This is a genomic window from Ancylobacter gelatini, assembly GCF_022601675.1.
In the GTDB taxonomy this organism is placed as follows: domain Bacteria; phylum Pseudomonadota; class Alphaproteobacteria; order Rhizobiales; family Xanthobacteraceae; genus Ancylobacter; species Ancylobacter gelatini.
The window spans coordinates 1-450,823 of the sequence record NZ_JAKVIL010000003.1 but is presented as its reverse complement, the minus strand read 5'-3'; the positions used below and the strand labels follow the sequence as shown (position 1 = coordinate 450,823).

The 450,823-nt window shown below is 67.0% G+C and carries 399 protein-coding genes, 3 tRNA genes, 1 other RNA gene, 3 pseudogenes and 2 riboswitches; of the genes and pseudogenes, 188 read left to right on the top strand and 218 right to left on the bottom strand.

The window, feature by feature from the left end; translation table 11 throughout:
* From MKI84_RS08220 to MKI84_RS08195, 6 genes and pseudogenes are all read left to right on the top strand, one after another.
* A pseudogene (locus tag MKI84_RS08220) lies at positions 1-104 on the top strand (2-hydroxy-3-oxopropionate reductase); the annotation flags it as partial.
* 80 nt (positions 105-184) lie between these two features.
* Complete coding sequence (locus MKI84_RS08215; protein ID WP_241618353.1) at positions 185-1,027, top strand: MurR/RpiR family transcriptional regulator; 843 nt, start codon at positions 185-187, stop codon at positions 1,025-1,027.
* Between the two features lie 262 nt (positions 1,028-1,289).
* A complete protein-coding gene (locus tag MKI84_RS08210; protein ID WP_241618351.1) occupies positions 1,290-2,333 on the top strand; it encodes a TRAP transporter substrate-binding protein in 1,044 nt (347 codons plus the stop codon).
* Between the two features lie 27 nt (positions 2,334-2,360).
* Entirely contained in the window at positions 2,361-2,945 is a 585-nt protein-coding gene (locus MKI84_RS08205; protein ID WP_241618348.1) for a TRAP transporter small permease subunit, read from the top strand.
* Positions 2,942-4,246 (top strand): TRAP transporter large permease, encoded by a 1,305-nt coding sequence (locus tag MKI84_RS08200; protein ID WP_241618346.1) that lies wholly within the window; start codon positions 2,942-2,944, stop codon positions 4,244-4,246. Before MKI84_RS08205 ends, MKI84_RS08200 begins: the two co-directional genes overlap by 4 nt.
* Before the next feature lie 2 nt (positions 4,247-4,248).
* Positions 4,249-4,989, top strand: coding sequence for an aspartate/glutamate racemase family protein (locus tag MKI84_RS08195; protein ID WP_241618344.1), 741 nt, complete (start codon positions 4,249-4,251; stop codon positions 4,987-4,989).
* Positions 4,990-4,992: 3 nt separating this feature from the next.
* On the opposite strand, the gene MKI84_RS08190 is transcribed toward MKI84_RS08195, so the two are convergent.
* Complete coding sequence (locus MKI84_RS08190) at positions 4,993-6,483, bottom strand: carboxypeptidase M32 (protein WP_241618341.1); 1,491 nt, start codon at positions 6,481-6,483, stop codon at positions 4,993-4,995.
* A gap of 154 nt (positions 6,484-6,637) precedes the next feature.
* Here MKI84_RS08190 and MKI84_RS08185 point away from each other — a divergent pair, with 154 nt between their 5' ends.
* From MKI84_RS08185 to fabG, 8 genes are all read left to right on the top strand, one after another.
* The gene (locus MKI84_RS08185) at positions 6,638-8,995 is read left to right on the top strand and encodes a Tex family protein (RefSeq protein ID WP_241618340.1); all 2,358 of its coding nucleotides are present in this window, start codon (positions 6,638-6,640) and stop codon (positions 8,993-8,995) included.
* A 197-nt stretch (positions 8,996-9,192) separates the two neighbouring features.
* The gene (locus MKI84_RS08180; protein WP_241618337.1) at positions 9,193-9,861 is read left to right on the top strand and encodes an FCD domain-containing protein; all 669 of its coding nucleotides are present in this window, start codon (positions 9,193-9,195) and stop codon (positions 9,859-9,861) included.
* 21 nt (positions 9,862-9,882) lie between these two features.
* Entirely contained in the window at positions 9,883-11,319 is a 1,437-nt protein-coding gene (locus MKI84_RS08175; RefSeq protein ID WP_241618336.1) for an MmgE/PrpD family protein, read from the top strand.
* Between the two features lie 59 nt (positions 11,320-11,378).
* On the top strand, positions 11,379-12,347 hold the full coding sequence (locus MKI84_RS08170; protein WP_241618334.1) for a tripartite tricarboxylate transporter substrate binding protein: 969 nt from the start codon (positions 11,379-11,381) through the stop codon (positions 12,345-12,347).
* 79 nt (positions 12,348-12,426) lie between these two features.
* A complete protein-coding gene (locus tag MKI84_RS08165) occupies positions 12,427-12,927 on the top strand; it encodes a tripartite tricarboxylate transporter TctB family protein (RefSeq protein ID WP_241618332.1) in 501 nt (166 codons plus the stop codon).
* A complete protein-coding gene (locus tag MKI84_RS08160) occupies positions 12,924-14,420 on the top strand; it encodes a tripartite tricarboxylate transporter permease (protein ID WP_241618330.1) in 1,497 nt (498 codons plus the stop codon). The genes MKI84_RS08165 and MKI84_RS08160 overlap by 4 nt, the downstream gene beginning before the upstream one ends.
* Positions 14,417-15,793 carry an MmgE/PrpD family protein gene (locus MKI84_RS08155; RefSeq protein WP_241618327.1) on the top strand — a complete coding sequence of 459 codons (1,377 nt, stop codon included), beginning with the start codon at positions 14,417-14,419 and terminating at the stop codon, positions 15,791-15,793. The genes MKI84_RS08160 and MKI84_RS08155 overlap by 4 nt, the downstream gene beginning before the upstream one ends.
* Positions 15,793-16,569: a 3-oxoacyl-ACP reductase FabG gene (fabG, locus tag MKI84_RS08150; RefSeq protein WP_241618325.1), complete on the top strand. Its 777-nt coding sequence runs from the start codon at positions 15,793-15,795 to the stop codon at positions 16,567-16,569. The genes MKI84_RS08155 and fabG overlap by 1 nt, the downstream gene beginning before the upstream one ends.
* Before the next feature lie 24 nt (positions 16,570-16,593).
* Here the strand turns inward: fabG and serA are convergent, their stop codons facing one another.
* On the bottom strand, positions 16,594-17,862 hold the full coding sequence (gene serA, locus MKI84_RS08145; RefSeq protein WP_425353813.1) for a phosphoglycerate dehydrogenase: 1,269 nt from the start codon (positions 17,860-17,862) through the stop codon (positions 16,594-16,596).
* A 278-nt stretch (positions 17,863-18,140) separates the two neighbouring features.
* Between serA and MKI84_RS08140 the strand changes: the two genes are divergently transcribed.
* On the top strand, positions 18,141-18,533 hold the full coding sequence (locus MKI84_RS08140; RefSeq protein WP_241618323.1) for a GFA family protein: 393 nt from the start codon (positions 18,141-18,143) through the stop codon (positions 18,531-18,533).
* A gap of 100 nt (positions 18,534-18,633) precedes the next feature.
* On the opposite strand, the gene MKI84_RS08135 is transcribed toward MKI84_RS08140, so the two are convergent.
* The 3 genes from MKI84_RS08135 to MKI84_RS08125 are packed head-to-tail and all read right to left on the bottom strand — an operon-like array spanning position 18,634 to position 21,827.
* Positions 18,634-19,644, bottom strand: coding sequence for an acyltransferase family protein (locus MKI84_RS08135; RefSeq protein WP_241618321.1), 1,011 nt, complete (start codon positions 19,642-19,644; stop codon positions 18,634-18,636).
* Positions 19,641-20,723, bottom strand: coding sequence for a hypothetical protein (locus tag MKI84_RS08130; RefSeq protein WP_241618319.1), 1,083 nt, complete (start codon positions 20,721-20,723; stop codon positions 19,641-19,643). Before MKI84_RS08130 ends, MKI84_RS08135 begins: the two co-directional genes overlap by 4 nt.
* A gap of 51 nt (positions 20,724-20,774) precedes the next feature.
* On the bottom strand, positions 20,775-21,827 hold the full coding sequence (locus tag MKI84_RS08125) for a hypothetical protein (protein ID WP_241618318.1): 1,053 nt from the start codon (positions 21,825-21,827) through the stop codon (positions 20,775-20,777).
* 496 nt (positions 21,828-22,323) lie between these two features.
* Between MKI84_RS08125 and MKI84_RS08120 the strand changes: the two are divergent.
* Positions 22,324-23,203: pseudogene (locus MKI84_RS08120) on the top strand (IS3 family transposase); the annotation flags it as partial.
* On the opposite strand, the pseudogene traA reads toward MKI84_RS08120, so the two are convergent.
* From traA to MKI84_RS08100, 4 genes and pseudogenes are all read right to left on the bottom strand, one after another.
* Positions 23,188-26,097 (bottom strand): annotated as a pseudogene (traA, locus tag MKI84_RS08115) (Ti-type conjugative transfer relaxase TraA); the annotation flags it as partial. The pseudogenes MKI84_RS08120 and traA sit on opposite strands and share 16 nt — an antisense overlap.
* A 13-nt stretch (positions 26,098-26,110) precedes the next feature.
* Entirely contained in the window at positions 26,111-26,569 is a 459-nt protein-coding gene (locus MKI84_RS08110; protein ID WP_241618317.1) for a tyrosine-type recombinase/integrase, read from the bottom strand.
* Between the two features lie 717 nt (positions 26,570-27,286).
* Positions 27,287-29,413: a DUF3363 domain-containing protein gene (locus tag MKI84_RS08105; protein WP_241618315.1), complete on the bottom strand. Its 2,127-nt coding sequence runs from the start codon at positions 29,411-29,413 to the stop codon at positions 27,287-27,289.
* Between the two features lie 586 nt (positions 29,414-29,999).
* On the bottom strand, positions 30,000-30,215 hold the full coding sequence (locus MKI84_RS08100) for a transcriptional regulator (protein ID WP_214007562.1): 216 nt from the start codon (positions 30,213-30,215) through the stop codon (positions 30,000-30,002).
* A gap of 156 nt (positions 30,216-30,371) precedes the next feature.
* On the opposite strand from MKI84_RS08100, the gene MKI84_RS08095 reads away from it, so the two are divergent.
* Positions 30,372-31,037 (top strand): hypothetical protein, encoded by a 666-nt coding sequence (locus MKI84_RS08095; protein ID WP_241618310.1) that lies wholly within the window; start codon positions 30,372-30,374, stop codon positions 31,035-31,037.
* Between the two features lie 135 nt (positions 31,038-31,172).
* On the opposite strand, the gene MKI84_RS08090 is transcribed toward MKI84_RS08095, so the two are convergent.
* The 3 genes from MKI84_RS08090 to MKI84_RS08080 all read right to left on the bottom strand — a co-directional run bounded on the left by MKI84_RS08090 (position 31,173) and on the right by MKI84_RS08080 (position 36,183).
* On the bottom strand, positions 31,173-33,341 hold the full coding sequence (locus MKI84_RS08090; RefSeq protein ID WP_241618307.1) for an ATP-binding protein: 2,169 nt from the start codon (positions 33,339-33,341) through the stop codon (positions 31,173-31,175).
* A gap of 68 nt (positions 33,342-33,409) precedes the next feature.
* A complete protein-coding gene (locus MKI84_RS08085) occupies positions 33,410-34,465 on the bottom strand; it encodes a BsuBI/PstI family type II restriction endonuclease (RefSeq protein WP_241618305.1) in 1,056 nt (351 codons plus the stop codon).
* Positions 34,462-36,183: an HsdM family class I SAM-dependent methyltransferase gene (locus MKI84_RS08080; protein WP_241618303.1), complete on the bottom strand. Its 1,722-nt coding sequence runs from the start codon at positions 36,181-36,183 to the stop codon at positions 34,462-34,464. Before MKI84_RS08080 ends, MKI84_RS08085 begins: the two co-directional genes overlap by 4 nt.
* Before the next feature lie 684 nt (positions 36,184-36,867).
* On the opposite strand from MKI84_RS08080, the gene MKI84_RS08075 reads away from it, so the two are divergent.
* The gene (locus MKI84_RS08075) at positions 36,868-38,631 is read left to right on the top strand and encodes a DUF6119 family protein (protein ID WP_241618301.1); all 1,764 of its coding nucleotides are present in this window, start codon (positions 36,868-36,870) and stop codon (positions 38,629-38,631) included.
* 623 nt (positions 38,632-39,254) lie between these two features.
* Here the strand turns inward: MKI84_RS08075 and MKI84_RS08070 are convergent.
* The 7 genes from MKI84_RS08070 to hisD all read right to left on the bottom strand — a co-directional run bounded on the left by MKI84_RS08070 (position 39,255) and on the right by hisD (position 44,266).
* Positions 39,255-40,451 carry a tyrosine-type recombinase/integrase gene (locus tag MKI84_RS08070; RefSeq protein ID WP_241618299.1) on the bottom strand — a complete coding sequence of 399 codons (1,197 nt, stop codon included), beginning with the start codon at positions 40,449-40,451 and terminating at the stop codon, positions 39,255-39,257.
* A 156-nt stretch (positions 40,452-40,607) separates the two neighbouring features.
* A tRNA-Phe gene (locus tag MKI84_RS08065) sits at positions 40,608-40,683 on the bottom strand.
* Between the two features lie 297 nt (positions 40,684-40,980).
* The gene (gene yacG, locus MKI84_RS08060; protein WP_241618297.1) at positions 40,981-41,205 is read right to left on the bottom strand and encodes a DNA gyrase inhibitor YacG; all 225 of its coding nucleotides are present in this window, start codon (positions 41,203-41,205) and stop codon (positions 40,981-40,983) included.
* Positions 41,202-41,825: a Maf-like protein gene (locus MKI84_RS08055; protein WP_241618294.1), complete on the bottom strand. Its 624-nt coding sequence runs from the start codon at positions 41,823-41,825 to the stop codon at positions 41,202-41,204. Before MKI84_RS08055 ends, yacG begins: the two co-directional genes overlap by 4 nt.
* A 130-nt stretch (positions 41,826-41,955) precedes the next feature.
* Positions 41,956-42,363, bottom strand: coding sequence for an arsenate-mycothiol transferase ArsC (locus tag MKI84_RS08050; protein ID WP_241618411.1), 408 nt, complete (start codon positions 42,361-42,363; stop codon positions 41,956-41,958).
* An 87-nt stretch (positions 42,364-42,450) separates the two neighbouring features.
* A complete protein-coding gene (locus MKI84_RS08045) occupies positions 42,451-42,963 on the bottom strand; it encodes a UPF0262 family protein (protein WP_241618292.1) in 513 nt (170 codons plus the stop codon).
* Between the two features lie 10 nt (positions 42,964-42,973).
* The gene (gene hisD / locus MKI84_RS08040; protein WP_241618289.1) at positions 42,974-44,266 is read right to left on the bottom strand and encodes a histidinol dehydrogenase; all 1,293 of its coding nucleotides are present in this window, start codon (positions 44,264-44,266) and stop codon (positions 42,974-42,976) included.
* Positions 44,267-44,470: 204 nt separating this feature from the next.
* Here hisD and MKI84_RS08035 point away from each other — a divergent pair, with 204 nt between their 5' ends.
* Complete coding sequence (locus MKI84_RS08035; RefSeq protein ID WP_241618288.1) at positions 44,471-45,589, top strand: alpha/beta hydrolase; 1,119 nt, start codon at positions 44,471-44,473, stop codon at positions 45,587-45,589.
* A gap of 24 nt (positions 45,590-45,613) precedes the next feature.
* On the opposite strand, the gene MKI84_RS08030 is transcribed toward MKI84_RS08035, so the two are convergent.
* The 3 genes from MKI84_RS08030 to MKI84_RS08020 all read right to left on the bottom strand — a co-directional run bounded on the left by MKI84_RS08030 (position 45,614) and on the right by MKI84_RS08020 (position 47,883).
* Entirely contained in the window at positions 45,614-46,102 is a 489-nt protein-coding gene (locus tag MKI84_RS08030) for a DUF2948 family protein (RefSeq protein WP_241618287.1), read from the bottom strand.
* 113 nt (positions 46,103-46,215) lie between these two features.
* Positions 46,216-47,505 (bottom strand): UDP-N-acetylglucosamine 1-carboxyvinyltransferase, encoded by a 1,290-nt coding sequence (gene murA, locus MKI84_RS08025; protein WP_241618283.1) that lies wholly within the window; start codon positions 47,503-47,505, stop codon positions 46,216-46,218.
* 165 nt (positions 47,506-47,670) lie between these two features.
* Positions 47,671-47,883, bottom strand: coding sequence for a hypothetical protein (locus MKI84_RS08020; RefSeq protein WP_241618281.1), 213 nt, complete (start codon positions 47,881-47,883; stop codon positions 47,671-47,673).
* A gap of 199 nt (positions 47,884-48,082) precedes the next feature.
* Between MKI84_RS08020 and MKI84_RS08015 the strand changes: the two genes are divergently transcribed.
* Positions 48,083-48,157: transfer RNA gene (locus MKI84_RS08015), tRNA-Thr, on the top strand.
* Here MKI84_RS08015 and MKI84_RS08010 read toward each other — a convergent pair.
* Positions 48,136-49,425 carry an MFS transporter gene (locus MKI84_RS08010; RefSeq protein ID WP_241618279.1) on the bottom strand — a complete coding sequence of 430 codons (1,290 nt, stop codon included), beginning with the start codon at positions 49,423-49,425 and terminating at the stop codon, positions 48,136-48,138. The two genes, MKI84_RS08015 and MKI84_RS08010, sit on opposite strands and share 22 nt — an antisense overlap.
* Before the next feature lie 403 nt (positions 49,426-49,828).
* Between MKI84_RS08010 and MKI84_RS08005 the strand changes: the two genes are divergently transcribed.
* Positions 49,829-50,830 carry an IS110 family RNA-guided transposase gene (locus MKI84_RS08005; protein ID WP_241618409.1) on the top strand — a complete coding sequence of 334 codons (1,002 nt, stop codon included), beginning with the start codon at positions 49,829-49,831 and terminating at the stop codon, positions 50,828-50,830.
* 377 nt (positions 50,831-51,207) lie between these two features.
* Complete coding sequence (locus MKI84_RS08000) at positions 51,208-51,471, top strand: hypothetical protein (RefSeq protein WP_241618277.1); 264 nt, start codon at positions 51,208-51,210, stop codon at positions 51,469-51,471.
* 131 nt (positions 51,472-51,602) lie between these two features.
* Here the strand turns inward: MKI84_RS08000 and MKI84_RS07995 are convergent, their stop codons facing one another.
* From MKI84_RS07995 to MKI84_RS07980, 4 genes are all read right to left on the bottom strand, one after another.
* Positions 51,603-53,306 (bottom strand): choline dehydrogenase, encoded by a 1,704-nt coding sequence (locus tag MKI84_RS07995; protein WP_241618274.1) that lies wholly within the window; start codon positions 53,304-53,306, stop codon positions 51,603-51,605.
* Positions 53,307-53,328: 22 nt separating this feature from the next.
* Positions 53,329-53,988 carry an amino acid ABC transporter permease gene (locus MKI84_RS07990; RefSeq protein WP_241618272.1) on the bottom strand — a complete coding sequence of 220 codons (660 nt, stop codon included), beginning with the start codon at positions 53,986-53,988 and terminating at the stop codon, positions 53,329-53,331.
* A 5-nt stretch (positions 53,989-53,993) separates the two neighbouring features.
* Positions 53,994-54,812, bottom strand: a complete 819-nt coding sequence (locus MKI84_RS07985; protein ID WP_241618270.1) for an amino acid ABC transporter permease — start codon at positions 54,810-54,812, stop codon at positions 53,994-53,996.
* Positions 54,813-54,890: 78 nt separating this feature from the next.
* Positions 54,891-55,694, bottom strand: coding sequence for a substrate-binding periplasmic protein (locus MKI84_RS07980; protein ID WP_241618268.1), 804 nt, complete (start codon positions 55,692-55,694; stop codon positions 54,891-54,893).
* A gap of 290 nt (positions 55,695-55,984) precedes the next feature.
* On the opposite strand from MKI84_RS07980, the gene MKI84_RS07975 reads away from it, so the two are divergent.
* Both MKI84_RS07975 and MKI84_RS07970 read left to right on the top strand, forming a co-directional pair.
* Positions 55,985-56,647: a GntR family transcriptional regulator gene (locus MKI84_RS07975; protein WP_241618265.1), complete on the top strand. Its 663-nt coding sequence runs from the start codon at positions 55,985-55,987 to the stop codon at positions 56,645-56,647.
* Positions 56,648-56,876: 229 nt separating this feature from the next.
* Complete coding sequence (locus tag MKI84_RS07970) at positions 56,877-58,049, top strand: M24 family metallopeptidase (protein ID WP_241618263.1); 1,173 nt, start codon at positions 56,877-56,879, stop codon at positions 58,047-58,049.
* A 42-nt stretch (positions 58,050-58,091) separates the two neighbouring features.
* Here MKI84_RS07970 and MKI84_RS07965 read toward each other — a convergent pair whose 3' ends face one another.
* From MKI84_RS07965 to rpsU, 3 genes are all read right to left on the bottom strand, one after another.
* Positions 58,092-58,361: a hypothetical protein gene (locus MKI84_RS07965; protein ID WP_241618261.1), complete on the bottom strand. Its 270-nt coding sequence runs from the start codon at positions 58,359-58,361 to the stop codon at positions 58,092-58,094.
* A 106-nt stretch (positions 58,362-58,467) separates the two neighbouring features.
* Complete coding sequence (locus tag MKI84_RS07960; protein ID WP_241618408.1) at positions 58,468-58,677, bottom strand: cold-shock protein; 210 nt, start codon at positions 58,675-58,677, stop codon at positions 58,468-58,470.
* Between the two features lie 168 nt (positions 58,678-58,845).
* A complete protein-coding gene (gene rpsU / locus MKI84_RS07955) occupies positions 58,846-59,130 on the bottom strand; it encodes a 30S ribosomal protein S21 (protein WP_241618406.1) in 285 nt (94 codons plus the stop codon).
* Positions 59,131-59,441: 311 nt separating this feature from the next.
* Between rpsU and MKI84_RS07950 the strand changes: the two genes are divergently transcribed.
* The 12 genes from MKI84_RS07950 (at position 59,442) to MKI84_RS07895 (ending at position 71,037) form a co-directional block, all read left to right on the top strand.
* The gene (locus tag MKI84_RS07950; RefSeq protein WP_241618259.1) at positions 59,442-60,902 is read left to right on the top strand and encodes a sensor histidine kinase; all 1,461 of its coding nucleotides are present in this window, start codon (positions 59,442-59,444) and stop codon (positions 60,900-60,902) included.
* Positions 60,903-60,904: 2 nt separating this feature from the next.
* Positions 60,905-61,558: a response regulator transcription factor gene (locus tag MKI84_RS07945; protein WP_241618404.1), complete on the top strand. Its 654-nt coding sequence runs from the start codon at positions 60,905-60,907 to the stop codon at positions 61,556-61,558.
* A gap of 124 nt (positions 61,559-61,682) precedes the next feature.
* Positions 61,683-62,042 carry a response regulator transcription factor gene (locus tag MKI84_RS07940; RefSeq protein WP_241618403.1) on the top strand — a complete coding sequence of 120 codons (360 nt, stop codon included), beginning with the start codon at positions 61,683-61,685 and terminating at the stop codon, positions 62,040-62,042.
* 255 nt (positions 62,043-62,297) lie between these two features.
* Entirely contained in the window at positions 62,298-62,810 is a 513-nt protein-coding gene (locus tag MKI84_RS07935; protein ID WP_241618256.1) for a Dps family protein, read from the top strand.
* A gap of 38 nt (positions 62,811-62,848) precedes the next feature.
* Positions 62,849-63,364, top strand: coding sequence for a redoxin domain-containing protein (locus MKI84_RS07930; protein ID WP_241618254.1), 516 nt, complete (start codon positions 62,849-62,851; stop codon positions 63,362-63,364).
* Positions 63,361-63,891, top strand: a complete 531-nt coding sequence (locus tag MKI84_RS07925; RefSeq protein ID WP_241618253.1) for a DsbA family protein — start codon at positions 63,361-63,363, stop codon at positions 63,889-63,891. Before MKI84_RS07930 ends, MKI84_RS07925 begins: the two co-directional genes overlap by 4 nt.
* A gap of 108 nt (positions 63,892-63,999) precedes the next feature.
* Positions 64,000-65,904: a PAS domain-containing sensor histidine kinase gene (locus MKI84_RS07920; RefSeq protein ID WP_241618252.1), complete on the top strand. Its 1,905-nt coding sequence runs from the start codon at positions 64,000-64,002 to the stop codon at positions 65,902-65,904.
* Positions 65,905-66,042: 138 nt separating this feature from the next.
* Positions 66,043-67,179, top strand: coding sequence for an HlyD family secretion protein (locus MKI84_RS07915; RefSeq protein ID WP_241618251.1), 1,137 nt, complete (start codon positions 66,043-66,045; stop codon positions 67,177-67,179).
* Positions 67,180-67,182: 3 nt separating this feature from the next.
* Complete coding sequence (locus tag MKI84_RS07910) at positions 67,183-68,772, top strand: MFS transporter (RefSeq protein WP_241618249.1); 1,590 nt, start codon at positions 67,183-67,185, stop codon at positions 68,770-68,772.
* A gap of 256 nt (positions 68,773-69,028) precedes the next feature.
* Complete coding sequence (locus tag MKI84_RS07905; RefSeq protein ID WP_241618246.1) at positions 69,029-69,817, top strand: helix-turn-helix domain-containing protein; 789 nt, start codon at positions 69,029-69,031, stop codon at positions 69,815-69,817.
* A 33-nt stretch (positions 69,818-69,850) separates the two neighbouring features.
* Positions 69,851-70,861 carry a cytochrome d ubiquinol oxidase subunit II gene (locus tag MKI84_RS07900; RefSeq protein WP_241618244.1) on the top strand — a complete coding sequence of 337 codons (1,011 nt, stop codon included), beginning with the start codon at positions 69,851-69,853 and terminating at the stop codon, positions 70,859-70,861.
* A complete protein-coding gene (locus MKI84_RS07895; RefSeq protein WP_241618241.1) occupies positions 70,858-71,037 on the top strand; it encodes a hypothetical protein in 180 nt (59 codons plus the stop codon). Before MKI84_RS07900 ends, MKI84_RS07895 begins: the two co-directional genes overlap by 4 nt.
* Positions 71,038-71,068: 31 nt before the next feature.
* Here the strand turns inward: MKI84_RS07895 and MKI84_RS07890 are convergent, their stop codons facing one another.
* The 5 genes from MKI84_RS07890 to MKI84_RS07870 all read right to left on the bottom strand — a co-directional run bounded on the left by MKI84_RS07890 (position 71,069) and on the right by MKI84_RS07870 (position 75,762).
* Entirely contained in the window at positions 71,069-71,290 is a 222-nt protein-coding gene (locus MKI84_RS07890) for a hypothetical protein (RefSeq protein ID WP_241618240.1), read from the bottom strand.
* Positions 71,291-71,458: 168 nt separating this feature from the next.
* Positions 71,459-72,289 (bottom strand): ABC transporter permease, encoded by an 831-nt coding sequence (locus MKI84_RS07885; RefSeq protein WP_241618238.1) that lies wholly within the window; start codon positions 72,287-72,289, stop codon positions 71,459-71,461.
* A gap of 13 nt (positions 72,290-72,302) precedes the next feature.
* Positions 72,303-73,154: an ABC transporter permease gene (locus MKI84_RS07880; protein WP_241618236.1), complete on the bottom strand. Its 852-nt coding sequence runs from the start codon at positions 73,152-73,154 to the stop codon at positions 72,303-72,305.
* Between the two features lie 169 nt (positions 73,155-73,323).
* Positions 73,324-74,625 (bottom strand): ABC transporter substrate-binding protein, encoded by a 1,302-nt coding sequence (locus MKI84_RS07875; protein ID WP_241618234.1) that lies wholly within the window; start codon positions 74,623-74,625, stop codon positions 73,324-73,326.
* A 42-nt stretch (positions 74,626-74,667) separates the two neighbouring features.
* The gene (locus MKI84_RS07870; protein ID WP_241618231.1) at positions 74,668-75,762 is read right to left on the bottom strand and encodes an ABC transporter ATP-binding protein; all 1,095 of its coding nucleotides are present in this window, start codon (positions 75,760-75,762) and stop codon (positions 74,668-74,670) included.
* Positions 75,763-76,116: 354 nt separating this feature from the next.
* On the opposite strand from MKI84_RS07870, the gene MKI84_RS07865 reads away from it, so the two are divergent.
* Complete coding sequence (locus MKI84_RS07865) at positions 76,117-77,085, top strand: Bug family tripartite tricarboxylate transporter substrate binding protein (RefSeq protein ID WP_241618229.1); 969 nt, start codon at positions 76,117-76,119, stop codon at positions 77,083-77,085.
* Positions 77,086-77,173: 88 nt separating this feature from the next.
* Here MKI84_RS07865 and MKI84_RS07860 read toward each other — a convergent pair whose 3' ends face one another.
* The 3 genes from MKI84_RS07860 to MKI84_RS07850 all read right to left on the bottom strand — a co-directional run bounded on the left by MKI84_RS07860 (position 77,174) and on the right by MKI84_RS07850 (position 80,157).
* Positions 77,174-78,415, bottom strand: coding sequence for a URC4/urg3 family protein (locus MKI84_RS07860; protein WP_241618226.1), 1,242 nt, complete (start codon positions 78,413-78,415; stop codon positions 77,174-77,176).
* A gap of 152 nt (positions 78,416-78,567) precedes the next feature.
* Positions 78,568-78,864: an alkylphosphonate utilization protein gene (locus MKI84_RS07855; protein WP_241618224.1), complete on the bottom strand. Its 297-nt coding sequence runs from the start codon at positions 78,862-78,864 to the stop codon at positions 78,568-78,570.
* Between the two features lie 24 nt (positions 78,865-78,888).
* Entirely contained in the window at positions 78,889-80,157 is a 1,269-nt protein-coding gene (locus MKI84_RS07850) for a GTP cyclohydrolase II (RefSeq protein WP_241618222.1), read from the bottom strand.
* Between the two features lie 237 nt (positions 80,158-80,394).
* Between MKI84_RS07850 and upp the strand changes: the two genes are divergently transcribed.
* The 7 genes from upp to hemA all read left to right on the top strand — a co-directional run bounded on the left by upp (position 80,395) and on the right by hemA (position 87,524).
* On the top strand, positions 80,395-81,042 hold the full coding sequence (upp, locus tag MKI84_RS07845) for a uracil phosphoribosyltransferase (protein WP_241618219.1): 648 nt from the start codon (positions 80,395-80,397) through the stop codon (positions 81,040-81,042).
* 249 nt (positions 81,043-81,291) lie between these two features.
* Positions 81,292-81,414: riboswitch (guanidine-I (ykkC/yxkD leader) on the top strand.
* 100 nt (positions 81,415-81,514) lie between these two features.
* Positions 81,515-82,621, top strand: coding sequence for a putative urea ABC transporter substrate-binding protein (locus MKI84_RS07840; RefSeq protein ID WP_241618216.1), 1,107 nt, complete (start codon positions 81,515-81,517; stop codon positions 82,619-82,621).
* A 26-nt stretch (positions 82,622-82,647) separates the two neighbouring features.
* Positions 82,648-83,469, top strand: coding sequence for an ABC transporter permease (locus MKI84_RS07835; RefSeq protein ID WP_241618213.1), 822 nt, complete (start codon positions 82,648-82,650; stop codon positions 83,467-83,469).
* On the top strand, positions 83,470-84,297 hold the full coding sequence (locus MKI84_RS07830; protein ID WP_241618211.1) for an ABC transporter ATP-binding protein: 828 nt from the start codon (positions 83,470-83,472) through the stop codon (positions 84,295-84,297).
* The gene (locus tag MKI84_RS07825; RefSeq protein WP_241618209.1) at positions 84,294-85,514 is read left to right on the top strand and encodes an agmatinase family protein; all 1,221 of its coding nucleotides are present in this window, start codon (positions 84,294-84,296) and stop codon (positions 85,512-85,514) included. The genes MKI84_RS07830 and MKI84_RS07825 overlap by 4 nt, the downstream gene beginning before the upstream one ends.
* A gap of 139 nt (positions 85,515-85,653) precedes the next feature.
* Entirely contained in the window at positions 85,654-86,163 is a 510-nt protein-coding gene (locus MKI84_RS07820; protein WP_241618207.1) for a hypothetical protein, read from the top strand.
* A 134-nt stretch (positions 86,164-86,297) separates the two neighbouring features.
* Entirely contained in the window at positions 86,298-87,524 is a 1,227-nt protein-coding gene (gene hemA / locus MKI84_RS07815; protein ID WP_241618206.1) for a 5-aminolevulinate synthase, read from the top strand.
* A 109-nt stretch (positions 87,525-87,633) separates the two neighbouring features.
* Here hemA and MKI84_RS07810 read toward each other — a convergent pair whose 3' ends face one another.
* Complete coding sequence (locus MKI84_RS07810) at positions 87,634-88,749, bottom strand: AbrB family transcriptional regulator (RefSeq protein WP_241618204.1); 1,116 nt, start codon at positions 88,747-88,749, stop codon at positions 87,634-87,636.
* 76 nt (positions 88,750-88,825) lie between these two features.
* Between MKI84_RS07810 and hemN the strand changes: the two genes are divergently transcribed.
* A complete protein-coding gene (gene hemN / locus MKI84_RS07805) occupies positions 88,826-90,145 on the top strand; it encodes an oxygen-independent coproporphyrinogen III oxidase (RefSeq protein ID WP_241618202.1) in 1,320 nt (439 codons plus the stop codon).
* A gap of 109 nt (positions 90,146-90,254) precedes the next feature.
* Here hemN and MKI84_RS07800 read toward each other — a convergent pair whose 3' ends face one another.
* The 7 genes from MKI84_RS07800 to MKI84_RS07770 form a co-directional block, all read right to left on the bottom strand.
* Complete coding sequence (locus tag MKI84_RS07800) at positions 90,255-90,896, bottom strand: Crp/Fnr family transcriptional regulator (protein ID WP_241618199.1); 642 nt, start codon at positions 90,894-90,896, stop codon at positions 90,255-90,257.
* Positions 90,897-90,990: 94 nt separating this feature from the next.
* Complete coding sequence (locus tag MKI84_RS07795; RefSeq protein ID WP_241618196.1) at positions 90,991-91,338, bottom strand: response regulator; 348 nt, start codon at positions 91,336-91,338, stop codon at positions 90,991-90,993.
* A gap of 128 nt (positions 91,339-91,466) precedes the next feature.
* Positions 91,467-92,084 carry a response regulator transcription factor gene (locus MKI84_RS07790; protein WP_241618194.1) on the bottom strand — a complete coding sequence of 206 codons (618 nt, stop codon included), beginning with the start codon at positions 92,082-92,084 and terminating at the stop codon, positions 91,467-91,469.
* 2 nt (positions 92,085-92,086) lie between these two features.
* Positions 92,087-93,265 carry a two-component system sensor histidine kinase NtrB gene (locus MKI84_RS07785; RefSeq protein ID WP_241618192.1) on the bottom strand — a complete coding sequence of 393 codons (1,179 nt, stop codon included), beginning with the start codon at positions 93,263-93,265 and terminating at the stop codon, positions 92,087-92,089.
* Between the two features lie 51 nt (positions 93,266-93,316).
* The gene (locus MKI84_RS07780) at positions 93,317-94,525 is read right to left on the bottom strand and encodes a pyridoxal phosphate-dependent aminotransferase (RefSeq protein ID WP_241618190.1); all 1,209 of its coding nucleotides are present in this window, start codon (positions 94,523-94,525) and stop codon (positions 93,317-93,319) included.
* A 117-nt stretch (positions 94,526-94,642) separates the two neighbouring features.
* Positions 94,643-95,311 (bottom strand): PglD-related sugar-binding protein, encoded by a 669-nt coding sequence (locus MKI84_RS07775; protein ID WP_241618188.1) that lies wholly within the window; start codon positions 95,309-95,311, stop codon positions 94,643-94,645.
* Between the two features lie 136 nt (positions 95,312-95,447).
* The gene (locus tag MKI84_RS07770; protein WP_241618186.1) at positions 95,448-95,756 is read right to left on the bottom strand and encodes a hypothetical protein; all 309 of its coding nucleotides are present in this window, start codon (positions 95,754-95,756) and stop codon (positions 95,448-95,450) included.
* Positions 95,757-95,759: 3 nt separating this feature from the next.
* Here MKI84_RS07770 and MKI84_RS07765 point away from each other — a divergent pair, with 3 nt between their 5' ends.
* The gene (locus MKI84_RS07765) at positions 95,760-96,725 is read left to right on the top strand and encodes a glycosyltransferase family 2 protein (protein ID WP_241618184.1); all 966 of its coding nucleotides are present in this window, start codon (positions 95,760-95,762) and stop codon (positions 96,723-96,725) included.
* Between the two features lie 9 nt (positions 96,726-96,734).
* Here the strand turns inward: MKI84_RS07765 and MKI84_RS07760 are convergent, their stop codons facing one another.
* The 5 genes from MKI84_RS07760 to MKI84_RS20805 form a co-directional block, all read right to left on the bottom strand.
* On the bottom strand, positions 96,735-97,868 hold the full coding sequence (locus MKI84_RS07760; protein WP_241618401.1) for an aminotransferase class I/II-fold pyridoxal phosphate-dependent enzyme: 1,134 nt from the start codon (positions 97,866-97,868) through the stop codon (positions 96,735-96,737).
* Positions 97,869-97,952: 84 nt separating this feature from the next.
* The gene (locus tag MKI84_RS07755; RefSeq protein ID WP_241618181.1) at positions 97,953-100,748 is read right to left on the bottom strand and encodes a rhamnan synthesis F family protein; all 2,796 of its coding nucleotides are present in this window, start codon (positions 100,746-100,748) and stop codon (positions 97,953-97,955) included.
* Complete coding sequence (locus tag MKI84_RS07750) at positions 100,748-102,040, bottom strand: class I SAM-dependent methyltransferase (protein ID WP_241618179.1); 1,293 nt, start codon at positions 102,038-102,040, stop codon at positions 100,748-100,750. Before MKI84_RS07750 ends, MKI84_RS07755 begins: the two co-directional genes overlap by 1 nt.
* 46 nt (positions 102,041-102,086) lie before the next feature.
* A complete protein-coding gene (locus MKI84_RS07745) occupies positions 102,087-103,049 on the bottom strand; it encodes an NAD-dependent epimerase/dehydratase family protein (RefSeq protein ID WP_241618178.1) in 963 nt (320 codons plus the stop codon).
* Between the two features lie 192 nt (positions 103,050-103,241).
* Complete coding sequence (locus MKI84_RS20805; RefSeq protein WP_425353812.1) at positions 103,242-103,637, bottom strand: GtrA family protein; 396 nt, start codon at positions 103,635-103,637, stop codon at positions 103,242-103,244.
* A gap of 304 nt (positions 103,638-103,941) precedes the next feature.
* Here MKI84_RS20805 and MKI84_RS07740 point away from each other — a divergent pair, with 304 nt between their 5' ends.
* Both MKI84_RS07740 and MKI84_RS07735 read left to right on the top strand, forming a co-directional pair.
* Positions 103,942-106,005, top strand: a complete 2,064-nt coding sequence (locus MKI84_RS07740; protein ID WP_241618176.1) for a hypothetical protein — start codon at positions 103,942-103,944, stop codon at positions 106,003-106,005.
* 22 nt (positions 106,006-106,027) lie between these two features.
* Positions 106,028-107,008 (top strand): glycosyltransferase family 2 protein, encoded by a 981-nt coding sequence (locus tag MKI84_RS07735; RefSeq protein ID WP_241618174.1) that lies wholly within the window; start codon positions 106,028-106,030, stop codon positions 107,006-107,008.
* A gap of 7 nt (positions 107,009-107,015) precedes the next feature.
* Here MKI84_RS07735 and MKI84_RS07730 read toward each other — a convergent pair whose 3' ends face one another.
* A complete protein-coding gene (locus MKI84_RS07730) occupies positions 107,016-108,203 on the bottom strand; it encodes an acyltransferase family protein (RefSeq protein WP_241618172.1) in 1,188 nt (395 codons plus the stop codon).
* 234 nt (positions 108,204-108,437) lie between these two features.
* On the opposite strand from MKI84_RS07730, the gene MKI84_RS07725 reads away from it, so the two are divergent.
* On the top strand, positions 108,438-110,558 hold the full coding sequence (locus MKI84_RS07725; RefSeq protein WP_241618171.1) for a glycosyltransferase family 2 protein: 2,121 nt from the start codon (positions 108,438-108,440) through the stop codon (positions 110,556-110,558).
* 14 nt (positions 110,559-110,572) lie between these two features.
* Here MKI84_RS07725 and MKI84_RS07720 read toward each other — a convergent pair whose 3' ends face one another.
* From MKI84_RS07720 to mscL, 6 genes are all read right to left on the bottom strand, one after another.
* Positions 110,573-115,279 (bottom strand): rhamnan synthesis F family protein, encoded by a 4,707-nt coding sequence (locus tag MKI84_RS07720; RefSeq protein WP_241618169.1) that lies wholly within the window; start codon positions 115,277-115,279, stop codon positions 110,573-110,575.
* A gap of 188 nt (positions 115,280-115,467) precedes the next feature.
* Complete coding sequence (gene rfbA / locus MKI84_RS07715) at positions 115,468-116,340, bottom strand: glucose-1-phosphate thymidylyltransferase RfbA (RefSeq protein WP_241618167.1); 873 nt, start codon at positions 116,338-116,340, stop codon at positions 115,468-115,470.
* Entirely contained in the window at positions 116,337-117,251 is a 915-nt protein-coding gene (gene rfbD / locus MKI84_RS07710; protein ID WP_241618164.1) for a dTDP-4-dehydrorhamnose reductase, read from the bottom strand. The genes rfbA and rfbD overlap by 4 nt, the downstream gene beginning before the upstream one ends.
* A complete protein-coding gene (gene rfbB / locus MKI84_RS07705; RefSeq protein WP_241618162.1) occupies positions 117,248-118,312 on the bottom strand; it encodes a dTDP-glucose 4,6-dehydratase in 1,065 nt (354 codons plus the stop codon). Before rfbB ends, rfbD begins: the two co-directional genes overlap by 4 nt.
* A gap of 33 nt (positions 118,313-118,345) precedes the next feature.
* Positions 118,346-118,900 carry a dTDP-4-dehydrorhamnose 3,5-epimerase gene (rfbC, locus tag MKI84_RS07700; RefSeq protein WP_241618160.1) on the bottom strand — a complete coding sequence of 185 codons (555 nt, stop codon included), beginning with the start codon at positions 118,898-118,900 and terminating at the stop codon, positions 118,346-118,348.
* A 72-nt stretch (positions 118,901-118,972) separates the two neighbouring features.
* Entirely contained in the window at positions 118,973-119,401 is a 429-nt protein-coding gene (mscL, locus tag MKI84_RS07695) for a large conductance mechanosensitive channel protein MscL (protein ID WP_241618159.1), read from the bottom strand.
* A gap of 154 nt (positions 119,402-119,555) precedes the next feature.
* Here mscL and MKI84_RS07690 point away from each other — a divergent pair, with 154 nt between their 5' ends.
* On the top strand, positions 119,556-123,101 hold the full coding sequence (locus MKI84_RS07690; RefSeq protein WP_241618157.1) for a PAS domain-containing hybrid sensor histidine kinase/response regulator: 3,546 nt from the start codon (positions 119,556-119,558) through the stop codon (positions 123,099-123,101).
* 34 nt (positions 123,102-123,135) lie between these two features.
* On the opposite strand, the gene MKI84_RS07685 is transcribed toward MKI84_RS07690, so the two are convergent.
* Positions 123,136-123,648 carry a L,D-transpeptidase gene (locus MKI84_RS07685; protein ID WP_241618153.1) on the bottom strand — a complete coding sequence of 171 codons (513 nt, stop codon included), beginning with the start codon at positions 123,646-123,648 and terminating at the stop codon, positions 123,136-123,138.
* A 315-nt stretch (positions 123,649-123,963) separates the two neighbouring features.
* Between MKI84_RS07685 and MKI84_RS07680 the strand changes: the two genes are divergently transcribed.
* Both MKI84_RS07680 and MKI84_RS07675 read left to right on the top strand, forming a co-directional pair.
* Positions 123,964-124,137, top strand: a complete 174-nt coding sequence (locus MKI84_RS07680; RefSeq protein ID WP_241618151.1) for a hypothetical protein — start codon at positions 123,964-123,966, stop codon at positions 124,135-124,137.
* Positions 124,138-124,283: 146 nt separating this feature from the next.
* Positions 124,284-124,943, top strand: coding sequence for a hypothetical protein (locus MKI84_RS07675; RefSeq protein ID WP_425353811.1), 660 nt, complete (start codon positions 124,284-124,286; stop codon positions 124,941-124,943).
* A gap of 502 nt (positions 124,944-125,445) precedes the next feature.
* Here the strand turns inward: MKI84_RS07675 and MKI84_RS07670 are convergent.
* A complete protein-coding gene (locus tag MKI84_RS07670) occupies positions 125,446-126,114 on the bottom strand; it encodes a response regulator (protein WP_241618148.1) in 669 nt (222 codons plus the stop codon).
* A gap of 163 nt (positions 126,115-126,277) precedes the next feature.
* Positions 126,278-126,742 carry a secondary thiamine-phosphate synthase enzyme YjbQ gene (locus MKI84_RS07665; protein ID WP_241618146.1) on the bottom strand — a complete coding sequence of 155 codons (465 nt, stop codon included), beginning with the start codon at positions 126,740-126,742 and terminating at the stop codon, positions 126,278-126,280.
* 143 nt (positions 126,743-126,885) lie between these two features.
* On the opposite strand from MKI84_RS07665, the gene MKI84_RS07660 reads away from it, so the two are divergent.
* Positions 126,886-127,845, top strand: coding sequence for an alpha/beta hydrolase (locus MKI84_RS07660; protein ID WP_241618143.1), 960 nt, complete (start codon positions 126,886-126,888; stop codon positions 127,843-127,845).
* A gap of 21 nt (positions 127,846-127,866) precedes the next feature.
* Here MKI84_RS07660 and MKI84_RS07655 read toward each other — a convergent pair whose 3' ends face one another.
* The 3 genes from MKI84_RS07655 to MKI84_RS07645 all read right to left on the bottom strand — a co-directional run bounded on the left by MKI84_RS07655 (position 127,867) and on the right by MKI84_RS07645 (position 129,697).
* Positions 127,867-128,433, bottom strand: coding sequence for a hypothetical protein (locus MKI84_RS07655; RefSeq protein WP_241618140.1), 567 nt, complete (start codon positions 128,431-128,433; stop codon positions 127,867-127,869).
* A 37-nt stretch (positions 128,434-128,470) separates the two neighbouring features.
* Positions 128,471-129,085: a 2-hydroxychromene-2-carboxylate isomerase gene (locus tag MKI84_RS07650; RefSeq protein ID WP_241618138.1), complete on the bottom strand. Its 615-nt coding sequence runs from the start codon at positions 129,083-129,085 to the stop codon at positions 128,471-128,473.
* Positions 129,086-129,265: 180 nt separating this feature from the next.
* Positions 129,266-129,697 carry a MerR family transcriptional regulator gene (locus MKI84_RS07645; RefSeq protein ID WP_241618398.1) on the bottom strand — a complete coding sequence of 144 codons (432 nt, stop codon included), beginning with the start codon at positions 129,695-129,697 and terminating at the stop codon, positions 129,266-129,268.
* A gap of 438 nt (positions 129,698-130,135) precedes the next feature.
* On the opposite strand from MKI84_RS07645, the gene MKI84_RS20765 reads away from it, so the two are divergent.
* Positions 130,136-133,399, top strand: a complete 3,264-nt coding sequence (locus MKI84_RS20765; RefSeq protein WP_241618136.1) for a hypothetical protein — start codon at positions 130,136-130,138, stop codon at positions 133,397-133,399.
* A 9-nt stretch (positions 133,400-133,408) separates the two neighbouring features.
* On the opposite strand, the gene pdeM is transcribed toward MKI84_RS20765, so the two are convergent.
* The 5 genes from pdeM to MKI84_RS07615 all read right to left on the bottom strand — a co-directional run bounded on the left by pdeM (position 133,409) and on the right by MKI84_RS07615 (position 138,830).
* On the bottom strand, positions 133,409-134,131 hold the full coding sequence (gene pdeM / locus MKI84_RS07635; RefSeq protein ID WP_241618135.1) for a ligase-associated DNA damage response endonuclease PdeM: 723 nt from the start codon (positions 134,129-134,131) through the stop codon (positions 133,409-133,411).
* Entirely contained in the window at positions 134,118-136,610 is a 2,493-nt protein-coding gene (locus tag MKI84_RS07630; RefSeq protein WP_241618134.1) for a ligase-associated DNA damage response DEXH box helicase, read from the bottom strand. The genes pdeM and MKI84_RS07630 overlap by 14 nt, the downstream gene beginning before the upstream one ends.
* A gap of 63 nt (positions 136,611-136,673) precedes the next feature.
* Positions 136,674-137,141, bottom strand: a complete 468-nt coding sequence (locus MKI84_RS07625) for a hypothetical protein (RefSeq protein WP_241618132.1) — start codon at positions 137,139-137,141, stop codon at positions 136,674-136,676.
* Positions 137,138-137,782, bottom strand: coding sequence for a DUF4339 domain-containing protein (locus tag MKI84_RS07620; protein WP_241618130.1), 645 nt, complete (start codon positions 137,780-137,782; stop codon positions 137,138-137,140). Before MKI84_RS07620 ends, MKI84_RS07625 begins: the two co-directional genes overlap by 4 nt.
* A gap of 118 nt (positions 137,783-137,900) precedes the next feature.
* Positions 137,901-138,830, bottom strand: coding sequence for a class I SAM-dependent DNA methyltransferase (locus MKI84_RS07615; RefSeq protein ID WP_241618128.1), 930 nt, complete (start codon positions 138,828-138,830; stop codon positions 137,901-137,903).
* Positions 138,831-138,902: 72 nt separating this feature from the next.
* On the opposite strand from MKI84_RS07615, the gene MKI84_RS07610 reads away from it, so the two are divergent.
* Genes MKI84_RS07610 through MKI84_RS07595 form a run of 4 tightly spaced genes read left to right on the top strand, consistent with a single transcriptional unit; the run spans position 138,903 to position 143,271 of the window.
* Positions 138,903-139,946: a ligase-associated DNA damage response exonuclease gene (locus MKI84_RS07610; protein ID WP_241618126.1), complete on the top strand. Its 1,044-nt coding sequence runs from the start codon at positions 138,903-138,905 to the stop codon at positions 139,944-139,946.
* Entirely contained in the window at positions 139,943-141,625 is a 1,683-nt protein-coding gene (locus tag MKI84_RS07605; protein WP_241618124.1) for a cisplatin damage response ATP-dependent DNA ligase, read from the top strand. Before MKI84_RS07610 ends, MKI84_RS07605 begins: the two co-directional genes overlap by 4 nt.
* A gap of 34 nt (positions 141,626-141,659) precedes the next feature.
* Entirely contained in the window at positions 141,660-141,929 is a 270-nt protein-coding gene (locus MKI84_RS07600; RefSeq protein WP_241618121.1) for a DUF6460 domain-containing protein, read from the top strand.
* 19 nt (positions 141,930-141,948) lie between these two features.
* Positions 141,949-143,271, top strand: a complete 1,323-nt coding sequence (locus tag MKI84_RS07595) for an MATE family efflux transporter (protein WP_241618396.1) — start codon at positions 141,949-141,951, stop codon at positions 143,269-143,271.
* On the opposite strand, the gene MKI84_RS07590 is transcribed toward MKI84_RS07595, so the two are convergent.
* Together MKI84_RS07590 and MKI84_RS07585 are read right to left on the bottom strand one after the other, a co-directional pair.
* Positions 143,268-144,344 carry a quinone-dependent dihydroorotate dehydrogenase gene (locus MKI84_RS07590; RefSeq protein ID WP_241618119.1) on the bottom strand — a complete coding sequence of 359 codons (1,077 nt, stop codon included), beginning with the start codon at positions 144,342-144,344 and terminating at the stop codon, positions 143,268-143,270. The genes MKI84_RS07595 and MKI84_RS07590 overlap by 4 nt on opposite strands.
* Positions 144,345-144,368: 24 nt before the next feature.
* The gene (locus MKI84_RS07585) at positions 144,369-144,749 is read right to left on the bottom strand and encodes a DUF952 domain-containing protein (protein ID WP_425353810.1); all 381 of its coding nucleotides are present in this window, start codon (positions 144,747-144,749) and stop codon (positions 144,369-144,371) included.
* Between the two features lie 148 nt (positions 144,750-144,897).
* Here MKI84_RS07585 and MKI84_RS07580 point away from each other — a divergent pair, with 148 nt between their 5' ends.
* Positions 144,898-145,524, top strand: coding sequence for a S24 family peptidase (locus MKI84_RS07580; RefSeq protein ID WP_241618116.1), 627 nt, complete (start codon positions 144,898-144,900; stop codon positions 145,522-145,524).
* A 69-nt stretch (positions 145,525-145,593) separates the two neighbouring features.
* On the opposite strand, the gene MKI84_RS07575 is transcribed toward MKI84_RS07580, so the two are convergent.
* Entirely contained in the window at positions 145,594-145,851 is a 258-nt protein-coding gene (locus MKI84_RS07575; RefSeq protein WP_241618114.1) for a YMGG-like glycine zipper-containing protein, read from the bottom strand.
* A 181-nt stretch (positions 145,852-146,032) separates the two neighbouring features.
* Between MKI84_RS07575 and MKI84_RS07570 the strand changes: the two genes are divergently transcribed.
* A complete protein-coding gene (locus MKI84_RS07570; RefSeq protein WP_241618112.1) occupies positions 146,033-146,668 on the top strand; it encodes a peroxiredoxin in 636 nt (211 codons plus the stop codon).
* 56 nt (positions 146,669-146,724) lie between these two features.
* On the opposite strand, the gene MKI84_RS07565 is transcribed toward MKI84_RS07570, so the two are convergent.
* The 3 genes from MKI84_RS07565 to def are packed head-to-tail and all read right to left on the bottom strand — an operon-like array spanning position 146,725 to position 148,643.
* On the bottom strand, positions 146,725-147,165 hold the full coding sequence (locus tag MKI84_RS07565; RefSeq protein ID WP_241618110.1) for a GNAT family N-acetyltransferase: 441 nt from the start codon (positions 147,163-147,165) through the stop codon (positions 146,725-146,727).
* Positions 147,162-148,076 (bottom strand): methionyl-tRNA formyltransferase, encoded by a 915-nt coding sequence (gene fmt, locus MKI84_RS07560; protein ID WP_241618108.1) that lies wholly within the window; start codon positions 148,074-148,076, stop codon positions 147,162-147,164. The genes MKI84_RS07565 and fmt overlap by 4 nt, the downstream gene beginning before the upstream one ends.
* 27 nt (positions 148,077-148,103) lie before the next feature.
* Positions 148,104-148,643 (bottom strand): peptide deformylase, encoded by a 540-nt coding sequence (gene def / locus MKI84_RS07555; protein ID WP_241618105.1) that lies wholly within the window; start codon positions 148,641-148,643, stop codon positions 148,104-148,106.
* A gap of 100 nt (positions 148,644-148,743) precedes the next feature.
* Between def and MKI84_RS07550 the strand changes: the two genes are divergently transcribed.
* From MKI84_RS07550 to MKI84_RS07540, 3 genes are all read left to right on the top strand, one after another.
* On the top strand, positions 148,744-149,934 hold the full coding sequence (locus MKI84_RS07550) for a DNA recombination protein RmuC (protein ID WP_241618103.1): 1,191 nt from the start codon (positions 148,744-148,746) through the stop codon (positions 149,932-149,934).
* 217 nt (positions 149,935-150,151) lie between these two features.
* The gene (locus MKI84_RS07545; RefSeq protein WP_241618101.1) at positions 150,152-151,051 is read left to right on the top strand and encodes a LysR family transcriptional regulator; all 900 of its coding nucleotides are present in this window, start codon (positions 150,152-150,154) and stop codon (positions 151,049-151,051) included.
* 80 nt (positions 151,052-151,131) lie between these two features.
* Complete coding sequence (locus tag MKI84_RS07540; RefSeq protein WP_241618098.1) at positions 151,132-151,311, top strand: DUF1328 domain-containing protein; 180 nt, start codon at positions 151,132-151,134, stop codon at positions 151,309-151,311.
* A 224-nt stretch (positions 151,312-151,535) separates the two neighbouring features.
* Here the strand turns inward: MKI84_RS07540 and MKI84_RS07535 are convergent, their stop codons facing one another.
* Together MKI84_RS07535 and MKI84_RS07530 are read right to left on the bottom strand one after the other, a co-directional pair.
* Entirely contained in the window at positions 151,536-152,090 is a 555-nt protein-coding gene (locus MKI84_RS07535; RefSeq protein WP_241618097.1) for a sigma-70 family RNA polymerase sigma factor, read from the bottom strand.
* On the bottom strand, positions 152,087-152,287 hold the full coding sequence (locus MKI84_RS07530) for a NepR family anti-sigma factor (protein ID WP_241618395.1): 201 nt from the start codon (positions 152,285-152,287) through the stop codon (positions 152,087-152,089). Before MKI84_RS07530 ends, MKI84_RS07535 begins: the two co-directional genes overlap by 4 nt.
* Before the next feature lie 290 nt (positions 152,288-152,577).
* On the opposite strand from MKI84_RS07530, the gene MKI84_RS07525 reads away from it, so the two are divergent.
* The 6 genes from MKI84_RS07525 to MKI84_RS07500 all read left to right on the top strand — a co-directional run bounded on the left by MKI84_RS07525 (position 152,578) and on the right by MKI84_RS07500 (position 161,593).
* Positions 152,578-153,381 (top strand): response regulator, encoded by an 804-nt coding sequence (locus MKI84_RS07525; protein ID WP_241618393.1) that lies wholly within the window; start codon positions 152,578-152,580, stop codon positions 153,379-153,381.
* A gap of 11 nt (positions 153,382-153,392) precedes the next feature.
* Positions 153,393-154,715, top strand: a complete 1,323-nt coding sequence (locus tag MKI84_RS07520; RefSeq protein WP_241618095.1) for a sensor histidine kinase — start codon at positions 153,393-153,395, stop codon at positions 154,713-154,715.
* Positions 154,716-154,909: 194 nt separating this feature from the next.
* Positions 154,910-155,320, top strand: a complete 411-nt coding sequence (locus MKI84_RS07515) for a hypothetical protein (RefSeq protein ID WP_241618093.1) — start codon at positions 154,910-154,912, stop codon at positions 155,318-155,320.
* 149 nt (positions 155,321-155,469) lie between these two features.
* Positions 155,470-156,024: a PRC-barrel domain-containing protein gene (locus MKI84_RS07510; RefSeq protein ID WP_241618091.1), complete on the top strand. Its 555-nt coding sequence runs from the start codon at positions 155,470-155,472 to the stop codon at positions 156,022-156,024.
* A 224-nt stretch (positions 156,025-156,248) separates the two neighbouring features.
* Positions 156,249-159,044 carry a [protein-PII] uridylyltransferase gene (locus MKI84_RS07505; protein WP_241618088.1) on the top strand — a complete coding sequence of 932 codons (2,796 nt, stop codon included), beginning with the start codon at positions 156,249-156,251 and terminating at the stop codon, positions 159,042-159,044.
* Between the two features lie 386 nt (positions 159,045-159,430).
* Complete coding sequence (locus MKI84_RS07500) at positions 159,431-161,593, top strand: transglycosylase domain-containing protein (protein WP_241618087.1); 2,163 nt, start codon at positions 159,431-159,433, stop codon at positions 161,591-161,593.
* 8 nt (positions 161,594-161,601) lie between these two features.
* Here MKI84_RS07500 and MKI84_RS07495 read toward each other — a convergent pair whose 3' ends face one another.
* Both MKI84_RS07495 and MKI84_RS07490 read right to left on the bottom strand, forming a co-directional pair.
* Entirely contained in the window at positions 161,602-162,381 is a 780-nt protein-coding gene (locus MKI84_RS07495; protein WP_241618085.1) for a M48 family metallopeptidase, read from the bottom strand.
* 79 nt (positions 162,382-162,460) lie between these two features.
* Positions 162,461-162,970 (bottom strand): GcrA family cell cycle regulator, encoded by a 510-nt coding sequence (locus MKI84_RS07490; RefSeq protein ID WP_241618083.1) that lies wholly within the window; start codon positions 162,968-162,970, stop codon positions 162,461-162,463.
* A gap of 409 nt (positions 162,971-163,379) precedes the next feature.
* On the opposite strand from MKI84_RS07490, the gene MKI84_RS07485 reads away from it, so the two are divergent.
* From MKI84_RS07485 to MKI84_RS07475, 3 genes are all read left to right on the top strand, one after another.
* Positions 163,380-164,588 carry an aspartate aminotransferase family protein gene (locus MKI84_RS07485; RefSeq protein WP_241618081.1) on the top strand — a complete coding sequence of 403 codons (1,209 nt, stop codon included), beginning with the start codon at positions 163,380-163,382 and terminating at the stop codon, positions 164,586-164,588.
* Positions 164,585-165,520, top strand: a complete 936-nt coding sequence (gene argF / locus MKI84_RS07480) for an ornithine carbamoyltransferase (RefSeq protein WP_241618079.1) — start codon at positions 164,585-164,587, stop codon at positions 165,518-165,520. Before MKI84_RS07485 ends, argF begins: the two co-directional genes overlap by 4 nt.
* A gap of 102 nt (positions 165,521-165,622) precedes the next feature.
* Complete coding sequence (locus MKI84_RS07475) at positions 165,623-166,651, top strand: Hsp33 family molecular chaperone (protein ID WP_241618077.1); 1,029 nt, start codon at positions 165,623-165,625, stop codon at positions 166,649-166,651.
* A gap of 42 nt (positions 166,652-166,693) precedes the next feature.
* On the opposite strand, the gene argE is transcribed toward MKI84_RS07475, so the two are convergent.
* The 4 genes from argE to MKI84_RS07455 form a co-directional block, all read right to left on the bottom strand.
* Positions 166,694-167,857, bottom strand: coding sequence for an acetylornithine deacetylase (gene argE / locus MKI84_RS07470; protein WP_241618075.1), 1,164 nt, complete (start codon positions 167,855-167,857; stop codon positions 166,694-166,696).
* Positions 167,858-167,915: 58 nt separating this feature from the next.
* Entirely contained in the window at positions 167,916-169,367 is a 1,452-nt protein-coding gene (locus MKI84_RS07465; protein WP_241618073.1) for a TrkH family potassium uptake protein, read from the bottom strand.
* Positions 169,368-169,517: 150 nt separating this feature from the next.
* Entirely contained in the window at positions 169,518-169,910 is a 393-nt protein-coding gene (gene apaG, locus MKI84_RS07460; RefSeq protein WP_241618071.1) for a Co2+/Mg2+ efflux protein ApaG, read from the bottom strand.
* Positions 169,911-169,994: 84 nt separating this feature from the next.
* Entirely contained in the window at positions 169,995-171,203 is a 1,209-nt protein-coding gene (locus tag MKI84_RS07455; protein ID WP_241618069.1) for an O-succinylhomoserine sulfhydrylase, read from the bottom strand.
* Between the two features lie 46 nt (positions 171,204-171,249).
* Positions 171,250-171,329: riboswitch (SAM riboswitch) on the bottom strand.
* A gap of 97 nt (positions 171,330-171,426) precedes the next feature.
* Here MKI84_RS07455 and MKI84_RS07450 point away from each other — a divergent pair.
* A complete protein-coding gene (locus MKI84_RS07450; RefSeq protein WP_241618067.1) occupies positions 171,427-172,551 on the top strand; it encodes a 2'-deoxycytidine 5'-triphosphate deaminase in 1,125 nt (374 codons plus the stop codon).
* A 7-nt stretch (positions 172,552-172,558) separates the two neighbouring features.
* Here the strand turns inward: MKI84_RS07450 and nudC are convergent, their stop codons facing one another.
* Positions 172,559-173,503 (bottom strand): NAD(+) diphosphatase, encoded by a 945-nt coding sequence (gene nudC, locus MKI84_RS07445; protein WP_241618065.1) that lies wholly within the window; start codon positions 173,501-173,503, stop codon positions 172,559-172,561.
* Positions 173,503-173,928, bottom strand: coding sequence for an HIT domain-containing protein (locus MKI84_RS07440; protein WP_241618063.1), 426 nt, complete (start codon positions 173,926-173,928; stop codon positions 173,503-173,505). The genes nudC and MKI84_RS07440 overlap by 1 nt, the downstream gene beginning before the upstream one ends.
* A 354-nt stretch (positions 173,929-174,282) precedes the next feature.
* On the opposite strand from MKI84_RS07440, the gene MKI84_RS07435 reads away from it, so the two are divergent.
* Positions 174,283-175,428 carry an alpha-hydroxy acid oxidase gene (locus tag MKI84_RS07435; protein WP_241618061.1) on the top strand — a complete coding sequence of 382 codons (1,146 nt, stop codon included), beginning with the start codon at positions 174,283-174,285 and terminating at the stop codon, positions 175,426-175,428.
* Between the two features lie 14 nt (positions 175,429-175,442).
* Positions 175,443-176,396 carry a prolyl aminopeptidase gene (gene pip, locus MKI84_RS07430; RefSeq protein WP_241618059.1) on the top strand — a complete coding sequence of 318 codons (954 nt, stop codon included), beginning with the start codon at positions 175,443-175,445 and terminating at the stop codon, positions 176,394-176,396.
* 53 nt (positions 176,397-176,449) lie between these two features.
* Here pip and MKI84_RS07425 read toward each other — a convergent pair whose 3' ends face one another.
* The gene (locus tag MKI84_RS07425) at positions 176,450-176,800 is read right to left on the bottom strand and encodes a hypothetical protein (protein WP_241618057.1); all 351 of its coding nucleotides are present in this window, start codon (positions 176,798-176,800) and stop codon (positions 176,450-176,452) included.
* 245 nt (positions 176,801-177,045) lie between these two features.
* Here MKI84_RS07425 and ffs point away from each other — a divergent pair.
* The 3 genes from ffs (at position 177,046) to MKI84_RS07410 (ending at position 179,560) form a co-directional block, all read left to right on the top strand.
* Positions 177,046-177,143: signal recognition particle sRNA small type (ffs, locus tag MKI84_RS07420), an RNA gene on the top strand.
* Between the two features lie 153 nt (positions 177,144-177,296).
* Positions 177,297-179,225: a DNA polymerase III subunit gamma/tau gene (locus MKI84_RS07415; RefSeq protein WP_241618055.1), complete on the top strand. Its 1,929-nt coding sequence runs from the start codon at positions 177,297-177,299 to the stop codon at positions 179,223-179,225.
* Between the two features lie 14 nt (positions 179,226-179,239).
* Positions 179,240-179,560 (top strand): YbaB/EbfC family nucleoid-associated protein, encoded by a 321-nt coding sequence (locus MKI84_RS07410; protein WP_241618054.1) that lies wholly within the window; start codon positions 179,240-179,242, stop codon positions 179,558-179,560.
* Between the two features lie 56 nt (positions 179,561-179,616).
* On the opposite strand, the gene MKI84_RS07405 is transcribed toward MKI84_RS07410, so the two are convergent.
* The 12 genes from MKI84_RS07405 to ccoN all read right to left on the bottom strand — a co-directional run bounded on the left by MKI84_RS07405 (position 179,617) and on the right by ccoN (position 193,698).
* Positions 179,617-180,237, bottom strand: coding sequence for a hypothetical protein (locus MKI84_RS07405; protein ID WP_241618052.1), 621 nt, complete (start codon positions 180,235-180,237; stop codon positions 179,617-179,619).
* A complete protein-coding gene (locus MKI84_RS07400) occupies positions 180,234-180,851 on the bottom strand; it encodes a TetR/AcrR family transcriptional regulator (RefSeq protein ID WP_241618050.1) in 618 nt (205 codons plus the stop codon). The genes MKI84_RS07405 and MKI84_RS07400 overlap by 4 nt, the downstream gene beginning before the upstream one ends.
* Complete coding sequence (locus MKI84_RS07395) at positions 180,848-184,252, bottom strand: acyl-[ACP]--phospholipid O-acyltransferase (RefSeq protein ID WP_241618049.1); 3,405 nt, start codon at positions 184,250-184,252, stop codon at positions 180,848-180,850. The genes MKI84_RS07400 and MKI84_RS07395 overlap by 4 nt, the downstream gene beginning before the upstream one ends.
* Positions 184,253-184,367: 115 nt before the next feature.
* On the bottom strand, positions 184,368-185,531 hold the full coding sequence (locus MKI84_RS07390; RefSeq protein WP_241618047.1) for an MFS transporter: 1,164 nt from the start codon (positions 185,529-185,531) through the stop codon (positions 184,368-184,370).
* The gene (gene ccoS, locus MKI84_RS07385; RefSeq protein ID WP_241618044.1) at positions 185,528-185,713 is read right to left on the bottom strand and encodes a cbb3-type cytochrome oxidase assembly protein CcoS; all 186 of its coding nucleotides are present in this window, start codon (positions 185,711-185,713) and stop codon (positions 185,528-185,530) included. Before ccoS ends, MKI84_RS07390 begins: the two co-directional genes overlap by 4 nt.
* On the bottom strand, positions 185,710-188,001 hold the full coding sequence (locus MKI84_RS07380; protein WP_342593619.1) for a heavy metal translocating P-type ATPase: 2,292 nt from the start codon (positions 187,999-188,001) through the stop codon (positions 185,710-185,712). Before MKI84_RS07380 ends, ccoS begins: the two co-directional genes overlap by 4 nt.
* 5 nt (positions 188,002-188,006) lie before the next feature.
* Positions 188,007-188,498, bottom strand: a complete 492-nt coding sequence (locus tag MKI84_RS07375) for a FixH family protein (RefSeq protein WP_241618042.1) — start codon at positions 188,496-188,498, stop codon at positions 188,007-188,009.
* A gap of 17 nt (positions 188,499-188,515) precedes the next feature.
* On the bottom strand, positions 188,516-189,979 hold the full coding sequence (ccoG, locus tag MKI84_RS07370) for a cytochrome c oxidase accessory protein CcoG (protein ID WP_241618040.1): 1,464 nt from the start codon (positions 189,977-189,979) through the stop codon (positions 188,516-188,518).
* Between the two features lie 205 nt (positions 189,980-190,184).
* Positions 190,185-191,078 (bottom strand): cytochrome-c oxidase, cbb3-type subunit III, encoded by an 894-nt coding sequence (gene ccoP / locus MKI84_RS07365; RefSeq protein ID WP_241618038.1) that lies wholly within the window; start codon positions 191,076-191,078, stop codon positions 190,185-190,187.
* Positions 191,079-191,082: 4 nt separating this feature from the next.
* Positions 191,083-191,238, bottom strand: coding sequence for a cbb3-type cytochrome c oxidase subunit 3 (locus MKI84_RS07360; protein ID WP_241618036.1), 156 nt, complete (start codon positions 191,236-191,238; stop codon positions 191,083-191,085).
* Positions 191,239-191,248: 10 nt separating this feature from the next.
* The gene (ccoO, locus tag MKI84_RS07355; RefSeq protein ID WP_241618034.1) at positions 191,249-192,007 is read right to left on the bottom strand and encodes a cytochrome-c oxidase, cbb3-type subunit II; all 759 of its coding nucleotides are present in this window, start codon (positions 192,005-192,007) and stop codon (positions 191,249-191,251) included.
* An 11-nt stretch (positions 192,008-192,018) separates the two neighbouring features.
* On the bottom strand, positions 192,019-193,698 hold the full coding sequence (ccoN, locus tag MKI84_RS07350) for a cytochrome-c oxidase, cbb3-type subunit I (RefSeq protein ID WP_241618032.1): 1,680 nt from the start codon (positions 193,696-193,698) through the stop codon (positions 192,019-192,021).
* Positions 193,699-193,966: 268 nt separating this feature from the next.
* Between ccoN and MKI84_RS07345 the strand changes: the two genes are divergently transcribed.
* The 4 genes from MKI84_RS07345 (at position 193,967) to cysG (ending at position 197,358) form a co-directional block, all read left to right on the top strand.
* Entirely contained in the window at positions 193,967-194,266 is a 300-nt protein-coding gene (locus MKI84_RS07345) for a hypothetical protein (protein ID WP_241618030.1), read from the top strand.
* Positions 194,267-194,390: 124 nt separating this feature from the next.
* Positions 194,391-195,101 carry a hypothetical protein gene (locus MKI84_RS07340; RefSeq protein ID WP_241618028.1) on the top strand — a complete coding sequence of 237 codons (711 nt, stop codon included), beginning with the start codon at positions 194,391-194,393 and terminating at the stop codon, positions 195,099-195,101.
* Between the two features lie 107 nt (positions 195,102-195,208).
* On the top strand, positions 195,209-195,706 hold the full coding sequence (locus tag MKI84_RS07335; RefSeq protein WP_241618026.1) for a TIGR00645 family protein: 498 nt from the start codon (positions 195,209-195,211) through the stop codon (positions 195,704-195,706).
* Between the two features lie 134 nt (positions 195,707-195,840).
* Positions 195,841-197,358, top strand: coding sequence for a siroheme synthase CysG (gene cysG / locus MKI84_RS07330; RefSeq protein WP_241618024.1), 1,518 nt, complete (start codon positions 195,841-195,843; stop codon positions 197,356-197,358).
* Positions 197,359-197,388: 30 nt separating this feature from the next.
* Here the strand turns inward: cysG and hisG are convergent, their stop codons facing one another.
* From hisG to MKI84_RS07295, 7 genes are all read right to left on the bottom strand, one after another.
* Positions 197,389-198,360 (bottom strand): ATP phosphoribosyltransferase, encoded by a 972-nt coding sequence (hisG, locus tag MKI84_RS07325; protein ID WP_241618022.1) that lies wholly within the window; start codon positions 198,358-198,360, stop codon positions 197,389-197,391.
* Positions 198,357-199,487, bottom strand: coding sequence for an ATP phosphoribosyltransferase regulatory subunit (locus tag MKI84_RS07320; RefSeq protein WP_241618019.1), 1,131 nt, complete (start codon positions 199,485-199,487; stop codon positions 198,357-198,359). The genes hisG and MKI84_RS07320 overlap by 4 nt, the downstream gene beginning before the upstream one ends.
* 683 nt (positions 199,488-200,170) lie before the next feature.
* Positions 200,171-200,395 (bottom strand): hypothetical protein, encoded by a 225-nt coding sequence (locus tag MKI84_RS07315; RefSeq protein WP_241618017.1) that lies wholly within the window; start codon positions 200,393-200,395, stop codon positions 200,171-200,173.
* Between the two features lie 21 nt (positions 200,396-200,416).
* The gene (hisS, locus tag MKI84_RS07310) at positions 200,417-202,036 is read right to left on the bottom strand and encodes a histidine--tRNA ligase (RefSeq protein ID WP_241618015.1); all 1,620 of its coding nucleotides are present in this window, start codon (positions 202,034-202,036) and stop codon (positions 200,417-200,419) included.
* A 229-nt stretch (positions 202,037-202,265) separates the two neighbouring features.
* The gene (gene phnX, locus MKI84_RS07305) at positions 202,266-203,066 is read right to left on the bottom strand and encodes a phosphonoacetaldehyde hydrolase (protein ID WP_241618013.1); all 801 of its coding nucleotides are present in this window, start codon (positions 203,064-203,066) and stop codon (positions 202,266-202,268) included.
* Between the two features lie 19 nt (positions 203,067-203,085).
* Positions 203,086-204,204, bottom strand: coding sequence for a TIGR03364 family FAD-dependent oxidoreductase (locus tag MKI84_RS07300; RefSeq protein ID WP_241618009.1), 1,119 nt, complete (start codon positions 204,202-204,204; stop codon positions 203,086-203,088).
* Positions 204,205-204,310: 106 nt separating this feature from the next.
* Positions 204,311-206,236: a tetratricopeptide repeat protein gene (locus MKI84_RS07295; protein WP_241618006.1), complete on the bottom strand. Its 1,926-nt coding sequence runs from the start codon at positions 206,234-206,236 to the stop codon at positions 204,311-204,313.
* Positions 206,237-206,501: 265 nt separating this feature from the next.
* On the opposite strand from MKI84_RS07295, the gene aptA reads away from it, so the two are divergent.
* Positions 206,502-207,851, top strand: a complete 1,350-nt coding sequence (aptA, locus tag MKI84_RS07290; RefSeq protein WP_241618004.1) for an omega-aminotransferase AptA — start codon at positions 206,502-206,504, stop codon at positions 207,849-207,851.
* 45 nt (positions 207,852-207,896) lie between these two features.
* Here the strand turns inward: aptA and MKI84_RS07285 are convergent, their stop codons facing one another.
* Entirely contained in the window at positions 207,897-209,549 is a 1,653-nt protein-coding gene (locus MKI84_RS07285) for a peroxidase family protein (protein WP_241618000.1), read from the bottom strand.
* 138 nt (positions 209,550-209,687) lie between these two features.
* Here MKI84_RS07285 and hrpB point away from each other — a divergent pair, with 138 nt between their 5' ends.
* Together hrpB and MKI84_RS07275 are read left to right on the top strand one after the other, a co-directional pair.
* The gene (gene hrpB / locus MKI84_RS07280) at positions 209,688-212,180 is read left to right on the top strand and encodes an ATP-dependent helicase HrpB (RefSeq protein ID WP_241617999.1); all 2,493 of its coding nucleotides are present in this window, start codon (positions 209,688-209,690) and stop codon (positions 212,178-212,180) included.
* A gap of 231 nt (positions 212,181-212,411) precedes the next feature.
* Positions 212,412-212,612, top strand: a complete 201-nt coding sequence (locus MKI84_RS07275) for a hypothetical protein (RefSeq protein ID WP_241617997.1) — start codon at positions 212,412-212,414, stop codon at positions 212,610-212,612.
* A gap of 7 nt (positions 212,613-212,619) precedes the next feature.
* Here the strand turns inward: MKI84_RS07275 and MKI84_RS07270 are convergent, their stop codons facing one another.
* Positions 212,620-213,939, bottom strand: a complete 1,320-nt coding sequence (locus MKI84_RS07270) for a hemolysin family protein (protein WP_241617995.1) — start codon at positions 213,937-213,939, stop codon at positions 212,620-212,622.
* Positions 213,940-214,095: 156 nt separating this feature from the next.
* On the opposite strand from MKI84_RS07270, the gene aroC reads away from it, so the two are divergent.
* The 4 genes from aroC to MKI84_RS07250 all read left to right on the top strand — a co-directional run bounded on the left by aroC (position 214,096) and on the right by MKI84_RS07250 (position 218,154).
* A complete protein-coding gene (gene aroC / locus MKI84_RS07265) occupies positions 214,096-215,208 on the top strand; it encodes a chorismate synthase (RefSeq protein WP_241617992.1) in 1,113 nt (370 codons plus the stop codon).
* On the top strand, positions 215,190-215,774 hold the full coding sequence (locus MKI84_RS07260) for a P-loop NTPase family protein (protein WP_241617991.1): 585 nt from the start codon (positions 215,190-215,192) through the stop codon (positions 215,772-215,774). The genes aroC and MKI84_RS07260 overlap by 19 nt, the downstream gene beginning before the upstream one ends.
* 92 nt (positions 215,775-215,866) lie before the next feature.
* Positions 215,867-217,171, top strand: a complete 1,305-nt coding sequence (gene ribB / locus MKI84_RS07255) for a 3,4-dihydroxy-2-butanone-4-phosphate synthase (RefSeq protein WP_241617989.1) — start codon at positions 215,867-215,869, stop codon at positions 217,169-217,171.
* 149 nt (positions 217,172-217,320) lie between these two features.
* Positions 217,321-218,154: a DUF1194 domain-containing protein gene (locus tag MKI84_RS07250; RefSeq protein WP_241617987.1), complete on the top strand. Its 834-nt coding sequence runs from the start codon at positions 217,321-217,323 to the stop codon at positions 218,152-218,154.
* A 32-nt stretch (positions 218,155-218,186) separates the two neighbouring features.
* Here MKI84_RS07250 and MKI84_RS07245 read toward each other — a convergent pair whose 3' ends face one another.
* Genes MKI84_RS07245 through dxs form a run of 3 tightly spaced genes read right to left on the bottom strand, consistent with a single transcriptional unit; the run spans position 218,187 to position 222,172 of the window.
* Positions 218,187-219,452: a class I SAM-dependent RNA methyltransferase gene (locus tag MKI84_RS07245; protein ID WP_241617985.1), complete on the bottom strand. Its 1,266-nt coding sequence runs from the start codon at positions 219,450-219,452 to the stop codon at positions 218,187-218,189.
* 5 nt (positions 219,453-219,457) lie between these two features.
* Complete coding sequence (locus MKI84_RS07240; RefSeq protein ID WP_241617984.1) at positions 219,458-220,204, bottom strand: TlyA family RNA methyltransferase; 747 nt, start codon at positions 220,202-220,204, stop codon at positions 219,458-219,460.
* A gap of 9 nt (positions 220,205-220,213) precedes the next feature.
* Positions 220,214-222,172: a 1-deoxy-D-xylulose-5-phosphate synthase gene (gene dxs / locus MKI84_RS07235; RefSeq protein WP_241617982.1), complete on the bottom strand. Its 1,959-nt coding sequence runs from the start codon at positions 222,170-222,172 to the stop codon at positions 220,214-220,216.
* 226 nt (positions 222,173-222,398) lie between these two features.
* Between dxs and MKI84_RS07230 the strand changes: the two genes are divergently transcribed.
* The 3 genes from MKI84_RS07230 to MKI84_RS07220 are packed head-to-tail and all read left to right on the top strand — an operon-like array spanning position 222,399 to position 224,538.
* Complete coding sequence (locus tag MKI84_RS07230; protein ID WP_241617980.1) at positions 222,399-223,676, top strand: hypothetical protein; 1,278 nt, start codon at positions 222,399-222,401, stop codon at positions 223,674-223,676.
* A gap of 10 nt (positions 223,677-223,686) precedes the next feature.
* On the top strand, positions 223,687-224,274 hold the full coding sequence (locus MKI84_RS07225; protein ID WP_241617978.1) for a protein-S-isoprenylcysteine O-methyltransferase: 588 nt from the start codon (positions 223,687-223,689) through the stop codon (positions 224,272-224,274).
* A gap of 9 nt (positions 224,275-224,283) precedes the next feature.
* Positions 224,284-224,538 carry a DUF1272 domain-containing protein gene (locus MKI84_RS07220; RefSeq protein ID WP_241617977.1) on the top strand — a complete coding sequence of 85 codons (255 nt, stop codon included), beginning with the start codon at positions 224,284-224,286 and terminating at the stop codon, positions 224,536-224,538.
* Here the strand turns inward: MKI84_RS07220 and MKI84_RS07215 are convergent.
* Genes MKI84_RS07215 through MKI84_RS07205 form a run of 3 tightly spaced genes read right to left on the bottom strand, consistent with a single transcriptional unit; the run spans position 224,501 to position 226,206 of the window.
* A complete protein-coding gene (locus MKI84_RS07215; RefSeq protein ID WP_241617975.1) occupies positions 224,501-224,974 on the bottom strand; it encodes a DUF1284 domain-containing protein in 474 nt (157 codons plus the stop codon). The genes MKI84_RS07220 and MKI84_RS07215 overlap by 38 nt on opposite strands.
* A gap of 10 nt (positions 224,975-224,984) precedes the next feature.
* Complete coding sequence (locus tag MKI84_RS07210) at positions 224,985-225,227, bottom strand: exodeoxyribonuclease VII small subunit (protein WP_241617973.1); 243 nt, start codon at positions 225,225-225,227, stop codon at positions 224,985-224,987.
* Between the two features lie 49 nt (positions 225,228-225,276).
* Positions 225,277-226,206 carry a histone deacetylase family protein gene (locus MKI84_RS07205; RefSeq protein WP_241617971.1) on the bottom strand — a complete coding sequence of 310 codons (930 nt, stop codon included), beginning with the start codon at positions 226,204-226,206 and terminating at the stop codon, positions 225,277-225,279.
* 224 nt (positions 226,207-226,430) lie between these two features.
* Between MKI84_RS07205 and MKI84_RS07200 the strand changes: the two genes are divergently transcribed.
* The 3 genes from MKI84_RS07200 (at position 226,431) to MKI84_RS07190 (ending at position 229,588) form a co-directional block, all read left to right on the top strand.
* Positions 226,431-227,453 carry an L-threonylcarbamoyladenylate synthase gene (locus tag MKI84_RS07200; RefSeq protein WP_241617969.1) on the top strand — a complete coding sequence of 341 codons (1,023 nt, stop codon included), beginning with the start codon at positions 226,431-226,433 and terminating at the stop codon, positions 227,451-227,453.
* 174 nt (positions 227,454-227,627) lie between these two features.
* Complete coding sequence (locus tag MKI84_RS07195; protein WP_241617967.1) at positions 227,628-228,908, top strand: cell wall hydrolase; 1,281 nt, start codon at positions 227,628-227,630, stop codon at positions 228,906-228,908.
* Between the two features lie 104 nt (positions 228,909-229,012).
* Entirely contained in the window at positions 229,013-229,588 is a 576-nt protein-coding gene (locus tag MKI84_RS07190) for a hypothetical protein (RefSeq protein WP_241617965.1), read from the top strand.
* Between the two features lie 96 nt (positions 229,589-229,684).
* Here the strand turns inward: MKI84_RS07190 and MKI84_RS07185 are convergent, their stop codons facing one another.
* From MKI84_RS07185 to smc, 6 genes are all read right to left on the bottom strand, one after another.
* A complete protein-coding gene (locus MKI84_RS07185) occupies positions 229,685-230,167 on the bottom strand; it encodes a F0F1 ATP synthase subunit B family protein (protein ID WP_241617963.1) in 483 nt (160 codons plus the stop codon).
* Positions 230,168-230,177: 10 nt separating this feature from the next.
* Positions 230,178-230,801 (bottom strand): F0F1 ATP synthase subunit B, encoded by a 624-nt coding sequence (locus tag MKI84_RS07180; protein WP_241617960.1) that lies wholly within the window; start codon positions 230,799-230,801, stop codon positions 230,178-230,180.
* 77 nt (positions 230,802-230,878) lie between these two features.
* Complete coding sequence (locus MKI84_RS07175; protein ID WP_013169186.1) at positions 230,879-231,106, bottom strand: F0F1 ATP synthase subunit C; 228 nt, start codon at positions 231,104-231,106, stop codon at positions 230,879-230,881.
* Between the two features lie 66 nt (positions 231,107-231,172).
* Entirely contained in the window at positions 231,173-231,931 is a 759-nt protein-coding gene (locus tag MKI84_RS07170) for a F0F1 ATP synthase subunit A (RefSeq protein ID WP_241617958.1), read from the bottom strand.
* A gap of 94 nt (positions 231,932-232,025) precedes the next feature.
* Positions 232,026-232,412, bottom strand: a complete 387-nt coding sequence (locus MKI84_RS07165; protein WP_241617957.1) for an AtpZ/AtpI family protein — start codon at positions 232,410-232,412, stop codon at positions 232,026-232,028.
* Between the two features lie 239 nt (positions 232,413-232,651).
* Entirely contained in the window at positions 232,652-236,104 is a 3,453-nt protein-coding gene (smc, locus tag MKI84_RS07160) for a chromosome segregation protein SMC (RefSeq protein ID WP_241617955.1), read from the bottom strand.
* A 324-nt stretch (positions 236,105-236,428) separates the two neighbouring features.
* Here smc and MKI84_RS07155 point away from each other — a divergent pair, with 324 nt between their 5' ends.
* The 3 genes from MKI84_RS07155 (at position 236,429) to MKI84_RS07145 (ending at position 238,812) form a co-directional block, all read left to right on the top strand.
* Entirely contained in the window at positions 236,429-236,953 is a 525-nt protein-coding gene (locus tag MKI84_RS07155; RefSeq protein WP_241617952.1) for an Lrp/AsnC family transcriptional regulator, read from the top strand.
* Between the two features lie 194 nt (positions 236,954-237,147).
* Entirely contained in the window at positions 237,148-238,113 is a 966-nt protein-coding gene (locus tag MKI84_RS07150) for a DMT family transporter (RefSeq protein WP_241617950.1), read from the top strand.
* A 51-nt stretch (positions 238,114-238,164) separates the two neighbouring features.
* On the top strand, positions 238,165-238,812 hold the full coding sequence (locus MKI84_RS07145; protein ID WP_241617949.1) for a methyltransferase family protein: 648 nt from the start codon (positions 238,165-238,167) through the stop codon (positions 238,810-238,812).
* On the opposite strand, the gene MKI84_RS07140 is transcribed toward MKI84_RS07145, so the two are convergent.
* Positions 238,809-239,840 (bottom strand): FUSC family protein, encoded by a 1,032-nt coding sequence (locus MKI84_RS07140; RefSeq protein WP_241617947.1) that lies wholly within the window; start codon positions 239,838-239,840, stop codon positions 238,809-238,811. The two genes, MKI84_RS07145 and MKI84_RS07140, sit on opposite strands and share 4 nt — an antisense overlap.
* Positions 239,841-239,942: 102 nt before the next feature.
* Between MKI84_RS07140 and MKI84_RS07135 the strand changes: the two genes are divergently transcribed.
* Positions 239,943-241,154, top strand: coding sequence for a site-specific DNA-methyltransferase (locus MKI84_RS07135; protein ID WP_241617945.1), 1,212 nt, complete (start codon positions 239,943-239,945; stop codon positions 241,152-241,154).
* A gap of 5 nt (positions 241,155-241,159) precedes the next feature.
* Complete coding sequence (locus MKI84_RS07130) at positions 241,160-241,780, top strand: glutathione S-transferase family protein (RefSeq protein ID WP_241617943.1); 621 nt, start codon at positions 241,160-241,162, stop codon at positions 241,778-241,780.
* 67 nt (positions 241,781-241,847) lie between these two features.
* Here the strand turns inward: MKI84_RS07130 and MKI84_RS07125 are convergent, their stop codons facing one another.
* Positions 241,848-242,036, bottom strand: coding sequence for a CsbD family protein (locus MKI84_RS07125; RefSeq protein ID WP_241617941.1), 189 nt, complete (start codon positions 242,034-242,036; stop codon positions 241,848-241,850).
* Positions 242,037-242,123: 87 nt separating this feature from the next.
* Positions 242,124-243,236, bottom strand: coding sequence for an A/G-specific adenine glycosylase (gene mutY, locus MKI84_RS07120; RefSeq protein WP_241617939.1), 1,113 nt, complete (start codon positions 243,234-243,236; stop codon positions 242,124-242,126).
* Between the two features lie 89 nt (positions 243,237-243,325).
* On the opposite strand from mutY, the gene MKI84_RS07115 reads away from it, so the two are divergent.
* Both MKI84_RS07115 and MKI84_RS07110 read left to right on the top strand, forming a co-directional pair.
* Entirely contained in the window at positions 243,326-243,886 is a 561-nt protein-coding gene (locus MKI84_RS07115; protein WP_241617937.1) for a DUF721 domain-containing protein, read from the top strand.
* A 106-nt stretch (positions 243,887-243,992) separates the two neighbouring features.
* The gene (locus tag MKI84_RS07110) at positions 243,993-244,676 is read left to right on the top strand and encodes a DsbA family protein (RefSeq protein WP_241617935.1); all 684 of its coding nucleotides are present in this window, start codon (positions 243,993-243,995) and stop codon (positions 244,674-244,676) included.
* A gap of 141 nt (positions 244,677-244,817) precedes the next feature.
* Here the strand turns inward: MKI84_RS07110 and MKI84_RS07105 are convergent, their stop codons facing one another.
* Together MKI84_RS07105 and MKI84_RS07100 are read right to left on the bottom strand one after the other, a co-directional pair.
* Positions 244,818-245,303 carry a VOC family protein gene (locus MKI84_RS07105; protein WP_241617933.1) on the bottom strand — a complete coding sequence of 162 codons (486 nt, stop codon included), beginning with the start codon at positions 245,301-245,303 and terminating at the stop codon, positions 244,818-244,820.
* Positions 245,303-246,400: a PA0069 family radical SAM protein gene (locus tag MKI84_RS07100; protein WP_241618389.1), complete on the bottom strand. Its 1,098-nt coding sequence runs from the start codon at positions 246,398-246,400 to the stop codon at positions 245,303-245,305. Before MKI84_RS07100 ends, MKI84_RS07105 begins: the two co-directional genes overlap by 1 nt.
* A gap of 308 nt (positions 246,401-246,708) precedes the next feature.
* Between MKI84_RS07100 and MKI84_RS07095 the strand changes: the two genes are divergently transcribed.
* Entirely contained in the window at positions 246,709-247,311 is a 603-nt protein-coding gene (locus MKI84_RS07095) for a glycosyltransferase family protein (RefSeq protein ID WP_241617931.1), read from the top strand.
* 9 nt (positions 247,312-247,320) lie between these two features.
* Here the strand turns inward: MKI84_RS07095 and moaB are convergent, their stop codons facing one another.
* The 4 genes from moaB to MKI84_RS07075 all read right to left on the bottom strand — a co-directional run bounded on the left by moaB (position 247,321) and on the right by MKI84_RS07075 (position 250,519).
* Positions 247,321-247,884 (bottom strand): molybdenum cofactor biosynthesis protein B, encoded by a 564-nt coding sequence (gene moaB, locus MKI84_RS07090; protein ID WP_241617929.1) that lies wholly within the window; start codon positions 247,882-247,884, stop codon positions 247,321-247,323.
* A complete protein-coding gene (ypfJ, locus tag MKI84_RS07085; protein ID WP_241617927.1) occupies positions 247,884-248,771 on the bottom strand; it encodes a KPN_02809 family neutral zinc metallopeptidase in 888 nt (295 codons plus the stop codon). The genes moaB and ypfJ overlap by 1 nt, the downstream gene beginning before the upstream one ends.
* A 117-nt stretch (positions 248,772-248,888) precedes the next feature.
* A complete protein-coding gene (locus MKI84_RS07080; protein WP_241617925.1) occupies positions 248,889-249,521 on the bottom strand; it encodes an alpha/beta hydrolase in 633 nt (210 codons plus the stop codon).
* A 65-nt stretch (positions 249,522-249,586) separates the two neighbouring features.
* A complete protein-coding gene (locus MKI84_RS07075; RefSeq protein ID WP_241617924.1) occupies positions 249,587-250,519 on the bottom strand; it encodes a ring-cleaving dioxygenase in 933 nt (310 codons plus the stop codon).
* Positions 250,520-250,680: 161 nt separating this feature from the next.
* On the opposite strand from MKI84_RS07075, the gene MKI84_RS07070 reads away from it, so the two are divergent.
* Positions 250,681-251,619 (top strand): LysR family transcriptional regulator, encoded by a 939-nt coding sequence (locus tag MKI84_RS07070; RefSeq protein ID WP_241617922.1) that lies wholly within the window; start codon positions 250,681-250,683, stop codon positions 251,617-251,619.
* A gap of 52 nt (positions 251,620-251,671) precedes the next feature.
* Here the strand turns inward: MKI84_RS07070 and MKI84_RS07065 are convergent, their stop codons facing one another.
* Entirely contained in the window at positions 251,672-252,133 is a 462-nt protein-coding gene (locus tag MKI84_RS07065; protein WP_241617920.1) for a MarR family winged helix-turn-helix transcriptional regulator, read from the bottom strand.
* A 207-nt stretch (positions 252,134-252,340) separates the two neighbouring features.
* Between MKI84_RS07065 and MKI84_RS07060 the strand changes: the two genes are divergently transcribed.
* Together MKI84_RS07060 and MKI84_RS07055 are read left to right on the top strand one after the other, a co-directional pair.
* Positions 252,341-253,357: a sugar-binding transcriptional regulator gene (locus tag MKI84_RS07060; protein ID WP_241617918.1), complete on the top strand. Its 1,017-nt coding sequence runs from the start codon at positions 252,341-252,343 to the stop codon at positions 253,355-253,357.
* Between the two features lie 127 nt (positions 253,358-253,484).
* The gene (locus tag MKI84_RS07055) at positions 253,485-254,849 is read left to right on the top strand and encodes an NAD(P)H-dependent oxidoreductase (protein ID WP_241617916.1); all 1,365 of its coding nucleotides are present in this window, start codon (positions 253,485-253,487) and stop codon (positions 254,847-254,849) included.
* A gap of 132 nt (positions 254,850-254,981) precedes the next feature.
* Here the strand turns inward: MKI84_RS07055 and MKI84_RS07050 are convergent, their stop codons facing one another.
* A complete protein-coding gene (locus MKI84_RS07050; RefSeq protein WP_241617915.1) occupies positions 254,982-255,281 on the bottom strand; it encodes a hypothetical protein in 300 nt (99 codons plus the stop codon).
* Between the two features lie 330 nt (positions 255,282-255,611).
* Between MKI84_RS07050 and MKI84_RS07045 the strand changes: the two genes are divergently transcribed.
* On the top strand, positions 255,612-256,994 hold the full coding sequence (locus tag MKI84_RS07045; protein ID WP_241617913.1) for an aminotransferase-like domain-containing protein: 1,383 nt from the start codon (positions 255,612-255,614) through the stop codon (positions 256,992-256,994).
* A gap of 12 nt (positions 256,995-257,006) precedes the next feature.
* Here MKI84_RS07045 and MKI84_RS07040 read toward each other — a convergent pair whose 3' ends face one another.
* Complete coding sequence (locus MKI84_RS07040) at positions 257,007-257,414, bottom strand: DUF983 domain-containing protein (RefSeq protein ID WP_241617911.1); 408 nt, start codon at positions 257,412-257,414, stop codon at positions 257,007-257,009.
* Between the two features lie 228 nt (positions 257,415-257,642).
* Between MKI84_RS07040 and MKI84_RS07035 the strand changes: the two genes are divergently transcribed.
* On the top strand, positions 257,643-257,849 hold the full coding sequence (locus MKI84_RS07035) for a hypothetical protein (RefSeq protein ID WP_241617910.1): 207 nt from the start codon (positions 257,643-257,645) through the stop codon (positions 257,847-257,849).
* Between the two features lie 15 nt (positions 257,850-257,864).
* Here the strand turns inward: MKI84_RS07035 and MKI84_RS07030 are convergent, their stop codons facing one another.
* Together MKI84_RS07030 and MKI84_RS07025 are read right to left on the bottom strand one after the other, a co-directional pair.
* Positions 257,865-258,524 carry an exopolysaccharide biosynthesis protein gene (locus tag MKI84_RS07030; RefSeq protein WP_241617907.1) on the bottom strand — a complete coding sequence of 220 codons (660 nt, stop codon included), beginning with the start codon at positions 258,522-258,524 and terminating at the stop codon, positions 257,865-257,867.
* Positions 258,525-258,649: 125 nt separating this feature from the next.
* Positions 258,650-258,793, bottom strand: coding sequence for a hypothetical protein (locus MKI84_RS07025; RefSeq protein WP_241617905.1), 144 nt, complete (start codon positions 258,791-258,793; stop codon positions 258,650-258,652).
* A 161-nt stretch (positions 258,794-258,954) separates the two neighbouring features.
* Between MKI84_RS07025 and MKI84_RS07020 the strand changes: the two genes are divergently transcribed.
* Positions 258,955-260,217, top strand: coding sequence for an Hsp70 family protein (locus MKI84_RS07020; protein ID WP_241617903.1), 1,263 nt, complete (start codon positions 258,955-258,957; stop codon positions 260,215-260,217).
* A gap of 68 nt (positions 260,218-260,285) precedes the next feature.
* On the opposite strand, the gene MKI84_RS07015 is transcribed toward MKI84_RS07020, so the two are convergent.
* A complete protein-coding gene (locus MKI84_RS07015) occupies positions 260,286-261,671 on the bottom strand; it encodes an aldehyde dehydrogenase family protein (protein ID WP_241617900.1) in 1,386 nt (461 codons plus the stop codon).
* 348 nt (positions 261,672-262,019) lie between these two features.
* Between MKI84_RS07015 and MKI84_RS07010 the strand changes: the two genes are divergently transcribed.
* Complete coding sequence (locus MKI84_RS07010; RefSeq protein WP_241617899.1) at positions 262,020-263,435, top strand: sensor domain-containing diguanylate cyclase; 1,416 nt, start codon at positions 262,020-262,022, stop codon at positions 263,433-263,435.
* 20 nt (positions 263,436-263,455) lie between these two features.
* On the opposite strand, the gene MKI84_RS07005 is transcribed toward MKI84_RS07010, so the two are convergent.
* On the bottom strand, positions 263,456-263,878 hold the full coding sequence (locus MKI84_RS07005; RefSeq protein WP_241617897.1) for a VOC family protein: 423 nt from the start codon (positions 263,876-263,878) through the stop codon (positions 263,456-263,458).
* A 164-nt stretch (positions 263,879-264,042) separates the two neighbouring features.
* Between MKI84_RS07005 and MKI84_RS07000 the strand changes: the two genes are divergently transcribed.
* The gene (locus tag MKI84_RS07000) at positions 264,043-264,816 is read left to right on the top strand and encodes a ferredoxin--NADP reductase (RefSeq protein ID WP_241617895.1); all 774 of its coding nucleotides are present in this window, start codon (positions 264,043-264,045) and stop codon (positions 264,814-264,816) included.
* A gap of 23 nt (positions 264,817-264,839) precedes the next feature.
* Here the strand turns inward: MKI84_RS07000 and MKI84_RS06995 are convergent, their stop codons facing one another.
* The gene (locus MKI84_RS06995) at positions 264,840-265,151 is read right to left on the bottom strand and encodes a hypothetical protein (protein WP_241617893.1); all 312 of its coding nucleotides are present in this window, start codon (positions 265,149-265,151) and stop codon (positions 264,840-264,842) included.
* Between the two features lie 211 nt (positions 265,152-265,362).
* Here MKI84_RS06995 and MKI84_RS06990 point away from each other — a divergent pair, with 211 nt between their 5' ends.
* Positions 265,363-265,851 (top strand): GNAT family N-acetyltransferase, encoded by a 489-nt coding sequence (locus MKI84_RS06990; RefSeq protein ID WP_241617891.1) that lies wholly within the window; start codon positions 265,363-265,365, stop codon positions 265,849-265,851.
* Positions 265,852-265,921: 70 nt separating this feature from the next.
* On the opposite strand, the gene ahcY is transcribed toward MKI84_RS06990, so the two are convergent.
* Positions 265,922-267,328, bottom strand: coding sequence for an adenosylhomocysteinase (ahcY, locus tag MKI84_RS06985; RefSeq protein WP_241617889.1), 1,407 nt, complete (start codon positions 267,326-267,328; stop codon positions 265,922-265,924).
* 179 nt (positions 267,329-267,507) lie between these two features.
* Here ahcY and MKI84_RS06980 point away from each other — a divergent pair, with 179 nt between their 5' ends.
* Entirely contained in the window at positions 267,508-268,284 is a 777-nt protein-coding gene (locus MKI84_RS06980; RefSeq protein ID WP_241617886.1) for a DUF1353 domain-containing protein, read from the top strand.
* A gap of 11 nt (positions 268,285-268,295) precedes the next feature.
* Here the strand turns inward: MKI84_RS06980 and MKI84_RS06975 are convergent, their stop codons facing one another.
* From MKI84_RS06975 to MKI84_RS06955, 5 genes are all read right to left on the bottom strand, one after another.
* Positions 268,296-268,583 carry an HPr family phosphocarrier protein gene (locus MKI84_RS06975; RefSeq protein ID WP_241617884.1) on the bottom strand — a complete coding sequence of 96 codons (288 nt, stop codon included), beginning with the start codon at positions 268,581-268,583 and terminating at the stop codon, positions 268,296-268,298.
* Between the two features lie 2 nt (positions 268,584-268,585).
* A complete protein-coding gene (locus tag MKI84_RS06970; RefSeq protein ID WP_241617882.1) occupies positions 268,586-268,987 on the bottom strand; it encodes a PTS sugar transporter subunit IIA in 402 nt (133 codons plus the stop codon).
* Positions 268,988-269,133: 146 nt separating this feature from the next.
* Positions 269,134-269,613 carry an HPr kinase/phosphorylase gene (locus tag MKI84_RS06965; RefSeq protein ID WP_241617880.1) on the bottom strand — a complete coding sequence of 160 codons (480 nt, stop codon included), beginning with the start codon at positions 269,611-269,613 and terminating at the stop codon, positions 269,134-269,136.
* Positions 269,614-269,621: 8 nt separating this feature from the next.
* On the bottom strand, positions 269,622-271,406 hold the full coding sequence (locus tag MKI84_RS06960; RefSeq protein ID WP_241618387.1) for a sensor histidine kinase: 1,785 nt from the start codon (positions 271,404-271,406) through the stop codon (positions 269,622-269,624).
* Between the two features lie 112 nt (positions 271,407-271,518).
* A complete protein-coding gene (locus MKI84_RS06955) occupies positions 271,519-272,217 on the bottom strand; it encodes a response regulator transcription factor (RefSeq protein WP_241617878.1) in 699 nt (232 codons plus the stop codon).
* Positions 272,218-272,440: 223 nt separating this feature from the next.
* Between MKI84_RS06955 and MKI84_RS06950 the strand changes: the two genes are divergently transcribed.
* The 3 genes from MKI84_RS06950 to MKI84_RS06940 all read left to right on the top strand — a co-directional run bounded on the left by MKI84_RS06950 (position 272,441) and on the right by MKI84_RS06940 (position 275,593).
* A complete protein-coding gene (locus MKI84_RS06950; RefSeq protein ID WP_241617876.1) occupies positions 272,441-273,193 on the top strand; it encodes a HugZ family pyridoxamine 5'-phosphate oxidase in 753 nt (250 codons plus the stop codon).
* A 223-nt stretch (positions 273,194-273,416) separates the two neighbouring features.
* A complete protein-coding gene (locus MKI84_RS06945; protein ID WP_241617874.1) occupies positions 273,417-275,036 on the top strand; it encodes a phosphoenolpyruvate carboxykinase in 1,620 nt (539 codons plus the stop codon).
* Positions 275,037-275,071: 35 nt separating this feature from the next.
* Positions 275,072-275,593 carry a DUF3016 domain-containing protein gene (locus MKI84_RS06940; protein ID WP_241617872.1) on the top strand — a complete coding sequence of 174 codons (522 nt, stop codon included), beginning with the start codon at positions 275,072-275,074 and terminating at the stop codon, positions 275,591-275,593.
* Between the two features lie 16 nt (positions 275,594-275,609).
* On the opposite strand, the gene MKI84_RS06935 is transcribed toward MKI84_RS06940, so the two are convergent.
* Positions 275,610-277,031, bottom strand: coding sequence for a sodium:proton antiporter (locus MKI84_RS06935; protein WP_425353814.1), 1,422 nt, complete (start codon positions 277,029-277,031; stop codon positions 275,610-275,612).
* Positions 277,032-277,184: 153 nt separating this feature from the next.
* On the opposite strand from MKI84_RS06935, the gene recR reads away from it, so the two are divergent.
* The gene (gene recR / locus MKI84_RS06930) at positions 277,185-277,790 is read left to right on the top strand and encodes a recombination mediator RecR (protein WP_241617867.1); all 606 of its coding nucleotides are present in this window, start codon (positions 277,185-277,187) and stop codon (positions 277,788-277,790) included.
* Between the two features lie 23 nt (positions 277,791-277,813).
* Here the strand turns inward: recR and MKI84_RS06925 are convergent, their stop codons facing one another.
* The 6 genes from MKI84_RS06925 to MKI84_RS06900 all read right to left on the bottom strand — a co-directional run bounded on the left by MKI84_RS06925 (position 277,814) and on the right by MKI84_RS06900 (position 290,925).
* Positions 277,814-279,160 carry an AmpG family muropeptide MFS transporter gene (locus tag MKI84_RS06925; protein ID WP_241617865.1) on the bottom strand — a complete coding sequence of 449 codons (1,347 nt, stop codon included), beginning with the start codon at positions 279,158-279,160 and terminating at the stop codon, positions 277,814-277,816.
* A 96-nt stretch (positions 279,161-279,256) separates the two neighbouring features.
* Positions 279,257-280,219: a transglutaminase family protein gene (locus tag MKI84_RS06920; protein ID WP_241617863.1), complete on the bottom strand. Its 963-nt coding sequence runs from the start codon at positions 280,217-280,219 to the stop codon at positions 279,257-279,259.
* The gene (locus MKI84_RS06915) at positions 280,216-282,729 is read right to left on the bottom strand and encodes a circularly permuted type 2 ATP-grasp protein (protein WP_241617860.1); all 2,514 of its coding nucleotides are present in this window, start codon (positions 282,727-282,729) and stop codon (positions 280,216-280,218) included. The genes MKI84_RS06920 and MKI84_RS06915 overlap by 4 nt, the downstream gene beginning before the upstream one ends.
* A gap of 205 nt (positions 282,730-282,934) precedes the next feature.
* Positions 282,935-286,246 (bottom strand): transglutaminase family protein, encoded by a 3,312-nt coding sequence (locus MKI84_RS06910; RefSeq protein ID WP_241617858.1) that lies wholly within the window; start codon positions 286,244-286,246, stop codon positions 282,935-282,937.
* Between the two features lie 231 nt (positions 286,247-286,477).
* Positions 286,478-289,660: an efflux RND transporter permease subunit gene (locus MKI84_RS06905; protein WP_241617855.1), complete on the bottom strand. Its 3,183-nt coding sequence runs from the start codon at positions 289,658-289,660 to the stop codon at positions 286,478-286,480.
* Between the two features lie 65 nt (positions 289,661-289,725).
* Positions 289,726-290,925 carry an efflux RND transporter periplasmic adaptor subunit gene (locus MKI84_RS06900; RefSeq protein WP_241617852.1) on the bottom strand — a complete coding sequence of 400 codons (1,200 nt, stop codon included), beginning with the start codon at positions 290,923-290,925 and terminating at the stop codon, positions 289,726-289,728.
* A 409-nt stretch (positions 290,926-291,334) separates the two neighbouring features.
* On the opposite strand from MKI84_RS06900, the gene MKI84_RS06895 reads away from it, so the two are divergent.
* Positions 291,335-291,685 carry a hypothetical protein gene (locus MKI84_RS06895; protein WP_241617849.1) on the top strand — a complete coding sequence of 117 codons (351 nt, stop codon included), beginning with the start codon at positions 291,335-291,337 and terminating at the stop codon, positions 291,683-291,685.
* A gap of 173 nt (positions 291,686-291,858) precedes the next feature.
* Positions 291,859-291,948: transfer RNA gene (locus tag MKI84_RS06890), tRNA-Ser, on the top strand.
* Between the two features lie 461 nt (positions 291,949-292,409).
* On the opposite strand, the gene MKI84_RS06885 is transcribed toward MKI84_RS06890, so the two are convergent.
* Positions 292,410-294,005: a serine hydrolase gene (locus MKI84_RS06885; protein ID WP_241617847.1), complete on the bottom strand. Its 1,596-nt coding sequence runs from the start codon at positions 294,003-294,005 to the stop codon at positions 292,410-292,412.
* A gap of 56 nt (positions 294,006-294,061) precedes the next feature.
* On the opposite strand from MKI84_RS06885, the gene MKI84_RS20760 reads away from it, so the two are divergent.
* Both MKI84_RS20760 and MKI84_RS06870 read left to right on the top strand, forming a co-directional pair.
* Complete coding sequence (locus MKI84_RS20760; RefSeq protein WP_241617846.1) at positions 294,062-295,189, top strand: helix-turn-helix transcriptional regulator; 1,128 nt, start codon at positions 294,062-294,064, stop codon at positions 295,187-295,189.
* A 254-nt stretch (positions 295,190-295,443) separates the two neighbouring features.
* Positions 295,444-299,646 (top strand): autotransporter domain-containing protein, encoded by a 4,203-nt coding sequence (locus MKI84_RS06870; protein WP_342593618.1) that lies wholly within the window; start codon positions 295,444-295,446, stop codon positions 299,644-299,646.
* Between the two features lie 28 nt (positions 299,647-299,674).
* Here the strand turns inward: MKI84_RS06870 and MKI84_RS06865 are convergent, their stop codons facing one another.
* The 12 genes from MKI84_RS06865 to MKI84_RS06810 are packed head-to-tail and all read right to left on the bottom strand — an operon-like array spanning position 299,675 to position 311,747.
* Positions 299,675-301,138 carry an FAD/NAD(P)-dependent oxidoreductase gene (locus MKI84_RS06865; protein ID WP_241617844.1) on the bottom strand — a complete coding sequence of 488 codons (1,464 nt, stop codon included), beginning with the start codon at positions 301,136-301,138 and terminating at the stop codon, positions 299,675-299,677.
* Positions 301,135-301,401, bottom strand: a complete 267-nt coding sequence (locus MKI84_RS06860; protein WP_241617842.1) for a (2Fe-2S)-binding protein — start codon at positions 301,399-301,401, stop codon at positions 301,135-301,137. The genes MKI84_RS06865 and MKI84_RS06860 overlap by 4 nt, the downstream gene beginning before the upstream one ends.
* Entirely contained in the window at positions 301,398-302,561 is a 1,164-nt protein-coding gene (locus MKI84_RS06855; protein WP_241617840.1) for an NAD(P)/FAD-dependent oxidoreductase, read from the bottom strand. The genes MKI84_RS06860 and MKI84_RS06855 overlap by 4 nt, the downstream gene beginning before the upstream one ends.
* Positions 302,552-303,490 (bottom strand): ABC transporter substrate-binding protein, encoded by a 939-nt coding sequence (locus MKI84_RS06850; RefSeq protein ID WP_241617838.1) that lies wholly within the window; start codon positions 303,488-303,490, stop codon positions 302,552-302,554. Before MKI84_RS06850 ends, MKI84_RS06855 begins: the two co-directional genes overlap by 10 nt.
* Positions 303,491-303,500: 10 nt before the next feature.
* Positions 303,501-304,508, bottom strand: a complete 1,008-nt coding sequence (locus tag MKI84_RS06845; RefSeq protein ID WP_241617835.1) for an ABC transporter substrate-binding protein — start codon at positions 304,506-304,508, stop codon at positions 303,501-303,503.
* Between the two features lie 22 nt (positions 304,509-304,530).
* Positions 304,531-305,340, bottom strand: coding sequence for an ABC transporter permease (locus MKI84_RS06840; protein ID WP_241617832.1), 810 nt, complete (start codon positions 305,338-305,340; stop codon positions 304,531-304,533).
* The gene (locus tag MKI84_RS06835; protein ID WP_241617830.1) at positions 305,324-306,127 is read right to left on the bottom strand and encodes an ABC transporter ATP-binding protein; all 804 of its coding nucleotides are present in this window, start codon (positions 306,125-306,127) and stop codon (positions 305,324-305,326) included. The genes MKI84_RS06840 and MKI84_RS06835 overlap by 17 nt, the downstream gene beginning before the upstream one ends.
* On the bottom strand, positions 306,124-307,629 hold the full coding sequence (locus MKI84_RS06830; RefSeq protein ID WP_241617828.1) for an aldehyde dehydrogenase family protein: 1,506 nt from the start codon (positions 307,627-307,629) through the stop codon (positions 306,124-306,126). The genes MKI84_RS06835 and MKI84_RS06830 overlap by 4 nt, the downstream gene beginning before the upstream one ends.
* Positions 307,626-308,909: a hydantoinase/carbamoylase family amidase gene (locus tag MKI84_RS06825; protein ID WP_241617826.1), complete on the bottom strand. Its 1,284-nt coding sequence runs from the start codon at positions 308,907-308,909 to the stop codon at positions 307,626-307,628. Before MKI84_RS06825 ends, MKI84_RS06830 begins: the two co-directional genes overlap by 4 nt.
* 7 nt (positions 308,910-308,916) lie before the next feature.
* Positions 308,917-309,798 (bottom strand): alpha/beta fold hydrolase, encoded by an 882-nt coding sequence (locus MKI84_RS06820; protein ID WP_241617825.1) that lies wholly within the window; start codon positions 309,796-309,798, stop codon positions 308,917-308,919.
* A 15-nt stretch (positions 309,799-309,813) separates the two neighbouring features.
* Positions 309,814-310,947 carry a pyridoxal phosphate-dependent aminotransferase gene (locus MKI84_RS06815; protein ID WP_241617823.1) on the bottom strand — a complete coding sequence of 378 codons (1,134 nt, stop codon included), beginning with the start codon at positions 310,945-310,947 and terminating at the stop codon, positions 309,814-309,816.
* Positions 310,948-310,964: 17 nt separating this feature from the next.
* Entirely contained in the window at positions 310,965-311,747 is a 783-nt protein-coding gene (locus MKI84_RS06810) for an SDR family oxidoreductase (RefSeq protein ID WP_241618383.1), read from the bottom strand.
* Positions 311,748-311,956: 209 nt separating this feature from the next.
* Between MKI84_RS06810 and MKI84_RS06805 the strand changes: the two genes are divergently transcribed.
* From MKI84_RS06805 to MKI84_RS06765, 9 genes are all read left to right on the top strand, one after another.
* Complete coding sequence (locus tag MKI84_RS06805; protein ID WP_241617821.1) at positions 311,957-312,640, top strand: GntR family transcriptional regulator; 684 nt, start codon at positions 311,957-311,959, stop codon at positions 312,638-312,640.
* Between the two features lie 195 nt (positions 312,641-312,835).
* Complete coding sequence (locus MKI84_RS06800; RefSeq protein WP_241617819.1) at positions 312,836-313,843, top strand: ABC transporter substrate-binding protein; 1,008 nt, start codon at positions 312,836-312,838, stop codon at positions 313,841-313,843.
* Positions 313,844-313,845: 2 nt separating this feature from the next.
* Positions 313,846-314,691 carry an ABC transporter ATP-binding protein gene (locus MKI84_RS06795; protein WP_241617816.1) on the top strand — a complete coding sequence of 282 codons (846 nt, stop codon included), beginning with the start codon at positions 313,846-313,848 and terminating at the stop codon, positions 314,689-314,691.
* Positions 314,692-314,693: 2 nt separating this feature from the next.
* Positions 314,694-315,575: an ABC transporter permease gene (locus MKI84_RS06790; RefSeq protein WP_241617814.1), complete on the top strand. Its 882-nt coding sequence runs from the start codon at positions 314,694-314,696 to the stop codon at positions 315,573-315,575.
* Between the two features lie 26 nt (positions 315,576-315,601).
* Positions 315,602-316,972: an FAD/NAD(P)-binding protein gene (locus MKI84_RS06785; protein ID WP_241617811.1), complete on the top strand. Its 1,371-nt coding sequence runs from the start codon at positions 315,602-315,604 to the stop codon at positions 316,970-316,972.
* A 43-nt stretch (positions 316,973-317,015) separates the two neighbouring features.
* Entirely contained in the window at positions 317,016-318,047 is a 1,032-nt protein-coding gene (locus tag MKI84_RS06780; protein ID WP_241617808.1) for an ABC transporter substrate-binding protein, read from the top strand.
* A gap of 2 nt (positions 318,048-318,049) precedes the next feature.
* Positions 318,050-318,799: an ABC transporter ATP-binding protein gene (locus tag MKI84_RS06775; RefSeq protein ID WP_241617806.1), complete on the top strand. Its 750-nt coding sequence runs from the start codon at positions 318,050-318,052 to the stop codon at positions 318,797-318,799.
* Between the two features lie 2 nt (positions 318,800-318,801).
* Positions 318,802-319,647 (top strand): ABC transporter permease, encoded by an 846-nt coding sequence (locus MKI84_RS06770; RefSeq protein ID WP_241617804.1) that lies wholly within the window; start codon positions 318,802-318,804, stop codon positions 319,645-319,647.
* A 10-nt stretch (positions 319,648-319,657) separates the two neighbouring features.
* Complete coding sequence (locus MKI84_RS06765; protein ID WP_241617802.1) at positions 319,658-321,337, top strand: amidohydrolase; 1,680 nt, start codon at positions 319,658-319,660, stop codon at positions 321,335-321,337.
* A 106-nt stretch (positions 321,338-321,443) separates the two neighbouring features.
* Here the strand turns inward: MKI84_RS06765 and MKI84_RS06760 are convergent, their stop codons facing one another.
* From MKI84_RS06760 to MKI84_RS06680, 17 genes are all read right to left on the bottom strand, one after another.
* Positions 321,444-323,033 carry an FAD-dependent monooxygenase gene (locus MKI84_RS06760; RefSeq protein ID WP_241617800.1) on the bottom strand — a complete coding sequence of 530 codons (1,590 nt, stop codon included), beginning with the start codon at positions 323,031-323,033 and terminating at the stop codon, positions 321,444-321,446.
* Between the two features lie 340 nt (positions 323,034-323,373).
* Positions 323,374-325,710, bottom strand: a complete 2,337-nt coding sequence (locus tag MKI84_RS06755) for an acetamidase/formamidase family protein (RefSeq protein WP_241617799.1) — start codon at positions 325,708-325,710, stop codon at positions 323,374-323,376.
* A gap of 87 nt (positions 325,711-325,797) precedes the next feature.
* On the bottom strand, positions 325,798-327,036 hold the full coding sequence (locus MKI84_RS06750; RefSeq protein WP_241617797.1) for an acetamidase/formamidase family protein: 1,239 nt from the start codon (positions 327,034-327,036) through the stop codon (positions 325,798-325,800).
* A gap of 52 nt (positions 327,037-327,088) precedes the next feature.
* Positions 327,089-328,714 carry an amino acid ABC transporter permease/ATP-binding protein gene (locus MKI84_RS06745; RefSeq protein WP_241617795.1) on the bottom strand — a complete coding sequence of 542 codons (1,626 nt, stop codon included), beginning with the start codon at positions 328,712-328,714 and terminating at the stop codon, positions 327,089-327,091.
* Positions 328,715-328,784: 70 nt separating this feature from the next.
* Positions 328,785-329,717 (bottom strand): ABC transporter substrate-binding protein, encoded by a 933-nt coding sequence (locus tag MKI84_RS06740; RefSeq protein ID WP_425353809.1) that lies wholly within the window; start codon positions 329,715-329,717, stop codon positions 328,785-328,787.
* Between the two features lie 249 nt (positions 329,718-329,966).
* On the bottom strand, positions 329,967-331,394 hold the full coding sequence (locus MKI84_RS06735; protein WP_241617794.1) for a serine hydrolase: 1,428 nt from the start codon (positions 331,392-331,394) through the stop codon (positions 329,967-329,969).
* 504 nt (positions 331,395-331,898) lie between these two features.
* On the bottom strand, positions 331,899-332,870 hold the full coding sequence (locus MKI84_RS06730) for a carbohydrate kinase family protein (RefSeq protein WP_241617792.1): 972 nt from the start codon (positions 332,868-332,870) through the stop codon (positions 331,899-331,901).
* A gap of 24 nt (positions 332,871-332,894) precedes the next feature.
* Entirely contained in the window at positions 332,895-334,331 is a 1,437-nt protein-coding gene (locus MKI84_RS06725) for a mannitol dehydrogenase family protein (RefSeq protein WP_241617790.1), read from the bottom strand.
* 103 nt (positions 334,332-334,434) lie between these two features.
* Entirely contained in the window at positions 334,435-335,445 is a 1,011-nt protein-coding gene (locus tag MKI84_RS06720; RefSeq protein ID WP_241617788.1) for an ABC transporter ATP-binding protein, read from the bottom strand.
* A 10-nt stretch (positions 335,446-335,455) separates the two neighbouring features.
* The gene (locus MKI84_RS06715) at positions 335,456-336,286 is read right to left on the bottom strand and encodes a carbohydrate ABC transporter permease (RefSeq protein WP_241617786.1); all 831 of its coding nucleotides are present in this window, start codon (positions 336,284-336,286) and stop codon (positions 335,456-335,458) included.
* Between the two features lies 1 nt (position 336,287).
* On the bottom strand, positions 336,288-337,160 hold the full coding sequence (locus MKI84_RS06710; protein WP_241617784.1) for a carbohydrate ABC transporter permease: 873 nt from the start codon (positions 337,158-337,160) through the stop codon (positions 336,288-336,290).
* A gap of 143 nt (positions 337,161-337,303) precedes the next feature.
* Positions 337,304-338,617, bottom strand: coding sequence for an ABC transporter substrate-binding protein (locus tag MKI84_RS06705; RefSeq protein WP_241618379.1), 1,314 nt, complete (start codon positions 338,615-338,617; stop codon positions 337,304-337,306).
* A gap of 399 nt (positions 338,618-339,016) precedes the next feature.
* Complete coding sequence (locus MKI84_RS06700) at positions 339,017-339,973, bottom strand: sugar-binding transcriptional regulator (protein ID WP_241617781.1); 957 nt, start codon at positions 339,971-339,973, stop codon at positions 339,017-339,019.
* Positions 339,970-340,662 carry an HAD family hydrolase gene (locus MKI84_RS06695; protein WP_241617779.1) on the bottom strand — a complete coding sequence of 231 codons (693 nt, stop codon included), beginning with the start codon at positions 340,660-340,662 and terminating at the stop codon, positions 339,970-339,972. The genes MKI84_RS06700 and MKI84_RS06695 overlap by 4 nt, the downstream gene beginning before the upstream one ends.
* Before the next feature lie 82 nt (positions 340,663-340,744).
* Positions 340,745-341,152 (bottom strand): efflux RND transporter permease subunit, encoded by a 408-nt coding sequence (locus MKI84_RS20800; protein ID WP_425353808.1) that lies wholly within the window; start codon positions 341,150-341,152, stop codon positions 340,745-340,747.
* Positions 341,153-341,237: 85 nt separating this feature from the next.
* Entirely contained in the window at positions 341,238-341,471 is a 234-nt protein-coding gene (locus MKI84_RS06685; protein ID WP_241617776.1) for a hypothetical protein, read from the bottom strand.
* Positions 341,472-341,541: 70 nt separating this feature from the next.
* Entirely contained in the window at positions 341,542-342,135 is a 594-nt protein-coding gene (locus MKI84_RS06680; protein ID WP_241617774.1) for a hypothetical protein, read from the bottom strand.
* A gap of 224 nt (positions 342,136-342,359) precedes the next feature.
* Here MKI84_RS06680 and MKI84_RS06675 point away from each other — a divergent pair, with 224 nt between their 5' ends.
* Together MKI84_RS06675 and MKI84_RS06670 are read left to right on the top strand one after the other, a co-directional pair.
* On the top strand, positions 342,360-343,091 hold the full coding sequence (locus MKI84_RS06675) for a response regulator (protein ID WP_241617772.1): 732 nt from the start codon (positions 342,360-342,362) through the stop codon (positions 343,089-343,091).
* Positions 343,088-344,383: an ATP-binding protein gene (locus tag MKI84_RS06670; RefSeq protein ID WP_241617770.1), complete on the top strand. Its 1,296-nt coding sequence runs from the start codon at positions 343,088-343,090 to the stop codon at positions 344,381-344,383. Before MKI84_RS06675 ends, MKI84_RS06670 begins: the two co-directional genes overlap by 4 nt.
* Before the next feature lie 28 nt (positions 344,384-344,411).
* Here MKI84_RS06670 and MKI84_RS06665 read toward each other — a convergent pair whose 3' ends face one another.
* The 5 genes from MKI84_RS06665 to MKI84_RS06645 all read right to left on the bottom strand — a co-directional run bounded on the left by MKI84_RS06665 (position 344,412) and on the right by MKI84_RS06645 (position 348,758).
* Positions 344,412-344,813, bottom strand: a complete 402-nt coding sequence (locus MKI84_RS06665; protein WP_241617768.1) for a DUF1398 domain-containing protein — start codon at positions 344,811-344,813, stop codon at positions 344,412-344,414.
* 42 nt (positions 344,814-344,855) lie between these two features.
* A complete protein-coding gene (locus tag MKI84_RS06660; protein WP_245404678.1) occupies positions 344,856-345,305 on the bottom strand; it encodes a MarR family winged helix-turn-helix transcriptional regulator in 450 nt (149 codons plus the stop codon).
* 76 nt (positions 345,306-345,381) lie between these two features.
* Positions 345,382-346,614, bottom strand: coding sequence for an SAM-dependent methyltransferase (locus MKI84_RS06655; RefSeq protein ID WP_241617766.1), 1,233 nt, complete (start codon positions 346,612-346,614; stop codon positions 345,382-345,384).
* A 12-nt stretch (positions 346,615-346,626) separates the two neighbouring features.
* Entirely contained in the window at positions 346,627-347,412 is a 786-nt protein-coding gene (locus tag MKI84_RS06650; RefSeq protein ID WP_241617764.1) for a DUF1365 domain-containing protein, read from the bottom strand.
* Positions 347,412-348,758, bottom strand: a complete 1,347-nt coding sequence (locus MKI84_RS06645) for an NAD(P)/FAD-dependent oxidoreductase (RefSeq protein WP_241617762.1) — start codon at positions 348,756-348,758, stop codon at positions 347,412-347,414. Before MKI84_RS06645 ends, MKI84_RS06650 begins: the two co-directional genes overlap by 1 nt.
* 301 nt (positions 348,759-349,059) lie before the next feature.
* Here MKI84_RS06645 and MKI84_RS06640 point away from each other — a divergent pair, with 301 nt between their 5' ends.
* From MKI84_RS06640 to MKI84_RS06625, 4 genes are read left to right on the top strand one after another with little or no spacing between them, the layout of a single operon-like run.
* Positions 349,060-349,638: a sigma-70 family RNA polymerase sigma factor gene (locus tag MKI84_RS06640; RefSeq protein WP_342593617.1), complete on the top strand. Its 579-nt coding sequence runs from the start codon at positions 349,060-349,062 to the stop codon at positions 349,636-349,638.
* Positions 349,635-350,315: a ChrR family anti-sigma-E factor gene (locus MKI84_RS06635; RefSeq protein ID WP_241617758.1), complete on the top strand. Its 681-nt coding sequence runs from the start codon at positions 349,635-349,637 to the stop codon at positions 350,313-350,315. The genes MKI84_RS06640 and MKI84_RS06635 overlap by 4 nt, the downstream gene beginning before the upstream one ends.
* 7 nt (positions 350,316-350,322) lie before the next feature.
* Positions 350,323-351,201 carry an alpha/beta hydrolase gene (locus MKI84_RS06630; protein ID WP_241617756.1) on the top strand — a complete coding sequence of 293 codons (879 nt, stop codon included), beginning with the start codon at positions 350,323-350,325 and terminating at the stop codon, positions 351,199-351,201.
* Between the two features lie 8 nt (positions 351,202-351,209).
* Positions 351,210-352,019, top strand: coding sequence for a DUF1295 domain-containing protein (locus tag MKI84_RS06625; protein ID WP_241618373.1), 810 nt, complete (start codon positions 351,210-351,212; stop codon positions 352,017-352,019).
* Positions 352,020-352,109: 90 nt separating this feature from the next.
* On the opposite strand, the gene MKI84_RS06620 is transcribed toward MKI84_RS06625, so the two are convergent.
* The 8 genes from MKI84_RS06620 to MKI84_RS06585 form a co-directional block, all read right to left on the bottom strand.
* Positions 352,110-352,523: a DUF2177 family protein gene (locus MKI84_RS06620; protein ID WP_241617754.1), complete on the bottom strand. Its 414-nt coding sequence runs from the start codon at positions 352,521-352,523 to the stop codon at positions 352,110-352,112.
* A gap of 180 nt (positions 352,524-352,703) precedes the next feature.
* A complete protein-coding gene (gene murB, locus MKI84_RS06615; RefSeq protein WP_241617752.1) occupies positions 352,704-353,741 on the bottom strand; it encodes a UDP-N-acetylmuramate dehydrogenase in 1,038 nt (345 codons plus the stop codon).
* Positions 353,738-355,057, bottom strand: coding sequence for a UDP-N-acetylglucosamine 1-carboxyvinyltransferase (locus tag MKI84_RS06610; protein ID WP_241617749.1), 1,320 nt, complete (start codon positions 355,055-355,057; stop codon positions 353,738-353,740). The genes murB and MKI84_RS06610 overlap by 4 nt, the downstream gene beginning before the upstream one ends.
* A gap of 1 nt (position 355,058) precedes the next feature.
* A complete protein-coding gene (gene epsC / locus MKI84_RS06605) occupies positions 355,059-355,577 on the bottom strand; it encodes a serine O-acetyltransferase EpsC (protein ID WP_241617747.1) in 519 nt (172 codons plus the stop codon).
* A 12-nt stretch (positions 355,578-355,589) separates the two neighbouring features.
* Entirely contained in the window at positions 355,590-356,885 is a 1,296-nt protein-coding gene (locus tag MKI84_RS06600; protein ID WP_241617746.1) for a lipopolysaccharide biosynthesis protein, read from the bottom strand.
* Between the two features lie 168 nt (positions 356,886-357,053).
* Positions 357,054-358,058, bottom strand: coding sequence for an NAD-dependent epimerase/dehydratase family protein (locus MKI84_RS06595; RefSeq protein ID WP_241617744.1), 1,005 nt, complete (start codon positions 358,056-358,058; stop codon positions 357,054-357,056).
* Between the two features lie 315 nt (positions 358,059-358,373).
* Positions 358,374-359,339 (bottom strand): UDP-glucose 4-epimerase GalE, encoded by a 966-nt coding sequence (gene galE, locus MKI84_RS06590; RefSeq protein WP_241617741.1) that lies wholly within the window; start codon positions 359,337-359,339, stop codon positions 358,374-358,376.
* Between the two features lie 387 nt (positions 359,340-359,726).
* Positions 359,727-362,315, bottom strand: a complete 2,589-nt coding sequence (locus MKI84_RS06585; protein WP_241617739.1) for an EAL domain-containing protein — start codon at positions 362,313-362,315, stop codon at positions 359,727-359,729.
* A 309-nt stretch (positions 362,316-362,624) separates the two neighbouring features.
* On the opposite strand from MKI84_RS06585, the gene MKI84_RS06580 reads away from it, so the two are divergent.
* The 13 genes from MKI84_RS06580 to MKI84_RS06520 all read left to right on the top strand — a co-directional run bounded on the left by MKI84_RS06580 (position 362,625) and on the right by MKI84_RS06520 (position 376,998).
* Complete coding sequence (locus MKI84_RS06580) at positions 362,625-364,076, top strand: amidase (RefSeq protein WP_241617737.1); 1,452 nt, start codon at positions 362,625-362,627, stop codon at positions 364,074-364,076.
* Between the two features lie 21 nt (positions 364,077-364,097).
* The gene (locus MKI84_RS06575) at positions 364,098-364,295 is read left to right on the top strand and encodes a hypothetical protein (RefSeq protein WP_241617735.1); all 198 of its coding nucleotides are present in this window, start codon (positions 364,098-364,100) and stop codon (positions 364,293-364,295) included.
* Positions 364,296-364,320: 25 nt separating this feature from the next.
* Entirely contained in the window at positions 364,321-365,046 is a 726-nt protein-coding gene (locus tag MKI84_RS06570) for a GntR family transcriptional regulator (protein WP_241617733.1), read from the top strand.
* A gap of 91 nt (positions 365,047-365,137) precedes the next feature.
* Positions 365,138-366,496: an amidase gene (locus MKI84_RS06565; protein ID WP_241617731.1), complete on the top strand. Its 1,359-nt coding sequence runs from the start codon at positions 365,138-365,140 to the stop codon at positions 366,494-366,496.
* A complete protein-coding gene (locus MKI84_RS06560) occupies positions 366,493-367,662 on the top strand; it encodes an AbrB family transcriptional regulator (RefSeq protein WP_241617729.1) in 1,170 nt (389 codons plus the stop codon). The genes MKI84_RS06565 and MKI84_RS06560 overlap by 4 nt, the downstream gene beginning before the upstream one ends.
* Positions 367,663-367,940: 278 nt before the next feature.
* On the top strand, positions 367,941-369,545 hold the full coding sequence (locus MKI84_RS06555; protein WP_241617726.1) for an ABC transporter substrate-binding protein: 1,605 nt from the start codon (positions 367,941-367,943) through the stop codon (positions 369,543-369,545).
* 37 nt (positions 369,546-369,582) lie between these two features.
* Positions 369,583-370,536 carry an ABC transporter permease gene (locus tag MKI84_RS06550; RefSeq protein WP_241617724.1) on the top strand — a complete coding sequence of 318 codons (954 nt, stop codon included), beginning with the start codon at positions 369,583-369,585 and terminating at the stop codon, positions 370,534-370,536.
* Positions 370,536-371,435, top strand: a complete 900-nt coding sequence (locus MKI84_RS06545) for an ABC transporter permease (RefSeq protein WP_425353807.1) — start codon at positions 370,536-370,538, stop codon at positions 371,433-371,435. Before MKI84_RS06550 ends, MKI84_RS06545 begins: the two co-directional genes overlap by 1 nt.
* A complete protein-coding gene (locus MKI84_RS06540; RefSeq protein ID WP_241617723.1) occupies positions 371,432-372,526 on the top strand; it encodes an ABC transporter ATP-binding protein in 1,095 nt (364 codons plus the stop codon). Before MKI84_RS06545 ends, MKI84_RS06540 begins: the two co-directional genes overlap by 4 nt.
* Positions 372,523-373,554: an ABC transporter ATP-binding protein gene (locus MKI84_RS06535; protein WP_241617722.1), complete on the top strand. Its 1,032-nt coding sequence runs from the start codon at positions 372,523-372,525 to the stop codon at positions 373,552-373,554. The genes MKI84_RS06540 and MKI84_RS06535 overlap by 4 nt, the downstream gene beginning before the upstream one ends.
* A 28-nt stretch (positions 373,555-373,582) precedes the next feature.
* Positions 373,583-374,893, top strand: a complete 1,311-nt coding sequence (locus tag MKI84_RS06530; protein WP_241617720.1) for an amidase — start codon at positions 373,583-373,585, stop codon at positions 374,891-374,893.
* 11 nt (positions 374,894-374,904) lie between these two features.
* Positions 374,905-376,224: an amidase gene (locus MKI84_RS06525; RefSeq protein ID WP_241617718.1), complete on the top strand. Its 1,320-nt coding sequence runs from the start codon at positions 374,905-374,907 to the stop codon at positions 376,222-376,224.
* 9 nt (positions 376,225-376,233) lie between these two features.
* Positions 376,234-376,998: a sulfite exporter TauE/SafE family protein gene (locus MKI84_RS06520; RefSeq protein ID WP_241617716.1), complete on the top strand. Its 765-nt coding sequence runs from the start codon at positions 376,234-376,236 to the stop codon at positions 376,996-376,998.
* A gap of 16 nt (positions 376,999-377,014) precedes the next feature.
* Here the strand turns inward: MKI84_RS06520 and MKI84_RS06515 are convergent, their stop codons facing one another.
* Positions 377,015-378,034: a GGDEF domain-containing protein gene (locus MKI84_RS06515; protein ID WP_241617714.1), complete on the bottom strand. Its 1,020-nt coding sequence runs from the start codon at positions 378,032-378,034 to the stop codon at positions 377,015-377,017.
* A gap of 138 nt (positions 378,035-378,172) precedes the next feature.
* Positions 378,173-379,900, bottom strand: a complete 1,728-nt coding sequence (gene poxB / locus MKI84_RS06510) for a ubiquinone-dependent pyruvate dehydrogenase (protein ID WP_241617712.1) — start codon at positions 379,898-379,900, stop codon at positions 378,173-378,175.
* Between the two features lie 248 nt (positions 379,901-380,148).
* Here poxB and MKI84_RS06505 point away from each other — a divergent pair, with 248 nt between their 5' ends.
* The 10 genes from MKI84_RS06505 to MKI84_RS06460 all read left to right on the top strand — a co-directional run bounded on the left by MKI84_RS06505 (position 380,149) and on the right by MKI84_RS06460 (position 389,114).
* On the top strand, positions 380,149-381,681 hold the full coding sequence (locus MKI84_RS06505; RefSeq protein WP_241617711.1) for an ATP-binding protein: 1,533 nt from the start codon (positions 380,149-380,151) through the stop codon (positions 381,679-381,681).
* Positions 381,678-382,313, top strand: a complete 636-nt coding sequence (locus MKI84_RS06500; RefSeq protein WP_241617709.1) for a response regulator transcription factor — start codon at positions 381,678-381,680, stop codon at positions 382,311-382,313. The genes MKI84_RS06505 and MKI84_RS06500 overlap by 4 nt, the downstream gene beginning before the upstream one ends.
* Before the next feature lie 102 nt (positions 382,314-382,415).
* A complete protein-coding gene (locus MKI84_RS06495) occupies positions 382,416-382,811 on the top strand; it encodes a response regulator transcription factor (protein WP_241617707.1) in 396 nt (131 codons plus the stop codon).
* Between the two features lie 82 nt (positions 382,812-382,893).
* Positions 382,894-383,550, top strand: a complete 657-nt coding sequence (locus MKI84_RS06490) for a hydrolase (protein WP_241617705.1) — start codon at positions 382,894-382,896, stop codon at positions 383,548-383,550.
* Positions 383,551-383,555: 5 nt separating this feature from the next.
* Positions 383,556-384,251 (top strand): alpha/beta fold hydrolase, encoded by a 696-nt coding sequence (locus MKI84_RS06485; RefSeq protein WP_241617703.1) that lies wholly within the window; start codon positions 383,556-383,558, stop codon positions 384,249-384,251.
* Between the two features lie 34 nt (positions 384,252-384,285).
* Entirely contained in the window at positions 384,286-384,558 is a 273-nt protein-coding gene (locus tag MKI84_RS06480; RefSeq protein WP_241617702.1) for a XapX domain-containing protein, read from the top strand.
* 10 nt (positions 384,559-384,568) lie between these two features.
* On the top strand, positions 384,569-386,557 hold the full coding sequence (locus tag MKI84_RS06475; RefSeq protein ID WP_425353806.1) for an amidohydrolase: 1,989 nt from the start codon (positions 384,569-384,571) through the stop codon (positions 386,555-386,557).
* A 3-nt stretch (positions 386,558-386,560) separates the two neighbouring features.
* Positions 386,561-386,998 (top strand): DoxX family protein, encoded by a 438-nt coding sequence (locus MKI84_RS06470; RefSeq protein WP_241617699.1) that lies wholly within the window; start codon positions 386,561-386,563, stop codon positions 386,996-386,998.
* Positions 386,991-388,601: an MFS transporter gene (locus tag MKI84_RS06465; protein ID WP_241617698.1), complete on the top strand. Its 1,611-nt coding sequence runs from the start codon at positions 386,991-386,993 to the stop codon at positions 388,599-388,601. The genes MKI84_RS06470 and MKI84_RS06465 overlap by 8 nt, the downstream gene beginning before the upstream one ends.
* A 324-nt stretch (positions 388,602-388,925) precedes the next feature.
* Positions 388,926-389,114, top strand: a complete 189-nt coding sequence (locus tag MKI84_RS06460) for a hypothetical protein (protein WP_241617695.1) — start codon at positions 388,926-388,928, stop codon at positions 389,112-389,114.
* Positions 389,115-389,120: 6 nt separating this feature from the next.
* Here the strand turns inward: MKI84_RS06460 and rpe are convergent, their stop codons facing one another.
* The 8 genes from rpe to MKI84_RS06420 form a co-directional block, all read right to left on the bottom strand.
* Positions 389,121-389,813, bottom strand: coding sequence for a ribulose-phosphate 3-epimerase (rpe, locus tag MKI84_RS06455; RefSeq protein WP_241617692.1), 693 nt, complete (start codon positions 389,811-389,813; stop codon positions 389,121-389,123).
* A 66-nt stretch (positions 389,814-389,879) separates the two neighbouring features.
* Positions 389,880-390,809, bottom strand: coding sequence for a CbbX protein (gene cbbX, locus MKI84_RS06450; protein WP_241617690.1), 930 nt, complete (start codon positions 390,807-390,809; stop codon positions 389,880-389,882).
* A 184-nt stretch (positions 390,810-390,993) separates the two neighbouring features.
* On the bottom strand, positions 390,994-391,413 hold the full coding sequence (locus tag MKI84_RS06445; protein WP_241617688.1) for a ribulose bisphosphate carboxylase small subunit: 420 nt from the start codon (positions 391,411-391,413) through the stop codon (positions 390,994-390,996).
* 91 nt (positions 391,414-391,504) lie between these two features.
* Positions 391,505-392,971 carry a form I ribulose bisphosphate carboxylase large subunit gene (locus MKI84_RS06440; protein ID WP_241617686.1) on the bottom strand — a complete coding sequence of 489 codons (1,467 nt, stop codon included), beginning with the start codon at positions 392,969-392,971 and terminating at the stop codon, positions 391,505-391,507.
* A gap of 126 nt (positions 392,972-393,097) precedes the next feature.
* Positions 393,098-394,183, bottom strand: coding sequence for a class II fructose-bisphosphate aldolase (fba, locus tag MKI84_RS06435; RefSeq protein WP_241617684.1), 1,086 nt, complete (start codon positions 394,181-394,183; stop codon positions 393,098-393,100).
* 11 nt (positions 394,184-394,194) lie between these two features.
* A complete protein-coding gene (gene tkt / locus MKI84_RS06430) occupies positions 394,195-396,150 on the bottom strand; it encodes a transketolase (RefSeq protein ID WP_241618367.1) in 1,956 nt (651 codons plus the stop codon).
* A gap of 83 nt (positions 396,151-396,233) precedes the next feature.
* Positions 396,234-397,109 carry a phosphoribulokinase gene (locus MKI84_RS06425; protein ID WP_241617682.1) on the bottom strand — a complete coding sequence of 292 codons (876 nt, stop codon included), beginning with the start codon at positions 397,107-397,109 and terminating at the stop codon, positions 396,234-396,236.
* Positions 397,110-397,121: 12 nt separating this feature from the next.
* Complete coding sequence (locus MKI84_RS06420; protein ID WP_241617680.1) at positions 397,122-398,147, bottom strand: class 1 fructose-bisphosphatase; 1,026 nt, start codon at positions 398,145-398,147, stop codon at positions 397,122-397,124.
* 180 nt (positions 398,148-398,327) lie between these two features.
* Between MKI84_RS06420 and MKI84_RS06415 the strand changes: the two genes are divergently transcribed.
* The gene (locus MKI84_RS06415; RefSeq protein WP_241617678.1) at positions 398,328-399,275 is read left to right on the top strand and encodes a LysR family transcriptional regulator; all 948 of its coding nucleotides are present in this window, start codon (positions 398,328-398,330) and stop codon (positions 399,273-399,275) included.
* Between the two features lie 15 nt (positions 399,276-399,290).
* Here MKI84_RS06415 and MKI84_RS06410 read toward each other — a convergent pair whose 3' ends face one another.
* Positions 399,291-400,688: an aminotransferase-like domain-containing protein gene (locus tag MKI84_RS06410; RefSeq protein WP_241617676.1), complete on the bottom strand. Its 1,398-nt coding sequence runs from the start codon at positions 400,686-400,688 to the stop codon at positions 399,291-399,293.
* Between the two features lie 360 nt (positions 400,689-401,048).
* Between MKI84_RS06410 and MKI84_RS06405 the strand changes: the two genes are divergently transcribed.
* The 9 genes from MKI84_RS06405 to MKI84_RS06365 are packed head-to-tail and all read left to right on the top strand — an operon-like array spanning position 401,049 to position 408,884.
* The gene (locus MKI84_RS06405) at positions 401,049-401,531 is read left to right on the top strand and encodes an MSMEG_0572/Sll0783 family nitrogen starvation response protein (protein WP_241617673.1); all 483 of its coding nucleotides are present in this window, start codon (positions 401,049-401,051) and stop codon (positions 401,529-401,531) included.
* Between the two features lie 28 nt (positions 401,532-401,559).
* Entirely contained in the window at positions 401,560-402,642 is a 1,083-nt protein-coding gene (locus MKI84_RS06400) for a Nit6803 family nitrilase (protein ID WP_241617671.1), read from the top strand.
* Positions 402,560-403,702: an MSMEG_0568 family radical SAM protein gene (locus MKI84_RS06395; RefSeq protein ID WP_241618365.1), complete on the top strand. Its 1,143-nt coding sequence runs from the start codon at positions 402,560-402,562 to the stop codon at positions 403,700-403,702. The genes MKI84_RS06400 and MKI84_RS06395 overlap by 83 nt, the downstream gene beginning before the upstream one ends.
* Complete coding sequence (locus tag MKI84_RS06390) at positions 403,699-404,271, top strand: MSMEG_0567/Sll0786 family nitrogen starvation N-acetyltransferase (RefSeq protein WP_241617669.1); 573 nt, start codon at positions 403,699-403,701, stop codon at positions 404,269-404,271. The genes MKI84_RS06395 and MKI84_RS06390 overlap by 4 nt, the downstream gene beginning before the upstream one ends.
* Positions 404,268-405,266: a sll0787 family AIR synthase-like protein gene (locus MKI84_RS06385; RefSeq protein WP_241617667.1), complete on the top strand. Its 999-nt coding sequence runs from the start codon at positions 404,268-404,270 to the stop codon at positions 405,264-405,266. Before MKI84_RS06390 ends, MKI84_RS06385 begins: the two co-directional genes overlap by 4 nt.
* Complete coding sequence (locus MKI84_RS06380; RefSeq protein ID WP_241617665.1) at positions 405,263-406,417, top strand: MSMEG_0565 family glycosyltransferase; 1,155 nt, start codon at positions 405,263-405,265, stop codon at positions 406,415-406,417. Before MKI84_RS06385 ends, MKI84_RS06380 begins: the two co-directional genes overlap by 4 nt.
* Positions 406,410-406,697: an MSMEG_0570 family nitrogen starvation response protein gene (locus tag MKI84_RS06375; RefSeq protein ID WP_241617663.1), complete on the top strand. Its 288-nt coding sequence runs from the start codon at positions 406,410-406,412 to the stop codon at positions 406,695-406,697. Before MKI84_RS06380 ends, MKI84_RS06375 begins: the two co-directional genes overlap by 8 nt.
* Before the next feature lie 16 nt (positions 406,698-406,713).
* Positions 406,714-407,991, top strand: a complete 1,278-nt coding sequence (locus MKI84_RS06370; protein ID WP_241617661.1) for an MSMEG_0569 family flavin-dependent oxidoreductase — start codon at positions 406,714-406,716, stop codon at positions 407,989-407,991.
* 11 nt (positions 407,992-408,002) lie between these two features.
* A complete protein-coding gene (locus MKI84_RS06365) occupies positions 408,003-408,884 on the top strand; it encodes a Pnap_2097 family protein (RefSeq protein ID WP_241617658.1) in 882 nt (293 codons plus the stop codon).
* Positions 408,885-408,887: 3 nt separating this feature from the next.
* Here MKI84_RS06365 and MKI84_RS06360 read toward each other — a convergent pair whose 3' ends face one another.
* A complete protein-coding gene (locus MKI84_RS06360) occupies positions 408,888-409,589 on the bottom strand; it encodes a GntR family transcriptional regulator (RefSeq protein ID WP_241617656.1) in 702 nt (233 codons plus the stop codon).
* Between the two features lie 171 nt (positions 409,590-409,760).
* Here MKI84_RS06360 and MKI84_RS06355 point away from each other — a divergent pair, with 171 nt between their 5' ends.
* The 5 genes from MKI84_RS06355 to MKI84_RS06335 all read left to right on the top strand — a co-directional run bounded on the left by MKI84_RS06355 (position 409,761) and on the right by MKI84_RS06335 (position 416,067).
* Entirely contained in the window at positions 409,761-410,759 is a 999-nt protein-coding gene (locus MKI84_RS06355) for a Bug family tripartite tricarboxylate transporter substrate binding protein (protein ID WP_241617654.1), read from the top strand.
* A gap of 56 nt (positions 410,760-410,815) precedes the next feature.
* Positions 410,816-412,555, top strand: a complete 1,740-nt coding sequence (gene araD / locus MKI84_RS06350; RefSeq protein WP_241617652.1) for an L-arabinonate dehydratase — start codon at positions 410,816-410,818, stop codon at positions 412,553-412,555.
* 14 nt (positions 412,556-412,569) lie between these two features.
* Positions 412,570-413,346 carry an HpcH/HpaI aldolase family protein gene (locus tag MKI84_RS06345; RefSeq protein WP_241617650.1) on the top strand — a complete coding sequence of 259 codons (777 nt, stop codon included), beginning with the start codon at positions 412,570-412,572 and terminating at the stop codon, positions 413,344-413,346.
* A gap of 192 nt (positions 413,347-413,538) precedes the next feature.
* A complete protein-coding gene (locus tag MKI84_RS06340; protein WP_241617647.1) occupies positions 413,539-413,973 on the top strand; it encodes a hypothetical protein in 435 nt (144 codons plus the stop codon).
* A gap of 489 nt (positions 413,974-414,462) precedes the next feature.
* Positions 414,463-416,067 carry a hypothetical protein gene (locus MKI84_RS06335; protein ID WP_241617643.1) on the top strand — a complete coding sequence of 535 codons (1,605 nt, stop codon included), beginning with the start codon at positions 414,463-414,465 and terminating at the stop codon, positions 416,065-416,067.
* A 197-nt stretch (positions 416,068-416,264) separates the two neighbouring features.
* Here MKI84_RS06335 and MKI84_RS06330 read toward each other — a convergent pair whose 3' ends face one another.
* The 4 genes from MKI84_RS06330 to MKI84_RS06315 all read right to left on the bottom strand — a co-directional run bounded on the left by MKI84_RS06330 (position 416,265) and on the right by MKI84_RS06315 (position 420,175).
* On the bottom strand, positions 416,265-417,545 hold the full coding sequence (locus MKI84_RS06330; protein WP_241618363.1) for a TRAP transporter large permease: 1,281 nt from the start codon (positions 417,543-417,545) through the stop codon (positions 416,265-416,267).
* A complete protein-coding gene (locus MKI84_RS06325; protein ID WP_241618360.1) occupies positions 417,545-418,066 on the bottom strand; it encodes a TRAP transporter small permease in 522 nt (173 codons plus the stop codon). The genes MKI84_RS06330 and MKI84_RS06325 overlap by 1 nt, the downstream gene beginning before the upstream one ends.
* 113 nt (positions 418,067-418,179) lie before the next feature.
* Entirely contained in the window at positions 418,180-419,172 is a 993-nt protein-coding gene (locus MKI84_RS06320) for a TRAP transporter substrate-binding protein (RefSeq protein ID WP_241617640.1), read from the bottom strand.
* 229 nt (positions 419,173-419,401) lie between these two features.
* Positions 419,402-420,175, bottom strand: a complete 774-nt coding sequence (locus MKI84_RS06315; RefSeq protein ID WP_241617638.1) for a 2-keto-4-pentenoate hydratase — start codon at positions 420,173-420,175, stop codon at positions 419,402-419,404.
* Between the two features lie 129 nt (positions 420,176-420,304).
* Between MKI84_RS06315 and MKI84_RS06310 the strand changes: the two genes are divergently transcribed.
* From MKI84_RS06310 to MKI84_RS06270, 9 genes are all read left to right on the top strand, one after another.
* The gene (locus MKI84_RS06310) at positions 420,305-421,030 is read left to right on the top strand and encodes a GntR family transcriptional regulator (RefSeq protein WP_425353805.1); all 726 of its coding nucleotides are present in this window, start codon (positions 420,305-420,307) and stop codon (positions 421,028-421,030) included.
* 48 nt (positions 421,031-421,078) lie between these two features.
* Positions 421,079-421,918: a 5-dehydro-4-deoxy-D-glucuronate isomerase gene (gene kduI, locus MKI84_RS06305; protein WP_241617636.1), complete on the top strand. Its 840-nt coding sequence runs from the start codon at positions 421,079-421,081 to the stop codon at positions 421,916-421,918.
* A complete protein-coding gene (gene kduD, locus MKI84_RS06300; protein ID WP_241617634.1) occupies positions 421,915-422,670 on the top strand; it encodes a 2-dehydro-3-deoxy-D-gluconate 5-dehydrogenase KduD in 756 nt (251 codons plus the stop codon). The genes kduI and kduD overlap by 4 nt, the downstream gene beginning before the upstream one ends.
* A gap of 104 nt (positions 422,671-422,774) precedes the next feature.
* The gene (locus MKI84_RS06295) at positions 422,775-423,656 is read left to right on the top strand and encodes an SMP-30/gluconolactonase/LRE family protein (RefSeq protein ID WP_241617631.1); all 882 of its coding nucleotides are present in this window, start codon (positions 422,775-422,777) and stop codon (positions 423,654-423,656) included.
* Positions 423,653-424,471, top strand: a complete 819-nt coding sequence (locus tag MKI84_RS06290; RefSeq protein WP_241617630.1) for an NAD-dependent epimerase/dehydratase family protein — start codon at positions 423,653-423,655, stop codon at positions 424,469-424,471. Before MKI84_RS06295 ends, MKI84_RS06290 begins: the two co-directional genes overlap by 4 nt.
* Positions 424,472-424,738: 267 nt before the next feature.
* Positions 424,739-426,019: a glycosyltransferase family protein gene (locus tag MKI84_RS06285; RefSeq protein WP_241617628.1), complete on the top strand. Its 1,281-nt coding sequence runs from the start codon at positions 424,739-424,741 to the stop codon at positions 426,017-426,019.
* A gap of 82 nt (positions 426,020-426,101) precedes the next feature.
* Positions 426,102-427,355 carry a glycosyltransferase family 4 protein gene (locus MKI84_RS06280; protein ID WP_241618357.1) on the top strand — a complete coding sequence of 418 codons (1,254 nt, stop codon included), beginning with the start codon at positions 426,102-426,104 and terminating at the stop codon, positions 427,353-427,355.
* 4 nt (positions 427,356-427,359) lie between these two features.
* Positions 427,360-428,472 (top strand): glycosyltransferase family 4 protein, encoded by a 1,113-nt coding sequence (locus tag MKI84_RS06275; RefSeq protein WP_241617626.1) that lies wholly within the window; start codon positions 427,360-427,362, stop codon positions 428,470-428,472.
* Positions 428,469-430,403: a glycosyltransferase gene (locus MKI84_RS06270; RefSeq protein WP_241617624.1), complete on the top strand. Its 1,935-nt coding sequence runs from the start codon at positions 428,469-428,471 to the stop codon at positions 430,401-430,403. The genes MKI84_RS06275 and MKI84_RS06270 overlap by 4 nt, the downstream gene beginning before the upstream one ends.
* Here the strand turns inward: MKI84_RS06270 and MKI84_RS06265 are convergent.
* The 8 genes from MKI84_RS06265 to MKI84_RS06230 all read right to left on the bottom strand — a co-directional run bounded on the left by MKI84_RS06265 (position 430,385) and on the right by MKI84_RS06230 (position 441,932).
* Positions 430,385-430,885: a class I SAM-dependent methyltransferase gene (locus tag MKI84_RS06265; protein ID WP_241617622.1), complete on the bottom strand. Its 501-nt coding sequence runs from the start codon at positions 430,883-430,885 to the stop codon at positions 430,385-430,387. The genes MKI84_RS06270 and MKI84_RS06265 overlap by 19 nt on opposite strands.
* 26 nt (positions 430,886-430,911) lie before the next feature.
* On the bottom strand, positions 430,912-432,111 hold the full coding sequence (locus tag MKI84_RS06260) for an ABC transporter permease (RefSeq protein ID WP_241617619.1): 1,200 nt from the start codon (positions 432,109-432,111) through the stop codon (positions 430,912-430,914).
* Positions 432,108-433,106 (bottom strand): ABC transporter permease, encoded by a 999-nt coding sequence (locus MKI84_RS06255; RefSeq protein ID WP_241617618.1) that lies wholly within the window; start codon positions 433,104-433,106, stop codon positions 432,108-432,110. The genes MKI84_RS06260 and MKI84_RS06255 overlap by 4 nt, the downstream gene beginning before the upstream one ends.
* 3 nt (positions 433,107-433,109) lie before the next feature.
* Positions 433,110-435,050, bottom strand: a complete 1,941-nt coding sequence (locus MKI84_RS06250) for an ABC transporter substrate-binding protein (protein ID WP_241617616.1) — start codon at positions 435,048-435,050, stop codon at positions 433,110-433,112.
* Complete coding sequence (locus tag MKI84_RS06245; protein WP_241618355.1) at positions 435,047-436,855, bottom strand: ABC transporter ATP-binding protein; 1,809 nt, start codon at positions 436,853-436,855, stop codon at positions 435,047-435,049. The genes MKI84_RS06250 and MKI84_RS06245 overlap by 4 nt, the downstream gene beginning before the upstream one ends.
* Before the next feature lie 76 nt (positions 436,856-436,931).
* A complete protein-coding gene (locus MKI84_RS06240; protein ID WP_241617615.1) occupies positions 436,932-438,668 on the bottom strand; it encodes an adenylate/guanylate cyclase domain-containing protein in 1,737 nt (578 codons plus the stop codon).
* A 10-nt stretch (positions 438,669-438,678) separates the two neighbouring features.
* Positions 438,679-439,188, bottom strand: a complete 510-nt coding sequence (locus MKI84_RS06235) for a cyclic nucleotide-binding domain-containing protein (protein ID WP_241617613.1) — start codon at positions 439,186-439,188, stop codon at positions 438,679-438,681.
* On the bottom strand, positions 439,185-441,932 hold the full coding sequence (locus MKI84_RS06230) for an ABC transporter transmembrane domain-containing protein (protein WP_241617611.1): 2,748 nt from the start codon (positions 441,930-441,932) through the stop codon (positions 439,185-439,187). Before MKI84_RS06230 ends, MKI84_RS06235 begins: the two co-directional genes overlap by 4 nt.
* Before the next feature lie 126 nt (positions 441,933-442,058).
* On the opposite strand from MKI84_RS06230, the gene MKI84_RS06225 reads away from it, so the two are divergent.
* Positions 442,059-443,093 (top strand): polysaccharide lyase family 20 protein, encoded by a 1,035-nt coding sequence (locus tag MKI84_RS06225; protein ID WP_241617609.1) that lies wholly within the window; start codon positions 442,059-442,061, stop codon positions 443,091-443,093.
* Here the strand turns inward: MKI84_RS06225 and MKI84_RS06220 are convergent.
* Both MKI84_RS06220 and MKI84_RS06215 read right to left on the bottom strand, forming a co-directional pair.
* Positions 443,083-444,420 carry a nucleotide sugar dehydrogenase gene (locus tag MKI84_RS06220; protein WP_241617607.1) on the bottom strand — a complete coding sequence of 446 codons (1,338 nt, stop codon included), beginning with the start codon at positions 444,418-444,420 and terminating at the stop codon, positions 443,083-443,085. The two genes, MKI84_RS06225 and MKI84_RS06220, sit on opposite strands and share 11 nt — an antisense overlap.
* 575 nt (positions 444,421-444,995) lie before the next feature.
* Entirely contained in the window at positions 444,996-446,543 is a 1,548-nt protein-coding gene (locus MKI84_RS06215; protein ID WP_241617605.1) for a TerC family protein, read from the bottom strand.
* 214 nt (positions 446,544-446,757) lie between these two features.
* Here MKI84_RS06215 and MKI84_RS06210 point away from each other — a divergent pair, with 214 nt between their 5' ends.
* From MKI84_RS06210 to MKI84_RS06195, 4 genes are all read left to right on the top strand, one after another.
* Positions 446,758-447,861, top strand: a complete 1,104-nt coding sequence (locus MKI84_RS06210) for an HPP family protein (protein WP_241617603.1) — start codon at positions 446,758-446,760, stop codon at positions 447,859-447,861.
* 191 nt (positions 447,862-448,052) lie between these two features.
* The gene (locus MKI84_RS06205) at positions 448,053-449,219 is read left to right on the top strand and encodes a DUF2778 domain-containing protein (protein ID WP_241617601.1); all 1,167 of its coding nucleotides are present in this window, start codon (positions 448,053-448,055) and stop codon (positions 449,217-449,219) included.
* Between the two features lie 127 nt (positions 449,220-449,346).
* Positions 449,347-450,327 (top strand): glutaminase, encoded by a 981-nt coding sequence (locus MKI84_RS06200; protein ID WP_241617598.1) that lies wholly within the window; start codon positions 449,347-449,349, stop codon positions 450,325-450,327.
* Positions 450,328-450,427: 100 nt separating this feature from the next.
* The gene (locus MKI84_RS06195) at positions 450,428-450,649 is read left to right on the top strand and encodes a hypothetical protein (protein ID WP_241617596.1); all 222 of its coding nucleotides are present in this window, start codon (positions 450,428-450,430) and stop codon (positions 450,647-450,649) included.
* The last annotated feature ends 174 nt before the right edge of the window (positions 450,650-450,823 follow it).

The window sequence follows — 450,823 nt, the reverse complement described above, 5'->3', positions numbered from 1 at the left end:
TGTTCTCGACCTGCGCGGCCAATGGCGGCTCGGCCTGGGATCACTCGGCGCTGGTGAAGGCGCTGGAGATCATGGCCAACCACACCGTCGCCCCCGACGCGTGAGGCCGGATCGGCGCGTGCCCCTTGCGCGCGGCGCCGCATTGTATGACCGTCCGTGAAACTGGAGTTTCGCGGGAATCGTCATGCAGTCCAAGGAACGGTCCTTCCTGACCCGGGTGCGGCAGGCTCTGCCCACGCTGCACCCGGCGGAAAAGCGGCTCGGCGATTTCGTCTGCGACTTTCCCGGCGAGCTGGCGAGCTATTCGGCGCAGGAACTCGCGGCGCTGGCCCACGTCTCCAAGGCCACGGTCTCGCGCTTCGTGCAGCGCCTCGGCTATGAGAATTACGAGGAAGCGCGGCGCCATGCCCGCGCCGAGAAGCAGACCGGTTCGCGGCTCTTCCTCTCGACCTCGGTGGATTCGGCCGCCGAGCAGTCGGTCGCCGCCCACACCGCGCAGGCCATCGCCAATCTGGAGGCCACCTTCCTCGCCATCACCGACGCGCAGGCGAGCGCCATCGCCGACGCCATCCTCGGCGCGCGCAAGACCTGGGTGATCGGCTTTCGCGCCAATGCCTCCTTCGCCAGCTACCTGCAATGGCAGCTCACGCAGGTGGTGGAGAACATCATTGCCATTCCCGGCGCCGGACAGACGCTGGGCGAGCATCTGGTGAGTCTGGGCCCGCAGGATGTGGTGGTGGTGTTCGGCCTGCGCCGGCGTGTCGCCCGCCTGCCGCTGATCCTCGACCAGATCCACAAGAGCGGGGCGAAGCTCGTCTACATCACCGATGAAGGCGAGGGCTTCCTGTCCAGCGCCGCCTGGCATCTGCGCTGCCAGACGCTGGCGCCCGGCCCGCTGTTCAGCCATGTCGCGGTGATGGCGGTGTGCCAGCTTCTCGCCACGCGGTGCATCGAGCGCGCCGCCGCCGCCGGCCGCTCCCGGCTGCGCGGCATCGAGGCGCTGAACGACGCGCTTGAGGAGCTCTGACCGATCTTTGGGCAGTTGCACGAAACTGCGAGCTACTATTCAATCACATGAAACTGAGGTTTCATCCGATGGCAAGGCAACAAAACTGGCATAAATATCTGCGAATAAACATGAAACTATAATTTCTTATCACTTGGCATGAAATCTGTATTCCTTTTTCGGTAAGGAAGTGCGGCAGAACGGGTATCAGGCCCACCGGCAGTGCTTCCACAGCGTACGCAGCAACCCGTCACCCACGTCATCGTTCGCAAAGGAAATCCGCATGCCCAAGATGTTCCGCGCCAACACGCTCCTCGCTGCCTTCTCCGCCCTCATGCTGGCCCCCGCCAGCGCCGAGACCATCACGCTCCGCGTGCTCGGCCAGCCCTCCGGCTCCGGCCTCATCGCCCAGCAGAAGGAACAGCCCTTCTTCGAGAAGCTGGCCGAGACCACCGGCCTCGACATCAAGGTCGAGTATCTTCCTGTCGACGTCGCCGGCATCCCGGACACGGACGGGCTGCGCATCCTGAAATCCGGCCTGTTCGACATCGTGTCGATCCGCGGCCCGCAGGTGAGCCGCGACGAGCCCTCGATCCTGGGGCTGGACCTCGTCGGCCTCAACACCTCCTATGCCGCCGGCCGCGAGCACATCGCCGCGTTCCAGCCCTATGTCGGGGCCCGGCTGGAAAGCCAGTTCAACGCCCGCCTGCTGGGCGTCTGGCCTGCCGGCCCGCAGGTGATCTTCTGCAAGCCGGAGGTGAAGGGCCTGGCCGACCTCAAGGGGCTGAAGGTCCGCGTCGGCGACCAGAGCGCGGCGAATTTCGTCGCCAAGCTCGGTGCCACCGGCATCTCCATGCCGTTCGGTGAAGTCCAGCAGTCGCTGGCGCGCGGGGTGGTCGATTGCGCCATCACCGGCCCAGCCTCGGCCAATTCCGGCGGCTGGCCGGAAGCCACCACCACCGTGCTGCCGATCGCGCTGCAACTCGCCGTCAACGGCTACGCCATCAACCAGAACAGCCTGAAGAAGTTCACGCCCGAGCAGCAGGAGAAGCTCGCCGCCGCCATCGCCGGGCTGACCACGGACATCTGGGCCTTTTCGGAGGAGCTTTATGCCGACGCCATGCGCTGCAACACCGGCAAGACGCCCTGCGAGCGCGGGAAGTCCTACACGCTGACCGAAATCACCCCGTCCGACGCCGATCTCAAGGCGGTCGGCGCGGCGGTCGGCGAAGTGTCGCTGCCGATCTGGGCCAAGCAGTGCAACGCGGTCGCCCCGAACTGCGAAGCGAGCTGGCGCGCCACGGTCGGCGCCGGGCTCGGCCTCTGATCCCGCCCGGCGCGACGGAGAACAGCCATGCACACCTATTCACGTTTGCTCGGCATCCTGTTCGGGGTGCTGATGATCCTGCTGTCGCTTGCGATCACGGCGGAGACATTGCTGCGCAAGTTCTTCTCCGTCTCGCTCGGCGGCATTGACGAACTGGGCGGCTACGCCATCGCGGTCGCCGCCCCGCTCGCCTTCACCGTGGCGCTGGTGGAAAACGCCCATATCCGCATCAACCAGCTTACCGCACTGTTTCCGAGGCCGGTGCAGGCCGGCCTCGACGCCCTGGCCGTGCTGTCCATGGCGGTGCTCGCCGGTTACTTCTTCTTCTTCACCGTCGACACCGTGCTCGACACCTTCGCCTACCAGTCCATCGCGCCGACGCCGTGGGCGACGCCGCTGATCTACCCGCAGACGGTCTGGCTGATCGCCAGCGCCACCTTCCCCATCGCCGCCATCATCCTCGCCGCGCAGGCGCTGCGCCTGCTGGCGACGGGCGACTGGCGCGCGGTAACGCGTCGCTTTGGCCCCCCCACCCCCGAGGAGGAACTCAAGGCCGAACTCGACGACCTCAAGCGCCGCGAAGCGCTGATCCACGAAGGAGCCGCGTCATGAGCATCGCCCTTGTCGGCATCGGCTTCTCGCTGATGCTGCTTCTGATGTTTCTCAGCCTGCCGGTAGCCGTGGCCATCATCGCGGTCGGCGCGATGGGCGGCTATCTCATGTACGGCATGCCGCTCGTCGACATGATGGGCGGGGTGATCTGGTCGAGCGTCAACAGCCCGTCCATCCTCGCCATCCCGCTGTTCATGCTGCTGGGCGAGTTGCTGCTGCGCGGCGGCATCGCCGACCGCATGTATGACGCGATGGCGGTGTGGCTGGCGCGCCTGCCCGGCGGGCTGCTGCACACCAATATCGCGACCTGCACGCTGTTCTCGGCGACGTCCGGCTCTTCGGTCGCCACCGCCGCCACCGTGGGCACCATCGCGCTGCCCGCGCTCCAGCAGTACAAATACCCGATGTCGCCGGCGCTGGGTTCGCTGGCGGCGGGCGGCACGCTGGGCATCCTGATCCCGCCCAGCGTCAACCTGCTGGTCTATGGCTCGCTGGCCAACACCTCGGTCGGCCAGCTCTTCGCCGGCGGCGTGGTGCCCGGCGTGCTGATGGCGCTCGCCTTCTCGGCCTACATCTTCATCTTCCACGGCCGGGCCGGCGCGCAGGCGACCGAACTGATCGACATGCCGCTGCGCGACAAGCTCGCGCTCGGCAAATATCTGATCCCGCCTCTGGTGATCTTCGGCGTGGTGATGGGCTCGATCTATGGCGGGCTCGCCACCCCGACGGAATCGGCGGCGATCGGCGTGATGATCGCGCTCGGCTTCGTGGCGCTCAACCGCCGGCTGACGCTCGACCTGCTGATCGAGTGCTCGATCCAGTCGGCCAAGACCAGCGGCATGGTCATCATCGTGCTGGTGTGCTCGCTGCTGCTCAACGTCACCATTTCGATGACCGGCGCGGCGCAGGCCATGACCCAGTGGATCGCCGCCTTCGACCTCAGCCAGCTTGCGCTGCTGCTGGTGCTGCTGGTGTTCTACGTGCTGCTCGGCACCTTCATGGACGCGATGTCGATGCTGGTGCTCACCGTGCCGATCGTGATCCCGGTCGTGGTCGCGGCGGGGATCGAGCCGGTGTGGTTCGGCATCTTCATCGTGATCATGTGCGAGATCGCGCTGATCACGCCGCCGGTGGGCATGAACCTGTTCGTGGTCCATGGGGTGCGCACCGATGGCGGCAGCTACAGCGACGTGACGCGGGGAGCCCTGCCCTATGTCGTGCTGATGATGGTGTTCGCGGTGCTGCTGATGGTGTTCCCTCAGCTCGTCATGTGGCTGCCCGACCTGCTGGCGGGGCGGTGATCATGGGACCGTCAGTGCCCGGCCGGGAGGCGGCGTCGACCCGCCTCCTGGTCATCAACCCCAACACCAATGCCCACGTCACCGCCAATATCCGCGCGGCGCTGGAGGGCGTCGTCGCCCGCTCCACGCTCGCCCGCGTGGTCAATCCGGCGGCGGGGCCGTTCGCGATCGAGAGCGAAGCCGACCGGGACGCGGCAGAACCGGGCGTGCTGGCGCTGGTGCGCGACAGCCTGTTACCGATCGCAGCGCGACCGGATGCCTATGTGCTCGCCGCCTTCGACGATATCGGCCTTGGCGCCGCCCGCGTCCTCTCCGGCGCGCCGGTGATCGGGGCGGTGGAGGCGGGGATCGCGGCGGCCCGCACGCTGGGCCGGCGCTTCGCCGTCGTCACCACGGTGGAGGCGGCGCTGCCGGGCATTCGCCGGCAGCTGCGCCATCACGGCGCCGCCGACATCGCCACCGCGCGGGCAGCCGGCATCGGCGTTGCCGAGGCGGCGGAAGGCGGACGGGCCGCGCACGAGAAGCTGTTGCGCGCCATCTATCTCGCGGCGAACGAGGACGGCGCCGACGCCATCCTGCTCGGCTCGGGCGGGCTGACCGGCACCGCCGACCGGCTGCGTGCCTCTACCAGCGTGCCGATCATCGACGCGGTGCTGGCGGCGGCAACGATGGCGGAAGCGCTCGCCACGCTCACCCGGCGCACGCCGGCCAAGGTGCCCGCCATTCGCATCGCCGGCGGGTGAGCCTCACGCGCCCAGATAGCGCCGCGCGAGATGCGCCTTGAACACGGACGCATCGAGCGGGCGGCCGGTGGCGTGGGTCAGCAGTTCGTCCGTGGCGTAACGCGAGCCCTGCGCATGGATATGGGTGCGCAGCCAGCCGACCAGCGGCGCGAAATCGCCGCGCGCGATGCCCGGCAGCGTGTCCGGCTCGGCCCGGCAGGCGGCGTCGAACAATTGCGCGGCGGTCATGGCGCCGAGCGTGTAGGTCGGGAAATAGCCCCAGCCGCCGGAGGGCCAGTGAATATCCTGCAGGCAGCCCAGCCGGTCGTTGGGCGGGGTGATGCCCAGCAGGGCCTGCAGGCCCTCGTTCCATGCCGCCGGCAGCTCGCTGAGCGGCATGGCGTCGGCGATGAGCGCCTTTTCCAGCCGGTAGCGCAGGATGACATGGGCGGGATAGGTCACCTCGTCGGCGTCGACGCGGATGAAGCCACGCTCGACCCGCGTGGCGCGCCGCCACATCGCGTCCGGCTCCCAGCCGGCGCCCGCCCCGTCGAACGCCTCGCGCATCAGCGGCGCGGCGAAGGCGAAGAACTCCGGGGTGCGGCAGGCCTGCATCTCCATGATCAGCGACTGGCTCTCATGCACGCTCATGCCGCGCGCATGGCCAACCGGCTGGCTCATATGGGCGGCGGGCCGGCCCTGCTCATAGAGCGCGTGGCCGGTCTCGTGGATCACCCCCATCAGCGCCTTGGCGAAATCCGCCTCGTCATAGCGGGTTGTGATGCGCACGTCGTTGTCGGCGCCACCGCAGAACGGATGCGCGGAAATATCGAGCCGGCCACGCCCGAAATCATAGCCCAGCGCCGCCATGACCTTCAGCCCGAGCTGGCGCTGCGCCTCAATGGGGAAAGTCCCTTCGACCGGCGCGGGCTCCGGCCGGCGCGCCTGCGCCGCCAGCGCCTCCAGCGTGAAGCCGGGCAGGAAGGCGGCGAGGTCGTCGAACAGCGCGTCGATGCGGGCAGAGGAGCCGCCGGGCTCATAGTCGTTCAGCAATGCGTCATAGGGCGACAGGCCGAGCTTCTCGCCCTTGGCGCGGCCCGCCTCGCGCTGGAGCTTCAAGACCTCGGACAGCAAGGGAAGCAGCCCGGCGAAATCGGATTCCGCCCGCGCCTGCCGCCATTTCATCTCGCATGCGGAAATCGCCTTGCTGCTCGCCTCGACCAGATCGGCCGGCAGCGCGGTCTCGACGGTGTAGACGCGGCGGATTTCGCGCAGATTGGCGCGGTCCCAGTCGGTGAGCTCGCTCTCAGCCTCAGCCGCCTCCAGCCAGTCGCCGATGCGCGGGTCCACCGCCATCCCGTGCGCCAGCACCCGCAGCAGCGCCATGCTCTCCGCGCGGGAAGCCGCCGCGCCCGTCGGCATCATGGTGTCGCTGTCCCACTGCAGAATGCCGATGGCGTTCGACATGGCGCTGAGGCGGCCGAAATGGCGGGTGAGCGAGGCATAGGCGGTCATGGCGGTCCTTCTCCGACGCCCTTTCCGGCGGGCGAGACGGCCTAGCATATTCCCCGCCCCGTGGCATTCGCCGCCCCAAGGCACTTGCCGTCCCTTGGCATTTGCCGGCGCGGGTGACTATCGTCGCGCCCCCGAAGCGATTCCAAGAGACACGATGACCGACACCGCCGCCCTCGCCGCCCGCCTCGCAGCCCATCTGGCCAGCCAGATCGCCGGCGAGATCGGCGCCCGTCCCCAGCAGGCCGCCGCCGCCATCGCGCTGCTCGACGAGGGCGCGACCGTTCCCTTCATCGCGCGCTACCGCAAGGAGGCGACCGGGGGGCTGGACGACACCCAGTTGCGCCTGCTCGGCGAGCGCCTCGCCTATCTGCGCGAGCTGGAAGCGCGGCGCGGCGCGATCATCGAGTCGATCCGCCAGCAGGGCAAACTGACGGACGAACTTTCAGCCTCCCTCGCCGGCGCCACCACCAAGGCGGAGCTGGAGGACATCTATCTCCCGTTCAAGCCCAAGCGCCGCAACCGCGCCGACATCGCCCGCGAGCGCGGGCTCGGCCCGCTGGCCGACGCCATCCTTGCCAGTCGCGCCGATGCGCCGGCCGATCTGGCCGCTTCCTACCTCACCGAGGAGGTGCCGGACGTGAAATCGGCGCTGGAAGGGGCCCGCGACATCATCTCCGAAGGCTTCGCCCAGAATGCCGAACTGCTCGGCCGGCTGCGCGCCCATCTGCGCCAGCACGCCCAGCTTCGCGCCCGCGTGGTCGACGGCAAGCAGGAGGCCGGCGCCAAATTTTCCGACTATTTCGACCATGTGGAGCGCTGGTCCGGCGTGCCGAGCCACCGCGCCCTCGCCATGCTGCGCGGCCGCAACGAGGATGTGCTGTCGCTGGAGATCGAGGTCGACGCCGAGGATCCCGCGCCGATCAAGCCCGTGGTGCGCATGATCCTCGACGCCAATGACATCGGCGACAGGCTGCCGGGCGATGCCTGGTTGCGCGAGGTCGCGGGCTGGACCTGGCGGGTGAAGCTCGCGCTCCATCTCTCGCTCGACCTGATGGGCGAACTCAAATCCCGCGCCGAGACCGAGGCGATCAACGTTTTCGCGCGCAATCTCAAGGATTTGCTGCTGGCGGCGCCCGCCGGCACCCGCGCCACGATGGGGCTCGACCCCGGCATCCGCACCGGCGTCAAGGCCGCGGTGGTGGACGCCACCGGCAAGCTGCTGGCCACCTCCACGGTCTACCCCTTCCCGCCGAAGAACGACGTGCGCGGCACGCAGGCCGAGCTGGCGCGTCTCATTCGCGCCCATGGCGTCGAGCTGATCGCCATCGGCAATGGCACCGGCAGCCGCGAGACCGAGAAGCTGGTGGCCGAGATGCTCGGCGACATGCCCGCGCCCAAGCCGCTGAAGGTGGTGGTGTCGGAAGCGGGCGCCTCGGTCTATTCCGCCTCGGAGCTTGCTGCCGCTGAATTCCCCGGCCTCGACGTCTCGCTGCGCGGCGCGGTCTCCATCGCCCGGCGGCTCCAGGACCCGCTGGCGGAGCTGGTGAAGATCGAGCCCAAGTCGATCGGAGTCGGGCAGTATCAGCACGATGTCGACCAGTACCACCTCGCCCGCGCGCTGGACGGGGTGGTGGAAGATGCGGTGAACGCGGTCGGCGTCGACCTCAACACGGCGTCCGCCTCGCTGCTGGCGCGCGTTTCGGGGCTCGGCAGCTCGCTGGCGGAGGCCATCGTCGCCCATCGCGACTCCAACGGCGCCTTTGCCAGCCGCCGGCAATTGCTGGATGTGGCGCGGCTGGGCCCGCGCACCTTCGAGCAATGCGCCGGCTTCCTGCGCATCCGCGACGGCGCGGAGCCGCTGGACGCCTCCGCCGTGCACCCGGAAGCCTATGGCGTGGCACGCAAGATCGTGAAGGCGTGCGGTCGCGATCTGCGCAGCCTGATGGGCGACAGCGGGGCGCTGTCGAGCCTTGATCCCCGCCAGTTCGTCGACGAGCGCTTCGGCCTGCCCACGGTGCGCGACATCATCGCCGAGTTGGACAAGCCCGGCCGCGACCCCCGCCCGGCGTTCAAGACCGCGACCTTCGCCGACGGCATCGACGACATGAAGGACCTCAAGCCCGGCATGGTGCTGGAAGGCACCGTGACAAATGTCGCGGCCTTCGGCGCCTTCGTCGATATCGGCGTGCATCAGGACGGGCTGGTCCATGTCTCCCAGCTCGCCGACCGCTTCGTGAAGGACGCGCATGAGGTGGTGAAGGTCGGCGATGTGGTGAAGGTGCGGGTGGTCGAGGTCGACCTCAAGCGCAAGCGCATCGGGCTTTCCATGCGCAGGGACGGCGCGCCCGCTTCCGGCCGCCCGCCGGCGGAGACCGCGCCACGCGACCAACGCCCCGCCGGTGGCACCCGCTCGGACAAGGCGTCGGCCAAACCCGGAGCGAAAGCGCCCGCCGCCCGCGAGCCGCAGGGCGCGCTCGGCGCCGCCCTGATGGACGCGCTGAAGCGGCGCTGAGCGCCCGCCTACATCCCCTCATTCGCGATATCGAACGGCGCCCAGCATGGCGAGCCTCGGCTCGACCATGACGTGGGCGTTCGTTTTCCCGCGTCCGCGCGCTCGGCATCGAGATCGTGCATATGTAAATTGTCCTACAATCTTCAATTGACATTCGGACGATTCAGTCGCTTCATCGCGGCAACGGAGATCACCGCATGTCGACGCCTGCCATCGAGCTTCTGAAGTCCCGCTCCCTGCCGATGCTGATCGAGGAGGAGATCCAGCGGGTCATCCTTTCCGGCGAATACGAGCCCGGCGACCGCATCAACGAGAAAGAACTGACCCTGCGCTTCGGCACCAGCCGCGGGCCGATCCGCGAGGCGCTGCGCTCGCTGGAGGCCAGCGGGCTGATCGAGCAGATTCCCAATCGCGGCGTGTTCGTGCGCCGGCTCACCGGGGAGATGGCCGCGCATATCTATGACGTGCGCGCCTTCCTGTTCGCGCTCGCCGGCCGGCTGCTGGCCCTGCGCGCGACCGATGACGAGATCGCCACGCTGCGCGGCTTCGTCCGGGCCATGGACGCCGCCATCGCCGCAGACGATTTCGACCACTATGTGCGCGAGAATTTCGCGCTGCACGAATTCATCGTGGCGCATGCCGCCAACCCGGTGCTGGCCGCGCAATATCTCTCTCTGATCAAGCAGTTGCGGCTTTATCGCACGCGCAGCCTGATGCTCGGCGATTCGATGCAGGAATCGAACAGGGAGCATCACGAGATGGTCGAGGCCATCGCCGCGCATGATGCCGACCGGGCCCAGGCCGCGCACATGGCGCATGTGATGCGCGCCAAGCACCGCCTCATCTCCAATACCGAACTTACCTAATTAGCTGTCAGGAGTGCGTTGATGCATGCCGCCAACACGACGATCACGAGCCAGGCTCTCCGGTTCGTCGAGACCACCACCTATGCCGACCTCCCGGAGGAGGCGCTGCGCATCGGCCGCCGCTGCATTGTCGATGCCGCTGGCCTGTTTCTCGCCGGCAGCCGCGAACCCTCGGTCCGGATCCTGATCGAGGACGCGCTGGAACAGGGCGGCCGCGCCGACGCGCCGCTGCCCGCCGCCGGCGCTATCGGCGTGCCGGCGCCGCTCGCCGCCCGCGTCTGGGGCACCGCCGGCCATGCCCATGACTGGGACGACACCCAGGTCTCTCATGACCCCGCCCATGTCTACGGCCTGCTGACGCATCCCACCGTGCCGCCGCTGACGGCGGCGCTGGTGATCGCCGAAATGCTCGGCCAGCGCGACGGCCGCGAGGTGATGCTCGCCTTCCAGCTCGGCTTCGAGGTCGAGTGCAAGATTTCCGAATGGATGCTGCCGCGCCACTATCGCCGCGGCCATCATTCCAGCGGCACGGTCGGCACCTTCGGCGCCTGCGTCGCCGCCGCCAAGCTGCTCGGGCTGACCGGCCCCCGCCTCGCCCACGCCTTCGGCATAGCCGCGAGCCTGGCCGCCGGCATCCGGGTGAATTTCGGCACCATGACCAAGCCGCTCCATGTCGGCCGCGCCGCCGAGAACGGCGTGACCGCCGCGCTGCTCGCCGCGCGCGGCTTCGATGCCGACCCGGCCGCGCTGGACGGGCCGTGGGGCTTCTTTTCGGTGATGGCCGACGGCTTCGATCCCACGAAGATTTCCGAAGGCTTCGGCAATCCGCTGACCATCGTCAGCCCCGGCGTCTCGATCAAGCCGTTCCCGTCGGGCATCCTCACCCATCAGTCGATGGACGCCATGCTCAAGCTGGTGCTGGATCACGACCTGAAGCCGGAGCAGGTGGAGCGCATCCGCTTCTTCGCCGGCAAGAACATCATCGAGCCGATCCGCTACCCGATCGCCCGCAACCATCTTCAGGCGAAGTTCTCGATGCCCGCGCTGCTGGCGATGATGGTGCTGCGCCGCCGCGCCAGCCATCACGAGTTCGAGGATTCCTTCGTGGCCGGCCCGGCGATGCAGGACCTTCAGGCCCGCACCGATGTCATCAACGATCTCGACATCGACGCGCTGGGCTACGACCTGATCCGCTCGCGCATCGAGGTCGAGACCCGCGACGGGCGTACCCTCGTGCAGTGGGCCGACGAGCGCTACCGCGGCGGCCCGCTCAACCCGATCAGCGACGCCGATCTCGACGGCAAGTTCCTGATGTGCGCCGAAGGCGTGCTCGACGAGCCGGCGCAGCATGAGGTGCTGGCGCTCGCGCGCGGCATCGACCAGGGCGCCGACCTCGCGCGCCTGATGTCGCTGATGTCTACCGCGACCTCCGACGAGATGAAGGCCGTGGCCGAATAGACCACCGAAAGACAATCGACGAGCGACCCGGAGAGGCGCCGTTTCACCAGGAGGAAATCATGAAGTTCAAGACAGGCCTGGCTTTCATGCTGGCGGGTGCGATCGTCGGCGGCAGCCTCTTCGCGGGGAAGGCGGACGCGCAGCCCGCTCCCTATCCGCAGAAGGTCGTGACGCTGGTCACGCATTCCAGCCCCGGCGGCGGTTCAGACGTGTTCCTGCGCGAACTGTCCAAATATCTCGCGAAATATATCGACGCGACCTTCATCGTCGAGAACGTGCAGGGCGGCAGCGGCGCCAAGGCCGTCGCCCGCGTCGCGGCGGCCCCGGCCGACGGCAGCGTGTTCTACGCGACCACGCCGACCTACATCTACACCTCGCTGCTCAGCAAGCCGCCCAAGACCTACAAGGACCTTGAGCCGCTGGTGAACGTGTTTGCCGACAGCGAGGTGGTATTCACCCGCGAGGACGGGCCGTTCAAGACGCTCCAGGACGTGATCGACCACGCGAAGAAGGACCGCGGACGCTGGGGCGCGGCCAATCCGGCCTCGCTGGAGCGCCAGGCCGCCGAGCAGCTCAAGCGCGCGTCCGGCGTCAATGCCGCGATCGTCACCCACGAGGGCGGCGGCGACATGATGCTCAACGTGCTGAACGGCACACTGGATATCGGCGTCGGCGAATATCAGGAACTGCGCTCGCAGATCGAGGCCGGCAAGATCCGCGTGCTCGCAACCTTCAACCCCGAGCGCCTGCCGCAGAAGCCGGACGTGCCGACCGTCAAGGAGAGCGGCTTCAACGTCGAACTGGTGAAGTTCCGCGGCCTCGCCGGCCCCAAGGGCGTGCCTGAGGATGTCACCACGATCTGGGATGCCGCGATCCAGAAGGTTCTGAACGATCCCGAGTACAAGAAAGCCTACACCGAGGAAGTCCTGATCGCGGAATTCATCCCGCACAAGGACTACCCGGCCTTCGTGAACAACTTCGCCGAGACCACCGAGGGCTTCCTCAAGGAAACCGGCGCCATCAAGTAGCGCCGCTCCGAAGACGACCAAGGTCGCCGGCGCGGACCGGCAGGGTCCGCGCCGCACTCTTCCGAGAAAAGGTTTTGCCATGAACAAGGACAGCTTGAGTGGCCTGGTGCTGCTCGCGCTTGCTGGCGGCTATTACTGGGCAACGGGTTTCATCGCGGACAGCACGCTGGAGGACGAGGTCGGCGCCGTCGGCCTGCCGCACGCGCTCACGCTGGCGCTGGTGTTACTCGGCCTGATCCTGCTGGTCCGCGGCCTGCTCGCCGCGCGTGCCGCTGCCGCCCATGCGGCAACCGGCCCCGGCGCCGCGCGCGTCGAGGACGAGGAGCGTGATGCCCGCGTGCCGCGCGCCCTCGGCTTCCTCGCCATCGGCGCCGCCTATGTCGTTCTGCTGCCCTATCTGGGCTATCTCGTTTCCGTCGCCCTGCTGATCGGCGCGGTCTCGCTGTTCGAGGGCGCCCCGCGCCGCTGGACCGTGCCGCTCACCGCGATCGGCGGCGCGCTTCTGTACTGGGCCGTGTTCGTCAAGCTGCTGGGCGTGAACCAGCCGGCCGGCCTGCTTTTCCAGGGATGGCTCTCATGACGACGTTCTGGGACATCGTTCATCTTCTTACCGCGACGCCGATCATCTTCGTCGCCATCATGGGGCTCACCTGGGGCATATTGGGCGGTGCCCTGCCCGGCATCTCCGCCTCGATCACCATGGCGCTGGTGCTGCCCTTCACCTACACGATGGACCCGGCCATGGCGATCGCGCTGCTGGCCTGCGTCTACATTGGCGCAGAATATGGCGGTTCGATCCCTGCCATCCTGATCCGTACTCCCGGTACCAATTCCTCGGCGGCGACGGTCATCGACGGCTATGAGCTCAACCGGCAGGGCCGCGCCGGCGAGGCGCTCGGCATCTCGCTGATGTCCGGCGTCATCGGCAGCCTGTTCGGCCTCGCCATGCTGGCCCTGTTGACCGAGCCGCTGTCCTGGCTTGCGCTGGCCTTTACCCCGCCCTCCTATTTCGGCCTCGGCATACTCGGCCTCAGCGTGATCGCCTCGATGACCGGCGGCTCGCTGGTGAAGGGCCTGGCCGCCGCCGTGATCGGCCTGATGATCTCGACCGTCGGCACCGACCCGATCTCGGGCGTGACGCGCTACACCTTCGACATCCCGGACCTGCTCAATGGCGTGGAGCCGGTTCTGGTGATGGTCGGCCTGTTCGCCCTGACCGAACTGATGAGCCAGTCCGGCTCGACCGCCGTGCTCGCGCTCAAGGATTCGGTGCGCATTCGCCTGCCGAACCTCGCCATGATGAACCGCCTCAAGCGCTCGCAGACCATCGGCTGCATTCTCGGCCTGTTCGAGGGTCTCACCCCTGGCGGCGGCGGCTCGATCGCGGCCTTCATGTCCTATAATGAGGCGCGCCGCTGGTCGAAGACGCCGGAGAAGTTCGGCAAGGGCTCCGAGGAAGGCGTCGCCGCGCCGGAAGCGGCCAACAACACGGTGGCCAGCACCGCGCTGATCCCGCTGCTGAGCTTCGGCATTCCCAGCTCCAACTCGACCGCGGTCCTCCTCGGCGGCCTGCTGATGCATGGCCTGTTGCCCGGCCCGCGCCTGTTCGAGCAGAACCCGCAGGTGATCGACAGCCTCTATGTCGGCTCGTTCATCGCCATCATCGCGCAGATCGGCGTCGGCGTGGTCCTGCTGCCCGCCGCCGTGTGGCTGGTGAACCGGCCACGCCCCTACCGCGCCGGCTTTATCTTCGCGCTGATCCTCTCCGGCATCTACACGCTGAACATGGCAACCTTCGACCTCGGCCTCGCGCTGGCGCTCGGCGTGGTCGGCTACCTGATGCGGATCGCCGGCTTCCCCTTCCTGCCGATGATCCTCGGCGTGGTGCTGGGACACATGGTGGAATCCAGCTACCGGCGCTCGCTGGTGCTCTCGGGCGGCGACATGATGGTGTTCCTGCAGGACCCGATCTGCGTCGGCCTGCTGCTCGCGGCGGCCGGCTTCGTCATCTTCTCGCTCAGCCGCGAACTTCGCGACGCGCGCAAGGCCAAACTCCAGGAAGCGCTCGGATGAACCAGCACAACTCCCCGCTCGACACGCCCCTCGCTCTGCGGATTGGCGCCTTCGTCGCCGAAGCTCAGCCCACCCGCGCCACGGAAGCGATCTGCCGGCAGCTCGTCTTCGATATTGCAGGCCTGATCGTCGCCGCACGCGACACCGACTATGTCGGGGCGACGCTCGCCAGCGTGGTCGATGACGGGCGCTGCACCGCGCTCGGCCATGCCCGCCGGCTCGGCATGTACGATGCCGCGCTGGTCAACGGCACGGCCGCCCATGGCGAGGATTTCGACGACACCTTCGAGGGCGGCCCGGTGCATCCGGGCGCCGTGGTGGTGTCGGCGGTGCTGGCCTGCGCCGAACAACACGGGCTCGACGGACGCACCGTGATGCGTGCCATCGCCATCGGCTCCGAGGTGATGTGCCGGCTCAGCCTCGTCGCCCCGCAGGCGACCCACAAGGCGGGGTTCCACCCGACCGCGATCTTCGGTGCGGCGGCCGCCACCGCGGCGGTCGCCGCCGCGCTCGGGCTCAACGCCGCCACCACGGCGCGCGCGCTCGGCATATCGGGTAGCCTTGCCAGCGGCATCATCGAATATCTCGCCGACGGCTCCTCGACCAAGCGCCTCCACGCGGGTGCCGCCGCACAGGCCGGGCTGCGCGCCGTGCACCTCGCGCGGGCGGGCTTCACCGGGCCACTCACGGTGCTTGAGGGCGCTCATGGCCTGTTCAAGGCGTTCGCCCCGTCCAAGACCCCGGATTTCGGGCGACTGATGGACGGTCTCGGCGAGCGCTGGGTGATCGAGGGCCTCGCTTTCAAGCCTTATGCCTGCGGGACCATGACGCAACCCTTCGTCGACTGCGCGCTGCAACTCGCCGCGAGCGGGGTCGGCGCCGACGACATCGTGGCAATCCGCTGCAAGGTCGGCGAAGGCACGGTGCACCGTTTGTGGGCGCCGCTCGAACTCAAGCACCGCCCGCCCAACGGCTACGCCGGCAAGTTCTCCACGCCCTATTGCATGGCCGTCGCCTTCATCGACGGCGCGGCGGGCCTTGGCCAGTTTACCGATGCCCGCTCGCAGGACCCGCAGGTGCGCGCGCTGGCGGCGAAGATCTCCTACGAGATCGACCCGCAGGACGAGTATCCGCGCAATTTCACCGGCCACCTCGAAGCCACGCTGCGCGACGGCTCGGTGCGCGCGTTCCGCCAGCCACACATGCGCGGCGGCGCCCGTGAGCCGCTGCCCGAGGCCGAGCTTTCCGCCAAGTTCGAGGCGAATCTGCGTTTCGGCGGCGTCGACGATCACGGCATCGCCGCGCTCCGCTCCGCGCTCGACACGCTGGTCGCCGGCGGGGCTGTCGACCTGTCGGCCGCGCGGGCCTCGTGATGAGCGCGCTGGTTCCCGAGGGCTTCGCCTTTGCCGGCCGCGAGCTGGCGGGCCGGGTCGCGCTGGTCACCGGTGGCTCGCGCAATATCGGGCGGGCCATCGCGCTCGCCCTCGCGCAGGCCGGCGCGAGCGTGGCCGTTATCGGCCGCAGCGACCGCGCGGCGGTCGACGAGGCGGTGGCGACCATCGCCGCCGCCGGTGGGCGCGCGCTCGGCCTGCTGCACGACGTCACGCGGCCGGACGCCTGCGCGGCAGCGGTCGCTGACACGCTCGCGGGGCTCGGTGGGCTCGACATCCTCGTCAATAATGCCGCGCTGCGCGCCGAATCCCCGTTCGAGAACCTGACGCCGGAGGCGTGGCGCGCGGTGATGGCGCTGTCGCTCGACGCACCGTTCCTGATGACGCAGGCCGCAGCCGAGCCGCTCGGGCGCTCTGGACAGGGCGCGGTGGTGAATATTGGCGGGCTCACCGGCTATATCGGCGCCCGCAACCGGGTGCATGTCGTCACCGCCAAGGCCGGGCTCGACGGCATGACCAAGGCGCTCGCCCATGAGCTGGCCGGGCGGAACGTCACGGTCAACCTAGTCTCGCCGGGGTTGATCGAAACGGTGCGGACCGACGGTCACCGCCCGCATCACCACGCCAGCACCCAAAATCTGGCCGGCCGGCGCGGTACGCCGGAAGAGGTGGCGGCAATGGTGCGCTTCCTGTGCGGCCCGGCGGCGCGCTACATGACCGGCCAGACCGTGCACGTCAATGGCGGCGCCTATATGTAGCGCCGCCCTTCGGGACGCGCCCGCTCAGAGCTTGTATTCGTAGAGCCGGCGGGCACGGATCGTGCCTTCCAGCTTACGAATATCGGCGAGCACACGCTCGCTGTCGGCCGCCGAGGCATCGGCATCCAGCACGACATAGCCGACATCGGCATAGGTCTCGTAATACTGGCCGGCGATGTTGACCTGATGCCGGGCCAGCACCTCGTTGAGCCGCCCCAGCATGCCGGGCAGATTGCGCTGTACCTGGATGAAGCGCGTGCCGAGCGGGCGGGCGGGGAGTTGCACCTGCGGGAAATTCACCGCGCCCATGGTGGAGCCGGTGTCACTGTAATCCACCAGCTTGCGCGCCACTTCCGAGCCGATGCGCTCCTGCGCCTCCTCGGTCGAGCCGCCGATATGCGGGGTGAGGATCACGTTATCCAGCCCCTGAAGCGGCGAGACGAAGCGCTCATTGTTCGAGCCGGGCTCGACCGGGAACACATCCACCGCCGCCCCGCGCAGCTTGCCGGACCGGCGCGCCTGCGCCAGCGCGTCGAGGTCGACCACCGTGCCGCGGCTGTTATTGATGAAATAGGCGCCGTCCTTCATCGCCGCGAACTCCGCCGCGCCGATCATGTTCTGGGTCGCCGGGGTCTCGGGAACGTGCAGGCTGACGATATCGCTGAGCGCCAGGACCTCGTGCAGGCTGCTCACCGCCTCGGTATTGCCGTGGCGCAGCTTGTCGGTGTGATCGTAGAAGATCACCTTCATGCCCATCGCCTCGGCGAGGTTGGAGAGCTGCGAGCCGATATTGCCGTAGCCGACGATGCCAAGCGTCTTGCCGCGCACTTCGTGGCTGTTGCTGGCGGATTTGTCCCAGCGCCCGTCATGGGCGGCGCGCGAGCGCTCCGGTATGCGGCGCAGCAGCATCACGATCTCGCCGATCACCAGCTCCGCGACGCTGCGCGTGTTGGAGAACGGCGCATTGAACACCGGGATGCCGTGAATGCGGGTGGCGTCCAGGTCGACCTGATTGGTGCCGACGCTGAAGCAGCCGATGGCGATCAGCCGGTCGGCCGCCTCCAGCGCCTCCGCCGTGATCTGGGTGCGCGAGCGGATGCCGAGCAGGTGGACGCCCTTGAGCGCCTCCTTGAGCGCGTCGCCATCCAGCGCCTTGGCGAGGCGCGTGATGTTGGAGTAGCCGGCGGCGGTCATGATCTCGACGGCACTGTCATTGACGCCTTCGAGCAGCAGGACGCGGATCTTGTCCTTGGCCAGCGAAAGCTGCGGCGATTCGATAGGGCGATGGAACACGGGCTCGGCGTCCTTCGGCGATGTATGGGCTCCCGGCGAAAGGCGGCCTGTTCAACGGCTCGCCCTCCCCGCCCGCGCAACACTCGGCGCACGGGCGGGCGGGAACTTAATCCTTTTGCGCCCGGCGTCCAGTTCGACCTGCCTCCTCCCGCCCCCATGCAGCCCAGCATTGCGCGTGGCATGGAGCCCGAACCCCGGATTTAGCGGCGAGGCTAGGCGGCGCGCGCGGCTTCGGACAGGATGGCTTACGCCACGCGGGCGGGAAGAGGAGATGCGCCATGGAGCGATTCACCGGCGGCTGCCGCTGCGGCGATGTGCGGTTCGTGGCCGCGGGGCGGCCCTACCGGGTCGGCCTTTGCCATTGCATGGACTGCCGGAAGCATCACGGCGCGCTGTTCCACGCCTCCGCGATCTTCCCGCAGGACGCCGTGAGCATTGAGGGCGACACCCGCGACTATGCCGGACGCTTCTTCTGCCCGCGTTGCGGCTCGCCGGTGTTTTCGCGCAGCGCTGACGAGATCGAGCTCAATCTCGGCGCGCTGGACGCGCCCGACCAGTTCACCCCGACCTACGAGCTCTGGACCATCCGCCGCGAGGCATGGCTCCCGCCCTTCCCCCTCGCCCGCCACTATGAACGCGACCGTGACCCGGCAGCGCGCGACGAGGGATAGCTGGGGGAATAACGGGACGCCCTCCTCATTTCCCGACACGACACGGCTGGCGCATCGGGGTCGGCTCGCCCCGAGGCGCGACCTCGAAGCGCCGGCATCGTCACTCGGCCGCCACCGGCGCGGCCTGCGCGGCCGCCGGCCGCGGGCGCTTTAAGTCACGGGTTGCCTTCTCCATACCGAACAGGATGGACGACAAGCCGATACGGTCGGTCAGCCGGGTCAGCCACAAGGAGCCGACCGTTCCAAGCACGGTGGCGAACAGGACATAGACAATGCCGGTCGGATCGACCGACAGGAACAACGGCGCCAATGGCCGCAGGCAGGCGATGATGTAGGCGTGCCAGCACAGGATCGACATCGAGTTGATGCCGAGATAGGCGACCACCCGCGTCGAGGCGGCGAAACGCGCGCCGATGCCGACGAGCAACAAAGCCGTGCCGACCACGAACGGAACGCGCAGGATGTAACTCGCGTCGATGTGTCCGGCACCGAGATAGGCATAGCCGATGAAAGCGATCAGCGGGATCAGGATGCCCGCCGTGAGCTCCCCGCCACGCCAGCGCATCGCGACACCGATCAGGTAGAACACAATGAAGTCGGTGTTCAGGATGCGCAGATACCAGAGCATGAAGATGAAGATCAGCGCGACCAGCTCGAACTGACGCCCCTGCATGCCGCGCGTGACATAAATGGCAGCAGCCACGGCCAGTTGGAGGAAGCCGAGGTTGTAGAGGTACCAGTACGGGCCTGTCGGAGCGAAGAAGACCGTATGAAAAAGCTCGGCCCAGGTCGAAATCGGGGCGGTATTGGTTTTGATAAATCCGAAATAATTCGCCGAAAAATGGATCAGTATGTAGCCGCATTCGAATATGAAATACGGAACGACCACATATCGGAAGGAGCGGTACGCAACCTCCGGGCCCGGCCGATGGAAACTGAAGAAGAAGCCGGTCAACAATATGAGGACAGGCATTCTGAAAGAATGCATGAACTCATAAATGACTTCCTGCGCATGGAGCGTGTTTCCAATCAGCGAAATATGCCCATACACCATCAATACAATAACAACACCTCGCGCAAAATAAGCGCCGGCACTGGTTGATTCAGTCATGTTGCCAATCTCACGGGACGATACACCGCCCGACGGTACTTCAGGCGTTTTTCATAAGAAAATTTTGAAACAATAATAGTCACGTACAAAAGGCTGGCGCTCAGATGCCGCAGATAGGAACCGGAATCCGGCTCGAAGACGTGAATAAGAAAGAAATGACCTGCGATCATCGCCCCAAGGAATTTTATCTTCGGATCCTTGTCAATAAGGCCCCGCCACATGGCGAAGATATAGACGACGACATTCAGGGTCAGGAAGGCCTCTCGAATACTGAACCCTCTCGATATCAACGAGAAGTCGAGCATCCAGAATGCATTCAGGTAATTCAACATGAAATGCCAAAGGCTGTCGATCGGATACGGGTTCAGGAAGGCCGTTCGCACACCGCGAACGCCTTCGATCAGGCGCACGAAATTCGCCCGGTCCCGGGGAATCTGAAGCTGATAGAGCACATCCGTCGGGACAAGCAGCAAGACGGCAATCGCCACGAAGACTGCCATCATCTTGAACTTGTAATTATAGGCAAAAAATACATAGAAAATAAAAGTTATGAACATAATCAGGAAAAAATATTTCCTGAAATAATACGCATACAGCGAATATATTATTATATAAAATATAATAGATCTCAACAACGTCGCATTGGATCGAAAAATATAGGCCACAGGCAAGGTGAACCAGACCAGCAACAGATCCTTCTGGAACGTGCCGATTGCGGTCAGCATCGGCATGATCAACAGAAACGACACGATCGCTAATGAATAACGGTCATTCGCCGTACGAAGCGCGAAGATGATATAGGCGACACCCGTGGCATAAATGAACGGATGCCGGAGAAAGGGGGGGGTAATCGAGTAAATAAAGGCCGTCATCGCATAGGAGCCGGCGTCTTCGAAAGATCCCGACTCCGCGAGTTGCTTCACGGTCGACGAATCGCTGCCCGCCGTATCGCTGAACGCTCCTCGAAGCCCGAAGACGATGGCAAAATACAGCAGCACCATCGCCACGATGACGACGAGAGAATATCGGATGATGATCTTCGGCTCACGCGAGGCCGCTGCTATGGACGCGTATTGCATTACCGTCGATCTTCCAAAAACCAATCCGTACCAGGAAAACGTCGCGTCATCTCACTGCGCCTTCCCGCCCTGAGTAGCATGCGCGACGCCCTGCTCATACCGGCTCAGACCGACAAGCTGCGGCTTGATCAAAAAGCTGACGATGCCCCGCCGAACCTTGCCGTTGAGATGCTGGCTGTCCTGAAAAAATGACGCGGGTACGCGACCGGCGGCCAGATCCGCCTGATCTTCCGGCGTTGGCACGATGCCGAGATCGGTGAAGGCTCGCCCGCTCAGGATCCAGCCTTGCACGTCGATGTAATCGGAGCCATAGCGCGCCTGCTCATAGCGCCGCACGGCCTCCAGCAGATCGTATCGCGCCTCACCCGGTTCCCAGTTCCGGTTGGTGAACTGGCCGAGCACGAAAACATGCCGCGCGCTGGGTGCCAGCCATTCATAGGCGGTGCGGTTCCCCCAGACGACATTCTCCACCGTCGCGCGGGTGGTGACGTTGTTCTTGCCGCATCCGATGATGCTGACGGCGCCGCGGAACAGGTCGGCAGAATCGGGGACGAATTTCGTGCCTGCGGCAACCTCCAGGGGCGCGCCGGCGGCGGCTCGGGTGAAGATTCTCGTCTTATTCCCGGCGTCCCATCCCAGCGTCCCCGCGACGGGCACGTCGAGATCGAGATAGCCGGGATAGGTCGGGCCGACCCTCGAATAGCCTACGCTGAGATCGGACGTGACCACGACAGGACCGGCCGCCGGCAATGTGAAGCCGTCCAGCAGGATCGGCGCTACGCCCATCCGTGCGAGGATCTGGGCGTTGCCGTCGCCACCGCGCCCTCCGCCATGAAAGCCCATCCCCAGATCCGCCGCCACCTGCTTCAGCGGTGTCTGCAGGCCCGCCGCCGTGCTGGAGCCCCAGATCGCGATCTGCATCCCCTTGGTATTGGCGGCGAGCTGAAGCGCGGCAGCCTTGGTACGGCCATCCGCCGACCCGGAGCCGACATAGGCTGCCGTGTCCGGGTAAGAGCGGCGATCCTGAGCCCGGGCAATGACCGGTATGGCTATTGAAACAGCAAGAAGAACAGCAAGGCCGATCGGCCAAAGACGGACATGCATAGGCAGCCCCTGGAAAAAAGCGCCAGCTTCCGGAAAAGCAATCTGGCATAATGTATCAGAAGAGCACGGAGGTTTCATCCGCCGATGCACCGCAGCCTGAGCCGGCATTCACAACGGATCGCGCCCGCTGCGCAACCGTTCCCGGATAGGGGTGCATAAGGCAGATGACCACCATCACATGTCGACGTCAGCTTAAGATCGTCTGCTCGCGAGCGCCAAATGGGCGCAGAAATCGACCTGCCACCGATCTGTCATCCAGGGGCGGTTAGAGCGTCGGCGGGTTTTTCGCGGTCCTGATGAACGGCCCGGCAACCCGGTTGCCCCGTGCCTACGCAGGCACGGCGTTTGAGGTGAACTCGGTTCCACGATCGGAGAAGATCATGCCCGGCTTTATCCGACACTCGATCAACACCGTCCGTGCGCGCGCCACGCTGACGTTGCCGCTCCTGGCTAATCCAGCTTGAAGTTCGTTCTGGCCCAATGAGAGGACCAGAACATGAGGCGCAGCCGCTTCACGGAAAGAGCAGATCATCAGCATCCTGAAGGAGCACGAGGCCGGGGTGCCGGTCTCTGAACTGTGTCGCAAGCACGGGGTCAGTGACGCCAGCATCTACAAGTGGAAGGCTCGTCTCAGTGGGATCCACGTGTCGGAGGCCAAGCGGCTGCGGGCGCTCGAGGACGAGAACGCCAAGCTGAAGCGCATGCTCGCCGACGCCATGCTGGACAACGTCGCGCTGAAGGATCTGCTGGGAAAGAAGTGGTGACGCCCGCTGCCGAGCGCAGAGCTGTCGCCCACCTCATGGATGTCCATGGATGAGCGAACGGCGGGCGTGTAAAGCCACCGGCTTCTGCCGCATGACCATGAGATACAAGGCCACGTGCGTGAATGACGCCTCGCTGCGGGAGCGGATGAAAGCCATCGCCCAGGAGCGGCGGCGGTTCGGGTATCGCCGTCTCCACGTCCTGCTCCGGCGGGAGGGCTTCCGGGTCAACCACAAGCGGTTGTTCCGGCTCTATCGTGAGGAACGGCTGATGGTGCGCCGGCGGGGTGGCCGCAAGCGGGCCATCGGGACGCGGGCGCCGATGATGATCCCGCTGCGGCCGAACGAGCGCTGGCCGCTCGACTTCATCGCCGACCAGATGACCGATGGCCGCCGCTTCCGGATGCTGGCCATCGTGGATGACTGCACCCGCGAGTGCCTGGCCCTGGTGGCGGACACGTCGCTGTCCGGGGTGAGGGTCGCTCGCGAACTCGATCGGCTGCTGGCAGAACGCGGCCGACCGAAGTGATCGTGAGCGACAATGGCAGCGAGTTCACCTCCAATGCCATTCTGGGCTGGGCCGACGCCGCTCGGGTGTGGGCGAGTTCGCGGCCAAGACTGCGGCCGGTCTCAAAGCTGATGCCGAGTTCCTTCTTGCGAGCGGCGAGCACGGATTCGAGCTGCGGGTCGCGCTCCAGGCTCCGCGCCATGTCGCCCATCTGGTTACGGGTTGCCTTGTAGCCCGAGTAGTCGCCGTGCTCGTACTGATGCTGGCGCTGCCGGTCGAGCTTCTGCCAGCGTTCAATGAAGCGATCGGCGCGGCGCTCGGGGTCGGTACGGATTTCAGTTTCAAGCTGGAGGGCGCGGACGGCGCGGTTGACTTGGCCGCCGGCCGTCTCGTGGATGAGCTCCGGGTTCTTCTCATAGGCGGCTTCCGCATCGCGCCAGCCATAGGGGCGCACCTCCTCGAAGGCCTTGCGGGCGTCGCTGAGCTCGCGGAACTGCTGGGGCGTGCCCTGGCCGGTTGCCTCCGCCGTGGTGAGGATCGCGTCCCAGACGGAGGCGTGACGGATGAGGGCTTGTCGTCTTGCCTGACGCAGCGCCACCTCCGGATCCTCGGGAGGCTCCGGTGCGAGGGGGGCGGGTTTGGGGTTTACGTCTGCATCCGCGCCTCTTGCCTCCCGTGCCATGTCCATGGGCGGCCTTAGCGCCTTGGCAAGGTCGCGGAGTTTCGAAGGGACCTTGCGCACGATCTCCGTGAGGCGCTCGCGGAAGGTGATGCCACGGCGCTCGGCATAGTCCTGTGCCGGGTCGGGGCGTTCGTGGTCCGACGCCATGTCCTTGGCCCGGTCACGCGACAGGGTGCGCGCCAGACGTTCCCCATCGGCGAAGTCGTCGCGGCCATAGTGCAGCTCCGGGCCATCGCGGTGACGCGACAGCGCGACATAGCTGGAATGAGCGTCCATGCCGGGCGTCGCCAGCACATGGGTGCGATCGACCGTCATGCCCTGCGCCTTGTGGATGGTGGCGGCATAGCCATGGTCGATCCGGTCATAATCCTTCAGGTCGAAGGAGACGGATCGGCCATCATCGGTGCGCACCGACATGGACTGCGCGCTGACCTGCTCGAGGGTGCCGAGCGTGCCGTTCTTTACCCCGAGCCCGCGCTCATTCTGCAGGAACATGACACGGTCGCCGCTGGCAAAGGAACGCTCCCCGCGCTCCACGGTGACACGAACCTCCTCACTAAGCCCGCCGACCTCTCGCATCCGTTGGCGGGCGGCCAGGTTGAGGGCCCGCACCTCGACATTGGTGTGGGTGAGGATGATGCGGCTGCGGTCTGGTGCGGCCTGCCGGTCGCTATCCCAGCGATCGATCAGCTCGCCCCGCGCCTGCTCCCGCGTTTGCGCGGCATGCACCATGCCATTCGTCTCATAGGCCTGGATCGCATCGCCGATCTTGCCAGTCGCCAGGTCGCGCGTGGCGTCGCGCTGCCACTCCGCGCGCTGGCGGCGTACCTCGCTGATCTCCGCACCGCCATGACGCTCAACAAGCGAGCGGAAGGCGGCGCCGGCCTCGATCGATTGCAGCTGCTGCGGATCGCCGACCAGCACCACCTTGGCGCCAACGTCAGCGGCATGGGAGAGCACGCGCTCCAGCTAGCGCGTGCCGACCATGCCGGCCTCATCGATCACCAGAACATCGCGCGAGGTGAGCAGATCCCGGCCCTGGCCCCAGCCATGTTCGAGACTGGCGATGGTGCGGGACATGATGCCCGATCCGCTTTCCAGGTTCTCCGCAGCGATGCCGGACAGCGCGACGCCGCGAACCTCAAGGCCGCCCGCCTCCCAGGCCTCGCGCGCGACGCCCAGCATGGCGCTCTTCCCCGTCCCGGCATAACCGACGACGATGCCGAGATCGCGGGTGCCGGTGATGTGCGCGAGCGCATCAGACTGCTCGCCGGAGAGAAAAAGGCCGCGCTGCTCGGCACGCGTCAGCGCCGCCTCTCTGTCTGTACCTTTCACTACATGGCGTTCGCGTTCCGCCATGAGCCCGGCAGCCCTGTGCAGGCGCTGCTCAGCCTCGATCATTGCCTTGGTGGTGAAGCGATCGTCGCCGCGCCCATCCTTGCCGAGCTCGACGAGATCGGGCGCACGGCCCATCGCGCCCATCACCTCGTCGAACTGCTCGATGCCGTCGCTGTGACGGTGCGCGAACCGCGCCATGTCGAGCCGGGTGAAGGTCGATTGCTGATGGGTGATGGCGTCCAGTGCTAGCGACGCATCAGCGATGATGCGCGTGCCATTGCCGCGCGCGATCTCCCGGTGAAGCTCCGCCCGATCGGCGGCCTCGATCCCGCCCGCTTCGACGCGTTGCGCGGGCGCGCCGATCTGGCTCTGCGGCTCCAGCGCGATGCCCTGCGCCTCAAAACTGCGATGATCGATGCGCGCGTCGATATCGAGTTCGGCGAGCCGCTCATTGGCGAGCGCGGCCCAGCGCTCGCGCCATCGCTCGACCATCTCGGTCGCGTTCCACTCCCGCACCTTCGGGCCGAAGCCCTCCTCATCGACCGAGCGCATGGTGAGCATGACATGGGCGTGGGGCTTCGGCATGCCGTCCTCGCCAATATCCCAATGCACATTGAGATCGGCGACCATCCCAAGATCGACGAACTCGGATTGGACGAAGTCACGGGCGAGCTGAATTCCTTGCGCTTGGCTCATCTCACGCGGCAGGGCGAACTCGACCTCACGGGCGAGCTGCGCGTCCTTGCGCACCTCGAAGGCTTCGACGTCGTTCCACAGCCGTTCGCGGTCGCGCCACACCTCAGGCGCCCCGTCCGACAGCAGCACTTCCGAATGCACGACACCGCGCTTGGCAGAAAAATCCTGGACACGATCGATCCGCGCATCGCCCAGCCTTGAGGCCGAGCGGTAGGCCGCGGACGCCACCGCACTGGAGCCCGCCTTGCGGCCAATGATTTTGACATGAAGATGAAAGATCGCCATCGCGATCCGAACATCAGCACGGCGAAGCGCACGTCGCGGTGATTTCTGCGATCGGCCGCGCACCCAACGATGGACCCGCGAGGTCCTGCAACATCCATTTGTTCTTCGTCAGCGTGGACGGAGCCGCGCCGTCGTCCTCTATACGCGCCAGATACTCCGCAGCGATGCCGCCAAAGGTGCTCTCCGTTGCGACGGCTGCTGCGATCTTCCGGACCTTCTTGTCGGCTGAAGGATCGATACCCGAGGCCAACAGCTTCTTGGCCTCGTCGCGCAATCGTCGAGCGTCAGCCAATCCCACCGTCGGGTAAGCCCCGTGCGACAGTTTCTTTTGCTTGTTCCCGAATCGGTAGGCCTGGCTCCACAACCGCGTGCCGTTGGGTTTCACCAGCAGATAGAGCCCGCCCCCATCCGACAGTTTATATTCGCTGTCCCTGCCCTTGGCGGATCGGCAGGCGGTATCAGACAGAGCCATGACATTCGCCCTTGTTGGCTTTACCGAGGCCAACAGACGACACTCTGAGGCCAACAGCAAGGCCAACAAATTGTCGAGATACGGAGAGGCAGAGCGACACAGAGTGAGACGAAATCAGGTCAAAAAGTTCGTTTTTCCCAGCATTACCAATACGATACGAGACGCCCTGAGGTCGCCTGAAATCGTTCGAAAAAGGGAAATGGTGCCAGGGACGGAATAAAAGTAATAGAACAATCAATTGAAATAAATAGCACACGAAAAAATATTTTTACAATAGATTCAACAATAATACCAACTCTTCTATACCGCACCGGATGCGATTTCCATCTCTTTTATACACCTCAGTTCGCCACGTCAATTTTACTACGATTTTTCCGCACCCAATTTGTTCTTTTCAACCTGAATGAAGGCGGGCTAATCCCACACCCTTTCGTAGCGGGTTTAGCGCAACGTTGGAGGCGTCATGGCTAGCCTAGCAAGGAGGACGAGCGACGTTACCGCTCATAATCGGCCTTCCGCGATGGTCAGCCCTGCCGGTCCGCCGTGGCTGGGTCAAGGCCGGAGCCACATGAGCGGTGGCGCGAAGCGCCAGCCTTGACGCTGTCGTGGCGGACCGGCCTACTGGTTCTTCGCGGTAGCTCTATTCCTGTGAATTGGGACGGTCGTCCAACCGCCCGCCACCCCAATTTAGAAACCGCCGCCACTCGAAAGCTCGACCTAAAGCCCCAACCCTCGATTGCGGACAAGGCTCCACTCAACACCGCCATCGCGGGAGATGCCGGATATGTGCCGGCCGATCTGTTTCTCCAGCACAGGCTGCCACGGTACGAGCTGGAAGCCGAGACCATCGTCAATCATAGCGAAGCGCCCGCTGACGAGATTGACCGAGCCGGCGAGCCGGCCGGACACATATTCGCCCGGCTGGCTCGGGGTGTAGGCAAGGCCGCGCTCCGCCGCCATGGCACGTCCGACGCGCTCGACCTCTACTTTCTCAAGGCGGGCGAGGATGTCGCGCGGCGCGCGGACGGTGCCGTTCTCCAGTCGAACAGCATGACCCTGATCGACGAGGCTCTGGCGACGTCGCTCCAGCGCAACGCTCACCTCACCCCCAAAACCCGCGTCGGACAGCTCGGTGCGCTGGCGCGAGGCTAGTTCCCGATCGAGCCAGGTCGCGCCGTCGCTGGCGACCTGCTGGTCGAGATCGAAAGCAGAGACCGGGCGGACTGCGAAGTCCTTCCGCTCGGTTCGTGCATCGTGGGCGATGCCGCGCTCGGGCAGGTCGTCTGGAATCTTCCAGTGGTCGGCGTCGATGCGCTCGACATGGCCGGCGCGGCGCAGCGCTTCCAGCCGGCGTACATGGGCGCGGATGAAGGCATCCGGTTCGCCGCGCTGCTGTTCGATCGCCGGGCGCGCTAGCTCCAAATGCTCGCTCGGCCGGTATATGCCGCCGCTTCGCTCGGCCATGGTGGCGATGTTGAGGTCCGCCGGGCGTGGGTCGAACCTTGTCGGCAGCGGGTCGAGCGCGACGATGTGGCCGCGCTTGATGTCCTCCAGTCGGGAGACGTCGCTGGTCTCGACATGATGGGTGCGTCCGTCCACGCCATCGATGACCAGATAGAACAGCTCTCCCATCTCATCGCCGGCCAATCCCTTGTCGAGTACTCGTCCGACTAGGGCATGGGAGATGCGATTGCCATGGGTGACATACTGCACGGCGCCGCGCTCGTCAGCGAGCCCGTGATCGGCCAGCGCGCGGTGCATGGTACGCAGGATATCTTCGCGCTCACCCATCGCCCGAAGGGTGCTCTCGGCCCGCTCATTGATGGTCCAGCGTCCCGGCTCGATCTCCTCGGCGACGCCGAAGCCCTCCAGCCGCTTCACCCGGTCGATCAGAACATGCCGATTGGTCCGCACGAGATAGCTCTCGCCAGCGTCCGGCCGCAGATCGAGGACACCATGTTCGCGCTGCTCGGCCATCATCATCCGGTCCAGTCGGGTGACACGGTCGGCGTCCACCTCATGGCGCAGCTTGTTCTGCAACTCGACCTCGGTCTGCGGGCCAAGCTCCAGCGTCATCAGCTCGCTCGCCCGATGACGAATGCCATGGGCGATGTAGTCACCGGCGATGTTGAGGATACGGCCATCGTCGAGCACGCCTCGCACGAGGATATGGCTGTGCGGATGGCCAGTGTTGTGGTGATCGACGGCGATCCAGTCCAGCTTCGTCCCGAGGTCACTCTCCATGTGCCGCATCAGGTCACGGGTGAAGCGCTTAAGGTCGCCCAGCTCGGCAGCATCCTCCGGCGCGACGATGAAGCGGAACTGATGGCGATCCTCGCCGCTCCGCTCGACGAAGGCCCTGGCGTCGACCTCGTCACCAAGCGCCGAGTAGGCGCGGCCCTTCTCGCCGTCGCGGGTTACGCCGTCGCGTTCGAGGTAGCGCAGATGCGCACCGACCGCGTTGACCGACACCGCGCCGCGCATCTTCGGGCCGCGCGCGCTCTTCCCCTTCCCGGCGAGCCTCACCACCCGCGCCTTCACAACGACGCGGCGGGAGCGGAACCGGCCTGAGGACCCCGACTGCCAGCCGCCACTGTCGCGCGGCAGCGACGCCATCGCCTTCGCGCCGCGACCGCGTGCGTTGGACCGGCCGCTACCGCCTCCTTCCCGCGCAACCCCGCCACCGGACCACGCGCCGCCGCCGGCATGGCGCGCGGCGATCAGCGCCTGCCGGACGAAGGGCAGTTCCTGCGTCTTCAGCGGCGTCCCCCGGCTTCTGGGGCGTCCCGGCTTGATGCGGAAATCGTTCTCGTCGCGGCGTGTCATGACCGCAGGTTTGGCCACCAAAGCCCGTCCCACAAGTCGAAAATAACTCGATCAAAGTATAGTGTGGAAACGTCGGCTATGGCGCGCGGCCGGCGAAGCGCACATTGCGGGTGCACACGAAAGTCGACGAAATATCAATCCCTTGAATGACCGTCGCGCAAAGCTCTACCTTCCACGAAGTCACTTAGACCCGTTTTCCGGAACGGAAAACAACGTGCAGACAACAAATTAAGGGCGTAGCCGGCGCGGATTGAAAATCCGCTTTATCTTGCCCTCAATCCCTTCTAATCTGCCAATGTCGCACATAAACGATCAACGTATGCCGAATGTACTACGAAGAAGCAACCGAGAAACGCTGACGGCGGCCCGAGCCAACCTACGACGCGCTAACGCCGCCCCGGCTGCTACAGCCTGCTTGGTAGGGGGCTATTGATGCCGCGAGTTCGCGGTCAAAGGGCGATTCTGCCACAGTCGCGCTGCCGTCGAGCCTGCACTGAAGATGCCGATAAGTGCCCGATGCTGTGCAGAAACTTTGCAGCGAAACTGCCGTCGAGCTGCGCCGATCCCGCAGTTTCTCACCGAACTAGCTGCAACCAACGCGGCCTTATTCGGATGCTGATGGTTTGCGGAAGCGCACGCCGACACCGCCGCCGTTCTCCGGAATGAATTCGATGCCGGCGGCTTCGAGGGCGTCCCGCATCGCTGAGACGGTTGAAGAACGAAGCTGTTCACCGCGTTCGAAACGCACGATCGTCTGCGTGGAAATAGAAGCCTCGCGAGCGAGATCGAGCACTCCCCACGTCAACGCCGCGCGCGCCATCCTGCACTGCGCCGGGGTCACGAAGTCACCATAATATGGTGATTTTTATTGTTCATCGAGCTACAGAAGTGTACCTTTGGTGACTCATGACGGCCGAACGCGTGTTTGCACCACGTGCCCGGCCTGACCACACCCAAGCTGAGTGGAGCTCGGATCATGGCTGATTCTGAGATTAGCACGAGTCTGTCCCGACCATCCCGGAGGGACGTTCTCTCTGCCACCCTGATGACGATCGGCGTCACTTCCTTCAGCAGTTCGCCTGCGGCCGCGCCGCAAGATGGCCGCGCGAGGGATGCGGCTGAACTTGCATGGAATGCGTGGCGCGCCGCGCATCGGCGAACGCTCGCCCTGTGTCGGAAACAGCAAGCTCTGGAGTCCGAACTCGCGCGGACGATCGGCTTTCCGCAGGCGGTTCTGGCTGCAGCCGAACTGCCATCACCGGTGCGCATCAACTCCTTGTGGCAGTTCGATGAGCTTGCGGCCGATTTGCCGTCGCTTCGCACGCGGCGCCCTGAAGTCGCGGAGGCGCTGCGCGCACATCAGCAGCGCTGGGACGACGCGGATTGCGCCATCGGCTACACCGTCGCTCGGCAGGAAGAGGAGGCGGCTTCCGACTTAGAAGAGCACCTGATGAAGGAGGTTCTTGCAGCGGAGGCCACGTCTCTGCGTGACCTCTCCGCGAAGCTCGACGTGCTGATCGCCGTCGGGGCGGATGGCGCTGAGGGGCGGCATTTCCCATGGCCCGAGCTGCGGCGCATCCGCAGAGATGTTGCACGCTTAGTGCAGCTGCAGCCTCACGATGCTATCGCCCTCACTGTTTGAAGCAGTGCTCCGATGCCAGTGCAGGAAGTGGGGGTGCGGACGCTAGAACGCCCGATGCGGTGTAATGGCGCGTCCACTGCGATTAATGCACGAGACTTTGCAAGGGAAGAGGGTTAGCTTTAGGACCAGTCCGGGCTAGGGGACCAGCATCAGCACATCCTGATAGAGCTTGCGAAGATGGTCATCGGCCATGTCCAAAATGGGTTCGTACATGAACGAATTCAGGTGGATATTCTCAGGCGTCATCAGCAAAACTCGCTGAACCGTCTTCACCGTAGCCGGCGACGAAGCTCCGCTGGCTTGATAAAGCTTCAGTAGCTTCGGGGTCTGATTTGCACTGATAGAGTTGGTGGCGGCAGGGTTTGCTACCTTGGAAACCATATATGCTTCGCACTTCAAGCGCGAAGCAATCGATAACACGATCTTATGTTCCAAATTTGCGGCAGTGGCGGCTCCGAGACAGACAGCGGCTTGCGAGTGAACCGTATCGATAACCCTAGCGGCAGGCTGCCCCCAGGTGCCCGCGCCTCCAAAAACCCTGCTATAAATCGCATCCAGATCCGCTTCCGTAATGGACGCTGAATCAGCCTTCCAATGGAGCAATGAGGTCAGCTTCACATAGTCGGGGTCGGTGATACCCTTTGTGAATTCTATAAGATTTCGGATGAAGGGGATCGAAGCGATCCGCTTGTTCGCATCCGTAAAGAACGCTCGTTTCCAGTCATTGACGAAAACATTCTGGATGCCAGTCGCTTTACCGAGCTGGATCACACCAGCCGATTTCGAAGCCATGTAGCAATTCGGATAGCCTACAAAACGGCTGCATATCGTACGGTAGAAATCGAAATTATGAGTCAAAATGAGCTGCTTGAATAGACCGCCGTCAGCGATATCCTTGAGGTACTCGATGATCGCGTATTTATTTTTATAGTCAAATGAATCCGCGATATCATCCACGATTAATATCGTTGTTTGCCCCGCTTTCAGGCGAGCTTCTATTTCGAATATGATATTGAGAACGTAGAGTGCCTTTTTCTCGCCAGTGCTCAAAATTTCGATGAGCGAAGCACGCTCGACCTGGGCAGAGTCTCCCCCGTCTTCGAACGTAAAGCCAAGCGTCAGGATGGGCTCCTGGCCGAGAATGACCGACACGCGGTTCTTGGCAGTGAGCTTGAAGGGGACAAAGAAGCGGTCATTGAAGATATCAATGACCTCTTCCCACTGCGTGCGCTCTTTGGCTGCCTGCTCCTCGATTTCAGTCTTGCGCTTCTCGGCCGCCTCATATTTTTCGATCAAGTCGTTATAGGAAGCTTCATTTGCCTTGATGTAGGCTTTCCACAGGTCCTCTTTCAGCTGGTCCGTATTGGCAAGACGAGGCAAAATATCCTCGTTATCGGAAAGATATTGCTCGAAATCTCGTACGGACGCATTTTTAGTTATAAGCTTTTCTATCTCGCCGTACTTTTTACGTAGATCGGCATCGGAGGAAATTGCCTCCTTCTCCTTAGCAATGATATCGGCGAGCTGTTTTTCGTCCGTAATCTCAACAATCGTGTCGGCGTTAAGCCGGATCGTATGACTAGCTTTAAAAAAACCATTATCGGCTAAGCTTTTGGCAATTGTCGATGCATTGTAATAATTAAACGTTCCTTTCTTGAAATAGGTTGACGCCCCTAGAAGCTCGTTGTATTTGCGAATGTAGTCTTCTATGGCCGTCTTAAAATCTTTGGTTCCAAGAAACTGGATAACCTTCTCGTCAAACAGAGTATCATACTTGACATTCGCGAGGGGCGACTCGTCTTCGGCAGCTATTTCTCCCTTGATACGCAGTAGGGCTTTAAAGAGCTGATTGTCGCTGGAGCCGAACGCTAGCGATATCTCCTTCTCGACATCCTTCTTGGACGACGACTGAGCTTTTACAGACTTGAGGAAAAAATCCTTTGCGACGCCAATCGCCTCATGTAGCTGCTCATACTCTTTCCGGAGAGTTGCGTTAACGAGCAGCGTTGACGTTTTTTCGGAGTGCGAAAAAACCTCATCATACGGCTCGATGACCAAGATGCTGTCGGCTGCGACAGAGTCAGAGTTTTGATCCGTGATCGATCGGTGGCTTTTCCGTCCAGGGAAAATCCTGTCACCTGACTGCTTTCCTGCTGCAAGATCCCTAAATGTCTTTGCGAGAGACGATTTCATCGCTCCATTTGGCGCATAAAGCGCGATTGCATTAGTATCGGTATAATCAAATTCTTGCTTTAATTTGCGAATGCCGTAGCAATAGCTCAGATCGATATTGAGTTTATCCACGAGCCCCCCCTGCGTTTTGCGCATTATATTATATTGTCATTGCCGCTCTACGCGGTCTGATCCGGCAGCTATAGTGAGCTTCTGCCCGATGCAAGCTGAATAAGACCTGTAGGTTCGGATTCAAACCAAGCATAGCTTCCCCAGGCGAGGGCGCCGACAGTCTTCTTAAAGGGCGAGCCGCTGCGATCGAGATACGCCGTCACATAGGCGATGTGCTCCACCGGGAATCCTGCTTCGCGAGCCAAGTCAGCGAGCGCGTCTTTGCGCCTCTCGTTGATCGGGCCATCGGTAGCCACAGCTTCGACGAACACCAGCAGCGGATGCTCCGGCGCCAAATCGACCAAGATGATGTCAGGAAGGTTCTTATCTGCCTTGATATTCAAACCGATCACCTTGGCGAGCTCATCATCCCGTGCCACGACCTTGTTGCCGCTCTCGCTAAGGAATACGACCGCCGCCTTGCCTAGGAAGCGCGGGGCAAACACCTCGATCACAGCCTTGGAGATCTTGGAGCTAGGCCCCGGCTTGAGCTTGCGGGTTTCTCCGCTGGGGAATGTGACGAGCACATGGTCACCGCCGGCGGCCGCACCACGCCTTACAATCGCGATCCGAGCGAGTGCGCCCGGCGTCAGGTACTTCGCCTGCCACGCCGAAATCGCCTCCGCCAGTGCAGAATCGGTTAGTCCGGGATCGAACAGCGCAGCAAACGCGGCCTGAAGCATATATCGCGGCTTACCGGAGGTCGTCGGAACGCCTGGCTTCTCAAGGGCTGCTCCGAGCACAACCAATCCTTCGCGGAGGGTCTCGTCCCGGATAGATTCTCGGCTGTTATCAGCATACCACTGCTCGCCTGGTGCTCGGCCGCTCGGCTTCATCACCTGCACACTGTAGGCAGTCCTCTCAGCTGGGGTCGTCATCCCCTCTTGAATGTCGCTGAAGCGGTAGACGTGCTTAGGTGCTAGCCAGGTCTCAGTGCCCTCGATCGCGCCAATATAAAGGCCAACGAAGATGGTGCATGCTGACAGCTCGCGGGTCAGATAATTTCGCTCCGGCGTCCCGGCCGGAAAGATCATCGGTAGCCGCTCGTGAACGACGTTGAAGGGTGGCAGGGCGGGCAAGCTCATGCGTCGGTGCCGAAATAGAGAGCGTTTAGAGCGCTCTCGACTGCCGGGGCAGGTGAGCCGATCTTCAATAAACGCTCTACGCTGCGCATTTGCTCAATGGTCGGTAACGGCAAGGCCTCCAACTCGAAGGCCGACACGGCAACGCTACCGCTGATGCAGCGGAATGCCTGGTCCGCAGCCCGGCTGTTGAGAATGGCTGCAACCGCCCTCGGCGAAACCTTAGGAGAGCCGCTGAGAGGCCGAACCATGTTTAGATGATTTTCTACAATAACCGCGCCATGCTGCGTTATGAGCTCCTGAGGCAGCTCGGCTGCTATCAGCCTGCGCGCCTGCTCTTTTGCTGTGGTGCGCTGAATTAGGACGCAGGCCTGTGTCACCTTCAACCAGTCGTCAATCGGCGTCGCTTTAAAGAATGGCTGGTGATTGCGCTTATCGGCTTTAAACGTGAACCGGCCATCTGCGGACACCGCCTCGGCCCAAATCAGTGGGAAATGGCCCTTTCCCGCTTTCGGCCGGAGCTGATCTTTGAACCGGTTCCATACTAGCGGTCCGGTTGAGATCTTGTATCCCCAATCGGCGAATCTGGTCGGCATCTTCGCCAATTGCTCAATCAGTCGCTGCTGCCCTGGTTCCCGCGGCGCTAGCCACGGATCCGTGGCGTCGTCGGGCAGTCCGAACTTACCGGCATGGGTGACGTCGAAGCTATCGCTATCGACGATGTCCAAGAAGTGGACCGTTGCCCGGCGAGAGCGCCCCCCACGTTTGTAGGTTGAGAGCGCAGCTTCCTGAAGGACGTCCTCGAACACCCCCTTACGCGCTGACACGAAATCGATCGCCACGGGAGGCGCCTCTTTGGCGAGCAGCCCTCGAAGGGCCTTGAAATATTCTCCAGCAAGGAAGCTGGTGGGAGTGACGTAGGCCACTACGCCTCCCGCGCGGGTCCAGCGAAGTGCCAGGTCCGTGAACACTCCATAGAGGTTGGCATGCCCGTATAGCCCGCGCGAGTAGCGCTCGCGCTGCGCGGTCGTCAATTTGATCCGGCCGTAAGGCGGATTGCCGATGATCAGGTCATAGCCGTCCTTGGAATTAGGATTCTGCTCAAGACTATCCCCAACGGTGACGATAGGTGGGAACGACAGGCCTGAAGCGGCCGCCTCATCTGCAAAAATCGCCTCCAGCCAGATCTGTGTGAGCCAAGCTGCGAAGGGGTCGATTTCAAACCCACGCAGATGCGTCGCCAAGTGCTCGATAAACGCCGCGGATGTGAGCCATGGCATGGCCCGACGCATGCGCAGCGCCACCGGCAGCAGAAACGCTCCGCCACCACAAGCTGGGTCAAGCACCCGGGCAGTGGTCCAATCGGTGCCGGCCTCGGCCGCCATGTCCAACAGACGTTCGGTCAGCGCAGGCGGGGTGTAATAAGCGCCCCACTCGCTGCGCAGCGACGTGGGCAACAGTGCGGTATAGGTGGCGCTGATCTGATAACAGGCCTGCAAGGGTTGCAGGTTAGCGGCTGCTCGGCCCAGCGTTGCCGCCAATTCGGCGGCGGATGAGGTCAGCTGATAGGGGACCGCCAGCTTTAGCGGTGACACCTGCAAGTTTCTGCCAAGAGCCTTCCCATGCGACTCGACGTATGCGCGAATTGCTTCGGCGACAAAGGCCCATGCTGCCCCTTGGCGACGGCGATCGTCAATCTGCTCAGCCCAGGCGCGCGCCATGACGCGACCTTCCTGAAGGCTGCGCGGAGCATCCGTGACCTGGGCAGCGGGAAGCCGAGCGCGCTGCAGGAGGAGGGCAGATCGTTTCATGTCACGGGGATCCTACCGCAACGATTTCGCTCTTGCACGGATTAAGAACATAGAATGAACAAATCTTGGCGAATCCCAGTGAGCACGCCTGATGCTTGAGTTGTCAATCTCCTTGGCCTCTAGCAAAAATGCAATCAGCATGCGCCGCGTGATCCCAAAAACGCGCTAACAAATTTAAGCTTCACGCTGCATCCGCATTTGAGGATCGTGACGATCTGATTGTCCCAAACCGGACGTTCCGAACGTCGGCTCAGGGGGAAGATACGTCATAGGGCTATAGCGTACACATAGTTCTCTTCTTGGTCGCTCGCGGCCCGCCAATGATGCGATCGGCGAGCTTAGCGTGCTGGCGGAAGATCGGAGGCAGCTTCTGGCGTCCTCGCCGGACTACGCCGGATGATGATGTGCACTGCGCCTACGCCGCAGCGCTATTCTAGTGCCACTGAAAGGTGCCTCCGATCGCCGACGGGCCGCGTCTCTCGCCATTCGATCTGCGACCGTATAGCGGGCTTAAAAGTTACCCTGGCAACATTCCGTTAGCAGATGCTTGCCTTTAATTATGTCGACGTTAACCTTTCCTAGGGGAGAGGCAAGATGGCGGATGAAGATGGCGAAAGCGATCTGGGCCAAATATCGCTTTATCTGGCGAAAGAAGGGAGGCCCTTTGAAAAGGTGATCGATTTAGAAACGCTGGTGAAGCGCCACCAGAGAACAGAGCATCAGTTCGAAGTTGCCGATGCGATTTGCCGGTTCATTTATTTCGAGACATCGACCAAAAAGACCAATCCACCCTGGCTCGACTTCATCAATGTCCGGATTCCCGCGACAGATCAGAAAAGCTTTGCCGCGTGGAGTCACAGCGCCAATGGCATTCTCGCGATAGCCCTCGATGGCCAGCTATTCATCGCTACCTTTGGCCGCAGCGCTGGGTCCCTCATCAAGCGGGAGGAGATCCAGACCGATTTCGGCATCCGGACAGCGATGAATCTATGCGGCAACGAGGAAATCCGCCAGACGCGGACGCAGAGCCACTCACTAACCCCGACGCATATCGACCGGCAGGTCGCGCGCCCGTCGCAAAGTTTCGTGTTCGGCCTCAGCGAATCGGAGGATCTCAAGTCCATTGCCGCGCACCTCAAAGGCAATCCACTGGTCACGCTGCAGGGCCGCGATCATCTCACGATCAAGGTCATCGGTGCCGAGAAGCTTAGCTGGGACCGGCTGATCGAGCAGTGTCGCGATTTTACTGAGGCCTATGGCAAAGAGGATTTTGCCAGTCTCTTTCCCAACTACCGTAACTTCAAGCCCGCTGGTGATGATCAGATTAAGTTGCTCGATCAGGCGCTGATCGACACTTTACGTGCAAAAGAGCTCGAACCTGTCCAGCTGTGGATTCCCGAGCTTATCGCCGACGACGATTACAGCTTCAGCTATTCAGACAACCCCAAGCGCAAAAATCGCATTTACGCCTTTCTTGACGCTGGACAGTTGTCGTACGCAGTGAATCTCGACAAGGTCACGATCAAGATGCTCCACGCCCGGCGCATCTATGCATATTCACATCAGGAAGATCGTGTCCTCTCGCACAAATGGTGGTCACTCTACAACTGTATGCTCTTTGAGCATAAGCTCGGAGACGGCCATTTCATTCTGACTGGTGGAACTTGGCGCCAAGTTGAAGGAAGTTTCTATCGCTCCGTGACCGACTTCGTTGCCAAGCAGGTGCGCGAGGAAGCGTGCGAGCCTCTTTATGCCGGCATCTCGATTGCCGACCAAACTGCGCGGAAGAATCGCGAAGCGGTTTTCAATACCCGGGCATGCGTGCTGCGCCCGCAGAGCATCCGTTTCGACCAGGCTAAATTGCGTATCGGCTCGAGCCGGCAAGACAAGGAATTCTGCGACATTCTCGATCTGACTGACGATGGCACGATGCGGATCATCAATTGTAAGCCGTACAAGGGGTCTTCATCGATCAGCTACCTGTTTGCCCAGGCCCGCTTCTACTGCGACAGCTTCCTCCACGATCAGGTGTTCCTATCGGAAATACTGAGCCATGTCACGAGTTCACCGACCCCGGCTAAGGCTGAATACCTAGCGCATATTAAAGCCGACATCCGCGAAGTGGTTGGCAGCGATTATCAGGTCTGCGTTTGGCTACTATTCGACAACAAGAAGCCCCAGCCCACCCGAGCGAGCCTGCCGTTCATGGCGCAATACGAACTAAAGCTCATGCAAGAGCATTTGCGCAACCACTGCAAGTTCGCAGCGGTCGTGCTCCGCTTCATCCCGGTCGAATGTGTCAACTTCGAGCGTGACGCCAAGCCGACCAAGAAGCAGAAGCCGAGCGCTGGCGGCTAATCTGGATTCCGCAAGCCGGTCATTCGTGTTCGCTGGTCAGCCTGGGAATGAATGGGAACCTGGAAATAGTGAGCCACATCCTGAGCGAAGCTGACCATTAGGATGATATGGCCACATGGCCTGGAAAAACGCCGGCGACGATCTCCTGCTCTCGGGCGGGCGCGCTCCCTTATGCATTTCCACGACAACAAGGCGGAGCAAGAGGGATGCGAACTCAACTTCTGCGCTCCAGCGGAGCACACCGAATCGGCCTCACTCGCCTAGGCGAAGAGTTGGCCTCTCGGTCAGACGTACTGCAGCATAGCCCATCGCCACGACGATGAGCGGAAGCGCCACGTAAGCGTAGAGCCATAGACCAGTCATTTGAGTCTCCCAAGAACGAGCCTCGCAAACCAATGTAGCACGGCGGCGGCGCCCAACCAAAACAGGCTGCGGATAGCTATCAGGGGAGCGATGATCGATGCTCCTCCGCCGATCCCATATAATGCGGCGGACGGTCCCAATACTGCAACCGTGAGGCAGGCTGTCGAGGCCCGATCAAGCGCATTCGCGAGCAACTTGGTCTGCTCCATTATGGTCGAGGCTCAAGTGTCCTCTCCCTGAGAGTCGACTGTCGCTCCAGCCTATCTGTCGATGTCCGATCGCATCTCGTCGATACGATCGGCCCACCATTGCATCATCCGGGCACGCTCTTCCCAGTGTTCGCCGCGCGCATAAGCTCGCCGCACATCATTGCTTTCTATATGGCCGAGTTGCCTTTCGATCGCGTCGGCGTGCCACAGGCCGCTTTCATTGAGGAGCGTGGAAGCGGTCGCCCTAAATCCATGGGCCGTCACCTCGTCCTTGCCGTAGCCTAATCGGCGCAAGGCAGCATTCAGCGTGTTCTCCGACATCGGTCGACGCGGCGAGCTAACTGACGGTAGTGCGAGCTCGCGAGTTCCCGTGAACTGACGAAGATCACGCAGAATCGCAATGGCCTGGGTAGGCAGCGGTGACCGGTGCGGCCGGCGCATTTTTGTGCGGCTGGCGGGCACAACCCATTCAGCCTTCTCAAGGTTGAACTCACGCCATTCTGCCAATCTTAGTTCGCCGGGACGGGGGAAAAGCAGGGCCATTAAGCGAAGTGCCGCGAGCGTGACGGGTTGGCCATCGAAACCATCGATGGCCCGAAGCAGTCCACCAAACGCCTTCGCGTCGGTGATGGCAGCTCTCGGCTTGACCGTGGGGGTCGTAAGAGCGCCGCGCAGGGCATATGTGGGATCGTGTTCAGCCCTCACGGTAGCGATGGCATAGCGAAACACCGTACCCATCGTACCGCGGAGCCTACGTGCTGTTTCATAACGGCCGCGCAGCTCGACTTTGCGCAGCACTGCCAAGACCTCGACGGGCTTTATGTCGGCTATTGGCCGCTCACCAATATCGACGCGTGCCAGATCGAGGAGCCAGCGCGTCTTCTCCATCGTCGCGTCGGCTCTGAGCTCTCGAGTCATTTTGGCGAGATATTCGTCTGCGACCATGTTGAAGGTGTTGGCGTCGACGATGCTTTTGGTGAGCTTCGTTAATCGGGCCTGAACCCTGGGGTCCTGTCCCGCCGCCAGCAATCTTTTGGCTGCGTCCCGCCTCTCCCTAGCCTCGGTAAGGGAGACGACGGGATAGGATCCGAAGGTCACCATCTTCTGCTTACCTTCGAAGCGATACTGAAGGCGCCAGTGGCGACTGCCGGTTGGCGTGACGAGGAGGTGCAATCCTCCCCCGTCGGAAAGCTTGCGCGGCTTTGCGCTCGGCTTGGCATTGCGGACGGCGGCATCTGACAGGGGCATTTTGTTGGTACCCGGCCTGTGAGTTGGTACCGAACGATGCCAACAAACGTTCCAAAATGCCAACAGGCCCGGCGATACGTGCCAATGCGACGATCGCCGAAAATTCTTTTATTATAGTAGTTTAGCGCGTTTCCGGTTACCCCCGGCGGGAAGGAGTGGTGCCCAGGGACGGAGTCGAACCGCCGACACTGCGATTTTCAGTCGCATGCTCTACCAACTGAGCTACCTGGGCGTAGCCGGCAACGGCGTAAGCCGTGCGGAGCGGGGCGGTTTATAGAGTTTCGATTCCTCCCTGTCCATATGGTCGGGAGGGTAAAATGCTTCTTTCCCCAGCCACATCGGACCGGCATCGCCAGCGCCCTCGACGGGCCATCTCCGCGACCCTGACACGATAAGTCCAGACACGGCCGGGTCGCGCGCCCTGCGCCACCGTGGGGGGCGCCACCGTGGCGCGCGCCTTGCCAGGCGCCGGCAGGCCGTGACACGCGGCGGCGGGGCCGCGTGGGAGCAAGGCGTCCGGCAGCGAGCTTCAGCGGTCGCGCGGCGGAGCGGGGGCGAGCGGGGCTTCCTCGCCGTCCTCGTCGTCATCCTCGGAGGCGGGTATCGCGTAGCTGCCGCTCAGCCAGCGGTGCAGGTCGACATCGGCGCAGCGGCTGGAACAGAACGGGCGATATTTCTCCACCGGCGGCTTGCCGCAGATCGGGCAGCCCTTGCCGGAAGCGCCCTTTTCCCGCGTGGCATCCCCGCCGCTCATGGCGGGTTGCCCCAGGCGTGGTGCACGGGATAGCGCTCGCCGGCCAGCATCGCCACGGTCTCGGCCAGCGGCAGGCCGACCACATTGGTGTAGGAGCCGACCATCTTGATCACGAAGGTCGCCGCCAGCCCCTGGATCGCATAACCGCCCGCCTTGCCCAGCCATTCGCGCGAGGCGATATAGGCGTCCATCTCCTCGCGGGAGAGCCGCTTGAAGCGCACACGCGTCTCCACCAGTCGGGTGCGGACGGCGCCCTTGGGCGTCATCAGCGCGACGCCGGTATAGACGCGGTGCGCACGGCCGGAGAGCAGGCGCAGGCAATCGGCCGCCTCCTCGGAAATCTCGGGCTTGGGCAGAATACGCCGGCCGACGCCGACCACCGTGTCGGCGGCCAGCAGATAGGCGCCCTCATATTCGCCCACCGCCTTGCGACGGATATCGGCGGCGCGCAGTTTCTCCTGCGCCAGCCGCAGCGCGAGCCGGCGCGGCAACTCGCTGCGCTCCGGCGTCTCGTCGATATCGGCGGGCAGCAGGGCGTCGGGTTCGAGACCGGCCTGCGCCAGCAGCGCCAGACGGCGCGGCGAGCCCGAAGCCAGAACCAGGACAGGATGTCCGCTCACTCAGGTCAACTCCTCGTTCCACCGGGACGGAATGGCCGGTGGCGGCATCGGCAGGCCGACCGCCGTCAGATGGAATCATCCGGCCGACAAGTAAAGGCTCTGACAACATCAATGCGTGGCTGCTCGCGGGTCACGACGGGCGGAACCGCAGGCGAATCCGCTGCTCCAGTTCGTCGCGCACCGCGCGATAGGCGTCCATGCGCTGCTCGCGATTGCCGGTCACCAGTGTCGGGTCCGGTGTCGGCCAGTACTCCACGTCGATGGCATTGGTCCGGGTGAGTTCCAGCGCGCGGTGATGGGCGTCGGGGGAGAGGGTGATCACGAGGTCGAAGCCGAGCCCCTCATTCTCCTCCAGTTCTTCCAGCGTCTGCGGGCGGTGGCGGTGCACGTCGAGGCCGATCTCGTCGATCACGGTGGTGACAAAGGGATCGGCATCGCCCTTCATGACGCCCGCCGAGCCGACATAGATGGAACGGCCGAACAGATGGCGCGCCAGCGCGGCGGCCATGGGCGAGCGCACGCAATTCTGCCCGCACATGAACAGCACCGCCTGCGGGCGCTCCTTGCGGGCGGCGCGGGGCGGCTTGAGCGAGGGCGGCAGGTCCGGCGGAGAGGCGATCACCGCTCAACCCTTCCAGTGCAGCGCGCACATTAGCGTGAACAGCCGCCGTGCCGTGCCGAAATCGACGTTGATCTTGTCCTTGAGCCGCGCGCGCAGCAGTTCCGAGCCTTCGTTGTGCAACCCGCGCCGGCCCATGTCGATGGCCTCGATCTGCGAGGGGATGGCGGTGCGGATCGCCGAATAATAGCTCTCGCAGACCAGAAAGTAGTCCTTCACCACGCGGCGCAGCGGGCTGAGCGAGAGATGGTGCGCGACGACGGGCGTGCCGTCCTGCCGGGAAACCTCCAGCACCAGCCGCCCCTCGGCCAAGGACAGGGTGAGAATGTAGGGGCCCGGCTCGACATCACCGCATGGCGCGAAGCTGTTTTCCTCGATCAGGTCGTAGATCGCGATGGCGCGCTCGTGCTCGATGTCCCGGTTGGAGCGCCCGATCGAGGCGGCATCGAGTGTCACCGCCACGAGGCGGCGCGTTTCGGCATAAGGATCGGAGGGGGTTACGGCCTCGTTTTCCGCCATGCCGGCCCCATCACAGGTTGAGGCGGATGGCGACCGAGCGGGCATGGGCGCCAAGCCCCTCCGCCTCGCCGAGCGCGATGGCCGCCGGCCCGAGCGCGCGAAGCTGCTCGGGGCCGCATTTCAGTATCGAGGTACGCTTCATGAAGTCCAGCACGCCGAGCCCGGAGGAGAAGCGCGCCGAGCGTGCGGTGGGCAATACATGGTTCGAGCCACCGACATAATCGCCGATCGCCTCGGGCGTGTGGGCGCCGAGGAAGATCGCGCCGGCATGGCGGATCTCGCCCGCCAGAAACTCGGCATCGGCGCACATGATCTCGAGATGCTCGGGGGCGAGCCGGTTGGCAAGCGCGCTCGCCTCGCCGAGATTGCCGAGCCGGATCACCGCGCCGAATTCGCGCCAGCTTTCCTCGGCGATGTCGCGGCGCGGCAGGGTGGCGAGCTGGCGCTCAACGGCAGCGATGACGGCTTCCGCCAGTCCGTCGCTGTCGGTCATCAGGATCGACTGGGCGGCGGTGTCGTGCTCGGCCTGCGCCAGCAGATCGGCGGCGATCCAGTCCGGGTTCTGCTCGCCATCGGCGATCACCAGCACCTCCGACGGCCCGGCCACCATGTCGATCCCCACCGTGCCGAACACATGGCGCTTGGCGGCGGCGACATAGGCATTGCCGGGGCCGACGATCTTGGCCACGGGCGCGATGGTCGCCGTGCCATAGGCCAGCGCCGCGACCGCCTGCGCGCCGCCGACGCGATACACCTCGTCGACCCCGGCGAGGCGCGCGGCGGCGAGCACCAAGGGATTGAGCACGCCGTCCGGCGCCGGAACCACCATGGCGAGCCGGGAGACGCCCGCGACCTTGGCCGGCACCGCGTTCATCAGCACCGACGACGGATAGGCCGCCGTACCGCCGGGCACGTAGAGCCCCACCGCATCAATCGCAGTCCAGCGATGGCCGAGCTCGACGCCGAGCGCGTCGACATAGCGTCCGCTCTCGGGAAGCTGCTTGGCGTGGTGGGAGCGGATGCGCTCATGCGCGAAGGTCAACGCCTCCAGCGTCTTGGCATCGGCCGCCATCACCGCGGCATCGATCTCCTCTTCGCTCACCCGGATGCCGAGCGCGCCGAGGTCCACCCGATCGAACTGCTTCGAGAGCGCGATCAGCGCCTCGTCGCCGCGCAGCCGCACATCCTCGACGATGCGCGCCACCGCCTGCGCCACATCCTGCGACACCTCGCGCTTGGTCCCGAGGAAGGCCTGGAAGCGGTCGGCGAAGTTGGCAGAGCGTGTGTCGAGGCGAAGCGGCATGACATGTCCTGAAGGCGCGAAGCGGTCTTTGCGCGGGTCCTATCGCAATCGATACCATGGAACAATCGCCCGGCGGCTTTTCGCTATCCGTTGAGGTGCTGAGAAACCTCAACCCACATTGCGGGCCACCCCTTTTCAGACGACCGGCCTATCATGCGATCCATTCGATCGATCAGAATCGAGCAAGGTACGGGGGAGGAAACCATGAGCCAGGGCCGTTCCGACGTATCGCCCGATGCAGCCGGCGCCGCCGCGCGCCCGCCGCTGGCCATCGCGCGTCAGGGGGCGTTCCATGCCGGCGGCAGCTACACACGGACCGTGGATGGGCAGGTGATGACCGGCCAGATGTTCGTGCAGTTCCAGATTCCTGCCGCGTTGCGCCACCCGTACCCGGTCGTGATGGTCCATGGCGGCGGCCAGACCGGCGTGAACTTCCTGTCCACGCCGGACGGGCGAGAGGGCTGGGCCGACTATTTCCTGCGCCAGGGACACGCCGTCTATGTGGTGGATCAGGTCGGGCGTGGGCGTTCGGGCTACGTCACCGAGGTCTACGGGCCGACGCGGCGGCCCAACACCACAGCAATAGCCGACCGCTTCAGCGATCCGCGCTCGACTGCCGGCTTCCCGCAGGCAGCTCGGCACACACGATGGCCCGGCGGCGGGCGCGCCGGCGATCCGGTGTTCGACCAGTTCTTCGCCTCGCAGGTCGAGGATATGGCCGACGGCGCCGCTATCGAGGCACTGAACCGAGCCGCGCTCGCCGCCGTGCTCGACCGTATCGGGCCCGCCGTCCTCCTGATGCATTCGCAGGCCGGCGCCATCGGCTGGGGTATCGCCGACGACCGGCCGGAACAGGTGAAGGCGCTGCTCGCCATCGAACCGAACGGCCCGCCGCTCCACGAGGTGAAGATGCTCGGCGCGCCGGACTGGTTCGAGGACGGCCCGGTCGGCCGACCCTACGGCATCACCCGCACACCGCTTGCCTACGACCCGCCGGTCGCGACGCCGGGCGAACTGGCACTGGTGCGCGAGGCAGAGGCGCAGGCACCCGACCTTGTGCATGGCTGGCTCCAGCTGGAACCCGCGCGCCGCCTGCCCAACCTCGCCCGCGTGCCGATCCTGATCGTGACCGCGGAGGCTTCATACCATGCCGGTTACGACCATTGCACCGCGCGCTATCTGACGCAGGCGGGCGTGCCGAACGAGTTCGTGCGCCTTGCCGATGTCGGCATACGGGGCAACGGGCACATGATGATGCTGGAGACAAACAATGAGGAGATCGCCGCCTTCCTCGACGGCTGGATCACCCGGACCCTCGGCTAAAGGCGCTCCGCTTCAAGCGCGGGCTCATTCGGCGGCGTCGTGGCAGGGCGTGCCCTTGGCGTCCCAGGCGGGGCCAAGATCCTCCAGCCCCGCTTCCAGGCACTCCACGCTGAGCTGCACCTCGGCGCCGCCGGAGAACAGGAAGGTGACGAGGCCGGAGGGCGCGTCGGTCTCCTCGAAAGTCACGGCCAGAAGGTTAAGCGTCGCGGGTCCAGCCGAGAGGTCGATGCCGCGCACCTTGGCGCCCATGACCCGCTCGAAATGCATGCCCGAGCGCCGGCGCACGCACGGTGCGGCCAGCGGTGCCGCGTTGCGCCCCTGCGCCGCGTGAGCCTGCGCCTGCACCTCCGCCTGCACCGCCTTTTCCCAGTCGAAACGGTTGGCGAGCAGGACGAAGCGATGCTCCTTCGGCAGATAGGTCATATCGCCGACCGAGATCACCGCGTCCTGGAGATGGACGGAGAGCACCGCGAGATCTTCCGCGTCGAGCGCGATCAGCTTGAGCCCGGCCATGTTCTTCGATCTCCGCAACGTTACATGTCGCGAAGATGGCGTCGCAGGCGGCTTACGGCAAGGGAGGCGCCTGAAGGATGCCGCGCCAAACGCGGCGCTTGCATAGCGCCCGCTCAGCCGGCGAGGCGCTCGATCTGCGCACCACAGGCCGAAAGCTTCTCTTCCAGCCGCTCGAAGCCACGGTCGAGATGATAGACCCGGTGGATCATGCTCTCGCCTTCCGCCGCCAGTGCGCCGATCACCAGCGACACCGAAGCGCGCAGATCGGTCGCCATGACCGGCGCGCCCTTCAGCCGCTCGACGCCCTCGATGGTGGCGGTCTCGCCGTCGAGATGGATGCGCGCGCCGAGCCGGGCCAGTTCCTGCACATGCATGAAGCGGTTCTCGAAGATGGTCTCGGTGATGCGCGAGGTGCCGGACGCCCGCGTGGTCAGCGCCATGAGCTGCGCCTGCAGGTCGGTCGGGAAGCCGGGGAACGGCGCGGTGGTCACGTTCACCGGCGCGATGCCACCACCATTGCGCCTGACGCGCAGCCCCTCATTGGAGGGCGTGACCTCGACGCCGGCCTCGCGCAGCGTGTCCAGCGCGGAATCCAGCAGATCGGCGCGGGCGCCGGCGAGCATGACGTCGCCGCCGGTCATCGCCACCGCCATGGCATAGGTGCCAGCCTCGATGCGGTCGGGCAGCACAGCGTGGCGGGCGCCCTTGAGACGCGGCACGCCGACGATGCGGATGGTGGAACTGCCCTGCCCCTCGATCCGCCCACCCATCGCATTGATGCAATTGGCGAGGTCAGCGATCTCCGGCTCGCGCGCCGCATTCTCGATGATGGTCTCGCCGTCGGCGAGGCTGGCGGCCATGATCGCGGTATGGGTGGCGCCGACCGAGACCTTCGGGAAATCGATGCGCGCGCCCTTCAGGCCCTTCGGGGCACGGGCCAGCACATAGCCGGCATCGATCTCGATGTCGGCGCCGAGCGCCCGCAGCGCGTCGAGATGGAAGTCCACCGGGCGCGTGCCGATGGCGCAGCCGCCGGGCAGCGACACCTTGGCCTGCCCCATGCGCGCCAGCAGCGGCCCGATGACCCAGAAGCTGGCGCGCATCTTCGACACCAGTTCATAAGGCGCGGTGGTGTCGACGATGACGCGGGCGTCGATCTCCAGTGTCTGGCCGGCATAGGCATCGTCGCCCCGGCGCTTGCCATTCACGGTGATGTCGATGCCATGATTGCCGAGAATGCGCTGGAGCTGGGCAACGTCGGCGAGGCGCGGCACGTTTTCGAGGATGAGCTTTTCCTCGGTGAGCAGTCCGGCGATCATCAGCGGAAGCGCGGCGTTCTTGGCGCCGGAAATCGGAATCGACCCGTTGAGGGGATTGCCGCCGACAATGCGGATGCGGTCCATGTGGTTTCAGGCTCCTTCGACCGAAGGGGCGCAGCGGCGCGGTGACCTTCGGCAACAACATCTTCCGGCAATGCAACGAGGATCGGGCCGATTCGTGGCGCCGGGTCCGCCGGTTTCCTGCCCAGTGGTCTAGCGCGAGTGGCGGGACGAGACAACGCGCGCGGCTCAGCCCGGGGAGTTGCCCGCCTTATCCACCGCCTGCGCGCCGGCATTGTCCATCTCCTCGGCGGGCGCGACGCCCTCGACGTCCGCCCCCGTCGCCTCGCTTTCCGCCTGCCGGCCGCGCGCCTGGGTCTTGCGGCGCTTCAGATTGGCCCGCAGCGCGGCCGCAAGGCGTTCGGCGCGGGCTTTGGCCTCGGTGTCATCCGGCCGGCTCATGGAAGCTCCTGTCCCTGCGAGCGCATCACCGCGCCCTCCCGCGAGCCGTCCCGAACCGGCGCGGGATAGGCCGGAAACGCGTGCGACGTGCGCGATGTACACAGCGCGATGATCTACGATGGACGCAGACGCTTGCACAGACCGGCGCGCTGTGGCAAACACCGCCCCGCCTCGCCGGCCATCTCGCCGCGCGGCCGGCGCTGCGGTAGCTCAGTGGTAGAGCACTCCCTTGGTAAGGGAGAGGTCGAGAGTTCAATCCTCTCTCGCAGCACCATTTGTCTGATCTGTCTCGGAATTTTGCGGCGACATGGCCCGGTTATTCTCAACCGGGATATCCGGCTGCTCCGTCACCGCATCGACAGCAACCTGCATGGCTTGTGGCGCAATGACCGATGCCGTTTCCACGCTGGTTATGGGTGCGCGCGCCAGAGCTCTCAGCGTCGTTGCGAGAGCGAGCAGGATGGCGGCGCCGGCTATGAAGTACAGGACACCGTTGATGTCGAGGTACGACATGATCCATGAGCCTGTGAAAGGCCCGATCGTAGACCCGATCCCGCTCACAAGGATCAGCCGGCCGCTGACCGAGACGACCCTCTCGCCGGTCATGCTGTCCAGCGCACTGGACACGCAGACGGGGTAGAGGGTCGACATGAAACCGCCGAGAAGCGCGGCGACAGGCAGGATGACGATCAGCGCACGCGGCAGGAAGAGGAGGGAGATGGCGGTCAGCGCGAAACCCGTTGCCAGCAGGCCAAGAAGCCTTCGCCTGTCCATGCGGTCCGACAACAGCCCGACGGGCACCTGAAACGCCAGCCCGCCGAGCACCGCGCTGAGAATGACAAGGCCGATGGTCTCCTGCGCGATGCCATTCTCCGCCATCCATGCCGGCGTCACCGCGTAGAAGGTCGCGCCAACCATGCCCGCCACCAGCGCTCCGAGAACCGCGAGCGGCGCCGCGCGGGTCAACTCGCCATAAGGCAGCTTGACCTCGCTCACGATGGGCGGCGGTTCGGCCCTCGTCATGCTCACAATGACAAGCGCGGCCGCGAACAAGGTCGCGATGACGCTGAAGGGCACGGTGCTCTCCAGCGGAAGCCAGCCGATCAGCAATTGTCCGAGCGCGAGCGCGAGGAACGTGCCGACCATATAGGTCGAGAAAATCCGGCCCCGCGCGGCGGGTGGGGCCTTGGCGTTCAACCAACTTTCCGTGGCCACGAAAAGACCCACGCACCCGAAGCCGATGGCGGCGCGCAAGGCCATCCACGAGAGAGCATCAACCCACAGCGACATGCCCAAGGTCGCGCCGATGACAATGCCGGCAAAGGCCGCATAGCCACGGATATGACCGATACGCTGGATGATGCCGCCGCAGGTGATGGACCCGACGGTAAAGCCGACAAAGAAGGCGCTCATGATCAGGCCCTCAAGGGCCGGATTGAAGTCCTCTACAGAGAGCCGCAACGCAACCAGGGTTGTGAAGAACCCGTTTGCAAGCTGAACGAGACTAGTTGCCAATATTAGAGCGCTAACTTGTGTGTACAAAAACGCGACCTCCCGTTCTGGCTGGCGAGTTCAAGCCACAAGCATCGATATACCGCTGACACTAATGACCCATAGCCATCGAGTCACCCCCCGAAAGAGGCCGCACTATTTTGGTACCTTTTCGAAACACGTTTCGGGCAGTGCCGAGCCCAAGGGCACATCTAGCAATTGGCATCAGTGAACCGAGCGGCGACTGGGGCATTGGCGCGGGCGGTGAGGATACTGCGGATCGCCGACAAGCCTGCAGGCGGCGCCCCCAGGGGGGACGTGCTACGGTCGCGGCCCGGAACAGGCACACGGCAAAAGCGATGGGGTGGACGTCCCCCTGACGGCATCGACGTGCCAGAGTGGAGGTGTTCATCACCACTGGAGGAGGCGTCCGTGAGCGAGATCAGCACACGGCATCGATCTGGCCAAGTCGGTTTTCCAGGTTCACGGCGCGGACCGGGGCGGTAACGCGATCCTGCGCAAAAAGCTGCGGCGTGACCAGGTTCTGGTGTTCTTCGCGTCGTTGCCCCGGTGCGTCGTGGCGATGGAGGCTTGCGCGAGCGCGCACTACCGGGCCCGCGAGATCGCTGCTTTGGGCCACGATACGCGGCTCATCCCGCCTGCGTACGTGAAGCCGTTCGTGAAGCGGCAGAAGAACGACATGGCTGACGCGGAGGCGATCTGCGAGGCGGCGCAGCGCCCGACGATGCGGTTCGTTCAGGGCAAGAGTGCGGAGGCGCAGGCATCGGCCGTGGTGTTTCGTACGCGCGACATCCTCGTGCGCCAGCGCACCCAGCTGATCAACGCCTTGCGCGGGCACCTCACCGAGTTCGGCTATGTCGTGCGGCAGGGTGCCGGACATGTCGGCAAGCGGGTCGAGATCGTAGGCGATCCCACATCAGACATCCCGGCTGAAGCGCGGCCGGTACTGGTCGTCATCGCACAGGGGTTGCAGGCACTGCAGGCGCAGATCGCTCTTCTCGACCGCGAGATCGCGGCCCGGGCGAAGGCAGACCCGGTGGCGCAGCGGTTGATGACCGTCCCGGGCATTGGTCCGGTCATCGCGACGGCGCTGGTCGCACTGGCGCCAGCCGCCAGCACCTTCCGCCGCGGGCGTGACTTCGCGGCCTGGCTGGGTCTCGTCCCGCAACAGCACTCCAGCGGCGGCAAGGAGCGGCTCGGGCGAACAACCAAGATGGGGGAGCGCAGCCTGCGACGGCTTCTGATCCTAGGCGCGAGCTCGGCGACCAAGGTCGCGGCGCGCGATCCCGACAAGGCTAGCGGCTGGCTGGCCGGCATGTTGGCGCGCAAGCCGCGTATGCTGGTCACGGTCGCACTGGCCAACAAGATGGCAAGGATCGTCTGGGCGCTGATGGCGCACGGCGGATCCTACAGAGCTCCGGCCGCGGCGGCATAATCGCCACGGCTCGAGGCGTCAGGGACGCAAGGTAAGGTCAGCAGAGAGGTATGGCGCAACGGTCAGCAGACGGGGTCGGGAAAACCAGTGAAATGTCCGGGCGCCTCGAGCGCGCAAAAGCGATCTGGTCTCGATCCGCGATCTCCATACAGGCCAGCAGCCGTGATGATCGCTGCATCAACAGGCCGGACACACGGAAGCACCTGAACCCGCGCAACATGCCCTCAAAAACCTCTTGCATCCAACGGGGCGTCCACACACGGTCATCCCTCATGCGGCTCCGCCGACGGTGTGTCGTTAGGTGCCCTAGCGGGACGAGCGCTCCACCTTTACGAAACGTCACTCATCTCCTTGGACGTCGCTAGCGGAGCCTGCCAATGATCGACCTGTTCGCCCTGACCTCGGCCTTCGCCATCCTCTGCGTCTCGGCGCTTGTGGCCTTCATGGCCACGCAGATTTTTACGGCTGTTCTGATCATTGGGGCCGTCGTGGTGCTGGCGGCGGTCGCGGCCGTGAACTTTGGATGGTTCGAGGGCATTGCGCCGCTGCTGGTGATCTACGCCAACTCGGGGCTGATGGGCTGCTTGGCCGGCATCCTCCTTGCCAGATATATTGCCGCCGGCCGAAATGACGAGGCATAAGCCGGCCCTCTCGATTGCCCGCTGGCAATCGCAGCGGCTGCCCGATGGAGGGTCGGAACGGCGTCTGTTCTACAGCAGCGCCGCATCGCCATTGTCACGCCTACCCGGATGATGTGAACGATCGCGGCGCCTCACGCCACGTCGCGGCCTCTCACCTCGCGGCGCGGTTCGGGCGCGCGCGGGCGCTGGTGGTGCTGCCAGTCCGGCGCGACGTGATAGGCCGGCGCGGCCCCCTCCGGCGCCCGGCGGCCGAGGATGAGGTCCGACGCCTTCTCCGCCAGCATCAGCACCGCCGCGTTGAGGTTGGCCGCAGGCAGGGTCGGCATGATCGAGGCATCAGCGACGCGCAGCCCGTCGACACCATTCACCCGGCACTGTGGGTCCACCACCGCCTCGGCGTCGCCGCCCATGCGGCACGAGCCGGCAGGGTGGAATTGCGACTGAATGGTCTCGCGCAGGAAGGCGTCGATCTGCGCGTCGGACTGCACGCCGGCGCCGGGCTTCACCTCCGCGCCGCGATAGATGTCGAAGGCCGGCTGGGCCAGCACCTCGCGGGCGAGCCGCAGCCCGTCGCGGAATTCTTCCCAATCCTCGGGATGCGACATGTAGTTGAACAGGATGCGCGGCGCGGCCGCCGGATCGGCGGAGTGCAGCGAGACGGTGCCGCGGCTCTTTGAGCGCATCGAGCCGAACTGGATCTGGAAGCCGTGCTCGCGCCCGGCATCGCGCCCGCCATCGGAAATCGCCAGCGGCATGAAGAAGAACTGCATGTTCGGCCACTCGATGCCGGCGCGGGTGCGCACGAAGGCCCCACTTTCAAAATGCGTGGTGGCGCCGGGCCCGGAGCGGAACAGCAGCCATTGCAGGCCGATCCGCGCCATGGAGGCCGGGTTGAAATAGGAGTTCAGCGTGACGGGCAGGCGTGAGGCGACCTGCACGCTGCAGATCATGTGGTCCATCAGCCCTTCGCCGACCTGCGGCCGGTCTGCGACCGGGGCGATGCCCAGCGCGGCAAGGCGCGCGCCGTCCCCGATCCCGGAAAGCTGAAGCAGCTGTGGTGAGTTGATCGCGCCCCCGGCCAGGATGACCTCGCGCCGCGCCATTACGCGGCGAACCTCGCCGCCCTGGCGGAACTCCACGCCGCAGGCCCGCCGCCCGTCGAACAGGATCCGCGTCGCCAGCGCGCCGAGTTCCACGCGCAGATTGTCCCGCCCCTTGGCCGGCGCGATATAGGCGCGGCTGGAGCTGCACCGCCGCCCTTCGTGCACGTTCATCGGGAAGGCGCCGAACCCCTCGTGCTGTGCTCCGTTGAAATCGGCTGTCCGGTCATAGCCGGCCTGCGCCCCGGCCTCGACGAAGGCGCCGTGCAGCGGATTGTGGAAGTCCCTCGGGCCGGCATGAACCGGACCGTCGCCGCCGTGGAAGGCGTCCACCCCCGCGCTCCAGCTCTCGCTGCGCCGGAAATAGGGCAGAACATCGGCATAGGACCAGCCGCGCGCGCCTGAGGCCTCCCACGCCTCGAAGTCGAGCGGATTTCCGCGCAGGAACACCATGGCGTTGATCGAGGAGCTGCCGCCCAGCACCTTGCCGCGCGGGCAGCGTATGACGCGCCCGCCCAGATGCGGCTCCGGCTCGGTCTGGTAGGCCCAGTCATAACGTGGGCTGTTGGCCGCGTAGCGCACGCCGGCGGGCATGCTCAGGATGAAATGGCCGTCACTACCGCCGGCCTCCAGCAGCACCACCTTGTAGCGCCCGGATTCGGACAACCGGTTGGCGAGCACGCAGCCCGCCGAGCCTGCGCCCACCACCACGTAGTCAGCATCCTGTTCAGCCATAGTCGAAAACTCCTGCTCCCGGTCAGCCCCGCTGAACGCGCTCGCCATAGCGCCGCGCCAGAAGGCTGATGGGAAAGATCAAGACGAAGTAGAGCACACCCGCAGCGGTGTAGAGCTCCATGTAGCGATAGGACGAGGCGCTGAGCGTGGCGGCCTCGTAGGCGAGTTCGGCCACGCCGATGACCGACAGCAGGCTGGAGCATTTGATGATGTCGGCCACCACATTCATCGCCGGCGGCATCATCACCCGCGCCGCCTGCGGCCCGACCACAAGCAGCAGCACCCGGAACCGGGACAGGCCCAGCGCCTGCGCGGCGTCCTTCTGGCCCTGCGGAACCGCGAGCAGCCCGGCGCGGAACACCTCGGCCAGAAACGCCGCGCCGATCAGGCTGAGCGCGACGATGCCGATGGTCATCGCATCGAGCTGGAGCCGGAACAGGAACGGCGCACAGGCATATAGCCAGATCACCGGAATCATCTCGGGAATGGTGCGGAAGAAATCGATGAAGCCGGAGGAGCACCAGCGCAGCGTCGCATGCCGGCTGATGCGCCCGGCGCAAAGCACGACGCCCAGCAGCGCGCCCAGCAGCAGCGAGAGCGCCGAGATGCCGATGGTGCGGGCGAAGCCCTCCAGCAGCAGCGGCGCGCTGGACTGGAGCACGGCGAGATTGAAGCCCCCCATAGCCGCTAGCTCCCCATCCGGGCGCGCCGTTCCAGCAGCGCCATTCCCGAGGTGAAGACCTTGCCGGTCAGAAAGTAGAGCAGCGCAACGATGCTGAGGGTTTCTATCGGCTTGAACGTGTAGTTGGCGATGTGCTGCGACACGCTCATCAGTTCCCCGACCGACAGAACGGAGAGCACCGCGCTGCCCTTGAACACGCTGAGCAGCGTGTTGGTGCCGGGCGGGATCATCAGCCGCAGCGCCTGCGGAAGAATAACCTTCTGCCAGATGCGCGGCGGCGAAAGCCCGAGCGCCCGCGCCGCCTCCCACTGGCCGGACGGGATAGCGGCGATGCCGGCCCGCGCCACCTCGGTGAGATAGGCGCTCGCCTGCAGGGTCATCGCGATCAACCCGCTCACCAGGACCGAGGTCGAGAGCCCGGTGAGCAGCGGCAGGCCGAAATGCACCCAGAACAGTTGAATGAGGATGGGCGTGTTGCGCCACAGCTCGACATGGACGGTGACGGCCGCCCGCACCAGCCGGGAGCGCCCGCGCGCCGCGACGGCGAGCAGGATGCCGACCGCCAGCCCTGCCCCCATCGCGCTGACCGTCAGGCCGATGCTGACCACACTGCCGCGCAGCAGCGCCTCACGATAGGCGTAGAGCATGCCGAAATCGAGTTGGCCGATGAAGCCGAAATCCATCACCAGCGCCAGCGGAAGCGCTATCACGGCGAGCACCGCGACCAGCAGCAGCACCTCGCGCATCCAGGACGCACGGGCGGGCCGGGGGCGCCGCACCGGCGGCACGCCCGCCTCGGCGGCGGCTCGATCGAAAGCGTTCATCGGGTCCGGCCCATGCATGGGAAAGGCAGATTGGCGCGCGGTCCCCGGCGGCAGATAGCCCGCCGGGGACCGGCCGGCCTACTTGACCGTTACGTAGGGCGTGCCGAACCACTTGGCCCAGTTCGCCTCCATCTTGCCGGAGGAGAGGTAGCCATAGAGCCAGGTGTTGATGAGCTGTTGCAGCCCGTACTGGCCACTGCCGACAGCCCACACCACCCGCACCGGCGTCTTGGGCTCGTCGCCGATGGCGCGCAGCGGGTATTGCGGATTCTCCTTCAGGAAGCGCTCGGTCGAGGTGGTGGAATCCCACCAGGCATCGATCCGTTTGGTCGCGACGTCGGTGACGATCGCCAGCTCGCTATCGGCGAGATAGGACTTGGTGGTCGCCTGGGTCAGGAAGCGCTTGGAAAACTCCTCCGGCACCGTGCCCGCCTTTACGCCGACCGTCTTGCCGGCGACGTCGAGCTCGGCATAGCTCTTGAGCGGGGAATCCTTGTGCACGAAGGCCGTGGTGGTCTCATAGGCGAAGGGATCCGAGAACAGCACGACCTTGGCGCGCTTGGGGGTCGCGAACAGCGACGCGCCGATGATGTCGCATTTGTCCGTCTGCAGGTTCTGGATCAGCGTCGACCACGAGGCATCGACATCGACCAGTTCGACCTCCATGGCCGCCGCGAGATCGACCGCCATGTCCTTGGTCAGCCCCTCCCATTTGCCGGTGGTCGGGTTCTTGAACGTCCAGGGATTGTCCTCGGCAAAGCACACCCGCAGCTTGCCGGAAGAGTCGATCTTGGAGATGGCGTCGTCGGCCGCCATCGCTGAGGTTGCCATCGCCAGGCCCACAGCCAGCGACAGCGCATGCACCACCCGCGTCAACATCATAGCCCAGTTCCCTTTTTCCACTGGCCACGCATCGAAGGCGCCGGAGAGGGCCGAGAGGATCGCCGGTCTCGCTTTGGCACTTCAATGGCATACCATACGACGCCGATGATACACAGGCCGCGATCCTGTGCATGCCCATAATCTCGGCAGCTCCAGCCGCGAAATGGGCAGGACCGAAGCGGGACTTCGACAGTGATTTCAGGACTGGACAGCGGGCACGCGGATAATGCAGCCTCCGCAGACGGCCCTCAAAAGGTCATCAATTCCAACAAGTCACCAAGGACACGCATTTGACGGAGGACTCCGCATCCCGTCGCCTCGCCCACAGTGCTTACCGGCAACTGGAAGACATGATCTTCTCCGGCAAGCTGCGTGGCGGTGACGTTGTTATTGAACGCCGACTTGCCGAGATGCTCAATATATCACGCACGCCGCTACGAGACGCCCTGTTGATGCTTGAAGGCGAGGGCCTGTTGAAGCGGCGGGGCGCGCGCTATCTCGAAGTCAGCGAGATGACCGTGCCGGAGTTCATGCAGATACTGAACATCCGCCGGCTCCTCGAACCGGAGGCCGCTCGGCTGTGCATCGGCAGGATCGACCCGATGCTTCTGGCCGATCTGCGCGACCGGCTCAGGCGGTTGGCGGCCGCAACCGGCGAGAACCAGCCGGTCAGCGACCCCGATGAATCAGTCCTCATCGACAAGCTGGTCCATGAAAGCATCGCCGACGCATCCGGCAACCCTTTGATGTCGAACATTATTCGCGACCTGCGGCGCCGCACTCGCATCTTTGACCTCGGCCGGATGACCGACCGCGTTTCGGCAGCATGCCAGGAGCATATCGATATCGTCGTCGCCATTGAAATCGGCGATCCGCACGCCGCCGCCGCTGCCATGGCGCGCCATATCGACAATTTCAAAGCCGCCATCATCCAGCATCTGTCGTCATTCTAGCCGGTCCGCGGCGCCGCTTCAGCTTGGTATACCGAGGCGAGGCCCCACCCGGACGACCCGCGTTTGAGCCAACACCTCAGATGCCACTTGCAATGGCATTCCTTTTGCATTTTTTTGGCATACCAAACAAAAGCTTTGACGGTTTTAAAATACCGTCACGGCCCGTCCCAAGCCATATCGCGCGCCCGCGCGAGAACGGCGCCCGCCGGCGTGACCATGGAGATGCCCGATGAACACTGCGCTTGCCTCGATCCCGCAGGGCGTGGAAGCCGCCTTTCCCCAAGCGGAATTCGCCGCCCGACTGGCCGCGCTGCGCGACATGCTCAAGGAACGGGGCGCCGACCTTTATCTCACCACCCAGCCCGAAAACATCTTCTACCTCAGCGGCCAGCAGAGCCCGGGCTATTACGTCATGCAGTGCCTGTGCGTGCCGGCGGAGGGGCCGGAATTCCTCATCATCCGTAGCTTGGAAAGCTACAATGCCCGCGCCAACACCTATCTGGAGGACATCGAGACCTACGCCGACGGCGTTCCCGCCGGCCTCGCCCTCGGCGAAAGCCTGAAGCGGCGCGGCTTCACCGGGCGCACCATCCTCGCCGACAAGAGCGCCTGGTTCCTCACCGTGCAGATCTACGAGGCCCTGACGTCGGCGATCGGCCCGACCGGGGACGGCTCCGGGCTGGTTGAACTGCTGCGCCGCGTCAAATCACCGGCCGAACTCGCCTGCATCGACGAAAGCGCGCGCATCACCGATGCGGGCATGCGCGAGGGTTTGGCGGTGGTTGCGGCCGGGGTGAGCGAGAATGACATCGCCGCGCGTGTCATGGCGGGAATGATCGCAGCCGGCTCGGAATATGTCGGAATGGAACCGTTCGTGACCTCGGGCCCGCGCGGAGGCCTGCCCCATTCCACCTGGCGCCGCCGCCGCATCGAGCCGGGTGATATCGGCATCATCGAGAATGCGTCCAGCTACAACCGCTACCATGTCGGGCTGTTTCGCACCTTCTCGATCGGTGCGCCCTCCGCTCTGGCCGCGGACCAGTACGCGACCTGCATGGAGGCGCTCGATAAAGGCCTCGCCGCCTGCGCGCCCGGCGTGCCGTGTTCACATGTCCATGAAGTGGTGGAGGGGATCATCCAGCGCGCAGGGTTCGGCGACGGATTCCGAAAGCGCGCCGGCTATAGCGAGGGCATCGCGTTCGCGCCCGACTGGGGCGAGGGCAATGTGCTCAGCCTCAATCGCGGCGTGGAAACCCCGCTGGCGCCGGGCATGGTGTTCCATGTGCCGGTCACGCTGCGCGCCTATTATCAGCACACAGTGGCGGTGAGCGAGACCGTGGTCATCACCGAAGACGGCCATCGCACCGTCAGCACCGTGTCTCGCGACATGGTGATCGTCTGAACCGCCGGCCTCCGACGGCCGGTGTTCAGGAGAAAGTCCAGATCAGGAGGCGCGCGCGGCTATGGCGGGGCGCGCCTTCTTCTTCTCGCCGGCGGCAGCGGCCTTGGGCTTGGCCTTGGCGGGGGCCACCGGCACCGCTACCTCGGCCGCCTCGCGCGCCAGGCGCTCCTGCCTGAGCCGTGCGAGCTTGGCGTCGCGATGCGCGGCCTCGTGCTCGATCATCGACATGGCGATGCGCGAGACCGTGTCCGCCTTGCTTTCCGCCTTGGTGAGGCTGGGCTTGAAATTCGTATCTCGAGTGACAGTCGTCATCTAACAGCGTCTCCCTCGAATGAAAAAAGGCCGGGTTACCCCGGCCTCTCCCATGTCTCAACAGTCAATGCCAGTACATCCGTGGTCAAAGACCGGAGACAATTCCTCACGCGGCCTTGAGGTTAGCCGCCGACTGCTTGCCGGTGCGACGATCGGCTTCGATCTCGAAGGAGATCTTCTGCCCATCGTTCAGGCCGGTAAGGCCAGCGCGCTCGACCGCCGAGATGTGGACGAACACGTCCGAACCGCCATTGTCAGGCTGAATGAAGCCGTAGCCCTTCTGCCCATTAAACCACTTCACAGTACCTGTCGCCATAACGAAATCCTTTTCAGCCGACATAGAGATCCGATCACCCGCAAGATGCGAGTGTCATATTTGAGATCGATTTGAGAGGAAGTTCGCTAGGGCGCAAGTTGCGCGAAACAAAGTTCAACGTGCAGATCGATGCTTAACGTTAGCGCAAAACACCGCCGGGCGCAAGCCCTAGGCCGGCTTAGTCTCGGATGCGCCTGCCGGCGACATCGGTGACGGACGCCGTTCGACCACCTTCTTCTTCGGAGCCGCGAGCAACCCTTCCCGTACCGCCTGCTTCCGCGCCAGTTTGCGCGCACGGCGAACAGCTTCGGCAGCTTCGCGATTACGACGTTCCGAAGGCTTCTCGTAAGAGCGGCGGGCCTTCATCTCCCGAAACACGCCCTCGCGCTGCATCTTCTTCTTCAGAACCCTGAGGGCTTGGTCAACGTTGTTGTCCCTTACCAGTACCTGCAATTCCTGTCCGATCACATGCAGCCGATGCTGCTGGTTGGCTTCGCCTCCATTGGCGTAGCCCCTTATATGGGGTGCGGAGCGCAAATGGAAAGGCGGAAGTGGCCGCCGGCCATTTCAGGGCTGCGCGCTGGAGCGTTCCGGCGGCCTGAAACCGCCCGCCCGACGCGCTCGCGGGAACCACGCTAGCGGGCGTGTTGGCAAAGAAACATACCTACGTATAGACGCCGCGTTTCGCAAAGCTGCTAGCCTCGCGCATCGTTCGCTTTCCCGGCAGCCGGCCGTGAAAACCAGCCCCGGATGACCCGCAACCTATGCGTCGACACCTGCTTTCCGCGGCGCGGCTCTCCGTGTCGTCGACATCCTCCTCGCCGCTGGCGCCCACGCTGGCGCTGGTGCTGGGCGCGGGCATCTTTCTCGTCGACACGCTGACCCCGCTGGATATGGCGGTGGCCGTGCTCTATGTCGCGGTGGTGATGCTGCTGGCGGACCGGCTGTCGCGCCCGGGCATCCTGCTGGTTGGCGCCGCCTGCATCGCGCTCACCCTCATCAGCTTCCTCGTCACTCACCACGTTCCCGACGACCCGGAAGCGGCGCTGCGCGCGCTGGTCAGCCTCTCGGCGATCGCGGTCGCGACCGTGCTGTCGCTGCGGAATCGGCAGTCCAACGAATCACTGCGGAGCCAGGCGGCATTGCTCGACCTCACGCATGATGCCGTGCTGGTGCGCAATGCCGAGGACATCATCCTGTACTGGAATCGTGGCGCCGAGGAACTCTATGGCTGGAGCGCCGCCGAGGCAGTGGGGCGCAAGACGTCAGAGCTGCTTCAGACCACGTTCCCGGTGTCGCGCGAGGCGGCACAGGCGCAGTTGCTCGACGAGGCCCGGTGGGAGGGCGAGTTACGGCACACCCGCAAGGATGGCTCGCATCTGGTGGTCTCCAGCCGCTGGTCGCTGCGCCATGACGAGCGCGGCCTGCCCGCGGCGGCGATGGAGACCAATAATGACATTACCGCCCGTAAGCGCTCGGAAGATGCGCTGCACAGGGCCCATTCCGAACTGGCCCATGTAACCCGCGTGGCGACGCTGGGCCAACTCACCGCCTCCATCGCCCATGAGGTGAACCAGCCGCTGGCTGCGGTAGTGACTAATGGCGAAGCGTGCCTGCGCTGGCTGCGCCGGCCCGAGCCCGATGTCCCCGAGGCCGTCGCGACAGTCGAACGGATGATCGCCAATGGCCGACGAGCCAGCGAGGTTATCGCGCGGTTGCGCGCGCTGGCCCGCGGCGACGATCCCGAGCACATGCCGCTTCACCTCGACGAGACGGTAGAAGAGGCGCTCATGCTGATGGACTGGGAGCGCACCCGCAACGGCGTCGTGCTCGCCCTGGACATGCCTGCCGGCCTGCCGCAGGTAATCGGCGACAAGGTTCAACTGCAGCAGGTGATCATCAATCTGGTTATGAACGCGGTTCAGGCCATGGAGCACAGCCCCGCGCCGCGCATCCTCACCGTCCGCGCGGGCGTGGAGCATGGCCTGGCGCAGGCCATGGTGCAGCTTGAAGTCTCCGACACCGGGGACGGCATAGCACCGGAGCAGTTGGCAAAACTGTTCGAGCCGTTCCACAGCACGAAGCCTAACGGAATGGGGCTGGGCCTTTCCATCAGCCGGTCTATCATCGAGGCGCATGCAGGCCGCATCCAGGCTGAACCCGGCGTGGAGCGCGGCATGACCTTCCTCCTTGCCCTGCCCGCCGTTAAGGAAACGACATCGTGACAGTGCCCGCCACGCCGCGCCGCAGCGAAACCGCCACCGCCGAGCCCGTCGTCATCGTGGTCGACGACGACGCTGCGCTGCGCGAGGCGCTTTCGAGCCTGTTCCGATCGATCGGCCTCAAGGTGCAGCTCTTCGGCACGGCAGCCGAACTGATGGCGGCGGTGCTGCCGGACGCGCCGCGCTGCCTGGTGCTCGACATCCGCCTGCCCGGTGTCAGCGGGCTCGACTTCCAGTCCCAGCTCGCCCGCTCCGGCCTCAACATGCCGGTGATCTTCATGACCGGCTATGGCGATATTCCCATGACCGTGCGCGCCATGAAGGCCGGCGCGGTCGACTTCCTCACCAAGCCGTTCCGGGATCAGGACATTCTCGATGCGGTTTCCACCGCCATCGAACAGGACCGCGTGCGGCGCGCGGCGGACAGGGCCGCTTCAGGCGTGCAGGACGCCTACCAGTCGCTGACCCCGCGCGAGAAGGAAGTCATGGCTCTTGTGACCTCCGGTCTGATGAACAAGCAGGTCGCGGCAGCGGTAAACCTGAGCGAGATCACCGTGAAGATTCATCGCGGCCATGTCATGCGCAAGATGGGCGCGCGCTCGCTCGCCGACCTCGTGCGCATGGCCGAGCTTCTCGGCCTTGAGGCACCGAAAAGATAGGCACTGCAAACCTAGATATAATTCCAGCGCGGCGGGCCGGGGTCTATAGATCGCGAAGACAAAACGTATTGCCGGACAATATTCCGGCCGGTTCAAAGGATTTTTCATCGTGCGCCAGCCCGCGATGGTTGCGATCATCGACGATGACGAGCAGGTTCGGACCGCCACCGCAAGCTTGGTGCGTTCACTCGGCCTTGCGGCCAGCACCTTCGCCTCGGCCGAGGACTTCCTCAACTCGCCGCGCCGCCCCGACGCGGCCTGCGTCATTACCGACGTGCAGATGCCCGGGATGAGCGGCATCGAACTTCAGGAGGCGTTGCGCGCGGACGGTCATCGCACCCCGCTCATTTTCATCACCGCCTTTCCTGAGGAGCGCGTGCGCCGACAGGCGGCGGCGGGCGGCGCCATCGGCTTCCTCGCCAAGCCGTTCGACGGCACCGAGATGATCGCCTGCCTCGACCACGCGCTCGGCGGTATCGCCTGAGCGGGCGCCAGCTTCTTCCAGTGCATGCAAGGATTTAAGCCGGCGCGGCGACAGGCCCCGCCGGCTTTTTTTGCGCGTGAGCGCGGCGGAAAAAGGCTGGCCTCACACTCATGTATGAGCCGGCCAACCCTAGGGCCAATAGGTTTCGGCGGGGGTCAGGTCTAGCTTCCGACCTGTCAGATGCACCCGGCACGGCGGCCGGCTCGCACTTCCCCCACGAGCCGGCCGCCCGCCATTCTTCCCAGGAGAGCCGCCATGAGCACCCCCGCCACCCGCCGCACCGCGCCGCTGCGCACCCCCACCGATCTCGGCGCCGACGCCACACGCGACATCGCCGCCGCGCTCACCGGCCTGCTGGCCGACATGTTCGCGCTTTACCTGAAGACCAAGAATTTCCACTGGCACCTGTCCGGTCCGCATTTCCGCGACTACCACCTGATGCTCGACGAGCAGGGCGACCAGATCTTCGCAACCACCGATGCCATCGCCGAGCGCGCCCGCAAGGTCGGGGGCACCACGCTGCGTTCGATCGGGCATATCTCCCGGCTGCAGCGCATCGCCGACAATGACGCCGATTATGTCACCGCCAGCGACATGCTGGCCGAACTCGCCGAGGATAACCGTGCGCTCGCCGGCTTCCTGCGCGCTGCCCATGGCGTGTGCGAGGAATATGGCGATGTCGCCTCCACCAGCCTGATCGAGGTGTGGATCGACGAAACCGAACGCCGGGCGTGGTTCCTCTACGAGTGCACCCGCTCCAACCATTGACCGGCCGCGGCCCGCGCCGCTCCAGCGGAGACGTCATGATGTCCGACACACCCCACCCGCCGGCCTCCGGCCCTCTCGAAGCCGGGCGCCCCGCGCCCGCCTTCACCTTGCCGGCGACGCCGGACCAGCAGCTCGCGCTGGCCGACCTGCGCGGAAAGCCGGTGATCCTCGCCTTCTATCCGGCGGACTGGAGCCCGGTCTGCGGTGATCAGATGGTGCTCTACAACGAAGTGCTGCCGGAGTTTCACCGCTATGGCGCACAGCTGGTCGGCATCTCGACCGACGGCGTGTGGTGCCACGCCGCCTTTGCCGGCGAGCGCCGCCTGCATTTCCCTCTGCTGTCCGATTTCGAACCCAAGGGAGCGGTCGCCCGCGCCTATGGCGTCTATCGGGAGCATGACGGCACATCGGAGCGCGCACTGTTCGTCATCGACGGCGAGGGCATCATCCGCTGGAGCTATCTCTCTCCGCTCGGCCTCAATCCCGGCGCCGACGGCATACTCGACGCGCTGGACGCCCTCGCCGGCGCACCACAGCAGGGAGCCAGGTCATGAAGATGCTCACACCCCCGGTCGGCCCCGAGGACCATATGCAAGGTCCCGAGGATGCACCGGTCACGCTGGTCGAATATGGCGATTATGAATGCCCCTATTGCGGGGAGATGTATCCCGTCATCAAGGCGCTCCAGCAGGCCATGGACGACCGGCTGCGCTTCGTCTTCCGCAACTTCCCGCTCACCGGCGCCCATCCCCATGCCGGCCATGCGGCGCAGTTCTCGGAAGCCGCCGCCGCCATCGGCCGGTTCTGGGAGGCGCACGACCTGCTGTATGAACACCAGGACGCGCTCGACGATGCCAGCCTCGCAAGCTATGCGCAGGCGCTCGGGATCGACCCTGCCGATCTGGAGGCGGCCTTTGACGGCCGGTTTGACGCACGGATTCGCGTCGATTTCAGCGGCGGCCTGCGCAGCGGCGTGAACGGCACGCCCTCGTTGTTCATCAATGGGCGGCGCTATGACGGAGCTCATGAGCCGGAAGCCCTGCTCGACGCACTGGAACTGGCCGCCGCCGTGGCTGGCTAGAAACGCACCGGCGACCTATCGCGCACGATATGGGGGTGACTAACGACGCCACTTCTGTCTGTTTATGCGCGCCGAGATCAGGTCGGACCACAGCCGGAAGTGCCTCCCATGCGCAGACAAGCCGCCCCGGGCCCAAGGGCCCTTGCCTATCGCTACGCCGCCGCGACGACGCTCGCGGCGGCGGTGTTCGCCGTCGACGCCTTCACCCATCTGGGCAGCGCGGTGGCTGTGCTCTATGTCCTCGTGCTGATCATCGTGGCCGACATCGCGTCGCGTCACGCCATCCAGGCCTTCGCCGTCGGCTGCGTCGGGCTCACCCTCTTCGCGTTCGTCTATGGCCACGGCGTCGATGTCATGGTCGAGCCGGGGTTGCGGCTGCTGTTCAGCCTGTCGGCGATCCTCGCCACCACGGTCATCGTGCTGCAGCGTCACGCCGACCGGCTCACGGTGGAATCGCAGGCCGAACTGCTCGACGTCACCAGCGACGCCATCTACCTCTCCGACGCCATCGGCCGGATCGCCTACTGGAACAAGGGCGCGGAAACCCTCTATGGCTGGTCTTTCGATGAGGCCTGGGGTGCCAACGCCCACGCCCTGCTCGCCACACGCTTTCCCGAGCCCCGCGACGCGATCGCAGCGACGCTACGCCAAACGGGCGAATGGCAGGGCGAGCTGACGCAGCGCACGCGCGCGGGCCAGACGCTCTACCTGTTCAGCCGCTGGCGCCGACGCCCCGATGGCACGGAAGGCGGCGGCACCACGCTGGAGACCAATACCGACATTACCGCGCGCAGGCAGGCCGACGAGGCACTCAAGGACAGCGAGCGGCGCTACCGCACCATCTTCGAGACGCTGGCGGTGGCAATCTGGGAACACGATCTGCGGCCGGTAAAGGAGGCCCTCGACGCGCTGCGGGCAGAGGGCGTGACCGATCTGGCCATGTATCTGGCGCAGAACCCGGATTTCGTGACGCGGACGCGCTCCCTCATCCGCGTCACCGACGTCAACGGTACCGCGCTCAAGCTGATGGGCGTTGCCACCAAAGAGGATTTCTTCACCCGCCTCGACGACTTCCTTCCCGAGGACGACCCGACCTTCCCGGCCTTCCTGCTGGCGCTCAACCGCAATGTCGAAAGCCACACCGCCGAGACCACGATCCGGACGCGGCAGGGTGAGTTGCTGCGGGTAATCGTCGCCTTCAACTTCCCGCCCGGCGCCCCGCTCGACCGGGTTCAGGCGAGCGTGCTCAACATCACCGAACGGGTGAAGGCGCAGGAGGCACTCCAGCACACGCGCAGCCAACTCGACCATGCCCTGCGCGCCGCCATGCTCGGCGAGGTCTCGGCCTCGATCGCCCACGAGATCAATCAGCCTCTCGCCGCCATTACCGCCCACGCCGCCGCCGGCCAGCGCTGGCTCAACCGGCCGGAGCCCGACCTCGACGAAGTGCGCGCCTCGCTCGCGCAGGCTGGGGCGGCAGCAACACGCGCCTCCGAAGTGGTGCGCCGCGTGCGTACGCTGATGACGCAGGTCGAGCCGGAAAAGACCCTGCTTCCAGTCAATGCGGTGGTGGAGGAAGCGCTGCACCTGCTGCGCAACGAAATGGCGGCGCAGGGCATCGTGCTCGCCGCCGCGCTCGGCGCCGAGGATAGCCGGATCGAGGTCGACCGCATCCTGCTGCAGCAGGTGCTGATCAACCTGATGGCGAATGCCATGCAGGCGATGCAGGCGACGCCTCCCGGGGCCCGCCGCCTCGGTGTGCGCACACACGCGGTGCCGGACGAGGTGATCATCGAGGTGTGCGACACCGGGCCGGGCTTCTCCGAACAGGTGGCGCAGAAGGCATTCGAGCCGTTCTTCACCACCAAGGCGCAGGGCATGGGCCTCGGCCTCGCCATGTGCCGCACCATCGTCACCGCCCATGGCGGGGAGATCGCCATCGCCGCGCCGGAGCAAGGGATGGGCGGCAAACTCCGCCTCAGCCTGCCCGCCGTCCCCGCAGCCGAGAGCTGACGGCTGACGGCTGACGATCCGGCGTTACCATACCGCACCGCTGCGGAAGGCAATTCATTCCCGCAACACCCGCTGCGCGCGTCGAGGCATAGTGGCGTCGTGGCGCGGGGGCGCGCCTTTCGAGGAAGCGATGCCGCCATGCTGGACACGACACCCGACACCCAACGCGCCAGCGCGACGCCGGTGATCCCGACCACACCAGCCACGCCGCCGGCGCCTTCGCTCGGCGCCAGCCTGCGCCGGCTGCTCGTGCCGCTCGCGGCCATCGCCGTGCTTGGCGTGCTGCTCGTCTACAGCAATGCCCACTGGGCGAACTGGATGAGCGAGAGCGCGCTGCAATCCACCGACGACGCCTATGTCGAAGCCGATGTCTCGATGCTGAGCGCCCGGGTGTCCGGCAATGTGCTGAAAGTGCTGGTCGACGACTATCAGAGCGTCAAGGCCGGTCAGCCTTTGGTGGAGATCGACCCTGCCGGCTATCAGGCCGCGGTCGACGGCGCACAGGCGTCGGTCGAGGGCGCCCGCGCCGCTCTCGCAAATCTGGGCAATCAGGAAGAATTGCAGCGCGCGCTGGTCACGCAGGCCGAAGCGGCGCTTGCCTCGGCGGCCGCGGTCGAGACGGAGATGAAGGAGGAGTTCGGCCGCCAGAAAGCGCTGGTGGATGGCGGCATCGCCGGGACCGAACAGCGGCTCCAGCAGGCCACCGCCAATCTCGCCAAGGCCAACGCCGATGTCGCCGCCGCTCGGGCGGCGATCGAAGCTCAACGGCGCCAGCTCGACGTGCTGACCGGCCAGGAGGGAACGCTGCGCGCCGCGCTCGACGGCGCGATCGCCAACCTGAAGACCGCGTCGCTGCAACTCGGCTACACCACCGTCAGCGCCCCCTTCGACGGCATCGTCAGCACCCGTCTCGTCCAGCCGGCCGACTATGTGAATGTCGGCACCAGCCTGATCGCGGTGGTGCCGATCCCCGATGTCTATGTCATAGCCAATTTCAAGGAGACCCAGCTCACCCATGTCGCGCCGGGGCAGCCGGTCGACGTCACGGTCGACACTTTCCCCGGCCAGACGCTGCGTGGGCGGGTGGAGCGCATCTCGCCGGCGAGCGGAGCGGTATTCGCCCTGCTGCCGCCCGATAACGCAACCGGAAATTTCACCAAGGTGGTGCAGCGCATTCCGGTGCGGATCGCGATCGAGCCCGGGCAGGCTCTGACCGGAAAGCTGCGCGCCGGCATGTCGGTGGAAGCGCAGATCCATGTCGACCGGAACGAATGAGCCATGGCCAACGCAACTCCGCTCCCGGCATCCGCCGCCTCGGCGCCAGCCCAGTCCGCGCCCTGCCCCCGCCCGGTCTATGCAGCGGCGGCGGTGCTGCTCGGCTCCTTCCTCGTCGGCTTCGACACCCGCCTGTTCTCGATCGGCCTGCCGGACCTGCGCGGCGCGTTCGGGATCAGCTTCGACCAAGGAGCCTGGCTGTCCACCATCGCCACCGCCCCGCAGATATTCATCGCGCCGGCCGTGGCGTGGCTGGCCGCCACTTTCGGGGTCGGGCGCGTGCTGTTCTGGCCGAGCCTTGCCTATGCCCTGCTTTCGCTGGCGATTCCCTTCGCGCGGGGCTGGGAGCTGATCGTGCTGCTGCACGGCCTGCGTGGCCTGCTGCTCGGCGTGTTCATCCCCGCGACCATCATGATCATCTTCCGCAATCTGCCGATCCGCTGGTGGATTCCGGCGCTGGCCATCTACGCCTTCCGCCTCGCCTTCTCGCAGAGCGCGGGCGTCGCCATCGTCGGCTTCTACGAGCAATATATGAGCTGGCAGTGGGTGTACTGGCAGGACGTGCTGCTGGCTCCGGTGATCGGCATCCTCGTGCGCCTCGGCACCCCGCATGAGAACGTCGATTTCGGGCTGCTGGAGCGGGCGGACTGGGGCGGCATGGCGCTGCTCGGCAGCGGCTGGGCGCTCATCTATGTCGCCGTCGACCAGGGCAACCGGCTGGACTGGCTGCAATCCGGGCTCGTCCTCACCTTGCTGGTCGCCGGTGTCATCCTCGTCGCCGGATTTTCACTGAACGAACTGCTGGTGCGCGTGCCTTGGGCGAGCCACAAGGTCATCGCCTCGCGCAACATCATCGGCGCCTTCATCGTCATCCTGTGTTTCAACGTCGCCAGCCTCTCCAACAGCATGCTGATCCCGGGCTTCCTGTCCTCCGTCGCCGGACTGCGGCCTGAGGAGAGTGGATGGCCGATCTTTGTCGGCACCGGGCTGCCATTGCTCGCGGTTATGCCGCTGGCGGTGGTGATGATCCGTCTGTTCGACGCCCGGCTCACCATGCTCATCGGCTTCCTCGCTTTCGCGGTGGCCGCGCGCATGGGAACCGGCATCACCCACGAATGGACGGGCTGGAGCTTCCTGCCGCTTCTGCTGATCCAGTCGGTCGGCCAAGGCTTCACCTTCCTCGCCGCCGTGGTCTACATCCTGTCCAATTCCGATCCCAAGACCGCGACCGCCATCGCCGCCTATGTGCAGGTGCTGCGGCTGGGCGGGGCGGAAATCTCCATCAGCCTGATGGCGACGCTGCTGCGCATGCGCGAGCAACTGCATTCCTACCTGCTCGGCCTGCACGTCACGGCTTCGGACACCGCCCATGCTCTGGCCGGCTTCGCCGCGCCCTTCGCCGGGGCGGGCGGCTCGGCGCACCTCACTCAGGCGCGGGGCGTCGCGGCGCTGGCGGCCACGGTGAGCCGCGAGGCCAATGTGCTTGCCTATATCGATGCCTTCCAGGTCAGCTACTGGGGCGCGCTGGCAGGTCTCCTGATGGTGGCGCTGCTCGGCGCGGCCCCGCGCGGGCCGCTCTCTCCCCGCTACTAGGCGCCGCGAGGTGCTGGCGGGCATACCAAGGTATGTAGCCATCACACTCATCATATAGCTGCCGAAACCCACGTAGAATGGGAGCCGGCCCCCACCCCGAATAATCTTTCATCATCGCTAGTCGATGGATGAAACGGGGAACGGCCAGAGAGAATACGGGGACGCCGCCGAAAACACTTCGGCACCGATGTCGCCCTCTCCGGCCCGCGCCCATCCAGAGGCTTACTTTCGCTCCGAGGATGATGGGGTATCGGCCATGTCGCTTCATGTCACGCCGCCTTCCGCTGGTTTCACCTCTGCCGCCAACGCCACCCTGCCGCCCAGCGACGCTGCGCGGAACGCGCTCTCGATGCGCCTCGACCATATGGGCGTCGTGCTCGCGATCGGCCCTGCCGCAACCGCCCGCCGCCAGGCGACCGAAGACGATGTGCCGGTCATTCATCTCCAGGTCGGCGCCTCCAGCCTCGACCGCTCTCCCCTGTTCGATGACGCCGCCGCGTCCTCCCGGGGCAAAGCCGATCCGGATCCGGTGATCGACCGGCTTTCGCGTGCCCTCGACGCCGCCGAAAGCAGCGATCGTGAATTTGGCGGGCTCTATGCCGACGCGCTGCGCCTTGCCATCGTCACCCGCGTGCTGAGCGGGCACGATGCGCAAGCTCGCCGGCTCGAGGAACCGGAAACGGTCACCGCCCCGCGCCGCCCCAAATCCGGCCTGCCGAAATGGCGCCTCAAGCGTGTCGTCTCCTATATCGACGAGAACCTTTCGGAGAGCGTCACCCTCGCCGGCATGGCCGCCGCTGCCGGGCTCAGCCGCATGCATTTCGCCGCGCAGTTCCGCGTCGCCACCGGTCTGCGGCCGCATGAATTCCTGCTGCGCCGCCGGGTGGAGCGTGCCCAGGCGATGATGACGGAAACCCGTGACTCACTGGTCGAGATCGCGCTGGCCGTCGGCTTCCAGACCCAGGCGCATTTCACCACCGTGTTCCGCCGCTTCGTCGGCGACACGCCGTACCAGTGGCGCAGCGCCAACCGCGCACATCACTGACCCCGCGTCGACCGACCGGAGGGAGTTCGGGTCATGACCGGCGTTTTCCTGGCAGTGCATGCGCCACCGATCTTCGCCGGCCTCGCCGCCTTCTGCATCATGGTCTACATCTTCGCGGACGGGCTCGATCTCGGCGTCGGCATCCTGTTTGCCGGCGTGCCACGCGCTGCGGACCGCGGTGAGATGATCGCCAGCATCGAACCGGTGCTGGACGGCAACGAGATCTGGCTGGCGGCGGGCGGCGCTCTGCTGTTCTCCACATTCCCGGCCGGCTATTACATGCTCATGCCGGCTGTTGCCCTGCCGATTGCCGCGATGCTGGCCGCGCTGGTGCTTCGCGGTGCCGCCCTCGGCATGCGCCGCCGCTCGGTACGGATGCGCCCCATGTGGGATGCCGCCTTCGCGATCGGCTCGATCCTCGCCGTGCTGTGCCAAGGTCTTCTGCTCGGTGGATTGATCGCGGCTGTGTCAGACGCAGGCGGCCCGCCGACGGAGAGCGCCCTGGGCCTCGTGACACCGCTCGGCATGATCTGCGCCTTGGGCCTTGTCGGCGGCTACGGACTGACCGGCGCGGGCTGGCTGGTGTGGAAGACGGACGGCAACACCGCGCGTCGTGCCCGCTGCGTCGCTCGTCCCCTGCTGGTCCTCACGGGCGCAATGCTGCTGCTGGCCGGGTTGTGGGCGCTGTGGAGCCTGCCGGACACCACGAGACTCACCACGGGGCTCACGAGCGTCGCGCTGCTGGTGGTACTCACAACGATCGGGCGCGCCCTCGCCACGAGCGGCGGCCCTCGCCTCTTCGTCAGGGCGTCGTCACTGTTTGCATTCGGCCTGGTCGGCCTGGCGGCCCTGCTCTGGCGCGGGCTCATGCCTCTCGACGTGCAACTGTGGGACAGCGTCGCGGACTCCCATGCGCTCGGCCTCGTCATGACGGGACTGACCATCGCGCTGCCGCTGGTTCTGGCCCATCAGATCCATGCATTCCGCGCGTTCCGTGGTCGTGGCACTGTCCTCCGCCGCCGTGCCGGAGCAGCGCACCGATGAGCCCTGGATTCGACGTCGCGCTGATCTTGATACTTGCCGGGTTGATCGTGCTGTTCGTCGGCGCAACCATACTGGTCCAGCTCGCCGCGCCGCGCGGCTGGATGGTCGGCGCCTATGTCCTGCTCGACGCCGCGCTGATCGGCTCCGGCCTCGTGCTGCTGCCCTTCACCGGCTAGCGGATCAGTGCCGCCGGGAAGCGCCCGGCGCTCAGCGGATGAACTCGATCGTGTCCAGCGCGATGAGTTGGCTGCCCTGGTAATTATTGTCGTGCAGCCGGCACAGCATGAAGCGGTCGGCGACCTCGATCGGCCCATAGGCGGTAACGGTGTCACCGCTGCGGAGCTTGATGGTGAGGGCGTGCTTGCGGTCGTCCTTGGCGACCTCCCGAAGGAGGTCGCAGATGGTGCGATCGGTCGTGCAGATGTTCATGGCGTTTCTCCCGCGCAGTCCCAGCCGCTTTGCTGAACGATCCGGAGGGCCGAATCTGCGGCTTATTCTGGACATCAACCTGCCGGGAACTATCCGGTTCCCTACCGAGTTCGGCAAGATTTTTGTCGCAAGCCCTTCTATGGGCGAGACTTTCCGCAGCGGAAGACGTCAGCCCGCGATACGCCGTGCCCGGCGCTTACGCAGGACCGCAATGCTGATCAGGGCAATCACGATGATGGCCATCGAGAAAACGGTGGTCACCGTGCCGAGCGCGTAGAGCACCGGCGTCGTGACGTTGGTGGTCATGCCGTAAATCTCCAGCGGCAGCGTGTTGAACGAGCCGGAGGTCATCAGCGTGCGGGCAAACTCGTCATAGGACAGGGTGAAACCGAACAGGCCGACGCCGATCAGGCTCGGCAGGATGATCGGCAACACCACATGGGCGAAGGTTTGCCAAGGCGTGGCGCCGAGGTCTCGCGCGGCCTCCTCATAGGCCGGGTTGAAGCGGTTGAACACGGCAAACATGATCAACAGGCCGAAGGGCAGCGTCCAGGTGAGTTGCGCGCCGAACGCCGAGGAGTACCAGGCCGGTTCCAGCCCGAACACCTGAAAGGCGAGGCCGATGCCGAGTGAGATCAGGATGGACGGCACGATCAGGCTGGCGATGGTGAGATAGAACAGCGGTCCGGCGCCGAGGAACCGGCGACGGAAGGCCAGCCCCGCCAGCAGCGACACCACCATAGTGGTGATCATGCACATGATCCCGAGAATGAACGAGCGCAGGAACGCGCCGCCAAAGTCGCCCACCGCCTGCTGCTCGAACAGGAGGTTCTCGAACCAGCGCAGCGAGGTCCCGTTCATCGGGAAGGTAAGACCGCCATTCGGCCCCTGGAACGACAGGATGAAGATCGTCGACAGCGGGCCGTAGAGGAACAGCACGAACAGGACGAAGAACACGGAGAGGACCCAGAAGCCGGGGCCGCGGCGCTCATGGTGCATCGGGCGGCTCCCTCTAGAGTTCCTTGCGGATATTGACGATGCGCAGGATGCCGCCGACCAGCAGCAGCACGATGATCAGCAGGATCACCGCATTGGCCGCCGCCGCCGGGTATTGCAGCAGCGCGATCTGGTTCGCCATCATCAGCCCCACCGAGGCCGACTGGCCGCCGGACATGAAGCGCACGGTGATGAAATCGCCCATCACCAGCGTCACCACGAAGATCGAGCCGATGGCGATGCCGGGCTTGGCGAGCGGGATGATGACGTTGATCAGGATCTGCCAGGCATTGGCGCCGGCATCGCGCGCGGCCTCGATCAGCGAGCGATCGATGCGCATCAGCGTGTTGAATATCGGCGTCACCATAAACAGCGTGTAGAGGTGCACCATGGCGAGCACGACCGCGAAGTCCGAGAACAGCAGGAATTCCAGCGGCGTATCGATCAGCCCCATCGACATCATCGACTGGTTCAGCAGCCCGTTGCGCCCGAGGAACGGGATCCAAGAGATCATGCGAATGATGTTCGAGGTCAGGAACGGGATGGTGCAGACGAGGAAGAGCACCATCTGCGTGGTCGCCGAGCGGATGTGGAAGGCAAGATAATAGGCCACCCAGAACCCGACCAGCAGCGTGATCGCCCAAACGATGACGGTGTATTTCAGCGTGTTGATATAGGTGTTCCAGGTCACCGGCGAGGTGATCGTCTCCTCGTAATTGGTGAAGACGAAGGCCGGGAATATCTGGATCGAATCATAGTCCCAGAAGCTCACCATCACGATGGTGGCGATGGGCAGCACCAGGAAGGCGAACAGGATCGCCGTCAGCGGGCCGGCCTGTAGATAGGGCGCGAGGCGTGAGAGCGTCATGCTGGGCTTCCTGATCGACCACGACATTCATCAGCATCCTTCGAAGCCCGGGCCAGGCCCGGGGCACCTCCGCATGACGTCGCTTCCCAGCGACCCATCATTCCGAGGCGCAGTGCCTGCACGCGTTGAAGCGCGCAGGCACCTGCCTTCCACCCGAAGGAGGGCGTCCTCACGCCGCGATGAACTCGTTCCAGCGGCGGACCATGTAGCGGTCCTCGTCCATCACCGAGTTCCAGCACGCGACAGCGCCCATGCGCTCCTTGAAGGAGCCGCCGTCGCGCACTGCGCCGGCCGTGTACATCACCTTGCCTTCCGGCGAGAGAATGTCGGTCTTGGCCGGCTGGCCGAGCATCCAGAACGCCCACTCGTCCGGGGTCATGTTCTTCTCGGCGGTGGAGAGCACGGCCGAGTAGTAACCCTGGCGGTTCAGATAGGCGCCGACCCAGCCGGAGAGATACCAGTTGATGTACTCATAGGCCGCGTCGAGCTGTGCGCCCTTGAGGTGCTTGGCGATGCCGAGGCCGCCGCCCCAGGCGCGATAGCCTTCCTCAAGCGGCTGGTAGACGCAGGGAATCCCCTTGGAGCGCACCGCCGCCACCGCCGGCGACCACATGGACTGGATGACGACCTCGCCCGAGGCCATCAGGTTCACGCTTTCATCGAAGGTCTTCCAGAAGGCGCGGAACTGACCGGCCTTCTTGGTCTTGATGAGGAAATCGATCGTGGTGTCGATCTCCGCCTTGGTCATGTTGCCCTTGTCGCCATATTTGATGATGCCGGCGCTCTCGCAGATCATCGCCGCGTCCATGATACCGATGGACGGGATGTTCAGGATCGAGGTCTTGCCCTTGAAGGCAGGATCGAGAATGTCCTTCCAGTTCTTGATCGGACGGCCGACCAGATCGGGGCGGATGCCGAGCGTGTCGGCGTTGTAGATGGTCGGGATAAGGGTCATCCACTGGGTCGGCGCGGCGGCGAACTTCTTAGAGTCCGGGCCTTCGACGAAGCCGACCGTGTTCGGGGCCGTACCCTGCGCGATCTTGGAGTCGGGAGTCAGCTTGCCGGTGGTGAAGATCGGAACGATGTCGTCGTAATACTTGATCTTCTTCACGTCCATCGGCTGCAGCGTGCCGGCGGGGAACACCTTCTTGCAGATCCAGTATTCGATGTCGGCGATGTCGAACGAGTTGGCCTGTGTCACCACGCGCTGCGACACGGCGTCGGAATCGAGCGCGGTCATCTGCAGCGTGATGCCGAGGTCCGCCTTGCACTTCTCGGCGATGGCGTTGAGGTTCGACACGCCGGTGCCGAACTGGCGCAGCGTGATCGGGTTCTGCGCCCAGATGGTCGGGAAGCCGGTGACGACACCCGCGCCGGCAGCGAGGCCCGCAGCGCCGGCAGCGCCCTTCAGCAGGCTGCGCCGGCTGACGCCCTTCGTGCTGCCCTTCAGTTCCGTGATCTTCGTGGTCATGTGTCTCTCCCGAGAGCTAAGGCGGCCGGAATCGTTGCTGCGTCAGGCCGAAGGCGAGGCTTGGAGAATGTGGACGTCCTGCGACGTCCAGGCGAGCGGCACCGCGTCGCCCACGGCGAGCGGAGCCTCGAAGAAAGCGGTTTCCGGCACCTGCACGGAGAACTCGTCGACGCCGGGCGCAGCGAGCGCTATCTGCACCTTCTGCCCGTGATATTCGATGTTCTGGACGAGGCCGGTCAGACCGAAACCGGGCGGCGCATCACCGGCCAGCTTCACGCGGTCGGTGCGCACGGCGATCTCCACCGGGGCGCCGGGCTCAAGCCCAGGCTCGGCCGGGGCGCGGAACGAGGCGCCGCCGGGCACCTCGAAGGTCATGGTGTCGTCGGCAATACCGGTCACGCGGCCGGCGATCACATTGTGGTCGCCCATGAAGCGCGCGACGAAGGCGGTGGCGGGGCGGTTGAACACCTCGCGCGGGGTCGCCGCCTGCTCGATGCGCCCGCCATTCATCACCACCACGAGGTCGGACAGCGCCATCGCCTCCTCCTGGCTGTGGGTGACGTGGATGAAGGAGATGCCGAGCTGAAGCTGCAGCTTCTTCAGCTCCTGGCGCACCTTGATCTTCAGGAACGGGTCGAGCGCGGAGAGCGGCTCGTCGAGCAGCAGCGCCTGGGGATCGGTGATCAGCGCGCGGGCCAGCGCGACGCGCTGCTGCTGGCCACCCGAGAGCTGTGCGGGGCGGCGCTCGGCCAGATGGTCCATCTGGACCAGCTTCAGCATTTCCATCGCCTTGGTGCGGCGCACCGCCTTGTCGACGCCCTTCATCTTCAGGCTGAACGCCACATTGTCGACGATGTCGAGATGGGGGAACAGCGCGTAGCTCTGGAACATCATCGCTGTGCCGCGCTTGGCGGGCGGCAGGTCGGTGACCACCGCCGGCCCGAGCCGGACGTCGCCTTCGCTGATGGTCTCATGCCCGGCGATCATCCGTAGGGTGGTGGTTTTTCCGCAGCCCGAGGGGCCGAGAAGGCAGCAATAGGTGCCGGCGGGGATCTTCAGCGTAACGGCATCGACGGCCAAGGCCGCGCCATAGCGCTTGGTGACCTGGACCAGCTCGATATCAGCGCCTTTGCTCATGCCTCGCACAGCTCCCGATGTGATGCCGCCATGCTCTCGCAAGGGGTATGCCAACCCGGCACGGGTGCCGGCCACGTCCGCCAATCGGCGAATCCTGTGCGCGGGCCCGCGAAAAATCGTTGCCAACGCCATCGCCGCGCCCATCAAATGAGCAACCACGCTCAATTGATACGCATATCGGATACAATTCCGTGGAAAATCGTATCCAATACCGCGAGGCTGTTATCCCTTTGTCCGAATTTGCCGGACGGACATTGAGCCCGAGCGCCAAATGCCGCACGTTGGCGCCGACGATGCGGCCATAGAAGCCGCAGACCCCATCCTTCAGTCCATCCATGACCCGGGAGGTCGCCTATGCTCCGCTCCGTTCTCGCCGCCACACTGTCCGCAGCGGTCCTGTTCGCACCCGGCCTCGCCACGGCCCAGGACTTCCCGAGCCGTCCCGTCACTCTGGTGATTCCCTTCGCCGCCGGCGGCTCCACCGATCTGGTCGGGCGGCTGATCGCCGAGCGCATGAGCCAGGAACTCGGCCAGCCCGTGGTGGTTGAGAATCGCGGCGGCGCCGGCGGCACGCTCGGCACGGCAGCCGTCGCCAAGGCGACGCCGGACGGTTATACCATGCTGATGGGCACGGTATCGACCCATGCGCTGAACCAGGCGCTCTACAAGAACCTGCCTTATGATCCCGACAAGAGCTTCGCTCCGGTCTCGCTGCTGGTGGTGGTGCCTAACGTGCTGGTCGTAAACCCCGAATTTCCCGCCAAGACCGTTCAGGAACTGATCGACATTCTCAAGGCCAACCCTGACAAGTACAGCTACGCGTCGTCGGGCAACGGCACTCCGCTGCATCTGTCCGGCGAGTTGTTCAACAGCATGGCCGGTGTCGACATGCAGCACATCCCCTACAAGGGCGCCGGCCCGGCGCTGGTCGACGTGCTCGGCAACCAGGTGCCGATCATGTTCGACAACCTGCCCTCCTCCTCCGACCACATCAAAAGCGGCAAGCTGCGCGCGCTCGGCGTGACCACCAAGGAACGCGCACCGTCCTTCCCGGACGTGCCTGCGATCGCAGAGACCATTCCGGGCTATGAGACCTACACCTGGAACGCGCTGTTCGCCCCCGCCGGCACGCCGCCGGAAGTGGTGGCCAAGCTCAATGCCGCGGCCAACAATGCGCTGAAGGACCCCAAGGTGCAGGCGCGCCTCGCCGATTTCAGTGCCACGGTCGTCGGCTCGACGCCGGAGGAACTTGGCGAGCATGTGAAGAAGGAAGTGGCCAAGTGGGCACCGATCGTAAAGGCGACCGGCGCGCAGATGGACTGAGGCCTCCTAGCTCCCACGCAGCGGAATCACGGCCGGGCATGCTCCCGGCCGTTTTCATTCCGGCATCCGCAAGCCGCCCGAGACGGCGTCAGAACACGGTTCCGTCGGCGTCGATGGAGATCGGCGGACCGCCCGCGGGCGGGCGCTTCTCGGCAGCGATGCGCCGCCCCGCGCTCCAGGTGCCACCCTGCAGCATCTTGGCCAGCGGGAATTGCGCAGCGTCGAGTTCCAGCCGCTCGCGCACCAGCCCGGCGAGCCGATCCATGAGCGCGACGGTGAGTGCGCGCCACTCCACGACCATTTCCGACGAGACCGGGAATTTCCGCGCCGGATCGATCGGCGCACGCGGGACGATGGCGCCGAGATCGACCAGCAGACCACCATTGCGATACTCGGGAAGCGCGGTCAGATCGTCGAGATCGACCACCGCCAGTCCCGCCGCCTCGAACGGCTCCAGCAACGAATAAGTGAGCCATTGCGAGAGCTTATGGAACGGCACGATGCCGTTCGAGCGATCCGGCACGGTAATGGCGGGATGGCGCCCGGCATCGCCGAGCGAGAAGCCGTCGACGCTGAGGCCCGCCGGCCAGATCGGTGAGAGCCCGTCGAGCAGCAACTCCAGTATCTGCGCCGCGTGGAGACGGCCGACCTTCGCCTGTGGAGCCAAGGCATCGAACATGCCGCCCGGTCGTGCCGGATCGGTGCCGAACAGGTCCGGCCGCGCGGCCAGCGCCTTGCCCAGCCGCACCAGGAGTTCGGCGCGCCCGGCCAACCCGACCAGAGGGTTGTCGTCGTTCACCTGGAAAAAGCGGCCGAGCGTGGCCGGGTCGATGCGGATCAGAGCCGCCGCATCCACCCTCAGCGGATGCTGCGGATCGGAGGAAAAGCCGCCGGCCTCGAACATGCGCAGGCTTGCCACTGCCAGCCCTTCGGAACGTGTGACGGTCAGCCCGGTCTCCGCCTCATGAAAGCGCCACGCATCGCCCGCCCCCGCGTCGAGCAGGACGCTCACGACCGCGAGGTCGATCATGGTGCGCGCCGTTTCGGCCAGATCGGCGCGCATCTGCCCGCCGATCGGCGCCCAGCGGTCAACGCCGCCGGCGTCGAAGTGGCGCCAGCGGCTGTGATAGGGAATGTCGAGACCGGGATAGGCGAGCCTCGTCACCTCGCTCACAAAATCCGCCACCGTCTCCAGCGCCGCCTCGTCGATCGAGAAATGCGGCGAGCGGCCGGCGAGCGCATGGTCGAGCACCTGGTGACAGCGCGCGCGCACGGCGGAGGGAGAGCGCAGGGCGAGAAGCTCGGGCGGGGGCAGATCAGGCGGGATCATGCAATTTCTCTCCAGGCGCCGTCAGGACCGACCGGCATCGGCCCGGTCCGGGATGCCCGATAGGGGAAGACAACCAATCCCGGATCGCGGCGCGGCTCCGGGATCATGAGGGGCGGGGCGGGCGGATCGCCGCCAGCGCCGCGTGGGACGCCTCAGCGCTTGCGCACGAATTCGGTGCGCAGCACGAGGCCCTTGATGGCGTCGTGGCGGCAGTCGATCTCTTCCGGGTTGTCGGTGAGGCGGATCGAGCGGATGACCGTGCCCTGCTTCAGGGTCTGGCCGGCGCCCTTCACCTTGAGGTCCTTGATCAGGACCACCGAATCCCCGTCGGCGAGCAGATTGCCGGAGGCGTCGCGCACCGCGCTGGCGGCGGCCGCCTCGGCCGCAAGCTCCGAGGCGGGGCGCCACTCGCCCGTCGCCTCGTCATAAACGTAATCGTCGTCTGCCATGGTCTTCCTGTTTCCGGCCCGGCCTTAGTCTTTAAGGCCGCGCCCCTGCGTCGCGTCGTACTGGCTGTCGAAGCCGACGCCGTAATATCCGGCGGATACCTTCGCTTCCATCTCAACCCGCGCATCGAGGGGAATAAGGTCGGCCGGGATCGGCACACGCTCGATGACCTGAATGCCGGCGCGGTCCAGCGCGTTGAACTTCATGTCGCTCATCGAGGCGAAGCGGTCGATGCGGTCGACGCCGAGCCAGTGGAACACGTCCGGCATCAACTCCTGGAAGCGCATGTCCTGCACGCCGGCCACGCATTCGGTGCGCTTGAAATAGGTCTCGGGCAGGTCGCCACCCTCCTGCCGCTTGCGGGCATTGTAGACGAGGAACTTGGTGACCTCGCCCAGCGCCCGGCCTTCCTTGCGGTTATAGACCACGAGGCCGGTGCCGCCCTGCTGCGCCATCTCCACGCACATCTCGATGCCATGGGCGAGATAGGGCCGGCAGGTGCAGATGTCGGAGGAGAACACATCCGAGCCGTTGCACTCGTCATGGACGCGGCAGGCGAGCGGCGTCACGCCGTCGCCGATCTTCGACACGTCGCCGAACATGTAGAGCGTCATGCCGCCGATCGGGGGCAGGAACACCTTGAGGTCGCCCCGCGTCACCAGTTCCGGGAACATGCCGCCGGTGTGCTCGAACAGCGCGCGGCGCAGCGCGCCCTCGGTGACGCCGAAGCGCTCGGCGATGCCCGGCAGGTACCACACCGGATCGATCGCCGCCTTGGTGACGCGGACATCGCCCTTGGGGCCGATGATGTCGCCGTCAATCTTCAGCCGCCCGGCGCGGATGGCGTCGCGGATTTCCGGCATGTCGATATGGGCGCGGGTGATGGCGATGGAGGGCCGCACGTCGATGCCGGCCGCGATGGCGTCCGCGAACACCTCGCCGGTGACATGGCCCCATGGATCGAGCGACACGATCTTCTTCGGGTCGCCCCATTGCGGGTGCGGGCCGATGGCGTCGGACGGCGCGGTGTTGGTGAGGTCGGCCTTGAAATCGGCCGGCAGCGAGCCGGCGGCGATGGCCAGCGCCCGATAGACCGCATAGCCGCCGGCATGGGTGCCGATGGCATTGCGGTGCTTGGGGTCGGTCAGGGTCGCGACGATCGGCCCGCGCGCGGCGGGCGTGGGCGCCCCCCAGTCCAGCAGCGGCGCCGAACCGGACACGCCGGTCGAGGCGCCATGGGAGGTGAGGACGATGTGATTGCGGGAACGGCCGCCGGTGCCGGCATTGGCAGACATGTGTCGCTCGCTTCTCGCCCGGCCAGACAACTTCCGGCCGCCGGTGTTTCGGAAGCAATGAAGGAGAGCGCGATTTGGCGCGGCCCGCAAGGGGGTCAGCCGGCGGTGATTCGAAAATTTCGGACGAAACGGTCCGTTTTTTGTATCGCGCTTGGGCACGACCCGGCGAACACCCTTGGCGCACCCCGGTGCCTATGGGAAGCTACCCTCTTCAACGCGTCCCGTGAGAAACAGAAAATGAACGCGCCCGTGCTGCCTTCCAACACCTTCGTCGTCGATCACCCGATGATCCAGCACAAGCTGACGCTGATGCGCCGCTCGCGCACCCCGGCGAACGAGTTCCGCCTGCTGCTGCGCGAGATCAGCATGCTGCTCGCCTATGAGGTGACCCGCGACATGCCGCTGGAGATGATCGAGATCGAGACCCCGCTGACCACGATGCAGGCGCCGGTGGTGGCCGGCAAGAAGCTGTGCCTCGTCTCGGTGCTGCGCGCCGGTGGCGGCATTCTGGAGGGCATGCTGGAAATCCTGCCCGCCGCCCGTGTCGGCCATGTCGGGCTTTATCGCGACCCGGTGTCGCTGCAGGCCGTCGAATATTATCTCAAGCTGCCGCGCGATATTTCCGAGCGCACCGCCATCGTGGTCGATCCGATGCTCGCCACCGGCAATTCGGCGGCGGCGGCGGTGGACCAGGTGAAGGCGGCCGGCTGCCAGTCCATCAAGTTCGTCTGCCTGATCGCCGCCCCGGAAGGGCTGAAAGTGTTCCACGACGCCCATCCCGACGTGCCGGTCTACGCCGCCGCGGTCGACAGCCACCTCAACGATCACGGCTATATCGTGCCGGGCATCGGCGACGCCGGCGACCGCATTTTCGGCACCAAGTAAAATCCGGCCGCCCGGCAATAACCCGCCCCCGCCGGGCTAGCTTTACGTCGGTCCGCTTCGGACGTTCCCAGCGAAAAACAGTGCGTATGATATTCCTACAACTTATTCATACAGTCTGACGTCTCGCTTTTCTGGAACGCCGAACGATATTCTGCCCGCGACACGGGCGCCGCGCCGAAATTTTCGGCGCGGACAGGGCGGCATTGCCGACATTAGAGGCTTCCATTTCAAGCGGTAATACCGCTACCCTTTGGTTGTTCCTAGGGTTCCGGCGCCGAACAGGGCGTGACTGGACCGAGAGGGACAGCCCGGCGGGGGACAGGTGTCCCACCACATTCGCCGGGTCCACGGCGGGATAAAAGCCCGGGAGGCTCGTGCGACGATCGTCGCGGCGAAGGCCTCCGGTATGTCACCCGGCCTTCTCCCCCGAGCTGATCCTCACGGGCCGCCCCGGCAGACACGGGAGACCCTGATGCTTTGTCGTACCCAGCGTGCCCCTCGACTGCGTTTCACCCGGTTGCGTTCGCTGGCGCTCGGCGCGGCCGGCGTGGCCGCCCTCGCCCTCTCCTTCGCGCCAGCTGAAGCCGCGCCGAAGAAGGACTTCAACATCGCCTGGACGATCTATGTCGGCTGGATGCCCTGGGCCTATGCCGCCGACGCCGGCATCGTCAAGAAATGGGCCGACAAATACGGCATCACCATCGATGTCACCCAGATCAACGACTATGTGGAATCCATCAACCAGTACACCGCCGGCAAGTTCGACGGCGTGACGCTGACCAATATGGACGCGCTGACCATTCCCGCCGCCGGCGGCGTCGATACCACGGCGGTGATCATCGGCGACTTTTCCAACGGCAATGACGGCATCGTCTCGAAGACCGCCAAGACCCCGGCCGAGCTGAAGGGCCAGAGCATCAACCTCGTCGAGCTTTCGGTCTCGCACTATCTGCTGGCGCGCGCCCTCGAAACAGCGGGCCTCGCCGAGAAGGACGTGAAGGTAGTCAACACCTCCGACGCCGACATGGTGGCGGCCTTCAAGTCGGCCGACGTCACCACGGTGGTGACCTGGAACCCGCTGCTGGCGGAAGTCGAGGCCGAGCCGGGCGCCAACAAGGTGTTCAACTCCTCGCAGATTCCCGGTGAGATCATCGACATGCTCGGCGTGAACAGCGAGACGCTGAAGGACAATCCGGACTTCGGCAAGGCGCTGGTCGGCATCTGGTACGAGACGCTGGCGCTGATCGCCGACCCGGGCGAGAAGGGCAAGGAAGTGCGCGCCGAACTCGGCAAGCTGTCCGGCACCGACCTCGCGGGCTACGACGCGCAGCTCGCCGCGACCAAGATGTTCTTTACCCCCGCCGAGGCGGTGGCCTTCACCAAGAGCGCGGCGCTGCCCAAGACCATGGATCTGGTCAGTTCGTTCTCCTTCGAGCACGGCCTGCTCGGCGACGGCGCCAAGAGCAAGGACGCGGTCGGCATGGCGTTCCCCGGCGGGGTGACGCTGGGCTCGCCGGACAATGTGAAGCTGCGCTTTGACGACAGCTTCATGGCGATGGCCGCCGACGGCAAGCTCTGAGCCACCCAAAGGCAGGGGGTCGCCGCATGCGTCGCGCCATGAACATCGTGCCGGGGCCGGGAGCACGGGTTCTGCTCGCCATGCTTCCATTCGCCCTCCTCGTCTTCATCTACATTCTCGGCTCGGCGGAACGCCGGGCCGTGAACCCGGACGACAAGCTGCTGCCGCCGATCTCGGAAATGGCGTCGACCATCACCCGCATGGCGACCGAGCCGGACCGGCGCACCGGAACGCTGGTGCTGTGGGCCGACACCGGCGCCAGCCTGCAGCGGCTCGGGCTGGGGCTTGGCTTCGCCACGCTCACCGGTCTCGTCATCGGGCTGGCGCTCGGCATGCTGCCGCTGGTGCGGGCGGGCTTCGCCCCGCTGGTGGCGGTGCTGTCGATGATCCCGCCCATGGCGCTGCTGCCGATCCTGTTCATCGTGTTCGGGCTCGGCGAACTGTCGAAAGTGGTGCTGATCGTGATCGGCATCGCGCCCTTCCTGGTGCGCGACCTCGCCATGAGCGTGGGCGCGATCCCGATCGAGCAGATGGTGAAGGCGCAGACCCTGGGCGCCTCGACCTGGCAGACCGTGCTGCGGGTGGCCCTGCCGCAGGCGATGCCGCGCCTTCTGGAGGCGCTGCGGCTCTCCATCGGCCCGGCCTTCCTGTTCCTGATTTCGGCCGAGGCGATCGCGGCGGAGAACGGGCTCGGCTACCGAATCTTCCTGGTGCGGCGCTATCTCGCCATGGACGTGATCATCCCCTATGTCGCCTGGATCACGCTGCTGGCCTATGTGCTCGACCTCGCACTGGCAAAGATCGCGCGCGGGGCCTTCCCCTGGGCCTATGTCGGGGAGCGGCGCTAGATGAGTGCGATCAAGGTGCGCGACGTCTGGGTCGAATATGGCGACCAGATCGTGCTGGAGAGCGTCAATATCGACATCGCCTCCGGCGCCTTCGTCTCGGTGGTCGGCCCGTCCGGCTGCGGCAAGTCGACCTTCCTGCGCATGGTGCTGGGGCAGGACCGGCCGACACGCGGCACACTCACGCTCGACGGCGCCCCGCTGCCCGCCGAGCCGGGGCCGGATCGCGGCGTGGTGTTCCAGCGCTATTCGGTGTTTCCCCATCTCACCGTGCTCGGCAACGTGCTGGCGTCCTATGAATTCGCCGAGAGCCCGTTCCTCGCCAAGCTGTTCGGCGCGCGCCGGCGCAGCGCGCTGGAAAAGGCCAAGCTGCTGGTGGATGGCGTGGGGCTCGGCCCGCACGCCAATAAATACCCGAGCGCGCTTTCGGGCGGCCAGCAGCAGCGCCTCGCCATCGCGCAGGCGCTCGCCAAGGAGCCCAAGGTGCTGCTGCTCGACGAGCCGTTCGGCGCGCTCGACCCCGGCACCCGCACCCAGATGCACCAATTGATCAAGCCGCTCTGGCGCGAGCACGGCATGACGGTGATCATGGTCACCCATGACCTGAAGGAGGCGTTCGGCCTCGGCACCCGGCTGATCGCCCTCGACAAGAAGCGCATCGACCCGCAGGAGCCGAACCGCTTCGGCGCCCACATCACCTACGATCTCGACCTGACCCGGGACGGCCCGGTTCCGGTGCTCGGCTTCTCCCGTCCGCTCGACGGCGGGCCGAGCGCAACATCCAGTTCCGTCCGCGACGGCGCGGACCTTTCGGCGAGGAGCAATCCATGAACGCCTTCCATCATCGACCCCTTCCCTCCCGTGCCCGCCGCGCCGCCGGCCTCGCGCCGACCCCGCCACGCGCGCGCCGCCACCACCCGAATTTCGAGCTCAAGGACATGCAGGGCTGGAAGTCGCTGGATGCCGAGGCGGGTCTTTCCGAACAGGGCTGGCGCAAGGAACAGCAATGGGCGCTCGACATGGGCCTGCCCGGTGCCGAATCCATCAACGACAAGTCGATCCCGACCTTCGCGCGCGGCGAGCTGCCGCATTTCGCCGGCATCAACACCTTCATGAAGGCGCCCTATGTCGAGAATGTCCGCGATGTCGGCAAATTCGACGCGGCGGTGATGGGCATTCCGTTCGACAGCGGCACCACCTATCGCCCCGGCACCCGCTTCGGGCCGCAGGGCATTCGCCGCATCTCCGCGCTCTACACGCCCTACAATTACGAACTCGGCGTCGATCTGCGCGAGCAGATGACGCTGTGCGATGTCGGCGACGTGTTCACCATTCCCGCCAACCTCGAAAAGAGCTTCGACCAGATTTCCAAGGGCGTCTCCCACGTCTTCTCGTCCGGCGCGCTGCCGGTGATGCTGGGCGGCGACCATTCGATCGGCTTTCCCTGCGTGCGCGGCATCGCCGAATGCACCTCCAAGCGCATCGGCATCATCCATTTCGACCGGCACATCGACTGCCAGGAGAAGGATCTCGACGAGCGCATGCACACCACGCCCTGGTACTGGGCGACCAATCTGCCGAACGTCTCGCCCAAGAACCTGGTCCAGCTCGGCATTGGCGGCTGGCAGGTGCCGCGCTACGGCGTGCAGGAGGCACGGGCGCGCGGAACCAACGTGCTCACCATTGACGATATCGAGAAGATCGGGCTGGAGAAGACCGCCGAGATCGCGCTGGAACTGGCCTGGAAGGACGCCGACGCGGTGTACATCTCCTTCGACGTCGATTCGATCGACTGCGGCTTCGTGCCCGGCACCGGCTGGCCGGAGCCGGGCGGCTTCCTGCCGCGCGAGGCGCTGAAGATTCTCGGGCTGGTCGCCGCCGAAGGGCTGTGCGGGCTGGAAGTGGTCGAGGTCTCCCCGCCCTACGACACCTCCGACATCACCGCCCTGTTCGCCACCCGGGTCTGCGTGGAAGCGCTGGGCTCGATGGTCGCCCATGGCAAGCTCGGCGCGCATAAATCGATCATCGACAAGCCGGTGAGCTTCTGAAGAAACGAGGCCACGCCCTCTCCCCTCGCGGAGAGGGCGGTGGTGAGGGAGCGGCGCCGCGGCGCACTCGCGCCCCTCGCCGCCCCGCTTCGCCGGCCACCTCTGCCCGCGGGGAGAGGATCTCGACAAGGAGTTTCCCATGCATCGCGGCCACGACCACCATCACGACCATGGCGCCGGCGGGCATTCGCACGGCCATTCGCACGGCCACCCCCACAGCCACAGCCATGCCCCCGCCCATAATCACGGCCACCTGCCGCGCGCGGTGCAGTGGCAGACCCCGCATCTGCCGGAGCCGCCGGAAGATGCGGACCACGCCCATGCCGAGCCCGATCTCGACCTGGTGGAGAAGGCGTTCGTCGAGGGCTTCGCCTCCGCCAGCGACCCGACCAGCTTCCTGCGCCTCGCGCGCGTGCCGTTCGACGCGGTGACGCAGGATGGGGGGCATATCAGCCTGCTGCGGGTGGAAACCGACGACGTGACCGATGTCGGCGCGGTGATGCCGCATCTGGGCGGCGGCAGTTTCCGCTATGACCCGTTGCCGGCGGCCATGGTCTCGCGGCGCCGGCGCCTGCGCTTCATCTATTTCGACGGCCGCCAACAGGTACCCCTCAACCTGGCGCAGGTGCGCCTGCTCGCGGAGACGTGAGCAGGCGGTTTTGCCAATTAGCCGCGCCCGATCGCCGCGTAGGGATTTTCGCGGGTTGATCGGAACGGCTCCAAAGTTCATGGTGCCGTCATGCCCGCCGCCCCGAGAGGCTGGCGCGGCGGAGTGGATGCGCCATGAACTATACGCAGTATTTCGAGAATGCCGTCGATGCGCTGAAGCGCGAGCGGCGTTATCGCACCTTCGCTGAAATCGAGCGCGACACCGCGCATTTTCCCCGCGCCACCTGGCATGGCCCACAAGGGCCCCGCGATATCGTGATCTGGTGCTCCAACGACTATCTCGGCATGGGCTGCCATGACGACGTGATCGAGGCCATGTGCGCCACGGCGCGCGAGGCCGGCGCCGGCGCTGGCGGCACCCGCAACATTTCCGGCAACAGCCACGCCATCGTCGAGCTGGAGGCCGAACTCGCCGACCTGCACGGCAAGGAAGGCGCTCTCGTCTTCACCTCCGGCTACATTTCGAACGAGACCGGCATCTCGACGCTGGCGCGCCTCATTCCCGACTGCGTCATCCTCTCCGACGAGCTGAACCACAATTCGATGATCGAGGGCGTGCGCCACGCCGGGCGGGAGAAGCAGATCTTCCGCCACAACGACCTCGCCCATCTGGAAGAACTGCTGCGCGCGGCCGGCGACCGGCCGAAGCTGGTGGTGTTCGAGAGCATCTACTCGATGGATGGCGACGTCTCGCCGATCAGTGCGATCTGCGACCTTGCCGAGCGCTACGGCGCGATGACCTATCTCGACGAGGTGCACGCGGTCGGCATGTATGGCCCGCGCGGCGCCGGCGTCGCCGAGCGTGACGGCGTGATGCAGCGGGTCGACGTGATCGAGGGCACGCTGGGCAAGGCGTTCGGCGTGGTCGGCGGCTACATCGCGGCCAAGCGCGCGGTGATCGACGCGGTGCGCTCCTATGCGCCGGGCTTCATCTTCACCACCGCCCTGCCCCCGGCCGTCGCGGCCGCCGCCGCGGCCTCGGTGCGGCACCTCAAGAACTCCGGCGCCGAGCGCGCGCGCCAGCAGGCGCAGGTCGCCAAGGTCAAGGACGCGCTGGAGCGCGCCGGCCTGCCGCAGCTGGTCACCGACACTCATATCGTTCCGGTGATGGTCGGCGATGCCGAAGCCTGCAAGGCGGCGAGCGACATGCTGCTGAGCGACCACGGCATCTATATCCAGCCGATCAACTACCCCACCGTGCCGCGCGGCACCGAGCGGCTGCGCATCACCCCCGGCCCCTGCCATGACGACGCGCAGGTCGCCGCGCTGGCCGCCGCGCTGGTGGATGTGTGGAGCCGGCTCGGCCTGCCCTTCATCGCCCGCGCACAGGCGGCGGAATAAGGCCGGATTTTCCGGGCAGGAACTCAGTCAGGGGCGGGAAACCGGTCAGGGCCTGGGCTCAGCCCGGGGCGGGGCTCAGTCCGGGCTTGGGCTAAGTCCGGGTCTGGGCTCAGTCCTTGGGCTCGGTGCGGTCCAGATCGACATCCTCCGAGGGCACCGCCGCCGCGCCGAACATCAGCCGGGCCACCACCGGGATCAGCAAAGCGAGGAGCAGGAAGCGCGCGAGATGATGCGCGGCCACGAAGGCGGGGTCCATTCCCAGCACGAAGGCCATGATGGTCATCGCCTCCAGCGCGCCGGGCACATAGGCCATCAGCACCTTGGTCAAGGGCTCGCCCGACAGCCACGCCCCCAGCACCGCGAACGCCACCGCCACCGCCGTGGCGATGAAGAAGGCCGCAAGCGCGTCGACGAAGAAGCGGCGCAGCGTCTCCAGCCGGGTGCCGGCGAAACGGGTGCCGGCATTGGCGCCCAACGTCACGAAGCCGATGATGAGGAACAGGTCCGGCAGCCGCCCCTCGATCAGGCCGAACGCATGCACGGCACCGCTCGCGAGCATCGCACCGACCATGGCGCCGCCGGGAAAATGCAGCTTTTCCGCAAGGAACGCGCCGCCAATGCCGACCAGCAGCGACAGGACCAGGCTGGTCCAGTCCGGCACCACCGGGTTGATCGGCAGCGTTCCCGCCGGCTCATGCCCCAGCCCGCCGAGCGCCGCGGGCAGCAGCGCGACCAGGATGAACAGCCGCAGCGACTGGCCGAACACCACGCGCCGCGTATCGGCCCCGCTGGTTTCCGCCATGGCGAGCACGGCGGACAGCGCGCCCGGCGCCGCCGCGAAGAACGCGCTGCGCCGGTCCCACCCCGCGACCTTTTCCAGATAGACCATGACCGCGCCCATCATCACCGGCACGGAGACCAGCAACACCACCATGGTGAACGGCCAGGTCGCGATGCCCTTGAAGGTCTCGGGCGACAGCGCCGAGCCCATCGAGGTGCCGAGCACGACATAGATCGCCATCCGCATATGATGGTTGATGCCGACCGGGGCCCCGCACAGCGCGGCGACCGCCGTCGCCACCAGCGCGCCGGAGAGCCAGCCGACCGGCAGGCCGAGAGCGGCCGCGACGCCACCGCCGGCAAAGGCCAGCGCCAGCGTGACCGCAATCCAGCCCAGCTTGCGGGGCGTGTAATCGGCTGAGCGGAAAAAGGAAGGCAACGGCATCACAGCAGAGGTGCGAAGCAGGGAATGTTTGAGCCGGATCAATGCGCCCAATGCCGGTTCGGGTCAATTTCGCTTCATGCATAGATCATCGCTTTTCCATGCCGAGCGTGCGGTTCCGCGCTACACCTCCTACCCGACCGCGCCGCATTTCACGGCCGATGTCGGGCCGCAGAGCCATGGCGACTGGCTGGCGGCGCTGCCGGACGAGGCCACGCTGTCGCTCTATCTCCACGTCCCGTTCTGCGCCTCGCTGTGCTTCTATTGCGGCTGCACCACCAAGGCGACGCGGCGGCACGAGCCGGTCGCGGCCTATGCCGAGCGGCTGGAGCGCGAGATCGAACTGATCGCGCAGCGGGCCGGCGGGCGGGCGGTGACGCATATCGCCTGGGGCGGCGGCACGCCGAGCCATCTCGGGCCCGACATGCTCAAACATCTCCATGAGCGCATCGCCGAGCGCTTCGACCTGTCGCGCCTCGCCGAGCACGCCATTGAACTCGACCCGCGCGAAACCACGCCCGAACTCGCCGACGCGCTGGCCGCGATCGGCGTCGACCGCGCCAGCCTCGGCGTGCAGGATTTCAGCGCCCATGTGCAAAGCGCGATCGGGCGTATCCAGCCGTTCGCGGTGGTGGAGCGCACAGTGACGATGCTGCGCGAGGTGGGGCTGAGCGCGATCAATCTCGACCTGATGTACGGCCTGCCGCACCAGACGGAGCGCGACGTGCGCCGCACCGCGCAGCTCGCCGTGCTGCTGGCGCCGGAGCGTCTGGCCCTGTTCGGCTACGCACATGTGCCATGGGCGCGGCCGAATCAGAAGCTGATCGACGAGAAGGCTCTTCCCGGCGCGAGCGCCCGGCTCGAACAGGCGGAAGCGGCGCGGATGACGCTGATCGGCTCCGGCTATGCCGGCATCGGCCTCGACCATTTCGCCCGGCCCGACGACCCGATGGCGCTCGCCGCGCGCGCGGGCCGGCTGCGCCGCAATTTCCAGGGCTACACGGTGGACCAGGCCGACGCGCTGATCGGGCTCGGGGCTTCCGCCATCAGCCGGTTTCCGCAGGGCTTCACCCAGAATGCGCCGGATTCAGCCGGCTATATGCGCGCCATCGACGCCGATGGATTCGCCACCGTGCGCGGCGTCGCCTTCACGCCCGACGACATAAGGCGCGGGGCGCTGATCGAGCGCCTGATGTGCGACCTCGAAGTCGATCTTGACGAGGAATTGCTGCGCGAGGCCGCGCCGCAACTGGAGCCGCTCGCCGCCGACGGACTGTTGAAGCTGGACGGCGGCCATATCGCCATGACACCGAGCGGGCGCCCCTTCGTGCGTCTGGCCGCCGCTGCGCTCGACGCCCGGCTTCAGGCCGGCAAGGGCCAGCATTCCATGGCTGTGTGAGGTGGGAGCCCGTTCGCGGGCGACCTTTCCGGCTTCGCGTCTTCAAAACGAAACGCCCCGCTTTCGCGGGGCGCAGGTGGGAAGGCGATGGCTCTGGAAACAGGCGCGGTCAGGCGGCGCCCGCGAGACGCCGCACACTGCCGCGATCCTGAATGCGCACCTCGTCGGCGCGCAGCAGAGCGACCAGACCGCGCCGCTTCAGCTCGGAAAAGGCGCGGCTCACCGTCTCCAGCGTCAGGCCGAGGAAATCGGCGATCTCCTGCCGGGTCATCGAGAGGTGCAGCGTGCCGCTGCCCAGACCTTCGGGTGCGAGACGGGTGAGGAAGAAGGCGACGCGCTCCAGCGCCGACATGCGGCCGAGCACCAGCGCGTGGGCGTGCATCGAGCAGAGCTGGGCTTCGAAGCGACGCAGCAGCCGGGCCGCGAGCGCCGGATCGCGCTCCAGCGCGCTGCGCTCATGGGCATTGATGGTGGAGGGCGTCAGCGTCTCGGCCGAGCAGGCATATGCCTCGTCGCAGGCGAGCCCGAACACGTCGCCGGGGCCGAGCAGTTCGACCACCTGGCGGCGCCCATCGGGCAGGAGCTTGGTCAGCATCACGGCGCCGTCCATCACTTCCATGATGCGCCGGGCGGGGTCGCCCTCATGCAGCAGGGTGACATGGGCGGCCACGCGCATCAGCGGAAAATGGGGGTCGGCCGAAGACACCGAACGCAAAGGACTGCCGGTGCGTTCTTCGATGAGCTGGCGCATGTGCCTCTTCCCTGTTTGATCTGTCGCAAACCTTACGGCGGGTTGCGGCGGCGCACAGTTCGGTGGGCTGCGTAAGGAAAACCCCGCAGCCGGCTCATTCCATGGGGAGGGCGCGGGTCAGGGTCTCGACATCGAGCGGCTTGCGCACCAGCCACGCCGGATGCAGGCCGCGCATCTGGTGGTCGATGGCCGACTGCGACTGGCCGCTGATCACCACCACGCGCGGCGGCGAGGCAAGCCCGAGCAGCCAGCGCACGGCCTGCGCACCGGAAATGCCCGGAAGGCTGAGATCGACAATGACGGCATCCGAGCCCGCCGGCGGCACACCACGGAACAGGCTTTCCGCGTCGCGGTGCATCACCACCTCATGCCCGAGATTGCCAAGGATGAGGTTGAGCGAATCGCTCACCCCGTCATCATCCTCCACCACATGAACCCGCAAGATTCTCTCCCGCTGTTTGCTCCCGAACTTGGGACAGGCGGGCCGTCAGCGGCAATTCGTAGGAATGCGAAGGCCGCAGGTGAGAATTGCAGCAGGCACGCATCGATCACGCAGCTCAGGCCCGCGCCTCAGGCCCGGATATCCTTGAGCACGATGCGCACGAGATCGGCGGCGTTCTTGGCGCCGAGCTTCTCCATGATGCGGGCGCGGTGCACCTCGATGGTGCGGGGGCTGATGCCGAGCACCCGGCCCGCCTCCTTGTTCGAGGCGCCGGACGCGATCTGCACCAGCACCTCGCGCTCGCGCGGGGTCAGCAGGTCATGGCCGGGGAAATGGGCGGTGAGCAAATCGCCCGGCTCGCCATCGGCGCGCCGCCGGTGCGCCTCGATCGCGTCGCGCACGCGCTCGACCACGGTGTCGGCATCGAACGGCTTCTCGATGAAATCCAGCGCGCCATGGCGAATCGCGTCGACCGCCATGGGAATGTCGCCCTGCCCGGAAATGATGAAAATCGGCGCCGGATAGCGGTCGGCTTCCAGTTCCTTGAGGATGTCGAGGCCGGAGCGGCCGGGCATGTGCACGTCGAGCACGATGCAGGAAGGCACATGCGAGCGCGCGGCCGAGAGGAAGGCGGCGCCGTCGGAAAAGCCGCGCACATGGTAGCCTTCGAGGCTGAGCACCAGCGAGAGGGAATCGCGAACCGCCGGGTCGTCATCGACGACGAAGACTTCTCCCATGTTCGCCATTGTCAAACGCTCCCTTCCCCAGCCTGGTTCGCCATCGTATCCGGGGCAGCTGGCAGCACCAGCGAGAAGCAGGCTCCGCTACCATTTCCACCCGGATCGACCGTAAGATCGCCTCCGTGGTTCTGGGCGATCGTTCGGGAAATCGCAAGCCCGAGGCCCATGCCGCGACGTTTTGAACTGGCGAAGGCCTGGAACAGCTTGGGCAGCGCCTCCGGCGCGATGCCCGGTCCGTTATCGTGCACGTCCAGCCGCACATCGGCCCCGGTGCGGCGGGTCACGATGCGGATCGCCGGCTCGTTGCCATTGCCGCATTGCGTCGCCGCCTCGATCGCGTTGCGCACCAGATTGACCACGATCTGCTGGATCTGCACCGGATCGACCATCACCGGCGGCAATACCGGCGCCGGTTCGCGGTCGATGCGGATGCGGTGGCGCTGGCCGAGCAGGGTCAGGTCGATCGCGTCGTCGATCAGCGGGTCGAGCTGGCGCAGATGGCGCTCGGGCTCGCGCTTCTCCACGAACTGGCGCATGCGCTGGATGATGTGGCCGGCACGCTCGGCCTCGCCCGCCGCCTTGTCCAGGATGTCGCCGACCTGCGCGTTGATATCGATGCCGCGCGCATGGGCCCGGCGGACCGCCTGAAGATACAGCAGCAGCGCGGTGAGCGGCTGGTTCAGCTCATGGGCGATGGCCGCGCCCATCTCATCGATCGCGGAGACGCGGGCGAGATGCACCAGTTCGCTCTGCAATTCCGCGAGGCGCTGCTCGCTTTCCTTGCGCGGGCGCAAATCGCGCAGGATGCCGATGAACTGGCGCCCCGCCGGGGTCTGCGCCTCACCGACCGAAAGCTCCAGCGGGAAGATCGTGCCGTCGGAATGCCGGCCGCGCACCTCGCGGCCGATGCCGATGATCTTCTTCACGCCGGTGCCGATATAGTTGCTGATGTAGCTGTCATGCTCCACGGCATATTCCGTGGGCATCACGATCTTGACGTTCTCACCCAGCACATCAGCCGCCGGCAGGCCGAACATCGCCTCGCACGCCTTGTTGAAGACGAGGATGCGCGCGGCTTCGTCAATGACGATGATGCCGTCCGCCGCCGTGTCCAGCACCGACAGCAGCCGGGCCTCGGAGACGGTGGGCGGGCCGATCTCGCTGGAATCGCTCTGAATGTCCTTCATCGCAACACTTTGCGTTGCATCCTGCCGGTCCGCAACCCGTTCGCGCCAGGATCAGCGGGTGAGCCAAGCCGCCAGCCGGTTGGTCGCTTCCACCAGCTGCGCCTCGCCACGGGCGAAGCAAAGCCGGATGTAGTTCTCGCCGCCGGGACCGAAGGCGGTGCCGGGCGCGAGGCCGATATTGGCCTCGTCCACCAGCGTCAGCGCCAGGGCCCGCATGTCGCGCTGACCGTGAACGCCGAAGAACAGGTAGAACGCGCCCGGCGGTCGGGCGAGCGTGACCCGGCCAGTGGCCAGCAGCCCGTCGGCCACGATGTCACGCCCGCGCCGCGCCCGTTCGATCTGGTGCGCGACGAAGCTCTCGCCGCGCTCGATCGCAGCGATGCCGGCGCGCTGCATGAACGGGGCGACGCCCGAGGTGGAGTACTGGATCAGGTTGGCGATGACATTGCCGAGGCTGGGATGCGCCTCGATCCAGCCGAGCCGCCAGCCGGTCATCGCCCAGTTCTTGGAGAAGGTCTGCACGAACAGGATCCGGTCTTCCGGCTCCATCACCTCGTGGAACGACGGCGCGACGCCGCCCTCGCCCGCCTCATAGTAGAAGCGGCCATAAATCTCGTCGGCGATGATCCACAGCCCATGGCGGCGCGCAATGTCGAGCACACCGCGCAGCGTGTCGAGCGGGGCGACGAAGCCGGTCGGATTAGCCGGCGAATTGATGAAGATCGCCCGCGTGCGCGGGGTGACGGCATCCTCCAGCCGGCCGAGGTCGAGCGAGAAGCCGGCGGCCTCGTCGAAGGCGAACGGCACGAACACCGGATTGGCGCCCATCACCTGCGCCGCCGCCGCCGCGTTCGGCCAGGACGGCGACGGGATGAGGATCTCGTCACCGGCCGAGAGCGTGGCGGCGATGCAGATCTGGATCGCCTGCATGCCCGAGCCGGTGACGAAGAAGCGCTCGGGATCGTTCGGGATGCCGTAGAGCCCGGCCATGTAGCGGGCGATGGCGGCGCGCAGCTCAGGAATGCCGCGCTGCCAGGTGTAGAAGGTCTCGCCCGCCGCCAGCGAGCGTGTCGCCGCCTCCGCGATGAAGGACGGCGTCGGCAGATCGCCCTCCCCGGCCCAGAGCGGAATCATGCCGGGCCGCTCCCGGCCGTAATTCATCACCTCGACGATGCCGCTCCCCGGAACGGCAAGCGCCTGCGGACGGACATGATCGAGCAGCGAGGGGGGAGTGACGAAGGGAGCGGGCTGGGCGGACATGACAAAACTCGGTTGATCGGAGAGCGTCGACGCAGCGGATTTTGCGCCTCCACGGTTCCCCTTGCCATCAAAAGCTGTCGGCCGTCCAGCGCCCGAAGGAACTGGGCGACCGGCGATTCACCCCTTGCGGCGATCGCGGGCGAGTTCGCGCAGCGGACGGGCGGGATTGCCCATCACCGCGACGCCCGGCGGCACGGATTTCGTCACCACCGCGCCGGTGGCGATGGTGGCATCCCGCCCGATGACCAGCGGGCGGCCGGGGCGACCATTGATGATGGTGGACCCGGCGCCGACAAACACGCCGTCCTCCAGCACCACATAGCCGGAGATGGTGGCGGACGGGCACAAGATGCAATTGTCGCCGATCACCACATCGTGGCCGACCGAACACATCGGCATGACCTGGATGTTGCGGCCGATCGTGGTGTTCGGCCCGACATAGCTGGGAATGCCGATCAGCGAGCCGAGGCCGAGGGTGACGCGGGGAAATCGCTGCGCCATCAGCGGACGGAAATCCATCAAGGTGCCGCCCGCTTCCTCGACGCGGGCCGCGAGGCGGCGGCGATCGGAGGTCCGGCCGAGCGAGATGAAGATGGGCGGCCGAGGCTCCATTGCGCGCCAGGTCTCGAAGCTGATCACCGGCACATCGTCCACGGTCTGCCCGCGGTCGCCCTCCATGTCGTCGATGAAGCCGACAATTTCCGCTTCCGCGTAGATGTCCACGATCATGCTGACAAGCGCGCGAGCCTGCCCGGACGCGCCGTAAATCGCCAGTTTAGGCAACACCACTTTTTCTCCGCGTCATTCGACCATCGACCTTCCGCGCCCGTACCGGCGGGTGTTGCGGGTATAGCAGTTCAGGCCGCACGGAACGACCCCATGCGCCTCCCCGCCCGATCTCATGCATCCCCGCGCGGCCGCTTCAGTGCGGGCGTTCGAACCAGGGCGCGACAACATTGCGGGCGGCGATTGCTTTGCCTCGCCTGTACGGCATGATGTAATATTCGGGTGGCTTTTGCCTAATGCTCCCGGCCGATAAAAAGACGCCAAATGGGAATGGGGTGACACGTTGCTTAGACGTTGGTTCGGAGTCAAAAAGCGCCACAAGGCACAGATCGCCGCCCCTGCCGTGCCAGAACCGCCCTCCCCGATCGACAGCCTGCGCCAGCAGTTGGCCGACCAGGAGGCGCTGCTTCCACCACTCTTTGAGCGGGTCGCGCATCTCGAACATGTCGTGTCGAGCTTCTCGCAGACGGTCGAGGGGCGCTTTTCCACGCTCCAGCTGGAGAACCAGGGGCTGTTCGAACGGGTCACGCATCTCGAAAACGTCGTGTCGAGTTTCTCGCAGACGGTCGAGGGACGTCTGGCCACGCTCCAGCTCGAAAACCGGGGCTTGCGCGAACTCCAGGCGCATGAGGTGCTCCGGCTGGACTACGCGCTGGGTGAGATCGAAGGGCTCGGGCCGATGCGCGAGGCGTTCCATGCCGCGCGGGCAACGCCGGACTATCAGAGCGCCTTCGAAGAAGCCGAACCGCTCGTTACCATCTGCATCTCGACCTATAACCGCGCCGAGCTGCTGCTCGAGCGCTGCCTCGCCTCGATCCGGAAGCAGACCTACAGCCGTCTCCAGGTCATCATCGTCGGGGATCACTGCACCGACGACACCGAGGAGCGCGTGCGTGGTCTCGGCGATCCTCGCATCGAATTCTACAATCTCGACAAGCCATCGATCTATCCCGCGCCCGGCCCCGATCGCTGGCGCGTGGCTGGCACCACGCCCGCCAATTTCGCCCGGCAATTTGCCCGAGGCCGGTTCATCACGCATCTCGACGAGGACGATGCCTACGCCGACAGCCGGATCGAGAAGGTGGTGGCCGCCGCCCAGCAGAACCGGGCGGACATCGTGTGGCACAAATTCTGGCAGGAGAACCCCGACGCAAGCTGGCAGGAAGCCGGCAATGGAACCTTCGCCTTCTCGCAGATTGGCCTGGGAATGTGCCTGTACCACGAGTTCTTTCTGAAGCTCTCAGGCGACATCCACGCCTATCGCTCCAATGAGCCAGGGGACTGGCACAGCCTTCGCCGCATGAAGCATCTGCGCCCGCGCCTGCACTTCGTGGACGAGGCTCTCACCTACTACCACCACTTTCCGCGCCGGGCGCCGTACCAGCCTGTGCCCGGCGAAGCCTATCTGGAGTGATCGGCAGGCTCAGGAGAACAGCCTCACGCCCTCGATGAAGATCGCCCAGATATCCCCGGCGCTGGCGACGTCCTCTCCATCATAGACCGGCAGGCACAGAGCTCGCTCCGAAAGCCGCTCGGCGTTGCGGATCGGCTCGCGGACCGAGGAGAGCGACACGGGCGGGTGGTAATAGCGGCGCACGCTGAGGCCGGCGGCGGCACAATGGGCGGAGATGCCGGCCGCGCTGACGCCTTCCGGCAGGCGCAGGGCAAAGCACTGCCAGGGCGACAGGCCCTCTTCGCCCGGCGCGACGAATGTCTCCAGCCCCGCCTTGAGCGCCCAGCGATTATACAGCGCCGCCATCCGCTGGCGCTCCCGGATCCGGGCCGGCAGATGGCGGCCGACCACGATCGCCATCGCGGCCGTCACATCGTCCATCTTGCCGTTGATACCCTCACCCGGCTTCAGGTCGCCGAGCATCCACAGGCCGAAATTGAGCGCCGAGCGGATGTTGGCCACCAGCGGCGACGGACAGGAGATGAGGCCGCCCTCGCCGACACCGAACGGCTTGGTCGCGTGCAGCGAGAACGCCTCGATCGCATCCTCGACGGCGAAACGGGCGACGACCTCGCGCGCGACGCCGAGACCGGCCGCATTGTCGATGATGAGGACGACACCGGCCCGGCGGCAGATTTCCGCCAGCTCTCCGAGATCCGACCAGATGCCGTAAGGCCGCACGACGATGACCGCATCGCAGCCATGGGTCCTGATGCAGTGATCGAGCGCGCCGGGATCGAGCACGCCGGTCATGGGATCGACATCCCCGACAATGGGCGCAAGTCCCGCGCCCCTCACCGCCGACACGGTCGCCGGAAAGGTGAAGGCCGGAACCAGCACCGGCCCCTTTCGCCGGGTCGCGATCAACGCCGCGGTCAGGGCGGCCGTGCAGTTTCCTGCCGTGACGGCGCAGGAGCCGCTCAGGAAACTCTGCTCGACGGCCTGCTCGAGCCGCAGCGATGCCGGCGCGAAATTGGTGAAGAAGCCCGAACTGCGCGAGACATCGAGCTCGGGCTCGATCTCGGCGAGACGGGGAATCCGAGGCCGGACGAAGGGATACTGGTAGGAGGCGACCGGAACAGCGCTCTTCGCCGGAATGGACATCACGTCTGCTCTCCCGCCCTTGCTCTTATAGGCCCGCCCGGCGCCCGCGGCCCGAATGGCCGCCGGGGTGCGAGCCCCAACCCGTCACCAACTCGTACCGGGCACGCGCAGCCCGGCCACTGTAAAGCCGGCCTGGGCCGTCACCAGCGGTATCAGTCGCTCGATCGCGTGAAGCAGCGTGCCGTCGCCCGCCAAGGGCTCGGGCGGATAATCCGTCCAATCCAGGGCGAGGTCGAGAAGGGGCTGCAATGCGCGTGGCCTTGCCCAGAACATCGTCCCGAGCGGAAAGTCGAAGAAGGCGGGCAGGGGATCCTTCATGCCCATGCGCCGGGCCAGATCCGTCGCCGCCGCGCGATTGTCGTTCCAGCCCACCACATGGGGATCTTCCGCGAAGACAAGCCCGAGCGTCTCGTCCTCGTCAAAGGCCTGCGCCGCCCGGTCCAGCATCGCGTAGCGGCCGCCGACGAGATTTTCCCACAGGAAGCCACGCCAGCGCTCGCCCATCGCGGCATCCACGCCCAGGCTGCGCTTGGCGTGCAGATGGCCCACGACCTCGTAGGTCCCTGCGCTGAGAATATCGGCCAGTCCGGTCAGGAACGGTCCGATGTCGCGGCCGCGATTGGGACAGAGGCGGACATCCCACCGGCCCCGGTAGCCGGCCAGCGCGATGGCGAGTTCGGCGGCCTTTTCGGGCGAATCCGTCGTGATGAACAGATCCGCCGTCGTGTCGTTGCAGGACAGGCGATACAGGAAATCGTCGATCAGCTCGGGATAATGGAAATGCCCGTGCAGCGCGATCGTCGAGGCGGCGGCGCCGGCCCGCGGGCGCGGCAGCAGAACACGCCGGCTCCAGGGACCAACGGGCTGCCCCGCCTCGACCCAGTGCGCCAGCGGATCGCGCGCCTCGTCGATGCAGGCCTCAGGATGCGCCTGTGCATAAACTGTGGGATGGAATCCGGCCCGCGCCCGGCGGAATGGCCGCCGAACGTCGCCACCCTTCGCAGACGCTTCGATCCCGTTCCACAATTTCCAGCGAAGCATCGCGGTGGCGGCCCATTCGGAAGCCGGTGGCCGGCGGTCATGAGGGGCGAACAGCAGGGTGGGGTCGATAATTCCCGGAGCGCCAAGCAGCACGGCATCCTCGCACCGCAGGCTGTGGGAGGCACGCCGTCCTATCTCGGCGATCCGTGCCGCATAGGACGGCATGTCATAGGTACCCCGCGCCAGCCGGGCCAGATCCTCGCTCAGCTGCGCCCGCCGTTCCGGCTGGTCCACGAGTGCCCAGATCGCTTCCGCTGCGGCGTGGGTGTCGAGATAGGGCACCACCAGCCCGCCGGTCGCGGGATCACTCGCCAGAACTTCCGCGGTCCCGGCGCCGCCCTCGAAACAGACCGTCGGAATGCCCAGCGTCATGGTGTCGATGCAGACATTGGGCTGCGGATCGAGCCGCGACGTCAGCAGGAAGATGTCGGCCTGCCGGTAGATCGCCTCGATATCGTCGACCGCGTCGAGCAACTGGAAACTGTCACCGAGATTGGAGCGCCGGATCTGCTCGCGGAGATAGGTCGAATAGTTGAGGTCGGTCTCGGGATCATAGCCATGGCCGATCCAGACGAAGCGCAGATCGAGGTCCGGCCGCAACCGCCGGGTCACCGCGGCGACCTCGATGAAGAGATCGACGCCCTTGCGCATCTGGACCATGCCGGCGCCGAGAACGACGGTCGCGTTCTCCTGCCCCGGCGGGCGCAGTGGGCCGGCCGAACTCACCGGCCGATGACCCGTCAGGCCCGGAATCTGTGAACGTCCCTGCGCCAGAACATGGATGCCGTTGCGCTCGCCCAGCCCCGCGACGGTTTCCATCGAGGAGGCCGCCACCAGCTGTGCAGGAAATACGACGTCGTGCGCCCAGTCGAAGACGTTGGACAGCTTCTCTCGCGGCCGCACATAGGAGGCGAATTCGTGGACGAGGGCGACCACGGCGACACCCTCCCGGGCCAGTGCCGGAACGAGGATCTGCGTCTCGATGCTGTTGGCGACGGCGTAGATCGGGCGATAGTGCCTCACGAGGCGCTCGGCCAAATGCCGCATCTCGACCGGACGCCAATCGGCCCAGGTGAGCGGCGTGGTCGAGGCCGCGGCCACCGCGCGGAAATTGGGCTCCAGATCCCCGCCCCGCAGCAGAACGGAAACGACCCGGTGATCGGCCGACAATTGTTCGATCAGGTTCCAGCCCAGTATCGGCGCGCCGGTGCGCGACGCCTCATGGCAGATGAGCAGGATGACCGGCCGCTCGTCATCCGGCAGCGGATCGAAGATCATCTCCTCGGCGATCGCCTGCCGGCGGCGCCCTTCCGCCACGCCATGGCGATCATAGTGCAGCAGCAGGCACGACTGCGGGCGCACCTGATGCAGATCCGGATTGGCTTCGAGATAATAGCTCGGGTCGAAGCTGGCCGATGGCCGGCTGCCGAAACGCTCGCCGACCAGCACATAATGCAGTGCCGCGTCGAGGTCGCGCGGCACCCCGCCGGAATAATAGGCCTCGTCGAACAGGGGGCTCGCGCGCACCTCACCTGCGAGATAGTGCGAATGCGCCTCGACGAACGGAAGAGGCGCGCCCATGTGCTCGAATTCGAGCCACGCGACGGCGGGCGGCAGCGCCACGCCGGCGGCGACGAGATAGGGACGCAGATAATGCGTCTCGACGTCGAACAGAGGCTCCAGCCCCTCACGCCAGCCACGCGTCACGTAATGCTCTGCCGGATCCGCGTCGGGCTCCAGCCCGGCAGCCCGCGCATAGCCCTCGCGATCGAAGCGCGGCGATCCCGCCAGCAGACGGGCCGACAAGGCAACCAGTTCTCCCGCCCTGCCCGCCAGCATCAGCCCTCTCCGTCGATGCCGAACACACGACGCCGCACGTTCGGCCGCAGCATTCGAGGGACGTAACGGCGAACGAGCTTGTGGATGCGGCGATCCAGCGCCTCGTAGCGGTTCTTCCAGAAGCCGAGCTCGGCGTCGCGCTGCGTGGCCGCGTCGCGCTCCGAGCTGAGCTCCTGCCGGGCCGCCTCCAGACGGGCGCCGAGTTCGTCATGCTGGCGCCTCAACTGATCGTGCCGGTCCCTCAATTCGTTCATTTCGAAATCGGCGGCGGCGATCAGGGCCTCGACCTCCAGCACCCGGTCGGAGGAGAAGGGACGCTCCACCGCCATCCGCAGCATGTCGCATTCCTGCCGGGCGCTCTCGAGCTCGTTGCGAACGACCTCGAGGCTCGCCTGCCTCTGACGGGCGATGACCTGGGCTTCCTCGACCTGAGAGCGATACGCGTCCAGCGTGGCGGAGAGACGGGAGGCTTCGTCCATCTTCTCACGCAGCTGGAACTCGAAAAGCTCGGCCAGCCGCGCGCGCTCGATCAGGTCGCCGATCTCGCTGGAATCGATGAAAAGCGAGTTCGGCACCGGGATCAACGGCTCCATCGACGCCACGGCGATCAGATAGGGCGGCCGCGGCAGGCCGGTATTGCTTTCGTAATGATGAGGGCCACGCTTCTCGAAGGTCGCGAATCCCGGTGTCCCACCATCGTCCGCAATCAGCGCCGAACCGATCATAGGACGCTGCGAAAACACCTGCACATGGGTGAAATACCTACCCAGCAGGGTCTCGAACTCGGCACGGGTGAGTTCGCGCACATGGAACGGATTGGCAGGCTGGCCCGGCGGGGAATAGATGTCGCGCTCGGGCGAGGAGATGATCAGATGCCCGGACGGACGCAGCACGCGCCGCGCCTGCTCCATGAACGCGTCATGATCATAGAAATGCTCAAGCGTCTCGAACGAGACGAGGCGGTCGACGCTGGCATCGGGCAGATCGATCGAACAGGCATCCCCGACCATGAAACGCAGATTGTCGGCGCGGTAGGCACTGCTGGCATGGTCGACGGCCTGCTGGGAGATGTCGATGCCGACCACCGAGCGAGCGACCTGCGCCATCAGGGCGCTGCCGTAACCCTCGCCGCAGGCGACATCCACCACGTCGCACTGCCTGGAAAGAAGGCGCGCCAGGAAATAGCGGTGAATGTGCTCGATCTCGATCTGACCCGAGACACCCGAAGTGAAGCGCTCGCCCGTCCACTCCAGCGCCCCTTCCGGCACGGTGCGTTCAAATATTTCCCCCATATCCTAAACGCCCTGCCCCCTTGCCCCCTGGCACCTACGCGGAAGATCAGCCCAATGATGAGAACAACCGGCCGCCTTCGAGATCCGACAATGTCCGGCGGATGCCATCGGACAAGTTCAAGCGCGGCCCCCAATGCAGGATGTCGCGCATCCGCGAGATATCGAGCACGCTCACCGGCACATCGTAGGGACGGGCAGCCTCGCGCCGGACGTCCAGCCGACGACCCAGACCCGCTTCGAGCTGCGCCACCACGGCATTGAGACTGACACCGTGCCCGCTGCCGAGATTGAAGACATTGTGGACCCCGATCTCGTCCATGCAGGCGAGAGCGCACAATCCATCCGCGACATCGGCAATGTGTATGTAGTCACGCACCACCTCGCCATCCCCCCAGATGACGATCGGCTCCCGGTTGAGGGCACGGTGAAGGAAGGTGGTCACCGCACCTTGCCCGCGCGCAAGGTTCTGCCCGGCCCCATAGGGATTGGACAGACGCGCGACACGGCAGTCGAGGCCGTATTGGCGGGCATAGGCGGTGATGTAGAGCTCGGCCGTCGCCTTGCCAGCGCCATAGGCGTTCAGCGGGTTGAGCGGATGCTCTTCGGCGACGGGAATCTGCTGAAGCGAGCCATAGACCGTGCCGCCCGACGAGGTGAAAACAAGTCGGGGCGCGCGTTCCCGCCCGAGGTTGCGCAGAACCTCCAGCAACGCGATCGTCGGCACGACATTACCCAAAAGATCGCCAGCCGGCTTCTCATTGGCCGTGGCCGGGATCGACCCCCACGCATAATGATGGACGACATCGACGCCGCGGACGAGATCGGCCCAGTCCGCCTTGGCGAGATCCAGCTCGCGCCAGGATATTTTGCCGGCCAAGCCTTCGGGGAAATCCGCGGCGATGGGCGAGCGGTCGGCCAGAACGACGTCATGCCCGTTCTTTGCAAGAAGCAGGGCGACATGTCGCCCGACAAACCCACAGCCCCCCAGCAAAAGATGCACTTGCGTCATACGACCAAACCGCCGTCAATTCCTGAAGGAACGGGCAAAGCAGCCGCCCCCTCGCCTCCCCTTGGCCATCGGATGTTCGCCCCCGAACGGCCATATCGAATTCGCGCGCCCTGCATCCATACACGAAACATCGCTATGGCGATCAACTCCATCGCACTTTCGTGAAATTGACAAGGTGCGGGCGCGTTCGCATTACAGAGAAACGCGGTGAGTGAAAACCCAAAAGCGGAAAATTATAAAATTCACCAGCGGAATTATCACGCTCGTCAGCGCAAAAACGATCCATGCGGACCAAGACTGAGCAGCAGCTATAGAATAGCACCCCCAGATCACCAGCAAATTGCACAGTTGGACAAAAAGAAACTTTCCGCCTTCGGCAGAGATTCGACCGGCCGATCCGAAAGTCAAAAAACGATGGCCAAAAAATGATATAGGCAACATTATGAAATACGCAAGATAAGAACTAAACAGCTCTCCCCATCCAAGAATGTAATAGAAGGCGTTTGCAAGTATTAGGTATGACAACGTATTGAATACGCCAATAATTCCAAAAATTATTATTTGGCGATACCGTTTAAAGAGATGCATCAATGCGGCCCCATGCCTTGGTCGTACACGCCGGGATGCGCCTGAGCCCGCCCTCCTCGACGGCCGCCCGACGCAGGTTTCGCCAACCCGCTCGATAACGCGCCATTTTTCGCATCCCGGCGACATTATGCGTGTTGACCGCCAAGCCGCGTCGCGCGAGGAAGTGACGTCCGGTCGCGAGCTTCGACGTGACACCTTGCGCCATTAACACCGCTCGCGAAAATGGCGCAACAGATGGTCGATTTCGTGCAGGTCGTCGGGAGCGTAGTGCCCAGGCCGGGCCCCGCCAGTCAAGGTCCAGCCCATGCAGAGAACCGCCCCTTTCGGACGCATCGCTCCCGCGCTTGTCACAGTGCTGGCGACCATTCCCCTGATCGTCGGCCTCTGCGTCATCTACGTCCGCGCGGAGCATCCGGCCTATGTGTGGGACTATGGCGCCTACTGGCAGATGTTCCAGCTCTACGGCGGCCTGATCGCCAACGACACGCCCGGCTGGACGACAAGGCTGCTCCAGGAAATCGCGACCCAGGATTATAATCCCTTCGCGACAGTGCCGCTTTATCCCTTCTTCTGGGCCTTCGGCGGCGAACGAACAACCTATCTCGCGGCCGTAACGCTGACATATCTGTTGCCGGCCACCCTCATCGCCACGATTCTGGCCACCCAGACAGCAGATCGCAGCCGGCACTTCTTCTGCCTGTTCTTCGTGATGGCGGTCACTTACATGCCGTTCTGGGTTCCGACCCTGCGTGGCATGGTGGATATATGCGGCCTGATCTTCCTCGGCCTCGCCACGCTGCTGGTCCTGAATACCGACTTTCTCAGTCGGCGCCCTATCCTCACCGGCGCTCTGTTCGGCGTGCTGATCTGGACGCCCTTCCTTTTCAGGCGCTGGTACGCCTACAGCCTTATCTGCCTGATCCTCCTGACATTCCTGTTCGGCCTGGTGACGCGCCTGCGCGCCGGTCACCGGCCCTTGCGCGCGCTCATATCGATCGTCTTGCCGCTGGCGATTGCGGGTATTCTTTGCGTCGCTCTGCTGCTGACCTTCCAGAAGGATCTCGTCGTTCGCGTCCTGTCGACATCTTACGCGGATCTCTACGTCGCCTATCAGGCTCCGCTCGGCTATCATCTTGAGCTGCTTGCCGCACGGGTCGGCGGCTATTATGCCACGCTGATTGTTGTCGGCGTGCTATTTGCCCTCTACACCCGGAACATTGGTGCCATCTTCTGCGCACTCTGCGCCGTAACTACCTATCTGTTCTTCATCCGCACGCAGCAAGTCGGGACGCATCATTTTCTTCCCATGGCGTTCTGGCTGTTCGTTCCTTACACATTTGGCGCCTATCAACTGTCACAACGCCTGACGTTCCTGCCAAATTCGATTCGGATTCTTCCTTTCGCCATCCTCTCGGTGGCGATATTAATAGCGAGCGTCACCGTCGACTTTCGTCGCTCCAACGTCGCCATATCCTTCTTCGTACCGGAGGCCGTGGTGCCGCCGTTGCGGCTGGAGAATTATTCCGAGTACGAGCGCCTCGTCGGCGACCTGCATCAACGGCCCGACGTCAACGAGAAGTTCTCGGTCTTCGCATCGAGCTTCGATATGTCGGATTCACTGATCGTCGCGCTTGCCCCGGATCTGCTGCCCGATTTGAACTACGCCTCGCAAGTGGCGGAGATCGACCCGTTCCATTTCGACAATCTGCGCTCGCGCTATGTGATTTCGACCGATCCTCCGCTCACCCATCTCGCGCCCGGCTCGCAGGCCATCATCACCGTTCCGGCAGAGCAGGTGCTGTCCGGCAAGGGGATCGGCGCGGCGTACAAGCAGATCGGCACGCCCTATACGATCGGCGGTGGCGCCAAGGCCTATCTCATGCGGCGAGAGCGCCCGATAACGGCGCAGGAGTTCGGCGCGTTCGCCGATGCGCTCGGTGTGTATTATCCGGCATGGCGCGACGGGTTGCGCAAATCGATGGCACTCCAGTTTGCCGCACGCATCGACCAGCACGATTCCCAGTTCGGTCAGGTCAACCAGCAAGGTGGCCCCAATACGCTGTTCATACATCCCGGCGCGAACCAGCCGACGGGCGTCTCGCTCGCCATAGACGAGGCCATCGCCACGCGCCCGGCCGCGGTCGTCCTGTCGATACCCGAAAGCATCCTCAAGACCTGCCCCAATGCCGATGGCGTGGCCGTGTCGATGACGTTGGACGGCGCGCCGCTCTGGGACGGCAGCGTGCTGCCGGGCGAGGCGCAGACCGTGCCCTTCCCGCCGAGGAATGGTACGCTCGACATAACGGTCGACAAGAAAACGATACTGGACTGCGATCACCTCTATGCCGAATTCCAGATTCCGCAGTGACCCCCTCAAGGGCCAAATGTACATGACCGGTGCCTCCCCGCCCCTTCTCCCGACCAATGGTGACGGTATCGCGCTGTCGCTGGTCATTCCGGTCTATCGCAGCATGGACGTGCTGCCCAAGCTGGTCGAAACGATCGAGACCTGCCTTGCGAACAGCGACTATTCAGGGCGCTACGAAATCGTACTGGTGAACGATTGCAGCCCCGATGGCAGCTGGGCGGTGATCGAGGAACTCTCAGCCACGCATCCCCAGATCCGCGGTATCTCGCTGCGCAAGAACGCCGGCCAGCATAACGCCACCATGGCCGGCCTGAAGTTCGCAAGGGGCGAGGTCATCGTCATCATGGATGACGACCTCCAGCACCCACCTGAGGCGATTACCGAGCTGGCCCGGCGGATCGAGGACGGGGCGGATGTCTGCTACACCCGCTACCGCAACCGCAAGCACGCGGCCTGGAAGCGCTGGGGCAGTTGGTTCAATGACCGCATGGCGGTGCATCTGATCAACAAGCCGCGCGGGCTTTATCTGTCGTCGTTCAAGGCCCTGCGGCGCGATGTGGTTGAGACCATCCTGCTCTATAACGGCCCCTACCCCTATGTCGACGCGCTGATCCTGAACGCGACCAACAACATCACCTCGATCGAGATCGACCATCAGGCGCGCCATGCGGGGGAGAGCAATTACAATCTTCGCCGCCTGGTCTCGCTCTGGCTGAAGATGGCGACCGGCTCCTCGATCTTCCCGCTGCGGCTCGCGACGATCTCGGGCTTCGTGCTCGCCGCCGCGAGCCTGATTTTTCTTATGACGGTGATCTTTCAGAAGATCATGCACCCGGAGACCCAGCCCGGCTGGACCTCGGTGATGGCCACGCTTCTGCTCATCGGCGGCCTGCAGATGGTGTTTCTCGGCATCATCGGCGAATATGTCGGGCGGATCTATCTGCGGCTCAACAACATTCCCCAGTTCGTGGTCGGCAAGACCACCTTCGAGGCACGGAATTGAAAGCCGGTCATACCGGCGAGCGGCGTCCTGTGAGCCAGCGCCGGGCCGGCTGTTCGACCACAACATGCAGCAGCGTCGCCAGAGCGAGCACGGTGCCGGCATAAATCAGCGCCCCGAAGGGCGCAGGCACCTGCGTCGTCAGGTCGAAATGCGCGCGAAAAGTCTCCTGCACGATCTGGTGCACCATGTAGATGGCATAGGAGATGTTTCCCAGGAAAACGAGCGGCGCCGTGGACAAAAATCGCGCGACCATCCCGCGTGATTGGGCGAGGATCGCGATGAGCGCCAGCACCGGCAGCAGCAGGCCGCCCCCCTGGGACAGCCACTCTGCGAGCGGGACGCTGATGAAGGGATGTACGGCGATCGCCAGATCGGTGACGTAAATCAGCCCGGCAATGATGAGGCCGACCAGCAACAGCTCGACGAGGGTTGCGGCGGCCACCGAGCGCGGCAAACCGCCCCGGGATCGGCGCAGGACGAAGCAGAGCACCATGCCGCTCACGAATTCCAAGAGCCGCGGCAATGGATTGATCGCCATCAGATTGGTGCTGGTCGGCGCACTCTGCGATCCCGTGTAAAGCGGCAATTCAAGGGTCGACGCGATGCCGGCAAGAAGCAGCACCAGCGCCAGCGCCAGCAGCACGACCGCGGTGCGGCTCCACGCCATGATCAGAAGGAGGACGGGAAACGACGCATAGAAGAAGGCCTCGACCGAAATGCTCCAGCTCACGGCATTGAAGCTGAAGGAGATCGGGAATGACGGAACCCAAGCCTGAAGCAATAAAAGATTCAATGCCGCTGTGGTCCCCCAGGACGGCAACAATTGGGAAGGAAACGGCACCAGCAACAGCGCGGCGGCAATGAAGCAGATCAGATGCACCGGCCAGACCCGCGCGAAACGTGCGCGGAAAAAAGTCAGCGTCGCGGGTATGTCGTCAAGGCGTGGATGGACATAGGTGAGGATGAACCCGGATAGAACAAAGAAGAACATGACCCCATTATGCAAAGGCAGTTCTGTCTGGGGCAGCCCGTAGCGCCCGCCCGAATGATGGAAGACGATCATGGCGCTGGCGATGAAGCGAAAACCTGTGAGCGATTCTATGCGCGGCGGCCGGATGACCACCTTGGTCACGGCGCCGGCATGGTTGCCTTCCTCGCCCCCTGCATACGCCGTGCAACCACTCCCTGCCTTCATGCTGCAGCCCCTACCGCATCTGGCGTCGACACACGGCGCCGACCGTGATTACACCAAGACCGGCCTGCCCGCGACAGGGCCCCGGCCGCAGGAAGCGGCACTCTTCACACCGTCCGCGGTTATGTTTATTGCAGAAGCACTTCCACGCGTGTGTCCGATGGTCTGCCAACATGAAGGGCACTCGGCGCGAAACGGGATATGCGTCGTGCCGCCCCTCTCTCCTTCCGGATTCTCATGAGCGTCGGCGTGCTGCCACCACTACCTGTCGTAACGCTCGAACCTGACGCGACGCGGACGGGTTTTCGGCTGCCCGTGGGCGTGCGGCTGCGCGCGCGCCGCACGGGGCAGCCCTTCGTGGTCAAGGCGGAAGGCGCGACGGGCCGGGTCGGGCTCTCCATCCTCGGCCCCTCCGGCGATCTGCTCGACAGGGTGTCGGTCGCAACCGGTCATCTGTGTGGCCTGTGGCTGCCACGCGGTTCGGCGCATTTGCTGGCGGAAGGGCCGGCGGGGGAAGCGGTGCGCCTCAGCTACAGCCCGCTGGGGCGCGGATATCATTTGTGGCGGGCGCTCACCGGCGCGCGCTCGCTCCATGAAGCGGCCGGAGCGCTGCGTACTGCCAAGCGCATGCGGCGACGCCTGAAGCAGGTGCTCTGGGCCTCACCGGCGGCGACGCCCCTGGGCCTGCCGACCTATCGGCGCTTCCGCCATTGCCATGTCGGTAATTTCGCGCAAATCGTCGCCCCGGACGCCGCGCCGCGCCTGCATTTCGTGTCGCAAGCGGCGGACGTGCCCCTGAAACGGCTATCGGCCTGCGCCGCCGCGCTGAAGCAGCAGACCGACCGGCAGTTCGACTGGTATGTCGGCGTGCCGGCGGCCCGCCTGGCGCGCGAAGGAGCCGCGATCCGCAACCTGCTTCGCGACGCCGTTCTAGTCGAGACCGATGACGACGAACCGATGGCCTGCCTGGCAAAGGCGCTCGGCCTTCCTGCCGAAGGGCTCATCGCGCCGCTGGACGCCGAAGGCATGCCGACCCGCGATGCGGTTGCGCTGATCCGGGCGGCCTTTGCGGCGCATCCCGACTGCGAGTTGCTCTACACCGACGAGGAATATGTCGATTCGCGGGATCGACCCGTGGACGTGGCTTTCAAGCCGGCTTTCAACCGCCACCTCCTGCAGGCGATGAACTATGTCGGCCACCTCACCGTGCTGCCCGCGCCGGCCGTGCGCGCGCTCGGCCTCCAGGCCGAATTCGGCGCGGCGGCCCTGTACGACCTGTTCCTGCGCCACGCCGCCAGCGTGGAGAACGCGCGCATCCTGCACGTGCCGCGCGTTGCCTATTCCGGCCGCGCCAACGGGTCGGGCTTCGCAGACGACGAGACCGCCCGGCTGGCGGCCGCGGCGCTGTCCCGCCACCTCGCGCTGCCTGTGACCCTCTCCGGCGGCGGGCGCCACCTGCGCGCCCTGTACCCGGTGCCGCAGCCCGCGCCGCTGGTGTCGATCGTCATCCCGACCCGCGACCGGGCGGGGCTGCTTCGGGCGACGGTCGAGACGTTGCTGGAGCACACCGCCTATACCCATTACGAGTTGATCATCATCGACAACGGCTCGACGGAGCCCGCCACCCTCGCGCTGTTCGAGGAAATAGCCGCGCGCTGGCCAGCGACCCGGGTGGTGCGGGACGATGGTGACTTCAACTTCTCGCGGCTGTGCAATGCCGGCATCGCGGCCGCGCGCGGCGACCTCATTCTACTGCTCAACAACGACATGGAAGTGATCGAGCCGGGCTGGCTCACAGAGATGGTCGCGCTGGCGAGTCTGCCGAAAACCGGAATCGTGGGCGCCAAGCTGCTCTATCCCGACTGGAGCCTCCAGCATGGCGGCTTCATCATCGGCTTGCGGAGCGGCACCGGAAGCCACTGGTTCTCGCATGCGCCGGCCGATGCGCCGGGCTATCAGGAACGGTTGCTGGTCCGGCAGAACCTGTCGGCCGTGACCGGCGCCTGCCTCATGATCCGGCGCGATTGCCTCGATGCCGCCGGCCTGCTCGATGAAACCCAGTTTCCCGAGGAGTGCAACGATGTCGACCTGTGCCTGCGTGCGCGCCGCGCCGGCTATGACGTCGTGTTCACCCCGTTCGCCTGCCTTCTGCATCATGAATCGGCGACGCGCGGCATTGAGGACGCGTCGCGTCCGTCCTCACGGCGCCTGACCGAACGCGCCCGCTTCGAGCGGATCTGGTCGGTGTCGACACGCACCGACCCCCATTTCAGTCCGAACCTGGAGCGCGATAATGAGTTCGCGCTGCGGGCCCCGGCACCACGCGGCGCGCTCGATCCGCGCACCGATGCGATTTAGCCGGGCGCGAATGCTCAGCGAGTGACGCCCTTGATGTTGGTGACGACGCTGTCCCAGCCGCGCAGCGTCGGGATGACGGCAAAGAGCCGCTCCAACGCATGGAGGTCCGTGCCGTCGTCCCGGAGCGGTTCGGGCGGATAATCCGACCAGTCGAGCCCAAGCTCGACGAAGGGCCGCAGCACGTCCGCGCGCATCCAGAACATGGTGCCAATGGGGAAGTTGATCACCTTGGGCAGCGAAGTGTGCCCCATCCGGGCCGCAATTCGCTCCGCCTTCCGCAGGTTGCGGGTCCAGCCGAAGATGTGGGGATCGTCCGGATAGATGAGGCCGACGCGCGCATCGGTCTCGAACCGCTCCATGATCCGATCCAGCATCCGGCCGCCACGGCTGCCGCCCAGGACGTTCTCCAGTAGGAAATCGCTCCACGCGGCCACGAAGGCGGCATCGCCGAGCTGGCTGCTCTTCTTGATATGGATGTGCCCCACGACATCGTATTCCGCGACCAGCCGCGCACCGAAGGCGGTGAGGAACGGGCCGATATCGCGCCCCATATTCGGGGTGTGCCGAATTTCCACGCGGCCTCGATAGGTGTCGAAGACGCGCTTCACCGACGCGACATCCGCACTTTCGCCCACGCTGATGAACAGGTCCGGCTGTGTCTGGTTGGCGAGAAGCCGCTGGGCGACGGCGGCCAGGCCATCGGTGAAATAGGCGTGGATATGCAGCGCGCTGCGCAGCGCGCTCGCGCGCGCCGGCGCGGCGGCGTCCACGCCCCCGTTCAGCACCGGGAGCAGCCAGGGCCCGGCGGGACGGTCCTTGCGCAGGAAGTCGGCATAGGCGTCCGACGTGCCGTCATAACCACTCTCGGGACTCTCCGCGTAGATGAACGGGTTGAAGCCCGGCTCGGGCTTGCGCGCGGCGCCGACCAGACCGAGCCGCTCGATATAGGCGTTCGCGACCTCGTGGCCCGCCTTCCCCGATATCGGGCCGGAGCCGAAGAAATCCGCCCGGAACGCATCGGAGCGCGCGATGGTCTCGGCATCGGCCGCCCGATTCTGCGCCCGCGCCCGCGCCCGCACCGCCAGCGCCTCGATGGTGGAGACGTAACGCGCGATGTCGATCGCCGAATCGGCATAGGTCTTGGTGCGGCGGGCCACGGATTGATAGAGCTCGTCCGACCGGGCCAATGCCGCCAGCTTTGCCGCCATGTCCGCCGTGTCGATGTAATCGGCGGTGCACTCGTCCTCGAGGCCGGCCTCGCTCAGCAGGTCGGCGATACCGGTCGCCTCCTTGAAGCAGAGCACCGGCATGCCACGCGAAAGGGCATCGATGCCCACATTCGGCAGCGGATCGAGCCGGCTCGGCAGCAGCAAGGCGTCCGAGAGTTCATACGCGTATTCGATCTCCGACGTTGCCGGCAAAATGGCCACGCGGTTCTCGATCCCGGCCCTCAGCAACTGGTCGCGCAGATAGACGGAATAGGCATAGTCCCGCTCCGGGGCATAGCCCGCGCCGATCCACGCGAAACGGGCATGTTCGGCGCCCGGCATGCTCAGCACCCGTGTCGCGATCTCGATGAACAGGTCCACGCCCTTGCGGATTTCCACGGTTCCCGCGCCGAGAACGACGAAAGCGCGCCGATCTCCCGGAGGGGCCAGCATCTGGCGGAGCCGGTTCTGTTCCGCCGTGCGGGCCGCATCCGAGGTCGGGGGAGAGGGGATGCGGCACTTGCCCTGCGGGGCGACATGCAGCCGAGGCGTAAAGTCGAGCAGATTGTTTTCAAACGCGTTCTCAAGCGTGAGGCGCGTCGAGAACACCGTCTCGTCCGCCCACCGCACCGCCTCGGGAAAGGCGGTCTTCTTGACCGTGTAGGAAGAAAATTCGTGCAGCAGCGCAACCGTCGGGACCGCATTCTCGTGCAGTGGCTTGAGCACGGCGTGACACTCGACGGAATTCACGATCGCGAAGGAGAACGCCCCGTCATTCGCGAGCCGGGCGATCAGACTGTCGTAATCGGCGGATTCCATGCTGTGAAGATTGGCGTCCACCACCTTCACGGCCACCTCGCAGAAATCCTCGATCAGCTCGCCGCCGGTCAGGCACATGAAGGTGACGTTGTAGCGGCTCGATAGCTGCTCGCCGATATTCAGCGCGAGGATCGGCGCGCCGGTGCGGCTGGCTTGATGGCTGACAACCAGGACGTTGGGCTTTGCCGCATCCGCTGCGCGCCGGCCGTCATAGATCCGCGCCGACCCGGCCATTGCCGACGACGAGACCGGCGCCACCGCCCGCTGCTGCGTATTGGAACGATAGGGATCGTATCGCCGCGCGCGCAGCGCGTATTTGGCCGCCTTGCGCGGGGACAGCGGCAGCTTTCCGCTGCCGAGCCATTTGTAAAGCCGGAACTTCATCTTGCTCACGACAAGCTTCCACGGCCGCTTGCGCGCCTTGGAGAGTTCGTTTTCGAGCTCCGCCACACGGGAGGCGGCTTCGCCACGCTTGGCGGTCAATTCGTGAACCTGGGCGATCAGCGCCCCGTTCATGGCCTGCAGTTCTTCGCGGGAATTGCCGCTGCCGGCTTCTCTCTGGGACGCCTCGCGCCCCTGGCGTATCACCGCGAGGCTGCCGGCCGCGATGTCGCAATCGAAGCCCTGCGCCTCCAGCACCGGCCGCCACTCCCGCGGCTCCAGCGTCTGCAGCACGGCCATCTTGACGAAGGGGAAGCCCTCGTCGATCAGTTCACGCCATTCGCCAAGGGTGCGGTTCTCGGTGGCCTGGCTGGGAAACAGCGCCGCGCCGCGCTTGCCCAGGCTCTCGAAGTAATCGAGCAGCTGGATTTCATAGGCCATGATGACTTCCTGCTTGTCATCCAGCCACCGGACATCGTCGAGGAATGCCTTCAGCGTTTGCGCACCCGCTCCCTTGCCGATCAGAAAATAGCTCTGGAGGTGGTGCTTGAATTCGTAATTGTCGGTCATCCCGACCAGCTCGGCATCGGAGGCGCGGGCCCGCGCCATCAGCGCCGCAAGCGCGGCCTCGCTGAACGGCCCCATCAGGCTGTCATTGACGAGGCACAGCAGCGTGGTGCGGGTCAGGTCGACCAGACCTGCCACATGCGCCCAAGCCGCGAAATCATAGCCGCCATTCTCGCGAATGAAGAGACCGTCGACCTGATCAACCAGGGCCGATGCATCCACCTCGTCGCCGCAATCGGCCACGACGATCAGCACGACACCGAGCCCGGCCCCCTTGAGCGCATTGATATAGAGCGCGACATGCGGCTTGATCGCGCCCGCGGGCGCATGCGTGATGAACAACGCCATCTGATTCAGCGCCGCGGGCTCCTTCACCCGCTCGATCATCGCCTCGGCAACATCGCGCGAATTGTCGGTCGCGTTTCGACGCCGGCCCTCGCTCTTTCCGTTGGAAAGATAATGCTGGAGCGGCTCGAAGCCGCCCTTCACCGTGTCGGGATACGTCTTTCTGTACCAGGCCGGGTCGAAATCCGGGGAGGGCTTCAGCCCGCTGCGCGAGCCGATCTCGATGTAATGCAGCAACGGATGCAGGCCGCTCGCCACGGCATGGGGATAGGTTTCCAAATACCACTTGGTCGAGAATTCGGGATTGGGATCCCGCCGCTCGCCGGCGCCGTGACTGAAGAAATGGCGCAGGGCCGCTTCGGGATGACGCGGCACATCGGCATAGCGCTCCGCATACCAAGCGGCGTCAAACAGCCCGGACGCCTCGATCAGCGCTTCCTCGGCGGTGAGTGGGGCAGGACGTCCGCGCCGCGATCTGCTCTTCGGCCGCAGCTTCTTCCAGAACCGCGACCAGCGGCGGCGGTCGAGCTTGTCGATGCGGCCGCGCAATGCGGCGATTTCCGCTTCGCTGCGCTCCAGCTTCGCGCGCGATGACTGGAGCTCGAGCGTCGCCAGCAACTGGTCGCGTTCCGCCTCCAGGGAGCGGACCTGCCCGATGCAGCGCTGGACATTGCCGTCCACCGCCTTGAGCGTGGCGTCGAGCCGGTCGAACATCTGCCGCTGGGCATGAAGCCGCTGCTCGGCCGATGCCCGGGTCTCGACATCCGACAGCACGATGGACTTCACCTCGGCGAGGCCGGCTTCGACGCGCCCGAGAAGCTCGCGGCGCTGCCCGTCATCGGAAGCGTTGCGATCGGCGCGCTCCAGACGCGCCAGGATCAGCCGCGCCTGGGCTTCGAGCTCGGACTGGGTCGGTGCCTCGGCACGACGCTCGAACAGGATCGCCCATGGGCAGAGGAACGAGCCGTCGAACTCCGCACGCGGCCCGAAACCGTGCTCGGCGAAAAGCTGCATCCAGTACAGCGGCGGCTGGACATTGATGTGGGTGGGCTCGGCGAAATCGCGGGGGCTCGACGAAAACAGAATGCGCGACCCGGCGGCGCACAGGTTCGCGATCGCGCGACGGCCATCCTCCTCGCTCATATGCTCGAGAACTTCGATGCAGGTCACGAGGTCATAGGTGCCCTCGATCGGATTGACCAGCGTGTCGCATTCGCAGAACGCCTGAAGGCCGGCCGGAACCTGGCTGATCGCGTAGCTGGAAAAGTCGCGCCCATAGGCCTCGATCCCGCGCCCGCGCAGGCACTCCACCAGGAAACCGATGGCACAGCCGGCGTCGAACACCGTCTTCGGGGCCAGGATCTCGTCGATCTGACGGGCCACTTCGCCGAAGAACTTCAACCAGTGAGGCTCGCCCCGATGATATGGCTGGCCGCAATGGGAAAGGAAATATTCTTCGCCGTAATCCTGTTCAGACACCAGACGACTACCTTGTACCTATCATTATCCACGACGCATCGCACGCACCCTACCGAGGCAGGCATGTCGAGCCCGGAAAGACTTTGGCGCTCGAACGCCGCGCAGCAGATTCAACGGCGCTTCAGCACATTATCGCGCAGATAGGCCCCATACGCGCTTTTGCCAAGCGCGGTCGCCAGCGTCTCCAGCTGGTGGCTGTCGATGAAGCCCTTCTCGAAGGCCGCCTCCTCGGGACAGGCGATCTTGAAGCCCTGGCGCTTCTCCAGCACGCGAACGAACTCGGCAGCCTCCAGCAGGCTGTCGGGCGTGCCGGTGTCGAGCCAGGCATAGCCTCGACCCATGATCTCGACCGACAACGAGCCCCGCTCCAGATAGGTGCGGTTGACGTCGGTGATCTCCAGTTCCCCGCGCGCCGACGGCTTCAGAGAACGGGCAATCTCCACCACCTCGGCGTCGTAGAAATAAAGCCCGGTCACTGCCCAGCTCGATTTCGGCGCGGCCGGCTTCTCCTCGATGGAGAGGGCACGCATCTTCTGGTCGAACTCGACCACCCCGTAACGCTCGGGATCGTTGACGTGATAGGCGAACACCGTCGCCCCGCTCGTCCGCGACATGGCGGAGGAGAACAGCCCGCCCATGCCGTGCCCGTGGAAGATGTTGTCGCCGAGGATGAGGGCCGACGGATCGGAGCCGACGAAATCCGCGCCGATGATATAGGCTTGCGCCAGCCCGTCCGGGCTGGGCTGCACCGCGTAACTGAGATTGATGCCCCATTTCGAGCCATCGCCCAGCAGCGCCTGGAAATTCGGCGTGTCACGCGGCGTCGAGATGATGAGAATGTCGCGAATTCCGGCCAGCATGAGCGTCGACAGCGGATAATAGATCATCGGCTTGTCGTAGACCGGCATGAACTGCTTGGACGTGACAAGCGTCATCGGATGTAGCCGGGTTCCGGAGCCGCCGGCGAGAATGATCCCTTTCATAAAGTACCCTCTGCAGGCTGGGATTGGGAAGCGGCGCCTTGCCCGAGCAGCGCGTGGACAACCTCGCGAACCCTTTCGCGCCAGTGCATGGCGCGCAGGCCGAACACCTCGGCGAAGCGATCGCTGGACAGTTCGGAATTGGCAGGACGGCGCGCGGGGGTCGGGTAGTCCGCCGTCGTGATGGCCGCCACTTCCGGCCGCCGGCCGGTCAGGGGCGCCGCCTCGTCGATGATCGCGCCGGCGAAGCCGTGCCAGCTCGTCACGCCGGTCCCGGCGAAATGATAGGTGCCGGCCACCTCGCGCCCGGCCACCAGCGCCTCGCCCGCCGCCAGCAGCGCGCTGGCAATATCGGGCGTGGCGGTGGGGCAGCCATGCTGGTCCGCGACGACGGTCAAACGGTCCCGTTCGCCGGCAAGCCGCAGCATGGTCTTGAGAAAGTTATGGCCGTGGACGCCATAGACCCAGGACGTGCGCAGGATGACATGGCGATCGAGAGCGTCGCGAAGCCGCGCCTCGCCCTCGGCCTTGGTCCGCCCATAGACGCCGAGCGGGGCGAGAGGATCGCTCTCGACATAGGCGCCGGCCTTGGTGCCGTCGAACACGTAATCCGTGGAGACGTGGACCAGCCCCGCCCCCTGGCGGGCGCAGGCGCGCGCCAGCACTTCCGGCCCGGCCGCGTTGATCGCCCGCGCCAGATCCGGCTCAGTCTCGGCCCGGTCGACCGCGGTATAGGCGGCGGCGTTGATCACAATGTCCGGCCGGTGCTGCGCCAGCGCGCCGGCGACCGCCCCGGCATCGGCGATGTCGAGCCCGGCACGGTCCAGCGCCACCAGACCAAGCCCTCGCGCGGCGGCCAGGGCCGCGGTCTCGCGCCCCAACTGCCCGCCAGCGCCGGTCAACAGAAGCTTCATTTGGTCAGCCCGATCCGGTTTCGATCGTAGCGCTGCTGGAGCGGCTGCCACCAGTCCTGGTTGTCCAGATACCAGCGCACCGTCGCCTCGATACCGCTCTCGAAATCATGGGCCGGCACCCAGCCCAGCTCGGTCTTGAGCTTGGTGGCATCGATGGCGTAGCGCGCATCATGGCCCGGCCGGTCGGTCACGAAGGAGATCAGCTTCTCGCGCGGGCCGATGGACGCATCCGGCACCAGCCGGTCCATGATCGCGCAGATGGTGCGCACCACATCGATGTTGCGCCGCTCATTATTGCCGCCGACATTGTAGCTCTCGCCGAGCCGGCCGCGGGTCGCGATCAGCTCCAGCGCCGCCGCGTGGTCGTCGACATAAAGCCAGTCGCGCACATTCTCGCCCTTGCCATAGACCGGCAGTTGCTTGCCTTCCAGCGCGTTGAGAATGGTCAGCGGGATCAGCTTCTCGGGGAAATGATAGGGCCCGTAATTGTTCGAGCAGTTCGACATCACCACCGGCAGGCCATAGGTGTGGAACCAGGCCCGCACCAGATGGTCCGACGCCGCCTTGGAGGCCGAATAGGGTGAATTGGGCTGGTAAGGCGTGTCCTCGCGGAACAGGCCTTCGGCGCCCAGCGTGCCGTACACCTCATCGGTCGAGATGTGGTGGAAGCGGAACGCCTCGCGCGCGCCGGCGTCGAGGCCGCGCCAGTAGCGCAGCGTCTCGTCCAGCAGGGTGAAGGTGCCGACCACATTGGTATTGATGAAGTCGGACGGGCCGTCGATCGAGCGGTCTACATGGGATTCGGCGGCCAGATGCATGACGAGATCGGGCCGGAAGCTTTCCAGCGCGCCGCGGAACGCCGCGCCGTCGCAGATATCGGCCTTGAGGAAGCGATGGCCGGGCAGGTTGTGCACCTCGGCGAGCGAGGTGAGGCTGCCGGCATAGGTCAGCTTGTCATAGGTGAGCACATCCCGCCCGGAGCGCACCAGGCGGCGCACTACCGCCGAGCCGATGAAGCCGGCGCCGCCGGTAACGAGGATGCGTTGGGGAATGCTGGTCATATCTTGATGGTCTACCTGGAACCGCGAATGGGATCAGAACGGTGTCACGTAATCGCGAAGACGCGGCTGGACCCTGTCCTTATCCGAGAGTGTCATATGCTCCGAACCGATGGGCCACTCTATAGCCAGATCGGCATCATTCCATAAAATCCCAGCGTCGTTTGGTCGCGAATAGGGCGCATCCACCTTGTAGGCGACGATCGTATCGGGCTCGAGCGTGCAGAAACCATGCGCGAAGCCCCGAGGCACCAGCAGCTGATGGCCGTTGTCACCCGTCAGCGTCGCAGCGGCCCATTTGCCGAAGCTCGGCGACCCCTTTCGGATGTCGACGGCGACATCGAAGATGGCGCCGCGCACCACCCTCACCAGCTTGGTCTGCGCGAAGGGCGGCGTCTGGAAATGGAGCCCCCGCAAAACCCCCACGGGGACCGACAGCGATTCGTTGTCCTGCAGGAAGTCGAAAGAAAGACCGAACTCTTCGAAATCCGACTTCTTATAGGTCTCGCAGAAATATCCCCTCGCATCGCCAAAGCGTTTCGGTTGAACAAGAACCACATCGGGAATCGAGAGAGGAGTGAACAAGCTCATCTAACATATATCTCACAGATCGACTGGCAGCGTCCAACCTAGTGCACGGGGGCAGCATACCAAATCGATATATTACGCCTTCTTGGCAAGAAGATCGCGAATCTCGGTCAACAGCACCTCTTCCTTGGTAGGCGCCGCCGGCGGCGCGGGCTGCTCGGCGGCCTTGCGACGCAACCGGTTGATGCCCTTGACCACCAGGAACAGGATCCACGCCACAATCAGGAAATTGATGACGATAGTAAGGAAGTTGCCATAAGCGAACACCGCTCCCTGCTCCCGCGCCGCCGCCAGCGAGTTGGCGGTGACGTTGGAAGAGAGGCCGATGAAATAGTTCGAGAAGTCGAGGCCGCCGAGGATCGCGCCGACCATCGGCATGAACAGGTCGGAAACCACCGATTCGACGATCCGGCCGAAAGCCGCGCCGATGATGACACCGACCGCGAGGTCGACGACATTGCCTTTCACGGCAAATTCGCGGAACTCGTTCAGCACCTTGGACATCTCAGATTCCCCTCGCGATTCGCCGTCTCTCGCGCGAAGTCTGTCGCGCGCCTCCCATGCCGGCAAGCTGTCTTTGGGCCAAGCCGGCGCCGCTTGCCGATGAGGCACGCGCGAGCGCATAAGTAGCACGTTCGCAGTTCCGTTCGGAGACCCCATGCTTCAGGCCTGGGTCATCATCGCCGTCGCCCTAGTCTATATCGGCTTTCTGTTCGCCGTGGCGAGCTTTGGCGATCGCCGCCTGCCGCGCGCGCCCAAGGGACAGGGCCGGCCCTATATCTACGCGCTGTCGCTCGCGGTCTATTGCACCTCGTGGACCTTCTTCGGCTCGGTAGGCCTCGCCACCACGCAGGGGCTGAACTTCCTCACCATCTATATCGGGCCGATGCTGGTCTTCGCCTTCGGCGCGCCGTTCCTGCTGCGGCTGGTGCGCCTCGCCAAAGCCCAGAACATCACCTCGATCGCCGACTTCATCGCGGCCCGCTACGGCAAGAGCCAGGGCGTCGCGGCGCTGGTCGCGCTGGTCGCGATCCTCGGCTCGCTGCCCTATATCGCCCTGCAGCTCAAGGCGGTGTCCGGCTCGCTGGTGGCGATGCTCGGCGATTTCGAGGGGCTCGGGCTGCACTACCCGGTCATCGGCGACCTCGCGCTGCTCGTGGCGGTCGCGATGGCGGTCTTCGCCGTGCTGTTCGGCACCCGCCATATCGACGCGACCGAGCATCAGGAAGGGCTGGTGCTGGCGGTGGCGACCGAGTCCATCGTCAAGCTGGTGAGCTTCCTCATCGTCGGCCTGTTCGTCACCTTCATCATGTTCGCCGGACCGTCGGACCTTCTGGCGAAGGCCGGGGAGAAGGGCGTGCTGCCGGTGCTGACCGACGGCTTCTCGCTCGGCGACTGGCTGGCGATGACCGTGCTGTCCTCGCTCGCCATCATCCTGCTGCCGCGCCAGTTCCACGTCGCCGTGGTCGAGAACACCTCGGAGCGCGAGATCCGCACCGCCTCCTGGCTGTTTCCGCTCTATCTGGTGCTGATCAACGTGTTCGTGGTGCCGATCGCCATTGCCGGCCTCGTCGCCTTCCCGCCCGGCTTCATTGATGGCGACATGTATGTGCTGGCCCTGCCGCTCTCGGTCGGGGCCAAGTCCATCGCGCTCATCGCCTTTGTCGGCGGCCTGTCGGCGGCGACCGCCATGGTCATCGTCGAGACCATCGCGCTGGCGGTTATGGTGTCGAACGACATCTTCATGCCGCTGATGGTGCGCGGCCGGCGCACCGGCACGGATGACGGCGGACCGGCCAATGATGGCGCGGCCTCGCCCCCGCGCGACATGGGCTACATGCTGCTCACCGTCCGGCGCATCGCGATCTTCGCGATCCTGCTGCTGGCCTATCTGTATTACCGCGTCACCGGCGAGGCGCAGCTCGCGCAGATCGGCCTGCTCTCCTTCGCCGCCGTCGCCCAGTTCGGCCCGGCGCTGCTGCTCGGCCTCATCTGGCGCCGCGGCACCGCGCTCGGCGCCATTGCCGGAATCGCGGCGGGCGTCGCGGTCTGGGCTTACACGCTGCTCCTGCCGAGCCTGGTGGAATCCGGCCTGTTTACCCAGGGCCTGCTTGCGGAAGGGCCGTTCGCGGTGCATTGGCTGCGCCCGCAATCGCTGTTCGGGCTCCACGCCTCGCCGCTGACCCATGGCGTGGCGTGGAGCCTGTCGATCAATTTCATCGTGTTCATCGGCGCCTCGCTGCTGCGCCAGCCCGCCCCGATCGAGCGGCTGCAGGCCAGCGTGTTCGTCGAGGCGGACCGCTCGCCCTCCGCGCCCTCGTTCCGGCTATGGCGCTCGCCGGTCACGGTCGGCGAACTCATCGGCACGGTGGCGCGCTATCTCGGCGAGGACCGCACACGCGCCTCGTTCGAAAGCGTGGCGGCGATGCGCGGACTGTCGCTGGAGCCCGGCCGGGAGGCGGATTTCCAGCTCATCCGCTATGCCGAGCACCTTCTGGCCTCCGCCATCGGCGCGGCCTCCTCGCGCCTCGTGCTGTCGCTGATGCTGCGCAAGCGGACCGTCTCGACCAAGGCGGCGCTGAAGCTGCTGGACGACGCCTCCGCCGCCATCCAGTACAACCGCGAAATCCTGCAGACCGCGCTCGACCATGTGCGCCAGGGCATCGCGGTGTTCGACCGCGACCTCCGGCTGATCTGCTGGAACCGCCAGTTCGGCGACATGCTCGACCTGCCCTCCGAGCTGGTGCGGATCGGCGTCGGCATCGACCACATATTGCGCTTCAACGCGGTGAGCGGGCTGTTCGGCCCCGGTCCGGTCGAGGAGATCGTCCGCGAGAAGCTCAGCCGCTACGCCCGGCGCAACGTGACCTTCCAGGAGCGGCTGTCACCGCGCGGCGTGGTGATGGAGGTGCGCGTCAACACCATGCCCGATGGCGGCGTGGTGGTGACCTTCACCGACATCACCGCGACGGTGGAGGCCGCCGAGGCGCTGGAGCGCGCCAACGAGACACTGGAGCGCCGTGTGAAGGAGCGCACCAAGGCGCTGGAGAACCTCAACGCCCAGCTCGCCCAGGCCAAGGCGGCCGCGGACGAGGCCAACATCTCCAAGACCCGCTTCCTCGCCGCCGCCAGCCACGACATTCTCCAGCCGCTCAATGCCGCCCGCCTCTACGCCACCAGCCTCGTCGAGCGCGACACCCGCGGCGAGGAGGGCCGGCTGGCGCACAATGTCGATGCCTCGCTGGAGGCGGTGGAGGAAATCCTCGGCGCGCTGCTCGACATTTCCCGCCTCGACGCCGGCGCCATGAAGCCGGAGATCGCGCCATTCCGTCTCGACGAGATCTTCCGCCAGCTTGAACTGGAATTCGCGCCGCTGGCCAAGGAAAAGGGGCTGCGCCTCACCTTCATGCCGACCAGCGCGGCGGTACGCTCCGATCGTCGCCTGTTGCGCCGGCTGTTGCAGAACCTCGTCTCCAACGCCATCAAATACACCCCGCAGGGCCGGGTACTGATCGGCGTGCGGCACAGGCGCGGCCGGGTGCGGGTGGAGGTGCTGGACACCGGCGTCGGCGTGCCGCCCTCCAAGCAGAAGCTGATCTTCAAGGAATTCCAGCGGCTGGACCAGGGCGCCAAGGCCGCGCGCGGGCTGGGGCTAGGGCTCTCCATCGTCGAACGGCTGGCCCGCGTGCTCGACCACCCGCTCCAGCTCGCCTCGACGCCCGGACGCGGCACCACGTTCACGGTCGACGTGCCCTCCGCCCCACCGATCCCGGCGCTGGAGCGCCACTCCCCGCCGGCCGCCGCGCCCGCCGGGACGCTGACCGGGCTAAACGTGCTGTGCATCGACAACGACCCCGCCATCCTCGACGGCATGGAGACGCTGCTGACCGGCTGGGGCTGCCGGGTGATCAAGGCCTCGGAAGTGGGCGAGGCGCTGGCGACCCTGCGCGAGAAAAGGCTGCGGCCGGACGCGCTGCTGATCGACTACCACCTCGACGACAATGACGGCATCGAAGCCACCAAGCATCTGCGCTGGAAGCTGGGCCAATCGCTGCCCGCCGCGCTCATCACCGCCGACCGGTCGCGGCGGGTGCGCGACACCGCGCGCGAGACCGAGATGGAGGTGCTGAACAAGCCGGTGCGCCCGGCCGCGCTGCGGGCCCTGTTGGCGCAGTGGCGCGCGATGCGGATCGCCGCCGAATAGGGGCGGCCGGCGCCTGCGGCGAGGCTCGCGCCCGTCAGGGCTGCATCACCACAGAGGCGCCGACCCTCACGCGGGCGTAGAGGTCGATGATGTCGTCATTATGCATGCGCACGCACCCATAGGAGGCGAAGGTGCCGATCGACTTCGGCGCATTGGTGCCGTGGATCGCATATTGTCCGCCGCCGGAGAGCGTCATCGCGCGCGCGCCCATCGGGTTGGACGGCGCACCGCCGGGGATGACGTCCGGCAGCTTCGGATTGTCGCGTCGGATTTCCTCTGGAGGAGACCAGGCCGGCTCGACATATTTGGCGTCGATCCTCACGGCCCCGCTCCACTGCTTGCCGCGGCGGCCGACGGCGACCGGATAGCGGATGGCCTGGCCGTCGCCGACCAGCAGATAGAGCTTGCGCTCCTTGGTTTTCACCACGATCGTGCCGGGGCGCAGGCCCTCATCCTTGAACGGCACCGTCTCGCGCGCCTGGCCCGGCGCGGCGGCGATGAAGGTGGCGAGCAAAGCGGCAACGCAGAACAGGCGGCGGCGTGACATGGCACTTCCCGTCAAGGACAAGGCGCGGTGATTACGGCAGGGTCTTCAGGCGGTCCGGCCGTGCCGGCCTTTCCCAGCCGCCGATTTCGTCCAAGGAGGCGGATCGAGGCAATACCCAAGTGCCATGGGGTGCGTGGAAACCGCTGAACGCGCGCCATTTTTGCCACATCATAAAAAAACCCAATGTCAGGTTGCATGTTTGCGGCCGGCGCAATTGCGCAGACGATGGCGCCATGTATCCATATTGTGCCGTGGAAATATTCGGTGAGCCGGCTGGCGGGGATCGTTGGGCCGGAGACTATTAGGGGAATACCAATGCTGAAGTCGTTTCTTGTGATCTCGTCCTCCCTGGCCATGATCGGCGCCGCCCTGGCCGCCGACCTGCCCCAGCCCCAGCCGGTTCCGGTCGAAGCTGCTCCGATCGGCAAGGCGCCGGTTGGCAAGGCTCCGGTTGGCAAGGCTCCCGAGCCGATCGTCACCAAGGGCTGATAAAGCCTTTCGGAACCGGATACGGCATCCGTTTCCGACCTTCGCGGCGGCCCCTCAACAGGCTGCCGCGAAGGTCGCTTAATGCCGCCGCTTTAGTCATGATGTCTGGACGAGGTGTTGCCATGAAAGTCTCTCCGGAGGCAGGAATGCGCGACCTTTTTGTTGTTGCGTTAAGTGCCGTCTGTTTCCTTGCCGTGCCGGGTCTTCCCGCCAGCGCATCGACACAGGGGGCCGAAGGCTTGTCGCAACAGGCGACGGCCGCCTCGCGCCGGACCCAGGCCCAGCTGCCTCTGGTGGCGCCACGGCCCCCGGACCCGGAACTGATGAGCCCCACCGGCGACCTGGTGCCGGGTCCCTATTACGTGGATTTCCGTGCCCGCACCGCCGCATCTTACGGCCATGCCTTCACCTGGTTCGGCAAGTCGACGCAGCGTGAGGTCGATGTCGCCGGCCTTCACCCGGCCACTGACAGCGTCGTGCCTTATCTTCTCGGCCACGTCATGTGGGTGAAGTCCGAAACCGGCGCGAGCTATGGCGACCTCGACGAGCAATATCTGACGGCGAATTATCGGGTGTACCTCTCCGCCGAGGATGCGCCGAAGGTGTTCGCTTATATTCGCAAGCTCCAGGCAACCACGCCGTTCTGGAACGCGGGCACCACCAACTGCATCTGGTTCATCGGCCAGATCGCGGACTATATGGGCCTCAAGACTCCCTCGCAGTTCATGTCGCCCGAGGAATATGTCAACGAGCTCAAGAAGGTGAACAACGGCGTGCAGATGGCGCACCTCGCGCCGTCGCAATAGCGACACGTCCCGAGCCGCTGAGCGCGACGGACGTGCTCTCCGTTGCGCGGCCTCGGCTTCTCAGACCGAATTGAGCCGAATCGTCTGGCGCGATCACCGCATGCGCAAGCAACTGGACGGGCCGGCCTAGAGTGCCCGCGGCGCTCTACTGCGACGGGCTGTCAGGCAGCCGGACGCGTCCCGCCGTTCGACCTTATCCCAAAGCTTCCCGGCCTTCGGACATGTCGCGTTCGTCCCCCGCCGCCAACAGACGGGCGGCGCCAACGCTTGCATCGATGTCCGTCACCCCATGACATCGCGAGAATGTCATCGCCGCCAAGGGCGTGCGAACTCTTCCGGTCGGGTCGCGCCCATGGCTGGCGCGTTCCGCGTTGCGACGCAGGGGGCCAGCGAAGGGATGGAGAAGAAAACTCGCCGCAATTCAGCGCTCGACGCAGGAGGCCGCGTTCAGCAACCACGACGAAGCGCGGCGCCAAAGCCCCCACCCTGCCGAAGCACACGCTCAGCCCGCCGCCTGCGCCCAGGTACCGCCTTCGATCTTGGACGCGGCGATCACCGCCTGGGTGCGGCTCTCCACGCCCAGCTTCTGCAGGATCGCCGAGACATGCGCCTTCACCGTCGCCTCGGAAACCCCAAGTTCATAGGCGATCTGCTTGTTCAGCAGCCCTTCGGACAGCATCATCAGCACCCGCACCTGCTGCGGGGTCAGCGTGGCGAGGCGGGCCACCAGCGCCTTGGTCTCACGATCGCCGTCGGTGGTGAGGTCGATATCGGGCGGCGTCCAGACCCGGCCTTCCAGCACCGCGGCCACGGCCTCGCGCATGGTATCGACCGCGCTGGTCTTGGGAATGAAGCCGGACGCGCCGAACTCCATGCAGTGGCGGATCACCCCGGCCTCTTCATTGGCCGAGACCACCACCACCGGAATGCCGGGATATTGGGCGCGCAGATACATCAGGCCGGAAAAGCCGCGCACGCCGGGCATGGTCAGGTCCAGCAGCACGAGGTCGATATCGTCCTCGCGCTCGAGCAGCGCCTGGAGATCCTCGAAGCCGCCCGCCTCGAACAGCTCGACCGCCGGAAACTGCCGCAGCACCGCCTCTCGCAACGCGCCCCGGAACAGCGGATGATCATCGGCGATCGCCAGCCGAAAACTCGTCGTCGTGTCCACCTTGCAGCGGCCCTTTCCACTGGCGCGGGCACGTGATCCATGCCGTTGCCCTTACCTATACGCCCTTCGTCGCATTTGCGCGCGCAAATCATGGTTCTCTCGACCACCACACGCAAGCGCCGCTCCACGCGACCGGTACCGCGCATGGCTGTCATGACGACCTTTAGTTACCATCGCCGACAAACGCCACCACCAATTCGCGCCGATGCGGCCGCGCCCGGTGCTCGATCAGGTAAATACCCTGCCAGGTGCCCAATGCCATGCGCCCCGCCATCACCGGCACGGCGAGGCTGATGCCGGTCAGCACCGCCTTCACATGCGCCGGCATGTCGTCCGGTCCTTCCATGTGGTGCACCCAACCGCCGTCTTCCGGCGCCAGCCGGTCAAGCGCCGTGAGAAGGTCTATCCGCACATCCGGGTCGGCATTTTCCTGAATGGTGAGCGAGGCCGAGGTGTGCCGGCAGAACAGCGAGACCTCGCCATCGCCGGCGCCGATCCGCCCCAGAAATCGGGCAACTTCTTGGGTTAACTCGGTAAAACCTCGCCCGCGCGTCTCGATGACAAGGGGCGCCGTCACCCGGCGCGTCACCGTCGTTTCGCGGATCTCATCATAACGAAGGACGCTCATCGCGTGTTTCCCTATCCCTGGGTGCTGGACGAATGGCGGCGGCTGGTCTTGGATAGGCCATGCTCCGCCATGGATGCGAGCCTTACCGGGTGCCCTGCCGCGCCTGTCGCCCTTTCCGCTCCTGATACTCGCCGGAATCTGCCATGCCCGCCGCCGTGCTCAAGCTCGACCCCGCAATGTTCGATCCCGCCGCCATCGCTCCCGACACCCGCGCCATCAATGCCGGCATCATCAAAGCCCTCGGCGCGGTGCCGGACCGCTGGATCTACCCGATGGCCGTTCTGCGCAAGCTGAGGCTGGAAGGCAAGGGGCCGTTCCCTCTTGCCCCGGAAAGCCCGCTCGCGCAGGTCATCGAGATCGATGGCCCGCACGGCCCGGTACCGCTGCGCATCCTCACGCCGGACGCGCCGAAGGGCGTCTATCTGCACTTCCATGGCGGCGGCTGGTCGCTGGGGTCAGCGCGGGAGAATGATGGACTGAACCATCGCTTCGTCGAGCGCACCGGCTTTGCCGTGGTCTCGGTCGATTATCGCCTCGCGCCCGAGCATCCCTATCCCGCCGGGCCGGACGATTGCGAGGCCGCCGCGCTGTGGCTGGTGCGGGAGGGGCCGGCGCGGTTCGGCACCGAGCGCTTCGCCATTGGCGGCGAATCGGCGGGCGGCAATCTCGCGGTCTCCACGCTGCTGCGGCTGCGCGACCGCCACGGGCTCACGCCGTTCTGCGCGGCCAGCCTTCATGCCGGCTGCTACGATCTCGGCCTCACCCCGAGCGCGCGGCAATGGGGCGACGAGCCGCTGGTGCTCAACACCCGCGACATCAACGTCTTTGTCGGCCATTACCTGCGCGAGGGCGGCGATGTGGCGACGCCTGACATTTCCCCTCTTCATGGTGACCTTTCCGACCTGCCTCCGGCCCTGTTCACCGTGGGCACGCGCGATGCGCTGATGGACGACACGCTGTTCATGGCGCCGCGCTGGCTGGCGGCCGGAAACCGGACCGAGCTCGAAATATTTCCGGGAGGCTGCCACGTCTTCATCGGCTTCCCCGGCACGCTGGCCGATGCCGCGCTGGCGCGCATTCACGGCTTCATCTCCGCCGCGTGAACATTGCGGCGAAAGCGCGGATCAGAGCTGTTCCCCGCGGGGAGGCTCCTCGCGCAGCCGGTCCACCATCTCCTTGAAGCGACGGAAGGCGTAGTCCGCCATATCCATGGCCTGATCCATCGCGGCACGCAGCCTGGTCCTCTCCTCTTCCGGCGTCTCCGGCTTGCCGGCCTGCGGAGGAATGGGCGGCGTTGCGTCGGGCGGCGTACCGGGCACCGGGACCGGCGGGGCCATGATGTCGGGCACGCCGGGCTTCTCCAGCGTGGCGATGCGAGCCTGCAGCCGCGCGATCTCTGCTTCCAGCGCCGCGCGATCCTCGGGCACCGCCTCGCACACCCAGTCCGTGGCGGCGGCCGGCACGCCGCGCGCGTGGCAGAACGACATCGCACCGCTGCGTGTGTCGAGCTTGAGGATGCCGCCCTCGACCGGCTGCATGGTGAAACGTCCCTCACCGGCCGGCGCCTGGGTCTTGCTATCGACTTGCGCCTTGGTATCGACCTGAGCCTGCGCACCGGCTCCGGTCATTACCAGGCCGACACCGAGGCAGACGGCCCCGGCCCGACAGTGATGTACCAAGCGTGAGATCATCGGCGGCCCTCCCGGTCGGAGCGGGTGCCACCGGCCATCATGGCGTGAACGGCGCCCGCCCGCTGGTCAACGCGGCATCGAGCAGATGGATCCGATCCTGGCCCCAGAATACCTCGCCGTCGAGCACATAGGCGGGCGAGCCGAACACATCCGCCGCGACCGCGGCATCGTGATTTGCCTGATAGATCACCGCGACCTTCTCGCTCGACGCCTCATCAAGAAGTCGCGCTGGCAGGGCAAGCTCGGCGAGTATGCCCGCCAATGCCGCAGGATCCGCCATGTTCTCGTTGCGCTGCCAGATGCCGGAACACAGCCGCGCCACCAGGGCCGATACATCGTGACCGCTCTCGATCGCCGCGATCACCAGCCCGTCGGCGAGCGCCGGATTGAAAGGCCAATGTTCGGGCGAAATGTTGAAATCAATGCCGCGCGCCTCCCGCCACCGCTTCAGTTCGACCAGCCGGTAACGCTGGCGCGCGGGATGGCGCTTGGCCAGCGGCAGGCCGCCGGTCTGCGAGAAGAGTTCGCCCAGGAACACCGGCCGGAACGAAACGCGCACATCATGGCGCCGCGCTACGTCGAGAAAGGCGTCGTGACCGAGGAACGCCCACGGGCTGACGACGGAGAAGTAATAGTCGATATGACGGGACATGGACGCGGCGCTCGGCAATGACGGAAGGTGACGGTCCGTCACGCTAAACGGTCCGTCCCTCGCCGGAAAGTCCGGCCGCCATCCTCTCCCCGCAAAACAAAACGGCACCCTAAAGTCGCCGCATGCCCGCAAATGAAAACGGCGCCCGAAGGCGCCGCTTATCTCTCACCTTGCCAGCGCTCAGGCGGCGGCGCGGACCGGGAAAGCCGCGATCATCTGGCGAAGCTCGCCGATCGCCTCTTCCACTTCGCGCTTCTGCTGCTCCAGCAGGCCGAGCTGCTCGACGCATTTCTCGCGGGTCAAGGCGAGGCCGCCGGCCGGCACCGGGCCACCCTCGCGCAGCGCCACCATCGACTTGATCTCGGCAAGGGTGAAGCCGAGCTTCTTGCCCTTGAGGATGATGGCGAGGCGGGCGCGCTCGGCGGCGCTGTAGAGCCGGGTCAGGCCTTCGCGGCGCGGCGACAGCAGGCCCTTGTCCTCATAGAAGCGCAGGGCGCGCAGGGTGATGTCGAACTCGCGGGCGAGGTCGCCAATGGTAAACAGCTCCGTCTCGCCCGTGGCGGAAACAGAAGCGTCAAGCGAGCGGTCTGCCTCAAAGGAGGTAAAATCCATAATGGCAACTCCGGTGGTGACGGGGAAGGTCAGCGTCGTTGCCATGAACTGTACGGGCGCAGTTGCCCTAGCGGGAGAAACTCGCACCCTCCCTTAGGGCAACTTACTGTTAAATGAAAAATCAAAGATCTGATTCTATTAGAGAAAATTGAATTCCGCCGGCACAGCCCACCCCGTCGCGATCTTACGTTCCGGCAGGCTATATCGCTCGTCGCCATGCTGCCGCCATGAAATCCGGCGCAAATCACCCACGCGCCTGGACCGTGGCATGTTGCTTTGCGGCGGGCCCGATGGCCGCGCTCGGCGTCCCATGCGCTGCCACGCTCTTGCGGCATTAACGCCACATTTACCAAAAATCGAAAGAGTTGCCCTCGGTAGCTTCCAGCGCTCTTCCGGCGATTCCCGCCGCGTGCAGCGCCCGACGCGACGGAGAAAACGGTGAGGCAGCAAGCCCCCACTTCCACCGGGCAGATTTCAACGGAAGCCTGGACCGCGATGCGTGACGCCGCGCAGCAGGCCGGCCTTCCGCTCGACCAGTGGCTGCGGGCGCAACTGTTCGGCGCACAGGCACTTGTCGCCGACGCCGCATCGCCGGGAACCCCCGGCAGCGTCGCCGACCTGCATCGACGCGTGCAGGAGCTCGCCAGCCAGATCGAGCAACTCGCCGACCGCGCCGCGCCGGCTCAGGCCCCCATGCCGGCGCCTGCTCCTGCGCGCGCTCAAGCCCATTCGCCGGCCGCCTATGCCGAGGCCAAGCTCGACGCCGCGATCCGTCACATCAATGAGCGCATGAGCGAGATCGCAAACCCCCGCCCCCGCGCCGCCGAGAGCCCGGCCAACGGGGCGCAGGCCCCGCGTCCCGAGCTGCGCCCGTCCGACCCGCTGTCATCGGCGAGCTTCGGGCGCCAGCTCGACGAGATCATGCGCGCGCCGGAAACCGCTGCATTTTCGCGCGATGAACCTTCTTACGATCCGCGCTCCCACGAACCGCCATCCGTGACGCCCGAGGGCATCGAGGCGGCAGTCGCGGAAATCGCTGCGCGCCAGAGCGAACTCGACGAGGTCGCCAGCCGCCGCAGCGCACGGGAATACGCGACGCGCGAGCCGCTTCCCCCTGAGCCCGCCTTCCTCCAGCCGATGACGCCCCAGCCCGCGCAGCCTGACGCATCGGCCTATCCGAGGCTGCCCCGCGCGCCGCGGCCCGACATGGCGCTCGAGCGTCCCACTCCGCTGGCCGAGAAGCTGGCAAGGACGGAAGCGTCCAGTCCGCCGGTGGCAAACGAGGCGCTGGCGGCATTGCAGCAGGACCTCGCGCAGATGCGCGGCGCGCTCGACGAACTCGCGCCGCGCCGCGCGGTGGCCGAGCTGCAGCGCACCGTCGCCAGCCTCGCCGAGCGCGTGGACCGCAGCGGCGCGGCCAATGACGATATCAAGACCACGCTCGGCACGCTGCGCGAGACCATCGGCGCGCTGCGCCTGCCCGAGCACGGCGCGGTGGTCACCGGCCGTATCGATACACTGGCGCGCAAGATCGACATTCTGAACGCCAAGGCAATCGACGCCTCCACCATCACCCGACTTCAGGCTCAGTCCTCGGAAATCCGCGACCTGCTCGCGCACACGCTCTCGGCGGAATCGGTGCAGCGCCTGGCGGAGCAGGTAGCGATGCTGGCCGGCAAGATCGCCGACCTGTCCGGCGCGCAGGAAACCATGATGCGCGCGCTGGTCACACCGCTGGAGCGGCGGCTCGACCGCATCGCCGATCGTATCGAGACCCATGCCAAGCCACCGGCGATTCCGGTCGACGACATCTTCCGCCGGCTGGACGCCATCCAGCTCAATCTCGCCAGCGTGCGCCGCGAGCCGCCGGCGGGCATGGACGCGATGTTCCAGGGCTTGACCGAACGCCTCACGCGCATCGAGCGTCCGGCGGTGACGCCTGATCCTGCCACCAGCCAGCAATTCGAGGCGCTCAGCCACCAGATCGCGGCGCTGGCGGCCAAGCTCGACACCGCCAACGCTCCGGCCACCGAGATCGCCGGACAGATTTCGGGGCAACTCTCGGGCATTGAGCGCACGCTGAACGACCTGTTCCTCCAGGTCGAGGAAACCCGCGCCACCATACTTGCCGGGTCCGGCCCGGTGCCGCGCACACCCGGCCCCTCCGGCTCCGGCTTCCACACCGCTCCTGCGCCCGGCGCGGCGCTGCTGAAGCGCGAGATCGCGACCATCGAGGCGAGCCGCGCCTCGGCGGCAGCCGGCATGGCCCCGACCTCACTCACGGCGCCGGCTCCCCGAGTTGCCGCCGCAACGCACGAGGCCTTCGAGCCGCAGATGATGCGGGCCGCGCTCGATGAGCTGGTTCGCGTCGCCGCGGCTCCCGCCCCGGAATCCGAGCGCCACGCCGCCATACCGGCCCCCGCCGTGGCGCCGGCCGCGACGCCCGCCCCGGCCCGGCCGCAGGTCCAGCCTCAAGCCGAGCCCGGGCGCGCGGCCGCGCCGCATGTCGCCCCCGAACCTGCCGCCGCCGCACCCATCGCGGGCGGGCTTGCCGACGAACCGGGCGGGCCGGTCGACCTCGACGTGCTCTATCCCGTCTCGCAGGTGCCTGAGGCGGTGAATGACGATGGCGCCCCGGCCCGCGTGGAGTTCATCGCCCGGGCCCGCCGCGCCGCGCAGAGCGCCGCGCCGGTGCTGCCGTCGAGCCACCACCATATCGGCCACCGCCAGCATCGCGAACGGCCTGCGCGCTGGTTTGCCCGCATCCGCGCCATGCTGCTGATCGGCCTCTGCGGTTCCGCGCTGGCTTTCGGCTCGTGGCATCTGCTGGGCGCCATGCGGCAGGCGCAGCTTCAGGCCAATGGCGGCGGCGGCGCCCCGGCGATGACGGCGCGCACCCAGCCGACGCCGGGCATGCCGTCGCTGGCGCCGGGCGACATCACCGGCTCGATCGGCAAGGCCGCGCCCAAGGTGGCGCCGGTTGCGCCCGCCCCGGCCCCAGCCGCACCGCAGCCGTCCAGCATGTCGCAGCCGGCGGAGCTTCCCGGTAGCATCGGCAGCCCGGGACTGCGCGCCGCCGCGCTCTCCGGCGACCCCGGCGCGGCCTACGAGATCGCGCATCGTTTCATGGAAGGCTCCGGCGTGCCGGCCAGCGTCGCGCGCGCCGCCGAATGGTTCCAATATGCCGCGGCGCAGGGCTCCGTGCCGGCGGCCTACCGTCTCGCTGCGATCTATGAGAAGGGCATGGCCGATGTGCCGCGCGACGTCGCGCGCGCCCGGCAGCTCTATGAACAGGCCGCGACCGGCGGCAATGTCCGCGCCATGCACAATCTCGGCGTGCTACTGGCGGCCGGCGTCGACGGCCAGCCGGATTACCGCAGCGCCGCCGAATGGTTCACCCGCGCCGCCGAGCGCGGCGTGCGCGACAGCCAGTACAATCTCGCGGTGCTCTATGCGCGCGGCTTCGGGGTGACGACCAATCTGGCCGAGGCCTGGCAGTGGTTCTCTCTGGCTGCGTCCAGCGGCGATAACGAAGCCGCCGTGAAGCGCGACGAGGTTGCTCGCAAGATGGACGCCAAGTCGCTCGACGCCGCCCGCGCCTCGATCGAGGGCTGGGCACCGCTGATGGTCGACGCCAAGGCCAATAGCGGCTCGGGCATCGACCTCGACGCGTCGATCCCGCGCAAGACCGCCTCGCGCTGAGAGATCGGCCTACCGGTCCGGCAGGCAGGCGTGGTGCGCGATGCGGTAGGTCCGCGTCGCGCCGATCAGATGCGCGGCGTAGGGGCCGGCGAACAGCCCGGCCAGCGCGGCATCGCGAATGTTCAGCCCGCCCGCATAGGCGCCCAGCGCCGGCATGACCAGCCGCCGGCCGTCACTGGCAAAACAGCGCCGCCTTATGCCCCGCCCGCGCCGCACCAGCCGCGCCACCGGGTGGAAATGCCCGGCCACCTCGCCCTGCGCATCCCCGCCCGTGGGCTCGTGGCGGAACGTCAGCGGGCCGAGCCTCAACTCCGGCAGATGCATCCCGCCGAGTTGCGGCACCGGGTCGGGATCGTGATTGCCGGCCACCCACACCATGTCGCGCCCGCGCGAGATATCCGCCAGCATGCCGCGCTCCACATCGCCGAGCCGCACCCCGGCGCCACGATCATGCAGGCTATCGCCGAGGAAGAGGACGACGCGTGGCCGGCGGCGGGCCACGATGCCGGCGAGCAGCGCCAGTGTCGCCCGGCTGTCATAGGGCGGCAGCGGAATGCCGCGCACAGCGAAGGCCGAGCCCTTCTCCAGATGCAGGTCGGCGACGATCAGCATGTCCTGCGCCGGCCAGAACAGCGCGCCGGCGGCGTCCAGCAGCAGCCGGGCGCCGGCGAGTTCGATCGCCTCGCCCTCCGGCGGCGCCTCCTCCGTCGTCTCCGCCTCAGCCCAGCTCACCCATCGCCTCCCGGACCAGATCATCCTCGGCCTCGGCGAGCAGCGCATCGGCCGCCTCGCCCGCCACCATCTCGCGGCCGATCTCCAGCATCACCGGCACGGCGAGCGGGGAGACCCGGCCGAGCGCGATGTGATCGATTCGTCCGCGAATGCGCGTCAGCATGTCGGAGAGACGGCGAATGTCCAGCAAGCCGGTCGCCGCGTCCGCCCGCGCCGCGCGCAGCAGCACATGGCCGGGCTCATGCTGGCGCAACACGTCGTAAATGAGGTCGGTCGACATGGTGACCTGCCGGCCGCTCTTCTCCTTGCCGGGAAAGCGCCGCTCGATCAGCCCGGCGATCACCGCGCATTGCCGGAAGGTGCGCTTCATCAGCGCCGCCTCGGCCAGCCAGTCCTCCAGATCGTCGCCCAGCATGTCGGCATCGAACAGGTCGTCGAGCGAGAGCCGGTCCTGCGCGATCGCCAGCGACAGGTCGGAGAGGCCATAGACCGCGATGGCATAGTCGTTCGCCACGAAGCCGAGCGGGCGTAGCCGGGCGCGCTCCAGCCGCCGGGTGAGCAGCATTCCCAGCGTCTGGTGCGCGAGCCGCCCCTCGAAAGGATAAGCGACCAGATAATGCCGTCCCGCGCGCGGAAAGCTCTCGACCAGCAGATCCTCCCGCCCCGGCAGGCGCGAGCGCAGCCGCTGGATATCGAGCCACTCGCGCACCTGCGCCGGCAAGGCCTTCCAGCGCGTGGGGTCGGCCAGCATCGCCCGCACTCCGGCGGCGAGGAAGGTGGAAAGCGGGAACTTGCCGCCGTCATAGGACGGCACCTTGGGGTCCTTGGCGGCGGTACGCACCACCCGCACCTCGTCCTCGACGATGGCGCGATATTCCAGCACCTCGCCGGCAAAGACGAAGGTGTCGCCCGGGCTCATGGTCTCGACGAAATATTCCTCGACCTCCCCCAGTATCCGCCCGCCATAGCGGGATTTTTCCGAGGCGAGGCGCACTTTCAACATGGTCGCCTCGACGATGGTGCCGACATTCATCCGGTACTGCTGCGCCACCTGCGGGCTTGCCACCCGCCACAGCCCGTCCTTGCGCTGGCGGATGCGGGCGAAGCGCTCATAGGCCCGCAGCGCGTAACCGCCGGTAGCGTTGAACGCCACCACATCGTCGAAATCCGCCCGCGACAGGCCGGCATAGGGCTCGGCGGAGACGACCTCGCGGTACAGATTGTCGGCATCGAACGGCGCCGCGCAGGCCATGCCGAGCACATGCTGCGCCAGAACATCCAGCGCGCCTGCCCGCTCGATCGCTCCATCCTGCGCACTCGCCCGTACCGCCTCCAACGCGGCACGACATTCGAGCACCTCGAAGCGATTGGCCGGCACCAGCACCGCGCGGGAGGGCTCGTCCAGCCGGTGATTGGCGCGGCCGATGCGCTGCATCAGCCGCGAGGAGCCCTTGGGGGCACCGACATTGACCACGAGGTCGACATCGCCCCAGTCGATGCCCAGATCGAGCGAGGAGGTGCAGACCACCGCCTTGAGCCGCCCTTCCGACATCGCCGCCTCGACCCGGCGGCGCTGCGAAACGTCGAGCGAGCCATGATGCAGCGCGATCGGATAAGTCTCCTCGTTGATCCGCCACAGCTCCTGAAACAGTAGCTCGGCCTGCATGCGGGTGTTGACGAACACCAGCGTGGTGCGGTGCCGGCCGATCAGCGCGTAGATCTCCGCCAGCGAATGGCGCGCCGTGTGCCCGGCCCAGGGCACATAGGCCGCGCTGTCGAGCATGGAGAGGTCCGGCGCGGCGCCGGGCGGGGCGATGACGACATCGCCCATCTCGCCCGCCCCGGTCTGCGGCACCAGCCAGCGGCGCAGGCGTTCGGGGTCCGCCACGGTGGCGGAAAGGCCGACGGTTTGGACCTCCGGCGCCAGCGTGCGCAGCCGCGCAAGGCCGAGGCTGAGCAGATCGCCGCGCTTTGAGCCGGACAGCGCGTGCAGTTCGTCCAGCACGATGCGCTGGAGCGTTCCGAACAGGAATGGCGCGTCGGCCGAGGCCAGCAGCAGAGCGATCTGCTCGGGCGTGGTGAGCAATATGTCGGGCGGATCACGGCGCTGGCGCTGGCGGCGTGAGGCGGGGGTGTCGCCGGTGCGGGTCTCGATGCGCACAGGCAGCCCCATCTCCGCCGCCGGCCGCTCCAGATTGCGCGCGACATCCACCGCCAACGCCTTGAGCGGCGAGATGTAGAGCGTATGGAGCCCGCGTGGCCGGTTGGCGGGGCGGGCGAGTTCCACCAGCGTCGGGAGGAAGCCCGCGAGTGTCTTGCCCGCGCCGGTCGGGGCGATGAGCAGCGTGGAGCGCCCGGCCCGCGCCTTGGCCAGCAGGTCGAGCTGATGCGCGCGCGGCGCCCAGCCCCGCGCGGCGAACCAGCGCAGGAAGGTCTCGGGCAGGAGGTCGTCGGGGGACAGAACGGCGTCGGTGCTCACGCCGGTGAAACTAGCGAATGTTCTGCAAAAGTTCCACGCTTCGCTGTCGGGACGCGCTGGAGGCTATATCGCCAGGCCGCGCGGGGCCGGCGCCGGCCGCGCCTCCAGAAACAGCACCCCCGCCGCCGAGACGCCGGCGCGCGCCAGCCCCGCAATCTCCTGCGCGGCATAGCTCCAGATCAGGAGGCTCAGCACGATGTTGAGCGCCGCGATGAGTGCCGGGTCCCGCCATTCGCGCAGGCGCAGCCGCGAGCGATCCTGCCCGACCTTCAAGCCGACGATGACCAGCGCGGCCACTGGCGGCCCGATGACCAGCGGAATCCACGCCAGCAGCAGGGCGAGCTGTGAAAGTTCGAGGCTCGCAAAGGAACGCCCCATCACGACCGATGAGAGCCGGTCGAGAGCTCCGGTCGCCGCCACCTCTCCGGCGGGAACGAAGGCGCCGCAATTCTCGCAGGTGAGGGTGTGTTCCGCGATCGGGAAGGCGCAGCGTGGGCAGCGCCCCAGCGACGCCCGCCGGATCCGGCTCACCGGATCACGCCCAGCGCGAGGTTGCGCATGTAGCGTGCGTTCATGGCCTTGGCCGTCTGATACGCGTCGATCCACGACCAGATGTTGATGATCCATCCAAGGAAGACGAACCACAGCACGATGCAGCCGATGAACATCAGCAAGCCTTTGCCTATCTGCCCATTATAGAGCTGGCCGAGACCGACGATGAGGATCGACAGAACCAGCGCCAGACCCGCGGATTTCGGCGCCGCGTCGCCAGCATCGACGATCAGGACGGGTTTCGGCTCGGGCGCGGCGGCGATGTGGTTGGTGACCTGCACGACCGTCGCCCCCTTGCCGGCGCTGACCGGCCCGGGTGGAGGTGTCGCCCCCTCGGAGGGGTCGCGGCGGGGGCCGAACAGCGGCGCCAGCGCCTTGTCGTCAGCCGCCCGTACCCAGTTTTCATCGCCCAGGCGCGCGACGTCGGTGTCGACGGACAGGCGCCCCTCGCGAGCGAAATCGCGCAGTTGATGCCCGGAAAAGGGACCGAAGACCTGGCCATCGATATGCAGATGCCATTCGCCGTCCAGCGGATGTGGTGGCGGCCGATGGAGCGCCGTCGGCGGCTCGCCCGCCGCAGGCAATAGGGCATATCTGCCCGGTTCGATCTCGTCGGCCATTCTCATGTCCCCCATCCGGAAGGGGATCATTGGCCAGCCGAGGCTTTATTTCAATCAGAAATTGTATCTGTATTTAGAGCAACTTTTCGATGTGCCGCCTTTGGCTTTCGTCGCGGCTCTACGCGGTCCGCCGCGCGATTACCACCAGTCCCGGCACCGGTTTTTCCTTCTCGTTGCGGGTCGATTCGGCTCGCAGGCTGACCCGTTCCAGCCCCGCCCCCGCCAGCCCGGCCCGGACATAGTCCGCCGTATGGGCGTAGCGCATGGTTTCGCGGAGCAGGATGCCCTCCCCGTCATGCGTCTCGACCGTGAAGGCCAGCAGCCCGCCCGGTTCCAGCACGCGGTGCGCTTCGGCGAGGATCGGGCCGAGGTCGCCGAGATAACAGAAGGCGTCGCCCGCGAAGATCAGGTCAGCCTCGCCGCTCGGGCGGGCGCGCAGGAAATCCACCATGTCGCCAGCGACCAGCTCGTCGTAGCAGCCGCGCCGGCGCGCGCGCATCACCATATTGGGCGACAGGTCGACCCCGCTCATGAAGCCGATGCGCGCGACCAGCCGCGCCCCGACCAGGCCGGTGCCGCAGCCCAGGTCGAGGCCGCAGGCGAAGGCGAACGGCTGGGCCAGCGCCGCACAGGCCGCCTCCAGCGCGGCCTCGATCAGCTCCGGCCCGCGATAGCCGAGCCGCGCCAGTGCCTCGTCGAAACGGTCGGCATATTGATCGAACAGGGTGCGCACATAGGCCGGGCTCATGTCCGGCGCCGTCCCGCCGGTCAGCCGCGCCAGCCGCAGCCCGGCACCGAGCCGGTCCTGCGGGTCATGCTCCAGCGCACGGGCGAAGGCATCGGCGGCACCCGCCGCGTCGCCGGCGGCTTCGCGCGCCTCGCCGAGCAGGAACCAGCCGGGCGCATAACCGTTCTCCCGCCGCAGCGCCTCGACCAGAAGCTCGGCGGCATCGCCGGGATTGCCCTCCTCCAGCAGCGCGCGCGCCCACTCGATGCGCCGGTCCACCGACGGATCGCCCGATGACAGGAAGAGCGGAACCGTGGCCATGGAACCCTCGCGACAGCGATCGATGCACGCACCGGCGAAATTGACGGGCGCACGCCCTATATCTGGAGCGACATGCGTCCGATAGAGCTACTTCAACCGACGCCGAAGGGGCTTTACTGCCCACCCGGCGATTTCTTCATCGACCCCGTGCGCCCCGTCGCGCGGGCGCTCATCACCCATGGCCATTCCGACCATGCGCGGGCGGGCCACGGCGCTGTGCTGGCGACGCGCGAGACGCTCGACATCATGGCAATCCGCTATGGCGATGACTTCGCTGGCACCACCCAGGCCGCGAGCTATGGCGAACGGGTGGAGATTAACGGCGTCGGCATCACCTTCCATCCCGCCGGCCACATTCTCGGCAGCGCGCAGATCGCGCTGGATTGGCAGGGCCTCACCATCGTCGCCTCGGGCGACTACAAGCCTGGCGCCGACCCGACCTGCGCGCCCTTCGCGCCGGTGCGCTGCGACGTCTTCATCTCGGAGGCGACGTTCGGCCTGCCGGTGTTCCGTCACCCCCCCGCCATGGCGGAAATCGCCAAGCTCATGGATTCGCTGGCGCTGTTTCCCGAGCGAGCGCATCTCGTCGGCGCCTATTCGCTCGGCAAGGCGCAGCGCGTCATTGCTCTGCTGCGCGCCGCCGGGCATGACCGCCCGATCCTCATGCACGGCGCGGTGGAGCGGCTGACCGCTTATTACATCGCGCAGGGCATCTCTCTCGGGGCGGTGCGCCTTGTGCGGGAGGTGAAGCCCGCCGAATTGGCCGGCGCCGTGGTGATCGCACCGCCTAGCGCGCTGAGCGATGTCTGGTCGCGGCGCTTCCCCGATCCGGTGACCGCTTTCGCCTCGGGCTGGATGCGCATCCGCGCCCGCGCCCGGCAATATGGCGTCGAGCTGCCGCTGATCATCTCCGACCATGCCGACTGGAGCGAGTTGCAGGACGCCATCCTCGCCACCGGCTGCTCGGAACTCTGGGTGACACACGGGCAGGAGGACGCGCTGGTGCATTGGGCCGGCCTTGCCGGCCTGCGCGCGCAGCCACTGCACATGGTGGGCTATGGCGAAGAGGACGGCGAAGAGGCTCTGCCGGCCCCGGCGACGGAGAGCGCACCATGAACCGCTTCGCCGCCCTGCTCGACCGGCTGGTTTACGAGCCGCGCCGCAACGGCAAGATCGCGCTGATCGCGGATTATTTCCGCCACACGCCGGACCCCGAGCGCGGCTTTGCGCTGGCCGCGCTTACCGGGGCGCTGTCGTTCCGCAATGCCAAGCCCGGCCTGATCCGCCAACTCATCGCCGAGCGTACGGACCCGGTGCTGTTCGCCCTGTCCTATGATTATGTCGGCGACCTGTCGGAAACGGTCGCGCTGATGTGGCCGGCACCGGCGGGAGCCGCTGCCGTGGCCGAGACATCCCCGGCCCCCGATCTGCCGCTCTCCGCCGTGATCGATGCGCTGAGCCACGCCGGACGCTCCCAGATGCCGGCCGTGCTGGCCTCGCTGCTCGACCGGCTGGACGAGACCGGGCGCTGGGCGCTGCTCAAGCTGATCACCGGCGGCCTGCGCATCGGCGTCTCCGCCCGCCTCGCCAAGACCGCGGTGGCGGCGCTCGGCACGGTGATGCCCGACGAGATCGAGCTGGTCTGGCCCGGCCTCGCCCCGCCCTACGAAGCGCTCTTCGCCTGGGCCGAAGGACGCGGCGAGCGGCCGGAAACGCTGGACCCCGCCCCGTTTCGCCCCGTCATGCTCGCTCATCCGCTGGAGGAGGCGAGCCTTGCCGCGCTCGATCCGGCCGGCTATCGCGCCGAATGGAAATGGGACGGCATCCGGGTGCAGGCCGCGCGGGCGCGCGGGCCCGACGGAGCGTTCGTCACCCGGCTCTACAGCCGCACCGGCGAAGACATCTCCGGCACCTTCCCCGACCTTGCCGAGGCGCTCGGCTTCGAGGGCGTGATCGACGGCGAGTTGCTGATCCTGCGCGAGGGGCGGGTGCAGTCGTTTAACGTGCTGCAGCAGCGGCTGAACCGGAAGGTGGTGTCGTCGAAGCTGATCGCGGAATTTCCCGCCCATATCCGCGCCTATGACCTGCTGGCCGAGGGCGATGAGGATGTGCGCACCCTGCCCTTCGACGACCGCCGCGCCCGGCTGGAGGCACTGGTGGCGCGCGCGCCCGCGCAGCCGCTTGACCTCTCCCCGCTCATCGCCTTCGCGACATGGGAGCAACTGGCGCAGGTGCGGGCCGAGCCGGCGGGGCACGGCGCGGGCCCCGACGCCGAGGCGGTGGAAGGCGTGATGATCAAGCGCGCCGACAGTCTTTACCTGCCCGGCCGCCCGACCGGGCCATGGTGGAAATGGAAGCGCGATCCGCACACGGTCGACGCGGTGCTGATGTATGCCCAGCGCGGCCACGGCAAGCGCTCCTCCTATTATTCGGACTACACCTTCGGGGTCTGGACCGAAGCCGGCGAACTGGTGCCGGTGGGAAAGGCCTATTTCGGCTTCACCGATGCCGAGCTGATCGAGATCGACCGCTTCGTGCGCCAGAACACGGTGGAACGCTTCGGGCCGGTGCGCGAGGTGGTCCACACGCCGAGCAAAGGGCTGGTGCTGGAAGTGGCGTTCGAGGGGTTGGCGCGCTCCACGCGCCACCGCTCCGGCCTTGCCATGCGCTTTCCCCGCATCGCCCGGCTGCGATGGGACAAGCCGCCCGGCGAGGCGGACCGGCTGGAGGCGCTGGAAGCGCTGCTGGACAGCCCGGCGGGAGCCTCCCCATCGCCCGATGCGCGTGCTAGGTGAAAGCCTCGTTCGCCCCGCATATGGAGCCGATTCCATGGCCGACAACCCGCTTTCCCGTTTCATGGGCGGCTCGCCCGTGTGGGTGCTGCTCCGGCTGATCGTGCTCTCGGTGGTGATCGGCGTGATTTTGAGCGCGCTCGGCCTCGACCCGCTGAACATTCTGCAAAGCCTGCAGCGGCTGGTTTTCAACCTGTTCAATTTCAGCTTCGAGGCCATCGGCCGGGTGTGGGGCTATTTCCTGCTGGGTGCGGTGGTGGTCATCCCGCTCTGGCTGCTGATGCGCATTGCAAATCGCGGACGCTGAGCCCGTGACCGGCACCCATATGGGCGCCGCCGCCGGGCGCGCCGACGTCACGCATCGCCGCTTCCTTGCCATTGCCCTGCCGGCGACACTGGCGCAGATGACCACCCCGCTGCTCGGCCTCGTCGCCACCGGCGCCATAGGCCGGCTCGGCGATGCCGCGCTGCTCGGCGCGGTGGCGGTCGGGGCGCTGCTGTTCGATTTCGTATTCTGGGTATTCGGCTCGTTGCGCATGGGCACGGCGGGCCTGACCGCGCAGGCGCTCGGGCGTGGCGACGCGCCGGAAATCCGGGCGGTATTGGCCCGCGCCCTGGCGATCTCGGTCGCCATCGGCCTCGCAATCATCGTCGTGCATGTGCCGGTCGGCCATTTCGCCTTCACCGCCATGGGTACCAGCGAGGCGGTGAGCGCGGCGGCCTGGGTCTATTTCTCGGTTCGCATCTTCGCCGCGCCCTTCGCCATCGGCAATTTCGCCATCCTCGGCTGGCTGGTCGGCATCGCGCGCACCGATGTCGGGCTCGGGCTTCAGGTGCTGATTGCCGGCGTCAATGCGCTCGCCACCCTGTTTCTGGTGCTCTACTGGGATTTCGGCATTGCCGGCGCGGCGATCGCCAATGTGCTGGCGGAGGTCGCCGGCTCGGTGGCGGGCCTCGCCTGCGCCCGGCTGCTGCTCGGACGCGACTGGCGCACGCCGTGGTCAAGGATCGTCGAGCGTGCGCGGCTGATCGAGACCGTGGCGGTGAACAGCGACATCATGATCCGCACCGGCCTGCTCATGCTGGTGCTGCTGTTCTTCACGGCGCAGGGCGCACGCCATGACGACGTGACGCTCGCCGCCAATGCGGTGCTGTACAACATCGTCATGGTGACCGCGTTCTTCCTCGATGGCTTCTCCACCGCCGCCGAGCAGATCTGCGGCCAGAGCATCGGCGCGCGCGACCGCTCCGGCTTTCGCCGCGCGGTCAATCTGGTGCTGTTCTGGGGCTTTGCCTTCGCTCTCCCCGCAAGTCTGGCGCTGATCTTTGGCGGCGGGGCGATCATCGACCTGCTGGCGGCCAATGAGGCGGTGCGGCAGGTGGCCCGCGACTTCCTGCCCATGGCGGCGCTGACGCCGCTGCTCGGCGTCGCCGCCTTTGCCTATGACGGCATCTATGCCGGCTCCACCTGGGCGCGCGACATGCGCAATCTGATGCTGCCGGCGGTCGGGCTGTTCTTCCTGGTGTGGTGGCTCACTTTACCGCTCGGCAATACCGGGCTGTGGATCGCCTACCTCACTTTCATGGCCGGGCGCGGCGTGTTCCAGGCGCTGCGCATGCCGGCGCTGGTCCGGCGGTCATTTCCTTAAGCGGGGAACGGCTCGGCGACGCGCATCGCCGCCTTGCGCCCGACCAGCGCGGCGAGCGGCAGCTTCTCGTGCGCCAGCCGGGTGGACAGCCCCGCCTTGATCCGCTCCGCCAGCCCCAACCCCTCATAGACCAGCGCCGAATAGAGCTGGATCAGGCTGGCCCCGGCCTCGATCTTGGCCAGCGCGGTCTCGGGGCTGTCGATGCCGCCGGCGCCGATCAGCGGGAAGGCGCCATCCGCCCGCACATAGGTTTCCGCCAGCATCCGCGTCGCCAGCGGGAACAGCGGGCGCCCCGAAAGGCCGCCGGTCTCGCCCTTATGCGCCGAGCGCAGCGTGGGCGGGCGGGAAATGGTGGTGTTGGAGACGATCAGCCCGTCAATGCCGCGCCGGCGGGCGACCTGCACCACGCCGTCGAGATGGGGGAGCGCAAGATCGGGCGCGATCTTGAGCAGCAGCGGCACGCCGGGCGCTGCCTCGTTCCGCGCCTCGATGATACGCGCCAGCAACTCGTCGAGCGCGCGCTCCTCCTGAAGATCGCGCAGGCCCGGCGTGTTAGGCGAGGAGACATTGGCGGTGAAATAGCTCGCCAGCCCGGCGAACGTCTTGATGCCGGCGACATAATCGGCGACGCGGTCGCTCGCCTCCTTATTGGCCCCGACATTCACACCCACGATTCCCGGCCTGCCGCGCCGCGCCGTCAGCCGCGCCTTCGCCGGACCGTGGCCGCCGGAATTAAAGCCGTAGCGGTTGATGACCGCGCGGTCCTCGGTCAGGCGGAAATTGCGCGGGCGCGGGTTGCCAGGCTGCGGCAGCGGCGTGAGGGTGCCGACCTCGACAAAGCCGAAACCGGCGCCGAGCATGGCGTCCGGCACCTGCGCCTCCTTGTCGAAGCCCGCCGCCAGCCCGACGGGATTGGGAAAACGCAGGCCGAACGCGGCGACGGCGAGCCGCGCATCATCCTGCGGCACGGCTCGCGGGGGCAGGCAGGCCAGCGAGCGGATCGCCAGCCCATGGGCCGTCTCAGGGTCGAGCAGCCTAGCGAACGGCAAAGCGAGGTCGAGAAGGGCACTCATGACGGCTGCGCTCCGTGTTCGGCTTCAGCCATTGTCGGCCGGAAAGATGTCGGCCGGAAAAGCGTGGCGCCCGTCCGGTGCGAGCGGCAGCGGGCGGACCCACGCCACCGCCGCCAGCGGCAGCGGGCCATAGAGATGAGGAAACAGCGCACCACCGCGCGAAGGCTCCCATTTCAATAACACCGCGTCGAGCTTGCCGGCATCGACCGCCACCAGCACGAGGTCGCCATGCCCCTTGAAATGCCGGGCCGCGGTCTCGCGGGCCTGCGCAGCCGTGGAAAAATGGATGTAGCCGTCGGCCAGATCGACCGGCGCGCCCTCGAAGAAGCCGGCGTTTTTCGCGCGCTCCCAAAGGGAACTGGGCGCAATCTTGTAGATGAGATCGGGCAAGGCGCAGCTCCGCATAGCCGGCACGGCTGATGACGCGACCTCTAGACCGGCGGCAGGGTCGGCGCAAGCATGCTGTACTTTGCCGAAAATAGGGTATAAATTCCTATTTCAGGATCAAGATTCGGCTCGCGTCCGTCGTTCCCTCCAGAGAGACGTGCCCCCAATGCTGACCCATTCTCAAATATGGAAGGCCGTTGACCGGTTGGCGGAGCGCCACGGCCTGAGCCCTTCCGGCCTTGCCAAGCGCGCGGGGCTCGACGCCACCACCTTCAACCGTTCCAAGCGCTCGACCCGCGACGGGCGCCAGCGCTGGCCCTCCACCGAGAGCATCGCCAAGATCATCGCCGCCACCGGCACCGGGCTTGACGACTTCATGCAGATGGTCGACGGCACGGCGCCGGCCGGCCGGGCCATCCCGCTGATCGGCCTCGCCAAGGCCGGCACGGGCGGGTTCTTCGACGATGCCGGCTTTCCGGCCGGCGGCTCGTGGGAAGAGATCATGTTTCCCGATGTGGGCGACGAGCATGCCTATGCGCTGGAGATTGCCGGTGATTCCATGATGCCGCTCTATCGCGACGGCGATATCGTGGTGGTCTCGCCCACCGCCACCGTGCGGCGCGGCGACCGGGTGATCGTGAAGACGCGCGAGGGCGAGGTGCTCGCCAAGGAGCTGAAGCGCCGGACCGCCAAGACCATCGAGCTGCGCTCGCTCAACCCCGATCACGAGGACCGGGTGTTCCAGGAGCCGGACCTTGCCTTCATCGCGCGCATCCTCTGGGCCAGCCAGTAGCGCGCACCAGACATGCGAAGGGCCCCGAACGGGGCCCTTCTTTCATCGCTACGAAATGTGAGACGGCGATCAACAACGCACCGCGATCGGGTTGCCCCAGCGGTCACGGGTCCAGCATTCACGCGGAGTGGTCGCCGCGCCGATGACCGCGCCGCTGGCTGCGCCCACGCCCGCGCCGATGGCCGCGCCGGTGCCGCCGCCGGCAATGCCGCCGATGACCGCGCCGGTGCCGCCGCCGATCAGCGCGCCGGTGCCGGCGCGGCGCTCGGTGGTGGTGCAGGCCGCCATGCTGAGCGCCACAGCGGAAATCGCAATAATCTTGAGCATCTGTTCCCTCCCGAACGCGGCGGCCCACCGTGCCGCTCCACCAGATTCCGAGCGACAACGCCCGGGGCCCGCGTTGGTTCCGCCGGCCAGGACCGCCTGCGCCGCCACTTCCTACGGATCAATTTGCGTATTATGATATTTACAACATGATTTTATTGTAAATATGCTCAAGGAGAGTGCCATGTCCATCCGTCTCGGCGACGTCGTTCCCGATTTCGAGGCCCAGACCACCGAAGGCCCGATCGCGTTTCACGAATGGCTCGGCAGCTCCTGGGGCGTGCTGTTCTCCCACCCGAAGAACTTCACCCCGGTCTGCACCACGGAACTCGGGCAGGTCGCGCGGCTGAAACCGGAATTCGACCGTCGCAACGTCAAGGTGATCGGCCTGTCGGTCGATCCGCTCGACGCCCACGCGAAATGGGCGGACGACATCGCGGAAACGCAGGGCTACGCCCCGAACTTCCCGCTGATCGCCGACCAGGACCGCAAGATCGCCGACCTTTACGACATGATCCACCCGAACGCTTCCGACACCATGACCGTGCGCTCGGTGTTCGTCGTCGGGCCGGACAAGAAGCTGAAGCTCTCGCTGACCTATCCGGCGAGCGCGGGCCGAAACTTCGACGAAATCCTGCGGGTGATCGACTCGCTCCAGCTCACCGCCCAGCATGCGGTGGCGACGCCGGCGAACTGGAAGGACGGCGATGACGTGATCATCGTTCCCTCGGTCAGTGACGAGGCGGCCAAGGAGAAGTTTCCGGGCGGCTGGAAGACCTTGAAGCCCTATCTGCGCGTGGTCGCCCAGCCGGGGAAGTGATGCGACGGACCGGGACGACGGCACCACCTGCGCCGTCGTCCCGGCCGGGCTCCGCCTTACAAAGTCTTGCGGTACTGAATAAAGCCGCTGCGCTCGGCCACCTTGTCATAGAGCGCCTGCGCGGTCGCATTGGTCTCGTGGGTGAGCCAATAGACCTTGGCGCAGCCCGCCAGCTGGGCGGCCTCATACACATGCTCGATGAGCTGCCGGGCAAGCCCTCGCCCGCGCGCGGCGTCTGCTACGAACAGGTCGTTCAAATAGCAGACCGCCCCCTCGCTCCAGGTCGAGCGATGGAAAATGTAATGCACCAGCCCGAGCGCCGCGTCGCCCTCGACGGCCAGCGCACCCCAGACCGGCTCGCGCGGGTCCAGCAGGCGCGCCCATGTCGTTGCGGTCACCGCCTCCGGGAGTTCGACCTCATAGAAGCGCTGGTAGCCCTGCCACAGCGGCAGCCACGCGGCACGATCCTCTGGCCGCAGCGGACGGATCGCGCTCATGCCAGCACCTCGCCATCAGACGGCGCGTTCCCACGCAGATAGTCCGACGCCGGCATGGCCCGGCTGCCGGCCTTCTGCACCTCGACGAGTTGCACCGCCCCCTCACCGCAGGCGATTCTGAGCCCGTCCAGCACCTCGCCCGGCCGGCCCGAACCGGCGGCCAGCGTGCTACGCAGCACCTTCACCCGCGAACCATCGCGCTCGAACCACGCGCCGGGAAACGGGGAAAGGCCGCGAATATGGTCGTGCACCGCCTGGGCAGGACGCGACCAGTCGATGCGGGTCTCGCTCTTCTCGATCTTGGCAGCGTAGGTCACACCCTCCGTCGGCTGGGGCGTGAAATTCAGCGCCCCGCGCTCCAGCGCCGCCAGCGCCCGGCCCATCAGGTCAGCACCAATGCTCATCAGCCGGTCGTGCAGTTCGCCCGCCGTCATGTCGGGCCCGATGGCGACGCGCTCGGTGAGGCCGACCGGGCCGGTATCCAGCCCCTCCTCCATCCGCATCACCGCGACACCCGTATGCAAATCACCCGCCATGATCGCGCGCTGGATCGGCGCGGCACCGCGCCAGCGCGGCAGCAGCGAGGCGTGGAGATTGAGGCAGCCGAGCGCCGGCAAAGCGAGAATGGCGGGCGGCAGGATGCGGCCATAGGCGACCACCACCGCGACATCGGCCTCATGGGCGGCGAAGACTGCGGCAGCCTCATCGCCGCGAAGGCTCGCGGGATGCAGCACCGGGATGCCGAAACGTTCAGCGGTGCGGTGCACAGGCGAAGGCACCCGTTCGAGCCCGCGACGCCCGCCCGCCGCCGGTGCGCGCGTGTAGGCAGCCACGACCTCATGGCCGCTGCCGACGATCTCCGCCAGCGTCGGCACCGCGAAATCCGGCGTGCCCATGAAAACGATGCGCATGGTCTTCCCCTTCACGGAAGACGCGGCTCACGCGCCGTCCCGGGCCTTTTCCTTGGCGAGCTTGGTGAATTTCTTCACCACGCGGTCGCGCTTGAGCTTCGAGATGTGATCGATGAACAGCACGCCGTTGAGATGGTCGATCTCGTGCTGCACGCAGGTGGCGAGCAGGCCGTCGGCGTCGATTTCCTGAATCGCGCCGTTGAGATCCATGTAGCGCACCTTCACACGCGCCGGACGTTCGACATCCTCGTAATATTCGGGGATCGACAGGCAGCCTTCCTGATAGACCGAGAATTCCTCGGACGCAGCGATGATCTCCGGATTGATCAGCGCGATCGGACGCTTCTCGCCCTCTTCGTCGCCCTCGGTGCGCGAGCCGACATCGATGGTGATCACGCGCTCAGGCACGCCGACCTGGATCGCGGCGAGCCCGATGCCGGGGGCGTCATACATGGTCTCGAACATGTCCTCGACCAGCGCACGCGTCTTCGCGTTCACGCGCGCGATGGGCTCGGACACGAGACGGAGGCGGGAATCGGGAATGATGACCAGCGGGCGTATCGACATGACGCCGAGATAAGCGACGCGGGCGCGTCGGTCAACGGAGCGCCTGTACGGATGTTCACTTTTCGTTCGCACGTTTGACGAAATCTGCTAGGAAGGACGCATGGATCAGATCGTGTTCATCCTCGGCGCCTATTCGATCACGCTTGCGCAACTGGTCATCGCCACTGCGGCGGCGGGCTTCGCATTGCTGCTTGCTGTGTTGGTCACGCTGGGGCGTGGCGCGCGGATGCGCGCCTTCGACGCCGAAGAACAGGCGCGCCGGGCCGACGAGATGGAGCAACGCCTGCTCCAGCTCGCACGCGGGCAGGCCGAGACCACGGGACGCGTGCAGTCCATGGCGGAGCTTCTGGCGCAGCGGCAGGGTGACCTCGCCCGGGCGGTGGCCGAGCGGCTCGACGCCTCCTCGCACCGTATCGGCGAGAGTCTCGCGCGGGCCAGCGAGAGCACGCATGAAAATCTGGTACGGCTCAATGAACGGCTGGCGCTGGTCGATCAGGCGCGGGCAAGCCTCGGCGAACTGTCGGGCCAGGTGATGAGCCTGCGCGAGACGCTGGCGAACAAGCAGGCGCGCGGCGCCTTCGGGGAAGGCCGTCTACAGGCGATCGTCGCGGACGGACTGCCGCGCGACAGCTTCGCCTTCCAGTACACGCTGGCGAGCGGCCGGCGTGCCGATTGCGCGGTGTTCCTTCCGGGCGATGCCCGGCCGCTGCTGGTCGATTCCAAATTTCCGCTGGAGGCGGTGACCGCGTTCCGGGAAGCATCAAGCCCGGAGGCGCGCAAGCAGGCGGAAGCGCGGCTGAGGCAGGATATCGGCAAGCATATCAACGATATTGCCGAACGCTATCTGGTCAGCGGCGAGACGCAGGACATCGCGCTGATGTTCGTGCCCTCGGAGTCCGTTTATGCCGAGTTGCACGAGCATTTCGACGAGACCATCCAGCGCGCCTTCCGCGCCCGTGTCGTCATCGTCTCGCCGTCGCTGTTGATGCTGGCGATTCAGGTGGTGCAGGCGATCTCCAAGGATGCGCGCATGCGCGAGCAGGCCGACCTGATCCGGGCCGAATGCGGAGCGCTGGTGGCCGATGTCGCGCGGCTGCGCGAGCGCATCGGCAATCTGCAGAAGCATTTCGGCCAGGCGGGCGAGGATGTCGCTCAGGCGCTGATTTCCGCCGATAAGGTGGCCCGGCGCGGGGCGCGTATCGAGCAGCTCGAATTCGAGACGCCGCCAATGGCGGCAAATCAGGATTCCCGTAGCGGATCGCTTCCCTTCACCCGCGGCGCGGCGGAATAGTCCCGTGGCGGTTGTCGCCGGTGGCACTGTTGCGGTCGGCCCTGGCCGATGTGTCGCGGGAGAGGATGTGGATGGTCGGCAACCGGGTGGGCGCCGCCGCGCTTAATCCCGGATCGCACGCTTGTCTTTCATCTCTCCAATTCGCACCTGCTGCACAAGCTGATAGTCTGATAGAGACAGACTATCGCCTCATAAAAGCTGTGCCGGGAATTATCGCGTGCTCGACCGTTTTGAACTGCTGCTCGCCCTCGCCAAGGAACGCCATTTCGGACGCGCGGCGGAATCCTGCGGCGTCACTCAACCCACGCTCTCCGCGGGCCTCAAGCAGCTTGAGGAAACGTTGGGCGTGCGCCTCGTCGAGCGCGGCTCCCGCTTCATCGGCTTCACGCCGGAGGGCGAGCGGGCGCTGCAATGGGCGCGACGTATCATAGGCGATGCCCGCGCCATGCGCCAGGAAATCGCCGCGCTCAGAAAGGGCCTGGCCGGTCATCTGCGTATCGCCGCCATCCCGACCGCCATGCCGATGCTCTCCGAGCTCACCACCCCGTTCCACGCCAAGCATGCCGACGTGCGCTTCACGTTGATGTCGGCCACCTCGAACGAAATCCTGCGGCTGCTGGAAAATCTCGAGGCGGATGCCGGCGTCACCTATCTCGACAATGACCCGCTCGGCCGGATGAAGACCGTGCCGCTCTACAAGGAAGGCTACCGCTTCCTGACCTCGATCGATGCCCCGCTGGGCGACCGCAAGCGCGTGACCTGGGAAGAAATCGGCCAGGTTCCGCTCTGCCTGCTGACCCCCGACATGCAGAACCGCCGCATCGTCGACCGACAGCTCCAGGCCGCAGGACACAGCACGGTGCCGATGCTGGAAGCCAATTCCACGATCGCGCTGCTCTCCCATGTGCGCACCGGCCAATGGGCGAGCGTGGTGGCAAAGACACTGGCCGACGTGTTCGCCTTCCCCCCCAATATCCGCTCGATCCCGATTGAGGAGCCGGAAGTGCTGCATCAGATGGGGCTGGTGGTGCTCGACCGCGAGCCGATGACGCCGATCGTCACTGCCCTGGTCGCAGAAGCCCGCGCCATCGCGCCAGAGCTCTCAAACCGCATGTGAACCGCAGGGAACCGGACGTTCCCGACCTCGTTGTATCGGTGAGGCGGCATTGTCCGCAACATCGATCAAGGAGACCGGACATGCTGAGCTGGGCGCTTACTTTTCTCGTGGTGGCATTGATCGCCGCTGTTCTTGGTTTTGGCGGCATCGCTGGCACGGCCATCGAGATTGCGAAGATCATCTTCTTCGTCGCGATCATCCTGTTCCTGGTTTCGGCGGTGCTCGGCATGTTCCGTGGTCGCTCCGGCCGGGCGCCCTAAGTCCCCGGGCAACGCCGGAATACCATGACGCCCGCGCTTCCACAGCGCGGGCGTTTTGTTTTGCGAGGGCGGCGCGCGATCCTGAGCCGGCCGGAATGGAGAACAGACCCGCAGACGTGCTGGACCTGCCCCTGCCGGCCCTGGACCGGCGGAACGGTAATGATGTCTCGAAAAGGAAGGTAGAAGGATCGCGCGCCGAAATCGCGCACGCCGACGGCGGTGCCTCAGCCGCGCTGAACGGCGGCGAGCGCAGCTCTCGTGGTCATGTCGGGGCCGAAGTCCCCGGCATTTTCGATGGCAAGCATCTCGCCAAGCCGGCGGCGGGCCCGGTTTACGCGGCTCTTGATGGTGCCGACCGCGCAATTGCAGATGTCCGCCGCTTCCTCATAAGAGAAGCCGGACGCCCCCACCAGAACCAACGCCTCGCGCTGGTCCGGCGGCAGCGTATCCAGCGCCGCTCGGAAATCCTCAAAGTCCAGATGCATATCCTGGTCGGGATTGCTGGTCAGGGTGGCGGCGAAAGCCCCATCTGAATCGGGCACTTCGCGCCGCCGCTTGCGATATTCCGAGCGGAACAGGTTGCGCAAAATGGTGAACAGCCACGCGGGCAAATTGGTGCCAGGCCGGAAGCTGCCCAGGTTGGCAAAGGCTCGCAGCAGCGTCTCCTGCACCAGATCATCCGCGCGATCGACATTGCCGCTCAGCGAAATGGCGAACGCCCGCAGATTGGGGATCGCGGCGATGATATCGTCGCGGAGCGTCGGATCAAATGCCGTCACCGGCCGCCTCCATCGTTGCGCGTGTCTGGCGCGGACCCGTCCTTGGGGGCGGCCGGCTCGTCGAGCCGGGACAGAAGGTCAAGAAAGCGATCAGGCACTCCCTGGCGCACGACGTCATCATACATGGCGCGCAGGTGCTGGCCGATCTTCGCCTGAATGTCGCTTCCGAGCGTAGTGCCCGGCAGCCTCGTTTCCATGAGTGACGCGTCGTTTATGCCCGACGTGCCCTCGGACTGTTCATCATGCATTGCTTTTTTTCCCGACATCGAGCCTCCTGATGTCCTCGAAATAAAGGGCGGCTCCGTCGCTTCCTTCGCGCAATCTGCGCATACTCGCCGGGGATAACGGGCGATGGCGCGCCAGGTTCCCGGAACGCGACGGCTTTCTCAGATTTTTTATCACGGAAGCATGGAACCCTAACCCTGACACGCCGTTAATGGTGGACCGGCGGGCAGGAGCCCGGCCGAATGTATTTGGGGAGACACGCGTGAGCACTTCGCAACTCGTTGCGCAGCATCTGCCCTTCCTGCGCCGCTACGCACGTGCGCTGAGTGGCAGCCAGACAGCGGGCGACACATACGTAACGGCCCTGCTGGAAACGCTCATCGCCGAACCGGAGGTCCTCGACACAAGAGCAGACCCGCGCGTCGGCCTCTATCGCATCCTGACGCGCCTGTGGAACTCGGTTTCCGTCAATGGCGTGGCAGATCGCGGCCCACCGGCCATTCAGGGCGAGCAGCGGCTCGGTCATATAACGCCGGTGGTTCGCCAGGCGTTCCTTCTCGTGTCGCTCGAAGGCTTCGACGAATCCGACGCGGCCGCGATTCTGGATGTCGACATCCAGACCCTCCGCAACCTTGTGGAAGAGGCCGGCCGCGAGCTCGCTGCCGAGATCGCCACCGACGTTCTTATCATCGAGGACGAGCCGTTCATCGCGCTTGACCTCGAAGGGCTGGTGGAAAGCCTCGGCCACCGCGTGACCGGCATCGCCCGGACCCATGGCGAGGCGGTCAACCTCGCCAAGCGCAAGGCGCCGGGCCTTATCCTCGCAGACATCCAGCTCGCCGACGGCAGTTCGGGGCTCGAGGCGGTGAACGAACTCATTGAAACCGCTGAGGTGCCGGTGATCTTCATCACCGCTTATCCCGAGCGCTTCCTGACCGGCATCCGCCCGGAGCCGGCCTTCCTCATCGCCAAGCCGTTCCAGCCGTCGACCGTGGCAGCGGTGGTGAGTCAGGCGCTGTTCTTCGAGCGGAAGGCCCGCCCAAGGGAGCAACGAGCCACCGCGTGAGGCCCAGTTGAATGAGTGCCTCGTTCAGCCTGCTCGACGATGCGGCACGCTACGTCACGGTCGCGGCCTCGTTCGCCATAGCGCTCGCCCTGTTCCGCCTGATCGCGCTCCGCACCGACCTGAGCGGCGGCATGAAGCTGCTCGGTTCCCTGCTCGGCGCGCTGGTGCTTGCGGTCGGCGCTTTGTCACTGCTGGCCACTCTCAATGCGGTCGACGCCTATCCGTGGCTGCCGTCGATGGTGCGCATCGCACTGGCATCGCTGAACGCCGTCGGCGCTGCAGTGCTGTGGTTCAACTTCCGCTCCTTGCTGAAGATACCATTGCCCGGGCGCATCGCGACCGAGCAGCGGCGCCTCGCATTGGAACTTGCAACGGCGCTGCAGCGCTACGAGATGGCGCTGCGGGGATCGAGCGTCGCGATCTTCACGCAGGATCGCGAGCTGCGCTACACCTCGGTCAGCAAGCCGCTGTTCGGCTTTCCGGTCGAGCAGGTACTCGGCGCAACTGAGGCCGACCTTCTGGGCGAAGGCCAGTCCCGGGCGCTGGAGAACCTCAAGCGCGAGGCTTTGGGCGGCACAACACCGCGCAAGGGCGAGATCGAGATCGAGCAGGATGGCTCGAAATGCTGGTACGACCTGTATGTCGAACCGCTGCGGGACCTTTCGGGCAATACGGTCGGCTTGACCGGTGCCGCTGTCGACGTAACCGAGCGCAAGCTCAACGAACAGCATCTGCGCCTGCTCACGCGCGAGATCACTCACCGCTCCAAGAATCTTCTTGCTGTCATCCAGGCCATGGCGCGACAGACCGCCCGCCATGCCTCATCGATCGACGAGTTCGTCGAGCAGTTCAGCGCGCGGCTACAGGCCTTGGCCCTGTCCCATGACCTGCTGGTGCAAGAGAGCTGGCACGGCGCATCGCTGAGCGACATGGTGCGCTCCCAGCTTGGCCATCACCTCAATCGCGAGAACAGCCAGGTTTCGGTGGTCGGGCCGGATATCTTCCTCAAGCCCGAGGCCGCGCAGAATATTGGTCTCGCCCTGCACGAACTGTCGACCAATGCCGCGAAATACGGGGCGCTCTCGGTGCCCGAGGGGCATGTGACCATCTCGTGGGCACGACGCATGCCCGAAGCGGGTGGCGGGTTCGAGCTGTCCTGGCGCGAAGCGGGAGGGCCGTCAGTTGCTGCGCCACGCAGCCGCGGCTTCGGCTCGCTCGTGATCGAACGCAACCTTTCCCGCGCGCTGGATGGCGAGGTGAATCTGAACTTCGCGCCCGGCGGACTGGTCTGCAACGTCTCGGTGCCCGAACAGCACCTCTCCGCCGGCCGTTAGTACGCCGCCACGCGGGAACCAATCCCTTCATCGTGCATTAACCAAGGCGCGGGCAACGGCGGCAACGCCGTTCCGTGATTTTCTTGGACATTGCTCACGGCTTTCAATCCGCGAGGCACGCTCGTCGTGCGCGCGCGGGGGATCGCGCGCTTGCGTCGTTCAGCCGAGGAGCCAGAGATCGGAAGGGTGCGAACATGCCTCGTTTCAGTGCCGCCGCCCTCAAGGGGACGAGCTATTTTCTGGGAACGCTGACCGGCATGGCCATCGCGATCCCCCTCACCGCCACCGCGTTCAGCCCGGCCCCGACCGGACGCGGCGCGCCGATCGCTCCAATCGCTGCCCCGGCGGGCGCGCTGTTCCAATCGAGCGCGATCGACCGTACGGCCAAGGGTGCCCGGCTCGATCTGCGGGTGACGCCCAGCGCCGGTGCCCACAATACGTCCGTTGCGACCAAGTCCTCTACGCCGGAGCCGGTCACGCCGAGCCGTACCATGCAGGCAACGCGGGGCTGCGCCTCGAGCGTCGGTGTTACCCGCGCGAATCTGACGACGGAAGAACTGACCGTCTGTGTTGCTTCCGCTTCGATGATCCAGAGCATCAACTAGTATTATAGTCCCTATCCTACCGAGACAGTTAAGATACTCTTCGATCAGTTGAATTATTCAGGAACATTCCCGCTGGGACGCGGTTGTAAAGACAGACGGTCGCTGACCGCATGATTTTTAACCGACCTTACGGAAATGGGAGATTCTCTATGACCAACAAGATCGTGACCCTCACCGCTCTTGCCGCCCTCTCGCTCTCTCCGGCGGTTGCCTTCGCGCAGAGTGCCAACCCCGAAACCTCCACCCCGCCCGCCGTCGCCCCGGCCACGCCGGGTACCGCCACGCCTGACGCTGCTTCGCCGCAGGCTCCGGCCTCGGTGATGCCGGGCACGCCGAGCACCGCCACCGCGCCGACCGCGACGCCGAAGTTCGTTTCCGCGCAGGCGAGCGGCCAGTGGATGGCCTCGGACCTGATCGGCTCGGACGTCGTGACCTCCACCGACGAGAAGCTCGGCTCGATCAGCGACGCCGTGGTTGACGCTGACGGCAACGTACTCGCCGCCGTGATCGACGTGGGTGGGTTCCTCGGCATCGGCGCCAAGCCGGTAGCGGTGTCGTTCGACTCGCTGACCGCGACCCCGACGGATGGCGGCGAGAAGATCGTGGTCGCCCTGACCAAGGAAGAGCTGAACGCGGCGCCGGAATTCCAGACCCTGGAACAGGCGCGCGACTCCAACGCGTCGACCGCGCCGAAGACCCAGTGAATCCGAGCTGTCGGGTTCATGTGACCCGACAGAGTTGGTACCAGCTATAGGCAACGCGCCTAGCCTCCGAAACGTCCCGCATGCCCGGCCTCACCGCCGGGCATGTCGCGTTTGGGCACCTGTCCCCGCCCCTGCGGCCGGAACGACGTGATAAGGGCGCAGTGCACGATGACGTGGCGGGCGGGATCGGCTAAAGCGGAAGGCCTGTCCAGTCGGATCCTGCCATGATCGAATCCCGCTCCCGTCGCACCGACCATCCTTTCAAGGATCTGCTCGACATTCACGCCATGCGTACCGAACTCGCCACATTGGCGAAGACGGTGCTGGGCGAGGCCAAGGCCGGACGAGAGATCGAACTGCGGGCGGCGCTCGCCAAGCGGCTCAAGGCCGCCTATGTGCACGGCCACGCCACGGCCGAACGCTGGCTGATGCAAGACGGTTCGGGGCGGCGCTGTGCCGAGCGCCTGTCTCGGCTTCAGGACGAGATCATCCTGTTGGTCTACGAACTAGTCGTGAGCCATCTTTATCCCTCGGACAACCCCTCCACCGCCGAACGCATGGCGATTGTTGCGGTGGGCGGATACGGTCGCGGACTGATGGCGCCGGGGTCCGACACCGACATCCTGTTCCTGCTGCCCTACAAGCAGACCGCATGGGGGGAGAGCGTCGCCGAGGCGGTGCTTTACGTGCTGTGGGACATGGGGCTGAAGGTTGGCCACGCCACACGCTCGGTGGACGAGTGCATCCGGCAGGCGCGCGCGGACATGACGATCCGCACCTCGCTGCTGGAAGCCCGGCTGCTGCTCGGCGAGAAGGCGCTGTTCGATGAACTCAACAGACGCTTCGACACCGAGGTAGTCGAGGGCACGGCCGTCGAGTTCGTCACCGCCAAGCTTGCCGAGCGCGAGGACCGGCTCAAGCGCGCCGGCCAGTCGCGCTATTTGGTCGAGCCCAACGTCAAGGACGGCAAGGGTGGCTTGCGCGACCTGCACACGCTGTTCTGGATCGCCAAATATGTCTACCGCGTGCGCGAGACCCGTGACCTCGTGGCCAAAGGCGTGTTCACGGGGGAAGAAGCCAAGGAATTCCGCCGCTGCGAGGATTTCCTCTGGTCCGTGCGCTGCCACCTGCACTTCCTCACGGGCAAGGCCGAGGAGAGGCTCTCCTTCGACCTGCAGCGCGAGATGGCCGAGCGGCTCGGTTATACCGAACATCCGGGGCTGAAGGACGTCGAGCGCTTCATGAAGCACTATTTCCTCGTGGCAAAGGATGTCGGCGACCTGACCGCCATCGTCTCGGCCGCGCTGGAAGAGCGCCACGACAAGCCAGTCCCCCGGCTCAACCGCATGATCAACCGGCTGCGCCGCTCGCCCCGCCGCACGCTGAAGGAGAGCGCGGACTTCATCGTCGACAATGACCGGATCAATGTCGCCGACAACGCGGTGTTCGACCGCGACCCGGTGAACCTCGTGCGCATCTTCCACCTCGCCGGAAAGCACGGGCTGGCCTTCCACCCGGACGCGATGCGCCTCGCCACCCGCTCGCTCAAGCTCATCGACGCCAAGGTGCGGGACAATCCCGAGGCCAACCGGCTGTTCCTCGATATCCTGTGCTCGCGCAACACGCCGGAGATCGTGCTGCGGCGTATGAACGAGACCGGCGTGCTCGGGCGGTTCGTGCGAGAATTCGGCCGCATCGTCGCGATGATGCAGTTCAACATGTACCACTCATACACGGTGGACGAACATCTCATCCGCTCGATCGGGGTGCTCTCCGAGATCGAGCGCGGCGACCGGCCCGATTATGGCATCGCCAACGAATTGATGGCGCAGATCAAGAACCGGCAATTGCTCTATGTCGCCGTGTTCCTGCACGACATTGCCAAGGGCCGGCCGGAGGACCATTCGATCGCCGGCGCCCGCGTCGCCCGCAAGCTGTGCCCGCGCTTCGGGCTGAACGCCGTCGATACCGACACGGTCGCCTGGCTGATCGAACAGCACCTCACCATGTCCACCATCGCCCAGTCGCGCGACCTCTCGGATCGCAAGACCATCGAGAATTTCGGCGCGGTTGTGCAGAATCTCGAACGGATGAAGCTGCTGCTGATCCTCACCACCGCCGATATCCGCGCCGTCGGGCCGGGCGTGTGGAACAACTGGAAGTCCCAGTTGCTGCGCACACTCTATTACGAGACCGAGCCGGTGGTGACGGGTGGCTTCTCGGAGAGCAATCGCAACCAGCGCGTGGCGCGCGCACAGGCCGAGTTCCGCGCCGCGGTGGGCGATCGCGCCAGCGAGGAACTGGAAGCCTATATGGCGCGGCTCTATCCCAGCTACTGGCTGCGCGTCGACCTCGAGCACAAGCTCGCTCATGCCGAGTTCATCCTGGCGGCAGAGGACAACGGGCAGGCGCTCGCCACCGCATCCAAGACCGACCCCGAGCGCGGCATCACCGAGCTTACCGTGTTCGCCCCGGACCACCCCAAGCTGCTGGCGGTGATCGCGGGCGCCTGCGCGGCGGCCGGCGCCAATATCGTCGACGCCCAGATCAACACCACCACCGACGGACGCGCGCTCGACACCATCTCGCTGACCCGTGCCTTCGAGCAGGATGCCGACGAATTGCGCCGTGCCGGTCGCATCGCCTCGGCGATCGAGAAATCGCTTTCGGGCGAGATCCGCCTGCCGGAAGTGGTGGCGAAGAAAATTCCGAAACGCCCACGAGCCTTCACGGTGGAACCGGAAGTCACGCTCAACAACTCCTGGTCCAACCGCCACACCGTGGTGGAGGTCTCCGGCCTCGACCGACCGGGCCTGCTCTACGGGCTGACACAGGCGCTCTCGCGGCTCAACCTCAACATCGCCTCGGCCCATGTCGCCACCTTTGGCGAGCGGGCGGTGGACGTGTTCTATGTCACCGACCTGATGGGCGCGAAGCTGATGGGAGCGGCCCGGCATTCGACGATCCGCCGTGCCCTGCTGCAGGTGCTGGACGCCGATGACGAGGCGCACGCGGCCTGATCAGTATCGGCCGAGCACCGAATGGCGATGCTCGTTGATGGCGAGACGGTCGAATTCCCTTGACCAGCGGGTCGGCACGGACCGGTGGCTATCTCGGTACGGACCCGCCTGCGCCAGCCGGGCTTGTCATCAATTTGCCAACGAACGACCCTGTAAACTTCATTCCATGAAGTCGATCGTAAAACCAGAACTGAGGAAATCTGACCACCCACCGACCTAAGCATCGCATAATCACAATATATCGACAATGAACCGCGACTTTGGGCCGCCCAGTACTATTCCTCCATGTGCGAAGGGATGACGCGCCGCCGCAATCTCTCCCCTTAACACCCCTTTAAAAGCCCTGATTTAGAGTTCGTTTACCGGCCGATCGGGGCAAGGGACGCATGTTCGGACGCAAGAACCACATGGAGCGGCGCGAGCCGGTGCTAGGTGCGCCGGCCGGTTTCGGCGATCTGCGCCTCAGCGCGGACGACCGTCCGACCCTGGCTGACTCCAGCCATGCCCGCACCAGTGGTAAAACGGGGGGCAAACCCGGTTCAAGCAAGACCCGCTCCGCCAAATCGGCTGTGCGCGGCAGGGCTTCCGACCCTGACCGGCCGCCACGTCAGCGCAGGGGCGCTCGCCGAGGCCTGCTCGGCCGGCTGTTCTACTGGGGCGTGGTGCTTGGTATCTGGGCGCTGATCGGGCTCGTCGGATTCGTTGCTTATGAGGCGAACCAGCTTCCGCCGATCCAGAACCTCGCGGTTCCCGAGCGTCCGCCCACGGTGATCATCCAGGGTGCTGACGGCAAGACCATCGCCACGCGCGGCGAGATGCGCGGGAGTTCAATACCGCTGCGGGCGCTGCCGCCCTATCTGCCTCAGGCCTTCGTTGCGATCGAGGACCGGCGCTTTTACGAACATTTCGGGCTCGACCCGATCGGCCTCGCCCGCGCGGTCTTCGTGAACCTGACCACCGGACGGCTGCAAGGCGGCTCCACCCTTACTCAGCAGCTCGCCAAGAACCTGTTCCTGACGCCTGAACGCTCGCTGTCGCGCAAGGTTCAGGAGTTGGTGCTCTCGCTGTGGCTGGAGACCAAATATACCAAGAACGAGATTCTCGAGCTCTACATGAACCGCGTCTATTTCGGCGCGGGCGCCTATGGAGTCGAGGCCGCCGCGCAGCGCTATTTCGGCAAGTCCGCGCGGGCGGTCACGCTCCCGGAGGCTGCGATGCTCGCCGGTCTCGTCAAGTCGCCCTCCTCGCTCGCCCCGACACGCAATCTGGAAGGCGCGCAAGCCCGGGCCGAAATCGTGCTGGCGGCGATGGAAGACGCAGGCTTCATCACCGCCGACATGGAGAAGCTCGCCCTGTCGCGCCCGGCCGTCGTCGCCAAGAATGCCGGCGTCGACCCGTCCGGCTATGCCGCCGACTGGGTGAGCGAACAGTTGAAAACCCTGATCGGTCCGATCACGCAGGACGTCGTGGTGCAGACCACCATTGATCCCGCGCTACAGGCGGTAGCTGACAAGGCGCTCAAGGACGCGCTGGCCAAGAGCGGCAAGAAGCTTGGCGTCGAGCAGGGCGCTCTCGTTGTCCTCGATACCGATGGCGGCGTGCGCGCGCTTGTAGGCGGGCGCTCCTATGAGGAAAGCCAGTATAATCGCGCGGTCAGCGCCCGGCGCCAGCCCGGCTCCGCCTTCAAGCCTTTCGTCTATCTCACCGCCATGGAGCGCGGGCTCACGCCGGAAACCGTGCGCGAAGACGCGCCGGTTCAGATCAAGGGCTGGCGGCCGGAGAATTTCTCGAAGGAGTATCGCGGCCCGGTGGACCTGCGTACCGCGCTCGCCCTGTCGCTCAATACGGTAGCGGTGCGCCTGGCGCTGGAGGTCGGGCCCGCCGAGGTGATCAAGACCGCGCATCGGCTCGGCATCGCCTCCAAGCTGGAACCCAATGCCTCGATTGCCCTCGGAACCTCGGAAGTGTCCGTTCTTGAACTCGCCAGCGCCTACGCGCCGTTCGCCAATGGCGGCATCGGCATCACGCCCCATGTCATCGAGCGGGTGCGCGATGGCTCCGGCAAGATACTGTATTCCTACGCCTCCCCCAGCCGCGGCATGGTCATGGCCCCGCCGCATGTGGCGATGATGAACAGCATGATGCAGCAGACGCTGCTCACCGGCACCGCGCGCCGCGCCGACCTTCCGGGCTGGCCGGCGGCGGGCAAGACGGGCACCAGCCAGGATTACCGGGACGCCTGGTTCGTCGGCTACACGGGCCGCTTCGTCACCGGCGTCTGGCTGGGCAATGATGATTCCTCACCGACCAAGAAGGCCGGCGGCTCCGGCCTGCCGGTAGAAATCTGGAGCCAGGTGATGAAGGCGGCCCACAACGGCCTGCCGGTTGCCCCTCTGCCCGGCACCGGCGCCGGCAATCCCGCGCCCGGCGCGCTGCCGCCCGGCGACGTACCGGAAGACCCTGTTGTGACCGGCGGCCCACAACCGCCCGCCAGCAAACCGGCGACGCTTGACAATTGGCTGATCGATAAACTGTTCGGACGAAACTGAGCGCTCGTTCAGGCTTCCGCGTCGCCCGCCGCGCCATAGCGGTGAAGCTCCGGGCCGTGGCGCTTGAGCCAGTTCTCCGCCCGCTCGCGCTCAGGAAATAGCAGGTCGACGGTGCGCCAGAAGCGCGGCCCGTGGTTCATCTCCCGTCGATGCGCGACCTCATGGGCCGCGAGATAATCCAGCACGAAGGGAGGGGTGAAGATCAGCCGCCACGAGAAGGACAGCGCCCCGGTCGAGGAGCACGAGCCCCAGCGGCTCGCCGTGTCGCGCAGCGTCACGCGGGTGATCGTCACACCGAGCGCACGCGCATGGCGATGCGTGGCTTCGATGAGGTCGCGGCGCGCCTCGCGTTTGAGATAGTCCTCCACTCGCCGAGGAAGATGTGGCGCATCACCAGCTACGCACAGCACCGAAGCACCGGCCTCGTCGTGGGCCGGCCACACCGTGCCGCGCGCGCCGGGCATGTGCTGGATGCGATGGGGCGTACCGCGCAGGGGAAATACCGCGCCCGCCGCAAACGGCACCTCGTCCGGCAGGCGGGCGAGACGGGTCTCGATCCAGCCGACATGCCGGCGGGCGAAATCCAACGCTTCCTTCAGTCGGCCATTGGCCGGCAGCGTCAGAACGATATCGCGGGTGGCCGCGCGCACCCGGAGCGTATAGCGGCGGGCACGGGCATTGCGGCGCAGGGTGACAACCACATCCTCCTGCGTCAGTCGCAGCGTGAAGGAGCGGGGCTCCGGCTCGGCCGGTGTCTTGCGCGAGGACTGGAGGGCACGAAACAGCATGGGCGGTCCGGAATGACGGTTCACGCCCCACTATGACGCACCGCGCCGCCAGCGCCAGCCTGGGATTTGGGCGATGCGCTCAGCGCACCGCGCGACGGTCGCGGCGGCGATCCTGAACCGGCTGATAGGCGATGCGCGCGTGATAGGCACAATAGGGCAGTCCGGTCTTCGTACGGCTGCCGCAATAGAAGAAATCCTGCTTGCCGGGATCGCCCACCGGCCAGCGGCAGGTGAATTCGGTCAGGTCCAGAATGGTGCAGCGGTCGGCCATGGGAATGACATTGGCGACCGGATCGGCAACTTCCTCGGGCTCGGGCTCGGCGACCGCACGCACCACCGTTGCCAGCGCGGCATTGCCGTGCACGGCCGGGCGGGCCGGCACCGCGGTCGGCGCGCTGGGACGCGGCTTGCGGGGACGCGGAGCAGGAGCGGCGACGGCCTTGGCACGCCCCGACAGGCCGAGGCGATGAACCTTGCCGATGACGGCATTGCGGGTCACGCCTCCGAGCTCCGCCGCAATCTGGCTCGCGGAAAGCCCCTCGGACCAGAGTTTCTTCAGCAACTCGACGCGTTCATCCGTCCAGTTCATTGCCGTGCCTCCTAAGAACCCATCGATCGCGCGGCAGAATCCCACAGCGGTCCGATGCCGGATTACCGGCCGGATCAACGCCGCTGACGCCACTTTAGGAATACCGCCGCACGAGATGTCGTATCTGACGAGGGGGAGGCTACAATATGCGTTGACTCACGCCCAGTAGGTTCAGGGCCGAAACGATTGTTTTCCCCAGTTGCGAGTCCGCGCGGCAACACCGCGCCCCGGCCCGCACTGTCATCGTGAGGTCATACGCGCATTACTCCGTCAAGATGCGCGGGCCAATATTGACCGGGAAATCCTAATCTATAAAATTCGCGCTCTCGGGTGCCGCCCCCGCAAGGGCGGCACGTTTCGTTTTTGGGCCCTGCCGTCTGCGGCAAACGTTGAGAAAGTGGAGGGGACAGTGATCGATCCCATCCTGCCGACCTATAATCGTGTGAACCTCGTCTTCGAGCGTGGCGAAGGCGCGTGGCTGTTCACGAAGGACGGCGAGCGATATCTCGACTTCACCGCCGGCATCGCGGTGAACGTGCTCGGTCATGCCCATCCCCATCTTGTCGCTGCCCTCACCGAGCAGGCCGGCAAGCTCTGGCATTTGTCCAATCTGTTCCGCATCGAGGGAGCCGAGCGCCTGTCGCGCCGCCTCGTCGAGGCGACCTTCGCGGACACCATGTTCTTCACCAATTCGGGTGCGGAAGCGCTGGAATGCGCGATCAAGATGGCGCGCAAATACCAGTACGTCTCCGGCCACCCGGAGCGTAACCGCATCATCACCTTCGAGGGCGCCTTCCACGGCCGCACGCTTGCCACCATCGCGGCCGGCGGCAACGCGAAATATCTGGAGGGCTTCGGCCCGGCCTTACCCGGCTTCGACCAGGTGCCGTTCGGCGATCTCGACGCGGTGAAGGCCGCGATCGGGCCGGAGACCGCCGCGATTCTCGTCGAGCCGGTACAGGGCGAAGGCGGCGTGCGCGCCGCGCCTTGGGCCTTCCTGCGCGCCCTGCGCGCGCTCGCCGATGAGCATGGGCTGCTGCTGGTGCTGGACGAGGTGCAGTGCGGCGTCGGGCGCACCGGCAAGCTGTTCGCTCATGAATGGGCGGGTATCACGCCGGACGTGATGGCAGTGGCCAAGGGCATCGGCGGCGGCTTCCCGGTCGGCGCCTGCCTCGCCACGGAAGAAGCGGCCAAGGGCATGACCGCCGGCACGCACGGCTCCACCTATGGCGGCAATCCGCTCGCCATGAGCGTGGCCAACGCCGTGCTCGACATCGTGCTGCAGGACGGCTTCCTGGAGAACGTGCGCGCGACCTCCGGTCGGCTGCGCCAGCGCCTTGCCGAACTGAAGGATCGCCACCCCGCCATCATTGGCGAGATCCGTGGCGAGGGCCTGCTGCTTGGTGTGCGCACGCTGGTGCCCAATGGCGAAATGGTGGACGCGATGCGCGCCGAAGGCATGCTCGGCGTCGGCGCGGCGGAAAACGTCGTGCGGCTGCTGCCGCCGCTGAACATCGGCGAGGCCGAGATCGACGCGGCCTTCACCCGGCTGGACGCTGCCTGCGGGCGGCTGGAGAAGGGCCTGCGGGCCGACACTCAGAAGGGAGCGGCGGCATGAACGCGCGCGCCAGCAACATCAAGCATTTCCTCGACCTCGATGCACTCCCGGCCGAGCAGCTTCGCGACATCATGCAGCTTTCGCATGACCTGAAGAGCCGCCGTCAGGTGATCGCGACCGAAAAGCCCTTCGCCGGCAAGGTGCTGGCGATGATCTTCGACCAGCCCTCGACCCGTACGCGCATCTCCTTCGATGTCGCGATGCGCCAGCTCGGCGGCGAGACCATCATGCTCACGGGCGCGGAAATGCAACTCGGGCGCGGCGAGACCATTGCCGATACCGCGCGCGTGCTCTCGCGCTATGTCGACGCGATCATGATCCGCATCCTCGACCACAAGGCGCTTGAGGAACTGGCGCAATACGCCACCGTTCCGGTGATCAACGGGCTGACGCGCGACTCCCATCCCTGCCAGATCATGGCGGATGTGATGACCTTCGAGGAACACAAGGGGTCGATCCAGGGCCGCACCGTGGCATGGACCGGCGATTCCAACAATGTGCTGGTGTCCTGGGTCCACGCCGCCCAGCGTTTCGACTTCGCGCTGAACGTCGCGACGCCCGAAGAACTGGCACCGCGCCCGGCGCTGATCGACTGGGCCCGCCGTTCGGGTGCCCGTGTCAAGTTCGGCCGCCATGCCGAGGAAGCGGTGGAAGGCGCCGATTGCGTGGTCACCGACACCTGGGTGTCGATGGGCGATGCTGAGGCCGAGCGTCGGCATAACCTGCTCAAGCCTTATCAGGTCAACGCGGCCTTGATGAAGCGCGCTCAGCCCGACGCGATCTTCATGCACTGCCTGCCCGCCCATCGCGGCGAGGAAGTCACCGATGAGGTGCTGGACGGCCCGCAATCGGTGGTATTCGACGAGGCCGAGAACCGTCTCCATGCCCAGAAGGGCATCCTGGCTTGGTGTCTCGAAGGCGCACAGGGCTGACGGACCGATTTTGCCGCGACAGCAAGGGCGCCGGGCCGCGAGGCTAGCGGCGCCCTCTCGCATCCGGCGCGGGGCGCACCTATATGGGCGGACGGAGCTGACATGACATCAAAATCACCGACCTCATCCCCCGACACCGCCCCTCTCCTGCCGGAGATTCCCGACGACCGGGTGACCGCGTTCCATGTCGACGAGCTCGACACGCGCGGGCGCGTGGTGCGCCTCGGCGCGACGCTCGACGCCGTCATGGCACATCATGATTATCCCGCGCCGGTGAAACGCCTGCTCGGCGAGGCCGTGGCGCTCACCGTGCTGCTCGGCTCGACGCTGAAGATCACCGGCCGGTTTATCCTGCAGACACGCACCGACGGGCCGGTCGACTTCCTCGTCGTCGACTTCACAGCCCCTCGGGACGTGCGCGCTTATGCCCGCTTCGACGCGGCGAGACTGGACGCGCTCAGCGAAGTGGAACGCCGTGACAGCGGGCTGCTGCTCGGGCACGGGCATCTCGCCATGACCATCGACCAGGGCCTCAGCGTCAACCGCTATCAGGGCGTTGTCGCGTTGGAAGGTGGCGGGCTGGAAGACGCCGCGCACCAGTATTTCGCCCAATCCGAACAGATCCCGACGCGCGTGCGCCTCGCCGTCGCCGAGGAAGTGCACCCGGGCGGGGCCGCCTCGTCCTGGCGCGCCGGCGGGCTGATGGCGCAGTTCCTGCCGACCGAGGGCGGGCGCATCCGTCCCGTCGACCTGCATCCCGGCGATGCACCCGAAGGCACCGAACTGCCGGTCGCGGACGAGGACGATGCCTGGATGGAGGCGCAGTCGCTGGTCGGCACCATCGAGGACCTCGAACTGGTCGACGGCGCGCTCACCAGCGAGCGGCTGCTGTACCGGCTGTTCCATGAGCGCGGCGTACGCGTGTTCGATTCCGAGCATATCGAGGCGCGGTGCTCGTGCTCGCAGGAGCGGGTGATGGAAGTGCTCACCAATTTCTCCCGCGAGCAGCGCGAGAGTTTGGTCGAGGATGGCAGGATTACCGTGACCTGCGAGTTCTGCGGGCGCTCCTACGGCTTCAAGGCCGAGGAAGTCGTCGATCAGGACCCGCCGGAACCTGCTCCCGAGTCCTGACGGCTGGTAAGATGCCGGGGCCGTGGCGGCCCCGGCTACGCCTCACGCCGCGCATTCCGCGATCAAGCGACCGAGAAACCGCTCGCAGGCGCGCAGCTGCGCGACCTCGATATATTCGTCCGGCTTGTGCGCCTGGTCGATAGAGCCGGGGCCGCAGATGACGGTCGGTACGCCCTGCGCCTGGAAATGCCCGCCCTCCGTGCCATAGGCCACCGTATAGGTGCGGTTCTGCCCGGCAAGGCGCAGCGCCAGCAGTTCGGCCTCCGAGCCGGTCTCCGGGCTCAACGGGGGCACCTTGTAGATCACGTCGGTGACGATCTGCGCCTCAGGTGCCTCCGCCCGCAGCTTAGGCAGCACGATGTCCTGCGCGAAGCGCTCGAAGCGCGCCAGCAGCGCCTCCTCGTCGAAATCCGGCAGGCCGCGCACGTTCCAGCGTATGGCACAGCGGCGCGGCACGATGTTGCCGGCGGTACCGCCATCGATCACCGTCACCTGCACCGTGGTGCTTGGCGGATCGAAGCGGCCGCTGACATCACCCTTCGCGATCAGCTCGGCCCGGTAGCGGTCGAGTTCCCCGACCAGCTCGGCGGCGGCGAAGATCGCGTTCGCGCCCAGATGCGGCATGGAGGAATGCGCCTCGCGCCCTGTCACCGTCGTGACATAGGCGATGCCGGACTTGTGGGCGTCGACCACGCGCATCGAGGTGGGCTCGCCGACGATGCACGCACGCGGCAAGGGCAGGTCCACGCCAAGCTTGCGCACCGCCGGCACCACGCCGGTGCAGCCGATCTCCTCGTCATACGACACCAGAAGGTGGATCGGCGTCTTCAGCGCCGCGCTGGCCATCTCCGGCACCATGGCAAGGCAGGCGGCGACGAAGCCCTTCATGTCGCAGCTTCCCCGCCCATACAGCCGGTCGTCGACCGGGGTGAGCGTAAAGGGATCGGTGGTCCAGGGCTGGCCATCCACCGGCACCACGTCGGAATGGCCGGACAGGCACACGCCGCCGATCCCCGCGGGGCCGATGGTGGCAAACAGACTGGCCTTGTCGCCAGTCTCGTTCGGCACGGTGACGCTCTCGACGCCGAACGCCGCCAGATAATCGCGCACGAAGGCAATGAGTTCGAGGTTGGAATTGCGGCTCGTCGTGTCGAAGGCCACCAGATAGGCGAGAAGTTCCTCGGTGGTAGTACGGCTGGCCAGCATGAACGATCCCCGTCGGTGTGCGCATTCGAAGATAGGGGAAGGCGCGCCCCAGCAACAGCTACCGGCGCCACAGGCTGGGCAGGAAAAGCACCAGCACGGTGAACAGTTCCAACCGCCCCATCAGCATGCCGAGCGACAGCAGCCAGATCACATGATCGGGCAGCGCCGCGAAATTCTGGGCCGGGCCGATCACCGGCCCAAGCCCGGGACCGACATTGGCAACGGCAGTGATGGCGGCGGAGAACGATGTGATGAGATCGAAGCCGAGCGTATTGATCACGAGCGCGATCGCCATGAAGGTCGCCATGTAGAGAAAGGCGAAGGATAGCACCGAGGCAACCACATCGTCGCCGATCGGCGCCCCGTTATACCGCACCGGAAACACGCCGTTGGGGTAGATGATGCGCTTGAGATGCTGGGAAAGCGCGGAGCCTAGAATGGCGATGCGGAACATCTTCATACCTCCGGCCGTCGAGCCGGTGCAGGCGCCGAGAAACAGCAGGATGAAATAAAGCGCTTCGGTCGGCGGCCCCCAATTGGTGAAATCGGTCGCCACGAAACCGGTGGTCGACATGATCGACACCACGTTGAACAGCGCGTTGCGCAGCGCCGGCTCGCCTTCCGCAATTGCCCCGCGTATCTGCTGGAGCGTCGAGAGGATGGTGAACAGCGCCACCAGCCCGAGAAACAGCCGCACTTCGCTATTGGCGAACAGCCGGCTGAAATCGCCAACCAGCACCCGGACATACAGCACGAAGGGCAGCGAGCCGGCGACCATGAAGACCACGGCGGCATATTCGATCGCCGCGCTGTGGAAATAGCCGATCGAGGCGTCGTGCGTGGCAAATCCACCGGTGGAGATCGTGGCCATCGCATAGGCAACGGCGTCGAACACACTCATGCCGCACAGCAGGTAAGTGACGGCGCAGGCCAGCGACAGCACAAGATAGGTGCCCAGGATGCTCTTGGCCATCTGCGCCGCCCGCGGCAGCATCTTCTCCGCCTTGTCGGAGGACTCGGCGTGGAACAGCTGCATGCCGCCCACCTGCAGCATAGGCAGGAAGGCGATCGCCAGCACGATGATCCCAATACCTCCATACCAGTGCAGGAAGGCGCGCCAAATCAGCAGGCCCGGCGGGCGTTGGTCCAGGCCGGAAATGACGGTCGCCCCGGTGGTTGTCAGGCCGGACATCGCCTCGAAATAGGCGTCGGTGAGGGAGAGGTCCGCATCCGACCACATGAAGGGGATGGCGGCGAAGGCGGAAAGCAATACCCAGCTGAAAGTGGTGAGCACGAAAGCCTGCCGCACATCCAGCCGCTCTACCTCGCCCGAGCGCCCCGCCAGCCACAGCGAAAGCCCGACGAACACGGTGATGGCGGCCGAGGCGGCATAGACGATGAAATCGTCATGACCGGCAGCGACATCGACCAGCGCCGGTATCAGCATGGTTGTGCCGAGGATGGCGAGCAGGACGCCCAACATGGCGGCGATCGGGCGGAAGTCGATCACGGGCGTCTGGTACCGTTATCGCGAAGGGAGGCGCGCGGCGTCAGGGCAGGATGCCTTGGACCGCATACCGCAGCCGCCGCGGGAGGCGGCGGGTGCGAGAGGGGGAAACATAGCTGCTTCGCACGCTCCCCGGAAGCCGCAGCGTCGCCTTCAGTTGAGCGTATACACCGCGCCGGGGAGGTCGAGCGAGAAAGCGGGCACTTCCGCGTCGAACGCCTCTCCACTCTGCGTGGTGAAGTTGTAACTACCTTCCATGATGCCGGTGGAGGTCGGCAACGGTACTCCGCTAGTATATTCGAAATGCCCTCCGGGCAGCAACACGGGCTGCTCACCAACCACGCCCGCGCCGCTCACCTCCTGCACCCGGCCGAGCGCGTCGGTGATGATCCAGCGCCGGGTCCGCAGTTGCACCGTTTCACCGCCAAGATTTACGATCTCGATGGTGTAGGCCCAGAAATACTGGTTGCGGTCCGGGTCGGAACGTTCCGGCGAGAAGCGCGGGGTCACCGTCACCTGCACGCCGCGAGTGGTGGCACGGTACATGACGCCTCCTTCATGATTCCCGGCATGATGCCAGTCAAACCGCTTCCCCCGCGGACGGCAAGGTCGACGGGGGAAGCCGGCTGATCAGACTGCCGACAGCGCGCGTATCAGGTCATCGGCGAGATCGTCGACATGCTCCAGCCCGACCGAGAGCCGGACCATGCCGTCGCTGATCCCCATATCCGCCCGCTGCTCGGGCGTGAAACGCTGGTGCGTCGTGGTCGCCGGGTGCGTGATCAAGCTCTTGGCATCGCCGAGGTTGTTGGAGATTCGAGTGATTCGCAGCCCGTTGAGAAGGCGGAAGGCGCCGGCCTTGCCGCCCTCGACCTCGAAGGTCACCAGCGTGCCGCCACCGCGCATCTGGCGCTTGGCCAGTTCGTGCTGCGGATGATCGGCGCGGAACGGATAGATGACCTTCGTCACCTTCACTTCGCCCGCCAGCCGGTCGGCCAGCGCGCTCGCGCTCGCCTGCATGCGCTCGACGCGCAGCGGCAGCGTCTCCAGCCCTTTTAGCATCACCCAGGCGTTGAAAGGCGAGGCGGAGGGGCCGGTCTGGCGCAGGAAGGTCTGGAGATGGTCGGCCAGGAACTTCTCCGAGCACAGCACCACGCCGGCGAGGCAACGGCCCTGCCCGTCAATGTGCTTGGTGGCGGAATAGACCACGACGTCAGCGCCGAGCGCGATCGGGCTCTGCAGCATCGGGGTTGCAAATACATTGTCCACGACCAGGCAGGCGCCGGCGGCCTTTGAGATCGCCGCGACGCCGGCGATGTCCACCAGCTCCAAGGTCGGGTTGGTCGGGCTCTCCAGGAAGAACACCTTGGTTTCCGGCCGCACTGCCGCTTTCCAAGCATCGAGGCTCGCGCCGTCGACCAGCGTGGTCTCGACGCCGAAGCGGGGCAGCAGTTCCTCGATGACATAGCGGCAGGAGCCGAACAGCGCGCGCGCCGCCACCACATGGTCGCCGGCCTTGAGCTGGCACAGCAGCGACGCCGTCACCGCCGCCATGCCGGACGCGGTGGCACGAGCGACTTCCGCCCCTTCCAGAAGCGCCAGCCGGGTCTCGAACATCGCGACCGTGGGATTGGAATAGCGCGTGTAGATGAAGCCGGGATCGTCGCCCTTGAAGCGCGCCTCGGCCTGCTCGGCCGTGTCATAGACATAACCCTGCGTCAGATACATCGCCTCCGCCGTCTCGCCGAAGGGCGAACGCAGGATGCCGCCATGGACGAGGCGGGTATCGGGCCGCAGCGCGGCGATATCGGCGGGGGAAAGCTTGGGCTCGGCGGACATTGGCGGCTCCGGTATCTGGTACAGACCGGGGTCGCCCACGCGCAAACGCCACGCGGCCCCGACCTTTTAGCAACCTTGTTTAGCGTGGCGGCAAGCCGGCCGGCTCAAAAGACCACGTTGTGAAGCGGGCTTACTCCCACGCCGGACATCTCGTCAAGACTCTCTTGGCGTCAAGGGGCGCGTCCGGTAAAGCCAACGCAGCGCATCCAGCGGAGAGCCCAGCGTGTCCGAAACCGGCCGGCCTGACAGCGGCGAAGGCATTCTCCCCGACCACGCCATCGCGGCGCTGGCGGCGGGCGGGGCGATCCGCACCGCCCGGCCGTTCGACGAGGACCAGATCCAGCCCGCGAGCCTCGACCTCAGGCTCGGCCCGACAGCCTGGCGCATCCGTGCCAGCTTCCTGCCCGGCCCTGGCGAGAGCGTGGCGCAGCGCCTGGAACGCCTCGCCTTGCATCAGCTCGACCTGACTGGCGGTGAGGTGCTGGAGACCGGCTGCGTCTATCTGGTCGAGCTTGAAGAAAGCCTCGCTTTGCGGGCCTCGATCGCGGCTTCGGCGAATCCGAAGAGCTCAACCGGCCGGCTCGACATCTTCACCCGCGTGATCGCCGACCGCTCGCGCGCCTTCGACGTGGTGCCGGCGGGCTATGAGGGCAAGCTCTATCTGGAGATCAGCCCACGCACCTTCCCGATCCTGGTGCGGCAGGGCTCGCGCCTGTCGCAGATCCGCTTCCGGGTCGGCGACACGAGGCTCGGCGAGGACGAGTTGCGCGCCCTGCACCGCGCCGAGCGCCTGGTCAGCACAGATGACGCCGATGTCGCGGGCGGCGGCATAGCGGTAAGTGTCGACCTTTCGGGCGACGGCTTCGGCGGCCTGCTCGGCTTCCGCGCCAAGCATCACACCGGCTTGATCGATGTCGACAGGCGCGCGGCCTGCGATGTCGACGATTATTGGGAGCCGCTGGTGACGCGCGGCCGGCGCGAACTGGTGCTGGACCCCGACGCCTTCTACATCCTCGCGTCAAAGGAGACGGTTCACGTGCCCCCCGCCCATGCGGCGGAAATGGTGCCGTTCGATCCGCTCGTCGGCGAATTCCGTGTGCACTATGCCGGCTTCTTCGATCCCGGCTTCGGCCATGACGCCGCCGGCGGGCGCGGCGCCCGTGCAGTGCTGGAAGTGCGCTCGCGCGAGGTGCCGTTCATCCTCGAAGACGGGCAGATCGTCGGCCGGCTGGTCTATGAGCGCATGCAGGCGCTGCCCACCACGCTCTATGGTGAAGGCCTCCGCTCAAATTATCAGGCGCAGGGACTGAAGCTGTCCAAGCACTTCAAGGCATGGACGCGGGACTAAAGGCGGCTCACCCCGTCGGCGGGTCGCGGCCTTCCACGAAGGCGCGGATCAGGTGGTGGGCGATCGCCATGGGCGGGGGGATGGTGAGCCCTTCCGGGTGACGGTCTGCCATCATCGCCGCCACCTCCGCACGCGAGAACCAACGCGCGCCCTCAAGCTCGACCTCGTCGATCACGATATCGCGGCTCGCGGCCTCCAGATGGAAGCCGATCATCACCGACATCGGGAACGGCCAGGGCTGCGAGGCGAGATAGCGCGCCGCGCCGGTGCCGATGCCGGCCTCCTCCCGCGTTTCGCGACGGGCGGCGTCCTCGAAGGTCTCGCCCGGCTCGACGAAGCCAGCGAGGCACGACCACACGCCCGGCTTGAACCGCGGCGAGCGGCCGAGCAGGCAATTGTCGCCGTCCACGGTAAGCATGATCACCACCGGATCGGTGCGCGGAAAATGCTGGGCGGCGCAGTTCGGGCATTCGCGCCGCCAGCCGCCCTCGCCCACCTCCAGCCGCTCCCCGCAATTCGAGCAGAAGGTCCGGCGCGCGTGCCAGGACAGCAGCGCCTTGGCGCAGGCGAGTTCGCCGACCTGATCGGGCGGCACCAGCCCCTCGACCGCGATGGAACGCAGGTCAGTCAACAGCAAGTCGCTTCGCTCGGTCAGTTCCCCGGCGGAGGCGGCGTGGAGTGGCAGCACGAAATGCGGGACCGCACCATCGAAGCCCAGCAGGCACGCCTCGCCGAGACGCCCGCCCAAGGCGCCGGCGTGGGCGACATCGAAGAAAGCGTCGAGCCCCTCTCCGTGCCGCGCCAGCACCACGGTCTCACCGGCGATCAGGCAGGCACGGGCGGCCGGATCGCGTAGGAATTCGGGCGTCTGTGCGCGCCGTTCACTCGCCCGGCCGAGCTGGAAGCCCGCATAGCCGAGATGCGGCCACGGGCCGAGACGATCCGTCGCCATCAGTCGATCTCCAGCGCCGTGCGCAGCCGCGCGATCAAAAGCTCGGCCGCCGCTGGCGCATAGGGTTCCGCCGCGCCGCGCCCCCAGACCGGGGCGGGCCAGGCCGCGTCACCTTCGAAGCGGGCGACGACGTGAATGTGAAGCTGGCGCACCATGTTGCCGAGCGCGGCGACATTGAGCTTGTCACAGCCGGTCAGCGTCTTCAGCACCCGCGCGGCGCAGTCGGTCTCCACGCTCGCCTGCGCGCGGTCGCCCGCCTCCAGCTCGATCAACTCGGCGAGGCCGGCACGGCGGGGGACGAGGATCAGCCAGGGATAGCGCGCATCGTTCATCAGCAGCACCCGGCACAGCGCCAGATCGCCGACGGGCAGCGTGTCGGCGGCAAGGCGCTCATCGAGGCGGAAATCGGCGGAATCGGCGCTCATGCGGCGGCTCATCGGCGGGACACAGGATCCGCCGGACGGCGGGCGCCCTTCTATAGCGCGGTTCGCCGGCGGAGCCATCGGTTTCGACTATCGCAGTCGCGCTCCCGACCAAATGCAATATCCCATCGATTGAAATCGGCGATACTGTACGCAGCCCCGATTGACTCGCCCGCCCGGAGCGGCGAAGGCTGCGCGGCCTTGGTCGTTTTTTTTGACCAGACGAGCCGAGAGGGAGTTCGCGATGTTCGAATGTAGTGGTTACGCGACTCGCAGACGCTTGCTGAAGACGGACGCGGCGGCGGCCTGAGGCCGTCGCTTCCACCCAACAGCCCCAAGCTACGGACCCGGACCGACATGCGCCTGAGCGATTGCCACAACTTCCATGACTTCCGCACCCTCGCCAAGCGCCGGCTGCCGGGCCCGATCTTCAACTATATCGACGGCGCCGCCGACGATGAGGTCACCTACCGCCGCAATTCGGAGAGCTTCGAGCGCTGCGATCTGGTGCCGAACATCTTGCGCGGCGTGCAGAGCGTCGACATGTCGGTGACGGTGATGGGCCAGAAGCTGGCCACCCCGTTCTACTGCTCGCCCACCGCGCTGCAGCGCCTGTTCCACCATGACGGCGAGCGCGCGGTAGCGGCCGCCGCCTCCAAGCTCGGCACCATGTTCGGCGTCTCCTCGCTGGGCACGGTGAGCATGGAGGAGTTGCGCAAGACCTATGAAACCCCGCAGTGCTACCAGTTCTATTTCCATAAGGACCGCGGCCTGAACCGCGCCATGATGCAGCGGGCGAAGGAATCCGGCATCAACGTGATGATGCTCACGGTCGACAGCATCACCGGCGGCAACCGCGAGCGCGACCTGCGCACCGGATTCTCGATCCCGTTCCGGCTCACCCTTGGCGGCATTACGCAGTTCGCGCTCAAGCCGATGTGGGGCATCAACTTCGTCACCCACGAGAAATTCAAGCTGCCCCAGCTCGACGCCCATATCGACATGGGCGGCGACACCATGTCGATCGGCCGCTATTTCACCGAGATGCTCGACCCGTCAATGACGTGGGACGACGTGGCCGAAATGGTGAAGCTGTGGGACGGCCAGTTCTGCCTCAAGGGCGTCATGTCGGTGGAGGACGCCAAGCGCGCCGCCAGCATCGGCTGCTCCGGCATCGTGCTGTCGAACCATGGCGGGCGCCAGCTCGACGGCTCGCGCGCGGCCTTCGACCAGCTCGCCGAGGTGGTGGACGCGGTGGGCGACCGGCTCGATGTCATCATCGACGGCGGCATCCAGCGCGGCACCCACATCCTCAAGGCGCTCTCGCTCGGCGCCAAGGCAGTGGGCCTCGGGCGCGCTTATCTCTACCCGCTCGCCGCCGCCGGCCAGCCGGGCGTGGAACGCGCGCTCGGCCTGCTGCGCACCGAGGTGGAGCGCGGCATGAAGCTGATGGGCGTGTCCTCGCTCGACCAGCTCTCGCGCAATAATCTGCGCTTCCGCTGAACCGGAGTTTCGAGATGAGCGCGTTGCGCACCCTTTACCCGCCGATCGAGCCCTATGAGAGCGGCATGCTCGATGTCGGCGACGGCCATTCGATCTATTATGAACGCTCCGGCACGCCCGGCGCCAAGCCGGTCGTCTTCCTTCACGGCGGGCCGGGCGGCGGCTTTTCGGCCAGCCACCGCCAGCTTTTCGACCCCTTGCGCTATGATGTGACGCTGTTCGATCAGCGTGGCTGCGGGCGCTCATTGCCCCATGCCTGCCTGGAGGCCAACACCACCTGGCATCTCGTCGCCGATATCGAGCGGCTGCGAGAGAAATTCGGCCATGACAGATGGCAGGTGTTCGGCGGCTCCTGGGGCTCGACGCTGGCGCTGGCCTATGCCGAGACCCACCCGGAGCGGGTGAGCGAACTCATCGTGCGCGGCATCTACACGCTGACCCGCGCCGAGCTCGACTGGTACTATAAATTCGGCGTCTCGCAGATGTTCCCGGAGAAATGGGAGCGCTTCCTCGCGCCCCTGAAGACGCCGCAAGAGCGCGCCGACCCGATGAACGCCTATCGCGCCCTGCTGACCGGGGATGACGAGGCGAAGAAGCTCGAAGCGGCCAAGGCGTGGTCAATCTGGGAATCCGAGACCATCACGCTTCTGCCCGATGAGGCCACGTCCGCCCCTTTCCGCGACGGGCATTACGCGCTGGCGTTCGCGCGGATCGAGAACCATTTCTTCGTCCATGCCGGCTGGCTGGAGGAAGGCCAGTTGCTGCGCGACGCCCACAAGCTCGCCGGCATCCCCGGCGTGATCGTCCACGGCCGATACGACATGCCCTGCCCCGCCCATTATGCGTGGGCGCTCCACAAGGCGTGGCCCGATGCCGAGTTCCACCTGATCGAAGGCGCCGGCCATGCCTATAGCGAGCCGGGGATACTGGACCGGCTGATCCGGGCGACGGACGGGTTTGCCACCTGACATGACAAGGCCCGCCATGTCGGGAATGACGGGCCTTGTTTCATGCTGTGGAATCAGCCGAGCGTCGGGCAACCCGGCGCATTGGCAAAGCGGATGCGCTCCGGCCCGCGACGGGTGAAACCCTCGACGACGATGCTGCGATCCGACACGCGCACCACCTGCGCGTCGCGCAGACCTTCCTCGCGCGCGGCGCGGCGCGCCTCACGCGGCGAACAGCCGCCGCGCCGTTCCTCATAGCGCGGGCCATCAGAGCGCGGCCCGTCATAGCCATAAGGAACGACCGGCCGGACCCCGTTCGGCCCGACTTCGAGCTGGAGGCCCTGCGCCGCGGCGGGCGCAGCGACCAGTATCGGAGCAGCGGTAACAGACAACGCAATCGCCGCCGCAGACATAAACCGGATCATGGAAAGTCCTCCTTGGGTCCACTGACGATCAAATTCCAGTGGACGGGCAATTCGGATGAGGATCGATTGGTTCCATGACGTTCAGTGAGATTCAACTCAGCCGGTTCGGAATAGGGACCTATCCCGGAATGTTTTATTGTACTTACATCTTCACGAAATAAATTTGAATCTGGGTCAGGCTGCAGATCGGATCGGCGTTCTGCCACCCCCTTGCATCCGTCTCGCATCTGCCCGATATAGGCGCCGGGAGGTTGGCGGTGGACGAGCCACTCGCCAACCGGGTCAGGTCCGGAAGGAAGCAGCCCCAACGAGCCCGACTCGGGTCTCTGTCCAGCCTCCCACCCTAAGCCCGGCGCCAAGCGCCGCGCCGCCGTCCAACAGATGCGTGCGGCATGGCGCGAACCTGGCCGTCCCTTCGCCACCATCCCCGGATTTTTGACCCGCGCTTCATCGCGGCGTTGCCTCCTCACCGTCCGGCGATGCTATGAAGGGGCCCATGAGCGCGGACACCCCCGACCACCCGACCGCATCCCCCGACGAAGCGGAGCTGATGGCACCCGGCTTCGACCTCGGCCCCGTGTCGGCGCCGGCCGGCGGGGCGACGCCCTACCGCGTGCTCGCGCGCAAATACCGTCCGCAGACCTTCGCCGACCTGATCGGCCAGGAAGCGATGGTGCGCACCCTGTCCAATGCGTTCGCCTCGAACCGCATCGCGCAGGCCTATATGCTCACCGGCGTGCGCGGGGTCGGCAAGACCACCACCGCCCGCATCATCGCCCGCGCGCTGAACTATGAGCCGATGGACGGCCCCGCTGGTGGCGGCGCGCCGACGCTCGACATGCCGGTGCTCGGGCGGCACTGCAAGGACATCATCGAGAGTCGCCATGTCGACGTGCAGGAGATGGATGCCGCCTCCAATACCGGCATCGGCGACATTCGCGAGATCATCGAGGCCGCGCGCTACAAGCCGGTGCTGGCGCGCTACAAGGTGTTCATCATCGACGAAGTGCACATGCTCTCCACCGCCGCCTTCAACGGGCTGCTGAAGACGCTGGAAGAGCCGCCCGAGCATGTGAAGTTCATTTTCGCCACCACTGAAATCCGCAAGGTTCCGGTGACGGTGCTCTCGCGCTGCCAGCGCTTCGATCTGCGCCGGGTGGATGCCGGCGTGCTCGCCACCCATCTGCGGGGCATTTGCGGCCATGAGGGCGTCGGCATCGATGCCGAGGCGCTGAGCCTCGTCGCCCGCGCGGCGGAAGGCTCGGTGCGCGACGCGCTCTCGCTGCTCGATCAGGCCATCGCCCATAGCGGCGGCACGGTGCACGCGGAAGAGGTCCGCTCGCTGCTCGGCCTCGCCGATCGCAGCCGCGTCATCGACCTGTTCGAGGCGCTGATGAAGGGCGAGATCGGCGTCGCCCTCACCGAGCTGCGCGAACAGTATGATTCCGGCGCCGACCCGGCCGTGCTGATTTCCGACCTCGCCGAGTTCACTCATCTCGTCACCCGGCTGAAAATCCTGCCGCACACGGCGGACGATGCCGCGCTGGTGGAAGCCGAGCGGCTACGCGGTGCGGAGTTCGCGCAGAAGCTCTCCATGCGCGTGTTGGCGCGGGCGTGGCAGATGCTCACCAAGGGGCTCTCCGAGGTGCAGCAGGCGGCGAAGCCGATGCAGGCGGCGGAAATGGTGCTGGTGCGCCTCGCCTATGCGAGCGACCTGCCGACCCCGGACGAGGCGCTGCGCCGCCTGCGCGAGGAAGGCGGCGACGCGCCAGCCCCCCGCCCCTCGCAGCCCTCCGGCTCCTCCGGCGGCGGGGCGTCGGCGGCACTGGCGCAGCCGGTTGCCCAGTCCTATGCGCCGCCCCGTCCCTCCCCGGCGCCGGCCAGCGCCCCGCAGAGCCACCTTTCGGTCGCCACGCGGAGCAGCGCCCCGGTCGCAGCCGGTCGCCCGGCCCCGGACGTCGCCCCCGCGGTCCGCCTCTCTACAATGGCGGAACTGGTCGCGCTTGCCGCCTCCAAGCGTGACCTGAAGCTGAAATTCGCGCTGGAGAACCACGTCCGTCCGGTCGCCTTCGAGGATGGCAAGGTCGAGGTCGCGCTGGTCGAGGGCACCTCGCCCGCTCTGGTGCAGGAGTTGCAGAACAAGCTGGCGGACTGGACCGGCCGGCGCTGGCTGGTCGCCCTCTCCCGTGAGGAAGGCGGGGCGACGCTCGCCGAGGAGGCCACCGCCGCGCGCGACGCCATGATGAGCGACGTGCGTGCCGATCCGCTGGTCACCGCCGTGCTGTCGCGCTTTCCCGGCGCGTCCATCGTCGATGTGCGCACCAGCGCGACGGAGGAGCCGGTGCCGGGCGCCTCGATCGACGATCCCGATTTCATGGCCGGGCGCGAGGACGGCCCCGGTCCCGACGACGAACTCGAATTCTAGGAAAAGGAGCCCGCATGAAAGACCTTCTCGGCATGATGTCCAAGGTGAAGGAGATGCAGGCCCGCATGGAACAGATGCAGGCCGAGCTGGAATCCATCGAGGTGGAAGGCGCCTCGGGCGGCGGCATGGTCAAGGTGACGCTTACCGCCAAGGGCGCGCTGAAGGCGATCTCGATCGACCCGAGCCTCTACAACCCGGATGAGGCGGAAATTCTGGAAGACCTGATCGTGGCCGCCCACGCCGAGGCGCGCGCCAAGAGCGAGCGGCTGGTGCAGGAAAAGACGCAGGCGCTGACCGCCGGCCTGCCGATCCCGCCCGGGCTGAAGCTGTTCTGACGGGTGAAGTGCAAGCAGCGCTTCTGTTCCGGCTAATTCCGCCTTGCGGCAAGAACCTAAGCCAGCGTCGGAGCCCAGTGGCTGAGGATAGCGTCGGCAATCTGGCGTCGCTCAATCCATCGCGAGCTACCGGCTAGGTGGTCATATGGCGCCCAGCTAGCCGACCCTCGTGACGACAGACCTGTTGGCATAATGAAAGAGCGCTGCGGATCGTCCGGATCATAAACTTCGGCCGAATCCGAGACATTGGCTTCGCCAATCGGCCAGAACTCAAGCACACCGGTCCGCTTCCGACCGGCCAATTCGTGTTTTTCCAATGGCATTCTCAGCAAACTGAGGTCCCATTTGATCTGCTTAAATTCGGGTGTCTTCTCCACGAGTCCACGCTCGTCCATGACGCGGAAGATCTCGTATGCGCTTCCTACCCAGAGCTCTGACAGGTGTAACAAGTGATCAAAACCGAGGTCGCCACGGGCTTCCCCTCCCACAGCGATGAGTTCTTCCTCCAGGCATCGGAGCAAGATGTCCAGCCTGCCGATCCGCTGGATGTTGGGCATCAAGAGTGACCTCGGCAAACCGGCTCCAATGAGCGAGAGCGCAATCCAGCGGTCAAAAATTGATGCATGCCTTTGGGCGGCTAGGCCGAAGGCGGCGTTGATATACTGTGCCACTTTCATGTGCTGGCCTCCTGCTTTGGTGCTGGAGCGCCGAGCATCCTGAGTATGCCTTGAGTAATCGCCGGGGCATGCGCGGCGAGTGGGCGCTCAAGCCGGCCATACACCGCAAACACCGCCGGCTGGATCACCATGCCGAGCGTCAGCGCGGCGGCGAGTTCGGCAGGTTGCGGCAGGCTTGCCCCCTCGCCGGCTGCATCCTCCAGCACCAACGCAAGCGCCGCCACAGCATTGGCCTCCGGTACGGCCGGAACGTGGACCAGATGGTCGTGCTGGTTGATCAGCAGATAGCCAAAAAGCGCCGGCTCCTCGTCGAAAAGTGCGCAGGCCAGCCGCACGATCTCGCCGAGCCGCGCTGTAAAACCGGAATAGTAATCGCGGACCGATAAAATCGTTTGGGCCAGCTCGGCGTAACGCGAGAGGAACAGCTCGCGCGCCAGCGCCTCCTTGGAGGCAAAATGCCGGTACAGCGCGCCCTCGCTTACCCCCACCGCCTGCGCGAGGTCGCGCACCGACGTGCTGGCGACACCTTTTTCGGCGAACAGCCGCAGCGCCTCGGCCTCAATGCGCGCGCGCGTCTCCGCGCCGTCGCGGCCGCGACGCATCTGCGCGCTCACGGCGCCCCTCCGCCGGCCCGCGCGGCCGCCACTTCCAGCGCGAGGCGTCGGGCGGAGGTGAAGTCGACCTTGCCCGAGCCCAGCAGGGGCAGCGAGTCCATGAGCTGAATCTCCGCCGGGATCATCAACTCGGTCACGCCCATCTCGCGGCCATAGGCCTGCAGCGCCGCGCGCGTCAGGCCGGCATCGGTGGTCATCAGCACGATGCGCTCGCCGCGCCGCGCGTCGGGGATCGCGACCGCGACATGCTCGGCATCGGGCCGCAGCGCCGCGACCATGGCGTCGATGGCGGCGAGCGATATCATCTCGCCCGCGATCTTGGCGAAGCGCTTGGCGCGGCCGCGAATGGCGACGAAACCCTCCTCGTCGATGGCCACGATATCGCCCGTGTCATACCAGCCGGCCTCCGGCGGTTCGAGCACGCCGGGTGCCTCGGCGCGCAGATAGCCGAGCATCACGTTCGGACCCTTCACATTCAGCCGGCCACCCTCGTCGATACCCGGCACCGGTTCGAGCACGTGCTCGATGCCCGGCAGCAATCGGCCGACCGTGCCGGCGCGGTTGAACATCGGCGTGTTCACCGCCAGCACCGGCGCGCACTCGGTGACGCCGTAGCCTTCCAGGATGCGATGGCCGAATTTTTCCATCCACACCCGGCGCGTCTCGGTCTTTACTGGCTCGGCGCCCGCCACCACGAAGCGCAGCGAGCGGAAATCGTAAGGATTGGCGGTGCGGGCATAGCCCATGAGAAAGGTGTCCGTGCCCACGATGGCGGTGGCGTTGGTGGCGTAGACCATCTCCGGAATGATCCGGTAGTGCAGCGGCGAGGGGTAGAGGAAGCATTTGAGCCCCGACACCATCGGCAGCACCAGCCCTCCGGTGAGCCCGAAGGAGTGGAACACCGGCAGCACGTTGAACATGATGTCCGCCGGCGAGAAGTCGATCCGCGCCGCCACCTGCGCGACATTGGTCAGGATGTTGCGGTGTGAAAGCACGACGCCCTTCGGACTCCCCTCCGATCCCGAAGTGAACAGGATGAAGGCCGGCTCATCCGGGTGCGCCGGCTTGGGCGCACGGTCCGGCAGCATGGCGGCGATCTTTTGCGATGTGGTGACGCTGGCGCGGATGTCCTCGCTCATCAGCACGCGGACATGGTTCGACAGCTCGACGACCTCGGCCTCCAGCTTCGCCTTTTCGACGAAGGCGCGCGAGCTGACGATGACCTTCACCTCGGCAGCACGGCAGGCCGACACCAGATTGGCTGCCCCCGCCGTGTAGTTGAGCATCACCGGCACCCGCCCGTGGCGGGACAGTCCCATGAGCACGACAGCAATGCCCGCGGCATTGGGCAGCAGCACGCCCACATTTTCACCGCGCTGTGTCTCGGCGGCCAGCTTGGCCCCGAGGATCTTCGCGCCCAACAGCAGCTTGCGGTAGCTCAGCGAGGTGCCAAGGGGGTCCTCGACCACGATGCGTCCCTTGCCGAGCCGCTCCGCGGCTTCCTCGACCGCCTGATAGATAGTCTGGTCGGAATGGGCAGTGGCGAACATCAGATCCGACATGATGTCGTAGAGCGCCGCCCCGGCCGCGCGCCGGCGCTTGCGGCCGAACAGTTCCGGGTCGACCTCGATGGGCTTGGGCGGCAGGATGGTCACCCGCACCTTGGGAAAGAGCCGCTTGCGGGTCTGGTCGGTGGTCAGGCGCGAGAATGGTGTCTGCTCGAGCCCCTCGATGCGGACCGGCACCACCAGCGCGCCGGCCTTGTCAGCCACCAGCGCCGAGCCATCATAAATCTTCATGATCGACCCGGTGACGGTGATGCGACCTTCCGGAAAGATCACCAGTTGCTCGCCCTGCTGCACCAGCTTGATCAATTCGCGCGTGGCAAGCGGGCGGGTCGGGTCCAGAGGGAAGGCGCGCACCAGCTTGAGGAACGGCTTGATCCACCAGCGCTCGGCGATGCCGGCATCGACCGCGAAGACGGGATCATTGTCCAGCAGCGCCATGATCAGCGGTGCGTCGAGAAAGCTGACATGGTTGATCGCAATCACCGAATGCGGGCCGGCATTCTTCAGGTGCTCGGCCCCCGTCACCTCGACGCGAAACAACACCCGGAACACCAGGCGGATCAGATCGCGCAGCACATGGCCCTGGAAGGCGCGGCCCACCAGCAGCGCGACGATCAGCGTCGCAACGCCGATCACAGCCAGCAGGGCGGGCGCTCCGAAGCCGGCGATCTGCAACGCCGCGACCACGACGGCGCCGGCCACCATCATGGCGGCATTGAGCACATTGTTCGCGGCGATCACCCGCGCCCGCTGCTCCTCATGCGCCTCGGCCTGCACATAAGCGAACGTCGGCACCACGAAGGCACCGCCGGAGGCGGCGAGGCCGACAAGGCCGACCGCCGCATGAAGGCCCGCCGGCGACAGCAGGAAGTCCTGCCAGCTCACCATTTCGACCGGCACCGGCAACGCCGCGATGGTGAAGGCGATGTACAGCGCGAACAGCCCCATCGTTATGCCCGAAAACGGGACCAGCGCCAGAATGATCCGGCCCTCGGACAGCTTGGCGGCGAGCATGGAGCCGATGGCGACACCAACGGTGAACAGCAGCAGAAACAGCGTGACGATGCCCTCCTCGCCGCCGATGTTCTCCTTCACCATGGTCGGCAGCAGCGAGAGCACCACCGCGCCCACCATCCAGAACCAGCTCACGATCAGCGCGCCGCGCCAGACATTGGGCTGGGCGCGCAGGTCGCGCAGCATCTGGGTCGTGCCGCGGAAGATGTTGAGGTCGATCTTCAGGCCCGGCGCACGTTGGGCGGTCGAGGGAATGAAGCGCGCGCACAGCCAGCCGATAACGGCGAGGACAAACGTGTAGGCCGCCACATGCCAGTCGCCGACATGGGTTATCGCCAGTGCGCCAGCGACCGTGCCGCCGAGAATGGCGATGAAGGTCGCGGTCTCCACCAGCGCATTGCCGGCGACCAGCTCATCCTTGGCGAGTTGATCCGGCAGGATGCCGAACTTCACCGGCCCGAACAGCGCCGACAAGCAACCCATGAGGAACAGGCCGAAGAACAGCATCGGCAGCGATTGCAGCACGAAGCCGGAAGAGGCGATCAGCACGATCCAGATTTCGGCGAACTTCACCCGACGCGCCACCAGCGCCTTGTCGTAACGATCCGCGATCTGGCCGCCGAGGCTGGAGAGCAAGAAGAACGGGAGAATGAAGATCGCCCCGGCCAACGTCACGAGCGCCCCGCCATTGGCCTGCCCTATGCCATAGAGAATCAGCAGCGCCATCGCGTTTTTCACGAAATTGTCGTTGAACGCGCTGAAGAACTGGCACCAGAATAGAGGTGCAAAGCGCTTGGCGGACATCAGGCGCGTGAACATGGGCGGACTCCCTGGGTCGCCATTTATGTAAGTAAACGATCACTCACATAAACTTTCGACCAAGTCAATTGCCCGCCGTGCGGTCGCTTTCGTCAGTCGGGAGAGAAATGACGGCCTAAAGCAGTGTTCCCGCCAGTGCCGCCAGAAGCAGGGCCGCATCATGGGCCGCGAGCTGGAATCGGGAGGGCGCGCCTCGGGCGTGCAGCATCAGCGTCGCGCCGAGTGTCGCAAGCGACCACCCCGCACCCACCAGCAGGAAGCCTATGCCGATCCGAGCCGCCTCGGTTTCAACATGGGCGTACAGCGCAGCGCCCAGGCACAACGCCACGCCGCACAACGCGACGCCACTATTGCCCAGAAGCAGGGCCAGTCGCCCCCCGAGCAGCGCCGGCGCGTACATCGCCACCACATGCCAGGCCACCAAGCCGGAAATAACGGGCAGGCTGATGCCACAATCGGCCATAGCCAGCGGCGCACTCGACATGGCCGATGTCATCGCACTCCAGGCAAGGATGCCCACCAACGTTGGCGCGAGCAGGGCGCGCCAAGGCGGCGTCTCCGGTCGAGGGGCTGTCGCCTCGGCATCCGCCGTCAGCTCGGCGTGGGAGAAGCGCGCCTCGGGCAGCGTCACGGCGAAGGAAAGCGCGCCGAGTTGCGCCAAGGCCGCGAGCGTCAAGGTTCCGACGAAGGTGAAGGGCGTGAACAGCGCCTCGACGGCTCCGGCCGCCGCCGGCCCAGCTATTCCAGCGAGTGCCCCGGCGCCGAGCAGGCGGGCGATCACTCCGGCCCGGCCCGCACTGCCGGTGCCGAAGGCGGCGGCGTGTCGGTAAAACATACCGAAGCCCTGCGCGCTCCCGAGCCAGAAGCCGCCGACCACCAGCGCAGGGAACAGCCGCATGGTGACGGCATAGGCCGCGATCAGGCCACCCGCGACGCCAAGGCTGGCGCCGAGGGCGAAGGCCGCTCGCCGGCCGAAGGCGTCGAGGAGGAAGGATGCCGGCAAGCTGGCGCAAGCCGCTCCTAGAAAGAACGCCGCCAGCGGCAGGCCGGCCATGGAAAGTCCGTGAAACAGCAGGCCGTCATCCAGCATCGCCCCGGCGAGCGGCAGGACGCCGAGAGTCAGCGCCTGCGCCAGCACGATCAGGGCGAAGCCGCCGGCAAGCTGCCATTGCCCCGGCGGCCGGCGCAGCACGCCTGCGCGCTCCTCCGGGCAGGCACAGCCGAGGCGCCCGGCACGGGCGGCGGCATCCTCCTCGCCATACCCCAGACCCAGGCTCATCGTGGCGCCATGTCCTTCATGTTTCGCTCAACCCGCCGATCCAGGTCGTCATCGCTGAGCACACGGACGGCGGCGCCTTCCATGTCCTCATACTGGCCGCTGCGCAGCGACCATGTGAAAGCCAGCAGCCCGAGCAGACCCAGCCCAAGCGCCATGGGAAGCAGATAGATCAGCACATTCATGGCGAGGGAGCCTCCCGGCTGTCGGCCGTGGAAACGCGGCACGAACGGGCCCGCAGGGCGTTCAGCGTCACGATTACCGAGGAGCCCGACATGGCGAGCGCCGCCACCAGGGGCGTGACATAGCCGCCGATGGCCAGCGGCACCGCGATCAGATTGTACACCACCGCGATGATCAGGTTCTGCTGCATCAGCGCCCGCGCTCGCGCCGAAACCGCTATCATCGCAGCGACCGGAGCCAGCCGCTCACCGAGAAACACCGCGTCGGCATGGGCGCGGGTTATGTCCGCCGCTGTGATGGGTGAGATAGAGACGCTGGCGGCGGCAAGCGACGGGGCGTCGTTCACCCCATCGCCCACCATCAGCACCCGCCGTCCTTGCGCGCCGAACTGTTCGAGCACAGCGATCTTGTCGGCGGGCATCGCGTGACCGCGCCAGTCCTCGACGCCCAGTTCGCCCGCCACCCGCGCCACAGCCGCCGGCCGATCGCCGGACAGGATGATGACATCCTTGCCCCAGCGGCGAAGCTGGTCGATGACCGCCCGCGCATCCGGGCGCAGCGACTGGCGGATCACCAGCACAGCGCGGCGCTCCCCGGCACGCACCGCCACCAGCGAGGCATCCGGCGCGGCAGCGGCTTCCGCCAGATCCATGCAGCCGCAGAAATCCGGGCTGCCGAGCCGAACCGGGATGCCATGAAGCTCACCCTCGACCCCGGCGCCCGCAATTTCCGAAAGCTCCTCCGGCGGCACGGCGCCGGGCCGGGCGACGGCGATGGCGCGCGCCAGCGGATGCGTACTTCCCGCTGCCAGCCGCGCGGCGATGTCGATGAGGTCGGGATCCACCGACCGGGCATTGTCCAGCATCATCTCAGGGACGGTGAGCGTTCCCGTCTTGTCGAAAGCCACGGTGTCGACCAGCGCGAGCCGCTCGAACACGTCCCCGGAATTCAGCAACACGCCCGCCCGCATCAGGGTGCCCGCCGCCACCACCTGCACCGCCGGGACCGCGAGCGCCAGCGCGCAGGGGCAGGTGATGATCAGCACCGCGACCGCGATCAGCACCGCCTGATGCACCGAAGCGCCCGCGACCAGCCAGCCGACCAGCGACAGCAGCGCGGTGGCATGGACCATCGGCGCGTAGAGCCGCGCCGCACGGTCGGCCAGCCGCACATAGGAGCCGCGTGCGGTCGCGGCCTTGTCGAGCAGCCGCTCGATCTCTTCGATGAAGGTATCCTCGCCCGCCGCCGTTGTGCGGACATGCAGCACCCCGTCATGCACCAGGCTGCCGGCATGGATCGGCGCGCCCGCCGCCAGCGCGCGCGGCAGGGTCTCACCGGTGATCAGGCTTTCATCCACCGAAGCCGTGCCCGACACCACGACCCCATCCACCGGCACCCGTTCGCCGGCGCGCACCAGAACCATGTCGCCGGGCGTGATGGCGGCGGCGGGAACCGTTACCAGCGAGCCATCGGGCGCGAGCCGGCTGGCGCTGGTCGCCTTGAGTGCGGCAAGATTGCTTGCCTCTGCCCGCGTCCGGCGTCGCATGGCGTGGTCGAGATAGCGGCCGGTCAACAGGAAAAAGAGCAGCATCACCGCCGAATCGAAATAGGCGTGCTCGGCATGGTTCAGCGTTTCGAACACGGACACCCCGAGCGCCAGCATCACGCCAAGCGTAATCGGCACGTCCATGTTAAGGCTGCGGGCCTTGAGCGCGCGGATCGCGCTTTGAAAGAAGGGCTGGCCGGCATAAGCGGCGGCCGGCAGCGCGATCAGGGCCGAAAGCCAATGGAACAGGTCGCGCGTCTCGGGGGTGATGTCGGTGACGTTGCCCGACCACACCGAGACCGAGAGCAGCATGATGTTCATCATGGCGAAACCCGCCACGCCCAGGCAGCGCAACAGGTGGCGCGCGGTCGTGCGGTCCATCTCCTCGGCGCGGTCCGCCTCGAACGGATAGGCCTTGTAGCCGGCCCCGGCCAGCGCGCGTAAAATCGCCCCCGGCTCGGCCGATGCGTCCTTCTTCCAGGCCACGGTCAGCCGGTGGCTGGTGTAATTCAGCCGGGCCTGCGCAATGCCGGGCAGCGCCTCGACCGCGTCCTCGATCTCGTCAATGCAGGCAGCGCAGTCGATCCCCTCGATCGCGAAGGCCATTTCTGCCTGACCGCTCTCATTTTCTCGCACGAACAGCGAAAAATCCTGAACCGCCTCCACCCTCGCCGGCTCGCCGCCCGACCGGACAGAAGTGGGGGCAAGGGACGGTAGCCGCGCCACACTGGCATCCACGCTCATGGCTGCTACCTTGTCACGACCCGGTTGCTGGAACGGAACAGGCGCTCGCCGTCGCGGCTGAGCTCGATCACGAGGTCCCACTGGCCGGGCGGCACCGCTGCCGCGGCCCGCCACCGGCCCGCGCCGATACGCTCGGGATCAACCGCCTGATCCAACCGCCGGTCGGTCGGGTGATGCAGCCGGACCGCGATGTCGAGGCTGGTCAGCGGCTGGCCGTCCGCATCGCGCGCGCTCACGTCGAGTTCGCCGGCTGCGAGATGGGCCGCGACCTGCCAGTGTCGTGCCTCTTGTGCCTGCGCTGCCGCGCTTTCGCGGGTGAATTCCAGGCCAGCCTTATAGGAACTCTCGGTCTCGACCCCGCCAAAGCTGGTGACGGCCGCACGGACGAGGAAAAAATTCGCCCCGAACACGATGCCGAAGAAGCCCAGGAAGCAGGCCAGCACGGTGCGGCCGGTGATCGGTTTTCCGGTGGAGGTATGGTCAGAGCTCATCGCCATGGCGCGCGTTTCCTGCCTCAGGGACCCTTGAAATGATCGGGAGCGGAGGCGGTCCGCCCGCTCTCGATATCGACGGCGTGGAAGGTGATCTGGAGCGAGGCGCTTTGCGGCAGCCGGGCATGGGTCGAGACCAGCACGCGCGCCTCATAGGTCTGGTCGGGCCCGACCGCCACGACCGGACGGCCCTGCGTATCCGGCACGCCGCCGACCACCTCGACCACCGCGTCCGGCACGCCTTCCACCGCGATCTGGAACTGGCGCGAGGTCAACTCCTTGTTGACGAGGCGCAGCGTGTAGGCGTTGCGGATCGAACCGTCGGAAAGCTGGACGAAGAGCGGGTTGCGGTCGTGAATGACCGAGAGGCCCTCATAGCCGCGCGTCGCCAGCGTGGTGAGCATGATGCCGCCGACCACGACGATCAGCGCGGCATAGAGCACGGTGCGGGCGCGCAGCAGGCGCGTCACCGTCGGCCGGCCCTGCTCGCGGGCCTGCACGTTCATATCGGTATCATAGGCGATGAGCCCGGCCGGCCGGTTGATCTTGTTCATCACCGCGTCGCAGGCGTCGATGCACAGGCCGCACTGGATGCAGCCGAGTTGCAGGCCGTCGCGGATATCGACACCGGTCGGGCACGCCGCCACGCACTGGTTGCAGTCCACGCAATCGCCGCCGGGCAGACCCTGAAGCTTCAACGCCTGCGTCTTCTTGAACGAGCCGCGCGGCTCGCCACGGTCATAGCGATAGGTGACGTTCAGCGCGTATTCGTCGGTCAATGCGGCCTGGATGCGCGGCCAGGGGCACATATAGGTGCACACCTGCTCGCGCATGTGGCCGGCGAGAACATAGGTCGTGAAGGTGAGGATGCCGATCCAGACATAGGCGACGGCAGGCCCCTCGCCCTTGAGGAGTTGCATCACCAGCGTGGGGGCGTCGGCGAAGTAGAGCACCCAGGCGCCGCCGGTCCACCAAGCCACCATCAGCCAGAGCGTGTGCTTCGAGGCGGCCTCGAAGGCCCGCTGTGCACGGGAGGCGTGCTTGAGCTTCTCGCGGCGCTCGCGCGGGTCGCCCTCCACCATGCGCTCGATCGCCTGGAACAGGTCGGTCCACACCGTCTGCGGGCACAGATAGCCGCACCAGATGCGCCCGGCGACGGCGTTCATCAGGAACAGCACCAGCGCGGCGAGGATGAGAAGGCCGGTCAGGTAGTAGAATTCCTGCGGCCAGATTTCGATGAAGAAGAAATAGAAGCGGCCATTGGCGAGGTCGACCAGCACCGCCTGCGAGGGCGCGTTCGGCCCGCGATCCCAGCGCACGAAGGGCAGCAGGTAGTAGATGCCGAGCGTGATCGCCAGCAGCGCCCACTTGATCTTGCGGAAGCGGCCATGGACGGCGATCGGGTAAATCTTGCGCCGCGCCTCATAGAGCGGGCCGTCGTCCGTGCCCACCTCGTCCGCCTGCGCGTCCCTCGTCGCCATGTTCATCGATACTCTCCCGGCGCGGGGCATCGGCGCTCCACCGAATGCCCGCACTGCTTTCTAGCGCCGGTGGTGTGCGCGGTTGATCCGGGCCATGCCGGGCGGGAAAATGCGTATGCGGCACCCCGTCCCGGAGACATGATGTCACCGGCACGGGACGCCGCCTCGACTGCCCATCGCCGTGGGGCCCCGGCGAGAGCTGCGTCGGTGGCTACTGGCCGCCACCGAGCGTGTGCACGTAGACGGTCAGTGCCTTGATGGTGCTGTCGTCGAGCCGCCCTTGCCAGGCCGGCATGATCGCGCCACGCCCATTGGCCACCGCCTGGATGATGGTCGGCTTGTCGGGCGAATAGAGCCAGATGCCGTCCGTCAGGTTCGGGGCGCCGAGTTCCTGGTTGCCCTTGCCGTCCGGCCCATGGCAGGCGGCGCAGTTGGCGGCGAAGATTTCCTTGCCCTCCTCCAGCTGCGCATCCGCCACCTGTTCGAGGCCAGCGATGGAGCGCACATAATCCGCCACTGCGACGATCTGCGGATGGGTCAGGATGCCGTCGCGCCCGAAGGCCGGCATGTCGCCCATGTGGCCGGCGGCGTCGGTGGAGCGCGCGCCGTGCAGAATGGTCTGCTGGATCTGCTCCAGCGAGCCGCCCCACAACCAGTCATCGTCATTCAGGTTCGGGTAGCCCTTGGCACCACCGCCACCCGCGCCGTGGCAGGGGGCGCAATTGTCGCCGAAGGCGGCCCGGCCCTGCGCGCGGGCGAAGGCGAGCAGCTGGGGATTTTGCTCGATCTCCTCCAGCGATGCAGCGTCGAGCTTGCCAGCGAATTCGGCGCGCTGGGCGCGCAGGTCCGCCATGCTTGCCTGAATCGCCTCGCGCGAGTTCCAGCCCAACACGCCGGAGGTGTAGGACGACACCAGCGGCCAGGCCGGATAGACCACCCAGTAGCCCACCGCCCACACGATGCAGGCATAGAAGGTCCACAGCCACCAGCGCGGCAGGGGATGGTTCAGTTCCTTGATGCCATCCCATTCGTGCCCGGTCGTCGTGACGCCGGTAACGGCATCGACCTCGGGCTTGTGCGTCTCGGACGCATGAATTTCGGCCATGGTCTCAATCCTCGCTCAGAGGCAGGCGGGCAGCGTGCTCGAACTCGCGCTTGCGGCTGGGAGCCAGCGCATAGACGAGCACGCACAGGAAGATGCCGACGAAGTAGATCAGACCCCAGGTCTGGGCGAATTCGGCGACGGCGCGGTAGGTCTCGTTCATCGTCGCCTCCTCAGCGCACGTTGGCCTTGTCTTCGTAGAGCTTGAAATCGACCATGGTGCCGAGCGCCTGTAGGTAGGCGATCAGGGCATCGGCCTCGGTCAGCGCGCGCGGATTGCCGTCGAAGTCGCGGACCTGCGCGCCGGGGTAGCGCTTCTGGAACGCGTCGACGCCGTCGGCATCGGGGTTCGCCTGGGCCCGCAGGTCGGCGAGCGCATTCTCGACCATCTCGTCGGTGTAGGGGACGCCGACGATCGCGTTGGTCCGCATGTCGGCGGCCACTTCCGACGTGGCGAGTGACGTCTGCGCAAGATAGGGGTAGCCGGGCATGATCGAGCCGGACACCACCGAGCGCGGATCGGCCAGATGCTGGCGCTGCCATTCGTCGGAATACTTGCCGCCGACCCGGGCAAGGTCCGGCCCGGTGCGCTTGGAACCCCACTGGAACGGGTGGTCGTACATGCTTTCGGCCGCCAGCGAGTAGTGGCCGTAGCGCTCCACCTCGTCGCGCAGCGGGCGGATCATCTGCGAGTGGCAGTTATAGCAGCCCTCGCGGACGTAGATGTTGCGCCCCGCCAGTTCCAGCGGCGCCCAGGGGCGCACGCCGGAAACCTTCTCGATGGTACTCTTCAGGTAGAACAACGGCACGATCTCGACGAGACCGCCGATCGAGATGACGATCAGGATGCCGATCACCAGCCAGATCGAGTTCTTCTCGAAGAAGGCATGCTTGGCCCAGAGCGACTTCTTGGTTGCGGCTACTTCAGCCATGGTTTTCGTCCTCACTCGGCCGGAACGGGGGCGGGCGTGGCGCGCAGGCCCGCCTCGACGGCTTCAGGCCCGCGGATGGTCATCCACACGTTGAAGGCCATCAGCAGGGCGCCAATCAGGAACAGCACGCCGCCCACCGCGCGGATGATGTAGAAGGGGTGCATCGCCTCGACGGTTTCGATGAACGAGTATTCGAGGAAGCCGAGCGAGGTGTAGGCGCGCCACATCAAGCCCTGCAGGATGCCCGCCACCCACATCGACGAGATGTAGAAGACGATGCCGATCGTCGAAATCCAGAAGTGCCAGTTGACGAGGCGCAGCGAATACAGCTCACGCTTCTGCCAGAGCCACGGCACCAGACAGTAGATGGCACCGAAGGAGATGTAGGCGACCCAGCCCAGCGCGCCGGAATGCACATGGCCGATGGTCCAGTCGGTGTAGTGGCTCAGCGAGTTGACCTCCTTCACCGACATGAGCGGACCTTCGAAGGTCGACATGCCGTAGAACGCCACCGAGACCACCATCATGCGCAGCACCGGGTCGGTGCGCAGCTTGTCCCAGGCGCCGGAGAGCGTCATCAGGCCGTTGATCATGCCGCCCCAAGAGGGCATCCACAGCATGATCGAGAAGGTCATGCCCAGGGTCTGCGCCCAATCCGGCAGCGCCGTGTAGTGCAGGTGATGCGGGCCGGCCCAGATGTAGAGGAAGATCAGCGCCCAGAAGTGGATGATCGACAGGCGGTAGGAATAGACCGGCCGATCGGCACGCTTCGGGATGAAGTAGTACATGATGGCGAGGAAGCCGGCGGTCAGGAAGAAGCCCACCGCGTTGTGGCCGTACCACCACTGCACCATCGCGTCCTGAACGCCCGCCCACACGATGTAGGACTTGGGCGAGAACACCGAGACCGGCACCGTGGCATTATTGCCGAGGTGCAGCACGGCGATGGTCACGATGAAGGCGAGGTAGAACCAGTTCGCCACATAGATGTGCGGTTCCTTGCGCTTCCACAGCGTGGCGAGGAACACCAGCAGGTAGACCACCCACACCACGGTCAGCCACAGGTCGGCATACCATTCCGGCTCGGCGTATTCCTTGCCCTGGGTGATGCCCAGCAGATAGCCCGTGCCGGCGATGACGATGAAGAAATTATAGCCCAGCACCACGAACCACGGCGCGAGGTAACCCGCGAGGCGGGCGCGCGAGGTGCGCTGCACCACGTAGAACGAGGTCGCGATCAGCACATTGCCGCCGAAGGCGAAGATGACCGCCGAGGTGTGCAGCGGGCGCAGGCGGCCGAAGCTGGTCCAGGGCAGGTCGAAGTTCAGGAAGGGGAAGGCGAGCTGGAACGCGATGAGCACGCCGACCGTGAAACCGGCAAGGCCCCAGAACACGGCCGCGACGGTCGCGAATTTCACCGGGCCGAAATTGTAGTTCGGCTTGCCGGCGATCTCCTGCTCCGGCAGGGCGGCAGGGCGGTCGACATAGCGGTTCAGCACCACGAAAACGACCGCGATGCTCGCCAGCGCCGACAGATAGGCGTGGAAGGCATAGGCAGCGCTATCGGTCTTCGCCGCGATGGTGATGCAGGCGAGAGCCATGATCGCGAAGACGGCGGCGAGGCCGCCCTCGCCGAAGGTCATGCTCTTCTGCACGCTCTTTACGGCGGCGTAGCTATCCGGTTCCGACATTCGATCCTCCACCCGCCCCGGTTCCGCTGGAAATCTGGAACGGCTCCATAGTCTGGTCGGACCTTTGTCACGCGGGCGTGAGGGGGCCTTGATCCACGTCAAGGCTAAGGGTCTTCCCGGATCGCCCCGGGAGGGATTGGAACGGAATGTCGCGGTGGTCGCCCGGTCGCAGGCGTTACCGCGCCTTCTCGGCGCACAGGCGCTTGCCTCATGGGACGGCGGCGCTTAGACCGGATTCGGGCGCGGCGAGGCCCGGCGGGGAGACGGCATGATCCGGTTCGTAGTGCGTTTCTTGGGCATGTGGCTGCTGGCGGGCGGCTTCGTCGCACTGGTGCTGGATGGCGTGCGCTCCATCGCCTCCTCGCAGCTGGTGCTGGCCCCGTTCGGCCTCACCTGGGAGGCAACCAGTCCGGGAACGCTCGCCTCGTTCCAGTCGCTGGTGGAAACCAACCTGTCCGAGCAGGCGTGGGAGAAGGTCATGGTTCCCGCGCTCGCCGCCCCGCTCTTCGCCGTGCTGGGCACGCTCGGTATCATTCTGCTGCTGCTCGGGCGCCGCAGGAGTCGTTGACCGCTCAAAAGATCTGTTCCGGCCGCAGCGCCTGACTATTTTTGGTCGCATCGCTGCGCCCGCTTCCGGCAGCCTCGCATCCGGCGGTAACGTGCGGGCACCGCAACCTGACTGTGGCGACGCCGTGACTTGCTCTCGTTTCGTGAATCTGCCGGGCGCTCTGCTCGCGCTGCTGCTGGCGCTGTCTGGCGCCGCGCAGGCGCAGCCGACACCCCAGCTCCCCGCGCTCCTGCGCGATGCGCGCTACTGCGAGATCGTGCCGGTCCACGTCACGCGGGAGGGCCTGCGGGCCTCCGTCTACAACACGCTCGGCTTCGACGACTGCCCGGCAGGCAAATGGGAGGCGATCACCCGGCTCGATCTGCTCCGGCAGTTCGAGACCCTTGCCGTGGTGATGAACGGACCGCGCCACTTCCTGATGGACGGCATCATCGCCTCGGGCGCCACCAAGACCGGCGAGGTGATCACGGTCGGCGGCATCACTTTCGCCAAACGCGCCGAAATCGGGCTGTCGCTGCATCAGGCCATGGGGCCGGCCTATACCGAGCAGACCATCGAGCGCGACACCACCTATCGCTTCGATGCCGGCAAGCCGGTGTTTCAGCTTACCGGGCCGGACGGCGCGGTCTATGTGATGCAGTCCTATGCGCAGATCTTGGAGCCGGCACTCACCTATGCCGACCTGCCCGGCCTCGGCGCCAAGCTCACGCTGCCGGCCGGCTGGAGCTACGCGACGCGCGTGCCGGAGCAGGACCTCATGCTGACCGCCGCCGGCACCGCGACGGTGATTCAGGACAATCTGAAGAACACCTATCAGAAGATGATACCGCGCTGAAGGCACCCGGCCGCCGCGCGCGTGGTTGCGATGCAGCAAACCACTTGCCGACGCCGCAGCGGCATGTCACCCCTCTGGCATCCGCGAGAAGGAATCCGGTGCCACGCATGGAAAAGCTCATCGAGCGCTTCATCTTCATCAGCCGCTGGATCATGGCGCCGTTCTATATCGGCCTCGTCATCGCGCTGGCCGTACTGCTGTTCAAATTCGCCAATGAGCTGTTCCACTTCGTCACCCATGCCACCCAGTTCGACGAGAGCGAGACCATTCTCGGCATTCTCGCGCTGATCGACCTGACCTTCACCGGCAGCCTTGTGGTCATCGTCATCTTCTCGGGCTACGAGAACTTCGTCTCCAAGATCGACGCCGAGGGTCATTCCGACTGGCCGGAATGGATGACCAAGGTCGATTTCGCCGGGTTGAAGCAGAAGCTGCTGGCCTCGATCGTCGCCATCTCCGCGATCGCGCTGCTGAAGGCGTTCATGGACCTCGACCGCGGCGTCGACGAGAAGGAACTGATGTGGCTGGTGATCATCCACGTCGTGTTCGTGCTTTCCGGCGTGGTGCTGGCCTGGACCGACCGGCTGTCCGACAAGGCACACTGAGCCCCGGCCGCAGCGGCCAAGGGGTCAAACCGGATAATCGGACAGACGCTGTTTATATCCTTCAATTCCGATATTCGTGTGTTATATCCAGATTGATCACCCCCGGCCCCCGGCCGGCAAGACGGACCTGCCCCATGGCCGACGGCCTGAGCGACGAAAACGACGCACGACACCCGGTGGACGGCTCCACCGCGCGCATGGCGCCGCTCGCGCGCCTGCCGGTGTTCTTCGCGCTGAAGGGCCGGCGCGTGATGCTGGCCGGCGGGTCGGACGCCGCCGCCTGGAAAGCCGAGCTGCTCTGTGCCGCCGGAGCGCAGGTCGAGCTGTTCGCGCCTGAACCGGTGGCCGATCTCCTGTCGCTGGCGCAGAACCCGCCGGACGGCACGCTGACCCTGCACTCCCGCGACTGGACGCCCGCCGACCTTGCCGGTGCGGCGCTGGCCATCGGCGCCATTGAGGATGACGCGGAGGGCGCACGCTTCGCGCAGGCCGCACGGGCGGCCGGCGTGCCGGTCAATGTGGTCGACAAACCGGCCTTCTGCGATTTCGCCTTCGGCGCCATCGTCAACCGCTCGCCGCTGGTGATCGGCATCTCCACCGACGGAGCCGCGCCGGTGTTCGGGCAGGCGGTGCGCGCCAAGATCGAGGCGGTGATCCCGCAGGGCTTTCGCCATTGGGCGCAGGCCGCGCGCAGTTGGCGCGCCAGCGTCGCGGCGCTGGAGCTGGGCTATCAGGGCCGCCGCCGGTTCTGGGAACGCTTCACCCGCCGCGCGCTGGAGACACCCGAGGCCGCGCCGGACGAAGCGCTGCGCGAGACGCTGCTTGAGCGCGCGGAAGCCGAGCGCGACACTGAAGGGCGCGGCTCGGTCGCGCTGGTGGGCGCCGGGCCGGGCGACCCGGAGCTGCTGACGCTGAAGGCGGTTCGCGTGCTGCAATCCGCCGATGTCGTGCTCTATGACGATCTGGTCTCCCCGGCCGTGCTGGACGTGGCGCGGCGCGAGGCCAAGAAACTGCTGGTCGGCAAGACCGGCTACCGCCCCTCCTGCAAGCAGGACGACATCAACGCGCTGATGGTCTCGCTGGCCAAGCAGGGCAAGCGCGTGGTGCGGCTCAAGGGCGGCGACCCGATGGTGTTTGGCCGCGCCGGCGAGGAGATCGCCGCCGCGCGGGCCGCCAACCTGCCCATCGAGGTGGTGCCGGGCATCACCGCCGCACAGGGCGCGGCGAGCCGGCTCGGAGTCTCGCTCACCCATCGCGACCATGCCCGCCGGCTGCAGTTCATCACCGCCCATGCCCGCGACGGCAAACTGCCGCGCGATCTCGACTGGCAGGCACTCGCCGACCCGGCCGCCACCACGGTGGTCTACATGCCGCAGCGTACCTGGGAAGAACTGGCAAAAAAGGCGATGGCCGCCGGTCTCGATCCGCATGCACCGGCCCTCGCCATCTTCTCCGCCACCCGCCCCGAAGAATTCCGGGTCACCGCCACCGTCTCGACGCTCAAGGATAAGCTGGATGCGGCGGTCGCGGATAAGTTGGCGGCCGGCGTGTCGCTGGGGCCGTGCCTGATCCTGTTCGGGCACGCCATCGGGGAGGCCGAGGCGTTCGCAAGCACGAGGCTCGACGCCCCCGGGACCGCGCTGGGCCGCTGAGGCTGGTCAGCAGGCGGGCGTTGGTGACGTCTACCCGATCTTCGCCGCCAGCTTCTCGTAAAGCGGGTTTTCCGCCGCGAACACATAATCGAGCGGGCCGACCGAGACGGTCGCCGCGCCCTTGTCGCGCAGGAACACGGCGAGCCCGTGCAGCGTGTCCGGCGGGCAGTGCAGCGTGACCATTCCCGAGGAGGTCGGCGCGCCGAACGGGGCGACCGCGCGGAATCGCTCCACCGCCTCGCGCACCACCGCGGTGTCGCAGGCGGAGAACCGGGTCTTCACCTCGCGCATGGTCGCCGCCTTGCGCGCGGAGGTCACGCGGTCGAACAGCGCGCGGGCGGCCGCACGGGCCGGCGCGTTCCAGTTGGCGCCCAGCGAGGCGACCAGATTGGCTTCCGAGCGCAGCATCACCCCGTCGTCGATCACCTTCAGCGCATTGGCCGCCAACGTCGAGCCGGTGGTGGTGATGTCGACGATCAGCTCCGCCGTCCCCGCCGCCGGTGTGCCCTCGGTGGCGCCGAGGCTCTCGACGATGCGGTAATCGACAATGCCGTGGCGGGCGAAGAAGGCGCGGGTGAGGTTGAGATATTTGGTCGCCACGCGCACGCGGCGGCCGCGCGTCGCATGGAAATGGGTCGCGACGTCGTCGAGGTCGCGCATGGTGCGCACGTCGATCCAGGCCTGAGGCACGGCGACCACGACATTGGCGAAGCCGAAGCCCAGCCCTTCCACCAGCAGCACCTTGGAATCGGCGTCGGGAATGGTCTCGCGCACCAGATCCTCGCCGGTGACGCCCAGATGCACCGCGCCGGAGGCGAGCTGGCTGGCGATCTCGGAGGCCGAGAGATAGGCGACTTCGACCCCCTCCACGCCCGATAGCGTGCCGCGATAATCGCGCGCACCGCGTGACTGGGTGAGGCTCATGCCGGCGCGGGCGAAAAAGGCGACGGCGTTTTCCTGAAGGCGCCCCTTGGACGGAACGGCGACGATGAGCGCGCTCATGAGCGAACCTCCAGCGCATCGAGCCGGCCGAGCCAGACCGCGAAGCCCACCGCCGGGATCGGCGCGGGCGCACCGAGCCGGGCCAGCAGCCCGTCATAGCGCCCGCCGGCCACCAGCGGATGGACGCCGCCATTGGCGTGCAGCTCGAACACCATGCCGGAATAATAATCCAGCGGCCGACCGAAAGCGGCGGCGAAGCGCAGCTTCTCGATCTCGACACCCTGCGCGGCGATGAAATTGGTGCGGGTCTCGAACATGTCGAGCGCACCCGCCAGGTCGAGCCCGGCGTCCCGCGCCAGAGCGCGCAAGCCGGCGAGCGCGGCGTCGGGATTGCCTTCCACCGCCAGATAACGCTCCAGAACCGCGACCTTTTCGGCGGGCAGCCCGTCGGCATCGCCGGAGGCGGCCTGTTCCAGGAAGCGGCCGGCGATCTCCTCGACATTGCGCCCGCCCACGGTCGAGATGCCGGCGATCGACAAGAGGTCGGTCACCAGCGCATGGGCGGCGGCCGGGTCGGAGCCCGCCAGCGCCGACAGCACGCCGGCATGGGCCGAGACGCCGCCGCCTTCCGGGCGCTGGCGCAGCGCCGCGAGGTCGGCGCCCAGGCTGCCGGAGCGGGCGAAATCCTTGATGAGGCGCCGGCGCCAGCCGGGCGGCAGGTCGAGCGCGTCGAGCAGGCTGGCGAACAGGCCGGCATCGCCGAGCCGGATCACCGGATCGTTCACGCCCCACAGCGCCGCCGTCTCCAGCCCCAGCGCCAGCAATTCGGCATCCGCCGCCTCGCGGTCGAGACGGCCGAAGGATTCGACGCCGGCCTGCAGCAACTCCCCGCCCGGCACATCCGAGCGGAACACCGGGCCGAGATAGGCGAAATCGCGCGGCTGGGCGGCACCGTCGGCGATGTATTCCCGGCACACTGGCAAGGTGAGATCGGGCCGCAGGCACAGTTCGCGGCCGTCCTCGTCGGTGGTGACGAACATGGTGCGCCGCATGTCCTCGCCCGACAGGTCGAGAAAGGCGTCGGCCGGCTGCAGCACGGGCGGCTCGACGCGCTCGAATCCGGCGCGCGCGAACAGCGCGAGCAGTTCCCCGACATGGGTGGTGGCGGTCGGCACGGGCGTCGTCATGGTCGCTCAACGGTTTCGGCGGTTTGCCGAGCAGGGTTGCGCGCTTCTAGCAAAGGGGATGCGTCGGGTCCATGACGCCGCGTCGATATGGTTTCCCGCGAGCGTGGACAGCGCAGAGGCGGACAGCGGAAAGCGCCCCGCGCCGCGAACCGGCCGGGGAGATGGGCAGGCGGCGCCGCGAAGGGCGCGCGGGGTGCCGGAGCCGAGGCCCCGACGGTCGCCTGCACCGTGATGAAAGGAATGGTGCAAGCCTTCAGTCAACCAATCGACGCGCCGTCTCCGGCACCCCGCACGCGGTGTTTTTTGGCTTGCTCCCTGCGGCCCCCGGAGGACTGACCGTTGCTATCCTCCGCTGCGGGAGCCGGCCGGACGGCGAACCGTTCGAACCGCCTCCCAAGTGACCGGCGGCAGAGCCAGTCGGGAACGCAAGGCTTGGGCCGCCGCGCGCGGGGAGCGTTATGCCCCGGCACACGGCCACCGCCCCCGCCCCGCGTCAGCCGGCCGCTCCGGTTGCGCCCCTTCACGGGACAGGGTGAGAGGATGTTACGGCAGGGTGGAGGGGGTGCGGATAAGTTTCGTGGGTGCGAGGGAGCCCCGCTCCCCTTCTGCCCCCGATCCCCGATAGCCGCGTTGCGGCTTCCGGGATGATGGACAGGATGATCGACGCCGGAAGGCCGACAGGCCTAGCCTTGCTTCCCCGCCCGCTCGTTCAGATGCTTCAGCGCCGCCGTGATGAGGGTGATGAAGAAGAACGACGCCAGGAACATGATCAGCGCGAACAGGAACGCGCTGTCATTGACGTCCTGATAGCTCGCCTTGAGCCAGTTGGCGGTGGTGAGACCGCCAATGGTGCCAAGGCCGCCGGCGATCGCGCCGGTCGTGCTGGGGCCGAGCGGAAACAGCTTCATGCGCCGCCCTCCCCGCCGCCCTCAGCCGCGCGCCGCGCCGTAGGGCACGCCGTGATGGCCGAGCACCTCTTTCACCTTCTCGACCAGCTCGGCTTCGCTGCACTCGAACTGCGCCGGGCGGCTTTCGCGCCATTCGGCGTTGTCGGTGATGGCGGCGGCAGCCTTCGCGCCCTCGATCAGGTCCTTGATCTGCACGGTGCCGGCCGCGCGCTCGTCCGAGCCCTGGATCACCACGCAGGGCGAGTTGCGGCGGTCGGCATATTTGAACTGGTTGCCGAGATTCTTCGGGTTGCCGAGATACATCTCGGCCCGGATGCCGGCCTCGCGCAGCGTCTTGACGAGGCCCATGTAATGGCCGGTCTGGTCGCGGTCCATCACCACCACCACCACCGGGCCGTACTCGGTCGCCGCCTTCAGCTTGCCGAGCGCGGAAAGCGCGGCAGCCAAGCGCGAGACGCCGATGGAAAAACCCGTAGCCGGCACAGCTTCGCCCCGGAAGCGGCCGACCAGCCCATCATAGCGCCCGCCGCCGCCGACCGAGCCGAAGCGCACCGGGCGGCCCTTTTCGTCCTTGACCTCGAAGGTCAGCTCGGCCTCGAAGACCGGGCCGGTGTAATATTCGAGGCCGCGGACGACGGAGGGATCAATGCGGATACGGTCACGACTATAGCCAGCAGCTTCTGCCAGATCGGCGATCTCCGCCAGCTCTTCGATGCCTTCGGCAGATGTCGCGTAATTGCCGAACATGGCCCGAAGGTGATTCACGACACCCTTATTACTCTCCACGAACTGGCCGGAACCGTAATTATTAACTTCATGACCATTTGCGCGAGCGCCAGCGGCAAGGCCAGTAATATCCTCCAGAGGTGTGACGTCGCCGGACTGAAGAGTGACGAAGCTGATGACAGTATCAATTTCATACTCATCCAGCCCCGCACCCTTGGTGAAGTCGCCGCTCTTGGCGGCCGGGTTCTCCCAGCGGCCCTCGCCGAGCAGATCGCGCACGCCCTCGATGCCGACCTTGTCGAACTTGTCGATGGCGCGCAGCACGGTGAGGCGGCGGCCGGCATTGTCATCCCCGCCGAGGCCGATGGCCTCCAGCACGCCGTCCAGCACCTTGCGGTTATTGACCTTGATGACGTAATCGCCGCGCGCGATGCCGAGTGCTTCCAGCGTGTCAGCGGCCATCATGCAGATCTCGGCATCGGCGGCGACGGTGGGCGCGCCCACCGTGTCGGCGTCGAACTGCATGAACTGGCGGAAGCGGCCGGGGCCGGGCTTCTCGTTGCGGAACACCCAGCCCTGCCGGTAGGAGCGGAACGGCTTGGCGATGTCCTGAAAATTCTCCGCGACATGGCGGGCGAGCGGCGCGGTGAGGTCGTAGCGCAGGCTCAGCCACTGGTCGTCATCGTCCTGGAACGAGAACACGCCCTCGTTCGGGCGGTCCTGATCCGGCAGGAACTTGCCCAGCGCGTCGGTATATTCGATGAACGGGGTCTCCAGCGCCTCGAAGCCGTAAAGCTCATAGACGCGGCGGATGGTGTCGAGCATGGCCCGCGTGCCGGCGAGTTCTGCGGGGCCGCGATCAGCGAGGCCGCGCGGCAGGCGCGCCTTGAGCTTCGTGGGTTTGTCCTTGGCCATGGTGGCGCCGTTCCTCAAAAGTCCCGTTGCGCGCGGGTTTAGAGGATGGGGGGCGGGCTCGCAATGGTGTGGCGCCCGCGCGCGGCCGAAGCCCGGCGCGGGCCGGCCTCGTTTTATGGGCGCAGCCCCGCCGCCAGGCGGGCCAAAATCCCCAGGGTCGAAGCCCCGCCGCCAGGCGGGCCGGAAATCCCTAGGGTCGAAGCCCCGCCGCGAGGCGGGCCCAAAATCCCTAGGGTCGAAGCCCCGCCGCGAGGCGGGCTTCGATGGCGTCGAGCACCGGGAGCAGGTCCGCCACGGTGTCGATGACGAAATGCGCGCCCGCGCGGGACAGACGATCATTCGCCCGCGCGCGGACCATGGCGCGGTCGGCGGGGGAGAGCGAGTCGAGTTCGGCCTTGGACAGGCCGGCCGCGTTGCCCGAAAGCGCGAGGCCCACGGTCCAGGTGCCGGCGGCGAGGCCCTCGGCAATGCCGGGCTCGGTGTCGTCGAGCTTCACGCAGGCGGACGGCGGCCACACGCCGATATCGGCGAAGGTGCGGTACATCATGAGCGGGCTTGGCCGGCCGGCGGCAAGGTCGCCGGCGCACACCACATTGTCCGGCGCATAGCCGGCCTCGGCGGCGAGCGGCATCAGCTTTTCCATGATCGGCCGGGTGTAGCCGGTGGTGGAGCCGATCTTCATCCCCTTGCCGCGGGCGAAGGCCACCACGTCCAGCAGGCCGGGGATGAGGTCGGCGTGGCGCGGGATCACCTCGACATTCAGCGGCTCGAAGATCGCCAGCACGCGGTCGACATCGGCCTCGTCCGGCAGCCGGCCATGGACCGCCTCCCAGCGCTGGCCGATGATGTGGGTGTAGAGCAGGGCGGCGACATGGTCGCGCTTGGGCAGGCCCATCGGCCCGCGCGCCTCGTCGATCGAGATCGTCACGCCCACGCGGGAGAACGCCTCGACGAAAGCGCCCATCGGCGCGCGCGAGCCGAAATCCACCGCCGTACCGGCCCAGTCGAGAATCAGCGCCTTGAGTGCCATGAACGTCCCTTTCCGCCTGTCAGTCGAAAAGCTGCGCCATCGCTTCTTCCGCGATGGCAAAGCCCGTGGAGGCGCCGGTGCCGCTGGTGACCACCACCAGCCGGACGCCCTCGGCCGGCGTGTCGATGAAGGCGAGCCGGTCGGGCGCGGAGGCATAGGTGCCGATCCAGCGCTCCAGCACCCGCTCGGGCGCATGATCGAACACCCGGGCATATTCGTCGAGGATGAGGTCGTCGACGAATTCCGGGGCGAAGGGGTCGGGCGTCGCATCGTAATGATGGCTGTCGCCGACCACCAGCGAACCATCGGCCGACTGCACGACGATGAGATGAACGCCGTGGGCGAGGTGCTCGGCCTGCTCCTCCTTGAGCCGCGCGATCAGCGGGGCGGCCTCGGGCAGTTCGGCATAGCCGAGATAGCGGCCGAGCGAGAGGTCGGTCATGATCGAGCCGGGCAGCGTGCCGATGGCGGGATCGCTGACGCGCATCATGTGCAGCTTGCAGCGCGTGAGGCCGTAAGCTTTGAAGCGGTCCTCGAACAGGGTGTGGAAGTCGTCGCCCGGCGCCACCACGATGCGCTCGGCGGCGATCTCGCCGGCGGAGGTGTGGACGCGGCCGGGCTCGACGCCGATCACCGCGCGCTCGCGGCGGAACGCGATGCCCTCGCCGGCCAGCCATTGGGCGAGCTTCGGGATGGCGAAGCGGGATTCGACGCGCAGATCATGGGGGCTCCACATCGCCCCGACCAGTTCGCCCTGAAGCGCGGGGTAGCGCTCACGGGCGGCCAGCGGCCCAAGCAGCTCGCAGCCCAGCCCCATCTCCGTGCGCTCGAAGGCCTCGAGCACCGCCAGCGCCTCGGGCCGGCGCGCGGTAACCACGAGCCCGCGATGCACCACCTCGATGCCGGCGAGCGGCGCGATCTCTGCCCAGATATCGCGCGAGCGCATCGCCCGGTGCCAGCATTCGCCGCGCTGCTGGCCGGTGACGGTGACGAAGCCGAAATTGCGCACCGAGGCGCCGTTGGCCCGCACGTCACGGTCGATCACCACGGTCTTCAGCCCGCGCTTGAGCGCGCTGATGGCATGGCCCAGTCCGACGACACCGGCACCGACAATGGCGAGATCGTATTTTTCCGACATGGCAGGTTCCGCCGTGCAGCAGGGGGTGTCCGCTCATAGCGCGTTCGGGCTGGAGGCGCCATGCGTCGCGGCGCCATCGGCCGAAAGGTGGAGCCGGCAGCCGCCTTCAATTCGCGGCGGCGGCCTTGAAGCCCCGAAGGCCGGCGCCGGCCAGATCCTCCCGCACCCGCTGGGCGAGCGCCGGATCGGGGAAGAAGCGCGAGACCATGACATCGGGCTGGGAGGCCCATTCCGGTGCGATCTCGGTCAGCTTCTGCACATCCGCGCGGGCGGCGGCCATCTCGCCGGCGCTGGCGCTCGCCAAGGCGCGGGCCAGCAGGCCGGGCGCATAGCCGTCACCCATCAGATGATCGGCGGCGGCCGCGGCCGCGGGAATGTCGCCGCGCGCATAGGCGGCGATGACGCGGTGAAAATCCACCCAGGGCGGCATGCCGAGCGCCGAGAGCGAGGCGCTGGACAACAGCGCCTCGCCGCGTTCGGGCTGGCCGAGCGCCACCAGCCGGCCGCCGACATCGGCCAGCACGTCGACATCATAGGGATTGAGCGCCAGGGCCGCCTCGCCCGCGGCGATCGCCGAGCCGCGCGCGCCCCGGAAGAAATGCACATCCATGAGCACGCGGCGGACATAGGCGCTGGTCGGCGCCAGTTCCACCGCCTGCTCGGCCGCCGCCAGCGCGCGGTTGAGCGAGGGCGGGCCGGGACGCGGATTGACCCCGTTGCGCAGCTCGTCGAGATAAAGCTCGGCCAGCAGCGCATAGCCGAGAGCGAAGGTGCCGTCATTCTGCACGGCCTTTTCCAGACAGGCGCGCGCACGCTCGTGATCGGGCGCCGCATAGCTGCGCCAATAGCCATAGGCCTCCAGCACGCAGCCATAGGGGCCGGCAGTGGCGGTGCCGCCCGCCGCGACCACACGGGAGCGCGCGCGGGCCTGGATCACGCCATAGGGCTCGGCGATGGCCGCCATGATCTCGCGCACCAGCGCGACCTCGGCCGCCGACGAATCGCTGCCGGGCCTCAACCCGTCGAACTCGCGGGACCAGACGATGGTGCCGTCGCACAGGTCGGTCAGCCGCAGCAGCACGGAAATCGCGCCGTCCTCGTGATGTTCCACCAGCCCGCCCAGCGCGAAGGCGGAATGGGGGGCGTTTGCGGTGGAAGCGCAGCCCAGCGAGGGGCGGGCATCGGGGCTGGACAGCACGTCCAGCAGGTCGAAGCGCGCCAGCGCGTCGCGCACGCGCACTTCGATGGCGCGGGCCGGGAAGTCGGCGGAGGGGGACGCGCCGCCGCTCGCATCGGCCTGCGTCACGCCCGGCTGGCTGGCGCCGGTCTCGTCGAAGGACCGGACCTCGATCATCGGAATGCCGAGGCGGTTGAAGCGCTCGATCGGCCGGAACGCCACGTCGGACATCGCCGAGCGCCAGCCGCCGGGATAGAGAACGCCGAACAGCGCAACGACTGAAGCCACCACCAGCAGGAGCAGCAGCAGCCCCGCCCATCCCCGCGCCAGCCCGCGGCGCACCGGGACGGCCACCACGGCGGGAACGGGGGCAACCTCGCCCGGCTCCAGCAGATCGGCCGGCTCGGCGCCGGGCACCGGCAGCCGCTCGCCAGCCTCCGTGCCCTCGCGCGTGCCCGCACGGCGCGGCACGAATTGCGGCACATAGCTGCCGCGCGGCACCACGATCTCGATCTCGTCCTGCGCGCCGGCGCCGGCATAATAGCGCTCCAGCGCCCGGCGCAGCCGCGTGGCCTCGACGCGGACGATGGGGTCGGCCTGCGGATCGAAGGAGGCATCGCGCCCGAGCGCCTCGACCGCGATGGTGTAGCCCTTGATGGCGTCGCGCCGGCCCTCCAGCGTCGCCTCGACCACAAAACGCAGAATATTCGACAATTGCGGCGAGGAGCTCAGCTCCTCCGACATCAGCACGCGCGCCAGCGCCGCGCGCGCCGCCTCGGGAGGCAGGGCGGCCAGCCCCGCATCCACCGGCGGCGGCTCCAGCTCCGAGGCATCGATTGTCGTGCTTTCAGGCACTTGGACGGTCCCACGCGGCCGGCACGCGCGAGCAGGGCGCGCAGGCCGGGAAAAACATGACGTTAGGTGACTGTAGCACGGCTTTGGGCGAGTTCATGGCCGCGTTACCGCCGCGCGGTCAAGCGGGCGTGAAGCCTCAGAAAAGAAAGTGATCACATCATCATATTTTCTCGTGAGCGCGCCGGTGCTCACGCATTATACATGATCAAAAGCGCGGCCCCACGACCTGTTTCCGGCGGCCGGACCAACGATCGGAGCCTGTGCCATGTCTGTTTCCTATGATGTCGATGCCGTGAGCGTCGCCACCCCCAACGATCTCGACGCCTTCTGGATGGGCTTCACCGCCAACCGCGCCTTCAAGGCGCGCCCGCGCATGGTGTCGCGCTCCAAGGACATGCACTATTTCACGCCGGAAGGCCGCGCGATCCTCGACGGCTCCGCCGGCCTGTGGTGCGCCAATGCCGGCCACAACCGCCAGCCGATCGTCGAGGCGATCAAGAAGCAGGCGGAGGAGATGGACTTCGCGCCGACCTTCCAGTTCGGCCATCCGCTGGCGTTCAAGGTCGCCTCGCGCATCGCCGAGCTGGCGCCGGGCGATCTCGACCATGTGTTCTTCTGCAATTCCGGCTCGGAGGCCGGCGACACCGCGCTCAAGATCGCGCTCGCCTACCATGCCGTGACCGGCAAGGGCACGCGCACGAGGCTGATCGGCCGCGAGCGCGGCTATCATGGCGTCGGCTTCGGCGGCATCACCGTCGGCGGCATCTCCCCCAATCGCCGCTTCTTCGGCAGCCTGCTGGCCGGCGCCGACCACCTGCCGCACACCTATGACCGCGAGAAGCAGGCCTTCTCCAAGGGCGAGCCGGAATGGGGCGCCGAGCGCGCCGACGCGCTGGAGGGCATCGTCGCCCTGCACGACGCTCAGACCATCGCCGCCGTCATCGTCGAGCCGATGGCCGGCTCCACCGGCGGCCTGCCCGCGCCCAAGGGCTACCTCAAGCGCCTGCGCGAGATCTGCGACAAATACGGCATCCTGCTGATCTTCGACGAAGTGATCACCGGCTTCGGCCGCCTCGGCTTCCCCTTCGCCGCCGAGCGCTATGGCGTGGTGCCGGACATGATCACCTTCGCCAAGGGCGTGACCTCCGGCTCGGTGCCGATGGGCGGCGTGATCGTGCGCAAGGGCATCTACGACGCCTTCATGAACGGCCCGGAACACATGATCGAGCTGTTCCACGGCTACACCTATTCCGGCCATCCGCTCGCCTGCGCCGCCTCGCTGGCGACGCTCGACCTCTATCGCGACGAGGCGCTGTTCGAGCGCGCCCGCGCCATCGAGCCGATCTGGGCCGATGCGGTGATGAGCCTGAAGGGCAAGCCGGGCGTGCTGGACATCCGGCAGGTCGGCCTGGTCGGCGCCTTCGACCTCGCCCCGCTGCCCGACGCCCCCGGCAAGCGCGGCTACACCGCGATGGTGAACGCCTTCCACGACCACGACCTGATGCTGCGCGGCACCGGCGACACGCTGGCGGTGAGCCCGCCGCTGATCATCAACGAGGCCCAGATCGGCGAACTGGTGGAGAAGATCGGGAAGACGATCGATTCGGTGATGTGAGACGCGGGAGGGCGCCGGCACGCGCCGGACGCCCTCCCCTCGACGTCAGTTCGTCGGGCCGGGCACCGGCGCCGGCGGGGCGATGTCGCCCAGCGGGTTGAGCAGGTCCTCGCGGCCCTCGAAGGCGAAAAGCAGCAGGTCGGCGATTCCGAACACCTTGCCCGCCTCGACCAGGCTCGGCTGCCAGCCGACCATGCGCAGATTGGACACCGTGCTGGCCTCGGCCGCCCGGTGGAACACCTCGGCGACGATGCGCCCGCCGACCCCGGTGAGCTTGCCGCCGTTCAGCTCCGCTTCGCGCAGGACATAGAACCACAGCGGCGTCGCCGCGAGCAGTTCGTCCTTCTCCGCCGATGGCAGCCCGGTCAGATCCGCCCCTTCGCTGCCGACAAGAAGGGCGTCGGCGGAGAGCGGCGGCAGGCCGAAGAATGCCGCCATCTGCTGACCGCTCGCGAGTTCGACCATGTTGGCGCGCGCCAGGTTGCGGAAGGCGAGGTTGAGTTCGATCGGATCGGCGATCGGCTCGTGGCCGAAAGACCCCGGAGGCAGCGTGGCGAGGGGATCGACCAGCGAGGTGTCGATGCGCCGCGTGACGTTGAACTGCGCCGCGTCGAGCGCGAGATCCGGCCGCCCGGCCGCCGCGAAGTCGAACAGGCGCCGGAAGTCGGCGATCCAACTGGTCGGCAGGCGCTCGAAGCTGCCGCTCTCGGGATCGCCCGGCGTGGAATCGGCCGAAAGCGTGCCGCTGGTGCCGGAAAACAGGAACAGCAGCCCGAGCGTGGCGGGAATTCCCGCGCTGTTGAAGATGCGGTTCCACTGGTAGCCGCCGCGGATCATGCTGTGGCCCGTGCGATAGGCAGCGACCGAGAACTCGATCGGCATCGTCGGGAAATCGCCGGGAAGCGGATTGGGCTCGAAGAAGCGCCGGCCGTTCTGCGCCACGTCGTCGAGGATCGCCTGATCGACGATGAGCGGAAGGAATTCGTGCTGCACGATCCACTGGTAGTGGCGCACGACGACCTCCCGCGCCCGCTCGAACAGCACGGCGCTGGGCGTGCCCTCGCCGGCGAGGCGGTCGACGACACGGTTGTGAAACCGCAGCATGGCGAGATGAAACTGTGCGACGATCAGGTTCTCGTCATTGCGCGGATCGGCGATCGCTGCCTTGCGCCGCGCGGATTTCGACGAGCCGAACCCGCTGCGCGGCAGGTCAAAGCCTTCACGATCGACATTGGTGCCCGCGAAGTTGGCGTCGGCGGCCGTCCTGCCCATCCTGAAGCGGATGCCGTCGACATAGAAGGCGCGGCTGTCCGGGTCGTTCGGGCCGCCGCCATACAGGCAGTCCAGATCGAGCGCCGGTGAGCGCCCCTGAACCAGATCGGCGACCAATACGTTGTCACCCAGCTTGGCGGCCGTGCGATCGAAGGTGAGATCATGATCGATGAACTGGCCGAGATAGGTGAAGCCCGCCGGTATGGTCGGGCGCGCATTCTGCTGCGGCCCTGCGACCATGGCCCGGGCCAGCGCCGCCAGTAAAGCCGGCGAGCCAAGCCCGCCCTTCGGTCCCAGCCGCGAGAACCGGAACTTGCGCATCTCCGCTTCGGTCGATGCGGGAAGGGTCACCGGCTGGTGGTGCGTGTCGTGAGTGGCGATACCTTCGCCGACGATGAAGAAATTATCCCTGCTGTGCCGCTTCATCGAATGCCCCTGTTAGCGGCGGGATGCCGCAACGTTAGGATGCAATTTTAAGTTGAAACAATCTATAGATGTAACTGTTCAAATCTCGTGTCACGACCGAATTCCCTTACGAGCCGAAGCGCTCTAAATCCTGCAGGCATGGCCCTCCCTCCCCTCCCCATCGACGACGCCCTGCCCGCGCTCACCGCCGCCTTGCGGCAGGGGTCGCGCGCGGTGCTTGTCGCCCCGCCGGGGGCGGGCAAGACAACGCGGGTGCCGCTGGCCCTGCTGGATGAGCCATGGGTTCAGGGGGGCAAGATCCTCGTGCTGGAGCCGCGCCGCATCGCCGCGCGCGCGGCCGCCGAGCGCATGGCGACCACGCTCGGCGAGACGGCGGGGCAACGCGTGGGCTACCGCGCGCGCTTCGGCTCCAGAATCGGCCGCGCCACGCGGATCGAGGTGATCACCGAGGGCATCTTCACCCGCATGATCGTCGACGATCCCGAACTGTCCGGCGTCGCCGCCGTGCTGTTCGACGAGTTCCACGAGCGCAGCCTCGACGCCGATCTCGGCCTCGCCCTCGCACTGGAAGCGCAGTCGGCGCTGCGCGAGGATCTGCGCGTGCTGGTGATGTCGGCGACGCTGGACGGCGCGCGGGTGGCACGGCTTCTGGACGATGGACAGCAAGGTCCGGCGCCGGTGATCGAGAGCGAGGGCCGGGCCTTTCCGGTCGAGACCCGCCATGCGGGGCGCGACCCGCGCACGCCGATCGACCGGCAGATGGCGGACCTCATCGCCCGCGCTCTGCGCGCGGACGCCGGGTCCGTGCTGGCGTTTCTTCCCGGCACGGCAGAGATCCGCCGCACCGAGCGGGCGCTGCGTGAGCTGCTTTCCGACCCCGCCATCGACATCGCTCCGCTCTATGGCGCGCTCTCCCCGGCCGAGCAGGACCGCGCGATCTCGCCCGCGCCCAAGGGCCGGCGCAAGGTGGTGCTGGCCACCTCGATCGCCGAGACCAGCCTCACCATCGAGGATGTGCGGATCGTGGTCGACAGCGGGCTGGCACGGGTGCCGCGCTTCGAGCCGGGCGTGGGGCTGACGCGGCTGGAGACGGTGCGCGTCTCGCGGGCGGCGGCCGACCAGCGGCGCGGGCGCGCCGGCCGCACCGCGCCGGGCATTTGCTGGCGGCTGTGGAACGAGGCGGAGACGATGAGCCTGCCGGCCTATGCCACGCCGGAAATTCTTTCCGCCGACCTGTCACGCCTCGTGCTCGACCTCGCGATCTGGGGCGTGAGCGACCCCGCTGGCCTCGCCTTCCTCGATCCCCCGCCAGAGGCGGCGGTGAAGGAGGCGCGGGCGCTGCTGCGCCTGCTCGGCGCCTTCGACGCGCAGGGCCAGGTGAGCGCGCTCGGCCGCGCCATGGCCCGGCTGCCGCTGGAGCCGCGCCTTGCGCGCATGGTGATCGAGGGCGCGCGGCGCGGGGCGGGCGAGGACGCCGCGCTGATCGCCGCGCTGGTGTCCGAGCGCGGGCTGGGCGGCGACGGGCTCGACCTCGCCCACCGGCTCGACGGGCTGGCGCGCGACCGCTTGCGCCGGGCGGAAGAGGCGCGCCGGCTGGCGGGGCGCTGGGCGGAAGAGGCCGCGCGGGCGGCGCGCGGTGCCGGGGCGGCGCCCGCGCTGTCCGGTTCGCCCGCAGGCCTGCTGGCGCTCGCCTTTCCGGACCGGCTGGCGCGCGGGCGCGGTGACGGGCGGCGTTTCGTGCTGGCCAATGGGCGCGGCGCGGCGATCGACCCCGCCTCCCCGCTCGCCCGCGCGCGCTTTCTCGCGGTGGCGGAACTGACCGGCACGGCGGAGGAAGCGCGCATCGTGCTCGCCGCCGAATTGAGCGAGGCCGATATCGAGGCCGAATTCGGCGACCGGATCACCGAGGGCACGGAGACGAGCTTCGACCCCGCCGCCGGGGCGCTCCGCGCGCGCCATGTCCGCCGGCTCGGCGCGCTGGTGCTGGCCGAGCGCACCGCCCGTGTCGAAGCCGGGCCGCAGGCGGCGGCGGCGCTGGCCCGCGCGGCGGCGGCGCAGGGCATCGCCCGGCTGGGCTTCTCCGACGCGCAGCGGCAATGGCTGGATCGCGGGCGCTTCCTCCATGCCAGGGCGCCCGGCATCTGGCCGGACCTGTCCGACGACCGGCTTGCGGAAAGCGCCGAAGACTGGCTGGCGCCGGAGCTAACGGGGCTGACCGCGCTCGGCCAGATCGACGCGCAAGTGCTGGGCCGCGCGCTCGCCGGCCTGCTGCCCTGGGAATTGTCGCGCCGGCTGGAGGAAGAGGCGCCGACCCATTTCGAGGTGCCGACCGGCTCGCGCCTGCCGATCGACTATGCCGCCGAGGGCGGGCCGCTGCTCGCCGTGCGGGTGCAGGAACTGTTCGGGCTGGGCACCCACCCCGCCATCGCGCAGGGCCGCGTGCCGCTGACGCTGGCGCTGCTCTCCCCCGCGCACCGGCCGATCCAGATGACGCGCGACCTGCCGGCCTTCTGGTCCGGCTCCTGGCGCGATGTGCGGGCCGAGATGCGCGGGCGCTACCCGCGCCATCCCTGGCCGGAAGACCCGGCCAACGCCGAGCCAACCCGCCGGGCCAAGCCCCGGGGCACGTGAGGATCGGCCCGCGCGCCGGCCACCAGCGGCCCCGCATTCATGGTTAACGCCCGGCGAACAGCGCCGAAGCATTCGGCCGGAGCCGGCTGCAAAACATTAACCACGGACAAAGAGCTTTCCGCGCACGGCAGCGTTTTAACGCCCGATCAACGTCTCGGGCTCAGGGTGCTCGCATAATAAAACCTGTCTCAAGCAGGCGTTTTAACAGTCGAGCGCAAGCAGAGTATCGCGATGAGCAACTGGGTGGACAGGGACCTGTCTCAGCGTCGGCGTAGCGCCGCCGTCCGCCGTCCCCACGGCACCGGGCTGGAATACGGCCTGATCGCCGCCGCGCTCGCCGTGGCCATCGTCACCGTTGTCGCCGGCCTCAGCGCCCGCTACGGCCTCGCCGACAGCCGCGCGGGCACGTCCATCGAGCGCAACCTGCGCTGAACCGCGCTCAGCCGGCGAGCGGCGCGCGGCGGCGGGGGGAGACCGCCCGCGAGACCAGCAGCTTGTCGATGCGCCGCCCGTCCATATCCACCACCTCGAAGCGCCAGCCCTTGGCCTCGAAGCTGACCCCTTCCTGCGGCATCGCCTTCAGCTCGTAGAGCGCGTAGCCCGCCGCGGTATGGAAGCCGGCATCCTGCGGAATGCGGATGCCGAGCTGGTCGGCCAGTTCGTCGATCGGCGTCGCGCCGGCGATGAGGAAGCTGCCATCGGCGCGCTCCACCACATGCGGGCTGGAATGGCCGGCATCGTCGGTCACCACGGTTCCGGCAATGGCGTCGAGCAGGTCCGCCGGGGTCAGCACGCCCACAAGCGAGCCATATTCGTCGACCACCAGCGCCAGCGGCGTCTGGGTGTGGCGCAGCACCTTCATCGCGTCGAGGGCGCCGGCGGTCTCGACCAGCACGGCGGCCGGCTTGACGAATTCGCGCGGATCGGGCGTGCGGCCGTCCATATAGGCTTCCAGCAGGTCGCGGCTGTCGATGACACCGACACTCTCGTCCGGCGTGCCCTCGCAGGCCGGCATGCGGGTGTAGCGCGTCTCGCGAATGGTCTTGCGCACCGTGTCGGGATCGTCCGTCAGGTCGATCCATTCGACATCGGTACGCGGCGTCATCACCGCACGGACCGGACGATCGGCGAGGCGCATCACGCCCGCGATCATGCGCCGTTCCTCGGGGTCGATGATGCCGGCGGTCTCGGCCTCGGCGACGATGGCGCGGATTTCCTCGTCCGTGACGTTGTTCTCGCCGGCCTTGCCGTGCTCGCCCAGCAGGCGCAGCACGAGGCGCGACGAGATGTCGAGCGTCCACACCGCCGGGGCGGAGACCCGCGACAGCAGCAGCATCAGCGGGGCCACTAGGCTGGCGAGCTTTTCCGGGTTCTGCAGCGCGAGGCGCTTGGGGATCAGTTCGCCGATGATCAGCGACACATAGGTGATGGCCGCCACGACCAGCGTATAGCCCAGGCCATCGGCGAGCCGCCCGGCCATGCCCTGCTCCTTGAGCCAGGCGCTGAGCATGTCGCCCAGCGTGGCGCCGGAGAACGCGCCCGCCAGAATGCCGATCAGCGTGATGCCGATCTGCACGGTGGACAGGAAGCGGCCGGGGTCGGCGGCGAGTTGCAGCGCGATGCGCGCGCCCGCCGATCCGTTATCCGCCATGGAGCGCAGACGCGCCGGGCGCGAGGACACGACGGAAAGCTCGGCCATGGCGAGAACGCCGTTGATCAGCACGAGCAGAAGGACGACAGCGATTTCAAATAAGGGCATATGGTATGATGAGGCAGCCTCGTATCCTCTCTATGTAGCACGGATGCGCGGCTTCGCCACAATCGGTCGGCGCGGCGGACGCGCGCAGCGGTTTGACGCCCGTGCCCAAGCCGCCTAGAAGCCCGATATCCGTCACTTTTTAAGTGTTTGTGGCCCATGTCCTTCAACACCTTCGGCCAGCTTTTCCGCGTCACCACCTTCGGCGAGAGCCACGGCGTGGCGATCGGCGGCGTGATCGACGGCTGCCCCCCCGGCCTCACTTTCCGACTGGAGGACGTGCAGGCGGCGCTGGACCGGCGCCGGCCCGGCACATCGCGATTCACCACCCAGCGCCGCGAGCCGGACGAGGTGAAGATCCTCTCCGGCGTGCTCACGAGCGAGGACGGCACGCTGACCTCCACCGGCACGCCGATCGGCTTCCTGATCGAGAATGTCGACCAACGCTCCAAGGACTATTCGGCGATTTCCGAGAGCTACCGCCCCGGCCATGCCGATTACGCCTATGACGTGAAATACGGCCTGCGCGACCATCGCGGCGGCGGGCGCTCCTCCGCGCGCGAGACCGCGGTGCGCGTCGCGGCGGGGGCGATCGCCCGCCTCGTGCTGCCCGGCATGACCGTGCGCGGCGCGCTGGTGCAGATGGGCGAGATCAGCATCGACCGCGCCAACTGGGACGACGCGGAGATCGGCCGCAACCCGTTCTTCTGCCCGGATGCCGAGGCGGCGGCGCGGATGGAGAGCTATCTCGACGGCATCCGCAAATCCGGTTCCTCGGTCGGCGCGGTGATCGAGATCGTGGCCGAAGGCGTGCCGCCGGGCCTCGGCGCCCCGATCTACGGCAAGCTCGACGCGGATCTGGCCGGCGCGCTGATGAGCATCAACGCGGTGAAGGGCGTGGAGATTGGCGAGGGCTTCGCCTCCGCCGCGCTGACCGGCGAGAACAATGCCGACGAGATGCGCATGGGCAATGACGGGCGCCCGGTGTTCCTCGCCAACCATGCCGGCGGCATTCTCGGCGGCATCTCCACCGGGCAGCCGGTGGTGGCGCGTTTCGCGGTGAAGCCGACCTCCTCGATCCTCACCCCGCGCCAGACCGTGACCCGCCATGGCGAGAACGCCGACATCGTGACCAAGGGCCGCCACGACCCGTGCGTCGGCATCCGCGCGGTGCCGGTGGGCGAGGCCATGGTCGCCTGCGTGCTGGCCGACCATTTCCTGCGCAACCGCGCGCAGGTCGGCACCCCGCCGCAATGGCCCTTCCCGCGCTGACGACGCCATCGACGGGCGCGCGGGCGACGCGGCTCTATTTCACAGGCGCCTCCTGCGCCGGCGTGACCACGCTCGGGCGGGCCGTCGCCCGGCGGCTCGGCCTGCGCCATGTCGATGTCGACGCGTTCTATTGGGCGCCGACTGATCCGCCCTACACGGTGAAGAACTCGCCCGAACAGCGCGTGGCGGGGATCGCCGGCGCGCTGGGCGCCGACGGCTGGGTGCTGACCGGCGCGTTCGACGGCTGGGGCGACGCGCTGATCGCCGACGTCGATCTGATTGTCTTCGTCGCGACCGATACCGCCCTGCGCATGGAGCGGCTGGCAGCGCGCGAGCGCCAGCGGCACGGCGCGCGGATCGATCCCGGCGGCGACATGCACGCGGCGCACCTCGCCTTCCGGCGCTGGGCGGAGGGCTACGACACGCCCGGCTTCGACGGCCGCAACCGCGCGCGCCACGAGGCGTGGCTGGCGCGGCAGCGGGCGCCCGTGCTGCGTGCCGACGGCGCCGACGCCCTCGACGATCTGGTGGCGCGGGTGCTCGACGCCCTCACCGGATTGGCCTGACACGGCGACTGTGCCGCACCGCAATTTCAGTATTGCTGAAAACATCCGCCACCTTCATTGCTACTGAACCTCGCCGGGCATATGTTGCCGGCATGAAACTCGCGGACTGGCTCCAGACCACCGGCACGACACGCAGCGCCTTTGCGCGCGCGGTCGGCCTGTCGCCCGCCAGCATCACCGCGCTGTGCAAGGACCAGCAGGCCTGGGTCTCGCGGGAAGCGGGCGCGCGCATCGCCGCCGCCACGGGCGGCGCCGTGACGCCGAACGACTTCCTCGGGCTCGATATCGGTGAGGTGACGGACATGAGCGACAATCTGGCGAGCCGCGTCGAGGCCGCGATCGAAGCCTTCAAGCGCGGCGAGATGCTGGTGGTCACCGATGACGATGACCGCGAGAACGAGGGCGACCTGATCGTCGCCGCGCAGTTCGCCACCCCGGAGAAGATGGCGTTCATCGTGCGCCACACCTCCGGCATCGTGTGCACGCCGCTCACCGCCGAGCACGCCAAGCGGCTGCGCCTGTCGCCCATGGTGAGCGACAACGACGCGCCGCACTCCACCGCCTTCACCATTTCCGTCGACTACAAGCACGGCACCACCACCGGCATTTCTGCCGAGGACCGCACCGCCACCGTGCGCGGGCTCGCCAATTCCAATGCCGGCGCCGCCGATTTCGTGCGCCCCGGCCACATCTTCCCGCTGATCGCCCGCGAGGGCGGCGTGCTGATGCGTTCGGGTCATACCGAAGCGGCGGTCGATCTGTGCAAGCTCGCCGGGCTGGAGCCGGTCGGCGTGATCTGCGAGCTGGTCAATGACGACGGCACGGTGATGCGCGGGCCGAAGGTTACCGATTTCGCCGGCGCGCACGGGCTCACGCGCATTTCGGTCGCCGACCTCATCGCCTATCGCCAGGTGCGCGAGAAGCTGGTGACGCGCGCCGCCGAGTTCACCGCCCCCACGGCGGTCGGCGAGATGCACGGCATTTCCTATGTCACCCCGTTCGAGCCGGTGAACCACCTCGCTTTGGTGCATGGCCGGATCGGCGACGGGCGCGACGTGCTGGTGCGCCTGCACCGCGCCGACCCGATCGGCGACGTGTTCACCGGCGGCAAGGCGATCCGCGCCTCGCTGGAGCGCATCAAGGCCGAGGGGCGCGGCGTGCTGGTCTATCTGCGCGACGGCACCTCCGGCGTGCCGGTCACCAGCGTCGGCGAGACCGACAAGATGGATTCCTCGCGGCTGCGTGACGAGCAATGGCGCGAGATCGGGCTCGGCGCGCAGATTCTCCGGGACCTCGGCATCTCGTCGATTCGCCTGCTGGCCTCGCGCCATCGCACCTATGTCGGCGTGGCCGGCTTCGGCATCGAGATCACCGGCACCGAAACGCTGGACGGCTGAGCGCGCACCCCGGCACCGTCGCTCACGCGAATGGCATAAACCGCGCCACCCTGCCCGCAATTTCGGCTTCTGGCGACCTGCCGGCCGTGTCACCATCCTTCGTGACGGTTTCCTGACATGTCGGGAGCCCGTCACCGATGGAGGTGGCGATGCCGTATGTGCGTTCGTGGCTGCTCCTGTTGGCGATGCTGTCCGCGTCGTGGACGGCTTCCGGCGCATGGACAACCCGTGCGCAGGCGGCCGAGCCGCGGGATGCCGGACAGGTGGATGTCGAGCTGGTGCTGGCGGTCGACGTCTCCTACTCCATGGACCTCGACGAACTGGCGCTGCAGCGCGACGGCTACATCTCCGCCGTCACCTCCGAGGAATTTCTCAACGCGCTGAAGCTCGGGCCGAACGGGCGCGTCGCCATGGCCTATGTGGAATGGGCGGGCTCGGACGAGCAGAAGCTGGTGGTGGACTGGACCGTGATCGGCAATGCCGACGACGCCGCCGGCTTCGCCGACGCCATCCGACAGGCGCCGCTGCGGCGGGTGTACCGCACCTCGATCTCGGGGGCGATGGAGTTCAGCGCCACGCTGATCGAGGGCAATGCCTTCAAAGGGCTGCGGCGCGTCATCGACATTTCCGGCGACGGCACCAACAATCAGGGCCCGATGGTCGACATGACCCGCGACGATCTCGTGAAGCGCGGCATCACCATCAACGGGCTGCCGCTGATCCTGAAGGAACCGGCCGGCTCGATGCTCGATATCCCCCAGCTCGACATCTATTACGAGGACTGCGTGATCGGCGGGCCGGGCGCCTTCGTCATCCCGGTGCGCGGCACGCACGAATTCGCCACCGCGATCAAGACCAAGCTGGTGCTGGAAATCGCCGGCGTGAAGCCACCGCCGGAGCAGATCGTCCATTACGCCAGCGACGAGAAGCGGGTCTCGTGCACCATAGGCGAGCGCATGTGGATGGAGCGCTGGGGGAACTGAGACGCGGGACGACGGGGCCGCATCCAAGCCCGCTAGCGCCGGAACACGCCAATCAGCTCGACATGGGTGGAATAGAGGAACTGGTCGACCGGCGTCACGCTCTCCAGCCGGTAGCCGCCATCGACCAGCAGCCGGGCGTCGCGGGCGAAGGTCGCCGGATCGCAGGACACACCGATCACCAGCGGCACCTTTGACGCCGCCAACTGGCGGGCCTGCGCCTCCGCGCCCTGGCGCGGGGGGTCGAACACCACGGCGTCGTAGGCTTTCAGCTCCATCGGCAGCAGCGGGCGGCGGAACAGGTCGCGCGCCTCGGCGGCAATGGGCTTGAGGCCGGCGGTAAAGCGCGCCGCCTTCCCCAGTGCCTCGACAGCGCCGGCATGGGATTCGAACGCGCCGACGCGGGCGATCTCGGCGAGGCGCAGCGCGAAGGTGCCGACGCCGCAGAACAGATCCGCGACATGCTTCGCCTTCGCCGCTGTCACCGCCGCGAGCACGGCCTGCGCCAGCACCGCCTCGCCCTCGGCGGTGGCCTGAAGGAACGAACCCGGCGGCAGCGCGACGCGGGCACGGCCCATGGTCAGCATCGGCGGCTCGCGCTGCAGCACCAGCTCGCCATGGCGCGTGAGGCGCGCCAGCCGATGCTCGCCCGCCAGCCGCGCCAGCATCGCGACGCGCGCGGGCTTGAGCGGGCCGGAGCCGCGCACATCCATGTCGAGCCCGGTCTCCGTGGCGGTGACCTGAATGTCGAGTGGCTTGGCCAGCGGCGCCAGCACCTGCGCCACCGCCCAGGCGGCCGGCAGCGCCCCGTCCAGCGAGGATGCGAGGATCGGGCAGGCATCGATGGCGACCACGGCATGGCTGCGCCGGCCGGCAAAACCGACCGCCAGCACATCCTGCCCCGGCCGGGCGCTGCCGGCGGTGCCGCGCGCATGGAAGGTGGCGCGGCGCCGGCCCTCGCCATGGGCGGCGACCAGCTCGCCAACCGGCGCCTCCAGTCGCTCGCGGGCCAGCGCATCGACCACCAGAGCGCGCTTCCACTGCCGGTAGGGCTCGGCCTGCCAATGCTGGAAGGTGCAGCCGCCGCACAGGCCGACATGGCGGCAGATGGGCTCGACGCGCTCCGCGCTCGGCTCAAGCACCGAGACGAGGCGGGCGCGATCGCCCTCGCGCTCGACCTCGACCCGCTCGCCGGGCAGGGCCAGCGGCACATAGACCGGCCCCTCCGGCGTGTCGGCAATGGCGTCGCCGCGATGGCCGAGCCGGTCGATGGTCAGGGTGACGAGCGAGGTGAGGGACATGTCGTTCAGCTCCGCGCCGCCACCAGCAGGAATTCCTCATTGCCGTCGCCACCCGCGATCGGCGAGGCGAGCCGATGCGAGACCACCCAGCCGAGTTCGGCGAGCCGGGCGACGATGCGGTCGACCACGTCGAGGCGCGCGCGGGCGTCCTTCACGATGCCGCCCTTGGAGAGATGAGCGCGGCCGACCTCGAATTGCGGCTTCACCAGCGCCACCAGCCGGCCCGAGGGCGCGGCATGGGCGAGCGCGGCCGGCAGCACGGCGGCGAGGCCAATGAAGCTGACATCGATGGTGACGATATCGGCCGCCGGCACGGCGCCGGGCGCCAGCGTGCGGATGTCGGTCTCCTCCAGCGACACGACGCGCGGATCGCCGCGCAGCCGGGCGTGGAGCTGGTCGCGCCCGACATCCACGGCGTGGACCCGGACGGCGCCGCGCGCCAGCAGCACCTGCGTAAAGCCGCCAGTGGAGGCGCCGACATCGAGCGCCTCAAGACCGGTGACGTCGAGCCCGGCGGCATCGAGCGCGGCTTCCAGCTTGAGGCCGGCGCGGGACACCCATTCATAGGCCTCGCGCGCCTCGATATTGGCGGCGGGGTCGATCATGTCGGAGGGCTTGACCAAAGGCCGGCCGGCGACGCGCACCAGCCCGGCATTGATCGCGGCCTGCGCGCGGGCGCGGCTGTCGAACAGGCCGCGCGCCACCAGCACGCGATCGGCGCGCTCGCGTGCCGGACTGTCCTGCGCCGCCACGACCGGCCGTCAGCCCAGCAGGGCGGCGGGCACCGCCGAGCCGGCGTTTACTCCGCCCGCGCCGAGACCGAGCGTGCCGAGCACGCCGCGCACGATACCATCCGTATCGAGGCCGGCGGCCTTGAGCTGCGCGGCGGGGGTGTCGTGATCGAGGAAGCGGTCCGGCAGGTGCAGCGTGCGCACCTTGAGCCCGCGCGCCAGCGCGCCCTCTTCCGCCAGCAGGGTGAGAACATGGCTGCCGAAGCCGCCAATGGCGCCCTCCTCCACCGTGACCAGCACCTCGTGCTCGCGGGCGAGCCGCAGGATCAGTTCGCGGTCGAGCGGGCGGGCGAAGCGGGCATCGGCGACGGTGGTCGAGAGGCCGAAGCCGCCCAGTTGCTCGGCCGCCGCAAGGCAGGGGGCGAGCCGGGTGCCGAGCGACAGCAGCGCGACTTTGGTGCCCTCGCGCACGATGCGCCCGCGCCCGATCTCCAGCGGAACGCCATGGGCGGGACGTTCGGCGCCAACGCCCTCGCCGCGCGGATAGCGGAAGGCGATCGGACCCTCGTCATAGGCGCTCGCGGTGGCGACCATATGGACCAGTTCGGCCTCGTCGGCCGCCGCCATCACCACCATGCCCGGCAGACAGGCCAGCATCGGCACGTCGAACGCCCCGACATGGGTCGCGCCATCCGCACCGACCAGCCCGGCGCGGTCGATGGCGAAGCGCACCGGCAGGCGCTGGATCACCACGTCATGCACGATCTGGTCATAGGCGCGCTGCAGGAAGGTGGAATAGAGCGCGCAGAACGGCTTGTAGCCCTCGGTCGCCAGCCCGGCGGCGAAGGTCACGGCGTGCTGCTCGGCGATGCCGACATCGAAGCTGCGCTCGGGGAATTCGCGGGCGAACAGGTCGAGCCCGGTGCCGGCCGGCATGGCGGCGTTGATGGCGACGATCTTGTCGTCGCGCCGCGCCTCGTCGATGAGGCTCTCGGCGAAGACGGAGGTGTAGCTCGGGGCGTTGGAAACCGCTTTCTTCTGCGTGCCGGTGGCGACGTCGAAGCGCTGCACGCCGTGATATTTGTCGGCCGACGCCTCCGCCGGCGGATAACCCTTGCCCTTCTGGGTGACGACATGGACCAGGATCGGCCCCGCCTCGGAATCGCGCACATTGCGCAGAACCGGGAGCAGATGGTCGAGATTATGCCCGTCGATCGGGCCGACATAATAGAAGCCGAGTTCCTCGAACAGCGTGCCGCCGGTCCAGAAGCCGCGCGCGAACTCTTCCGCCCGCGCCGCCTGCCGGCCGAAGAACTTCGGCAGATTGCCGGCGAGCTGCTTTGCGGTCTCGCGCAGGGAGCGGTAGGTGCGCCCGGACAGGAGACGGGCGAGATAGGCCGACATCGCGCCCACGGGCGGGGCGATCGACATGTCGTTGTCGTTGAGGATGACGATGAGGCGCGAATCCATCGCGCCGGCATTGTTCATCGCCTCATAGGCCATGCCCGCCGACATCGCGCCGTCGCCGATGACGCAGACCACGTTGCGCCGGCCCGCCTCCGGGTCGAGCGCGGCCTGGAGATCGCGCGCGACCGCCATGCCGAGCCCGGCAGAGATCGAGGTCGAGGAATGGCCGGCGCCGAACGGGTCGTAGGTGCTCTCGGTGCGGTTGGTGAAGCCGGAAAGCCCCGCGCCCATGCGCAGCGTGCGGATGCGCTCGCGGCGGCCGGTCAGTATCTTGTGCGGGTAGCACTGATGGCCGACATCCCAGATCAACCGGTCATGAGGCGTATCAAAGACGTGGTGCAGCGCGACGGTAAGCTCCACCACGCCAAGCCCGGCGCCCAGATGCCCGCCGGTGACGGACACCGCGTCGATGGTCTCCTCGCGAAGCTCGGCCGCGAGTTGCGGCAGCTTCTCGTCGGACAGCCGACGAAGGTCGGCCGGCTCACGGATCGTGTCGAGGAGCGGCGTCGAGGGACGGGTCAAGTATGTCTCCGGTCTATCACCCAACCCCATAAAGCAAGATGGGGGCCTTTGGGCGAAGGTCAACGGCATACACAATGCGTCCCCGCCGCGCAACGCGCGGGCGCACCCCGGCGTGCCGGTGCGCGATACCGTCAGCAGCCGCCTTGCACTAAACCGCATGTGGAGACCGGCGCCGGCAGCGGCGCAAAGATTGGCATCGCGCCCGAGCTTCCGTTAGAACCGCTTCATGAATGAGGCAGCGCCGGTGAGCGCGGAATCGGCCGTCGAGGGCCAGCAGTCGACCGGCGAGGCCACACCCCGCCGGCTGGTGCTGTTCCTCCCGGGCCACGACCCCACCGATATGGACTATCACCACGGCCGCTTCGCCCATCAGGCGCAGCGCTTCGCAAGCCTGTGGTCGTTCGGGGTGGAGGTGTCCGGCCGCATCGATGACGGCGCGGCGCCGCTCGCGCGCTGGGACGTGCGCACCCATGGGCCGAACTGGCGGCAGGAGACCGAATACGGCATCCTGCGCTGGGAGGATATCGTCGTCGAACTCGACGACCGGCCCAATCATGTGCGGCTGTGGCGGGGCTTTGCCGCGCTCATCGAATTCCTGATCAACGGCACTGCCGGGCGCTATGTGAAGGCGAGCCCGCGCTATGGCGGGTTTTTCTTCTTTCCCTTCGTCATCATCGCCCTGTTCGCGGCGGCTGGCGCGCTGGCCGGCGGGATCGCGGCCGCACTGGCTGCGCCCTTCGTGCCGACAATCGCGGCGGTGCTGCTCGGCGCCCTCGTCGCGGCCGGCGTGTTCATGGGGCTGTTCCACCAGCCCGGCCGGCGCTGGCGGCTGCATCAGGCGCTCGACGACTGGGATGTCGCGCGCCAGTATCTGCGCGGCGAGGTGGCGATCCTCGACAAACGGCTCGACCGCTTCGCCGACATCGTCATCGAGAAGCTGCGCTCGGGCGCCTATGGCGAAATCCTGCTGGTCGGCCATAGCCTGGGCGCGACGCTGATGCTCGGCGTGCTCGACCGGGTGCTCGACCGCGAGCCCTCGCTGGCCGCTGGTCCGGTGCGGCTGAGCCTTCTGACCTGCGGGGCGACCATCCCCAAGCTGGCCCTGCACCCGCAGGGCGAGCGCGTCCGCCGGCAGGCGGCGCGGGTGGCGGGCGCGAAGGGCATCCACTGGGTGGAGTACCAGGCCCGGCACGACGCCATCAATTTCTACAAGTTCCATCCGGTCACGCTGACGCGCAGCGAGTTCGACATGGAAAACCTCGGCGCTCCGGTACTGCGCAACGCCAATATCAAGACCATGCTGACGCCGGAAAAACTCCGGAAGCTGCGCTGGTCAACCATGCGCATCCATTACCAGTTCATGCTGGCCAATGAGCGCCCGGCCTCCTACGACTATTTCATGTTCGCGCTCGGCCCGATCCGCTTTTCCGACCTCACCTACAGCCCGGACGGACCGATCGGCCATTTCGCGCCGGACGGCTCGCGTCGCGACGCGCCCAACTGACGGACCTTTCATGAACCTCCTTCTCGCCGCCAAGATCGTCTGGGCCTCCGGGGTCATCGGCTGGTATCTCATCCGCATCCCGTTCGAGCGCAAGGTGAAGCGCGAGCGCGTGGTCGACGTGCGCGACCGGCTGCGCGAGACCGTGCTGCTGATGTGCTCGACCTGCGGGCTCGGTATCGTGCCGCTGCTCTGGGCCACCTCCCGCGTGTTCAATTTCGCGAACTATCCCTATTCCTGGGTGCAGTTCGCGCTCGGCACCGCCGTGTTCATCTTCAGCCTCTGGCTGTTCCGCCGCACCCACAAGGACCTCGGCAAGAACTGGTCGGTGACGCTGGAGATCAAGGACAGCCACAAGCTGATCACCGGCGGTGTCTACCGCCATGTGCGCCACCCCATGTATTCCGCCTTCTTCCTGTGGGCGCTGGCGCAGCTCATCCTGATCCCGAACTGGATCGCCGGCCCGGCCGGCTTCATCGGCTTCGGCATCCTGTTCGCCTTCCGCGTCGGTCGCGAAGAAGCGATGATGCTGGACACGTTCGGCAAGGAATATCAGGATTACATGGCGCGCACCGCACGGGTGGTGCCGGGCATCTACTGAGGGGCGACGATGCTGGAACTGCGACCGGGCTGCGAGTGCTGCGACCGCGACCTGCCACCCGGCGCGCGCGACGCCTTCATCTGCTCCTTCGAGTGCACCTATTGCGCGGACTGCGCGGAAAATGTGCTCGGCGGCGCCTGCCCCAATTGCGGGGGCGAACTGGTGCGCCGTCCGGTGCGCCCGGCGGCCAAGCTCGCAGCCAACCCGCCCTCACGGGTGCGGGTGTTCAATCCGGACGGATGCCGCAAGGCGAAGGCGAGCTGAGAGCGGGCACGCCTGCTTCGCCATGCAGCCGCACGGCGCGGAAGCCGGAGGCGGCGATATCGTCGCAGAGCGCCGCCCATTGGCAGCCCAGGCACGCGGCGCGGATCGTCCCTTCGGCAAAGCCCGCGCGCAGCCGGGCGATGGTCGCGGCGTCGAGCGCGAGGCTCGCGCCCGCCTCCAGCGACCGGCCGAGATGGAGGCTGAGCGCCTCGCGCGCCTGCGCGTCGCGCTCTTTTATGCTGGCATTGAAGCAGTGATGGCCGTCTGCCAGCATCGGGGCACAGATCTCGTCCGGCCCCTCCACAAGTTCCGCCGCCTCCCCCGCCTCCAGCCGCGCCACCACGCGGTCGTAATGGGCGACGAAGGCCGGGGTGTAGCCCTTGCCGACATAGGTCAGCAGGCACAGCAGATGATGGGCGCGCAGGCGCACCGTCATGGCGCGCCGCTTAATGCGGGTCGAGCGGCTGCACGCCCGGCCGGCCGTCGGCGCCGAGCGTGATCTTTTCCACCCGCGCCTCGGCGTCCTTCAGCAGCGCGTCGCAACGCGCTTTGAGCGCCTCGCCGCGGGCATAGAGCGCGATCGATTCCTCAAGCGGGACATTGCCGGCTTCCAGCTTGCCGACAATCGTCTCCAGCTCGGCCAGCGCTTTCTCGAAGCTCAGGCCGACAACATCCGCCGCATCGGTCATGGCGCTCTCCCTCATTCGCGAATCCGTTTCCGGCCCCGCTTATACAGGATCACCCGCGCATGAGCGCCGTCACATGTGCGGAAGCGGAGCGTGCGAGGCCCTCAAGGTCGTAGCCGCCTTCCAGCACCGAGACGATCTTGCCGCCGCAATGCTTGTCGGCGACGTCCATCAGCTTCTTGGTGACCCAGGCGAAATCGTCTTCCAGCAGGTTGAGCGTGGCGAGCGGGTCGCGTGTATGGGCGTCGAAGCCGGCGGAGATGATCACCAGTTCCGGGCCGAAGGCATTGAGCCGCGGCAGGATGCGGCTCTCGAACGCCTCCTTGAACTGCTCGCCGCCATCGCCCGAGCGCAGCGGCGCGTTGACGATATTGTCCGACGTGCCGCGCTCGCCCACCGCGCCGGTGCCCGGGAACAGCGGCATCTGGTGGGTCGAGGCGTACATGACGGACGGATCGGACCAGAAGATTTCCTGCGTGCCATTGCCGTGATGCACATCGAAATCGACGATCGCCACGCGGTGGATGCCGTAGGTCTTCTGGGCATGGCGCGCGGCGATGGCGACATTGTTGAACAGGCAGAAGCCCATGGGCGTGCGCGTCTCGGCATGGTGGCCGGGCGGGCGCATCGAGACGAAGGCATTCGTCACCTTACCGGTCATCACCTCGTCGACGCCGAGCACCGCGCCGCCGACCCCGCGCCAGATCGCTTCCCCGGTGCCGGGCGACATCACCGTGTCGCCGTCGATCCGCACCAGACCCTCGGTAGGCATCGCCTCCTCCAGCGCCGCGACGAAATCCTCCGGGTGCACCCGCACAATGTCCTCGCGCGCGCCGACCGGGGCCTGCTCACGGGCGAGCATGGCGAAATTCTCCGCCTCGAACACGCGATTGAGCACGCGCACGCGGTCCGGCCGCTCCGGGTGGCCGGAGGGCGTGAGATGGTCGAGGCAGGCGTCGTGCTGGATGAGCAGGGTGGTCATTGGCGTTCCTTGGACCCTTGTCGGTTCTGGCGGCAGGCGTGTTTGGTCTTGATCCAGATATAGGCAGTGGTGGACGATATGCCACGCACGATGGCCGTGCCACCGGGCGGCCGAGGGTCGCACGGTTTTTTCGCGCCGCCCCTCGGCGGTTGACCCTGCCCCGGCAAACCCTTATCGAGCCGGCTTTTGCAGAGCCGTGCGGCAGGGGCCGCGCGGCGGAAGGAATGAGCGCGTTGAGCGAGCCTGCATCCTATCGGCCCGCGGCCCACCCGCCAACCACGCGGCGGCTGGCGGCGGACCGCGCCGGCATCGAGGAAGCCGCCCGCGTGCTGCGCGCCGGCGGGCTGGTCGCGCTGCCCACCGAGACCGTCTACGGCCTCGCCTGCGACGCCACCGATCCGGTGGCGGTGGCCCGGCTCTATGCCGCCAAGGGGCGCCCCTCCTTCAACCCGCTGATCGCCCATGTGCCGGACCTCGACGCCGCCCGCCGCGTCGGCCATTTTCCGGCCGAGGCGCTCGCGCTGGCGACGCGGTTCTGGCCCGGCCCGCTGACGCTGGTGGTGCCGGCCAAGCCGGAGGCGACGAGCGAGCTAGCCCGCGCCGGCCATTCCAGCGTCGCCATCCGTGTGCCCGCCCATGAGGTGGCCCTCGCCGTGCTGCGCGCGGCCGGCCGGCCGATCGCCGCGCCGAGCGCGAACCGTTCCGGCCATGTCTCGCCCACCACGGCCGAGCATGTGCTCGCCGATCTCGACGGCGCGATCGACCTGATCCTCGATGCCGGCCCCTGCGCCGTGGGCATCGAATCCACCATTCTCGACGCCACCGTTGCGCCCCCCGCCCTGCTGCGCCCCGGCGGGCTCGCGCGGGCGGAGATCGAGCGCGCGCTCGGTGCGAGGCTCGCCCGCCACGCCACGCCGCGGAGCACGGCCGACGAGCTGATTGCGCCGGGCATGATGGCCTCGCATTACGCGCCCTCGGTGCCGGTGCGGCTCGACGCGCGCGAGGTGCGCCCCGGTGAGGCGCTGCTGACCTACGCCGGCGCACGGCCGCCGGGCAGCGCGCACGCCGCCGCGATTCTCGATCTCAGCCCGGGGGCCGACCTGATCGAGGCCGCCGCCAACCTGTTCGCCCATCTGCGCGCGCTCGACACCACCGGCGCCGCCGGCATCGCCGTGGTGCCGCTGCCGCGCGAGGGGCTCGGCGAGGGCATTCGCGACCGGCTGGAGCGCGCGGCCGCGCCGCGCTGAACGACGCCCGGCCGCCGATCGGTGCCGATGCTGGATTCCGCGAGGTCATTAACCGCCCCGCAAGGTTAATCTGCGACAACCATATTTGTCGGCACGCGATGCCTTGCCTGTGGCAGGAGCGACACGGCCGGCAACGGGATTGTTGCGGGCGGTTTGTTGCGTAGGCGTTGTCGCATGGGGGCTATCACTCGATCTCGGCGTCTCGGCCTGTGGGCGGCCCTGCTGGTCGCGGGGACCTGCGGCGCCAGCACCGGCATCGGCCGGCAGGATATTGCGGGCCTGCTCGCCCACCAGCCCGGCATTGCCGAGCGGGCGCGGCTCTCGGTCTATTCCGGCGCCTTCCACACCCTCAAGGCCGCGACCTTCGCCTGGCCCTCCACGCGCTCTCCGCTGCTCGGCACCTCGATCGACGAGCCGCCCCGGATCGGCGGCAGCCTCAATGAGGTGAACCGCGCGCCCAAGGCCGACCGGCTGGCGGCAAACGAGGAACAGACCATCGAGCCGGAAGACCGCGCCGGCCAGCAGACGCCCGAGAGCGTCGCGGGCTCCGGCACCGGGACCGGCGGCGAGAGTCGCGCGACGGCAGCCGGCGGCACCACCGGCACCGGCATCTTCCTCGCCGATGCGGGGATCGGCACCGATCCGCACGAAGCCGACGATGTCGCGGAAGGCACGGACCGCACCGCGCTGGCCTTGGGCGGCGTCGATTCGATCTCGGCCGGCGACCCTACTGGCGACCCCGCCGAGCTTGAGGCGGAGGCGATCACACTCGGCGCCGACGAGAGCGGCGACCGGGCCGATGGCGCCGCGACAGGCGCGGAAACGCGGGCGGTTTCCTTCAGCGCCGCGACGCCGATCTATCGCGAGAGCGCGCTCATCTTCTCCTCGAACCGCGACGCGCTGCCGCCGCAGCCCTTCCTGCATGTCGAGGCGCCGCTGCCCGATAGCGGCACCACCCTCGCCGCCAAGTCCGGCGAGCCGGACGGTCGCCCCCATGCGCTCGGCGGCCCGAGCCCGGCGGAGCGGCTCGGCCTTTCCGGCAAGCGCCTTGAACGCTCGCTGAAATGCCTCGCGGAAGCGGTGTATTTCGAGAGCCGGGGCGAGCCGGAACGCGGCCAGATCGCGGTGGCGCAGGTGGTGATGAACCGCGTCTTCTCCGGCTATTACCCGGCCGATATCTGCCGCGCGGTCTACCAGAACGCCCATCGCAAGCTGGCCTGCCAGTTCACATTCGCCTGCGACAACATCCGCGACGTGGTGACCGAGCCCAAGCTCTGGCAGCAGGCGCAGCGCATCGCCGACGACATGCTGGACGGCAGGATCTGGGACGAGCAGGTGGGCCGTGCCACGCATTACCACGCCCGTTCGGTGCGGCCGAACTGGATCCGCGAGATGCGTAAGCTCGACCGCATCGGTGAGCACACCTTCTACCGCCCCCGGCGCTGGACGAGCTGAGCGGGGCCGCCCCCTCGACGCCCACCCCCTCGACGCCTGACGCGCGCGGCCTATCCTTGTTGGAGGCTCCCGATCACCGGCGAAACCGCCAGGAAGGCGCGACCATGACCGAGATCGCGGTCTTTCCCGGCAACCACGACGGCCGGCGCCCGCCCCGCCCCGCCACAGCTCACGATCATGGGGGACAGACCGTCCCCACGCGCGCCGCGCCGCTCCGCGCCAGGGTCCCGTCGGCAATTGCCGTCGCCGCGCTTGGCCGCGCGATGCTTGCGCTGCCCGCGCTTGGCCTACCTATGCTTGTCCTGCCCACGCTTGTCCTGCCCGCGCTTGTCTCGCCGGCGCACGCCGCTGACAGCCAGCAGGCCCTGCATTTCGCGCCCGGCACCAGCTCCGCGAGCGTCTCCGGCACGGTGAGCGGGTCGGACACCGCGCTTTACACGCTGAAGGCCCGCGCCGGGCAGACCCTGACGGTGGTGCTGGCGAGCCAAGGCAGCGATGCCTGCGTCTTCGATGTCGCGAAGCCGGACGGCTCGATCCTGTTCAACGGTACGGACGGGAGCAGCGCCTTCACCGGCACGCTGCCGGCCGATGCCGCCTATCAGCTCTCGGTGTTCCAGATGCGCGCGGCGATCCTCGAAGGCCAGAGCTGCCGCTACACGCTGTCGGTAAGCGTGAATTAGAGCGTGAGCGGCCCGGAGCACGGCCAGGCACCGCCCAAAGCAGAACGCCCGGCGCGAGGCCGGGCGTTCAAGGTAGATGTATCGGGAAACCGCCGCTCAGTTGAGCTTGTTCTTCACCTCGGCCACCGCATCGTCGAGCAGGCGGTCGGCAGTCTGACCGACGACATTGGCCGCCAGCAGCGTTTCCGCCGCCTTCACCGCCGCGTCGGCCGCCGCAGCCTTCACGTCGGCCAGCGCCTGCGCTTCGGCCTGGGCGATCTTCTGCTCCGCCATCTTGGTGCGGCGGGCAATCAGCTCTTCCAGCTTGGTCTTGGTCTCGGCCGCGAGACGCTCGGCCTCGGCGCGGGCGGTGGAGATGATGGTCTCCGCCTCTTCCTCGGCCTCGTGCTGGCGACGCTTATATTCGGCGACCAGCTTCTGCGCCTCTTCCTTCAGCCGGCGGGCTTCTTCCAGCTCGGTGCGGATGCGCTCGCCACGCTGGTCGAGCGCCGCGCCCATCCTTGAAAAGGCGCCGGCCTTGATCACGATCCCCATGAAGATCACGAAGGCGACGGCAACCCAGAAAGTATCGCTACCCATGGCCGTTCCCTCAGTTCTCGATGGCCTGATCGACTGCCGCCTCGACCGCCTGGGAGGCGGGAGCGGTGCCGATCAGCGTGCTGACGATGGTGCCGGCCGCATCCACGGCAATGCCGCGGACATTGGCCATGGCCGCCGTCTTGGTGGACGCGATCTGGGCCTCGGCCGTGGACAGCTTGTCCGCAAGCCCGGCTTCCAGCGCTTTGCGGCTCGCCTCGGCTTCCGCCGAGAGCTTGTCGCGGGTCTCGGTGGCGATGCCGTGAGCCTTGCCGCGCGCGCTGGACAGCGCCGCCTCATAGGCCTTGGCCGCCGCCTCGCTCTCCGCCCGCATCTTGCCGGCTTCCTCAAGATCGTCCGCGATACGATCGTGGCGCTCTTCGAGGATGTTGGCGATGCGCGGCAGCGCGATGCGGCTCATCAGCAGGTAGAGCGCCGCGAAGGCGATCACCAGCCAGATGAGCTGGGAGGGGAAGGTGGTGACGTCGAAGGGCGGGAAGGAGCTGCCATGCGCCTCGCCGGGAGGAACGGCAATCACGACGCCGTCAGCAACAGCGGCACCACCGGCATGCGGCGTGGCCTGCGCAGTTTCCGTCGAGGCGACGACGATAATCGCCGGACCCAGGGTCTCAGACATGGTTCAGGCTTCCTCGATCAAAGCAGGACGGGCGGCGTCGGCTCCTCGCCGCGCACCGCCCGAATTCCGCCGGAACGTCAGACCACGAAGAGCAGGACGAGCGCGACGACGAGCGCGAAGATGCCCAGACCTTCGGCGAGCGCCGCGCCGATGAACGCACGGGCGAACTGGCCATCGGCCGCCGACGGATTGCGCAGGGCGCCCGAGAGGAAGTTGCCGAAGATGTTACCCACGCCGATAGCGGCAAGGCCCATGCCGAGACAAGCGAGACCGGCGCCGAGGAACTTGGCGGCAATCGGATCCATGGTCTTCTCCTATTGAATTCGCTAATTGAGTTAAGGACTTGGATAAAGTTCCCGCGAGCGCGCCGATCAGTGACCCGGATGCAGCGCGTCGTTGAGATAGATGCAGGTCAGCACCGCGAAGACGTAGGCCTGCAGGAAGGCAACCAGGAATTCGAGCGCGGTGAGCGCCACGACCATGGTGAGAGGAAGCACCGCGCCGAGCCAGCCGACGGCACCGCCGGCGGTCATCATCACGATGAAGCCCGCGAACACCTTCATGGCGATGTGGCCGGCGAGCATGTTGGCGAACAGACGCAGCGAGAGGCTGATGGGGCGCGAGAGGAACGAGATGACCTCGATCACGACCATGAAGGGCAGCAGGAAAGCCGGCACGCCCGACGGAACGAACAGGTGCAGGAAGTGGGTGCCGTGGCGGATGAAGCCGTAGACGATCACGGTGCCGATCACCAGCACCGCCAGCGCGGCGGTGACGACGAGATGGCTGGTAACGGTGAAGGCGTAGGGGATCATGCCGACGAAGTTCGCCACCAGCACGAAGATGAACAGCGAGAACACCAGCGGGAAGAACTTCATGCCCTCATTGCCGGCCGTGGACCGGATATTGGAGGCCACGAACTCGTAGGACATCTCCGCCAGCGACTGCAGGCGGCTCGGCACCAGGGTGCGGCCGCGCGTCGCGAAGGTGAGGAAGAAGAAGACCAGCGCAACAATGCCGAACATGAAGGCGGCGGAATTGGTGAAGGCCAGCTCAATGCCGCCCGGCGTCCCCAAATCCACGATCTTGAAGATCTGGAACTGGTGGATCGGATCGATCTCAGTCGCCATCGCCGGTCGCTGCCCTCAACATGAGCCACCCGTGCGGGCGCTCATCCCCATTGCCCTGACGCCGCCGGCAGGCCGCGCCGCTTTCAACATCACATCACGCCCCGCCGGGCGGGACCTTGGTCTTTCCGGTCTCGCCGGCCGCGCGCATCATGTTGAGCACGCTGGCGACGAAGCCGAGCAGCAGGAACACGATCATCCCCCACGGCGCCGTGCCGAGCAGATAATCGAGACCCCAGCCCAGGCCGGCACCGACCAGAACCCCCGCGACGAACTCGCTCCCCAAGCGGAAAGCAAGCGTCATGCCGGCGGAAGCCGACGTCCTGTCCACCTTGGACGAAGCCGCCGCCTCCCCCTTGCGCTCGGCCCGCACCTTGTCCAGCGCATGCTCAAGCCCGCGAAGCCTGCCCGAAAGTTCGGAATCGGAGAGTTCCGACCCGTCCTTGCCATGTTGGTCGTCCGCCTTGCCTCGGTCGCCCATCATCTGTGCCCGGCCTTTGTCGGAGAAGGTTTCCCAACCCCCGAAACCGGGCGCACCATAGTGTTCACCCAAAAGGGTGTCAAGGACGCGATCACATCTTTTAAGTCATTGTAATGTCTTATAAAAAACAGGGGGTGGACGCTCTGTCGCAGGGGGTTTTCGCGCCCGGCGGCACCAAGGGAAGCTCCGGCCGCCGCTTTTGGCATACCAGATTCCCTGAACGCTCCCCCATGAGCGGGCGTTCAGCCGACCTCGCGGAAGGCCTCGGCGGTGGTGAGGTCGACCGACACCAGCTTGGAGACGCCGCGCTCGGCCATGGTCACGCCGAACAGCCGGCTCATCCGGCTCATGGTGATCGGGTTGTGGGTGATGGTCACGAAACGGGTCTGCGTAAGCCGGCGCATCTCGTCGAGCAGATTGCAGAAGCGCTCGACATTGGCGTCGTCCAGCGGCGCGTCGACCTCGTCCAGCACGCAGATCGGCGCCGGATTGGTGAGGAACACCGCGAAGATCAGCGCCATCGCGGTCAGCGCCTGCTCGCCGCCGGACAGCAGCGACAGGGATTGCGGCTTCTTGCCGGGCGGCTTGGCGATGATGTCCAGCCCGGCCTCCAGCGGATCGTCCGAATCGGTGAGGACCAGCTGGGCCTCACCGCCGCCGAACAGCGTGGAAAAGAGCTGGCGGAAATGGCCGTCCACCACCACGAAGGAGGACTGGAGCCGCTCGCGCGCCTCGCGGTTCAGCCCGGCAATGCCATGGCGCAGCCGCTTGATCGCCTCGGTGAGATCGTCGCGCTCGGCGGCAAGCCCCTGCTGGCGGCCCTCGACCTCGGCAAGCTCTTCCTCCGCGCGCAGGTTCACCGCACCCAGCCGCTCGCGGTCGCGCTTCAGGCGGTCGAGTTCGGCCTCAACCCCCGCCACCTCCGGCAGGCTCGCCCCTTCCTCGAAGGCGGCGATGTCGCGCGCGCTTTCCGGCGGGCCGTCCAGCATGTCGGCGATCTCGCGAATCAGGTCCTCGCGGCGCTGGCGGGCGGCGTCCGCCCTTGCCTCGGCGCGGGCGCTCTCCTCGCGGGCGGAGGACAGCGCCTCCAGCGCTGCGCGGGCGGTATGCTCGGCCTCGCCTTGCGCCCGCTCGGCGGCGACCAGCGCGTCGGCGGCCTCGCGCCGGGCTGTCTCGGCCTTCGCGGTCTCGTCCAGCAGCGCACGGCGGCGGGCCGCGAAAACGGCCGGGGCATCCTCCAGCTCCTCGCGCTCAGTCCTGGCCTCGGACAGGCGCGCCTCCAGCGCGGACAGCCGCTCGCCGGTGCCACCGGCCCGCTGGCGCCAGGAGGCGGCCTCCGAGACGATGACGGCAAGGCGCCGGGCGCGCTGCTCGCGCTCACGGGCAAAGGCGTCCGCCCGGGCGCGGGCCTCGGCCAGGGCGGCCCGCTCCTGAGCCACGCGGGCCCGCGCCTCCAGCAGCAGCGCCTCGCCCTGCGCGGTAGGCGCGAGGCAGACAAGCTGCTCGCGCGCCTCGTCGAGCGCTGCGATCGCGGTTTCGCGATCGAATTCGACACGCTCACGCGACGAGGCCAGCGCCGCCAGCCGGGCGGCCTGTTCGGCTGTGACACGCTCGGCCCGGGCGAATTCCTCGCGGGCGGTCTCCATGGCGCGCAGCGCGGCGCGGCGGGCCTCACGGGCCGCATTCTCACGGCTACCGGCGGCGCGCAGGGCGGCCTCGGCGGCTTCCACGCCCTGCCGGAGCCGGGCGACATCGGCGCGCGCGGTGCCGAGCTGATCTTCGAGATCGGCGAGACGGTTGCGTTCGGCAAGGCGGCGGGCGGCGGCGGTGGGGGCCTCGGCGGCGGCGGTAAAGCCGTCCCAGCGCCAGAGGTCGCCCTCGACAGAGACCAGACGCTGGCCGGGGGAAAGCGAGGCGGCAAGGCGTGGCCCGTCCTCGCGCACCACCACCCCGATCTGCGCGAGGCGACGCGCGAGGACGGCGGGGGCCTCGACATGGGCCGCGAGCGACACGGCTCCGGCCGGAAGCGCGGCGTCGGCCCCCCCGTCGGTCAGCGCCCAGTGCACCGGCGCGCCGGCATCGGCCGGGGCGTCGAGATCGTCACCGAGCGCGGCGCCCAGCGCGGCCTCGAAGCCCCGCGCCACCCGCACCGCATCCAGAACCGGCGCCCAGCGCTTGGGCGTGCCGATGTCCAAGAGCTTCATCAGCGCGCGACTCTCGGCGTCGAGCCGCTGCATCGCGCGCTCGGCCTCGGACAGCGGACGGCGGGACTGGTCGAGCCCGGCGCGGGCCAGACCATGGGCATCCTCGGCCTCGACGGCGCGGGTTTCAGCCTCCGCGAAGGCGTCCTGCGCCATCTCCGCCCGCTCGCGAAGCGTGTCGAGCCGGCTGGCGTCCAGCCCCGCTTCCAGCGCGCGGGCCTGCTCGGCGAACTGAATAAGCTCGCGCTCCAGCCGGGCGAGGCGATCGGACTGCTCGCGAACCGCGCGCTCCAGCGCGCCGCGCCGGGCCAGCGCCTCGGCATTGGCGGCGGTGGCCTGCGCGAACACCCGTTCGGCCTCCGCCAGAGCCTCGGCGATCGCCTCGCGGGCGTTTGCCGCCTCTTCCCCGGCGCTGAGTGCCTCTTCCTGCGCGATGCGCAGTTCCTCGTCCTCCTCGGCAAGGCGCTCCAGCACCTCGTCGGCATCGCGGGCCAGCGCATGCTCGCGCTCCATGTCGCCCCCAAGCTGGGCGAGCCGACGGTCGAGTTCCTCGCGGCGGGAGCCGGCGCGGGCCTCGTCGCGGTCGAGTTCGCCGCGCGCCAGCGTCAGGCGCTGCAAGGCGGCCGCCTTCGCCGCATCCGCCTCGCGCAGCGCCGGAAGCCCATGGGCGGCAACGGCGGCATTGCGCGCGCTCTCGCCCTGCGCCTGCGTGCGGGCGGCGACGTCGCGCACCGCAAGATCGAACGCGCGGGCCGCCTCCGAGACCGCAGACGTGGTCTCCAGCCAGCGCAGCCATAAGAGGCTCGCCTCCAGCCGGCGGATATCGCCGGAGACCGAACGGTAGCGGCTGGCCTGCCGCGACTGGCGGCGCAGCGCATCGAGTTGGCCGGTGATCTGGCCGATCACGTCCTCCAGCCGGGTGAGATTGGTCTCGGCGGCGCGCAGCCGCATCTCCGCCTCGTGGCGGCGGGCGTGCAGGCCGGCAACGCCGGCGGCTTCCTCAAGGATGCGCCGGCGCGCGGAGGGCTTGGCGCCGATCAACTCGCCGATCTGCCCCTGCCGCACCATGGCCGGCGAGCGCGAGCCGGAGGAGGCGTCGGCGAACAGGATCTGCACGTCGCGCGCGCGCACCTCGCGGCCATTGATGCGGTAGGAAGAGCCGGCCTCGCGCTCGATGCGGCGCGAGACTTCCAGCACGTCGGCATCGTTGAACAGGGCGGGGGCGTCGCGCTGGGCATTGTCGATGGTGAGCACCACCTCGGCGGTGTTGCGCGCCGGCCGCGTGGTGGAGCCGCCGAAGATGACGTCGTCCATCCCCTCCGCGCGCATCGCCTTGTAGGAGCTTTCGCCCATCACCCAGCGCAGCGCCTCGACGAGATTCGACTTGCCGCAGCCATTCGGCCCGACCACGCCGGTGAGGCCGGGCTCGATCAGCATGTCGGTCGGCTCGACGAAGGTCTTGAAGCCGACAAGGCGCAGGCGGGTGAACCTCATGGCCCTGAGCGTGAGGCCTTGGACACACAAGTTCAAGTGGGCGCGCGGGCTCGATCCACGACATGTTGGGGATTTTGCGGTGTCTGGCGGGGATCCGCCCGTCCGACACCATCCCCAAAGCCAAGGCCCGGGGATCCGTTCGCAGGGGCAACGCGATGCCGACGGCAAGGCGTGGATGACCGGGACAAGTCGGCCATCACGCGGTTGGAGGATGCAGGCCGCACACCCCTCCCCGAAAGCCGCATTGCGAAGCGGCACGCTCTGCCGGCAAACTCACTCAAAGCAGCGGATCCTGCCGCGATACGCCGTCACGGAGACAGAGCCATGCGCCCGCCGGTGCTCGACATGTTCGACCTGCGCATCCTGCGCGAATTGCAGGAGGATGGGCGGCTGACCAATGCCGAACTCTCCGAGCGCATCGGCCTCTCGCCCTCGCCGTGCCTCAGGCGCACGCGGCGGCTGGAGGAGGAAGGGCTGATCACCGGCTATCGCGCCCGGCTCGACGCCAGCCATCTCGGCCTCGGCGTGCTCGCCTTCATCCATGTCCATCTGGAGCGGCAGGTGGAGGAGGCGGCGCGCGATTTCGAGGCGGCGGTGAAGGCGCTGCCGCAGGTCATCGCCTGCTACAGCGTCACCGGCGACAGCGATTACATGCTGCATGTGGTGTGCGAGGACCTCGATGGTTTCGCCCGCTTCGCCCATGACCGGCTGATGGGCCTGCCCGGCGTGCGCGGCGTGCGCTCCTCGCTGGCGCTCAAGCGGGTGAAGGAGAGCGGCACGCTGCCGCTGGATCATCTGCGCGCCGCGCCTTTGGAGCCAAATGCAAGCGGATCGAAGCGATCCGATTGACGGGATCGCGCGCCCGAATCCGCTGCCGAAAAAGCAGGCAACGACATGCGAGCCACCAGAATCCCCGGCTGAGCGGCAGATTCTGCCAAAACAGCCGCGTCGCCGTCCCAACATCGCAAGGACATGCCGCAATAGGTCATTCATACTGACCTATATCGACATTCCGCAGCGCGTGAACCTTGGGAGGCGACGTCATGGCATTCGTGGCAGACACCTTGATTCCGCTCACTTCCGGCACCGCCGCACTGCGTCGGCGCGTGGGCCTTGCCGGCTCCCCGGCGACGCTGGCCGCGCTGGCGCTCACCGGGGCGGCGCTGCTGTGGTCCGGCAATTTCCTCGCCGGCCGACTTGCCGCCGATCTGGTGCCGCCGGCGACCTTCTCGGCCGCGCGCTGGCTGCTCGCCTTCCTCGTGCTGCTGCCCTTCACCGTCCGCGAGATCGGCGCCAAAAAGGACGAACTCATCCGCCGCTGGCCGCTCTGGGTGGCAATGGGCGTCCTGAACATCGCGGTGTTCACCGTGCTGATCTATGCCGGCCTCGCCCATACCAGCCTGGTCAACGGCTCGCTGATCGGCTCCAGCGCCCCGATCCTGGTCGGCCTGCTCGGCTGGCTGGTGCTGGGCGAGCGCACCAGCCTGCGCTCGCGGATCGCTCTCGCGGTGTCCACCGCCGGCGTCGGGCTGATCGTGCTGCGCGGCGATATCGGCAATCTGCTCGGCCTCGCCTTCCAGCCCGGCGACCTGGTGCTGTTCCTCGGCATCGCCGCCTTCGCGCTCTACGCCGTGGTGCTGAAGCGCTATCCCTCCAGCCTCTCGCCGGCGGCCGCGCTCACGGTGAGCATTCCGTTCGGGCTGGTGGCGCTGGCACCGTTCGCGGCGTGGGAAATCGCCGCCACCGGGACGGTTCCTGACGGCAATGCGGCGCTGCTGGTGCTTTATGTCGCGACGCTGCCGACGCTCGGCTTCATTCTGTGGGCGCGCGGCGTCTCCGTGCTCGGCCCGCTGCGCGCCGGCCAGTTCCTCCAGCTCATGCCGGTGTTCGGCGCCGCTCTCGCGGTCGGCCTGCTCGGCGAGGAGTTGCACCTCTACCATGCGATGGGGCTGGCGCTGGTGATGGCCGGGCTCGGCCTGCGCGACCGGCGCATCGCCGGCGCCGCCTGAAAAAAACCGCAAGCGGGCCTTTGATGGGTGCATCTTACCAGCGGATGCCCCATGAACGACGCGCCGAACACCACAGCCGCAAGCTTCGACATCGCCGCCGTGCAGAGCCTGCGCAAGAGCGTGCTGTTCGTCCTCGGGGCGCTGGCGGTCTCGGCGCTTCTGTTCGGCGCCTCGCTATGGCCGGATGGCGGCGAGGCCAGCCTGCATGAAATCATCGAGACCATCGGCCGCGCGCTGATCGTGCTGGCGATCCTCGGGCGCACCTGGTGCTCTCTCTATATCGGCGGGCGCAAGAAGGCGGAGGTGGTGGACCTCGGCCCCTATTCGATCTGCCGCAACCCGCTCTATGTGTTCTCCTTCATCGGCGCGGCCGGTGCCGGCGCGCAGTTCGGCAGCATGACGGCGGCGCTCGCTGCGGCGATCATCACCGTATTGGTGTTCGCCATCGTGGTGCGCAAGGAGGAACGCTTCCTCACCGAGCGCTTCGGCGAGGCCTATCTCGCCTACAAGGCGCGGGTGCCGCGCTTCGTCCCGAACGTCCGGCTGTGGCGCAACACGACGACACTGGAAATCCGCCCTCAGCTCGTGGTGCGCACCTTCGTCGATGCCTGCGTGTTCCTCGCCGCGATTCCGCTCGCCGAGGGCATCGAGATGGCGCAGCGCCACGCGGTGCTGCCGGTGCTGTGGATGCTGCCCTAAGGGCTGTATCGCCGCAGCGCATATTGACCCAGCCGGTCGAGCCACAGCGCCACCAGCGCGAAGCCGCAGCCGACCATCACGTCGATCAGGCGCTCGGCAATGTCGTGCTGGGCGCGGCCGAGCGTGCCGGCCACCAGTTCCAGCAGCAGCATGATGAAGGCGGTGAGCGCCGCCGTGCCCAGCGCGCCGCTGCGGCGCTCCGCCGGCCAGCGCAGCAGCGCCGCCAACGCCATGCCGACCAGCAGCCCGGCATGGGAGGGCAGCGCCAGCCCGTAGGCCACCGCCAGCACGATGCCAAGCAGCGTGCCGAGCAGCATCTGCGCCATCAACCGCCGGCTCGACAGCGCATCGGCCCGCAGAACGATCACGATGGCGATGAGTGCCCAGTAAGGACGATGCAGGCCGAGCGCGAGGCAGGTGACAAAGGCGAGCGGCACCGCGATCGCCACCGCGCCAGCGAACACCCAGCGCGTGCGCTCCGTGTCGCGTAGCCGGGCGAACAGTTCCGGCAGCGAGAGCGCGGTCGACGGACGGGCCATTCCGGTCAGCCAGTCCCAGCCCAGCGAGACGAGATAGGCATAGGCGGCAAATCCGGCCACCACGCCGACATCCTTCGGCTCCAGGGGCGCATAGATCGCCCCGACCGCCAGCGTCAGGCACAGGAAGCGCGCACCGGCGGCGGCAGCGGGGTGCAGGCTCTCCACCAGCGCATAGACCGCACCGACCACGGCGAAACCGACGACGACAAGGCCGGTGTGCCCCGCCAGCACCGTCCCGAGCCCGGTGCCCAGCACGATCACCGCCCCGGCCGCCGAGAAGGCGCCGAGGCGCTGCAGGGCCGGCCCGCCGGTATCCATGGCGAAGGCGAGGATGCAGGTGACCATGGCGTAGATCAGCCAATAGTCGATGCCGATCGTCAGCCCCACCAGGATCGGCGCCATGACGGTCAGCGCGAAACGGATCGAGCGCGCGGCGAGGTCGTCGCCGTGCCAGCGCCCGCGCATCCATGAAGAGGTGGTTTCCGCCAATCGCGCGTTTCCCGCTGATACCTTTACCCGGTCTTTACCCTGCCCGATCGAGATTGTGGACAGTGTTGCGGTGTTGCGTCCTCGAGCGTCGGGTTGGGGTTCATGAAGCTGGTTGGTAATGGCGGCGCCCGCCGGGCGTCGCGCGTCGAAAATCCCCTCTCCGGCCTGAACCGTCCCGATGCGCGCCATCCCGACGCCCGCAATCCCGACGCGCGGCTGCCGCTCGACACCATACGTCGCGGCGACTGCATTGCCGAGCTGGCCAAGCTGCCGGCGCAGTCGGTCGATCTGGTGTTCGCCGATCCGCCCTACAACCTCCAGCTCCAGGGCGAACTGAAGCGCCCCGACGACAGCCGCGTCGACGCGGTGGACGATGCCTGGGACAAGTTCGAGAATTTCGAGGCCTATGACGCCTTCACCCGCGCCTGGCTCCTGAGCGTGCGCCGCGTGCTCAAGCCCACCGGCACGCTCTGGGTGATCGGTTCCTACCACAACATCTTCCGCGTCGGCGCGCTGCTGCAGGATCTGAACTTCTGGATCCTCAACGACGTCGTGTGGCGCAAGACCAACCCGATGCCGAACTTCCGCGGCCGGCGCTTCACCAATGCCCATGAGACGCTGATCTGGGCCGCGCGCGAGCCGGATTCGCGCGGCTATACCTTCAATTACGAGGCGATGAAGGCCGCCAATGAGGATGTGCAGATGCGCTCCGACTGGCTGTTCCCGATCTGCTCGGGCCATGAGCGGCTGAAGGACGGCGACGGCCACAAGGTGCACCCGACCCAGAAGCCCGAGGCGCTGCTCGCCCGCATCCTGCTCGCCTCGTCGAAGCCCGGCGACGTGGTGCTCGACCCGTTCCTCGGCTCCGGCACCACGGCGGCGGTGGCCAAGAAGCTGCGCCGGCATTTCATCGGCATTGAGCGCGATCCCGTCTACGCCGACGCCGCGCAGGCACGCATCGACGCGGCGGTGCCGCTGCCCGAAGACGCGCTGACACCGGCGCCGAGCGCGCGGGAGGCGCCCCGCGTCGCGTTCGCGTCTCTGATCGAGCGCGGCTTGCTGGCGCCCGGCACGCTGCTCACCGACGCCCGCTCCCGCTTCAAGGCGCTGGTGCGCGCCGACGGCACGCTGTCGCTGGAAACCGCGCCGGGCCTGGGCGTGGTCGCCTCGATCCACAAGGCCGGCGCGCTGGCGCAGGGGCTGGACGCCTGCAATGGCTGGACCTTCTGGCACATCAAGACCCGCACCGGCCTGCAGCCGATCGACAGCCTGCGCGCCGTGGTCCGCTCGGAAATGGCAATGGCGGCGGAATAGGCACCATGCTCACACTGTTCGACATGCCGGACTCCGGCAACAGCTACAAGGTGCGCCTCGCCGCCGCCCATCTGGGCGTGCCGCTGATGCGCGTCACCATGTCCTCGCGCGACGGCTCGACCCGCGCGCCCGACTTCCTCGCCCGCAACCCGATCGGCAAGCTGCCGACACTCGGGCTGGAGGATGGCCGCTACCTCGCCGAATCCAACGCCATCATGCTGTTCCTCGCCGAGGGCCGCGATGAGGCGGGCATACGGCTGATGCCGGCCGACAGCTATGATCGCGCCAAGATGTATGAATGGCTGTTCTTCGAACAGTACAGCCACGAGCCGGCCATCGCCGTGCGCCGGGCGCTGTTCATCTATGAGGAGCGCCGCGCGCTGGCGACGCCGGAGCGGCTGGTGCAGCTTCTGGACGCGGGAAACCGGGCGTTGACCGTGATGGAGAGCCGGCTATCTGCCCATGACTGGCTGGCGGGAGACGCGTTGAGCCTCGCCGATATCGCGCTCTACGCCTACACCCACACGGCGGAGGAAGGCGGCTACGATCTTGGCGGCTACACGGGAATCACGGCCTGGCTCAGCCGGATGGCAGCGCAGCCCGGCCATGTGGCGCTGACGGACTGACCGCGCCGGAGCAACGAAAAGGCCGCCCCAAAAGGAGCGGCCTTCGCCGAAGTCGGATCATGGACGATCAGAGATTGGCGGCCTTCTTGACCGCGTCCTTGGCTTCGCCCTTGGCCTGCTGGGCTTCGCCCTTCAGCTCCTGGACCTTGCCTTCGGCTTCCATCTTCTTGGAGCCGGTCATCTTGCCGACGCCCTGCTTCACGTTGCCGGCCGCCTCGTTGGCGAGGCCCTTGGCCTTATCCGCTGCGCTACCCATCGTGATTGTTCTCCGTATCAACCCGCGACACGCGGGGTTGCCGGGATAACGCGCAGAGCGGCGGGCGGTTCGACCGCGAGGCGGAATTTATTCCAGATACTCCAATACCTTGACCATGACGCTCGGAAACGCCTCGGCCGCGAATCCGTTCCGCGCCACCCAGCGCGTGCCGGCCGGGGCCGGCGTCGTGGCCGGCACATCCGCCCGCCATACCGACAGTTCCAGCGCGAAATGGCTGAACACGTGGCGCACCGTGCTGTTGAGCGCGCGCCAGCTTGCCGGCAGCGGGACATGGGCCGCCGGGTCGCCCGGCCGCTCGCTCTCCCAAGGCGTGGACGGCACCTCGCTCATGCCGCCGAGCAGGCCGGACAGAGCGCGCGTGCGCACCAGCACGGCGCCATCGGCACGCACCGCGAGAAACGCCACGCCGTGCCGGGTCGGGCGCGCCGTCTTCGCGGCCTTCACCGGATAACCGTCCGTCCGGCCTGCGGCGTGGGCGGCGCAGCTGTCGCGGAACGGGCACAGGATGCAGGCCGGCTTGCGCGGGGTGCAGACCGTGGCGCCGAGATCCATCATGGCCTGCGCGAAATCGCCATGGCGCGCCGAGGGCAGCAGGGTCTGCGCCAGCGCCCGCAGGACCGGGCGCGCCTTGGGCAGCGGCTCCTCCACCGCGAACAGCCGCGAGACCACGCGCTCCCAATTGCCGTCCACCGGCGCGGCGCGCTGGTCGAAGGCGATCGAGGCGATCGCCGCCGCGGTGTAGGGCCCGATGCCCGGCAAGGCGAGCAGCGCCGCCTCCTCGCGCGGGAACTGCCCGCCATGACGCTCCACCACGGCGCGGGCGCAGGCGTGCAGGTTGCGAGCGCGGGCGTAATAACCGAGCCCGGCCCAGGCCGAGAGCACCTCTTCCAGCGGCGCCGCCGCCAGCGCCTCCACGCTCGGCCAGCGCGCGAGGAAGGCGGCATAATAGGGCTGGACCGTCACCACCGTGGTCTGCTGGAGCATGATTTCCGACAGGAACACGCGATAGGGGTGCTGCCGCTCGCCCGGCGCGGCGCGCCACGGCAGCGTGCGCCGGTGCCGGTCGTACCAGGCCAGCAGGTCGGCCGCTCGCGGCGCCGGCAGAACGGACTCCGGCACCGCGACCGGCGCGCGCTCGCGCCGGCGGCCCCGTGCTGCTAGTCTGGCGGCGGCAGGCATGTCGATCCTCGCTTTTCCGGCGCCTAACCTGTGCGCGGGACCGGCTGGGGGCAAGGGTGCGCCGGCCGCTTCAAGGGACTGTCCACGACATGAGCCAACGCCCGGCCTCCCGCCGCTCCACGCCCCGGCCGCTCGCCGACCTGATCGACGGCGCGATCGCCGAGAGCTGCCGGCAGCGCGGCATCGCCTCCGTGGAGATCGTGACACGCTGGGCCGACATCGTGGGCGAGACGCTGGCGGCGCGGGCGCTGCCGATCAAGCTGGCCTGGCCGGCGCGCGCGCAGGCCGAGGAGCCGGGCGTGCTGCATGTGCGGGTCGAGGGCGGCTATGCCATCGAGCTCCAGCACGAGGCGCCGCTGGTCATCGAGCGGGTCAACCAGTATTTCGGCTGGCGCTGCATCGGGCGGCTGGCGCTCCGGCAGGGCCCGGTGGCAGCGATCCGCACCAAGACCCGCCGCTTCATCGAACCGGACGCCGGCGAATGCGCGCAGGTGGCAGACCGGCTCGGCGACTTCGAGAATGCCGAGCTCGCCGCCGCGCTTGCACGGCTCGGCGCGCTGGTGGCGCGTGAGCGCCGCAAGGTGCGCGACGAGCCTCCCGCCACCGGCCAGACCCGCATGCCGGGGCGCGGCGACTTCACGCAGCGGTGACAATGGTTCGCCATGCCCTACCGTTGCCATGTTCGCGCGGTGCCTGTACGCGCTAGACGCGAATGCCGGCAGCGATGATCGACCGGCCCTTAATTGGAGACTGTCCATGATCGATCGCCGCCGCTTCCTCGAAGGGATGGGCGCCGCCGCCCTCACGGCCGCCGCGCTGGTGGCGCTTGCCGGCCCGGGCGGTCTCGGCCTCGACCGGCTGTCCTTCATCGGTCAGGCGGAAGCCCAGACCGTGGACGCCGCCAAGCTGATGTCCCCCGGCCCGCTGCCGGACATCGTGCTCGGCAAGGCCGACGCCCCGGTGACCATCGTCGAATATGCCTCGATGACCTGCGGCCACTGCGCGCATTTCCACACCACGACCTATCCGGTGCTGAAGGAAAAATACATCGACACCGGCAAGGTGAAGCTGATCCTGCGCGAGTTCCCGCTCGACATCGTGGCCAAGGCCGCCTTCATGCTGGCGCGCTGCGCGGGCGACGACAAATATTACCCGATGGTGACCACGCTGTTCGAGAACCAGAAGAACTGGGCGTTCAGCAACAATCCGGCACAGGCACTGATGGCGATCGCCAAGCAGAGCGGCATGACCGAGCAGCAGTTCAATGCCTGCCTGAGCGACACCAAGCTCGCCGGCGAGATCGACGAGAGCGCCAAGCGCGGCGCGCAGGATTTCGGCGTCGATTCCACCCCGACCTTCTTTATCAACGGCAAGAAGATTCCCGGTGCCATGAGCCCCGAGGACCTCGACAAGGAACTCGCCCCGCTGCTGGCGAACTGACGGCGCGGCCGCCCCGGATCATCGGGGAGGCGATGACGATGCCGGGCGCGCAGGCCGAAAGGCCGGCGCGCCCATGTCGTTTCTGGCGTGCGCGGGCCGTGGGTCGCAGCTTGCGCCGGGCCCCGTCACCCCTCCCCGGCCTCAGTCCGGCAGGCTGATGCGTCCGTCGGCGCCGAGCGCGAAGCCGGGATTGTGCGCGATTTCCCAGGCATGGCCGTCCAGGTCGGCGACATAGCCGGAATAGCCGCCCCAGAAGGTCGGTTGCGCCGGGCGCAGCGCGCGGCCTCCGGCAGCCACCGCGCGGATCAGCGTGGTGTCTACCTCGGCACGGCTGGCGCGGTTGCAGGCGAGCGCTATGCCGCCAAAGGCGCCGGGCCGGCCGTCCAGCACCCCGGCATCGGCGGCCAGTTCATGGCGCGGATAGAGCGAGAGCACGACGCCACCCGCCATGAAGAACGCGGCACCGGTCGCGCCCTTGACCTTCCGCTCCAGCCCCAGCGCCTCGTAGAAGGCGACCGCGCGCGCAAGATCGCTCACGCCCAGCGTGACCAGCGAGAGGTGGAGGGGCGCCAAAGCCCGCACGGCGGGCGCGGTGCCGGGCTGTTTCGCCTCGGTGGTTGACGACATCAGGCTTCCTCTCCGAAAAGCGATAATTGCTGCCCCGGCTGGGCGGGGCGGCGGAAATGGCGCGTGGTCAGCCGATGGGCGCGCTTGTTGAAGCTGAGCCGCTCCACGGCGATTTCGAAACGCCGCGCCATGGTCCAGGCATAGGGACCCGAGCCGGTCATGCGCTGGCCGAAGGCGGCGTCATATTCCTTGCCGCCGTGCAGTTCCTTCACCAGCGACAGTACATGCCGGTAGCGGTCCGGGAAATGCGCCAGCAGCCATTCCTTGAACAGATCGCGGATTTCCAGCGGCAGGCGCAGCATGACATAGCCGGCCTCGCTCGCCCCCGCGCTCGCCGCCGCGTCGAGAATGCGCTCCATCTCCGCATCGGTCACGGCGGGAATCACCGGCGCCACCAGCACCGCCGCCGGCACGCCGGCTTCCGACAGGCGACGCAGCGTGTCGATGCGGCGCATGGGGGTGGCCGCACGCGGCTCCATCAGCCGCGCCAGCTTGTGGTCGAGCGTGGTGACCGAGAGCGCCACCTTGACGAGGCCCCGCTCGGCCATGGGCGCGAGAATGTCGAGGTCGCGCAGCACCAGCGACGATTTGGTGACGATGCCGACCGGATGACCGAAATCGCGCAGCACTTCCAGAATGCGCCGCGTCAGCCGCCATTCCTTCTCGATGGGCTGGTAGGCGTCGGTATTGATGCCGAGCGCGATGGTGCGCGGCTCATAGCTCGCCTTGGACAGTTCCTTGGCCAGAAGCTCCGGGGCATCGGGCTTGGCGAACAGCCGGGTCTCGAAATCCAGCCCCGCCGACAGCCCCTGATAGGAATGGGTCGGCCGCGCGAAGCAATACACGCAGCCATGCTCGCAGCCGCGATAGGGATTGATCGAGCGGTCGAAGCCGACATCCGGCGACTGGTTGCGATTGATGATGGTGCGGGCGCGCTCCACCGTCACGCTGGCACTGAACGGCGGCAGGTCCTCAAGGCTCTGCCAGCCATCGTCGAAGCTTTCGCGCGCATGCGGCTCGAAGCGGCCAGGCGCATTGGAGAGCGCCCCGCGCCCGCGCCGGCGTTCCGCCTCGATGACGGGCAGGCTCACCGCCATCTCGCCCTCGAGATGCGGGTCCGGCTCGGCGGCCCGCCTGGCCTCCATGGCCTCGCGCTCGCGGCTCTCGCGCCGCTCCTGTGCCAGCCGGCCGAGATGCCGGGGCGGCACGGGAGCGCCGGGTTCATGGGCGGTGAGAGTGGGGCTGCGTCGTTCCATCGGCCATTTTTAATCCGCACACGAGAACATATCAAGAACATATGTCGAAATGCGGCACAGCCCGCTATACGTCGCGGAACCTGTGCGATAGGCAGGTTTCAGGTCAGGGGAAACGGCTTTCCGGGCGCTGGACGGCCGGATATCGAGGGGTGGCTGAACGCGTGATCTCTGTGGTGATTCCCACGCGCGAGAGCGACAATCTCCTGATTCCGGTCCTGGCTTCCCTGGTTCCCGGCGCCGCCGCGGGCATTGTCCGCGAAGTGCTTCTGGTCGATTCCGAGGCGCCGGCGAATTCACGCATTTCCGAGATCGCCGACGCCGCCGGCTGCGAATATCTGCACGGCCCGGCTGATATCGGCGCGCGGCTGCGGCTGGGAGCCGGCGCGGCGCGGGCGCACTGGCTGCTGTTCATCAGCCCGGCAGGCCTGCTTCAGGAGGGCTGGGCGCGCGAGGTGCGCGGCTTCACCGATCAGGCCGAGCGCACCGCGAGCGTCAGCCGGCGCGCGGCGACATTCCGGCTGGCGCTGGACGGGTTCGGCGTCAAGCCGCGGCTGCGCGAAGCCACGGCGGTGGCGCGCCACGCGCTGATCGGCCGCTCCAAGCCCGAGCAGGGCCTGCTGATCCACCGCCAGTTCTATGAGGCGCTCGGCGGCCACGAGGCCGGTGCCCATGCCGCCCGCCGGCTGGTCGCCCGTGTCGGGCGCGGCCGGCTGGTGCTTCTGCGCTCGCAAATGCTGCTGCCGGAGGGCTGAGGACGCCGTTCAGACGCTCGCGCCCTTGGCCTTTTCGCGCTTCAGGTGCTCGTCGAGGCGCGGCAGGATTTCCACGAAGTTGCAGGGCCGATGCCGGATGTCGAGCTGGTGGACGAGGATCTCGTCCCAGCCGTCGCGACAGGCGCCCGGAGAGCCGGGCAGGCAGAAGATATAGGTGGCGTTGGCCACGCCGGCCGTGGCGCGGCTCTGCAGGGTCGAGGTGCCGATCTTGCCGAACGACACCATGTGAAACACGGTCGAGAAGCCTTCCATGCGCTTCTCGAACAGCGGCTCCAGCGCTTCGGGCGTCACGTCGCGCCCGGTAAAGCCGGTGCCGCCGGTGGTGATCACGACATCAATCGCGGGATCGGCGATCCACGCGCCGACCTTCCCCCGTAGCGCCTCGATATCGTCGGGCACGATGTCGCGCGCGGCCAGCCGGTGGCCGGCCGCAATCACGCGCTCGGCCAGCGTGTTTCCGGAGCGGTCATCCGCCGGCGTGCGGGTGTCGGAGACGGTGAGCACGGCGATGGAGAGCGCGACGAAAGGGCGCTCGGCGATGGGAAGGCTCATCAGATGTTACCCTGGAAGGTGTTGCACTGGCGCATGTCACCGCTGTCCAGCCCGCGCTTGAACCAGCGCATGCGCTGCGCCGAGCTGCCGTGCGTGAAGCTGTCCGGCACGACATAGCCCTGCGACTGCTTCTGGAGCCGGTCGTCACCGATGGCGGAGGCGGCATTCAGCGCCTCCTCGATATCGCCATCCTCCAGAATCTGCCATTGCGCATCGGCATGATGCGCCCAGACGCCGGCGAGGCAGTCGGCCATCAGCTCGACGCTGACGGAGAGCTGGTTGGCCTCGGTGCGCGAAACCTGCCGCTGCATCTGCTGCACCTTGGCGAGAATGCCCATCTGGTTCTCGACATGGTGGCCGACCTCGTGGGCGATGACATAGGCGGCGGCGAAATCGCCCGGCGCCTTGAAGCGGCGTTTCATCTCTTCGAAGAAGCTGAGGTCGAGATAGACCTTCTCGTCGGCCGGGCAATAGAACGGCCCCATGGCGGACTGTGCCGCGCCGCAGGCCGAGCGGGTGGCGCCGGAGAACAGCACCATGCCGGGGTCCTGATAGGTCTTGCCCTGCGCCTTGAAGATCGGCGCCCACACATCCTCGGTCTGGGCGAGGACGGTGGCGGCGAACTGGCCCATCTGGTCCTGCGGGGCGCCGGTCTTGCCGGACGGGGCCTGCGACTGGCTCTGCGAGGAGCCGCCGTCGCCCATCAGGATTTCCGCGCCGCCGATCAGCACCGCGGGATTGATGCCCGTCGCCCAGGCGATCAGCCCGACCACGATCAGCCCGCCAATGCCGAGTCCGCCACGGCCGCCCGGCAGCCGTCCGCCACCACCACCGCCGCCCCGGCGATCCTCGACATTACCGCTGCGCCGGAAATCCTCCCACCGCATAGTCACCTCCCCAAGCCGCCGGCATTTCGGCAAGGCCGAACGCCACCATGGCAAATCCGCGCGACGCGCGCCATGGCGGCAATGCCGTGGGAGGCATCCGGTTCCCGACGCCCGCTGTCAAGCGGCGATGACGCCGGCCTCGCCGAGCCACTGCCGGGCGAGGTTCACATCGGCCTGTGACAGACCGTGGCCGACGGGAAGAACGCGATGGGTGACCTCGGCGCCGGCCTCGCTGAGCTGCGCGGCGAGACGGGCGGCGTTGTCGGCCGGCACGATCGGATCGGCGCTGCCCGAGAGCAGCAGCACCCGGCGGCCGGAGGCATCGGCCTTCGGCGGCACCTTGAACGGCACCATGGCGCGCAGCAGCACGGCGCCGGCCAGCGCTTCGGGGCGGCGCAGCAGCATCGCGGCGGCGATGTTGGCGCCGTTGGAGAAGCCGAGCGCGACCGGGGCCGGCAGGCCATAGGCCGCGCGGGCCTCGGCAATGAAATCGGCGAGTTCGTCGACGCGCGCCCGCACGTCATCCTCGTCGAACACGCCCTCGGCGAGACGGCGGAAGAAGCGCGGCATGCCGCCTTCCAGAACCTTGCCGCGCGGCGACAGCAGGGCCGCGCCCGGGGCCACCATGCGGCCGAGACCGAGAAGATCGTTCTCGTCGCCGCCGGTGCCGTGGAGCAGCAGGAGCGGCGCCAGGTTCGGCACGGTCGAGGGCTCGAAGCGATGCACGAAGGAAAGCTCGTTATTGGCCATGACAGCCTCCTGATCCATTTGAGAACGGGCGCCCCTTCCCCACGCGGGAGAAGGGGCGGACAGGTTCAGGCGATTTCCGGCAGCACCGCCTCGATGTCGGTGCGGCGCGGCTCAAGGAAGGACGGCAGCTTCAGCGCCCGGCCGAGTTCGGCCGGCAGTTCGTCAGCGGCGAAGCCGGGAACGTCGGTTGCGATCTCGAACAGGACATGGCCGGGCTCGCGGAAATAGACCGACCGGAAGTAATTGCGGTCCTTCTGCTCCGTGGTGCGGATGCCATGATTTTCCACGAGCTTCCTCACCATCTCCTCCTGCCCGGCATCGTCCGCCGCGCGGAAGGCGATGTGGTGCACCGAGCCGCCGCCCATGCGGGCCGGCAGGAAGCCGCCGGCGACATGGATGTCGACGATGGATCCGACCTCGTTGCCCTCGACCTTGAAGCGCACCAGCGAACCCTCGCGGCCGATCTCGGTGAAGCCGAAAATGTCGGTCAGGATGGCGCCGGTGGGCGCGGCATCGGCCAGCAGCAAATTCACCGAGTGGAAGCCGCGAATGCCATGCTCGGCCGGCACGTCCGTGCCGAGCCAGGCCGGCTCGTTCTCGGCACCCGCCACGCCGACAAGGGCGAGGCGCATGCCGTGCGGGTCCTTGAAGGAGAGCACGGTCTCGCCGAAGCGGCGCACGATGGCTTCATGGGGCACGCCTTTCTCGACAAAGCGGTGCGTCCAGTAGCCGATCGAATTGGCCGGCACGCGGAACGCGGTCTCCTGCGTCTCGCCGATGCCGAGACGGCCGGGCGCCACGTGATCCCACGGGAAGAAGGTGAGGATGGTGCCGGGCGAACCCGCCTCGTCGCCATAATAGAAATGATAGGTGCCGGGATCGTCGAAGTTCACGGTCTTCTTGACCAGCCGCAGGCCGAGCGTGCGGGAATAGAACTCGACGTTGCGGCGCGCATTGCCGGCGATCGCCGTCACATGATGAATGCCGTTGCGGTTCATGGTGTAGCCCTCCGATGGAGCGGTCGCTGCGCTCTTGCATGAGCCATAGATAGACCGGCACGAACGCAATGCCATCAAGTTTCTATTGCATTGACGCAATGTCTGCCGTGCTGCTATGACGTGACAGGGCGCCGGTGCTTCCGGCGACGCGGGAGGACAGCATGGCCGAACCGTTCAAATCGCTGGCGTGGGACGACTTCCGCCTGATCAAGGCCGTGGCCGATGCCAAGGGCCTGCCCGCCGCGGCCGCGCAGATCGGCGTCAACCATTCCACCGTGTTCCGCCGGCTCAAGCAGATCGAGGACGCGCTCGGCAATCCGCTGTTCGAACGCCACCGCACCGGCTATGCGCTCACCCCCGCCGGCGAGGAACTGGTGGCGCTGGCCAACCGGCTGGACGAGGAGATCACCACGGTCGGGCGCAAGCTCGCCGGACGCGAGCCGGCCCCTTCGGGCGAGTTGCGCGTGACCACGCCGGACTCGCTGCTGATCGAGATGCTGATGCCGATGCTGGCCGCGTTCCGCGAGCGCTACCCGGAAGTGCGGCTCGACATCGTGCTGAGCAACCAGCCGCTCAACCTGTCCAAGCGCGATGCCGATGTCGCGATCCGCGCCACCGACAGCCCGCCGGAGAACCTCGTGGGCCGGCGTGTCGCCCGCATCAACTGGGCGCTCTACGGGCGCGGGAGCGACTTTCCCAATCCCGGCGAGGTCGACAGCGAGGCGCTGAAGACCCACAACTGGATTTCGCTGGGCGACGGCATGGGCGCGCTTCAGGCGGTGAAATACGTGCAGGACCACATCGCGCCGGAGAAGGTGGTGTTCAAGGTCAACTCGGTGCTGGGGCTCGGCGAGGCGATCGAGGCCGGGCTCGGCATCGGGCACATACCCTGCCTCATGGGCGACGCCCGTCCCGCGCTGGTGCGCCTTGCCCCGCCGGTGAGCGAGTTCGCCGCCGATCTGTGGCTTCTCACCCACCCGGATCTGCGGCACTCGCCACGCGTGCGCGCCTTCCTCGATTTCCTCGCCGCCGAGATCGCCCGGCACCGGCGCTTCATAGAGGGCACGGGCGGGCTCGGCGAGGCGGCTCCGGCGCAGTGACGAGGCCGAACGTCGTGTCGATCAGGTGATGCCACACTGATCGGAAATGGCTCTAGGGCTTGATCTTCGCCAGCAGCTTGTCGCGCACGGCGATCAGGTCGAGCGTCAGGGCGTGCAGGTCGGCGCCCTCCTTCTCGATGCAGGTTCCCATCGCGCCCGGCAGGCACTCCGCCTGCTTGCGCAGCGCCTGCCCGTGATCCGTCAGGAAGATGCGGACCTGGCGTTCATCGAGCGAGTCGCGCACGCGGCGCACCAGGCCCGCGACCTCCATGCGCTTGAGCAGCGGGGTGAGCGTGTTGGTCTCCAGCAGCACCCGCTCGCCGAGCTGGCCGACGGTCAGCCCGTCGCCGCTCCACAGCGCGACCATCGCGACATATTGCGGATAGGTCAGCCCAAGCCGGTCGAGCATCGGTTTGTAGACGCGATTAAAGGCGTGATTGGTCGAATAGACCGCGAAGCAGAGAAAATTCTCGAGCCTGAACGCGATATCGTCGGCGCCGTCCTGGTCGGACATAAAGAACCTCTGACTTTTCCAGCAAACCGCCACCGCACCTGGGAGAGGTTTGCATCGCTCGCGACCCATCGACAAGCGGGATTATGCGTAACCGGCAGTCGGGCACCGCCGCTGCGCGCTATTTGAAGATGGGGCACGGCTCATTTATAGCAACAGCAACATGTTGCGCGCCTCGACCGCGCGCAGGGGCTGGGGGAAGACGTAGCGATGCCCGAGGCAACCGTGACCACGAAGCCGGAAAGCCCGGCCGGGGCGCATTCCGACATGAGCGCGACCGGCCGGCGCTCCACGCGCCTGAGGCTGCGTGCCGCCTGGATGTATTATGTCGAGGGGCTGACGCAGAGCGCCATCGCCGAGGCACTCGGCATCGGTCGCGTCACCGTGGTGCGCATGCTGGCCGATGCCCGCCAGTTCAACGAGGTCAAGATTTCGCTCTCGCGCGAGATCGCCGAGTTGCCGCGCCTCGAAATGGGATTGCAGAAGGCGTTCGGCCTGCGCGAGGCGGTGGTCGCCCCGCTCTCCGATCCCGCCGCCGACCCGACCGCCGCCATCGGCGCCGCCACCGGGCAGTTCATCTCCGACCTGATTCGCCCCGACATGAAGATCGGCTTCGGCTGGGGCCGCACGCTGATGCGCGCGCTCGGCTTCATCGACGAGAAGGCGGTCGCCAATCTCTCCGTGGTGTCGCTGCTGGGCGGCATCACCAAGGCCAAGCAGTACAACCCGTCCGAATTCGCCTGGCAGCTCTCGCGCCTGTTCCAGGCCGACTGCCATTTGATCGCCGCCCCCGCCATCGTCGACAGCCTGGAGACCAAGCGCGCGCTGATCGAGCGCTGCGGCCTCGCCCCGGTCTACAATCTCGCCCGCGAGATGGACGCGGTGGTGCTCAGCGTCGGCGAGATGACCGGGGACAGCACGTCGCTGCGCTTCGGCTTCTTCTCGGATGCGGACTGGGATTCGCTGGTGGCGGCCGGCGCGGTGGGCGACGTGATCTATAATTTCGTCGACATAGAGGGCCGCCTCATCGACCACCCGATCAACAGCCGGGTGATGTCGATCCCGATCGAGACGCTGCAGGCTGCGCCCGAGCGTATCCTCACCTCGGGCGGGCCCGGCAAGACGCAGGCGATCATCGGCGCGCTGCGCATGCTGCGACCAACGGCCTTCATCACCGACGAGGTGACGGCCGGCGCGGTGCTGAAGGCGGTCGGCGCGACCTATTGACCGGAACATCTGTCGCCCGGCCGACGTGCTTGGCTCTTTGCGTGGCGCCAAATGTCGAGTACCGAAGGACAGGGGGGACCGCGCAAGGGCGGCCGGTCGCCCCGGAATCGGCGGAAGGGTTGAGTTCATGCGCGGGGCAAGCGGCATTTCAGCGGTCGGATTCGGCGGCAACGGACTGGTGACGACGGGCCTCGCCGCCGAGCTGGAGCGCTGGACCGCACAGCACGGCCCGGTCACGATCGGGCTGGCAGGCGCCGGGCAGATGGGCACCGACCTCGTGGTGCAGGTGGCGCTGATGCCGGGCGTGCGCATCGGCGCGGTATCCGAGATCGACCCGCAGCTCGCCATCGACGCCGCGCTGATGGCCGGCCACGCGCGCGATTCCATCGTCTCAGCCTCGACCGCCCAAGCCATCGACCGCGCCATCGAGGCCGGCAAGATCGCCGTCACCGAGGATTATCACGCGCTGTGCGCCAGCGGCCATATCGACGTGGTGATCGACGCCACCGGCTCGCCGAACATCGGCACGCTGGTGTCGCTGGAGGCGATGCGGAACGGCAAGCATGTCGTCCTGCTCAGCGTCGAGGCCGACATCACGATTGGCCGCTTCCTCAAGCAGGAGGCCCGCAAGGCCGGCGTGGTGCTGACCGGCGCCGCCGGGGACGAGCCGGCCGCGACCGTGGAACTGATCGGCTTCGCCCAGTCGCTCGGTTTCGAGATCGTCTGCGCCGGCAAGGCCAAGAACAACGCCTTCAAGCCTGACGCCGTGCCCGACGAGTTCGCCGAGGAGGCGAAGGCGCGCAACATGAACCCGCGCATGCTGGTCGAGTTCGTCGACGGCTCCAAGACCATGGTGGAGATGACCGCGCTTGCCAACGCCACCGGCCTCGTGCCGGACGTGCCGGGCATGCACGGGCCGAAGGCCGACCGCGACGACCTCGCCCAGGTGCTGTGCACCAAGGAGGACGGTGGCATCCTCTCGCGCTCCGGCGTGGTCGACTTCACCCTCGGCAAGGGAGTGGCGCCCGGCGTGTTCTGCATCGTCAAGCCGCGCCACCCGCGCGTGCTCGAGCGCATGGCGGACCTCAAGGTCGGCCCCGGCCCCTGCTTCGCGCTGATCCGCCCCTATCACCTCACCAGCCTCGAAGTGCCGCTCTCGGCGGTGCGCGCGGTGCTGCACAAGCGCCCGGACATGGAGGTGCTGGACCATCCCGTGGCCGAGTGTACGGCGGTGGCCAAGCGCGACCTGAGGCCGGGCGATGTGCTCGGCAAGATCGGCGAATATGACTATCGCGGCTACACCATGGGTTGGCGCGACGCGCGCGACAGCTTCGCCTTGCCCCTCGGCCTCGCCGAGAAGGCGCGGGTGCTGAAGCCGGTGAAGGCGGGCGAGCCGCTGACCTATGAGAACTGCGCACCCGACGAGGCGCTGATCGTCACCCAGATGCGCCGCCGCCTCGACCAGGCCGACGCGCAATATCTGGCGGCGTGAGAACGCCGGCGGACGAGGGACGGGCCCGCGGCGCGGACGCTGAAGTCCACGCCGCACATGCCTCAAGCCGCCCGCGTGATCCCCGTCACACCGTCGAAGCGCCAGCGTGACGGGAGGCGGGCGGCGACGCCCTCACGCGTTCCCTGAGCCGGCGCCGGGGCTGGCGAGGCTGGTGAAATGGGCATCGGCGAGGCGCGCCTCGGCTTCCGCAAGCGCGTGCGAAAGCTGGCGGACCTGCTCCGGGCGCAGCACAAGCTGAAGCGCGGAAACCGGCTCGCCGGGCTTGGGCGCGGCGCCGATCTCAAGGCGCAGGCCCACCGCCTCCGCACCGAACAGCGCGGTGGTGAAGGCGTTCATCGGCCATACTTTGAGATGGCCGTTGGCATCCTTCTCCCAGTCGTCGAACACACCCTTGCGGATCGGATCGGTCATCGGCGTTCTCCTCATTGGCTGCGCGCGGCGAACCACGCGGGTTGACCGATCCATAGCATTGCCGGCGCGCCTTGGCATGCCGGATACACCGTGGGCGATGCGCATCCCCGGCGCCTCGCGGACGCCGCCGGAGCATTTCCCCCGACGGTTTCGTCTGGCCGATGGCCTCGATGGTCACACCCTGGCAAAGGCCGGTGAGAGCATCCCGAGACCTCCCGCGGGGCGGCAGCGTCAAGGCCGTCACCACGCGGTGTTGACCGTTGCGTTCCCGGCGCGGACGGGCCAAGGCTGGCAGAAGGATAAGGCTGGCAGCAGGAAAAGGCTTGCAGCATGGAACCCCGCCTGACCGCGCCCCCGCCGGACGACTGGATCGGCCCGCTCGACCGCGCGGACCGCACCGGCGGGCCGATCCATGCCCGGATCGTCGCGGCGCTGGAGGATGCGGTGGCGCGCGGCGTGCTGCGGCCCGGCGAGCGGCTGCCGACCCAGCGCGCGCTGGCCGGGCGGCTCGGCGTCGATCTCACCACCGTGACCCGCGCCTATAACGAGGCGCGCCATCGCGGCCTGATCGACGCGGTGACCGGGCGCGGCAGCTTCATCGCCGGCGGCGCGGCATTCTCCGCCCCGGCCATGGATCTCTCCATGAACATGCCGCCGCCGCCGCACGGCATGAAACTCGGCGAGCTGATCGAGCGCGGGCTCAGCGGGCTGTTGGCGCGCAGCAATGCCGATGTGCTGATGGCCTATCATGTCGGCCCCGGCGCTCCGCAGGACCGGCTGGCCGCCGCCCGCTGGCTGGAGCCGACGCTCGGGCCGGTCTCCACGTCGCGGCTGATGGTGCTGCCCGGCGCACAAGGCGCGCTCGCGAGCCTGCTCTCGCTGCTGACGCGGCCCGGCGACACGCTGCTGGCCGAGCGCGAAACCTATCCCGGCCTGATCGCGGCGGCGGCCAGGCTGGGCGTGAAGGTGGCGGGTGTCGCGTGCGATGGCGAGGGGCTGCGGCCCGACGCCCTGCTCGCCGCCTGTCATGCGGGGACGGCGCGGCTGCTCTATCTTCAGCCGGCGCTGCAGAACCCGACCACCGCCACCATGGGCGCGCAGCGGCGCGCGGAGATCGCCCGCATCGCGCGCGCCCGAAACCTCACAATGATCGAAGACGATCCCTACAGCCGGCTGATGGACGCGCCGCTGGCCGCCTTCGCGACGCTGCTGCCTGAGGCGACCTACCATGTCGCCACACTGGCGAAGACGCTGACACCGGGGCTGCGGACCGCCTATGTCGCCGTGCCGGAAGGCCAGACCACGGACGCGCTGGCGCAGGCGATGCGCGCGCTTGCCCTGATGCCGGCACCGCTGATGACCGCGCTAGCCACGCGCTGGATCAGCACCGGGACGGCGACCCACCTGCTCGGCGCAATCCGCCATGAGGCGCGGGCGCGGCAGGAGATGGCGCGCGCGCTGCTGCCGGAGGGCGCAATCGCCGCGCCCGAGGGGCTGCATGTCTGGCAGAAGCTGCCGGCGCACTGGGACCGGGGGAGGCTCACCGCGGCGGCACGACGGCGCGGGCTCGCGGTGACGCCGGCAGACGCGTTCTGCGTGGAAGGGACGCCGAGCCCCGCGCTCCGGCTCTCGCTCGGCGCGGTGGCCGACCGGGCACGCCTCGGCGAGGCGCTGGCCGCGCTTGCCGCTCTGATCGGCGGTACGGCGGACTGAAGCGGGGACGACTCAGGGTTTGGCGGCCGGCTCCGGGCTGCGCTCGATCGGGATCAGCCGGCCCTCTTCGGCCTTGTAGTAATACTGGCTCGCCACCAGCCAACCCTTGAGCGGGCGCAGCGGCGGGATGCAGGTCAGCAGCATCACCGGCAGGGTGGTCACCAGATGAACCCAGTACGGCGCCTGAAACGCCATCTCCAGCCACAGGCCGAACATCACCGAGGGAATGCACCCGAAGCAGATGACGAAGAACGCCGGGCCGTCCGCCGGATCGGCGAAGGAGAAATCCAGCCCGCAGGCCTCGCAGCGCGGCCTCAGCTTGAGGAAGCCGTCAAACAGCCGGCCCTCGCCGCAGCGTGGACAGCAGCCGCGAATGCCGCACTGGAAGGGCGTCAATGTGGGCCATTGCGGTTCGGACATGTCGGCCTCCTCCTACAGGTGCCGGCGGGCCACGCCCGCGACATCGCTGAGGTGGGCCTTGATGCATACAATGTCAATGATTGCAGCGAATTGTATGGACAACTCACTGCAATGCATGGAGGCCCCGCCGTCGGTTCCGGTGCGGTACCGGGAGGATGGCGTTAACCATTTCCCGGCATGGTGCTGTCAGCGAACACACGAGGCGATTCTACGAGCATGAGTTCCGTGATGAGTAACGTCATTCCCTTCCCCGCGCGGCCCCGGCAGGACGAGAGCGATCTCGACATCGATCTCGAGACCGCCGTCGACGTCGCGATCCGCGACCTGCGCGACCTGGCCGAGCGCCTGCGCGCCGATTCGGCCGGTCATGAGCAGGCGAAGGAATGTCTGTTGATGCTCGAACGCGCGCTCGACAATGCCCGCGCCTATGGCTGAACCGGCCGGGCGGGCCTACATCAGAAGGCTGTGCAGCAGATAAAGCCCGGCCTTCACGAAGGCCCAGATCACGCCGGACACCACGACCAGAGAGCCGATGGCCAGCGCGATGCCGGCCAGGATCCACAGCCCGTCACGCTCCAATATGCCGAGCGCGAACACGCAGATCGCCAGCGCCGGCAGCATGTTGCCGAGCGGGATCGGCAATACCAGCACCACCGCCAGCACGAAGCACAGCACACCGACCACATATTCGGATGGCGGATGTGCCAGCACGCCGAAACGCGGGCGCAGCAACCCCTCCGCCCGCGCCAGCCACGGCGTGGCACGCCCGACCAGGGCGGCAAAGTCCTTGCGAGCGATGGAACGGTTCGCGATCACCCGCGGCAGCCAGGGATCGCGCCCCAGAGCGAGTTGAAGCGTCAGGAAGATCAGCGGCGCGCCGAGCACGGCCGAGGTGCCGGGCGGGGTCGGCAGCACATTGGGCAGCGCGAAGATCAGCATCAGCGGCCCGAAGGCACGCTCCTTCATCACGCCGAGCAGATCTCCGACGCCGACGCGCTCGCGCCCTTCGTCATTGGCAATGCCGTTCAGAACATCGGAAAGGCGGACAGCCGCCTCATCCAACTCGGCCTCGCTGCCGGCGGCCTCGTTCGACGGAGTATCAAGGGACACGGTCGGCGTAACTCCTACGGCAGCATTGCTCATCGCGGCCGGCGGGGCGACCTTAGCCTTTTAGATAGGATCACAATGTGACGGTCGCCAGAAGCCGGCGCGCAAATCCGCCAAAGCCGCGGCGATCAGTCCCAGCTGGCGAGGAAGGCGCCGATCGCGATCAGCAGGATCAGCAGCGCGACGACCCAGTGCTTGGTTTCCCAGGAGCGCATGGAATTGATGGCGCCGTGCGGCTGGACGGGTTCGGTCGGCTTCTTGTGCTGGGCCACGGCGCATTCTCGCATTCGAGGTCGGTTCTTCCGCTAGGGCGGCTCCCCAAGGGTTTCCCCGTTCCGGGCGCGCCCGTCAACTCGCGTGTCCGTCCTTGGTTGATCAATTCGCGCAAAGCCTCTAACCAAGCCCCCTTTTCCCGAAAAGGAGGTCTCGACCCATGGCTTTTTGCGGCCTCGATTTCGGCACGTCCAACACGACGCTGGGCTATTATGGCGGCGAGGCACCCTGCCTCGCGCGCCTCGAAGACGGCAAGGACACCGTGCCCAGCGCGGTGTTCTACGGGCGCGACGGCGCGCTCACCATCGGCCGCGCGGCGATGGCGCTCTATGTCGGGGGCACTGACGGCCGACTGATGCGCAGCCTGAAATCGGTGCTCGGCAGCGCGCTGATCGACGAGAAAACCCAGATCGGCAAGCACCGCGTCGCCTTTCGCGAGGTGATCGGCGATTTCGTCCGCCAGGTGAAGCAGCGCGCCGAGGCGGATGCCGGGGCACAGCTGAACAAGGCTGTGCTCGGGCGCCCGGTGTTCTTCGTAGATGACGACATCGCAGCCAATGCCCGTGCCGAGGATGCACTGCGCGCCATCGCGCTCAAGGCCGGCTTTGCCGAGGTGTCGTGCCAGTTCGAGCCGATCGCCGCCGCGCTGGACTATGAGCAGCAGGTGCGCGCGGAAGAGACCGCGTTGATCGCCGACATCGGCGGCGGCACCTCCGATTTCTCCATCGTACGGCTCAGTGCCGAACGCCACCGCCGCACCGAGCGGGCCGACGACATTCTGGCCAATGACGGCGTGCGCATCGGCGGCACCGATTTCGACCGCCATCTGAGCCTCGGCACGCTGATGCCGCTGCTGGGTTATCGCAGCCCGATGAAGAAGCCCGGCCGCGATGTGCCGAGCGGCTATTTCCACGACCTCGCCACCTGGTCGAGCATCAACCGGCTCTACAACGCCAAGACCGTGCGCGAACTGCACGAGGTTCGCCGCGAGGCCGCGCAGCCGGAGCTGGTGAGCCGCCTCGTGCGGGTGATCGAGGAGCAGCGCGGCCACACCCTCGCCATGCAGGCGGAAGAGGCCAAGATCGCTCTGGCGGGAGAGCCGCAGGTCAGCGTCGATCTCGGGTGGCTGGAGGCGGGGCTTTCGGTCGGCATCACGGCGGACGAATTGGTGCACCACACACGGGCGCTGGCCGAGCGCATCGCCGCACGCATCGCCAATTGTCTCGATCAGGCCGGACTGAAGGCCGGCGATGTCGATGCGCTGTTCCTCACCGGCGGCTCGACCCGGCTCAAACATGTGCGCGCCGCCATCCTTGCCGCGCTCCCCGGCGCGCGCGTGGTGGAGGGCGACACCTTCGGCTCGGTCGGCACCGGCCTCGCCATCGAGGCCGCCCGGCGCTACGGGAACGTCATGGCGGCGTGAGCGGACGTCGCGACGCGGCGGCTCCCTCTCCGCGGCAGGAGAGGGCGCGCCCCCTGAACGCGTGCCCCTTACCCGTGGCGCAGGTGGAACGACTTCGGACGGGTCAGCATCTCGAAGCCGATGCGCGACAGCGAGGCGCCGCGGCCGGTCTCCTTCACCCCGGTCCAGGCAAGGCCCGGATCCAGATAGTCGCAGCGATTCATGAACACGGTTCCGGTCTCGACCTGACCACCCAATTCCTCCGCCGCCGCGCGATCGGCGGTCCAGATCGAGGCGGTGAGCCCGTAAATGCTGTCGTTCATCAACGCCACGGCCTCGGCGTCATCCTTCACCTTCATGATGCCGACCACCGGGCCGAAGCTCTCCTCGCGCATCACCGACATGGAATGGTCCACCCCGGTCAGCACCTGCGGGGCGAGATAGGGTGTGCCCTCGCGGTTCATCGGGAAGGCGCCCGCATCGATGTGCGCCTTCGCGCCCTTGGCCAGCGCCTCGGCCGTCTGGCGGCGGATCAGTTCGGCGAAGCGCTTCTGCGCCATCGGGCCGAGCGTGGTGCCCTCGTCCAGCGGATTGCCGAGCACATATTTGCCGGTGAGTGCCGAGAAGGCGTCAATGAAGCGGTCATAGAGCGCCTCGTGCACATAGATGCGCTCGATCCCGCAGCAGCACTGGCCGGCATTGTAGAAGGCGCCGTCGACGAGATTCTCGACCGTGAAGTCGAAATCGGCGTCGGCGCGCACATAGGCCGGGTCCTTGCCACCAAGCTCCAGCCCCATCGGCGTGAAGCTGCCGGCCGCGGCGCGCTCGATCGCCTTGCCGCCCTCGACCGAGCCGGTGAAGTTCACGAAATCGACGCTGCCGGAGGCGAGGATCTGCGAGGTCTGCTCATGGCTCAGCACGAGGTTGGCGAACAGGCCCTTCGGCAGGCCAGCCTTGTCCATCGCGGCCTGGAAGCGCTCGCCGACCAGGATGGTCTGTGCCGCGTGCTTCAGCAGCACGGCATTGCCGGCGATCAGCGCCGGCGCGATGGTGTTGACGGCGGTGAGATACGGGTAGTTCCACGGCGCGACCACAAAGACGATGCCGAGCGGGTCGCGGCGGACATAGCGGGTGAAGCCTTCGCGCGCATCGTGCGGGATCACCGGCTTCAGCGCGTCCTCGGCCATGTCGACGACATAGCGCACCCGCTCCTCAAAGCCGCCGAACTCGCCGCCATAGCGCACCGGGCGGCCCATCTGCCAGGCAAGCTCCGGCACGATTTCCGCGCTCATCGACAACATGGCGTCGAGAAAGCGCAGCACATGAGCGGCGCGCTCGCGCACCGGCACCCGGGCCCAGTCGGCCTGTGCCGCGCGCGCGCTCGTCAGCGCCGCGGCGATGGCCTCGCCGGAGGCCGCCGGCCGGCGCGCCAGCTCCGAACCGTCCACTGGGGAAATGCAGATGATGTCGCTCATGACGCCTCCTCGAACCCGGATCCGGATATAGCGCGCCACGCGTGCGGGCGTCCATCCGACGCGCTATGAGTGAGGCCGCCACGCCGCGACAGGCTGGCGGAGTTGGCGGCGGTTTACGCTCGGGCCACCCCATGCCGACACTCGGAAAACGCCCGGCGGGGTGGAGCGCATGCGGTGCAGCATGCAAAAACAGCAGGACCGATGACTGGACGGATTTGAGTACCACTACGGACGACAGACGAGGCGTAAGAGTGATAGGCGCCGGTTGCGGATGGCGGACTGATTGAGATGTTGCATTTGCAAGACAGCACAGACGGCTTGGGAAGCACCCGGGGCGACGACGCGGAAATGTTCGAGCTGGCGCCGATCTCGCTCTGGCTTGAGGACTACGCCGGGCTGAAGGCCCTGTTCGACGCCTGGCGACGAATCGGCGTGGTCTCGCTGCGCGACTTCCTGCGAGAGAACCCGGCCAAGGTGCAGGAATGCTCCGAGCAGATCCGCGTTCTGAAGGTGAACCGGCGCACCCTCGCGCTCTATGAGGCCGACAGCCTCGACCACCTCGTCGCCAATCTCGGCCGCGTGTTCCGGGCCGACATGCTGAAGACCTTCGTGGACGAGCTGTGCCAGCTCTGGGACGGTGCCACCAGCTTCAGCAGCCACACCGTGAACTACACGCTGGGCGGCCAGCGGCTCGACATCCAGCTCAAGGGCACCGTGCTGCCGGGCTACGAGACCACGCTCGGGCGCGTGCTGCTCTCGATCGAGGACGTGACCGAGCGCGAGACAATGCGGCGCCAGGCAAGCCGCGCCGAGGAATATGCCCGCGGCCTGTTCGAGCATTCGCCGGTTTCGCTGTGGGTCGAGGATTTTTCCAGCGTCAAGCAGCTCATCGACGAAGTGCGCCTGCGCGGCATCGTGGATTTCCGGGTCTTTACCGACGTGCATGCGGAATTCGTGCACCGCTGCCTGAGCGAAATCCGCGTCATCGACGTCAACCAGCACACGCTGGAGATGTTCGCCGCCCCCGACAAGGCCACGCTGATCTCCCGTATCGGCGACGTATTCCGCGAGGACATGCACCGGCATTTCCGCGAGCAGCTCGTCGATCTGTGGAACGACAAGCTCTTCCACAGCCGCGAGGTGGTGAACTATTCGCTGAACGGCGACGAGTTGCACGTCCATCTTCAGTTTTCGGTGCTGCCGGGCCATGAACACGACTGGTCGCTGGTGCAGATCGCCCTGACCGACATTACCGCGCGCAAGAAGGCTGAGGCCTATCTCGAATATCTCGGCAAGCACGACGTGCTGACCAAGCTATACAACCGATCCTTCTATGTCGACGAGTTGAACCGACTGGAGCGTAAGGGACCGTTCCCGGTCACCATCATCATGCTGGATCTCGACGACCTGAAGCAGGTCAACGACCAACTCGGCCACGCCGCCGGCGACGCGCTGCTGCGGCGTACCGGCGAGGTGCTGGCCAAGGCCGTGGACAAGCCGAATTGCGCTGCGCGCATCGGCGGCGACGAGTTCGCGCTGCTGCTGCCGGGCGTCGATGCCGAGGGCGGTCTCGCGGTGATGGAGAATATCGAGAAGCTGATCGCGCTGAACAACCAGTTCTACTCCGCCTCGACCCTCTCCGTGTCGGCCGGCATGGCGACCAGCGTGCCCGGCGAGCGGCTGGAGATGGTGGTCAAGCGGGCGGATTTCGAGATGTACCGGGACAAGCGCACCCAGCCGGCCGCCTCGCTTGCCCGCAGCTAGGGCGCGGGACGGCAAGGGCGTCAGTCGGCCGTGATTCCCCAGCGCGCCAGTTCCGCCGTGTGCACGAAGCACAGCTTGTTGCCTTCGGGATCCCGGCAATAGGCGGCGTAATAATCCGGCCCATAATGCGGGCGCAGGCCGGGCGCGCCTTCGTCGCGGCCGCCCTGATCGATCGCCGCCTGCCAGGCCGCTGCTGCCGCCGCCGGCGTGGGCGCGGCAAAGCTCACCTGCGTGCCATTGCCCCAGGTCGCGGGCAGACCGTTGAACGGCAGTTGCACGAAGAACTGCTGCCACGGCTTGCCGGGCACGATCCAGGTCGCGCCGGCCGCCCCGGTATCCTCATAGGTGAAGTCGCGCACCAGCCCGAGCGGCGCCAGCACCGCCGCGTAGAACGCCGTCATCCGCTCCAGATCGCGGGCCCCGACGATGATATGGCTGAACATGACACCCTCCCCGCGCCGCCGGCCCGATGCCGTCCCGCACGCGAAAGACCATGGCTGCCCGGCGTCGACAAGGGTCGACAACCGCCCATTTGCGGATTAAACCCGAGCCACGATTTACATGCACCCTCAGTTCTTCGCTGGGTTTCCACTTAGACGGTTTGTAAATGAGCAATCTGCATCGCGAACGGGTTCTTTCCGTCCATCACTGGACGGACAATCTCTTCACCTTCACCACCACGCGCGACCCCGCGCTGCGGTTCAAGAACGGCCAGTTCGTGATGATCGGGCTGGAGGTGGAGGGCAAGCCGCTGCTGCGCGCCTATTCCATCGCCAGCGCCAATTACGAGGAAACGCTGGAGTTCTTCTCGATCAAGGTGGCGAACGGCCCGCTGACATCCAAGCTTCAGCACCTCAAGGTCGGCGACGAGGTGATCGTCGGGCGCAAGCCGACGGGTACGCTGCTGGTGGACTATCTCGTCCCCGGCCGCCGCCTCTACCTGCTCGCCACGGGAACCGGGCTGGCGCCCTTCCTCAGCCTGATCAAGGACCCCGAGACCTACGAGAATTACGAGAAGGTCATCCTGGTCCACGGCGTGCGGACGGTGGGCGAACTCGCCTATCGCGAACTGATCGAGGAAGAGCTGCCGAGCAACGAGTTCTTCGGCGAGCTGGTGCTGGAAAAGCTGATCTATTACCCGACCGTGACCCGCGAGGAATTTCACAATCAGGGCCGCATCACCGACCTGATCACCTCGGGCAAGCTGTTCGCCGATCTCGGCCTGCCGCCCCTGGCCAAGGAAGACGACCGCGTGATGCTGTGCGGAAGCCCGCAACTGCTCGACGACATGCGCGTGATCCTCAAGGATCGCGGCTTCGAGGAAGGCTCGACCACCGAGCCGGGCGACTTCGTGATCGAGAAGGCATTCGTCGAGAAGTGAGGACGCGGCGAGGCGCCGCCCGCTCAGCGGATGCGGCGCCCGTCATCCCATTTCGTGCTCTCGCGCGCGGCTTCCTCGCTGGACAGCACGCGGTATTCCGCGTCGATCACCGTGGCCCCCGACGGGGCGCGGGTCGTCGCCTTGCGGCCGCCGAACAGCTTGTAGGCCAGCCCCGCGATCGCCACGACCGGGAGCAGGATCAGGAACACGCTGGCCGCGACCACGGCAAGGGCGGTGCCCACCGCGAGCGCCACGGCCACCACAATCGCGACCTGCCAGAAACTGACACGCCGCACTGTGAAGCGCATTCCACCGAACGGATCGTTGGCAGTCATACCTCTCCCTTTTCTCCCATGCCGGATGTCCGGCCGGGTGTTTGCTTTCGTTGAAATATGGAGGCCGATTGCGGCGATTCCAGCGCAACGCCACGAAATTCGACCGCCGCCCGCCCTTCACGATGCCGACAGCGCTACGCAAGGCGGGCCGGATCACGCGCCGCCGGCTATGCTGGACGACTGCCGATCCGATTCCCTGCAAGGTGCCGACATGATCCTACGCGACGCGACCGAGGCCGATCTGCCCGCCATCCTCGCCATCTACAATGACGCGGTGGTCAACTCGACCGCGATCTGGAACGACACGCTGGTCAATCTCGCCAACCGGCAGGCCTGGCTCGCCGACCGCCGCACGAAACGCTATCCCGTCCTGGTGGCGGCGCGGGATGGCGAGGTGCTGGGCTATGCCAGCTTCGGCGATTTCCGGCCCTTCGACGGCTACCGGGTCAGCGTCGAGCATTCGGTCTATGTCGCACAGGCCGCGCGCGGCAAGGGCGTCGGCGCCCGGCTGGTGGAGGCACTGTTCGCGCCGGCCCGCGCGCTGGACAAGAAGGTGATGATCGGCGCCATCACCGGCGGCAATCAGGTATCGGTGAGGCTGCATGAGCGGCTCGGCTTCGTCGAGACCGGCTACATGCCCGGCATCGGCACCAAATTCGGCCAGCGGCTCGATCTGGTGCTGATGCAGAAGGAGTTGTGAGCGCGCCGCCCGCCAGAACGACAAAGGCCGGGACGAGCCCGGCCTTTGCATGATGTTCCGGCTGCCGCTCTCAGTAGCGGTAGTGATCCGGCTTGAACGGGCCGGCGACCGGCACGCCGATATAATCGGCCTGCTCGGGGCGCAGCTTGGTGAGCTTCACGCCCAGCTTTTCGAGGTGCAGCGCGGCGACCTTCTCGTCCAGCACCTTCGGCAGGGTGTAGACCTTGCGGTCATACTTGCCGGGGTTGGCCCACAGCTCGATCTGCGCCAGCGTCTGGTTGGAGAACGAGGACGACATCACGAAGGACGGATGGCCCATCGCGTTGCCGAGGTTCACGAGGCGGCCTTCCGACAGCAGGATGATGCGGCTGCCGCCCGGGAACTCGATCTCGTCGACCTGCGGCTTGATGTTGGTCCACTTGAAGTTCTTCAGGCCCGCGACCTGAATCTCATTGTCGAAATGGCCGATGTTGCAGACGATCGCCCGGTCCTTCATCTGCCGCATGTGCTCGACGGTGATGATGTCGCGGTTGCCGGTGCAGGTCACATAGATATCCGCGCGGGAGAACGCGTCCTCGATGGTCGCGACCTCATAGCCTTCCATCGACGCCTGCAGCGCGCAGATCGGATCGACTTCCGAGACGATGACGCGCGCGCCGGCCTGGCGCAGCGAGGCGGCCGAGCCCTTGCCTACATCGCCGAAGCCGGCGACGAAGGCGACCTTGCCGGCCAGCATCACGTCGGTGCCCCGACGGATGGCGTCGACCAGCGATTCACGGCAGCCATAGAGGTTGTCGAACTTCGACTTGGTGACCGAATCGTTCACGTTGATCGCCGGGAACAGCAGCTTGTCCTGCTCGGCCAGCTTGTAGAGACGGTGCACGCCCGTGGTGGTCTCTTCCGAGACGCCCTTGATGGCGGCGGCGACTTCGGCGAACCAGCCCTTCGGCTTCTCGGCCAACAGCTTCTTGATCAGCGCGAAGAAGATTTCCTCTTCCTCGGATTCCGGCTTGTCGAGGAAGGCGGTGTCGCCTTTCTCGGCGCGCAGGCCGTGATGCACCAGCATGGTGGCGTCACCGCCATCGTCCAGGATCATGTTGGGAACGCCGCCGCCATGCCAGTCGAACAGCTTGGCGGTGAAGTCCCAGTACTCCTTCAGCGTCTCGCCCTTGAAGGCGAAGACCGGGATGCCGGCAGCGGCGATCGCGGCGGCGGCGTGGTCCTGGGTCGAGAAGATGTTGCACGACACCCAGCGCACATCCGCGCCGAGAGCCTTCAGCGTCTCGATCAGCACGGCGGTCTGGATGGTCATGTGCAGCGAGCCGGCAATGCGCGCGCCCTTCAGCGGCTGCGAGGGGCCGTACTCGGCGCGGATCGCCATCAGGCCCGGCATTTCGGTCTCGGCGAGATCGATCTCCTTGCGGCCGAAAGCGGCGAGGCTGAGGTCTTTGACGATGGATTCGCTGGCGACGGCCATGATGGATTCCCTTGCTGCCTGTTCTGCCCGGACGAGTTTTTCTGCCGGGGTGATAGCAGCCCCCGCTCGGGAATACAATAACGATATAAAGATGTCTTTATGTGACACTCCGCACCCGCCACTCCCATTGCGTGCAGTGACGACTCACCGCACCTTTTCGAGGGGAACGGGAGACGGGGATGGGCGCGGGGATTGCAGCGGGCCGGCGCGGCAGGTGTCGGCAGATCGTCTCACGCCTCGCCCTCGCGGCGGCACTCGCGGTGACGGCGGCTTCATGCAGCGCCGCGCGGCGCATGACCCCCGCCCCCGACCCGACGGTCAAGGTCACGCCGCGCCTGTCGGGGCGCGTCACGGTGGAATGGGCGAAGGACAACCGTTTCATCTTCCGGCCGGGGACCGATTCCCTCACCTTCCGCAGCTCAGGAAACAAGACCATCAAACCGGGTCTCATCTATACGGATGGCGGGTCAATTCCGCAGGTCCTTCAGGGAGTGCCGGGGCTCTCCCCCTGGGGACTGGGCCCGGCCTACGTCATCCATGACTGGCTTTTCTACCTGCACCGCTGCGGCACGCCCGAGCAGCGCGACGCGTACACCTTCCTCGAGACGGCCGATATCCTGGAAGAAGTCGCCGTCGAGCTGCGCAAGGCCGGACTCGCACCGAACAGCGAACGGTTCATCCCCGCCATTTCACGGGCGGTGCGCGGCTGGACCGCGCGGAAGATCTGGAACCGCAAGCCCGGAACGGAGTGCGACCTCCCCGGCGAGGGCTCCGTGCTCGACAAGACGACACGACAGCTCAAGGATATGCCGGCGCAAGGGATGCCGCCGGCGCTGAGGGACTTCCTGTTGTCCGCCGAGCCCGTTCAGGTGCGCCGGCTGGAACCGGATCGGGAGAAAACCGCGCCGCCGCCGAAAGGCAAGATCATCACCGATTTCGTCATCCCCAATTACTGAGGAGAGCGCCGCTACTCGCCTTCGCCGAAGCGGTCGGAAACCAGCGCGTCGAGCGCGTCGACCGCTTCCTGCGCCTGCGGGCCGGTGGCTTCGATGCGGATGGAGGTGCCGAGCGCGGCGGCCAGCATCATCAGCCCCATGATCGAGGCGCCGCTCACCGTCTCCCCGCAGCGCGAAACCCGCACATCGGCGTCGAAGCGCTCGACGGTCTGGACGAATTTCGCGGAGGCGCGGGCGTGGAGGCCGCGCTTGTTGGAGATGACGAGGTCGCGCTGGGCCGGCACCGGATCACTCGCCAAGATTACTTACCCGCAAGAACGCGGCTGGCGATGTTGATGTATTTGCGCCCGGCCTCCTGGGCCTGCGCCACCGCCTCGGCCAGCGAGACCTCTCCGCGCACGGTCGCCAACTTGACCAGCATCGGCAGATTAATGCCGGCGAGCACCTCGATATCGGGGGCGTTCATCACCGAAATGGCGAGGTTCGAGGGCGTGCCGCCGAACATGTCCGTGAGAATTACGACGCCATCGGAGGTGTTCACCGCGGCCACCGCATCGACGATGTCCTGCCGCCGCTGCTCGATATCGTCGTCGGGGCCGATGGTGATGGCCTCGATCTGGGTTTGGGGACCCATGACGTGTTCCAGCGCCGCGCGGAACTCGCTGGCCAGGTGTCCGTGGGTGACGAGTACGAGACCGATCATTCTGCTCCGCCGTGCACCCGCGGGCACGGCTCCAACTTGGCTTGAGGCGCAGCCGGGGAAACGGTACCCGCTACCGCCGCGCGCAGGGCCGACATCATCGTTGCACTGCACACGAATGGCAAGTCCCGCCGGAAAAAAGCCACAGCTCACTCCGCAGGGGGGAAAACCCTGTCCTCATCGCTCGGCGAGGTCAGCAGCAGCGCCAGCACCTGCTGGAGAACGTCTCCCGAGCCGAGCGCTGAAAGTCTTTTTATATCAATGCCTTCCAGCTCGACGGAACGGGCGGAAGCCGCAGGAAGGCGCGCGGCGTCCCCGGCATCGAGGTCGACCACGAGGTCGACCGCCGCCTCCGGCAGGAAGGGCAGGCGGCGGATACCGGCGCCCCGTACCTCGATCAGGCCGGCGAGATTTTGCGGCGCGCTCGCGAACAGCCGGTCGCCGCGCCGCGCCAGCAGCACCCGGTCGTCGGCGACGAGGCGCACCGGCGGCACCATGCCCGCGCCTCCCGCCAGCACCAGCGCGAAGGCAAGGCGCGACTTGCCCGCGCCCGGCGCGCCGCGAATGAGCACGCCCGCCTCCCCTACCCGCACGCAGGACGCGTGAATGCTGGGGGCGGCTGACGGCATGGCGAGCCTCACGCCGCCGGCAGCCGGACGATGAACCGCGCGCCGCCGGAGAGGCGGGGCTCCGGCTCACGCGCCTGCGGCCTGGGTTCGGCCTCGGCGGCCTTGGCCCGGCTGGCGCGCTTGCGCACCGGCTTGGGCGGCGCGGCCTCGACCGGGCGGTTTTCGGCCCAGATGCGCCCGCCATGGGCCTCGATGATCTGCCGCGAGATGGAAAGACCGAGGCCGGAATTCTGGCCGAAGCCCTGTTCCTCCGGCCGGTCGGTGTAGAAGCGCTCGAAGATGCGGTTCAGCGCGTGGTCCGGAATGCCCGGCCCGTCATCCTCCACCGTCACCTCGACCTCATCCTTGAGGCGGCGGCAGGTAACGTGCACCTGCCCGCCCTTGGGCGAGAAGGAGCGGGCATTGTCGATCAAATTGTTGAACACTTGGCCGAGCCGTGAATCATGACCCGGCACCACGAAGGCCACCCCACCGCCGGGCGGATCGAAGGTCAGCTTCACCACGCAGCCATCGCCGCGCACCACATCATTATGCACGCCCGCCACCGCGGTCAGCAGCCGCATCAGGTCGACCGGCTCGGCCTCCTGGCGCTGCAGTTCCGCATCGAGGCGGCTGGCGTCGGAGATGTCGGTGATCAACCGGTCGAGCCGCTTCACATCGTGCTGGATGACCTCCAGCAGCCGCCCGCGTGAGTTGTCGGACTTCGCCAGCGGCAGCGTCTCCACCGCCGAGCGCAGCGAGGTCAGCGGATTCTTTAATTCGTGCGAGACGTCGGCGGCGAACCGCTCGATCGCCTCGATGCGCGAATACAGCGCATCGGTCATGTCGCGCAGCGCGCCGGACAGGTGGCCGATCTCGTCGGAGCGGCGGGTGAAATCGGGAATCTCGACCCGCGAGCGCGTCCGGCGCCGCACCCGCTCGGCGGCATCCGCCAGCTTGCGGACCGGACCAGCAATGGTGCCGGCGAGCAGCAGCGACAGCACCACCATCACCGCCATGGCGACAAGGAACACGCGCACGATGACGAGGCGCTCCGCCGTCACCGCCTCCTCGATTTCCCCGCTATGGGTGGAGAGCAGCAGCGCGCCGAGAATGGCGCGGAAGCGCTGCACCGGCACCGCCACCGAGACGATGACCTGCCCCCGCTCGTTCACCTGCACCGAATAGGCGTTGCGTCCCTTTAGGGCGTCCGCGACCTCGGCATAGCCCTTGCCGTTATTGGGGCCGAGATCCTTGTAGAGCGGCAGGTCGCCGCGCTCGAACCAGAGCTTCAGCCGGTTCCAGGTCTTCTCGAACCAGTTCGGCCGTCGCTCGGTCGGCGGGGCCATCTCGAAGCGGAGGATCTCGCCCTTGGAATAGAGCGAGCGCGAATCCAGCAGCAGCCCGCCGTCGCGGTCATAGATGCGGGCATTGGTGCCGGTCGGCTCGACGAGGCGCTTGAGCACCTGGGCGACGCGTTCGGGATTGATCGGGAATTCCAGCGGCGCGAAGCCATCCTCGCCCGGCCCGTAGCTCTCGCCGGCCTGAAGCTCCAGCAGCCGCTCGGGGTCGATGGTGATGGCATTGGTCTCGACCTGCGCCGAGCCGGCAATGGCGGCGGCGATGATCTCGCCCTGCACCAGAAGGCTCTGAACCCGGGCATCGATCAGGCCGGCGCGGAATTCGGAGAGGTAGAGAATGCCGGAAACCAGCGCCACCATGCCCGCGAGGTTGAGCAGGACGATGCGCCGCCGCAGGCTGGAAAAGCTCTTGAACGCGACGAAATTGCGCGCGCGCCGGAGCGCGCCGAGCATCCCGGCGAGCCGTCCGGCCTTGCGGGGCGCCTGCGCGGCTGTGCCGCCCTGTTCCGGCGGCATTTCCTCGTCGGTCACGCCGCGGGTGGAATCGGGATCGAGCAACGAGCGCTCACTCCTTGAAGCGGTAGCCGACACCATACAGCGTTTCGATCATCTCGAAGCTGTCATCCGTTACCTTGAACTTCTTGCGCAGCCGCTTGATGTGGCTGTCGATGGTGCGATCGTCGACATAGACCTGATCGTCATAGGCCGCATCCATCAGCGCGTTGCGGCTTTTCACCACCCCCGGGCGGGTGGCGAGCGCCTGCAGGATCAGGAACTCGGTCACGGTGAGCGTGACGTTCTCGCCCTTCCAGGTGCAGGTATGGCGCTCGGGGTCCATGCGCAGCAGGCCGCGCTCCAGCACCTTGGCGCTGTCGGTCTCGCGCGGGGCGGTGCCGTCCTTGGGTGCGAAGCGGCGCAGCACCGCCTTGACGCGCTCGACCAGCAGGCGCTGGGAGAACGGCTTCTTGATGAAGTCGTCCGCGCCCATCTTGAGGCCGAACAATTCGTCGATCTCGTCGTCCTTGGAAGTGAGGAAGATCACCGGCATGTCGCTCTTCTGGCGCAGGCGGCGCAGCAGTTCCATCCCGTCCATGCGCGGCATCTTGATGTCGAAGATGGCGAGGTCGGGCGGATTGGTCTTGAAACCGTCGAGGGCGGTAGCGCCATCCGTATAGGTCTGGATCCGGTAGCCTTCGGATTCGAGGGCGATCGAGACGGAGGTGAGGATATTGCGGTCGTCGTCGACGAGAGCGATGGTCGGCATCTCAACACTTTCTGGTTCGGCGGCGGTCGTGGCGCACAGTGCGGTGAACCGTGCCGGCGTGGCCATAATGTGACACGCAAGACGAGTCGAGCGAAAATAGCGCGTTTTTAGGCACATAGCCAACGCGGGCGTGCCGCCGTCCCCAGCGGCCTTGACGCCGGACCGCCACCGGCCCCACCTGAACAGGGTCGGAGCAAGGATCGCAGCGGCGGGAGCACGGGCGATGAGTGGCGCGGAGGCAGGCGAATTCGATGCGGCGGGCGAATTTTACGCGGCAGGCGCGGTGAAGCGGCTGCTGCGCGAGGCGCGCACCGGAGCGCTTGCGACGCTGGAGGCCGATGGCCATCCCTACGCCTCGCTGGTGCAGGTCGCGACCCTGCCGGACGGATCGCCGGTACTGCTGCTCTCCGGACTTGCCCGCCACACCCGCAATCTCAAGGGCGATCCGCGCGTCTCCCTCATGCTCGACGAGCGACGGCTCGGCGACGAATTGCAGGGCTCGCGCGTGAGCCTGAAAGGGCGGATCGCGGCCGCGCCCGACCAGGAGCTCGCGCGCCGGCGTTTCCTCGCCCGCCATCCCGACGCCACCGGCTTTGCCGGCTTTCGCGACTTCGCCTTCTACGCGATCACGCTGGAAAGCGCGCATCTGGTCGCCGGATTCGGGCGCATCCTCGACCTGGACGCAGGTGCGTTCCTGACCCCGCTCGACGGGGCGGACGAACTGGTTGGCGCCGAAGAGAGCGCCATCGCTCATATGAACGCCGACCACGCCGACGCCGTCGCGCTCTACGCGACCGCCCTGCTGGGCGCCCCCGCCGGCGGGTGGCGGCTAACAGGGCTCGACCCGGAAGGCTGCGACCTCATGTCCGGGGAACTGGCGCGCCGGATCGACTTCGGGCGCCGGATCGAAAGCAGCGGCGAATTGCGCGCGGTTCTGGTCGAGCTCGCCGCGAAGGCGCGGCATAAGGCGGCGTAAGGCGCGGCCGGCGCATGTGGAAGGCGGGGATGACCGCCTGAATCCGGCCCGGCCCGGTCACGCCAGGCAATCCTTACCGGTTCCTTAACTTTCGCGGGAGGTTAATGCGGCCACGCGCATGGCGTGCTTTGGCCACAGTTCCGACCCGGAATCTCAGCCAAATCGCCCGATACCTCCTCCAGGGTGGCGCGCAACAGTATCGCGTAACCTGAAGGAGCTGCCCGTGCAGGAAACCGGCACACGCAACCCGAACCACGGCGCCGAGGCTTCCGGCCTTTCCGGCAGCGGCAAGGTGTTCTGGAATCTCACCGAGCCCGCCCTCTATGAGCGCGCCATCGCGCGCGGAGAAGCCCGGCTCTCCGATTCCGGCGCACTCTCCGCCGAGACCGGCGCTCATACCGGCCGCAGCCCGGCCGACCGCTTCATCGTCCGCGACGAGACGACGGAAGAGACGGTCTGGTGGGACAACTCCAATGCCATGTCCCGCGAGAACTTCGAGGCGCTGAAGGCGGATTTCCTCGCCCATGCCGGCGGCCGCACCCTGTTCGCGCAGGACCTTCATGCCGGCGCCGACCCGGCGCAGCGGCTGAATGTGCGGGTGTTCACCGAGCATGCCTGGCATTCGCTGTTCATCCGCACCCTGCTCCGCCGCCCCGCCGGCGCCGACCTGCCGGGCTTTGCCCCGCAGCTCACCATCATGTGCGCTCCAGCCTTCCGGGCCGAGCCGGAAAAGCACGGCACGCGCTCATCGACCGTCATCGCCTGCGACTATGCCAACGGCCTGATCCTGATCGGCGGCACCGCCTATGCCGGCGAGATGAAGAAATCGGTGTTCGGCTATCTCAACTACGTACTGCCCGAGCGCGGCGTGCTGCCGATGCACTGCGCGGCCAATATGGGCGAGCAGGGCGATGTCGCCCTGTTCTTCGGCCTGTCCGGCACCGGCAAGACCACGCTCTCCGCCGACCCCGCCCGCGCGCTGATCGGCGATGACGAGCATGGCTGGAGCCGGGAGGGCGTCTTCAATATCGAGGGCGGCTGCTACGCCAAGACCATCCGCCTCTCCGCCGACAGCGAGCCGCAGATTTTCGCCGCGACCCGGCATTTCGGCACCGTCCTGGAGAATGTCGTGCTCGACGGCGAGAGCCGCGTGCCGGACTTCGACAGTGCCGCGCTGGCCGAGAACGCCCGCGCCGCCTATCCGCTGGACTTCATCGCCAATGCCCGTACCGACGGGCTCGGCGGCATTCCGCGCCACATCGTGATGCTGACCTGCGACGCCTTCGGCGTCATGCCGCCGATCGCACGGCTCACCCCGGCGCAGGCCATGTATCATTTCCTCTCCGGCTACACCGCCAAGGTGGCGGGCACGGAAGCCGGCGTGAAGGAGCCTCAGGCCACCTTCTCCGCCTGTTTCGGCGCCCCGTTCATGCCGCGTCACCCCTCGGTCTACGGCAACCTGCTGCGCGACCTCGTGGCCGAGCACGGCGTGGAATGCTGGCTGGTGAATACCGGCTGGACCGGCGGCAAGGCCGGCGATGCCAGCGCCCGCCGTATGCCGATCGAGACCACGCGCCGGCTGGTCGGCGCCGCGCTCGACGGCTCCCTGATCGATGCCGAATACCGCACCGACCCGCATTTCGGCATTGCGGTGCCGACCGCGGTGGAGGGCGTGGAGCCGCGCCTGCTCGACCCCGCGCGGGCCTGGGCCAGCCGCATGGACTACGCGATGACCGCCCGCCGCCTCGTCACGCTGTTCAGCGATAATTTCGCGCGCTTCGAGCCCGCGGTGGACGAGGATGTCCGCCATGCGCAGCCGCGCATGGCTATCGCGGCGGAATGATGCAAGGCTGGCCTCCTGCACCACAGGAGGCCCTCATGACCGGTCGACGCCTGTGCGGGGCGGCCACGCTCGCCGCCCTGCTGCTTCCCGCCTTCGGACTCGCCACCGCGCACGCCGCGACGCGCGTCAGCTTCATCGCCCCGCAGACCTATACCGACGGCAACCTCACCTGGGGGCCGGTGGACCAGCGCCTCACGCTGGAAGGGCTGGAGCGCATCATGCTTCGCCTCGCCGACCGCCATGTCCCGGCCGGCACTGACCTCGATATCGAGGTGCTCGACATCGACCTCGCCGGCAAGATCGACCCGCTGCGCTCGCGCACCGGCACGCTGCGGGTGATGCGGCAGGACACCTGGCCGCAGATGCGCCTGCGCACCACGCTGCGCCGCAACGGGCGGATCGTCGCGCAGGGCGAGGAGCGGGTCCTCAAGGTCAATTACCTGATGGACCCGATCGCCATCCGCTCCGACGACCGGCTGCGCTTCGAGAAGGCGATGCTCGCCGACTGGTTCGCCAGGCGCTTCTCCAAACGCGTCGCCGCCCAGCCCGCGGGCTGAACGGCAACGCCTGCGCTCACAGGAAGTACAGGCAGGTGAGCAGGGCGAAACACGGCAGCAGGAACACGCCGGACCACGCCATGTAGCCGAAGAAGCTCGGCATATTGACGCCGCGACTCTTGGCGATGGCCAGCACCATGAAGTTCGGCGCGTTGCCGATATAGGTCAGCGCGCCCATGAACACCGCGCCCGCCGAGATCGCCTCCAGCGTCACCGCATAGCGGCTCATCAGTTCCTGCGCGTCGCCGCCGGCGAGGTTGAAGAACACCAGATAGGTCGGCGCGTTGTCGAGGAAGCCGGAGAGCAGGCCGGTCATCCAGAAATAGCCGGCATTGACCGGCCCGCCATTTTCGTCCGTCACCAGCGCCACCAGCGGTGCGAGCACGCCGTCCGGCCCGGCCTTGAGGATGGCGATCACCGGGATGATGGTGAGGAAGATCGCCGCGAACAGCTTGGCGACCTCGCGGATCGGCTCCCAGTCGAAGCCGTTGCGTTCGCGGATGAAGGCCGGGGTAACCCAGACCGAAATGCCGGCGAGCACCAGCAGCGTCACGTCCCGCGCCAGCGAGGGCAGCGGCAGATGGGTGCCGGCGATGTTGAACTCGATACCGGGCTTCCACAGCGCGCTCATCAGAATGGCCGCGATGACACCGCCGAGCAGCGGAATGTTGCGCAGGCCGAGCAGACGCAGCGATTCGGTGTCCGGGGTCGGGTCGGCCTTGCTCGGCATCCCCTCTTCCTTGCCGTAGAAATAGCGGTCCAGCAAATAGAACACCGCGAGCAGGATCGCGGCGATCAGCGCGGTGTCGTGAAACAAATGCTGCGTGGTCCAGAAGAAGTCGACACCCTTCAGGAAGCCCAGGAACAGCGGCGGATCACCGAGCGGGGTCAGCGAGCCGCCGATGTTCGACACCAGGAAGATGAAGAACACCACGGTGTGGACGTTGTGGCGCCGGTTGTCATTGGCGCGCAGCAGCGGGCGGATCAGCACCATCGAGGCGCCGGTGGTGCCGATGATGCTGGCGAGCACCGTCCCGATGGCGAGCAGCAGCGTGTTCACCGCCGGGCTGCCATGGAGATTGCCGCTCAGCAGGATCCCGCCGGAAATGGTGAACAGCGCGAACAGCAGGATGATGAACGGGATGTATTCCAGCAGCGCGGCGTGCACCACCTCATAGATCGCGACGTCCGCGCCCTGGAACGCCACGAAGGGCACGAGGACCGCCAGACCCCAGACCAGGGCCACCTTGCCGTAATGGTGATGCCAGAAATGCGGGAGCAGCAGCGGGAACAGCGCGATCGACAACAGCATGCCGGCGAAGGGAATGCCCCACAGCAGCGACAGGGTGGTGCCGTCCAGTCCGGCTCCTTCGGCGGCCTGCGCCGGCATCAGCCCGGCAAGGACAATGGCGGCCGTCAACGGCAGGACTTTCCTCATCGACATGTTCCCCCTTCATGTGCCGTTTCCGGGTAGCAACCCCCCTCTCTCCTGTCGAGCAAAACCCGTCCGCGCTGATGCCGATGCGAAGCCATGGCGCTCGCCGAGCCTCTGGGCTAGAGCTTGGACTTGGCCCCTTTATCCGAGGAAAAGATGCGCCGCGCCGTCGCCGGACCCGAAATCGAACGCCTGATCCAGCTTCTGGCCCGCGTGCCGGGGCTCGGGCCCCGCTCGGCCCGGCGGGCGGCGCTGCATCTCATCAAGAAGCGCGAATCGCTGATGGCGCCGCTCGCCGGCGCCATGGATGAGGTGCTGGCCAAGATCACCACCTGCCAGGTCTGCGGCAATCTCGACGTGCGCTCGCCCTGCTCGGTCTGCGCGGACGAGACGCGCGAGGCCGGCATATTGGTGGTGGTGGCCGACGTCGCCGACCTCTGGGCGCTGGAGCGCTCCGGCGCGGTGAGCGCGCGCTATCACGTGCTCGGCGGCACGCTCTCGCCGCTCGATGGCATCGGCCCGGACGACCTCAACGTCGCCAGCCTCCTCGCGCGGGTGAACCGGGAGGGCACCGGCGAGGTGCTGCTGGCGCTCGGCGCCACGGTGGATGGCCAGACGACCGCCCACTACATCACCGAATTGCTGCGCGAAACCGGCGTGAAGGTCACCCGCCTCGCCCATGGCGTGCCGGTCGGTGGCGAACTCGACTATCTCGACGAGGGCACGCTGGCGGCGGCGATCCGGGCGCGAACGAGCCTCTAGGCCGCAGGAGAGGGCCGGCGCGCCTAACCCTTCGCCCCGCCCGCCAGCTCGCGGAAATGGCCGCGGGCCTGGAGATAGGCCAGCAGTGCGAGGCCCGGCAGCGCGGCGACGGCGGTGATGGCGAAGAACGTCATCCAGCCGGTCGATTGCGCGATGAATCCGGCGCCCGAGGCGAGGAAGGTGCGCCCCACCGCCGCCAGCGCGGTCAGCAGCGCATATTGGGTCGCGGTGTGGGCGCGGTCGCCGCACAGCGCCGAAATATAGGCGACGAAGATCACCGTGCCGATGGCGCCGGTGAAATTCTCGACGATGATGGTCGCGGTGAGCGCGGGCAGGCTCACCCCCATCCAGGCCTGCCAGGAGAAGGCAAGGTTCGAGGCCATCTGCAGCAGGCCGCCGACCCACAGGCTGGTGGACAGCGGCAGCGCCCGGGCGATCAGCCCGCCGGCAAAGCCGCCGATCAGCGCGCTGGCGAAGCCCACACCCTTGACGATGCCGGCATAGGCCGCCTTGTCGAAGCCGATATCGATGACGAAGGCGCCGGTCAGCACGCCGGCAAAGGCATCGCAAAACTTGTACAGCACCACGAACAGCAGGATCGCGATCGCGCTGCGCCGCGAGAGGAACTCGCCAAAGGCCCCGACCGCCGTCTGCGCGATGCGCTTGAGCACCGGCACGTCGTGCTTCACCGGGTCCGCGCCCGCCGGTTCCTTCGCCAGCAGCGACGCGATGAGCCCGACCCCGACCATCAGCGCCGCGCAGACATAACCCCAGCCCCAGACATCGGCCCGCGGCACGCCCAGCACCTCGAACCACGCCACCAGCAGCACCACGCCGGCGCCCGAGGCCAGCATGCCGACGCGATAGGCCGCGACATAGCCCGCCATGCCGGCGGCCTGCTCGCGCACCTCCAGGCTCTCGACGCGGAAGGCGTCGACCACGATGTCCTGCGTGGCGGAAGCGGTGGCGACCAGCAGCGCGCCGAGCGCGACGTGCCAGGGCGCGTTCACCGGATCCTGGAATCCGAGCCAGACCACGGCGAGCGCAAGCAGGAGCTGGGTGAACACCAGCCAGCCGCGCCGCCGCCCCAGCCAGCGCCCGAGCAGCGGCACGTCGAGCGCATCGACCAGCGGTGCCCAGACGAACTTGAAATTGTAGGGAACGCCGACCAGCGCGAACAGGCCGATGGTGGCGAGGTTCACCTTGGCCTCGGCCATCCAGATGGTGAGCGTGGCGCCCGAGAGCGCCAGCGGCAGGCCGGAGGAAAAGCCGAGCAGGATGACGATGAGCACGCGCGGGCGCAGATAGACCGCAAGGCTCGCCAGCAGGCCGTCAGCTTCGGCATCGGCGCGTCGGGTGGCGTCGGTCATGGCAACAGGTTCATCCGGGAGCGATTCGCCAGGAGGATCGCCCATCTGTAGCCCGCAACGCCAGCCCTGTCGCGAGCGGCGCGGGAGATGGCGGCCTCAGCTCTTCGCCGGCGCGCCACCGGAGGCCGGCGTGACCGGGCCGGAACGCGCCGCGCGCGCGGCCTCCCCCAGCACGGGCTTCTCCACCACCGGGATCACGTCCACCGCCACCGACAGCTTCTGCCGGCCCGAGCCGAACAGCACGCCGCCGATCGGGGCGACATCGGAATAGTCGCGGCCATGGGCCAGCACGACATGATCGGTCGCGACCACCAGCGCATTGGTCGGGTCGAGCCCCTGCCAGCCGATATCCTCCCCGCACCACACCGAAACCCAGGCATGGGTGGCATCCGCGCCCTGCAGCCGCTCCTTGCCGGGCGGGGGCTCCGTACGCAGGAAGCCGCTGACATAGGCCGCCGGCAGGCCGAGGCCGCGCAGGCCCGCGATCATGATATGCGCGAAATCCTGGCAAACCCCGGCCCGCATCTCGAAAGCTTCCAGCGGGGGGGTCGAGACGTCGGTGGCGCGGGAATCATAGGTGAATTCCTCGTGCAGCCGGTTCATCAGGTCGATCGCACCCTCCAGCATCGGGCGCCCCGGCGGAAAGCTCCTGGCCGCCCATTTGGTGATCGGCGCGCTGAGTGGCACGGCCGGGCTCGCGAACAGGTGATGGGCCGGCGAGCTCGGGCCGATATCGGCGCAGGTGAAGGCCGCCTCGCGCACCGCCTCCCAGGCCGGGCTGGACAGCGGATCGTGCAACGGCCCGGCTTCCACCACCACCCGGGCGCTGGTACGCACGACGAAGCTGGTATGGGCGGTCTCGATGCGGATATGCACCACCTTGTTGCCGAAGAAGTCCCGCTCTTCCCGCCATTCCACCGGCTCGGGCTCCACCGCGAAATGGCTGACGATGACACGCTGGCCGCTCTGGTCGACCGGAACCATGCGCACGACATGGCGGGCCACCGGCACCGGATAGGCGTAGCGATAGGACGTCGTCTGAAGAATGTCGTACATCATGCCAGGAAGTCCCAGGGCGTCTCCACCGGCTGGCGGTGGATGAAATAGCGCTCGGCGACGTCGTTCGACAACTCCATAAGCCCGGCCTCGATCTCGCGCAGCCGCGCATCGTCGAATTCGTTGGCGCTGAACGCCTTCATCGCCGCCGACAGCCGCGCCGCCACCCGCTCCTCCGGCGGGGGCGGCTCTTCGGCATGGTGACCGGGCAGCGTGTCGAGATGCTCCAGCAGGCAGTCGATCTGGAACGCCAGCGAGCGCGGATTGACCGGATCCAGCAGCACGAGGTCGAGCACCGGGGCGCGACTTTCGGTCATCACATAGCGCGAGCGATAGGTGATCTGGCTGTCGCACAGCTCCAGCAGCACGTCGAGCGTGCTCGCGGTCGGCGCCTCGCCGACCAGCGCGCGGGCGAAGCGGCAGGTGGCGATGGCGCGTTCGATGCGCCGGCCGAGGTCGAGAAAACGCCAGCCGGCAAGCCGGTTCATGTTCTCGGAGGCGAGGCCGGAGAACGCCGCGAGCCCGCGCAGTGCGCGGTCGGAGCGCTCATAGGCGTCGGTTTCCGCGCTGCCGGGCGGCACCGGCTCGGCGACGAGCACCGCGAGATCGGCCAGCGTGCGCCAGGCGTCGGGGGACAGCCGGTCGCGGATCACGGAAGCTGTGTGGCGGGCATTCTCGATGAGGTTGGGCAAGGCGCCGGGCAAATCGCGCCGCGACAGCGCCGCCAGCGCGTGGCGCGCCGGCTTGCCGCGCGCGAGGTCCGCCGGCACCGCGCCCCAGGCCTGAAGCAGGCCGAGCAGCTTTTCGACGGACTGCCCGCCGCCTTCGGTGGAGGAGGACAGCCGCCCGACCAGCGTGCGCAGCAGCCGCAGCGTGGTCTCCGCGCGCTCGACATAGCGCCCGAGCCAGAAGAAATTGTCGGCCGCCCGGCTCGGCAGCGGGCCGGTCTGGCGGCGGATTTCCACGCGGTCGGCGGGCGGCAGCAGCGTGATCTGCTCGACCGGATTCTCGTCCAGCACCCACACATCGGCCGAGCGCCCGCCGCGCTGCATGGTCACGGCGCGGGCGTCGAGCCTATCCGAGACGCGGCAGAAACCGCCGGGCATCACCTTCCAGCCATTATCCGTCGCGGTAACGAAAATACGCAGGATGAAGGGGCGCGGCTCCAGCCGGCCGTTCACCCAGACCGGCATGGTCGACATGCGCACCGCTTCCTGCCCGACAATGTCGATGCCCCGGGTGCGGATGGCGTTCTGGATCGCGGCGCGGCGCGCCGGGGAGAGGTCGGCGCCGATGACCGGGCCGTCCTCCATCAGCCCCGGCAGCGGGCGCTGGAAAGCAGGGGCGAGGATGAGGTCTTCAAGCGTGTCCAGCACGCGCTCGCGCTCGGCCTCCTGCCCGCACCACCAGGTGGCGACATTGGGCAGGATCAGATCCTCGCCGAGCACGCGCTGCCCGAGCTTGGGCAGGAACCCCATCATCGCCGGGGATTCGATCAGGCCCGAGCCGAGCGCATTGACCATGGCGACGCCGCCGGCGCGGATCGCCTGCACCACCCCGGGAATGCCGAGATGCGAGCGCGGGTTCAGCTCCAGCGGGTCGGCGAAATCGGCGTCGAGGCGGCGCAGCAGCACGTCGACGCGCTTCAGACCGGCGACGGTGCGCACATAGACCACATTGTCGCGCACCGTGAGGTCCTCGCCCTCCAGCAGCACGAAGCCGAGATAGCGCGCGAGATAGGCGTGCTCGAAATAGGTCTCGTTGAGCGGGCCCGGGGTGAGCAGCCCGACCCGGCCCTCGCCGGAACGGTCAAGCCGGGTGAGATTGGCGCGCAGCGCCTGGAAATAGCTGGCGAGCCTTTCGACATTCAGCGCGCGGGCAAGGTCCGGCAGCGCACGGGCGATGGCGATCCGGTTCTCGAGCGCATAGCCCGCGCCGGAGGGCGATTGCGTGCGGTCGGAGAGCACCCACCAATTGCCGTCGGGGCCTCGGCCGATATCCGCCGCATACATTTTCAGGAAGCTGCCGCCATGGGGATCGACACCGACCATGGGCCGCAGGAAGTCCGGGGAGCCGGTGACGGCAGCGGCCGGCAGGGCACCGGACCGCACCAGCTGGCCCTCGCCGTAAAGGTCTGAAAGCACGCCCTCCAGCAGCTGGGCGCGCTGGATAAGCCCGCGCTCCAGCGCGCGCCACTCCACCTCATCGATCAGCAGCGGCAGATGCGAGAGCGGCCACGGCCGCTCCCCGCCGCCGGGATCGTCATAGACGCGGTAGAACACGCCGGAACGGTAGAGGTGGCGGTCGGCGGCGGCGAAGCGCCGGTTGACCTCGTCCACGCCCATCTCGGCCAGAGCCGCCAGCATCGACGTCCAGTGCGCGCGCGGGGTGCCGTCGGCAGCGACCAGTTCGTCGTGAACGCCCGGGAGCGGCTGATAACCCGCCAGCAGCGCGTCCACCGCCTCCGCCTCGAAGCGGCGCGTCAGCGCCTGAGGGTCAATGCGTCCAGCCATACCGTCCTCTATGCGCGCCCGAAAGGGTCCGGCGCAAGCAGGGTCGCCCGAAAATCCACGAGAGTTTCCGCTGCCCGGCGCCCCGGCGCGGCGAAACAGAAAGCCAGGACGGCCGGCGCGCGCTGCCCCCGCCGTCCTGGCAAAATCATCGTCAGGCACATGCCGGGCTTACCGCCCCGGGCCGTCCAGCCTCACGCGTACGGCCTCACACGCCTGGCGGACGCCGCAGGTCGAGCGTGGCGGGAAACTCCCCGCTCGGCTCCTCGGCCGGCACGAACAGATAGCCCGGCGTGTGGCCGAAATGCTGGAACCGCGCCAGACGGCGGGCCTGCGCCTCGTAGGAATTCACCGGGAACGTATCGTAGTTTCGCCCGCCCGGATGCGCGACATGATAGACGCAGCCGCCCAGCGAACGGTTGGACCACAGATCCACGATGTCGAAGGTCAGCGGGGCATGCACGGGAACCGTCGGGTGCAGGCCCGAGGCCGGCTGCCACGCCTTGAAGCGCACGCCCGCGACATATTCGCCGAAGCGTCCGGTCGGGATCAGTGGCAGGCGCCGTCCGTTGCAGGTGACGATGTGGCGGGTCGGGTTGAGGCCCTCGACGCGGGCCTGCAGGCGTTCCACCGAGGAATCGACGAAGCGCACCGTGCCGCCGATCGCCCCTTCCTCGCCCATGACATGCCACGGCTCCAGCGCCTGGCGGATCTCCAGCGAGACCCCGCCATATTCCACCTGGCCGAAATAGGGGAAGCGGAACTCGCGCTGCGCCTCGAACCATATCGGATCGACGCGGTAGCCGGCGCGGCCGAGGTCGTGCAGCACGTCCATGAAGTCCGCCCACACGAAGTGCGGCAGCATGAAGCGGTCGTGCAGCGCCGTGCCCCAGCGCGACAGCTTGCCTTCCTGCGGCTCGCGCCAGAACCAGGCGATGAGCGCGCGCAGCAGCAATTGCTGCGCAAGGCTCATGCGCCAGTCCGGCGGCATCTCGAAGGAGCGGAACTCGACGAGGCCGAGCCGGCCGGTCGGTCCGTCCGGCGAGAACAGCTTGTCGATGCAGATTTCCGAGCGGTGGGTGTTGCCGGTGACGTCGGTCAGCAGGTTGCGGAACAGCCGGTCGACCAGCCAGGGCGGGGGCGCCTGCCCGACGCCCGGCGGCGGCACGTTGGCGAGCGCGATCTCCAGTTCGTACAGGCTGTCGTGGCGCGCTTCGTCGATGCGCGGGGCCTGCGAGGTCGGGCCGATGAACAGACCGGAGAACAGATAGGACAGCGAGGGATGGCGCTGCCAGTAGGTGACGAGGCTCTTGAGCAGGTCCGGCCGGCGCAGGAACGGGCTGTCCGCCGGCATCGCGCCGCCGACCACCACATGGTTGCCGCCGCCGGTGCCGGTGTGGCGCCCGTCCACCATGAACTTCTCAGTGCCGAGCCGCGACAGCCGCGCTTCCTCGTAGAGGTCGCGGGTGATCTCGACGCAGGTCTTCCAGTTCGACGCCGGATGGACGTTGACCTCGATCACGCCCGGATCGGGCGCGACGCGGATCACGTTGAGCCGCGGGTCGACCGGCGGGGTGTAGCCTTCGATGTGCACCGGCAGTTTGAGCTCGGCGGCCGTGACCTCGATGGCGGCGAGCAGCTCCAGATAATCCTCCAGCCGCTCGGTCGGCGGCATGAACACGCAGAGCCGGCCGTCGCGCGGCTCCACCGACAGCGCGGTACGCACCGAACCCGTGCCGGTGAGCACCTGCTCCACCTTCTCCTGGTGGCCCTCATCCGACGCCGAGCGGCGATAGAGCTGGTGCAGCACCTCCACATCCGGCAATTCGCCGGTGATGGTCATCGGGTCGGCGGGGTTGATGTAGGGATAGGCGGCCGGCGGCACCCAGGGCAGGCTGGCCAGCGGCAGCCGGTAGCCGACCGGGCTGTCGCCGGGCATGAGGAACAGCTTGCCGCGCCGAAAGCTCCACTTCTCGCTGACCCAGCCGCGCTGCGCCCGCGCCTGCCAGCGCTGGATCGGCAGCACATAGCCGCTCGGCTTGCCGAGGCCGCGCTCGAAAACGCGGCTGAAGCGGGCGCGCTCTTCCGGGTTCTCCAGCTTGGAATCGAGCGGATCGACATTGTCCGGCAGGTCGCTTTCCTTGAGGATCCAGTGCGCCGGGTCCTCATAGGCGGCCTCGACATAGCCGCTTGCCAGGCCGAGACGCTCGGCGAGATTGGCGGTGAAGGCCTCGGCCTCCTTGATCTTGGCGGAGTTCTGCGCCTCAAGGGCGATCAGGCTGGGGTCGCGCCAGATCGGCTTGCCGTCCTTGCGCCAGTAGAGCGAGAAGGTCCAGCGCGGCAGGCTCTCGCCCGGATACCACTTGCCCTGGCCATAATGCAGCATGCCGCCGGGCGCGAAGCGCTTGCGCAGGCGGCGCACCAGGTCGTCGGCGCGCATGCGCTTGGTCGGACCGACGGCGGAGGTGTTCCACTCCGCGCTCTGGTAGTCGTCGATCGAGATGAAGGTCGGCTCGCCGCCCATGGTCAGGCGCACGTCCTGCGCCGCAAGGTCGGCATCCACCCGGTCGCCGAGCGCGTCGAGCGCGGCCCAGGCATCATCGGAGAACGGCAGGGTGACGCGCGGCTTCTCGGCGACGCGGGTCACCCGCATGTCGAATTCGAAGCTCGTTTCGGTGCCCTCCTCGGCGGTGAAGCCGCCGGTGATGGGCGCTGCCGAAACGTAATTGGGCGTGGCGCAGAGCGGCAGATGGCTCTCGCCGCACAGAAGACCGGAGGTCGGATCGAGCCCGATCCAGCCGGCGCCGGGCAGATAGACCTCGCACCAGGCGTGCAGGTCGGTGAAGTCCACCTCGGTGCCGGTGGGGCCGTCCAGTGCCTTCACATCGGGCTTGAGCTGGATCAGATAGCCCGAGACGAAGCGCGCGGCGAGACCGAGCCGGCGCAGGATCTGCACGAGGAGCCAGCCGGAATCGCGGCAGGAACCGGCGGCGAGCGACAGCGTTTCGTCCGGCTTCTGGACGCCGGGCTCCATGCGGATGAGGTATTTCACGTCGTGCTGGAGGTTCTGGTTCAGCTCGACGAGGAAGTCGACAGTGGGCGCGCCGGCCTTGGGGCGCCATTTCTCGACATAGGCGTCGAGCAGCGGCCCGCCCTCCTCCTTCTCCAGATACGGAATCAGCTCCTTGGCGAGATCCGTCGGGTAGGCGAAGGGCAGCTTCTCGGCATATTCCTCGATGAAGAAGTCGAACGGATTATAGACCGTCATGTCCGCGATCAGGTCGACCTCGATGCGGAACTCCGTCACCGGCTCGGGAAAGACGAAACGCGCCATCCAGTTGCCGAACGGATCCTGCTGCCAGTTCACGAAATGGTTCGAGGGCGTGACCTTGAGCGAATAGCTCTGCACCGGTGTCCGGCAATGCGGCGCTGGGCGCAGCCGGATGATCTGTGGGCCGAGCGTGATCGGGCGATCATACGTGTAGGCCGTGACGTGATGCAGGCTGGCGAAAATGGTCATAGGCACCAACTGGAAAGAACGGAACCACCGCGCGAGGCAAACAGCTTAGGCGGGCGGACCGGGGGAACGGAAGAAGTTTCCCGGCGCGCTGTCGAATGGACGCAGGATTCATGCCGCATGGTTTACCGTTACGTCGCGGCGCGGCCTTGCCACCGGCGTCGCGTGGCCGCCTGATTAAGCACCATGCCGCTGCCATTGTCGCGGAATTCTGCTGCTTATTCAGGCGGAGGCTCACGGCGCCGGGGTCGGCTCGCCCGCCGGCGGCAGGGGAGCGCCATGGTCCGCGGGGGTCTTCTTGCGGCCGCGCCATTCCTCGAAACGCTGCAGCACCGTGTAGAAGGACGGCACGAACAGCACGGCCAGGCAGGTCGAGGCCAGCATGCCCGAGAACACCGCGATGCCGATCGACTTGCGCGAATTGGCGCCGGCGCCGGTCGCCAGCACCAGCGGCAGCACGCCCAGAATGAAGGCAAAGGAGGTCATCAGGATCGGGCGGAAACGCAGCCGTGCCGCCTCCACCGCCGCATCCATGATCTCCATGCCCTCCGCCCGCTTCTCGCGCGCGAACTCGACGATAAGAATCGCGTTCTTGGCCGAGAGCGCGATCAAGAGGATCAGGCCGATCTGGGTGTAGAGGTTGTTGGCGATGCCGAGCCCGGTCAGCGCGCCCACCGTGCCGAGCAGGGCGAGCGGCACCGCCAGCAGCACCGAGAGCGGCTGGATCCAGCTCTCATACTGGCCGGCGAGCACGAAATAGACCAGCAGGATGGCGAGGCCGAACACGTAGTAGATCTCGTTGCCGACGACCTCTTCCTGATAGGACATCGCGCTCCACTCATAGTCCATGCCCGGCGGCAGGGTCTTGGTGGCGACCTGGCCCATGATGTCGAGGGCCTGCCCCGAGGAGAAGCCCTGGGCAGCGCCGCCGACGATGGTGGCCGCCGGATAGAGGTTGTAGAGCGTGATCAGCGAGGGGCCGAAGACCGGCTTCACTTCCGCCAGCGTGCCGATCGGCACCATCTCGCCGGCCGGGGTGCGGATCTTGAGGTTCAGCACCTGCTCGGGCGTGCGGCGGAACTCGGATTCAGCCTGGATATAGGCCTGGAAGGTCTGGCCGAACTGGTTGAACTGGGTGACGTAGCTCGACCCGATATAACCCTGGATGGTGGAGAAGACCTGCCCGACGGTCACGCCGAGCGTTTCCGCCTTGATGCGGTCGATCGACAGGAAATATTGCGGCACGTCGGCGCGGAACGAGGTGTTCAGCCGCTGCAGCGCCGATTGCGCGCCGGCATTGGTCACCACCTGCTGGGTCGCCGCCTGCAGTTCGGAGAAATCGAAGCTGCCATTCTTGGATTCCACCATCATGGTGAATCCGCTGGCATTGCCGATGCCCTGAATCGGCGGGGGAACCAGCACGAAGGTGATCGCGTCCTGCTCCGCTTCCAGCGCCTTGTTGAGCGAGGTGTAGATCTCCAGCAGGCCCTGCCCGGCCTTGTCGCGCTCGTCCCAGCCCTTGAGGATGACATAGGCGACGCCGGCATTGGGCAGGGTGGCGTTGTTGTCCAGCACCGAGATGCCGGAAATGGCGATCACGTTCTCGACGCCCGGCGTGTCGGACGCGATCTTGGAGATGCGCGCCATCACCTCGTTGGTGCGCTCCAGCGAGGCGGCGTCGGGCAGTTGCGCGCCGATCAGCACATAGCCTTGATCCTCGGTCGGCAGGAACGCCGTCGGCACCCGGGTGAGGCCCCACATCGCGACGCCGATCAGCACGAGGGCCACGGTCACGGTCAGGTAGCTGACATGAACCATGCGCCGGATGAGGCCGGCATACCAGTGCTCGGCCCGGTCATAGACCGCGTTGAAGCCGCGGTAGAAGAAGTTACGCTCCTCCGGCGGCACCGGCTTGCGCAGCCACAGCGCGCACTGCGTCGGCTTGAGCGTCATCGCGTTGATCGCCGAGATGAAGGCGGTGGCGGCGATGACGAGGGCGAACTGCTGGTAAAGCTGGCCGGTCAGGCCCGGCATGAAGGCCGCCGGGATGAACACCGACATCAGCACCAGCGTGATGCCGATGATCGGCCCGAGCAGTTCGTCCATCGCCTTCTCGGCCGCCGCGCGACCCGGCAGGCCGCGCTCGATATGACGTGCCACGCCTTCCACGATCACGATGGCGTCGTCGACCACGATGCCGATGGCGAGCACGATGGCGAACAGGGTGGACAGGTTCACCGTGAAGCCCATCGCCGACATGGCGGCGAAGGAGCCTATGATGGTGACCGGAACCGTGGTCGCCGGCACCAGCGTCGCCCGCCAGTCCTGCAGGAAGACGAGGATGACCACCAGCACCAGTATGCCGGCCTCGAACAGCGTCTTGTAGACCTCCGTCACCGATGCGTTGACGAAGACGGTCGTGTCGAACGGAACCTGGTAGGCGAGACCCGGCGGGAAGTTCTTGGCGAGTTGGGCCATCTTGTTGCGCACTTCCTGCGCGACCTGCAGCGAATTGGCCTCGGGAAGCTGGTAGATGCCGAGCGCGGCGGCCGGCTGGCCGTTGAAGGTGAACTTCTGGCTGTAGGTCTGGGCGCCGAGCTCGACCCGGCCGACGTCGCGCACCCGCGTGATCTGGCCGCCATTGGCGTTGTCGACCTTGACGATGATGTTCTCGAAATCCGCCGCCTCGTCGAGCCGGCCTGCGATGTTCAGCGTGAACTGGAAGTCCTGGCCCTTGGGCATGGGCGGCATGCCGATCATGCCGGAGGCGACTTCCTGGCTCTCCTGCTGGATGGAATCGATCACCTGCTGGGGCGTCAGCCCGCGCGCCTGGAGCTGGTCGGGATTGAGCCAGACGCGCATGGCGTACTGGCCGGCGCCGAACACGCTGACATTACCGACGCCGTTGAGACGGGCGATCTCGTCCTGCAGGTTGATGACGCCGTAATTGGCGAGGAACAGGCTGTCATAGCGCCCGTCCGGGGAATAGAGCGTGACGAATTGCAGGATCGAGGTCGATTTCTTCTGCGTGGTCACGCCCTGCACCTGCACCGCCTGCGGCAGCGACGACATGGCGATGGCGACCCGGTTCTGCACCAGAACCTGCGCGAAATCGGGATCCGTGCCGATGGCGAAGGTGATGGTAAGCGTGTAGGTGCCGTCGCTGGCGCTGGTGGACTGCATGTAGAGCATGCCCTCGACGCCGTTCACCTGCTGCTCGATGGGCAGGGCGACGGTATCGACCAGCGTGCGGGCGCTCGCGCCGGGATAGAGCGTGGTCACCTGCACCGTCGGCGGCACGACATTAGGATATTGCGCCACCGGAAGATTGAGCAGCGCCACCGTGCCGATGAGCACGAACACCAGCGCGAGGACGTTGGACAGAACCGGCCGTTCGATGAAGAAGCGGGAGATCATGAATCGGACTTTCGGTTCGGGCTGACCGTTGGCTCAGGAGAACCGGCGCGCGGCCGGGTTGGTTCTTAGGGTTTGGCCGGGGTCGCTGCGGGAGGCGTCGCGGCAGAAGGCGTCGTGACCGTCGGAGCGGCCTCGGCGGGAGGCGCGGGTGGCGGCGCCACCTCTTCGGGATCCACCTTCGCGCCCGGCACCGCGCGCTGGATACCGCCGACGATCACCTTGTCGTCGGCGGACAGGCCGGATTCGATCACCCGCAGCCGACCGTGAAGCTGGCCGAGGGTCACGATCTTCTGCTCGACCACATTGTCCTTGCCGAGCACCAGCACATAGCTGCCCTGCTGGCCCGAGCCGATCGCCGTGGCATCGACCAGCAACGCACCCGGCAGATGCTGGACCGGGACGCGCACCCGGACGAACAGGCCCGGCAGCAGCTCCGTCTTGTCATTGTCGAACACCGCGCGCGCCAGCAGCGTGCCGGTGGACGGGTCGATCTGCGGGGCAGCGTAGTCGAGCTTGCCCTTGTGGGGGTATTCGTCGCCCTCGTTCTGCAGGCCGATGTCGATCTCGATCTCGTGTATCTGCTCGATCGTGCGCCCGGTCGCCGCCAGCGCCTGCTTGATGCGCAGCACCTGATTTTCGCTCAGGTTGAAATAGGCATAGATCGGGTTCATCTGGATCAGCGTGGCGAGCTTGGTGGGCTCGGCATGGCCGACCAGCTGACCGACATCGGCCAGATGCCGGGTGACGATGCCGTCGAACGGCGCGGTCACCTGAGTGTAGCCCAGGTTGATGGTGGCGATCTCGACATTTGCCGCCGCTTCGTCGACGGCGGCCTTGGCCTGCTCCATCGTCGCCCGCGAGCGATCGACCACCGCCTGCGAGGAGAAGTCCTGCTGGCCGAGCGTCGACTGGCGGCCATATTCGGTCTGGGCGTTGGTGTACTGCGCCTGCGCCGAGGCGAGCTGTGCTTTGGCCTGGTCGAGATTGGCCTTGTAGGTGTCCTGCTGGATCAGGAACAGCTGCGTGCCCTTCTTCACCTGCGCGCCATCGGTGTAGTTGATGGCGTCGAGGAAGCCCTCGACCCGCGCCACGAGATCGATCTCGCCCACCGAGGCGGTATTGCCGGTGAGGTCGAGATAGCGCGTGACGTCCTGCTTCACCGGCGACGTAACGGAGACCTTGGGCGGCGGGGGCGCGACATACTCGTTCTTGTCGCCGCAGGCGGCCAGCACGAGGGAAAGGCCGGCAACGGCCGCAACGCCCATCCAACCGCGTCGCAACACCGTCTGACGCGCATCCGGACCCATCTCACACCCCATGACCAGGAACCACTCTGACTCGGAACCATTCTCCTGCGCGAAATATACCGGCGCAGACCTGATTGTCTAGCAGCGGCAATGCCCACGACTCAGAAATGATCCATGATATTTTCATGTATAACGGGTCGATACTTCACCTCTACACGCGAAATCACGCGAATGACACAAGTATAAATCGCCCCCCGCCCGCCGCGCACCCGACGGCAGCGGGACGGCGGCAGCAAGCCCGATGGTGCAGCGCAGAAATGCGGAGGCTTTCGACGGATTCGCCCTAGGCGGACGGGCGCGTCCATTCTACTGAATAGGCCTCATCGTCCCGGACCGCCCTGCCCTATCCTTAGATGCGAGAGCCGCCATGAAGCCGATCGGATTTGCCGTGCTCCTCCTCGCCCCCCTCGCCGCAAGCAGCGCTCTGGCGGACGTCTCGGGGCTGACCCTGACCCAGGGCGATATCTTCGCCGACCCGGTGGGAACGGTGATGGATGTCTCGGTCGCCAATGCCGGCGCCAACACGGTGGCCGCGGTTCAGATCACCTGCACCTTCGCCGAGGGCGGCAAGCCGGCCGGCACGGTGAGCACCATCATCTACAACATCACGCCGGGCGGCACCGGCGACGGGCGAATCCAGCTAATGGGCGCGAGCGCGCACAGCGCCCGTTGCACGCTGGCCGATGTGCCTGCCGGAACGCCGATGCCGTCGAACTGACGCGCCACGCAAGCGCGGCGCATCGAGACGGTTGAAAATGCCGATGGGCGTCTTGCCACGCGGTCGCGCTTCGCTATATTCCGCGCCTCTTCGTCCGGCGCTGCGCTGTTCCTTCGGGGACGCGGATATGGTGGGACGCAGAAGATCGCGCGGGCCTGAGGGCCGGCGCCGCAGGAGGGGTGGCCGAGTGGTTGAAGGCGCACGCCTGGAAAGTGTGTATACGGGAAACCGTATCGCGGGTTCGAATCCCGCTCCCTCCGCCAAGTTTTTCAGCTAATATATTGATATAAATCAATATTTTTCGCGGCTTACTTCCTGCACCTCACCCGCCGACCTGCATCACAGCGCATGGGCGCGAACGCTCCCGAACAGAACGGGCGGCAAGCCTGTGCCCGCCGCTCTCATGGTGAGGATCGCTGACTTCGATCGCGTTTATCAATCATCGTCGTCTCGGGCAGAATTGGCGACGACAGGCAGCGCCGTTCCCTGCACCTGCTTGATCATGGTGTGTTTCCGGCCCCTCTCACGGTCGACAACACGCCGCACATGGACATTCGACGAGAGAGTTCTACGCGACGGCTGAAGTCGGTCTCCGCGACCGGCGGGGCGAGGGAAGGCGGCCACGCGCGGGTCCGGCACTTCGTGTCGAAGCGGCAGCGCGAGTAAGGCGGCCATTGCGGCGCCACGTCCGCCCGGCTGTCGATCCCCGGCGCTGCAGGCCTACTCACCGCGTCCAGGTGGCCAGTCCCTCATCGTTCAGATAGTCGATGCGCATCGATTTGAGCGCGCCGCCAGGCCCTTCAAAGCGGACCGAGGAGAGCGAACCGTCCGGTGCATTCTCGCTGCGGGGCGCGATCGAGAAAACGTCGCCGTTCCAATGGGTCATCGGCATGGTGATTGCCGCGGGACCCAGGGTTAGGACAAGGCCGTTCTCGCCTTGGGTGATACGCGCCGGGCCGAAATACGGGCTGTCATAGCTGCCGACATAATCCGCCAGCGGGCGTGCCGGTGCCGGGCGCGCCGGGGCGGTCTCGCCGACGAGATCGCCCACCGGAGCATAGTTCTGCATCAGCAGCGGGTGCATGAGCGCGTACCAGTCGCGGGTCGGTGCGCCGTACTGGACGATGTCGAGGAAATGGCCGGTGATGGCCTCCGCCGCGCCCACCGGTCCGGCATTGGTCAGGACGATGATGGCGAGGTCGGCGGAAGGCAGGAACTGCACATTGGTGGCGGCGCCGGTCACGAAGGCCCCGGAGTGGCTCATGTCGGGCCGACCATTGGCATTGACCGACACATTGAAGCCGAAGCCGTAAAATCCCGAGCGCGAGCCTATTGTGCCCGCAGGTGCGCTGAAGGCCTGAGCGCGCAGGGCCGGCAGCAGAGCGGCGGGCGAGATCATGTCGCGGCCATCGCGCTGACCGTTCGCCAGTATCAGCTTCGCCCATTCGGCGAGGTCGGTCACGTTGGAGGTTACGCCACCCGCGGGAGACTGCTGGTCCGGATCGCGCTTGAGGCCTGCCACGAAGCGGCCATTCTCCAGCGTGTGCAGTGTCGCCCGGTTCTCGCGCGCCAGGAAGTCGGCATAGCGCGAGCTGGTGGAGGTCATTGCGAGCGGGCCGTAAAGCGCCTCCTGCGCGAGGTCGGCCCATGGCTTGCCGGCCGCCGCCGCGACAGCCTCGGCACCCGTGGTGAAGCCAAAATTGGCGTAGTTGTAGCTGATGCGGAACGGATGGAGCGGCAGCATCCTCAGCCGTTCGAGAATGGTCTTCCGGTCGAAGCCGATGTCTTCCAGCGTGTCTCCCGCCGCGTGCGGCAGACCGGAGCGATGAGAATAGAAATCGCCCACCGTGCCGTTTGCGGTCACATAGGCATCCCCAACGGCGAAGGTCGGCAGGTGCTGGATGATCCTGTCGTCCCACGTCACCTTGCCGGCGGTCACCTGCGTGGCGGCAATGGTGGCGGCGATAGGTTTGGACATCGAGGCGATCTGGAACACAGTCGCGGTGTCGACCTTCGCATCCTTGCCCAGCTCGCGCACGCCGAACCCGCGCGCAAATACCGTCTTTCCATCGTGAACAACGGCAACGGCCGCACCGGGAACGCCACTGCGTTTCAGCACGCTTTCGATCTCGTCGGGCAGATCCGCCAATGCCCTTTCGAGCCCACCCACGGCCAGCGGCACGACGTCTTCGGGCGGAATGGCGCCCAGCGTCAGCGGCACGGTCTGCGTCTGCGCCGGTACGGCAATGGATGAGCCGAGAAGCAGCGCGGCGGAGATCGATAGCCAGCTAAATCTTGATCGTGCAGCTGATCGCGTCATTGCGCTGGTCTCCATAAAGCGGCGTGCCGAAGCGCCGCGCAAGGATCGGCAAAACTGTGGTCGCTTCCGGCGGATCGATATACCCTCCAGACCGGTGCTCTCGTCGGCAGGCTATCGCGCCGCTCTTGACCATCGCAATCGTCCACCCGTCTCACAGCCAGGCGCAGAGTGCCGACAACATGACCAATCGTCCTGTTCCCGACGGTGAAGACGATGCAGGCCTCAAGATGAATGCCGGGCTCTATCGGCTGCGGCGCGTGTCGACGACCGATTTCGATCCGGGCGACCGCTTCGATGCGTGGCGCGAGACCGCTTACACCATCGCCGATCTCGAGGTGCCCCGTTCCGGCGAGGCCGAACTGTTCGGTACCAAATATGCCGTGCACGGTGCGATAGGCAATTTTGCCAGCCATGCCGGGTCGGAGCACCGCACCGTCATCACTCCAGCGACACGGCTCAGTGGCGCCCTCGATGCCATTATCATTTCGCTGATGGCGGAAGGCAGCGTTGGGCTCGAAAGCCCCGGCGGCGAGCAGCCGATCACGCCGACCGGCCGTCTCGTCGCCTATGACGCGACCAAGGCCATGCGCTACCACTGGAGCGTCGGCAAGGAGATCTACGTGGTGCTCCCCCGGGCCAAGGCGCTGGAAGCCTTTGGCGGCGAATTGCCCGGCCTCGTGCTGCCGCTCGATACCATCCCGCTCGGGGTGATGGTGCGCGACCATATGGCCGCGCTGGACCTGCAGGCCGAGCATCTCGACCGCAAGGAAATGGCCATTGCGCTCGACGCGCTGCACACACTGGCGCTGCTTCTGCTCCAGCGCATCGGGCGCGGCCTCAGCGACCGGGACGAGCCGGATCCGAACGCGCTTTTCCTTGCCGCCAAGCGCTATATTCACGCAAATTACAACGTGTTCGACCTGTCGCCGGAAGCGATCGCCCGTGCGGTCGGCTGCTCGCGAGCGACCTTGTACAGGGCCTTCATGCATAACGACGCGACCATAATGGACACGGTTCGCGACGTCCGGCTCGCCATGTCGCGCAGGCTGATAGAGGCCGGCACCGGACGCAGCATATCCGTTATCGCCTATGATTGCGGGTTCAGGGACGCCTCATCGTTCGGAAAGCTGTTTCGTAGCCGATTTGGCGTCTCACCCAGCACCTGGCGCGAGCAGTTCGGCTAAGCCCCGCGCCGCCGGCGGTGTGGCGGGCCGGCTTGGGGGCCGCGTGGTTCAGGCGTCTCAACATTGGTCATGATGTATCAGCGAACCGCGCACGGCGAGAAAGCTGTTGCGGGTCGCGCGACCCTCATGCTTCTCCAATGACCGATGGTTATCGGATAGGTGCGACGCTCAGGGCTTAGGCCGCCCGGGCACGCCGGAGGATGCAGACGATGCCGCCTGTTGCGACGCCCCCGATGACAACGCCGCGATTGACCGTGCGACTGCTGAGAGCGACGGCGCTGTCGACCGTTCTCGGCATGGGCATGATGATCCTCTCCAGCCCCGTCCGTGCCGCGAACTTCAATGTCGGCAACGATGGGGATTTGCGCAGCGCCATCAGCAGCGCCGGCAATGGCGACACCATCACCTTCACGGCCGACATCACGCTGACGAGCAATCTGCCGAACGTCACGACGAATGTCAGCTTCATCGGCGACAACCACACCCTCTCGGGCAATAACGAGTATCGCGGCCTGTTCGTGCAATCCGGCACCGTCACGATCAGCGACCTCACCATCACCAATTCTCTCGCACAGGGCGGCACGGGCGGAAACGGCCTGCGGGGTGCCGGCGGCGGCGGCGGCGCCGGACTTGGCGGGGCGCTGTTCATCGCCAGTGGCGCGCATGTGGCGGTCGACAATGTCAATCTGCAGAGCAGCGCAGCGCGCGGTGGCGCGGGCGGCGAGGCCACGGGCAACGGCATTGTGTCGACCAGCGGCGGCGGTGGGGGCTACTGGCCGACCGGCGCCAATGGCGGCAATGCCGGTGGTCTTTCCAGCGGCGGCGGTGGAACGGGCGGTGGCGGTGACGGTGCTGATACCGGCAATGGCGGTGCGGGCGGGTTCGGCGGCGGCGGCGGCGGCTCGGGATCAGGCTATGGCGGCGTGGGCGGCTTCGGCGGCGGCGGCGGCGGGGGCTCTGGCTCCACCATGATCGACGGCGGCTTCCTGGCGGGCAAGGGAGGCCCCGGCGGACCGACCAGGGGCGGCGGCGGCGGCGGTGGCGGCGGCATGGGCGGCGCGATCTTCGTTCAGGATGGCGGATCTCTCGCCGTGAACGGACCCCTCAATATTTCTGGCAACGACGTCTCCGGCGGCGCCGGCGGCAGCGGTTTTGGCACGGGCGGAGCTGGCGGATCTGGCGGGGCGGGAATGTTCCTCGCCGGAAACGGTTCGCTGGCCATCGCGCCCGGCGGCGGCGAGACCACCAACATATCCGACGCCATCGCCGACCAGACGGGTCTCGGTGGCACCGGCGCCACTGCCGGCAGCTGGTCGCTCGTGAAGAACGGCGCCGGCACGCTGATCCTCACCGGTGCGAACGCCTATACCGGCGGCACGACCGTCAATAGCGGCGTGCTACAGGGCAACACCCTCGGGATCCAGGGCAACGTCGTGAACCATGCCGAGGTCGTGTTCGACCAGAGCACCGGCGGCACCTATGCCGGCAACATGTCGGGCACGGGCACCCTCATCAAGACCGGCACCGGCAACCTCACGCTCGACGGCGTCAACACGCAGGCGGGCGGCACCCGCGTCGAGAACGGCGTGCTGTTCTTCCGCAATGACGCCAGCCTCGGCCCGACCGGAATGGGAATCGACCTCAGCGGTGGGGCGATCGGGATCGGTACCGCAAACGGCCAGGTCATGGATCGCGCCCTGGCGTTGACCGGAACCGGCGGCATCTATGTCGGGCCGAACAGCAGTGATCCAGATGCCCAGGTGACCTGGAACGGGGCGATTACCGGCTCCGGCGCGCTCATCGTCGCGGGCGACGGCATTGTCGAACTGACCGGGAACAACACCTACGCCGGCGGCACGCGGGTGGTGGGCGGCGATATCAGGTTTACGACCGACGCAAATCTGGGAGCTGCCGGCACGGGTATCGCCTTGACCAAGGGTACCGTCGGCACGACCGCGAATGCGGCGGCGGCACTCGACATCAGCCGTGATCTCACCCTGACCGATTTCGGTTCTGTCTACGTGCAGAACAATCCGCTGATCTGGAGCGGCAACATCAGCGGCACCGGCAGTTTCAATAAGGACGGTGGCGGCGTTCTGCAGCTCACGGGAACGAACACCTATACCGGCGATACGGTCATCGACGAGGGTACGCTGCAGGTCGCTTCCGACGACAAGCTCGGGGCCGGGACCAACATCATCATGGTCAATAACGGTCACCTCTGGGCGAGCAGCAGCTTCACGACGTCCCGTTCAATCGCCCTGGTCGATGCCGGCGGCGGCTTCCAGCTTGATGCCGGCACGACGCTTACACTGAACGGCGCCGTCGGGTCGGGCGGAACGGGCGCCCGGACTCTCAGCCTCGTTGGCACCGGCACACTCGTCCTCGCCGCCGCGTCCTACGAATATGGCGGGGTTAACAATTACGGCGGCACCATCCAGGGCAACACCAGCAATCTGCGCGGCAACATCAATTTCGACAACAATGCCGGCAACACCAATGCGCGATCGATCGTATTCGATCAGACCACCGACGGCACCTTTGCCGGCGACATCACCGGCATGGGCAATACGCTGGGTCTCGGCACCATCACCAAGACCGGCGCCGGCAAGCTGGTCCTCTCCGGCACCAGCAAGTTCACGTCGCAGGTCCCGGGGCTGGCGGAGTTCACGGTTCTCGATGGCACCCTGCAAGGGACGAGTTCCAGCCTGCTCGGCAACATCGCCAACAATGCCGCGCTGATCTTCGATCAGAGCTTCGACGGCACCTATGCCGGCAGCATGAGCGGCAGCGGCACGCTGACCAAGAACGGCACCGGCAAGCTCAATCTCACCGGCACCAGCACCGTCGGCGGCGGCACCACGATCAATGCCGGCGGCGTCGCCGTGAACGGCCACCTGAGCAGCGATGTCCTCGTCAACAAGGGCGGCACGCTAAGTGGCAGCGGCAACGTCACCGGCCACATCACCAATCATGGCGGCACCGTCAAGCCGGGCAATTCGATCGGGCATCTGATCGTCGACGGCAACTTCACCGTCAACAGCGGCACGGTGGAGATGGAGGTCAACGCCGCCGGCGACAGCGACCGGATCAGCGTCATCGGCGCCGACCACAGGGTCATGATCAATGCCGGCACGCTCGACATCTTGGCGGAGCCGGGGATTTACACGCCAGGCACGACCTACACCATCATCACTACAGAAGCCGGCGGCAATGTCGCCTTTGGCGAGGTGACGGGCGGTGTCGGCTTCCTGACGCCGCAGGTTTCGCTCGATCCCGAACATATCTATGTGACGCTGGCGCTGGCGCCCGATGCTTTCGCCTCGGCGGCGCTGAGCACGAACCAGCGGGCGGTCGGTGGCGCGCTCGATGCGATTGCGGCCAGCGGCGATGTCGGCGGCCTCATCACGACCGTCGCTAATCTGCCGGTCGCGGACGGAGCGGCGGCGTTCCAGACGCTGAGCGGACAGCCTTACGCCGACCTTGCTACGGTGAACCTGCGCGCCAGCCAGCTGTTCATGAACGCAGTGGGACGGCAGATGTCGGTCGCCCGCAATGGTGGCGCGGCGGCCGATCGCGCGTCGCTGGCTCCCGGCTCGGACACGCTGGCCGGCTTTTCAGCGTGGATCAGCGGCATCGGCAGCACCGGCAGCCTGAGCGGCAACGCCAATGCTTCCGGCCTCGACTATTCGCTGGGCGGCACCGCCTTCGGTATCGACTACCGCGTCAATCCGAACTTCCTCCTCGGCGCGGCTGGCGGCTATGTCGCCGGCTCGCAATCGGTCAATGGCTTTGCCGGCGACACCGATGCCGACACGGTCAGCGCCGTCGCCTATGGCTCGTTCACGCAGGGCCCGCTCTATGTCGACGCGCTGGCGGGCTATGCCAATGCCGGCAACTCCCTGGAGCGCTTCGTCGGAAGCGCCGGCCTGCCGTTCGGAATGGCCGAGGGCGACACCGATGCCGGGCAGTTTCTCGGCCAGATCGAGACCGGTTACACGTTCGGCCTCGCCACGGCGTTCACGTCCGCGATCACGCCTTTCGCTCGGCTACAGGTGGTGGCGATCGATCAGGACGGCTTCACCGAGACCGGCGTGCGCCCGTACAATCTCACCGTCGCCTCGCAGTCCACCACATCGGTGCGCAGCACAATCGGCGCCGATTTCACCGCGAGTGTCGATCTCGGCAATGGTATCCCGCTCGATCTGGGCCTGAGGCTTGGCTGGGTGCACGAGTTCGCCGACACCACATCGGCGATGACCGCGTCGTTCGCGTCGGCTCCCGGTGCGGACTTCACCGTCTATGGCGCAATGCGCCAGCCGGACAGTGCGCTGGTCGGCGTGTCAGCCGCCGTGACGCTCAGCGACAGCAGCTCGCTGTTCGTCAGCTATGATGGCGAAATCGGCTCCGGCAACGACAACCACCAGATCTGGGGCGGCTTGAAGCTCACCTGGTAACCACGCAGCCTCAACAAGCCCCGGCGTTTCAGTCCCGCGATGCGCTGCCGGAAAGGCCCCCGCGCGATTCATCGGCAAGGTTGCCCTGCGGTGCGGCGATGGCCGCGGCTGTTGCCTCGGCGAGGATGTCGAGCGGCGCCGGCCGCGCCGGGAATCGAGCGGCGTTGGCGCCAAAGGACGCGGGATCCAGACCCGCCCGCTGCGCGGCATAGACCGACAGTCCGAAACCGCAAATTCGCCCCTGGCACAGCCCCATTCCGGCCCGCGTCCACATTTTCACGCCATGGGCGTCGCACCCGCCGTCTTGCAGGGCCGCGGCGACATCGGTGGCACGGACCTCCTCGCAGCGACACAGCAGCGTTTCCGCGTCCGGGAGCTGGCCCAGTGCGGCGTAAGGCACGCGGAAGGCACGGCGCAGCGCTTTGGCGAAGCGGTCGGCACGGCCCGCATATGACGGTGGCGAATGCCCTGCGGGTCGACCGACGAAACGCGCCGCCGCCGCACCCGCGCGTGCGCCGCCCGCGAGGGCGGGATATGCTCCGGCGACACCCGTGATCTCGCCGGCGGCAAACACGCCGGGAACACTGGTCGCGCCGCTCGCCTCGTCAATGGCGACATGGTGCCCGCCGGCGTTCCAGTCATGGCGCAACGAACAACCGAGCAGGGTGGCGATTTCGACGGAAGGCCGAAAGCCGTACCCCACCAGCAAGGCGTCGATATCATCGATCGTCTCCGGATCGTCGGCGCCGAGCCGCCCCTCCCCGTCAAGAAAGGCGAAGCGGACGCGGTTTACATGGCCCTCGCCCATCGCCTCGGCGACGACGCGGCCGAAGCGAAACCGCGACCACAGCGGGGCCACAGCGCGGAGCAGGCCGGCCGCCTCGGCCCAGCGGGAGGGAAAGCGCAGCAATGTGGCGGCGAGGCGCAGCGGCGAGGGGCTCGCCTCCACCACGCGGACCACCTCGCAGCCGGCGTGGTGCAGCTGGGCGGCCACCACCAGAAGGAAGGGCCCGCAGCCGGCGAGAACCACGCGCTTTCCCGGCGTGATGCCGTGCATCTTGACGAGACGCTGCGCGGCGCCGGGATTCATCACCCCCGGCAGGGTCCAGCCCGGGAAAGGCGAGGTGCGCTCATGCGCGCCTGTGGCCAGCACCAGGGCCTTTGCACGCACCACCAGCGCCCGCTCGCCCTGCCGGGCGAGCAGCGTCCCGGCCCCGTCCGCGCCGAATACCTCGACGCCGGAACGGATCACGACGCCGCTGTCGCGCACCTTCCCGATCAGCGCACGGCCCTGCCCCACCTGGGCGGCGGCCAGCCCTGACACCGGATGTGGCGGCTGCATGAAATATTGACCGCCCGGCCGGTCGAACAGATCCAGTAGCACGACCTGGGCCCCGGCCCGGCGCGCCGCCAGAGCGGCCGAAAGTCCCGCCGGCCCGCCGCCGACGACGCAGATCTCGCTGTCGACGATCTCGGCGCTGCGCCCGGTCATGAGGTCGCCCTTAGCTGCCGTGTAACGACCATGCCGGGCGCCACGGTGGTGAGGCAGGTCCGGGTCGGGACGCCGTCGACCAGCGCCACGCAGTCGAAGCACACGCCCATGCCACAGAACAGGCCGCGCGGCGCGCCGCCTGCGGTATCCCGCAGATGACCGACAAAGCGCTGGTGCAGCATCGCGCCCAGATTGGCGCCCGCGGCAACGCGCACGCGCTGCCCGTCGATTTCGATGTCGATCGCATCATCTGGGGCGGTCATGCGTGGGTCTCCCGCCCGGCCGAGAAGCGCCGCGGATCATAGGGTGAGGGGTCGACCTCGCCGCTCCGCGCTTCCAATGCGGCCGCGATGATCTCGGCGATGACGGGCGCGCGAAGGAAGCCGGTGCCGTTGTCGCCCGCCGCCATATAGAGGCCGGTCGGGCCGACCGGCCCGGCGATGAAGCGGTCGTCGGGCGTCACCGCCTCAAAACGCACCCAGGAGCGCAGCACATCGGTGCCGCGCAGGCCGGGGAACAGTCGCAACAGGGTCGCGATGGAATCGCTGACGAAGCGCAGATCGACCTGGGGAATGGTGTTCTGCGCACCGGGCGCGGATTTGCCACCTTCTAGCACCGTGTTGAACAGGATCTGGCCGGCTTCCGATTGCTGGATCTGGGTATAGCCGCCATGGACGCCGCCCTGTTCCGACTTGCAGGCGCCGACCACGCCGCGAATGGTCGGCGGCTGGGCGACGGTGGCAAGGCATTGCGCCTTGCGTGGGACGATGGGCAGCGACACACCGAGCGGTGCCACGAGATCAGCGGCCCAGGGTCCCCCGGCGACCACCACCGCATCGGCAGGGATGGTGGCGTCGGCGGTGCGGACGCCGCACACGCTCTCGCCCCGTGTGTCGATGGCGAGCACGCTCTGGTGGTGGCGCAACTGCGCACCGGCGTCCATCGCCGCCCGGAGCAGCGTGCGTACGGAAAGGAACGGGTTCACCAGCGCGTCGTCGGGCGACCAGCTCGCCGCGAGGATAGGCCCGGTGAGAGCCGGCTCGATCTCGCGCACCTGTTCCGCGGTGAGGAAGGAGGCAGAGAGACCGGCGGCACGCTCCAGCGCGATCCAGCGTTCGGTGGTCGGGATGTCCGCCTCGTGGTCGATGAAGCGGATCTGGCCGCAGCGCCGATAGTGAAACGCTCCGTTGAAACGTTGATCCCACAGCGCCCAGCGCTGGGTCGCCCAGATAAGCTGCGGCAGTTCGATCTCGGAATTCATGTGAGTGCCGAGACAGGCAAGGCTGGCGCCGGAGACCGCCGAGCCGGGTGACGCCCGCTCCAGAACGGTGACGCGCGCGCCCCGTTCCACGAGTGCAAGCGCCGTCGCGGCGCCGACGATACCGGCGCCGACCACGACGATATGGCGGGCCTCTAGGCCCATGTCATGGCCTTGAGTGCGGCCGGCGCGGCGGCCCAGTAGCGGGCCACGGCGACCTGTGCGGGGTCGAGCGCCGGCGCGTGCCCGTCCACCTCGTCCATGGCCGCGAGCGCGCGACGGACATGATCGGGGTCCGGCACGGCGAAGCCCTGCTCAAGCGCAGGGCCGCTCGCCGCGAGGTCACGCATATGGCCGAGCTGCGTGCGGTGATGCGCGTCGCTCATATCCGGCCGCAGCTTGCGGCACAGAGCGACGGCCTGTTCGGGATCGTGGAAGGCGAGCTGCCAGCCCTCGAGGAACAATTCGACCAGATCCTGGAGCAACGCGTCTTCCGGCCCGATCCAGTCGCGCCGCGCGATCAGCCCGTCCTTGAGCAGCGCGGCGCCGTAGTCGGGCGGCTGGAACAGCGTGACCTCGCTCAGCGGCAGGCCGCGATGCTCCATCTCGTGAAGCTCATGATAGACGGTCATCTGGGCGCAGTCGGCCTTGCCGTCGATGAGTGCCGCCACCGTGTCGGCGGTCGGCAGCCGGGTGACGCGCGCGGGGTCGAGCCCGGCCTTGCGCAGCATCCAGCGGAATTCGAGATCCTCGCCGCCCGGCCACACCGCCGCTGTGCGTCCGGCAAGGTCGGCGGGCGAGGCGATGCCGGCGCTCCTGCGCACCGGATAGACCAGCGGGCTCGACTGCTGCACCGCCATGAGGAAGACCAGCCGCTCGGGCGCCGCGCTTTCGACGAGATGCGCGGGGCTGGCGATCGCGAGATCGCAGGCGCCTTCCTGCAGGGCGGCCATGCCGCCCTGCGAGAAGTCGATCGGCTCGCAGGTAAGCGCGATGCCGCGTTTGCGCGCGAGGCCGCTGTGCTGGGCCAGCAGATAGCCGACGAACTGGGCCTGCGGATGCCAGAGCAGCCTCAGGCGGACCTCGCGCGACATGGACGCCTCCTCACTTCACCGGGCAGTTGATCTTCTTGTAGGCTTCCGGCGCCTTGTCCCAGAACGTGTTGGTGTAGCCTTCGACCAGTGCGATCGGCGCCTCGATGATCTTGGCGTCCAGCAGCACCTTCTGCACCCGCTCCCACGAGGCGGGGTCGGTCTTGCCGAATTCCCCCTTGAGCGTGGGGCCGGCGCAGATGAGATCGCCCATGGCCTTGATCTGGGCCACCTGCGAGGGCTCGGTCAGCTCGCCATTGTACTTGACCACGATCTTGGCGGCGGCTTCCGGGTCCGACAGCGCGTCCTGCCAGCCGCGCAAGGTCGCATCGACCATGGCCTGGACCTTCGCCGGTTCCTTCTTGATCATCGCCTCGGTGGCGAACACGCCGGTATTGACGAAAGCGACGCCATAATCCTCGGGGTTGAGGAAGACGAGGTCCTCCGGCTTGTAGCCCTCGGCATAGACCAGCTGAAGCTCATTGTAGCGCGTGACCTGCATCACCTCGTACTGCTTGTTGAGCCACCCGACGATGTCGAAGCCCTGCGAGATGATGTTGACCTTGGACGGGTCGACATTGGCGGCGCGCAGCATCGCCATGAATTCCTGCTCGTCGCCGCCGAACCACAGGCCCACCGAATGGCCGGGCATGTCTTCGACCTTCTTGATGCCGCTGTCCTTGCGCGCGATGTAGGTGGTCGCGCTCTTCTGGCCGAGCTGGAGCACGGTGACCAGCGGCACGTCATTGGCGCGAGCGGTGATCACCTGGTTGGGGTGCCCGATGCCGAACGTATCGGTGCCCTGCGCCACGGTGATGGCGGGCTTGAGATCGGGGCCGGCCGGAAGCAGCTTGAGATCGATTCCGGCCTCTTTGTAATAGCCCTTCTCATAAGCGACGATCGGGCCGGCGAACTGGCCCTGCATCACCCATTCCAGACGCATCGTGTCTTCGGCCACCGCAATGGCGGGGGTCATGAACAAGGCTGTCGCGACAGCGACGGCACGCTTCCAATTCGTCATGTTGCAATACCTCTGTCCGGCTTTATGGGGTTTCTCGCATCGAGCTGTGCCACGGGATGAGCCATCTCTCGATGGCCGCGACCAGCACGAAGAGGAAGATGCCCAGCAGGGCGGAGGCCAGCATGGCCGCCCACAATCGGGGCATGTTGAGAGTGCGGTAGGCGGTCATGATGACGAAGCCCAGCCCGCGATCGGACTGGATGAACTCCGCGACGATGGCGCCGATCACGCTGAAGGTGACGTTGAGCTTGAGGCCGACGAAGACATAAGGCAGGGCGCTCGGCAGGCGCATCTTGAAAAAGCGCTGGGCCGGCGTGGCGGCGGCGACGTGGAACACCTCCATCACCGTCCGGTCGTAGGATTGCAGCCCCTTCATCATGTTGAGGGCCAGCGGGAAGAATGACAGGAAAGCGGTAACCGCCACCTTGGCGGTGATGCCCGAACCGAACCACAGCATGATGATCGGCGCGATGGCGACCACCGGAATGGTGTTGGAGGCGATGACATAGGGCATCAGGCTGCGCGCCACGAGGCGCGAATAGGCGAAGATGATGCCGAGCAGCGCCCCGAACGCGGAGCCGATCACAAAACCCGCCACCGCCTCGAAGGCCGTGATGGCGGTGTGATAGCCGAGCGAGGCATTGCCGGAGATGAACGCCGTCCAGATCCGGCTCGGCGCCGGGATGAAATAGGCGGGCACCCCCGTGATTTCGACCGCGACCTCCCAGACCACCAGCAGAATGAGGGTCGTGATGGCGCAGGGCAGACCGGCGGCAAGAAGCTCGCCGAGGCGCGAGCGATCGAAGCGGGCGCGCTTACCGGCGATTGTCATGGAACCCCTCCGACAGCAGGCGCTCGCCAAGGCGGCACAGTTCGATGAAGCGATCGGTTTCGCGAACCTCCAGCCCGCGCGGATGCGGCAGGTCGACGTCGATGACGTGGGTGATGCGGCCGGGCCGCGGCGTCATCACCACCACCTTGTCCGAGAGAAAGATCGCCTCCTGGATCGAGTGGGTGACAAACACCACCGTCATGGCCTCGCGTTCGGCGATCTGCGAGAGTTCGAGATTGAGGCGGTCGCGGGTAATCTGGTCGAGCGCACCGAAGGGCTCGTCCATCAGCATGACCCGGGGCGAGGTCGACATGGCGCGGGCGATAGACGCGCGCTGGCGCATGCCGCCCGAAAGCTGGCGGGGCCACGAATTCTCGAACCCGGCAATGCCGACCATCTCCAGCAGCGCACGCGCCTTGGCGAGACGTTCGGCTTGTGCGACGCCCTGCAGCTCAAGCGGAAGCGCGACATTGGCAAGAATCCGCCGCCATTCGAGCAGGGCGGAATCCTGGAACACGAAGCCGATCTCGCGCCTCAGCCGGGCCTCGGCGGGCGGACGCCCCGCAACCTGGACGTGACCGGCGGAGGGGCAGATGAGATCGGCAGCGACGCGGAGCAGAGTGCTCTTGCCGCAGCCCGACGGGCCGATCAGTGAAACGAACTGCCCGGCCTCGATATCGAGGCTGACATTCTCCAACGCGGTCACGGGCGACGTGCCGTGCTCGCCGGCGAAGACCACGTCGAGCCCGCGGAAGGAGACGAGCGGTGAGCTGGTCGTGTCCGTCATCCGTAGCGCTTCCCGCCGGCGAACCAGTCGTCAAACGAGGGGGCGGTCCGGATCACCACGCTGCGCTTGCGCATATAGCTTTCCAGGGCATCCCAGCCGTTCTCCTTGCCGTATCCACTCTCGCCATAGCCGCCCCAGATCGAGCGCGGGTCGTTCTTGTGATGGTCGTTCACCCAGACCACGCCGGCCCGCACCTGAAGCGACACGCGATGAGCGCGCGCCACATCGCGGGTCCACACCGCGGCGCCGAGGGCATAAGGACTGTCATTGGCAAGGGCGAGCGCCTCCGCCTCGCTCTCGAAACGGGAGACGCAGACCACCGGGCCGAACACCTCCTCGCGGAACAGCCGCATGCCCGGCGTGACATCCGCGAACAAAGTGGGCGGCACGAAAAAGCCCTCGTCGAAGGGGGGCGGCAAGACCGGCCGCTCGCCGCCGACCACGAGGCGAGCCCCCTCGGCCTTGGCGGTCTCGATATGCTCATACGCACGCACGCAGGAACTCTGCGAGATCACCGGGCCGACATCGGTCGTCACATCGGACGGGTCGCCGAGCTTCAGCTGCGCGATGCGGCGGCCGAAAGCGTCCAGAAAGCGCTCATAGATCGGCGCGGCGATGAGAAACCGCGTTGCCGACACGCAGGTCTGGCCCGCCGCGATGAAGGCCGAAAAAACAGCGCCCGCCGCCGCCTCCTGAATGTCGGCGTCCTCGAACACGATCACCGGCGCTTTGCCGCCGAGTTCCAGCGTGCAGGGCACCAGGCGCTCCGCCGCCGCAGCGGCGACACGGCGGCCGGTGGTCGTGCCGCCGGTGAGATCGATGCGCTGCACGGCGGGATGGGCGCAGACCAATGCCCCGGCCTCGGCCCCGCCGGTCACCACGCTGATGACGCCGTCCGGCAGGCCGGCCTCATGGCACCATTGCGCGAAGATCAGCGTCGAGACCGGCGCGAGTTCCGAGGGCTTCACAAGGCAGGTGTTTCCCGCCGCAAGCGCCGCCGCGAACTTCTTGACGAGGATCAGGATCGGGTGGTTCCACGGCGTCAGCAGGGCGCACACGCCGAACGGCTCGCGATGGGTAAGCGTGACGATGTCACCCTTCACCCGGTTGGATTCGCCTTCGAGGCCGAGCGCAATCGAGGCGAAATACTCGATCCATTCGGGGATGCGTCCCATCTGCGCGCGCATCTCCCGGATCGGGCGGCCGGTTATCGCCGATTCCAGCTCCGCGAGATCGGGCACCCGCTGGCGGATCAGCGCGGCGAGAGCGTGCAGGTGGCGGGCGCGCTCGAAGACATCGAGCCGGCTCCACCGCTCGAAGCCCTCCTGAGCCGCCTGCGCCGCGGCGGCGACATCCTCGGCATCGGCATCGGGCACCACGGAAAGCAGGGCACGGCTCGCGGGGCTGCGTATCTCCAACGTCTTCCTGCTATGAGCCGCGCGCCACGCCCCGCCATAGTGCAGGCCATAGACCGGGACATCCGTCGTGCCGGCAGGGGTCATGTCGCAAGTTCCTCGATATCGACGTTGCTGGCATGCGCCAGCCATTCCACGGTATCGGCGAGCAGTTGCGCGCCGGCGTGGAGATCGCCCGGCAGGGCACTTTCGGCTTCGTTGTGGCTGATCCCGTCCTTGCAGGGCACGAAGATCATCGCCGTGGGGCCGAGCCGCGCGAGATGGCGCGCGTCGTGCCCGGCGCCGGAGGCCATGTGCTGAAAGGGCAGGCCGAGCTTCTCGGCGAAACCCGCCATCTTGTCCCGGAGCCGCGGCGCGAATGTCAGCGGGGGGTCATGGAGTAGCGGCTCGACCACCATGTCGCAGCGGCCGGCGTTCGCGCGGCCGATGTCGGCAATGGCGTCGCCCAGAGCCTGCAGCGTGCCGGCGTCGGGGTGACGCAGATCGATCGAGAACACGACCCGGCTCGGCACCACCGAAGGCGCATTGGGCGTGACCGTGAAGCGCCCGACGGTGAAACGGGTGATATCCTCGGGATCGTGGAAATGACGGGAAAGGGCGCTGACCACCTCAACCGCCGCCAGCAGCGCGTCCCGCCGGCTGGCATGGGGCTCGGTGCCGGCATGGGCCTCGGCGCCGTCGATCGTTACGCGAAAGGTGCGTTTGCCCTGGATACCGGACACGATGCCGATCGTGTTTCCCGCGGCTTCCAGCACCGGCCCCTGTTCGATATGCGGCTCGATATAGGCGGCAGGGCGAAAGCCGAGGGGCCGGCAGGGCAGGTCGTCCTCTGCCGCTGCGAGGGCGGCGAGCGCCTCCTTCACACAGATGCCCTCGGCGTCGCGCAGTTCGAGGATCGGCTCCAGAGCCCGCGCACCGGCAAAAGCGGCCGAGCCCATCATGCCCGGCGCGAAGCGCGAGCCTTCCTCATTGGTCCACGCCACCAGAATCACCGTGCGGCGCGGTGGCACACCGGCGGCGACCAAGGCTTCCATAACCTCCAACGCCGCCAGAACGCCGAACACCCCGTCGAAGCGTCCACCGGTCGGCTGGCTGTCGAGATGGGAGCCGATGAGGATCGGCGCGAGATCGGGCTGGTCGCCGCGCAGCTCAAGGAACAGGTTCGCGATAGGATCGACGCTGGCGGCGAGACCGATCGCGCGGCCCCAGTCGACGAGCTGGCGGCGGGCCTTCCCGTCGTGCGCCGAAAGCGCCGGCCGGTTGACGCCGGTCTGGCCGAAAGCGCCGATGCGAGCGAGCGCCATGTGGCGCGACCACAGGCGGTCCTGATCGACAAAGGCAGCGAGACGACCGGCCGTCTTCAGCATTAACGGGCTACCTCGTGCGCATGATCTGGGCGGGATTGGCGCGGGGGTCGCGCGGCCTCCATGCGCCGGCTTCCACCATGGCGAAGAACTCCGCCAGTGCGGCGTTGAACGCGGCCGGCTCTTCAAGGTTGAGGGTATGCCCGGTTTTCGGCATCACCATCAGCCCACAGGCGGGAATGACGCGCTTCAGGAAGATGCCGGGCTGAAGGCAGTGGTCATCCTCGTCCCCGGCGATCACGAGCGTGGGCACCTGCATCGCGCGGAAACGGTCCTCCAGTGCATAGAGCGAGGGCCGGCGCGCCTGCACGCCGCGCATGGTGTTGGCGGCTCCGAGCGCCGAGTGCTCGCCAAGCTGGCGCTGGAATTCCGCCCAGCCGCGCGGGTCCTTGCTCTGGAACTGCACGCGCGAGGCGCCCTCGGCATAGGTCAGCGAGAACAGCTCACTGCCCTGTTCCAGGAAATTGGCCGCCACGGCTTCCGAGACGCCCCTGAAATAGGCCTCGTGCTCGATCTCGGCGCCATAACCCGTGCCGGCCGCCACCAGCGACAACGCCCGGTCGGGAAAATCGAGGCCGAAATGCAGGGCAGCGAAGCCGCCCATCGACAGCCCGACGACATGGGCCTTGTCGATGCCGAGGCCGCTCAGCACATCGGCAATGTCGTGCGCCGCGCGGGACTGGGAATAGGCCGCCACATCCTCCGGCACGTCGGAGGGCGGATAGCCGCGCGCGCCGAAGGTGATGCAGCGATAGCGCCGGGAGAAGAACCGCATCTGCGGCTCCCAGCTGCGGTGATCGCCGCCGAACTCATGAACGAAGATGACCGGCAGACCGCTCCCGGCCTCCTCGACATGCAGCCTCACATTGTCGCCGGTAGTGATGATGGTCATCGTTCGCCCTCCCTCTCAGAACAGCTCGGCCGGCGCATTCATGCCCCTGGCCGTCTCGACGGCCCATGGCAGGGCGGCGCAGAATTCGTCGACCCAGAGGTCGGGCACGGTGACGCTGACCTTCACGAAGCGGTCGCCGAAGGCCTTGGTGTGGTAGCTGCCCTGCCGGATCTGAATGTTGCGCCGGTCCAAAGCCGCGACCAGCGCCTCAGGCCGGATGCCGGCGCCTTCACATTCGATGATCAGGAAGTTGCCGTTCGACGGATAGACCGGCACGTGCAGCCCGGGAACGGCCTCGGCCGCCTCGCGCACGCGCTGCTGATTGTGCCGCTGCTTGGAGAGCACCTCGCCGAACCACTCGCCTTTCACCTTCAGCCCGGCAATGGCACCGCGCTGGGCGAGTATGCTGGAGCCGAGATTGTTCGGCGGCGCGACGGCGAGCCGTTCCATCACGTCGGGATGGGCGACCAGCGCTCCTACCCGCAGACCCGCGAAGCCCAGCCATTTCGAAAAGCTCCACACGGTGATGGTGCGTTCGGGATAGTGGTGGGCGGCCAGATGATGGCCATGGGCGAAGTCGCGATAAGTGCAGTCGTGAATGAGCCAGGCCCCTGCGGAACGGGCGATCTCCGCAATCTCGGCGATTTCCCCGGCCGTGCAGCATGTGCCGAGCGGGTTGTTGGGATCGACGATGTAGATCGCGCGGGTGCTGTCGTCGATCGCCGCGCGAAGCCGTTCCGGCGCCAGACGATAGCCGTGCTCGGCGCCATAGATCGGAATCTGCACGACGGCCGCGCCCGCCTCCCGGGCGAACGCCATCGGCCATGCCCAAGTTGGATCGGTGGTCACGAGGGTGTCGCCGGGTCCGAGCAGGGTGCGGCAGACATGATACAGCCCGGAGACGGCGCCATCGGTGACGAGCGCGGCCTGGCCGGGCAGGCCAAGATCCTGGATCACGCCCTGGCGCAGCTCCTCCAGCCCCAACGGGGGAGCGTAGGCATGGAAATGGTCGCCGTCGATGCAGTCTACCATCGCCGCGCGCACCGTGGGGTGGGCGGGATAGTGATTGGTGTTCTGCCCCATCCACCGCAGCGCGGCATTGGCGACGAGCCGGTCGAAATGCTGGTTGCGCCGCTCGAACCGGTGCATGGCGTGCCCCTCGACGCTCAGATGATGGACCGGCGGGACGCGATGCCGCCGTCGATGGTGACGATGGTGCCGGTAATGTAGCCGGCGCGGGGTGATGCCAGGAATACCATCAGATCCGCGACCTCCTCGGCAGAGGCGGGCCGCTTGCCGGGATATTTGGCAAACAGCTCTTCCCAACGGCTTTCGTCGTCATACCAATCGACCGCGCGGCGCTTCATCAGCTTGATCATGCGGTCGGTCGCGACCGGGCCGGGATTGACCCCCACCACCCGCACGCCATGGTCGAGGCTCACGCCACCCAGCGCGCGGGTAAAGGCCATCAGGCTCGCATTGGCCGAGGCGCCGGCGATGTAGTTGGCATCCCAGTTCTCTCCGGAATTGCCGATATCGTTCACGATCACGCCGTGGCCGCGTTCCTGCATGCGCGGATAGAGCAACCGGGTGAGGTAGATATAGCCATGAACCTTGAGGTCCCAACTGCGGCGCCAGAGCTCGTCGGTGACGGTCATTAGATCGCCCGGGGGGATGTCGCCGGCATTGTTGACGAGGATGTCGACATCGCCGCAGCGGCGGCCGAGTTCATCCAGAACAGCGGTGTCGGAGAGGTCGCCGGGATGGATGGCCACCTCTACGCCGAACTCGCGCACGATGCGGTCCCGGTTCGCCTCCAGCTCGGCGGCAGAGCGCGCGGCGAGGTGCAGCGAGCAGCCCTCGGCCGCAAAGGACAGCGCCGTGGCGCGCCCGATGCCCTTGGACGCCCCGGTGATGAGGACGACCTTCCCCTCCAGTCCCAGCTTCATATCCAACCCCGCCATTCTCGGCTGCGTCTGGCATGCCTATTAGTTATTTTGGCATGCCAATAATTGATTTTGGCATGCCAAACTTTCATAACATCCTCTGTCCGTCAATCAGCATCAGGCTGGCCATGCCCCAGCGCTTCGCTTAGAACGATGAAAACTCAGGCAGCGGCGGGCGCGCCAGGGTGTGAGAAAACCGGAGTTTGGCATACATGGATCGCACGCCGGCACCGCTTGCCTTCGTTTCCCGTGCGGCGGAAATTGCCGATCTCCTTGAGGGGGATATCCTGCGCGGCGCCCGCAAGCCCGGCGACCGGCTGGACGAGCGCCAGCTGGCGGAAGAGTTCGACGTCTCCCGCACGCCTATTCGCGAAGCCATTCAACGCCTTGTAGCCAGCGGCCTGGTCACGGTACGCGGGCGCAGCGGAGCGGTGGTGGCGGAACTCTCCGTAGCGGAACTGCTCGATGGCTTCACCGTCGTCGCCAATCTGGAAGCGCTCGCCGCCGCGCAGGCCGCCCGCCGCGCGATTCCCGAGCATCATCGCCAGTTGCAAGCCATTCACGAGCGCTGCGTCGACGCCGCGCGGCGCTCGGACGTCCAGGCCTTTTTCGAGGCGAACAACGATTTCCACGGCATGATCGCAGAGGCGAGCCAGAACCGCGTGCTGCAGGAACTGCTGCGCGCGGCGACGCTGAAAACCTCGGCCTACCGCCATTATGTGACCTATCGGCCGGGACGGATGCCGTCGTCCATCCCCGAGCATCAGGGCATTCTCGACGCCATCATTGCCGGGGATTCCATGCTCGCGAGCCAGCGCATGCAGGGGCATGTCGCCCTGCTCGGCGAGGATTTAACGGACTTCCTGCACTTCCTTCAGGCGACCAAGAGCGCCTAATTTTTCCTCAGTTTGCATGAAATACGTGCAAGCCTCAAAAACTCGCAAAATCAGCCGTGTGTGTGTTTGACGCTTGGGAACACCGCTGTTACGGTTTTGGCATACAACAGTTCTCTTTTGGCATACCTGCCGGCGCCCCTATCGCCAATCAGGTTCATTGCGGCTTCGCCTGCGGCGACGGCCGGGGAGGCTCTTATGCTGGACAGACGTGTATTCGTGCAGGGTGCCGCCGGGCTCGCGATCGCGGCGCCCTTCGCGACCTTCACCGGCGAGGCGAAAGCCGCCGGCTCCGCCATCACCGTCGCCGAGAGCGAGGGGCATGGCTGGACCGTGGTCTATGTGGCCGACGGCGCGAAGCTCTGGCCCCCCAACGCGCTCGACGTCACCGTCGCGAAATTCACCGCCGGCCGGCTGGCGCTCGATGCCGCGCTGACCGGCGCGGCGAATTTCTGCACCACGACGCAGAGCCCGACGCTGCTTGCCGCCATGCGTGGGCTGAAGCCGCGAATCGTCGCGGATTTCAGCCGCTCGGCCAAGGAGATGCTGGTCGCGGCCAACCGTAAGGCCGGCGTCGTCAAGCCCTCGGATCTGAAGGGCAAGAAGGTCGCGACCCGGATCGGGTCGAGCGGCCACTTCTTTCTCAACCAATGGCTCAAGCTCCACGGCATGACCCTGGCCGATGTCGAGGTGGTCAACATGGCCGGCCCGGAAATGGTCACCAGCGTGGTGCGTGGCGACGTCGCCGCCTTTGCCTGGGACTGGCTGTCAGCGGTCGCGGCCCAGCGCCAGGCCGGCGACGATATCATCATCCTCGACCGCGAGGGCATCGAGGCGATCTGGCGCTCGCATCTCATCTTCGTGGCCAATGAAGAGACGGTGACCAAAAGTCCGGAACTGGTGGAAGCCGCGGTCAAGACCCTGTTCGACGCGGAGGCGTTCATCGCCAGGGATCCGGCCGAGGCACGGCGGATCGTGGCGGCACGCACGGCGACCTCGGAGGAGGACACACAGAAGGGCATCGACCTTATCGATATCGACGTCCGGCTCGATTCCCGCCTGATCGATGTGATGGTCGCCGAGGCCGAATGGGCCATCGCGCAGAACATCGCCCAGCCTTACAGCGGCGATCTGCGCCAGCTGTTCGCCAGCCTCATCTATCCCGACGCCATGCTCAAGCTGCGGCCGGACCGGGTGAAGCTCTGAACATGGCGCCGTCGACCGCAGTCACGTCGGCCGCCGGAGGCGGCACTGCCGCCTTCCCACCGCTGTCTTCGCAAGGGCACGGGCACGGTGGGGGCGGAGGCGTGACGGTGAACGGCGTGTCGAAGCTCTACGCCTCTGCCGATGGCGAGCCGAGCTGGGCGCTGCTCAACGTCTCCCTCGACGTGCGGCCCGGCGAGTTCCTCTGCGCCATCGGCCCCAGCGGCTGCGGCAAGACCACGCTGCTCAACATGATGGCAGGCTTCATCCAGCCCACCCGTGGCGCGCTTCTGTTCAACGGCGCGCCGATCGCCGGACCGGGGCCTGGCCAGGGAGTGGTATTTCAGGACTATGCGCTGTTCCCCTGGCTGACGGCGCAACGCAACGTCGAGTTTGGGCTGCAGATGCGCGGCGTCGGCAAGGCGGAGCGACGGGACCGCGCGCGAAAGAGCCTCGACATGGTCGGCCTGCTTGCGGCGGCGGACCGCTACCCGTTTGAACTTTCGGGCGGCATGCGCCAGCGTGTGGCGGTTGCGCGGGCGCTGGTGAACGAGCCGCGTATCCTGCTGATGGACGAGCCGTTTGCCGCCGTGGATGCCCTCACGCGGGTGACGCTGCAAACCGAATTGCTGCGCATCTGGCAGGAGATCGGCTTCACCGTGTTCTTCATCACCCACAATATCGAAGAGTCGGTGTTCCTCGGCGACCGCATCGTCGTGATGGCGTCGCGCCCCGGCCGGATCGAGGCGATCATCGACAACCCGCTGCCGCGGCCCCGCAATCGCGGCGAGGCCGCTTTCGGGGCGCTGTACGCCCGCGTCAACGATGCGTTTCACCGGCAGGGGGCGTGATCATGGCGGCCGAAAAGCACGACGTGCCGCCGGCGGCGGTCAATGCCAACCTTACCGAACGCGAGAAGCTGGAGATCGAGTCGAGCTTCCGCAACGAGATCGTGGCCACGCGGCACCGGCGCCTGAGGCGCGGGCTGATGTTCAACCTGATCGGCGTGCTGATCTTCCTCGCGGTCTGGGAGGTGCTGCCGCGCATCGTACCGGGGGTGAACATCCAGATGTTCCCGCCGCCCTCGGGCGTGATCGCGACGCTCTACGGCATGCTTGCGGACGGCCAGCTTGCCGCGCACGCCTGGTCCAGCCTCAAGCGCGTGGCCGCCGGCTTCGTCATCGGCTCATCCGCCGGCATCCTCGTCGGGCTCTTCACCGGGCGCCTCGCCTTGCTGCAGAGCATGTCGGATCCGGTCCTGCACGGCCTGCGCTCCATTCCGGCCATCGCCTTCGTCCCGCTCGCCATCGTGTGGTTCGGCCTCGGGGAAACGCCAAAGATCGCCCTCATTTCCTGGGGCACATTCTTTCCGGTCTGGATCAGCACCTTCATCGGCGTGCGCGATGTGCCCAAGCTTTATGTCCAGTCGGCGCTGAGTCTCGGTGCCGGCCCTCTGAACGTGATGTTCCGCGTCGTGCTGCCCGCCGCGATGCCCTTCGTTTTCGCGGGGCTACGCCATGCCACCGCCGTGGCCTTCGTCATCGTCGTGGCGGCCGAGCTGGTCGGCGCGAGCAGCGGGCTCGGCTACCTCATCTCCTTCTCCCATCTGGTATTTCGCATCGACATGATGTTCGTCGGCCTGCTTGCGCTGGGCGTCCTCGGCTTCCTTGCAGATGCGGCTTTCGCCGCGTTGCTGCAGCGCCTGTTTCCCTGGTACCGGGCGGAGCGTTCCTAATGCCTTCAGGTCGCAACAAGGCTCCCATGCGGCGCGCCGTCATTGTCGGCGGCGGCGCGAACGGCACATGGATGAGCGTTCAGTTGGCACAGTTGCCGTCGATCGGCGAGATCATCGTCATCGATCGCGACGGCCGGTTCGGCCGCGGTGTCGCCTATTGCTCGACCGCTGATCATCATCGCATCAACGTGCCGGCCGAGCGCATGGGCGGCAGCAGCCCGGACGATTCCCTTGGCTTCGCGCAATGGCTGCGCCGGGCCGGGCATGCCGAGCCGGCGGATTTTGCCGAGAGTTTCGTGCCGCGCCGGCTCTATGGCGACTATCTGTGCGCCCAGCTCGACGCTGTGATCGCGCAGGGCAATGTCCGCTTGCGGCAGGCGATGGTGCAGGCCATCGAGTGCCGAGCCACCGGCCATGCCGTCCTCCTCGACACCGGCGAAGAGATCGAGGCCGACGTGGTGGTGCTGTGCCTCGGCAATCCGCCTCCGGGACAGATGGCGAGCATGGTGCCCGGCCCGCGCCTCGTTCCCGATATCTGGCGGCCGGCTGCGCTGGAGGCCATCCTGCCCGAAGACGACGTGCTCGTGATCGGGACCGGCGCTACGGCGGTCGATGCGGTTCTCGAACTCGCCGACCGCGGCACCAATCGGCCCATCCGTATGGTATCGCGCCACGGCCGGCTGCCTCTCATCGATGAACCCTCGGCGAAATGCGAGGCTGTGACGGGCGTACCGGTGGATACGGCGCTCGGCATGATGCGCGGGCTCCGCGCTGCCGTCGCCGCGCACACGGCGCGTGGGATCGGCTGGCAGGCCGTTGTCGACGAATTCCGGTTGAACGCGGTCGAGATCTGGCTGGGGCTGCCGGATGCCGAACGGCGCCGTTTCCTGCGGCATCTGCGCTCGATCTGGATGGTGCATCGCCATCGACTTGCGCCGGACGTCGCCGCGCGGCTTCGCCGGCTGCAGGAGACCGGCCGGCTTGAGATCGTCGCGGCGCGGGTGCTCGGGGGCGAACCGACGCCGGAAGGTTACGCCGTACGGCTCCATCGTTCCGGTGCCCCAAGTGGCACCGCGGAAATGCTGGAGGTGGACTGGGCGCTCAATTGCACCGGACCTGACGAGAATTATGCCCGCAGCCGCGATCCTCTGGTCGCCTCGCTGCTCAAGAACGGGATGGCGCGCCCCGGCCCGTTCGGCCTCGGGCTCGACTGCGACCTCCAGCATCGCCTGCTGAACCAGGATGGCAAGGCGCAGAGCGGTCTCTATCTCGTCGGCCCACCGAGCCGGGGACGGTTCTGGGAGGTCACTTCCGCGCCGTCCGGGCGCGACCAATGCATTGCCGTCCGGCACAATCTCGACGACCTGCTGAAAGCCCTTGCGGCGCCGCCCCGTTGATGTCTATTAACTACATAGATTAAATATAAAATTGGAGAGTCTCATGACCGCAGACATTGTCTCGCACGCGTTGAGCCGCCGTTCTCTGCTCCAGCTCGGCGCGGCGGGTGCACTGGCCTCGACCTTCCCGTTCGGCGCGGCCAAGGCGACGGAAACCGAGGCCACGCTGGCCTATGGCAGCACGGGCTATACCTGGGCGCTGACCTTCGTGGCGGAGGCGCTCGGCACCTGGAAGCAGAACGGCGTCAATCTGAACGTCGTGGATTTCCCCACCGGCCGCGAATCCATGCAGGCGCTGCTCGCCGGCTCGGCCGACTTCTCGACCTCCACCGACACCCCCTTCATCTTCGCCGCCTTGCGCGGCCTGAAGCCGATCGTGCTGGTGAACTACAGCCGCTATTCCCGCGACATGAAGATCGTGGTCAGCAAGGCGAGCGGCATCGATCCGGCCAGTCCGGCGAGCCTCAAGGGCAAGAAGATCGCCACGCGCGTCGGCACCAGCGGCCAGTATATGCTGGCCAAATATCTCGAAATGGCGGGCCTCGGCCTCAAGGATGTCACTGTCGTCGACCTCTCGCCCAACGACATGACGGTGGCGACCCTGCGCGGCGATGTCGATGGCTTCGCCTGGACCGGCCAGGCCGCCGTGGTGGCCGAGAAGCAGTCCAATGGCGCCGTGGCGGTGATGACCCAGGAGGGGCTCGACAAGTATTTCCAGAGCCATCAGCTCCTGCTCACCTCGGAAAAGGTCATCAAGGAAAAGCCGGCTCTGCTCGACGCCGCCGTCAAGTCGCTGCTCGGCGCGGAAGAGCGCATCGCGGCGGATCCCACCTGGACCTCGCTGATCGCCGAGCGGGTGCGTGCGCCCGCGCAGGAGATCACCGAGGCGACCAGCGTCTTCGAGTTCAAGATCGGCTTCGACGAACGCTTCCTTGACGATCTGGTGGCGCAGGCGGAATGGGCCATTGCCACGGGCCTCGCCCAGCGCCCGGAGGGCGATCTTCGCGCGCTGCTGCGCGGCCTGATCTATGAGGGGCCGGTCAAGGCCGTGAAGCCCGAGCGGGTGACGATCTGACCGTGGCAAGCCTTATCGAGGTGGAAGGCGTCTCGCAGATTTTCGAGACGCGCGAGGGCAAGGCGAACTGGGCGCTCTGGCAGGTATCGCTTGAGATCGAGGCGGGCGAGTTCGTCTGCCTCATCGGGCCCTCCGGTTGCGGCAAGACCACGCTCCTGCATCTCATCGCCGGCTTCATGAAGCCGTCCGAGGGCAGCGTACGCTTCGCCGGCGCCCCGGTCGGCGAGCCGAGCCCCGATCGCGGCGTGGTGTTTCAGGAATACGCGCTCTTCGGCTGGATGACGGCGCGGCAGAATGTCGAATTTGGCCTGCGTATGCGCGGCATGGGCCGGGCGGAACGGCGCGAGAAGGCCCGCGAGGCGCTGGCGCGGGTCGGTCTCGAGCGCGCGCTGGAGCGGTACCCGCATGAGCTTTCCGGTGGCATGCGCCAGCGCGTGGCCGTGGCGCGGGCGCTGGTCAACGAGCCGCGCGTGCTGCTCATGGACGAGCCTTTCGCGGCGGTCGACGCCATCACCCGCACCACGCTGCAGGACGATCTGGTCCGCCTCTGGCAGCAGACCGGGGTGTCCGTCGTCTTTGTGACCCACAATGTCGACGAGGCCGCCTTCCTGGCGCAGCGCGTCGTGGTGATGCGCCCCCATCCCGGCAGCATCAAACGCTCGATGAATATCGATCTGCCCTACCCACGGCAGCGCTCCTCTGCCGAATTCGCGCAGCTCTACGCCCATCTCGGCGAGGCCCTGGGGGAATAATGATGGCCGTCGATACTTCCGCTGCGGAAACCACGCACCGCGTTGAACTGGAAACCGCGTTCCTCGACGGCCGCCACCGCGCCCGGCGGCGGCTGTTTCTGCTCCGTGCCGGCCTCAACCTGTGCGGCGTCGCGCTGTTCCTGCTGGCGTGGGAAAGCGTTCCCTGGCTGTTCCCCAGCATCAACCCTGTGCTGTTCCCGACGCCTTCCCTGGTGTTCGCGACCTTCTGGCCAATGCTGACCTCCGGCGAGATCCCGGTGAATATCGCCGTCAGCGTGCGTCGCGCCGCGACCGGCTTTCTGCTGGCGACCGTGCTGGGCATCGCGGCGGGCGTCTTCACCGCGCGCTCGCGCCTGACGGAATATCTCACCGAGCCGCTGCTGCATGGTTTCCGATCCGTGCCGGTGATCGCTCTGGTACCGCTCTCGGTGCTGTGGTTCGGCATCGGCGAGGGCGCCAAGGTGGCGCTCGTGGCCACCGGTGCGTTCTTTCCGATCTGGATCGCCACCTTCATCGGCGTGCGCGACGTCAACCTCGTCTATCTCCGCTCGGCGGCGTGCCTCGGAGCGGGTCCCCTGGCGACCATGTTTCTCGTGGTGCTGCCGGCCGCCCTGCCGCTCATCCTCGCCGGCTTGCGTCAATCAATGGCGATTTCGCTGATTGTGCTCGTGGCCGCCGAACTTTCCGGCGCCACCTCGGGCGTCGCCTACATGATGTCGATGGGCCATCAATTGTTTCGGGTCGACATCATGTTCATCGGCCTGTTGCTTCTGGGCACGCTCGGCTTCGCCTTCGACCGGCTGTTCGTCTGGCTGACCCGCCGCCTCTTCCCCTGGTACGTCAATTGAGCCACGCCCGATGAGCGACCCCGCCGATCTGATCCTGCACAATGGCAATATCCTGACCTTCGATCCCGCCCGCCCGTCAGCCCGCGCGCTGGCGATCCGGGGCGGCAGGATCGTGGCGAGCGGGGGCGACGACATCCTCGAAGGCTGGGCGGGCGCCCAGACGCGGCGGATCGACCTCGACGGCCGCTTCGTCATGCCGGGCTTCAACGACACCCATGCCCATATGGAGCGGGAAGGGTTGAAGCTTCAGCGCCTCTCGCTCGCCGGCGCCGGGTCGGTCGCCGAAATCCTGGCGCGGATCGCCGCTGCCGCCCGGGCGACGGCACCCGGCGAGTGGATCGTCACCATGCCGGTGGGCGAGCCTCCCCACTATTTCGATGCTGTCGCCGGCCTGACCGAGCGTCGCATGCCGACCCGCGACGAACTCGATCGCGTGGCCCCGGACAATCCTGTCTATATCCCCGGTCATTTCGGAAATTGGGGCGTGCCGCCTGGCCACACGGCGCTCAATTCGCGGGCGTTGGCCCTCAACGGGCTGAACCGCCACAGCTGCCCGCGTTGCCGGGGGGTGGATTTCGTCTGCAATGAGGTCACCGGAGACCCGACCGGCGCGATCATCGAGCACAATGGCCGCCCCACGGTCGAATTCGACATGCTCCCCGCCGTCCCGCGCTTCGGTTTCGACGCGCGGCTGGAAGGTCTGCGGCGCTCGATCGCCCTCTACCATGCCTGCGGCACGACCAGCGTCTATGAAGGCCACGGCTCCGCACCCGAAACCATTTCCGTCTATCGCGCACTGTGGGAGCGCGGCGAACTGACGATGCGTACCGGTCTTTGCATCAGCCCCAGCTGGTCCGGCGTCGCCGAGGCCCAGCGCGTGATGCGCGACTGGCTGGCCTATGCCCGCGGGAAGGGATTGGGCGATCCATGGCTCAATATTTCCGGTGTGCACATCGCTTATGGCGGCGATCCCGTGGTGGCCGAGCTGGCGCGCGCCGATCTGCCGAATACCGGCTGGTCCGGCTTCGTCGAGCAGGCTTACACCCGCGAGGAATTCCGCGAGGTGTGCTTCCTCGCGGCGGAGCACGACCTGCGCCTCAACACCATCGTTTCCGATCAGCTGCATGAAATCGTGCCGGTGCTCCTGGCCATCAACGAGCGCTACCCGCTCGCGGGACGGCGATGGGTGATCCAGCATGTGGCACGCGCCCGAATGGAGGATTTACACACGCTCAGGGCTCTCGGCGTGATCGTCACCACCATCCCGACCTATTTCCTCTGGAAGGGCGGCCATGCCTATGTCGACGAGCCGGACGATGGCGATCTGGTCGTTCCGCATCGCCATATGCTGGATATCGGGCTGCCTCTCGCGATCGCAACCGACAACATCCCCTACGACCCGTTCTTCACTCTGTGGGTGACGATGGCGCGGCAGGAGCGCAAGACGGGCCGAACGATCGGCCCTGGTCAAAGGCTGGACGTCGAGACCGCGCTGCGCTTGTTTACCGTCGCCGGCGCCCAGCTCACCTTCGACGAGACATGGAAGGGCCCGCTCGCGCCCGGCTTTGCTGCGGATCTCGCCGTTCTGTCAAACGATCCCCGGCTCCTCACCCCTGACGCGGTGCGACAACTTCGGTGCGAGATGACGCTGGTCAACGGAAGACTGGTGCATGGTGCCGGCAAGGTTTAGGGGCGGCAAATTTTATGCGTCCCGCTCGATCTGATCCCCGAAAACGGAACCGTTTGAAGCTGGCACTGTCCGCGCCAGAATCCCTGGGCCGTGAGCACCCTGATGCTCACCGCTCCCGTGCCGGCATCGCTGGCGAGCCGAGCCGTTCAGCATAAGCAGCCAGAGCTTCGCCGTGGTGCTGATCGGCACGCAGGCCGAGATATCCGTCGGGCCGAACGACGAAGAGAGCGACACCACGGACGCCCAGCCGCTCCGCGACCGCCTCGTCGATGCGGGTAAAGCCGTTGGCCTGGGTCTGCGTGGCGAGCAGCATGCTGGCCTCCAGAATGGCGCTTCCGAGATGGGCGTCGAGCATGTCGCGGAGACCGCTGAGTTCGTCAGGCACCGCCATATCGCCACCGATGACGATGGCGATATGGCCCCAATGACCGGCACCGGCCTTGAACGCGACAGCCCCCTCCTCGGCCGGCCGGATTTCGATATCGCTCGGCCACAGCTGGCCCGCGGCGAGCGCGTCGTGCCGCAGGCCCATCACGATGGGTGACGCGCCATAGTCGATATTCAACTCGGCTTCGGCGACCGCTTCCTGGTGACGGGTCGCCCGGTTGGCAAAAATCCCGCGGATGAATTCATCGCGGGCGCGGCGATCATCCGGGCTTTTCAGCATCTGGGCATGATCGGCCTCATCTCCCGACGCGGTGAACATCTGCGCCACCGGGCGCCGTTCGGCCTCATAGCTGTCCAGCAGGGCCTCCGAGCAAACGCCCTTGCAGACGAGCGCGAGCTTCCAGGCGAGATTGAACGCGTCCTGCAGGCCGCTATTCATGCCGTGACCCTGGATCGGGCTACAGGTATGCGCCGCGTCGCCCGCAATGAGCAGACGCCCGGAGCGGTACTTTGCCGCCACTTTCGTGTGACACCGGAAGCGCGTCGGGTTTGCTACCGCCGTAAAGAGCGCATCGGGCACGTATTGGCGCAGGGTGCGTGTCGCATCGGCCACCAGGTCGGCCTGCTCGGAACTCGGCCGGAGGTACACCCGCCAGCGCTCGTCAGGCAGGGCGGTCAGGATGATCGGCGGCTCGTCGAGATAGGCGTAATTGGCTTCATGGGAATGAGGCCAGCCGTCGATGGTGGTGTCGAACACCGCCCATGGCTCCTCGATGTCGTGCCCGTCCTGTTCGATGCCGGTGAGCGAGCGGACCGTGCTGTGATGTCCATCGCAGCCGACCACCCAGCGCACGAAGACCTGCCGTTCCACGCCGTCGCTGGCGAGCGTGGCCAGCACGCCGTCGTCCCGCTCGTCGAGGCCGATCAATCGGGTGGACCGGGTCACCGCTCCGTCGAGTTGCACGAGATAAGCCGTGAGGATCGCCTCCGTGACCTCTTCGGAGACACCAAGATTGAAGGGATAGCGGCTGCCGCTGAGGGAAAGGTCGACCTCTCCCAGTGCTTTGCCATTGGAATGGATGCGAGCCGTCCGCTGCTTGACGCCCGCCTTCAGCAGGCGATCCGCGAGCCCCAGCGAATCGAATATCTCGATCGACCGAGGATGAACGACGGTGGCCCGGTCCCAGGTCAGCGGCCTGTCATGGGCGTCGATGAGCAGGCAGCCGACGCCCCGGCGCTGAAGTTCCACGGCCAGCATCAATCCCGTAGGGCCGGCTCCGACGATCAGGACGTCCGCATCGATTCTCATGAAACTCGATCTTCCTCACGGGACGTCAGCAGGCGTCCCGCTGGAGCCCGTCCCGTTCTAGATGGGCGGACACCATAGCAGTCCTGCGACCGGCCAGGTTACCGTCGATGCGCATCATGGCGGAGCTGGCCGGCGCTTTCTCTGTGAAAAAGCGCCCCTGGGCGTGCATCACGGTTCTGGGGTTCCAGGAGAAGGGCCTCGACACGTTGTATGGCGGGAGCGTCTTCAACCTCTGGAACATGGATCGGACACTTCCGAAATAGCGTCGAAGGCTCCACGTCACGCAAAGGCGGATCATCGGGGCGCCGAAAGAGCACGAGGCCGGGCCAGTCCTTCCTTCTTATCCCCGATCGGAAAACAGCCGCTTGCTCAGAATGGCATGGACGCCCCAATTGCCATCGACGACCTGGGTGATGCCGAAATCGACGGCCGCCGACATCAGCGCGATTGCCTCATCCTCGCTCAAACCCTTCGTCGTCATGAGGAATCGCCGCACCTTTCTGAAGGCGTCGCGCATGGCGAGGTCGAGCGACGACTTGGCATAGACCTCGCTCTGACCGTCGGCGCCGAATTCGGCGAGATAATTGGGGTGGCTGAAGCCGGTCAGGATCCAGTCCTCCGGCGTCTCGATCAGCGGATAGGTCAGGTCGGCAAGCAGCGTCCCGGCAACGTCGGCCTTCTTGTGCAGAACGACGCGGAAGGTGCCGGTCATCGAGCACTCGATCGCCGTGCCCGATAATTCGCCGTCGCCCTGCGCCGCATGCGGATCGCCGACCGACAGCAGCGCGCCGGGAACCGACACCGGCAAGTACACCGTCGCGCCCTTGCCGAGCCGCCAGTTGTCGAGGTTGCCGCCGAAATAGGCCGGCGGCACCGAGTCGACGAGTTCGGCTTCGCGCGGGGCCACCGCAATGACGCCGAAATGCGGCCGCAGCGGAATGCGGATGCCGTCGAGCACATCCGTCTGCAGCTTGACCGTACCGGGAAGGACCGGGACGCCGGGATAGTCGTAGAGCGCATGCCGGACGCCATAGGGATCGGTCTGCGCCTCCCATCGATAGGAATGCACCGCCTGGGCATAAGGCTGGTCGGTGTCCGTGACGATCTCATAGACGGTGACCGTCTCGCGCGGGTGCGGCTCGCTGAGGAACTCCGAATAGTGGAATCCCCACCACGCGGCGACGCTGCTGCCGAAGACCCGCCCGGCATGGTCTGGATGGCGCGAGGGACGGGGCTCGATATCGAGAATATGCACCTCCAGCACGTCGCCGGGCTGGGCGCCGCGCACCGCGATCGGGCCGGTGCAGATATGCACGCCAAACCCTTCACCCGCTCCGCGGCCAAAAACCGAGGCGTCGAGCGGGCCCGCACCGCGCCGATCCACCGCCTTCGCCGTCGGTGTCCAATGGAACACGCTCTCCGCCCCCGCATCGCCCTCGATCATGCGCTGCGGATCGTCGGAGGCGTGCTGGGTCAGTGTCTCGATGGTGACGATGTCGCCGGAGGCAATCTCCAGCAACGGCTTGAGCGAGCGGCTGAAATAACCCCAGTGCACATGCTGGGCATGCACCGGCAGGTAATGGCGCGCCGGTGCCTGCGGCGGGTCTTCAGGCTCGACGCTGTCGAGCAGCACGCTGCGGCGCGTGTCCGGCTCCGCCTTGGTCTGGCGCGCGCGCAACTGTACCAGCGCCTCCTGCGGCCAGCCGCGCTGGCCGTTCGACAGCGCGCCCTGGCTCTGCCGGTCCGTCTCGCGCCGGCGCAGCTCGCGCGGGGGTAGGCCGAAGCGCTCGCGGAACAGGCGGCTGAAATGAGCGGAATCGGCAAAGCCATAGCGATAGGCGACCTCGGAGATCGGCACCGCCGTCTCGGCAGGATTGGCGAGGTCGTGCCAGGCCCGCTGGAGACGCCGCTCGCGCACATAATGGCTGAAACTCTCGCCCGTGCTTTCGAACAGCTTCTGCAGATAGCGCTCGGATATGCCCACGGCCTGCGCCACCTCGGCGATCGACGTGTCCTCGCTGCCGACGCTCCGCTCGATGGTTGCGTAGATGCGCTGGAGCAGAGCGGCGCGGCTCGACGAGGAATCGGTTCTGTTCGCCGTCAGTTCCGCCGACAGCACGAGGAGAAGATCGGCGGCGCTCTGCGCCACGGCCTCCCATTCGGGCTCGGAGAGCCGGTCGAGCGAAGTGGCGGCGGCCTGCACGGTTCGGGCGAGAATATCCGGCAGCCCGTCGGCGTCGAAGACGCGCGGCCGGCAATCGGCGAGCGGAGACGCCTTGCGCCCTCGAAACGCGTCGACCGGCACCGCGAGCACGACGGCGCGCAGCCCGCGCTGGAACTGCATCTGCCACTCCGCCGCCCGCGGCGCCAGGATGACCTGGCCGGCCGGAACGATCTCCGGCTCGCCATCCATGATGAGAACCGCGCTGTTTTCCAACGGCAGCAGCAGGAGCGGCAGGCCTGTGCGCGCGAGCTGCGGGCGCAGGACCTGGGCATCTGCCGTCAGATGGCCGATCCGCACCCCGAGCGAGGAGAGGCGCGAAAGCGCCGTCGCGTGCGTGGGCGAGCCGGTGCGCACGCCATGCGACTGCAATCCGAAGCCGGCGAGCACGTCCTGCCAGGCGCGCTCGCGCGCGTCCCCGGAATAGGACTCGCTGGTGAACGGCTGGGCGGTCATGGTTCGAACCTCGGCATGGAGGTCGATTCAAGCAAGGATTATGCCTTTGGCATGCCCAGAGCCGCAGGGGCCGATCCGGACAGGCTCTCAACGGCCGGCGAAGAGACTCTTGCGGATCGAGCCGGTGACGCCCCAATTGGCGTCGACCACCTGGGTGACGGCGAAATCGGCGGCGACCGACATCAGCGAGATCGCCTCGTCCTCGGAGAGCTTGTGCACCGTCATCAGGAAGCGGCGCAGCTTGCGGAAGGCATCGCGCATCGCGTTGTCGAGGCTGGAGCGCTTGAGGATTTCAAGCTGATGGTCCGGCCCAAGCTCGGCGAGATAATTGGTCACGCTGAAGCCGTAGACCGACCAGACCTCGTCATTCTCAAGCAGGGGATGGTTCAGCCCTTCGCGGATCGTTCCTTCGAGGTCCGCTTTCTTGTGCAGGATGAATTCGAACTCGCCGGTGAGCGAAATCTCGATGGCGGTCCCGGAAAGCTCGCTGTCGCCCTGCGAGGCATGCGCGTCGCCGCAGGAGAACAGCCCGCCGGGAACCGCGACCGGGTAGTACATGCGGGAGCCCTTGGCGATGCGCCAGTCATCCATGTTGCCGCCCGTATAGTTCGGCGGAATCGTGGACACGAAATCGGCCTCCGCCGGGGCAAGTCCCATCGTGCCGAAATGCAGCCGGGCCGGCACCTTGATGCCCGACAGTATGCCTTCCTTCTTGCTGATCGTGGTGTGGTCAACCCGCACGCCGGGATAGTCGATGGTCGGATGGACGACACCGTCCGGGTCGGTCTGCGGGGTCCAGAGATAGGAATAGAGCGCCTTCACCGCCGCCTCGACCATGTCGAGCTCATAGATCGTCACCACCTCGCGCGGCTTGGGCTCCTCGATCAGGTCCTGGTACTGGAAGCCCCAATTGGCCGAGGGGTTCGAGCCGAAGAAGCGCCCGGCATAGGCCGGGTTGGCGCTGGGGCGCGGCCAGGCGTCGAGGATGCGCACCTCGATCACGTCGCCGGGCTCGGCCCCTTCGATGGCGATGGGGCCGGTGAGCAGGTGCACGCCGAGGCCTTCGCCGGCGCCATAGGTGAACGGGCCGTCGGTCGCCCCCGCTCCGCGCCGGCGCAGGGTCTTGGCGTCCTTGGTCCAGAGGAAGATCTCCTCCGCGGCCTTGTCGCCCTCGATCATGCGCTCATAGTCGTCATTGGCATGATGGGTGATGGTCTCGATGACGGCACGCTCCCCCGACTTGAGCGTCAGCACCGGCTCAAGCGTCTTGCTGAAATAGCCCCAATGGACGGTGTCGGGCGTGGCGGGCAGGTGGTGCTTGGTCATGTCGAGCCTCGATTGGAGGAAGTGTCGGGTGCGGGAGCACGCGTCGCGCGGGCTATTCCGCGGCCATCGTGCTGAGGAAGCGGGCGGTGAGCGGGTGGCGTGGCGCGTGGAGTACCCGCTCGGCAGGCCCCTCCTCGACGACCGCCCCACCGGCCAGGAAGACGATGCGGTCGGCCACCTCGCCCGCGAAGCGGAGCTGGTGGGTGGAGATGACCATGGCGAGCCCGTCTTCCACGGCGAGCCGGCGGATGACCTCCAGCACCTCGCCGACGAGTTCGGGATCGAGCGCCGAGGTCGGCTCGTCGAGCAGCAGCACGCTCGGCCCCGGCGCCACCGCACGCGCAATCGCGACGCGCTGCTGCTGGCCGCCGGAGAGATGGCGCGGCAGGGCGTCGGCGCGGTGGGCCAGTCCGACGCGCTCCAGCAGTTCCTGCGCGCGCCGGTCGGCATCGAACCGCGACAAGCCCTGCACCCAGCGCAGCGGGCCGGCGATGTTCTCGCGCGCGCTCAGATGGCCGAACAGGTTGAACTGCTGGAACACCATGCCCACGCCGACGCTGGCGCGCATCTGCGCGGTCGCGCGCGGCGAGAGCGAGCGCCCGGCCTCGTCATTGCCGAGGAAGCTGCCGCCGACGCGGATCGTGCCGCCCTCCCAGCCTTCCAGCCGGTTGATGCAGCGCAGCAGCGTGCTCTTGCCGGAGCCGCTGGGCCCCAGCAACGCCACGACCTCGCCGGCCCGGACCGTCAGGTCGATACCGTCCAGCACGGTCTGGCTGCCATAGCATTTGCGCAGCCCCTTCACCTCGACCGCGACATTGTTTTCGGCGAGGCGGCGGGCGCGAGCCTCCCGGTCCGCCGGCGGGTTGGCGGCCCTGGCGGAAGCCGGCGGCAGCGGGTCGACGGCGATCTCCTCGAGGATCTCCTCCGCGACGTCCGGCGGGATGACGCCCGCGACATCCGCTACGGCCGGCTCGGCACGGCCCGGCAGCAACGCGCGCAGGAATCGCCGCATCTGCTCCTTCGGTGGCGGCCGGTCGAGGTCGAGCAGCAGTTCGACGACGATCTGGATCGTCGCGATCACGCCGGTCAGCACGAGATACATCAGCCCGGAAGCGAAGAAGATCGAAAAGAAATCGAACGTCGCCGAGGCGAGCTGGGTCGAGCGCAGCGTCAGTTCCTGGACCGCGACAACCGAGGCGAGCGAGGAATTCTTGAGCGCGCTCACCGCCTCGTTGCCCAGCGCGGGCACCATGGAGCGGATAGCCTGCGGCGCGATCACCCGGCGCATGATGGCGGCCGGCGTCATGCCCAGCGCCTGGGCGGCGCTGACCTGGCCGCGATCGACGCCGATAACGTTGGACCGCAAAATCTCGGCGATGAACGGCGCCTCGTTGAGCGCAAGCGCCAGGCTCGCCGCGGAGATGGCGGTGAGCTTGATGCCGATCAGCGGTAGCGCATTGTAGCAGAACACCATCTGCAGGATCAGCGGCGTGCCGCGGAAGATGATCGCATAGCCGCGCGCGATGATGGACAGCGCTCGGAAGCGGCTGAGTTGCATGGCCGCGAGGACCAGCCCCATGACGAGCCCGCCCAGCAGGCCGAGCACGGTGATGAGCAGCGTATAGCCGACCCCGTCGACGAGGTAGGGCATGCTCAGATAGTGCAGGAAGAGATCCATCGGCCTTTCCGCGGTCTGTTGGAAAGGGCGGCCACGAGACTCTCCGCGGCCGCCCGAGTCATCGCGGATGTCAGTCGGCGAGCACCAGCTTCGGCGTCTCCAGCTGCTCGGCCGGCAGGTTCCACTTCTTCATCATCTCGACCTGCAGGCCCGACTTCTGGATCTCGGTCAGCGCCGCCATCACCGCGTCGCGGAACTCGATATTGTTGCGCGGCACGGCGATGCCGACCGAATAGGGCAGCGTCACCGCGGTCGCCTTCTCCAGCTTGTCGGGATAGGCCTTCACCGCGCCGTCGACGGTGTTCACGTCGTTGATGTAGGTGTCGGCGCGCCCGGCAAGGATCGCCTGGATGCAGTTGGCGTTGTTGTCGAACAGCAGGATTTCCGGCGCCGGCTTGCCGGCGGCCTTGCACTCGGCTTCCAGCGCCTGGATCAGCGGCACTTCGACATAGCCGGTGTTCTCGGCCGCCACCGCGCCGCACAGCGAGGTGTCGATGCCGGTGATCTTCTTCGGGTTGCCCTTGGCGACGAGCACGCCGTCATAGACCTTGAGATAGGTGATGAAGTCGGCGGCCTTGGCGCGGTCCTTGGTGGCGTAGATGTCGGAGATGACGATGTCCGCCTGCCCGGCCTGCAGGGTCGTCAGCAGCGAGGCGAAGGTTACCGCCTTGTAGGTCAGCTTGAAGCCGAGGCACTCGCCGATCGCCTCGCCGAGGTCGATGTCGAAGCCGATATATTTGGTCGGGTCGTTCGGATCGATCGTCTCGTAACCCGGCGTGTGCGGGTTGATGGCGTTGACCAGCGTCTTGCCCTTGAGGGCGGGATATTTGGCCTGCAGCGCGGCGCAGGCGGCGGGCGCGGCGGCCTCGGCCTGCTGCGACAGGCCGGCGTTCATGCCCCCGGCGGCGACGACAAGGCCGAGACCGCCGAAGAGCGCGGAACGCAGGCGTGCGGCGACCGACATGCGGCGCCCGCCAAAATAGGTATCGAGATTGAGTGCCACTGGACCTTCTCCTCTGCTTCCGCGTGCCGCTGGGCACGATGACGGGACCGGGGAGAAGTCTTATGCAGGGGATGCCCGGGAGACTTGTCTATGGACGCACCCATTGTTGGACGGACAGCTTCCAACTTTCAGGCAGATACTGCTCATTAGATGAGCGCCCCGCCCCTCGGCGGCCGCGTTGGGCGTGTGCATGCGAGGGCGCGCCCGCTATCAAGCCGGCCTCGGAAAGGCAATGACCTGCGCCGGCGGTCACTTCCGAACGAAGGTGCCCAGTCCGTCTGCATCGAGATATTCGATGGTCACGGCATCGAAACGCGCCGCTTGCTTCGTGAAGGTCGCCAGTGAGATGGAGCCGTCGGTCGCGTTCTCGCTGGACGGCGCGAAGGTGAAAGCGTTGCCGTCCCAATGGGCCAGCGCATATTGCTTCGCCGCCGGACCGAGCTTCACTGCCAGCCCGTCGCCGTTCCGAACGATGTCGAGGTCGCCGTAATAGTCGTTGCCATAGGTGCCGACATAATCCGAAAGCGACGCGGCTGGCGCCGGGTTGCTCGGCCGTTCCTTGCCGACGAGGCTGCCCACCGGCCGGTTCACCGCCGTCAGCATGGGGCCATAGGCTGCCAGCCAGTCGCGCTCGATCTTGCCGAACTGCACGAGATCCGTGAACTCGGCCGCCAGCGACTCCGGCACGCCGAGCGGCCATGCATTGGTGAGCACGAGGATGCCCACGCCTGCCGACGGCAGCATGGTGAACGCGGTAGCGGCGCCGCTGGAGAAAGCGCCGGAATGGGAGAGCTGGACCCGGCCCGCGGGGTTGATGCTCACATTGAAGCCAAAGCCATAGAAGCCGGGACGTGCGGCGACGGCCGACGAAGGGCCGGAGATCATCTGCGCCGAGATCGCCGGCAGCAATGCCTCGGGAGCAATGACCGGCTTGCCTTCATGGACGCCGTCCTGAAGCACCATGGCCATCCAGCGGGCCATGTCGTTCACCGACGAACTGACGCCACCTGCCGGAGATTGCGCGTCGGGCTCGCGCTGATATTTGTGCACGAAGCTGCCATTGACCGACACATGGTTCACGGCCTTGTTGGCGCGCCTGTCGAAATCGGCGAAGCGCGAACTGGTCGAGGTCATGCCCAGCGGCTTGTAGAGCGCCTCTTCGGAAAGCGTTGCCCAGTCTTTCCCGGCGGCCACCGCCACGGCTTCCGCACCGGCGGTGAAGCCGAAATTGGTGTAGGCGTAGGAGATGCGGAACGGCTCCAGCGGCAGAAGGCGCAGCCTCTCCAGCACCGCGCGTCGGTCGAAGCCGATATCTTCAAGATTGTCGCCGCCATGGTCCGGCAGGCCGGAACGATGGGACATCAGATCGGCGATGGTGACGTGCTCGCCGACCCATGGGTCCTTCAAGCGGAACCAGGACAGATGCGTGATGACCGGCGTCTCCCAGCTCACCGTCCGGGCACCCACCTCATGGGCGACGACCGTGCCGGCGACGGCCTTCGACAGCGAGGCCAGTTGGAACACCGTGTCGGCGTCCACCTTGTCCGGCGCGCCCACCCTGCGGATACCGAAGCCCTTGGCATAGACGGTCTTGCCGTCCCTCACCACGGCAACCGCCATGCCCGGAATGCCGGTCTTTGTCATCAACGCGTCGGCAAGACCGTCGAGCTGAGCCACGGCCGCGTCGATCTGATCGCCGGAAATAGGAACGGCGGAGATGAAAGGGGGTGGCGGAAGGTCCTCGGCTCTGGCGGGCAGGACGGCGAACATCAGCGCGGACCCGACCGCAACCAAGCGACATGGCTTCATCCAGGCCTCCCCTGCCCTCACTCGAAACACACCGACATGGTCCGCGCGCGACATTTCGGGTCGTTGAGGGCCGACAACGAGTACCGTTTATCGGAACCTCCGCGTCAAGCCGGCCCTTGCGCTGTTTTCGTGGGGGGTCAGAGCCTGATTGGCAAGCATGGGTGACGGTGAGCATTGCGTCGGCGATGAATGCGAACCGACGCCCGGTTCCGCCACGCGGGCCTCCTGCCGACCGTTGCTCCGGCCATCGCCCCCCCGGGTCCGGCCGCCCTCCCGGCTTCGGCCGGGAAGGCACGGCGCAGCCCGGGTTCCCGGGGAAGGGCGTGGCGGCCAGCGCGCCAGCCTGCGCGACGCACGGTCTTGCTCGGGATCTTACGAGCCGTCCGTCCGCTCCATCTCGTGCCGCCAGGGCGGGTTGGCGCCCGCGCGGGTGACCGAGATCGCCGCCGCACGCACCGCGAAGGCGAGTGCGTCCCCGATGGCTTCGGCGCCCAGCGCCGCGAGCGCGGCCGGCGACAGCGCGCCGCGCCGCTCCAGAGCGGCAAGGAAGGCGGCGTTGAAGGTATCGCCCGCCCCCACCGTATCGGCGACCGTCACCATGGGCGCGCGAACCGCGACGTCGACGCCGGCACCGAAGGCGCGTGCGCCGCGCGATCCGAGCGTCACCAGCACGAGGCGCGGCCCAAGCGCCCGGACCGCACGGGCCTTGTCGGCGATGTCGCCCTCCCCCATCAGCCAGGCGAGGTCCTCGTCGGACAGCTTCACCACATGAGCCAGACCGATCAGCCGGTTTATGCGGGCGCGATAGGCGTCTTCGCCGCGGATGAAGCCGGGGCGGATATTCGGGTCGAGCATGATCAGCCGGCCCTGCCCGTCGCCCGCGACCCGCGTCGCCAGCGCTTCCATGGTCGACCCTACCGGCTCGCCGACCAGGCTGATGCCGCCGACGAACAGGGCCTGCACCGAGGAGGGAAGTTCCGGCAGGTCCGCCGGGCCGAGCATGCGCCCGGCGGTGTTCTCGTCGAGGAAGAGGTAGCGCGCCTGCCCTTCGACCAGCGTGACGAAGGCCAGCGTCGAATGCCGGTCCGACCGCTGGCACAGCGAGGTATCGACGCCCGCCTGTGCCAGCGCCGCGCGCAGCTGGTGGCCGAACAGGTCGGAGGACAGGCCGTACCAGAAAGCGGTCGGCGCCCCGAGCCGCCCGGCCGCAATGGCGGTGTTGAACACCGAACCACCGGGCAGCGGCAGGAAAGCGGGCCCTTCCGGCGTCTGCCGCGGCACCATGTCGATCAGCGCCTCGCCGGCGCAGAGGATGGCCGGCGAGTTCGGGAAAGGCTCGGGCATGATCTTGTCCTCGACCGAAAAGGTTCAGCCGGCGAGATAGTCGGCGAGCACGCCGCGCGCACCCTTGCGCCACACCGCCTCCAGCGCCTCGGCGAAGGCCGCGACGACCTCGGCATCCTGCCCGAGATCGCCATAAACCTCGCCCATGGCAAGCCAGATCGACGGGTCTGACTTGGCCTTATTCGCGCGGGCGGTCAGCTCTTCCCAGTTGGGATCGTTCGGGGCGATCACCGCGCCGCTGTCCGTCGTGCCGGCGCAATAGCGGCACCACAGCGCGGACAGCAGGATCAGGCCCTTCGGCAGCCGCCCGGCGGCGCGGTTGTCGCGGATCGAGGGCACGATGAATTTGGGCTGCCGGTTGGAGCCGTCGAGGCAGAGCCGGCGCACGGTGTCCGCCACTTCCGGATTGGCGAAGCGCTCGCGAATGACGGCGTAATAGGCGTCGAGGTCGGTGTCCGGCACCGGCGGCACGATGGGCAGGATCTCCTCGCGCTCGACCTTGTCGAGGAAGGCGGAAACCAGCGGCTCCTCCATGTCCTCATGCACCAGCTCGATGTCCATCAGCCCGCCGGGATAGGCGATGATGGCGTGGCCGCCATTGAGGATGCGTATCTTCATCGTCTCATAGGCATGGACATGGTCGGTGAAGATGACGCCGACCTTCTCCAGTGCCGGCCGGCCGGCGGGGAAATGATCCTCCAGCACCCATTGCCGGAACGGCTCGCAGGTGACCGGCACCGGGTCGGCAAGCCCGAACTCGGCCGCCAGGGCGCGCTCGCGCTCGCCGGTAGCGGGGGTGATGCGGTCGACCATGCCATTGGGAAAAGCGACGTTGGCGTCGACCCACTCGGCGAGTTCGGCGTCGAACAGCCGCGCGAGGCCGACCACCACTTGCCGAGTGACATGGCCATTGCCGGGGAGATTGTCGCAGGACATGACGGTGAAGGGTGGAATGCCGGCCGCGCGGCGGCGTTTGAGCGCCGCGAGAATGGCGCCGAAAGCGGTCTCCGGCCGCGCCGGATTGGCCGCATCGGCCACGATCTCCGCCGCGCCGGCGTCGAGCCGGCCGGCGGAATCCATGAAGTAGCCGCCTTCCGTCACGGTGAGGCTGACGATGCGAATCTCCGGCCGCGCCATGGCCTCGATGAGCGAGGCATTGCCGGGCTCGACCGGCAGGAAATCGATCATCGCGCCGACACGCCGCGCGCTCTTGCCCTGCGGATCGAGCTCGATGATGGTCGACAGACAGTCCTGCGCCTTCAGCGCCGCGCGCATCTGCGCATCGGCCGCACGCACGCCGGCGCCGATGATCGCCCAGTCATGCCCCTCGCCCAGTGCGAACAGGTCGTCGAGATAGACCGCCTGATGCGCGCGGTGGAAATTGCCCAGCCCGATATGGACGATGCCCGGCGTCAGCGCGGCGCGGTCATAGGCGGGAAGCGATATGGCGGGCAGGGTCATTTCTTTGGTGCCATTCAGTTGCGGCCGCCCATCGAAGCGCCGGGCGGCGAAGTCATCAGCCGGATCTCGCGCGGGGCCTGCGCGCGGATTATGCGAGCGCGAACTATGCGAGCGCCTTGGCAAGGGCCTCGCCGGCGCCATCGAAGCGGTGGAGCTTGTCGGGCTGCGGGGCGAGGCGGATCGGGGCGCCATGAACGAGGTCGACCTCGCCGCCGGCGCGCACGGTCAGCGCGCCGAGACCCTCGACATGCACCTTCAGGAAGGTGTCCGAGCCGAGATGCTCGCAAATGCCGACCGTGCCGCTCCACGGGCCCTCGGCGACGATGTCGATGTGCTCGGGACGCACGCCGAGCGTGTGGGCGCCGTGCTTCGCCGCCTCCGGACCCTCGACGAGGTTCATCTTCGGCGAGCCGATGAAGCTGGCGACGAAAAGGTTGGCCGGCGTTTTGTAGAGCTCCAGCGGCGAGCCCACCTGCTCGATCCGCCCGGCATTCAGCACCACGATCTTGTCGGCCATGGTCATCGCCTCGACCTGGTCGTGGGTGACGTAGATCATCGTGGTCTTGAGCGATTGGTGCAGTTCGGAGATTTCCTGCCGCATCGAGACGCGCAGCGCGGCGTCGAGATTGGACAGCGGCTCGTCGAACAGGAAGGCGGAGGGCTCGCGCACGATGGCGCGGCCGATGGCGACGCGCTGGCGCTGGCCACCGGAAAGCTGGCTGGGCTTGCGGTCGAGATAGGGGGCGAGGTTCAGCACCTTCGCCGCCGCCTGCACCTTGCGCTCCTGCTCCTCGGCCGAAATCCCGGCCATGCGCAGCGGGAAGGCGATGTTCTTGCGCACGCTCATATGCGGATAGAGCGCATAGGACTGGAACACCATGGCGAGGCCGCGCTTGGCCGGCGGCAGGCTGGTCGCGTCGTGCCCGTCGATCGCGATGGTGCCGGACGTCGTGTCTTCCAGCCCCGCGATGAGCCGAAGCAGCGTGGACTTGCCGCACCCCGAGGGGCCGACGAACACCACGAACTCGCCATCCTCGATGCGCAGATCGATGCCCTGGATGACCGACGTGCCACCGAAGGACTTGCGGACTTGCGACAGAACGATCTCGCCCATCGGTATCTCCCTATTTCACGGCGCCGAAGGTGAGGCCGCGGACGAGCTGCTTCTGGCTGAACCAGCCCAGGATGAGGATCGGCGCGATGGCCATGGTGCTTGCTGCGGAAAGCTTGGCGTAGAACAGCCCCTCGGGGCTGGAATAGCTGGCGATGAAGGCAGTGAGCGGCGCCGCATTGGCCGCCGACAGGTTCAGCGTCCAGAAGCTCTCGTTCCAGGCCAGGATGACGTTGAGCAGCAGCGTCGAGGCAATCCCGGGCACCGCCATCGGCGTCAGGACATAGAGGATTTCCGAGGACAGCGTGGCGCCGTCCATGCGCGCCGCCTCGAGGATCTCGGCCGGAATTTCCTTGAAGTAGGTGTAGAGCATCCAGACGATGATCGGCAGGTTGACCATGGTCAGCACGATGACGAGGCCGGTGCGGGTGTCGAGCAGGCCGGTATCGCGCGCAAGCAGGTAGAGCGGCACCAGGACGCCCACGGCGGGAAGCATCTTGGTGGAGAGCATCCACATCAGCAGGTCCTTGGTGTGCTTGCCCGGCACGAAGGCCATGGCCCAAGCGGCCGGCACCGCGATGATCAGCCCGGCCAGCGTCGAGCCCAGCGAGATCACCACCGAGTTCCAGAAGTGGGCCAGATAGTCCGAGCGCTCATTGACCGCGTGGTAGTTCTCCAGCGTCCAGTCGAAGAACAGGAAGGCGGGGTGGGAATTCACCGCCTCCCCCTCCGTCTTGAAGGAGGTGAGGACGGTCCACAGGATCGGGAAGAAGATCAGCAGCGCGACGGCCCAGGCGACCGTGGTGATGACGGCCTTGCGGCCCGTGGAAATCTCCCGCGCCATCTCATGCCTCCAGATTCTTGCCGATCATCCGCATCAGGAAGATCGCGACGATGTTGGCGAGAAGGACCGCGACGATGCCGCCGGCCGAGCCGAGACCCACGTCGAACTGCAGCATGGACTGCATGTAGACGAGGAAGGTGAGCGTGGTGGAGGCGGTGCCGGGGCCGCCATTGGTCGTCACCAGGATCTCGGCGAACACCGAGAGCAGGAAGATGGTCTGGATCAGCACCACCACCGTCATCGCGCGCGTCAGATGCGGCAGCGTCAGATGAACGAAGCGCCAGAGCGGGCCGGCGCCGTCCATCTCGGCCGCCTCCATCTGCTCCCGGTCAAGGCTCTGCATCGCGGTGAACAGGATCAGCGTCGCGAAGGGCAGCCACTGCCAGGCGACGATGACGATGATCGAGGCGAGCGGTATGTCGGCGAAGAAGTCGATGGGCGGCAGGCCGAGCCCGCGCGCCAAAGCCGCGAACAGGCCGTTCACCGGGTTCATCAGCATGTTCTTCCACACCAGCGCCGAGACGCTGGGCATGACGAAGAACGGCGCGATGACCAGAACACGCACCAGCCCCTGCCCCCACATCGGCTGGTCGAGCAGCACGGCAAGCGCGATGCCGCCGCCCACGGTGATGGCGAGCACGCCGGTCACCAGCACCAGCGTGTTGACCAGCGCCGGCCAGAACGCCGGGTCGGTGAAGAAGTAGCTGTAATTCTCGAAGCCGGTGAAGGCCTCGGTTCCCGGCATCAGGAGATTGAAGCGCAGGAAGGAGAAGTAGATCGTCATGCCCAGGGGCACGATCATCCACAGCAGCAGGAGGATGACCGCCGGCGAGAGCATGAGCCGGCCTGCGGTGCGGGAGGCTTGCGTCGCCATGGTGGGTCGCCCTGGCTGGAAGTGTTGCGGGGAAAGAGGCGCTCGCGCCAAACAGTCCCTGCCGCGGCGCGGGTTGCGGGAGTCCCGCGCCGCGGCAGGTCGTCCGTCCGGCGCGGGAGGGCGCCGTCGGACGGGTCTCGCCTCTACTTGGGATAACCGGCGCGGGTCATCTCACGCGAGGTGAGCGTCTGCGAGGCGGCCAGCGCCTGCTCGGCACTCGCCCGGCCGGCAAGGGCCGCGGAGAACTGCTGGCCTACCGCCGTGCCGATCGCCTGGAACTCGGGGATCGCGACGAACTGCGCGCCGGTGTATGGCACCTGCTTGTCGGACGGCTTCTGGGTGTTGGTGGACTGGATCGCCTTCAGCGTCATCGGCGCAAAGGGCGCAGCCTTCAGATAGGCCTCGTTCTCATAGAGCGAGGTGCGGGTGCCCGGCGGGACGTTGGCGATGCCTTCCTTCTCCGCCACCAGCTTGGTGTAGTCCGGCGAGGTCGCCCAGGCGACGAAGGTCTTGGCGGCGTCCTGCTTGGCCGAGCTGGCAGGGATGGCGAGATTCCACGACCACAGCCAGTTGCCATGGTTGGAGCCGCCCGCGCGGATCGGGGCCGGCGCGAAGCCGACCTTGTCGGCAACCTGCGATTCCTTCGGGTCGGAGATGAAGGAGGCCGCCACCGTGGCGTCGATCCACATGCCGCACTTGCCGGTCTGGAACAGCGCGAGGTTCTCGTTGAAGCCGTTGGACGACGCGCCGGGCGGCCCGTAATTGTTCATCAGCTTCAGATAGGTGTCGAGCGTCTGCTTCCACTCGGGGCCGTTGAATTCAGGCTTCCACTCCATGTCGAACCATGCGCCGCCCATGGAATTGTTCATCGAGGTGATGAGCGCCATGTTCTCGCCCCAGCCGGCCTTGCCGCGCAGGCAGATGCCGTACACGCCGGCAGCCTTGTCGGTCATCTTCTCCGCGGCCTCGGCGATGAAGTCCCAGTCGGGGTTCTCCGGCATCTTCAGCCCGGCCTTCTCCAGAAGGTCGGTGCGGTACATCAGCATCGAGCTTTCGGCGTAGAACGGCGCCGCGTAAAGCTTGCCGTCGACGGTAAGCGCCGCGGCGACCTGCGGCAGCAGATCGGCCTGATCGTAATCGGCGCCGAGATTCTCAAGCGGCAGCAGCCAGTTCTGCTTGGCCCAGATCGGCACTTCATAGTTGCCGATGGTCAGCACGTCGTACTGGCCGCCCTTGGAGGCAATGTCGGTGGTGACGCGCTGGCGCAGCACGTTCTCTTCCAGCGTCACCCAGTTGACCTTGATGTCGGGATGTTTGGCGGCGAAGTCCGGCATGAGGCGCTGCATGCGGATCATGTCGCCATTGTTCACCGTGGCCACGGTGATGGTGGTCTGCGCCGAGGCGCTGCCGGCGGCGGCGACGAGCATCGTCGCACCCAGTAGGGTGCGGAGAGACATAGTCATGGCTTCCTCCCTGGCGATTTGAGCAATTCATCGCCTTATGGGCAAATATTCATTCAAGCGGACGATGCGTCAATCCCCCCGAGAATGCTGCACCTGCGAGAAGAACCCTCATTCGTGAGGGCGGGCGGGGCGTCGTGCGAGGCCGGAATGCCGCATGGGAAACGCTTGGGCCGCGCTTCGCACCCGCAAAACCGCTTCACGCGGTCGTGACCGTGTTTTTTACCCTCGGCCGTCGCCGGACGCCTTGGCGACAGGACCGCGGGAATGGCCGACGCGTCTCATGCCGATCGCGACGCGGGGGCCTGGCCGTGCAATGGCGGGAACCGGGCCGCTACCCGTGGACCCACCCCGGCCATGGCGCTGACGGCCGCATGGGCGGCGTCGAACGCCCCTTCACAACGCCAGCACGCCCCGCGCGGTGACCTCGTCGCTGATCAGCCCGTTGATGAGGCGCCCGCGCAAAGCGGCGGCGATGGCGACGATCTTCGACGGCCCGGCCGCGATGGCGATCACCGGCCGGTCCGGCCGCGTCGCCGGCGCGTGCAGGCTGCCCAGCCGCTGGTTGATCGGCAGTTCGAGATAGCGCCCGTTCACATCGAAGATGCGCCCGACCACCTCGCCGACCGCCCCGGCCCGCTGCACCTCGATGAGCTCCGAGGTCTTGAGAAAGCCGTCGGTCAGTAGCGGTGCGTCCTGGGTCATCTGGCCGATGCCGACAAAGGCGACATCGGCGGCGCGCGCCAGTTCACGCACCTTGCGTACCGGGCCCAGCGCCTGAAACTGCACCGTCTCGGCGACGGTGTCGGAGATGACCGGCACCGGCATCGGGTAATGCGGCGCGTGGACCTTCTCGGCGAGGCGCATGATGACGTCGAAGTAGGACGCCGAGCCGTCGGGGGCGATGTTGCCGATCAACGAGACCAGCCGGTGCTGCGGCGCCTCGATCGCGCCAAGCGCCTCGATCATGCCGCGGAGCGCCCGGCCGGTGCCGAGCGCGATGACGAGGGGCTTCGGCTCGCGCAGCACCCGCTCCATCTCCGCCGCCGCCATCGGCGCGATGGCGCGGACCGGATCGCGGTCCGGCCCGAGCCCGGGCACGATCCGGCAGCGCACCAGATCGAAGCGTTCACGCAAGGCCTGCTCGAGTTCGAGGCAGTTGGCCAGATGGTGGTTGAGCCGCACATGAATCAGTCCGGCCGCGACCGCCCGGCTCACCAGCCGCTGGGCGCGCTGGCGCGACACGCCCATCTCGCCGGCGATCTGGTCCTGGGTCAGCCCGCCGACATAATAGAGCCAGGCGGCGCGGGCGGCCTGGTCGTCGGCGGAAGCGTCGGTGTCGATGAGGCTCATGCGGAACGCACTATGTCAGCGGAAACGAGGAAGAGATCGGGCAGCGTGGCCCGCAACTCGGCGAAACTGGCGAAACGGCGATGTGGCCGCACATCCTCCGGCAGCGGCAGCTCCATCACGGCACAATGGCTGCCGCCGGTGAAATGCCACGCCTGCATGCCCGCCGCCTGCGCGGCCTGCAGCCCGGCGCCGCTGTCCTCGATCACCACGCAGCCGCGCGGATCGGCACCCATGCGCGCGGCGGCATGAAGAAACAGGTCCGGCGCCGGCTTGCCGCGCGCCACCTCGCTCGCGGTAAAGGCCCGCCCGGCGAAGGTCTTCTCCAGCCCGGCGATGCGCAACGAGGCGGCCAGACGCAGCGGGCTTGACGACGTCGCGAGGCAGAACGGCACGTCGAGCGCCGCAAGCGTCTCCACCGCCCCGTCCATCACCGTGAGCCCGGCCTCGAAACCGGCCACGAGGCGGGCACGATACTCGGCCTCGAAGCTTTCCGGCAAAACGATTCCGAAGCGCGCCCGCACCTCGGCGGGAATCGTCGCATAGGCCCGGCCGATGAAATGGCGCGCGACGAAGGCGAGGTCGACGTCGACACCATGGGCCGCCAGCGCGTCGATCAGCGCGCCGGCGCTCAGCAGTTCGCTGTCGATCAGCACGCCGTCGCAATCGAAGATAATGAGCGCGGGGCGCATGGATGGCCGTCCAGTCCTTTGTCCGCCGCGAGCCAGAGGAGCGTGTCGCCGGCCCGTGCGCGATCAGATGCGGCCACTATTATCACTCCGGCGCGCTGACTCCACCGCTATCCTGGCACGCACCCGTTGCGGCTCCCCTCGGGAGAAACCGACGGAGGCCAGCGGCCATTCCGGCGGAAGCGGCATCGACGATGCCGTAGATCGCCGGCACGCGCGCCGCGTCAATGAGGGCGTCCGCGCGCGAAAGGGCGGCATCGGCCCTTGCCGTGATGGCGTATTCGACCAACAGGATCGAGTTCTTGGCGGCAATGCCCATCAGCATCACGATGCCGATCATGGCCGACATGGAAAAGGAATGCCCGCCGAGCAGGAGGCACCCCAGAGCCCCGCCAACCGACAGCGGCAGCGCGGTGAGGATGGCCTCCTCCATCTGCCGCCCGGTCTCGACGCGGAGGCGTGAGACGGTTCTGTCAGGCTTCACCACGAACACGGTCACGCCGTCGCTGCGAGGAGACAAGAGTGTCGTCGATCAGCGCGTCCTGCTCGCCGATCTGGCGGCCTCGCCGCTGCCGGCACTAACGGATGGACCATTGCCAATTGCATTCCTTGCACATCGTGCCGTCGTTGCGGTGCGGGCATGGCGGGCATTCGGACGCCGTCAGCGCTGCGACGAGCGCGCGCCCGGCCCGCGCGAAGGTGCGATACCCGCGCGACGCCGCTTGCGTGCGGGACATCGGAGCGCCTCCGATGTCCCGCCGCTCTTCGGTCATGCCCGCGCCGGCGATCCAGATCGGCTTGTCGTTTGTCATGGCAGCTCTGTCCCGTTGACGGCAGCGTCCGGCGGACGCGCAAGGCGGCGCTCGCCGCCGCAATCCCCGCTCAAGGCGGCGGCATGCGGCCGGCTTCCGGCGCATCCGGGCCGATCGGCATGAGGGGACCTCGCTGCGGGCGATCACCCAGGGGCGGCATGGGGAGAAGCGGGCCGGCGCTGGAAAGCCGCTGGAGCTGGTCGGGACTGAGCTTGCCCCTGAGCTCCTCGACGGCGGCCGCGAGGTCGAGCGCAAGCGTGCCGCGCTGCGCGGCATGCCTTGCCAGCATGTCCGCCTGGCTCAGCGCGTCGGGCTGCGCCTCCGGCGGCTCGGGGGGAATCAGCATGGCCTGAAAAGCGTCCGTATAGGCTCGCCAGCTCGACAGCTGTTCACCGGTGATGCCGACATAGGTCTCCAGAGCCGCGAGGCGCGAGGCCAGGACAAGCGGGGATGGCGGCGCGAACGCCCTGCCCCCACCCAAAGCCGGCCCGCGCGGACCGGGATGCCCGCCGCCCGGCGCGGCGTCGCACGGCGCCATCGGCACCCGTTCGGCAAACGCCGGTGGTTCCTTCTCCGGCAGAGGGGAGCCATGCGCGTTGTTGGCGGCGCTCACCAGCACCCCGCCCAGGGCGGTCGCGGCCAAAGTGACAAGGACGAGTTTCACGTCGAACTCCTGCGTTCATTGCGTAACGCAGGCACATTGATGGCCGCCGGTTGCGGCTTTGGGTCCGGGAGGCTTCCAGACGTATCCGCGAAGCGCGATAATGTTTCCGAATATTGCCACGCCGGGCATGGCAACATCGGTTTGCCACTCTTCTCGACGGGGCGCTCGCTGTGCGGCTAGATCAACCGGCCGCAAGCCGACACGCCTGCGGCCTGGGAGGTTCCGTGGAAGCTAGCCACCATATTCTCGTCGTCGACGATGACCAGGAGATCCGCAAGCTCCTGGGCCGCTATTTGCAGTCGCAAGGCTATCGCGTGTCGCTCGCCGAGGACGCCTACAGCGCCGAGGCGGTGCTCGCCGACGGCCGGATCGATCTCGTCGTGCTGGACCTGATGCTGCCCGGCATGTCGGGCCTCGATCTGTGCCGCTCGCTGCGCGCGCGCTCGCGCCTTCCGATCATCCTGCTCACGGCGTTGAAGGAGGATGTCGACCGGATCATCGGCCTGGAGATCGGCGCCGACGACTATCTCGGCAAGCCGTTCAATCCGCGCGAGCTGCTCGCCCGCATTCGCGCGGTGTTGCGCCGTGCCGCGCCGCCGGAGGGTCCGGCGCCGATGCACAGCTTCCGTTTCGCCGGCTTCACCGCGGACCCCGGCACCCGCGTCATCGTCAACGCCGAGGGCGTCGATCTGGGTCTGACCGGCGCGGAATTCGACCTGCTTCTGGCCTTCCTCGAACGGCCCGGACGGCTGCTCTCGCGCGACCAGTTGCTCGACATCACGCAGGGACGGGACGCAACCCCGTTCGACCGCTCCATCGACGTGCTGGTGAGCCGACTGCGCCGCAAGCTGGGCGACGCCGGCAGCTTCCAGATGTTCAAGACGCTGCGCAATGGTGGCTATCAGCTCTGCGTACCCGTCGAGCTGATCGAGATTCCGGCCTCCGGTGCGCCGTGACGAAGCTCGCCAACATGAACACGCTGCGCACCAAGCTGACGGCGCTGCTGGTTGCCGCCATCGTCGTGATGACGGTCGCGGTGACCGCGCTGTCGCTGCTGCTGCTGTCCCATCCGCCCTTCGAGATCATGGACGAGGCCAACGCCATCCTCGTCGAGGAGCTGGCGGACCTTGCGACGGCTCAGCCGCCTCCTGCCGGCGCGGCCTCACCGATCATGCCGGCGCCGGCGGGCGGGCGGCTTGCCCGGATACCGACCGACGGCATCAATGCGATGCTGGCCCGCCGGGGGCGGTCCGAGCGCGTCGAAGTAACGCAAGTCGCGGACCGGCCCTGGCCGATGATGTCGATCAACATCGGCGACGGACGGTGGCTGGCCGTTCCTCTGGCCGCGCCCCCTCGCCCCGATGGAGGCTGGGTGCTGGTTGGGTGGATCGTGCTGCTCACCCTCGGCTCCACCGGCCTGATGATCTTTGCGGTGCGCCGGCTCACCGAGCCGCTGGCCCTGCTGGAACGCGCCGTCGAGGCGATCGGGCCGGGGGGCGAACTGGCTCCGCTGTCCGAGGAGGGCCCGACGGAGGTGCGGGCCGCTGCCCGCGCGGTGAACACGCTGTCCTCCCGACTCAAGATGGCGATGGAGAGCCGCATCCGCCTCGTCGCCGCGGCCGGCCACGACTTGCGCACGCCGATGACGCGCATGCGGTTGCGGGTCGAGTTCCTCGACGAGGCGGAACGCGACGCGCTGATCGCCGATCTCGACGAACTCGACCGCATCGCCGACAGCGCCATCCGCCTGGTCCGCGAAGAGGTTGAGGGCGCGGGTCACACGTTGCTGCGCTTCGACATGCTGGTGCACGAGGTGGTGGAGGAACTGCGCGATATCGGGCTGGCCGTCGAATTCGTCGCCGGAGTACCGGTCTCGGTGCGGGGGCGCCGCCTGGCGCTCAAGCGCGCCATCCGCAATCTCGCGATCAACGCCGCCACCCATGGCCGCGCCGGCCGGCTGCGTATCGAGACGGAGGGCGATCAGGCCGTTCTGGTGATCGAGGACAGCGGCCCGGGCATTCCCGACGCGCTGCTCGGGCAGGTGTTCGAACCCTTCTTCCGCGGCATGGCTTCGCGCGAGACACAACTCCCCGGTGCCGGCCTCGGCCTCGCCATCGCCCGCGAGATCACCCTGAACCATGGCGGCGAGCTGACCTTGCGCAACAGGCGCGGCGGCGGGCTCGAACAGCGCATCCGGCTCGCGGCCGCACCCCTAGCGAAGGAAGCGCCCGACGGAACGGACGCGTAGCTCCACGGGGGGGCATCCGGCGCGCCCGTCATTTTGGGAAAAGCTCGACATGGGTCTCGGCGGTACGGCCGAAATAGACGACACGCCGGCCCGAAAACGAGACGAGGTATCCGGCGCACCCGGCGGCTTTCGCCTTCTCGCAGAAGGCGCGGTAGCTGTAATCGGCGGGGTTTGCCTGCGCCCATCGCACCAGGCGCTCGATCTCCGCGACATCGAAGGCCGCGGCGACATGGCCGGCGGAAGGCCGCATGTCCATCATGATGCTGTCGCCGTCCGGCAGGTAGCAGGTATGGCTGTTGCGGCGATAATCGACCGTGTAGCCCTCGAAGCCGGCAGCGATCAGCCTGCCGACGATGTCGGGAAAGCTCAGGCTCCCATCATGCGCCGCATGCAGGCAGGTTTCGGCAATGGAAATCCGTTCCGCATCCATGGCGGTTTCCTCTCATTTCGATAGCGAGTGTGGCGGGCGGGTTCAGTCCACGGGGCTTGTTTTCAGCTCGCGCCGTTCCGCGAGAACTCTCAGGATGCGGTCGAGCGTTTCGAGCTCCTGCGTCGTCAGCACGCCGAAGAACTCAGCGTCGTTCATGTCGGCAAGCGCGGCGAGCACCGGGATCTTGGCCCGGCCCTCTGTCGTCAGGAACAGGCTGTGCGCGCGCCTGTCGTCCCGGTTTTCTTCCCGTGCAACCAGCCCCTTGGCGATCAGCCTCTCGGCAAGCTTGCTGATGGCGCCCTTGGTCATGCCCATCTTCTCGGCCAGAACCGACGGAGGTGTCGGCGTCAGATCGTAGAGCACCCGCATGAACGACCACTCCGCGACGGTGACGTCTTCGCGCGCCACCTTGCGCGCGAACTCCAGCGACACGGCGTTCGACACCATCCGCATCCAGTAGCCGGTGTGGTCGGTCAGTTCCGAGGCTGGCATGATGAGGGCCCTTTTTGTTGACTAGGAAACTACTTCCATAAAGTTTCCTAGTCAACAACAATTGGGAAGCCCTCGCTCAGCCCCGCAGCTTGTAGAGGCCGACGTCGATCGCGCCGGCCCGGAAGCCGCCCTCGCAATAGCTCAGATAATAGTCCCACAGCCGCCGGAAGTCGGTGTCGAAGCCGAGGCGCTCGATGTCGGCCTGCCCCGCGAGAAAGCGTTGGCGCCAGTCGGCCAGCGTGCGGGCATAGTCCAGCCCGAAGCACTGGCGTTCCACGAGTTCCAGCCCGGCGCGGCGGGCGTGGTCGGCGATGTGGGTCTTGGTCGGAAGCATGCCGCCGGGGAAAATGTGGCGCTGGATGAAGTCGGTATTGCGCCGATAGTCCTCGAAACGGTCCTCGGCGATGGTGATGACCTGAAGCACCGCCGCGCCGCCCTCGCGCAGGCAGGCCCGCAGCTTGGCGAAATAGGTCGGCCAATAGGCCTCCCCCACCGCCTCCAGCATCTCGATCGAGACGATCCGGTCGAAGCGCTGATCGACATCGCGATAGTCCTGGAGGCGCAGATCGGTGCGGGCGGCGAGCGCCGGCTCGGCGTCAAGCGCCGCCTGGGCATAGGCCAGCTGCTCGCGCGACAGGGTTATGCCGGTCACGTCGAGGCCGCGCCGCGCAAGCGCGCTCGCCAGCGCGCCCCAGCCGCAGCCGATTTCCAGCACCGTCTGCCCCGGCGCCGCGTCCAGCATCTGCGCGATGCGCGCGAGCTTGACCTGCTGCGCCTCCTCGAGGGTCTGCTCCGGCCGTTCATAGATGGCGGAGGAATAGCTCATGCTGTTGTCCAGCCAGCCGCGATAGAACGCGTTGCCGAGGTCGTAGTGGAACGAGATGTTGCGGCGGCTGCCGGTTCTGGAGTTGGACCGCAGCGCATGGCGCAGCCGGTTCCACAGCCGGACCGGCGGCAGCGCGGCGACCCGGTCGGCGAGCGTCGGCAGGTTGCGGGCGGCGAGCTCGATGACCGTCGGCAGGTCCGGGCTCGACCAGTCGCCGGCGATATAGGCCTGCGAGAACGCCACGTCGCCGCCGGTCGCCAGCCGCCGCAAAGCGCGCCAGCGATGCAGCACCACGGTCGCGTCGGGGCCGGACACCCTCCCGCGACCGGTGACGCGGCGCCCCTCGGGCGTCACCACGGTCAGGGAGCCGATGGCAAGCTGCCCCAGAACGCGCGCCAGCACGACCTCGCTCAACCGCCTGCGGGGCATCGTTTCGTCGAGACGGCGCGGGATTTCATCGAAACCGTCGGCATTGCTGTGCATGCGGTGCAGTCCTCAAAGGCGGGGCGAAGTCGAAACGCTGACGGCGATCTCGGGAGCGGGCGGGCGGGGACGCAGGCCGATGCCCTTGGCCCAGAGCCGCAGGGCTTCCCAGTGAATGCCGGCGACCACCTTCAGCGTCAGAAACGGGAAGGCGACCAGGGCGCGGGCGAGTTCGCCGTCGTTCAAGGGCCGCCGCGCCGCGTGGTGAACCGCGCTCAGCACCGGCCCCTCCGCATCGCTGGCAAGGATGGCGATGCGCACCTCATCCGCCGGCGGGTGGACGCGGAACGCATAGGCGAGATCCATGTCCATGAAGGGCGACACGTAGAAGCGCTTCTCGGCCCGCTGCCGCAACGGCTCGTGCGCCCCGGCCGGCACCGGGATCAGGTAACTATGGCGCTGACCGAAGGTGTTGTTCACCTCGTAGAGCACCGCCAGCAGCGCGCCGTTCCGACGGTGGCAGAAATAGACGTTCAGCGGATTGAAGGCATAGCCGAACAGGCGGGGCATGGTGAGCAGCCGCACCGGCCCGCCATCAGGCTCCAGCCCGGCGGCGGCGAGCAGGGCCTCCACCTGCGGCTTCAGCGGCCCGCCGCCTGGCGTGCCATAGTCGCTGTCGCGAAAGCTGAACAGATTGAAGCGGTTGCGCGAGAACAGGCGCAAACGTCGGTCGAGCGTATCGACCTCATCCAGATCGAGCAGCAGGGAGAACAGGCGGTAGGAAAGCCGGTGGCGCCGCGGCTTCAGCCGTACATGCATCACCGTTCCGGCATAGAGCGCTGAGACGGTTTCGCCCATCAGACCAACTCCAGTGCCGCCGGCGCCGCGTGGTAGCGCGGCAGGGGGATGCGCCCGGACTCGTCCGCCACCTGCCACGGCCGACGCACGCCGCCGAGCGATTCGGCGACCGCGAGCCCGGCCTGCAAGCCGTCCTCGTGGAATCCGGCGCCGAAATAGGCGCCGCAGAACCATACGCCGCCATCGCCCTGAAGCGACCAGAGCCGCGCCTGTGCGGCCATGGCGCGCGCATCGAACAGAGGATGCTCGTAGCTCGCGCGATACGCAACGGTGGCGGGATCGGGTTCGACCGCGGGGTTCAGCGTGACGAAAAGCTGCCGGTCATCGGGCAATTCCTGGAGCCGGTTCATCCAATAGGTCACGCAGAGCGCCTTCTCGGCGCGGCGGTCGGCAAGGTAGTTCCACGCCGACCATGCCGCACGGCGGCGTGGCATCAGGCGCGGATCGGCATGCAGCACCGCCTCGTTGCGACTGTAGCCGAAAGCGCCGAGCAGTTCGTGCTCGGCCTCGCTCGGCTGTTCCAGCATGGCGAGGGCCTGGTCGGCATGGGTGGCGATCACGACCTGATCGAAATGGCTCTCACCGCCGGCCGCGTCGACCACGACCACGCCGCCCGGGCGCCGGCGAACCGCACGCACGGCGCGCCCGGCCACGATGCGGCCGCGGAAATCCTCGCGCAGCCGCGCGACATAGCTGCGACTGCCGCCGACCACGGTGCGCCAGACCGGCCGTCCCGTGACCTGGAGCAGACCATGATTGTCGCAGAACCGCACGAAGCTCGCGGCCGGATAGGCGCCGACATCGGCCGCGGGTGTCGACCAGATCGCGGCCGCCATCGGGTAAAGGTGATCGTGGCGGAAAGCCGCTCCGTATTTATTGGCGTCGAGATAGCTGTCGAGACTCTCCAGCCCCATCGACGGCAGGTCACGCGGCGCGTTCCGGTAAAAGCGCAGCAGATCGGTCATCATGGACCCGAAACGCGGCGAGAGCAGATTACCCGGCTGCGCGAACAGGCCGCGCAGGCCCGAGCCGGAATATTCCAGCCGCCCGCCATCCAGCGAGACCCCGAACGACATGTCGGACGCGCGGGTCGCCACGCCGAGATGCTCGAACAACGCGGTCAGGTTGGGGTAGGTCTTTTCATTATAGACGATGAAGCCGGTATCCACCGGCACGCCCTCGACCTCGACCGTGTTGGAATGCCCCCCGAGCCGGCCCTCCGCCTCGAACAGCGTGACGTCATGGCGCTTCGACAGCAGCCACGCCGCCGCCAGGCCCGAAATACCCGCGCCAATGACGGCAAGGCGCACCGAACGGCCCGACGCGAAGTCCTGACGAATGTTCATGTGCGAGCTCTTCGATCGATGGAGTGGAAAGGCGGCGTTGGCTAAAGTACGGAAGCGATCGAGCGATGGATCACCCGACCCTGTCGTTCCGTCAGCTGAATCGATTCCGGCATGACGTTCATCCGCCATGTCGTCCGTCCGCCATGTCTCTCGTCTGCCCTGTCGCCTATCTTCCGTGCCGCCCGGCCGATGCACTGATCCGCCGATGCGGGCGGCGCGTATAAGGACCATGAATGCGCTGCTGGAACACACTCACTCAGGCGAGCCGGCCGGGCTCCCGTCGTCGCGGCGGGGAGGAAACGTGACCCATCTGATGGAAGATGGCGCCGCGCCCGATGGCCGCGAATTTGCCCGGCTCATCACGGTCGTCGCCGCCGACCGCGACCGGCAGGCCTTTGCCCGGCTGTACAGCCACTTCGCGCCGCGGGTGACCGCCTTCCTGCGCAAGTCCGGCCTGCCGGCGAACACTGCCGAGGAGATCGCGCAGGAAGTGATGCTGTCGGTGTGGCGCAAGGCGGCCTATTTCGACCCGGCGCGCGCGGGCGCCGCCACCTGGATCTTCACCATCGCCCGCAATCTGCGGATCGATCATCTCCGCCGCGCCCGCTCCGCCGCCACCGCCGAGCAGGCGCCCCCGGCGGACAGCGAGACCGCGCCGTCGGGCGAGGTGCTGCTGCTGGCGAGCGAGCGCGAGGCTGCCGTGCGCGCGGCGCTCAAGGCGCTATCCGACGAGCAGGCGCTGGTGCTGCGCCTGTCGTTCTTCGGCGACAAGGCCCATTCGGAGATTGCCCGCGAGCTTGGCCTGCCGCTCGGCACCGTGAAATCCCGCGTGCGCCTCGCCCTCGGACGGCTGCGCACGCTGCTGGAAGGCGACAAATGACCATCCATCATCATGCGACCGACGAAACGCTGATGCGCCTGGCGGCGGGCACCCTGCCGGCCGGCCCGGCCATGGTGGTCGCGACCCACCTTGCCGGCTGCCCGGTCTGCCGCGCTCGGCTGGCGCAGTTCGAGGCCATAGGCGGAGTCCTGCTGGACGAGATCGAGCCGGCGCCGATGACGCCCGACGCCTTCGCCGCCGCCCTCGCCGCCATCGATGCCGAGGAGGCTCGGGATGTCGCGGGGACGACCGCCGCCGCGATGGCTCGGCGCCCGCGCCGCGCCGCGGCGCTGCTGCCCGGCGGCATTCCGCTTCCCCGGCCGCTGCAGGATTGCGAGATCGGCCCGTGGCGCTGGATCGGGATCGGCGTTCGCGCCAGCGCGGTGACGCTGCCGAACGATCCGGCGGAGCGGCTGACGCTGCTGCGCGTCGGGCCGGGGCGCAAGCTGCCCGAGCACGGCCATTTCGGCACCGAGTTCACCCAGATACTGGTCGGCTCGTTCTCGGACGAATTCGGCCGCTACCTTCCCGGCGACCTGACCGAGATGGGCTCGGAGGTCGAACATCAGCCGGTGGTCGATCCCGACGGCGAGTGCATCTGCCTTGCCGCGCTGGAAGGCGGGATGCGGCTGACCGGCTTCTTCGGCCGCCTGATCCAGCCCTTCGTCCGCCTGTAGGTTCACAATGCGCGAGGCCCTGTTCATCGCGCTGGGACTGCTGGCCGGAGGCGCCGCCACCACATGGATGGCGCCGCTGGCAACCCTGAACATGCTGGCCCGGCTCGAAGATGTCCGCCTGATCGCGGACCGGTCCTATGCCGAAGGTCCGCCCCACGGCATCGACATCTACGCCCCACGCGCGGCCGGCGGACCCCGGCCCGTCGTGGTGTTCTTCTATGGCGGCGGCTGGGAGGAAGGCGAGCGCGCGCTCTACCGTTTCGTCGGCGCGGCGCTGGCGAGCCGGGGCATCGTCACCCTCGTCCCGGACTATCGCGTCTATCCCGAGGTCCGTTTCCCCGACTTCCTGAAGGACGGCGCGCGGGCGGTCCGCTGGGCGCGCGAACACGCCGCCGAGTTCGGCGGCGACGCCAGCCTTGTGTTTCTCGCCGGCCATTCCGCCGGCGCCCATATCGCGGCGATGCTGGCCTTCGACCGGCAATGGCTGGAAGGCGTCGACCTTGACAGCCGGCGCGACATTGCCGGGCTGATCGGTCTCGCCGGGCCTTATGACTTCCTGCCGCTGCACAGCCGGACGCTGGAGGAGATCTTCGGCGAGGAGACCGGCCGCGCCCTCAGCCAGCCGATCAACTTCGTGGCGGGCGGCGAAGTCCCGGCCTTCCTCGCCACCGGCATCGATGACCACACGGTCGATCCCGGCAACACCGCCCGCCTTGCCGCGCGGCTGGAGCAGCAGGGCGGCGACGTCACGTTCCGGCGTTACCCGCGCGTCGATCACCGCACCGTGCTGGGTGCGCTGTCGCGGCCGCTGCGCCTAATCGCGCCGGTGCTCGACGACATGGACGCCTTCATCGACGGCGTGAGGCGCCGGGAGGCGGCGTCATGAGCGGGTTCATGCTCGCGGCATCGCTCTCCGCCGCGCTGGCGCTGTTTCTCGCTCTCGCCATGGCGGGCGCGTGGCTTGCGGCGGAGCGCACCGGCAATCACGGTTGGGTCGATACCATCTGGTCGTTCGCGACCGGCATCGCCGGCATCGCCGCCGCGTTGCTGCCCTTTGGCGCGGAGAGCTGGCTCCCCCGCCAGTTGCTGGTCGCAGGCCTCGCGGCGATCTGGTCGCTGCGGCTCGGCCTGCACATCCTGCAGCGCACCCGGCAGGGCCATGACGACCCGCGCTATGCCGAGTTGCGCCGGCAATGGGGTGCGCACGCCTCGCGCAGGCTGTTCCTGTTCCTCCAGGTGCAGGCACTGGCGGCGCTGATTCTGGTGCTGGCGATCGCGGCAGCGGCGCATGCCCCCTTCCCCGGCTGGCGGCCGGGAGATGGCCTCGCCGTCGTCCTGCTGCTCGCCGCCGTGCTGGGCGAAGGCGTGGCCGACCGCCAGCTCGCCCGTTTTCGCGCCATCCCCGCCAATCGCGGCCGGGTCTGCGATCAAGGCCTGTGGGGCATGACGCGCCATCCCAACTATTTCTTTGAATGGCTGGGCTGGCTCGCCTATCCGGCCATCGCCATAGACCCCGCGGGTGGCTACGCGTGGGGCGTCGCCGCGCTGCTCGCCCCGCTGCTGATTTATGTGCTGCTCGTGCATGCTTCCGGCATACCGCCGACGGAAGCCCATATGCTGCGCTCAAGGGGCGAGGCGTTCCGGGACTATCAGCGGCGGGTCAACGCCTTCTGGCCCGGCCCCGCACGGGGACCCGGCCGATAGCGCCGCCGCGGCCAGCCCCCGCGCCGGCATGTCCGCATCCGAAGATGCCGTCAAAGAAGAACGTTCACGTCGCCCCTCGCGCGGGCAGCATCAGCCGGCGGCCGGGCCCGCGATGAGCCGGGTGAGGAAGAATCCGGCGGTGGCGGCAATGCCGGTCAGCACCGTTCCCCAGGCCAGATCGACGGCGGTGATCACAGCCGGCCAGTTGCGCAGCGTCGCATGGTTGGTCAGGTCATAGGTGCCATAGGCGATCAGGCCGAACAGCGCGCCAAGCGCGAGTGCCGTCGTCCACTTCCCCGAGGCCAGCGCGGGCTGCACCGCGAACACCACGATGCCCACGACATAGAGCAGGTAGAACAGGATCGCCGGTGGCAGATTCACCTGCTCGGCCATCATCCCGCCAAGCAGGGGCTTGTAGAGCCGGCTCGCCATCAGGCTGAGCCAGACGGCATCGATGGCGAGGAACACGATGCCGGTGGCGGCATAGGCGACGATCCACTGCATGACGGCCTTCCCGTTCTGGCGTTTCGGGAGGCGATACGGATCGTATCGGGATTCGGATCAATGCGACCCGCATGATCGGCAGCAAGCACCCCCGCATCCTGGCGCGTGGAGACGGCAGCCGGCGCCGCGCGGGCCCGCGCCCCGGGGACGCGCGCGGCGCGGCGAGCCGGGGACGGCCCATCACCCGGGCAGTTGGCTCGCCAGCGTACCGCCGTTCCGATCGAGGCTCGCGGCGCCGAGCGGGAGGGCGTCCGGCGACAGGATCGCGCCGTCCGGCGTAATGAAGCGCGCCTCGATCTCCATCGCGTAACCGGTCTTCTCGATGACCGCGTTCTTGATGGAGACGATCAGCTCGCGCACCTCGTCCGCGCGTGCGGTTCCGGTATTCACGATGAAATTGGCGTGCTGCGGCGAGACCAGCGCGCCGCCGACCCGGCGCCCCTTGAAGCCCAGCTTCTCGATGATCGCGCCGGGCGGGCCGAATTCGGCATACATGGCCGGGTTGCTGACGAAGACCGAGCCGCAATTGGGCAGCTTCTGCGGGAACTTGCGGCGGCGGTCCATCAGAATGGCAAGGATCGCGCGCCGGCACGCCGCCTTGTCCGCCGCGGGCTCCAGTTGCAGCGTGGTGCGGGCAATGACCTCGCCATTGCTCTGAAACACCGAGCGGCGATAGGCGAAGCCGCATTCCTCCGCCGTGCGGGTGTGGATGGTACCGTCGCTCGCCACGCTCTCCACCGTGACCACCCGCTCGCCGATTCCGCGCCGCTGGCTGCCGCCATTCATGCACACCAGCCCGCCCAGCGTGCCGGGAATGCCGCAGGCATGCTCGATGCCGGTCAGGCCTGCACTCATGCTGTCCCGCACGAGGCCGGGAACCCACACGCCGGGATCGGCCACGATCTCGCCGCCATGGATCGACAGCGACGCGAAATCGCTCCCGATCTGGATGCCGATCGCGCGCAGCCCTTCATCAGCGAACAGCAGGTTGCTGGTCGCGCCGATCACCACGCTGGCCAGCCCGCGCGCAGCGATATAGCCGCGCAACGCGGCGAGCTGCTCGGTGCTGCGCGGGCGCACGATCAGGTCGGCGGTGCCGCCTATGCGCCAGCGGCTGATATCGGCCAGCGAGACATCGGCGAACACGCCGCCCGGGCACAGCCGCTCCAGATCGCGCGCGAGCGCCTCGCCGGCATCCGCGGCCTTGGGCTTGCTCACGCCTCCCATCGGCAGGTGGCCCCCAGCGAGGTCAGCTTCTCGGCGAAGTTCACATAGCCGCGCGAGATCTGCCACGCATCGGTGATCACGGTCTCGCCCTCGGCCATCAGGGCGCACAGCGAGAGCGCGGCACCGGCGCGCAGGTCGAGCGCGCGCACGGTGGCGGGCTTGAGCGCGCCGCCATTGCCGTGGATGCGCAGCATGTCGCCATCCTCCTCGTAGGAGGCGCCCATGCGCGCCATTTCCTCGGCATAGCCGTAACGGCCGGGGAAGCGCAGGTCGACGATGCGGGATTCGCCGCGCGCCTTGACGCCCCAGGCCGCAAGGATCGGCTGCACGTCGGAATTGATGCCCGGATGCGGGCCGGTGCTGATCTCGATCGGGTAGCACGTGCCCCCGCGCACGATCAGCGACGTGTCGCCCCGGTAGAACCGGGCGCCTGCCGCCCGCAGGTGGACCATCACGCTTTCGAGGTCGTCATAGGGGAAGTCGCGAATCTCGATATCGCCCCCGGTGACCGCCGCGCCGACCACCCAGGTGATGGCTTCCATGTTGTCGGCGATCACGCGGTGCTCGGCGCCGTGCAGGCCCTCTCTGCCGGTGATCTCGATATGCTCCTGGCCGAAGACGCGGATCTTGGCGCCCATCTTGCGCAGCAGCGCGATGAGGTCGAGGATTTCCGGGCGGATATGGGGATTCCACAGCCGGGTCACGCCCTTGGCGAGGCAGCCGGTAAGGATCGCGTTCTCGGTGGCGCCGGTGGAGCGCATCGGCAGGTAGATGTCGGTGCCGATCAGGCCGTTCGGTGCCTCGGCGCACAGATAGTCGCCGTCTTCCCACACCCGCGCGCCGAGCTTTTCCAGAAGCATGACGTGCAGGTCATATTTGCGCTCGCCGAGCTTGCAGCCCCCGGGAAGCGGCACGCTGCCCGCGCCGGTGCGGGCGGTGAGCGCGCCGAGGATCAGCAGCGTGTTGCGGATCGAGCGCCGCGTCCACTCCAGGCGCGACTGCGGCACGCTGACCTCGGCGATGCGGATCTCGTCGGCAGAGACCAGCTCGCAGCGTTTGCCCAGCGCGTCGAGCATCTCGACGTGAAGCTGCGCGTCCAGCAGTTCGGACGGATAATTGGTCAGGGTCACGGTGCCCGAGGTCAGCAGGCTGGCCGCGAGCAGTCGGAGCGCCGAATTCTTGGCGCCGCTCAGCGCGACCTCGCCGTTGAGCGCGCTGGGACCGCAGACGCGCAGGACATTCCCGGTCGTGGCCTTGGCAGGCTCGCGGGCTTCGGGAGTGGGGACTCTGAGGATGCTCGCCACCATGTTAATCCGCCTCTTGATCGACAGTCGCTGAGATCTGCAATGGGTTGGGTTTCAAAATAATCCGCGCGGGTATCCCCACGGCGGTCGCATTGTCGGGCACATCCTGCAAGACAACGGCATTTGCACCAATGGTGCAATTCTTGCCTATCTTGATTTTCCCAAGAAGCACCGCGCCGGCAAAAATGACGGTGTTGTCGCCGATTGTAGGGTAGCGCATCATTTTTGCATCGCCCACGCGGGCACCGCCCAGCGTGACGTTCTGATAAATCACCACATTCTCGCCAAGCACCACGCCTTCACCGATCACCACACCAATGGGATGGCGCAGGATGACGGATCTCGGCATCACCGTATTCGGCGGCAGATAGACGCCATAGGCGCGCTGCAACCTGTTCGAGATATATCGCGAGGTCCAGTACCAGCCACGCGAATAAAAGAAATGCATGCAGGAGCGATAGAAAAAAAACCTGACACCAGAATCCATCAGCAGAAATTTAATAATAGTCTTGACGTCGGTCATAGCGATCAGTGCTCAGTTGTTCTTTGCCAATCCACGAAGAAACAATATGATGAACACGCTTATGGAAGCGTAAAATATTGTCATAATGACACTATATATCGCAACGAAAGTCGGCGCATCCAGTGCCAGTTTTCTCGACAGGACAAAGGCCAGGGCCAGAATGGCAAGACGGGCTGCATTGATGAAGAGAAAGACCAACTGCTTGTTGAAGATGTTCAGCGACTGGATCAGCGGCGTCGACGTAATCTGCACGAAGAGATAGGGCGCCAAAGCCATGGCGAAGCGCCCCGCCTCATCCCATCGGTGGCCAAAGGCATAGTAGAAGATCAGATCGCCCCATAAAAACAGGATCGTGGTCGGCAGGATGCCGATCGCGAGCAGATTGATCTGAAGCTTGCGGGTGAGCGCGTAAATCTTGCCCGGCGCCTTCTTCGAGAGCGCGGCGGCTTCACCGTAATAGGCCGTGCCGATCGACTGGCTGATCAGGTTGGCCGGAAGGGCGAGTGCCATGGTCGCCAGCCCGAACTGGCCGGCGACGCCCGCCTCGTAGGTCGATGCGATGAACAGCATCGGCGACTGGATCGACAGGGCCAGGAGGAACTGCGACGGCAGGCGGAAGGCGGGGAAGCTGCGGTAATAGCGTGCGAGAAAGGCGATGCGCTGCACGCTCACCTTCGGCCAGTTGCGTAGGAAGTTGGCCTTGAATTTGGTAAGGAATGTGCCGATGCCGCCGCTCTGCCCGGCAATCTGGCCCAGAAGCAGTCCGGCAGGCTTCAGGCCCAGAAGCCCGAGCGATATCTTCAGCGCCTCGCCGATCAACGACTGCGTGACGCTGGTCCGGGCGATGACCCGATAGGCCCGGCGCCGCGTCGCCCACATCATCATCAGTTCATAGGTGGCGGTCAGCATCGCGCCGACCACGATCAGTCCGCGCCAGGGCTCGAGCTTTTCCATCGACAGCAGCCCGAGCAGAGCAGGGCCGAACGTCCATAGGATGACAGCCCACACCAGCGACATGCCCAGCATCAGGCCGCCCGCCAGCACCAGCAGGTTCATCGCCATGGCGTCGTGGCGCGGCAACGGCACGGCGACGGCATAGCGCAGGGTCATGATCGGGACCATGAGCGCGACGAGCGACGTGAACACCGACAGCACGCCGTAATCGGTCGGCGCGTAGATGCGCGTCAGGATGGGGATGCTCGCCACGCCGATCAGGCGCGCCGCGGCGCTCCCCATGGTTAGCGTCATCATCCCGCGATAGACACGCCCGGCGCTACCCGTGAGCAGACCATCAATGATGCGATGCATGCCACACCTCGGCGCGCGCCAGAAAGCCGGTCAGATCGCCGCAATGCGTCACACCTCCGTGCGAAGTCCCGGCAGGAAAAGCCGGTCGTCCGGAGATGATGCGGGAGAGCTGTTCCGCCGGCCAATACAAGCCCGGCCTGCGGGCAGGACGCCGGGTTCCGTCCCCCCTCATATCCCGTAATGCCCGCGGTACCAGTCGACGAACGCCTTGACCCCGACCTCGACCGTGGTCGACGGCCGGTAGCCGGTCAGCGCTTCCAGAAGATGGTGGTCGGCAAAGGTCTCGCGCACGTCGCCCATCTGCATCGGCAGCAGGATCTTCTCCGCCGGGCGCCCGAGCGCCCTCTCGATCGCCTCGACGAACTCCAGAAGCCCGATCGGCGTGCCGCCGGCGATGTTCACCGTGCGCCAGGGCGCGACGCCCGACAGCGTGTCGATCCCCCCTGCCACCGGCTTGCCCGGCTCCGGCGGCAGGTCGATCAGCCGGACGATCGCTTCGATCAGATCGTCGATATAGGTGAAGTCGCGCCGCATCTCGCCCATGCCGTAAATCTCGATCGGCCGGTTCTTGCTGATGGCATCGACGAACTTGAACAGCGCCATGTCGGGGCGCCCCCACGGGCCATAGACCGTAAAGAAGCGGAAGCAGGTGGTGGGGATGTTCCACAGATGCGCATAGGAATGCGCCATCGCCTCCATGGCCTTCTTGGTGGCGGCGTAGAGCGTGATGGGCAGGTCGGCCTTGTCGATCTCGCGGAACGGCATCACCTCGTTGCCGCCATAGATCGAACTGGTGGACGCGCACAGTAAGTGCTTCGGCTTCAGTTGCCGCGCCACTTCCAGCACGTTGAACGAGCCGACCAGGTTGGAATCGACATAGGTGCGCGGATGCTCGATCGAGTAGCGCACCCCCGCCTGCGCCGCGAGGTGGATGATGACGTCCGGCTGCGCTTCCTCGGCCGCGCGCTGCAGCGTCTCCATGTCCTCAAGCCGCGCGATCACCGGCGTGAACTGGTTGGAGCGCCGGAGAATCTCCAGCCGGGCCTGCTTGAGCTGCGGATCGTAATAATCCGTCATGGCGTCGTAGCCGGTGACGAAATGACCATCCGCGAGCAACCGCCTTGCCAGATGGAACCCGATAAAACCCATGGTTCCTGTAATAAGAACGCGCATGATCAGAAAAACTCCGAAAGAAATCGAAAATCTGGCGTGACGGCTTCAAGTTATCAGCGCGGACAGATCAAGACATTCAAGCGTCACCACAGGGAATAAGCACGGACGTCTCGCATGCAGAGGATAAAGTCAATAGACGTGTAGGCTACCCTTTCACGGCCGGGTTGAAAATGGACGAAGGCCGCGCCATGACCAACGGGTTTGCCGCAGTTCCGCGTCGCTGGCATGACGCCCCGCAAGCCGGACGCTGCAATTCCGGCGCCACGAGCCGCGCGCCTGAAAGCGCGGATTTGGAAAGTGCGGCTCATGGCGAGCCTAGCGCATGGCGCGCCAGGCATCTTCGATCATGATCGGCAGCAGCGAGCGCTGCGGCGCCCATCCCAGCTCCTGCAGGGCATGCTGGCTGCCGCAGACGAGGCTCGCCGCGTCACCGAGCCGGCGATCCGCCATGACCACGGGAATCGGGTGCCCGACAATATTGCGGGCCTCCTCCACCACCTGCCGCACCGAATAGCCGTGCCCGCTGCCGAGGCAGAACACGTTGCTGCCGCGCCCGTCCTCAAGCCATCGCAGGCCGAGCAGATGCGCGTCGACCAGATCGGCGACGTGAATATAGTCGCGGATGCAGGTGCCGTCCGGCGTCGCGTAGTCGCTCCCGAAGATCTTCACATGGTCGCGCTGGCCCTTGGCGACTTCGAGCAGGATCGGGATCAGATGGGTCTCGGGGAGATGTCGCTCGCTGAGTTCGCCGGTCGGATCGGCGCCGGCGACATTGAAATAGCGGAAGATGATCGAGCGCAGCCCATAGGCGTGGCCGAAATTGCGCAGCACATCCTCGATGGCGCGCTTGGAGGCGCCATAGGCATTGATCGGGGCCTGCGCGGTGTTTTCGTCGATCACCACGCCGTCGCGATCGCCATAGACCGCGCAGGTCGATGAGAACACGAAGTTCAGGCACCCCGCCCGCACCGCCGCCTCGATCAGGGTGAGCGAAGCCACGAGATTGCTGCGCCAATAGCGTCCCGGCTCCTGCATCGCCTCGCCGACCTGGCTGAGCGCGGCGAAATGCATCACCGCCACCGGCTGCCAGCGCGCGAAGACGTCGTCGAGCCGCGCCGCGTCGAGAATATCGCCCTGCTCGAACGGACCGAAGCGCACCGCATCCGCCCAGCCGGTGATGAGATTGTCGAAGGTGACTGGATTATAGCCGGCCAGTTTCAATGCCTTGCAGGCATGAGAGCCAATATAACCGGCACCGCCCGTCACCAGAACGTTTTTCATCTACGCAACCGCCCGCCAATACAAACAATTCAAGAAAAATCTTATGATTCAACGCAGAAAAACACGAAAAATTCTAAACGACGAAACTTAAATAAATATCTCAGGTAACAGATAGTGGACACGTCGCCACCCTTCGCCGTCACATCGCCGGCGAAGAATCTCCCGCATGTCCGCCTTCCGCGCCGGTTGCCTTGAACATGCACCATCGATGGCCGGGATCAAGCCTTTAGGTAACGGGCGCAGCCGTCTTGTCGGCGACGGATAGCGGCCGGCCGACGCCGGCGAACCATGCAGCGCGCTCGTGCAGGTGAGCGTGCAGGTGAGCGTGCAGGTGAGGATGCCGGACGATCGGCCTCACATCCGGCAGGATCGCGCCCTCCCCCGCGCTTACGGACGGGCGGGATCGCCGCCGGCGGAACCGTTGCCGGCCTGCGCCACGAGGCTCGCCGCGAGGCTCGCCGGATGGTTTGCCATGTGGTTCGCCACCCATGCCGCAAGGGCCCCGGGCGGCTGCGGCTGGGAGAACACATAGCCCTGGGCCACATGGCACGACAGGCTCGCCAGCAGCGCGAACTGCTCGTTCGTCTCCACGCCCTCGGTGACGACGGTCAGCCCCAGGCTCTGCCCGATGCGGATGACCGCGGTCATCAGCGCTCGCGCCGTGGCATCCTGGTTGAGATTGAGCATGAAGCTCCGATCGATCTTGAGCTCGGTGATCGGGAGGCTCCGCAGGCTCGACAGGCTGGAGAAGCCGGTGCCGAAATCATCCATGGACAGGCCCACGCCGAGCGCGCGCACCCCGCGCACCGTGTCGAGGGTCGCGGCATTGGTGTCCATCATCAGGCTTTCGGTGATCTCCACCGTCAGGCATTCCGGCGGGAGCGCGTACTCCTGCAGCAGCCCGGCGATGAAGTCCGGCAGTGCGGGGTTGCGGAAATGCGGCGCGGAGAGATTGACCGCGACCGAGGGAATTCCCGCGCCTTCCGCGCGCCAGTCCGCCATCTGCCGGCAGGCCTCGCGCAGCGACCATTCGCCGATCGCCTCGATCAGGCCGAGCGATTCGGCCAGTGGAATGAAGATGCCGGGCGTGATGTTGCCGAGTTCCGGGTCGGTCCAGCGCGCCAGCGCCTCCACGCCGTAGAGCTGGCAGGTGCTGATGGTGATCTGCGGCTGGTAGTGCAGCGTCAGAGTCTTGTCGGCGATGGCCCGGCGCAGGGCGTTGCCCAGCCTCAGGCGCTCGCGCACCATGCTGTCCATGTCGGGGCTGAAGAAGCGATAGGTGGCGCGCTTGGTGGCCTTGGCCTGCGCCAGCGCGGTTCCGGCATATTGCACCAGCGTGTCGCCATCGATGCCGTTCAGCGGCGACAGGCTGATGCCGATGCTCGCCGCCATCTTCAGCGAAACGCCGGCGATCTCGACCGGCCCGGCCACGGCCTTCAGGGTCTTCTCGGCCATGGCCGAGGCCCGCTCCGCGCTGCACTGGGGCAGCACGATCAGGAACGAATCGCCGGCGAAGCGATAGACCTGTTCCTCGCCGCGATACAGCCGCCGCAGCCGCGACGCCGCTTCGGCGATCACCCGGTCGCCCGCGGCGTGGCCGAAGGTCTCGTTGACGTGCCGCAATTCGTCGATGTCGCACAGCATATAGGCGGTCGGGCGGTGGGCGCCGCCCTGCTCCTCGATCAGGTCCTCGTGGAAGCGCGGGCGGTTCGGCAGGCCGGTCAGCGCGTCGAAGCGCGAGAGCCGGGCGATCTGCTGCTTGGCCTCGTCATTCTCCAGCGCGATCGCGCACAGATGCAGGCAGGCGGCGACGATCTGCTCCTCCCAGACATTCGGCCCGCGATGCTCCCGGTAGTAGAAGGCGAAGGTGCCGATCACCAAGCCGTCGCGCCGCTTGATCGGCGAGGACCAGCCGGCAACCAGGTCTTTCGGCAGGCCGATCTCCTGGAAATTCGCCCAGCGGGGATCGGTGAGGATATCGGTGACCACCACGCTGGTCCCGAGAAAGGCGGCGGTGCCGCAATTGCCGTTGAGCGGCCCGATGGGGGCGCCCTCCACCGCGGCATGGTAGGCCTCCGGCAGGCTGGGGCCGGCCAGCACCCGCAGCCGGCGCTCGGCATCGACGCGAACGAACGAGGCGGCCACGCCCGGCACCAGCGCCTCCACCCGGCGGCAGAGGAAATCGGCGACGTCCCGAAGCGCCAGGTCGCTGGCCACGGCCTCCAGCACCTTCTGACGCACATGGTCGATCTGCTTTTCGCGGGTGATGTCCACCGCGACGCAGGCCGTCATGCGGTTGATGCCCGCCATGTCGCGCACCGGGTGGTCGGTGATCCGGACCCAGATGTCGCGGCCCCTGCGGTCGGTGGCCAGCAGGTCGCTGCTCCCGCCGCCCTCGCCCCATTCCCGGTGCCGCGCCGCGCCCGGGTGTTCGTCGTCCGCGGCACGCGCGCTCGCCAGCACCTCGCCGGGCAACCGGCCCGCCATCTCGGGCAGCGTGTAGCCGAACATGCGGGTAAAGGCCGGGTTGACGTGGACCACCCGGCGCGCCTCGTCCAGCAGGGCGACGGCATGGACGGTGCCGTTGACGAACAGCGTGAGCCAGCGCAGATGCGCGCCGGGATCGGCCCCGCCGCCCTCGTCCGGCAGCACCGCCACCATCACCATGCCGTCCGCAAGGCGGGTCACCGAGGCCCGCACCGCGACATCGCGGCCATCGGCGCAGCGGATGAGGAGCGCGCGCGGCCCGTCCCCGGCATCCGGCAGCGGGGCCGGCGGGCCGGGCTGGTCGCCACGCCAGAGCCGGGCGGCGGGGCAGCCCACGATCTGCGCGCGGCCATAGCCCCAGAGACGTTCGGCGGCGGTATTGAACAGCGCCACATCCGTCCCGTCGATGACGAGGACGGCCTCCAGCAACCGGTCCCCCACCGGCCCCTGCAGGAGCTGAAAGACGGCGGTGTCGGGACTGATATCCATGCCCGCGCCCATTACCTCACAATCCCGTCCCCATTCCTGCGCACCGGGCGAAACCCGTTGCGGCGACGCCATCCGCCATGCGCGAAACCGCCGGCATCCGGCGACCTCAGCCGACCGCGCGCGCCGGCAACCTTCTCGCCGGTAGCATAATGCACGGCCCGGAACCGGTCCACGGCCAGTTGCGCGCCATGCCGGGCCAGGATCGGAATTTTCCGGGAAGCGACGGCGCAGGCCTCGACAAAATTATACAGGTTATTCTATATAGAACTTGCCCAAGTGGCAGTGGCGCATCGACATGTGGTGGCAGGCATGAGTGACGAACTGACGGCTCTGAGCGGTGGCGAACAGGCGGCCCTGATACGCACGGGCGCCATCTCCCCGGTGGATCTGGTCAGCGCCAGCCTTGCCCGCATCGATCGCTGGGACGGCATATTGAACGCCTGGATCACCGTCGATGGCGAGCGCGCCCTCGCCGCCGCGCGCAAGGCCGAGGCCGAGATCGCCGCCGGCCGGTATCGCGGCCCGCTCCACGGCATACCCTATGGCGTGAAGGACCAGCTGCACGCCGTCGGCTTCCCGACCACGCTCGCCACCAAGGTGCTCGACCCGCACGAAATGGTCGCCCCCGGCAATGCTGCCGTGATCGAGAAGCTGGAGGCCGCCGGCGCCATCCTGCTCGGCAAGCAGAACCTGCACGAATTCGGCAAGGGCGGCACGCTCACCTTCCCCTATGGCCAGCCGCGCAACCCGTGGAACCCGGCCTACTCCGCCTCCAGCTCCTCGACCGGCTCGGGGATCGCGCCGGCCGCGCGCATGTGCACCTTCTCGCTCGGCGAGGACACCGGCGGCTCGGTGCGCGGCCCCGCCGCGCTCAACGGGGTCGCGGGCCTGCGCCCGACCTATGGCCGCGTCAGCCGCCATGGCGGCGTGATGGAAGCCTACACCACCGACACCATCGGCCCGCTGGCGCGCAGCGTCGGCGACATCGCGCGGGTCATGGAGGCGATCGCCGGCCCGGACGCGCGCGACCCGCTGTGCAGCCATCGCCCGGCCGATGCCTACGCCGCCGGGCTGGAGCGCTCGATAAAGGGCCGGCGCATCGCCGTGGTGCGCGAGATCGCGTGGGGCAGCGGCACCACCGACGAGGTCAGGACCGCCTTTTCCGCCGCGCTCGACGTGCTGCGCGGCCTCGGCGCGCAGATCGAGGAAGTCTCGCTGCCGCTGGCGCTCTACGCCGTGCCGCTGCAATTGCTGAGCACCGATGCCGACGTCGCCGCCTGGTTCGTGAAGAAGTATCTGCGCGACCGCTATGACCGCTTCGATGTCGGCACCCGCACCCGCCTCGCCGCCTCCTCGCTGATCCCCGCCACAGTCTACAACCGCGCCATGCGCGCCCGCGTCGTGGTGCGCCGGCAGGTGCTGGAGGCGATGAAGGAGTTCGACGCGCTGGTCAGCCCCACCATGATCCGCGCCACCAAGCCGATCGAGCAGGAACAGGAAAAGGTCGAATCCTCCGACGAGGCCGTGGTGCGGCTGATGGAACGGCGCATCAGCGTCTATCCGTTCAGTCTCGCCAATGTGCCGGCCATCTCGGTGCCGATGGGCTTCTCCGGCGAGGGCCTGCCGCTGGCGCTGCAGTTCGCCACCCGCCCGTTCGGCGAGGCGGATCTGCTGAACATCGCTCATGCCTATGAGCGCGCGGCGGGCTGGTATCGCCATCTGCCGGAACTGGACGCCACCTTGGCGCCGATGGCGGCGTGAACCCGCGAGAAGGAGCCGGCCATGTATGAAGTCTCCGAAGATTACGTCCGCGCCGCGCTGGCGCTCCAGGGCGTCCCGGTCCCCGAGGACGAGATCCGCAATGTCTATCTGCGCCTCTCCCTGTGGATGAAGGCGCTGAACGAGATCGAAGCGGTCATCGGACCACAGATGGATGATGTCGACCCGATCCCGCCCGTCTATCCTCATGAGGAATTCTGAGGACGGCGACAGGATCATGGTGGCGATGGCAGAGGCAGCGGAAGCGGCCAAACCGCTTTATCTCCGGATGAAGGAAGACCTGCTCCGGCGGGTGCAGAGCGGGGAGTGGCGCCCGGGCGAGCTGGTGCCGAGCGAGAACGCGCTGGCCGCGGAATATGGCGTGAGCGTCGGCACGGCGCGCAAGGCCATCGAGGAACTGGCCGACCAGCGCCTGCTGGTGCGCCAGCGCGGGCGCGGCACCACGGTTGCCATGCACACCCACCGCCAGGAGGTGCAGCGCTATTACCGGCTGGTGACCAGCGACGGCGAGCGCCTGAACCAGGAAACCGCCTATATCGACGTGAACCCGGCGCGGGCCTCGGCGCAGGAGGCGCGCGCGCTGGGCATCAGCCGCGGCGCGCATATCGCCCGCGTGCGGCGCCTGCGCCTGTTCCGCAAGCGACCGCTGGTGATCGAGAATCTGGCGCTGCGCGAGGACGTGATGCCGGGCATCGGCGTGCTGATCGACGCGACCCGGCCCGAGGTGCTCTACCAGCTGCTGGAGCGCCAGTACCACATCATCATCGCCAAGGTTCAGGAGAAGGTCACGGCCGTCAAGGCCGAGGCCAACGATGTCGAGCTTCTTGGCGTCGCCCTGGGCGAGCCGATGCTGCAGATCGAGCGCATCGGCTTCGACCTCAAGGGTACGCCGCTGGAGTGGCGCATGATGCGCGCCTGCAACGACGCCCATTACGTGTCCGAATCCGACTGATTTCCCGGCCCGCGCGGCCAGACATCGCGAACCCGCCCACTGTGCCGGCCTCCGGCGCAGCCGGCCCTCTTTTGCCCTGGAGACACCGTTCATGTACAGCCCGCCGCCCGCCCCGCCGCTCACGCCCTTCGCCACGCGGCGCCGCGCCTATCTGTCGGGCGCGCGCACGCCGCGCGAGGACATGGAGGCGACCATTGAGCGGGTGCTCGCGCGGGAGGCCACGCTGCACGCCTTCGCCTTTCTCGACGTCGAGGCCTGCCGGCGCGCGGCCGACGCCTCGACCGAGCGTTACCGCGCCGGCCGGCCGCGCGGGGTGCTGGATGGCTGCCCGGTCGGCATCAAGGACATCATCGAGACCCGCGACATGCCCACCGGCTGCGGCAACGCCGCCTTTGCCGGGCGCATGACCGGGCGTGACGCCGCCTGCGTCACCGCGCTGCGCGAGGCCGGGGCGATCCCGTTCGGCAAGACCGTCACCACAGAATTCGCCATTGGCGGCCCCGGCCCCACCGTCAACGCCCATGATACCGAGCGCACGCCGGGCGGATCTTCGAGCGGCTCCGGCGCGGTGGTCGGCGCCGGCCTGCTGCCGCTGGCGCTCGGCACCCAGACCCAGGGCTCGGTGCTGCGCCCCGCCTCCTATAATGGCTGCTTCGGCTACAAGGGCACGCTCGGCGCGCTGCCGACCGGCGGCGTCCACCCGCTCTCGGTGACGCATGATCATCTCGGCCTGCTGGCCAATTCGCTCGATGAGCTGTGGGCGGCGGCGTCCGCGATCGCCGCGATCGGCAGCCCCGGCCATCCGCGCCTCGCCGGCGCTGCGGACAGCGCCCCGGCGCCGGCCAAGCCCCGGCGGCTGATCCGGCTCACCCTCAAGGGCTGGGACGAGGTGTCCGTCGCGCATCGCGAGATTTTCAACGCGCAGTGCCGCGCCCTCGCCGCGCGCGGCGTGGAGTTCATCGGCCGCGAGGACAGCGAGGAGGTGCGCGCGCTGGAATCCTATCTCGATGCCCATGTCGACGGCTCGCTCGACATGGTGACCTACGACATGCGCTTCCCCTATCGCGACTATGTCGAGCAGCATGGCGAGGCCATCGGCCCGCGCATCCATGGCCTGATCGCGCGCGGTCGCGACATGACGGCGCTGGATTATGAGGAACTGCGGTTGAAGCAGAGCATCGCCCGCCGCCTCACCACCCGCACCCTGACCGCGCTCGACGCCGATGCCTTCGTGCTGCCGGCCGCCTCCGGCCCCGCGCCGAAGGGCCACGCGCTCACCGGCAGCCGCACCTATCTCGCCTATTGGTCGTGGCTCGGCTTTCCCAGCTTCAGCCTGCCGCTCATGGCGGCCGACGGCCTGCCCTGGGGCCTCCAGCTCGCCGGCACGGCGCAGATGGATGCGCGGCTCTGCGCGCTGGCGCGCTGGGTGTGCGGGGAGGTGCCGTCATGACCGACCGCACCGACCAGACCGGCTCCCCGCTGACCGGCGCGGGCAATGAGGAGGAGATCGAGGAAGAGATCGAGCGCGAGGTCGAGGCCACGCGTCCCGAGCCGCTGGCCGGCGCCCTGCTGCAACGCCATTTCAACCGCCTGCCGGACTGGGGACGGGTGATCGGCGGCGGCGCGCTGGCGACATTGGCCGGCCTGCTGTTCCACCTCGGCCACACGCCCCTGCCCTGGCTGCTCGGCGCGCTGTTCTGCGCGGCGCTCATGAGCATGACCGGCTTTTCCCTGCCGGTTCCCGCCTTCGTGCGCCAATACGGCCAGAGCGTCGCGGGCTTCGCGGTCGGCGTGTTCTTCACGCCCGAGGTCGGTCGGCAGGTACTGGATCTCGGGCTCATCATCACGCTCGCCGGCGTCGTCTCGATCCTGGTCTCGGTGCTCCTGTCGCTGCCGCTTGCCCGGCTCGGCGGCTGCGACCGGCGCAGCGCCTTCTTCGCGGTGATGCCCGGCGGACTGGCGGAAATGGCGGGGCTCGCGCACCAGTTCAACGCCAACATCACCGTGGTCTCGGTGGCGCAGAGCCTGCGTGTGGTGGTGATCGTGCTCACCGTGCCGGCCGGGCTGACGCTCTATATGCACCACGCCGCCACGGTCCCGCTCAGCCACCGCCCCGAAATGTCGACGCTGATGCTCGCGGCCGGGGTGGTGACGGCGGGGGTGTGCGCGCAGGTCATGAACCGGCTGCGCATCTTCAACGCCTTCCTGCTCGGCGGCCTCATCGTCGGCGCGGGCTTCGGCCTGATGGCGCAGGAACCGATCGCCGCCCCGCCCTATGCCCGCGCCATCGCGCAGATCGCCATCGGCATTTCGCTGGGTGCGCGGTTCCACTGGCTCACGCTGCGCCGGTTCGGCTCGCGCTTCGTGCCGGCGACGGTGGTCGCCACCCTGCTGCTGCTGCTCGCCAATGTCGCCATTGCCTGGGCGGTGTCGGGCTATGTCGACTTCCCCACCGCCGTGCTCGCCGCCTCGCCCGGCGGCGTCGCCGAAATGTCGCTCACGGCGGAGGCGCTCGGCCTCGCCCCGCCCATCGTCGCCGCCTGGCACTTCGTGCGCATCGTGCTGGTGGCGACGCTCACCGCCCCGCTGTTCCGCTTCTGGGAACGCAAGCTGTGAGCCCCGGCGCCGCACCGATCCCCGCGCGGCGCCACACCTTCCCTATCGTCATCTTTCATATCGTCAGCCCCGCGCGCCGGGCGGTGCCCCGTGCCCCGATACCGGGCGGGTCCGCCGCGCGCGACGCCGTACGAAATCCAGCCCCCGCCTGCCTTTCCGCGCTCCGAATGCTCAAACTTTACGCGCCGTTTGCTTGGCATTCAGGCGCCGCTCACATTGACGCCACTCCGTAAACACTAGATTTTAAACACTATAGAACTTGCCGTCAGGAGTGGCTGATGAACCTTCGTATCTGTTCCAAATTGATGGCCGGGCTGATGGTTGCCGCGTTCGCGGCCAGTCCGGCACTTGCGCAGGGCACGCTTCGCGTCGCCATGACGCTGGCGGATATTCCGCTGATCGACGGCGCCCCGGACCAGGGCACCGAAGGCGTCCGCTTCGCGGGCTTCACCATCTACGATCCGCTGATCTCCTATGATCTGTCGCGCTCCGACACCTCGGCGGACCTGCGCCCGGCGCTCGCCACCGAATGGCACGTCGATCCGAACGACACGACCAAATGGATCGTCAAGCTGCGCGAGGGCGTGAAGTTCCACGACGGATCGGACTTCAACGCCGATGCCGTGATCTTCAACCTCGAACGCGCGTTCAACAAAAGCTACCCGGCCTATGACGCCTCGTTCGAGCGTCAGCTCAAGATCTACCTGGCGTCGCTCAAGAGCTGGAAGAAGATCGACGATTACACGGTGGAGTTCACCACCAAGGCGCCAGACTCGCTGTTCCCCTACCAGCTCCCGCGCTTCCTCATCGCCTCGCCGGCCCAGTATGCCAAGCTCGGCAACGACTGGGACAAGTTCCGCGCCACGCCCTCGGGCACCGGCCCGTGGAAGGTCGAGGAACTGGTGCCGCGCCAGCGCCTCGAACTGCTGCCGAACAAGGAATACTGGGACAAGGACCGCGTGCCCAAGCTCGACCGTCTGGTCCTGCTGCCGATCCCGGAAGTCTCGGCGCGCACCGCCGCCCTGCTGTCGGGCCGCGTCGACTGGGCGGAAAGCCCCTCGCCCGACACGGTGGAGAAGCTGACCTCGGCCGGGATGAAGATCTCGACCAACGCCATCCCCCATGTCTGGCCCTACACGCTGAGCGAACTGGACGGCTCTCCCTTCACGGACATCCGGGTGCGCAAGGCCGTCAACCTCGCCATCGACCGCGACGGTCTCGTCAAGGTGCTGAACGGCCTCGCCGTCCCCGCCAAGGGCATGGTCTCGCCGCAGAGCCCGTGGTTCGGCAAGCCGACATTCGACGTCAAGTACGACCCCGACGAGGCGCGCAAGCTGCTCAAGGAAGCCGGCTATGGTCCCGACAAGCCGCTCAAGGTGAAGGCCGCGATCTCGACCTCGGGTTCCGGCCAGATGTACCCGCTGCTGATGAACGAGTTCATCCAGGAGAACCTGCGCGAAGTCGGCATCGAGATGGAGCTGGAAGTCTTCGAGTGGGAAGCCCTGCGCGGCCGCCGCCGCGTCGGCGCCCAGGCGGACGAGAACAAGGGCATCACCATCCTCAACAACAGCTACAGCACCAACGACCCCTATGTCGCCGTGCTGCGCTACGTGACGCCCGAGGAAATCGCGCCGAAGGGCTCCAACTGGGGCAGCATCCGCGACGAGGAAATCGAGCGCCTCGCCCTGGAGATCCGCAACGAGTTCGACCCCAAGAAGCAGGACGAACTGGTCGCGAAGATCCATCAGCGCCTCGTCGACCGCGCCGATATGGTCTGGATCGTCCACGATGTCGGCTCGCGGGCCCTGTCGCCCAAGATCAAGGGCCACGTCCATGCCCAGAGCTGGTTCGTCGACTTCTCGCCCATCTCGATCGAGCCCTGAGCCCACCTACTGAGCCCAAGCTCCCAAGGTAAGACTGATGCTCCTCTATGTCGTCCGCCGCATTCTCTATGCGGTTCCGATCGGGATCGGCGTAACCTTCATCGTGTTCTCCCTGGTGCATATCGCACCAGGGGATCCGATCAGCGCGCTGCTGCCCAACGAAGCCACGCAGGAAATGGTCGACGAGGCCCGACGCGAGTTCGGCCTCGACCGGCCCTTCCTGGTCCAGTACGCGATCTGGCTGGGTAATGCGGCGGTCGGCAATCTCGGCACCTCCATCGGCAGCGGACGCCCGGTCGCCACCGAAGTGATGAGTGCCGTCGGCAACACCTTCATCCTCGCCACCAGTGCCGGCCTCGTCGCCTGCATTCTCGGCTTCCTGCTCGGTATCGTCGCCGGCCTGTGGCGCGACCGCCCGGTCGACCACATCGTCAACCTCATCACCATCTCCGGCGTGAGCGTGCCGCATTACTGGCTGGCGATCATGCTGGTCATCGTGTTCGCGGTGGATCTCAACTGGCTGCCCCCGCTCGGCATCGGGCCGGATCGCTCCGGCGGCTGGCGACCGGACTGGGCGCATATCAGCCACCTCATCCTGCCCACCATCGCCACCGCCGCCATCCCCATGGCGGTGATCGCCCGCACCCTGCGCGCCAGCGTCGTCGACGTGCTGGATCAGGACTTCATCACCACGCTGCGCGCCAAGGGCCTGCGGCGCCAGAGCGTGCTGTGGCACGTCATCCGCAACGCCCTGCCGACCGCGCTCGCGGTGATGGGGCTCCAGCTCGGCAACATGCTGGGCGGCTCCGTGCTGGTGGAAACCGTGTTCGCCTGGCCGGGCACCGGCTTCCTGCTGGCCTCGGCGATCTTCCAGCGCGACCTGCCGCTGCTGCAGGGCACGATGCTCGTGCTCTCCATGTTCTTCGTGTTCCTCAATCTGGTGGTCGACCTCGTGCAGAGCGCGACCGATCCCCGCATCCGGAGGACGTGATGCACGGGACCTTTGGCGAAACCGCCGATGCGGAGACCGCGATCATCCCCGAGATGAAGCACCACAGCTACAGCCGCGTCGTGCTGGGGCGCTTCATGCGCCAGCCGGTGGCGATGACGGCGGCCGGCATCCTGCTGGTCATCATCCTCGCGGCGATCTTCGCGAATTATGTCGCGCCCGCCGATCCGTTCCAGACCCGCGTCGCGCGCCGCCTCGCCGAGATCGGCACGCCGGACCGCTGGCTCGGCGGCGACGAGCTCGGCCGCGACCTGCTCAGCCGGCTGATCTATGGCGGGCGCATCTCGCTCTCCATGGCGGTGCTGCCGGTGGCGGTCGGCCTGTTCGTCGGCGGCTTGCTCGGCATCCTCGCCGGCTATGCCGGCGGGCGCACCAACATGGCGATCATGCGCGCCATGGACGTGTTCTATGCCTTTCCCTCCATCCTGCTGGCGGTCGCCATCGCCGGCGCGCTGGGGCCGGGGCTGATGAACGCGGTGCTCGCGCTCTCGATGGTCTTCATCCCGCCGATCGCGCGCATGGCGGAGAGCGTGACCACCCAGGTGCGCTCCTATGAATTCGTGATCGCCGCCCGGCTTTCCGGCGCCTCGACGGCGCGGATCATGCGCGAGCATGTGCTCAGCAACGTCGCCGGCCCGATCCTGGTCTTCGCGTCGAGCCAGGTCAGCGTCTCGATCATCGCCGCCTCGGGCCTGTCCTTCCTCGGCCTCGGCGTCGCCCCGCCCAACCCGGATTGGGGGCTGATGCTCTCGGCGCTGCGTCAGTCGATCTATGTGAATCCGTGGGTGGCAGCCCTGCCCGGCGCGATGATCTTCATCTGCTCGGTGTGTTTCAACCTCGTCAGCGACGGCGTGCGCCGCGCCATGGAGGTGCGGCGATGACCGTCGATTTTTCCCGCATGCAGGCGCCGCTGCCCCTGATCGAGGACCATGGCGGCCCGCAGCAGCCGCTGCTGATCGCCTCCGGCCTGCGCAAGGAGTTCCGCCTGTCCGACGGCCTGTTTGGCGGGCGCACCGTGGTTCACGCGGTGGACGACCTGTCGCTCACGGTCGGCAAGGGCGAGACGGTCGGCATCGTCGGGGAATCCGGCTGCGGCAAGTCGACGGCGGCCCGGCTGATCGCCGGCATCACCCCGGCCGATGACGGCGAGATCATCTTCGACGGCGAGAGCTTCTGGACGCCCCGCGCGCGCATCGACGGCGAGCGCCGCCGCGCCATCCAGATGGTGTTCCAGGACAGCGCCTCCTCGCTCAACCCGCGCATGACGCTGACCGAGACGCTCGCCTTCGGCCCCCGCGCCCATGGCGTGTCCACCGAGAAGGCCCGCGCCTATGCCAGAGACCTGCTGGGCGCGGTCGGCCTGCCGCCGGCACGCTTTGCCGAGCGCTACCCGATCCAGCTGTCCGGCGGCCAGCGCCAGCGCGTGAACATCGCCCGCGCGCTGGCGATCCGCCCGCGCCTCCTGATCCTCGACGAGCCGGTCTCCGCGCTCGACAAGTCGGTCGAGGCGCAGGTGCTGAACCTGCTGGTGGACCTGCGCGACCAGCTCGGCCTGAGCTACCTGTTCATCTCCCACGACCTCAACGTGGTGCGCTACATCGCCGACCGGGTGGTGGTGATGTATCTCGGCCAGATCGTCGAGGAAGCCAGTTCCGCCGACATCTTCGCCGCGCCGCGCCACCCCTATACCCGCGCGCTGTTCGCCTCCAAGCCCTCGCCCGATCCGCGCAAGCGGGTGAGCGCGCCCCCGCTCACCGGCGATCCGCCGGACCCGGTGAACCCGCCGAGCGGCTGCCGCTTCCGCACCCGCTGCCCGATCGCCGAGAGCGTCTGCGCTGCGTCCCGCCCGCCGCTCGCCGCGATGGACGTCGGGGGCACCGGCCATCGCGCCGCCTGCTGGGCGGCGCTGCCGGGCAGCGGCCATTCCCTTTCGCCGCGCGTGCCGGCAAGCGTCCTGGGGAGCGTGCAATGAACATCCATGATCCGCTGTCCGCCTCGGCGCGCGCGGGCGCGTCGGCACCGATCCTCGACATTTCCGGCCTCGCCGTCGCCTATCGCGGCGGCGCCGGGTGGACGCAGGTGGTGCGCGGGGTCGAATTGTCGCTCGATCCGGGGCGCTGCCTCGTGCTGCTGGGCGAATCCGGCTCCGGCAAGAGCGTGACGCTGCGCGCCATCGTCGGCCTGCTGCGCGAGGAAGGCGCGAAGGTCGAGGGCCGCGTCCGCGTTGGCGGGCAGGACGTCACCAGCCTGACCAGCGCGGAGCTGCTGCGCATGCGCGGCGGGCGCGTCGGCTTCATCTTCCAGGAGCCGATGACCGCGCTCGATCCGGTGTTCCGCATCGGGCACCAGATCGCCGAGACCATCGTGCAGCATCGCGGCGTCTCGTGGCGCGAGGCCATGGCGAAGGCGCGCGAATTGTTCGACCTCGTGCAGATTCCCTCCGCCGAGCGCCGGCTCCAGGCCTATCCCAACGAACTGTCCGGCGGCCTGCGCCAGCGCGCCATGATCGCGATGGCGATGAGCTGCGAGCCGGAACTGCTGCTCGCGGACGAGCCGACCACCGCGCTCGACGCCACGGTGCAGATCCAGGTGCTTCTGCTGCTGCGCGAGATCCAGAAGGAGCGCGGCACCGCCATGGTGTTCGTGACCCATGACCTCGGCGTCGCCGCCGAGATCGCCGACGAGGTGGCGGTCATGTATGCCGGCCGCATCGTCGAGCATGGCGATGCCGGGCAGGTGCTGCTGAACCCGGCGCACCCCTACACCCGCGCGCTGACCAATTGCGTGGTGCAGGGCAGCTATCGCGACCGCCGGCTGGGCGAGCTCACCGGCTCGCCGCCCGATGTCAGCCGGCTGCCGCCCGGCTGCAGCTTCGCCCCGCGCTGCATCTCGCGCGCCGACGACTGCCTGCGCACCGAACCCGCGCGCCGCGACATGGCGCCCGGTCACGACGTCGCCTGCCTCCATGCGGGCTCACTCTCCGCCAGCCGGCCGGACTGAACGACCGGGTCCCTCAAGGAAAAACGACATGAACCTTCATCTGCGGGACGACATCACGCGCCTCGGCGCGCTGGAAGCGCGCCGGCGCATTGCCGATGGCTCGCTCACCGCCGAGCGGCTGGTTTCGGCCTGCCTGGAGCGGATCGAGGCGCGCGAGCCCGAGGTCGAGGCGTGGGAGCATGTCGACGCCGCCGGCGCGCTGGCGCGGGCCCGCCAGCTCGATGCCGGCCCCTCCGCCGGGCTGCTGCATGGCCTGCCCTTCGGCGTGAAGGACATCCTCGACACATTCGATCAGCCATCCGCCTATGGCTCGCCGATTTATAGCGGCCACCGCCCGCCCTGGGACAGTTCCACCGTCGCCCTGTCGCGGGCGCAGGGCGCCATCGCGCTCGGCAAGACCGTGACCACGGAATTCGCCAATCGCCACGCCGGCAAGACCCGCAATCCGCATAATGGCGCGCACACGCCGGGGGGCTCCTCCTCCGGCTCGGCGGCGGCAGTGGCCGATTTCCATGTGCCGCTCGCCATCGGCACCCAGACCGGCGGCTCGGTGCTCCGGCCGGCCGCCTATTGCGGCGCCTATGGCTACAAGCCGAGCTTCCAGCTGTTCCAGAATGCCGGCGTGCGCACCAATACCGAGCAGTTCGACACGGTCGGCCTCATGGCCCGCTGCGTCGACGACCTCGCTCTGTTCAAGGCCGCCGCCGCGCAGCTTGCCTATGTGCCGGTGACGCCCGACGCGGTGTCGGCCCCGCGCATCGGCCTGTGCCGCACCCCGCACTGGGAGCTGACCCTGCCCGAGACCCGCGCGGCGATCGAGGCCGCGGCCCACACCTTGGAGGCCGCCGGCGCCGAGATCATCGATTTCGAGCTGCCGTCGATGTTCGACGGGCTGGACCGCGCGCACCGCATCGTCTGCGGCTTCGAGAGCGTGCGCAATTATGCCGACGAGCTGTCGCGCTTTCCGGACCTCGTCAGCGCCGATTTCCGGCGCGAGCGCGTCGATGTCGGCAACGCCTCCAGCCTCGCCGATTTCCGCGAGGCGCTGCGGCTCGGCCAGCGCGCCCGCCGCTGGATCGATGCCACGCTGGCGGAGCGCGGCATCGACGCCCTGCTCACCCCGAGCGCGGCCGGCGAGGCGCCGCCCGGACTCGCCTCCACCGGCAACGCGACCTTCAATTACATCTGGACCCACATGTACATGCCCGCGGTAACCCTGCCGCGCTTTACAGGGCCGAACGGCCTTCCGGTCGGCATCACCCTCGTTGGCCCGCGCCATGAGGACGACCGTCACCTCACCCTGTCGGCCTGGGCCGACCGCATCCTCGCCGCGAATTGAAGGGGACGATCATGAACATCCGTCAGACGGCCGCCGCCATCGCGAGCGAGCCCTGCGATCTTGGCGCCACTGAAGCCGCCGCCGCCATCGCCGAAGGCGCGCTCTCCTCGCGGGAACTGGTCGAGAGTTGCCTCGCCCGCATCGCCGAGCGCGACGGCGAGGTCCGCGCCTGGGCGCATCTCGACCCCGAGCAGGCGCTCGCCGACGCCCGCGCCGCCGATGCCGTGCCGCCCAAGGGCCCGCTCCACGGCGTGCCGGTCGGCCTCAAGGACATCATCAATGTCGCGGGCATGCCCACCCGGTTCAATTCGCCGATCTATCCCGACTACGTGCCCGTCGCCGATTCCGCCTGCGCGGCGATGATCCGCAAGGCCGGCGGGCTGATCCTCGGCAAGACGGTGACCACCGAATTCGCCAACCGCCATCCCGGCCCGACCATGAACCCGCATAATCGCGCGCACACGCCGGGCGGTTCCTCGCAGGGCTCGGCGGCGGCGGTCGCGGACCGCCAGGTCCCGCTCGGCATCGGCACCCAGACCAGCGGCTCGATCATCCGCCCTTCCGCCTTCTGCGGCATCGTCGGCTACAAGCCGAGCTTCGGCGAGATCAGCCGGGTCGGGGTCAAGCCGCATTCCGGCACGCTGGACACGGTGGGCCTGTGCGGACGCTCGGTCGCCGATGTCGAATTGCTGCGCGCCGTCCTGGTCGGCATCCCCCACGAGCCGGCCGCGCCGAGCCCGCTCACGCTGCGCGTCGCGCTGTGCCGCACCGCCGAGTGGGAGCAGGCCGAGCCCTGCACCCGCGCGGCGATCGAGACCGCCGCCCGGCTTCTGGCCGATGCGGGGGCCGAGATGGTCGATCTGGAACTGCCGGACGCGCTGTTCGCCGGCTGGCAGGACGACCACCGCCGCATCGCCAATTTCGAGGCGGCGCGCAGCTTCGGCCACGAGAAGCGCCTGTTCCTCGACCAGCTCAGCCGGGACTTCTATGAGGGCCGCGTGCGCGATGGCGAGCGTTGCAGCGTCGAGGACTACATCGCCTCCCAGCGCCGGGCCGAGGCGATGCGGATCTGGATCGAGGCCGCCCTGGACGAGGTCGACATCGTCCTCACCCCGGCGGCCGCCGGCGAGGCGCCGCAGGGCCTCGCGCGCACCGGCGACGCCCGCTTCAATTCGCTCTGGACGCTGCTATACACGCCCTGCGTGACGCTGCCCTTCGGCACGGGCCCGGCCGGCCTGCCGCTCGGCATCCAGCTCGTCGGCCGCCGCTTCGAGGACGAACGGCTGTTCGCCATCGCGGCAGCGGTCGAAGGCCTTCTCGGGCAAGGGTGACCGGTTCCCATGGACATGCTGTCTAGCTTCGGCGCGGTCGGCCCGGCGCAGTTCGTGCTGCTGGGCTTCATCGCCTTCGCCGGCTCCATCATCGGCGGCATCAGCAGCTTCGGCGCGGGGCTGATCGTCACCCCGTTCCTGATGCCGGTGGTGGGCGTGAAGGCGGTGGTGCCGGTCATGTCGATCGCGATGACGCTCGGCAACCTGTCGCGGGTCTGGGTCTATCGCCACCAGATCGATCGCCGGATCGTGCTCAGGATCATGATCCCGGCGCTGCCCTGCGTGGTGATGGGAACGCTGATCTACAGCTACCTGCCGCAATCGGAACTGGCGGTGCTGATCGGCGGCTTCCTGCTGGCCTCGATCCCGCTGCGCCGCTACATGGCCCGCCGCGCCGTCACCCCGACCCCCGGCGCGGTGGTCGGCGTCTCCGGCCTGTTCGGGCTGATCTCGGGGGCGCTGCCGGGCGGCGGCGTGGTGCTGATGCCGCTGCTGCTCGGGCTCGGCCTGGTGCGTGGCGCGGTGGTCGGCACCGACGCGCTGATCGGCACGGTGGTCAATGTAGTGAAGATCGCCATGTTCGGCCGGCTCGACCTGATCAACACCGAGCTGTTCCTCGCCGGACTGCTGATCGGGCTGTGCATGGTGCCGGGCGCCTATGGCGCGCGCTGGCTGATCGACAAGATGCATGTGAAGATGCACACCGCGCTGGTCGAGGTGCTGGTGGTCGGCAGCGGCCTTTCGTTCATCTGGAGCGGTCTCGCCCCGGCCTGAGGCTCCGGCGCCCCGGTCAGAAGGCCGGGCACGCCGCCTTGCGCCAGGTGCCGCGTCCCGCACGCTTGGCCTCGTACATCGCCGCGTCCGCTGCCTGAAGCAGCTCGCGCAGCCCGACGCCCGGCTGGGGATGCAGCGCGTAGCCGACGCTGACGCCGATGCTCAGCACAATGTCGGTCTCGGCGTGATAGGGCTCGGAGACGCGCTCGATCACCCGATGCACCACTGACAGCACGCCGTCCTCCGCGGTGCTGGAGCGGAGCAGCACCGCGAACTCGTCGCCGCCCAGACGGGCCAGCGTGTCGCCCTCGCGCACGCAGAGCGAGAGGCGCCGGGACACGCTCCGGAGCAGCCAGTCGCCCATCTGGTGGCCATGGGTGTCGTTCACCGGCTTGAAGCCGTCGAGGTCGAGATACAGCAGGGCGAAGGGCTCGCCCGCGCGGATGATCTCGCCGAGCCGCTGCTCGAACAGCCGGCGATTGGGCAGGCCTGTCAGGGCGTCATGGTCGGCGAGATGGGCGAGCCGCTCCTGCGCGCGCACGCGCTCGGCGATCTCCAGCTTGAGCGCGTAATTGGTGGCGGCGAGGTCGCGCGTGCGCTCGTCCACCCGCCGCTCCAGATCATCATTGACCTGGCGCAGCGCCGCCTCCGCCGCCTTGCGCTCGGTGATGTCGACGAACAGCACCACCACCCCCGCCTTGCGCGACGCCTCGCCCGGCCCGTCCGCGGTCCACAGCACCGAGGTGGTCACGTTCAGCCAGACCGGCCCGTCGGCGCGATGATACTGCACGTCCTGGTGGTGCGGGTCCGCCGCGTCATAGATCGCGTTCAGCACGGTCTGGGTGAAGCCGTCATTGGCCGGGTTGTCGAAGAACAGCGAGGCGAACACCTCGCCCTGCATCCGCTCGGCCGGGCGGCCCAGCAGCCGCTCGGCCGCCGGGTTGAACGCCTGCACGCGGCCATCCATGCCGATGGCCAGCACGCCGCCCTGCATGTGCTGGAGCACGGCGGCATAGAGTATGTCGGCATCGGCCATCATGGCGCTCGGCTGGAACGGTCGAACAGGAACCCGGCGCCCCCGCAAGACAGGTTCGCCGGCCAATGGAACCGTTATAGCAGTAATTTCGAATTATAAACCGCCCCCTCGGCACGCGGGAACCGCACCCGGCCGCGCTCAGCGCGGCAGGATGTTGGTCTTGGCGAGCTCCAGCACCTCGCTGCCGCACCCGCTCATCACCGCGCGCAGCGCCCACAGGCCGAAGCCCTTGGCCTGTTCGAGGCCGATGGTTGGCGGCATGGAAAGCTCCTGCCGGGCGGTCACCACGTCCAGCACCGCCGGCCCGTCATGGGCGAGGATGTCGGCCACCGCGCGTGGCAGGTCGCCGGGGTCCTCGACCCGCACGCCGTGGATCCCCATCGCGCGCGCCATGGCGGCGAAGTCGGGATTGTCGAGCCGGGTGCCCAGTTCGACGAAGCCCGCCGCCTTCATCTCCAGCGCCACGAAGCCGAGCGTGCCGTTGTTGAAGATCACCACCTTCACCGGCAGCTTTTCCTGGGTGAGCGTGATCAGGTCGCCCATCAGCATGGTGAAGCCGCCATCGCCGGAGAGCGACACCACCTGCCGCCCCGGCTGCGCCGCCTGGATGCCGATCGCCTGCGGCAGGGCATTGGCCATGGAGCCGTGGACCAGCGAGCCGACGAGGCGCCGCTTGCCGTTCATCTTCAGGTAGCGCGCGGCCCAGATGGTCGGCGTGCCGACATCGAAGGTGAAGGCGGCGTCCTCGCTCGCCGCCTCGCTGACGAGGCGCGCCAGATATTGCGGATGGATCGGCGGACGCCCCGGCGTGCCGACCGCGAGGTCGTCGAGCCCCTTGCGGGCCTTCGCGTAATTGGCGAGGGCGTCGTCGAGATGCGCCGTGCCCTCCTTCGCCGCCACTTTCGGCAGCAGCGCGGCGATTGTGGCGCGCACGTCGCCGACCACGCCGAGATCGAGCTTGCAGCGCCGGCCCAGATTTTCCGGCCGGATGTCGACCTGCGCGATCCGCGCATCGGTCGGCAGGAACTGTTTGTAGGGAAAATCCGTGCCGAGCATCAGCAGCAGGTCGCAGGAATGCATCGCCTCATAGCCGGACGAGAAGCCGATGAAGCCGGTGAGCCCGACATCGTAGGGGTTGTCGTATTCGACATGCTCCTTGCCGCCGAGCGCATGGACGATGGGGCTCTTCAGCCGTTCCGCCAGCGCGAGCACCTCGGCATGGGCCCCGGCGCAGCCGCGCCCGCAGAACAGGGTGATGCTGCCGGAATCCGCCAGCAGCGCCGCCAGCGCGTCGAGTTCGGCCTCGGCCGGCACCACCACCGGCACGGGCGGCAGCAGGGCGGGCGAGGTCGCGCGCTCCGGCGCGGCTTCCAGCGCGACGTCGCCCGGGAGCACCACCACCGCCACCCCGCGCTTACCGACGGCGGCTCGAATGGCATTTTCCAGCACATAGGGCATCTGCTCGGGGCTGGAGACCATCTCGCAATAGACGCTGCATTCCTGGAACAGGTTCTGCGGATGGGTCTCCTGGAAATAGCCGCCGCCGATTTCCGCGGCGGGAATCTGCGCGGCGATGGCCAGCACCGGCGTGCGCGAGCGCTGCGCGTCGAACAGGCCGTTGATCAGGTGCAGGTTGCCCGGCCCGCAGGAGCCCGCGCAGACCGCCAGCTTTCCGGTAATCTGCGCCTCGCCAGCGGCGGCGAAGGCGGCGGCCTCCTCGTGCCGTACATGCACCCAGCGCAATTGCCCGGTCGCGCGGATCGCCTCGGTCAGCGCGTTGAGGCTGTCGCCGACCACGCCGTAAATGCGCGCGACGCCGGCCTGGTGCAGGGTCTCGACCATGAGGTCGGCAATGTTCTTGGCCATGGCAGTGCACTCCTGAAGCTGCGGGTGGCCGGCATCTGCCGGATGAACCGCATTATCGACCAGCCGCGGCGCGCAGAATTTCAGGAACGCACCCGGCCGGCAATTGGCCGCCGGTAGCGTTGGCTTGATCCCGGCGCGCGATTAGTCTCGCGACAGGGCGGCCGCTCGGGCCCCCTCTCTTCCGCAAGCTTTGCGATGGTGGTGCCGTGTCGGCCAGGGACGAACGATCGGCGAGACCCGTCCGCGCGATGCGCCGGCATTACATCGTCGCGGCCGGGCTGGTGGCGGCGCTGCTGCTGACCATGCCGTTCGCCCGCGAGGCCACCGGCCGGACCGAGGCGCTGCTGCCGGCCTATGCCGCGGCGACCGGCGTGCTGGAAATCATGACCGCCGCGCTGCTGTTCGCGCTCTACAACGTGCAGCGTTCGCGCGCCCTGCTGATCCTGGCCGCCGGCTATCTGTTCTCCGCGCTGATGGTGCCGGTCTGGGCGCTGTCCTTTCCCGGCGTGTTCACGGCGCTGGGCATCGATTTCGGCGCCCAGACCACGGCCGCCGTCGCGGCGCTGCGGCGGCTCGGCTTTCCCCTGTTCGTGCTCGGCTATGCCTTCGCCTCCGGCACCAGCGCGGCCGGCCGCTTTACCGGCGTCGCGGTGTTCAAGACCGTGCTGCTGGTCAGCGCGGGCGCCGCGCTCGCCGTCGGCTTCATCCTCACCCATCAGGACCGCCTGCCCGCCTTCATGCGCGATGAGCGCCACATCAACGACATCTGGCTGCTAGTGTCCTACACCGGCATGGCGCTGTACGTGGCCGGCATCGCGGTGCTGCTGGTGCGCCGGCGCTCGCCGCTGGACATCTGGGTGAGCCTCGTCCTGTTCTCGCTGGTGATCGAGCTGATGCTGATCTCGTTCCTGGGCGGCGGGATCCGGCTCAGCATCGGCTGGTGGGCCGGCCGGCTCTATGGGCTCACCGCCGCCAGCATCGTGCTCGCGGTTCTGCTGTTCGAGACCACCGGGGTCTATGCCCGGCTTTCGGCGACCATCGCGGCGGAGCGGCGGGCGCGGCAGAACCGGCTCACCGCCATGGAGGCGCTCTCGGCGTCGATCGCCCATGAGATCAACCAGCCGCTCGCCAGCATGATCACCAATGCCGACGCCGCGCTGCGCTGGCTCGCGCGCAGCGAGCCCCGGCTCGACCGGGTGGAGGACGCGCTGCACCGCATCGTCGCCGACGGCCACCGCTCCAACAAGGTGGTGGCCGGCATCCGCACCATGTTCATGAAGGGCGCGCAGGAACGTGCCGAGGTCGACCTCAACGCACTGGTGCGCGAGGCGGTGACGATCGCCGGGACGGAGGCCCGCTTCGAGGGCATCGCGATCGAGCTGGAGCTGGCGGACGCGCTGCCGCCGATCATCGGCAATGCCGTGCAGCTCCATCAGGTACTGTGCAACCTGATCGAGAACGGCATCGACGCCATCAAATCCGCCCATGACCGCCAGCGCCTCCTGGTCATCCGCACCGGCTTCGGCGCCTATGGCGAGTTGCACGCCCGCGTCGCCGACAGCGGCACCGGCATCGCGCCGGGCATGGCCGAGCGCCTGTTCGACCCGTTCGTCTCCACCAAGCCGGGCGGCATGGGGATGGGGCTGATGTTCTGCCGTTCCGTCATCGAGGCTCATGGCGGACGAATCTGGGCAACGGCGAACCAGCCGCGCGGCGCGGTCTTCCATTTCTCGCTGCCAGCGGCCATCCTGCCGCGCGACACTGCGGAGCAGGAACCATGAATGAACCGTCCGCCGTTTTCGTGGTCGATGACGACCCCTCGATCCTCGCCTCGCTGGAAAGCCTGCTCAGCTCCGAGGGCCACAAGGTTCTGACCTTCGAATCCGGCACCGCCTTCCTCGCGGCGCGGCGGCCGGACCTGCCGGCCTGCCTGGTGCTGGACGTACGCCTGCGCGGCAGCAGCGGCCTCGAATTCCAGCGCGAACTGGTGCGCTCCGGCATTCACCTCCCCGTGGTCTTCATCACCGGCCATGGCGATGTGCCGATGTCGGTCTCGGCGATGAAGGCCGGCGCCATCGAGTTCCTGCTGAAGCCCTATCGCGACCAGGACCTGCTGGACGCCGTGCATAACGGCATCGAGCGCGACCGCGCCCGGCGCGCCGAGGCCCGGCAGATGGCCGAGCTGCGGGAGCGCTATGCCGCCATGACGCCGCGCGAGCGCGAAATCCTGCCGCTGGTGGCCAGCGGGCTGATGAACAAGCAGATCGCCGTCAACCTCCAGCTCAGCGAGGTCACGGTGAAGGTGCACCGCGCGCAGATCATGCAGAAGCTGCAGGCGCGTTCGCTGGTCGATCTGGTGCGTTTCGCCGACCGGCTGGCGGCGGACCACGCACGGGATCATACCCGGGCCTAGCCAACCGACACTCCGGTACAATTGCCGCTATCCCGGCCTTCGCCCGATCCTGATCGCGCGCCGGGATACCGCAACCGCGCGCTGCCGGACGGAACCCATCCCATGACGACGCGCCAGAAAGCCAGCCCGCGCCTCGTCGCGATCGTGGAAGACGACGCCTCTGCGCGCGAGGCGCTGGCCAGCCTGATCGGCGCCTTCGGCTTCGAGCCGCGCGGCTACCGGGACGCCGCGAGCTTCCTCGCCTCCCGCACCGCCCGCGAGGCCGCCTGCCTGATCGCCGATCTTCGCTTGCCGGGCCTGAGCGGGCTCGCGCTTCATCACCGCCTGCGCGCACAGGGGCGTCACCTGCCCACCATCCTGATCACCGCCTATCCGGACGAGGCGACCCGCGCGGGCGCGCTGGCCGCCGGCGTGCGCGGCTTCCTCGAAAAGCCGGTCGAGCCCGAGGCGCTGCTCGCCTGCCTGCGCGCGGTGTTGGGCGACATATCCCGAGGGTAGGGCCCGCTCAACCTCCCGCACAATTGTTCCGAACCGGCGCCGGTTCCTACAAATCCCCACCGATGACCTGAGAGGATCTCCCATGGCGACCGCGACCCCCGTCCCCGGCAAGGGGCTCATCGACCCGACCAACCACATGCTGATCCTGATCGACTTCCAGTCGCAGATGTCGTTTGCCACCAAGTCGATCGACGCGGTCAACCTGCGCAACAACGCGGCGCTGATCTCGCACGCCGCCGCCGGCTTCAAGGTGCCGACCATCCTGACCACGGTGGCGGAGAAAAGCTTCTCCGGCCCGATGTTCAGCGAAATCACCGAGGCGTTTCCGGGCCAGAAGCTGCTCGACCGCACCTCGATGAACACCTGGGAAGACGCCGCGGTCATCGAGGAGGTCAACCGCATCGGCAAGCCGCGCATCGTGCTCGCCGGCCTGTGGACCGGCGTGTGCATCGTCGGCCCGGCGATCTCGGCCATCGAGCAGGGCTTCGAGGTCTATGTCATCGCCGATGCCTGCGGCGACGTTTCCGACGAGGCCCATGAGCGCGCCATGGAGCGCATGATCCAGGCCGGCGCGGTGCCGATGACCTCGCTGCAATATCTGCTGGAGCTTCAGCGCGACTGGGCGCGCGGCGAGACCTACGAGTTCACCACCGGGGTCGCGAAGAAGTATGGCGGCGCCTACGGGCTCGGCATCATCTACGCCAAGACCATGTTCGGCGCCTCCGAAGGCGGGCACTGAGCATCATGGCCGCTGCCTCCGTCACCATCGTTCTCGTCCATGGCGCCTGGGCCGACGGGTCGAGCTGGCGCCACGTCATCCGCCGGCTTCAGGCCGACGGGCTCAACGTGGTCGCCGTGCAGAACCCGACCACCTCGCTCGCCGACGATGTCGCCGCCACCCGCCTCGCCCTCGCTGCGATCGAGGGGCCGGTGGTGCTCGCCGGCCATAGCTGGGGCGGCACCGTCATCACCGAAGCCGGCAACGATCCCAAGGTGAAGGCGCTGGTCTATGTCGCCGCCTTCGCCCCGGATGCCGGCCAGTCGACCGGCGATCAGGTCGGCGCCCACGCCCCGCCGCCCGGCCTGTCGGGCGTGCATGACGACGGCACCGGCCATCTCAAGATGAGCGTCGAGAGCTGGATCGCCAATGTCGCGCAGGACCTGCCCGAGGCGGAAGCGCGCCTGCTCGCCGCTCTCCAGCCCCCGCTCGGCCTCGCGACCTTCTCGGACAAGGTGAGCCAGGCCGCGTGGAAGGACCGCCCGAGCTGGTTCGTCGTCTCCACGCAGGACCGCGCGGTCAGCGTCGAGCTCCAGCGCGAGCTGGCGCAGCGCCTCGACGCCCGCACCACGGAACTAGACGCCAGCCACATGTCGCTGGTCTCCCACCCCGACGCCGTGGCCGCCGTCATCCGCGAGGCCGCCGCGACCGTCACCGCATGAGCGGCCGCTTGGCCCGACAAGGGAGGATCTGCCGGTGAAGCTCTATCTCGCCTCGCTCGGCGCCGGCCTTCTGGTGGGCATCGTCTACAGCCTCATCAATGTGCGCTCGCCGGCCCCGCCGGTGGTCGCGCTGGTGGGGCTGTTCGGCATTCTCATCGGCGAACAGGTGGTGCCGGTCGCGCGGCATCTTCTCAACGGCGACGGGCTGCGCACCGCCATCGGCCTCGCCGATTGCTCGGACCATGTGCTCGGCCAGCTTCCCGGCCGGCAGAGCGCCGGGCCGGCCGATCCGCCCTCCGGTTCATGAGGAATCCGCGATGCCCAACCGCCGCGAACTGATGACCCACGCCGCCGCCGGCACGGTCGCCCTTGCAACCGGCCTCGCCTCCCCGCTGCTGAGGGCACAGACCATGACCCAGAACGCGATGACCCAGAACGCCGTCGACACCCCCGACCTCATCCTGTTCAACGCCCGCATCACCACGCTCGACCGCTCCAACCCGGCCGCGCAGGCGGTGGCGGTCAAGGACGGCCGCATCGTGCAGGCCGGCAGCGAGGCCGAGATCATGCCGCTCGCCGGGCCGGAAACGCAGCGCATCGATGCCGGCGGCCGGCGGGTGATCCCCGGCCTGATCGACAGCCACATGCACATCATCCGCGGCGGGCTGAACTACAATATGGAACTGCGCTGGGACGGCGTGCGCTCGCTCGGCCAGGCGCTGGAGATGCTCAAAAGCCAGGTCGACAACACCCCCGCCCCGCAATGGGTGCGCGTGGTCGGCGGCTTCACCGAGCACCAGTTCGCGGAAAAGCGCCTGCCGACGCTGGAGGAGATCAACAGGGTCGCCCCCGACACCCCGGTGTTCATCCTCCACCTCTATGATCGCGCCTTGCTCAACGGCGCCGCGCTGCGCGCGGTCGGCTACACCCGCGACACGCCGAACCCGCCGGGCGGCGAGATCATCCGCGACAGCGCCGGCAACCCGACCGGCCTGCTGCTCGCCAAGCCCAACGCCACCATCCTCTACGCGACGCTGGCCAAGGGCCCGAAGCTGCCGCCGGAGTACCAGAAGAACTCCACCCGCCATTTCATGCGCGAGGTGAACCGGCTCGGCGTCACCAGCGTGATCGATGCCGGCGGCGGCTTCCAGAACTACCCGGACGACTACGCGATCATCGAGGAGTTGCACCGCGAGGGCCAGCTCACCGTGCGCATCGCCTACAACCTGTTCACCCAGAAGCCCAAGGAAGAACTGGCCGATTTCGCGCGCTGGACCGGGACGGTGACGCCCGGCCAGGGCGACGACAGCTTCCGACTGAACGGCGCCGGCGAGATGCTGGTCTATTCCGCCGCCGATTTCGAGGATTTCCGCGTCGAGCGCCCCGATATGCCGCCCTCCATGGAAGGCGACCTCGAACCCGTGGTCCGCCTGCTGGCCGAGAAGCGCTGGCCGTGGCGGCTGCACGCCACCTATAACGAGACCATCTCCCGCGCGCTCGACGTGTTCGAGAAGGTGAACCGCGATGTCCCGCTTCAGGGGCTCAACTGGTTCTTCGACCATGCCGAGACCATCACCGACCGCAACATCGAGCGCATCGCCGCGCTGGGCGGGGGCATCGCCGTGCAGCACCGCATGGCGTTTCAGGGCGAGTATTTCACCGAGCGCTACGGCGCCCGCGCCGCCGAGCGCTCCCCGCCGATCCGCCGCATGCTGGACATGGGCGTCCCGGTCGGCGCCGGCACCGATGCCACCCGCGTCGCCTCCTATAATCCGTGGGTGTCTCTGTCGTGGCTGGTCACCGGGCGGACGCTGGGCGGAATGTCGCTCTACCCCGCCTCAAACCGGCTCGACCGCGAGACCGCGCTGCGGCTATGGACCGAGGCCAACACCTGGTTCTCCAGCGAGCCCGGCAAGAAGGGGCAGATCGCGCCCGGCCAGCTCGCCGACATGGTGGTGCTGGAGGCCGACTATTTCGCCGTGCCGGACGACGAGATCCAGGACATCACCGCCGCGCTGACCCTGCTCGGCGGCGTGCCGGTCCATGGCGCGGGCGATTTCTCGAACCTCGCCCCGGAGCTGCCGCCCGCCATGCCGGACTGGTCGCCGGTGCGCCGCTTCGGCGGCTATCAGGAGCGCGCGCAGGCCGGCAAGACCACGAAATACGCCTTCGCCTCGCTGTGCGGCTGCGCCAGCGCCTGCAATGTCCATGGCCATGCCCATGCCGGGGCGTGGGGGTCCAGCGTGCCGGTGTCGGACGAGCGGTCCTTCTGGGGCGCGCTCGGCTGCGCCTGCTGGGCGATCTGAGCCGTGGTCCGCGCCCTCGAAAGCCTCGCCCGCCGGGTGCTCGCGCCCGCGCCGGTGCTGTTCCTCGCCCGGCTCGCTTTGTGCGGAGCCTATCTCCAGGGCGCGCTGGTCAAGGCGTTCGATTTCGACGGCGCGCTGGCGGAAATGGCGCATTTCGGCCTCGCCCCGGCTTTGCCCTTCGCGCTGGCGGTGATCGCGCTCGAACTCGTCGCGCCGCTGATGATCCTGACCGGACGCGGGCGCTGGCTCGGGGCGCTGGCGCTGGCCGGCTTCACTTTGCTCGCCACCGTGCTGGCGAACCGCTTCTGGGAATTGCCGCCGGGCGAGGCGCGGTTCTTCATGGCCAATTCCTTCTTCGAGCATCTCGGCCTTGCCGGCGCCTTCATACTGGTTGGCCGCGACGACCTTCTGCATCACCGACACGGAGCCCGCCATGACTGACGCCCCCAACGCACAGTCCTCCGGCGGCTTCGCGCCCTTGAGGCGCCCGGTCTTCGCCGTGCTGTGGGCGGCCACCGTGCTCGGCAATACCGGCAGCTTCATGCGCGATGTCGCCAGCGCGTGGCTGGTCACCGACCTCTCCGCCTCCCCCGCCGCCGTCGCCGCGGTGCAGGCCGCCGGCATGCTGCCGATCTTCCTGCTGGCGATCCCGGCCGGCGTGCTGTCCGACATTCTCGACCGGCGGAAATTCCTCATCGCCATCCAGTTCCTGCTCGGCTCCGTCAGCCTGACCTTGCTGATCCTCGCCCATAGCGGGCTGATGACCGTGACCGCCCTGATCGCGCTGACCTTCGTGGGCGGCATCGGCGCGGCGCTGATGGGGCCGACCTGGCAGTCCATCGTGCCCGAGCTGGTGCCGCGCGGCGAGCTCAAGAGTGCGGTGGCGCTCAACTCGCTCGGCATCAACATCGCCCGCTCCATCGGCCCGGCAGTCGGCGGCGTGCTGCTCGCCGCCTTCGGCGCCGCGCTGACCTATGGCGCGGATGTCGCGAGCTACATCATCGTGATCGCCGCGCTCATCTGGTGGAAGCGCCCGCCGACCGCGCAAGATGAACTCTCCGAGCGCTTCTCGGGCGCCTTCCGCGCCGGGCTGCGCTATGCCCGCTCCAGCCGCGAGCTGCATGTCGTGCTGCTGCGCGCGGCGGTGTTCTTCGCCTTCGCCAGCGCGGTCTGGGCGCTGCTGCCGCTGGTGACGCGCGAACTGCTCAAGGGCGACGCCGCCTTCTACGGCCTGCTGCTCGGCTCGGTCGGCGCCGGGGCCATCCTCGGCGCGCTGGCGCTGCCCAAGCTGCGCTCGGTGCTCGATGCCGACGGGCTGATGCTGGCAAGCGCCATCCTCACCGCCCTCGCCGCCGCCGCGCTGGCGCTGGCGCCGCCGCAATGGCTCGCCATCGCGATCCTGCTCGCCATGGGCGGGGCGTGGATCGTGGCACTGACCACGCTCAACGCCACCGCGCAGGCGATCCTGCCCAATTGGGTGCGCGGGCGCGCGCTCGCGGTCTATCTCACCGTGTTCAACGGCGCGATGGCCGGCGGTTCGCTGGGCTGGGGCTTCATCGCGCAGGAGATCGGCCTCGCCCCGACGCTGCTGACCGCCGCCGCCGGCCTCGTTGTCGCCGGGCTGGTCGCCCATCGCGTCCGCCTGCCGACGGGCGAAGCCGATCTCACCCCCTCCAATCACTGGCCCGAGCCGCTGCTCGCCGAGCCGGTGGCGGGCGATCGCGGCCCGGTGCTGATTCTCGTCGAGTACCACGTCGCGCGCGAGGATCACCCGGCCTTCCTCAGGGTGCTGAACCGGCTCTCCCACGCCCGGCGCCGCGATGGCGCCTATAATTGGGGCGTGACCGAGGATGCGGCCGACCCGGAAATCCTGGTGGAATGGTTCATGGTGGAAAGCTGGGCCGAGCATCTGCGCCAGCACCGCCGCGTCTCCCATGCCGATGCCGATGTTCAGCAGGAGGTCCGCGCCTTCCACCGCCACGACACCGGCCCTGTGGTGCGCCACCTGCTCGCCACCCACGGCCGCCAGACGCCGCTGTTGTGAACCATTCTAATAATCTACTAAATCAGTTGACAATCGCCGGGCCCTCCGGCAGGATCGCTTCATCGGTCGGGAGCCCGCGTGGCTTCGCCGGTCGCGGGATTTGAGCCCGGCAGCTTGCACCGCGTCATCAATTGCTAAAGCGCCACGGTCGTCGTGGTCGGGTCGTTCGAACCATGCCTTTGAGGAGGCTGACATGACCGCCACGCGACTTAAACCGATGTGTTGTCCCTGCTGCTGACGGCGCCCCGCCGTCCTTCGCTTTTGCCATGCAGCCCTGCCGGATCGATGCGCCTCGCGCGCCGCCGGCGACCGGGATAATCCGACATGACCGCTTTCGATTCCCATGCCGCCGGAGAACCGCGGCTCGCCGAGATTCTCGCCGATCCGCTGGTCGCGCTGGTGCTGAAGCGCGACCGGCTCGATCTCGACGACGTCGCGCGCACGCTGGCGCGCGAGCAGCGCCGCCTGCAGCGCGCCGCGCGTCGGCCCGGCACGCTCCACCTCGCAGCTTGAACGCCGTCAGGCTGCGTCGGCCCGCGCCGGCGCCTGCCCGGCGCGGATCGCCGCGATATTGGCGCGATAGCCCTCGATGCCGCCCAAGGCCTGTGTCTTGAAGACGGCGGAGCCCGCCACCAGCACGTCCGCCCCCGCCGCGACGCAGCGCGCGCCGGTCTGCGGATTGACCCCGCCGTCGATCTCCAGATGGATCGGCCGCGCACCGATCATGGCGCGCAGGCGCTCCACCTTGGGCAGCACGTCGGGAATGAAGGCCTGCCCGCCAAAGCCGGGATTGACGGTCATGGCGAGGATCAGGTCCACCTTGTCGAGCACATAGGCCACCGCGCTTTCCGGCGTCGCCGGGTTCAGCGCCACACCCGCCTTGCAGCCGAGCCCGCGAATGACCTGAAGACAACGGTCGAGATGGTCCGTCGCCTCGGCCTGCACGGTGATGATGTCGGCCCCCGCCTTGGCGAAGGCCTCGAGATAGGGCTCCACCGGCGAGATCATCAGATGCACGTCGAACACCTTGTCGGTGTGCGGGCGCATCGCCTTGATGACATCGGGGCCGAAGGTGATGTTCGGCACGAAATGCCCGTCCATCACGTCGAGATGGATCCAGTCCGCGCCCGCTGCCACGACGTCGCGCACCTCCTCGCCGAGGCGCGCGAAGTCGGAAGCCAGCATGGACGGGGCGATGAGGGGGGTGGTCATGGCGGTCTCCTGTCACGGTGCCGGCCTCTCACCCGTCGGGGAGAGGAAAGGGTCAACGAAGTGCCCTCACTTCAGCGGCGGGTAACTGTCGATGCCGCCGGAGAATACGCGGCTGGCGAGAATGTCGGCCGCCTCCAGCGTCACCAGCTCGTCGCGGCTCACTGGGCGCTCGCTGGCGAAAAGTCGGTTGGCCTGCCGCAGCCGCGCGCGGTCCAGCGCGTTGCGGATCGAGCGGCCATTGGCGAAATGCGGCTGCACCTTGCGCAGCTCGATATAGCGCGCGAACGCCGCTTCCGCCTCCGGGCTCATGACATAGCCCATGCCGTCCAGCAGCCGCCCGCCGATCGCCGCCAGCTCGTCCCCGGAATAATCCGGGAAGTCGATGTGATGCGCCACGCGCGAGCGGAAGCCGGGATTGGCGGTGAAGAAGCGCTCCATGCGGTCGCCATAGCCGGCGAGGATCACCACGAGGTCGTCGCGCTGGTTCTCCATCACCTGCAGCAGGATCTCGATCGCCTCCTGCCCGTAGTCGCGCTCATTCTCCGGACGATAGAGGTAGTAAGCCTCGTCGATGAACAGCACGCCGCCCATCGCCTTTTTGAGGATTTCCTTGGTCTTGGGCGCGGTGTGGCCGATGTACTGGCCGACCAGATCGTCGCGCGTCACGGTCACGAGATGGCCTTTGCGCACATAGCCGAGCTTGTGCAGGATTTCCGCCATGCGCAGCGCCACCGTGGTCTTCCCGGTGCCGGGATTGCCGGTGAAGCTCATATGCAGCGTCGGGCTGGAAGCCCCGAGCCCGAAGCGCGCGCGGGCACGGTCGACCAGCAGCAGCGCCGCGATCTCGCGCAGCCGGCTCTTCACCGGCGCGAGGCCCACGAGGTCGCGGTCCAGCTCGTCGAAGATGTCGGCGAGCCCCGAGCGGGCGAATTCGGCGCGGAAGTCGATGCGCTCGTCCGCGTCGGCCGGGCGCGGCTCGTCGGTGATGGCGTCCATGGTCGGGTTCCTTCACGCGAGGGAAGAAAAGGGCCGGCCCGGCGTGCGGTTCCGGGCCGGCCTGCCGCGGCGGGGGAGGAATGGGATCCACCGCGGGCGAGTTTGGTTGGGAAGCGTCGGCTTCCGATCAGTACCGCGCCCCCTCGGGGCGAAACTCAGTAGCGCGCCCCCTCGGGGCCAGGGCTCAGTAGCGCGCCCCCTCGGGGCGCATGGCGGCATAGGAGCGCGTGGTGTAGCGAATGGTGCGGCCGTCGACCTCCTGGCGCTCCAGCGCGAAGCCGGGCTCGTCCGCCGGGCGGTCGGTGAGGAAGGACAGGCGCAGCGATTCCCAGGTATGGGTGGAATCGAAGGCGCTGACGCGGATGTAGTTCCGCCCGCCATAGGCCTTGCGGCACTCGTTCAGCTCGAACATGACGCCGGCGGCGTCCTTCACGTCGAACATCGGCATGCCCCACATTTCCCAATAGGTGTTGCGGGGGTGCGGGTCGTCGGTGAACTCGATGTTCACCGCCCATCCCTTGTCGATGCAGTACTGGACCTGCCGGGCGATCTGCTCGTCGGTGAGGTCGGGCAGGAAGGAGAAGGCTCCCTGGGTGAGGCGCATGGTTTTGTCTCCTGAAAAGGGGGTCGGTTCCCCGCCGCCGTCGGCGCGCGATGACGGCGGGGCGGCAGAGGCGGGATCACTCCGCCGCGGCTCACTCGGCCGCGGTCACCTGCGGCACGAAGTCGGGCGTGTCGGTGGAGGTGTAGTTGAAGGTCACGTCCTTCCACACATCCAGCGCCTGGCGCAGCGGCAGGCAGTGGCGCGCCGCGGCCTTCAGGATTTCCGGGCCCTCATTGACGATGTCGCGGCCCTCGTTGCGGGCGAAGATCATCGCTTCCAGCGCGACACGGTTCGCGGTGGCGCCGGCCTGGATGCCCATCGGGTGGCCGATGGTGCCGCCGCCGAACTGCAGCACCACATCCTCGCCGAGCAGGTCGATGAGCTGGTGCATCTGGCCGGCATGAATGCCGCCGGAGGCCACCGGCATCAGCTTGCGGGTCGACGCCCAGGGCTGGTCGAAGAAGATGCCGTGGGCGAGGTTCTGCGGCACGAAATCCTCGCGGCACAGGTCGTAATAGCCCTTGGTGGTGTGGGGGTCGCCCTCCAGCTTGCCGACCACCGTGCCGGCATGGATATGGTCGACGCCGGCAAGGCGCATCCACTTGGTGATGACGCGGAACGACACGCCATGCGCCTTCTGCCGGGTGTAGGTCGAGTGGCCGGCGCGGTGCAGGTGCAGGATCATGTCGTTGCGGCGGCACCACTTGGCCATCGACTGGATCGCGGTATAGCCGATGATCAGGTCGATCATCACGATGCTGGAGCCGAGCTGCTTGGCGAATTCGGCGCGCTCGTACATGTCCTCCATGGTGCCGGCGGTGATGTTGAGGTAGGTGCCCTTCACCTCGCCGCTCGCGGCCTGCGCCCTGTTCACCGCCTCCATGCAGTAGAGGAAGCGGTCGCGCCAATGCATGAAGGGCTGCGAGTTGATGTTCTCGTCGTCCTTGGTGAAGTCGAGCCCGCCCTTCAGCGCCTCATAGACCACGCGGCCATAATTGCGGCCGGACAGGCCGAGCTTGGGCTTCACCGTCGCGCCCAGCAGCGGGCGGCCGAACTTGTCGAGCCGCTCGCGCTCCACCACGATGCCGGTGGCCGGGCCGTCGAAGGTCTTGATGTAGGCGACCGGCAGCCGCATGTCCTCGAGGCGCAGCGCCTTGAGCGGCTTGAAGCCGAACACGTTGCCGATGATCGAGGCCGAGAGGTTGGCGATCGAGCCCGGCTCGAACAGGTCGAGGTCATAGGCGATATAGGCGAACCACGACTCCGGGCTGTTGGGCACCGGGTCGACCCGGTAGCACTTGGCGCGGTACTTGTCGCAGGCGGTCAGCCGGTCGGTCCACACCACCGTCCATGTCGCCGTCGAGCTTTCCCCGGCGACCGCCGCCGAGGCCTCGATCGGGTCGACGCCGTCCTGCGGCGTGATGCGGAACACCGCGATCACGTCGGTGTCCTTCGGCTCGTAATCGGGCTGCCAGTAGCCCATCTTGCGGTATTCCATGACGCCGGCGCTGTAGCGGTCGCGCTTGGCTTCGGTCGGCACCTTTTCGATCGCGTTCATCGATCTCGCTCCGGTTGAATGTCGGGCATGGTTGTCCCGTTGACGCGCGACGGGGGCCGCACGCCTTGGCTGTTCGCCTGATCTTCCGTTCTGTCGCCGCCGCGCGCTGCCGCGCGGATCGGCGCGTTATTCCGCCGCCACCCGCACGCCGCCGATCACCGGATCGAGCGCGCCCGAGGCATAGCGCTTGGCCATCGCCGCGAGCGGCAGGACCTTGATCTTCGAGGCCTGCCCGGCGGTGCCGAACAGTTCGAAACGTTCCCGGCACAGATCGCGCATCGCGTCCATGGCGGGTTTCAGGAACTTGCGCGGGTCGAATTCGGATGTCGAACCCACCGCCACCTTGCGGAACTGCGCGGTCATGGCGAGCCGGCAGTCGGTATCGATATTGACCTTGCGCACGCCGTGGCGGATGCCGCGCACGATCTCCTCCACCGGCACGCCCCAGGTCTGGGGCATCTCCCCGCCGCTCGCGTTGAACAGGTCCTGCAGGGCCTGCGGCACCGAGGAGGAGCCGTGCATCACCAGATGGATGTTCGGCAGCCGGCGGTGAATTTCCTCGATCACGTTCATGGCGAGGATGTCGCCATCCGGCTTGCGCGAGAATTTATAGGCGCCGTGCGAGGTGCCCATGGCGATGGCGAGCGCGTCGACCTTGGTGGCGGCGACGAACTCGACCGCCTGGTCGGGATCGGTGAGCAACTGGTCGTGGCTGAGCGCGCCTTCCGCGCCGTGCCCGTCCTCCTGCTCCCCGGCCCCGCTCTCCAGCGAGCCGAGCACGCCCAGTTCGCCCTCGACCGAGGCGCCGACCCAGTGCGCGGCATCCACCACGCGGCGGGTGATGGCGACGTTGTAGTCGTAGTCCGCCGGGGTCTTGGCGTCCTCCTTCAGCGAGCCGTCCATCATCACCGAGGTGAAGCCGTGCTGGATCGCCGAGAGGCAGGTCGCCTCGTTGTTTCCGTGGTCCTGATGCATGCAGATCGGGATGGCGGGGTACATCTCGGTCAGCGCGTCGATCATCCGCGAGAGCATGATGTCGCCGGCATAGGAGCGCGCACCGCGGCTCGCCTGCATGATGACCGGGGCATCGACCGCGATGGCGGCCTCCATGATCGCGATGCCCTGCTCCATATTGTTGATGTTGAAGGCGGGGACGCCATAGCCCTGCTCGGCCGCGTGGTCGAGAAGCTGGCGAAGGGTGATACGGGCCATGTTCTCTCTCCTCAGGCGCAGGTCAGGATGTCGCAGGCGGCATCGACCACCGCCTCGGCGGTGATGCCGAAATGCGCGTAGAGTTCGGGGGCGGGCGCCGAGGCGCCGAAGCCGGTCATGCCGACGAAGGCACCCCGCTCGCCGATCCAGCGGTCCCAGCCGAGCCGCGCGGCCGCCTCGATGGCGATGCGCGGCGCCTTGCCGAGCACGCCGGCGCGGTACTCCGGGCTCTGCTGCTCGAACAGTTCCCAGCACGGCATCGACACCACCGCCGCCTCGACCCCGCGCGCGGCCAGCATGTCGGCCGCCTTCAGCGCGATCTCGACCTCCGAGCCGGTGGCCAGCAGCGTCACGTCGCGCCAGCGCGTCGGCTTCCTGATCACATAGGCGCCGCGGGCGGTGAGGTTGTCTTCGGTGTAGTCGGCACGCAGCGTCGGCAGGTTCTGCCGCGACAGCGCCAGCACCGAGGGCGTGTTCTCGGCATGCAGCGCCACCTGCCAGGCTTCCAGCGTCTCCACCGCGTCGGCGGGGCGGAACACGTAGAGGTTCGGCGTCGCCCGCAGCATGGCGAGGTGCTCGACCGGCTGGTGCGTCGGCCCGTCCTCGCCGAGCCCGATGGAATCATGGGTCAGCACATAGATGGTGCGCAGTCCCATCAGCGCGGAGAGCCGCATGCCGCCGCGCATATAGTCGGAGAACACCAGGAAGGTGCCGCCATAGGGGATGAAGCCGCCATGCAGCGCGAGCCCGTTCATCACCGCGCTCATCGCGTGCTCGCGAATGCCGTAATGGATGTAGCGGCCGGCATATTTGCACGGCGCGATCGAGCCCAGCCCCTTGGTCAGCGTCAGGTTGGAATGGGCGAGGTCCGCCGAGCCGCCGATGGTCAGGTCGGTCGCCGCGTTGATCACGGTGAGCGCCATCTCCGAGGCCTTGCGGGTCGCGACCTTCGGCGCCTCCTCAATCAGCAGCCGCTTATAGGCGTCCAGCGTCTCGTCGAACGCGGCCGGCAGCTCGCCGGAAATCGCCGCCTCGAAGGCGCCGCGCTGCTCGCTGCTGGCCAGCCGCGCCTGCCAGGCCTCGCGCGCCTGCCGGCCGCGATCGGCGATCTTGGTGAAGGCGGCGCGCACGCCGGCCGGCACCTCGAAGGGCGGGTGATGCCAGCCGAGGAACTCGCGGGCCGCCGCGATCTCTTCCGCCCCGAGCGGCGCGCCGTGCACGCCTTCGGTGCCCGACTTGTTGGGCGCGCCATAGCCGATGGTGGTGCGGCAGGCGATCAGCGAGGGCTTCTTGGTGTTGCGCGCCTTGGCGATGGCGTCGATCAGCGTGTGGTGGGCGTGGCCGTCGGCGCGGTGCACGTCCCATCCCGCCGCCTCGAAGCGCGCGAGCTGGTCGGTCGAGGTCGACAGCGAGGTCGGCCCGTCGATCGAGATGCCGTTATCGTCCCACAGCACGATCAGCTTGCCGAGCTTGAGATGCCCGGCGAGGTCGATCGCCTCGTGGGAGATGCCCTCCATCAGGCAGCCGTCGCCGGCGATCACATAAGTGTAGTGGTCCACCAGATCGTCGCCGAAACGCGCATTCAGCATGCGCTCGGCCAGCGCCATGCCGACCGCCGTGGTCAGCCCCTGCCCGAGCGGGCCGGTGGTGGTCTCGACGCCCAGCGCATGGCCATATTCCGGGTGGCCGGCGGTGGTGGCGCCGAACTGGCGGAAGTTCTTGAGCTGGTCGATGCCCATGTCCTCGAAGCCCAGCAGGTGATGCAGCCCATAGAGCAGCATCGAGCCATGGCCGGCGGAGAGGATGAAGCGGTCGCGGTCGGCCCAGCGCGGGCGGGTCGGGTCGATCTTCATGAAGCGGGTGAACAGCACCGTCGCGACGTCGGCCATGCCCATCGGCATGCCCGGATGGCCGGACTTCGCCTTCTCCACGGCGTCCATGGCGAGGGCGCGCAGCGCATTGGCCATGTCGTCATAGGGAATTTCGGTCGCGCCCTCATAGGGGCAGATCACCGGAACGGCGGTCTTGGTCAGCATGTCTTCCTCCCGGCTCATGCGGCGCGGCGCTTCTTGTCGACGAGGTTGAGGATCATCGGCGTGAGAATGAGCTGCATCGCGATGTCGAGCTTGCCGCCCGGAATGACGATGGAGTTGGCGCGGCTCATCCAGCTGCCCTGGATCATCGAGAGCAGATAGGGAAAGTCGATCCCGCGCGGGTTCATGAAGCGGATGACCACGATGGATTCGTCCGCCGTCGGTATCCAGCGCGCGATGAACGGGTTGGAGGTGTCCACCGTCGGCACGCGCTGGAAGTTGATGTCGGTGTGGGTGAACTGCGGGCAGATGTAGTTCACGTAATCGGGCATGCGCCGCAGGATGGTGTCGGTCACCGCCTCGGTGGAATAGCCGCGATGGGCGCGGTCGCGGTGGATCTTCTGGATCCACTCCAGATTGATCACCGGCACCACGCCGATCTTGAGATCGGCATAGCGCGCGACATCGATATTGCCGCTCACCACCGCGCCATGCAGCCCCTCGTAGAACAGCAGGTCGGTCGGGGTCGGGATCGGCTCCCATTCGGTGAAGGTGCCGGGCGCGCCGCCATATTCGGCGGCTTCCTTGTCGTCATGCACATAGTGCCGAACCTTGCCGCTGCCGGTCTGGGAGTAGGAGCGGAACGTCTCCTCCAGCTCCTCGAACAGGTTCGAATCGGGTCCGAAATGGCTGTAATGATTGTTCCCGCGCGCGGACTCGTCCGCCATCATCGCGCGCATCTGCACACGGTCGTAGCGGTGGAAGGCGTCGCCCTCGATATAGGCGGCGGTCACGTTCTCGCGGCGGAAGATCTGCTCGAAGATGCGCCGCACCGAGGTGGTGCCCGCGCCCGAGGAGCCGGTGACGGAAATGATCGGGTGATGGATCGACATGGCCCCTCTCCCTTACGCGCGCAGCAGGCCGCGCCGGCCGAACAGCGGCGAGCGCTCCGGCATGGCGGATGAATCGAGCTGATAGCGCGCGATGCGCTCGACCTCGCCGCGAGAGCCGAACACCAGAGGCACGCGCTGGTGCAGGTGGGTCGGCTGGAGGCTGAGGATCGGCCGGCGCCCGTCGGTGGCCGCTGCTCCGGCCTGCTCCATCAGGAACGCCACCGGGTTGGCCTCGTAGACCAGCCGCAGCCGGCCCTGCTGATAGCCCTTGCGGGCGTCGCCGGGATAGAGATAGACGCCGCCGCGCGCGAGGATGCGATAGGCATCCGCGACCATGGACGCGATCCAGCGCGTGTTGAAATCCTTGGCACGCGGGCCGTCGGCCCCCGCCTGGCAATCCTCGACATAGTAGCGGATCGAGGTGTCCCAGTGCCGGGCATTGGACGCGTTGATGGCATATTCCGCCGTCTCCGGCGACACGCTTGCGGCCGGCTGCGCCAGCACGAAGCGGCGGGAGCCGCGCTCCAGCAGGAAGATCTGCGTGCCCTCGCCCAGCGTGAGCACCAGCGCGACCTGCGGCCCGTAGATCAGGAAGCCGGCGGCGAGCTGGTTCAGCCCCGGCTGCAGCAGCGAGTCCGGCCCGATATGGGGCAGGATCGAGAAAATCGTGCCGATCGAGGCATTGCTGTCGATGTTCGAGGACCCGTCGAGCGGATCGACCGCGACCGCCAGCAGGCCGTCGGGATTCAGCCAGTACGGCTCCTCCGCCTCCTCGGAGCCGAGCAGGGCGACCGGCGCGCCATTGAGCGCCTCGCGCACCATGGTGTCGGCGATGACGTCGAGTTCCTTCTGGCTGTCGCCATCCTCGTGATAGCCGCGGACGGCGGCCATGGCGCCTGCCAGCGGCCCGGCCGCGATCAGTTCGGAAATCGCGATGCCGGCCTCGGTCAGGGCCAGCACGCTCGCCCCCACCGCCCCGCGCAGGGGGTCGGCTCCGGCCCACCCCGAAAGGTGGTCCTGCAATGTCGTGTGATTCATGGCGTTTCCCCAGTTTTTATAGGTTCTTTGACCCTGTGGCGTGTCGTTTCCGTTTGGCCTTCGAGTGGGGACCCGAAGCGGCGGACGCCTTTTATTGAGCTGACAGTGCCTGAGTTGTACGACTAAGGAAATTCGAATATTCTTTTTCTCTCATTCAATTTATCTGAAGAAGCACTTTCCATGCGTAATGCCACGCTCAAGCAGCTCCGCGCCGTCGCCGCCGTGGTCGAGACCGGCACCGTGACCGCCGCCGCCAAGCGGCTCAACGTCACCCCGCCGGCCGTCACCATGCAGGTCCAGCTTCTGGAGGAGATGCTCGGCGTGCCGCTACTGGAGCGCACCGGCGAGCGCTTCCACCCCAGCGCCGCCGGGCGCGAGGTGCTGGCGGCGGTGTCGCGCATCGAGCACGCGCTCGGCGATTGCAGCGCCGCGCTCGACGCGATGAAGGGGTTGAACGCCGGGCGGGTGACGGTCGGCATCGTCTCCACCGCCAAATATTTCGCGCCCAACGCGCTCGGCGCCTTCGCCCGCACCCATCCCGGCATCGAGGTCGCGCTGCTGGTCGGCAATCGCGAGGAGATGATCACGGCGCTGCGCGGCGACGTCATCGATGTCGCGATCATGGGCCGCCCGCCCATGGACATGACGGTCGAGCAGCATCTGCTGGGGCCCCACCCCCATGTGATGATCGCGCCGGTCGATCATCCCCTGCTCGGCCGGCGCGTGTCGCCTTTGGCGCTGGCGGGCATGAAGTTCCTGGTGCGCGAGCCCGGCTCGGGCACGCGCGGGCTGATGGAGCGGTTCTTTCAGGGCGCGGGCATCGAGCCGCGCATCGCCATGGAGATCGGCTCCAACGAGACCATCAAGCAGGCGGTGATGGCCGGGCTCGGCCTGTCCTTCATTTCCGCGCACACCGTGGCGGCCGAGATCGCCGACGGCCGGCTGGCGATCCTCGATGTCGAGGGCCTGCCGGTGGTGCGGCAATGGTATGTGGTCAAGCGCTCGGCCAAGCGGCTTACCCCGCCGGCGGAGGCGATCGCGGAGTTCCTCGGCCGGCGCGGCTCGGAATTCCTGCCGGACGTGCCGGTGCCCGGCCGCTTCGACGCCAGCGACGATGGCGACGAATAGCCGGCTATCAAGACCCTAGAGGAAGGCCGTCGCCAGCGCCGGCGACCCTTCCAGCGCGTGCGCCATATATTCGAGCGCGCCGCGCACCTTCTGCCGGTCCACCGGCCCGCCCAGGCACACCCGCGCGGCTTCCGGCGGCGCGCCGTCGACGGTGAACACGTCGCTCGCCACCACGCCGATGCCGGTGGACTGCATGTGCCCGACAAAGGCCGAGCGCGTCCACGGCGCGGGCAGTTCGACCCAGAGGTTGAAGCTCATCGGATCGGCGCGGAAGCTGCCGGCCGGCAATATGTCCGCCGCCAGCCTCTGGCGCGCGGCGGTCTCGGCGCGGATGAAGCGCAGCAGCGTGTCGGCGGTGCCGTCCTCGATCCAGCGCGTCGCCAGCGCCACGGTCAGCGGCGAGGCCATGACGCTCGCGGCGCGCAGCGCGGCGGCGAAGGGCCATCCGCTGCGCGCTTCCGGCACCACGACATAGGCGGTGCGCAGTCCCGCCCCGATGCATTTCGCCAGCCCCGCGACGTGCCAGGTCAGGTCCGGAGCGATGGCGGCGAGCGGGGGCACGCCATGGGCGGGGATGAAGCCATAGGCGTCGTCCTCGATGATCGGCACGTTGAAGCGCCGCGCGACATTGGCGATCGCCGCCCGGCGCGGTTCGGGAATGGTCAGCGTGGTCGGGTTCTGCAGCGTCGGGTTGAGGTACAGCGCCTTGGGCGCGCCGGCCCGGCAGGCCTCCGCGAAGGCGTCGGGGTCGATGCCGTCGCCATCCATCGGCAGGCCCACCAGCTTCAGCCCGAGCTGGGCGGCGATGGAGCGGATGCCGGGATAGGTGATGGCCTCGCACAGCACGGTGTCGCCCGGCCGCGCCAGCAGCGTGAGGATGCCGAGCAGGGCGGGATGGGCGCCGGGCGTGACGAAGATGCGCTCCTGCGCGGGCACCAGCGCGCGGCGGCTCAGCCAGGCGGAGGCGGCGTCCTTGTCGGCCGGCGAACCGCCGAAGCCCTGATAGCGCAGCAGCGCCACCAGGTCGCGCCCGACCTCGGCCAGCCCGTCCTGCATGCGCTCGATCAGGGCCGGATCGTCCGGCTCGGGCGGCAGGTTCATCGAGAGGTCGACGATTTCCGCGCGCGCGGGCGAAGAGGAGGCGTGGCCGGCCCGTCGCGCCGGCTTCGGGGTGCCGGTCACGAAGGTGCCCTGCCCGACCCGGCTTTCCACCAGCCCGCGCTTCTGCGCCTCGACATAGCCGCGCGCCACCGTGGTGAAGTCGACGCCGATCCGCTCCGCCAGCCGGCGCTGCGGCGGCAGCCGGTCGCCGAGCGTGAGCCGGCCGGCCCTGATGTCCTCTTCCATCAGGTCGGCGATGGCGAGGTAGCGCGGCTTGTCGGAAAGGGTGAGGTCGGGTGTCCAGTCGGCCATGGCGTCACGTGTCGCTAGCAGGGGCGTCGGCGGTATCGGGCAGCAGTCGATAGAATTGTATGTATAATGTTGCATCGCCCGCTTGTCACCTGTGGCGCGCCGCTTGCTTGGAACTTCCCACAGTTCCGAAAACGCCGTCCGGCACGGCAGCTTGCTCGATTTCCGTGCAGAGGCAGGGTTTGCCTGCCGTCGGCTACGCATTTCTGCTTAGTTTGGATGCAGAATCGGCTCCAAATTTGACTACATTATCGACTGTACAATGATTGGATATTGATGCCTCATATTAGCAGTCAATGACGGCATTGACTGCATGCACACGGTGCGTGCCGATCCAGCGATCCCATCCCTGAGGAGACCGCCATGCCCGCCGTTACCGCCCCCGCCCACCAGAAGGGTGACTACCTCGTCGATTACGAGGAAAAGAAGTTCGAGGACGTCAAGGCCGCTCCCGGCGAGAAGGCCCTCGTCACCTTCCACACCGTCGCCTTCGAGGGCTCGATCGGGCTGGTCAACCTGCTGCAGGCCTCGCGCCTGATCCAGAAGGGCTTCGAGACCTCCGTGCTGCTCTACGGCCCCGGCGTCACGCTCGGCGTGCAGCGCGGCTTCCCCAAGCTCGGCGACGAGGCGTTCCCCGGCCACCTCAACTTCAACAACCGCATCGAGAAGATCATGGCCGATGGCGGCAAGGTCTATTGCTGCCGCTTCGCGCTTCAGGCGCTCTATGGCCATGGCGAGGGCTCGCTGATCCCCGGCATCATCCCGATCAGCCCGCTCGACGTGCTCGATATCGTGCTGCTGCACCGCCGCGACAACGCGTTCATCCTCGACACCTGGACGCTCTGACGGCCGGCCACTCGGAAGGGAGGCCGCCATGGCCGACAATACTGCCAAGCGCATCGACACGGCCAAGCGCATCGTCCGCGCCGCCGCCGTCCAGATCGCCCCCGATCTCGACAGCCTGGAAGGCACGCTCACCCGCGTGCTCGCCGCGCTCGACGAGGCGGCGGGCAAGGGCGCCGGCCTGGTGGCCTTCCCCGAGACCTTCGTCCCCTGGTATCCCTATTTCTCCTTCGTCTACCCTCCGGTTCTCACCGGCGGGGAGCATCTGCGGCTCTATGACAACGCCGTCGTGGTGCCCGGCCCGGTGACGGAGGCGGTCGCCGCGAGCGCCCGCCGGCTCGGCGTGGTGGTGGTGCTGGGCGTCAACGAGCGCGACCACGGCTCGCTCTACAACACCCAGCTCGTCTTCGACGCCGACGGCTCGCTGAAGCTGAAGCGCCGCAAGATCACCCCGACCTTCCATGAGCGGATGATCTGGGGCCAGGGCGACGGCGCCGGCCTCAAGGTGGTCGACACAAGCGTCGGCCGCGTCGGCGCGCTGGCCTGCTGGGAGCATTACAACCCGCTCGCCCGCTACGCGCTGATGGCGCAGCACGAGGAAATCCACATCGCGCAGTTTCCCGGCTCGCTGGTCGGGCCGATCTTCGCCGATCAGATCGAGGTGACGATCCGCCACCACGCGCTGGAGAGCGGCTGCTTCGTGGTCAATTCCACCGGCTGGCTCACCGAGGAACAGATCGCCCGCATCTCGCCCGACGAGAGGCTGCGCAAGGCTCTCACCGGCGGCTGCATGACCGCGATCATCTCGCCCGAAGGCAGCCATGTCGTGCCCCCGCTCACCTCCGGCGAAGGCATCCTCATCGCCGATCTCGACCTGTCCCTCATCACCAAGCGCAAGCGGATGATGGATTCGGTCGGCCATTACGCCCGCCCGGAACTGCTCAGCCTGAACCTCGACAACCGCCCGACCGCGCCAATGCGTGCCGTGGAGACCTTCCCCATTTTTGCCGGGAGCGACCTCGATGAAACCGATGGACCTGACCAGCGAGATTCAGCCGCTGCCGACGGAACGGCTGATCAACGAATTGCAGTCCTACGGGGTAAGGCTGGTTGATCCGCGCGCCGGCGCCGACAGCCGGCGCGGCGGGGCAGGCCCTTCCGACCACAAGGCGATGACCATTGACGGCATGACCGTCATGGTGCCCGTCCACACCGCCCCGGCCTTCGAGAGCCCCTATCTGGTCGAGGCGCCCGATGCCTATGGTCGCTCCCGCATCAGTCGCGAGGGGCTGGTGCTGGGCGAGGTCTCGTTCCCGCAGCAGCCGAAATTCTATCGCCTGACCACCGCCGACGGCATTCCCTATTCCAAGATCGCGGTGCTGCACGGGCGCGACGTGCTGGCGACCACCGTGCTGCAAAGCTGCATCCGCTACCAGAGCCGCACCAAGACCTGCCAGTTCTGCGCCATAGGCCAGTCGCTGGCGGCCGGGCGCACCATCGAGCGCAAGACCCCGGCCCAGCTCGCGGAAGTCGCCAAGGCGGCCGTCGAACTCGACGGCGTCAAGCACATGGTCATGACCACCGGCACCCCTCCGGGCAAGGATCGCGGCGCGGCGATCCTCACCGAGAGCGCGCAGGCGATCAAGGCGGCGGTGAACCTCCCCATTCAGGCGCAGTGCGAGCCGCCGGACGACGATGCGTGGTTCGCCCGCATGCGCGAGGCCGGCGTCGATGCGCTCGGCATGCATCTGGAAGCCGTCACCGAATCCGTCCGCCACAGGATCATGCCGGGCAAGGCGCAGGTCTCGGTGGCGCGCTATTTCACCGCCTTCGAGGCGGCGGTCGCCGTGTTCGGGCGCGGGCAGGTCTCGACCTATATCCTCGCCGGGCTGGGCGACACGCGCGAAGAAATCCTCGACATCTGCCGTCGCCTCACAGCGATTGGCGTCTATCCCTTCGTGGTGCCGTTCGTGCCAATCACCGGCACGCCGCTGGAAAGCCACCCGACGCCCTCGCCGGCCTTCATGCATTCCATCCTCGGCCCGCTCTCCGGCATGCTGATCGCCACGGGTCTCAAGGCCATCGACGTCAAGGCCGGCTGCGCCAAATGCGGCGCCTGCTCGGCGCTCTCCACCTATGAGCGGCAGAACGCCGGCGCGAGGGCCTGCTCATGATGTTCGAGCCCGTCCGCCCGTTCCGCGCCTGCGCCTTCACCGTCAAATACGCCACCGCCCCGTGGGAGCGGACTGGCGCCGCGCGCCTGCGCCGCGCCGTGTTCTGCGAGGAGCAGGGGCTTTTCGAAGGCGACGACCGCGACGCGATCGACGACATCGCCACCCCGATCGTCGCCCTCTCCATGCTCGGCGTCGCGGCCGACGAGGTGGTGGGCACGGTACGCATTCACGAGGAAAGCCCCGGCCTGTGGTGGGGCTCGCGCCTCGCCGTGGCGGGCGACTACCGCACCGCGGGCGCGCTTGGCGCGGCACTGATCCGCATGGCGGTCTCCTCCGCCCATGCGCGCGGCTGCACGCGGTTCCTCGCCAACGTCCAGCGCCAGAACGGCCCGCTTTTCCGCCGCCTGCACTGGAACATCGTCGACGAATTCGAGCTGCACGGCCTGCCCCATCTGCGGATGCAGGCGGACCTTGCTTATTACCCCCCGATCTTCGATGCCGAGACCGGCTTCCACACCCATGCGCGCAGCAACCATGCGCGCAGCGACGCGACCCGGAGGGCGGCATGATGCAGGGCCCCTTCGACATCCCCGCCCTCGCCCGCATGCTGCGCGAAGGTCGCGGACTGGCCGCCAAGGCCGACATCGCCACCGCCACCGCCCGGCTCGGCCTCTCCGGCCAGAGCACGGTACCGGTGGGCGACGATTGCGCGGCGATCCCGGACGGCGACGGCTACCTGCTGTTCGCCATCGAAGGCTTCATGAACGAGTTCGTGGCCGGCGATCCGTGGTTCGCCGGCTGGTGCGGGGCGATGGTCAACATCTCCGACATCGCCGCCATGGGCGGTCGCCCGCTCGCCGTGGTCGACGCGGTGTGGGCCGATGGCGAGGACAAGGCCGCCCCGGTGCTGGACGGCCTGCGCGCCGCCTGCGAACGTTTCGGCGTCCCCCTCGTCGGCGGCCACACCAATATCCGGGCCGATCGCGGCCAGCTCTCGGTCGCCATTCTCGGCCGCGCGAAGAACCTGCTCACCTCCTTCGACGCCCGCCCCGGCGAGCGGCTGGTCGCCGCCATCGATCTGCGCGGACGCTACCGCGAGCCGTTCTCCAACTGGGAGGCGGCCACCGACGCTCCCGGCGAGCGGCTGCGGGGCGACCTTGAGCTGCTGCCGCGCATCGCCGAGGCCGGCCTGTCGCGCGCGGCCAAGGATATTTCCCAGGCCGGCATCGTCGGCACCGCCGCCATGCTGGCGGAAGGCTCCGGCGTCGGCCTCGCCATCGACCTCGCCGCCATACCCGCGCCCGAGGGCGTCGACCCCGCGCGCTGGCTCACCACCTTCCCGAGTTTCGGCTACCTGCTCTCGGTCCGTCCCGATCACGTCGGCGCGGTGACCGCGCTGTTCGCCGAACGCGGCATCGCGGCCGCCGATATCGGCGCGATAACCGCCGATCGGCGGGTCAATGTGGCCGATCGGCGGGTCACGGAGCTGGTCTGGGACCTCGCCGCCCGACCGCTGATCGGTTGCGGCCCCGCGATGGCCGGGAACGAGGAGGCAGCGGCATGAACAGGCTGCGCATCGCCCTCCTCACCCACTCCACCAACCCCCGCGGCGGCGTGGTCCACGCGCTGGAATTCGCCGAGGCGCTGACCGATCTCGGCCACGAGGCCGTGGTCCACGCTCCCGATCCCAAAGGCGCCGGCTTCTTCCGTCCCGCCCGCTGCGGCGTGATGAGCGTCGAGGCCGCGCCGTTCTCCGGCGACACCACCCAGATGGTCGAGACCCGGATCGCGGATTACGTCCGCCATTTCGAGCGCCCCGGAAATCGCCGCTTCGACGTGTTCCACGCCCAGGACGGCATCTCCGGCAATGCGTTGGCAACGTTGAAGAATCGCGGACTGGTCGCGCGTTTTGCCCGCACCGTGCATCACATAGACGACTTCTCCTGCGCCCGGCTCTCCGCGCTCCAGCACCGCGCCATCGTGGAAGCCGACGCCCATTTCACCGTCAGCCGCATGTGGCAGGCCGAGCTCGGCAAGCGCTATGCGCTGTCCCCGATCGTGGTCGGCAATGGCGTCGATGTCGCCCGCTTCTCGCCCCAGCGCGACGGCAGCGAGGCCCCCCTGCGCACCCGCCTGGGCCTCGGCCCGGGGCCGGTGATTCTCAGCGTCGGCGGCATCGAGGCGCGCAAGAACACGCTGCGGCTGCTGGAGGCTTTCGCCCAGCTCCATGCCGTGAGCCCGCAGGCACAGCTCGTCATCGCCGGCGGCGCCACCGTGCTCGATCACGGTTCCTACCGGGCGGAATTTTCCGCCCGCCTCACCGAGCTGGGCCTTCCGGGCCACGCCGTCATCGAGACCGGCCCGCTGGCACAGGACGACATGCCCACGCTGTACCGTCTCGCCGATCTTCTTGCTTTTCCCTCGATAAAAGAAGGCTTTGGCCTTGTCGTGCTGGAGGCGATGGCAAGCGGGGTGCCGGTCATGGTCTCCCACATCGCGCCCTTCACCGAGCACCTCTCGGACGATGATGTCGTGTGGTGCGACCCGTTCCATGCCGGCTCCATAGCCAATGCCATGGCGACCGCGCTGACCCCGGCACTGGCCGCGCGGCTGAAACATCGGGGCCCGCTCAAAGCGAGCCGCCACGACTGGGCCGACACCGCCCGCGCCCATGTCGCCACCTATGCCCGGCTGCGGGAGAACGCGCATGCCTGAGATGATCTTCCATATCCGCTGGCCGGACGGCACGCCCGAGCGCTGCTATTCGCCCTCTCTCGTCATCAAGGATTATCTAACGCCCGGAGAGAGTTACGGGCTCGACGACTTCCTCGTGCGCAGCCGCACCGCGCTCGGCATCGCCAGCGCGCGCGTCGAGGCGCGCTACGGCCACCCCTGTTCGCTCGCGCTCGCCCAGCTCGCCCGCATAGAGGCGACGGCGAAGCGCTTCTCAAACGCACCCGAACCTCGCGTGACCGTCGAAGCCTTCGACGCGTGAACGCCGGAGACACCCCATGACCGCCTCAAGCACCGCCCCGTCCCCGCATTTGCCCGTTCTCATCATCGGCGGCGGGCAGGCAGGGCTTTCCACCAGCTATCACCTCCGGCAGCGCGGCATCGATCATCTGGTGCTGGAGAAGCACCGGGCCATGCACGCCTGGTCGACCCAGCGCTGGGATAATTTCTGCCTCGTGACGCCGAACTGGCAGTGCGACCTTCCGGGCCATCCCTATCCGGGCAGCGATCCCGACGGCTTCATGAAGAAGGATGAGATCCTCGCCTATCTCGCCGGCTTCCGCGCGGCCGTGGCGCCGCCGATCCGCGAGGGCGTCAGCGTCACCCGCGTCGCACGACGTCCGCAGGGCGGGTTCGAGGTCGCGACCTCGGATGGCAGTTACACCGCCGACAAGGTGGTGGTCGCCTCCGGCGGCTATCACCAGCCCGTGGTACCGCGCATGGCCGAGCGGCTGCCGGCCTCGATCGCCCAGATCCATTCCGCGCAGTACCGCAATGCCGAGCAACTGCCCGAAGGCGCGGTGCTGGTGGTGGGCTCCGGCCAGTCCGGCGCGCAGATCGCCGAGGACCTGCACCTCGCCGGCCGCAAGGTCCATCTCGCGGTGGGCAACGCCCCGCGCTGCGCCCGTTTCTATCGGGGGCGCGACGTTGTCACCTGGCTGGCGGACATGGGCTATTACGACATGCCGGTCGACGAGCACCCGCTGCGCGAGGGCGTGCGCGACAATACCAACCATTACGTCACCGGCCGCGACGGCGGGCGCGACATCGACCTGCGCAAATTCGCGCGCGAGGGCATGGAGCTCTACGGCGTGCTGCGCGACTATGACGGGCAGGAGCTGATCTTCGACAGCAACCTTACAAAGGCGCTGGACGACGCCGACCGCACCTATAACGGTATCAACGCCGCCATCGACAAGCACATCGCCGAGAACGGCATCGAGGCTCCTCCGCCCTCGGTCTATGAGCCGGTGTGGCGGCCGGAAGGCGAGCGCCCGCGCCTGACGCTGGAGGGCTCGGGGATTTCGGCGGTCATCTGGTGCATCGGCTTCCAGCCGGATTTCCGCTGGCTCGACGCTCCCGTCTTCAACGGCGGCGGCCACCCCGTGCACAAGCGCGGCGTGACCGGCGTGGAGGGCGTCTATTTCATCGGGCTGCCCTGGCTGCACACCTGGGGCTCCGGTCGCTTCGGCAGCGTGGGGCGCGACGCCGCCTTCATCGTCGAGCACATGGCGGAAAGGCTGGAGCGGCCCGTCCCGCTTCAGGCCGCCGGCTGAAGGAGCGCGGAATGAACCTCGCCGTCTCTCCACGGGATCTGACGATGCGCTGTGACCCGCCGGAGACGTTCGGGGCGCCGCTCATTCTCGGCATGCCGCATCTCAGCCTCGGCGGCTTGTCCGAAACCTGGCTGATGAAAGAGTTGGGGCATCGCCACTGGCAGATGCTCGCGAGCCTGGCCGGGCGGGCGGTGCCGGACTTCCGCGACGCTGACGGCGCGCCGGTCTATGCCGCGTTCTGCGCCGCGAGCCTGTGTGACGCCGCACTGGATACACTCAGCGAGCATGACCGGCTGACCATCGCCTCGTCGCTGGTGCGCGCCTCGCGTACCCAGTTCGTCAGCCGCCACGAACTGACCAGCAGCGGGCGGCCGGTGGGACGGATGGAGCTGTGCTCGGTCTTCGTCAAGCGTGCGGTGCCGGGGCGCAACCGCTCGGCGGCGCGGCTGTCGCTCGACCTGTTCCCGGAGCCGGCGCGGGTCGAGCCGGCCGACACCGCCGCGCTCGCCGCCCGGATGCGTGCGGGCAACTGGGACCGCCATTTCGGTTTTCTGCGCGCCGACGCGGATGCGGCGGTCCCCACCCGCCGCCTCGTGATACGTCCCTGCCCGCGGCAGGATTTCAACGGAGCAGAATTCCTCTACTTCGCCTCGTTCCAGGCCCTCGTCGACCGTGCGGAGTGGGAACTGCTCGGCGAAGCGGCACAGGCCATGCCCACGCTGGCGCGCGACATCGTGTTCTACGGCAATATCGAGATCGGTGAGCGCATCGCCATCGACGTCCTCGCGGTGCACGAGGCACCGGGACGCTTTGCCCACTGGTGCCGGATCAGCCGGATGGCCGATGGCGAGCGCCTCGCCGACGTGTTCACGCGCAAGGGCACCGCCGACTGACGCTCACTCCCGGAAATAATCCGGCCAGCGGGCACGCAGGTCCGGGGTGAAGGCCAGCGACTTCGACAGATGCTCGCGCAGAGCCGCCTGCGCCGCGTCCGGTTCGCCGGTGGCGATGCCGGCCGCAATCGCCTGGTGGTCGGCAATCACCTGCGACGCCTTGCCCGGCATCGGCAAATGCAGGCGGCGGATGCGGTCGATATGGCCGGAATGCCGGCGCACCATCACCCACAGGTCCGGCACTCCCGCGCGCTCGAAGAAGGTCCGGTGAAACTCGCGGTCGGCATTCTCGAACCCCGGCAGGTCGCCGCGCGCCAGCAGTGTTTTCTGCACCTCGATCACGGTCTCCAGCCGCTCCACCACATCCCCCCGCTCGGGCGAGAGGGTCAGCGTGCTCACCGCCTCCAACTCGATGGAGCGGCGCAGGAACTGCGCCTGCCGCGCCAGCCGGAGGTCGATCGGGCTTACCACGGTGGCATGTTGGGGAAACACATCGACCAGCGATTCTTCCTGGAGGCGCAGCAGCGCGTCGCGCACCGGCGTCGAGGAGAATCCGAACAGATCCTGCAACTCCGCCCGCGAAATCGGCGCGCCGGGCGGCAGCTCCAGCGCGATGATGCGCTCGCGCACATAATCGAACACCTGCGGTGCGGCGGGCCGGTAGGGATCACGGGTCGGGCGGGGCGGCGAGGCGGAGCTATCCATGCCGGCATCTTAGCGCAGACCGCGCTTGACTTCACTAATGCATTAGCGCTTTAGTCGACGCGCCGTAACGGCAGCACCCGCACAAGACGGGGCACGGAAGATGCGGGACGCAACGCCAAAAACGCGACCGCCCTTTCGCACGTGCTTCACGCCAGAAGCCCAGGAGGAAACATGTCCCGCTTCAGCCTTTCCACATCGACCGTCGCCTCGCTCGCCATGCTGACCGCGCTTGCTGCTGCACCGGGGAGCGCCGCCCAGGCCCAGACCGCCGGCTATCCCGAACGCAACATCACCGTCGTGGTGCCGTTCCCGCCCGGCGGCGCATCTGATTCCACCGCCCGCCTCCTCGCCGGCAAGATGCAGGAAGCGCTCGGCAAGCCCGTGGTGATCGACAACCGGCCCGGCGCCAACGGCTCGGCCGGCGCCGGTCATGTGAAGCAGTCCGCGCCGGACGGCTACACGCTGCTGGTGGGCTCGATCGGCGTTTACGCCATCAACCCGGCGCTGTTTCCCAATCTCAATTACGATCCGGCCAAGGATTTCGACCTGTTGACCGTCGCGGTGCGCACACCGAACGCGCTGGTCGCCCATCCCGACTTCCCGGCCAACACGATCGCGGAGCTGGTGGATTATCTCAAGAAGAACCCGAACAAGGTGACCTTCGCGTCCTCAGGTTCGGGCTCCTCTGACCACCTCACCGCCGAGCTGTTCTGGCAGAAGACCGGAACCGACGGCATTCATGTGCCCTATAAGGGCGGCGGGCCGGCCATTGGCGACCTGATCGGCGGCCATGCCGACGTGTCGTTCCAGAATCTCGGCGCTGTCGCCAACCACATCAAGGCCGGCAAGTTGAAGGTGCTGGCCGTCACCGCCGAAGCGCGCAACCCGGTCTTCCCCGACGTGCCCACCATGAAGGAAGCCGGCGTCGACGGGCTGGAGGTCTATTCCTGGCAGGCCGCCGCGGCGCCGAAGGGCTTGCCGGCCGACGTCAAGGCCCGGCTCGCCACCGAGATGCAGGCCGCGCTGAACGATCCTGCCATCACCGCCAAGTTCAACGAGATCGGCTTCGAGGTCGTCGCCAACTCGCCGGAGGACTTCACCAAGTTCCAGGCCGCCGAGGAAGCGCGCTGGCGCGCGGTGGTGAAGGCCGGCAACGTCGCTACGCAGTAATCCGCCCACCTCCGCCGGGCGGCGATCTGCCGCCCGGCCGTTCACAGGCCCGCCTCATGAAGACAGACCGCAAAAGCCCCGACACGTTGCGCTCCGCGCGCTGGCTCGCCCCCGACGATCTGCGCGGCTTCGGCCACCGCTCCCGTGCCATGCAGATGGGTTATGGCCCGGAGGATTGGGCCGGCAAGCCGGTGATCGCCATCCTCAACACCTGGTCCGACTTCAACCCCTGCCACGCCCATTTCAAGGACCGCGTGGAAGACGTGAAGCGCGGCGTGCTTCAGGCCGGCGGGTTTCCGCTGGAGTTGCCGGTGCATTCGGTCTCCGAGACGTTCCTGAAGCCGACCTCGATGCTTTACCGCAACATGCTGGCGATGGAGACCGAAGAGGTGATCCGCGCCCATCCGGTCGACGGCGCGGTGCTGCTGGGCGGCTGCGACAAGTCCACGCCCGGCCTGCTGATGGGCGCCACCAGCGCCGGCGTCCCGGCAATCTATGTGCCCGCCGGCCCGATGCTGCGCGGCAACTGGAAGGGCAAGACGCTGGGCTCCGGCTCCGATGCCTGGAAGTTCTGGGACGAGCGCCGCGCCGGCAATATCGACGAGACCGCCTGGGCCGAGATCGAGGGCGGCATCGCCCGTTCCTACGGCCATTGCATGACCATGGGCACGGCCTCCACGATGACCGCCATCGCGGAAAGCCTCGGCATGACGCTGCCCGGCGCCTCCTCGATCCCCGCGGCTGACGCCAACCACATGCGCATGAGCGCGGAGAGCGGGCGGCGCATCGTCGAGATGGTGTGGGAGGACCTCGTGCCGTCCCGCATCCAGACACGCAAGGCCTTCGAGAACGCGATTACCGTCGCCATGGCCATGGGCTGCTCCACCAATGCCATCATCCACCTGATCGCGCAGGGTCGGCGCGCCGGCGTCGACATCACGCTGGACGATTTCGACAAGGCGAGCCGCATCGTACCGGTGATCGCCAATGTACGCCCCAGCGGCGAACGCTATCTGATGGAAGATTTCTACTTCGCCGGCGGCCTGCCCGCGCTGATGTCGCGACTCGGCCACCAGCTTCACCTCGACGCGCTCACGGTCTCGGGGAAGACGCTCGGCGAGAACATCGCCCGCGCGAGCGTCTATGACGAGGATGTCATCCGCCCGCTCGACAACCCGATCTATGCCGAGGGCGCGCTCGCGGTGCTCCGCGGCAATCTCTCGCCGGACGGCTGCGTCATCAAGCCAAGCGCCTGCGCACCGCACCTCCTGAAGCACACCGGCCCGGCGCTGGTGTTTGACGACTACCCCGCGATGAAGGCGGCGATCGACGACGAGAACCTCGACGTGACGCCGGACCATGTCCTGGTGCTGCGCAATGCCGGCCCGCAAGGTGGCCCGGGCATGCCGGAATGGGGCATGCTGCCGATCCCGAAAAAGCTGGTGAAACAAGGCGTGCGCGACATGGTGCGCCTGTCGGATTCGCGCATGAGCGGCACCAGCTACGGCGCCTGCATCCTCCATGTCTCGCCCGAAAGCTACATTGGCGGGCCACTCGCCCTGCTGCGCACCGGGGACATGGTGAGCCTCGACGTCGCCGCCCGCACGCTCGACATGCAGGTCTCCGACGAGGAACTGGCACGCCGGCGCGCCGCGCTAACACCCCCGCCCCCGCGCTATGAGCGCGGCTATGGCTGGATGTTCTCCCGCCATATCGGCCAGGCGCATCAGGGCTGCGACTTCGACTTTCTCGAAACCGCGTTCGGTCGCCCCGTCGACGAACCCGCCATCTTCTGACAGAGGATTTTTCCGTGGACCTGCCCGTGAACCAGCTGCCCGTAAACCACTTCAAGCGCGGCCTTTATGCCGGCCAGCAGCAGCTCGGCCTGTGGAGCAGCCTCGCCAGCCACATCACCGTCGAGATCCTCGCCGGCTCGGGCTATGACTGGCTGCTGATCGACACAGAGCATTCGCCCAACGACCTGCCCATGGTGCTGTGCCAGCTGCAGGCCTGCATGGAACACCGCACCCAGCCGATCATCCGCCCGCCGGTCAATGACCCGGTGATCATCAAGCGCTATCTCGACGCGGGCGTGCAGAGCTTCCTGCTGCCCATGGTCGACACCCCGGAGCAGGCGGCAAGCGCGGTCGCTGCCACGCGCTACCCCCCCGATGGCATACGCGGCTTCGCCGCCGCCTCCCGCGCCTCGCGCTTCGGGCGCATCAAGGACTATTACGCCCACGCCCATGAGGAAATCTGCGTGCTGGTGCAGATCGAATCGAAGCTCGCGCTGGAGAACCTGGAAGCCATCTGCGCTGTGCCCGGCGTTGACGGCGTGTTCATCGGCCCCGGCGACCTGTCCTCGGCGATCGGGTATCTCGGCGACCAGGGCAATGAGAAGGTGGTGACGCTGATCGAGGAGATGATCGGGCGCATCGCGCGCGCCGGGAACCGCGCCGGCATCCTCACCGGCGACGAGACGCTGGCGCGGCGCTACATCGCCGCCGGCTGCCAGTTCACCGCCATCGGCTCCGACAGCGGAATTCTCGCGCGGGGTTCGGAAGCGCTGGTGAAGCGGTTCCGGTGAGGGCCGCGCCATCTGCTGACGACATAATGGCCGGGCTCGTCCCGGCCATTTTTGTTTGAAACGCACCTTTGTCTTGGTGGAACGAAAAGCCGTTCCGCCAAGACGTTGATTGTCGAGCAACGAAGCGCCAAGCTGAGCGTTGTCTTGAGATGGGCAACATCGCACATCGCTTTAGTTGGGAAGGTATCGCCGATGAAACTCTTGTCGGTACTAAGGGTCGGGCTCCTCGCATTGGCAGCGCTCATTGGCGCGGTATCGATGGCGAGCGCCGATAGCGGCACCGTCAGCATCCGTATCTTTAAGGCCGGGTTCGTGGTCGGCGGATCGGGCGGCGACGGCGTGCTGACGTTTCAGGGCCGCACTTATCCGCTCGCGGTCGGAGGTGTGAGCTATGGCCTCACCTTCGGCGCGTCGGAGACACGGCTGCGCGGAACGGTGAAGAACATCAAACGCGCGTCCGACATTGAGGGCGTCTATGCTCAGGGCGGCGCCGGCGCCGCCCTCGGAAAGGGTGCGCAGGTCGTCGTCCTGACCAACCAGAACGGTGCCGTGCTGGAGCTCGGCGGCGAGCAGAAGGGCCTTATCGTCAGCCTCGATCTGAGCGGACTGGCTCTGTCGCTGAAGTGAGGGTTCAGGCGGAGTTCGGCATCGTCGCCGCCTGCGTGTTCACCGCCTTCGGCTCCGACAGCGGAATTCTCGCGCGGTCCGGAAGCGCTGGTGAAATGGTTCCGGTGAGGGCGCGCGTCTAAGCGAGGAAGAATGGCCGGGCTCGTCCCGGCCGTTTTTATTTGGGCTGATTTTTGGAGGGTGGGATCGTGCAGCGTAGGCTTCTGACCTCAACCCCGTCGCTAGCCGCCTCATCGTGTCGGGTTACGACCCCATCCCGCTCGTTTACGGAGCTTCCATCGACACGCGAAAGCTGCCGTTCTTTCAATCTGCCGCTCGGTAGAGCAGTGTCCGGCAGCTTATGCGGACGGTAGGCTAGAAACCGTCACAAAGGCAAATAAAGAACCAGTGGCGGATCACGCCCGCTATCGATCCTGATTGATTCTATTGTAATAAACTGCAATATTTAGAAGATATTTCGTCATGAATTTGACATGAAAGAATTCTAACTTGGCAAAGAGCACGTATTCGTCCGATTTGCCTTCGCGTGGTGAAGCGAGACTAAAGTTAAATCTGCGCCGCAAGCGCTATTCTCAGTGGCTTCGGCGCGCTGATGATGCCGACTGCCTGACACTAATCTGGGCCGTGCGCGCTTTGCAATCGGGCAATGAAAATGCGGCGAGAAGATACCTCACCTTTCCCAGAGAAGCCGTTATGGATGGTATTTTAGGCGATCACGCGATCTATCCTTGGGAACTGGAAACATTCGTCACGTCCCTTCTCACAACTGTGAAGGATAAACCTCGGCTAGGCAGACACCATATCTCAAATTGCAAAACGTTCGCATCCATCAGATTGCTAACTAATTTGCTTCGAAGCATTGAAGACAGCGAATATTTATTGAAGAGCAGCCCCGAGGACATTTTTGAGGAGATGTACCGCATAGGACATCGCCAATTTTCATGGCAACTGGGTCCCAATAGCGAGCAACTTTTTCGCTTTGCTTATGTCTATGGACAAGGGGCGTGCGGTGAATTCTTTGAACAGGCCAACGGGCTGTCAGTTTCTGATTTCCTTTGCTTGAGCTTAGCACTCTTAGGTGTATTTTTCGACAAGCCGTGGACAGAGTTGCCTGATCCGGCCAATTTGGGCCTGCCGAAGGCCAAGATGGTAAGGGCGTTGGAGCTTCAAGGCATCCATCTGGCAGAGGCAAGAAAGAGGGCCAGTCAGCTCAACTCAGATGCCACTCAGCGTTTAGGGCGGACACCGCGAACTGCATACATGCCAAGCCTTTTGCGCCAGAAGCCGATTGTTCGTGTCGAGCGGAAGCTTCCGGCCTATATTGCTCCGCTGCCGCCGCTCATCATGAGCCGGGCAACCGCTGGCCTCTACTACGACATAAAGCAGGGGCCGGACCAGTTACTGACAGAGGCTAATGCTCGGTTTGAGGACTATATTCGGGATTTGCTGACGGCATACCTTCCTGAAATAGAGGCCATTAAAGAGGCCGCGTACGGGCCGAAGGGTCGTCAGGTCGATCCACCTGACTGTCTTGTGAAAGACAGCGGCCAAGTGGTGCTCGCGATCGAGTGCAAGGCCACAAAGCTCACTTTTGAGGCTCAATATGCTGAGAACCCCGTGGTGGTGGCGCGTCAGGGCTTTGAGCAGATTGCGAAAGGAGTTTTCCAGCTCTGGCGCTTTTTCTCGCATGCCAGACGGAAAATCTACGGCTCCCAGCCTGTGTCGCCCGACGCAGTCGCTTTAGTGTTGACTATGGACGGCTGGATGCAGATGGCCGCAAACCTTCGAAAGGCTGCAATAAAACGAGCAGAAGAAATGGCAGCTCATGATCCAGACATCACCGAAGTCGACAAGCGAAGTGTCGTATTCGCTTCCATCCAAGAGCTTAATGATACACTTGCTCAAACGGAACGGCCTGAATTCCTATCCGTTCTATCTTATGCGATAACGGACAAATATAGAGGTTATCGACTACCGGACATCGCGCGCGATTGCGGTGTACGCTTAGTGCGGAAGCGATACCCGATGGACATTACCACCCTGCTTCCTTGGTGGAACCGTTTTGGGAAACCTGAAGACCGCCCGGGTAATTAGGGTTCTTCGCCCTCGAATTATTTCTGGAAAGCAGCTTTCGTAGCGTGCCGCCTCAAACCTGCCAAACCGCTTCCTACCCACAGCCGGTCATTCGGCTCCACCGCTACCCCCCAGACACAGCCGACACCTCTCCGCATCCCACCCCAAACAAAAAAGGCGGGCCATCGCCCGCCTTCAAGTCGGGAGAAAACCCTCCCTCACCGAAACAGCGCCGGCAGCCACAGCGAGAGTGCGGGCACGTAAGTGACCAGCAGCAGCACCGCGACGCTGGCGCCGAAGAATGGCCAGATGGTGCGCATCGCCTCGCGTATCGTGATGCCGCCCACCGCACAGCCCACGAACAGCACCGTGCCCACCGGCGGCGTGTTCAGCCCGATGCCCGCATTGAGGATCATCACCACGCCGAAATGCACCGGGTCGATGCCGAACGCCTTGACGATCGGCAGCAGCACCGGCGTGCAGATGATGATCATCGGCGCCATGTCCATGAAGGTGCCGAGAAGCAGCAGCGAGAGATTGATCAGCAGCAGCACCATGATCGGGTCGTCGGAGATCGCCCGGATACCGGCTATGGCCGTTTGCTGGACCTGCAGGAATGCCATGAGCCAGCCGAAGGACGCCGCCGCGCCGATCACCAGCAGCACCATCGCCGTGGTGCGCACCGCGCCGAGGGTCGCTTCGACGAAACCGGCCCAGTCAAGCTCGCGATAAACCAGGATCGCCACAGCCAGCGCATAGATCACCGCGATGCAGGAGCTTTCCGTCGCCGTGAAGATGCCGGAGCGCACACCGCCGAAGATGATGCCGATCAGCAGCAAACCGGGGAGCGAGGCCAGGAAGAAATAACCCACTCGTGCGAAGCCGGGAAAGGGCTCGGCCGGGTAACCGCGCCGCCGCGCCACGACATAGGCCGTGGCCATCAGCGCCAGCGCCAGCAGCATGCCCGGCACGATGCCGGCGGTGAACAGGTCCGCCACCGAGACATTGCCGCCGGCCGCGATCGAATAGAGGATCATGTTGTGTGAGGGCGGGATCATCAACGCGATGATCGCCGCGTTCACCGTGACATTCACCGCATAGTCGCGGTCATAGCCGCGTTTGGCCATTTGCGGGATCATCAACCCGCCCACGGCCGAGGCGTCGGCCACCGCCGAGCCGGAAATGCCGCCGAAAAGGGTGGAGGCCACGATGTTGACCTGCCCGAGCCCGCCGCGCAGATGGCCGACCAGGCCGGCGGCGAAGCGGATCAGCCGCGCGGCGATACCGCCCCGGATCATCAGGTCGCCGGCGAAGATGAAAAACGGGATCGCCATCATCGCGAAGACGCTGATGCCGGAATTGAGCTGCTGGAACACCACGATGGGCGGCAGGCCCATATAGATCACGGTGAGCAGCGAGGCGATTCCGAGACAGAACGCAATCGGCGTGCCCATCAACATCAGCAGCGTGAAGCTGCCGAACAGCACCCAGTACACCATCATACCACCTCCTGCGCCGCATGGTCGGCCGCCGGAGCGGTGCCGAGCAGCACATCGACGAAGCGTTCGGCCGCGAACAGCGCGATCAGCGCACCGCCGAGCACCAGCGGGAAGAAATCCACGCCGCCCGGCCAGCCCAGCACGGGGATGGTCGCGCTCCAGGTGCCGATGGCGAGCAGCGTGCCGTAATAGCTCATGGCGAGCCCGAAGAAGGCGACCAGGGCGAGGCTGAGAAGGTCCATAGCCAGCCCGATTTTTTCCGGCACCATAACCCTCACGATATCGAGCCCGAGATGGACGCTTTCGCGCACGCCAACCGCCGCGCCCAGCAGGATGAACCAGGCCATGAATTGCAGCGAGATCGGTTCTGCCCAGCTCGGCGTGTCATTGAGCACGTAGCGCGCGAAGACCTGCCAGCCGACCACGCCGGTCATCGCCACCAGCCCGGCGCCGGACATCCACAGCGCCAGACAGGAGGCCAGCGCAAGCCCACGCCGTGTGCCGAGCAAGAGACGCCGCATCGGATCGTGCCTTTCCTCGCGCAGGCTGTTTGTCTCGGAGGCGGGAGAGGCCCGCCCCGGCGCACCGGCGCCGGGAGCGAGCCAACCGGCATCGGCCGGTTTAAGCGGAGCGCTCATTGAGTGGCCTGCACCGCCTGGATACGCGCGACGAGGTCCTTCATCGCCGGGTCGGTGACGAAGCTGTCATAGACCGGCTTCATCGCATCGATGAAGGGCTGCTTGTCCACCGTGATGACGTTGACACCCGCCGCGCGGACCTTCTCCTCAGAGGCTTTTTCACGCGCGCTCCACAGTTCGCGCATCTTCACCACCGATTCCTTGGCCGCCTGGCGCAGGATCTTCTGGTCTTCGGGGGTCAGCTTGTCCCAGCTCGCCTTGGAGATCACCAGAGCCTCGGGCGCGAGCGAGTGCTCGGTGAGCGTGTAGTTCTTCGCCACCTCGAAATGGCGGGACGATTCATAGGACGGCCAGTTGTTCTCCGCACCGTCGACCACGCCGGTCTCCAGCGAGGAATAGACCTCGCCGAACGGCATCGGCGTCGCATTGGCGCCGAACGCCTTCATCATGGCGATCCACAGGTCCGACTGCTGGACGCGGATCTTCTGGCCCTTGAGGTCGGCGAGCGACTTGATCGGCTTCTTGGTGGTGTAGAATGAGCGCGCCCCGGAATCGTAGAAGGCGAGACCGACCAGCCCGTGCGGTTCGAAGGCAGCGAGAATTTCATCGCCGATCGGGCCGTCCACCACCTTGTGCATGTGATCGACCGAGCGGAACAGGAACGGCATCCCGAGCACCTGGGTCTGCGGGACCAGATTGTTGAACGGCGCGGTGTTCACGCGGTTCATGTCGATCACGCCAAAGCGGGTCTGCTCGATCGTGTCCTTCTCGCTGCCGAGCGCGGCGTTGTTGAACACCTGGATGTCCAGCCGCCCGTTGGTGCGCTGTTTCACCAGCTCACCCATGTATTTGACCGCCTCGACGGTCGGGTAGCCGTCCGGATGGATATCGGCGGAGCGCAGCACGGTCTGCGCGGCCGCGGGCAGAGCGCCAAAGGTGGCGAAAGCGGCGAAGGTTGCGGCCAGACACAAAAATCGTTTCGTTTTCATGGGGTTGCCTCCTCAGGGTAAGATCGCTCGTCCGTCCGGTGATGCGCCCCCGCGCGTGGCGGGCCCGCATCACCGTCGCCCGCTCTTGGCGGGAATGGCGATGTCGTTTGATCGAACTAAAGCGCTAATGCATTAGCGATGTCAATTTTGATGCTCCCCACTGTTTCGAGTTCGGGCAGCGGGCATTCCTCCGCTAGTCCCAACCGGCGGAAACCGGTGGTGCGTGTGCTCAGGTTTCCTCCGCGCGCTCGGGAAGGCGCGCGGTGACCGAGAGGTCGAAGCCGCCCACACCGGGGAAATCGAAATGCGCTCGCGAGCCGGCCGTGACGGCATGGATTCCCGTCGTCATGCCGGTGAGCACAATGTCGCCGGCGCGCAGGCCGCGCCCGCGGGAGGCAAGCTGGCGGGCAAGGAAGGCTACTGCCGCGAAGGGGCCGCCGGCCACTCGTCCGGCATGGCCCTCGCCCGCAAGGTCCCCGTCGATGAAGCAGCGCGAGACCAGGCTCTCCCACCGCCCATGCGGCACGGCAACGATTTCCGGCCCGAGGATGGCGCCGGCATTATTGCCGTGATCGGCGATCACCGCGCCGGGGCCGAGATCATTGATGGTCGGGAGCGGGCTGGAGGCGACTTCCGAGCCGACGTGAAGCGCGCAGTAGCGCGCCAGCGTCACTGGATCGAAAAGATCCGCCGGCAGGTCCGCCAGCAGCCGCACCACGAATTCGGCCTCGACCGCACAGAAACCGCCGACATGGACCGCAACCAAAGCCTCGCCGCCGTCAGGCACCTGCTGCACGACGTCGGCGAAGACCGGACCGACCAGCCGCTCGGCGTCGTACTGCGCGCGGAAGGCCGGGGAAATGCCGGCAACTTTCCAGCCGGCAAGCCGACGCGGCGTCAGGCGCAGAACGTCATCCTGCACGGCATAGGCGCTTGCGAGGTCGGCGGGCAGCACCCCGGGAAAGTCGGGCAGCACCCGCGTCTCGGCGCGCGCTGCGACCAAGGCTTGCGCAATCGAGGGGGCGGAAGATTCACGGGGCGGCGCGGAGAGGACTGAAGGCATGTACGCGATCCATAGATTGATACAATCACTTGATCCGTCATCTTTGGTATGGCAGATAGTGATGCTAGTATGGTACAGCGTCAAGCAGAAAGACGCGACGTGCTGAGGAGGCCATCGGTGAATATCGAGACCGGCGAAGTGGAGATGACCAGCGCGCGCCGCGTCGAACGCGACATCCGCAAGGCCATCATCACGATGGAGATTCCGCCCGGCGCGCCGCTTTCCGAGCAGGACATCGCGCAAAAGCTCAACGTGTCGCGCCAGCCGGTCCGTGAGGCCTTCATCGCGCTCGCCCGCTCCGGTCTCGTCGACATCCAGCCGCGCCGCGGCACGTTTGTGGTCAAGATCTCGCTGGAGCGCATGCTCGAATCCCGCTTCATTCGCGAATCGCTGGAGACCGCCATCGTGCGGCGCGCTTGCGAGCGCTTCGATGCGCGGGTGCGCACCCGTATCGATTTCTATCTCGACGCACAGGTGGTGTCCGCCGAAGCCGGCGACCATTACGGCTTCCAGCGCGCCGATGAGATGTTCCACGCCGCGCTGGCCGAGGGCGCCGGCTGCCCGACCGCCTGGAGCGTCATCGACGACATCAAGGCGCATATGGACCGGGTGTGCCATCTTACCTTGCCCTCCGCCACAGCACTGCCGCTGCTCATCGGCCAGCACCGCGCCATTCTGGAGGCCATCGACGCACGCGATCCCGACCGCGCCGAAGCCGCGCTCAAAACCCATCTCTCAGAAATCCTCAAGGCGCTGCCGACCGTGCAGGCGGCCCATCGCGACCTTTTCATCTGAATGAGAACAGGCACGCGCGGCAGATGCGTGCGGCACAGGGGAACGCCCATGGATATTCGTCACGCCGTTCACTATCGCCAGGCCGAGAGCTTCGACGGCCATGATCTGCGCGAGCATTTTCTGATCGAGCAGGTGTTTGCCACCGGCGCCATCCGCGCCACCTACAGCCATTACGACCGCATGCTGGTCCTCGGCATCCAGCCGGGCGACGGCCCGCTCATGCCGGGCGAGGAACTGGCGCGCACGGTCGGCGCGGAGTTCCTGCTGGAGCGCCGCGAACTCGGCGCCATCAATGTCGGCACCGGCACCGCCCGCGTGCGCGCCGACAATGAAGAACTGATCGTCGCCCCGCGCGAGGCGGTCTATCTCGGCATGGGCGTGCGCGATCTGGTGTTCGAGAATATCGACCCCGCCAATCCCGCCCGGCTCTACGCCAATTCCTGCCCCGCCCATGCCGGGCACCCCAACCGGGTGGTCCGCGAGGAGGACGCCTCGCCTCAGCCCATGGGCTCGCTGGAGACCTCCAACCAACGCGTGATCTACAAATATCTCCACCCCGGCGTGCTGCCGACCTGCCAGCTCGTCATGGGCCTGACGCGGCTCGCGCCCGGCAGCGTGTGGAACACCATGCCGGCGCATACCCATGACCGGCGCATGGAAAGCTATTTCTATTTCGAGCTCGCCCCGGACGCGATGGTGGTCCACCTGATGGGCCGGCCGGAGGCGACCCGCCACCTCATCGTGCGCAACGATCAGGCGGTGCTGTCGCCGCCATGGTCTATCCATTCCGGCGCCGGCACTGGCGCCTATGCCTTCATCTGGGCGATGGCCGGCGACAACCAGTCCTTCGCCGACATGGACTTCGTGCCGATGCAGGAGCTGGCATGACACTCTTCGACCTGACAGGAAAACGCGCGCTGGTGACCGGCGCGCGCACCGGGCTCGGGCGCGGCCTCGCGCAGGCACTGGCAGGCGCGGGGGCCGATATCGTCGGCCTCGGCTCGCAACCCATGCCGGACACCGCCGCCGCGATCCACGCTCTCGGCCGGACGTTTCATGAAGTGGTGCGCGACCTCGCCGACCCGACCGGGCTCGACACGCTGGTCGAGGAGATCGAGGCGGAAGCCGGCCCTATCGACATTCTGGTCAATAATGCCGGCATCATCCGCCGCGCCGACGTGCTCGACTTCACGGAGGCCGACTGGGACGCGGTGATGGATGTGAATTTGAAAAGCCTGTTCTTCCTCTCGCAGGCCATGGCCCGCCGCTGGGTGCAGCGTGAACAGCCCGGACGCATCATCAACATCGCGTCCATGCTGTCCTATCAGGGCGGCATCCGCGTGCCCTCCTACACCGCGTCCAAGCACGGCGTGGTTGGCGTCACCAAGCTGATGGCAAATGAGCTGGCAGCGCGCGGCATCACGGTCAACGCCATTGCTCCGGGCTACATGGCGACCGACAACACAGCCGCGCTGCAGGCAGACGCGGTGCGCAACCGGCAGATCATGGAGCGCATTCCCGCCGGGCGCTGGGGTGAACCGGGCGATCTCGCCACCGCTGTCCTCTTCCTCGCCGCGCCGGCCTCGTCCTATGTTACGGGCATCGTCGTCCCGGTGGATGGCGGCTGGCTCGCGCGTTAGAGGTTCCGCGTTCATCGATCGGGGTCTCGTCTAACGCGGTATGCGGACGCATCTCCTTTGCGCGAACCGGCATCCACGTCGCTTGAAATGCTCGAGAGGTAGATATGACCGCTCCCGCCATCGGCATTGCTCTGGAAGCCGGACTGTCGCTCGGCGAATCCCCGGTCTGGGACGGCGCCAATGGCCGGCTGCTGTTCGCTGACATCCCCGCCGGCATCATCCACGCCTGGAACCCGACAACCGGCGAGCGCCGGCACTGGCATTTCTCGCGGCCCGTTGGCAGCTTCGGGCTGACGCGCTCCGGCCGGCTGGTGGTGGCGGTCGGCGGTGACGTGGTGCTGTTCGACACGGCCAGCGGCACCCGCACCCTGCTCGCCACCGTCGAGGCCGACTTCCCGCGTCTCCGGCTCAATGACGGCAAGGTCGGGCCGGACGGTGCGTTCTGGGTCGGCACCCTGCATGACGTCCCAAGCCCGGAGCGCCAGCCGATCGCCGCGCTGTACCGCATTGACGGCCATGGCCGGGTCGAGCGCAAGGTCGACGGGCTTAAGGTCTCGAACGGGCTCGCCTGGTCGCCGGACGGGCGGACCCTGTTCCATTCCGATTCCGGCGGCCCCTGGATCGACCGCTGGGATTTCGATCCGGCCACCGGCGCGATCGCCAACCGCAGCCGTATCGCCACGCCCGGCGAACAGGACGGCCGGCCCGATGGCGGCGCCTGCGATGCGGACGGGAATTACTGGAGCTGCGGCGTCTCGGCCGGTTGCCTGAATGTCTATGACAGGGAAGGCACGCTGTTGAAGCGCCTGCCGACACCGGCCCCGGCGCCGACCATGCCGTGCTTCGCCGGCCCCGTGCTGTCGACGCTCTACATCACCTCGCTACGCCGCGCACCCGACGCGCCCCCGCCCTCCGGCGACCTGATGGTGCTGGAGCCCGGCGTCGCCGGCGCGCCGATCAGCCTGTTCGAGGATATTCCCGCATGAGCCGCCTGCTGCTCACCGGCGCCTCCGGCGCCCTCGGCCGCCAGCTCGCGGCACGGCTCGCCGCTGCCGGGCATCACGTGTTGCTGACCGACATCATGCCCTTCCCCGACCCGGTACCGGAGCGCTGTGAGTTCCGCGCCGTCGACCTCGCCGACCGCGAGACGGTGCTGGCGCTGGGCGCGGCAGGCGTGGATGCTGTGTTGCATTTCGGCGCCGCCTCCACCGAGCGCGCCTTCGAGGAGGTGCTGGGCCCGAACATTCTCGGCACGCACCATGTGTTCGACCTCGCCCGCGCCGCGAAAGCGCGCCTGATCTTCGCTTCGTCGAACCACGCCATCGGCTTTCACGAGCGCGGCGAGATTCTCGACGAAGACTGCGCCTTGCGGCCGGATGGCTATTACGGGCTGACCAAGGCCTATGGCGAATTGCTGGCCCGCCTCTATTTCGACAAGCACGGGCTGGAGAGCCTGTCGCTGCGTATCGGCACCTGCGCGCCCAAGCCGACGCAGGCACGCCACCTCTCGACCTGGCTCAGCCTCGATGATCTGATGCGGTTGATCGAGGCTGGGCTGCGGGTGGAGCGCCTCGGTTGCCGCGTCGCCTGGGGCGTCTCGGCCAATGCCCGCTCCTGGTGGCGGCACACGGATCCCTCGCTCGGCTATGAGCCGCAGGACGATGCCGAAGCCTTCGCAGCCGCGCTGGAGCACCTGCCCGAGCCGGACCCGGTCACCGCCCACTATCAGGGTGGACCGTTCTGCGCCATCGGCTATGATTGCGCAGACGACGGCTGGGACGGCACGCCGGGCCGCCGCTGAGCAATTTGGCGCAGGCGGCCTTCACTTTTAGGCCAAGACGGCGCAATCCCTGTCGCTTGGCGAACGATTTCTTTCGAAACATCAGAGAATTAACAGGCCTATACGCGGGCATCATATCGCAGGCGCGAAAAACCCGGTAGCAGGTTAGACTGTCTCGACAGTATGAATGCCCTCGTCTTACCATCACGTGCCTTTGCCCGTGGAGTGCCGCCGCGCAATCCAGGTCGCTGGCCTGAGCGGCGCAGCGTTCGCCAAGTGGATAGTTTAATGGATTTCTCTCGCAGTCCCGCCCCGCCGGTTCCAGAGGCTGCTCGGCAGGGCAATGCGACTCCGCGTATCCTGATGTACAGCCACGACACCTACGGGCTCGGGCACATCCGGCGCACGCGCGCCATAGCGAATGCGCTGGTGGCTGCGAACGGCAATCTCTCCGTCCTCATCATCTCCGGCTCTTCGCTCGCCGGCAGCTTCAATTTTGCCCCCGGCATCGACTTCGTCCATGTCCCGGGCATCGCCAAGAGCGAGAACGGCGACTACGCCAGTGCCACGCTGCGGCTGGACGTCTCGGAAGTCACCGCCATCCGCGAATCGCTGATCCGCCAGACCGCCGAGTCGTTCCGGCCCGATATCTTCATCGCGGACAAGGAGCCCGCGGGCTTTCGCGGCGAACTGGTGCCCTCGCTCAAGCTGATGGGCAATATGGGGACGCGACGCATCATCGGCATTCGCGACGTTCTGGACGGGCCGGAGATCATCCGTTCCGAATGGCACGACAAGGGCGCCATCCGCGTGATGACCGACCATTATGATGACGTGCTGGTGTACGGCCCGGAGGAGTTCTACCGCCCCCTCGACGGCATCCCGCTGCCCGCCGAGATGCGCTCGCGCATCGTCTATACCGGCTATCTGCGCCGCTCGGTGCCCGGCGGCATCGCCTCGATGCGCTACCCGCGCTCGACCAAAGAGCCGTTCATCCTCGTCACCACCGGCGGCGGTGCAGACGGAGCGGGGCTGATCGACTGGGTAATCTCGGCCTATGAGGCCGACCCCGACATACCGCTGCCCTCGGTGATCGCCTTCGGCCCGTTCCTGTCGAACACCCAGCGCGCCAACTTCATGACCCGTATCGACCGGCTACCCAAGATCGACACCATCATGTTCGATCCCAAGATCGAGCGGCTGATGAACCGCGCTTCGGCCGTGGTCGCCATGGGCGGCTACAACACATTCTGCGAGATCCTGTCCTTCGACAAACCGGCACTCCTCGTGCCGCGCTCGCGCCCGCGGCTCGAACAGACCATCCGCGCCGCCCGCGCCAGCGAGCTCGGCCTCGTGCGCATGCTTGCCGACCCCATGGAGAGCGGCGCCGCCTCGCGCGATCCGCTGGAGATGGCGCGCGCATTGACCGCGCTCGCCGGGCAGCCGCGTCCTTCGGAGGTGGCCATGCCCGGCCTGCTCGACGGGCTGGAGCGCATTTCCACCCATCTCGCTCCCCATCTCGAGGCCTCGGCGACTACCGCGAGCGCGGCGAGCGGCGTCGGAGGCTGACGTGCTCGCGCCAGTGGCGCCGGAGCGCCCGACCGACTCCCGGGAAGGAGCTTCCACTCTCGCCCCGACGCCCCGCACCGCCATCGTGCTGAAGGGCTATCCGCGGCTGTCCGAGACCTTCGTCGCGCAGGAGATACTGGAGCTGGAGCGGCGCGGTTTCGCCTTCGACATCTGGTCGCTGCGCCGACCGACGGACCGCTACCGTCACCCGATGCACGAGGCCATCGCCGCGCGGCTGTTCTACCTGCCGGAATATCTGCACGACGACCCGCGCCGCGTGCTGCGCGCGATGGTGCATGCTTTCCGCCATCTCGACTGGCGCCGGCTGCTGCCAGTGTTCCTGCGCGACCTGAGGCGCGACCCGACGCCGAACCGTCTGCGCCGCTTCGGCCAAGCCTGCGTTCTGGCACAAGAACTCGACCCGGCCATCACGCATTTACATGTGCACTTCCTGCACACGCCGGCCTCGGTCACGCGCTATGCCGGGCTGCTGAGCGGGCGCAGCTTCTCGTTCTCCGCTCACGCCAAGGACATATGGACCACGCCGGACTGGGAGCGCGCCGAGAAAATCGCCGATGCCCGCTTCGGCGTAACCTGCACCGCCGATGGCTGGAAAGAGTTGCGCCGTGTGGCCGGCGCGGCACAGGAGCGGGTCGAGCTGGTCTATCACGGGCTCGACCTCGCCCGGTTTCCCGCCCCGCCCGCGGCCCGGCCCGCCCGCGACGGCTCCCAGCCCGAAGACCCGGTACGCCTCGTCTGCGTCGGGCGCGCGGTCGAGAAGAAGGGCCTCGACGTGCTGATCGACGCGCTCGGCCAGCTTCCGGCGGCGCTGCACTGGCGATTGATGCATATCGGCACCGGCCCACTGGTCGAGGCGCTGAAGGCGCGGGCCGCTCGGGCCGGCATCGCCGATCGTATCGAGTGGCGCGGCAGCCAGGCACAGGGGGCGGTGATCGAGGCGCTGCGTCAGGCCGACCTGTTCGTGCTCCCAAGCCGCCCGGCAGCGGATGGCGATCGTGACGGCCTGCCCAATGTGATCATGGAAGCGGCGACACAGGCGCTGCCCATCGTGTCCACCCTGTTCGCCGGCGTGCCGGAATTCGTCGAGAACGGCGTGAACGGCGTGCTGGTTCCGCCCGGCGACGCCCCGGCGCTCAGCACCGCGCTTGCGCTCACCATCGCCGAGCCGGCGCTGCGCCAGCGCCTCGGCGGCGCCGCCCATGCCCGACTGGTGGCCGAGTTCAGTTTCGACTCCGGCATCGACCGCCTGGAGACGCTGCTGAAGGCACAGATGCCGGAAGCCGGCGCGGCCCGGTCCGCGACTGCAGCGGGCTGAACGCGTGCGCTGCCTGTTCCTCGCGCCGCTGAAGCCGCCCGACCACCCGGTGCCCTCGGGCGAGCGGACCATGGCGCGTCTGTTCATGAAGCTGCTCGACACGCTCGGCTATCAGGTCGATCTGGCCTCGACCCTGCGCAGCTATGCCGCGACGCCGGCTCCGGAGCGCTGGGCCGCGCTGCACGCCGAAGCCGCGCTGGAGGTGGAGCGGCTGGCGCGGGAGGCCGAAACGGCCCCGGTGGCGATGGTCTTTGCCTACCACGTCTATTACAAGGCGCCTGATCTGATCGGCCCCGCCCTCGCCCGGCGCCTCGGCGTACCCTATGTCGTGGCGGAAGCCTCCCGCGCGCCCAAGCGCGCCGATGGGCCGTTCGCGCGCGGGCACAGCCTCGCCGAACAGGCGATCGATACGGCCCGCCTCGTGCTGGCCCCGACCGTTCATGACCGCGAGGTGCTGGACCGGCTGAAACCCGCCGGTCAGCTCGTGGCCGACCTGAAACCCTTCCTCGACCTCGCCGAATGGCCCAAGGCCGGCGCGCCGCGCGCGAGTTCCGGCCGCCGGCTGATCACGGTGGCGATGATGCGCACCGGCGACAAGCTCGCCTCCTATCTCCAGCTCGCGCAGGCGCTGGCGCGGATCGAGGAGTTGGGCTGGATGCTCTCCATCGTCGGTGACGGCCCGGCCCGACCTGAGATCGAGGCCGCCTTCGCGCGCTTCGGCGGGCGGGTATCCTTCCTCGGCGCGGTCACCGGCCGCCCCGCGCTCGGCCGGCTCTATGCCACCGCCGACCTCTTTGTCTGGCCCGGCGTGAACGAGGCATTCGGCGCGGTCTATCTCGAAGCGCAGGCCCATGGCCTACCCTGCCTTGCCGGCGGCTATGGCGGCATCGCCGACACCATGCGCGTGGGCGAGACCGGGCTGCTGACGCCGGCCGGCGATATCGGCGCCTACGCCGGCGCTCTGGCCGGGCTGCTCGACGATGAGCCCCGGCGCGCCGCTATGGCCGCCGCCGCCGCGCGCTTCATCGCGACCGAGCGCACATTGACCATCGCGGCCGAGCATGCGGCACGCGCGCTGCGCACCGCCGGCATCCCCGTTCCCGGAGACCATGCATGAGCGTCGACAGCCTTTCGCCCCGCGTGATGATCGTGGTCACGCATTTGCTCGGCATAGGCCATCTCGCCCGCATGGCCGCGGTCGGCCGCGAAATGGCACGCCAGGGATGGACGGTGACACTGGTGTCCGGCGGGCGGCCAGCGGCGACGGTGAACACGCAAGGCTGCACGCTGGTGCAGCTTCCCCCTGTCCATTGCGTCGGCAGCGATTTCTCGACGCTGTATCAAGCGCCCGGCGTGGTGGCGGACGCCGATCATTTCCTGGCCCGCCGGGAGGCGCTGCTCGCCACTTTGGATGCGACCCGGCCGGAGGCCCTGATCACGGAGCTGTTTCCCTTCGGCCGGCGCACGCTGGGGGACGAATTTCTCGCTTTGCTGGAACACGCCCATGCGCAGACGCCGCGTCCGGCGATCCTGTGCTCGATCCGCGATGTGCTGAATCCACCCTCGAAGCCCGGTCGGGCGGAGGAGGCCGAGGCGCGGCTCGCCGCCTTCTATGACGGCATCCTGTTCCATGGCGCTTCGGAGGTCGTGCCGCTCGACGCCTCCTGGCCGGCGAGCCGCGCGGTGCTGCGCCGGGTGCTGGAGACCGGCTATGTCCATGACGGCTCCCGCAGTTTCCCGGATGGCGGCACTGAGGGCGCGGGCGAGATCATCGTCTCCGGCGGCGGCTCGGAGGCCGGGCTTCCGCTTTCGGAAAATGCGCTCGATGCGGCGCGAGGGATGCCGGACAAGCGCTGGCGGCTGCTGGTCGGCGCGGGCGTGCCTGCCGAGAGCTTCGAGCGCCTGCGCACCCGCGCGCCGGCCAACATGATCGTCGAGCGGGCGCGACCGGACTTCCCTGCGCTGCTGGGACGGGCCGCGCTCTCCATCAGCCAGGCCGGCTACAACACCGTGCTCGACCTCGCCGCCGCCAATGCCCGCGCCATCCTCGTGCCCTTCGCCGAGGGCGGGGAACGCGAACAGGGGATTCGCGCCCGCGAGCTGCAACGACGCGGCTTGGCGCACTGCCTTGAAACCGCGACGCTGACGCCGGACGCGCTGGCGGGCGCGGCGCGGGATCTGCTGGCGGCTCCCCGCCCCGACTGGTCAGCGATCGGCCGCGACGGCGCGGCACGCACCGCCGAAGAGGTTTCCACCGCCATCGACCGCCGCCGCGCCGCGATGGAGGGCTGGGCACGGCTCGACACGGCGTTGAAGCGGGCACGAGACGCCGGGCGAACCCTCGATTTCTGGTGGCGCGACGACGATGCCGTCGATCCGAGCGCCGCGTTGGACACACTTCTGACCCGGTTTGAGCGCTTCGGGGTGTCTGGCGGGCTCGCCATCATCCCCTCCCGCGCCACCCCGGCGCTGGTGGAGCGGCTGCGCGCGGCGCCTGCGGTCGACGTGCTGATTCATGGCTGGGCGCACACCAATTACGCCCCCGTCGGCGAGAAGGCGGCGGAGTTCGGGGCGCATCGCCCCCCCGATATTGTTGCCGGCGAGGCGGGGGCGGGACTGTCGCGGCTGCGCGAATTGTTCGGGGAACGAGCCCTGCCGCTGTTCGTGCCGCCCTGGAACCGCATCGCATCGGCCATATCGGCGGCGCTGCCGGCGCAGGGTTTCACCGGCCTGTCCACCTTCACCCGGCGTTCCGGCTCGATCCCCGGCCTCACCCAGCTCAACACCCATTGGGACCCGATTGCCTGGAAGCGGAGTGGCGGGTTGGTGGACGAGGCAAAGCTCGCCAATGAGCTGGCGCGCCTTGTCGAGGATGAGCTTGCTGCTGCGCCGGGCGAACTGGAGCCGATCGGCCTGCTGACCCATCATCTGGTGCATGATGGCTGGATCGACCGCCTGCTCGACGAGGTGATGGAACGCCTCGCCGCCTCCGGCGTCGTGCGCTTCGTCAGCGCACGGGACATGTTGGCTCAGGCTGGAGCGCGGTAGAGGTAATAGCTGCCCTCCAGCGCGCCGGGCGGCAGCGGCACGCTCTGGAAGCCGTCGAGCGGCAGCGGCAGATCGGACATCACAATGCCGCCGGCGGCCATGATCGGCGGCAACAGGCGCGCCGACATGGCGGCCACTATCAGGTTCAACTCGCGATCATGCGAACCGAGGTCTGAATTGGCCAGCACCACCTTGCCCGACAGCCGCGAGGCGAGCGCGGGCAGCGTCTCCTCGATCTCGCCGAGATGCAGCAAGGCCGGGTCGGGCTGGCAATCCTCATAAGCGCGGTTCACCCGGTCGAAGACGTGGATGTCGCGCTCCGGCAAATGGCGACGCAGATGGTCGAAGGTGCGCCCCAGCCCGAGGCCAAGCTCCACCACCGGACCGGGCCGCCCCGCAATTTCGGCGAAGGCATAGGCGAGGCAGGCCTGCTGCGACTGGAGGCGGAACAGGGTCTTCTCAAGGCGGGAAATCGAACGCATGTCGTCTCTGGGTTGGAAGGCCGGGCTCAGCGATAGGGGTCGGCTGCGTCGCGCAGGCCGTCGCCGAGGAAGTTGAAGGCGAGGATCACCGCGATCACCGGCACCACCGGCAGGATCAGCCAGGGATAGAGCACGACGATGTTGATGTTCTGTGCCTCGTTGAGCATCACGCCCCAGGACGTGATCGGTGGGCGCAGGCCGAGGCCGAGGAAGGACAGCGCCGTCTCGCCGAGGATCATGCTCGGGATAGCGATGGTCGCCATGGCGATGAGATGGCTCATGAAGCCCGGCACCAGATGGCGGAACACCACGCGCGAGGTGCCCGCCCCCATGAGCTGGGCGGCGACCACATAGTCGTCCTCGCGCAGGGACAGCAGCTTGGAGCGCACGGCGCGGGCCAGCCCGGTCCAGTCCATCAGACCAAGAATGATGGTGATGCCGAAATAGACCACGAGCGGGCTCCAGGTCGGCGGCATCACAGCCGAGAGCGCCAGCCAGAGCGGGATGTGCGGCAGCGACTGCACCACCTCGATCACGCGCTGCACGACGAGATCGAACAGCCCGCCATAATAGCCGGCAAGCCCGCCGATGATGATGCCGAGCGCGAAGGAGACGCTGACGCCGATCAGACCGATGGTCAGCGAGATACGCGCGCCATAAATCATGCGCGAGAGCATGTCGCGCCCGAGCCGGTCGGTGCCGAGCAGGAACAGCGTGCCGCCCTCGCCCGGGCACATCAGGCGCAGGCTACCCTCGATCAATCCCCAGAACTTATAGGGCTCACCCCGGCACAGGAACTGTACCGGATAGATCCGGCTGGTGTCCTCGCTGTAGTCGCGGCGCAACATCTTCATGTCGAGATGATAGTTCAACCCGTAGGTGAACGGCCCGACGAACGCCCCGTCATGGAACAGGTGGATGGCCTGCGGCGGGGAGCGGATGAAATCGGTGTGGCGCGACTGGTCGTCGTAAGGGGCGAGGAACTCGCAGAACAGGATCGAGACGTAGAGCACCGCGAGAAAGATACCGGAAGCCAGCGCGATGCGGTGGCGCTTGAACTTCCACCACATCAGCGTGAGCTGGGAGGCGAGATAGACCTTCTCCTGCTCCGGGGTCATCGGCGTCGCAGCGGCCGGGTCGAACGGGCCGTCCGCCACGAAATGCGACAGCGGCGCGCCGGGCGGCGGCAGGACGAGGCCGGAAGTGGAAGCGGGCGGCACGCTCATTTCGACGAGCCCCCCTGCAGCCGGATGCGCGGATCGAGAAAGGCGAGCGCGATGTCCGAAATCAGCACGCCGACCACGGTCATGCAGGACAGGAACAGCAGGAACGAGCCGGCCAGATACATGTCCTGACTCTGCAGCGCGCGCAGCAGCAGCGGGCCGACGGTCTGGAGCGATAGCACCACGGCGGTCAGTTCCGAGCCGGAGACCAGCGTCGGCAGCACGTCGCCGATATGCGAGACGAAGAAGTTGAGCGACATGCGCAGCGGGTATTTGCGCAACGCCTTGCCGGGCGGCAGGCCCTTGGCCTTTGCGGTGACATAATACTGCTTCTGCAACTCATCGAGCAGATTGGCGCGGATGGCACGGACCATCGAGCCGGTGCCGCCGGCCCCGATGATCAGCACTGGAATCCACAGATGGGCGAGGATCGACTTCGCCTTCTCCCAGCTCATCGGTTCGTTGAAATAGACCGGGTCCATCAACCCGCCGATCGACAGGCCGAACCAGACATTGGCGAAATACATGAAGATCAGCGCGAGCAGGAAGTGCGGGATCGCGATCCCGATCAGCCCCATGAAGGTGAGCCCGTAATCGGCCCAGCTATATTGATGCGTCGCCGAATAGATGCCGATCGGAAACGCCACCATCCAGGTCATCAATATGGTGCAGAACGAGACCAGGATGGTGAGGCCGAGGCGCTCGCCCACCACGTCGCGCACCGGCATTTCATATTCGAAGGAATAGCCGAAATCGCCCTGCACGAAGCCGGCGATCCAGAGGAAATAGCGCTCGATCGGCGGTTTGTCGAAGCCGTATTCGCGCTTGAGGAACTCGATGCGGCTCAGGTCTGCTTTCTCACCCTGTGCGGCCATCTCGGCGACATAGGTCTCGAAATAGTCGCTGGGCGGCAGCTGCATCACCGTGAAGATGAGCGCACTGGTCACCAGCAGGGTCGGGATCATGATCAGGATGCGGCGGATGATGTAGCGCAGCATCGCTCACTCCTTACCCGTCGCGTCGTCGAACCAGAACGTGTCCGGCAGGTAGATCCCGAAATAGGCGCCCGGCTCGAAGCTGTAGATGCCCACATCCGGCACGTTGCGCAGCCGGTTCGACACCACGACCGGCTGAGACGTGCGGTTGATGACGCCGATGGTGAACACCTGGTCGGCATTGATCTCCAGCATGCGCTTCCAGATCGCCTCGCGCTCCTCGCCGGTCTTGGACTGGCGCCAGCGTTCGGCGAGTCCGGAAAGCTCGGCGGCGGCCGGAAGCGCGGGCTTCTCGCCCTCTCGCCCGCCGGTGTCGGCATATTGCCCCCAGAGCGGCCACTGGAACTGCATGGAATTGGATGGCGCCAGCTCGACCGGCGACATGTCGGGCGAGGCCAGCGCGTTGTCCAGCCCCTGCCAGACCGACATCTTGACATTGCCGGCAATCACGCCGCGTCTCAGCAGGTCGCGCTGCGTGCCACGGACGTGGAGCTTGATCCCGATCTTGCGCCAGTCGTCGCCGACCAGCTCCATGATGTCGGTCTCTTCGGTGCTCTCGCCGGCCGTCTCCACCGTGATCTCGGCGCGCCGGCCGTCGGGCAGCAGGCGGATGCCGTCCTTGTCACGCTGTTCCAGCCCGGCCTCGTCCAGCAGGCGGTTGGCGAGCGCGGGGTCGTACTGCGCCCAGGCGGTGTCGTATTTGGAATCGTAGAGAGCGCTGCCGGGGATCACCGTATTGGCGCCCTCATGGCCGAGGCCGAAGAAGATCACCTGGTTGATGTCGCGCCGGTTGATGCCGACGGAGAGCGCCCGGCGCACGCGCACGTCGCGCAGCACGTCGCGCCAGCCCGGATCGTTGGCGTTCAGATTGGGGACGATGGCGACATAGGCGCCGACGCCCTGCTCCCAGAGCCGCACCGTGTAATTGCCGCGCTCCTCGCCCTCTTTCAGGAAGGTGTAATTGTCGAAGCGCAGATAGCGCGCCTGCAGGTCCGCCCCGCCCGCGCCCACCTTGGCGGGGATCAGCGACGAGGTGCCGATGGCCATCGTGATCTTGTCGATATAGGGCAGTTGCCGGCCGGTCTCGTCGACCCGGTGGAAGAACGGGTTCCGGCGAAACACGAAGAACTCGGCCGGCGGATTGGTCAGCGGCACCCAGGGACCAAGCGTCGGCAGCTCGGGGTTTTCTGGCCGGTAGGAGCGCGACATACGGTCGTGCAGGGCGCCCCAGTCCTTGACGCGCTCCATCTTGACCAGCGCCGAGAGCTTCAGCGGATCGGCATAGCGCTGGTGGAACTGCTTCATGTAATGCGCCGGCATGGCGATGGTGAAGGGCTGCGCCGCCGCCAGCGATGGCAGGAAGCCGGGATTGGGCTTCGACCAGGAATAGCGCACGGTGGTGGCGTCGATGACCTCGAACCGCGCCTTTTCGCCGTCCACCACCATCTGCATCGGCGGGCCGCCGGGATTGAACCGCTCATTCGTGGCCACGTCCTGCCACCAGTAGCGGAAATCCTCGGCGGTGAAGGGTTGGCCGTCCGACCAGCGATGATTGCGCCGCAGGTGGAAGGTGAAGACACGGCTTTCCTCCACATCCACCTTTTCCAGAATGTCGGGAACCAGCCGGCCATTCTCGTCGAACACCACCAGCCGCGCATAGCCGTAGATGGTGATCATGCGGATGTCGCGCGGGTCGCCCATCAGCATGCGCAGCGTGCCGCCATAGCGGCCCGGCTCGCCGCCACGCGCCGCCACATTGATCACACGCGGGGGATCCGGCAGGCGCCCGGCGAGCGGCGGCAGCTCGCCGACCCGCACCTGATCGACGAACATGGGCGGCTCGAGCGTCAGGTCCGGCCGCGCCGAGGGCTCCTGCGCCCGCGCCGCGCACAGGCCGAGAGTGAGGGCAAGCAGAATGAGGAGCGGGCGTATCGCCATCGTGCTCATGCCGCCGTCACATCATGGGCCGTGCAGCCGCGATCGGCGAGCACCCAATGGTCTCCGCCGAGGTCGATCATCTCCAGCCGGTCCCGCGCGGTGCCGCGGAACGCCGCCGGCCAGGTCGCCGGATCGGAAGCGCCGCCGCCCGAGGTCGCGATGTCGAAATCGAGCGGGCGATCGAGGTCGGGCAGCGGCACGGCGCGCAGCAGGCACTTGGTATAGGGGTGCGCAGGATGGCGGAACAGCGCGTCGCGCGGCCCGATCTCGACGATGCGCCCGCGCGCCATCACCGCGATCCGCTCCGCCATGTAATGCACCACCGCGAGATTGTGCGAGACGAACAGGTAGGTGAGCCCCAGCGAGGATTGCAGATCCTTCAGCAGGTTGAGGATTTGCGCCTGCACCGAGACGTCGAGCGCGGAGACCGGCTCATCGCAGATGATGAGGTCCGGGTTGAGCGCGAGGGCGCGGGCGATGCCGATGCGCTGGCGCTGGCCGCCGGAGAAGCTGTGCGGGTAGCGGGTGAGGAAGCGCGGATCGAGCCCGACGCAGTCCATAAGCTCCACCACCCGGCGCTTCTGCTCGGCCTCCGAGCCGCGGCCCTGGATGATGAGCGGCTCGCGAATGATGTCGAGCACGGTCATGCGCGGCGAGAGCGAACTCACCGGGTCCTGGAAGATCATCTGCAGGCGCGGGCGAAACGCTTTCAGCGCGGCGCCCTCAAGCGCCAGCACGTCGACCGGGCCCGCCGGATCGTGGAAGGTGATCGAGCCGGCGTCGGCGCTGCGCGCGCGCATGATCAGATTCCCGACCGTCGACTTGCCGGAGCCGCTTTCGCCGACCAGGCCGAGGCATTGGCCTTTCAATACGTCGAAGCTGACATCGTCCACGGCGATGACACCGCCGCCCTTCTTGCCGCCATAGGTCTTTCGCAGGCCGCGCACGCTCAGAAGCGGCTTGGGAGTCGTCTCGCGTATGGGCTTGACCACCGGCGCCGACGTCACGCCGCGCAGCGCCACCAGGCGCTCGCCTGGCGGCATGTCGAAGTCCGGCGAGGCCTTCAGCAGCGCCTTGAGATAGGGATGGCCCGGGCGGCGGAATATGTCCTCGACCGGGCCTGCCTCCATCACCTCCCCGCGATAGACCACCACAACCTCATCGGCCATGTTGGCCACCACGCCGAGATCATGGGTGATCAGGAGGATCGCCATGCCGAATTCGCGCTGCAGCTCCTTCATCAGCTTGAGCACCTGGGCCTGGATGGTGACGTCCAGCGCCGTGGTTGGCTCGTCGGCAATCAGCAAGGCGGGATGGCAGATCAGCGCCATGGCCAGCATGGCGCGCTGGCGCAGGCCACCCGACAGCTCGAACGGATAGCGGTCATACGAGCGCTGCGGGTCGCGGAAACCCACCATACCGAGCATCTGCTCGGTCACCGCCCGCGCCTCCTTGCGCGGATGGGGGCGATGAAGTTGCAGCGCCTCCTCGATCTGGTTGCCGATGGTGTGAACCGGCGAGAGCGAGGACATCGGCTCCTGGAACACCATGCCCATGCGCCCGCCGCGCAGCATGCGCATCTTCTTGCCGTCGCGCGGCAGCCCGGCAATGTCGACGGACTTGCCGTCCTTGTCCGGATCGGAAAACACGAGGCTGCCGGAGGTGATGACGCCGTTGCGGGGCAGCAGACCCATCACCGATTGCGAGATCACGGTCTTGCCGGACCCGGATTCCCCGACCAGCGCCACGGTACGCCCGGCGGACACGCGCAGCGAGACGCCCTTCACCACCTCGGTCATCTGTCCGTGCAGCATGAACGAGACGTGCAGGTCCTCAATGCGAAGTACGTCGCCACGCGCTACGTCGTCTCGCCCGCCCCCTGCCACGGCCTCACATCCCTGCGGCGCTGAGCACGCCGAGCATCGCCTTGCCCGACATCACCTTGTCGAGCGCGACGTCGTTCGCGATGGCATAGGCAGGCACCGGCATGCTGTGACCGTCCACGATCACGTCGCGCTGGTTCTGGCCGGAGAAGTCATACCCCGAGGCGCGCGCCGTCTCCTCCGAAACGAAATAATCGGCGAGATATTCCTTGGACGCGGCCTCCAGTCCGGCGGCGACGGTGACGGTGACGCCGATCGCGCGCAACCGGTTCTCCTGCACCCCATCGCCCACGCGGGCCAGGATGATCGGGCCGGTATGGATGCCGATACCGGCGCGGATCGGGATCGGCAGAACGCCGCGCATCTCGATATTGAGCATGTCGAGCACACGGGTCATGTCGCGCGCGGCGCGCAGGGCCGCGCGCGCGCCGGCCGATGGCTTGTCGGAACCGTCGAACACGGCGAGAAGGCCGTCGCCATACATCTGGTCAATGCGCCCTCCATGGCTCTCGACCGTCTGGGTCATCTCCGTGGAGAAACGGTTGATCAGCACCGCGATTTCATAAGGAAGGCGGTTGGAGGTCAAGGTGTTGAACGCGCGCAGGTCGAGGAAGATCACGGTGGCCTCGCGCTCCACCGCCCATTCCTGCGCGTCCTGGTCGGGGTCGGCCAAGCGCTGGCCGAGCACCGGCATCAGGATGCGCACGCTCATGTCGCGGGTCGGCCGCGTCTGGCAGGCGAGACGCACGTTCTCCGGCGCGCCGATGCCGGAGAGCAGCGCCCGCTCCGCGGCGAACGGGTCCGGCAAATCCGCCGCGCCGCCCGTCACCTGCACGCGACAGGTCGAGCAGCGCCCGCGGCCACGGCACGAAGAGGGGTGCGGGATGTGGTACATGCGGCTCGCCTCCAGCACCGAGGTGCCGCGCGGCACCCGGACCGGACCATAACCGCGATAGGTGATGGTCACGGTGGAGCCGATCCGGCGACGGACATAGGCCCCGACCAGCAGAAGCGCGAACGCGCTGGCGAAACCGGCGAGCCCGGCATTCATCATCATGCCCGCATGCTCGATGCCGGCCAGTTGCTCGGGTGTCGGCCCGCCGGCCGCCGCGCCCTGCGCCGCCTCTCGCCCACCCGCGACGAAACCGGCGAAGGCCAGCGCCGGCACCAGCACCGCCACCACAAGCCCGGCGACCCGCCACCTCGGATACCACGCCTTGTAGCGCAGCGAGTGATGAAGGCCGATGACGCCATGGCTCCAGCTCACCACCAGCAGCAGGGTCTGCGAAAACAGCACCGCCGGCCACAGCCGCAGCAGCACGGCATGATAGCTCTGGTCGACATCGAACCATGAGCCTGCGACGCGGGTCTGCAGGACATGTCCCGCCACCAGGAAGGGAATGGCGAGGCCCGATATGATCTGCCACGCCTCGTCTCGCGGCATGCGCCAGGTCGAGCGGCGCATGATGCGGTAGCTGGCCAGCACGACGTGGACCAGTGCCGCGCCATAAAGCAGGAAACCGCCGCCCCAGCTCCTCCACAGCAGCCAGCGCCATTGCTGGGCCTGCTCCATCGCGCCGACGCCGAAAATACCGATGGCGTGATTGACCAGATGGGTGAACACGAAGGCGAACAGGACGAGGCCGGCCCAAAGTCGCGCATGGCACGCCCAGGGCTGATCACTGAGCGAGTTGCGCGACTGTTCGCCCGCCTGCCTGGGGGCCTTGATGGTGGTGACGGCCATGAATCTCGTTTCAGTGCGCGTTAGCGGGCGACGCGATACTGCGCGCCGCATCCGCCGCCGGCGCGCCCTTCGGCAGGCGCTGCACCAGCTGGGCGCAGATATTGTTGAGGTCCATGATCTGGCGCCCGAGCTCGCGCATCACCGCGAGATTGAACGGCAGGGATTCCTTTATGAGTTCAAGGAAGGACTCGCGGTCGACGCGCAGCGCCGTCACCGTGGTCTCGGCGGTGATGCTCACCATGCGGTTCTGCTCGCACAGCACGCCGGCTTCGCCCAGCAGCGTGCCCCGCACATGCTGGGCGAAGTCGATCACGCCGTCCGGCGTGTGCAGGGACACCTTGTACTGGCCCTCGAGCACGATATAGACCGCGTCCGACGCCTCGCCCTGCTCATAGATGGTCTCGCCCGGCTGGAACACGATCCGATCGCTGATCATGGCCAGAAGCTTGAGCTTCGGGGTTTCGACATGGTGGAACATGCGAAACTTCTGAAGCGAGCGCACTTCGTCCTCGATGGTCATTTGGCAACCTCCTGAGGCCTCTGCTCCGGTTCGCGCGGGCGGGGCGGTTCCGTCGGCTCCGGGTCCGCGGCAGCGGCCGGCTCGCCCTTGCGCTCGGCGCCGAGCAGCTTGGGACCTTCAAACCGCAGCACGAGATCGAACGCCTCCAGATTATCCTCGCTCGACTGCGTTGCGATGACCGTCTTGCCGGCCATCGCCTCGAAGATGTTCTCACGGATCATAAGCGCTTCCTGGGGCGGGAAGCTAGAGAGAGCATCGTCGAGAATCAGTATCTCGGGACGCCGGAGCACGGCCCGGGCGAGTTGGATCGTGACACGCTGCTGAGGCGACAGCAGGCGGCCGCCGGGTCCCGATTCCTGATCGAGGCCCTTGGACACCACGAAGCCCTCCAGACCGTGCTCGCGGATCACGTCGCCGGCCACCGCCAGCAGCTTGTCGCGCATATGGGTCTTGCCATAACGGATCCTGCCGAACAGCAGATTGTCGCGGATGCTGGCATCCGGCATCAGGTGGTTCGGGTCGTAGAACTCGATCGAACCGGCCTCGCTCGCCGGCAGGAACTGACGGAAGCTGGCGCGGGCGCGCAGCACGCGCGCCACGAGTTGCTCGTCGATCAGGTTGAGCCGGTGGCGCGGCTCGACATACATCAGCGCGTAGCCGATCAGCTTGTCGCGCACCTCGGCCGGCAGGGTCCGGCGCTGCCCGTGCTGCCAGGCGGACTGCACCACCGGCCACAACGCATCGAGTTCAGCCTCGTCGACGAACGAGTAGCGCTCGCGCAGCGGGTGGTCCGGCGCCAGCCCCTGAAACACCTCGGCGACCGTTTCCACCATTTTCAGACCGATCGAGGTCAGCGGGGCGGTCAGCGCCTCGGCGGCAACGATCGAGCGGGTGAACGGATCGCTGGCCAGACTCGCCGGCGCGAAGCGCTCGCCGATGGGCACGCCGAACAGCAGGTTCTCGCCGATGGTGGCATTGGTGTTGAAGCGATCCGGCCGGAAGCCCTCGACATAATCGATCAGGCCCTGCTCCTTGTAGCGCGCCAGGATGGCCGGGCGCGCCTTGAGGATGCGATCGCGCAGTTCATCCTCCAGCTCGTCGCCGAGCGGGCTCGACCAACCGACACGGAAGATCTCGTCATAGCCGCGCACCACGCGCAGGGCCGCGATGATGGCGTCGTTCAGATCCAGCGGCCCGGTCGCCCCGACGGAGGCATAGTCGATCCAGTCGGCATCGGGGGAGACCAGCGGATTGTCGGTCATTTTCGCCTCGTCGCGCCAGTAGCGGGCGGCGGCGTCGCCATAGTCGATCACCTCCGGCTCGGGCACGGCACGGCGCAGGGCAAAGCACAGATTATCGCGGATCGTGCCCGACATGATGAAAGGCTCGCCCGAGACATAGATCATCAGCCCGCTCGCCTCGCTGTCCGGCATCGCCGAGACCTCGCGCCCGCCAATGGTGACGCTGCCCTGGTAATCGGTAATCTGGCGGCCGATGACCTTGGTCAGCACGTCGCGCCCGCTGCCGGTCGGGCCGACCAGGGCGACGCGGCCGGGCCGGGCGATGGCGGCCGACATGCGGTCGATCAGCACCAGCCCGCGGCCATTGACGACGCGCAGTCCGACGATGGTGATCGGCGCGTCCGGCGCGATCGGCTCCGGGGGCGTCGTCGGCTCGGGCGGCAGCATGAAACCCTTGGAGAACTGGCCGACCACCTGCTCATATTTCACCGTGACGTCGGCGCGGTCCTGATCCCAGTCGATCAGTTCCTTGATCGGGCCGGGCATGTCGCGATAGGCGCCGATCACCGCTACCAGCTGGCCGATATCGAGCTGGCCCATCAGCGCCAGATAGCCGCCCAGCGTGTAGAAGATGAAGGGGGTGAGCTGGGCCAGAAGGTTGTTGAGATATTTGACCGCGAACTTGCGTCGGTAGAGGCGCAACCGGATGTCGAACAGCGTTCCCAGCCGCTTGCCGATCTCGGCAGCGCTGTAGCCGCCGACGCCGAAGGCATGGAGCGCGGGCGCGGCTTCCACCATCTCGCCGATGCGCCCGGCGAGGATGCGCGATTCCAGCTGGCGCATCCGGCCAAGGCGGATCTGCTCCCGGCGCAGATGCGGGATGACGATGCCCTGCACCACGATCAGCGCCAGCGCCAGCGTGCCGAGCCACATGCTCTGCGCCAGGATGAACACCATGGCGGTCATCGCCTGCATGCCGAGAAAGGCCGGCGTGATGAAGGCCTCGCCGAAGAAGCCGCCGATCGGCTCCACCTCGTCCTTGATCATGCTGGTGATTTCCGCCGACTTGGTGGTGCGGATATCCTCCGGGCGGAAGCGCATCACCTGCGAGAACAGGTCGAAGCGGAGCCGCCGCAGCATGCGCTCGCCGAGCACGCCCTTGCGGATGTTGATGACGTATTTGAACCAGCCATTGATCAGCGTGAGCACTAGGAAAACCATGCTCAGCGCGAACAGATAGGGCAGTTGCTCCAGAAGCCAGCCGTCGGTGATCTGATAGGTTCCGCCACCAAGGAAGTCGGGCAACGACAGGGAGAAGTCGAACAGGCGGGCGGTGGTCTGGCCGTCGCCGAAGCGGCTGCCCTGGATCGCCTCGTTGACGATGCGCTTGGGCACGTCGAGCGACCACCAGTAAAACGGCAGGGACGCCAGCACGAACATCAAAACGATGATCTGCTCGCGCCGACTGTACTGCCAGACGTAACGGAAGAAATTGACGGCCAAGGACTTTGCGCCTTTCAGCGCCGCGGCTAAGATTCAATCGTCGACAAATAGGTAGTCGGGATCGGCTCTGCCTGATCGATCACCAAATTATGACAATGCTAGCATAAGCCCGAGGTTTCCGCTGCCATGCCGTGCTCTGCCCCGCCTCCCGCTTCGCCGCGCTACGGCCGGCTGCGCCTCGCCGGCGCGGTGCTGTTGTTCGGGTTGGCTCTGGGCGCCACCCATGCACGCGCCGACCCGCAAGCGCTGGTGCTGCATGAGGATTTCGAGGGCAGCGATTTCTCCGCTCAGGGCGGTCTGTTCTACAAGAACAACCGCGAGCAGGGCGCGGGAAGTCATGTCTTCAGCACCGCGACCGCGCGCACGGGGCGCCAGTCGATCGACCTCTCGGTACGGCCGCAATGCGCGACGCCGAACGGGCTGTGCAGCGAGCGGGCCGAGGTGTGGGAGCGCCCCGAGGTGCTGGTGCCCTATGGCGCGCCGGTCTGGTACGGCTTCTCGATGAAAATGGCCGAGCCGATCCCGACCATGCGCCACCGCTATGTGATGGCGCAGTGGAAGCGCGAGATCGAGCCCGGCGCCGACGGCGATTACAGCCCGCTGCTCGCCCTGCGCCTCATCGAGGGCAAGCTGGCGGTGACGGTCGACACCGATACCGGAAGCTTCGTCGCGGCGGGTGCACCCGAGCGGCCAGGTGGCTGTCGCACCGGCGAGGCCGCTGCCGGGCCGCCGGACGATTTCAACCAGTTCCGCGCCCTCATTGCCGTCGAGCCCGGCTCGGCCGCCGGGGCGCTTGCCGGGTTTTCCGGCTGTACGCCCGACCTCGTGGTCCAGCCTCGTGGCGGCAAGCTGCCGGCGCTGGACTCGGGCTGGATCGATTTCGCCTTCCTGGTCCAGGCCGGACCGGAGGGCAACGGGCGCATCGAAATCCTCGCCAACGGCCAGTGGATCGCCAGCGTCACCGGCCGGATCGGCCATGAAGGGCCGGGACTGGGCGAGAACATGTATTTCAAGTTCGGTCCGTACCGCGCCGGCGCCGCCGACGTGTGGCGCATCTATTACGACAATTTCCGTCGCGGTCCGACCTGCACGGACGTCGCCCCGGCCGCGACCTGCGGGAAGCTGACGCCGCCGGTGGAGGCCAGCACGCTCACGCCTTGACGAGCCCCTCCGGCGCCAGCCCGAGACGGACGAACACATTGCGGGTGTCGACCAGCACGCGGGCATGGGCGGCGACCAGCGCGTAATCAACCTCGTCATGGTCTGTGGCGACCAGCACCGCGTCGAAACCCGCCAGGCCTTCTTTCGTCAGCGGCACCGATGCCTTGCCCGACAGCCGGGGATGGCGGCGCGTCGGCGGCAGCGCCGCGACATGCGGGTCGTGGAACTCGCACAGTCCGCCGCGCTCGTCGATCAGCTCCATCAGCTTGAGCGCCGGGCTCTCGCGCACATCGTCGATGTTCTTCTTGTAGGCCACCCCGAGCACCAGGATGCGTGCGCCGTTGAGCCCGCGCCCCGCTACGGTGTCCAGCGCCTCGGCGAGGCGATCGACCACCAGATAGGGCATGCGGGTGTTGATCTGCCCGGCAAGCTCGATGAACCGGGTCTCGATGTCGAATTCGCGCGCCTTCCAGGTGAGATAGAACGGATCGATCGGGATACAGTGCCCGCCCAGCCCCGGGCCGGGATAGAACGGCATGAAGCCGAACGGCTTGGTGCCGGCCGCCTCGATCACTTCCCAGATGTCGATGCCCATGGCGCCGTAGACGGTCTTGAGCTCGTTGACGAGGGCGATGTTCACGGCGCGGAAGATGTTCTCGGTGAGTTTCACCGCCTCCGCTGCCTGGGTCGAGGATACCGGCACCACCTCCGTCACCAGCGCGCGATAGAGGCTCTCGGCGAGCCGTCCCGCCGCCGCGCCGTCGCCGCCCACCACTTTCGGGATGGTGGCGGTGGAGTAGCGGACATTGCCGGGGTCCTCGCGCTCGGGGGAGAAGGCAAGGAAGAAGTCGCGGCCGGACATCAGGCCGCGCTCCTCCAGGATCGGCTTGACCAGTTCGACCGTGGTGCCGGGCCAGGTGGTGGATTCCAGCACCACAAGCTGACCGGGCCGCAGCGTGCGCGCAATGTCACGCGCAGTGCGCTCGACGAAGGACAGGTCCGGCTCACGCTGGCGGGTCAGCGGGGTCGGGACGCAGATAAGTACCGCGTCGCAATCGCCAAGCCGGGTGAAATCAGCGGTGACGAGGAAGCGCCCGGTCTCCAGCGCGGCGCCCATGCGCTCGGCAGGGATATAGCGGATGACCTGCCGGCCGGCGGCGATGGCCTCGACCCGCCCCGGGTTAATGTCGAACCCGATCACCTCGAACCCGGCCTCGACCGCCACCAGCGCCAGCGGCAGGCCGACATAGCCAAGGCCGATCACGCCGATGCACGCGCGCTTCTGATCGATACGCGCTTCAAGGAGGGCAGCAGCGGACTCGCTCATGTCGGTCAACTCGTCGGGCTGTGAAGCGGGGGCCGAAGGCCATGTCTGGCCGCGGCCCTCTTACCACGGCGGCGCGCGGATGGCAGCGCACCCCGCGCTTGGGGCGGTTCACATCACGCGATGTTCGCTAAACCACTAAAATAAAAGCGAAAAAATCAACAATTTCCCGCGCCAACACCCCCTGCCAAAGTGACGCACCCTCCCCTGGTTCCATACATAAAGTTTGTCGTTATTGTCTCGCCAAACAAAACATAAATTTGGAGGAATTGATGAGCCAGAATCAGAACATCAAGCAAGATGAATCAGGGGCCGGATGGTTCGGCGGAGCCGCTACCCTGCTCGGCATCTTCGTCGTACTAACCTGGCTATGCTTCTGACCATTATTGCAGTGCACACGAGGTGTGTCGGCTGCTCGCCTACCGCCTCACTAGATTGTATCCAATGAATAGGTCCCGCCTCGATCTCTTGTGATCACAATCGAGATCGCGAGCGCCGCAACGGTGCGCGGCGGGGCTGAAGAAACAGGGTTCCGGCGCGAGGGCCGCTATGCGCCCCCACCTTTACGTCGACCGGGTTCAACGCTTGGAAGCGGCGATGTGATTGATGCGGTGGCCGTCGAGGTCCAGCACCTCGAAATGCCAGCCCTTCCAGTCCATGCTCTCGCCCGGCTCCGGCAGATGGCCCAGTTCCGAGAGGATGAAGCCGGCCAGCGTCTCGAAATCGCCGCCGCGCAGCCCCTCTACCCCCAGCGCACTTTCCACCTCGCCCACGGGCATGCGGCCGTCGAGCCGCCATGAGCCGTCCTCGCGCCGCATCGCGTAGGGCTCCTCCTCACCCGCCAATTCCGGCAGGTCGCCGGCAATAGCCGTCAGGATATCGGTCAGGGTCACCAGCCCCTCGAACGTGCCGTGCTCGTCGACCACGATGGCCATGTGGACATTCGAGGCCTTGAACTGTTCGAGCAGGCGCAGCACCGGCAGGGTCTCGCTCACATAGACCGGCTTGCGCAGCGCCTGCGAAAGATCGACGGCGCCGCGCGCCGCGTACTGGCCCAGCAGGTCCTTGGCATGGACCACGCCGAGCACATCGTCGAGATCGCCACGGCACACTGGAAAGCGTGAGCGACCGCTGGCGCGGATTTCCTCGAGCACCGCCTTCGGCTCATCCTCAATGTCGAGCCAGACCGTGTCGACGCGCGGCACCATGATGGAGCGCACCGAACGTTCAGCCAGCGTCAATACGCGCTCGATCATCGCGCTTTCCTGCGGTGAGAAGGCCGGCAGGTCGCCGCCGGTCGAGGCGATGGCGGCCAGTTCCTCCGAGGCGTCCGGCGCGCTTTCCCCGCCCCGCAGCAGCCGGAGCACGGCGCGCGAGGTGCGGTCGCGCAGGTCCATGGTGGTCACGCGCTTGCGCACATTGCGCCGGCCGAACTGATTTGCCGCCTCGATCAGGATCGAGAAGCCGATGGCGGCGTAGAGATAGCCCTTGGGAATGTGGAAGCCGAGACCCTCGACGATCAGGCTGAAGCCGATCATCAGCAGGAAGCCGAGGCAGAGGATCACCACGGTCGGGTGACGGCTGACGAAGGCCATCAGCGGCCGGCTCGCCACCATCATCACGCCCACGGCGATCACGACCGCGATCATCATCACTGACAGATCGCGCACCATGCCGACCGCCGTGATCACGCTGTCGAGCGAGAACACGGCGTCCAGCACCACGATCTGCGCGATGACGTGCCAGAAGACGGCATAGGCGCCCGCGCTGGCCTTGGCCTCGTGGCCGCCTTCCAGCCGTTCATGAAGCTCGGTGGTGCCCTTGAACAGGAGGAACAGGCCGCCGACGATCAGGATGACGTCGCGCCAGGAAATCGCCGAGCCTAGGATAGTGAACAGCGGAGAGGTGAGCGTGACGATCCACGACACCGAGGCCAGCAGTGCCAGGCGCATGAGCAGCGCCAGCGACAGGCCGGTGATCCGCGCCCGCTCGCGCTGGTCCGGCGGTAGTTTGTCAGCGAGGATCGCGATGAACACCAGATTGTCGCTGCCGAGCACCACTTCCAGCACGATCAGCGTGGCGAGGCCCGCCCAGGCCGCCGGGTCCGCCATCCACTCGAACATCATCGTCGCTGTCGCTCTCCTCGCGTCCCGCCCAGCGGAAAACCATCGTCCCGCCGGACCCGCCCCCATGAACTAGGGCAATGGGACCGCGCGCAGCAAGGCTAAGCTATCGCGCGCCGGTGCCCGTTCACATGCACGCGAACAAACCTGTATAAGGGGGCTTCGTCGACGGCACCGTGCCGACCAACAACACCTTCAAAAAAAACGGGAGACGCGAATGTCCCCTCTCGCACGTTTCAAGCTGTTCCGCCCGATCCTGCCGGGCGCCACTCTCGGCCAGCGCCTTCGGGCCTCTGCCGGTGCCTTTGCCGGCATCGGCCTGACTGGCCTCGCCTGTGCGCTTCTCGCGGCCCAAGGACCTCACGGGCTGTGGCTGGTACCCCCGATGGGCGCCTCGGCCGTGCTGCTGTTTGTTGTGCCGTCCAGCCCGATGTCCCAGCCCTGGCCGGTGGTCGGCGGCAACGCGATCTCGGCACTGGTCGGGTTCACCGTCGGGCATGTGGTGGGCGAGCCCGCGCTCGCAGCGGGGTTGGCCGTCGGCCTCGCCATCGCGGCGATGTCGCTGCTGCGCTGCCTGCATCCGCCCGGCGGCGCCGCTGCGCTCGTCGGCCTGTTCGCGGCGCCCTCCGCCAGCCTGCTGTTTCCGCTGGCGCCGGTCGGGCTGAACGCGCTCCTGCTGGTGGCATGCGCCTTTGCCTATCACCGGCTGGCGGGAAATCCCTATCCGCATCGCGCGGCCCCACCGGCCGTGCCGCCCGTCGAGACGGAGAGCCGTCCTTCCTTCAACGCTCAAGACGTCGATGCCGCGCTCGATGAACTCGGCGAGACCTTTGATATCACGCGCGACGATCTGGAGCGCCTGTTGCGTGCCATCGAGAAACGGGCGCTGGCGCGCGCCTATCACGACCTCGCCTGCCGGGACCTCATGACCCGCGACGTGATATCGGTCGGCGCGGAAGCCTCGCGACAGGTGGTCGCGGCACTGCTCGCCAGCCACGACCTTCGCTCGCTACCTGTCATTGACTCCCAGCGCCGCCTCGCCGGCGTCATCGGACCGCGCGAGCTTGGCGGCTCCGGCGCCCTTGCTCACGAGTTGATGGCACCTGCCGCGACCACGGTTCCCGAAGCCCCGGCCCTGGGCCTGATCGCGCAATTCGCCGGCGGCCATGTCCATGCGGTCTATGTCCTTGATTCGGAACGGCGCCTGCTTGGCGTGGTCACCGAGGCCGATTGGCTCGCCGTGCTCACACGCGGCCTCGACATCGGCGCTGCGGGGAACCCGGCGTCGCACCGCCATATGGCGCCCACAATGCCGGATTAACGGAATGTTACCCATGAGCGCCTAGCATCCGGCTCGTCCTGGATGCCGCGCGCCGTCCTGAACCCCGTGGCGCGGGCATATTGGGCAGCGGACGGAATTGACCGCCCGCCGCGTTGATGAGACTGATGTGGGCGGAGGCGCCAGGCGCTTCGGCGCTGTCACGGCTCGAAAGGGGTCGAGCAGAGAGGATCATGGCGGAAAAGGCCCGGATCAGTACGGCGAAGGCCAGCAGCGAGGCCCCTGTCAGACAATGGCACGGCCTGAGAGCGCGTTCGCTCGCCCATGTGGTCGGTGTGGGAGTTATCGGCTTCTGCGGTGTCGCCGCCGTCGCGGTCGCCGCCGCCTGGGGTGCAGGTTGGGGCGCCGATCCAGTCGGGCAGCCCGCATTGCGCCCCATCCTCTCCGAACCCATGAAGATGACCCCCGAACCGTTCGCCATCGCGCCGCCGGTGCCGGTGCGCACGGTGATGGACGTGCGCAACTTCCACTCTTCGGGCCTGATTGCACTTGCGCCGAACTGGCTGTTCGATCCCGCGCTTCAGGAACCGCGGCCGACCGCCCACGAGGCCCCGGTCGCGAGCCTGCCGACGACGGACAATGTGGCGGATGCGGGAACCACGCCCGAGCCGGTGGTGGAGACCGCGACGACTATCCCGCTGCCTGTCGCCAACCCACTTTTTGCCGGCCGCCTCCAGGCTCCCGACACTCCGGATGCCGACGCCGCCGTCGCCCAATCCGCCGAGCAGACCCGCACACAGCTCGCCCTTGCGCCCCTGCCGCCGCGCAACCCGCTCTTGAGCGTCGAGCAGGCGACGGCCGGTCCGCTCCCCGAGGACGAAGCGCCCGACGCGGCGCCGACATTGCCCGACACGCCCCCGCCCGAGGCGATGCGTCCGGAACTGACCTATCCCGGGCCAGAGGACCGCTTCGCTCTCTACGACATCAAGGCCAAGAAGGTCTATCTTCCCGGTGGCAAGAAGCTGGAAGCCCATTCCGGCTATGGCGACAAGATGGACAATATCCGCCACGTCTCCGTGAAGATGTACGGCCCCACGCCTCCCAACATCTACAAGCTGACCTGGCGAGAGAAGCTGTTCCACGGCTCCCGGGCCGTGCGTATGACCCCTATCGGTAAGGGCGAGATGTATGGCCGCAACGGCTTCCTCGTTCACCCCTATCTGCTCGGGCCGCGTGGCGATTCCAATGGCTGTGTGTCCATCGACGACTACGACACGTTCATGACCACCTTCGAGCAGGGCAAGATCGACCGCATCATCGTGGTTGAGAGCATGCCGAAGGGCGATGAGCCGATGAACCCGCTCATCGCCTGGCTCACCGGGCGAAGCCGGGAAAAATAGCGCACCATTACGCCGGTGTGGCGTGGGCGCTGCAAAATGGCACTCACGTTGCACGGGGAAGATCGCGCTTTTTGGCGCGCATCCCGGCCGCTGTCGGTATAATTCTCGCATCAGTGATGCCGACCGGATGCTGGCGCAGCAGCGGGCGCAACGCGGTCGAGAGAAGGTGAATCAAGCCGTGGCCGATCTGGAACGTGTCGTCAAGGAAATCGCCGAAGAGATGCGGCAACGGACCGACCGAGGCGAACCGGCCAGCTATATCCCCGAACTTGCCAATGTCGACACCGGCGCCTTCGGCCTCGTGGTGATCGACAATGACGGCACCGTCGCCGCGGGCGGCGATGCTGACATGCCGTTCTCGATCCAGAGCATTTCCAAGGTCTTCACCCTGACCCTCGCGCTCGGCAAGGCGGGCGACCGGCTGTGGAAGCATGTCGGGCGGGAGCCCTCCGGCAGCGCGTTCAATTCCATCGTCCAGCTTGAATATGAGCACGGCATTCCGCGTAACCCATTCATCAATGCCGGCGCGATCGCTGTCACCGACCGCATCCTCTCGGGCCACCAGCCCAAGGAGGCGCTGGGCGAGATCCTGCGCTTCGTGCAATTTCTCGCCGACGACACCTCGATCACGATCGACCGCACCGTCGCCGAATCGGAACGGCGCACCGGCTTTCGCAATATAGCCCTGGCCAACTACATGAAGTCGTTCGGTGTGATCGAGAACCCGGTCGACTACACGCTCGGCGTCTATTTCCACCATTGTTCGATCGTCATGAACTGTCGGCAACTCGCCATGGCCGGGCGCTACCTCGCCCACTCCGGACGCAACCCGGCGACCGGACACCGTGTGGTAACGCCCGAGCGCGCGCGCCGTATCAACGCGGTGATGCTGACCTGCGGCCATTATGACGGTTCGGGCGAGTTCGCCTATCGCGTCGGCCTGCCGGGCAAGAGCGGGGTGGGTGGCGGTATTCTCGCCATCGCGCCTGGCAAGGCTTCGATTGCGGTGTGGTCGCCGGGCCTCGACGCCTACGGCAATTCACATCTCGGCCGCATCGCGCTGGAACTGCTCACCAAGCGGCTCGGCTGGTCGATCTTCGGTGCGTGAGCCGGCACGGCCGGACTGAAGCGCTGACCGGCGCCTGGTGGCTCGATCGGCGGAACGTTTGATGCGGCCCGGATAGCGCGGAGACGGCGGGAACTGGCGGATGCTTGATCGGGCTTCACCGTCTGCGCTGCGCCACTCCAATGATCATTTGCGAGACAGCCAGCGTCTCTCGCTGGAGTTCACGATCGTTCTGCTGAAGGATTCCGGTGGCCGGGTGACCGGGATGGCCTCGGTCTTGCGCGATGTGACGAAGCGTTTCGAGGAGATGCGGGCTCTGAAGAAGGAACTGGCGCGGTTGGAGGAGCGGCTCCCCGGGCCGTGATGGGGTGCGCGGCCGGGCGCCGGGGGACGGGATCGGGTTACGGCGGATTTTTCATAACAAAACCCCCGCCGGGTTGTTACCGCGACGGGGGTTTTGCTCAGGTGTCGTTTAGAAGCGCATGCTGTGTTTGGCAGGCCTGGCAGCGACCTACTCTCCCAGGTCTTAAGACATAGT

Excerpts from the sequence above, each read along its gene's own strand:
- MKI84_RS08215 (WP_241618353.1), top strand. The coding sequence starts at position 185 with ATGCAGTCCAAGGAACGGTCCTTCCTGACCCGGGTGCGGCAGGCTCTG.
- MKI84_RS08210 (WP_241618351.1), top strand. The coding sequence starts at position 1,290 with ATGCCCAAGATGTTCCGCGCCAACACGCTCCTCGCTGCCTTCTCCGCC.
- MKI84_RS08205 (WP_241618348.1), top strand. The coding sequence starts at position 2,361 with ATGCACACCTATTCACGTTTGCTCGGCATCCTGTTCGGGGTGCTGATG.
- MKI84_RS08200 (WP_241618346.1), top strand. The coding sequence starts at position 2,942 with ATGAGCATCGCCCTTGTCGGCATCGGCTTCTCGCTGATGCTGCTTCTG.
- MKI84_RS08195 (WP_241618344.1), top strand. The coding sequence starts at position 4,249 with ATGGGACCGTCAGTGCCCGGCCGGGAGGCGGCGTCGACCCGCCTCCTG.
- MKI84_RS08190 (WP_241618341.1), bottom strand. The coding sequence starts at position 6,483 with ATGACCGCCTATGCCTCGCTCACCCGCCATTTCGGCCGCCTCAGCGCC.
- MKI84_RS08185 (WP_241618340.1), top strand. The coding sequence starts at position 6,638 with ATGACCGACACCGCCGCCCTCGCCGCCCGCCTCGCAGCCCATCTGGCC.
- MKI84_RS08180 (WP_241618337.1), top strand. The coding sequence starts at position 9,193 with ATGTCGACGCCTGCCATCGAGCTTCTGAAGTCCCGCTCCCTGCCGATG.
- MKI84_RS08175 (WP_241618336.1), top strand. The coding sequence starts at position 9,883 with ATGCATGCCGCCAACACGACGATCACGAGCCAGGCTCTCCGGTTCGTC.
- MKI84_RS08170 (WP_241618334.1), top strand. The coding sequence starts at position 11,379 with ATGAAGTTCAAGACAGGCCTGGCTTTCATGCTGGCGGGTGCGATCGTC.
- MKI84_RS08165 (WP_241618332.1), top strand. The coding sequence starts at position 12,427 with ATGAACAAGGACAGCTTGAGTGGCCTGGTGCTGCTCGCGCTTGCTGGC.
- MKI84_RS08160 (WP_241618330.1), top strand. The coding sequence starts at position 12,924 with ATGACGACGTTCTGGGACATCGTTCATCTTCTTACCGCGACGCCGATC.
- MKI84_RS08155 (WP_241618327.1), top strand. The coding sequence starts at position 14,417 with ATGAACCAGCACAACTCCCCGCTCGACACGCCCCTCGCTCTGCGGATT.
- fabG (WP_241618325.1), top strand. The coding sequence starts at position 15,793 with ATGAGCGCGCTGGTTCCCGAGGGCTTCGCCTTTGCCGGCCGCGAGCTG.
- MKI84_RS08140 (WP_241618323.1), top strand. The coding sequence starts at position 18,141 with ATGGAGCGATTCACCGGCGGCTGCCGCTGCGGCGATGTGCGGTTCGTG.
- MKI84_RS08135 (WP_241618321.1), bottom strand. The coding sequence starts at position 19,644 with ATGACTGAATCAACCAGTGCCGGCGCTTATTTTGCGCGAGGTGTTGTT.
- MKI84_RS08130 (WP_241618319.1), bottom strand. The coding sequence starts at position 20,723 with ATGCAATACGCGTCCATAGCAGCGGCCTCGCGTGAGCCGAAGATCATC.
- MKI84_RS08125 (WP_241618318.1), bottom strand. The coding sequence starts at position 21,827 with ATGCATGTCCGTCTTTGGCCGATCGGCCTTGCTGTTCTTCTTGCTGTT.
- MKI84_RS08110 (WP_241618317.1), bottom strand. The coding sequence starts at position 26,569 with ATGGCTCTGTCTGATACCGCCTGCCGATCCGCCAAGGGCAGGGACAGC.
- MKI84_RS08100 (WP_214007562.1), bottom strand. The coding sequence starts at position 30,215 with ATGGCGCGCGCGGCGTTGACGTGGGGAGTGCTCGATCTCGCTCGCGAG.
- MKI84_RS08095 (WP_241618310.1), top strand. The coding sequence starts at position 30,372 with ATGGCTGATTCTGAGATTAGCACGAGTCTGTCCCGACCATCCCGGAGG.
- MKI84_RS08085 (WP_241618305.1), bottom strand. The coding sequence starts at position 34,465 with ATGAGCTTGCCCGCCCTGCCACCCTTCAACGTCGTTCACGAGCGGCTA.
- MKI84_RS08080 (WP_241618303.1), bottom strand. The coding sequence starts at position 36,183 with ATGGCGCGCGCCTGGGCTGAGCAGATTGACGATCGCCGTCGCCAAGGG.
- MKI84_RS08075 (WP_241618301.1), top strand. The coding sequence starts at position 36,868 with ATGGCGGATGAAGATGGCGAAAGCGATCTGGGCCAAATATCGCTTTAT.
- MKI84_RS08070 (WP_241618299.1), bottom strand. The coding sequence starts at position 40,451 with ATGCCCCTGTCAGATGCCGCCGTCCGCAATGCCAAGCCGAGCGCAAAG.
- yacG (WP_241618297.1), bottom strand. The coding sequence starts at position 41,205 with ATGAGCGGCGGGGATGCCACGCGGGAAAAGGGCGCTTCCGGCAAGGGC.
- MKI84_RS08050 (WP_241618411.1), bottom strand. The coding sequence starts at position 42,363 with ATGTGCGGGCAGAATTGCGTGCGCTCGCCCATGGCCGCCGCGCTGGCG.
- MKI84_RS08045 (WP_241618292.1), bottom strand. The coding sequence starts at position 42,963 with ATGGCGGAAAACGAGGCCGTAACCCCCTCCGATCCTTATGCCGAAACG.
- hisD (WP_241618289.1), bottom strand. The coding sequence starts at position 44,266 with ATGCCGCTTCGCCTCGACACACGCTCTGCCAACTTCGCCGACCGCTTC.
- MKI84_RS08035 (WP_241618288.1), top strand. The coding sequence starts at position 44,471 with ATGAGCCAGGGCCGTTCCGACGTATCGCCCGATGCAGCCGGCGCCGCC.
- MKI84_RS08030 (WP_241618287.1), bottom strand. The coding sequence starts at position 46,102 with ATGGCCGGGCTCAAGCTGATCGCGCTCGACGCGGAAGATCTCGCGGTG.
- murA (WP_241618283.1), bottom strand. The coding sequence starts at position 47,505 with ATGGACCGCATCCGCATTGTCGGCGGCAATCCCCTCAACGGGTCGATT.
- MKI84_RS08020 (WP_241618281.1), bottom strand. The coding sequence starts at position 47,883 with ATGAGCCGGCCGGATGACACCGAGGCCAAAGCCCGCGCCGAACGCCTT.
- MKI84_RS08000 (WP_241618277.1), top strand. The coding sequence starts at position 51,208 with ATGATCGACCTGTTCGCCCTGACCTCGGCCTTCGCCATCCTCTGCGTC.
- MKI84_RS07995 (WP_241618274.1), bottom strand. The coding sequence starts at position 53,306 with ATGGCTGAACAGGATGCTGACTACGTGGTGGTGGGCGCAGGCTCGGCG.
- MKI84_RS07990 (WP_241618272.1), bottom strand. The coding sequence starts at position 53,988 with ATGGGGGGCTTCAATCTCGCCGTGCTCCAGTCCAGCGCGCCGCTGCTG.
- MKI84_RS07985 (WP_241618270.1), bottom strand. The coding sequence starts at position 54,812 with ATGAACGCTTTCGATCGAGCCGCCGCCGAGGCGGGCGTGCCGCCGGTG.
- MKI84_RS07980 (WP_241618268.1), bottom strand. The coding sequence starts at position 55,694 with ATGATGTTGACGCGGGTGGTGCATGCGCTGTCGCTGGCTGTGGGCCTG.
- MKI84_RS07970 (WP_241618263.1), top strand. The coding sequence starts at position 56,877 with ATGAACACTGCGCTTGCCTCGATCCCGCAGGGCGTGGAAGCCGCCTTT.
- MKI84_RS07965 (WP_241618261.1), bottom strand. The coding sequence starts at position 58,361 with ATGACGACTGTCACTCGAGATACGAATTTCAAGCCCAGCCTCACCAAG.
- MKI84_RS07960 (WP_241618408.1), bottom strand. The coding sequence starts at position 58,677 with ATGGCGACAGGTACTGTGAAGTGGTTTAATGGGCAGAAGGGCTACGGC.
- MKI84_RS07950 (WP_241618259.1), top strand. The coding sequence starts at position 59,442 with ATGCGTCGACACCTGCTTTCCGCGGCGCGGCTCTCCGTGTCGTCGACA.
- MKI84_RS07940 (WP_241618403.1), top strand. The coding sequence starts at position 61,683 with ATGGTTGCGATCATCGACGATGACGAGCAGGTTCGGACCGCCACCGCA.
- MKI84_RS07935 (WP_241618256.1), top strand. The coding sequence starts at position 62,298 with ATGAGCACCCCCGCCACCCGCCGCACCGCGCCGCTGCGCACCCCCACC.
- MKI84_RS07930 (WP_241618254.1), top strand. The coding sequence starts at position 62,849 with ATGTCCGACACACCCCACCCGCCGGCCTCCGGCCCTCTCGAAGCCGGG.
- MKI84_RS07925 (WP_241618253.1), top strand. The coding sequence starts at position 63,361 with ATGAAGATGCTCACACCCCCGGTCGGCCCCGAGGACCATATGCAAGGT.
- MKI84_RS07920 (WP_241618252.1), top strand. The coding sequence starts at position 64,000 with ATGCGCAGACAAGCCGCCCCGGGCCCAAGGGCCCTTGCCTATCGCTAC.
- MKI84_RS07915 (WP_241618251.1), top strand. The coding sequence starts at position 66,043 with ATGCTGGACACGACACCCGACACCCAACGCGCCAGCGCGACGCCGGTG.
- MKI84_RS07910 (WP_241618249.1), top strand. The coding sequence starts at position 67,183 with ATGGCCAACGCAACTCCGCTCCCGGCATCCGCCGCCTCGGCGCCAGCC.
- MKI84_RS07905 (WP_241618246.1), top strand. The coding sequence starts at position 69,029 with ATGTCGCTTCATGTCACGCCGCCTTCCGCTGGTTTCACCTCTGCCGCC.
- MKI84_RS07900 (WP_241618244.1), top strand. The coding sequence starts at position 69,851 with ATGACCGGCGTTTTCCTGGCAGTGCATGCGCCACCGATCTTCGCCGGC.
- MKI84_RS07895 (WP_241618241.1), top strand. The coding sequence starts at position 70,858 with ATGAGCCCTGGATTCGACGTCGCGCTGATCTTGATACTTGCCGGGTTG.
- MKI84_RS07890 (WP_241618240.1), bottom strand. The coding sequence starts at position 71,290 with ATGAACATCTGCACGACCGATCGCACCATCTGCGACCTCCTTCGGGAG.
- MKI84_RS07885 (WP_241618238.1), bottom strand. The coding sequence starts at position 72,289 with ATGCACCATGAGCGCCGCGGCCCCGGCTTCTGGGTCCTCTCCGTGTTC.
- MKI84_RS07880 (WP_241618236.1), bottom strand. The coding sequence starts at position 73,154 with ATGACGCTCTCACGCCTCGCGCCCTATCTACAGGCCGGCCCGCTGACG.
- MKI84_RS07875 (WP_241618234.1), bottom strand. The coding sequence starts at position 74,625 with ATGACCACGAAGATCACGGAACTGAAGGGCAGCACGAAGGGCGTCAGC.
- MKI84_RS07870 (WP_241618231.1), bottom strand. The coding sequence starts at position 75,762 with ATGAGCAAAGGCGCTGATATCGAGCTGGTCCAGGTCACCAAGCGCTAT.
- MKI84_RS07865 (WP_241618229.1), top strand. The coding sequence starts at position 76,117 with ATGCTCCGCTCCGTTCTCGCCGCCACACTGTCCGCAGCGGTCCTGTTC.
- MKI84_RS07860 (WP_241618226.1), bottom strand. The coding sequence starts at position 78,415 with ATGATCCCGCCTGATCTGCCCCCGCCCGAGCTTCTCGCCCTGCGCTCT.
- MKI84_RS07855 (WP_241618224.1), bottom strand. The coding sequence starts at position 78,864 with ATGGCAGACGACGATTACGTTTATGACGAGGCGACGGGCGAGTGGCGC.
- MKI84_RS07850 (WP_241618222.1), bottom strand. The coding sequence starts at position 80,157 with ATGTCTGCCAATGCCGGCACCGGCGGCCGTTCCCGCAATCACATCGTC.
- upp (WP_241618219.1), top strand. The coding sequence starts at position 80,395 with ATGAACGCGCCCGTGCTGCCTTCCAACACCTTCGTCGTCGATCACCCG.
- MKI84_RS07840 (WP_241618216.1), top strand. The coding sequence starts at position 81,515 with ATGCTTTGTCGTACCCAGCGTGCCCCTCGACTGCGTTTCACCCGGTTG.
- MKI84_RS07835 (WP_241618213.1), top strand. The coding sequence starts at position 82,648 with ATGCGTCGCGCCATGAACATCGTGCCGGGGCCGGGAGCACGGGTTCTG.
- MKI84_RS07830 (WP_241618211.1), top strand. The coding sequence starts at position 83,470 with ATGAGTGCGATCAAGGTGCGCGACGTCTGGGTCGAATATGGCGACCAG.
- MKI84_RS07825 (WP_241618209.1), top strand. The coding sequence starts at position 84,294 with ATGAACGCCTTCCATCATCGACCCCTTCCCTCCCGTGCCCGCCGCGCC.
- MKI84_RS07820 (WP_241618207.1), top strand. The coding sequence starts at position 85,654 with ATGCATCGCGGCCACGACCACCATCACGACCATGGCGCCGGCGGGCAT.
- hemA (WP_241618206.1), top strand. The coding sequence starts at position 86,298 with ATGAACTATACGCAGTATTTCGAGAATGCCGTCGATGCGCTGAAGCGC.
- MKI84_RS07810 (WP_241618204.1), bottom strand. The coding sequence starts at position 88,749 with ATGCCGTTGCCTTCCTTTTTCCGCTCAGCCGATTACACGCCCCGCAAG.
- hemN (WP_241618202.1), top strand. The coding sequence starts at position 88,826 with ATGCATAGATCATCGCTTTTCCATGCCGAGCGTGCGGTTCCGCGCTAC.
- MKI84_RS07800 (WP_241618199.1), bottom strand. The coding sequence starts at position 90,896 with ATGCGCCAGCTCATCGAAGAACGCACCGGCAGTCCTTTGCGTTCGGTG.
- MKI84_RS07790 (WP_241618194.1), bottom strand. The coding sequence starts at position 92,084 with ATGGCGAACATGGGAGAAGTCTTCGTCGTCGATGACGACCCGGCGGTT.
- MKI84_RS07785 (WP_241618192.1), bottom strand. The coding sequence starts at position 93,265 with ATGAAGGACATTCAGAGCGATTCCAGCGAGATCGGCCCGCCCACCGTC.
- MKI84_RS07780 (WP_241618190.1), bottom strand. The coding sequence starts at position 94,525 with ATGTCCGCCCAGCCCGCTCCCTTCGTCACTCCCCCCTCGCTGCTCGAT.
- MKI84_RS07770 (WP_241618186.1), bottom strand. The coding sequence starts at position 95,756 with ATGTTCGAGATGCGCGACCCGCTCAAAGAGTGGTGGAAGCAGCGCCTC.
- MKI84_RS07760 (WP_241618401.1), bottom strand. The coding sequence starts at position 97,868 with ATGTCCATTCCGGCGAAGAGCGCTGTTCCGGTCGCCTCCTACCAGTAT.
- MKI84_RS07755 (WP_241618181.1), bottom strand. The coding sequence starts at position 100,748 with ATGCTGGCGGGCAGGGCGGGAGAACTGGTTGCCTTGTCGGCCCGTCTG.
- MKI84_RS07750 (WP_241618179.1), bottom strand. The coding sequence starts at position 102,040 with ATGGGGGAAATATTTGAACGCACCGTGCCGGAAGGGGCGCTGGAGTGG.
- MKI84_RS07745 (WP_241618178.1), bottom strand. The coding sequence starts at position 103,049 with ATGACGCAAGTGCATCTTTTGCTGGGGGGCTGTGGGTTTGTCGGGCGA.
- MKI84_RS20805 (WP_425353812.1), bottom strand. The coding sequence starts at position 103,637 with ATGCATCTCTTTAAACGGTATCGCCAAATAATAATTTTTGGAATTATT.
- MKI84_RS07740 (WP_241618176.1), top strand. The coding sequence starts at position 103,942 with ATGCAGAGAACCGCCCCTTTCGGACGCATCGCTCCCGCGCTTGTCACA.
- MKI84_RS07735 (WP_241618174.1), top strand. The coding sequence starts at position 106,028 with ATGACCGGTGCCTCCCCGCCCCTTCTCCCGACCAATGGTGACGGTATC.
- MKI84_RS07730 (WP_241618172.1), bottom strand. The coding sequence starts at position 108,203 with ATGAAGGCAGGGAGTGGTTGCACGGCGTATGCAGGGGGCGAGGAAGGC.
- MKI84_RS07725 (WP_241618171.1), top strand. The coding sequence starts at position 108,438 with ATGAGCGTCGGCGTGCTGCCACCACTACCTGTCGTAACGCTCGAACCT.
- rfbA (WP_241618167.1), bottom strand. The coding sequence starts at position 116,340 with ATGAAAGGGATCATTCTCGCCGGCGGCTCCGGAACCCGGCTACATCCG.
- rfbD (WP_241618164.1), bottom strand. The coding sequence starts at position 117,251 with ATGAAGCTTCTGTTGACCGGCGCTGGCGGGCAGTTGGGGCGCGAGACC.
- rfbB (WP_241618162.1), bottom strand. The coding sequence starts at position 118,312 with ATGACCAGCATTCCCCAACGCATCCTCGTTACCGGCGGCGCCGGCTTC.
- rfbC (WP_241618160.1), bottom strand. The coding sequence starts at position 118,900 with ATGAGCTTGTTCACTCCTCTCTCGATTCCCGATGTGGTTCTTGTTCAA.
- mscL (WP_241618159.1), bottom strand. The coding sequence starts at position 119,401 with ATGTCCAAGGTGCTGAACGAGTTCCGCGAATTTGCCGTGAAAGGCAAT.
- MKI84_RS07690 (WP_241618157.1), top strand. The coding sequence starts at position 119,556 with ATGCTTCAGGCCTGGGTCATCATCGCCGTCGCCCTAGTCTATATCGGC.
- MKI84_RS07685 (WP_241618153.1), bottom strand. The coding sequence starts at position 123,648 with ATGTCACGCCGCCGCCTGTTCTGCGTTGCCGCTTTGCTCGCCACCTTC.
- MKI84_RS07680 (WP_241618151.1), top strand. The coding sequence starts at position 123,964 with ATGCTGAAGTCGTTTCTTGTGATCTCGTCCTCCCTGGCCATGATCGGC.
- MKI84_RS07675 (WP_425353811.1), top strand. The coding sequence starts at position 124,284 with ATGCGCGACCTTTTTGTTGTTGCGTTAAGTGCCGTCTGTTTCCTTGCC.
- MKI84_RS07665 (WP_241618146.1), bottom strand. The coding sequence starts at position 126,742 with ATGAGCGTCCTTCGTTATGATGAGATCCGCGAAACGACGGTGACGCGC.
- MKI84_RS07660 (WP_241618143.1), top strand. The coding sequence starts at position 126,886 with ATGCCCGCCGCCGTGCTCAAGCTCGACCCCGCAATGTTCGATCCCGCC.
- MKI84_RS07655 (WP_241618140.1), bottom strand. The coding sequence starts at position 128,433 with ATGATCTCACGCTTGGTACATCACTGTCGGGCCGGGGCCGTCTGCCTC.
- MKI84_RS07650 (WP_241618138.1), bottom strand. The coding sequence starts at position 129,085 with ATGTCCCGTCATATCGACTATTACTTCTCCGTCGTCAGCCCGTGGGCG.
- MKI84_RS07645 (WP_241618398.1), bottom strand. The coding sequence starts at position 129,697 with ATGGATTTTACCTCCTTTGAGGCAGACCGCTCGCTTGACGCTTCTGTT.
- MKI84_RS07620 (WP_241618130.1), bottom strand. The coding sequence starts at position 137,782 with ATGGCCGACGAGATCGAACCGGGCAGATATGCCCTATTGCCTGCGGCG.
- MKI84_RS07615 (WP_241618128.1), bottom strand. The coding sequence starts at position 138,830 with ATGGCCACGGTTCCGCTCTTCCTGTCATCGGGCGATCCGTCGGTGGAC.
- MKI84_RS07610 (WP_241618126.1), top strand. The coding sequence starts at position 138,903 with ATGCGTCCGATAGAGCTACTTCAACCGACGCCGAAGGGGCTTTACTGC.
- MKI84_RS07605 (WP_241618124.1), top strand. The coding sequence starts at position 139,943 with ATGAACCGCTTCGCCGCCCTGCTCGACCGGCTGGTTTACGAGCCGCGC.
- MKI84_RS07600 (WP_241618121.1), top strand. The coding sequence starts at position 141,660 with ATGGCCGACAACCCGCTTTCCCGTTTCATGGGCGGCTCGCCCGTGTGG.
- MKI84_RS07595 (WP_241618396.1), top strand. The coding sequence starts at position 141,949 with ATGGGCGCCGCCGCCGGGCGCGCCGACGTCACGCATCGCCGCTTCCTT.
- MKI84_RS07590 (WP_241618119.1), bottom strand. The coding sequence starts at position 144,344 with ATGAGTGCCCTTCTCGACCTCGCTTTGCCGTTCGCTAGGCTGCTCGAC.
- MKI84_RS07585 (WP_425353810.1), bottom strand. The coding sequence starts at position 144,749 with ATGCGGAGCTGCGCCTTGCCCGATCTCATCTACAAGATTGCGCCCAGT.
- MKI84_RS07580 (WP_241618116.1), top strand. The coding sequence starts at position 144,898 with ATGCTGACCCATTCTCAAATATGGAAGGCCGTTGACCGGTTGGCGGAG.
- MKI84_RS07575 (WP_241618114.1), bottom strand. The coding sequence starts at position 145,851 with ATGCTCAAGATTATTGCGATTTCCGCTGTGGCGCTCAGCATGGCGGCC.
- MKI84_RS07570 (WP_241618112.1), top strand. The coding sequence starts at position 146,033 with ATGTCCATCCGTCTCGGCGACGTCGTTCCCGATTTCGAGGCCCAGACC.
- MKI84_RS07565 (WP_241618110.1), bottom strand. The coding sequence starts at position 147,165 with ATGAGCGCGATCCGTCCGCTGCGGCCAGAGGATCGTGCCGCGTGGCTG.
- fmt (WP_241618108.1), bottom strand. The coding sequence starts at position 148,076 with ATGCGCATCGTTTTCATGGGCACGCCGGATTTCGCGGTGCCGACGCTG.
- def (WP_241618105.1), bottom strand. The coding sequence starts at position 148,643 with ATGTCGATACGCCCGCTGGTCATCATTCCCGATTCCCGCCTCCGTCTC.
- MKI84_RS07550 (WP_241618103.1), top strand. The coding sequence starts at position 148,744 with ATGGATCAGATCGTGTTCATCCTCGGCGCCTATTCGATCACGCTTGCG.
- MKI84_RS07540 (WP_241618098.1), top strand. The coding sequence starts at position 151,132 with ATGCTGAGCTGGGCGCTTACTTTTCTCGTGGTGGCATTGATCGCCGCT.
- MKI84_RS07530 (WP_241618395.1), bottom strand. The coding sequence starts at position 152,287 with ATGGAAACGAGGCTGCCGGGCACTACGCTCGGAAGCGACATTCAGGCG.
- MKI84_RS07520 (WP_241618095.1), top strand. The coding sequence starts at position 153,393 with ATGAGTGCCTCGTTCAGCCTGCTCGACGATGCGGCACGCTACGTCACG.
- MKI84_RS07515 (WP_241618093.1), top strand. The coding sequence starts at position 154,910 with ATGCCTCGTTTCAGTGCCGCCGCCCTCAAGGGGACGAGCTATTTTCTG.
- MKI84_RS07510 (WP_241618091.1), top strand. The coding sequence starts at position 155,470 with ATGACCAACAAGATCGTGACCCTCACCGCTCTTGCCGCCCTCTCGCTC.
- MKI84_RS07505 (WP_241618088.1), top strand. The coding sequence starts at position 156,249 with ATGATCGAATCCCGCTCCCGTCGCACCGACCATCCTTTCAAGGATCTG.
- MKI84_RS07500 (WP_241618087.1), top strand. The coding sequence starts at position 159,431 with ATGTTCGGACGCAAGAACCACATGGAGCGGCGCGAGCCGGTGCTAGGT.
- MKI84_RS07495 (WP_241618085.1), bottom strand. The coding sequence starts at position 162,381 with ATGCTGTTTCGTGCCCTCCAGTCCTCGCGCAAGACACCGGCCGAGCCG.
- MKI84_RS07490 (WP_241618083.1), bottom strand. The coding sequence starts at position 162,970 with ATGAACTGGACGGATGAACGCGTCGAGTTGCTGAAGAAACTCTGGTCC.
- argF (WP_241618079.1), top strand. The coding sequence starts at position 164,585 with ATGAACGCGCGCGCCAGCAACATCAAGCATTTCCTCGACCTCGATGCA.
- MKI84_RS07475 (WP_241618077.1), top strand. The coding sequence starts at position 165,623 with ATGACATCAAAATCACCGACCTCATCCCCCGACACCGCCCCTCTCCTG.
- argE (WP_241618075.1), bottom strand. The coding sequence starts at position 167,857 with ATGCTGGCCAGCCGTACTACCACCGAGGAACTTCTCGCCTATCTGGTG.
- apaG (WP_241618071.1), bottom strand. The coding sequence starts at position 169,910 with ATGTACCGTGCCACCACTCGCGGCGTGCAGGTGACGGTGACCCCGCGC.
- MKI84_RS07455 (WP_241618069.1), bottom strand. The coding sequence starts at position 171,203 with ATGTCCGCCGAGCCCAAGCTTTCCCCCGCCGATATCGCCGCGCTGCGG.
- nudC (WP_241618065.1), bottom strand. The coding sequence starts at position 173,503 with ATGGCGACGGATCGTCTCGGCCCGTGGCCGCATCTCGGCTATGCGGGC.
- MKI84_RS07440 (WP_241618063.1), bottom strand. The coding sequence starts at position 173,928 with ATGAGCGCCGATTCCGCCGATTTCCGCCTCGATGAGCGCCTTGCCGCC.
- MKI84_RS07435 (WP_241618061.1), top strand. The coding sequence starts at position 174,283 with ATGCGCCTGAGCGATTGCCACAACTTCCATGACTTCCGCACCCTCGCC.
- pip (WP_241618059.1), top strand. The coding sequence starts at position 175,443 with ATGAGCGCGTTGCGCACCCTTTACCCGCCGATCGAGCCCTATGAGAGC.
- MKI84_RS07425 (WP_241618057.1), bottom strand. The coding sequence starts at position 176,800 with ATGATCCGGTTTATGTCTGCGGCGGCGATTGCGTTGTCTGTTACCGCT.
- MKI84_RS07415 (WP_241618055.1), top strand. The coding sequence starts at position 177,297 with ATGAGCGCGGACACCCCCGACCACCCGACCGCATCCCCCGACGAAGCG.
- MKI84_RS07410 (WP_241618054.1), top strand. The coding sequence starts at position 179,240 with ATGAAAGACCTTCTCGGCATGATGTCCAAGGTGAAGGAGATGCAGGCC.
- MKI84_RS07405 (WP_241618052.1), bottom strand. The coding sequence starts at position 180,237 with ATGAAAGTGGCACAGTATATCAACGCCGCCTTCGGCCTAGCCGCCCAA.
- MKI84_RS07395 (WP_241618049.1), bottom strand. The coding sequence starts at position 184,252 with ATGTTCACGCGCCTGATGTCCGCCAAGCGCTTTGCACCTCTATTCTGG.
- MKI84_RS07390 (WP_241618047.1), bottom strand. The coding sequence starts at position 185,531 with ATGAGCCTGGGTCTGGGGTATGGCGAGGAGGATGCCGCCGCCCGTGCC.
- ccoS (WP_241618044.1), bottom strand. The coding sequence starts at position 185,713 with ATGAATGTGCTGATCTATCTGCTTCCCATGGCGCTTGGGCTGGGTCTG.
- MKI84_RS07380 (WP_342593619.1), bottom strand. The coding sequence starts at position 188,001 with ATGAGCGTGGATGCCAGTGTGGCGCGGCTACCGTCCCTTGCCCCCACT.
- MKI84_RS07375 (WP_241618042.1), bottom strand. The coding sequence starts at position 188,498 with ATGGCGATGAGCTCTGACCATACCTCCACCGGAAAACCGATCACCGGC.
- ccoG (WP_241618040.1), bottom strand. The coding sequence starts at position 189,979 with ATGAACATGGCGACGAGGGACGCGCAGGCGGACGAGGTGGGCACGGAC.
- ccoP (WP_241618038.1), bottom strand. The coding sequence starts at position 191,078 with ATGGCCGAAATTCATGCGTCCGAGACGCACAAGCCCGAGGTCGATGCC.
- MKI84_RS07360 (WP_241618036.1), bottom strand. The coding sequence starts at position 191,238 with ATGAACGAGACCTACCGCGCCGTCGCCGAATTCGCCCAGACCTGGGGT.
- ccoO (WP_241618034.1), bottom strand. The coding sequence starts at position 192,007 with ATGGCTGAAGTAGCCGCAACCAAGAAGTCGCTCTGGGCCAAGCATGCC.
- ccoN (WP_241618032.1), bottom strand. The coding sequence starts at position 193,698 with ATGTCGGAACCGGATAGCTACGCCGCCGTAAAGAGCGTGCAGAAGAGC.
- MKI84_RS07345 (WP_241618030.1), top strand. The coding sequence starts at position 193,967 with ATGATCCGGTTCGTAGTGCGTTTCTTGGGCATGTGGCTGCTGGCGGGC.
- MKI84_RS07335 (WP_241618026.1), top strand. The coding sequence starts at position 195,209 with ATGGAAAAGCTCATCGAGCGCTTCATCTTCATCAGCCGCTGGATCATG.
- cysG (WP_241618024.1), top strand. The coding sequence starts at position 195,841 with ATGGCCGACGGCCTGAGCGACGAAAACGACGCACGACACCCGGTGGAC.
- hisG (WP_241618022.1), bottom strand. The coding sequence starts at position 198,360 with ATGAGCGCGCTCATCGTCGCCGTTCCGTCCAAGGGGCGCCTTCAGGAA.
- MKI84_RS07320 (WP_241618019.1), bottom strand. The coding sequence starts at position 199,487 with ATGACGACGCCCGTGCCGACCGCCACCACCCATGTCGGGGAACTGCTC.
- MKI84_RS07315 (WP_241618017.1), bottom strand. The coding sequence starts at position 200,395 with ATGAAGCTGTTTCCGCTCGGCCCCAGCACGACCGGCGCGATCGCCGGC.
- hisS (WP_241618015.1), bottom strand. The coding sequence starts at position 202,036 with ATGGCCAAGGACAAACCCACGAAGCTCAAGGCGCGCCTGCCGCGCGGC.
- phnX (WP_241618013.1), bottom strand. The coding sequence starts at position 203,066 with ATGGCACTCAAGGCGCTGATTCTCGACTGGGCCGGTACGGCGGTGGAT.
- MKI84_RS07300 (WP_241618009.1), bottom strand. The coding sequence starts at position 204,204 with ATGTCGGAAAAATACGATCTCGCCATTGTCGGTGCCGGTGTCGTCGGA.
- aptA (WP_241618004.1), top strand. The coding sequence starts at position 206,502 with ATGTCTGTTTCCTATGATGTCGATGCCGTGAGCGTCGCCACCCCCAAC.
- MKI84_RS07285 (WP_241618000.1), bottom strand. The coding sequence starts at position 209,549 with ATGAAGCGGCACAGCAGGGATAATTTCTTCATCGTCGGCGAAGGTATC.
- hrpB (WP_241617999.1), top strand. The coding sequence starts at position 209,688 with ATGGCCCTCCCTCCCCTCCCCATCGACGACGCCCTGCCCGCGCTCACC.
- MKI84_RS07275 (WP_241617997.1), top strand. The coding sequence starts at position 212,412 with ATGAGCAACTGGGTGGACAGGGACCTGTCTCAGCGTCGGCGTAGCGCC.
- MKI84_RS07270 (WP_241617995.1), bottom strand. The coding sequence starts at position 213,939 with ATGCCCTTATTTGAAATCGCTGTCGTCCTTCTGCTCGTGCTGATCAAC.
- aroC (WP_241617992.1), top strand. The coding sequence starts at position 214,096 with ATGTCCTTCAACACCTTCGGCCAGCTTTTCCGCGTCACCACCTTCGGC.
- MKI84_RS07260 (WP_241617991.1), top strand. The coding sequence starts at position 215,190 with ATGGCCCTTCCCGCGCTGACGACGCCATCGACGGGCGCGCGGGCGACG.
- ribB (WP_241617989.1), top strand. The coding sequence starts at position 215,867 with ATGAAACTCGCGGACTGGCTCCAGACCACCGGCACGACACGCAGCGCC.
- MKI84_RS07250 (WP_241617987.1), top strand. The coding sequence starts at position 217,321 with ATGCCGTATGTGCGTTCGTGGCTGCTCCTGTTGGCGATGCTGTCCGCG.
- MKI84_RS07245 (WP_241617985.1), bottom strand. The coding sequence starts at position 219,452 with ATGTCCCTCACCTCGCTCGTCACCCTGACCATCGACCGGCTCGGCCAT.
- MKI84_RS07230 (WP_241617980.1), top strand. The coding sequence starts at position 222,399 with ATGAATGAGGCAGCGCCGGTGAGCGCGGAATCGGCCGTCGAGGGCCAG.
- MKI84_RS07225 (WP_241617978.1), top strand. The coding sequence starts at position 223,687 with ATGAACCTCCTTCTCGCCGCCAAGATCGTCTGGGCCTCCGGGGTCATC.
- MKI84_RS07220 (WP_241617977.1), top strand. The coding sequence starts at position 224,284 with ATGCTGGAACTGCGACCGGGCTGCGAGTGCTGCGACCGCGACCTGCCA.
- MKI84_RS07215 (WP_241617975.1), bottom strand. The coding sequence starts at position 224,974 with ATGACGGTGCGCCTGCGCGCCCATCATCTGCTGTGCCTGCTGACCTAT.
- MKI84_RS07210 (WP_241617973.1), bottom strand. The coding sequence starts at position 225,227 with ATGACCGATGCGGCGGATGTTGTCGGCCTGAGCTTCGAGAAAGCGCTG.
- MKI84_RS07205 (WP_241617971.1), bottom strand. The coding sequence starts at position 226,206 with ATGACCACCCTGCTCATCCAGCACGACGCCTGCCTCGACCATCTCACG.
- MKI84_RS07200 (WP_241617969.1), top strand. The coding sequence starts at position 226,431 with ATGAGCGCGTTGAGCGAGCCTGCATCCTATCGGCCCGCGGCCCACCCG.
- MKI84_RS07195 (WP_241617967.1), top strand. The coding sequence starts at position 227,628 with ATGGGGGCTATCACTCGATCTCGGCGTCTCGGCCTGTGGGCGGCCCTG.
- MKI84_RS07190 (WP_241617965.1), top strand. The coding sequence starts at position 229,013 with ATGACCGAGATCGCGGTCTTTCCCGGCAACCACGACGGCCGGCGCCCG.
- MKI84_RS07185 (WP_241617963.1), bottom strand. The coding sequence starts at position 230,167 with ATGGGTAGCGATACTTTCTGGGTTGCCGTCGCCTTCGTGATCTTCATG.
- MKI84_RS07180 (WP_241617960.1), bottom strand. The coding sequence starts at position 230,801 with ATGTCTGAGACCCTGGGTCCGGCGATTATCGTCGTCGCCTCGACGGAA.
- MKI84_RS07175 (WP_013169186.1), bottom strand. The coding sequence starts at position 231,106 with ATGGATCCGATTGCCGCCAAGTTCCTCGGCGCCGGTCTCGCTTGTCTC.
- MKI84_RS07170 (WP_241617958.1), bottom strand. The coding sequence starts at position 231,931 with ATGGCGACTGAGATCGATCCGATCCACCAGTTCCAGATCTTCAAGATC.
- MKI84_RS07165 (WP_241617957.1), bottom strand. The coding sequence starts at position 232,412 with ATGATGGGCGACCGAGGCAAGGCGGACGACCAACATGGCAAGGACGGG.
- smc (WP_241617955.1), bottom strand. The coding sequence starts at position 236,104 with ATGAGGTTCACCCGCCTGCGCCTTGTCGGCTTCAAGACCTTCGTCGAG.
- MKI84_RS07155 (WP_241617952.1), top strand. The coding sequence starts at position 236,429 with ATGCGCCCGCCGGTGCTCGACATGTTCGACCTGCGCATCCTGCGCGAA.
- MKI84_RS07150 (WP_241617950.1), top strand. The coding sequence starts at position 237,148 with ATGGCATTCGTGGCAGACACCTTGATTCCGCTCACTTCCGGCACCGCC.
- MKI84_RS07145 (WP_241617949.1), top strand. The coding sequence starts at position 238,165 with ATGAACGACGCGCCGAACACCACAGCCGCAAGCTTCGACATCGCCGCC.
- MKI84_RS07135 (WP_241617945.1), top strand. The coding sequence starts at position 239,943 with ATGAAGCTGGTTGGTAATGGCGGCGCCCGCCGGGCGTCGCGCGTCGAA.
- MKI84_RS07130 (WP_241617943.1), top strand. The coding sequence starts at position 241,160 with ATGCTCACACTGTTCGACATGCCGGACTCCGGCAACAGCTACAAGGTG.
- MKI84_RS07125 (WP_241617941.1), bottom strand. The coding sequence starts at position 242,036 with ATGGGTAGCGCAGCGGATAAGGCCAAGGGCCTCGCCAACGAGGCGGCC.
- mutY (WP_241617939.1), bottom strand. The coding sequence starts at position 243,236 with ATGCCTGCCGCCGCCAGACTAGCAGCACGGGGCCGCCGGCGCGAGCGC.
- MKI84_RS07115 (WP_241617937.1), top strand. The coding sequence starts at position 243,326 with ATGAGCCAACGCCCGGCCTCCCGCCGCTCCACGCCCCGGCCGCTCGCC.
- MKI84_RS07110 (WP_241617935.1), top strand. The coding sequence starts at position 243,993 with ATGATCGATCGCCGCCGCTTCCTCGAAGGGATGGGCGCCGCCGCCCTC.
- MKI84_RS07105 (WP_241617933.1), bottom strand. The coding sequence starts at position 245,303 with ATGTCGTCAACCACCGAGGCGAAACAGCCCGGCACCGCGCCCGCCGTG.
- MKI84_RS07100 (WP_241618389.1), bottom strand. The coding sequence starts at position 246,400 with ATGGCGGTGAGCCTGCCCGTCATCGAGGCGGAACGCCGGCGCGGGCGC.
- moaB (WP_241617929.1), bottom strand. The coding sequence starts at position 247,884 with ATGAGCCTTCCCATCGCCGAGCGCCCTTTCGTCGCGCTCTCCATCGCC.
- ypfJ (WP_241617927.1), bottom strand. The coding sequence starts at position 248,771 with ATGCGGTGGGAGGATTTCCGGCGCAGCGGTAATGTCGAGGATCGCCGG.
- MKI84_RS07080 (WP_241617925.1), bottom strand. The coding sequence starts at position 249,521 with ATGGCCAATAACGAGCTTTCCTTCGTGCATCGCTTCGAGCCCTCGACC.
- MKI84_RS07075 (WP_241617924.1), bottom strand. The coding sequence starts at position 250,519 with ATGAACCGCAACGGCATTCATCATGTGACGGCGATCGCCGGCAATGCG.
- MKI84_RS07070 (WP_241617922.1), top strand. The coding sequence starts at position 250,681 with ATGGCCGAACCGTTCAAATCGCTGGCGTGGGACGACTTCCGCCTGATC.
- MKI84_RS07065 (WP_241617920.1), bottom strand. The coding sequence starts at position 252,133 with ATGTCCGACCAGGACGGCGCCGACGATATCGCGTTCAGGCTCGAGAAT.
- MKI84_RS07060 (WP_241617918.1), top strand. The coding sequence starts at position 252,341 with ATGCCCGAGGCAACCGTGACCACGAAGCCGGAAAGCCCGGCCGGGGCG.
- MKI84_RS07055 (WP_241617916.1), top strand. The coding sequence starts at position 253,485 with ATGCGCGGGGCAAGCGGCATTTCAGCGGTCGGATTCGGCGGCAACGGA.
- MKI84_RS07050 (WP_241617915.1), bottom strand. The coding sequence starts at position 255,281 with ATGACCGATCCGATCCGCAAGGGTGTGTTCGACGACTGGGAGAAGGAT.
- MKI84_RS07045 (WP_241617913.1), top strand. The coding sequence starts at position 255,612 with ATGGAACCCCGCCTGACCGCGCCCCCGCCGGACGACTGGATCGGCCCG.
- MKI84_RS07040 (WP_241617911.1), bottom strand. The coding sequence starts at position 257,414 with ATGTCCGAACCGCAATGGCCCACATTGACGCCCTTCCAGTGCGGCATT.
- MKI84_RS07035 (WP_241617910.1), top strand. The coding sequence starts at position 257,643 with ATGAGTAACGTCATTCCCTTCCCCGCGCGGCCCCGGCAGGACGAGAGC.
- MKI84_RS07020 (WP_241617903.1), top strand. The coding sequence starts at position 258,955 with ATGGCTTTTTGCGGCCTCGATTTCGGCACGTCCAACACGACGCTGGGC.
- MKI84_RS07015 (WP_241617900.1), bottom strand. The coding sequence starts at position 261,671 with ATGAGCGACATCATCTGCATTTCCCCAGTGGACGGTTCGGAGCTGGCG.
- MKI84_RS07010 (WP_241617899.1), top strand. The coding sequence starts at position 262,020 with ATGTTCGAGCTGGCGCCGATCTCGCTCTGGCTTGAGGACTACGCCGGG.
- MKI84_RS07005 (WP_241617897.1), bottom strand. The coding sequence starts at position 263,878 with ATGTTCAGCCATATCATCGTCGGGGCCCGCGATCTGGAGCGGATGACG.
- MKI84_RS07000 (WP_241617895.1), top strand. The coding sequence starts at position 264,043 with ATGAGCAATCTGCATCGCGAACGGGTTCTTTCCGTCCATCACTGGACG.
- MKI84_RS06995 (WP_241617893.1), bottom strand. The coding sequence starts at position 265,151 with ATGACTGCCAACGATCCGTTCGGTGGAATGCGCTTCACAGTGCGGCGT.
- MKI84_RS06990 (WP_241617891.1), top strand. The coding sequence starts at position 265,363 with ATGATCCTACGCGACGCGACCGAGGCCGATCTGCCCGCCATCCTCGCC.
- ahcY (WP_241617889.1), bottom strand. The coding sequence starts at position 267,328 with ATGGCCGTCGCCAGCGAATCCATCGTCAAAGACCTCAGCCTCGCCGCT.
- MKI84_RS06980 (WP_241617886.1), top strand. The coding sequence starts at position 267,508 with ATGGGCGCGGGGATTGCAGCGGGCCGGCGCGGCAGGTGTCGGCAGATC.
- MKI84_RS06970 (WP_241617882.1), bottom strand. The coding sequence starts at position 268,987 with ATGATCGGTCTCGTACTCGTCACCCACGGACACCTGGCCAGCGAGTTC.
- MKI84_RS06965 (WP_241617880.1), bottom strand. The coding sequence starts at position 269,613 with ATGCCGTCAGCCGCCCCCAGCATTCACGCGTCCTGCGTGCGGGTAGGG.
- MKI84_RS06960 (WP_241618387.1), bottom strand. The coding sequence starts at position 271,406 with ATGCTCGGCGCGCTCCGGCGCGCGCGCAATTTCGTCGCGTTCAAGAGC.
- MKI84_RS06955 (WP_241617878.1), bottom strand. The coding sequence starts at position 272,217 with ATGCCGACCATCGCTCTCGTCGACGACGACCGCAATATCCTCACCTCC.
- MKI84_RS06950 (WP_241617876.1), top strand. The coding sequence starts at position 272,441 with ATGAGTGGCGCGGAGGCAGGCGAATTCGATGCGGCGGGCGAATTTTAC.
- MKI84_RS06940 (WP_241617872.1), top strand. The coding sequence starts at position 275,072 with ATGACCGGTCGACGCCTGTGCGGGGCGGCCACGCTCGCCGCCCTGCTG.
- MKI84_RS06935 (WP_425353814.1), bottom strand. The coding sequence starts at position 277,031 with ATGAGGAAAGTCCTGCCGTTGACGGCCGCCATTGTCCTTGCCGGGCTG.
- recR (WP_241617867.1), top strand. The coding sequence starts at position 277,185 with ATGCGCCGCGCCGTCGCCGGACCCGAAATCGAACGCCTGATCCAGCTT.
- MKI84_RS06925 (WP_241617865.1), bottom strand. The coding sequence starts at position 279,160 with ATGACCGACGCCACCCGACGCGCCGATGCCGAAGCTGACGGCCTGCTG.
- MKI84_RS06920 (WP_241617863.1), bottom strand. The coding sequence starts at position 280,219 with ATGATGTACGACATTCTTCAGACGACGTCCTATCGCTACGCCTATCCG.
- MKI84_RS06915 (WP_241617860.1), bottom strand. The coding sequence starts at position 282,729 with ATGGCTGGACGCATTGACCCTCAGGCGCTGACGCGCCGCTTCGAGGCG.
- MKI84_RS06910 (WP_241617858.1), bottom strand. The coding sequence starts at position 286,246 with ATGACCATTTTCGCCAGCCTGCATCACGTCACGGCCTACACGTATGAT.
- MKI84_RS06905 (WP_241617855.1), bottom strand. The coding sequence starts at position 289,660 with ATGATCTCCCGCTTCTTCATCGAACGGCCGGTTCTGTCCAACGTCCTC.
- MKI84_RS06900 (WP_241617852.1), bottom strand. The coding sequence starts at position 290,925 with ATGGGCGTTGCGGCCGTTGCCGGCCTTTCCCTCGTGCTGGCCGCCTGC.
- MKI84_RS06895 (WP_241617849.1), top strand. The coding sequence starts at position 291,335 with ATGAAGCCGATCGGATTTGCCGTGCTCCTCCTCGCCCCCCTCGCCGCA.
- MKI84_RS06885 (WP_241617847.1), bottom strand. The coding sequence starts at position 294,005 with ATGACGCGATCAGCTGCACGATCAAGATTTAGCTGGCTATCGATCTCC.
- MKI84_RS06865 (WP_241617844.1), bottom strand. The coding sequence starts at position 301,138 with ATGACCGGGCGCAGCGCCGAGATCGTCGACAGCGAGATCTGCGTCGTC.
- MKI84_RS06860 (WP_241617842.1), bottom strand. The coding sequence starts at position 301,401 with ATGACCGCCCCAGATGATGCGATCGACATCGAAATCGACGGGCAGCGC.
- MKI84_RS06855 (WP_241617840.1), bottom strand. The coding sequence starts at position 302,561 with ATGGGCCTAGAGGCCCGCCATATCGTCGTGGTCGGCGCCGGTATCGTC.
- MKI84_RS06850 (WP_241617838.1), bottom strand. The coding sequence starts at position 303,490 with ATGTCGCGCGAGGTCCGCCTGAGGCTGCTCTGGCATCCGCAGGCCCAG.
- MKI84_RS06845 (WP_241617835.1), bottom strand. The coding sequence starts at position 304,508 with ATGACGAATTGGAAGCGTGCCGTCGCTGTCGCGACAGCCTTGTTCATG.
- MKI84_RS06840 (WP_241617832.1), bottom strand. The coding sequence starts at position 305,340 with ATGACAATCGCCGGTAAGCGCGCCCGCTTCGATCGCTCGCGCCTCGGC.
- MKI84_RS06835 (WP_241617830.1), bottom strand. The coding sequence starts at position 306,127 with ATGACGGACACGACCAGCTCACCGCTCGTCTCCTTCCGCGGGCTCGAC.
- MKI84_RS06830 (WP_241617828.1), bottom strand. The coding sequence starts at position 307,629 with ATGACCCCTGCCGGCACGACGGATGTCCCGGTCTATGGCCTGCACTAT.
- MKI84_RS06825 (WP_241617826.1), bottom strand. The coding sequence starts at position 308,909 with ATGCTGAAGACGGCCGGTCGTCTCGCTGCCTTTGTCGATCAGGACCGC.
- MKI84_RS06820 (WP_241617825.1), bottom strand. The coding sequence starts at position 309,798 with ATGACCATCATCACTACCGGCGACAATGTGAGGCTGCATGTCGAGGAG.
- MKI84_RS06815 (WP_241617823.1), bottom strand. The coding sequence starts at position 310,947 with ATGCACCGGTTCGAGCGGCGCAACCAGCATTTCGACCGGCTCGTCGCC.
- MKI84_RS06810 (WP_241618383.1), bottom strand. The coding sequence starts at position 311,747 with ATGAAGCTGGGACTGGAGGGGAAGGTCGTCCTCATCACCGGGGCGTCC.
- MKI84_RS06805 (WP_241617821.1), top strand. The coding sequence starts at position 311,957 with ATGGATCGCACGCCGGCACCGCTTGCCTTCGTTTCCCGTGCGGCGGAA.
- MKI84_RS06800 (WP_241617819.1), top strand. The coding sequence starts at position 312,836 with ATGCTGGACAGACGTGTATTCGTGCAGGGTGCCGCCGGGCTCGCGATC.
- MKI84_RS06795 (WP_241617816.1), top strand. The coding sequence starts at position 313,846 with ATGGCGCCGTCGACCGCAGTCACGTCGGCCGCCGGAGGCGGCACTGCC.
- MKI84_RS06790 (WP_241617814.1), top strand. The coding sequence starts at position 314,694 with ATGGCGGCCGAAAAGCACGACGTGCCGCCGGCGGCGGTCAATGCCAAC.
- MKI84_RS06785 (WP_241617811.1), top strand. The coding sequence starts at position 315,602 with ATGCGGCGCGCCGTCATTGTCGGCGGCGGCGCGAACGGCACATGGATG.
- MKI84_RS06780 (WP_241617808.1), top strand. The coding sequence starts at position 317,016 with ATGACCGCAGACATTGTCTCGCACGCGTTGAGCCGCCGTTCTCTGCTC.
- MKI84_RS06770 (WP_241617804.1), top strand. The coding sequence starts at position 318,802 with ATGGCCGTCGATACTTCCGCTGCGGAAACCACGCACCGCGTTGAACTG.
- MKI84_RS06765 (WP_241617802.1), top strand. The coding sequence starts at position 319,658 with ATGAGCGACCCCGCCGATCTGATCCTGCACAATGGCAATATCCTGACC.
- MKI84_RS06760 (WP_241617800.1), bottom strand. The coding sequence starts at position 323,033 with ATGAGAATCGATGCGGACGTCCTGATCGTCGGAGCCGGCCCTACGGGA.
- MKI84_RS06755 (WP_241617799.1), bottom strand. The coding sequence starts at position 325,710 with ATGACCGCCCAGCCGTTCACCAGCGAGTCCTATTCCGGGGACGCGCGC.
- MKI84_RS06750 (WP_241617797.1), bottom strand. The coding sequence starts at position 327,036 with ATGACCAAGCACCACCTGCCCGCCACGCCCGACACCGTCCATTGGGGC.
- MKI84_RS06745 (WP_241617795.1), bottom strand. The coding sequence starts at position 328,714 with ATGGATCTCTTCCTGCACTATCTGAGCATGCCCTACCTCGTCGACGGG.
- MKI84_RS06730 (WP_241617792.1), bottom strand. The coding sequence starts at position 332,870 with ATGCCCGAGCCTTTCCCGAACTCGCCGGCCATCCTCTGCGCCGGCGAG.
- MKI84_RS06725 (WP_241617790.1), bottom strand. The coding sequence starts at position 334,331 with ATGACCCTGCCCGCCATATCGCTTCCCGCCTATGACCGCGCCGCGCTG.
- MKI84_RS06720 (WP_241617788.1), bottom strand. The coding sequence starts at position 335,445 with ATGGGCGAGATCGTTCTGTCGCAAGTCCGCAAGTCCTTCGGTGGCACG.
- MKI84_RS06715 (WP_241617786.1), bottom strand. The coding sequence starts at position 336,286 with ATGGCGCGGGAGATTTCCACGGGCCGCAAGGCCGTCATCACCACGGTC.
- MKI84_RS06710 (WP_241617784.1), bottom strand. The coding sequence starts at position 337,160 with ATGGCGACGCAAGCCTCCCGCACCGCAGGCCGGCTCATGCTCTCGCCG.
- MKI84_RS06705 (WP_241618379.1), bottom strand. The coding sequence starts at position 338,617 with ATGTCTCTCCGCACCCTACTGGGTGCGACGATGCTCGTCGCCGCCGCC.
- MKI84_RS06700 (WP_241617781.1), bottom strand. The coding sequence starts at position 339,973 with ATGAGCCTCATCGACACCGACGCTTCCGCCGACGACCAGGCCGCCCGC.
- MKI84_RS06695 (WP_241617779.1), bottom strand. The coding sequence starts at position 340,662 with ATGCGCCCCGCGCTCATTATCTTCGATTGCGACGGCGTGCTGATCGAC.
- MKI84_RS06685 (WP_241617776.1), bottom strand. The coding sequence starts at position 341,471 with ATGACAAACGACAAGCCGATCTGGATCGCCGGCGCGGGCATGACCGAA.
- MKI84_RS06665 (WP_241617768.1), bottom strand. The coding sequence starts at position 344,813 with ATGGATGCGGAACGGATTTCCATTGCCGAAACCTGCCTGCATGCGGCG.
- MKI84_RS06660 (WP_245404678.1), bottom strand. The coding sequence starts at position 345,305 with ATGCCAGCCTCGGAACTGACCGACCACACCGGCTACTGGATGCGGATG.
- MKI84_RS06655 (WP_241617766.1), bottom strand. The coding sequence starts at position 346,614 with ATGCACAGCAATGCCGACGGTTTCGATGAAATCCCGCGCCGTCTCGAC.
- MKI84_RS06650 (WP_241617764.1), bottom strand. The coding sequence starts at position 347,412 with ATGGGCGAAACCGTCTCAGCGCTCTATGCCGGAACGGTGATGCATGTA.
- MKI84_RS06645 (WP_241617762.1), bottom strand. The coding sequence starts at position 348,758 with ATGAACATTCGTCAGGACTTCGCGTCGGGCCGTTCGGTGCGCCTTGCC.
- MKI84_RS06635 (WP_241617758.1), top strand. The coding sequence starts at position 349,635 with ATGACCATCCATCATCATGCGACCGACGAAACGCTGATGCGCCTGGCG.
- MKI84_RS06630 (WP_241617756.1), top strand. The coding sequence starts at position 350,323 with ATGCGCGAGGCCCTGTTCATCGCGCTGGGACTGCTGGCCGGAGGCGCC.
- MKI84_RS06625 (WP_241618373.1), top strand. The coding sequence starts at position 351,210 with ATGCTCGCGGCATCGCTCTCCGCCGCGCTGGCGCTGTTTCTCGCTCTC.
- MKI84_RS06620 (WP_241617754.1), bottom strand. The coding sequence starts at position 352,523 with ATGCAGTGGATCGTCGCCTATGCCGCCACCGGCATCGTGTTCCTCGCC.
- MKI84_RS06610 (WP_241617749.1), bottom strand. The coding sequence starts at position 355,057 with ATGGTGGCGAGCATCCTCAGAGTCCCCACTCCCGAAGCCCGCGAGCCT.
- epsC (WP_241617747.1), bottom strand. The coding sequence starts at position 355,577 with ATGACCGACGTCAAGACTATTATTAAATTTCTGCTGATGGATTCTGGT.
- MKI84_RS06600 (WP_241617746.1), bottom strand. The coding sequence starts at position 356,885 with ATGCATCGCATCATTGATGGTCTGCTCACGGGTAGCGCCGGGCGTGTC.
- MKI84_RS06595 (WP_241617744.1), bottom strand. The coding sequence starts at position 358,058 with ATGCGCGTTCTTATTACAGGAACCATGGGTTTTATCGGGTTCCATCTG.
- galE (WP_241617741.1), bottom strand. The coding sequence starts at position 359,339 with ATGAAAAACGTTCTGGTGACGGGCGGTGCCGGTTATATTGGCTCTCAT.
- MKI84_RS06585 (WP_241617739.1), bottom strand. The coding sequence starts at position 362,315 with ATGGATATCAGTCCCGACACCGCCGTCTTTCAGCTCCTGCAGGGGCCG.
- MKI84_RS06580 (WP_241617737.1), top strand. The coding sequence starts at position 362,625 with ATGAGTGACGAACTGACGGCTCTGAGCGGTGGCGAACAGGCGGCCCTG.
- MKI84_RS06575 (WP_241617735.1), top strand. The coding sequence starts at position 364,098 with ATGTATGAAGTCTCCGAAGATTACGTCCGCGCCGCGCTGGCGCTCCAG.
- MKI84_RS06570 (WP_241617733.1), top strand. The coding sequence starts at position 364,321 with ATGGCAGAGGCAGCGGAAGCGGCCAAACCGCTTTATCTCCGGATGAAG.
- MKI84_RS06565 (WP_241617731.1), top strand. The coding sequence starts at position 365,138 with ATGTACAGCCCGCCGCCCGCCCCGCCGCTCACGCCCTTCGCCACGCGG.
- MKI84_RS06560 (WP_241617729.1), top strand. The coding sequence starts at position 366,493 with ATGACCGACCGCACCGACCAGACCGGCTCCCCGCTGACCGGCGCGGGC.
- MKI84_RS06555 (WP_241617726.1), top strand. The coding sequence starts at position 367,941 with ATGAACCTTCGTATCTGTTCCAAATTGATGGCCGGGCTGATGGTTGCC.
- MKI84_RS06550 (WP_241617724.1), top strand. The coding sequence starts at position 369,583 with ATGCTCCTCTATGTCGTCCGCCGCATTCTCTATGCGGTTCCGATCGGG.
- MKI84_RS06545 (WP_425353807.1), top strand. The coding sequence starts at position 370,536 with ATGCACGGGACCTTTGGCGAAACCGCCGATGCGGAGACCGCGATCATC.
- MKI84_RS06540 (WP_241617723.1), top strand. The coding sequence starts at position 371,432 with ATGACCGTCGATTTTTCCCGCATGCAGGCGCCGCTGCCCCTGATCGAG.
- MKI84_RS06535 (WP_241617722.1), top strand. The coding sequence starts at position 372,523 with ATGAACATCCATGATCCGCTGTCCGCCTCGGCGCGCGCGGGCGCGTCG.
- MKI84_RS06530 (WP_241617720.1), top strand. The coding sequence starts at position 373,583 with ATGAACCTTCATCTGCGGGACGACATCACGCGCCTCGGCGCGCTGGAA.
- MKI84_RS06525 (WP_241617718.1), top strand. The coding sequence starts at position 374,905 with ATGAACATCCGTCAGACGGCCGCCGCCATCGCGAGCGAGCCCTGCGAT.
- MKI84_RS06520 (WP_241617716.1), top strand. The coding sequence starts at position 376,234 with ATGGACATGCTGTCTAGCTTCGGCGCGGTCGGCCCGGCGCAGTTCGTG.
- MKI84_RS06515 (WP_241617714.1), bottom strand. The coding sequence starts at position 378,034 with ATGGCCGATGCCGACATACTCTATGCCGCCGTGCTCCAGCACATGCAG.
- poxB (WP_241617712.1), bottom strand. The coding sequence starts at position 379,900 with ATGGCCAAGAACATTGCCGACCTCATGGTCGAGACCCTGCACCAGGCC.
- MKI84_RS06505 (WP_241617711.1), top strand. The coding sequence starts at position 380,149 with ATGCGCCGGCATTACATCGTCGCGGCCGGGCTGGTGGCGGCGCTGCTG.
- MKI84_RS06500 (WP_241617709.1), top strand. The coding sequence starts at position 381,678 with ATGAATGAACCGTCCGCCGTTTTCGTGGTCGATGACGACCCCTCGATC.
- MKI84_RS06495 (WP_241617707.1), top strand. The coding sequence starts at position 382,416 with ATGACGACGCGCCAGAAAGCCAGCCCGCGCCTCGTCGCGATCGTGGAA.
- MKI84_RS06490 (WP_241617705.1), top strand. The coding sequence starts at position 382,894 with ATGGCGACCGCGACCCCCGTCCCCGGCAAGGGGCTCATCGACCCGACC.
- MKI84_RS06485 (WP_241617703.1), top strand. The coding sequence starts at position 383,556 with ATGGCCGCTGCCTCCGTCACCATCGTTCTCGTCCATGGCGCCTGGGCC.
- MKI84_RS06475 (WP_425353806.1), top strand. The coding sequence starts at position 384,569 with ATGCCCAACCGCCGCGAACTGATGACCCACGCCGCCGCCGGCACGGTC.
- MKI84_RS06465 (WP_241617698.1), top strand. The coding sequence starts at position 386,991 with ATGACTGACGCCCCCAACGCACAGTCCTCCGGCGGCTTCGCGCCCTTG.
- MKI84_RS06460 (WP_241617695.1), top strand. The coding sequence starts at position 388,926 with ATGACCGCTTTCGATTCCCATGCCGCCGGAGAACCGCGGCTCGCCGAG.
- rpe (WP_241617692.1), bottom strand. The coding sequence starts at position 389,813 with ATGACCACCCCCCTCATCGCCCCGTCCATGCTGGCTTCCGACTTCGCG.
- cbbX (WP_241617690.1), bottom strand. The coding sequence starts at position 390,809 with ATGGACGCCATCACCGACGAGCCGCGCCCGGCCGACGCGGACGAGCGC.
- MKI84_RS06445 (WP_241617688.1), bottom strand. The coding sequence starts at position 391,413 with ATGCGCCTCACCCAGGGAGCCTTCTCCTTCCTGCCCGACCTCACCGAC.
- MKI84_RS06440 (WP_241617686.1), bottom strand. The coding sequence starts at position 392,971 with ATGAACGCGATCGAAAAGGTGCCGACCGAAGCCAAGCGCGACCGCTAC.
- fba (WP_241617684.1), bottom strand. The coding sequence starts at position 394,183 with ATGGCCCGTATCACCCTTCGCCAGCTTCTCGACCACGCGGCCGAGCAG.
- tkt (WP_241618367.1), bottom strand. The coding sequence starts at position 396,150 with ATGGCCAATGCGCTGCGCGCCCTCGCCATGGACGCCGTGGAGAAGGCG.
- MKI84_RS06425 (WP_241617682.1), bottom strand. The coding sequence starts at position 397,109 with ATGTCGATCCATCACCCGATCATTTCCGTCACCGGCTCCTCGGGCGCG.
- MKI84_RS06420 (WP_241617680.1), bottom strand. The coding sequence starts at position 398,147 with ATGAATCACACGACATTGCAGGACCACCTTTCGGGGTGGGCCGGAGCC.
- MKI84_RS06415 (WP_241617678.1), top strand. The coding sequence starts at position 398,328 with ATGCGTAATGCCACGCTCAAGCAGCTCCGCGCCGTCGCCGCCGTGGTC.
- MKI84_RS06410 (WP_241617676.1), bottom strand. The coding sequence starts at position 400,688 with ATGGCCGACTGGACACCCGACCTCACCCTTTCCGACAAGCCGCGCTAC.
- MKI84_RS06405 (WP_241617673.1), top strand. The coding sequence starts at position 401,049 with ATGCCCGCCGTTACCGCCCCCGCCCACCAGAAGGGTGACTACCTCGTC.
- MKI84_RS06400 (WP_241617671.1), top strand. The coding sequence starts at position 401,560 with ATGGCCGACAATACTGCCAAGCGCATCGACACGGCCAAGCGCATCGTC.
- MKI84_RS06395 (WP_241618365.1), top strand. The coding sequence starts at position 402,560 with ATGGACCTGACCAGCGAGATTCAGCCGCTGCCGACGGAACGGCTGATC.
- MKI84_RS06390 (WP_241617669.1), top strand. The coding sequence starts at position 403,699 with ATGATGTTCGAGCCCGTCCGCCCGTTCCGCGCCTGCGCCTTCACCGTC.
- MKI84_RS06385 (WP_241617667.1), top strand. The coding sequence starts at position 404,268 with ATGATGCAGGGCCCCTTCGACATCCCCGCCCTCGCCCGCATGCTGCGC.
- MKI84_RS06380 (WP_241617665.1), top strand. The coding sequence starts at position 405,263 with ATGAACAGGCTGCGCATCGCCCTCCTCACCCACTCCACCAACCCCCGC.
- MKI84_RS06375 (WP_241617663.1), top strand. The coding sequence starts at position 406,410 with ATGCCTGAGATGATCTTCCATATCCGCTGGCCGGACGGCACGCCCGAG.
- MKI84_RS06370 (WP_241617661.1), top strand. The coding sequence starts at position 406,714 with ATGACCGCCTCAAGCACCGCCCCGTCCCCGCATTTGCCCGTTCTCATC.
- MKI84_RS06365 (WP_241617658.1), top strand. The coding sequence starts at position 408,003 with ATGAACCTCGCCGTCTCTCCACGGGATCTGACGATGCGCTGTGACCCG.
- MKI84_RS06360 (WP_241617656.1), bottom strand. The coding sequence starts at position 409,589 with ATGGATAGCTCCGCCTCGCCGCCCCGCCCGACCCGTGATCCCTACCGG.
- MKI84_RS06355 (WP_241617654.1), top strand. The coding sequence starts at position 409,761 with ATGTCCCGCTTCAGCCTTTCCACATCGACCGTCGCCTCGCTCGCCATG.
- araD (WP_241617652.1), top strand. The coding sequence starts at position 410,816 with ATGAAGACAGACCGCAAAAGCCCCGACACGTTGCGCTCCGCGCGCTGG.
- MKI84_RS06340 (WP_241617647.1), top strand. The coding sequence starts at position 413,539 with ATGAAACTCTTGTCGGTACTAAGGGTCGGGCTCCTCGCATTGGCAGCG.
- MKI84_RS06330 (WP_241618363.1), bottom strand. The coding sequence starts at position 417,545 with ATGGTGTACTGGGTGCTGTTCGGCAGCTTCACGCTGCTGATGTTGATG.
- MKI84_RS06325 (WP_241618360.1), bottom strand. The coding sequence starts at position 418,066 with ATGCGGCGTCTCTTGCTCGGCACACGGCGTGGGCTTGCGCTGGCCTCC.
- MKI84_RS06320 (WP_241617640.1), bottom strand. The coding sequence starts at position 419,172 with ATGAAAACGAAACGATTTTTGTGTCTGGCCGCAACCTTCGCCGCTTTC.
- MKI84_RS06310 (WP_425353805.1), top strand. The coding sequence starts at position 420,305 with ATGGTACAGCGTCAAGCAGAAAGACGCGACGTGCTGAGGAGGCCATCG.
- kduI (WP_241617636.1), top strand. The coding sequence starts at position 421,079 with ATGGATATTCGTCACGCCGTTCACTATCGCCAGGCCGAGAGCTTCGAC.
- kduD (WP_241617634.1), top strand. The coding sequence starts at position 421,915 with ATGACACTCTTCGACCTGACAGGAAAACGCGCGCTGGTGACCGGCGCG.
- MKI84_RS06295 (WP_241617631.1), top strand. The coding sequence starts at position 422,775 with ATGACCGCTCCCGCCATCGGCATTGCTCTGGAAGCCGGACTGTCGCTC.
- MKI84_RS06290 (WP_241617630.1), top strand. The coding sequence starts at position 423,653 with ATGAGCCGCCTGCTGCTCACCGGCGCCTCCGGCGCCCTCGGCCGCCAG.
- MKI84_RS06285 (WP_241617628.1), top strand. The coding sequence starts at position 424,739 with ATGGATTTCTCTCGCAGTCCCGCCCCGCCGGTTCCAGAGGCTGCTCGG.
- MKI84_RS06270 (WP_241617624.1), top strand. The coding sequence starts at position 428,469 with ATGAGCGTCGACAGCCTTTCGCCCCGCGTGATGATCGTGGTCACGCAT.
- MKI84_RS06265 (WP_241617622.1), bottom strand. The coding sequence starts at position 430,885 with ATGCGTTCGATTTCCCGCCTTGAGAAGACCCTGTTCCGCCTCCAGTCG.
- MKI84_RS06260 (WP_241617619.1), bottom strand. The coding sequence starts at position 432,111 with ATGAGCGTGCCGCCCGCTTCCACTTCCGGCCTCGTCCTGCCGCCGCCC.
- MKI84_RS06255 (WP_241617618.1), bottom strand. The coding sequence starts at position 433,106 with ATGCTGCGCTACATCATCCGCCGCATCCTGATCATGATCCCGACCCTG.
- MKI84_RS06250 (WP_241617616.1), bottom strand. The coding sequence starts at position 435,050 with ATGAGCACGATGGCGATACGCCCGCTCCTCATTCTGCTTGCCCTCACT.
- MKI84_RS06245 (WP_241618355.1), bottom strand. The coding sequence starts at position 436,855 with ATGCTGCACGGACAGATGACCGAGGTGGTGAAGGGCGTCTCGCTGCGC.
- MKI84_RS06240 (WP_241617615.1), bottom strand. The coding sequence starts at position 438,668 with ATGGCCGTCACCACCATCAAGGCCCCCAGGCAGGCGGGCGAACAGTCG.
- MKI84_RS06235 (WP_241617613.1), bottom strand. The coding sequence starts at position 439,188 with ATGACCATCGAGGACGAAGTGCGCTCGCTTCAGAAGTTTCGCATGTTC.
- MKI84_RS06225 (WP_241617609.1), top strand. The coding sequence starts at position 442,059 with ATGCCGTGCTCTGCCCCGCCTCCCGCTTCGCCGCGCTACGGCCGGCTG.
- MKI84_RS06220 (WP_241617607.1), bottom strand. The coding sequence starts at position 444,420 with ATGAGCGAGTCCGCTGCTGCCCTCCTTGAAGCGCGTATCGATCAGAAG.
- MKI84_RS06215 (WP_241617605.1), bottom strand. The coding sequence starts at position 446,543 with ATGATGTTCGAGTGGATGGCGGACCCGGCGGCCTGGGCGGGCCTCGCC.
- MKI84_RS06210 (WP_241617603.1), top strand. The coding sequence starts at position 446,758 with ATGTCCCCTCTCGCACGTTTCAAGCTGTTCCGCCCGATCCTGCCGGGC.
- MKI84_RS06205 (WP_241617601.1), top strand. The coding sequence starts at position 448,053 with ATGGCGGAAAAGGCCCGGATCAGTACGGCGAAGGCCAGCAGCGAGGCC.
- MKI84_RS06200 (WP_241617598.1), top strand. The coding sequence starts at position 449,347 with ATGCTGGCGCAGCAGCGGGCGCAACGCGGTCGAGAGAAGGTGAATCAA.
- MKI84_RS06195 (WP_241617596.1), top strand. The coding sequence starts at position 450,428 with ATGCTTGATCGGGCTTCACCGTCTGCGCTGCGCCACTCCAATGATCAT.